The organism is Zwartia sp. (genome assembly GCF_049655405.1).
Taxonomy (GTDB): Bacteria; Pseudomonadota; Gammaproteobacteria; order Burkholderiales; family Burkholderiaceae_B; genus Zwartia.
This window is the reverse complement of the sequence record NZ_JBASJR010000011.1, coordinates 1-457,453: the sequence shown is the minus strand read 5'-3', so window position 1 is coordinate 457,453 and position 457,453 is coordinate 1. Positions and strand designations below refer to the sequence as shown.

Here is a 457,453-nt window from a genome sequence, read left to right as displayed (position 1 = left end):
TCTTACGGCGAATTAATTTTGGCGTGTATCGCTGAGTGTGCTGAGCGTTAAATACGGCTCAGGCGTTGTCGTTTGCAAGCCCTAGGTAAACAACGGGCCGTCCGAGGGTTGCGCTTTAGGAGGCGTTAAACCCAAATGCCGCCAGGTTGTTTGCGTGGCCATCCGCCCGCGGGGCGTACGCTGCAGATAACCATGCTGAATCAAATAGGGTTCGATGACATCTTCGATGGTGTCACGTTCTTCGCCAATCGCAGCGGCCAGACTATCCACGCCTACGGGCCCACCATCAAACTTGTGCACGATCGCCTCAAGGAGCTTGCGGTCCATCAGGTCTAGGCCCTGTGGATCGACTTCCAGCATCGCCAAGGCCGCGTTCGCGACAGCAGCATCGATCGTGCCTTTGGCTTTGACTTGAGCATAGTCGCGTACACGGCGCAATAATCTGTTGGCAATCCGCGGCGTGCCGCGCGAACGACGCGCCACCTCAGCCGCACCATCAGGGGTAATCGGGACTTGCAAAAGACCCGCACTGCGCGTGGCAATCCGAGTCAGTTCATCGGGTGTGTAAAACTCCAGGCGCGACACAATCCCAAAGCGATCACGAAGGGGATTGGTCAGCATGCCAGCGCGCGTCGTGGCGCCCACCAACGTAAAGGGCTGAAGATCGAGTTTGACACTACGCGCGGCTGGACCCTCGCCAATCAGGATGTCAATCTGGAAATCTTCGAGAGCGGGATACAAAATCTCTTCGACGACGGGCGACAAGCGATGAATTTCGTCAATAAACAACACATCATTACGTTCGAGATTTGTGAGCAAGGCCGCGAGGTCGCCGGGGCGCTCAAGCACTGGGCCCGACGTCTGGCGCATGTTGACGCCCATCTCGTGGGCAATGATGTGGGCAAGTGTTGTTTTGCCAAGCCCGGGTGGGCCAAACAACAAAACATGGTCCAGCGATTCCTGACGGTTTCTCGCTGCAGCAATAAAGATCTGCAGCTGTTCGCGCACGCGCTGTTGGCCGACATACTCCTCGAGGGCTCGGGGGCGTAACGCCCGCTCAATGGTCTCTTCGTTAGGTGTCGTTGCCTGAGGCGTCACGAGACGCGAGGCCTCGGCGCGGGAACTTAGGGAATCTGACTGAATAGCCATGAATGTAAAAATTAATCCAATAGGGGTACAGACTGCACAATGATGCTCGGACAATCGTACACTATCCTACATCCAAGATCCGATAATGAGAGGAAAGCAATGTCTATCGTGTTGCCAACATATGAAGATGTGATCCGGGCGTCTGAGACGCTAAAAGGGGTTGCCCACCGAACGCCTGTGCTGACTTCGTCAACAGCGAATCGGATGACGGGTGCGCAGGTGTTCTTTAAATGCGACAATTTTCAACGCACAGGCGCCTTTAAGTTTCGCGGTGCTTACAATTCGATTGCCAACCTATCTCCCGAGCAACGCCGTGCAGGGGTATTGACGTTTTCCTCGGGTAACCATGCCCAAGCAATCGCGCTGGCCGGCAAATTGCTTGGCGTGGCGACCACGATCATCATGCCGCATGATGCACCTGCAGCTAAAAAAGCAGCGACCCAAGGCTACGGCGCAACGGTGGTGAGCTACGACCGTTACAAAGAAAGTCGTGATGACATTGCCCGTGAGATGCAAAAAAAGACGGGCATGGCACTGATCCCTCCTTATGATCACCTCCATGTGATCGCCGGTCAGGGCACTGCCGCGAAAGAGTTACTCGAAGATGTCGGCGAGCTTGATTATTTGCTCGTGTGTTTGGGCGGCGGAGGTTTGCTCTCTGGAAGCGCATTATCAGCTTCTGCATTGAGCCCCAAGTGCAAGGTCTTCGGCGTCGAACCCGAGGCCGGGAACGACGGACAGCAGTCCCTGCGCAAAGGCGAGGTCGTGCATATTGATCCACCCCGTTCCATCGCGGATGGTGCGCTCACACTGTATCTTGGACAGCTGACATTCGGCGTGATCAAACAGCGGGTCACCGATATTTTGACTGTCACAGACCCTCAATTGCTCGACACGATGCGTTTCTTTGCTGAACGCATGAAAATGGTGGTCGAGCCGACAGGCTGCCTCGGTGCTGCCGCGCTCTTGCAAGGCGTCCTCCCAGTAGAAAAGGACGCGCGCGTAGGCGTGATCATTAGTGGTGGTAATGTAGACTTGCAGGCCTATGCGGGCTTTTTGACGCAAGTTTAAGTTTTTTTGGAGTGAGCGATGCGTGTTCTGGTGATTGGTGGTGCGGGTTTTCTGGGCCGACAAATCGTCGGTCGTCTAGTGGCCCAAGGGCATGTCGTCCATGTCCCGACCAGGCAATATCAGCACGGTCGCGCGCTGCTCGTGCACCCCACTGTTACCGTCATGCAAGCCAATATTCATGACGATGTGGATTTAAATCGGCTGGTGGCAGGTTGTGACGTGGTGATCAATCTCGTCGGGATTTTGCACAGTCGCCCGGGTCAGCCTTTCGGACCTGACTTTGAGCGTGCCCATGTCCAGTTGCCCAAGCGTATCGCACAGGCTTGCCTGGCAAACGGCACCAAACGCTTGATGCACGTCAGTGCATTGGGCGCCGATGTACAGGCCCCTAGTGGCTATTTGCGCTCTAAAGCGGCGGGTGAACAGGCTATCCATGCTGCCTATCAAGCTGCGGGCAATGATGGCTTCACCATTTTCAGACCCTCGGTTGTCTTTGGCCCCGAGGATCAGTTCATGAATATGTTTGCTCGGTTAGCGCGGTTTTTCCCCGTGTTGCCGATCGCAGGTGCCAAAGCCAAGATGCAGCCTGTCTTTGTGATGGATGTTGCCGAAGCCATTCTCAATTCAATGTCACAGCCTTGGGCATGTGGCCAAACGTTTGAGCTCGCGGGTCCGCGTGTTTACACGCTAGGTGAGTTGGTCGAACTTGCCGCGTTGTGGAGTGGTCACCCTCGTCCTGTCTTGCCCTTGCCGCTTTCAATTGGGCGGATGCAAGCTTTCTTCTTTGAGTGTTTGCCTGGTGAGCCCTTGATGTCGCGTGACAATCTCGCTTCCTTGACGGTAGACAATATTAGCCATGCCCCCATGAACCCACTGCTCGGGATTGTGCCAACTGCCCTCGAGTCGATTGCCCCTGTTTATTTAAAACCTGCTGTGTGAGCCCTCTCATCATGACAACGACAAAAAAAGGTCAGGCCCTCATTATTAAAAATTCGCGGATTTTGATCGCGGGTGCTGCGAGTCTGGTGGGCTCGCACACTGCAGATCTCTTGCTCAAAGAAGGCGCCCGCGAAGTGCTCTTGCTCGATAATTTCTCCTTCGGTTCCATGGAGGCGATTGCGCATCTGCAGAACGATCCCCGCATCAAAATTGTTCGTGCGGACTTAATGCGTTTGCCTGACTTATTGATGGCGACCGAAGATGTCGATGGCGTGATCCATTTGGCAGCTTATATGACCTTGGGCTTCTCACAGACACCTTGGCAGGCTGTCGATGTCAATATTCGCGGTGCGCAAAACATGCTTGAAGCCTGCCGCGTGAACAAGGTCAAGAAAATCATCTTCGCCTCTTCTAACGCTGTGTATGGCTATGGTCCGGGCATCGAGGGCGCGCTCGCCGAAGAGATTCCTTTTCACTCCGTTGGTGCACCCCCTGCAGCGATTTTGTACGGCGCCTCTAAAATCATGGGCGAGCAACTTTGCCGCCACTATCACCAGACTTTTGGTCAAGACTACGTGGTGTTGCGCTATTCGACTGTATATGGAGAGCGCCAACACTATCGCGCCGCCAATTCGCTTTACATCATGGAAACCTATGATCGTGTGCGTAAGGGCGAGGCGCCAATCTTGCCAGGTGATGGCAAGGATACAAAACATTTCGTGCATGTCTCCGATGTCGCGCGCGCCAACGTTGCGGCGCTGCAAAGCACCGCAACGGATGTAGCGGTCAATGTCTCGGGCCCTGCACCGATTACCACTGGCGAACTGGTCAATCTGGTGCTTGAGTTTTGCAAAAGCGATCTCAAGCCTGAGGTGCGTCCTGACCCCCCGGGTAAGGTACGCTTAACCTCTGGCGGAGCTTTCCATATTCCTCATGACAAGGCGGGTGAGGTCATTGGTTGGAAACCTGTCGTAGAAATGCGCGAAGGTGTGACGCGTTTATTGGCATGGCGCGAGGCTCAAGTTTAAAAAGGAGAGGTGAAAAAAATGAAAATAAAAATCAATCGTTTACTGATCAGCGCTGTTTGTTTATTGGGCGCTTCTTTATCTGCCGCAACCTTGGCGCAGACTTTTCCTGAAAAGGCCGTGACGCTTGTTGTGCCTTACCCAGCAGGCGGTGCAACCGATGTGATTGGCCGGATGGTGGCTGAAAAACTGCCGGCACAGTGGAAGCAACAAGTGGTGGTGACCAATCGGCCAGGCGCGGGTACAACCGTTGCAGCTGAAGGCGTTGCGCGCGCTCAAGGTGACGGCTACACCCTTTACATCACCACTGCGGCTCATACGATTAGCGCAAGCCTGTACGGCAAGTTGAAATACGACCCGGTCAAGGATTTTGCACCCATCACCCTGATCTCGACGATTCCCTTGGTGATGTTGGTGAATCCAACTTTGCCAGTCAATACGTTGCCTGAGTTGATCACCTACGCCAAAGCACAAAAAAATGGCTTAACGATGGCGTCGCCCGGCAATGGGACACCACAGCATTTGGCAGGCGAGTTGTTCAAGTCCAAAACGGGCACACCTCTCACCCATGTACCCTACAAAGGCGATACGCCAATGTTGACAGACCTGATCGGTGGACAAGTACAGGTGGCTTTTGTGACCTTGTCGGCAGCGTTGCCTTATATCAACTCCGGCAAACTCAAACCGATTGCGCTGGCGCATCCGCAGCGCGTGGCTGCGATTCCTAACGTTCCAACCATGACAGAGTCGGGTTTACCTGATTTCAATGCGGCAACTTGGTTTGGAATCTACGGACCCGGCACAATGAGTCAGGCCTTACGTGAAAAAATCTCTGCAGACATTCAGAAAATCGTCGCTGAGCCAGCAATGACCCAACGTCTGCGAGACATGGGCGGCGAAGTGAACAACAGCTCACCTGCAGCCTTCCAGAAAGTGATCGCCACAGAAGTCAAAAACTGGTCCGAGGCTGTGCAGCTTTCTGGTGCGCGCGTAGACTAAGCAGCTGAACTAAGCGATTAAGCTCAGGCTTTCGTCGATCGATTGCTTGAGTAAGGCAACAATCTGATCGATTTCTGCTTCATTCACAATAAAAGGCGGTGCCACAAGTACGTGGTCACCGCTTTTTCCATCAATCGTTCCCCCCATTGGGTACACCAACAAACCATTTTGTATGGCTTGCTGTTTGATCACGGCATGTAATTTTTTATTGTGGTCAAACGGTTGGAGGCTGGCCCGATCTTTGACGAGCTCGACTGCCATAAACAAGCCACGACCTCGGATATCGCCGACATGTGGGTGGTCGTTAAACGTTGCACGGAGTGCGTCTGTCAAATAAGCGCCGCGTGCACGTACTTGCGGAAGTAGCTGATCGCGTTGAATGACGCGTTGAACGGCCAGTGCGGCGGCTGAAGCGATGGGGTGTCCCAGGTAAGTATGACCGTGCTGGAACATGCCACTTTTCTGTCGCAATGCATCGACGACGTGTGAGCGAGCCAACAGCGCACCAATCGGTTGATAGCCACCGCCGAGCCCTTTTGCAATGACCACAATATCTGGGAGTGTTTCATCTTGTTCAAAGGCGTACAGCGTGCCGGTCCGGCCCATGCCACACATCACCTCGTCAGCGATGTAAAGGATGCCATATTTGTCACAGAGGTGACGCACACCTTTTAAATAACCCGGCGTAGGTGGCACGGCGCCTGTCGTCGCGCCCACGACCGTCTCTGCACAAAAGGCGATGATGCGTTCGGGTCCTGTTGCGATAAAGGTTTCTTCGATTTCAGTCAAAAGTCGATGCGTGTAATCCTCTTGTGATTCGTGTGCCAAGCGGTCTCGGTATTCGAAACAAGGTGAGACTCGAGGGACATCCATCAAGAGGGGGGCGAAAGGTTGGCGTCGCCATTCATTGCCGCCAACGGCGAGTGCGCCTAAGGTATTGCCGTGATAGCTTTGTTTACGCGATACAAAGACCGTGCGTTCGGGTTGTCCGATTTCCAGAAAATATTGTCTGGCGAGCTTGAGTGCCGCCTCGACCGCTTCGGAGCCGCCGGAAACAAAGTAGACCTCGCTGAGGTCGCTTGGGGCGTGCTCAATTAAATGATCGGCGAGTGCCTCTGTGACTTCAGAGGTAAAAAAACCTGTGTGTGCGTAGGCGAGCTTGTCGATCTGTGCATGCATGGCGGCCAGCACATCGGGATGCGCATGACCTAGGCAAGAAACTGCAGCACCACCACTCGCATCAATATACTTTTTATTGTGCGCGTCGATGATATGGATACCTTGGGAACTGGCGGCAACAAGCGGAGTATGTCGCAAAGAGCGATGAATAATGTGTGTCATTTAGACAGCCCTTTCAAGGCTTGGCGAATTGCATCGGAAATATTGAGGCCTTCGGGCAGGCCTTTGACTGCAGATAAAGACTCACGTTCGGAGTATCCGAGTGCCGTCAGCGCATGCATGACATCGGTTTGAGTATTAGAGCCCGCCGTTGCATTTGGACTCAGGGTGTGTCCCAGATCTGCGCCTAGTTTGCCCTTCATTTCTAGGAGCAGTCTTTCCGCTGTTTTCTTTCCAATGCCTGGCACACGCATCAGACGAGCAGGATCTTGCAAGGTGATCGCTTGCGAGAGTTCTTCGGCCGTCATCCCAGACAGCACAGCGAGCGCGGTACGTGCGCCGATGCCGCTGACTTTGACGAGCTCACGAAAGGTTGCACGCTCTTGAGCGGTTGCGAAACCAAACAAAATATGTGCATCCTCTCTCACGGTCAGGTGTGTCAAGAGAGTGACTTGAGCGCCTAGTTCTGGCAGAGCGTAGAACGTCGTCATCGAGACATCAATCTCATAGCCGACACCGTGCACGTCAAGTCCAATACGGGGAGGCGTTTTGTCAAACAAGGTACCGGTGAGGCGACCAATCATTTTGAATCCTTTGGGACTAGCCCAGCAATCTACCTGCCCGCACGCGTGTGCGACCGCGTGAGGTGCGGGTTTGATAGTTCATTTGACCGAGTTTTTCAGTGAGCGGGGCAACATGGGCGTGACAAATCGCGCAGGCCAAGGCATCTGCTGAGTCAGGCGCGGGCACTCCATCAAGTGACAGAAGGCGTTGCACCATCATCTGAACTTGCTCTTTTGCAGCACGACCCGAGCCGACGACTGATTTTTTAATTTGAAGCGCAGTGTACTCATGCACTGCGAGATCGCGATCCGCGAGCGCGCACAAGGCCGCACCGCGCGCCTGACCCAACAGCAGTGTGCTGGCTGGGTTGGTGTTCATAAAAACAATTTCGAGAGCGGCGACATCTGGCTGCGTCTCTTCGACCACTTGTCGAAGATTGTCCAAAATGACTTTCAGTCTCAGAGGCAGGGTGATATCAGTCGGCACAACAATCGTGCCGCTGGCTACATAAGTGAGCTTGGCGCCTTGGACGTCGATCACCCCGAAACCTGTTCGGCGGAGACCCGGATCGACCCCAAGGATACGCATTTTTTTCTTCCAGAGTGACGCAGTTTAGTGACGGAAATGTCGCATGCCTGTCAGCACCATGGCAATGTCCCGTTCGTTTGCCGCTGCGATGACCTCGTCATCACGCATGCTTCCGCCTGGCTGGATCACGCAAGTCGCACCTGCATCAATCACGACATCAAGACCATCACGGAAGGGGAAAAAGGCGTCTGACGCAACGGCTGAACCTTTCAGGGTGAGGCCGGCGTTCTCAGCCTTGATCGAGGCGATACGGGCTGAGTCGATGCGGCTCATCTGGCCGGCACCCACGCCAAGCGTCATGCTGTCTCCACAAAAGACAATCGCGTTGGATTTGACGAATTTGGCCACTTTCCAGGCGAACATCAAGTCGCGCATTTGCTCGGCAGTAGGTTGCTTGCGCGTGACGACGCGGAGGTCTTCAGCCTTGACGGTTTCGCAGTCCGGGGTTTGGACCAACCAGCCGCCACCAATGCGCTTGACGTCGATGTCGTTTTGTCCGTCACCCATCGGGACCTCAAGAACGCGCACATTCTTTTTGCTGGCGAGCAAGGCGAGTGCGTCTTGATCATAAGCGGGGGCCAGGAGGACTTCGACAAACTGACCACTAATCGCTTGGGCAGTCGCAAGGTCAACCGTGCGGTTGAACGCAATAATGCCACCGAACGCAGAGGTCGGGTCGGTCTTGAAGGCCTTGAGGTATGCGTCCAAAGCGCTCCCTGCTGTCGCAACACCGCAGGGATTTGCGTGCTTGACGATCACGCAGGCGGGTTCAGCAAAGCTACGCACGCAGTCCCAGGCTGCATCGGAGTCAGCGATGTTGTTGTAGGAAAGTTCTTTGCCTTGCAGCTGCGTAAAATTGGAGAGCAGGCCTGCTGGGCAGTAAGGATCCACGTAAAACGCCGAGCGCTGTTGCGAGTTTTCGCCATAACGCAGGACTTGTTTTTGATAGACCTGCAAGGTCAGGATATTAGGCCAAGTATTGCGGGCAGGGGCTGTGTCTTGTGCAGGCTCGGCGACGTTCAGGCTGCTCAGATAGTTGGCGATGGCACCGTCATACGCGGAGGTGTGTGCATACACTTTGGTGGCCAGTTGCAGGCGCAGACCATAAGAGGTGCCGCCTGTCTGATCCATTTCTGAGAGGACCGCTGCGTAGTCGGCAGGGTCGATCACCACGGTCACCCCTCCTTTTTCCGTGCCATGGTTCTTAGCCGCGGCACGCAGCATGGCGGGGCCACCGATGTCGATGTTTTCTACTGCATCTTCGAAGGAGCAGTTGAGATTTGAGACAGCTTGACGAAAGGGGTACAGGTTGACGACCAGCAAATCAATCCTGTCGATGCCGTGTTGTTTGATGGTCTTGAGGTGTTCGGCGCTATCGCGACGTGCCAAGAGACCGCCATGAATTTTCGGATGCAAGGTTTTGACGCGGCCATCCAAAATTTCGGGTGAACCCGTGTGCTCAGCGACCTCAGTGACAGCGAGTCCGGCTTCGGCTAGCAGTTTGGCGGTACCACCAGTAGACAGCAGGCGCACACCACGGGCGGCCAGCGCAGAGGCAAAGTCGACGATGCCGGTTTTGTCGGAAACGGATAGCAGGGCAGTTTGAATGTTCATTGCTTAATTAGTCTAAAGAGATGAGTTTATGAAAAATGAGTTTTTTACGCAGCGTGTTGCGCGTCATGCCCAACATCTGGGCGGCTTTTGATTGGTTTTGGTGGGCGCGTTCCATCGCGACCTCGAGAATCGGGCGTTCAACGCAGCGAATCACCATCTCGTACATGTCGCTTGGATCGGTGTCGCCGAGATCGCTAAAGTACTGCTCAAGGCTCAAGCGGACAGAATCTTCGAGAATATTATTTTTTTTCATGGATAGAGGAGAATGCAGCACTCAGGCTGCTTGAAGATGTCCTGCGCGAAGTGTGAGATTGTCGCAGGTTGCAGCAGGGATGTCTGGTGAAATCTGGTGTTGATGTGTAAACCATTGATTCACTGCTTCGAATTGTGCGCTCGTTGTTTCGATTTTGTTGATTTGATCTGTAAATTGTTTTCCGTCAGGCAAGCTGCTGACATACCAGCCGATGTGTTTGCGTGCAGTGCGAACGCCAGGCAATTCACCATAAAACTGGTAATGATCAGCTAAATGTTCAAGCAGTAAGTCCCGCATCTCGATCCATGTCGGTGGGGCGAGCATCTCACCAGTCCGCAGGAAATGATCAATTTCTCTAAATATCCAGGGGCGACCTTGTGCGGCGCGCCCAATCATGACCGCGTCGGCTCCCGTGTAGGCGAGTACCTCTCGGGCCTTGAGGGGGCTGTCAATATCGCCATTGGCGACGACGGGGATGGAAAGGCTGGCTTTTACCTCGCGAATGGTGTCGTATTCGGCTTCGCCTAGGTACAAGTCCGCACGCGTGCGACCGTGCAGGGTGAGGGCGGCAATGCCTGAGTCTTGGGCGAGCTTGGCAATACGCAGCGCATTGCGGTGCTCTCTGTCCCATCCAGTGCGGGTCTTGAGCGTGACCGGGACTTGGTGGGGCAGACAGGCTTGGACGACAGCATCAAGGATGCGCGCTACCAAGTCCTCATGACGCAAGAGTGCCGAGCCGGAGGCCACGTTACAGACCTTTTTAACCGGGCAGCCCATATTGATGTCGATCACGCGAGCGCCTTTGCTGATATTGAAAACAGCTGCTTGCGCCATCATTTCCGGATCTGCGCCCGCGATTTGCACAGCGACAGGATCAATTTCGCCATCATGGTTCAAGCGGCGCGATGATTTGACCGTTTTCCAAAGCAGAGGATTGCTCGCTGCCATCTCGGAAACGGCATAGCCTGCTCCCAGCTTTTTGCAAAGCTGCCGAAACGGACGGTCCGTCACCCCAGCCATCGGGGCGACAAAAACGTTATTTGGAAGTGACCAGGCACCAATTTTCATCGTGAAATTGTAATCTCTTGCGGCTTGTTGCTCAGACTAACGTCGCAAGCCTTGCAAGAGATGACGCGCCAGGGGTGCGCGCGCCATGGGTAAGGCATCCATTCCCAGCAAAGCAAGACCTGCCAAATGCTCGAGTGGGGGCAGGCCGCTTGTAAATGTTCTAGCCATGCTGTCTGTCAGGAGAGCTGTCAATTGACGGTCAGGCTGACGCATGTGTTTAAAGTGATTGAGCGAGGGACTGACATCTTGTGAGGGGTCTGCCAACCAGTCGCGACAGGCAATCGCCAGCGCGGCGGTGTCTCTCAGTCCGAGATTGAGTCCTTGGCCTGCCACAGGGTGAAGGGTCTGAGCGGCATTGCCGATCGCCACGCAGCGCCCGTCCACCGTATTTGAACGTACATTCATCCTCAGTGGGACAGGTGTGACAGGTCCGTCGACTGAAAATGTCCCCAAGCGTGTCCCAAACATCTCGCTCAGTGCAGCGGAAAAGTCCCGAGGTGACATGAGCTTGAGAGCCTGCGCGCGCTCAGGAGAACAGCACCAAACGATCGATTGGGCATCGGTCGCGTGTGGGTGAGGCAGCACAGCAAGCGGTCCCTGATCGGTAAAGCGTTCAAATGCCCAGCCTTTGCGGGGTAGGCTCACGCGAGCCCTTGTCAGCAGTGCCATCTGAGTGTATTCGCGCTGGACGGGTGTATTCGGTTGACCGTCAGCCTGAACTGCGAGTGCTGCGCGAAGGAGTTGGCCATCTTGCATCATGCTGACGCTGGAGGCATCTTGCATCGTGACTTGGGCGGCAAGACCTGAGCGGACTTGCACACCACTTGCCTCGACAGCCTGCATGAGACTGTGATGGAGATGACCATAACGGACAACGGAGCCCAGTTGAGGCACGTCAAAGTCGCTATGGCGGATCACCGTTCGACCCAGCCGCCCTTTTTGTGAAACATGAATGGTTTGGATTGGAGCGGCTTCGGTCGGCCACGCACCCAAAGACTCAAGTAGCACACGACTGCCATGATTGAGCGCAAGCACTCTAGGGTCACTGTCTGGCGTGAAGCCATACTGGGACGCGTGACCAGACTGCAGGAGTGCGATTCTTTCCGGATGGGCGCTATAGCGGGCCAGCAACAAAGCCAACACGCAGCCAGTGGGCCCGCCCCCAATAATCGCAACATCGAAATCTAATCGTGACATATAGCTATTCTAACGCTGGGGGTTTGCAGCCGAGAAGATGCCCCTGAATCAGGTATGCTCGAAATATTTGACCCTGACTCATCATGCCGACAACCCAAGTTCACCCCAAATTTCGCCATAAAGTCACCGTCGGCCTGCTCGCCGCTTTATTGGGTGTGGTGGGAGCACACTGGTGGTATCTCAAACGACCTTTCGCCTGGCTCGTGACGGCCTATAGCGTGGTGCTGATGGTGTTGAGCGCCTTTGCTGAGGTCTGGTGGGAAAATCCTGCGTTTTTCTTGCTATTTATCCCGATCCTCAACGGTTTTATTGAAGCGATCGTGTGGTGCTTGATGAGTGATGCCCGTTTTGACGCGCGTTTCAATCCTGGACTCAAGCGCGAACATCCAAGCGGCTGGGGAGCCATATTAGTGGCATCTTTTACCTTGCTGATTGGCACCGTCGCGTTCATGTTCGGGATCGCAATGATCGTGATTTACATCTGGTCGGCCCTCGGTTGGCTAGAAGGACTGAATCTGCAGGGATAGTCTGTTCGCCCCGATTACCGAATCGAGGCGAGGGTCTTGTTTAGCGATTCATCAGGCTTTCTATCGCGGCAATCTCCACTGGAACACCGCGTGTGATGAGTTCACAGCCCTGAGCCGTAATCACTGCGTCGTCTTCAATCCGAATGCCAATATTCCAAAAGGCCTCAGGCACATCCTCCGCGGGCCGGACGTACAAGCCTGGTTCGATGGTGAGCACCATATTTTGCTCAAGCATGCGCCAAGGTCGATCTTGGGCGCCAAGTGGTGGTGTGCGATAAGAACCGACATCATGCACATCCATTCCAAGCCAATGTCCAGTGCGATGCATATAAAAGCGACTATAGGCGGATGTTTCCAACGCTTGTTCAAGCGTGCCTTGTAGCAGACCTTCGTCCAATAGTCCTTGAGTCAGCACGCGCACAGCCGCTTCATGCCCCGCATTCCAGTGGTGTTTTGGCGAGGTGTGTGCAATCGCTTGTTTTTGTGCGTGCAACACAATTTCATATAACGCCCGTTGCGCGCCGGAAAAACGACCATTGACGGGGAATGTGCGCGTGATGTCGGAAGCGTAACCCTCTAGTTCGCAGCCCGCATCAATCAGGACAAGTTCGCCATCGTGCATCACGCTGTTCCCTGCAGGGTGGTGCAGAACGCAGGCATTTGCGCCCGCTGCAACAATGCTGTCATAGGCGACGCCTTGTGCACCCTTTTTACGAAAGGTATGGAGCAACTCGGCTTCTAATTCGTATTCGTGCAATCCCGCACGGGCTGCTTGCATCGCACGTACATGCGCTTGTGCCGAAATAGAGGCTGCCTCTTTCATGATGACAAGCTCTGCCGCATCTTTGATGAGGCGCATTTCAGAAAGTGGCTCACAGAGATCAAGCCATTTAACAGGTGTCGCACGGGTGCCGCGTGCTTGACGTTGAGCCGTGGCGACCCAGTCGTGAACCTTGGTCAGCAGCTGTTGGTTTGAAAAATTTGACAGCGGCGTAAGGAGTTGTGCGTGCCCAAGCAGCAGCGCGGGCATACGCTGATCCAGCTCTGCCACGTCATAACTTAGATCAAAGTCAAAATACTCAGCCGCAGCTTGTGGTCCCCAGCGCTTGCCATTCCAGATCTCAACATCAGGATTTTTCCCTTCGCAAAACAAAATACTCTGATTAGAGTCGCCTGCAATGAGGACAAGCCAAGCTTCGCTTTCTTTAAAACCGGACAAATAGAAAAAATCGCTGTCATGTCGAAACGTGAAATGATTGTCGCGATTACGCTGACGCAGGGTCGCAGTAGGCAAAATCGCGATTCCACCACCTTGCGCGTGCATCCATGCCAATAGACGTTCGCGACGGGTTTTAAAATGTTGGATCGGACTGGTGATGGCAGACATGTTTTGGTCACAAAGCGAGAGAAGTTGAGCCAGAGAGCGCATGAGCAGGGAGATCTCCTGCGCCACACAAGCAACATACTACAATCATGACAGGTTGTTGATCTGAAAAGCGTATTCACTAAAAGGCTGTCACGATGGATTGGCTGAGTTGGTTAAAGCCTTGGGAATTCTCTCCAGTGCTCTTGGCGTGTTTTATTGTCAGTGCCTGGTTATTTGTGCGCGGCCAACGCGTCCATGCTGTTTCTCGCACCCGGCAGGTTTTTTTCTGGCTCGGTTGGGTCATGCTGTATCTATCGATGCATACCGTGTTGGATTATTACGCTGAGCGCATGTTTTTTATTCATCGCGTCCAGCACCTCGTCTTGCACCACCTCGGTCCTTTGGTGATCATGGCCGCTTACCCCGGCTCAGTCATGCGCGCGGGTATGCCGTTGTCGTGGCGGATACGCCTGCATCATTTCAATCAGACAATTCTTGGGCGTGCCCTGATCTCCATCCTGACCAATCCCATCATTGTCCCAACACTCTTCGTGTTTTTGGTGGTCATTTGGCTGATCCCGTCCGTGCAGTTCTACTCCATGCTGGATTGGCGCCTCTATCGGCTGATGAACTGGTCGGTCGTGATTACGGGTTTTATGTATTGGAATCTGATTCTTGATCGTCGCCCCAATCCTCCGGCCGCGATGACACCAGGTGGACGCGTGATTTCACCGATTCTCACGATGGCGCCTCAAATGGTGGCTGGCGCCATCATTGCGTTTACTGAACGCGACCTGTACCCACTTTTTGATCTGTGTGGCCGCGCAATTGCCATGACACCACAAACCGACCAAATGATTGGTGGTTTGACCATGTGGATTCCTGCAGCGATGACTGAGGTGATTGGTCTGTTGGTGGCCTTGCGAACATTGATGCGACTTTCAGCCAAAGGTCGATGGGGCACGCCCAAACCCCGAGTGCTCAAGCCTGAGCGATCAAAGACGAGAACTTAACCTCAGGCAAAAGCAGTGTCGGGGAAGGTTTAGCGTTACGGTATGAGTCCGTGATACTTGCGTCCCAACGCAACAGTTGCTTTAAACATGCCTTCTTTGTTTCCACAATCGTAGCGAATACCTTCGTAACGATGCGCAAACACAGCTTGTTCCTTCATCAAGGAAGCAATGCCGTCTGTCAGCTGAATTTCCCCGCCAGCACCTGCTTGCGTTTGGCGCAGATGCGCAAAAATCCTAGCATCCAAAACATAGCGACCCACCACCGCTAAAGTGGAGGGGGCGACAGCCGGTTTAGGTTTTTCAACGATATGCAGCACGCGCTCTGTCGATGCTGAAACTGGATCTGTCGCTACGATGCCGTATCTGTCTGTGTCAGTCAAGGGCACCTCTTGAACGCCCAAGATACTGCCTTGATGGGTTAAGGCAGCATCGATCAATTGACCGATGACAGGACGATCTGCATCTAGCAGGTCGTCTGCCAACAACACAGCGAACGGTTCATCCCCAACAATGGGCGCAGCCGTGAGCACCGCGTGACCTAAGCCTAACGGGGCAGATTGTCGGATGTAAATGCAACTGACATTTGGAGGCAAAATATTTTGTACGATCGCGAGCAACTCATTTTTGCCTTTGCGTGCAAGCTCGGCTTCCATTTCCGGGGCACTGTCGAAGTGATCCTCAATGGCCCGCTTGTGTCGTCCCGTCACAAAAATCAGATCAGTGATGCCGGCGGCAATGGCCTCTTCGACGGCATATTGGATCAGCGGTTTGTCCACTACAGGCAGCATTTCTTTGGGCATGGCCTTGGTTGCGGGCAAAAAACGCGTGCCGAGACCGGCGACGGGGAAAACAGCTTTACGGACAGGGCGCATCAATAATCCTAGAAACTTCCCGCCATTGGGGCGGAACCAATCTCAACAGCCGCTATCATAAGCGTATGGCCAGACAAAATCCAAATATGACTTCGTCTTTTTTTCGCACCTCGATCTTGGCTCCCCGCCGTCGATTGACGGGTCTGCAGCGCAGCCTGCTGTCTGCAATATCCCTCAGCATTGCTTGTTCTCCTGTCTTAGCCCAGCCATCTGCCGCGCCGTCCATGGGATCGACTTCCTCTGCGGAGTTATCGCCCGCCTTGGAGCGCAAGTTGGGTGAAGCCATTATGGTTCAGGGGCGCCGAGACCCGGAATACATCAGTGACCCGGATATGAGCCAATATCTGGAAAATATGGGTCGCAAATTGGGTGCTTTTGCCCCAGGGGGCGCGCCGCAAATTGATGTGTTTGGCGTGCGAAACCCCGAACTGAACGCTTTTGCCATGCCCGGGGGTTTTATCGGTGTGCATACCGGTCTCATCGTGGGGACTGGCTCTGAGTCTGAGGTTGCCGGGGTGGTCGCCCACGAGATTGCCCACGTGACCCAGCGCCATATTGCTCGCGGACTGACTCAGCAGCGTCAAAGCAGTCATATCGCACTGGCTTCTATTGCAGCGGCACTGTTGACGGCCTTGATCCCCGGTTCTGGTCAGGCAGCGATGGGGATTGCTGCGTTTGGTCAGGCTGCGGCCATCGATCGTCAACTCGGTTTCTCACGAGAGGCTGAGCAAGAGGCGGATCGCAATGGTGTTGAGATGTTGCGCAAGGCTGGGTATGACCCCAATGGGATGGCGGCCATGTTTGGCAGGTTGACTAAAGCCGCAAGCCTGAATGAAGGTCGGGGTGGCGGTGCGTATGCGTCTACACACCCTCTGAGCCTTCAACGCATGACGGATATGCAAAACCGCATCCGCCAATTTAGTCCTGTGGGCGCGCAAAATGAAGATGAGTATTGGTTTATCCGGGCAAAATCGCGCGTCTTGCAAGCCGTGGATCCTCGGTCGTTGCGACAAGCGCATGAGCAACTAGAGGAGGAAGCGCGAGCGGGTTCGCAACGCGAGGGTGCGGCACCCTCTGCTGCACGTCGGGCTGCGGCTTGGTACGGAGTGTCTCTCGCCGCCTTAGCGCGACAAGACCCCAAGGCGGCTGCTCAGGCTCTCGATCAGGCTCAGGCTCTCATGTCCAATTCGCCTTACATTGAACTGCAACGTGTAGAGATCGAGCTGGCACGTCGACAGGTTCCCGCCGCGCTCAGTCTGGCGCAAGCCTCTCATAAGCGCTGGCCACAAAGACGCTCTTTTGTCTTAAAAACTGCGCAGAGCTTGCAGTTGCTCGGGCGCGATGCCGAAGCGGTCAAATTTTTGCAGGCCCAAGTCAAGCGATGGCCGACCCAAGAGCCCGAGCTCTACAAGATGTTGGCGATTAGCCAAGATCGGCTCGGAGAGGTGGTGGATTCGCGTCAGACCATGGCAACGTATTACGAAAAACTAGGCGCTTTACCCTCGGCTTATACCCAATTGCAACAAGCCAGAACACTATCCAAGGATTTTTACGTTCAATCACAAATTGACGTCAGAATTCGTGAGCTTTCTGGCCGAATCGCTGAGGATCGCAGATTGCTCGAACGATTCAGGTCTTAAACCAGAGATCTCTTGGGCGACTCGGTAAAAAAACGATTCAATCGCTTGGGAAGCCAAGTGAGATTGCCTGGCCACATGCCTGTCACAAAGCCGACATGACCGCCTTGAGCAGGCTGGTGAAAAACGACGCTTGGACTCCCGTAGTCCGGACCCGGCAAAACCTGTTCCGGTAAAAAAGGATCGTTACGTGCATTTAAAACGAGTGTCGGTGTGCGAATGGATTTAAGCCAAGGTTTGCTAGAGGACTGTTGCCAATAGTCTGCCGCATCTTTGAAGCCGTGCATCGGTGCGGTGTAGGCATTGTCAAAATCGCGTAAGTCCCTGGCCTGATTAATCCGCATGACATCGATCACGCCTGGAAATCGACGAGATTTTTCGAGAACCTTGGGTTTGAGTGTGCGCAGAAAGTGCCGTGAGTAGACCTCACGATTAAAGAGGTTGTCGGACAAATGATTACCCGCCGCGACTAGATCGAGGGGGGCGGAAACAGCTGCCGCAGCACTGAGCCAAGTAAAGTTCTCAGGCGTTTCCCCCAGTTTTTTGAGGAGGGCATTTCCCCCGAGAGAAACGCCGACTGCATGCCATTTGGCCATGGGGGCACGTTGCTGGACCGTGTCGAGAATAAAGGCAATTTCTTCTGAATCGCCGGAGTGATATGCGCGGGCAAGGCGGTTCGGAAAACCCGAGCACCCTCTGAAGTGCGCCACGGCAACCAGCCAGCCTAGGGAGAGAAAGTGTTGCGTGATCGCTTGTGCATAGCGACTTTGGCTGCTGCCTTCGAGTCCGTGCAGCAAAAGAAGGGCGGGTTGTGGGGTGCTTGGGTGCAGGAGCGCCTGATCTGCGGGGGTCATCCAGCGCACCGCAGCAGTATGCGCCAGCATGGGGTCTTGTTGGCGACGCGAGCGCAAGCGCAATGCTGGCGCGTTCCAGTCAAGATCGATGAAGTCCCCATCAGGTGTGTCAACACGCTCGCGAACGAACCGGATGCGGTTGACAGGGGCTGCGAGTGCACCAAAGAGCGTTTGGGATTGCTTATCTGGCAGCCATGCTGGGACAGGGCAGGCGTCGAGATCTAATTCGGCGCTTAGCGCGTCGAGTTTGAACAAAGAAGCACTTGGAGGGGTAGCTGTCACGTCGGGCTTGGGTTCAGTGGAGCAGCCCAGGGCTGTCATGCAAGTCAAAAGCATCGACCTGAGCGGGTGCGGCTGAAGCGTGATGCATCACCAAGCGCCAGCCCGTAGGACCCTTGTGATAAATATTTGTGGCGTAGCAATGAGCCACTTCGGTGCTGTCTGTACCGTGAACAGTAATTTGCTCAACGAGTGAATGTACCGCGCCCATCATGCTGTGCAGCACAGTTGGCGCGGAGGGACGAATCGCTAAGCCTCCGTTCGCCAGTATTTCTTGCCAGGATTCTTTGACAGCATGTAGTCCCACAATCCGTAAGCCGCCAGGATGTACACAGACAATTTCTTCATCGTCCGCCCACACTTGCATCAGTCTGGGAAGATCGGCGCGTTCGAGAGCGTCATAAAACGCAAGCTCGGCTTCTTCGGCAGTAGCAAAAATGTTAGGCACAGAAATGTTGACCGATGCTTTTAATGGCCATGAACCACTGTGCCTTCGGCGAGTTTGTAGTCAGTGCCGCAATAGGGACATTTCGCAGCACCTGTATCCACGATGTCCAAAAAGACACGCGGGTGCATGCTCCAAAGCGGTGCTTTGTCGCTTGGGCAGTGAAGGGGTAAATCCTCTGCAGTCACGATCACCGGGCCTTGATTTTTGCCGGCGTTAGGAGCTTGTGTCATCAGTCTTCTCAAAACTCGAATTCAATCTGACCATTGTAACAAGCGAGCGGTCTACAATAGTGAAAATTTCTGGGTACTTTGCTCAATTTCGCTCTACTTTTTGCTGACTGTTACGCCTTTGTCTTCCCCGACGTCCTCACTACCCCCCGCGCCAACGTTGAGTGCTCAGCGCCGCTCTGCAATGCGCGATGGCTTTAGGGCGGTCAGTCCCGGCCTGATTGCACTTGCAATCTGGGGAGTGGTGACGGGGGTGGCGATGGTCAAAGCGGGTCTCTCCGAGCCTCAAGCGATTGCGATGTCACTTTTGGTCTACGCGGGTTCCGCCCAATTGACCGCCTTGCCTTTGATGGCCGCGGGCGCCCCTATTTGGCTGATTTTTGCGGCTGGCATCATCGTTAATCTGCGTTTCCTCATTTTTGGGGCGGCACTTCACCCCTTTTTCCGCGATCTCTCTTGGCGCAAACGCCTTTTTTTAGGCTACTTGAGCGTCGACGTCTCTTTTATTGTGTTTATGCCTCGCTTCGCAGACGCCCTCAAAAAAGGGACGCTTGAGCAACATTGGTTTTTTATCGGCACCATTTTGCCTGCTTGGGTGGTCTGGCAGACGGCCTCAATGCTGGGCATTGCACTCGGCGCGATTGTGCCAGTCTCTTGGTCGCTCGAGTTTGGAGCTGTTTTGGCGCTGATGGCGATGATGTTGCCGTACATCACCTCTTGGCCGGTTTTCATTTCTGTTGTCGCCTCGGCGCTCACGGCATGGCTCACCCAGCTGTGGCCGCTCAGACTAGGCTTGCTTGCGGCAGTGATTGTGGGAATCATCGCCGGGATGTGGACGGAGCGGCGCATTCAGGCTAGACGCACACAATCAAAGGCGAGGGGCTGATGGAAAACTCCCAATATCTTTACACAACGATTGTGTTGCTGGCGATTTGCACGGCGATTTGTCGTGCTGGGTACTTTGTTTTCGGGCATCACATTACGTTGCCCGACGGCTTGCGCAGTGCTTTGCGTTATGCCCCCTTGGCGGCACTGACAGGGATTGTTATTCCCGAGTTGCTGCCGTGGCATCCCATTGATGGGCCGCAAGTTGATTTGCGTTTGCTGGCCGCGGCGATCGCGGTCGGGGTATTTCTGTGGACGCGTAACGGATTTTTGTTGATTGTTTCCGGGATGGCCGCCCTGTGGGTCTCTCGTTGGGCCTTTGGTCTCTAAACCTGATGTGCTGGACTCGTCGGGCAACATTTCCGGCTCAACCCGTTTAATTTTGCTGCGCTGCGTTACACTGAAGGCTGATTTCTCTAAATAATTCAATGACTTCAAACACTCAAACCCCTCACCATCCCCAGTCAGATCCCTCTGGTCAGCCCGTTGTGGCGCTACCGGACGACGTTGCACCGGCCATTCCTACTTTTGCTGAAATCGGACTTCATCCTGCTATTTTGCAAGCTGTTGCGGATACGGGCTACACCGTCCCCACACCGATTCAGGCCCAAGCACTGCCCTCTGTAATGGCTGGCAATGACGTCATGGGCGCGGCCCAGACAGGCACAGGAAAAACCGCTGCGTTTACTCTGCCGATTCTGCATCGCTTGATGCCGATGGCCAATACGAGCGCATCGCCGGCTCGGCATCCTGTCCGTGCCTTGATCCTGACCCCCACGCGTGAGTTGGCGGATCAAGTGTATGAAAGTGTCAAGCGTTATGGTCTTAAAACTCCGCTTCGCTCCACCGTTGTCTTTGGTGGGGTAGACATTGGTCCTCAAAAAGAAGCTTTGCGCAATGGCTGTGAGGTATTGATTGCCACGCCAGGACGCTTGCTAGATCACGTTGAACAGCGCACGGTCAATTTGAGCCAGGTTGGTATTTTGGTGCTCGACGAAGCTGACCGCATGTTGGACATGGGCTTTCTTCCCGATTTGGATCGCATCATGCGACTCCTGCCCGCACAGCGCCAGACTCTGCTGTTCTCGGCGACCTTCAGTAATGAAATTCGCAAGCTTGGCCGGACCTATCTAAAAAATCCGGTCGAACTCGAAGTCGCCAAGCGCAATGCGACCGCCGATACTGTGACGCAAATCGCCTACGCCATGGCGGGAGAAGCCAAGCGTGCAGCGGTGGTTCACCTCGTCAAGTCACGTGGTCTCAAACAAGTCATCGTATTTTCAAACACCAAGATCGGCACTAGCCGCTTGGCGCGCCAACTCGAACTCGATGGTGTGCGCGCGGAGTCGATCCATGGCGACAAGTCGCAAGCCGACCGGATGAAAGCGCTCGAGGCCTTCAAAGCCGGCGAGCTCGAGGTACTCGTGGCCACCGATGTAGCTGCGCGTGGTCTTGATGTGGCGGGTGTTCCTTGCGTCATTAATTACGATTTGCCGCACAGTGCCGAAGATTATGTGCATCGTATTGGCCGAACTGGACGTGCGGGCGCGAGTGGTGAGGCCATCTCCTTTTTTTCGCCAGCCGAAGAAAAATACTTGCTCGATATCGAAAAATTGATCAAGGCACCGGTGACGCGTGCGGTTCTGCACATTCCTGGTGAGTTACTCACGCGCGCTCCGGTTAGAGAGGAGTCGCGACCCGCCCGCACACCCCGCAGCGGTGGTGAGCGCGGTACTGATCGTGGGAGCGATCGAGGTAGCGAACGTGGCGCAAGACCCAGCCGCTATAGCGCGCCAGTCAAGCCGATTGATGAGTTTTTTCTCAAGCCCTATGAGCCTTCGCCTGCAGCAATTGCTGCGGCACAGGCACCTGCTTCCAATAGCAAAAAGCCTGCGATTCAGGCTAAACGTGCCGTCGGTTTGTTGTTAGGCGGGGCGCCTAAAAAGGCTGAGTGAAGGGTTAGCCTTTGAGCAGCGAAAGCAAGTTTTCGGGAAGATCCGTCTGTTGAGATTTCCCCGGCGCTTGCATCGCGACGATCAGCCGGTCAAGGTGTTCAATGTGCGGCAAAATCGTGCCCATAAAGCGCACTGCAGTGTGCTCAATGATCGCGATAGTGGGAAAATTTTCAACGTCCTCATCCCCGAGCAATTCGGGGTGATCTTCGATATCTACCCATACAAAACTCGCCTCGGGGTGCTGTGCGGCTAAGCCCGCGAACTTGGGTTGATACTCTTTGCAGGTATCACACCAAGCGGCGCAAAAGCACAACACTAGCATGCCCTCTGTGGAGGCAAGCCGTTGGGTCAGGGCAGGGGTGTCAGGAAAATAACAAGTCATGTCAGCACGAGACAAAATGATTGTCTATGATAGCCGCATTGAACGCATTGCAGTCTGACTTTTGTTGGACGCTTATTGGATTGGACATCATGAAACAGCCGCATTCAGTTTCGCCGCCTCAGGCTCCACGCGCAGTATCCGTTGGGCTGTCGGGTGTGGGTCAGGCCTTTTGGCGTGCGCTTGTGTCACAGGTGCATCCGCGTATGCTCTTCGCCCTCTTGATGCCATTTTTAATCATGCTGGTGGGGGCGATACTTTTAATGCTCTTTGCGCTGAGCCCACTGAAAACTTGGCTGAATCAGATGTTGAGTGAAACTTCGGCTTTGATTGCGGCCAATGAGTGGCTCGTGTCAAAAGGGTTGTTTTCTTTGGAGGGGATTCAATCCTCGCTGGTCTTTTTTATCGTGTTGATGGTGCTCTTGCCAATCTCTGGAATCCTAGGGCTCACAGTCGCGGCTATTTTTGTCATGCCTCTTGTTGTGACGCACGTCTCACGCCAACATTTTCCAGCTCTGGCACTGCAAGGGCAAAATGCGCTTGTTGTGAGCGTCTGGAATGCGGTGTGGGTCAGCGTGGTGTTCGTACTGGGCTGGATTCTAACCTTGCCGTTTTGGTTGTTTCCACCACTTGGGTTGCTCGTGTCTTTGCTCTGGTGGACGTTTGCTTTTTCACGCATCATGCGGATTGATGCGATTGTTGAGCATGCGACGACCCAAGAACGCATGATGCTCATTGAGCGCCATGGCACTGGCTTCTGGACGATTGGCATGTGTTGTGCCGTGATCAATCTAGTCCCTCCCGCATGGATTTTCCTACCTGTCTTTTCAGGTCTGGTTTATACCCACTATGGTCTGGACGCCCTGCAGCGCCTCAGAGCTGAAAAAACACTGGATCTCTAAACCTTATATTTTCTGATCGTGCAAAAAGGCAAAGGCTAATTTTGTGCTGAAATGCTAGATTATTTCGCTGAATTTTTACTGGAAAGCATATGTCGGGTTCTCAAGACAAAGCACGTTTTGGTTTGATTGTTGTCGGTGACGAAATTCTGTCTGGTCGTCGACAGGACAAACATTTCCCTAAGGTTGTCGAGCTATTGGGCGCGCGTGGCTTACAACTTTCATGGGTAGAAATTCTGTCGGATGATCGCGCAGCGTTGACCGAAGCCTTGACCCGTAGTTTTGCGGGCAATGACATTGTGTTTTGTTGTGGCGGCATCGGTGCCACGCCCGATGACCATACACGTCAAGCCGCTGCTGCAGCGCTGGGTCGCCCCTTGGTGCTGCACCCGTTTGCCCAAGAGCAAATCACGATTCGCTGCCAGGAAAATGCTGCAAAAGGCCAAGGGACTGCCGACATGACGGCCCCGGAAAATATCCAGCGATTGCAAATGGGATTTTTCCCAGAGGGTTGCGAAGCGGTGGTCAATCCCTTTAACCGCATCCCCGGTTTTCATATTCAAAATCATACGTTTGTGCCTGGTTTTCCTGTCATGGCATGGCCCATGCTCGAGGCAACACTTGATAGTCGCTACGCCCACTTGCACAACAAAGAAGACCACACCGAGCACTCTTTTATCGTCTACAGCATGCCCGAGTCGCGTATTACTCCGGCCCTTGAGGCGCTTGAGCAAAAGTGGCCGGGCGTGCGGGCCTTTAGTTTGCCTTCCGTCGGTGATGGTGGCGGCGTGCCGCATATCGAGCTCGGCGTAAAAGGTGAGGCGGCGGTAGCGGCTGAGGCACTGGAGTTTTTAAGAGCGGAAGCCTTGCGTCTAGGCGGTCGTTACGATCCTCCCGCCAAGTGATTTTTCACAATATGGGATAGAATATCCTCTGTTGCGTTGCAATAGAGGACCCGTTCCATGAATTCATCTCATTCCGCCCGGCCGCAGGTTGCTGCCCAACACCAAGCGGTAGTGTCAGCCGATTCGAACGCCTTGAGTGCTTCAACTGCAGGTCTGGGCATGGCGATTCAGGTGCTCGAACGAGCGACCGCTTTGCTGGACGCCTTAGCCGCTCAGCCCGATCCCGTCGCCTTAAAAGACCTGTCCAAGGCAACAGGGCTTCATTCCTCTACTGCGCATCGCATATTGAACGATCTCGTGTTGGGACGGTATGTGGATCGTGTCGACAGCGGTTTATATCAACTGGGTATGCGACTCCTCGAGCTTGGTTCGCTTGTTAAAGGGCGCCTGAATGTTCGGGAGGCTGCAATCGATGCTATGCAGGCTTTACATGTGCTGACAGGTCAAACGGTCAACCTTTCAGTTCAACAAAGTGACGAAATTGTTTACATTGATCGAGCCTGGAGTGAGCGCTCAGGCATGCAAGTCGTGCGTGCCATTGGTGGTCGAGCGCCGCTGCACCTGACCTCTAACGGCAAGCTTTTTCTCTCGGCCGTTGATACGCGTCAAGTCCGCGCCTATGCTGCGCGTACGCATCTGGCAGGCAGCACAGTCAATAGCATTACATCTCTTGAGGCGCTTGAGCGAGAGCTTTCTTTAGTTCGTCAACACGGTTATGCCCGTGATAACGAAGAACTCGAACTGGGCGTGCGCTGTATCGCAGCAGGCATTTACGATGACACGGGCAAACTCGTAGCAGGCTTATCTATTTCCGCACCCTCTGGTCGGCTCGAAGACGCCTGGATTCCACAGTTGGTGGCTACTGCGGGCAAAATTTCGGAGGCACTCGGCTATGACGCGGGTCTGAGCGCCTAGGGTTTGTCGTTTTTGTGCATCGCAACAAAAAAGTGTTGACATGAGAATTTAGGGGGCTACAATGAAGTTTGTGCGCTGCAGCAAAAGTTTCTGCGAGATGTTTGATCCAGCGCATCCCCCAATTTTAGGAGAACACCATGTCCGCGATTCCTCAGCAAGTTCTAAACAGCCAGAAAGCAGCAATCGAAGCACTGGTTTCCATTCAGAGTTCAGTATTCGGCGGCTTTGAAAAGCTTGTCGACTTAAACCTCAAGGCCATCAAGGCGACGCTTGACGATGTGTCAGAGAAGTCACAGCATGCCGCCAGCATCAAAGATGCCCAAGAAGCGGTTGCCATGACATCCACGCTGGTTCAGCCCAATGCAGAAAAAGCGATGGCTTACAGCAAGCACGTGTATGACATCGTCACTTCTGTTCAGGCAGATCTGGCCAAGCTCGGCGAAGCTCAGCTTGCCGAAGGCAAAAAGCACATGCACGATGCGATTGAGCAACTGACACAACATGCACCTGCTGGTTCTGAAAGCGCTGTTGCCATGCTCAAAAGCGGTTTGGTTCAAGCTAACACTGCCTTTGATTCCATGACCAAAGTCGCCAAACAGGCAGCCGAAGTTGCTGAAAAGAATCTGGCCGCTGCCACAAGCGCCACGTTCAAAGCAGCTGGAGAGGCCGCCGAAGTCGCCAAGTCCGCTACCCGCGGTCGCCGCGCTGCCTAATAGTCGGTTACAAAAAAACACCTCAATGCGTCATTGAGGTGTTTTTCTTTTTGCGTCACAAAAAAAACTAACGACGTTGGCGACCGATTTCTTTGGCGCATTCACCCACCAAGCTCGGGCCACGATAGATCAGCCCTGTGTAGAGCTGAACCGCATTGGCACCTGCCGCCATTTTTTCTGCAGCGTGCTTGCCGGACATAATGCCGCCCACACCAATAATGGCGAAGTCAGTGCCCAGTTTGGCACGCAAGCGACCAATCACTTCAAGCGATCTGGCATGTAACGGTGCACCTGAAAGTCCGCCTGCCTCTTCAGCGTATTTTTGACCCTGCACAGCCTCTCTTGAGAGCGTCGTGTTGGTCGCAATCACACCATCGATCCCGTGACGTGGCAGAACTTCGGCAATGATGTCAATTTGTTCCTCAGTCAAGTCTGGTGCAATTTTGACGGCGAGAGGCACACGCTTCTGATGCTGTTGCGCCAAGGCCAAGCGGCGTGTGGCCAGTTGTGACAACAGTTGATCGAGTTCGTGCTCACCCTGAAGCGCTCTCAGATTTTTTGTGTTGGGTGAGGAAATGTTGACGGTAATGTAGTCGGCATGTGGATACACGCCAGACAAGCCGATCAGGTAGTCATCCGCTGCTTGTTCAATGGGTGTGTCAGCATTTTTGCCAATATTGAGACCAATCACACCGCCACGTTCGCGCCAGGTGCTGCGTTGAACGTTCGCTAAAAATGCGTCGAGGCCTTGGTTGTTAAAACCTAGCCGGTTAATCAGCGCTTCTGCGTCGGGCAAGCGAAACATGCGTGGTTTTGGATTGCCCGGTTGAGCACGCGGCGTGACCGTACCGACTTCGATGAAACCGAAGCCGAGATTGCCCATGGCATCGATATGCGCGCCATTTTTATCTAGGCCTGCCGCCAAACCCACAGGGTTTTGTAACGCTAATCCCATCAAGGTTGTCGGCACTAGTACTTGACTGTGCATGAGGCCGCGTGTCAGCGAGCAATCATAGGCGCGCTGTAAGGCGCTTAGCGTTGCCTCATGCGCGGCTTCGGCGTCCATGGCAAACAGCGCATGGCGTGCGAGAGGGTAGGCTTGAAATAGGATGGACATATGACTAGGTGCCTCGGGCGGTATCGTGACGAGATGAAATAAGAAAGGTATTTTAACGGTCAGACTGCCATTGACCGTTTATTCTGTATTGGGCGGGCTTAAAGAGCGCCTTGTAGGCCATTTTTTCGCTGTGTTCGATCCAATACCCCAGATACAGCCAAGGCAGGCTCAGCTGTCGACATTGCTGAATCTGCCACAAAATACCGTACGTCCCAAGACTGCCGCGCGTATCAGGATCGTAAAAGGTATAAACGGATGACAGACCCTGTTCCAGCACGTCGATAATCGACACCATTTGAAGCGTACCGTCTTGATCGCGAAACTCCACAAGTCGCGTGTTCACTCGGCTGGCAAGCAGAAATTCACCGTATTGCTGACGACTGTCTTCATCCATGCCGCCTTGGGGATGTCGTCGGGCTTGATAGCGAGAGTAGAGTGCGTAGTGTTCCTCAGACCAAGTGAGCTCAGCTACAAGCGGACGAAGATCCTTGTGGCGCTTGAGTGCACGTAATTGGGTCCGGGTGGGCGCAAATTGATCAACATTGATCCGTACGGGAGTGCATGCCTGACAGTCATCGCAGTGTGGTCGATAGGTAAACAGACCACTGCGACGAAAACCCTGATCAATGAGTTGCGAATAGGTGTCGGACTGGATGAGATGCCCGGGTGCTGCCACTTGTGAACGGGCCTGTCGCCCAGGCAAGTAGCTGCACGGATAGGGTGCCGTGGCATAAAACTGCAAGGTGGCGAAGGGTAGTTCCTTGATTTGGCTCATGCATGACACCAGGGTTAAAGGCAGAAACTCATGCTGTTGAGAATAGTACAAATCAAGGGGTTGCGGACAGGGGATGCCATTGTCCCTGTAGGTCTAAACGACCGGGACGCCAAGTCAGGTCTGGCTGCGTCACTCGGGATTCTATGTGCGCAATAAAGTCCGCTCTGGGTACGACTGCAGCCCCAAGCGAGGCAAGATGAGCTGTTTTCATTTGACAGTCAATCCATTCAACACCATTCCGTTTTAAAAAGGCGACCAAATGCGCAAAGGCGATTTTGGAGGCATCATCCGCGCGACTAAACATCGACTCGCCGAAAAACATCTGGCCGAGATTGACGCCATATAAGCCGCCAACGAGCTCTCCGTTTAGCCAGGTTTCAATGCTGTGCGCTTGACCAAGCAGATGCCAGGCTTCATAAGCCAGCCTCATTTCTTGCGTAATCCAAGTGCCAGGTTGTCCGTTTTGTGAGGAACGCGCGCAGGCGCGGATCACTGAACTGAAGGCGGTGTCGACGGTGACGACAATAGAAAAATCTCCGCACGCTTGCGCACGGGTGATTTGACGTAAACGCTTTTTGAGTGAGTGTGAGAGATGAAGATCATCACACTTTAAAACCATGCGAGGATCTGGCGACCACCAAAGTGGAGGTTCGTGCTCAGAGAACCAAGGGAAAATGCCCTGAGAGTAGGCCGCACGCAAACGCGCAATGGAGAGGTCAGCACCTGCGGCCACAAGACCTGGAGGGTCTGTCAACGCCTGCGTGACAGGCGGAAAAGGGGTATCGAGGTCAAGCCAGGTCAGATTCACAATAGCGCCTGAGTCCTCAACTGCGCGGCTTGGCTAGCGATTAAGCGCGAGCGAATAATGATGCATCTCAAAATGACCGTGGGAACGATCACGAATGTAGTGTTTGAGAGAAGTGGAAACAGAGCGAAACGCCAAGTTATCCCAGGGGATTTCGTCCAGGCCAAACCAGCGAGCCTCGAGTGTCTCAGGACCCGGGTCAAGTTCGGGGCCTAAGGCCTCAGCTAAAAAGTACACATGCACTTGATCCACCTGAGGGATATCGATTGCGGTGTACAACTTTCCAAGCGCGATCTTAACGCCTGCTTCTTCTTGGGTTTCGCGCTCGGCCCCTTGGGACATACTCTCGTTGAGCTCCATAAAACCAGCAGGGAGCGTCCAGGTGTTGGCGCGCGGTTCGATGGCCCTGAGGCACAAGAGAACTTTGTCTCCCCACACAGGAAGGGTCCCAACCACTAGACGCGGATTTTGATAATGGACCGCACCGCAATTCTCACAAACATCGCGCTTGCGATTGTCACCCTCGAGTAAACGATTGGTGTTGAGGGTGCCGCATTGACTGCAGAACTTTTGTTCGCGAGGGGCGGGAAAGTAAAAGCTTGGATCGTGGCTCATGACACTATTTTACGACCAAGGGAGGGAGAATTGACAGCTGCAGGGCCAGGGTTAGGGATAAAGTGCAAGGCTTGGGCGATCTCGGCTGCCTTTAAAAAACGCAAGGGGGCGGCTTGGCTGAGCGCTGGGTATCGCTTCAGGGGATCTGACAGTGTGTGCGTCAAGGCAGGCTGCTCTGACCCTCCGGACTGTGGCGTCTCGCTCAATTCAAACGCTTCGAACAAATCAAACAAAGTGAGCCCCTCTGCGCTTCGCAAGACCTCTGCCAACACCTGCAGATCACGGTCGTCAATGCGTGCCGGACCGCAATCGGTTTTTGCGTAAAGTTGCCCCGTTTCATCGCAATACCAATGAAAGACGTGTTGGAGCGTTTTTCCGTGATGTGTCGTGAGCGTCTGATGGTTTGGATCGACATGCACAATGAGAGGTGCCGCATCCAGGCGCACAAACACGCGCTGCGGACCATTTTGAAAAAACCAGGCACCATCGGGTTGATCAGCATAATTGCGATCCATAAACCCCAGGATTTGAGTGTTGCTGATGCCTTGTCCAAGTCCCCCTGCTTGCGCATCACCTAGAGGATGAAGTTTCCATTCGCCTCGCGGAGTCAAAGAAAGCCACCCATAAACAGCCGGCACATCTGGCCAGCGTTTGACAGCGTCAAGTACCGATTGATCCATGAGGTTTTCTCGCTAGAAACCAGAACATGCTGATGAATTGCAAGATCACTAGGCCGCCCATTGCTCCAGTGAGCGCTTGTGAGGGGCCGTAACCAAAAGCAATAAACAGGTCTGTTAACAATCCAAACCCCCATTGCACCGCAAAGGAACCCACAAAAACCATCAGGTTATAGGTGGTCAGAATGCGACCAGCGATGTGCTTGGGAAAAGCGAGCGCGACCTGGGTTTGCAGCAAAAACATCGCGGGCACCATCAGTGACAGGATCAGCCAGACAATCCAAGAAAGTGCGCCTTGCCAGAAAACAATCACTGCAAAGCACAGTGGAATCCAAATTAATGCGCATAGCGACTGTGTTGCAAGTGCGACGCCACGCTTGATGAGCCAAGGACTAATCGTGCCCATCAAAATATAAGCAAGCAAAATCATGGCATTCAGGTACAGCAGGGTCTGGCTCGCCTGGTCGGGCGTCATGCCCAACACGCCCGTAAACCAAGGGCCCGCCCACAGCGTTTGTAAGGCACCAAAGCCGCCGACGATAAAGATGGTGGGCGGAATCGCCTGCACCATGAGCGGATGCTTGCAAAGTGTCAGAAAGCCTCCTTCGCGGTGATGCGCTGCAGCAGGCGGTGTTTGTTGCCGATCTAAATCACCTGCAAACAAGAAAATTGCCAGAGCACTGAACACCAGCAAAATCGCGATCAGACCAAACGAATGCCGCCAGCCGATCCACTCTGCCAAGGCCAAAGCAGGTTGACTGGCCATCAGCGCCCCCGATGTGCCGGCAATCAGCATATACATGACCAGACGGGGCTGTTGCTCCGCTGAAAAGCAGCGACGAAAGTAGGAGTAGGCTGCCATCAGGCAGGCCGAGACACCAACGCCAATCATCATGCGGCCAACCGAGAGCAGCCATAGGGCTTCGCTGGTTGCCATCAAGACCGCACCCGCGGCAGCCACCAACAGCAGGGCAGACTCCGTGCGCCGGGCACCATGACGATCCAGCCAAATACCCACCGGGATTTGCACAGCACTAAAAGCCAAAAAGTACGCAGAGGTAAGCCAGCCAAGTTCACCAGGCGAAAGCTGCAGATCCTCTGCTAAAAGTGGGGCAATCGCTGCGTTGACGGATCGCAAGACATAGGAGAGAAAGTACCCGCAGGCAAAAACAAGGATGATCCTAAACGCCACAAAACCAGTAGGAGTCTGGTGCAGGTCTTTTGAAAGGGGGGGCGATTGGAGTGATGAGTTTTTCATGTGGCGCTTGTCTGAGGGCTCTTCGCCGCGCACTAGGGCTTGCTGTGTGTTGGAGGCGCAACCCGGAATCGAACCGAGCTACACGGATTTGCAATCCGCTGCATAACCACTCTGCCATTGCGCCAACACGAAGCTTTACGCAGGCGCAGATCATACTACAAAAGCGGTTTTTAATAGATGCTAGTACAAACTATACTCTCGCCTAAGCCTGTCGCGAGGGGACTGCCTTGAGCAATACCTGTGCAACGGTTCAATTGATCAACAAATCTGGAGACATCCATGAAAACAATCATTAAGCGTCGGATACTGATGCAAGTAGGTGCATGTGCCTTAGCCTTGTCCGCAACCGGCGCCTATGCGCAGACCGATTGGCCGACTAAACCTGTGACCCTGGTGGTTCCCTTCCCAGCAGGTGGTGGCACGGATGCCTTTGCGCGCCCCATGGCCGCTGTGTTGAGCAAGTCGCTTGGCAAACAAATTGTCATCGACAATCGCGGTGGTGCGGGCGGCAACCTTGGCGCGGGTATTGCCGCTAAGGCTGCACCAGATGGTTACACCCTATTTATGGGGGCCGTGCACCATTCAATCGCGCCCTCCATGTACCCCAAGCTTGACTATGATCTCCAAAAAGATTTCGTGCCGATCGCACTCGTCGCACGCGTCCCACAGGTACTGGTCGTCAATCCTCAAAAGGTTCCAGGCGACTTCAAGGCCTTTATGAACCAAGTGAATGCCAACCCTGGCAAGATGAATTACGGCTCGGCGGGTAGCGGCACTTCTCACCACTTGGCAGGTGAGTTGTTCAAAATTCAGACCAACACCAACATCGCCCACATTCCCTATCGTGGCGCAGGCCCGGCTTTGCAGGGTTTGATGGCAGGTGATGTCGATATGATGTTTGACGGTTTGGGTTCTTCGTCTGCCCACATCAAGTCTGGCCGAATCAAGCCTTTGATGGTAGCAGGCGCTTCACGTAACCCAGCGATTCCTGATGTTCCCAGTGCAGCCGAACTCGGTCTGCCTGACTACACCGTGAGTACTTGGTACGCGATCTGGGCACCAAAGGGCACACCGCCCGCTGTTCAGGCCAAGCTGATTGACGAAATCAAAAAGCTGTCAAAAGACGACACGATTGTTAAGGTTTGGGCAACAAATGGCGCTGAGTTCCCTGATCTGACGGGTGCGCAGTTTGGGAAGTTTGTTGATGGCGAGATTAAGCTCTGGGCGGATGTCGTCAAAAAATCTGGTGCCAAGCTTGACTAAGCAGTACACCAAAGAAAAAAGCCTGACGCAATTAAATTGTGTCAGGCTTTTTTTGCCGAATTTGGAGCGGGAGACGAGGCTCGAACTCGCGACCTCAACCTTGGCAAGGTTGCGCTCTACCAACTGAGCTACTCCCGCTTGGTCTTCACAAAAAACGTTGTTTCGTGCGAAGACCAAAACTATATCATAACTACCCACCTACATGTCAAATCCAACCCAAAATTATTCTGATTTTGACAATTCGCTGCAGACTGTATCGCTCGATCGACTCAATACGCTCGGGTTGGCGTGTCGGGCCAAGCGCGTCTTGACGCTGACCTCTCTGTCCCAGCTTGCGCAGATCACTGCACTTTATCGCGACCATCACGACCTGTTCGTGCTGGGCGGCGGGAGTAATGTGGTCTTGCCTGCAGAGCTGAATCGTGTGGTGGTGCAAGTGGCACTCAAGGGAATTGCACTGGTCGAGGCATACGCGCCCGGTCAGGATGAGGCCTATCGTATTGATGTCGCCGCCGGTGAAGGTTGGCACCATTGGGTGGAGACCGCAACAAAAAACGGTTGGCTGGGTCTCGAAAACTTGGCACTCATTCCGGGCACCGTTGGCGCCTCACCTGTTCAAAATATTGGTGCGTATGGCGTTGAGGTGCAGGAGCGCATCGAGTCTGTCACGGCTTGGCATATTCCGGAGGGACGCCTGATCACGCTGTCCAGAGCTGAGTGTGCTTTTGCTTACCGAGACAGCATTTTTAAGCGTGCTGTCCCTGGCACCTGGTTGATCGTGTCTGTGAGATTTTTGTTGCCCAAGCGCTGGGCACCCGTGCTGACCTACCCAGATTTGCAAAAGCATCCAGGGCTTGCCTCTATAAATTCTGAAGACGTGACCGCGCGACAAGTGATGGATGCCGTATGTGACATTCGGCGCACCAAACTACCGGATCCTGCCATTTTAGGAAATGCAGGAAGCTTTTTTAAAAATCCAATTGTTTCGGCGGCTGTATATGCGTCACTCAAGCAAAAATTTGCCGATTTGGTGGCCTATGCTCAGCCGGACGGCAGTTTTAAACTTGCTGCAGGGTGGATGATTGAACGTGCAGGCTGGAAAGGTAGACGCCAAGGAGCGGTCGGCGTGCATGACCGTCAAGCCTTGGTGTTGGTGAACTACGGGGGGGCACAAGACGCAGAGCTCTTGAGACTGGCCCAAGACGTTCGCTCAGCAGTTCGCGCCCAATTTGGGGTTGAGCTTGAAATTGAGCCTGTCGTGGTGTCTGACGCGGCTGCAGTGACAATGCTGGGCTAGATCAGAGACCCAGCACGGTTTGCATATCGAACAAGCCCTGATGTTTGCCCTCTAGAAATCTGGCTGCACGGAGACTGCCTTCTGCATAGCCGGCACGGCTGCTTGAGCGGTGAGAAATTTCGATACGTTCGCCCGTGCCACAGAAAAACACCGTGTGATCACCGACGATATCCCCGCCGCGTACGACGGAAAAACCGATTTCACCCGTTTTGCGTGCACCAGTGTGTCCGTGGCGTGTCCAAGTTGCAATGTCATCGAGGGGTTTGCCCCAGGCCTCTGCAATCGTTTCACCCATTTTGAGGGCTGTGCCGGAGGGAGCATCCACCTTGTGGCGGTGATGGGCTTCAAAGACCTCAACGTCATAGCCAGAGTTCAGGATACGTGCCGCCATATCGAGCAATTTGAGCGTGGCGTTGACGCCTACGCTCATATTCGGGGCAAATACAATTCCAATACTCTCAGCTGCTTTGGTGATTGCAGCTTTGCCAGCTTCGTCAAAACCTGTTGTACCAATCACCATGTTGACGCCATGCTCCACGCAGGCCGCTAAGTGCTGCAGTGAACCCTCGGGCCGAGTGAAGTCAATCAGGCAATCAGCCCCTTTGATCGCAGCCAGCTGATCAGTGATCAGCACGCCGCTTGGTTGGCCAAGAAACGCACACGCATCTTGCCCCAACATTGGCGCACCAGCGATATCGAGGGCAACGGTCAGTTGCAGGTCATTCGACTGAGTGACCGCTTCGATGAGCATACGGCCCATGCGACCGCTCGCTCCAGCAATTGCAATTCTCATCATGAACTCTTTTGTAACGGTGTTTACTGCAATGGCGCAGGCGCGTCTTCGGGAGCACCCGGAATCGCGGCGGGGTCAGAGACCGACGTGTCTCCGATGGTCTGTCCTAAGCTCAGGCCAGGTGCCATTTCGATCGGTGCGCCGATGCCGGAGTCGTTTGCCTGACGCTCTCTAAATAAAGCGTCCTGCGCGGCTTCGCGCTTGGAGATACCGACTTCGTCGCGAGCAATTTGAAAGGGCTGCAATTCAGGCTGCTCATCACCTTTCCAGCTGGTGAGTTGTCCACCGTCAAACAGCACGGTGAACACGCGATCTTCGACCTTGCCGTTGCCTGCACGGTAATAGTAGGGATAGTCCCAGCGGTTGGCATGCAGCGCGCTGCTCAGCGTTGGTGTGCCTAACGCAAAGCGAACTTGCTCACGTGTCATCCCGGGGCGCAGCAGCGCCACCTGATCTTTTGTGATCCAGTTGCCTTGTTGGACGCCAGACTTGTAAGGGAAACCCCACTGGCTGGAGGAGCAGCCAGAAAGTGCAGTCATACCGACCGCCAGGGCAAGCAAAGCCAAGCCAGTGCGCAAAGGAGAGGTGTATTGACGGAGCATGAACACTGCGAACCTCTGATGGGAAAAGGACTAAAGACGTTATCATAAAGCTTTACAGAGCCGAAGTCTTTACCCTACAGGACAATCCGTGGATCTCGAAAACGATCAAAGTGATTTAAAAAACGTTGGCTTAAAGGCGACGTTTCCGCGCTTAAAGATTTTGGACATTTTTCGTAAGTCAGATGATCGCCACTTAAGCGCAGAGGATGTATATCGCTTTCTCATTGCTGAAAATATCGATATTGGTTTGGCAACGGTTTACAGAGTGCTGACTCAGTTTGAGCAAGCCGGTATCCTGTCCAGGAGTCAGTTTGACGGTGGTAAATCGATTTTTGAGCTCAATGATGGTGATCACCACGATCATTTGATCTGTACCCATTGCGGTTCAGTGACCGAATTCAATGACGATGAGATCGAAAAGCGTCAGCAAAAAATCGCACGAGACAACGGTTTTACCCTGGAAAGTCATGCCATGGTTTTATATGGTGTGTGTAAAAGCTGTCACTAAAGAAAGCTGACCTGCTGCTAGCGCTCAGGACTCCAGCAGCTCTTGGGCATGTTTGAGCGTAGTCGGAGTGATTTTGATGCCGCCGAGCATTCTGGCGACCTCTTCGATCCGTGCCTGAACATCAAGTTTTGCAATCGACGACTCGGTCACGCCCTTTGTCTGTTGCTTGCTGACTTGAAAATGCTGCTGGCCCCGAGCCGCCACTTGAGGGAGGTGGGTGACGCAAAGCACTTGATGGCGCAACCCCAGCTCGCGTAGCAGATTGCCGACTACTTCGGCCACAGCACCGCCAATTCCACTGTCGACTTCATCAAATATCAGGGTAGGCACCCGTGCGGCACGGCTCGCAATCACCGAAAGCGCCAGCGAAATGCGGGCCAGCTCACCGCCTGAGGCCACTTTGGCCAAGGGTTTTGGGGTCGTTCCTGCATGTCCAGCGACTAAGAATTCCACGACATCTTGACCCTGCGCCGAGGCGGGACCTTCAGCAAGCGCTACGCTGAACTGCCCCCCCTCCATCGCCAAGGTTTGCATGGCCTTGGACACTTGTTTCGACAGGTCAATAGCCGCCTTACGTCGGGCTGTCGTCAGCGCACGGGCATGGGTTTGATATTCGGCTTTGAGTGCGGCGGCCGTGGCACGAAGCGTTTCAATATCCGCAGAGGCACTCAGGGCTTCTTGTTCGCTGCGCAAGGCCGCATGAAGTGTGTAAAGCTGTTCGGGCTCGGTTTTGAATTTGCGAGCAAGATCGAAAATATTGCGCATCCGTTCGTCGACGATCGCGAGCCTTTCGGGATCCAGCTCTACACGTGACAAATAAGCATTGAGGTCGGAAACCGCCTCGCTGACTGAAATACGTGCGGACTCAAGCGATTCGTGTACGGCTTGCAACGCAGGATCATGTCTCAGGAGTTGAGTGATTTTCTGAAGTGCCGCCACGATCTGGTGATGCGCCGAGTCCTCATTTTCATCTAGGCATCCGAGCGCGAGGGCTGCACCGTCAAGCAGCGATTGAGCGTTTGCCAGTCGCGTTTGCTCGGCAGACACCTCTTCCCATTCTGTCGCACCGAGTGACAGGCGATCGAGTTCGCCGAGCTGCCATTCCAGTTTTTCCCTGGCGGCATTCAGGGCATTGGCATCTTGTTCGGAAAGTGTGAGCTGACGTTCGATTTTCCTTAAGGCCTTCCAAGCGAGTGAGACTTGTTGGCGCAGCGCCTGGTGTCCACCGTGCGCATCCACCATGTCGCGCTGACTTTCGGTGCGCAACAGGCTCTGATGGGCATGCTGGCCATGAATGTCCACTAGGTACTCGCCGACTTCGCGCAGCTGTGCAATCGTCACGGCTGAGCCGTTGATGTATGCGCGGCTGCGACCTTGAGCATCGACTACTCGGCGCAACACCAGCTCGCCCTCTCCGCTCAGGTCATGCTCAGTAAGCCACAGAGAGAGCTCTGGGGGAACGTCAAACACTGCACTGATTTCAGCACGCGCCGCACCACTTCTTAAAACCGAAGAGTCGGCGCGCTCTCCTAAGGTAAGAGCCAGAGCGTCGATCAGAATGGATTTCCCTGCACCGGTTTCGCCTGAAAAAACTGTAAATCCCGACTCAAAATTGATTTCTGCTTCGGTCACGATCACAAAGTCGCGAATATGGAGTGCGCGTAGCATCCTTTATTCCCCGTCGTTACCGGACTGCGGCAGCCGATTCCAGTCGAGTTTGCGGCGCAAAGTGGAAAAAAAGCTGTAGCCGGTTGGGTGCAGGAAGCGAATGGTGTGTGGTGCGCGCTGCACAACAATACGATCACCGGAAGTCAGATCTGACCAAGTCTGCATGTCAAAGTGCACGCTGGCACCAAGCTCGACGCGACTCATGGCGCTGAGGGTCATGTTGAGCACGCTGTCGGCGGGGATGACGATGGGACGGTTAGAGAGTGTTTGGGGGGCGACAGGCACCAAGAGCATCGCACTGACTGAGGGGTGCAGAATGGGGCCGGCCGCTGAAAGGGCGTAGGCGGTCGAGCCCGTCGGCGTGGCAACAATCAATCCATCGGCTCGCTGTGTATACATGAAGGCGTTGTTGACCTCAACGCGCACCTCGATCATGCCGCCGCGACCCGCGCGGTTCAGTACGACATCATTGAGTGCGGTCGCAGCGTACATCTGCTCTTGGCCGCGCCAGACTGTGGCGCTCAGCAGCATGCGCTCCTCGGTGTCAAAGCGACCCTGTAGCAGGTCGGTCAACGCGGCATTCGCATCATGCACAGGAATATCTGTAATGAAGCCCAGGCGACCGTGGTTGATACCCACGACCGGAACGGCAAAAGGGGCCAGGTGCCGAGCGGCGCCAAGCATCGTGCCATCGCCGCCCATCACAATCGCGAGGTCTGCGCGTTGACCGATTTCGGAAAAGTCGGCGGCTGGGTATTCTGAGACGCCTGTATGGCGTGCCGTTTCGGCTTCGATCAGGACCTGACGGCCGGCTTGGGTCAGCTGGGTGGCAAGCGCGCGCAGCGGAGCATGCAAGCCCGAGTCTTGGTAACGGCCCACTAATGCGATGATGGGAAAATGCATGCAAAGCTCAATCGACGAAAAACTATTCGATTATAGAGGTGGGGAAGGTAAAATAGGGCGATGATGGATGATCGTGCGCGCTCCCTGCTTAAAGCATTAATCGAAAGGTACATTGACGACGGTCAGCCCGTCGGATCCCGTACGCTCTCAAAATTGTTCGACTTGTCACCTGCAACTATTCGCAACGTGATGGCGGATCTCGAAGAATTCGGGTTGATTCACAGCCCGCACACCTCAGCCGGACGCGTGCCGACTCCCAAAGGGTATCGCTTGTTTGTCGACACAATGTTGACAGCCAAACCTTTTGAGCTGGCTTCGACTTCCAATGTGCGGGATTTACAGTCAGCCTCCGACCCTTCGCGCGCGGTCAACGCCGCGGCTTCAATGCTGTCGAGCTTGACGCAGTTTGCCGGGGTCGTCTTATCCCCTAAACGCGCTCAGGTTTTTCGCCAAATCGAGTTCATTCGGCTCTCGGAAAAGCGTATTCTTCTCATCATTGTGACGCCGGACGGGGACGTGCAAAACCGGATTTTGCTGACCCCCCGAGATTACAGCAGCACCGCACTTATCGAAGCCGCCAATTTTTTCAATCACAACTTTGCGGGCAAGTCTTTCTCCGAGGTCAGACAGACACTCGCAAAGGATCTCGCCCGCCTCCAAGAGGACACATCCCGCCTCATGCAAGCTGCCGTCGAGGCAGGGGCTGAGGCAGCCGATGAGGTTGAAACGATGGTGATTTCTGGCGAGCGCAGGCTTCTGGATGTCAATGAACTCGCCTCTGATATGGACCGATTGCGCAAGACCTTCTCGATGTTTGAGAAAAAAACCGATCTCTTGCAGTTGCTCGAGGTGTCCAGTCGCGCGCAAGGTGTGCAAATTTACATCGGTGGCGATTCTGATCTGGTGCCAACGGAGGATCTGTCCGTGATCACCGCTCCCTACAGTATCGACGGTCATGTCATCGGGACGCTGGGTGTCATTGGTCCGACGCGGATGGCCTACGAGCGCGTCATTCCTATTGTCGACATTACGGCGCGTTTACTTTCAAATGCGCTGAGCCACAACTCTTCTGAGCGTTCTTAATATGCGATTTTGGTCCGAACCCAAGCGTGCAAGCGCACCTGCCACGCGTTTTATGCCTTGGCCCAAGCCCTTCACCCAGGCCAGAGTCGGGGTGTTGCTGGTGAACCTAGGGACGCCGGATGCGCCCACCGCCCCGGCCATTAAACGATATCTGCGCGAGTTTTTATCTGACCCGCGCGTCATCGAGATCCCCAAGTTTTTGTGGTGGCCCATATTGAATGGCCCAATATTGTTGGCGCGGCCACGCAAGCTTGCGCCGCGCTATCAGAGCATTTGGATGGAAGAGGGTTCACCGCTCTTGGTCTATACACAACGTCAGACAGAGGGTTTGCGTAAAGTTTTTGCTGAGCGCGGTCTGGAGGTCGAGGTGGAGACGGGCATGCGTTATGGCAACCCTTCGATTAAAAGTGCCATGATGTCTTTACGTGAGCGTGGTTGCGAAAATATCCTGGTGGTGCCTCTTTACCCTCAGTACGCTTCCAGCACAACCGCCACGGTGGTAGACGCTGTGACACAAGTTGCGGCCAGATTGCGTGATCAACCTGCAATGCGCTTTATCAAGCGTTTTCATACCCATCCCTCTTTTATCAAGCCCTTAAGCGACAAAATCGCTGCTTTGTGGGCGGCACACGGCCGTCCACAAAAGCTTGTCATGAGTTTTCACGGCTTGCCGCAACAATGCGTCAACATGGGAGATCCCTATTGCAAGGATTCTTATGAAACGGCTCGCGCCCTCGCTTTACATCTTGGTTTGACTGATGATCAGTATTTAGTGACATTTCAGAGTCGTTTTGGGCCGGCCAAGTGGCTGGAGCCCTATACAGAGCCTACGGTTGAACGTCTCGCCAAAGAGGGTGTAACGGAGATTGATGTGGTGTGCCCGGGCTTTTTGGCAGACTGTCTTGAGACACTCGAGGAAATCTCGATTGAGGTTGGTGACACGTTTAAGCATGCCGGCGGCAAGCAATTTCGTTATATCTCGGCCTTAAATGATGATCCGGCTTGGATTCGCGCACTGGCTGACATGGTCGAGGAGCATCTTCAGGGTTGGCCGATTCGCTCTGAATAAAGTCGCTGAAACCCGACAAATTATTTTGTATTTTCTCTTGAATCTGGGGATTTTGCCCCCAAATGCTTTAGCAACAATGCATTTTTCTGGAGAAGTACATGACGGCTAACAACGGTTCCGCAGACGCTAAGTCTGACGCAGTCCAGCAAGATCAACCAGCCTCGGGCGCCGAGGCGACTCATGCGCACGGTCAGGAGCCGCTTGATCCGATCGAGCAATTAGAGGCTGACTTGGCTGCGGCACTTGCTCAAGTCTCTGAGCACAAGGACCAAGTACTGCGCGCGCATGCAGAGATGGAAAATGTCCGTCGTCGCGCACAGGACGAAGTATCCAAAGCACGTAAGTTTGGTATTGAATCTTTCGCCGAGAGCATGGTGCCGGTCAAGGACAGCCTCGAAGCTGCTTTGGCGCAGTCAGAGCAAAGCCAAGAAGACATGCGTGCGGGCATAGAAATGACCCTCAAGCAGCTGATCACAGGTTTTGAACGCAATCACCTCAAAGAAATCGCACCTGCCTCAGGTACTAAATTTGACCCCCATCAGCATCAGGCGATCGCCACGATTCCGGCTGAGCAGGAGGCCAATACGGTGGTCCAGACGCTGCAAAAAGGCTATCTGATCGCAGATCGGGTATTGCGTCCCGCTCTTGTGACGGTCGCGGCCTGACACACTAAACACAGTCCGAAAACGGTTTTTGAATGAAAGAGGTTGAACTGGGCTTGAAATTACAGATTTGTGCCCCATCTTCTATTCATTCAAGCAATTCATCTCATTCTGATTTTTTAAAGGTAATTCACCATGGGTAAGATTATCGGTATCGATCTTGGCACCACCAATAGTTGTGTGGCAGTCATGGACGGCAATCAGGTCAAAATTCTGGAAAACGCTGAAGGCGCCCGCACCACACCCTCGATTGTCGCCTACATGGAAGATGGCGAGACTTTGGTAGGTGCCCCCGCCAAGCGTCAGGCTGTGACCAATCCAACGAACACTCTTTATGCCGTTAAGCGTCTGATCGGTCGCAAGTTTTCCGAAGATGCTGTGCAAAAAGACATCCATTTGATGCCTTACAAAATTGTCAAAGCTGACAATGGCGATGCATGGGTGGAAGCGCAAAATAAAAAGCTCGCACCTTCGCAGGTTGCGGCGGATGTGCTGCGCAAAATGAAAAAGACTGCCGAGGACTTTCTGGGCGAAGAAGTGACTGAGGCCGTCATTACGGTTCCTGCCTACTTCAACGACAGCCAGCGTCAGGCTACCAAGGATGCAGGCCGCATTGCAGGTTTGGATGTCAAGCGCATCATCAACGAACCGACTGCAGCTGCATTGGCTTTCGGTATGGACAAGATGGAAAAAGGCGATCGCAAGATCGCGGTCTATGACTTGGGTGGCGGTACATTCGATATTTCGATTATCGAAATTGCGGACGTCGACGGTGAAAAGCAATTCGAAGTGCTGTCGACTAATGGCGACACCTTCTTGGGTGGCGAGGACTTTGACCAGCGCATTATCGAATACGTCATTGGCGAATTCAAGAAAGAGCAGGGCGTGGACCTCTCCAAGGACGTGCTTGCTTTGCAGCGCTTGAAAGAAGCTGCTGAAAAAGCCAAGATCGAGTTGTCCTCCAGTCAGCAGACTGAAATCAACCTGCCCTACATCACCGCGGATGCTTCAGGTCCTAAGCACTTGAACCTGAAGATGACGCGCGCTAAGCTCGAGTCCTTGGTCGAAGAGCTGATCGCTCGCACCATCGAGCCTTGCCGCATCGCCATCAAAGATGCGGGCGTCAAAGTCAGTGAGATCGACGACGTGATTTTGGTCGGCGGTATGACGCGCATGCCTAAAGTTCAGGAAAAGGTCAAAGAGTTCTTTGGTCGTGATCCACGCAAAGACGTGAATCCTGACGAGGCTGTGGCTGCAGGCGCGGCGATTCAGGGTTCTGTATTGTCTGGTGACCGCAAGGATGTGTTGTTGTTGGACGTGACACCATTGTCACTTGGTATTGAAACGCTCGGTGGCGTGATGACCAAGATGATCACAAAGAACACGACCATTCCAACCCGTCACTCACAAGTGTTTTCGACAGCGGATGACAATCAGCCTGCCGTCACCATCAAGGTATTCCAAGGTGAGCGCGAAATCGCGGCCGGTAACAAGACTCTGGGCGAATTCAATCTTGAGGGTATTCCTCCAGCAGCACGTGGCACGCCGCAGATCGAAGTGACCTTTGATATTGATGCAAACGGTATCGTGCACGTGTCCGCGAAAGACAAGGGCACAGGCAAGGAAAACAAGATCACGATTCAGGCGAACTCAGGTCTGACCGAAGAAGAGATTCAGCGTATGGTGAAAGACGCCGAGGCGAATGCCGAGGAAGATCACCGCATGGCTGAGTTGGCGATGGCGCGTAATAGTGCGGATGCTTTGGTTCACGCGACACGCAAGTCGTTGACTGAGTATGGCGACAAGCTTGAAGCGGAAGAGAAAACAGCGATCGAAGCTGCAATCACTGATGTCGAAGAAGTGTTGAAAAACGGCTCAGACAAAGCAGCGATCGACGCTAAAGTCGAATTGCTGTCGACTGCTTCGCAAAAGCTCGGTGAAAAGATGTATGCCGATGCTCAGGCTGCTCAGGCTGCCGCGCAGGGCGATGCAGGTGCAGAGGCTGGTGCTAAGCCAGCTGATGACAATGTGGTCGATGCTGAGTTCAAAGAAGTTAAGCGCGATCAAAAGTGATCGTCTAGACTTAGACACGATCCGCCCGGGACTCTTTCAGAGCATCCCGGGCGCATTTTTTTGCCCACCTTCATACTGTTTGAATAAAAGAGCCTGAGATCATGGCAAAACGCGATTTTTATGAAACCCTTGGCGTTGCTAAAAACGCCTCGGACGATGAACTTAAAAAAGCCTACCGTAAGCTGGCAATGAAATATCATCCGGATCGCAATCCGGATAGTAAAGAAGCCGAAGAGAAATTCAAGCAAGCTAAAGAGGCTTACGAAGTGTTGTCTGACGCCAATAAGCGTGCTGCTTATGATCGTTATGGACACGCAGGTGTTGATCCCAATGCCGCAGGCATGGGTGGCGCAGGCGGGGCTGGTTTTGGCGATGCTTTCGGCGATATTTTTGGTGAAATTTTCGGTGCTGGACGCAGAGGCGGTGGTGGTGGTCCTCAGGTTTATCGAGGAGCTGACCTCAAGTACGCGATGGAAATCACACTTGAGCAGGCGGCGAATGGCTTTGATACTGAAATTCGCGTGCCAAGCTGGGAAAATTGTGAAGTCTGCAAAGGTAGTGGTGCCAAAGCTGGCACAACGCCTAAGACATGCCGCACGTGTGGTGGCTCAGGTGCGGTACGCATGCAGCAGGGCTTTTTTAGCGTGCAGCAAACGTGTCCAACGTGCCACGGTAGTGGCAAGGAAATCACGGATCCTTGCGTGCCTTGCGACGGCGTGGGACGTACCCGTCGTAATAAAACGCTCCAAGTCAAAATCCCCGCGGGTATTGATGACGGGATGCGTATTCGCTCCTCCGGCAACGGTGAGCCTGGCATCAATGGCGGACCTCCAGGGGACTTGTTTGTGGAAATCCACATCAAGGAGCACAAGATCTTCCAACGTGAAAATGATGACTTGCATTGCGAGCTGACTATTCCTTTTACGACCGCGGCGCTCGGTGGAGATATTCAGGTACCTACTTTAAATGGCAAAGCAGAGATCACGATTCCCGAAGGCACACAGTCCGGCAAAACCTTCAGGCTGCGTGGCAAGGGCATTAAAGGCGTTCGGGGCGCATATCCAGGAGACTTGTACTGCCACTTTGTCGTGGAAACTCCAGTCAAGCTAACCGACGAGCAGAAAGCAATCTTGCGTCAGTTTGAATCTTCACTTGGCGAGGGGGGCGAGCGTCACTCCCCACAGAGCAAGTCTTGGACAGATCGCGTTAAGGATTTTTTCTCCTAAGTATCGCGTCCGTTACCAATGTATAAGGGCCGAATCTTAGTGTGAGATTCGGCCCTTATCACTTACATCATCCAGTCTATCGTTTTCATTACTTCTTCTTTTCAAAGTCTCCCGCTGCTACGCTGCTGAACGCCGCAGGCTTGAGATATTTGCGTACGACTGTATTGACTTGCTCTGCAGATAGTGTGGACAGTTTCCGGTCGAGTTCGGCTGCCCAAGCAAACGTGCGACCTGTGTCAAGATAATTGATCCAGGCGCCTGTTAAACCACTATCCTGAGCACGCGCAAGTTTGCGATAGTTGAGCAGTGCTTTGATGCCGTCTTGAACTTCAGTTTGGCTAAAACCGTCCTTCAATACGCGTTCAAATTCTTCGCGAATCGCTGCCTCAACTTTTTGGCGGTTTTCTGGAGAAAAGATGGCATACACACCCCAAGATCCACTTGGCTCAAAGGCTGACACATTCAGTCGGGTCCGAACGTTGTAGGACAGACCTTCTTTTTCCCTCACACGGAGCCACAATCGTGAGGTCTCGGAAGTCCCGAGTAAAAAGTTTGCCAGAGACAGCGCTGCGTAATCAGCATCAGTATCTTGCATATTGAGGGGCATCGCAGCTGTGTAAAACGCATTGGCTTTATCTGGCGTGAGTGCTTGCATCTGTACAGGCTTGATCTCGCGATAAGGGTTCGGGATGCGTGTGTATGCTTGCCCAGTGCCCCAGCGATTGAGCGATGCCGTGAGCATATTCTCTAACGTGACGGGATCAAAACTTCCCACCGCAGCGCCTGCCGTGTTCGAAGTGCCATAGAACTTTTGATGAAAAGCGACTAAGTCTTCACGCTTGAGCGCATCAATGGCGGCAAGCGATTCTTCAAAGCTTGGTTGATAACGAATATCGTCTTTGGGCCAAGGGTTGTCATGCCGTGAAAGCATGCGTGTGGCAATGGACGTAGGTTCTGTCATTGAGCTCTTGATCGAGGTCAGCAGTTTGGCTTTGTACTCATCGACTTCCGCTTGTGGAAAGTTTGCTTCACGGACGGTATCCAGCACAAATTGGACGAGCGAGTCGATATTGGCACGCGTGGTGGACAAACTGATGTTGAGTGTTGCGCCAGAGCCCGACACACTGACTTGACCGCCCAGCGCATCAATCCGATCCTTGATTTGTTGGCGCGTGAGCTGAGCTGTACCGCTTAGCAAAAGATCTGGTGTTGCAATCGAGGCGATCCTCTGGCCTTTGAGCGAACTCACATCACCAAAATGCAACTGAATCACGGTCTGGACACGCTCTCCACGAGACTCCTTCGACAGCATGGCTAGCCGCATGGATCCATGAGTTAGTTTGACTGTTTTGCGCTGTGTGCGCTGGTCAATATTGTTTGGATCAGGATCAAAGGCTTCAGCTTGTTTGAGTTGCGCGTCACCGACATAGCCTTTGAGCTCCGCTGCTAAATCCGGTTTGCTAAAGGCAGGAGAACGCTGCGGTTTTTCGGTGGGGACGTATTGACCTTCTGTACGGTTTGATTGCGTCAGGTAAAGGTTAGCCGCTTGCTGAACCTGAGCGAGGGTGACGGCACGAATGCGATCACGCGCTAAAAACCAGAGACGCCAATCGCCTACTGCAACAGCTTCGGATAAGCCTGTGCTCACTTTTTGGGCGTCACTGAACATTTGCTCCCATGATTTCAACCATTGATTTCGGACGCGGTCTAATTCTTCTTGGGTAAAAGGGTGTTGAGCAAGTGACTCAAGCGTTTGGGTGAGCGTCTTGAGTGAGGCGGACTGATCCATTCCGGGCTGCAAGCTTGCGCCAAACATGACGGTACCGGGGGCAGTGCGATCCATGGTAAAGCCAAAGACGCTTGCAGCTTGCTTGGTGGGGACCATCGCCTTATAGAGTCGTCCTGAGGGCGTGTCGCCCACGATCATGCTGGCCAGGTCAATCGCGGCAAAGTCTTTGTGACCAGCAGACGGCACGTGGTACATGGCCGCAACCAGGGGGGCACCACCAACGCGCCGCAAAATGACACTGCGTTCACCGTCTTGCACAGGATCTGTTGTGTATTCGGGAGGGAGTATGCGGGAGGGTCGTGGAATGTTCCCAAATGACTTCATCACATCGGCCAGTACAGCCGACGTGTCAAACTTGCCAGTCACGATCAAAACGGCATTGTCAGGCTGATAGTAAGTTTTGTAAAAAGCACGCAGCTGAGCAATGTCGACGTTTTCTACGTCTGAGCGTGCGCCAATAGGTGTTTTGCCATAGTTATGCCACTCGTAGGCGATGCTAAGCATCTTTTGCCAAAGAATGCGAAAGGGGTTGTTTTCACCGCTCTCCATTTCGTTGCGCACGACGGTCATTTCGGTGTCCAGATCTTCGCGCTTAATCGTGGCGTTAATCATGGCATCCGCCTGCCAGTTCAGGTACCAAGCAAGCGTGTCGGGATTGGCCGCAAAGCTTGCGTAATAGTTTGTTCGGTCGACGGAGGTCGTGCCATTGGCTTGAAGCCCGCGTTTTGAAAACTCACCAAGTGAGTTGGGCATGGAAGGTGTGCCCTTAAAGAGCATATGCTCAAGTAAATGGGCCATCCCGGTCTCGCCATAATTTTCATGGCGTGAGCCCACCAGATACGTCATATTGACGGTGGTGGTGGGTTTGGATTCGTCAGGCGCGAGCAAAATACGCAACCCATTGGCATCCAGTCGGTATTCGGTAATTCCTTCGACGCTGGTCACCTGGGTGATACCTGCGGGTATGGCAGCGGCCATTGAGTGACTTCCAATAAAGGCGAATGCGGCACCAATCAGTGCACGCTTCAGGGCATCGGTAAACAACGGCATGAGGGAGTCCTGAAAGAAACAACGAACCTGTTTGAGCATGGGCACCCAAAATGGTTCACTTTTGAATCCTACTTAGACAATAAGCGCATCGCTTGCTCAATACCGGAAACTGTCACGGGGAACATTTTGTCCTGGACAATATTGCGGATGATGGAGATCGATTGACGGTATTGCCAAGAGGCTTGAGGTTCGGGATTAAGCCAAACGGTTTTGGGCCAGGCATTGACCATGCGCTGTAACCACTCAGCACCAGGTTCTTTGTTGTAATGCTCGACCGAGCCACCGGGCTGCAAAATTTCATAGGGACTCATGGTTGCGTCGCCTACAAAAATCAGTCTCCAGTCGGCATTAAATTTACGCAGCACATCCCAAGTTTCAAAACGTTCCATTTGTCGGCGACGATTCGACTTCCAAAGATGCTCGTAAGGACAGTTATGAAAATAGTAAACCTCGAGGTTTCTAAATTCGCTGCTGGCGGCTGAAAACAATTCTTCGACACGAGAGATGTGATCGTCCATACTGCCGCCCACATCTAACAACATTAAAACTTTAACGTTGTTATGTCGCTCGGGAACCATTTTGATATCGAGATAGCCTGCGTTGCGGGCTGTGCTCGCAATGGTATCGCCGAGATCAAGTTCAAAGTCTGAGCCTTCGCGCGCGAAGCGCCTGAGGCGTCTCAGAGCCACCTTGAAATTACGGGTGCCGAGTTCTATGGAGTCGTCGTAGTCTTTAAAGTTACGTTCATCCCAGACCTTGACCGCAGAGCGGCTTCCCCCCGTACCCCCCACCCGAATGCCCTCCGGGTGTGTGCCGCTGTTACCAAAAGGCGAAGTGCCGCCGGTACCAATCCATTTGCTGCCACCTTGGTGACGTCCTTTTTGCTCTTCGAGACGCTCTTTGAACATTTCCATGAGCTTGTCCCAGCCATGCTTTTCAAGCTCGGCTTTTTGCTCGGGAGTGAGGCGTTTTTCTAGCTCTGCGACCAGCCAATCCAAGGGAATCTTTTTACCCGCTGGCAACTTTTGTTCCAAGCTGCGGTAATAGCTCGCAAACGCACGATCAAAGCGATCAAAGAGGGTTTCGTCTTTGATCAGCGTTGTACGTGCGAGATAGTAAAAATCTTCGAGCGTGGGCGGCATGATCGGACTAGACAATGCCTCAAGCAGTGTCAGGTACTCCTTGACTGAAACAAGGAGTTTTTGCGTGCGGAGGTGATAAAAGAAGTCAATCAGCATGACGATTCAGTTGATAGGTCAGATGTGCGTGCACTTCAGGCCATTCGCCAGCGATGACGCTATACATCACTGTGTCCCTGACTGTGCCGTCGCGACGGAGCGCATGGTGACGCAGTACGCCGTCTCGTTTGGCGCCCAGGCGCTCGATGGCACGTTGAGACGCATGGTTGAAATTGTCCGTTCGCCAGCCCACGACAGCGGCGCCGAGCGTGTCAAACGCATGCTCGAGCAATAGCAGTTTGCACGCCGTGTTCACATGGCTACGCTGATGGCTTTTGGCATACCAGGTGTAGCCGATCTCCAGTCGCGCAACTGAGGGAATGATGTCGTGATAGCGCGTCGAGCCGATAATTTTTTCTGTACCCGCGTGGATCACGACGAACGGCAGCATATGACCTGCTGCGTAACCATCGAGCGCAGCCTGAATATAGCTGGCGGTTTGCTCGGGTTCGGGTACAGAGGTGACCCGTAGATTCCAGAGCTCGCCATCACGCGCTGCCTCGGTAAGTGCTTCAGCATGTGTGAGAGACAGGGGCTCAAGACGCACGCCATGCCCTGTCAGTGTGCAGGGCCGTGGTGTCAGAGTAAAGCCTTGATCAAGCGCCATTTGGGGATCCTGGCGGGCGACGTGTTGTGCGGGTGACGGCTGCCAAACGCTCGAGCAATTGAAGGTCTTGCTCGTTTTTGAGCAGTGCGCCAGCCATCATTGGAATCGAAGTCGCGGCGTGCGCATCAATTTGCTCAGCCGTTGCATCCTCAGCAATCAGTAAACGCAACCAATCCAGAAACTCTGAGGTAGAGGGTTTCTTTTTTAGACCTGGTGCGTCGCGCAATGCAAAAAATGTGTCGAGCGCGGCGCGCAGCACATCCGCATGCAGGTTGGCAAAATGCACCTCAACAATGCTGCGCAAGGTGTCGCGATCGGGGAAGCGAATGTAATGGAAGAAACAGCGACGCAAAAATGCATCTGGGAGATCTTTTTCGTTGTTGGACGTAATAATCACCAGCGGGCGGTGTCGCGCTTTGACGGTGGAACGTGTTTCGTAGACATGAAACTCCATTTGATCCAGTTCGCGCAGCAGGTCATTTGGAAATTCGATATCTGCCTTGTCAATCTCGTCAATCAGCAGCACGACGGGCTCGGGTGATTCGAAAGCCTGCCAGAGCACACCTTGCATGATGTAGTTGCGGATATCTTTGACTTTTTCGTCGCCGAGCTGCGAGTCACGCAACCGGGACACAGCATCGTATTCGTAGAGACCTTGATGCGCTTTGGTGGTGGATTTGATGTGCCACTGCAGCAGTGGGCGGCCAAGTGCTGCGGCCACCTCTTCGGCGAGCATCGTCTTGCCGGTTCCAGGTTCGCCTTTGATGAGCAGGGGGCGCTGAAGCGTCAAGGCGGCATTAACAGCCAGTTTGAGATCGTCCGTCGCGACATAGCGCTCGGTACCGTCAAAGCGGGAGGTTTGAGCTGAGGTGGGGGTCTGGGAGGTCATTGGTTGCCAAAATGAAAGTGGTCAGAGTCTGTTGCGATACATAATTGAAGTCTAATTTTTCCAATTATCGTACAATCCTAACGTTTTGCGGCCGGGAGTTAATCCCGGGACTTTTCCCTGCCAGACCAAGAGTCCATTATGAAGTCTCCGAACATTTTGCAGTCTCAGTTTGTTGGCGCGTTGATTACGCGTGCCTCATTGCGCTCCAGATTCTCAAGCAAGCTCGCTAAATTAGCGCTTGCAGCATCCTGTGCCGTGACCTTTCCGGTCCTGGCCGCGGATCCTCCAAAGGGCAACATCGAAGCCGCCAAGGCCAAAGTGTCGATGTGTATTGGCTGCCATGGTATCCCTGGCTACCGTGCAAGTTTCCCCGAGATCTATTCAGTGCCCAAGATTGCCGGCCAGAATGAAAAGTACATTCAGTCGTCTTTGCGCGCCTACGCGACTGGTGAGCGCACCCATCCCACGATGGACGCAATCTCCAAAAGTCTCTCGGACCAAGACATGGCTGATTTGGCCGCCTATTACTCCAATCTCAAATAATCGGGGGCTCATATGAAACACTTAACGCTCGCCCTCACTGGGGCTCTCTTGTTGGGTTCAGCGACGCTGAGCCACGCAGCCGATTTAGCAGCGGGTAAAGCTGTTTGGGAAAAGCTCAACTGCGCCTCATGTCATGGCGCGGATGCAGTCAAGTCTGTTGATCCCTCTTATCCCATTCTGGCTGGTCAACACGCTGATTTCTTGGCGCATGCTTTAAAAGCCTATCAGCGCGGTGCTTCCGGTGCGCCTGCTACGGCTAACGTGCGTAAAAACGCCATCATGGGTGCTTTTGCCAAGCAATTGTCCCTGCAGGACATCAAGAACGTCTCCGCATGGTTAGCTGCGCAACCAGGACCGTTGTCCGTTCGTCGCTAAGTCAGGCTTTATAGGCTGGGCTCTCACTGAGGTGTTCTAACCTCAGTCACCACAGTCACCTCATTCGCCAACGTGTCAGTCTCGGCTGGTTCTCTGGCGAATGAGTTCAATATAGGCATCGCTATCGAGCGCGGTGCCCAAGCGTTGAGACTCCCACACGACTTGTCCTAAACACTCCATGATTTCGTGCGCGGCGTGGTGTCGATCCGTGCGTGACGCTAATTTGTCGAATGCTTGTCGAATGCCTCTAGGGTGATCAATGGAGAGTTGCTCCGCAATGGCGAGGTGCATGGAGAGGTGAAGAAAAGGGTTTGTTTTGCCCTCTTCGACATTGAACTCGCGCGTCATCGAGTCAGGCGCAATGAGGATCTCGTGATACTCGGGGTGCTGTTCGATCCAGCTCAGCGCAATATCCTCTAGCGGAGTCAAGACCTGAAGCTCCTTGTGTTTACGCCAAGTTTCTATAAAAAACTGGCGTACCTGATCGCGGGAGGGATTGAACATAAATGGGGCAAAAACCTGTTGAAATAAAAAGAAAATGAAGCATTTTGCCCTCAATTAGGGCATTCCCTGATGCGGTCTGCTGATCTGTGGTGCAGAATCAGTTTCATGCAGGTGAGGGGACAAAGCTCAATAAAGGGCATGCTAGCAGCAACGGCATTATAAAAAAGAAACGCACAACGGCTGACACTTAAGGTGTTGGCCGTTGTCGTATTAGGCATCGCACTCCGATTTCTCAAAACCTTGCGACTCAAATCATGACTGAGATGTCAAAGCCTAGCAGAACCACTCCATACTGGCGCAGCAATTTGCGCCTGATTAGCATTTTGCTTGCGTGTTGGGGGCTTGTCACTTTTGTCCCTGCTTACTTTGCGAGAGCACTCTCTGATCTGATGGTTTTTGGCTGGCCGTTTCCGTTTTGGGTTGCGGCTTTTGGCGCACCCACGGCATTTCTGGTGATTGTCGGGGTGTATGCCTGGCGAATGGAAAAGCTGGATCAACGACGCAGAGTCCAGAAGGTGAAGCAGACTTGACCCGGCCTCAATCTACAAAAATGGCTTCACAGCAACAGGCGTTTAGCGGACGACTGTTTCGCGGCTATGCCGCTTATACGGCAGGTTTTATTTCGCTAGTCATATTATTGGCGGTGCTGGAGGTTTTTGGTCTTGAAAGGCAATGGATTGGTTATGCCTTTTTGCTCTCGACTGTCGCCCTTTACGCTGGAATCGGCATCATGTGTCGAACGTCCGATCCCGTTGAATATTACGTGGCAGGGCGCCGAGTTCCAGCCATTTTTAACGGTATGGCCACGGCTGCGGATTGGATGTCTGTGGCTTCGTTCATCGGGATTGCCGGCACCCTCTACCTCTCTGGCTACAACGGACTCGCCTATATATTGGGGTGGACGGGCGGCTATGTTTTAGTCGCGTTGTTTTTAGCACCTTATTTGCGCAAGTTTGGTGGTTATACGATCCCAGAGTTTTTGGGAGCACGTTTCGAAGGCAATTTACCCAGACTCGTGGGGGTCATGTGTGCCGTGCTGTGCTCCTTTACCTACTTGGTCGCACAGATTTATGGCGTTGGGATTATTACGACCCGCATGACAGGCATTTCATTTGAGCTTGGCATTTTTATTGGTTTGGGTGGTGTCCTAGTGTGTTCCTTTCTTGGAGGAATGCGGGCGGTCACGTGGACGCAGGTGGGTCAATACATCATTTTGGTAATTGCTTATCTGGTGCCCGTCATCTGGCTCGCTGTGAAGCAAACTGGCGATCCTGTGCCGCAGTTTGCGGCAAGTACCGTACTCGCTGAAGTCATTGAGCGTGAACAAGTGTTGAGCCGAGACGAGGCTGAACTGGAAGTCAGAAATATTTGGCAAAGTCGTGCAGATCTGATGCAGTCCAGAATCGCCAAGCTTCCTGAGTCTTGGGAGACAGAGAAACAGCAACTGACAGTGCGACTGCTGCGTGCACGTGCAAACGATGCGCCAATGGTAGAAATACGCTCTCTTGAGCGAGAGTTCGCTGCCTACCCAAAGTCTGTCGAGGCGGCTCGAACAGTTTGGTCAAAAGCACGTGATGATTTTGCTGCGCGCGCAGCGCCACCGATGCCCCATGCTGAACCTTTTGTCAGCAAAATGGATGAGTCACCTGACGCGGTCCGAAATAACTTTCTCGCCACTGTTTTATGTCTCATGTTGGGGACAGCAGGATTGCCTCATATTTTGATGCGCTCACTGACCACTCCCTCTGTTGGCCACGCGCGTCAATCAGTGTTTTGGTCCTTGCTGTTTATTTTGTTGCTGTATCTCACAGCTCCCGCACTCGCGATCTTGGTGAAGTTTGAGATCTATAACAATCTGGTGGGGATGCCCTTTGTAGATTTGCCCTCTTGGGTCAGTGCGTGGTCCGCAGTCGATCGTTCACTTATCAGTATTTTGGATCTCAATCACGATGGGATTGTCCAACTCTCCGAAGTGCAGATTGGTGGAGATGTGATTGTGTTGGCAGCACCTGAAATAGGAGGTTTGCCTTATGTGGTGTCCGGGCTGGTTGCTGCGGGTGCGTTGGCGGCTGCGCTCTCAACGGCAGATGGTTTATTGCTGACACTTTCAAATGCCTTGTCGCACGACACCTTGTTGCGTGTTGTCTCATCGCGCATGGGAGGTGGGCGACAGGTGATCTTGTCCAAAGTGTTGTTATTGGTGGTGGCCTTTACAGCCGCATGGGCCGCAACACGGACACCCGCCGACATCTTGTTCTTGGTCGGGGCTGCCTTTTCTTTGGCGGCTTCCACGTTTTTCCCCGTGCTGGTCATGGGAATATTTTGGAAGCGTGCCAATCAATGGGGGGCGACTGCAGGGATGTTGGCAGGCTTATTCACCACATTTTTTTATATGGTTCAGGCGCAACCCTGGTTGCGGGAGTGGGTGCTAAATGTGCCACGCAGCACACCCATCGAACTGTGGTGGGACATTCAGCCGATCGCAGCTGGGGTGTTTGGCGCTCCTGTCGCCTTTATTGTCATCATTTTGGTGTCTTTGTGCACACCAAAGCCCGCTCTTATCACCGACCAGTTGGTGGATTATTTACGTGAGCCGGATGAGGGCGAAGCAGAACCAGCAGCGCACCTTGGCCACCATGCGCAGGCGGAGCAGAAGCAAATGCGCTGATGGTATTGAGCTGGGTGAGCCATTGCGCGACACGTGCTTTTAAGACGGATTGCCCATCTGCCGAGCCATATCCCTTGCCATGAACAATTCTGACACAGCGCGTGCCGTGGATCTGGCTAGTTTCGATAAAGTTTGTCAGTGCAATACGCGCCTCATCGCTGTTCAGACCATGCAAATCAAGATGAGCACCGACAGGCCAAAAAGCGCGTCTAAGCTGCCTCAGCACTTCGGGTCCGATGCCTGGTGCGATCCAGGCCAGGTCGGCTTCTGTATCGGCAAAAGGAGAAAAGCCATCAGACAGAGGAGGCACTTTGGGATTGTCCTGGCCTAATGCTCGCTGTCGGCGCTGCGTCATGACATCAGCCTGCTGCGTATCGCTTGGGCGGTGTGACATGCGCGCAGCAGATTTTAGAGGTGTCACAGACTGAGTCGCCCGTGCAAATAGCTTGACCTCCTCTGCAGAAGTCACTGAGGCAGGACCTTTCAAGCCTGCACGCTGCTGAGCCTGCAGTTTGATCAAATCGCGCTCTTGGCGGGCACGCTGTTCTTCAAGCGCCGTTTGGTGCAGGCGCTTGAGGTCAGCGAAGCCCGCTTTACTGTTCCGCATTCTCCAGCCAGCGCTGAGCGTCGAGTGCGGCCATGCAGCCCGTGCCTGCGCTGGTGATGGCTTGGCGATACACATGATCCTGCACATCGCCAGCGGCAAAGACACCGGGTACTGATGTCATCGTTGCCAGACCCGCTAAACCGCTGCGTGTGACGATGTAGCCATTGGCCATATCGAGCTTGCCTTCAAAAATCGAGGTGTTGGGCTGATGTCCGATCGCGATAAAGACGCCTGTGGCCGCAAGCTCTTCGGTTTTGTCAGAATCCGTGGCGCGCAAGCGAACGCCTGTGACGCCAGATTGATCGCCGAGTACTTCGTCTAATTGACGAAAGGTCGCAAGCTTCATGTTGCCATTGGCAACCTTGTCCATCATTTTGTCGATCATGATGGGTTCAGCGCGGAACTTGTCGCGACGGTGCACCACCGTGACAGAGCGACAAATATTGGACAAGTAGAGGGCTTCTTCGACAGCCGTGTTTCCGCCACCGACCACGATGACGTCCTGATTCTTGTAAAAAAAGCCATCGCAGGTCGCGCAGCCGGAAACGCCGCGACCCATAAAGGCTTGCTCTGAGGGCAGCCCTAGATACTTTGCTGAAGCGCCAGTAGCAATAATCAGGGCATCGCAAGTGTACTGGGCACCACCGTCACCTGTGAGACGATAGGGGCGTGAAGAAAAGTCCACACTCGCGATATGATCAAACACCATCTCAGTGTTAAAGCGCTCGGCATGAGCGGCAAAGCGTTGCATCAGTTCAGGTCCCTGCACGCCAGCCGCATCTGCGGGCCAGTTATCGACCTCTGTCGTGGTCATCAGTTGACCGCCTTGGGCAAGACCTGTGATCATGACGGGGTTGAGGTTGGCACGTGCAGCGTAGACTGCTGCGGTGTAGCCCGCTGGACCCGAGCCTAAAATGAGAACTTTGGCATGTTTTGGCGTTGACATCAGATTTACCCCTCTATATTGAGCAGCAAATTATAATGGCGACTATGCCTAGACTTTCCCCAGCCACAACGCGGACTTCGCGATCGACCCGAAATACCCGAAACGGGCCTTCGGTGATGCAAACTCGAATACTCTCGATCCTCCGGGAGGCGCGCTGGATCGTATTCGCCGCCTTGGCCGCTTGGTTGACGCTGGTCCTGGCGACTTGGAATGGCAGCGATCCAGGCTGGTCTCACTCTTTTGGACGAGACGCCACAGAGCTTCACAACCGTGGTGGTCTGATTGGCGCCTATATTTCAGATGTCTTGTTGTATTTATTCGGTTTTTCAGCCTGGTGGCTGGTGATTTTGTTGCTCCATCGGGTCCGCGCAGGCTATTTGCGTCTGGCCAACCAAATTCGCACCCGCGGCGAACCTGAAACCCTTGCGCGCGTTCGTTGGGAGCAGGGCATCGGATTTTTTATGGTTTTGCTGGGTTCCGTCGGGCTGGAGGCGTATCGCCTGAGTTCCTGGGGGATGCAGTTGCCCGGCCGCACTGATTTCACCAGCGGTGCAGGGGGTGTCATTGGTCACGTCTGGTCTGGTTTCTTGTCCTCTGCCGTTGGATTTTCCGGTAGCACATTGATTTTATTGGCCTTAATTATTTTTGGCTGTAGTTTGTTTTTTGGTTTTTCCTGGTTGGCTATTGCTGAAAAAGTGGGAAGCGGCCTTGAATGGGTATGGCTCAAGGTCAAGGATGGTCGCACCGCCAGACAAGATCGCCGCGCAGGTCAGGTCGCACAAGCGGTCAGGCATGAGCAGGTTGAGGCTAAACACGAAAAAATCGTCCACGAACAACCTGTGCGTATTGAGCCGGCGATTGTGGTGGTGGAAAAGTCCGAGCGTGTGCAAAAAGAAAAGCAACAATCGCTATTTATCGAACCTACGGTGACGGGTGACTTGCCTGCGTTGAGTTTGTTGGACCAGCCCGGTGAGGCCTTTGAGACAGTTTCAGATGAAACGATTGAATACACCTCTCGTTTGATTGAGAAAAAACTGGCGGACTTTGGCGTCACCGTTCAGGTGGTGGCCGCGCAGGCTGGTCCCGTGATTACGCGCTATGAAATTGAGCCGGCGACAGGGGTCAAAGGCAGCCAGATTGTCAACTTGGCTAAGGATTTGGCGCGTGCGCTGAGCTTGGTGAGTATCCGTGTCGTCGAGACGATTCCGGGTAAAAATCTGATGGGCTTTGAGCTCCCTAACCCGCGCCGACAAATGGTCAAACTGTCGGAGATTTTGGGTTCTCAGGTCTATCATTCAAGTGCCTCTGTGGTCACCATGGCGCTCGGCAAGGACATTGCTGGCAATCCGGTTGTCGCAGACCTCGCCAAAATGCCCCACCTGCTCGTGGCTGGTACGACCGGTTCTGGTAAGTCCGTCGGCATCAATGCGATGATTTTGTCGCTCCTCTACAAAGCAGACGCTTCGCAGACGCGTTTAATTTTGATTGATCCAAAGATGCTCGAGATGAGCGTGTACGAGGGGATTCCTCACCTCTTGGCACCGGTGGTCACCGACATGCGCCAAGCTGCAAATGCGCTCAATTGGTGTGTGGGGGAGATGGAAAAGCGTTATCGCCTGATGAGCAAGCTCGGTGTGCGTAACCTGACTGGTTACAACAACAAAATTCGCGAGGCAATCAAACGCGAGGAGCCGATCGCCAACCCGTTCTCCCTGACACCCGATGCTCCTGAGCCACTCAAAGAGTTGCCCACGATCGTGGTGGTGATCGACGAGTTGGCCGACTTGATGATGGTCGTAGGCAAGAAAATCGAAGAATTGATTGCCCGGTTGGCTCAAAAAGCGCGGGCTGCTGGGATCCACCTGATTTTGGCGACACAGCGTCCAAGCGTCGATGTCATTACCGGTCTCATCAAGGCCAATATTCCGACCCGTATCGCTTTTCAGGTTTCGTCCAAGATCGATTCGCGCACGATTCTCGACCAAATGGGCGCAGAGGCGCTCCTAGGTCAGGGCGATATGTTGTATATGCCACCTGGTACGGGTTTGCCTGTGCGCGTTCACGGGGCGTTTGTCTCTGACGAAGAGGTGCATCGTGTTGTAGAGTCACTCAAGTCACAAGGCGAGCCGGACTATATCGATGGCTTGCTCGAGGGCAGTTCCGAGGGTGAAACTGGGGATGGTGTGAGCAGCGTGACAGGGATGGCCAATGCCGAGGCGGACCCCATGTACGACCAGGCTGTTGAGGTGGTGCTCAAGCATCGGCGTGCTTCAATCTCTCTAGTGCAGCGTCACTTGCGGATTGGTTACAACCGCGCGGCACGCTTGCTCGAGCAAATGGAAAACTCTGGATTGGTATCGACGATGCAGTCCAACGGGAATCGTGAAATTCTCGCCCCTAATGTGCCCCGCGAGGAATAATCCGGATGTCTCTTTTTTCAAAAATGCGCTTGTTTGCATTGTCCGGTATGTTGGTTGTGGCAAGCTTGGGTCTCGCAGCGCCTGCCCGAGCCGACACAGCACGTGAACAGCTGCGGACTTTTGTGGCGCAAGTGCAATCCGCCAGTGGTGAGTTTTCGCAATACACCGTTGGACCTCAGGGACAAACAAAGCCTCCCCAGCGCGGAAGATTTTTATTTATGCGCCCAGGGCGTTTCAAGTGGGACGTACTGAAGCCCTACGAGCAGCAAATTGTGTCCAATGGACGCGAAATTTATCAGTTTGATCCGGATCTCAATCAGGTCACAGTCCGTCAGGTTAACCAAGCAATCGGTGCTTCACCCGCTGCGATTTTATTTGGTTCCGGCTCCCTTGAGCAGTCGTTTGAAGTCATGGCGCTTCCAGATCGAGAAGCTTTAGTTTGGCTTCGGGCCAAGCCTAAGCAAACCGATGCGGGTTTTGTCCATGTCGATCTTGGTTTCAAAGATGGCATTCCACATCGAATTATTTTGTTAGATGCTTTTGGTCAGACCACGCACGTGGAGTTGACTGCGCTCATGCGCAACCCCGGTTTGTCGGCCAGTAATTTTGATTTTGTTGCCCCCAAAGGGGCTGATGTCGTCAGGATGCAATGATGACTTTCTCAGCCACCTCAGAGATCTGTTCTTGCGATGGCTGATTTATTTAAAGCCTCACCCAAAGCGCCTCTGGCCGAGGCCCTAAGGCCCCGGACACTAGACGAGGTCGTCGGACAAAAGCATTTGCTTGGGCCCGGCAAACCTTTGCGTGTCGCGTTCGAATCGGGACGCCCTCACTCCATGATTTTGTGGGGCCCGCCCGGTGTCGGCAAGACCACTCTTGCGCGTTTGACTGCCAATGCGTTTGATTGCGCATTTATCGCGATTTCCGCGGTCTTTGCAGGGGTCAAAGAAATCCGTGCCGCGATGGATGAGGCGCAGATGACGCTGGATCAATATCGGCGTCGGACGCTCCTGTTTGTCGATGAGATCCATCGCTTTAACAAAGCCCAGCAGGATGCGCTGTTACCGTTTGTCGAATCAGGGTTAGTCACTTTTATTGGTGCGACGACTGAAAACCCATCCTTTGAAGTGAATGCGGCCTTGTTGTCTCGTGCGCAGGTCTATGTGCTGCAATCTCTTGATGAAACAGAGTTACGTGAACTGTTGCTGCGCGCCCAGCAGACGGTGCTGAAAGAGCTCAGTTTTGCAGATGCTGCACTGGATACCTTGATTGGTTACGCGGATGGCGATGCACGTCGTTTTTTGAGTCTCCTTGAGCAAGCGAGTGTGGCAGCGGAAAACGCTGGCACAACACAAGTTGATGCAAGTCTGGTCGAAAATGCCCTTAGTATGAGCGCACGGCGCTTTGATAAAGGCGGGGATAATTTTTACGATCAGATTTCGGCCCTGCATAAGTCAGTGCGCGGATCAAACCCTGATGCCGCACTTTACTGGCTCACGCGTATGCTCGACGGTGGCGCAGATCCAAAATACCTTGCCAGACGCATTGTGCGCATGGCATGGGAGGATATTGGACTGGCCGACCCTCGCGCCATGCAAATAGCCAACGACGCAGCCTTGACCTATGAGCGGCTTGGTTCCCCCGAGGGCGAGTTGGCCTTAGCGCAGGCGACCTTATATTTAGCAGTGGCAGCAAAAAGTAACGCGGGTTATCAGGCCTACAATCAAGCTGTTGCATTTGTTAAAAAAGGTGCCTCTTTGCCAGTGCCCGTTCATCTGCGAAACGCTCCGACTAAGCTCATGAAAGAGCTGGGTCATGGCCACGCATATCGGTATGCACACGATGAGCCCGATGCGTACGCGGCAGGAGAGTCATATTTGCCAGAAGGGATGCGTGAGCCACAGTGGTATCAACCTGTCCCCCGCGGTTTGGAAATAAAGATTGCCGAAAAACTTGCGCAATTACGCGAGAAAGATCGACAAGCTCAAGAAAGTAACAAGGAGTAGTGCGATGGAATGGTTAGATGCATTGACGCTTGCCCGCATTCAATTTGCCTTTACGGTGAGCTTTCACATTGTTTTCCCCGCTTTCTCCATCGGTTTGGCGAGCTACTTGGCTGTGCTCAATGGCTTGCATCTCTGGACAGGCAAGGAGGTCTATCTTTCTTTGTTCAACTACTGGAAAAAAATCTTCGCAGTCGCCTTTGGTATGGGTGTGGTGTCCGGCATCGTCATGAGTTATGAGTTCGGTACCAATTGGAGTGTGTTTGCGGACAAGACTGGTCCAGTGCTTGGTCCGTTGATGGGCTACGAGGTGATGTCTGCCTTTTTCCTCGAGGCGGGTTTTCTTGGCGTGATGTTGTTTGGCCGGGCAAGAGTGGGTCCAAAACTGCACTTCTTTGCCACAGCGATGGTGGCCTTGGGCACCTTTATGTCAGCTTTTTGGATTTTGTCTGTTAATAGTTGGATGCAGACACCCGCGGGCTATTCCATCAACGAGGTGGGACAGTTTATTGTCGAAGACTGGTTCAAGGTCATCTTTAATCCTTCGTTCCCTTATCGCTTGGTTCACATGTTGTTGGCAGCGTATTTGACGACTGCGTTTGTGGTGGGTGGCGTCGCCGCCTTTCATCTTCTTAAAGAGCGCAAGCGATTGCAACAACCCGGGGCTTTGCCATCGCCGGACCGTCAAGCCGCGACGCGCGTGATGTTTTCGATGGCAATGTGGATGGCTGCGATTGTTGCTCCCATTCAGATTTTTGCAGGTGATGCACACGGACTCAATACGCTTGCGCATCAGCCGGCCAAGATTGCTGCCATGGAGGGGCATACCGAGTCGTTGGGCAAGGCTCCGCTCATTTTGATTGGCATTCCAAATGCCAAAGAATCTCGGATTGATTATGCGATCTCCATTCCTTATTTGAGCAGTTTGATTTTGACCCACACCTTTGACGGTGTCGTGCCTGGTATCAACGCTACTCCGGCGGCGGATCGTCCACCGTTGGGCATTGTGTTTTTCGCCTTTCGCTCCATGGTCGGTATTGGCATGTTGATGTTGTGCGTGGGTTTGTGGAGCCTGTGGTTGCGTTATCGAGGTCGTTTGTACGACACGCCGATGATGCACCGGTTGGCGCTGGTGATGGGTCCCTCTGGTTTCATCGCAGTCTTATCGGGCTGGATTGTGACTGAAGTGGGTCGCCAACCCTTCACTGTCTACAACTTATTGCGCACAGCAGATTCTGCCTCGCCGATTGATGCCACTGCCATTGCCTTTTCTTTAGCGGCCTTTGTCATTGTGTATTTTTCTTTGTTCGGTGCGGGGGTCTACTACATACTGCGCCTCATGAAGACCGCGCCTGTTGTCGGCGCTGCAGGCACAGCTGATTTATCTATTCATGAGCCGATTCGCGCTGCAGGCATTGTGCCTGGACCCACTCTTGCTGCAAAAAGCACCCAAACAGGCTTAACTGGCGCCCAAGGGGATCACAAATGACACTCGATTACGCATTGATTTGGGCGGGATTGATCGCTTTTGCCGTACTGGCCTATGTTGTTCTAGATGGTTTTGATCTTGGTGTTGGGATCTTGTTTCCTTGGGCCAAAACCGAACAAGAACGTGACTTGATGATGAATTCGGTCGCACCTGTATGGGATGGCAATGAAACTTGGCTTGTTTTGGGTGGGGGAGGGTTGTTTGCCGTCTTTCCATTGGCCTATTCAATCATCATGCCGGCCTTGTACGCGCCAATCATCATCATGTTGCTTGCGTTGGTATTTCGTGGCGTTGCGTTCGAATTTCGCTGGAAGAGCAAAAATAGTAAATATATTTGGGATTGGGCTTTCGCAGGCGGTTCTCTCGTCGCCACGTTTGCACAAGGTGTCGCACTTGGGGCACTGGTCCAAGGAATTCAAATTTCGGGACGCGCGTATGCGGGTGGCTGGTGGGACTGGTTATCGCCCTTTAGCTTACTGACCGGCCTGGCTTTGGTGATCGGTTATGCCTTGCTGGGAGCGACTTGGCTTGTTCTCAAGACCGATGGGGCGGTTGAGCAGCGTGCGAAACGGGCGACGGCTGGTCTGGGTATAGTGATGTTGGGTCTAATCGTACTGGTCAGTGGTATTTCTCCCTTTTTGCATGAGCATTTCATGCAAAAGTGGTTTGCCTGGCCGGCCATGCTTTTTGTGGCGCCGGTTCCGTTGTTGGTCTTGGTCTGCGCTTTTTGCTTGTTCCGCGGACTTCAGGTCAACCGTCCGCTGATGTCCTTTTTAGCCGTTCAAGGGCTCTTTGTTTTGTCTTACATCGGGCTGGTGATTAGCTTTTTTCCCTACATGGTGCCCTCATCCGTTACGCTCTGGCAGGCTGCGGCGCCAGACAATAGCCTGAAATTCCTTTTGGTCGGGGCAGTGTTTCTGATTCCCATTATTTTGGCTTACAGCGCTTACGCGTATTGGGTCTTTCGCGGCAAAGTGGGTCCTACCCACGATTACCACTAGGAAACAGCATGAAACGCTGGGGATGGATGGTCTTGATCTGGTTATTGAGTGTAGGGGCCTTATCCGTGGTGGCTTGGTTGCTGCGGCGGATACAATACGCGATTCACTAGTCATTTATTTCACAGATCATGCTTGACCCAGCGTTGTTACGTAAAGACCTCGAATCCGTCGTGCGTCGCTTAGCCAGTCGTGGCTTTGCGTTCCCAATGGATGCTTTTAATAGCCTAGAGACCCGTCGTAAATCAGTCCAGACCGAGACGGAAAATCTTCAAGCACAACGCAATGCGCTCGCCAAGCAAATCGGTGCGCTCAAGTCCCGTGGCGAAGATGCCTCGGCAGTCTTGGCCGAGTCCCAGGCGATCCCCGCCAGACTGAAAGCACTTGAACTGGACCTTTCTGAGATCCAGGTTCAGCTCAACGATATGTTGATGTCGATCCCCAACATGCCGCATGAGAGCGTGCCTTTGGGCGCAGATAGCGAGGGTAATGTTGAGGTGCGTCGTTGGGTACCCAGCCCAGATCCAAGCACTGGTGACCCTCAAGCGCTCGGTTTCGAGCCCAAGGACCATGTCACACTCGGCGAGTCGATTGGTTTAGATTTTGATGTGGCAGCCAAGCTCTCTGGTGCGCGTTTTAGTTTCATGCGCGGTTCCATGGCTCGTTTGCATCGTGCGCTTGCGCAGTTCATGCTGGATCTCCAGACTGAGCAACATGGCTACACCGAGTGTTACACCCCTTATATCGTCAATGCATCCACCCTGATGGGGACTGGGCAGTTGCCAAAATTTAAAAACGATATGTTTTGGGTCACGCGTGGGGGAGATGAGCCCACTCTTGATGAGCAGGGCAATGTGGTTGCGGGCGAAGAGCAGTATTTGATTTCGACATCGGAGATCACCTTAACCAGTATGGTGCGTGACACGATCGTGCCTGCCGCAGACTTACCGATTCGCTTGACGGCGCATACGCCTTGTTTTCGTTCCGAAGCAGGCAGTGGAGGACGCGACACGCGAGGTCTGATTCGTCAGCACCAGTTCGACAAGGTTGAAATGGTGCAGATTGTTGCGGCCGATACCTCTTATCAGGCGCTGGAAGACATGGCAGGCCATGCGGAAAAGGTATTGCAGCTACTGGGTTTGCCTTATCGCGTCATGTTGTTGTGCACAGGCGATATGGGTTTCGGTGCCACCAAAACCTATGACTTAGAGGTGTGGTTGCCCGCGCAAAATACTTGGCGTGAAATTTCTTCAGTTTCCAACTGCGAAACCTTCCAAGCCCGTCGCATGCAGGCACGTACGCGTGTCGAGGGTGGCAAGCCAGAATTTGTCCACACATTGAATGGCTCTGGCCTTGCAGTGGGTCGTGCGCTGGTCGCTGTCCTGGAAAACTACCAGCAAGCCGACGGAAGCATTGTGGTGCCCGAAGTCTTGCGTCCTTACATGGGTGGCCTCAGCCTACTCAAGTCGGTCTGATCATTTTCTTTTTTTGATGGGGTTCTTGCGTGATGAAGTGTTGGCCGACGAGCATGATGAAAAAACTTGTAACCACTGCAGCATTGATGCTGTTTGGAGCATTCTCAACATTTGGCAGTGCGTCGGCTACGCAAACCCTCGGGCTTTATTTGCCGACTGCGCAGCAACCCGCGCCTGCCTTTCCCTTTTTGCAAGGTGCGCTTAAAACACAAGCCGATGGTGCTTGGGACTTTTATCAAAAGACCATCGGTCAGCCACTCACAAATTTTGCTGCAGCAGAAATTAAACCCAAAGAGGGCGGTACGGTCTTTTATCCCTTCTCTGGCCCTGACTTTGTGACGCTCGCGCACGCTTTTCCAAAAGCTGATCGTTATGTCATGGTTGCTATGCAAGCCGCTGGTGCTCCAGTCACGCTCGCCACCATGCCAGCCGCCCGTGCTCAAGGCTTTCAAGCAAAGTTTATGCGCGAATGGATGAAGTTCAGTCGACTGGCCTTTTTCCGGACAGATGATTTAAATGAAGACCAGCGTGATCAGTTTGCGCCGATTGGTGTGACGACGATTTTGTCAACGTTTGCGCTGTACTCTGGCTTTGATGTCATGGATATTTATCCCATTGTCTATGATGAACAGTCTGATACCTTTATCAAAAGCACAACGGGTCAATGGAAGTCAGTGCGGTTGGTACTCAGCAAGGCAGGTAAGCCTGTTACGCTGGATTACGTCAGCCTAGACTTATCAGATGCTAGCCTGACCAAGAACGAGCCAATGCGCAAGTGGCTGGCTCGCGAAGCAAAAAACCCCGTACTGATTAAAGCCGCCTCCCATTTACTTCAGGAAACCTATTTCTCTGTGATGCGAGATATTTTGGTGGAAAACGCCACCATGGTGGTGCAGGATGAGACAGGTCTGAATTACACCTATTTGGCACAGATTGGTCCGGTGGATTTATATGGTGGTTTTTTGTATCCACACGAGTTGTTTAATCGTAAAAAGCAAGAGTCGCTTGCTAAGGCCTACCGTGAGTCGACAAATGTAAAGCCTTTGCCCTTTGCATTCAGTTACAACAAAACTAATGAGCGAAGCAACGTCCAGGTTGTGCGTCGTCAAAATTAATTAATAAGGCGCAACGTTCTCTGCGCATTCTTTCTCCTGCTCATTTTTTACGCGCAAAGGCTTGCTGACTAAACTTTAAAACGGCCTGATTAAAACTCTCAGGCTCATCTACAAATAATGCGTGCCCAGCCTTGTCAAACATTTCGATGGTGATGAGATCTCGGGCACGTTTTTTTTGCAGTGCGTCTCCTTGCTCTTTGAGCCAAGGTCTGATGGCAAAGAGAACGGGTACTTGCTGTTTTTGTAGCGTTTCGCTCCAATAGGTGCGCGGGTAGGGCTGATTGAGTAACTGGATAGCGACATTTGGGGCGGCTTGAAGTGCAGAGTCAAGGACAGCTTGTGCCAATAATGGCGGAGGTGTTTTGCGATAAATGTCCTGGCTAAAGGTTCGCATATATTGCTCACGCTTGACTGGATCGTTCATTGTTTGAGCAAAATTCGAACGACGTCCTGCCGGTGGTTTGCCCTCGCCGACAGAGTTGTCAATCAAAATCAAACCCTTTAGACCTTGAGGTTTGTAGTTGGCGACGTAATCAAGTGATTCCAGCACACCCAGCGACCACCCCGCCAGCACAAAGTCTCCGACTTTGGTGGCTTTTAAAAACTCAGCGATATCTTCAATCCGTCGCTTAGGGGCGTGAGAAAGTTTGGTGACTTCAGAGAGTCCTTGCGACCTTGGGTCCAGCGCCAAGACTCTGTAGGTGGACGAGAGTGCTTCGAATTGCTTTTCAAATACGGCTGCCGGCATCAGCCAGCCCGGAATCAGCACAATTGTTTTGTTGCCACGACCTGCCTCGATGTAATGCAGGCGAACCCCGTCTGACGTCGTAAAGGTATGGTGTTGAACGGGTGCCGCTAAACCCAGCGCAGGCCAGAGGGCAGGCCAGAGCGCAATTGACAGAATGCGAGCGAGTTTTTTGAATCGATTCATGAGTAAACTCCAGCATCAAAGTCTGAAAATCAATAACTAGCTGACATTATGATGGAAATCACAGGAAGCACGCGACTCTATGGCATCGTGGCCGATCCAGTCTCGCAGGTCAAGACGCCACAAACGATGCGTAAAGTCTTCGATAAAAGAGGCACAGATGGCGTGTTGGTCCCCATGCATGTGGCCCCAGAGAATTTGCCAGTCTTTGTGCAGGCCCTGCGAGGCGTACTGAACTTTGGCGGCATGATTGCCACCGTACCGCATAAAACAGCGATGGTTGACTTGTGCGATGACATCACGCCTGCTGCGCGTCTTGTCGGTGCCGTCAATATTGTGCGCCGTAATTCAGATGGCAGTCTGTCCGGAGATATTCTGGATGGACAAGGTTTTGTAGGGGGGTTGCGTCAGTCCGGCATTGAACCCAAGGGGCTGCGTGTGTTGCTGTGTGGTGCCGGAGGGGCCGCCAAGGCGATTGCTTTTGCTCTGGCGGATGCGGGAGTGGCTTGCCTAAATCTCTACAACCGTACGCAGACAAAGGCACAAGACATCATCACGCGACTACAGACCGTTTATCCGGCAGTCCCGATGGCCGCCGTGGGTGCCAATCCTGCTGGTTATGATTTGGTTGTCAATGCAACGACTTTGGGTATGCAGCCAGGTGATCCAATGCCTTTAGATGTCAGTGGCCTGAGTTCGAGTCAAACGGTTGCGGAAATCATTATGACTCCCGTCTGGACACCCTTGTTGCTAGCTGCGCAGGCAAAAGGCTGTCGTATACAGTTTGGGTTGCCAATGCTCGAATGTCAGATTGAATTGATGGCGGACTTTATGGGAGTCGCAAAGTAATGGAACAGTTCGACTACGTGATTGTAGGTGGCGGGACGGCCGCCTGCGTATTGGCGAATCGCTTGACGGCCAATGGGCGCTATACGGTTCTGATGCTTGAGGCAGGTGGTGAGCCCAAAAGTATGTGGATCAAGATTCCTGCGGGTTTCACCAAGTTGCTCAACGATCCGATCTACAACTGGCGTTTTGAAACCGAACCTGAGGACAATACCTTAGGGCGCAAAATCGCGATTCCTCGCGGTAAGGGTTTAGGGGGCTCAAGTCTGATCAACGGCATGATTTATGTGCATGGTCAGCCACAGGATTACGACCACTGGGCGGCACTCGGTGCAACGGGCTGGTCAGCCCAAGACGTTGCACCGTATTTTAAAAAAATGGAAACCTATTTACCTGGTGACGAGATGCGTGGGAAAAGTGGTCCCATGCACATACACCAAGTGAGCGAGCGTTATCCTCTTGCACATGCCTTGTTACAAGCGGCGGAACAAGACGGTCAGCCACTGACCCAGGATTACAACGGTCGTACACAAGAAGGTTTTGGTTATTACCAAGTGGCCCAAAAAAACGGTCAGCGCTGGAGCGTTGTGGAGGGCTATCTCAACCCAGTTCGTCAACGTAAAAACTTGACGATTCGCACGGGAGCCTTGGTCACCAAGATTAATGTGTCAGAGGGGCGCTGTACGGGCGTGACCTATCTAAGTCAGGGCGAAGTTCATACAGTAAACGCTCAGCGCGAGGTCATTCTTGCCGCTGGTGCCGTACAAACACCACAGTTGTTAGAGCTATCGGGCATCGGCGACCCGGAATTGTTGCATCGCCTCGGTATTGCACTCGTGCATGCAGCACCGCGCGTTGGAGAAAACTACATTGATCACTTTGCCACGCGGATGAACTGGCGTGTCAAAAATACGCAGACCTTGAACGAGCTCGCTCAAGGCTGGCGAGTAGGCGTTGCCGCGCTTCAGTACTTTACGCGCAAAAAAGGCTTGCTCACATTGGGTACAGGATTGGTGCACGGGTTTGTCAAAACTCAACCTCAAATTCCGACACCCGATGTGCAATATTTCTTTATGCATGCAAGTTATGCCAATGCGGCCATCCGCAAGTTAGATAGTGCCCCGGGCATGACAATCGGTGTGGCTGGATTACGTCCAACCTCGCAAGGCAGTATTCACTGCAAATCAAATGATCCCGGTCAAGGGCCCTCGATTCGTCCTAATTTCCTGGCAACAAAGCAAGACCAGCAGACCTTGATTGATGGAATGAGAATTGCACGTCAAATTGTGGGCCGACCAGCGTTATCGAGCTTCATTGATTTTGAAATGAGTCCGGGCCCAAACGTCCAGACTGACGAACAATGGCTAGATTTTGGTCGCGCCAACGGCCAAACGATTTATCACCCAATCGGCACCTGTCGGATGGGTACCGATGATCAGGCCGTGGTGGATGTGAGGTTGCGCTTCAAGGGCCTGCGGGGCCTGCGGATCGTGGATGCCTCGGTCATGCCTGCAATGGTGTCTGGCAACACCCAGTCGCCTGTGATGATGGTCGCTGAGCGCGGTGCAGATTTGATCTTGGAGGATGCGCAAGCGAGCTAGGTGCCTGACTGTGGCAGATGTGTGTAGTGAGCGGCGAGCACCATAAATGCCGCAAGCTCTGGGTCTCTGCCGGTTTCCTCGTGGACGATGGCGCTGACAGTAGGAGCAATGGCCCCCGCTAAGCGCGCATCTAAAAATAGCAGTCGCGAACGTCTCGCCAGAACGTCCTCAACGGTACGTGCGTATTCATAGCGCACTGCAAAACGCACCATTGCGACAGTCAGGCCGCCTCCCAACTGTTGTTCGGAACCTGGAAGTGAAGAGACAAAATCCCCTTCATCACCATAGGCAGCTAGGCCGGGGCGCTCATGCATCGAATGCTCAACGGGTTGCCCTGATTGGGCGCCGACAAGGAGGAGTTGCTCGGTGGAACAAGGATTTTTTTCCTTTAGAAGCTTGGCATCTATACAGTGCTTGAGAACATCCTGTGCCATGGCGCGATAGGTCGTCCATTTGCCTCCAGTGACCGTCACTAAGTGTCCTGGACTGACCAGCACCGTGTGCTCACGACTGATTTTCTTTGTATTGCCCGCAGCATCCGTCGGCGGTTTGACTAAAGGTCTTAGCCCCACCCAAATGCTTTTTATATCCGCGCGTGTCGGTGCGCGGTGCAGGTATTGGCCAGCTTCGCGCAAAATGAACGCAAGTTCTTCTTGAAAGGCTTCGGGTTCTAGACTGAGATCTTGTCGTGGTGTGTCTGTGGTGCCAAGGATCACTTTCCCGAGCCAAGGCACGGCGAACAGCACCCGTCCATCGCTGGTATGGGGAACAATGAGTGCTTGATCGCCTGGCAGAAAATCTCCATCCACGACAACATGGACCCCCTGACTAGGTGCGACCATCGTCTGACTTTTTTCTCCGCGTGCTTCATCATCAAGGTGGCGAATTTCATCGACCCAGACACCTGTTGCGTTGACCACGCACTTGGCTTGAATCGTGTAGGGCAGGCCCGTTTCGACGTCTTGCGCCAGAATGCCATTAACATGGTTCTCAGCGTCGTGAAGCAACTCGACGGCCCGACAATAGTTGATGAGCGTGGCGCCCTGTTGAGCTGCGGTCCTTGCGAGCCCTATGGCCAGTCGCGCGTCATCAAATTGGCCATCCCAATACTGTACTGAGCCCTTGAGTCCCTTGGTATTGATGTTGGGGAGTGCGGACTGTGTCGCCGCGACCCCGTGAAAGCGCGTGCGTCCAAGGCTGCGACGGCCTGCAAGGAGGTCGTACATGAGTAAGCCAAGTCCATAAAATGGTTGTTCCCAAAACCGATAGCAGGGCATCACAAAGGATAAGGCGCGAGCAAGATGCGGTGCGTTATGCAAAAGTGTGGCGCGCTCGTGCAAGGCTTCGACCACCAGTGAGATATTGCCCTGCGCAAGGTAACGAACGCCGCCATGCACAAGTTTGGTTGAGCGCGAGGACGTTCCCTTAGCAAAGTCTGCTGCCTCGATCAGTACAACTGAATAACCACGATTGGCCGCGTCGAGTGCCAACCCCAGACCTGTGGCCCCACCGCCGATAATGGCCAGATCAAAGGGCGCTTCGCGTTCAAGTTGAGAAAACAGAGCGCGACGCTCAGTCGCAATTGGCGAAGAGGGCGCTGCTTGGCTGGCTGAGCTGCTTTGTGTGGTCATCATCTGAGTAGTTTAGTCCTCAGACCAGGATTTGGCGCGCTCGACCGCTTGATGCCAGCGCGTGCGTTTAGCGTTGCGCTGTGAATCTGACCACTGTGGTTCAAAACGCCTGTCTTCTTGCCAGAGCTCGGAAATGACCTGCGTGTCTGACCAGAGACCCACTGCCAGCCCAGCTAGATATGCTGCACCTAGTGCAGTCGTCTCAACGATTTTGGGACGCACAACCGGCACACCGAGAATATTGGCCTGCATCTGAAGCAACAAATTGTTTTTTGAGGCGCCACCATCGACACGCAACTCAGTCAAGGTCAAGCTTGCATCTTTTTCCATTGCTTCAAACACATCAGCGACCTGCAGTGCAATCGCTTCAAGCGATGCACGGGCAATGTGCGCCTTGGTCGTCCCGCGCGTCATGCCAATGAGAGTCCCTCTCGCATGGCCATCCCAATAGGGCGCCCCGAGTCCTGTGAATGCCGGTACCAGATAGGTATCTCCTACGTCCGCGACGCTTTGGGCCAGTGCTTCGACCTCGCCGGCAGTTTGAATGATGTTGAGGCCGTCGCGTAGCCATTGGATCGTGGCCCCTCCCATAAAAACTGAGGCCTCCAGGCAATAGGTTGTCTGCATCGAAGTCGCTGGCGGCACTGCGCGCTGCCAGCCCACAGTCGTCAATAAATGATTTCGGCTCGTCACAGGTTGAGTGCCTGTATTGAGCAACATAAAACATCCTGTTCCGTAGGTGTTTTTTGCCATCCCAGATTCAAAACAGCCTTGCCCGAATGTGGCGGCTTGTTGATCCCCGACCATCGCTGCGATAGGAATGGCATGGCCGAGTACCGATGCTTCGGTATGCGCGAGTGCGCCGGAGCTTGGTACGACTTTTGGCAAGACTGCACGTGGAATGTTGAGCAGCGTCAGCAGCTCGTCATCCCAGTCCAGAGTATGCAAATTAAACAGTAGCGTGCGTGAAGCATTGCTCACATCCGTGATGTGGCTACGACCGGCTGTCAGATTCCAGGCGAGCCAACTGTCAACAGTACCAAAAGCAAGTTCGCCCCGTTGGGCGCGAGCTCTGGCCCCGTCAATATTATCCAGCAGCCAAGCCAGCTTGGTCCCTGAAAAATACGCGTCGAGTACCAGACCCGTTTTGGTTTGAATCAAGTCGGTCAGCCCTTGCTGGCGCATGGCGGCGCACTGATCTGCCGTTCGGCGATCTTGCCAGACGATCGCAGGCCCGACGGGTTGACCGGTTTTTCGATCCCATAGAACGGTCGTCTCGCGCTGGTTCGTGATCGCGAGCGCTGCAATATTTTCAGGGCTTGAACACCGCTTGAGGAGCGTTTGTGTGACCTCGTACTGTGTTGCCCAGATATCCCGAGCATCATGCTCGACCCAACCTGGCTGGGGAAAATGTTGCGCGTACTCTTTTTGTGCCGAATCTACGATAACGCCCCTCTCGTCAAAGAGAATCGCGCGCGAGCTCGTGGTGCCTTGATCAAGCGCAAGGATATATTTCACACTTGCTTTCATGACCTGAATCCTGAGTGAAAAATGACTGGTGTTAAAGCTGTTTTCAATTGATTATGCATCTGCTTTTGTTAAACATGCCCTTTGAAGCGCAATATTAGTATTTACCCGAATGTCTGGGTCGTTTGTGCTTGACTCAGGGAGAACGTCAATCGCATTCTTTATCCATTAGTGCTTAAATTGCAGTCAGACAAATATGTCACAAATATAAAAAATGCCGGGGATCGCACTACATCATGATGACATCCGAATATTTACCTTTTGATCCTTTGGTTACCCCAAAGAATCGCTTGCCCGAAGGTACGGTTGACTGCCATTTTCACGTATTTGAGGATCCGGCGGTCTATCCTCACACCGCAAATCGCTCATACACGCCATCGCTTGCACCTTGGGCAGCCTTCGAGGCGATGAACAATAGCATTGGTGCAGACCGTGCTGTGTTGGTCCATCCCTCTGTGTATGGACATGATCACAGTACCTTGTACGACACCATGCGTGCGCATGCTGATCGTTTACGCGCTGTGGCGGTTCTGTCGGTCGACAGCACCGACGCAGAAATCGAGCGACTCCATCAGGCAGGAACGCGAGGCACGCGAGTCAACATCTTGTTTGCTGGCGGTAGTCAGCTCAGCGATGCTGAGTCCTTGGCGCGTCGGATTAAGCCGTTTGGCTGGCATATCCAGTTCTTGGTCGATGTGGCTGCTCAACCTGATATTCCAGTTTGGGCTTCCAAGCTTGGCGTGCCCGTCGTTTTTGATCACTTTGGACACCCGTCCAAGCCTGACGTCCATGACGCCGGATTTAAAAATATGTGCGCACTCGTGCAAGAGGGCACTGCGTGGGTGAAGTTGTCGGGCGCATACCGTGTGGTCGATCCCGCCAACAAATGGGCAGCGATTCAGCCCTTTGTCGACGCCTTGCTCAACACACGAACGGATCGCCTAGTCTGGGGAACTGATTGGCCGCACCCCAATATTCCGGCACCGATGCCCAATGATGGCGATATCGCCGACACCGTTTTTAAATGGTTACCGACCGAGGCGCTTCGCCAGCAAATTTTGGTTCAAAATCCTGAAGTGCTTTACGGGTTTGCACCGTTCGCTGGTCGTCGAGCCTAACGCTAAATACATTTATGAGTTTCAATCTATCTAGGAGATAAAACATGAAACGTCGTCACCTCTTGGCTCTTTCGGCCATCGTATCTGCAGCTTTCACATTTTCAATGCCAACAGTGGCGAGTGCTCAAACCGTACTCAAGCTAGGCTGGACAACGGCTGACAGCCCGACCGATCCCTATGCGGTGGGTGCGCACGCATTTAAAGATGCAGTCGAAAAGCTGACTAAAGGCACAGTGCAAGTACAACTCTATCCTAACCGTCAGCTCGGTGATGAAAAGCAAATGATGGAAGGTGTCCGTTTCGGTACGGTGGACTCAGCCATTATTACCAACGCCGTGATCGCGCAGATCGAACCTGCTTTCCAGATCAATGACTTGCCTTTCCTGTTCTCAAATGAAGCTCAAGCACAAAAGGCTTTGGACGGTAAAGTGGGTCAGGATCTGACAGCCCTGTTAGCCAAGAAAAACATCATGGTATTAGGCTATATGGAAGGCGGTTTCCGTCAGATGATTAACAACAAAAAGCCCGTTGTTGCTCCCGCTGACGTGACAGGTGTGAAATATCGCGTGATGCAAAACCCTGTATTCATCGATATGTTTACCTCCTTGGGCGGCGCAGCCGTACCAATGGCTTGGGGTGAAACCTTTACTGCCGTTCAGCAAGGCACCATTGATGGCCTGGAAATCCCGATCGCAGTGATCGACAGCAGCAAAATGTACGAAGTCACAAAGTTCTTGTCGCTGACAAACCACACATACTCCGCGATTGAGCTGATTCTTTCCAAGCGTGTGTTTGACAAGCTCAACGCAGAACAAAAAGCTGCAGTCATCGAAGCCGGTAAACAGGCCACGGCTATCCAGCGGCTGGCTGCAAACAAGAACGAAAAAGCGTTGCTCAGTGGTCTTGAAAAGAAAGGCATGAAGGTCAACACAGTGGGTGACGTGGCAGCCTTCCGCGCAACCGTTCAACCTATGTACGAAAAAGCTAAAAAGACTGTCGGTGAGTCCATGGTCAATCAGGCTCTTGATTCAGTGAAGTAATTTCAAAAGTACTCAGTAGGAATACAGATGCGCCGTTATTTTGATTGTTTAGAAAGGGTCTTGAAGCTAACTGCTGTCACGATTGTGCTGCTCATGCTTCTCGCCCTGGCGGCGCAAGTATTTCTGCGTTATGTGTTTGGCAAGTCTCTGAGCTGGAGCGAAGAGCTTGCCTTGCTAGGTTTTGCCTGGGTCATTGTGATCACGACAGCCATTGGGGTGCGACGCATGACGCATGCCAGGATGGATTTGATGTTGAATGTGTTGCCTGCTTCTGTGCACCAGTGGCTAGAGAAGTTGATTGCCTTATTGCTGCTTGCCTTGGGTCTATTCATCACTTATGCAGGCTGGGGATATTTTCAGGAAACTCGTGGTTCGACTTCGGCTGCTGTCGGTTTTCCGATTGAATTTCTTTACGCAGCAGCACCTGCTTTCGGTGTGCTGATTGCTTTATTTTCATTTGAGAGGCTCATGCCTTGGGCGGAGTCTCTTGATGAGTAGTGTGGCGTGGTTATTGTCGGCTGGTTTCGGCGTGTTGATGTTGCTTGGCGTGCCTTTTGCGTTTGCGATTGGCATAGTGGTGGCTATTTCCTTGCTTGTAGCGGGCATTGAACCGTTACTGATGCCGCAGTCGATCCTCGCGGGGACGCAGTCATTCTCTTTGTTGGCGATTCCGTTTTTTATGCTTGCTGGCGAGTTAATGTCAGCAGGCGGTTTATCGGCGCGATTAATTAAGGTGGCGGATGTTTTCGTCCGTCATCTGACAGGCGGTCTTGGACACGTCACTGTCTTGGCTGCCGCAATTTTTGCCGCGATTTCTGGCTCTGCGCCTGCCACGACAGCCGCGATTGGGGCGATCATGATTCCCGCGATGGCTGAGCGAGGCTATGGTAAAGGCTTTGCTACCGCGCTTGCTGTGAGTGCCGGTGTATTGGCACCACTCATTCCTCCCTCGATTGCCTTTGTGATTTGGGGTGTGATTGCCGAGCAGTCAATTTCCAGGCTATTTAGCGCCGGTATCTTGCCAGGACTCGTGATGGCTCTAGGTTTGATGCTAGTGTGCTGGGTGCATGCCAAGCGCAACAAAATCCCGACACAGAAACGCGCGAGTCTGCGTGAGATTGGACAAGCTTTACGCGAAGGTGTTTGGGCGCTTTTGGCCCCAGTGATTGTTCTGGGCGGAATTTACGGTGGCGTGTTTACGCCAACGGAGGCCGCGGTTGTGAGTTGCGTGTATGCGCTCTTCGTCGGGATGGTGATTGAAAAGCAACTGACCTTCGCCAGCCTCTCGCCGATTATCTGGCGTTCGCTGAAAATTACTGCGATCGTGATGTCAATTGTGATTTTTTCAGCGGGCTTCGGCATCTTGATCGCACAAGAGCAACTCGCACCTAAATTAGCAGCATGGTTGTCGCAGAATATTCAGGAAAAGTGGTTGATGCTGCTAGTTCTGAATATTGCGTTTTTCCTGTTGGCGGCTGTGATGGATGAGATCGCGATCATGGTTGTGCTTGGGCCACTGTTGATTGCGATTGCTAAGAGCTTTGCAATCGATCCGATTCATTTTGGTGCCATCATTGTGACAAACGTTGCGATTGGAATGGCTGCGCCGCCTATCGGATATTGCTTGTTTGTCGGAATGGCGATCAGTGGGCTCAAGCTCGGTGAGGTCGCTTCAAAGATATGGCCGTTTATCGCCATCATGTTTGTGGTGTTGATGCTTGTGACCTACGTGCCGGAGTTCTCACTGGCATTTCAAGCGCGTTAGATCACTATCGCGCTCAGTCTCATAGAGCTCAGCCATTGAGCGCCTAGAGAGTCGCTTGATCAGATAGGGAACTTGAGATCGAGCGGGTCAGTCAGTCCAAGCTCAGCAAACCCCTTGGCGCGTAGCAAGCATGAATCGCACTGCTTGCAAGGCGCACCCTCTGGGCTCGGGTCATAGCAACTCGTCGTTTCTGCAAAATTGACGCCGAGTTCCATGCCGCGCCGAATAATATCGGCCTTAGTCATATCTATCAGAGGCGCCCGAATCTTGAGGCGCTGATGACCTTCGACGCCCGCTTTGGTGGCAAGGTTACCCAAGTGCTCAAAGGCTTCGATGTATTCGGGGCGACAGTCGGGATAGCCGCTGTAATCCATTGCATTGACGCCTACAAATATATCCTGTGCACCAAGAACCTCGGCCCACCCCAATGCCAAACTTAAAAAAATCGTATTGCGAGCGGGCACATAGGTAATAGGAATGCCCGCACTGATATCGTCAACAGAATGTCCTTTTGGAACAGGAATGTCGGCCGTCAGTGCAGACCCACCAAAGCTACGTAAATCTAAATCTAGGATGACATGCTTGGATACGCCGCGCGCGCGCGCGAATTCCGTTGCCTTTTCAAGCTCAACGGAGTGACGCTGTCCATAACGAAAACTTAGGGCAAACACCTCGTAGCCCTCGTCTTGCGCGATCGCGAGAACGGTGGTCGAGTCCAGGCCACCGCTTAACAAACACACTGCTCTTTTTGTCATCCCTGATCTCGATCTTACTTGGCGGTTGGCATGACAAACTCAGCACCTTTGCCAATGGTTTCTGGCCAGCGCTGCATGATGGATTTTTGCTTGGTGTAGAAACGCACGCCTTCTTCCCCATAGGCATGCATGTCTCCAAACAAGCTTTTCTTCCAGCCACCAAAACCATGCCAGGCCATGGGCACAGGGATCGGCACGTTAATTCCGACCATACCGACCTGGATACGGCGACCAAATTCACGGGCGACGTTACCGTCACGGGTATAGCAGGACACGCCGTTGCCGAACTCGTGCGCATTGATGAGGTCGACAGCCTGAGCGAAATCTTTGACGCGGACGCAGCCGAGAACGGGACCGAAAATTTCTTCTTTGTAGATGCGCATCTCTGGGGTGACATGGTCAAACAGTGAGCCACCGGTAAAGAAGCCTTGTTCGTGGCCGGGGACTTTATGGCCACGGCCGTCAACCACTAATTTGGCGCCTTCTTTGACACCAATATCGATATAGCCCTCGATTCGCTCAAGTGCCTGACGGGTCACGATCGGTCCCATTTCAGCATCGAGCTCCAGACCATTTTTAATTTTGAGCGTTTTAGCGCGTTCGGCGAGCAAAGGCACAATCTTGTCGGCAACATCGCCAACCAACACCGCGACAGAGATCGCCATGCAGCGCTCGCCAGCAGAGCCGTAGGCTGCGCCAATCAAGCCATCAACGGCTTGTTCGATGTCCGCATCGGGCATGACGACCATATGGTTCTTTGCGCCACCCAAGGCTTGGACGCGTTTGCCGAGGTCAGCACCGCGCTGGTAAATGTATTGAGCAATTGGGGTCGAGCCCACAAAGCTGATGGCTTTGACATCGGGGTGTTCGAGTAAACCGTCGACGGCGACCTTGTCGCCCTGGACGACGTTAAAGACGCCATCGGGCAAGCCTGCTTTCTTAAACAACTCAGCCATGAAAATCGAGGCTGAAGGATCGCGCTCGCTGGGTTTGAGCACAAAACAGTTGCCGGCAGCAATCGCGACGGGGAACATCCAGCAAGGCACCATGCAGGGGAAGTTAAACGGCGTAATGCCGGCCACTACGCCGAGCGGCTGGCGCAACGTCCAGTTGTCAATGCCGGTCGAGACTTGGTCAGTAAAGTCGCCTTTGAGCAGTTGAGGCATACCGCAGGCAAATTCGACGATGTCGATGCCGCGCATCACTTCGCCCTGAGCGTCGGTAAATACCTTGCCGTGCTCCTGAGTAATGATCGAGGCGAGCTCGTCCTTGTGGGTATTGAGCAACGCCAGAAAGTTGTTCATGATGCGTGCGCGGCGGATGGGGGGCGTATCCGACCAGGCAGGGAAGGCGGCTTTGGCGCTGGCAACAGCCTCGTTGACGGTCTCCAGACTCGCGAGCTCGACTTTGCGTGTGGCTTGTCCCGTCGCGGGATTAAAGACATCCTGGCTCCGTGCACCTGGGTGTGTCACGGTTTTGCCGTGAATCCATTGGGAGACGACAGCGGGGATGGCGGGCATTGGAGGCTGCTTGGACATGCATGTTCCTTTAGCGTAAGCGATGAATCAATCAATCCTCCATTGTAAGATGGCTGGGCACTAGTTGAGGCGCTTATTGGTCGCTTTTCTTGATCTTGGTTAAACTTTCACTTTCCCTAGGAGTGTTACCCCCATTATGAGTCAGCCCCTATCCGGTAAAGTTGCTTTGGTCACCGGAGCCGCGCGCGGCATCGGTCGTGCGTGTGCCCTGAAATTGGCCTCTGCCGGTTGCGACATTGTTGCCAACTACTACAACAGCTCTGACGAAGCAGAGGCTGTCTGCGCTGAGGTTCGCGCGATGGGCCGGCGCGCGATCGCTGTTCAGGCGAGCGTAGGCGTGCCCGATAGCGTGGCCGAGATGTTTGAAATCATTGCAAAAGAGTTCGGTCACCTTGATATCGTTATCAGCAATGCTGCCTCGGGGGTACTCAAGCCAGCGATGGATATGACGCTGAAGCACTTTCGCTGGTGTCTCGAAACCAATGCTTTCGCAGTGAACTTGTTGGCTCAGCACGCGGCCCCTCTGATGAAGAACGGTGGTCGTATCGTGGCAATGTCCAGTCTCGGTGCACAGCGGGCAATGCCCCATTACGGCTTTATTGGCGCCTCCAAGGCCGCACTCGAGTCGCTCGTCCGGACGTTGGCCCAAGAGCTCGGTCCACGAGGGATTCGCGTCAATACCGTCTCTGCTGGTGTGGTGGATACCGATGCCTTGAGTCACTTTCCCAATCGGGATCAGGTTCTGTCTGAATTTGCTGCACGTACCCCTGCCGGTCCCAGCCTGTTACCGGCTAATGTGGCGGATGCGGTGTATCTGCTGTGCTTGCCAGAGGCTGCATGGGTCAACGGTCACACCTTGGTAGTCGACGGCGGTTTCGCCATTTCAGGTTAAAAATTATGACGTTCAAATCAGGTTTATCTGGCAAAGTCGCCATCGTGACGGGCGGCTCACGTGGAATTGGTCGTGCGATCGTCGAAACTCTCGCTGGCGAGGGCGTCAATGTGACTTTTTTTTACAAAGGCAATCAAGCTGCGGCAGAGGACGTGGTCGCGGCTGTGACAGCTGCGGGCGGACAGGCCACTGCCTTGCAAGTGGATGTGAGTGATGCTGCCGCATGCGCTGCAGCGGTTGAGTCCATTGGCGAACGTTGTGAACGCATTGATATCCTTGTCAATAATGCAGGGATCGTGCGCGACAACCTGATGGCTGCGATGGAAGATGAAGAGATCGCGTCAGTTCTCAACACCAATGTCGGTGGCGTCTTTAACGTTGCTCGGCCGGTGATTCCTTATATGATGTCCCAGCGCGCTGGTCGTATCGTCAATCTTTCCTCGGTCGCAGGCGCTAAAGCCGGTCGTGGTCAGGCCAATTATGCTGCGAGCAAGGGTGCTGTTGATGCCCTGACTCGAGCAATGGCTGTCGAACTGGCTCCACGCAAGATTTTGGTCAATGCAGTAGCGCCAGGTGTGATTGAGACTGAAATGTCTCAACAAGTCCGGGATTTGGCCGAAGATGAGGTAAAGGGCAACATTCTGTTAAAACGGTATGGTGCGGCCCAAGACGTTGCGAATGCAGTAGCATTCTTAGTGTCAGATATGGCTGGATACGTCACCGGACAGATCCTTTATGTCGATGGCGGCTTTAAAATGGGCTGAAACAGGGGGCATGATGCCTGTCTCAGCAGTTTTGCGAGGCGGGATTTCCCTATAGTTGGGTTAAAATAGCGCGCGTTGACATATACGGAGTAAATCATGGCTGAAGCAGTCATCTCTAAAGAAGAAATCATGGCGGTCTTCCCGACCGTTCAAAAAACGATGGCCGATGCACTAGGCTGCGATGTAGATGACATCAAGTTGGACGTCTCTCTGATTGAGGGCCTGGACGCTGAGTCAATCGACTTTCTGGATATGGTGTTCCGTCTTGAGCGCGCCTTTAAAATCAAGGTTCCACGCGGCAAGATCATCGAAGACGTGCGCGGCGATATGCCTGTTGCCGAATTCGAAGAAAACGGTATCCTGACCGAAAAAGGTTTGGCGCGTTTACGTGAGTATTTGTCCGAAATCGATGCATCACGCTTCAAAACGCCCATGCGTGTCGATCACATTGCGCGTCTCTACACCCCTGAAACTTTCTGCAAGCTCGTGATCCGCGCTCAGCGTGAGTCACAAGCCGCTGGCTGATATGGCAGTCTCAATGGCGCAGGCCTCTGAGGCCTCGCCAGACGGTGGTTCGGGTGGTGCTTGTGGTTTAGTTTGCCGCTTCGCGGCCTTTTCGTTCGTCGATCGCATTACTCAAATCGAAGGGACGTCCCGCGTATCCGGTCTCTATACGATCCCAACTGAGGTCTCTCACTTTCCTGTGAGCTTGGTCGCTGAGGCGATCGGGCAGCTTGCTGCGTGGGTGGCGATGTCGGTTGTCGACTTTACTCACCGTCCCGTTGCTGCGCTGGCGGGTGACACGCGAATGCATCGCTTACCCAAAGCGGGTGACACGCTTGAGTTGATTGTGGCTATTGAGTCGTGTGATGCTGAATCCATCCAGTACCGTGGTCGTGCGCTGGTTGAGGGGCAGCTCGTTCTAGAGCTCAGCGATACCTTGGGCTCGATGCTCGATATCCTCGAGTTTGATGAGCCAGATGCTTTGAGAGCTGACTTTGCCTTGCTGACCTCAACAGGCCGCAAGCCTGGCGCCTTCAAAGGCGTTCCCAGCCCTGTACTGACCGATTTGGCTGGAGAAGGCACTCAGCGCCTTGAGGCAAATTTATCCGTGCCCGCTGCGGCCGAGTTTTTCTTAGACCACTTTCCTCGGCGCCCCGTCTTTCCCGCGACCTTGATGCTGGATGCGCAGTTGCAGCTCGCTCAGCGTCTGGCGAAAAGCTTGGCAGGCGGTCCCGTGCGCGTCCAGCGCATTACCAACGTCAAGGTGCGAGCCTTTACTGCTCCCTGCGCAACACTGGTATTGTTTGCTGAGGTCGCCGAGCCAGGTCAATCCGACGTTGAACCTATTTTGATTAAAGTCGGCGCTCAAGCTGAGGGCCGTACGATTGCAGGTGCCAAGATGTTCTTTGTCCCTGACTCCGGAGAAACCGCATGACCGCAAGACGTCGCGTAGCGATTACTGGCATTGGGCTTGTCACACCAGCAGGTTTGGATGTGGCATCGACTTGGGCGCGCATCAAGGCCGCCAAGGGATGTGCTGGTCCTATTACGATTTTTGACGCCTCCGGTTTTTCCACACGTATCGCCGCCGAAGTCAAAGGCTTTGACGATCTGCCGCCTCTTGACGATCGCAAGCTGCTCAAGTACGCAAGCCGCGCCCATCGTTTTGCCATTGGCGCAGCGGATCAGGCGATTGCAGATGCAGGCATTCGACCGACTCTACAAGACGCTGCGCGCTGGGGTTGTGTGGTGGGCGCTGGCATGATGACGGTGGCGCACGAAGAAATTGCCGCCATTCAACGGGCTGCCGCTCCTCAGGGTGAATTCGAACCTTCTGCGATTTTGTCTGAACCGGTTGCCAGCGATGTGATGGCTTTTAGTCGCAGCTTGTCGACAGCGGGCGTATCCTTGTTACTCCGTCGTTTCGGAATACGTGGCTATGCCTCGACAGTCCATACCGCATGTGCGTCAGGTGGCCAAGCCATCGGCACAGCGTTGCGTTTGATTCGTCGCGGTGTCGCCGATCGCGTGCTCACGGGTGGTTTCGATTCAATGATTTCACCGGTTGGCTTATCGGGATTTTGTTTGCTATCCGCCGTTTCGCCTGACAATGATGCCCCCGAACGTGCCAGCCGCCCGTTTGATTTGACGCGTAACGGTTTTGTGCTGGGTGAGGGTGCTGGTTTCCTCGTCCTCGAAGAGTGGAACAGCGCAGTCCAGCGTGGCGCTACGATTTATGCCGAGTTGGCAGGTGATGGCAATTCGTTGTCGTCATACCGTATTACCGACTCCCACCCCTCGGGTGATGGCCCGATTCAAGCGATGCGCCGCGCCATTGTCGATGCCGGTGCTACTGAGGCCGATATCACATACTTGAATGCGCATGGCACCTCGACGCCAATGAATGACCGCAGCGAGTGCGCGGCAGTTCATGCCGTCTTTGGTGAGCGCGCCATGCAGGTGGGTGTCAGCTCAACCAAGAGCGTCACAGGTCACCTGATTGCTGCAGCCGGAGCCGTTGAGGCTGGATTTTGTGCCTTGGCGATTCGGGATGGTTTGATGCCCCCGAGCGCCAATCTGCGCGAACTCGACCCTGATTGCGCTGTGGACATTGTGCGCGATGTGCCGCGACCCGCGCGCATCGGTATGGCCCTTTCCAACTCCCTTGGTTTTGGTGGCAGTAATAGTTGTTTGGCTTTCAGGCACCCCGAAGAAACCGCAGCGTTGATCGCTGCAGGACGGTAATAGTTATGACCCGTATTGTGATCACTGGTAATAGTGCGATTTGTGGCGCAGGCCAAGACCCCGCCAGTATTGTGGACACATTGCTCCAAGGACAATCGGCGCTCGCTCCGATTGCTGCATGGGACGCTGAAAGGTGGAACGGCAGTTTGGCAGCCGAGGTCAAGGACTACAACGGCGGAAAGCTGTTGGGCGATCGCAAGTTGCTCAAATTAGTCCGTCGCTCGGATGTGTTTGGAATCTATGCAGGGACACAGGCGATTGAGCAAGCCGGCCTGCCCGCCTGGCGCGAGACGCTGAATGAAAAGGCGGCCAATGACTATGCAGACCAGACCGGATGCTATGTTGGGTCGGGTGGTGGTGCGTTTGAGGTGAACTACGACTACTTTCCTCTGATGGCTGAAACAGGTGGCAGTCTGGCTAAGTTTGGTCAGGAATTGTCCAATATGGTCAATCCCATGTGGCTACTGCGTTCCTTGCCTAACAACGTGCTCTGTCACGTAAGTATCCGTAATCAGCTAAAAGGCCCCAATGGCTGCATCACCAATCACACGACGAGTGGCGTGTTGTCGGTGATCGAAAGTGCCTGGGCATTGCGCGAAGGAGATGCGCAGCGTGTGGTGGCGATTGGTCATGATGCGCCGATCGAGCCACAAACCTTGCTCTATCTGGACAAAGTGGGTTTGATCTCCAAGGATTTATTGCGTCCCTACGACGAACGCCACAATGGCTGTTTGCTGGGAGAGGGTGCTGCATCTCTCGTTTTAGAGACGGAGAGTTCTGCCAAAGAGCGCGGAGCAAAGATTTTGGGTGAATACCTCGGGGGCGGTGATGCTTCAGAGGGTGAAGGCATCTTTGATGTACGTGAGGATGGTGATGGCTTGAGTCGCGCGATCGAGTGTGCGCTTTCTGACGCAGGTCTCAAGCCTGCCGATGTCGGAATGATTGTGGCGCACGCAAATGGTACGCAAGGTTCAGACTGCTCTGAGGCGGCCGCGTTACTGCGAGTGTTCGGTGCTGATATGCCTCCTGTGACGGGATTCAAGTGGTCGATTGGTCATCTTTTTGCAGCCTCTGGCGCGATAGATGTGGCTCTGGGCTTGGAAGCATGTCGTCGAAATGTTGTACCTGGGATTGCAAACCTTGAACAACTTGCGGCAGGTTGTTCGGGTCTCAATGTGAGCCGTGAGAACCGCCCTGCACGTAGCGACATTGTTTTGGTGTTGTGTCGAGGCTTTGCCGGCACCAATGCGGCCGTTCTGTTGCGCGCATCGCGCGAATGTTGAATGGTGTGACGCAAACGAACGCTCAGCCGAACGTTTTGCTTGACGGAGCCTCCTTGCCAGACGGTTGCGCAGTCGACACTGTCGAGATTGCGCGCGTCGCACGCCTGATTGAGGCGATGCCAGGCGAGCTAGACAAGCTTTTTTCTCAACGCGAAATTGAGGATGCGGGAAATGGGCCCGGTCGGGTCGCAAGTCTCGCTGCCCGCTTTGCGGCCAAAGAAGCCTGCCTCAAGTTGTTTCCCCGAGAAACTGCGCTCAACACGATTACCGCCATGGATTTTTCCGTCGTCAAAGACGAATATGGCGCGCCTCATATCGTGGCTTCGCCCGCAGCTGAAATCGTGATGGGCCGCCACCTGGTTCAAACAATCAAAATATCCCTGACCCATAGCGAATCAACGGCCACGGCTGTGGCGCTGAGAATTCAACGCATCCTCAAACCCTCTTGGGGCGGACGTTTTCTTTTTCGGTGGTTACCTTACCGTCGTGCTGTGATTTTAGAAAATCTCAATCGTGTGTATGGTGCAAATGTTGCGCCTTCGCAGATTGCTTTGCTTGCGCAGGCTCATTACAGTCATTTGTTATCGCTGTTAAAAGAGCTCATTCAGTTTCGTTTTTTGTCTGAGGCGCGCAAAAAATCCATCGTACGTGTCGAAGGTGTCGATGGCATGATCGAAGCGTTCGAGGCAGGCAAGGGGATTTTGATTTTGACAGGACACTTTGGCAATTTCGAGGTGTCCACAGTCGCTGGGATTGAGCATTTTCCGCAGGTCAAAGGGCGCATCCATTTCTTGAGACGCCCGATCAAGCCAAAGTGGCTCAGCGATTTGCTGACCCGACGTTTTAATCAAGCAGGTTTTGGCGTAGTGGGGCGACGGGGCTCACTCGAAGAAATCGTCTCTACGATTGAGTCAGGCGATGCGATTGTGTTCCCCTTCGATCAATATGCGCGTCGTCCTGAGGGGATTGAGGTCGAGTTCTTTGGTCAGGCAGCGGGAACCTATAAAAGTATGGCCGTGATTGCCTTGGCGACTGGTGCCCCCGTGATTCCTGCTGCGTCTTGGCGCGAGCCTGATGGCACGCATGTACTCAAGTTTTTTCCTGCGCTGAATCCCGTGCTGGACGATGATGTAGGTCAGGAAATCATTAAAAATACGCGTGCGTATAACCAAGCACTTGAGCTTTCGATTATCCGTCACCCCGAGCAATGGTGGTGGGTCCATCGCCGTTGGAAAAATCAAAAGCCCCGTAAATAACGAGGCTTTTGGGTAAAACGCGCTTCTGGCTAAGCACGGATGTCTGCACTGAATTCAAACAGTTAAACCATAAAGCAGTTCAGTTTCACTGACCTTGTTCGTGCTTGTCATAAATATAACCACCCAGCACACCGGCTGCAGCGCCACCAATGGCGCCCCAGATGGGATTGCCGCCAGCGATTGCTGTAATGCCTGCGCCTGCGGCCGCGCCAATCGCACCGCCAGAGAGCTCACGTTGTTGTGTAGTGTTCATGTTTGAACAGCCTGTCAAGGCCAAGGCTGCAATAAGGGGAAGGGCCAACAAAGTTTTTTTCATGGATATTGCTCCTAAAGTGCATTCATTCAAATGTGCTTGAAGTCAAACAAGCGTGTGTTGCAAGGCTTCGCTCAATCGTATTAAAGGGGTTCAGCCCTTTTTGCATGGGTAGGTTTCGCCCAAATAACGCAAAATCGTGTCGGCGGCTGAAATTTGATTGAACTTAGGATTGGAAGCTGACCAAGTCATAAAGCCATTGATATAGTCTTGACGGGTATTTTTGGAGCTTTCAGCACAGATGAAGGGCTTTGCTCTTTTGGGGTGACGGGTAATCAGGTAGGTTTCATACACGCCCTGACTAAAGCCATGACAGAAATTTTGTGCAGCGACATCAGTTGTTTTGCTGCACATTGCGACGAATTCTTGGGTCGTCGTAGAAGCTTTGGGTACTTGAGCATTCACAGCGCTTGCTGCACTCAACAACGCTACACAAGCACCAGCTAGGGCAAATTTAAATTTCATGTCGATCTCCTAAGGACGAGTGAAACGATTCCGTCTCAATCACGATGATGGCTAAAAGCACCCGCTTAGCGTTACACTTAGCTTGTGGATTTAACAAAGATTAACAAATTTAACGGGAATGATCATGTTCAAACAAATTTCGAAAATTGCACTTTCTTTGATGGTTGCAGTCGGTTTGGTCGCGTGCGCACCGACAACGCCAAGTGCGCCTATGGAAATCCGTTCAGGCGTGATCGAGCAGATCAATGCGACTCAGATTAAAAACAACCATGAAACAGGTGTTGGCGCCGTGGTGGGCGGCTTGGGTGGTCTTGGAATCGGCGCGCTGATCGGTGCCGGTACTGGCAAAACCGTTGCAATGGTTTTAGGCGCGATCGGTGGTGCTGTCGCAGGCAATGAAATCCAAAAGCATTATGACAAACCCGTCGAAGGCCAGCAGATTTTCGTGCGTACAAGCGGTGGTGTCTTGGTCAGCGTGACGCAGCCGACGGGTAACTTGCGCGTTGGTCAAAAGGTCTACATTGAAGGTTCTGGCACAGAAGCACGCGTCATTGCTCAGTAATTGATCACTGATAAATAAAAAAGCTGCAACAGAGTTTCTGTTGCAGCTTTTTTACTTTCTGCTGAGAAATAACGGAATCTCTCAGCTAACGACTCAAGACATTAAGCTTTCTTGATGTACGCATTACACCAGCCTGGACCGGCAACCAATTTTCCTGGGAAAATAGTACAGGTGCCTGCGTCAGCGGATTTGCTGGCGTAAAGCTGGCAGTTTGAGCAAAGTTGGCCATCGGCGAACTTAGGAAATTTTGCTTTTTCAACTGTCTTGGCATCTGCCTTGTAGCCCAATGCAACGGCGGTGGGTTCGGCTTCGCCGAGCATGGCTTGGGCCTGTGCCTGACTGGCCATCGTCAATGAGGCCAAACCGGCGGTAGTGTAGATCATGAACTGGCGACGTGATGGTTGCATAGTCGTATCCTGTATGAGGTTGCATCAAACGATGCGAAACTTATTTTATCTCTTTAAAAGACCACAAAAGTACCAATAGACCTATCGAGCTAGGGGATAGCCCCGTTTTTGAACTGAGCGCCTACAAAAGCTCGCTTGACCCCACGCTCGGTGTTCCTTACATTGTCGGATTGTCCTTGCGCGCAAGCGCCTCAAACGAAGAGCCTCTTTAATGATCCACATTCACGAAACAATCGAACAGCTGAACCAGCGCCTGACGCGCGGAGAAACAACCCGCGAGGCGCTTGTCGCCGGTGCTCTGGAAGCAGCGGGCTTGCCGGCTGCTAAGAGCGTCTTTACTAAAATATACCCCGAGGCTGCACTTGCCGCGGCGCGCGCAGCTGACGCCTCACACAAGGCTGGCGTGACGCTGCCTGCCTTAGCTGGTTTGCCTGTGTCGATTAAAGACTTGTATGGTGTGGCGGGTGAAACCACGATGGCTGGCTCCGTCGTATGTCAGGGCGAACCTGCTCAAACTCAGGATGCCCCTGTAGTGGCACGTTTACGCGCAGCCGGTTCGGCGATTGTGGGCAAAACCAACATGACCGAATTTGCTTTCTCAGGAATCGGTATCAATCCCCACTATGGCACACCCGTGAATCCAACCGATCAGACTGTGGCACGCGTGCCAGGCGGCTCCTCGTCGGGCGCGGGTGTATCGGTGGCGTTGGGTCTATCTGTTGCAGGTCTTGGCTCTGATACTGGTGGTTCGATTCGGATTCCTGCAGCACTATGTGGCATTGTGGGCTTTAAAAGCACGCAAAATCGTGTTCCTTTGGAGGGCGCATTAGAGCTTTCCCGTGCGCTGGATACGGTTTGCGCCATGACGCGCAGTGTTCAGGACTGCATCACAGTGGATGCGGTTCTGTCGGGAGCCCTGCTACCTGTGCGTCGTCGCCCGATCGCTGGGATGCGTTTGGCTGTGCCCCAGACCATGGTGCTTGATGGCCTAGATCACACAGTTGCCCAAGCCTTCGACCGTAGCTTGTCAATTTTGTCTGCTGCGGGAGCGCAGATTATCGAAATCCCCTTGACCGAGTTTGCAGACATTCCCAAGGTCAACTCACCTGGCGGACTCTCGCCTATCGAAGCTTACGCAGTGCATCACGAGCGCTTGGCTCGCGCACAGGCTCAGTTTGACCAGCGCGTGGCGGCTCGGGTGATGCTGGGCGCCCCGATTACCGCTCAACAGTACATCGCGCTGCTAGATAAGCGCCGTGCATGGATTGCTAGCGTTGAACGCGCCATTGAGGGCTTTGACGCACTGATGTGCCCAACGGTACCAACCGTCGCGCCTGAGCTTGAAAAGCTGATTGCTTCCGATGAGGCATTCTTTAAAGCGAATGGTCAGATGTTGCGCAATACCTTCACCATCAACTTGTTGGACGGCTGCTCCTACAGCTTGCCTTGTCACCGTGAGGGAGAGTTGCCAGTGGGGCTGATGCTGTCTTCTGTGCATGGCGATGATGCGCGCTTGTCTGCGGTCGCATTGGCAGTCGAAGATGCTTTGAGTGCGCACCGATGAAGATCCCCCCAAGACTCAAGCCCCTCGTAGAGGAAGGGTTGGTCGATGAGGTGTTGAGCCAATTGATGAGCGGCAAAGAAGCGACCGTGTACGTCGTGCGCAGTGGCGAGTCTATTCGTTGTGCCAAGGTGTACAAGGACGCTAAACAGCGCAGCTTTAAAAATGCGGTGTCTTACACAGAAGGACGCAAGGTCAAAAACAGCCGTCAGGCACGTGCCATGGAAAAGGGCACGCGCTATGGGCGGCAGATGCAAGAAGAGCTTTGGCAAAATGCCGAGGTCGATGCGTTATTCCGCTTGGCCAATGCGGGCGTTCGCGTGCCACAGCCCTATATTTGTACGGACGGTGTGTTGCTCATGGAGCTTGTCACCGATGCAGAGGGTGATGTGGCCCCCAGACTCAATGATGTCGAGCTCACACCGGAGCGTGCGCGAGAGTGTCATGCCTATTTGATTAATCAGGTCGTTCGCATGTTGTGTGCCGGCATCATTCATGGTGACTTATCCGAATACAACATTTTGATGGCGACAGATGGTCCCGTGATTATCGATTTGCCGCAAGCGGTGGATGCGGCCGGCAATAATGAAGCGCGCCCCATGTTGCTGCGAGATGTTCAAAACTTGGCTGTTTATTTTGGGCAATTTGCGCCAGAATTGCTCACAACTGATTACGGCAAAGAAATTTGGAAACTTTTCGAAGCGGGAGAGTTGACCCCCGAGTATGCCTTGACCGGACATTTTGAAGCGGACACCACGCCTGTCGATATGGACGGTCTGATGCAGGAAATCGAAGAGACTCGGCGCGAACAAGAGGCGTTACTCAGGCGTTTGCAGGAGCGCCAAGAGTAGTCAGGTCGGCAACGATCTTCACCCTCAGCACGATGTCCGTGCGTGGCTATAATCAACCAAATAATCAATCCTCTGACAACTTCCATGACTGCGAACACATCTCTGGTTTTCAAAGCAACACGCTCGTCAAATGCACGCTCGGTGGCCGAGCGCGAAGCAATTCTGGCGAACCCCGGTTTTGGTAAGTACTTCACAGATCACATGGTCTCGATCGATTGGACCGTCGAAGATGGTTGGTATGACCCGCAGGTCAAGCCCTATGGCCCCTTGCTGTTGGATCCAGCCGCCTCGGTGCTTCACTATGCCCAAGAGATTTTCGAAGGTATGAAAGCCTATCGGCATGCCGATGGTTCCGTCTGGACCTTTCGTCCTGAGGCCAATGCAGCTCGCATGCAACGCTCAGCGCACCGACTTGCATTGCCAGAGCTGCCGACAGACCTGTTTCTTGAGTCGATCAAGCAAATTGTGGCGATCGACCATGCATGGGTGCCTTCTGCGCCCGACATGAGTCTGTATCTGCGTCCTTTTATGATTGCCAACGAAAATTTTCTTGGCGTCCGCGCGGCTCAAAAAGCCGCCTATTTTGTGATTGCAAGTCCCGTTGGTCCCTATTTTGCAAAAGGTGTGGCGCCAGTATCTATTTGGTTGGTCGAGGACTATTCGCGCGCAGCACACGGTGGCACGGGGGCAGCAAAATGCGGCGGCAATTACTCCGCTTCCTTGTTGCCTCAAAAAGAAGCGTACGAAAATGGTTGTTCTCAGGTCCTGTTTTTGGATTCCCAAGAGGGTAAATACCTCGAAGAGCTCGGTGGCATGAACATCTTTTTGGTCAAAAAAGACGGCACGCTGGTTACGCCTGATTTGACGGGCAGCATCCTCGAGGGCGTCACACGGGCCAGTATTATCCAGCTCGCAAAAGACCGTGGCCATCAAGTCGAAGAACGCAAAATATCGATTGACGAGTGGCGTCAGGGCATTGCATCGGGAGACTATGTCGAGGCGTTTGCCTGTGGCACTGCAGCAGTGGTGGCACCGATTGCGGCACTGAAAGGTCGCGGCTTTATTGCTGGTGATGAAAATGCGCCAGCCGGTAAGCTCACTATGGCCTTGCGTCAGGAGCTCACCGATATTCAGTACGGTCGTCAACCTGATCGTCACGGCTGGCTCAAGCGTTTAGTCTAAGCGCGTGGACTTCTTGAGGTCCTTGCGCGCGCTCAACTTAATCGCCATTCTGCTGGGTGGGGCTCTGCTGATTTGGCCGGCTCTGTGGAATGGCTATCCGCTGCTCTACAGCGATACGCACGTTTTTATTACCCAGCCAACCCCCGGCCACTTCAATTGGGATAAACCGTTTATTTACGGTCCTTGGATGCTGCTGTCCCACTTCTGGTATTCGTTGTGGGGGGTGGTATTTGTCCAAGGCGTTCTCCTTTCGCAGTTGGTCTGGCTGACTCAGCTGACAGTCGGGACGGTTACGCCACTGCGCCACCTCCTTGTCTGTTTGGTTTTATCGCTTTTGTCAGGTGCCTCCTGGTTCGTGTCGCTTGTCATGCCGGATATTTTTTCAGGCATGGTGGTGCTGAGTACGTTTGTCTTGGGTTTTTCAAAAAAACTCACCAAGACCATGACGGTGTGGGTCAGCTTGCTGGGGGCGTTGGCGATTGCGGTTCATCTTTCACATCTTGTGATCGCTGCAGCATGCCTGCTTGTGGTGCTGGTGTTCAGATGGCGACGCTTTGTTTTCGCAGTTTTGCCCTTGATGATCGCGCTCTTCGCCTTGGTCGGGACAACCATGTATGCGTTTAACAAGGTCGCAGTGTCGCCCTTTGGCTCAGTGTTTATGTTGGCCCGCATGTCTGCAGACGGAAACGTCAAAAGCGTTTTAGAAAAATATTGCTCCGAAAAATCGTGGCATTTATGTGCATGGACAGAACGCCTGGCCAAAGACAGCGACTCTTTTATGTGGGACGCCAATGGTCCTGTATGGACGCACCCAGGTGGTCCCATTGGACTTGCGCCTGAGGCGTCAGAAATTGTGGCCTTGACTGTGCGCGCGAGGCCTTTTCAAGTTCTGTGGTCCGCGATTCAAAACACTGTCACACAACTCTCAATGGTCAAGCTTGGCGACACCATCAGCTCGGACTGGCTGGATCTGACTGTTGCAAAAAGTGTCGAACAGTTCTTTTCAGTCGCTGAGCTTGAACGTTATAAAAACTCAAAACAAGTGCAGGGCACGATGTTGGAGCGTGTCTCTGTCGTCAGCGCAATTGGCACCTTGACCGTCTTTGCTGGCTTTCTATTGAGCTTGTTTCTATGTGTTTGGGCATGCCGATCGCGCAACTGGACCGCCTTGGGATTGATTGTGATGATTTGGCTTGGGGTGTTGGCCAATGCCTTTGCGACCGGTGGTTTGTCTAAGCCACACTTTCGCTATCAGACGCGCATCGCGTGGTTGCTCGTTTTGCCGCCTCTGTTGTTGTGGCCACACAAAAAAAAGAGCGACTCTGGTGTGCAGAGCCGCCCTGAATAAACTGAGTGATTACTCGGGTTTGATGTTGCTTGTCTTAATCACGCGTGCCCATTTGTCGACTTCACCTTTGACAAAGGCTTGCAAGGCCTCGGGTGAGCTGCCTTCGATTTCAATGCCTTGAGCCAAGAGCTTTTCCTTCAGCTGAGGGTCAAGCAGTACGGCATTGATATCTTTGTTCAGTTTGTCGATGATGGCTTTTGGTGTGCCAGCTGGCGCAAAAAATCCATAGCTTGCCACCGATTCAAAACCTGGATAACCAGACTCAGCAACTGTCGGTACATCTGGGACTAATGGTGAACGCTTGGCTGTCGTAATCGCGAGTGCGCGGACTTTCTTATCCTTTAACATGGACAAGTAAGGGGGGAGTGTATCGAGCGCCATCGTGACCCGACCAGAGATCAGGTCGGGCATCAATAAAGAGGTGCCTTTGTAGGGCACGTGGAGTACATCAATGCCTGCTGCAGATTTGAACATCTCGCAAGTAAGATGAATCAAGCCACCTGTACCTGAGGAGCCGCAGGTCAGTTTGCCTGGATTGGCTTTGGCATAGGCCACCAACTCTGCCAAGTTCTTCGCAGGCACTTCGTTGCCGACCACTACGATGTTGCTGAGCGTACCAGCCGCGGAAATTGGCATCAGATCTTTCTGAAAGTTGTAACCAGGGTCCTTGTGATAGGTGACAGAGATCGAGTGTGAACCAATCGAACCCATCAACAGGGTGTAACCATCTGGGGCAGCCTTGGCAACCGTGGCCGCACCAATATTGGCACCTGCGCCTGGTCTGTTTTCAATGATGACCGATTGTCCAATGCGCTGAGCAAGTTTTTCGGTAATCGCGCGAGTCAGAATATCTGTGGCACCACCAGCCGGAAAGGGGACGACCACTTTGATGGGCTTGTTGGGATATGCATCTTGGGCCGAGGCAGTCGTCGTGAATGTAGATGACAGCGCCAAGGCGGCCAGAGTCAGTTTAAAAATATTGGAGATGACTTTCACTCGCGTTCCTCAAAAAGATTTAAATGTAAACAGAGCTGAAGCCCCCAATAGAGGGCTCTTAAGCACAAAGCAAGTTTCGTGCCAAAAAAAGAAGAACGATAGTTTTACTCTTGCTTGATTTTGGCTTTTTGAATCAATGCATCATACATTTTCAGTTCACGGCTGATGATCGCAGCGAACACGTCTGGCGAGTTGCCGACGAGATCATTGCCACCCTTGGTTTGCAAGGCTTGGATGACTTCGGGATCTTTGATGGCCTGTACCACCGCAGCATTGAGTTTCTGGACGATCGAAGTGTCTGTTTTAGCGGGTGCAAACAAGCCGATAAATTGTGTCACATCAAAGTCTTTGAAGCCTGCCTCGGCCATGGTCGGAACCTCAGGCAAAGAACTTGCACGCTTGGGACCCGACACGGCAAAGGCACGCAAACGGTTGTCTTTAATGAGTGGTGAAGCAGTCAAGACCGTATCAAACGTAAAGGATAGTTGGCCACCCATCAGATCAACCAAAGCGGGCGCGCTGCCCTTATATGGTGCGTGATTAAATTGAGTGTTGCTTGTCATGGCAAACATTTCACCTGCCAAGTGCCCGCCACCACCGATCCCTGTGGAACCATAGCTCAGCTTGCCGGGTTGGCTTCGCGCTTGCGTCACGAGATCTTGAATACTTTTGATGGATGACGCAGTTGGCACGACTAAAACGTATTGAAAAGTCAGAACCTGGCTAATGGGACGCAAATCTTTGATCGGGTCATAGGGCACTTTTGCGTACAGAACGGGATTGATGACAATCGGTCCGCTTGCCGCAAGCAGCAAGGTATAACCATCCGGCGCCGCTTTGACCACAGCATCCGTGCCAATCCCGCCATTCGCTCCACCGCGATTTTCAATGACGACTGGGACACTAAGGAGGTCAGACATTTTTTTGGCCAATACCCGGCCTGTGATGTCGGCGTTACCGCCAGCAGGGTAGGGCACGATGATTTTGATTGGCTTGTTAGGATAAGACTGCGCCACCGCGACCGAAGTCAGAAACGTTGCGGCGATGGCTGTCAGGATTTTGGTGATGTTCATTTCGTCTCCACGGCTCTGTGTCCGCCGCTTAAAGTGTAAAAGCCTATTAGATCCCGCACGATCACCGCTGTAAAGTCATGCTTGTTTTGGAAACAATGCACGATGAGTCAGGGCATGTAAATGCGATTTTGAGGTCGATACGCCCTTTGGTTTACGCTGAAAAATGAGGTGTAACATGCACGCAAGTTGTGGTTATTCTTAGCCAAATATTCCGTCTAAAACTCTAATTAAATGATGTGAATGGAATCAGTGCGCGTGCTTACAAATCTTTTATCCAAGTTTCAACTTCGCTTATCGCCAGAGCCGATTGAGGTGGTTGACTACAGTCAATTACCTGTATCCGAGATCGCTTCCCGGTACGATGAGTCGTATTCAACCTTGCAGCGTTACGTGGATTTTGCATGGGAAGAGTTGCAGGAACCGCGCACAGTTTTTGGTGTGATCCAAGATCATGCAATGTCCGTAGAAAATTCTCATAAAATTTTTATGAAATATTACGGAGATTATCTCGGTCTGCTCAGAGAGCTAGATCGCTGCGGTATTCATAGTAAGTCTTTGAGTCACGCAGTTGTGAGTACGATTGAAAAAATCACAGGCACTTCATTCGTTTAAACAAGTCCCATGCTGCTTTTTAACATCTGATAGACATGTTCTGTCGATGAGTTTGAGGGGTTGAAATGTTTCCACAGATAAAAGGTGGCGTCTGGTAAAGTTGGGAGTCCATCTTGTTCGCCGAGTACGCGCATATCTGTGCTGAGTAACTCAATGCTTCTCGCTGTTACCCCAAGACCTGCCCGAACAGCTGCTTTGATTCCAACTAGGTTTGGGGCGACATAACTGATATGCCAACGCAGTCCGGGTGCCTGTTCAAGGGCCTCTAGTGCGAGTTTCCGAAAAATACTTGGCTCGTCCGCCAAAATCAACGGTACGGGTTGTTTGGGATCGTGAACATAATCTGCCGCACAAATCCAAGCAGTGGGGGAGCGCCTTAGAACAACGCCTTCAAGACTTTCATCGAATCTTGTTGATATTGTGAAATCGAGTTCCCCAGCGTGTAAAGCATCCATCAGAAATGGACTGCGATCTACACGAATCTCTAACTGGATATGAGGCGCAGTGCGTACGATATGTTTGAGTACATGCGGAAGAATCGTATCGGCAATGTCATGAGGTGCGCCAAGTTTGAGGCTACCTGCATAGCGGTTACCTTGTAGCGTTGTTAAGGCTTCATCATTTAGCGCAATAACCTGTCTGGCATAGCCTACGAGACGCATGCCGGCATCAGAGAGCACCTTTTTTCTCCCATGCTTAACAAACAAGGGAGTGTTAACAACTTCTTCTAGTCGTTGTACTTGCTGGGTAATAGCGGACTGGGTTTTGTGTAGGCTTTCAGCCGCCTTGGCAAAAGTCTGATGTCGCGAAATGGCTAAAAGCGTTCTTAGTAGATCAATTTCAAGACTTCGCATGTGGATTTAAACATTAATTAAATTAATGTTTACTTTAAAGCATTTTAAATTGTTTACTGAAATGAATCCTGCCAAAATCGAAAAAAATGGCTATTTTATTAATGTATTAGGGTAATCGCATGTCAAATCCACATCAGTCCGAAATCAATACTCATATTCAAAATATCAAAAAAATTGCACATAATGGACCGTTTTCTCGTGACAATTTAACCTTGGTTGAAACCGTTGTTCGAGACCTCGCGAGCCACCGCGAGTGGTGGTCAGCGGAGCTTTATCCCGCTCCCGCAGAGTGCGATCTACAGGCGCGTTATCTCATCAGCGAAGATCCAGACAAGTCATTTGCGCTTTATCTCAATGTGATGCGTCCTGGGAAAAAAATTGTCCCTCACAATCACACTACTTGGGCGTGCATCGCTGCAGTGGAGGGAGTTGAACTCAATTATGTTTATGAGCGAACATCGCCTGGAGCCCCGACTTTGAAACAGGTTGCGACTGTGGAAGTTTCACCCGGGACCTCGATCGGTTTGATGCCGGATGACATTCATGCCGTAAAAATAGAAGGCGATCAGCCGATCAGACATCTACATATGTATGGGCGGGCACTTGAAACACTGACCGAGAGAATGGCTTTTGATCTTGAAAATGGGACTTGCGCTGTCATGGATATCGGCGTCAAGACGCAGCGTTGATCATGACAATAAAAAAACGAATCACCAAACTCCTGCGTTCGGGCCGTCCTGACAGCGGCTGGGTCAATGTTCCACCTAATCGCGCCAGTACATATGTTTTTAAAACTGTCGCGGCATGGAAAGATACACGTTCTCGACGGGAATTGGAACGGTTACCTTCGTATGGCGCTCGCGGAAACGATACGGGGCATGCTCTTGAGGATGCGCTTGTCGAACTCGAACAGGGACATCGTTGTTTTTTGTTTCCAACTGGACAGGCTGCGATTGCGACAACGCTTTTGGCGTTTTTGAAACCGGGCGATCATTTGTTACTCAGTGATGCTGTTTATGAGCCCGTTCGTAACTTTTGCAAACAGCAGTTAGCTGGTCTTGGCATTGAGTATTCGTTTTACTCCCCTGACGGCAGCAACATCGAGAGCCTACTTAGAACAAACACTCGAATGCTGTATGTCGAGGCACCTGGCACGATGACGTACGACATGATTGACTTGCCCAAAATTGCTGAACACGTCGCACATCTTGACCTAGTCATTGTGGCTGACAATACCTGGGGTTCAGGTTGGCTTTATCAACCACTCGTGCTTGGCGCTGACATCTCTATTATGGCGACCACTAAATATGTGGGCGGGCATTCTGACGTCATGATGGGGGCAGCCGTAGCGAACAAACGCACATGGCAGCAATTACAAAAAGCAGTGATAGGATTTGGACAAACCACCAGTCCAGATGATGCGTTTCTTGCTTTAAGAGGGTTGCGTTCGATGCCGATGCGGTTGAAAACCCATGGAGAGAGTGCGTTAAGAGTAGCAAATTGGTTGATGATGCAGCCCGAAGTCCAACAAGTCTTCTTCCCTGAGCTTGAAAGCGACATCAATCATGCGCTGTGGAAAAAGTACTGTAAGGGTAGTAATGGACTTGTGTCTTTTGAACTGAAGCTTCAATATCCTCGCGAAAAAGTTGAACGGATGATTGATGCTTTATCCTTATTTGGATTAGGTGCTTCGTGGGGTGGGTTTGAAAGTTTGGTGATACCTGCTGATCTTGCAAATTCGCGTGTGCTGAGCGATTGGAGCCATAGGGGCATCGTTGTTCGACTCCACATAGGTTTAGAGGATCCTGATGATCTGATCGAGGATTTGCATCAAGCTTTTCAAACCATGCATACAGAAATGGTTGACGCATACACATTAAAGAAATGGTTGCATGATGGCAAAGAAATCGCTTTGCTGGATGTCCGAGAGCAAGGGCAATTCGGTGAGTGTCATTTATTTCTGGCAATACCAGCGCCATATAGCCGTTTAGAAGCTGACATCACTCGCCTAGTACCACGTAAAAATACTAGAGTTGTTTTGGTCGATGATCAAACGAATCAGGTCGCACGTCGAGCGGCAGAGCGATTGTTTGCGCTTGGGTACAGTGATGTGCATATTCTGGATGGTGGTATTGCTTCCTGGAAGGCGTCTGGTTTTGAGACCTTCGCGGGGGTCAATGTTCCCAGCAAAGCCTTTGGTGAACTCGCAGAGCATGCTTTTCATACCCCGCGCATCTCAGCTAAAGAACTTAACGCGCTGATAGAAAAGCAAGCGGATGTCATTGTCCTAGACGGGCGTCCTTATTCGGAATACCAGAAGATGAGTATTCCTGGTGCATATTGCTGCCCCAATGGAGAGCTTGCACTTAGGGTTGATGAGTTAATCACAAGTCCGAATACGACAATCATCGTAAATTGCGCTGGTAGAACGCGTAGTATCGTTGGCGCTCAGACGCTCATTAATCTTGGCCTACCTAATCCCGTAATGGCATTGGAGAATGGTACACAAGGTTGGTACCTTGAAGATTTAAAGCTGGAGCACGGCGCCTCCCGAAAATATAAAGAAAATTTTCCTGATGAACGCTCGCTTAAAGTTAGGCAGAGTCGTGCGATGAAGCTCGCCGAACGCTACCAAATCTCTTTTGTGGATTCTTCGACAGTGAATGCATGGTTAAAAGATCCTGCACGCACAACCTACTTATGTGATGTACGTACGCTCGAAGAAATACTCGTTACCCCGATTCCTGAAGCACAACACACTCCAGGTGGACAGCTTATCCAAGCGACTGATCAGTTTATTGGTACCCGAGGGGCGCGTCTCGTCATCATTGACGATGAAAATGTGCGTGCACCCGTTGTCGCATCATGGCTAATGATGTTGGGTTGGGAAGCTGTTGTGCTCAAAGAGGGGGAGTCACATAGGTTGCAGATTTCCTTGGAATCAGAACATAAGGAAACACTTGTGCCGTTTTCAAGTTTTGTATCCGCAAAAGATATCACGACACTTTTGGATCAGGGCGCTATTCTGTGCGACCTCAGGACTTCTATGCAATACCGGAAAGCTCACATTAGAGGGGCGATCTGGAGCATTCGACCTCGTCTTGATCGGCTACTGAAAGAGTCAATGCAAGCGGGCGCAAAGTTAGTGATGATTGCGAATGATGTCACTACCGCGTCCTTGGCTAAAAAAGATGCCTACGAACTCGGTTTCGAGAGCATTCATCTTTGTCTGGATGGTGAGGCTGAGTGGGAGAACGCAGGTCTTGTGATTGAAAGTACAAAAGACATGCCGATGGATGCTGAATGTCTCGACTATCTGTTCTTTGTGCATGACCGTCATGATGGTAATAAACAAGCCGCGCGACAATATTTGGCTTGGGAAACAAATTTATTGGCGCAAATTGATCAGGATGAGAAGAGAATATTTAGGCTTTCTTAAATTTTTTTACAAGATTTCACTACTACTAATAAAACTGGAGACATATCATGAGTCATTTTAGAAAAATAACGATGAAAGCAGCGCTAGGAACATTCGCCGCAGGTCTTGTTTTGTGCTCGCTTTCGATAAACGAGAGCCATGCACAGGAGCTTAAACCCCTTGCTGACTTTCCTAAGCAAACCATCACAATCGTCTCGCCTTTTCCACCAGGGGGCGGGAATGACAAAATCTCACGCTTGCTCGCTGCAGAGTTAGCTCCAATTGTTGGTCAGCCCGTTGTCGTTGAAAACCGTGGAGGCGCAGGTGGAAATCTTGGTACCTCTTCGGTTGCAAGAGCAAAGCCTGACGGCTACACGATTCTGACTTCGCAAACAAGCATCATTGGCGTCAATCCAGCCCTTTACGTCAATGCTGGTTTTAAGCCCAAGCAGGACTTTGAGCCTCTTTCTCAACTGACGAGTGCTCCTGTTGTCTTTGTTGTGCGCGCAGATAGCCCATACAAAACAATGAATGATTACATCGCAGATGCCCGAGCAAAGCCTGATACGTTGACATTTGCCACGCCAGGTAATGGCACCCTGTCACATCTGACAACATCTAGGATGGCCACTCAGGAAAAATTGCAGCTTACTCATATCCCATACAAAGGAGCAGGTCCTGCTGTGACTGACCTGATGGGCGGTCAGGTTGCAATGGTGGTGACTTCACCCTCGTCAGTTGAGGGCCTCGTTGCAAGTGGGAAATTGCGTGTGATTGCCTCGACTAACAGCGACCTTCTTGGGGTATTCAAGGGTGTTCCTACTCTTGCGGATCAAGGGATTAAGGATATGAACGTGACGGATTGGTATGGTGTGTTCGTTCCGAAAGCCACGCCTGCTGATCGCGTAAGCTATCTAGAAACTGCAATTCGAAAGGCCATGGCATCCGCTGAGATGAAAATGAAGGTCAATCAAAGTGGCTCACAAGTCATTGCAAGCCCCCGAGCAGATTTTATTAAAACTGTAGATAAGGAAATCGCTGACTGGGGTGCTGTGGTCAAGGCTGCTGGTCTAAAAGTCGATTAAAGGACTCAGCAATATGACTTCGCGTTGCAGGGTCGTCTTGATTCAAATGGGTCGGGCGCCTGAGGATATTTCTCATGTGTTTGGTGATCAGGGCGAGTGGTTCAAATGCGCGCTCGCCCCTGAGCATATTGAGTTCAACGTCGTATGCCCTGCGGATGGAGAGCGCTTGCCAAAGTCGGAAGATTTTGACATCGCGATCCTGAGTGGTTCGTGGTCGATGGTGACTGATCGCGAAGGCTGGAGTGAAATCACGCGAAAGTGGATACTTGAGGTGCTACCTAGCGGTAAATACATGTTGGGTGTTTGTTACGGACATCAGTTGATGGCCGATGCGCTTGGCGGACATGTCGACTATCACCCACTTGGCAGAGAAATTGGTTTGAAAACAGTGACATTGACCGCCGCTGCTTCTCAGGACCCATTGTTAGAGAACCTTCCAAGACAATTTGAGGCAAATTTATCGCACGAACAGACGGTTGTCACACCCCCGCCTGGAGCCGTGGTTCTCGCTTCCTCTGCGCATGATCCTCATCAAATTCTGCGCTATGGCCCAACAGCTTTTTCCGTGCAATTTCATCCAGAGTTCACCCCCTCGCTCATGCGTGCTTGCATCATGCGGCGAGCGTACGCTCTGCAGCAAAGTGGGGTGGACGTCAATGAAGTCGTCGGTCAACTTAAACCCGCTCAATATGCGCATCAGTTGATGGTTTCTTTTGTGCGTCATGTTGTCGATGAGCTAAAAATCTCAAACTCTGCGGTCTAGGTGAGACCAGCAGGTTACATATAGATACAAATTGTGACGAGACTATGACTGATATCAATAAAAACAATTAGGTTTTTATTTTAAATAGCTTTAATCTAAGGGTTCAGCAGATTAAGGAGTCAATTATGTCGAACCAAGGTAAATGTCCCGTGATGCACGGCGCCAACACCACAGAAAGTCAGTCCCCAATGGCGTGGTGGCCCAATGCATTAAAGCTGGAGATTTTGCACCAGCATGACACCAAGACCAATCCGCTCAAAGGTTTCAATTACCGTCAAGAAGTCAAAAAACTTGATGTCACGGCACTTAAAAAAGATCTGACCGCCCTGATGACAGATAGCCAGGACTGGTGGCCAGCCGACTGGGGTCACTACGGTGGCTTGATGATTCGTATGGCGTGGCACTCCGCCGGCACCTATCGGATCGCGGATGGTCGCGGTGGTGCGGGCAAAGGTAATCAGCGCTTTGCGCCACTAAATTCCTGGCCAGACAACGTCAACTTGGATAAAGCGCGTCGCTTGCTGTGGCCGATTAAAAAGAAATATGGCAACAAATTAAGCTGGGCTGACCTGATTGTGTTGGCTGGCACGGTTGCCTATGAGTCGATGGGCCTGAAACCCTATGGCTTCGCGTTTGGTCGTGAGGACATTTGGGCACCAGAAATAGATATTTTCTGGGGAGCAGAAAAAGAATGGCTCGGCTCCAGCCGTTACGATGGTGACAATCGCGCCTCTCTCGAAAATCCCCTTGCAGCAGTACAAATGGGTCTCATCTATGTGAATCCAGAGGGTGTGAACGGCCAGCCCGATCCACTACGCACGGCACAAGATGTGCGTTTGACGTTTGCGCGCATGGCGATGAACGATGAAGAAACCGTTGCCTTGACTGCCGGCGGTCATACTGTCGGTAAAGCACACGGCAATGGCAGCGCCTCAAACTTAGGGCCCGCGCCTGAGGGTGCGGACGTCCAAGAGCAGGGGCTCGGTTGGATGAACCACACGACGCGAAGTGTGGGACGCGACACAATGAGCAGTGGCATCGAAGGCGCATGGACCACGCATCCCACACAATGGGACAACGGTTATTTCCATCTGCTCTTGAGCTACGAATGGGAACTCACGAAGAGTCCAGCTGGTGCTTGGCAGTGGGCACCCATCAACATCAAAGAAGAAGACAAGCCCGTCGATGTCGAGGATCCCTCCATTCGTCTTAACCCAATGATGACTGATGCGGATATGGCCATGAAAATGGATCCTGAGTACCGCAAGATCTCCGAGCGTTTTCACAAAGATCCTGCCTACTTCTCCGAGGTTTTTGCACGTGCCTGGTTCAAACTTACGCACCGTGATTTGGGACCTAAAACGCGCTACATTGGCCCCGAAGTACCAAAAGAAGACTTGATCTGGCAAGATCCAGTCCCTGCTGGCAACAAGAACATGGATGTCAACGCTGTCAAAGCCAAGATCGCCGCAAGCGGCCTGTCCATCAGTGAAATGGTGGCAACAGCTTGGGATAGCGCACGGACCTTCCGTGGGTCGGACCTGCGTGGTGGTGCCAATGGCGCACGCATCCGCTTAGCACCTCAGAAAGATTGGGAAGGCAATGAACCCAAGCGTTTGGCTAAAGTACTCGGTGTTTTAGAGGGTATCGCCAAGGCCACGGGTGCTAGCGTTGCCGACGTCATTGTGTTGGCAGGTGGAGTGGGGATTGAACAAGCGGCCAAGGCAGCAGGTCATACCGTCACGGTGCCGTTCACGCCAGGTCGTGGTGACGCCACGCCCGAGCAAACCGATGCAGAGTCTTTCGCCGTGCTCGAACCCATTCATGATGGTTATCGTAACTGGTCCAAACAGCACTATGCAGTCAGTGTCGAAGAGCTCATGCTCGATCGCACACAACTGATGGGTCTGACGGCACAGGAAATGACGGTGTTGGTCGGTGGTATGCGTGTCTTGGGTACAAACTATGGCGCGACGAAACACGGCGTTTTGACAGAGCGCGAAGGCGTCCTGTCCAACGACTTTTTCGTGAATTTGACCGACATGGCCTACACATGGAAGCCAACAGGTCGCAATAGCTACGACATCGTTGAACGCAAAACTGGCAAGACAAAGTGGACCGCGACGCGCGTCGATTTGGTGTTTGGTTCGAACTCAGTGTTGCGTTCCTACGCAGAAGTCTATGCACAGGACGACAACAAAGAAAAATTCGTCCAAGACTTTATCGCCGCATGGACCAAGGTCATGAACGCAGATCGTTTTGATGTCTAAGTGATCGTTTGAGTCAGTAGAAAAGGCCGGTTCATTTTTTTGAACCGGTCTTTTTTTCGCTAATAGATAAAAGGAATCAGTCGGCGTGTTTTTTTAGTGTACGCCGCATATTCAGGATATTTCTCATGTAACCAACGCTCTTCACGACGTGATTTGATGTCGAAAAAAATCGCTAGCAACAAAACACTCCAAAGCGTGACCAGTCCTTCGATATAAAAAGCCCAGCCCAGAGCCATGAGCAACACACCTGTGTAGATGGGGTGGCGCACCCAGCGATACACACCTGATGCGACGAGCTGACCTACCTCGTTGGGTTTTGGAAGAGGTGTGAGTGCCCGTCCTAGACCGAGCGCCGCGGCTAAAGCGATAAAAAACCCTAGCGCAATCAAAGTGATTCCAGTCCATGTGGCAGCAGTGCCCGCAAAGAGTGGCCAAGATCCCAGAGGAGGCCAGTTTTTGGGGCCAAAGATCAGCCAGGCAAAAAGCAGGCCTTGGATAGCGACGTATATTTCGCCTCGTTGGCTGCGCCAGCCGTCTCGCCAGAATGAATAGATTTTGCGATTGTCCATTGCCAGACTGTAATCCTGATTGTTGTTTCAGGCTATATGAAATCAACTCACACTTTTTCTAATGATGAAGTGCTGCTCATTCAAAAAAAGACAGTCGATCTTTGGCATTAAGCTCATACAATCAACGGAATATATGATCAGATTCTATCGCCACTTTGTTGCGTGCCTCTTTATTGCCTTGCTGGCAGGCTGTACCTTTGTTCGTTACGAATATCAAGCGCCGGTCTCAGAGGCGGGTCTTCAATGCGTAGCCCAGTGCGCGAATTTGCGCGAAATGTGTAGCGCCAACGAAAGTTATCGCGCACAAAATGAAGCATACGCATGTGAGCAGCGTAATCGTTGGAATTATCAACAGTGTTTGAGACGCGCAAGAAATAAAGACGAGGCAAGAGGCTGTGGCTTGGGCCAGCCAATGTGCTGGGCAAATGCCAACACTTACCGCTGTGATGAGTACTACCGAAGTTGTTTTGTTGGTTGCGGCGGTCGCGTGGATGTGATCAAGGAAAAGTAATCGCTGGCGGAGAGGGTGGGATTCGAACCCACGGTGGATTTGCACCCACGCCTGATTTCGAGTCAGGTACATTCGACCACTCTGCCACCTCTCCGGCGCGTGCAATTGTGTGGATCAATCGCGATGAAGCTGACGCTTCACATGGGTCAAGGGCGTCATTCTAGCAGAAACAGGACCGCAAGCCGCTACACTAGAGGGATCGATGTTGATCCCAACCTTTGAGCCGGACTAAGCCATGTTATTTCTGTTGTCGCCAGCTAAAAAACTCGATTATGACTCTGCCGTCCAGACTGAAACCCACACTCAGCCTTTGTTTGTCAAAGAAGCGACACAGCTGATCAAGGTCCTCAAGACCCAAAGCGCAGAGGACGTGGCTGAGTTAATGGATTTGAGCCCAGCCTTGGCAAAACTTAACGTAGATCGTTACGCAGCCTGGAAGCCGACGTTCACCCAAGATAACGCGCGTCAGGCTGTTCTGGCCTTTAACGGTGACGTTTACGAGGGCTTGGAGGCTGCTACGCTCAAAGAAAAAGACTTGGAGTGGGCGCAAGACAATGTGGCGATTCTGAGCGGTCTATACGGGGTATTGCGTCCCTTGGACCTGATGCAGCCCTACCGTTTGGAAATGGGTACCAAAATCGCAAATCCTGGCGGTGCCAACCTCTATCAATTTTGGGCCAAAACGATTGCACCATATTTAAACGAACGGCTTGCTAAGGACAAAGATCCTATCATTGTGAACCTGGCCTCGGAGGAGTATTTCAAGTCCGTCGATCAAAAGGCGCTCAAGGCCCGGATTATTCAGTGCGTGTTTCAGGATGCCAAAGGCCCGACTTGGAAAATTGTCAGTTTTCACGCGAAACGCGCGCGCGGCTTGATGGCGCGATTTGCGATTGAAAAACGCATTACCAAACCTGAGGGCCTTAAAAAGTTTGCGAGCGAAGGCTATGCCTTTGCACCTGAGGTGTCGACAGAAGACAAGCTCGTTTTCCGTAGACCCGAATAACCCAATGGCCCAGCTCAAGACCTCTCGAATTAAAGTCCCCAAGTATCCACGCGTTGCCCTCGTTTTACAGGGCGGAGGTGCCTTAGGCTCCTATCAGGCTGGTGTGATTCAGGGTTTGCATGAAATTGATCTTGATCCGAACTGGGTCGCGGGGATCTCGATTGGTGCCATTAATTGCGCATTAGTGGCGGGTAATGCACCCAAGGATCGGCTCAACAAATTAAAAGAATTTTGGGACACGATTTGTCAGCCCCCTTCGTTACTCTCTAAGACTTTCTCAAATATGTTCGGCATGTTTGGCGCAGTCGCAGAGCCCATGCGCAGCATGACACTGGCGAGTACCGAGCGAATGTTTGGCTCTTACTCTGCGACACAGACCTTGCTCGAGGGGCAACCTGGGTTTTTCACGCCGCGTCCCTTGGCCCCTGGCGGTGGTGGTCCAGACATCACAAGTTATTACGATACGACGCCTTTGTACGCAACGCTTGAGCGTTTGGTCGATTTTGATCGCATCAATAGCAAAGAAATGCGCGTCTCGATTGGTGCAACAAATGTACAGACAGGTAACTTTGTCTATTTTGACAATACGGAAATGCGTCTCGAAGCCAAGCATTTTATTGCTTCGGGCGCGCTACCCCCTGGTTTTGCTGCAGTGGAAATCGATGGGGAGTTTTATTGGGATGGCGGATGCGTTTCAAACACACCTTTAGACTATGTCATGAATGTGATGCCGCGCAAGGACACGCTTATTTTTCAAGTGGACTTGTGGAGTGCGAAAGGCAGATTGCCAACCGATTTATTCGAAGTGCTGGAGCGTCAAAAAGATATTCAATATTCGAGTCGTACGCGTGGTGTCACTAATCAGGTCAATGACTTGCAGCGCTTACGTCAGACGTTGTGGGATGCGATTGCCAGGATTCCCGAAGAGGTGCGTGCAAAAGACCCTTGGTTTGATGCAGTGTCCAAACGTGTTTTTGGCGCTCGTTACAACTGTATCCAGCTCATTTACAAAAACAAGCCAACGGCAGGGCACTACAAAGATTTTGAGTTCAGTCATGAAACCATGACGCATCACTGGGGCACTGGTCTGGCAGACATGCGACGCACCTTGGAAAATCCAAAGTGCCTGGACATGCCGCCTCCAGGAGAAAATTTTGTGACCTACGATGTTCACCGCCACCAATAAGCGCGGTAACTGACGCGGTCACACAGGCCTCTTGTTTAATGCATGCTCCAGCCGTGGCTCACCACGACTGATTGGCCGGTCAAGGCATTACTTTCAAAGCTGGCTAAAAATGCGATCACGTTTGCGACATCTTCGGTGGTGGTGAACTCGCCATCCACAGTGTCTTTGAGCATGACATTTTTGATCACCTCAGCCTCTGTGATTTTTAAGGCAGCTGCTTGTTCGGGGATTTGTTTGTCCACCAGTGGTGTGCGGACAAAGCCCGGACACACGACGTTGGCGCGCACGCCTCTTGGGCCGCCTTCTTTCGCGACGACGCGCGCGAGACCGAGGATGCCGTGCTTGGCGGCGACATAGGCGGCTTTCAGGCGCGAAGCCTCGTGCGAGTGAACCGAACCCATGTAAATGATTGAGCCACCTTTACCACCTGCATACATATGCTTGATCGCAGCCTTAGTGGTAAGAAAGGAGCCATCGAGATGAATCGCGATGATTTTTTTCCAGTCCGTAAACGGGAAGTCCTCAATCGGATGCACGATCTGGATCCCAGCATTGGCCACCAAGATATCGATGCCACCAAAGGTTTTGGCAGCGAGATCGGTGCCTGCATTAACGGCTTCTTCGCTGGTGACATCCATCACAACACCCATCGCTTTGCCGCCTGCTTGTTTGATTTGCTCAGCAACCGCATCCGCTGCTGCTTGATTTAAATCTGCAATCACAACAGTCGCACCTTTGCGGGCTAGGGTGAGCGCACATTCACGTCCGATACCGCTTGCGGCACCCGTCACTAGGGCAACTTTATTTTGAAGAGACATCTCAAACTCCTGAAGGGGATGGGGTGGGGGAGATATTGCTATGAATAATGGCTATTTCATCATCGATATTGTTGATTGTTTTTTGCAGCTGTGTCATGGGATACGCAAAGTTAGGCAAGCTGCCATCTACGATGGAGGCCGGGAGTTCGGGCAGGGGTTCGCTCCGATCCGCTTGCAAATGAGGGATGATTTGAGCGAGATGCGAGGTCACTGTAGGGTTGGCTTGGGCAGAAGTCATGAGCGCATGCATGACGGCATTGATTTGAGAGGCCAGCATGTGAGTCTGAATCATCAAGTTGTTAAATTCAATCACATGCCATTGTCGGGAGCGCGGCTCAAGCATCATGCGGTAAAACGCTTCAGCAAAGTTGCCAAGTGCCACATAGACGTTTTTACGGGCGAGCCGCCATGCGACTTCGGCCCGATGACTCTCAGGATTCTGAGGGTCATTTTTATTGGCTTGTCGTACACCGACATAGTGCAAACCTGCGCGTAAGTATTCTCTGTTTGCATTGATCGCCGCACGGGCAAGCGAGGGCATAAACTGTGCTTCCCACCAGGGTAAAAAGTAACTGCAGGCAAAAGAAATGACCGAGCCGATGAGCGTATCGAGCGCTCGATCCGTGATGATGGTGGTAGCCGTCGGATCAACAAAGTGAAACGCCAGCAAGACAGCATTTGTATTAAAGACTGAAGCCACCATGTAGTTGAGCTGCAGCAGGCTGCCACCAATGATCGTGGACACGACCATGGCGACAAAAAGCCAGGTGTTGTTGTCGGTGCTGTAAAGCGCACCGAGTGCGACCACGCATCCGATTAGCGTACCAAACAATCTCCAGCCGTTTCGCTGACGTGTCAGCGCAAAGCCAGGTTTCATAATGATCAGGACGGTCAGCAAAATCCAATATCCCTGAGGTGCGAGCGCTGGGATGAGCGTCCAGACGGTCATCGCAGTGGCGGCCGCCAAGGTCACGCGCAAGGCATAACGACAAATGGGCGAGTCCAGCCGCAAGTTGCTTGTGATCATCCCGGGGCGATATTTTTCACGCGAGAGAAATTGACTCAGTGACTGATCAAGCACAGTCGGTTGAATCGGCACTGTTTGTTTATTTAAGTCTGTCGAGACGATCATTCTCTGGACAATGTTGGCACTGTGGCGCAGTCGTCTGAGGATTTCAATGCAGAGGTTGTAGACATCGGGTTCGCGCTGGGCATAGCCACTGCGTTCCATCTGGTCGATTTCAAATTCCAGTGCACGCAACTCAGCTTTCACACTATTGCGTGGGGACGCGGCGCGCTCACGTGACACTGCGAGCGCGATTCGATCAAGATCCACTGACATTTTATAGAGCGCATCCCGCATAAAAATCAGGATGTCTGAGTCCCCAAGTTTTGCGCGCAAAAGGGAGTAGTCCGTTCGCGTCGCGACGAGGGTGTCCAAAATGTCGATCGTGTCGACAAAAAGATTCCACAGCATGATGCGTTTAGGCTGATCAGTTTTTATTTTTCCTGACAGACCCCTCAGCACCATGTCGCGGGCACCTTGTTGTTTGTCTGTCATGTTGGACTGACAGGTGATGAGTTTTCGATAGCTCTCATCCAAATCATGATCGAGGCTGTACATGTTTGCCCGTTGGGCGACGTAATCTGAGGTCGCGAACAGGGCAACCGAGAGCGCTTGTTCTTTTTCTCTCAGATTCATAGCCCGGCTGAGCGAATAACTAAAGAGGGTATAAAACAGACCTCCGCCCAGCGAGGTAAGGGTGTGCAACCACACTTCGTTGGCAGAAAGAGCCTCGTGCATGGTCACTGTCATGAGCAATAAACATGCAAAACCGATTTGACCCCCTCTTTTTCCGTAAACAGAAAGCATGGAGTAGGCAAAGCACTGGCCGATAACCACGAGCCACAACAGCAAGGGATAGTTAGAGGCCAGGCTCGTGACTGCCACAGTCATTGTGCTCAGGAGGGTGCCACCTAGCATTTCACGGCCACGGTGTTCGTGTGGGCCAGGCTGATCGATGAAGGCCACGCACAATGCGCCAAAAGTCGCCACGAGTCCGGCCGCGTACCACCCAAAAATGCCACCTAAAATAGTCACTGGCAGCAAGGTGCCCGCAGCGCGCCTGACCCCACTGTAAAGGTGGTGGCTGTAAATAAAACGTTGTACTTGGCTGGCAGTTTCGTTCATCATTCCTGTGTGCACTGCAGCAATTTGTCTCTAAGACTCCACTCTAGCGGACTCGGGCGGAGGTGACAACCTCTCTCTATATCGGCACCCAGGATTTGCGCTGCGGCGCACAACACGTTAAAGTTTGAGATTCGCACAAAAAGCTTACCGTCTTTTGTGCGTAGGCAGGCACTTCTAGGTCACCACCTTGAGATGTTATGTCACACATAAACTTTTGCTTCTGTCCTTGCCAAAAGCTTGGGTCAGTCGCTTCCGTTTCGATCCAGTGCACCCCTGTTGGGTGCGTGCATAGCCTGATGGCGAATGCGCGCCATGTTGGCAAGGTGTCCGGGTGGCCAGGCTCTGTGAGCCTGAAAACGTCGGAGCATGTTGCTTGTACCTGTCGCGGTTCAGCGTTGCTTATTCAATAAGCTCGCAGTCATAGGGTAAAAGCCGGTAATGAAAGGAATCACATCATGGAATTAAATGGCGCAGACATCGTCACGCGCGTGTTGGCCGAAGAAGGCGTAGAGCACGTATTTGGTTACCCAGGCGGTGCCGTACTCTATATTTACGACGCGATTTACAAGCAAGACAAATTCAAACATATTTTGGTGCGCCATGAGCAAGCTGCTGTGCATGCAGCTGACGCCTATTCGCGCTCTTCAAATAAAGTAGGCGTGTGCTTAGTCACAAGCGGCCCAGGCGTGACAAATGCCGTCACCGGGATTGCGACTGCCTACATGGACTCTATCCCGATGGTCATCCTCAGCGGTCAAGTGCCTACGCACGCGATTGGCGAAGATGCCTTCCAAGAATGCGACACAGTCGGCATTACACGCCCATGCGTCAAGCACAACTTCCTGGTGCGTGACGTCAAAGAGCTGGCAGACACCATGCGTAAGGCGTTTTATATCGCCCGCACGGGTCGCCCTGGCCCCGTTCTGGTGGATATTCCTAAAGATGTCAGTTTTGCGCATTGCAAATACTCGCCTCCAAAGGCTGAGCCGACGATGCGCTCATATTCCCCCGTGGTCAAAGGCCATCAAGGGCAGATCAAAAAGGCTGTGCAGATGTTGCTGCAAGCCGAGCGCCCCATGATTTATAGCGGCGGTGGCGTGATTTTGTCTGATGCCTCGCCCGAGCTCAATCAGTTCGTCAAGATGATGGGCGCACCTTGTACCAATACGCTCATGGGTCTTGGCGCTTATCCTTTCTCGGACAAACAGTTCGTCGGGATGCCTGGTATGCATGGCACCTACGAGGCCAACATGGCGATGCAGCACTGCGATGTGCTGATCGCAGTGGGTGCGCGTTTTGATGATCGCGTGATTGGTAATCCCAAGCACTTTGCGCAAAATCCGCGCAAAATCATTCACATCGATATCGATCCCTCGTCAATTTCCAAGCGCGTCAAAGTCGATGTGCCGATTGTTGGCAACGTCAAGGATGTTTTGACTGAGCTGATGTCTCAGTATCAGGCCGCTGCGGTTGAAACCCGTCCAAACACCGAGGCTTTGGCCAAGTGGTGGCAACAGGTTGAGGTCTGGCGCAGCAAAGACTGCATGAAGTTTGCAGATTCCACTGAGCTCATCAAGCCGCAGTCTGTGGTGCAAAAGCTCTGGGAAGTCACCGGCGGCGATGCGTTTATTACTTCCGACGTTGGCCAGCACCAGATGTGGGCGGCTCAGTATTACGGTTTTGACAAGCCACGTCGCTGGATCAACTCTGGCGGTCTCGGCACGATGGGCGTGGGCTTGCCTTATGCCATGGGTGTGCAGATGGCCAATCCCGATGCTACCGTTGCGTGTATTACCGGCGAAGGCTCGATTCAGATGAATATCCAAGAGCTCTCGACCTGCCGTCAATATCACCTGAGCCCCAAGATTATTTGTTTGAATAATCGCTTCCTCGGGATGGTGCGTCAGTGGCAGCAGATTGATTACTCGTCACGTTACTCAGAGTCCTACATGGATGCTTTGCCTGATTTCGTCAAGCTAGCTGAGGCTTACGGTCATGTCGGGATGCGCATCGAAAAGCCCTCTGATGTTGAGGGTGCGTTGCGCGAAGCATTCAAGCTCAAAGATCGTCTGGTATTCATGGACTTCATTACGGATCAAAGCGAAAACGTCTGGCCAATGGTCAAGGCGGGCAAGGGCTTGACCGAAATGTTGCTCGGTTCTGAAGATCTATAAGGGGACCACCATGAAACACATTATTTCTGTTCTGATGGAAAACGCGCCTGGTGCATTGTCGCGTGTGGTTGGCCTGTTCTCTGCTCGTGGTTACAACATTGAAACCCTGACCGTTGCTCCCACCGAAGACAACACTCTGTCGCGCTTGACGATGGTGACGATGGGTTCAGATGATGTGATTGAACAAATCACCAAGCATTTGAATCGGTTAGTGGATGTTATTAAGGTCGTTGATTTGACCGAAGGACCCCACCTGGAGCGTGAGCTCATGTTGATTAAGGTTCGTGCAGTAGGCAAGGAACGTGAGGAAATGAAGCGGATGGCGGATATTTTCCGTGGCCGTATCATTGATGTCACAGATAAAGCCTACACCATCGAGCTGACAGGTGATCAAGACAAGATTCAGGCGTTTATCGACGCCTTGGATCGAAGTGCGATTTTGGAGACTGTTCGTACAGGCGTCTCAGGGATCGGTCGTGGCGAGCGTATCCTCAAGCTGTGATTTGCTGCTAAATATTTAAAGTTGTCCCAATTATCCATTGCATTCAATTTACAAAAATCTGGAGCCCAGAATGAAGGTTTTTTACGATAAAGATTGTGACCTGTCCCTGATCAAAGGTAAGACAGTTGCTATTATTGGTTACGGTTCCCAAGGCCACGCGCACGCGCTGAACCTGCATGAGTCGGGCGTTAAAGTTGTGGTGGGCTTGCGCAAAGACGGCGCCTCCTGGAACAAAGCCGCCAATGCTGGCTTGAAAGTCGCTGAAGTCGCTGATGCAGTCAAAGCGGCTGATCTCGTCATGATGTTGTTGCCCGATGAAAATATCGGTCAGGTTTATCGTGAAAGCGTCCACAGCAACATCAAGCCTGGTGCTGCACTGGCTTTCGCACACGGTTTTAACGTGCACTACGGCCAAGTCATTCCACGTACCGACATCGACGTCGTGATGGTCGCCCCTAAGGCGCCTGGTCATACTGTGCGTGGTACTTATGCTCAGGGCGGCGGCGTGCCAGCTTTGGTTGCGGTTCATCAGGACAACTCAGGTTCGGCCCGTGATGTCGCCTTGTCATACGCTTGCGCGATCGGTAGCGGCCGTGCTGGTGTTATTGAGACAAACTTCCGCGAAGAAACAGAAACTGACTTGTTCGGCGAGCAGGCTGTTTTGTGTGGCGGTACGGTTGAGCTGATCAAAGCTGGTTTCGATACGCTGGTCGACGCAGGCTACGCACCAGAAATGGCTTACTTTGAGTGTTTGCACGAGCTCAAGTTGATCGTTGACCTGATCTACGAAGGCGGTATCGCCAACATGAACTACTCCATCTCGAACAACGCTGAGTTTGGCGAGTACGAGACAGGTCCAAAGGTTGTGACTGAGGCGACTCGCGAAGCGATGCGTCAGTGTCTCAAGGACATTCAGACAGGTGAGTACGCCAAGCGCTTTATCCTCGAAAACCAAGCTGGAGCGCCTGCTCTGATTTCGCGCCGCCGTATCAACGCTGAGTCGCAAATCGAAGTCGTGGGCGCCAAGTTGCGCGCCATGATGCCTTGGATTGCTGCCAACAAGTTGGTCGACAAGACCAAGAACTGATTGCGCTTAAATCAGTGAGTAATTGAAACACGCCCCTCGGGGCGTGTTTTTTTGGGTTAACCTTCTACTTACAATGAACACACCTCTCTATCCCCATCCGATTATTGCCCGCGAGGGTTGGCCTTTTCTGGCTGGCTCGATCCTGATTGCTTTGCTAGTGACCTGGTGGTCACCTGCCTGGTCTGTATTGTTTTGGGTTATTGCGATTTTTGTCCTGCAGTTCTTTCGTGATCCTGCACGCTCCGGTTCAACAGAGCCTCGCGCGGTGATTTCGCCTGCAGATGGCCGAATCGTTGTCGTCGAAGAAACTCAGGACCCTTACGCTGATCGCAAAGCACTCAAAATCAGCGTGTTCATGAACGTTTTTAACGTGCACAGCAACCGTTCGCCTGTCGATGGCGAAGTATTGATGACACAATATTTTCCTGGTAAGTTTTTCAACGCGGCCCTGGACAAAGCGTCCTTGGAAAACGAGCGTAATGCCATGGTGTTACGCACACCTTTAGGGCATGTTGTGACCGCCGTCCAAGTAGCCGGACTCGTGGCCAAGCGTATCCTTTGTTATACAAAACAGGGTGACAAGCTTTATCGCGGTCAGCGTTATGGTTTCATCCGTTTTGGTTCGCGCGTAGATGTTTATTTGCCTTTAGGTTCACGCCCCCGTGTGGCGATTGGTGACAAGGTCAGCGCCACCACGACCGTACTCGCTGATTTGCCTGAAACAACTCTATAGTGAGCACACCCTATGCCTGTTAACCCCTTGCGCGACCCCGAGCAACGCCACCGCAGCATTTATTTGCTGCCCAATGCGTTCACGACTGCCGCGTTATTTGCGGGTTTCTATGCTGTGGTTCAAGCGATGAATAATCGCTTTGAAATGGCTGCTATCGCAATTTTTGTCGCGATGGTGTTAGACGGCATGGATGGTCGCGTGGCAAGATTAACCAAAACGACTTCTGCCTTTGGTGAGCAATACGACTCGCTATCGGATATGACGTCCTTTGGCGTTGCGCCAGCGCTGGTCATGTACGAGTGGGCACTCCATGATTTGGGCCGCTGGGGCTGGCTGGCTGCTTTTGTCTATGTGTGTGGCGCGGCCTTGCGCCTTGCGCGCTTCAACACCAATATCGCTGTCGTGGATAAAAGGTTTTTTCAAGGTCTGCCGAGTCCTGCCGCAGGCGCGCTGATTGCTGGATTTGTTTGGTTGGTGGTCGATAACCGCCTACAGGTGCCCAAGGAACTGCTGGCCTGGACTGCATTTGTCATCACGCTTTATTGTGGCGTGGCGATGGTGTCTAACTTGCCCTTTTACAGCGGTAAGTCCTTCGCCCTCGGCCGTAGTGTGCCGTTTTGGGTGATTTTGGTCTTTGTAGCTGGCTTTGTCTTTATTTCTAGCAACCCACCCGTGATCCTGTTTGGATTATTTATTGTCTACGGACTCTCGGGGTGGGGTGTCTGGCTCTGGCGTTGGCAGCGTAGCAAGCGCTGAGAGCACAGGCTACAGGCAGTGAACTGCCTGTAACTGATTCAACCATCACTTTCAGCGCATTCTGTCGCCATCACCCAGCGTATCCGGATCTGGTGCGGGATGGAAGCGGTTGACTAGGTTGCCCTGAGCGCCCATATAAACATACATCATCGAGGCCCAGACGCCTTCTTGTTTGTAACGGTAGGCCCAGACAATCTCATTGCCTTTAGCAACCCCGTATTTGTTGGCGGGCTCACCAAACTCACACGCCAATTGTTTATCTGTCCATTGGCCGGTGGCCAAGACCTGAAAATGTGCGTCAGTCAACAACTGCTCCATCTCAACAACCTTGCCGTCTTTGGTTGTATTGGTGCCCCAGGCGTACTGGCCATAAGGCTGCATGGTCCAAATCAGGCGTTGTGTACCGTCATCACGCGTACAAATGGTAGATGGCTTGCCAAGCTTTTGAATCGCCTCTGCCGTGGACATGCCGGGTTTGACGGACTGGTAGTTGGCGCAACCCGCTAGTATCGCGATGGATGTCAGCGCAAGCGCAAAACTGACCGGACGAAGCGCGCGCAGACCGCGTTTTGGGCTAGAAGCAGGCTGAGGAGCGGAAATGAATGTCATTTTGGTCATCATGGGGCTCATTTAATGGCGAATCTGAGGTTCAAGTAGAACCAACTAGGTCCATTTTAGCTAATCGGCTATAATTCTGAAGCTTTATCGATGTTTATACATATTTTAGTTTTATTTTCCACTCACGTCAGGTCGCCTCAGTCCTGACGCTTGTCACTCGAGGTCATAAAAAATGTCTGTTGCTGATATTAAAAAATCCGACATCGTCGCGCAATTTCAACGCGCTCAGGGCGATACCGGTTCCCCAGAAGTTCAAGTGGCTTTGCTGACAGCTCGCATCAATGAGTTGACAGGTCACTTCAAAACCCACATGAAAGACCACCACTCACGTCGCGGCCTGCTTCGCATGGTGAGCCGTCGTCGTAAGTTGCTAGATTATCTCAAGAGCCGCAACCCAGATTCCTATCGTGCACTGATCGAAAAACTCGGTCTGCGTAAGTGATCGGTATCCATGGGGCAGTCTCCCCGTGAGTCAACCGTGGTCGGTGCGGCACTACTGCCGCAACGTCCACGGTTTTTCATTTGTAAGGAATAAATTGTCATGTTCAACAAAGTGACCAAATCGTTTCAGTATGGACAACATACTGTTGTGCTCGAGACCGGTGAAATCGCTCGCCAGTCTTCAGGCGCAGTACTTGTAACTGTCGAAGATACTGTCGTTCTCGCGACTGTTGTCGCCAAAAAAGAAGCTAAATCAGGTCAGGACTTTTTCCCTCTGACTGTTGATTACATCGAAAAAACCTACGCAGCTGGCAAGATCCCCGGTGGATTTTTCAAGCGCGAAGGCAAACCATCTGAAAAAGAAACGCTGACGTCGCGTCTGATTGACCGTCCTTTGCGTCCTCTGTTCCCAGAAGGTTTCTATAACGAAGTTCAGGTCATCATTCACGTCCTGTCCTGCAACCCAGAAATCGATCCTGACATCCCCGCAATGATCGGCGCATCCGCTGCTCTTGCCATTTCAGGTATCCCTTTCAACGGTCCTATCGGCGCCGCACGCGTGGGCTATATCGATGGCCAGTATTTGGTCAACCCAACCGCTAGCCAGCTCAAGACCTCACAGATGGACCTCATCGTTGCCGGTACTGAAGCCGCAGTGTTGATGGTGGAGTCTGAGGCTCAGCAGTTGTCTGAGGAAATCATGCTGGGTGGTGTGGTGTTCGGCCACAACGCCATGCAAGCCGTGATTGGCGCGATTAATGACCTCGTGCGCGAAGCTGGCAAGCCCGACTGGGACTGGCAGCCTGCTGCTAAAAACGAAGCGTTGATCGCTTCGGTGACTGCAGCTGCTCAGGATGCACTCTACGCCGCTTACCAGACACGCCAAAAGCAAGAGCGCACGACACAGTTGCGTCAGGTGTACGCAAGTGTGCATGCCAAGCTTGCTGAAGCGGCGACTGCTCAAGGTGTTTCCGCACCCGATGGCGTGACCGTCGACAACATTTTGTTTGACCTCGAAGCCAAGATCGTGCGCAGCCAGATTCTGAGCGGTGAGCCACGTATTGATGGCCGTGATACACGCACCGTGCGTCCGATCGAAATCCGTCTGGGCGTTTTACCCCGTGTCCACGGTAGCGCGTTGTTTACGCGCGGTGAAACACAGGCCTTGGTCATTGCAACACTCGGCACCAAGCAAAACGAGCAAATCATCGATGCGCTGATGGGCGAGTATCGTGACCGTTTCCTGATGCACTACAACATGCCTCCGTTTGCGACAGGCGAAACGGGTCGTGTTGGTACACCCAAGCGCCGCGAAATCGGTCATGGTCGTCTGGCCAAGCGCTCGCTCGTGCCATTGTTGCCAGATGCTCAAGACTTCCAGTACACCATTCGCTTGGTCTCGGAAATCACCGAGTCAAACGGTTCGTCCTCGATGGCGTCCGTGTGCGGCGGTTCGCTGGCTATGATGGATGCTGGCGTGCCTCTCAAGGATCACGTTGCAGGTGTGGCCATGGGCCTGATCCTCAACGAGGGCAAGTTCGCTGTGCTGACAGATATCCTGGGCGACGAAGATCACCTCGGCGATATGGATTTCAAAGTAGCAGGTACTGAAAACGGTATCACTGCTTTGCAAATGGACATCAAAATCCAGGGCATCACCAAAGAAATCATGCAAGTCGCCTTGGCTCAGGCTCGCGACGGACGTCTGCATATTTTGAGCAAAATGCGCGAAGCCATCCAGAACTCGCGTGGCGAGCTGTCAGCTTTTGCACCCCGTATGCTCAGCATGAAGATCAATCCTGAAAAGATTCGTGATGTGATCGGTAAGGGCGGCGCCACCATTCGTGCGTTGACCGAAGAAACCGGTTGCCAGATCGATATCTCTGATGACGGCACGATCGTGATTTCGAGTGCTGATCTTGATCGTGCGCATGATGCTCAGCGCCGGATTACTGAACTGACAGCGGATGTCGAAGTCGGTCAGGAATACGACGGTAGCGTTTTGCGTCTGCTTGATTTTGGCGCCATCGTTCAGGTCTTGCCAGGACGTGATGGTTTGTTGCACATCTCCGAGATCGCAAATTACCGCATCGCCAATATCAATGACGTGCTCAAAGTCGGTCAGGCTTTGCGCGTTAAAGTGATTGAGGCGGATGACAAGGGTCGTTTGCGCTTGTCGGTCAAAGCCATTGGTGGCATTGAGCAACAAGGCGGTGCACCAGCCGCTGACGCAGCCGCTCCTGCTGCCCCAGCACCAGAGGCACCCGCTCAGTAATTACTGACGGTCTGTCATTAAAAACCCTGTCAGGTCACAAGCCGGCAGGGTTTTTTTGTGCCAGCTCGTAAAGTCCGGCCAATCTAAACAGCCGGTCGCGGCGCAACATGCCGAGCATGGGTTCTGGTTGCCTTCTTCCACTGAGGACTAATTCGTCAACGGTGAGGTCAAGCGCTGTGGAAAGTGTTTGACGTTGCGTGGGCCACCACTGCGAGAGCAAGCGATCCGGATCGATGAGTCCGAGCTGTTGACGCCTGAGTTCAGAGCGACTGAAATCTTTGAGGTTCCACGTCAATACGCTGATGGGGCCTAAGTGTGCGGTCTCTACGGCGGCAATGCCTGTCGCTGCGACATGTTTGTCTTTACGATCGGTATGCTTGAGTGCAGCTTCGAAGGGGGTGACATCCCCCATATTGGCGGATGGAAACTGCTCTTGCATACTTTGCCATTCACTCTTAAGAAGCTCAGGATCAATCGGCCAAAGTCGGGCAGCATTACGTTGCCACTCCTGGCCAATCTTGTCCGTCCAAAGTGGGTCAAACAAACCTGTTTGAGCAAGATTGAGCAGCAGTGGTCTGAGCAAACCTGACATCATGATGCAAGCATCTATGACCAAAGCAGGGCGCTGCGAGAGGTTTGGAGCGGAGTGTTGAGCTGCGGTCATGCCTGGACATTGTTAGGTCAGAGCATATTTGGTTGCTCGGACAATGGTTTGCGCATCCACTCCAAAAAACGTTCTGAGCGCAGCGCGAGTATCGCTACGGCCAAAACCATCTGTGCCAAGTGTCATCAAGCGCCGGCTAGAGGGCACATAAGCCCGGACCGTTTCAGGGACCGCGCGTACATAATCCGTTGCCGCAATGATGGGACCTTGGCTCTTGGAGAGTTGCTGGTAGATAAATGGTACACCAGCGGCTGGATCACCTGAGAGCGCAGCCTGTTCGCACGCTAAACCGTCGCGAGCCAGTTCGCTCCAACTCGTCACACTGTAGACGGATGTCGTGATGCCTTCGGCGCTCAACTGTTGTGCGGCTTTGATGACCTCAGTCAAAATCGCACCTGATCCGAGCAAAGTAGCTTGCGCAGTTTCATTTTTAGCCTGGTAGACATTAAATAGATACGCTCCGCGAATGATGTCCTCGCGCACACCCTCGGGCAAACTCGGTTGGGCATAGTTTTCGTTCATCAACGTGACGTAATAAAATACGTCTCGTTGTTCGAGCATCATTTCTCGCACGCCCTGATCAATGATCACAGCCATCTCGCCTGCAAATGCGGGGTCGTACGCTTTGCAGTTGGGAATCGTGGCGGCATGCAAGTGACTCGTGCCATCTTGGTGTTGCAGACCTTCACCGCCCAGCGTTGTGCGACCTGACGTTGCGCCCAATAAAAAACCGCGTGGACGTTGATCGGCAGCGGCCCATATCTGATCGCCGACACGCTGAAAGCCAAACATGGAGTAGTAGATGTAAAAGGGCAGCATCGCCAGACCATGGACGCTATAGCTTGTCGCGGCTGCAGTCCAGCTCGCAATTGCCCCGGCTTCAGAAATACCTTCTTCCAAGATCTGACCGTCCAAGGCTTCGCGATAACTCAGCACCGAACCAATGTCTTCGGGTGCATAGCGCTGACCCACACTTGAGTAAATGCCGACTTGTTTAAAGAGATTGGCCATGCCAAAAGTACGTGCCTCGTCCGCGACAATCGGAACAATACGCGGTCCAAGCACAGGGTCTTTGAGCAAATTACCCAGCACTCTGACAAAGGCCATGGTCGTACTCATTTCTTTGCCTTCGGCCTGCGTGGCAAACTGGCTATACGTAGACATTTCAGGTACGTCCACTGACTCACATGTCGTTTCACGCTTTGGTAAATAGCCACCAAGTGACTGACGCTGCTTTTGTAAATATTGCATTTCCGGACTATCGGGAGCAGGACGATAAAAGCTCAATGAAGTCGCCTGTTCGTCTGTTAGCGGCAAGTTAAAGCGATTGCGGAACTCAAGCAAATCGTTGTCATCAAGTTTTTTCTGGCTATGCGTCGTCATTTTTCCTTGACCCGCACTCCCCATGCCATAACCCTTTTTGGTGTGGGCCAGGATCACGGTAGGCTGGCCCGTATGGTTTGCAGCTGCCGCATAGGCGGCGTGTATTTTGACGAGGTCGTGCCCGCCTCGCTTGAGACGATCAATTTGATCGTCCGTCATGCCTTGTGCGAGACGCGCAAGCTCTTCATTTTGACCAAAAAATGTATCGCGATTAAAGCGACCATCCTTGGCGGCAAAGGTTTGCATCTGACCATCGACGGTATTGGCAAAGGCACGTGTGAGTGCACCCGTCAGATCACGCGCAAACAGGCCATCCCAGTCGCTACCCCAAACTAATTTGATGACATTCCAGCCTGCACCCGTAAACAGTTTTTCCAGCTCATCAATAATTCTGCCGTTTCCACGAACGGGGCCGTCCAGGCGTTGCAGGTTGCAATTGACGACCCAGACTAAATTGTCCAAGCCCTCGCGCGCGGCAAGTGTTAACGCACTCATGGACTCGGGCTCATCCATTTCACCATCGCCAAACACGCCCCAAACCTTGCGCGATTCGCAGTTCAATAAATTGCGATGCGTCAGGTAATGCATAAAACGTGCGTGATAGATGGAGCTGATTGGGCCAATTCCCATCGAACCTGTTGGAAACTGCCAGAAATCTGGCATGAGCCAAGGGTGTGGATAGCTCGACAGTCCTTGTGCGCCGTTTTTAATCGCTTGGATTTCTTGGCGGTAATGCAACAGATCTTGTTCTTGGAGTCGTCCTTCGAGGTAGGCGCGCGCATAGACACCTGGCGCGCTATGCGGTTGAAAGAACACTAAATCGCCACGGTGCTGACCTGGACCTGTGCCACGACGTGCTTCGAAAAAGTGGTTGAAGCCAGTTTCGAACAAATCAGCCGCACTGGCATAACTCGCGATGTGTCCGCCGAGCTCACCGTAGGCTTGATTGGCCCGCACGACCATCGCGAGTGCATTCCAGCGCATGATGGAAGCCAAACGCTCCTCGATCGCCAAATCGCCCGGAAAAACGGGTTGCTGATCGACAGAGATCGTATTGACATACGGTGTGCTGAGCTCTGGTTTCCAGCCGACTTGTGCCGTATGCGCAGTTCGGACAAGTTCATCGAGTAAAAATTTAGCGCGCTCAGGTCCCTCGCTTTCCAGAACAGCCAACAGCGCTTGCTGCCACTCATGCGTCTCTTGACTATCGGTATCGACAGAGGTGTTTATCCATGAAGAGGGGCGGGGATCAATGGCAGCATTCATGATGAGCAGTCTTTTGGCGAATAGTACGGATACCGACATTCTAGGGACTTGTATGCAGCATTGGATGCCTTAATTGTGAGTAAAAATGATAATATGCAGCATTAAATTCTGATTTTTTAATAAAAACAGCATAATGAAATTAGATTCGATTGATTTAAAGATATTGTCCGAGTTGCAGGCAGACGGGGCACTCTCAAATATTGAGCTTGCGCGTCGCGTGCACCTGAGTCCGTCGCCGTGTCTGGCACGTGTCAGGGCCTTGGAGGCAGCCGGTGTGATCGACCGCTATGTGGCGTTGGCCAATGCCGCTGCACTTGGTTTGGGTCTCAATGTCTTTATCAATATCAGCCTTAAAAGCCAGAGCAAAGAATCTCTCGCACATTTTGAGCAACGTATTAGTGAGCACGATGAGGTCATGGAGTGTTATCTCATGACTGGAGACAGCGACTATCTGATCCGTGTGGCGGTCGCGGATATCGCCGCACTAGAAAAATTTATCTTGGAACAACTCACCCCCATACCAGGCATTGAAAAGATCCGGTCGAGTTTTGCACTTAAACAGGTACGCTATAAAACTGCCTTACCGCTTCCATCAAAAACGGACGTATAGTTACGCTTCGATACAAAATCGCTTCGTTAAAAAAACTGATCATAGGATTTGCGAGACATGAGTGAAGTCTTCTCCCCCACACCCGCCTGGCAAGAACAGATATTCAAGGTTCTCAAGGAAGGCGGTATTCAACAAGTGTCTTATGTGCCGGATGCCGGTCATGCACACGTGATTCGTCGCGTCAACGAAGATCCCGCAATGCGTGGCATCGTGCTGACAACAGAAGAAGAAGGTATTGCCGTCGCCGGCGGTGCTTGGCTCGGTGGACAACGACATGCGCTGCTGATGCAGAGCAGTGGCGTGGGTAACTGTATCAACATGATGTCCTTGCTACAGAGCTGCCGCTTCCCGTTTTTGACCTTAGTGACGATGCGTGGTGAATATGCAGAGTTCAATCCGTGGCAAGTGCCAATGAGCAAAGCGACTCAGGCATCGATGGAGTTGATGGGAATTAAGGTTTATCGCGCAGAGTACGCCGATGAGGTCGAGGATGTTGTGGGTGCCGCCTTGGATTTCGCCTTCGAAGGCGGAGAGCCAGTCGCCGTGCTCTTGTCACAGCGCTTGATCGGACGCAAGAAATGGCTGCGCAACTAAGTGTGCTGAGTTGATTTCAGTCATTGAGTGTTGTGCAACATCTTCCAAGATATTTCGATAGGAATTGCAATGAGTCATGTTCAGTCTTCTACTAGCGTCATTGATCGACGCGAGTTCGTCAGCGCTCTGATTGCCAAGTGCCCAGAGTCCTTGATTGTTACCGGTTTGGGTTCCGCGACATACGATGTGTTTGCCGCAGGTGATCGCGATAAAAACTTTTATTTGTGGGGTGCCATGGGCGGTGCTGCCGCGATGGGTCTGGGCTTAGCCTTGGCACAGCCAGACAAGTCTGTGATGGTCATCACAGGCGATGGTGAGCAATTGATGGGCATTGGAACCTTGGCGACTATCAGTGCTCAACAACCCGCCAACCTCACCATCGTCGTGCTCGATAACGGACATTTCGGTGAAACAGGCATGCAGTACAGCCACTCCAGTCTTGGCACCGATTTATCCGCAGTCGCCAAGGCTTGCGGTATCGCCAACGCATATCAGGTCAAGGATATGGCAGGCCTTAAGCAGGTCGAGCAAAACGTGAATGCGCGTCAAGGCGTGACCTTTGCGCAGATCTTGGTCAAGGCGGATGACCTGCCGCGAGCCTTGCCTTCGCGTGACGGCGTGTTTGTCAAAAACCGTTTCCGCTCAGCCTTGGGTCTGGCACCGTTCTAAGTCAGTCACTATCACAAGCGGTATCAAGCACTCACTCCGTTCTCAAAAGAAGGGAGTGAGTGCTTAAATTTTTGCGGGATAGAGATGACAGGCGACCTCGCCTTGTGCATCACGCAACAAGTGGGGATGCTGGACGGAGCACTCAGGTCGGCGCTGTTGGCAGCGCGGATGAAACGAGCAGCCCGTAGGGGGGTGTAACGGATCCGGAAACGACAGACCGAGCCCCATGTCAGGGATCCCCAAACCAGGCTCTGGCGTCAGTACCGAAGCTAATAGCGCCTGAGTGTAAGGATGGCGCGGATGCTTAAAGAGCGTCGCCGTTTCAGTTTGTTCCACGACACGACCCAAATACATCACGGCCACTTGCGTCGCAATGTGCTCCACGACTGCCAAGTTGTGGCTAATAAAGACATAGGTCAAGTTGAAATCTTTGCGCAGATCCAGCAATAAATTCAAAATCTGCGCCTGCACCGACACGTCAAGTGCTGAGGTCGGCTCATCGCAAACCACAATTTCAGGATTGATCACCAAGGCGCGAGCGATTGCGACGCGCTGGCGTTGACCGCCAGAAAGTTGTCCAGGCGTATTGTCTGCATAGCGCGCTGGTAAACCCACACGCTCCAACATTTCGATGGCTTTCTTGCGTCGCTCACTCTTGGTGCCCACCCCGAGAACATCTAGTGGAAAGGACACAATGGATGAAATGGTACGGCGTGGATTTAGTGAGGAGTAGGGGTCTTGAAAAATAGGCTGTACACGGCGTGCCAAGTCTCGTCGATCAATCTTGCTGATGTCTTGTCCGTCGATCAGGACGCTTCCGCGCGATGGGGGAGTCAGCCCTAACAACATACGGGCCAGTGTGGATTTACCGCAACCAGACTCACCCACAATGCCCAAGACATCTTTGCGTTGTACCGAGAGGTCGACACCGTTTACTGCATGCAGTGTCTGGCGTGGCTTAAACATACCGACACTGACAGAAAACGTACGTTGGAGATCTTTTGTTTCAATCAGGGCAGTCATTGGCCTGCTCCGCTCTGGTTCGTTTCATTCATGACACAGCGCCACTGTTGACCTTGCGATGTCTGATGGAGGGGAATCGACTCACTGCAGCGTGCTTGAGCATGCGCGCAGCGATCTTTAAAGGCGCAACCTTTCATCTCGCCGATGAGTGAGGGGACGACACCAGGAATCGTCCCGAGTCTGCCGCCCGGGATGGTTTTTCCAGGGATCGGGATGCAGCTAATCAAACCGCGGGTATAGGGATGCTGGGGTGAGGCAAAAATATCCGCTGCCGCACCTTCCTCGACAATTTGACCTGCGTACATCACCGCAACCCGATCAGCGATCCGAGCGACAACACCTAGATCGTGCGTGATGAGTACCATCGCGATACCGAGTTCCTCCTGCAGGTCTGCCAACAGACGCAAAATTTGCGCTTGAATGGTGACGTCCAATGCCGTGCTGGGCTCATCTGCGATCAGCAGTTCAGGTCCGCACATGAGCGCCATGGCGATCATGACGCGCTGGCGCAAGCCACCTGACAGCTGATGGGGATACTGCCCGAGCCGCTCGGCGGCAGAGGCGATCCCAACCTTTTCCAAGAGCTCGACGGCACGCAGGCGAGCGTCTTCTGCCGAAGCTTTGAGATGGTGACGGTAGTGTTCGGTCAACTGATCACCGATGGTATAGGCTGGATTAAGAGCCGTCATCGGCTCCTGAAAAATCATCGCCATACGGTTGCCGCGCAAGTCGTTGATGCGGCTCTTGCTTGCGCGCGTCAAGTCTTCGCCTAGGAATTCAAAAACACGGCTGTTGCGTTTCGCAGTTTTAGGCAACAGGCCCATCATCGACAGCGAAGTAATAGATTTACCGCAGCCCGATTCGCCCACGATACAAAGCGTTTCGCCGCGTTTAACCTGGATCGAAATATCGCGCACCACATGGAGCGTGCCACGTGGTGTGGCGATATCAACTGTTAATCCTTGTACATCCAGAACAATTTCGTCAGTCACCATGATTAAGCTCTCTCGCCTGGTGTCAGGAGCTGATGGAGACCATCACCTGCCAGGTTGATCGCGAAAATCAATACAGCCAGTGCTGTACCAGGAATTGCAATCAACCAAAATGAAAAGAACATGTAGGACTTTGCCTCAGAGATCATGAGACCCCAGGAAGGCAGGGGCGGTTGGACGCCCAGGCCGAGGAAGGAGAGTGCTGCCTCAAGCAAAATCGCGCTCGCCGCTTCGAGAGTCGCAATCACAATTAAATGTGGCAAAACGTTAGGCAACACCTCAGTCAGCATGATGCGTAGTGTCGAAGCACCGGCTGATTGGGCGGCGGAGACGTACTCCATGGAGCGCACTTGTTGCGTGGCGCTACGCATGACTACGGCAAAGCGATCCCATTTCAAGAGGCCAAGCACCATGATGACGACCCATAAGGAACCGCCCACTAGCGCAACCGTGGCAAGCGCCACCAAAATTACTGGCATGGAAAGGCGAGTGGTCACCATAAAAGACACAAACATGTCGATGCGACCACCAAAGTAACCTGCTAGCATCCCCATTGTTGTGCCGATCAGGCCCGATATCACGGCCACACTGAGACCAATCAGCAGCGAAATCCTTGCGCCGTAAAGCAAACGGGATAAGTAGTCACGTCCAAGCTGATCCGTACCGAGTGGGTGTACCCAAGTACCTTGGTCATACCAGACTGGCGGAACGGTGCGATTCGTTAGATTCTGAAAATAGGGGTCGTGCGGTGATAACCAAGGTGCAAAAATGGCACAGAAAATAATCAGCAAGAGTAAGCCGCAACCCACATAGAGAGCCGTATTTTTTTTCATATTATGCAACCCGAATACGAGGATCAAGCCATGCGTTGGCGATATCAGAAGCCAGTGTCAGCAGGATATAGATGACTGACAGCAACAGGACGATCACTTGAGTCACGGGAAAGTCTTTTTGAATAATGCTCTGATAAGCGAGGTAGCCAAGCCCATCCAGAGCGAAAATAGTCTCGATTACGACTGAGCCGCCAAGCAAAAAGCCGAGTTGAACAGCGGCTAGTGCGACAACAGGAACAATTGCATTTCGCAAAGCATGCTTGAAAATAACGATGCTAGTGGGCAGACCTTTGGCTCGGGCGGTACGTATATAGTCAGCGCTGAGCACTTCGATCATGCCAGCACGGATGAGGCGCATAAACGCGGGGGCCGCATAGTACCCAAGAGCAATCGAAGGCATCACAAAATGTTGCCAGCTCTCGCTTCCTGAAACCGGCAATATTCGCCAGGTAATCGAGAACAGCATAATCAAGATCAGTGCAAAAAAGAAATTAGGCATGGCTTGACCGACCACTGCAACGCCCAGACAAAGACGATCGATCCAGCTATTTTTGTAGATCGCTGCCAAAACACCCAGAGGCACTGAAATAATCAGGGCAAAAGCGAGCGAGTAGACAGCAAGTAAGAGTGTGGTTTGAAGCTTAGTAAAAATAAGCGTGCCCACATCAGTTTTGAAATAAATAGACTGACCAAGATCGCCTTGGACAATCTTGAGCAGCCAGTTACCAAACTGCACAATGATCGGTTGGTCAAAGCCGTAGGTTTTGCGAACCATGTCGATATCGACCTGCCGCGCCCCTTCGCCGGCAATCGCCAGGGCCGGATCACCTGAAAGGTAAAGCAACATGTAGGCAAGAATTGAAACGGTCAGAGCGACCATAACGGCGAGTCCTAGCCGCTTAGAAATATATGCCAGCATGATGCCTTACCAGAGATGCAAAAAATAAAAAATCATAAAGAAAAGCTTACTTCCAGCTCATTTCCCAAAAACGTACCAACTCGTCGTGGTAAGGCTTGAAGTTCACCTCTTTGCTAGCAACGTAATACACAGGCAGTGTCCAAAGCGGCACGGCGTAAGCTTGCTCTGCAATGATCGACAAAGCTTTTTGATAAACCTCTTGGCGCTTTTTCATATCAACCGTGCTGTCACCTTCGCTCAGCAGCTTGATGACCTCAGGGTTGCGGCTGACATCATCCGCGCCGCCACCAAAGTACACCGGTGTGGAGGCTGACAAGTCATTGACTAAGTTGGAACCCCAAGTCTGGTGGGTGAGAGACGTCTTGTTTGCGCGAGCTAAGTCCCGCATCGCTGCATATTGCATGAAGCTTAGCTTGGGCTTGATGCCGACAGCACTCAGGTAGTTGATCATGGCTTCAGTTTGTGGACGCTCACGATAAGCCATCAGATCCACTTCAAAGCCATTGGGATAACCAGCCTCGGCCAACATTTTTTTGGCCAATGCGGGATCGTACTTATACGTCATCACACCTTGGCTCGTGCAGCCGACCTGAGAAGGGGTGCAAATAGAGTTGATGATCTCACCACCACCGACGATATTTTTCAAAATCGCCTCGCGGTCAATGGCGTGGGCAATCGCTTGACGCACGCGTACGTCCTTGAGTTGTGGGGCGGGCGTGCCATCGCGGGTATTCATCTGCAGAAATACGATACGCATGGTGTTACCACTTTGTACCTGTAACTGAGGGATGGACTTGAGCTTTTCTGCCTGATCCTTGGGGACATGCATGATGAAGTCTTCGCCACCGGACATCACTTCGGCCATCTGAGTCTGGCGGTCAGGGATAAAGCGAATACGAACCTTACCAATCGTAGGCTGTGCTTTGGGAGAATCTTTGAAATAATCTTTATTGCGCTCAAGCGTTAAAGACTTGCCTGGGATGTGCTCAACAACTTTATATGGACCAGAGCCGATTGGCTTGAGGTTCATGCCAGTTGGGCCCACTTCTTTGTAGTACTTGGCGGGATGAATCGCAATGGCAGTCGCGAGATAGTCGATCGCGGCTGGGAAAGGCTTTTTGCTGATGATGCGAACTTTGTATTTGCTGATTTTTTCAGCTTTTTCGATCCAGCCTGTCACGGTCTGTTGTCTAGCTTTGTTAGCAGGGTCGGACACGAAATTCAGTGTGTACACCACGGAATCTGCATCAAACTCTTCACCATTATGGAACTTGATGCCTTCACGGAGATCAAATTCCAAAGTGCGGTCGTCGATTTGCTTCCAGCTTTTAGCAAGCTGACCTTTGTATTCGCCTGTGACTGGGTCGCGGTAGACCAGCGTGTCCCAGACGTTGGCGGCAATAATCACGCCAATTCGCACGTTGTTGTAGTACGGGTCGATGTTTTCAGGAGTTTGGTCGTAAGCAAATCCCAGTGTGTCGTTCTTTTTTCCTGCATGGGCTGGTAGGGTAAATGCCACAGTGGCGGCAACAGCGCAAGCCACAAGGCTCGCACGCAGACCCAACTTCGAAAAAGGGGCTTTAAAGGCAGTGCTCGAGTTCTTCATATCATTCCTCAAGTTCGGTTTGTCACGACAGCTAGAAAGTAGATTTGTTTTAACAGGTAAAGCGCGCAAGAGGCAACCGCTTGTCATCAGTACTTACACTCAGTCGATCAGTATGCACGCAATTACTGTGCCAAAATTGAACCATTGGCAGAAATACGGTCAAATTTTTACAAATTGCTCATTCATATCGAATTTATTTTTACAAGGTGATGTATGCAGAACCCCGCGCTTGAACAAGCTGTGCAGTTTGCGATTGATCATGAAAGTACCTGGGACCGCGACTGCACCAGCAGCAATTGGGGCGTACATCACGGGGATCCAGCCCCTTACAACAAACTCTACGGACCTGTGCACTCTCGTGGACCTAACTCAGGCACCATTTTGTTGCACGGGAAAACCCTGACTTCCTGGGGCGAGCCCAAACGTGCAGATTTGACCTTTAGCGTTGCAAAGACTTACCTCGCGCTCTTGGCTGGCGTAGCTGTGGATCGCGGTTTGATTAAAGATCTGAATGAACCTATCGGCAAGCGTCTGAAAGGCATCGGTTTTGACGAGGGTAACAATGCTCTGGTGACGTGGGAGCAGATGCTTCAGCAGACCAGTGAGTGGGAAGGTACCTTGTTTGGCTTGCCCGATCAGGTCGATCGCTACCGCGCGGTGACGTTTGCCAAAGCGCCAGATGGCATCAAAGGTGATGCTCGTCCGTTGCAGCCAGCAGGTACCTACTGGGAATACAACGATGTGCGCATCAATCAACTGTCGCTTGCGCTTTTACACTTGTTTCAGCGTCCACTGCCCGAGGTCTTTCGCGAGGCGATTACGCGCCCAGTCGGGGCTTCAGAAAACTGGAATTGGGTCGGCTATGACGATGCCTGGGTCGATGTCGCGGGTCAGCGCGTGCAATCCGTTCCAGGTGGTACCCATTGGGGTGGCGGCATGTCGATCAGCAGCGAAGATCAGGCTTTGATTGGTCAAATGATGCTTGATGAGGGCATGGCCAATGGCAAGCGTGTGTTGTCTGCCGAATGGATCAAGCGCATGCAGGTGCCTTGCAAGCTCGCGCCTTTCTATGGCTATCTTGTTTGGCTCAATGATCAACAAAAAGTATTTCCAAGCGTGCCAGCCTCAAGCTATTTCGCGGTGGGGGCGGGTAGTTCGTTTACCTGGATCGAGCCTGAAATGGGCATGGTCGTGATTATTCGCTGGCTCAATTCTGCGCATGCCGATGCGGTGTTTGGAAAGATTTATCAAGCTGTCAAGGCGATGGCCTAGTTGCCTAGTTGTTTACCGGGTGCGTTCGATCTGAGCCCCCGATTAATTTAATCCTGATGAGGGAAACATGATGCAAAAAAATATGATGCGTAAATTTTCACTTTCTGCTGCGACCGCTGCGATAGCGTTGACGCTGGCAACGGGTGGCGAGCTTGTTGGGGCGTCACTGACTGCACCTGCTTATGCGCAAACAAGTACTCAGGCCGCGAACCTGACCTTGCCCCAACTTGAGTCCTTGGTGTCATCCATCGCTTTGTACCCAGACTCTTTGTTGTCACAAATGCTGATGGCGTCGACCTACCCGCTTGAGGTTGCCGAGGCGTCGAACTGGTTGCGTAGCAACGCACATTTGACTGGGGATGCGTTACAAAATGCCCTCAAACCGCAGACCTGGGACAACAGTGTCAAGTCGCTTGTGACGTTTCCTGATGCACTCAATTTGATGGGTAATCAGTTGAGTTGGACACAAAAGTTGGGTGATGCGTATCTTGCACAGCCTAAAGACCTGATGCAGGCTGTACAGGCCTTGCGCGCCAAAGCCAAGCAGGCTGGAAACCTTAAGTCCAATCAGCAGGTATCCGTGTCGAGCGATGCGCAGTCAAACATCATCATTGTTCCGTCTAATCCTCAAGTTGTTTACGTGCCCACGTACAACCCAATGATGGTGTATGGCGCCTGGCCCTATGCGGCATACCCTCCCTATCCCGTTTACAACCCAGCCTGGGGCTTGATGAGTTTTGGTGTGGGGATGGCGGTCGGTGCCGCGTTGTGGTCTACACCGCATTGGGGATCGGGTTCGATCACGATTAACAATGCAAACTTTAATAATTTCAACAATCGCTTTAACTCGGGTTCCAATCTCCGTTCCGACTATTTAGGTAGCAACAATAGCTGGGCACATAATCCAGCCCACCGTGATGGCGTGCCCTACGGTAATTCGGCCTTAAATAATCGTTACGGCGAGGGCAATCGCAGTGCCATTACACGTAACGACGTTGCACGCCAGCAAAATGCCGTGAATGACTGGAAAAATAATGCTTCACCTGAAGACAAACAGCGCGCCGACCAAGCGCGTCAAAATGCACAAAATACCTTCAATCGTAATGCCACGCCTCAAGAGCGGAGTCAGGCGAGTCAGATGAACCAGCAGGCCCGCAGCGACTGGACGCAGGACCGTGCCAATCCAAATCGAGCGCGCGAAGCCAGTCAGGAAAATCAGTTAGGCCGTGAGGGTCGTAGTGACTTTAATAGCGATCGCTTTGGTGGTGGTGACCGTTTTGGAGGTGGCAGAGATTTTGGGGGTGGCCGCAGCTTTGGCGGCGGTCATTTTGGCGGTGGTTTTAGACGCTAAATCGTCCTGATAGGCAAGCCTCATTACTTTTTGGAAATAGCCATGATTAAAAAATTACTTGTTACTGCGATGTTTGCGACCCTTCCTTTGGTCTCCGGCGCACAAAATGCTCCCCAGTCGGATGTATCGCTCGGCGCCATGATCAATCTCTGCCAGAGCCGCACCGACCTCGAAGCACAAACCTTTTGCTATGGATTTGGCGAGGGTGTGTACCAGGGCTCAGAGCTCACAAAAGACCCGAAAGCCCCTAAAACAGTATGTTTGCCACCAGGTGGCGTCGCACGGGACGAGGTGTTGGCAGAGTTCATTCGCTGGGCCATCGCGAACCCCCAATTTCATCAGGAAAAGGCGGCCGCATCGATTCTTCGCTACCTCCCGATCCGATTTCCTTGTAAGGGCTGATGCACCTCGGCGCTTTTGGATACAATAGCGCCTCAATATCTGCCCCGATGATGAAATTGGTAGACATAGCAGACTTAAAATCTGCAGCCTAAGGGCGTGCCGGTTCGATTCCGGCTCGGGGCACCATTTGCTGGCTCAGCAAATGCATTTGTTGCAATCGCTAACAAATCTTAATCAATCGCAACGCGTTTTAAGGCTTTTTGGGTAAGCACTTCATTGAAAGCTATTTCAAATAAATTTACGCTTGAGGTGTCGTATTTGTGCCTGATGAAAGGTCTGTAAAAATTTCACGGAATTTGATCACTTGAGTATTGTCTTTGGCTGAGGCCCTGAGGATAAAGCTCACAGGCATAGCCTTGAGGTCGCTGGGGATATCGATGATTCTAATGTTGCCCAGTTTGACGTGCATGTCTGCCGCGCTCTGCGGAATCACACTGCATAAATTTGAACTCGAAAGCATTGTCAGACTCTGAAAATAATTCGTCGTCTCAATAACGGGCTTAGGCAACATGAGACCGCGCCGCAAAAAGGAGTCGGTGAGTTGTTGACGTAGGCTTGAATCAGGTCTGGGCAGGACCCAGTCACGCTTTGCTAAGTCTTCAAACGAATTTTTTCTTCTTTTCTTTTCTCTCGTTCCCTCAACAATACAGATGCTTTCTGAATAAAGAGGGAAAAAAATTAATTCGTCCGTATTGTGCATGGATGGCATGGAGGCCCCAGATAATCGTCCGATGACGCAATCTAGTTTGCCTTCAAATAACTGGAGCATCAGGTGCTTTGCCGTGCCTTCCTGAATAGAGACGGCTCCACCGCCCGACTCTCGAAAAAGCTCAATCGCTCGAGGCAGGTATGCAAAGAGGGCTTGCGGCACTACCCCGACTCTCAGTAATGGAGAGAGATTTTTATTGAGCTGTTTAACTTCGTGCACGAGTGCGTCAAATTCATTCAGGATGGTTTCCCCACGGTTGGCTAGGAGGGTAGAGGCCTCGGTAGGAATCACGCCTTGTGTGGTGCGCAAAAATAGGGTCAGTCCAATTTGCTTTTCAAACTCTCTGAGCATCGCGCTCGCAGCCGGCTGACTGATGCTCAAGTGTTTCGCTGCTTTATGCAAACTTCCAAATTCAACAAGATGCTTTAGCAGAATCAAATGTCTGAATTTGATGTGTGACAGCGAGAGTTCAGAATGCATATTGTTCACTCATTCATCATTCAAATTGTGATAATAAAAGGTTATCACGAGATACAAATAATTGAATATTTAGTTCTTACGGGCGCTCCTATACTGAAATAACCATTCAGTCATAAGGAACGTCCGTGATTAAAACAGCCCCTTTAGCCCTGACCGTTTTTATCAGCGCTTTTTTCACACTCTTGACTCCTTCGGCTCAGGCAGCTTGGCCCGATGACCAACCGATCAAAATCATTGTTCCGCAGGCCGCTGGCGGCACAAACGATACCTTGGCAAGAATGGTAGGTGCTGAGCTATCAAAAATTCTTGGACAAACTGTCGTGATTGATAATCGACCGGGTGCCTCTGGTGCGATTGGCATGCAGGCAACGGTACAAGCTCCGCCGGACGGTTACACCATTGCTCTTGCTTCTGATTCAGCTGCGCTATTAGATGTGCTGCGTCCAAATCTACCTTGGAAATTTAGAAGTGGTTTGCAGGGTGTTGTGATGATTGGCGAGCAGCCAATCAGTATTGCGACGTCCTCAAAGACCTCATTCAACACGCTTCAACAGGTGATTGATGCGGCCAAAGCGAAACCAGGTAGCCTGGGCTATGGCTCATCGGGCATTGGCTCATCTCAAAATATCGTCGGTGAGTGGATGGCGAGTTTGGCAGGCGTCAAGCTCGTGCACGTACCCTATAAAGGAGGTGGACAAGCCGCGAACGATGTTGTGAGTGGGCAGATACCTTTGGCCGTCTTGGGGCTTGCTCCGATGCTCAAGCAGCAACAGGCGGGTAATGTTCGCATTCTGGCAGTCACCACGCTAGAACGCTCAAAGGCGCTACCAGAGGTGCCGACCCTAACCGAGCTTGGTTATCCGCAAATCGCGCTTGCACAATGGGCCGGATTAGTGGCTCCGGCTGCGACTCCCCAACCAATCATTCAAAAACTCTCGGATGCATTGTTAAAGGTGCTTTCAGAAAAATCAATCAGTGAAAAGATGCTTGCGGCGGGTATCACACCTAGACCCTTGAACTATCAACAGTTTGATGCCTTTTTGAAAAAAACAGTGGACACCTGGCAGCAGGTCGTACCGACACTCAACATTCAAATTCAATAACGTCAAACACTTTCGCGTATCAGGCGCCTTATGAAGAAAACTAATATCGTTTTAATTCTTGCAGACAATCTTGGCTGGGGAGAACTAGGCTGTTATGGCGGCGGCGCGATACGTGGTGCACCGACTCCCCGCATTGATGCGCTGGCCAAGCAAGGCATTCAACTGCTTAACTTTAATGTCGAGAGTGACTGCGTGCCAACACGCTCTGCCTTGATGACGGGACGCCATCCCGTGCGCACGGGTGCTTTACAGTCTGTGCCAGCAGGCTTGCCTCAGGGACTGATTCCTTGGGAGATCACGATCGCCGAGTTATTGTCCAAGGCGGGTTATGCGACAGGCATGTTTGGCAAGTGGCATCTGGGTGACAAAGAGGGTCGCTACCCCAAAGACAAAGGATTTGACGAGTGGTACGGCATTCCAAGGACAACGAATGAAAGTATGTTCACCGAACAGGTCGGCTTTGATCCTGAAGTGGTGGATGTGCCTTATGTGATGGAAGGATTTAAGGGGCAGCCAGCTGAAAAGAAAGAAATCTATGATTTGGAGATGCGTCGCAAGATTGATGAGGTCTTGACCCAGAAAAGCTGCGATTTCATCCGTAGAAAAGTAGCAGCCAACCAGCCATACTTTCTTTATGTGCCTTTGACACAGCTACATTTTCCAACGCTCCCTCATCGCGATTACGAAGGGCAGTCAAAGAAAGGTGATTTTGCAGACTCGATGATCGAGATGGATGCACGCGTCGGTCAGATTCTAGACACCTTGAGCGAGACAGGGACGCAGGATGACACATTGTTTATCTTTGCGAGTGATAATGGCCCAGAGTATCGCCGCCCGTGGCGAGGCAGTGCAGGGATGTGGACAGGGACCTATCACACCTCGATGGAAGGTTCCTTAAGGGTGCCGTTTATTGCGCGTTGGCCAGGCAAGATTCCTCCAGGTAGTGTCTCTAACGAAATCTTTCACGTTGTGGATATCTATTCAACCCTGGCCGCTGTTGCAGAGACCAGCGTCCCCCAAGATCGACCGATTGATGGGGTCAATCAATTGCCCTTTCTAAAAGGGGAAACGCAGGCTTCGGCAAGAGAGGGCTTTGTATATTTCATTAAAAATGAAATGCGTGCGGCAAAGTGGCGAGATTGGAAAATGCACTTTGTTTGGGAGAAAGAGCCAAATGAAGGGGCTAACCATCTGGAGACGCCTTATTTGTTTAACCTCGTTCAGGATCCAAAAGAAGAAACAGACGTGAGCTCAACTCAGGGCTGGGTGAGGGGACCTATTCGAAAAATGATTAATGCCTTTCAGGCGACGTTAAAAGATACGCCGCCAATTCCACCCGGCGCACCGGATGATTTTTTACCTAAAGTTTGATGGTGTATGTGCAGTAATCGCTGCACTATTCCTCTCAGTCTCGAGGTATCACTTACTCGTTTAGTCAGTAAATTGTTTCAATTGCTTGCAACTATTAAATAAAGATTCAGCGTTTACGTGCTGTTCCGGATAGAAATCATGCAGACTCAATCTTATGATTTTTAGATGGAAAAACGCGTGTACACACTTGAATTAATCGTTGAACAAAATGGCAAACTGATTGAGCGACTCGATCGCAGTATTGAGCGACTCGACCACAGTATGGCTCAGCTCAGTCAGGCCGTGTCCGATTTAAGAGTCGATATGATCCAGGGGCAGGCGGCCTTGCGTCAAGATATCTCAGATGTGCGGGCAGAGCTACGCTCAGAGATCGAGCGAAAAACCTTTTGGCTCATGACCGCACATTATGGAGCCCTGCTTGCGTTGCTAGGCTTCTTGGGCAAGCACTTTATTGAAAGCTACTTCAAATGAAAATTGCCAAGCTTGAATGGCTAGCCCCAGAGAGTTGAAATGGGTGCTGCCCAAAGGTCATCACCCACGGGTAATGTCTCGTGACCGTCATAAAGTAGAACGCCCATTTTGAATTGACTTCCAGCTAGGGCTGCGAGTTTTTTCAGCCCATGAAAATCACTCGCTTTGACTGTTGCAGCAGCTTTGACTTCTACCCCAACCAACTGTCCCTTTGCATTTTCTATGACGACATCTACCTCAACCTTTTCTGTATCTCGGTAATACATCAAACTGTAACGATCATTGGAAGTTGCGGTGTGCTTAAGCAGCTCTCCAAAAACAAATGTCTCTAGAACATGACCGAACCGTGTGCGATCATCATTGATTTCTTCATTACTGAGATTAAGTAAAGCTGCAAGCAATCCAGGGTCTATAAACTGCAATTTTGGTGTCTTGACTAGACGATTCAGTCGATTGCGTGCCCAAACGCTCACCCGTTTCAGTAAATACATCTGCTCAAAGATGCTGATGTACTTTGCTGCTGTCTTGCCGTCGAGCCCGACTTCTCCACCTAGCTTTGCATAGTTGCACATCTGACCTGAGGTCTGGGCTAACGCTCTGAGAAATCGGGGTAACTCATCTAGCTTGTTAATGCCTGCAAAGTCACGGACGTCCCTTTGGATGAGGGCTTCCAAATACTGCATCGCCCAAGCCTGCCTTCTTTTAGCACTTGTTCTCGAAATTGCCTCAGGATATCCGCCTTTAAGTACGCGTTCTGCAAGAGACTTTTCAGGTTGATTTACGCCTTCATGCAGAATTTTCCCAGCGAATGCATTGTCAATCCAGTTTGCGCGTTGACCTTCAATTTCACTTTGAGATAAAGGGAGTAAAGAAAGCGTTTCCATGCGTCCGGCCAGTGAATCTGCCACGGTGGGAAGCGCCATTAAATTGGCGGATCCCGTCAGTAAGAAACGTCCTGGACGACGATCTTCATCGACACTTTTTTTTATAGCAAGCAGTAACTCAGGGGCACGTTGAATTTCGTCGATGACTGAGCGATCTAGCCTTGAGATCATACCCACAGGATCTTCGCGGGCTGATAATAGAGTGAGTGAATCATCCAACGTGAGGTATTGAATTTTTTTTTCAGTAGCCATCTGGCGAACAAGGGTTGTTTTGCCTGCCTGGCGAGGACCTGCCAATAAGATGACTGGCGTGTCTTTAAGTGCGTCCTCGATGCGGGGCCTGATCAGGCGAGCAAAGTTCGGGAGGTTTTCCATATTGAACAGTATCCTAAGTTTCGGAATTATTTCCGTAAATTACGGAATATTTTAACGTAAATTACGGAAAATTAATATGTAAATTACGGAAAATTAATATGTAAATTACGGAAAATATATGTGTGAATTACGGAATTTATGCTGATGATTTCAGGATTCATTATTTTCAAAGAATAATTTTGGGGCTAGAACCATTAACCCATCAAACGTTGTCCTGGATCAAACATTGCTCATTGACATCCCCCCTGCGAGCACCCCGTCAGGCTAATGTGACCGTCATGTAAGGAAAATCCTCATGACAACGACATTAGATTCAACAAGATCCGTTTTCTCAAATTGGCTGCCCTCCACCGACAGGTGGTTTAAATCACTCGATATTCTTGGCCGCTCTTTGTCTCCCGTTGTTCAAGGCGGCATGGGTGTGGGTGTTTCCGCTCATAGGCTGGCGGGTGCCGTCGCGCGCGAAAATGCGATTGGCACGATTGCCAGTATTGATTTGCGGCACCATCATCCCGACTTACTCGAACAGACGCAGCAATCGCGTGATCGGGACTTAATCGATCGTGTCAATCTGATCGCCTTGGATCGCGAGATTCAGGCCGCATTGCATCACGCTCAGGGTAAGGGACTCATCGCCGTCAACGTCATGAAAGCCGTGCGGGACCATCCCGCACTTGTGAGACAGGCCTGTGAAAGTGGCGCACATGCCATCGTGATGGGGGCCGGGCTGCCGATTGATTTGCCTGAGATGGTGGCGGATTACCCAAAAGTCGGTTTGATTCCGATTCTTTCCGAGTCGCGCGGTGTGGCAATTGTGATGAAAAAATGGCTAAAAAAAGGTCGTCGCCCTGACGCGATCGTCATTGAGCACCCAGGTTATGCGGGCGGCCATTTGGGTGCCGTCAAGATTGAGGATATTCATGCCGAACGCTTTGATTTTGAGCGTGTGATTGCGGAGTGTCATGCCATTTTTACCGAGCTTGGCCTCGGGCGAGACACCCCTCCGCTGATTTTAGCGGGTGGTATTGATAGCCATGAAAAAGTGCGGCATTGGCTAAACGCAGGTGCGGATGCTGTTCAGTTAGGTACAGCATTCGCCGTGAGCGAAGAAGGCGATGCGCATATCGAGTTCAAGCGCGTGCTGTTAGGTGCAACCCCTTCAAATATGGTGGAGTTGATGAGTGTGGCCGGTCTACCGATGCGAGCGGTTTCAACGCATTGGTTAAGTCAGTATCGGCGACATGAGACAAAGATGCAGGCGTGCGCGAAAGCAGATCCCCGCCGATGTTCTCAACGTATGGACTGCCTAACGCAATGTGGCTTGCGCGATGGCAACACCAAAGCAGGACAATTTTGTATCGATTTAAAACTTGCCGCCGCACTAAAAGGTGATGTGCAAAAAGGATTGTTTTTCCGAGGCGCAGGACGCCTGCCCTTTGGTGAGGCGATTCGTCCGGTCAAAGAGCTGATTGAATATTTATTGCACGGATATCCATGTCAAACACCAGCCTAACCAACGTGGATTTTGATCCAGCATTAATTGCTCGACATGATCGCAGCGGTCCGCGCTATACCTCTTATCCCACTGCGGATCGCTTCATTGAGGGCAATATCGCCCCGATCTTTCTGGAAGCATTACAGTCCAGGCAAGTCGAGCGGCCAGATGCAGACTTGTCACTTTATGTACACCTCCCATTTTGCGACACTGTCTGCTATTACTGCGCCTGTAACAAAGTCGCGACCAAAGATCGTTCACGTGCAGATACATATCTTGACTATCTCGCGAGAGAAATTTGGCTCGTACGTAAACAGTTTGCCAATACTCCCCGTGTCAGTCAGTTACACCTCGGCGGCGGTACACCGACTTTTTTGACGAATGAACAGCTAGAGCGTTTGATGGGGTTATTAAAAGCCTCCTTCGCGTTCGCTTCGGATGCGGAATGCTCCGTTGAAATCGATCCGCGGCGCTTAAACGAAGGCACGCTCGCACTGTTGGCGCACCACGGCTTTAATCGTATGAGTATCGGTGTGCAGGATCTTGATCCTGAGGTACAAAAAGCGGTCAATCGGATCCAGCCTGCTGAGATCACTGAAGAGGTCATGGCCGAGGGCCGCAAGCTCGGCTATCGCTCCATCAATATCGATTTGATTTATGGATTACCTAAGCAGTCAGTTGAAACCATGCGTGCCACGCTTGGTACGGTGTTGACGTGGCGCCCCGATCGCATTGCGCTCTATAGCTATGCCCACTTGCCTGACCGTTTTATGCCACAACGCAGGATTGAATCTGACGATTTGCCGCTGCCTGCCCAAAAACTCGCCATGCTTAAGCTTGCGGTTACGAGCTTGTTAGCGGCTGGCTACGTCTACATCGGTATGGATCATTTTGCCCTGCCAGAAGATGACCTCGCCAAAGCGCTCGTTGACAGAACATTGCAACGAAATTTTCAAGGCTACGCCACCCAGGCAGATTGCGATCTGATTGCGCTAGGTGTTTCGGCGATTAGTCGTATCGGAAATGTATATGCTCAAAATCATCGTGTCTTGGAGGAGTACTACGCTGCACTGGATCGACAAATCCTACCGCTGGTAAAAGGTTTGACGATGACAATGGATGATCTGATCAGACGGGCGGCGATTCATGATCTCCTGTGTCAATCAGAAATCATCGTTCCAGTCTTCGAGTCGCAATGGGGCGTTGAGTTTGCACGCTATTTTGCGCCTGAGCTTGAGCAACTGGAGTCGCTCGCGGAAGATGGATTGCTCGAAATCTCCTCTGACCGAATTTTTATCACGCCCAAGGGTCGGTTTTTGGCAAGGATCGTCGCGATGCGTTTTGATCGGTATCTGCGTGAAGCACAAACGATCGCGCGTTATTCCAAAGTGATTTAGAGTGTTTCCGCGACCCAGGAGCCAGATTTACCGCCGTGCTTTTCCAGTAACTTGACACCATCGATCACCATGCCGCGATCGATGGCCTTGAGCATGTCGTAAATCGTGAGTAGGGCGATGGAGGCGGCTGTCAGAGCTTCCATTTCTACTCCGGTGCGACCGACTGTTTCAGAGGTGGCAGTGCAGGTCACTGAGGAGGTCGTAGCGTCCGTGACAAACTCAACGGTCACTCTCGTGAGAGGAATAGCATGACACAGTGGGATCAGCGCACCGGTCTGTTTCGCTGCCATGATGCCAGCCAGCCGCGCCACACCTAACACATCGCCTTTTTTTGCATCGCCTTGCGAGAGCTTTGCGAAGGTGTCTGGTTGCATGGTAATTCGGCCATTGGCCACGGCGCGCCGATGTGTTTGCTCTTTGGCGGAGACATCCACCATGTGCGCCTGTCCTGAGTCGTCAAAGTGCGTGAGATGATTTGTCATGAAGGATTCCGCTGGCTTTGCAGGGCCTCGGGTGTATTGAAATTGGCAAACAAAGCAGCGTCGTCAAACATTACAGGGATCGCATTGATCGAGGCGAGCCAAGCCAGAGCTTGTCCATTTTCCGCGTCGAGTTGCTTGCCCAGAGAGGCGGCTGCAGAGGGTTTGATGAGGCAGCACAATGGTTGAGGGCCGTCCGATGTCACGACATAGGCTGCAAGCGCTTCAGGTAGGTCATCCAGACTTTGCTGCAGGCGGTCGTATATATTTGGCAATAGCGGCACGTCACATGGGACAACGAGCAAATATTTTTTTTTGCAGCGCATGAGACCTGCTTCGATTCCTGCGAGTGGTCCGGGAAAGTCGGGCCGTTCGTCCGTAACAACGGTATGACCTGTTTGCTGGTATGCGTCAACGTTACGGTTCGCGCTGATGAGGATGCGCGAAGGTGGGGGGGATTGTCTAGCCAAGGCAGAGAGCGCATGCTCTACCAGAGGTAGGCCGCTCCACATGATCCAGCCTTTGTCCTTACCGCCCAGTCTTGCTCCGCGACCTCCTGCCAGAATCAATGCTTCATAGGTTTGTTTTATTTCCATTTTGCTGCAGCCTTTTCGTCGCTCGCGCGCGCTTCGATCCAGCGCGCACCGTCGGGTGACCATTCCTTTTTCCAGAAGGGCGCTTCTGTTTTTAAGTAGTCCATGACAAAGCGGTTAGCTTCGTAAGCATCTTCTCGATGAGCGCTTGCAGTCAGTACCATGACGATTTGATCGCCTGGATACATTTTTCCGAAGCGGTGCACGATACGAGCGCCTTGCAACGACCAACGCTCGACCGCAGCATCCAAAATTTTTCTCAGGGACTTTTCTGTCATGCCGGGGTAGTGCTCGAGTTCGAGCGCGACGACATCCGCTGCAAGATTCAGATCGCGTACTGTACCGACAAACGCCACGATGGCGCCGATGCCGCGGTCATTTGCCAATAGTGCGGTGTACTCACGACCCAGATCAAAGTCTTCGGATTGAACGGCGACGGATAAACGCGGGGTCAACTCTGCGCTCATTCAGCCTCCCGTCACAGGTCTGAAAATGGCGAGTTCTGCCCCATCGACTAAAGGGGTGTCTAACGCGATCATTTCCTGATTCATCGCAACGCGAAACGCTTGGGAGCCATCAAAGGTATCGGCCCACAGACCGCCACGCGCAGAGAGGTGCTCTATCAAGTCTTTGACTGTGCGCACAGAAGCAGGCGCCTGCACATGTTCCTCTGACAGGCCGAATCTTTCTCTCAGTTGCGCGAAATATAGAACCTTGATGTTCATAGTGTTGAGTTGTTCAATGTGCATCAGTATTGCAGTTCTGACAAAGACAGATAGCGCAGCGTATCGCCGCGTGCGATTTTCGTCTCGGAGGGCAGATCGACCAAGCCATCTGCCCAGGCAAGACTGCTCATCACGCCAGAACCTTGATTTGGCCATAAATCCAGCACAGGCGAGCCCGAGGTATCTTGGGTAATTTTGACACGCAAAAACTCGCGGCGTCGATCAGGTTTTGGCCAATCAAAATTCGCGGTTGCCGTAAGATATTTCAACGTTGTGTCGGTTGCACCCATGCGCTTGAGTAAAAACGGACGAGCCATCAATAAAAAGGTCACAAAAGCACTGACGGGATTGCCGGGTAGGCCAATAAAATCTGCTTGACCGACGCGACCATAAGCCAGCGGTTTGCCGGGCTTCATTGAGATCTGCCACAGATCAAGACTGCCCAGCGCGCTCACGGCAGCTTTAACATGATCTTCTTCGCCAACCGACACACCACCGCAGGTGATGATGACATCGTTTTCGCCGGCGGCTTTGCTGAGCGCCTCACGGGTGGCTTCTGCTGAGTCACGCACAATGCCGTAATCGTTGACTGTGCAACCTAATTGCGCCAACAAGGCGTTGATCGCATAGCGATTGCTGTTGTAAATCGCGCCTGGCGCCAAGGCTTGACCAAGCTCTGTGAGTTCATCGCCTGTAAAAAATACGCCAACGTTCAGCGGTTTGAAGACCGTCGCAGTGGCCACTCCAATGGAGGCCAACATCGCGAGATGTGGAGCGCCCAAACGTTGTCCCGCCACCAGCACTAAGCCGCCTGCTGCGATGTCTTCACCCTTGCAGCGTATGTGTTGCATCTGCTTGATTGGGTGCGTCAGTGCGATCGAACCATCGCGATCCTGCGTGTGTTCTTGAGGGACGACAACGTTGGCACCCTCGGGCACGGGCGCACCTGTAAAAATGCGTGCAGCTGTGTTTGGAGCGAGTGGGGTGCCTGTTTGACCGGCTGCGATACGTTGAGTCACAGGAAAAAGTGCGGGCAGTTCATGAATGTTCTGCACGTTAAGCGCGTAGCCGTCCATCGCAGAGTTATCAAAACCTGGGACACTGATAGGCGACATGATGGCTTGTGCCAGTGTTCGCCCCAGCGCCGCCAAAAGGGGCAATGTTTCAGTAGCATTCAGGGGAACTGCGCTCGCCAATAATGTCTGGCGGGCATCTTCAAAATTAAGGAGGTTGGCTCTGGGTTTCATGATGTATCGCTCTGGGGAGACTCAACCCAGACTTTAACCTACCTGCAGGGAAGCTTAGCCCCCAGTTTGAGACATAAAGCGGATGATTTTGGTTGGTGCTTCACGAAACTCATGACGTTCTGGTTTGAGTTCAATGCCTTCGCGAATCGTTTTCTCAAGCTCGGCATCAGAAATGCCTGCACGCAACAAAGGCCTCAGTTCCACTTTTTCTTCTTGGCCGAGGCACAAATACAGCGTGCCATCCACGGATAAACGAACTCGATTACACGTTTCACAGAAATGTTGACTGATCGGGGTAATCAGACCGATTTGTCCGCGACCATCGGTGGTGCGCCAATAGCGTGCGGGTCCTCCGCCCATCGTCTTGATTTCTGGGATCAGGTCGAACCGTTCACGAAGGCGTTCAAGGATGGGGCCGAGCGGCGTATAACCAGAGGCCAGCCCAGAACTACCCATCGGCATCGTCTCGATCAGACGCAAAATAAATCCGCGTTTGATGCAAAACTCTGTCATCGCCTCGATTTCATGTTCATTGACGCCTGGCATCACCACCATATTGAGCTTGATCGGTGAAAAGCCATGCTCTTGAGCGGCATCGAGACCCGCCATCACGTCATCAATCGAGTCGCGACCGGTAATTTGCGTGACACACTCGCGATTTAAACTGTCCAGACTGATATTGAGGCGCGTGACACCTGCAGCGCGCAATGCCGCTGCGTGCCTGGGTAGCTGCGTGCCATTGGTTGAGAGGGACAAATCTTGAATGCCAGGGAGTGCGCTGATGCGAGCCGCTAAGTCAGGCAGATTGCGACGCAGGAGTGGCTCGCCACCCGTCAGACGGATACGCGAGGTCCCTAAGCGGCCAAAAGCACCCACCACGCGCTCGATTTCGTCGAACGTCAGCCAGTTTTTGGGTTCTTGGTAGCCTTTGAAACTTTTCGGCAGACAATACGTACACTTCATATCGCAACGATCCGTCACAGACAGGCGCAAGTACTCGATGCTTCTGCCAAAGCGGTCGATTAGGTTGGAAGGTGTCTGCGTCATCACAAGTGCGTCGGTCAAGCCTAGTTTCTTATACTTGTTTTAAATGTACTCTTATTTTGAGAATAAATTGCAAACTGCCATGTCAGCGAGTGGGGTATCAGCGTGAGTATTTACTGGATGGCATTGTTGATGGCCGGTTTGTGCGAGGTTGGCTGGCCTTTAGGGCTGAAACTCGCCGATGCGCCAGGGATGAAAGTCTGGGGTCTTGTGCTTGCAGTGATCAGCATGACGATCAGCGGGGCATTATTGTGGTTTTCTTTAAAAGAAATCCCGATTGGCACGGCCTATGCCGTCTGGACTTCGATTGGAGCAGTGGGCACGTTTGCCTTGGGCGTGTTCTTTTTTGGGGATCCGAGCTTACCCATTCGCTGGGTGGGCGTGGCTTTCATCATTCTGGGAGTGGTGCTGCTTAAGTTGGGGTGAGGCAAGCCACCTCCCCAACGATCGTGCTTCCTTGACCTGAAGAAATAGTGGGTCATTGTCCCCAGCCATAAGCAATGCCACGCCTCACATCGTGCCGACGCTGTCGACTCCGACCACTTTGATGGCAAGGACCCGGCAATGAAAATGGTTAAACAGCGTTCGGATATGCTCTGGCAGTGTTTGGCGATAGGTTTCGATCACGGAGGCGTAAGCCAGATTTTCGATGAGAAGCTTTGGCCATGTTTGAACTCCACTGCGTGACAATGAACGAGTATTTACAGGCGGGGGGAAGGGTGCGAAGCGCGGTGAACGTTGGCGGAAGCGGTGAGATTCGAACTCACGGAGGGCGTGAACCCTCGCCGGTTTTCAAGACCGGTGCCTTAAACCACTCGGCCACGCTTCCATCAAGAAGGCATGAATCATAAACGATTTATCAGGATATTTCCTGCGAGTCGCTTACGCACCCCCTTAATTGAGGCCAACAGGATACAATTCTGGGTTTGCTGCTATCTCTTAAATGCTCAAAAATGACCGCAACGCGTACTAGACTCGTACTGGGTAACTGGAAAATGCATGGCAACCTGGCTGATAACGCCAAGTTGCTCTCAGCGCTTTTGGCTGCCCCCCCATCCGCCTCATCCACCCATATGGGCGTATGCGTGCCTTTTCCCTATCTCGCACAGGTTGCGCAGGCATTGAAAGGCTCGTCTTTTGCCTGGGGCGCACAAGACCTCAGTGTACAGGCACAGGGTGCTTTTACTGGCGAAGTTTCGGGTGCAATGTTGGCTGATTTCTCATGCCGTTTTGTGTTGGTGGGCCATTCAGAGCGCCGAGCCATGCATGCTGAGTCTGATCAACTCGTGGCCGACAAGGCGCACGCAGCCTTGACGGCTGGCATTACCCCCGTCGTATGTGTTGGCGAGTCGCTGGCTGAGCGGGATGCTGGCCAAGCTGTTGCTGTGATTGCGCGCCAGCTAGCCCCGGTGCTGGCTCTCGGTGCAGAGGCCGTCAAAAAGATGGTCGTCGCCTATGAACCTGTCTGGGCGATTGGTACCGGTCGCACCGCATCTCCCGAGCAAGCGCAGGAAGTGCATGCAGCGATTCGCGCAGCCCTCAAGGGAATCGGCGCGGAGCACGTTCAGATTTTGTATGGTGGTAGCGTTAAAGCGGCTAATGCCGCCAGTTTGTTTGCCATGCCTGATATCGACGGAGCGTTGGTCGGTGGGGCTTCTTTAGTTGCCGAGGATTTTCTAGCGATTGCTGCCTGAAGCATTTTTTGCTGAGGTGGTTTTGGTCTGAAGTTTCCCCTGGTTGTTTAGTTTTCGGAGCGTTTCAATGTCTTGGATGTTTAATCTTCTGCTCGTTGTGCAGATCCTTTCTTCGCTAGCCATCATTTCACTCGTCTTGCTGCAGCAGGGCAAGGGTGCTGATATGGGCTCAGCCTTTGGTAGCGGTTCCGCAGGTAGTTTGTTTGGCGCAACAGGCGCCGCGAACTTTATGTCGCGCGCCACTAAGTGGGCCGCAGTGGTCTTTTTCATCACCACAATTGGTTTGGCCTACGTTGCGAATCGTGGGAACACGGGCCAAGACACTGGCATTATGCAAAACTTTACACAGACTGCGCCCGTTGCGCCGCCCGCAGGTTCTCCAGTCCCTGGCGTAGCGCCAAGCGCACCTGCAGCGCCTGCTGTACCGCTCAATGCTGTTCCAGGTTTGCCAACAGCACCCGCCGCACCTGTAACACCTTCAATACCTGCTGCACCAACTGTGCCAGCGATTCCTGCTGTGCCTGCTGCGCCGATCGGCAAATAAACCCTAAGATTGAAATCAAAGATTGTGGCTACGTGCTACAATCTTTGGCTAATCAAGACCACTTAAAAAGCCGACGTGGTGAAATTGGTAGACACGCTATCTTGAGGGGGTAGTGGCGAAAGCTGTGCGAGTTCGAGTCTCGCCGTCGGCACCATTAAAATCTGCAATACCTAGCGCTTCGCATGTTGGCGCAACACCTCCAGCAGTTTGCTTCAAGCACTTACCTTCAGGCACTTCCTCTTCAGCATTTCCCCTCCAGCATTTCTCAAGCATTGCTTCATCTTCACCCTCCCTAAGTTTTAGTCGGTGCATTCTCTGCCGCAATCCCTCAATCTAACAATCTCCCCTAAAACATTAAACTTTTAGGTATATTGTGCTTAGTTACACGCTAAGGGTAAATTGTGTAGTTGAACGCATGTATTTGCGTACAGCTTTACAGATGAACTTACAGCAAGATTGATTGATGACAAACCAAGAAGGACTGAATAATGAAAATTCTCGTCGCCACCGATGGCTCAAAAAATGCATTACGTGCAGTGAAATACGCAGCCGACTTGTTAGGTGGAAGCACCGACAAGCTCAAGAGTATTACGCTGATTAGCGTACATGATGATGCTGGCTTGCGCCACGCCAAGGCTTTTGTGGGCAAGGAGGCGGTTGCTGATTATCTGCGCGAGCTCAGCGAAAAAGAGCTCAAGCCAGCGATGAAAGTGCTCGATGCTCAAGGCATCAAGCACGATATGGTCATGCTGGTGGGTAATGCTTCCCAGGAAATCGTGGCGCAGGGCCAAAAGGGCAAGTACGACATGATCGTGCTGGGTTCCAAGGGCCGTAGTGCGATTGCGGATATGTTGTTGGGATCGGTCGCGCAGCGTGTGTTGACTCAGGCAAAGCAACCAGTTGTATTGGTCAAGTAATTCTTACGCACCCAAAATATCGTGCGAAGCTGTAAAAACAAGCGAGCCGGGAATATTTGTTTCCGGCTCGTTTTTATTCGAAAGGCACATATTGCACAGTTTTAGGGTGTGGTGTGGTTACGACATTGCTGTGCGGGTAAACCCTCGATATTTGGTGTGTTTTTTTGATTTTGTTGCGGCAACCCAACAAAAAACACCCGACTAGTCGCTTTTCTGTCGGGATTCATAGCCACAGCCCCCAAATTTTGATGCAATAGCGTCAACTTCCCTTAGCGGAGTTAGGGGGGCGGCAGACAAATCGTTGTTTGTTGCTCTTGTCACTCAAATCTACGGAGATTTCTTAAATGAAAAAGACTCTGCTCGCCGCCGCCCTGTTAGCCGGCTTCGCTGGTGCCGCTTCGGCCCAATCCTCAGTAACTTTGTACGGTCTTGTTGACGCTGGTCTGCGTTACACAAACGTCAGCCTGTCAAACGGTGACGGCGCTACTAACTTCGGCCTTGGCTACGGTCAACAGTCGGGCAACCGTTTCGGCCTGAAAGGCGTCGAAGACATCGGTGGCGGAAACAAAGTCACTTTCGTTCTCGAAAGCGGTTTTGAGCCAGGCAACGGCACATTGCAGCAAGGTGGTCGTATTTTCGGTCGTGCTTCATGGCTCGGTCTGGAAAACAACTCATGGGGCTATGTCCGCGTCGGTCGTCAGCTGAACTTCGCAACAGAATACGTTGGTATCCCAGTTGATCCGTTCGGCACAGGCTTCGGTCAGTTGAACATGGGTGCTGCATTCGGCGTGGCTAACACAGACCGTATCAGCAACTCGATCAAGTATCAAACACCTAACATGTCCGGCTTCCAAGCTGGTATTGGTTATGCATTTGCTAACGGCGCAACTGGCGTCTACACAGCTGACGCTGGTGGCGGTGCATCAACAGGTTCAGGCTACAACTTTGCAACTAGCAACAACTCACGTCAGTTGACATTGGGTGCTAAGTACGCAAACGGTCCTTTCTACGCAGCTGCGTCTTACGACAAAATTTATGCTCCTGACTCAAAAGGCGAAGGCGCATCGATCAGTTCATGGAACATCGCTGGTTCGTATGACTTCAAAGTCGTCAAACTCGCTGCTGGCTACGGTCAGACACGTGATGGCGTGATCTTGGGTCAGGGCGGTGGCGGAACCGGTGCTTCATTGGCTGGTAGCTCAATCTCCACAGTGAACGGCGAAAACGTCTTCGCTCCTTCAGTTGGTACAAACAGCTACATCGTTGGTTTGACAGTGCCCGTGAACCCAGTTTCACGTGTGTTGTTGTCATGGACAATGTTGACACCTAACACCAACATGAAAGATGCGTACAACGCGCAGAACCAGACAGCTTACAACTTGGCCTATACATACGACTTCACAAAGCGTACAAACATGTACGTTTTCGCAGGTTTTATGCAGAACGTCGGTACAGTTGACACAGCTAAGAGCACACAAGTTGGTCTCGGTATGCGTCACCAGTTCTAAGCAACCGCTTAGAATTGCAACCTAGCTTTTGTTAGGTTGTTGTAAGTCAGTAAAAGCGAGCCACTCTTTTGAGTGGCTCGCTTATTTTTTAGTGGGTCATTAGAGGTAAAACCCTGATGCGGGGTGATACAATCTTAAAGTTTTGTGCAACAGCCGGAAACGTTCAATGAATCTGGAACAATACTTCCCCGTTTTATTATTTATTGTGGTGGGTACTGCGATTGGCTTTGCGCTGATTGCTGCTGGCTCGCTGATTGGACCCAATCGGCCCGATGCCCAAAAGCTCTCTCCTTATGAGTGCGGATTTGAGGCCTTCGGTGATGCCCGGATGAAATTCGATGTGCGCTATTACCTTGTCGCGATTCTATTTATCCTGTTCGATCTCGAAATTGCATTTTTGTTCCCCTGGGCGATCGCAAATGGCTCGGTCGGAATGGTTGGTTTTGTAACAGTCATGATCTTTTTGGCTGTACTGACCGTTGGTTTCATCTACGAATGGAAAAAAGGCGCGCTCGACTGGGAGTAATCCCATCGTGGCTGTGAGACACCTATGGCTATTGACGGTATTTTGAAACAAGGTTTTGTCACCACAAGCGCTGACAAATTTATTAACTGGGCCAAGACAGGTTCAATGTGGCCAATGACGTTTGGTCTGGCCTGCTGTGCAGTCGAGATGATGCATGCAGGTGCCGCACGTTACGACCTTGACCAGTTCGGTATTATTTTCCGACCCAGTCCACGTCAGTCCGATCTGATGATTGTGGCGGGCACGCTTTGCAACAAGATGGCGCCTGCCTTGCGCAAGGTCTACGACCAGATGCCGGAGCCTCGTTGGGTGGTGTCAATGGGTTCGTGTGCCAATGGTGGTGGCTACTATCACTATTCCTACTCGGTCGTGCGCGGCTGCGATCGCATCGTTCCAGTTGATGTGTACGTGCCGGGTTGTCCACCCACTGCAGAGGCCCTGGTATATGGCTTGTTGCAGATGCAAAATAAAATTCGTCAGACCAATACGATTGCTCGTTAAATCCAAAGCATTGGTGCATTCCAAAATGAATGCCCAATGGTTTATTCAGGCTTAAGACATGTCCAGGCTAGAAAACCTGCAACAACAATTGATCGCTTTGTTCGGTGAACAAGCCAAGATCACTCTTTCAACGGATGAGATCACACTCGAGATCGCTCCTGAACAGTGGCAATCTTCCTGTCAGCGCTTACGTGACGAGCCAAACTTAAATTTCGAAACTTGTATCGATCTGTGCGGTTTGGATTTTTTGACCTACGGAGCAGGTCGTGTGGGTGAAACCCCATTGGCTTCTGTAACACCGCAGGCGCGATTCGCTGTAGTCGCTCACTTGCTGTCCCTCAAACACAACTGGCGCTTACGTGTGCGCACCTACGCAGTCAATGCTGAGTTTCCAGTGTTGGACTCGCTCGTGGATGTTTGGCCTTCAGTCAACTGGTTTGAGCGCGAAGCCTTTGATCTATTCGGTATCGTGTTCGAAGGTCACCCAGACTTGCGTCGTATTTTGACTGACTATGGTTTTATTGGTCATCCTTTCCGCAAAGACTTTCCTGTTTATGGCAATGTCGAAATGCGTTACGACCCTGAGCAAGGGCGTGTGGTGTACCAGCCTGTCACAATCGAGCCGCGTGAGGTGATTCCGCGTGTGATCCGTGAAGACGGCTACGGAGTGGGGCGCTAATCATGGCAGAAATTAAAAACTACACCCTCAATTTTGGACCACAGCATCCTGCCGCTCACGGCGTGTTGCGTTTGGTGTTAGAGCTTGACGGCGAAGTCATTCAGCGTGCGGATCCGCACATTGGTTTATTGCACCGTGGTACGGAAAAGCTTGCGGAACACCGTACATTTCTTCAGGCCTTGCCTTACATGGATCGTCTCGACTACGTGTCGATGATGTGTAACGAGCATGCCTACGTCATGTCCATCGAAAAAATGATGGGAGTGACCGTTCCGTTGCGTGCTCAGTACATTCGTGTGATGTTTGACGAAATTACGCGTCTGCTCAATCACCTGATGTCCTTGGGTTCACACGCACTTGACGTGGGTGCAATGGCGGTATTTTTGTATGCTTTCCGCGAGCGCGAAGACTTGATGGATTGCTACGAGGCGGTATCCGGCGCGCGCTTGCATGCAGCCTACTATCGCCCAGGTGGTGTGTATCGTGACCTGCCTGATGCGATGCCACAGTACGGCAAATCCAGCCAGTATCGTTCCGCAAAAGATCTCAAGGCCATGAATGATGCACGGTCGGGTTCACTGCTGGACTTCATCGAGGACTTTACTAATCGCTTTCCTGCGTGCGTTGACGAATACGAAACATTATTGACGGACAACCGCATCTGGAAACAGCGTCTGGTGGGCATCGGCGTAGTGGACCCCGAACGCGCCAAGGCACTTGGCTTTACGGGCCCAATGTTGCGTGGCTCCGGTGTTGCTTGGGATTTGCGCAAGATGCAGCCCTACGAGGTATACGATCGCATGCAGTTCGACATTCCTGTCGGTGTCAATGGCGATTCTTATGACCGTTACTTGGTGCGTATCGCTGAAATGCGTGAAAGTAATCGCATCATTGCCCAGTGTGTGCAGTGGTTGCGTAACAATCCAGGCCCGGTGATGATCGACAACCACAAGGTTTCACCTCCGCATCGAACGGGAATGAAGTCCAACATGGAAGAGTTGATTCACCACTTCAAACTCTTTACCGAAGGATTTCATGTTCCAGCAGGCGAGGCCTATGCCGCTGTTGAACACCCCAAAGGTGAGTTTGGTATTTACATGGTGTCAGACGGGGCCAATAAGCCTTATCGACTCAAGATCCGTGCGCCAGGTTTCGTGCACTTGCAGGCGCTTGACGAAATGTCTCGTGGCCACATGATTGCCGATGCCGTCACGATTATTGGCACTCAAGATATTGTTTTCGGCGAGATCGACCGCTAATTGTTTCAACTGCGCTTTGACTTTGCTTTCACCGGATTTAGAACATGCTGCTCTCTGAACAGGCTTACAAAAGAATTGATCGCGAGATCGCCAAGTATCCGCCAGATCAAAAGCAATCTGCCATCATGGCATCTCTTGGTATTGCTCAAGAGGAAAAGGGCTGGGTCTCACCTGAGGTGATTCAGGATGTCGCTGATTATCTCGGGCAGCCTGCGATTGCTGTTCAGGAAAATGCGACGTTCTACAACATGTTCGACGTACGTCCTGTCGGCAAGTTCAAAATTACCGTCTGTACCAACCTGCCTTGTGCTCTGCGCGATGGTGAAAAGACCGCTGACTATCTGAAAAAGAAACTCGGTATTGGTTTTCGCGAAACAACACCTGATGGCTCCTTTACTTTGATGGAAGGCGAGTGCATGGGTGCTTGTGGCGACTCACCTGTCTTGTTGGTCAACAACAATCACATGTGCGTGCGCATGGAACGTGAAAAAATCGACTCAATGATCAGCGAGCTGACAGCAGCCGCCAAGGGAGGCGCAGCATGAGCGCCGCAATTTTGTCCAAATACTCGCAGGGTCTTGATGCCTTTCCCGGCGTTGATTCGATGGCACTGCATGGTCGTCACCTCGGTCCGCAAATCATGGCGGATCTGGATGGTAAAAACTGGGGTCTTGCCGACTACGTCAAACGTGGTGGCTACGAAGCTCTGCGCAAGATTTTGACCCAAGGCATGAGCCAGGAAGATGTGATCGCTGAGGTCAAGGCCTCTGGTTTGCGTGGTCGTGGCGGCGCAGGCTTCCCGACAGGACTCAAGTGGAGCTTTATGCCCCGCAGCTTTCCCGGTCAAAAATATCTTGTTTGTAACTCGGACGAGGGTGAGCCTGGTACTTTTAAAGACCGCGATATTTTGCGTCTCAACCCGCACATCGTGATCGAAGGTATGGCCATTGCAGCTTACGCGATGGGTATTTCAGTTGGTTACAACTATATCCACGGTGAAATCTTCGAGGTCTACAAACGTTTCGAAGAAGCCTTGGATGAGGCGCGTCAAGCTGGCTTTTTGGGTGACAACATCCTCGGTTCGAGTTTCAATTTCCAGTTGCACGCTTTTCACGGTTACGGCGCCTACATCTGTGGCGAAGAAACTGCCTTGCTCGAGTCTCTCGAAGGCAAAAAGGGTCAGCCACGTTTTAAGCCGCCATTTCCAGCCAGCTTTGGACTTTACGGCAAGCCCACCACGATTAATAACACCGAGACCTTCGCGGCAGTGCCGTGGATTATTCGTAACGGTGGACAGGCTTACCTCGAAGTTGGCAAGCCCAATAACGGCGGCACCAAACTGTTTTCGATTACCGGTGATGTTGAGCGACCTGGCAACTACGAAATTCCTCTAGGCACACCATTTTCCAAGTTACTCGAACTCGCCGGCGGTATGCGTGGTGGTTCCACACTCAAGGCGGTGATTCCTGGCGGCTCAAGTGCCCCGGTCATCCCTGGCCACATCATGATGGACACAACGATGGACTATGACGCCATCGCCAAAGCCGGTTCGATGCTGGGTTCAGGCGCCGTGATCGTAATGAATGACACGCGCTGTATGGTCAAGTCGTTGTTGCGCTTGTCTTATTTTTATTTTGAAGAAAGTTGCGGTCAGTGCACGCCTTGCCGTGAAGGTACGGGTTGGCTCTACCGCATGGTCAATCGAATCGAGCACGGTCAGGGTCGCCCCGAAGACCTCGATTTGCTGGACTCTGTCGCAGGCAACATCATGGGTCGCACCATTTGTGCGCTAGGTGATGCCGCCGCGATGCCGGTACGTGGTTTCCTAAAGCATTACCGCGACGAATTTGCACACCACATCGAGCATAAGCGATGTGTCGTAGCCCCCTATCTCTAAGGTTTGGACAAAGTTATGGTTGAGTTAACCATCGACGGCAAGAAAGTCGAAGTGCAAGAAGGCAGCATGGTGATGCACGCCGCGCATAAGCTTGGCGTGTACGTGCCCCATTTCTGTTATCACAAGAAACTATCCATTGCTGCAAATTGCCGCATGTGTTTGGTTGAGGTCGAAAAAGCACCTAAGGCTATGCCAGCGTGTGCGACGCCTGCGACCAACGGAATGGTGGTGCACACGTGCTCAGAGCGCGCTGTGGCCGCCCAAAAAAGCGTGATGGAGTTTTTGCTGATTAATCATCCGCTTGATTGTCCGATTTGTGATCAGGGTGGTGAGTGTCAGTTACAAGACTTGGCGGTAGGCTACGGAGGGTCGACCTCCCGCTACAACGAAGAAAAACGTGTGGTGTTCCATAAAGAACTGGGACCTTTGGTCTCTGCTGAGGAAATGTCACGTTGCATTCATTGCACACGTTGTGTTCGCTTTGGGCAAGAAGTCGCGGGCGTGATGGAACTCGGGATGGTGGGTCGCGGCGAACACTCCGAGATCACTACCTTCGTTGGTCGCACGGTTGACTCAGAGTTGTCGGGCAACATGATTGACTTGTGTCCTGTTGGTGCGCTGACTTCAAAGCCCTTCCGCTACCAAGCGCGCACTTGGGAGCTGGCACGTCGACGCTCCGTATCGCCACATGACAGCATGGGTGCCAATCTGGTTGTCCAGGTCAAGGGCGATGAAGTCATCCGTGTCGTGCCTTTTGAAAACGACGCCTTGAATGAATGCTGGATTAGTGATCGCGATCGTTTCTCCTACGAGGGACTGAACGAGGATCGTCTGACCGTCCCAATGATCAAGGGTGAGGACGGCCAGTGGAAAGAAGCCACGTGGTCGGATGCCTTGCAGGTGGTCGCGCATGGCTTGATGGATGTTCGCGATGCCTCTGGTGGTGCCCAGATCGGTGCTTTGGCGAGCGAATACTCGACACTCGAAGAACTGACATTGCTGGCACGTGTCACGCGTGGTCTAGGCTCTGAAAATATTGATTTCCGCTTACGGCAGACGGATGCGTCACTCGATGTTGCGTTGTCTGGTGCGCCTTGGTTGGGTTTCCCTGTCGCTGACTTGGATACGCTTGATCGTGTGATGGTGGTGGGTTCGTTCTTGCGCAAGGATCATCCTCTGATGGCCCAACGTTTGCGTCAGGCGGCCAAGCGCGGCACACAAATTTCGATGATCGATATCGCAGGTGATGATCCCCTGCTGAAGTTGACGGCACGTGCAACAGTATTGCCAACGGCTTTGGCACACACTGTGGCGCAGGTGGCAGTGGCATTGTCTAAGCTCAAAGCCCAGGAAGTCCCTGCGGCCTTGGCCTTTGTTCAGCCTGATACCGTCTCTCAGGCAATGGCTCAGAGCCTCGCAAGTGGTGAGCGTGTTGCGATCTTGCTAGGTAATACTGCCGTCAATGCGCCAGACGCGACGATGATTGCCGCCAATGCACAGCTCATTGCTCAGTTGTCAGGCGGTAAATTTGGTTTCTTGACTGCTGGTGCCAATACAGTGGGCGGTTATCTCGCAGGAGCTGTGCCAGCCAAGGGTGGCAAAGGTGCCGCTGCGATGCTGTCCCAAGCACTCAAGGCTTACGTCGTGTTGCATGCAGAGCCATTGCTTGATGCGGATAACGGTGCGCAAGCCGTTGCCACACTTAAGTCTGCTGAGTTTGTGGTGGCCTTAACGCCTTATGCCTCGGGTGCGCGCGAATGGGCGAACGTGATGTTGCCGATTGCGCCCTTTACCGAAACCTCGGGTACTTTTGTCAACGCGCAAGGGTTGGCTCAGAGCTTCAAGGGTACAGCGACTGCAAAAGGTCAGAGTCGTCCAGCTTGGAAAGTTTTGCGCGTGCTGGGTAACGTTTTGCATTTAGCTGGCTTTGACGATGAGACCTCCGAGACAGTTCGCGATGCTGTGCTCGCCAACGGCGTGGATGCGCGTTTGTCCAATCAACTCCAAGCCGCACCTGGTGTGACTTCAGCTTCGGCGCAAGGGTTGCAGCGTGTGACGGATGTGCCCATCTACCGTAGTGATGCGATAGTTCGTCGCGCCCCGGCCCTGCAAACCACCCATTCTTCGCGTGCACCGGTCGCCCGCATGCACGAGCAGACGTTGATGAGTCTGGGTGTGAGTGCTGGTCAACAGGTTCGTGTGAAGTCTTCTACAGGTCAGGTTACTCTGACAGCTGAGATTGACAATACCTTGGTGTCTGGTGCGGTGCGCATCGCCGCCGCGTTTGAACAAACGGCCGCGCTAGGCAGTGCCTTCGGTCAACTTCAAGTGGAGCGTGCCTGATGGAGTGGCTGAACGTTCTTGAAACCTTTGGTACGGATCTGCTGGGTCCAACACTTTGGTTGGTGGTTTGGACAACCGTCAAGATTTTGGTGATTGCCGTACCTATTATCTTGTGTGTGGCGTATCTCACTTACTGGGAACGCAAGATGATTGGCTTTATGCACATTCGTCTTGGTCCAAATCGAGTGGGTTTTCGCGGCTTATTGCAGCCTTTTGCAGACGTCTTCAAGCTTTTGACCAAAGAGGTTGTCGTTCCCAGTCAGGCAAACAAGATTTTGTTTATCTTGGCACCAGTGGTGACATTGATGCCGGCACTGGCCGCATGGGCTGTCGTGCCTTTTGGACCCGAGCTCGTGTTGGCGGATGTCAATGCCGGCTTGATGTATGTGATGGCGATTACCTCGATTGGGGTCTATGGCGTGATCGTGGCAGGTTGGGCCTCCAACTCCAAGTACGCGTTTCTAGCCGCCATGCGCGCATCGGCGCAGATGCTTTCTTACGAACTCGCGATTGGCTTTGTGCTGGTCACTGTCTTGCTAGTTTCTGGCAGCTTGAACATGACAGAGATTGTCAACGTTCAGACACGTGGCTGGTTCGCTGACATGGGTCTAAATTTCATGTCGTGGAATTGGCTGCCGCTGTTGCCACTGTTTGTGATTTATGTGATTTCTGCAGTCGCAGAAACTAACCGACACCCGTTTGACGTGGTGGAGGGCGAGTCAGAGATTGTCGCGGGTCACATGGTGGAGTACTCGGGGATGGCCTTTGCGCTGTTTTTCCTGGGCGAATATGCCAACATGATTTTCCTGTCGTGCATGGCCTCCATTATGTTCTTGGGTGGCTGGGCAGCGCCTATAGAGTACGCACCTCTAACCTGGATCCCCGGTTGGATCTGGCTTGGACTCAAGACCTTTTGCGTAGTGTCATTATTTATATGGTTCCGTGCGTCATTCCCACGCTACCGCTATGACCAAATTATGCGCTTAGGCTGGAAAATTTTTATCCCTCTGACGGGTGTGTGGTTGGTCGTGGTTGCGATCTGGATGCAAACACCCTGGAACATTTGGAACTGACCGCGACTCGACGGCAAAAAAGGCATTTATGGAAGCGATCAAGGATTTTTTCGGTAGCCTCTTGCTGCTTGAGTTACTCAAGGGCATGAAGCTGACTGGCAAGTATTTTTTCAAGCGCAAAATTACGCTGCGCTACCCGCAAGAAAAAACACCCATGTCACCGCGTTTTCGCGGTCTGCATGCGTTGCGCCGCTATCCCAATGGCGAAGAGCGTTGCATTGCCTGCAAACTTTGCGAAGCAGTCTGTCCTGCGATGGCGATTACGATCGAGTCAGAGCAACGAGAGGATGGTTCACGCCGCACGACTCGCTATGACATTGATCTGACCAAGTGCATTTTCTGTGGATTTTGCGAAGAAAGCTGCCCGGTGGACTCAATCGTCGAAACTCATATCCATGAGTACCACGGTGAAAAACGTGGCGACTTGTATTTCACCAAAGACATGTTGTTGGCCGTAGGCGATCGTTACGAAGACGACATCGCCCGCAATCGCGCCATCGATGCGCCTTATCGCTGATCGCCGAGGCTAAAACAAATCATGTTTATTACTATCCTTTTTTATGTCCTTGCCTTTGTTCTGGTGGTAGCGGCATTCCGTGTCATTACCGCTTCAAGTCCCGTGACGGCGGTACTGCATCTGATATTGGCGTTTGCGAATGCCGCCATGATCTGGATGTTGCTCGGTGCCGAGTTCCTCGGTTTGCTCCTCGTACTAGTTTACGTAGGCGCAGTGATGGTGCTGTTCTTGTTCGTTGTGATGATGTTGGATGTCAAAATGGAAGAGTTGCGCTCCGAGATCAAAACCTATCTGCCCATGGGCTTGATAGTGGGTTTGATCATGGTGGTCGAAATGTCTTTTGTTCTGTCGACCTCATGGGGACAGGTAGGTCCTGCCGCGGACATGGGCGACGATTACAACAACTCGCGCGCGCTGGGTGAGTTGATGTACACAGAATATGCGTTTGCTGTGGAAGTGGGCGCCGTACTGTTGTTAGTGGGCATGATCGCAGCGATATCCTTAACGCTTCGTAAACGTCGTGACGTGAAATATAACGACCCTGCAGCAGCAGTTCGTGTGCGCGCAGCCGATCGTGTTCGCTTAGTGGACCTTCCAAGTCAGGAAGCCGTCAACGCTAAATCGGGAGACCAGGCATGATGACGTTGACACTGCCCCATTTTTTGGTGCTTGGCGCCATTCTGTTTGCCATCGGTGTATTCGGTATTTTTTTGAACCGTCGTAATTTGATTGTTCTGCTGATGTCGGTTGAACTGATGTTGCTAGCCGTGAATATGAATTTTGTTGCCTTTTCCACATGGATGGGTGATGAGGCCGGTCAGGTGTTTGTGTTTTTTATCCTGACAGTGGCCGCAGCTGAAGCTGCAATTGGTTTGGCGATCTTAGTGCTGCTGTTCCGTAATCTCAGCACGATCAATGTTGACGAACTTGACCGCCTAAAGGGCTAATCGGGATATAGAAGAATATGTTTAGCTCACCTAGTCTCTATTTAGCCATCGCGCTCGCTCCCTTGTTGGGCGCTGTGTTGGCAGGCCTGTTTGGCACGGGTTTCCTGGGTCGTCAGATCGGACGTCGCGCATCGCACATGATCACGATCGCACTGGTCGCGTTTTCTGCTGTCGGTTCAGTGCTGGTCCTGCTGGATGTCTTAAACGGTTTGCGTTATGACGGTACGGTCTATACCTGGATGATGCTCGGTCAGGCCAAACTTGAAATTGGATTTTTGATCGATCCCCTGTCAGCCTTGATGATGGTTGTCGTGACGTCCGTTTCGCTGATGGTGCATATCTACACCATTGGCTACATGTCTGAAGACCCTGGCTATCAGCGTTTCTTTTCCTATATTTCTTTGTTTACCTTCTCCATGCTGATGCTGGTGATGGCAAATAACATGGTTCAGTTGTTCTTTGGTTGGGAAGCGGTAGGATTGGTTTCCTATCTGTTGATTGGTTTCTGGTACACCAAGCCCACGGCAATTTTTGCCAACATGAAAGCCTTTTTGGTGAACCGAGTCGGCGACTTTGGTTTTGTACTCGGCATTGGTTTGTTGTTTGCCTATGCCGGCACGATGCATTACGGTGACATCTTCAAACAAGCAGGCGATCTCGCCAAAGAAACACTGCCTGGCACAAGCTGGATGCTGGTGACGGTGGCGTGTATCTGCTTGTTTATTGGCGCGATGGGTAAATCAGCCCAGGTACCATTGCACGCATGGTTGCCCGACTCAATGGAAGGTCCAACCCCCATTTCTGCCCTGATTCACGCTGCAACGATGGTGACAGCTGGCATCTTTATGGTGGCGCGCTTTTCGCCCATATTTGAGCTCTCAGATGTCGCACTTTCGTTCATCATTATTATTGGTGCGATCGGCGCATTGTTTTTGGGTATCTTGGGCATTATCCAGACAGACATCAAACGCGTCGTGGCGTATTCAACCCTGTCACAACTGGGTTACATGACAGTCGCCTTGGGAGCCTCGGCCTACTCGGTGGCGATTTTCCACCTGATGACGCATGCATTCTTTAAGGCCTTGTTGTTCCTCGGCGCAGGCTCAGTCATCATTGGCATGCATCACGATCAAGACATCCGCAACATGGGCGGTTTACGTAAGTACATGCCCATCACTTGGATCACGTTCTTGATTGGTACCTTGGCGCTGGTTGGAACACCTTTCTTTTCAGGTTTTTACTCCAAAGAACATATCATCGAGGCGGCAGCCGCTTCGACGGTCTGGGGTTCTGGTTTTGCGCAATACGCAACCTTGATTGGTGTGTTCGTCACCTCTCTCTATTCGTTCCGTGTGTACTTCCTGGTGTTCCACGGAAAAGAGCGTTTTGATACCTCGGGCGGACATGCACATCATGCGGCGGATGCGCATGGCGATCATGCACACAAAGACCATGCGGCCCATCAAGGTCACGCGCATGACGATCACGGTCATCACGGCGGAACACCTTACGAGTCACCATGGGTGGTGACCTTGCCTCTCGTGTTACTGGCGATTCCTTCAGTGATTGCGGGTGCATTCTTGTGTGATTTCCTGTTGTTTGGCGGCTACTTCAAAGACACGATTGTTGTGTTGGCGCAGCATCCAGCCATGGCGACCATGGCAAAAACATGGCACGGTTGGTTGGCCTATAGCCTGCATGCTTTTGTAACAGTTCCTTTCTGGCTGATGATTGCGGGTGCAGTGGTGGCCTGGTATTGCTACCTGATTAATCCAAAAGTACCTGCGGCTATTCAGAGCAAACTCAAGTTAGTCAACTGTGTCTTAGAAAACAAGTATTTCTTCGACTGGTTCTATGAGCAAGTGATTGCACGTGGCTCACGCATGTTGGGTCAAGGACTCTGGCAGAAAGCTGATCGTGGTTTGATTGACGGCTTGCTGGTAAATGGTTCAGCCAAAGTCGTCGGCATGATTGCCGCTGTGACCAGACGCTTACAGACTGGGTATATCTACCACTATGCATTTGCGATGATCATCGGCCTCATGGCTGCGATCACCTACATTATCTTTGGTACTAAATGATGGCGAGCGAGATGGCTTCTTTTTCTACTCCTTGGCTCACGCTTTCGATTTTTGTTCCGATCGTCTGCGGCCTGATTGTGCTGGCACTTGGACGGGATGATCGTCCAGGTCTGACGCGCAGTCTTTCCTTGTTTGGTGCCATCATCAGTTTTCTGGTGACGATTCCTCTTTATCTTGGTTTTGATAGTTCAACGGCAGCGATGCAGTTTGTTGAAAAATCAATCTGGATCGAAGCATTTGCTGTCTATTACCACCTCGGCGTGGATGGTATTTCGCTATGGTTCGTCTTACTCACTGCCTTTGTCACGATTATCGTGGTGATTGCCGGATGGGAGGTCATCACCTCACGTGTTGCCCAGTACATGGCGGCATTCCTGATTTTGTCGGGACTGATGATCGGAGTGTTTGTCGCGCTCGACGGCCTTTTGTTCTATATCTTCTTTGAAGCCACACTCATCCCGATGTATATCATCGTGGGCGTGTGGGGTGGTCCTAATCGCGTGTATGCAGCATTTAAGTTCTTTTTATACACATTGATTGGTTCACTGTTGACCTTGGTGGCCTTCCTCTATCTGTGGAATGCATCAGGCGGATCATTCGATATTTTGACATGGCACACCTTGCCACTTGATTCAACACCTCAGTTGTTCATCTTCTTTGCTTTCTTGGCTGCCTTTGCGGTCAAGGTACCAATGTGGCCAGTCCATACTTGGTTGCCTGATGCGCACGTCGAAGCCCCGACAGGTGGCTCAGTCGTGTTGGCTGCGATTATGTTGAAGCTCGGCGCATATGGCTTTTTAAGGCTGTCGTTACCGATCGTGCCAGATGCTGCCGTTAGTATGTCGGGCTTGATGATTGCCTTGTCACTGATCGCGGTGATCTACATCGGTCTTGTCGCCTTGATCCAAGAAGACATGAAAAAGTTGGTGGCATACTCATCCATTGCACATATGGGTTTTGTCACGCTTGGCTTGTTCATCTTCAATACCGCAGGTGTTGAGGGCGCGATTGTCCAAATGGTTTCGCACGGTTTTGTCTCTGCCGCGATGTTCTTGTGTATTGGTGTGCTGTACGACCGTATGCATACACGTGACATTTCAGCCTACGGTGGTGTGGTGAACACCATGCCAAAATTTGTGACTTTCTTTGTCCTGTTTTCGATGGCCAATGCAGGGTTGCCAGCCACCAGCGGTTTTGTGGGTGAGTTCATGGTCATCATGGGCGCGGTCGAGTACAACTTCTGGATTGGTTTGCTAGCCGCAACAGCGCTGATTCTTGGCGCTGCGTATTCACTCTGGATGGTGAAGCGCGTGGCGTTTGGTGACACTGCTAACGACCATGTGCGTGAATTGCAAGACTTGTCTTCCCGAGAGTTCCTGATGCTCAGCATCATGGCAATCGCTGTGATTTTTATGGGTGTTTATCCCAAGCCCTTTACCGACGTCATGCACGTCTCGGTTGAGGCCCTGTTGCAACACGTGTCTATTTCTAAACTGTAAGCCTCGCCATGATGCAATCCCAATTCGATTTCGCCCTGGCCGCACCAGAAATTATCTTGCTGGTGTTAGGTATGGCCATTCTGGTACTGGATGCGTTTAGCCAGTCTCCTCGCCGTACGCTGGCCTATGTCCTTTCGCTGTTGACACTCGCGATCCTCACTCTAGTCTCGGTGTGGCAGCTTCTGTCGGGCATGGTCGGAGAGACCTTCTCCGGACTGTATGTCGCAGACCCGTTCGCGCATGTCCTTAAAATTGCTTCGTATATTGCAGTGGCGCTCACGCTTATTTATGGACGTGAGTACATTCAGAGCCGCGACATGTTGCGCGGGGGTGAGTTTTACGTCTTGGTGCTGTTTGCCTTGTTAGGGCAGATGGTGATGATTTCAGCGGGCAACTTCCTGACGATCTACCTTGGCCTAGAGCTGATGTCGCTTGCACTATATGCCCTGGTGGCGATGCGTCGAGATCATGCCCAATCAACTGAAGCCGCGATGAAGTATTTCGTCCTCGGTTCGCTTGCTTCGGGTTTTATGCTTTACGGTATGTCCATGATGTACGGCGCAACCGGCAATCTGGATTTGAAAAATATTGCGGATGCAGTGGGGTCGGGTCAGATTGACTACCTGCCATTAGCGTTTGGTGTGGTGTTTTTGGTGGCAGGCTTAGCGTTCAAACTTGGCGCAGTGCCTTTCCATATGTGGGTCCCAGACGTTTATCAAGGTGCTCCTACAGCGGTGACACTTGTGTTGGCCGCAGCACCAAAACTTGCTGTGTTTGCGATTGTGGTGCGTATGCTGGTTGTTGGCTTTGGAGAGCTGGCGGTGCATTGGCAACCCATGTTGCTGATTTTGGGTGTGCTGTCACTTGCGATCGGTAATTTGACTGCCATCATGCAGACTAACTTCAAACGGATGCTGGCGTATTCCACGATTTCTCACATGGGTTTTGTCATTCTTGGTCTGGCCTCAGGCTCCTTGGATGGCGATATTCAGGCAAATACCTCTGCCTATGGCTCGGCTTTGTTCTACATTTTGACCTATGTGTTGACAACACTCGCAAGCTTTGGCTTGGTGATGTATCTGTCCCGTGAAGGTTTTGAGTGCGAAAACATTGATGACCTCAAAGGCCTGAACCGACGCAGCCCATGGCTGGCGGCGATGATGTTGATCTTGATGTGTTCGTTGGCTGGTTTGCCACCGCTGGTCGGTTTTGATGCCAAGCTGCTGATTTTGCAGGCTTTACTTCAATCTGATCGACTTTGGCTCGCCGTTGTCGCAGTGATGTTCTCGTTGATCGGTGCTTTTTATTATTTGCGCGTGATCAAGGTGGTGTATTTTGATGAGCCTGCTGAGCCGGCGACGCCTATCCCAGCAATGGGTGTGATGTCCAATGGTCTAATGTTGACCAATGGTTTGCTGGTGTTGGTGCTAGGCCTCATGCCAGGTCCTCTGATGGGCTTGTGTTTGCAGGTCATGCACGCCACACTTTCGTACTAAGTCAAAAAATTGTCTAGCGCATTTGGTTGCTACCAGAAAGGTTGTTACTGATGAATCAAAGTGCTTCGGTCTGGTTATTAATTTTGTTGGCCGTTGTCGCGGCAAACTTGCCGTTCATCAATGAACGCTTGTTCGCCGTGGTTCCAATCAAGCGCTTTGTGGGTGGAATTAAACCCTTTTGGGTGAGAGTGCTTGAGTTACTTTTTTGGTACGGCGTGATCGGCCTGCTTGGCATGCTTTTTGAGCGAATGATCGGCAATACATTTACTCAACGCTGGGAGTTTTACGTCACAGCGCTGAGTCTGTTTGTCGTGCTTGCTTTTCCGGGCTTTGTTGGTCGCTATCTGCTCAAGCGATAGGCTATTGGACAAAGCACTTCAGTTGACTGATCACAACTGATTATTTTTCAAACCAGTTCAAGACACCGTCCAAACCCGTCACGTTAAGTGCAAAGCGCGCTTGTGCCCGCACTACAGGTTTGGCGCGGTAGGCAACCGAATATCCTGCAAGTCCGAGCATTTTGAGATCGTTGGCACCGTCACCAATTGCAATAATTTGTTCAGGTTGCGCCCCGAGCGTTTGTGCAAACTGCAGGAGTGTGTCTGCCTTGCCTTGGGCATCCAGAATTCTGCCTTTGACTAAGCCCGTCAGTCGTCCCTCTGAGGACTCCAAGACATTGGCATGCGCGGCATCCAGATTGAGCAAACTCTTCAGTTTTTCAGTAAAGAACGTAAACCCGCCAGAGACCAGGAGCACTTTAATGCCGGCCTGTTGCGCGGTTTGAATGAGTTGTTCGGCACCAGGATTGAGTCGTAATTTTTGCTCATAGACGGCTTGTAAGACGTCAGTGGACAGGCCTTTTAAAAAGGCAACACGACGAATCAGACTTTCAGAAAAATCCTTGATTTCGCCTCGCATCGCAGCTTCGGTAATGCTTGCGACTTGTTCCTTGACGCCACCAAATGCGGCGATTTCATCGATGCATTCAATGTTGATTAAGGTCGAATCCATATCCATGGCCAACAGTTTGCAATCCGTCAGTTTTGCCCCAGCTAACACGTAGGCCGTATCAACATTGACGCGTTCACCCCACAGTCTAATTTCCTCGCGCACATCTGCGTCTGTATTGACCCCTAAAATGCGCGCTGCAGTCGTACCAAGACGCTGAACGCCGGAGGCTTCGGCAATCGCTGCCGCGTGCTCAATCAACTCGCCTGAAAGGGCAGGAGACTGGATGATTAAGTTTTGTGTGGTCATGGTGGCGGTCAAGAAGTGCGAGAAGTGAGTGTAAAGGTCAAGAGAGAATGCCGGTCATGCATGTATCGAAGGTCATAGCGTTAATGTAGCGCCCTCAGCACGGCACGCGTGGCATCAAAACGCGCAGGTACGTCAGAGGCCTTGATTTCAACTCGTAACTTGTCCTGTCCTGAAAAGCGGATATGACGCTGTTTTTGAACAAGCTCAATCAGTTTAAGCGGATCGACAGGGGCATTTTGTTTGAAATGCAGCACAATCTGAGACTCACTCGCATCAATTTTCTGCAGTCCAAGCGGCAGACCGAGGAGTCGGAGTTTGTGCGTGGAAATGAGCGTGCGTGTTGGTTCGGGCAGTTTGCCAAAACGGTCGATCAGCTCCTCTTGAATGGCAATCAGATCGTCATCGTTTTTCGTATTGGATAGGCGTTTGTAAATAGACAGACGCGCGTGTACATCGCCGCAATAATCGGCAGGCAAGAGGGCTGGCGCATGCAAATTGACCTCGCAGCCCGCGCTGAAGGGGGCGTCCAGGTCCGGCTCAACACCTGCTTTTAAGGCCCTGACAGCCTCGTTGAGCATGTCGTTGTACATGGAAAAACCAATCTCCTGGATATTGCCTGATTGCGACTCACCAAGCACCTCGCCGGTGCCGCGAATCTCCAGATCATGCATGGCCAAGAAGAAACCAGAACCAAGCTCCTCCATCGCCTGAATCGCCTCCAGACGTTTTTTGGCGTTTTTGGTGATGGCATCTTCACCAGGGGTCATCAGGTAGGCATAGGCTTGGTGATGCGAGCGCCCCACACGTCCACGCAGTTGATGAAGTTGCGCTAAACCGAAACGATCAGCACGGTGGATGATGATGGTGTTGGCGCTGGGAACGTCAATCCCCGTCTCGATAATCGTGGTGCACAGCAAAACGTTAAAGCGCTTTTGATAAAAGCCCTTCATCACTTGCTCGAGGTCGCGCTCTCCCATCTGCCCATGTGCCACGGCGATACGCGCCTCTGGAACGAGCTCTTCGAGACGCGCACGGCGGTTGTGAATCGTTTCGACTTCATTGTGTAAAAAGTAAGCTTGTCCACCGCGTTTGAGTTCGCGCAGGAGAGCTTCGCGCATGGTGCTGTTGTCTTCGCGCCGGACAAAAGTTTTGATGGCGAGACGCTTTTGTGGAGCCGTTGCAATGACCGAAAAGTCCCGGATACCTTCGAGTGACATGCCAAGCGTGCGCGGGATTGGAGTGGCGGTGAGTGTCAGCACGTCGACTTCGGCTCGCAGAGACTTGAGTGCCTCTTTTTGACGCACACCAAAACGATGCTCTTCATCGATAATCACTAAACCTAGGCGTTTAAAGTTAACGTCCTTGGATAGGATTTTATGGGTGCCAATGACAATATCCACTGTGCCATCAGTGATGCCGTCGATCGCACTTTTGACTTCTTTTGCCGAGCGAAAGCGAGAGAGTTCGACCACCTTGACGGGCCAGTCGGCAAAACGATCGGCGAAGGTCTGTGCGTGCTGCTCAGCCAGAAGTGTGGTGGGGCAGAGCAGGGCGACTTGTTTGCCATTTGCAATCGCGAGAAAGGCCGCGCGTAAGGCGACTTCGGTTTTACCGAATCCCACATCTCCGCAGACCAATCGATCCATGGGACGTCCCGAGGTCATGTCCTCAATGACACACTTGATCGCAGCAGCTTGGTCGGCTGTTTCGTCAAAACCAAACCCTTCGGCAAAGAGATCGTAGTCGCCTAGCGGTAGTTTGAACGCGAAGCCTTGTCGTGCAGCACGTTTGGCATAAAGATCGAGTAATTCAGCGGCAGTGTCGCGTACTTGTTGCGCAGCTTTGCGTCGTGCTTTGTCCCACTGGCCAGAACCTAGTAAATGCAGGGGTGCAGACTCGGAATCTGTACCGCTGTAGCGAGCGATCACGTGCAGTTGTGAGACGGGCACGTAGAGCGTTGTTTTATTGGCGTATTCGAGAAAGAGAAACTCCATCTCGCCTTCACCCATGTCAAGGTTGACGAGTCCGTGATAGCGGCCAATGCCATGTTGCGCATGAACGACGGGATCACCCTCGCGAAGCTCGGACAGGTCGCGCACCATCGCTTCAACGTTGCTCGCACGCTCTTGGTCACGCTTGCCGCGCCTGGCCGTGCCGCCGTGTCCAGGGTAGAGATCATTTTCCGTGAGAAAAAGAAGCCCCTGAGCGGGAACGGCAAAGCCTGTGGAAAGGGGGGCAACGGTGATGCCAAAGTGCGCTTGGCCTTCAAGAAAGTGCGCAACAGATTCTGTCTGTGCATCGGGCGCCAAGCCGTGTTCCGCCAGCATTTGAACAATGGTTTCACGACGTCCATGCGAGTCGGTACATAACACAATGCGTTGAGCACTGTTGAGACGGTCTGTGCGATCGGTTCGCGCCGTCTGTCCGGCGCGAGACAACAACTCACGAAACTTGGCAAGCGGGTCTTCTGATCTGCGCGAAACGCCGATGTCTGGCGCTGCGGCAAAATCGGGGTGTTTTGTGTCAGCAGTCAAGGCCAGTCTTGGAAAGGCCTTGAGCTGTTCAAACAAGGCTTCGCCTTGCAAAAAAAGCGCGTCTGGTGGCAACACAGGACGCTCACGGTCGCTCTTGAGAAAGTTGTAGCGCGTCGCAGTGTCTTGAGTAAACCGGCGCATGGCATCATCAATGTCGCCAAGCGTCACCATGATAGTTTCTGTTTTTAAATAATCAAACAGCGTGGCAGTGGTTTCAAAAAACAAGGGCAGGTAATACTCAACGCCCGCAAAAGGTATGCCGTTACCCATGTCACGATAGGGCAGCGCGCGCGAGGGATCGCCCTCGAATACTTCGCGGAAAGTCGCGCGAAAGTGATTGCGAGCGGCCTCATCCATTGGAAATTCGCGCCCCGGCAGCAGCTGGACTTGACCCACCGGGTAAAGACTGCGCTGAGTATCGATATCAAAGGCGCGGATGGACTCAATTTCATCATCAAATAAGTCGATGCGGTAAGGCACGACCGATCCCATGGGAAACAAGTCAATCAGACTGCCCCGGACACAAAACTCACCTGGTGCGGTGACCTGTGAGACATGCGCATAGTTTGCTAAGGTCAGCTGCGTGCGCAGGGCTGCTTCGTCGAGTTTGTCTTTTTGCTTAAAGGAAAAAGTGTAGGCCGCCAAAAAACTAGGAGGCGCGAGTCGATATAACGCAGTCGTGATGGGGACGGTCAGGATATCGACCTCGCCAAGCATCAGGGCATGCAGGGTACGTAACCGTTCTGAAATCAAGTCTTGGTGCGGGGAGAAACTGTCATACGGCAAAGTTTCCCAGTCTGGCAACGGACGAACTCTGAGTCCTGGCGCAAAGATTGGAATTTCCTCTGCCAGACGTTGAGCCTCCAGAGGCTCCGCCGTCAAAATCACAAGCGTCTTGCCGCTTGCTGCGGCTAGTTCAGTCAACAGCCAGGCGTCGCCTGAGCCCGCAGGTGTGGGTTGAGCAAAGCGCAGACCGGGCTTGAGCGAGGCGAGTAAAGAAGAAATAGAGTGAGAAGCAGTCGACATTGACAGTAAATCGCAGGGGTGATCGCGCATGAAAAAGCGCAAGTGATGCGCGACATATCGGTATATCTGACACCGACTAAACCATTGATTATAAAATCAACTGAATATGACGCCTTCTAAACCCCTGTTTAATGTTCAAAATCGCATCGTTGCCCTCGTGCCGGCCGCGGGGATTGGCGCGCGTGCGCTTGGTGCGGGCGAGGTCAACCTGCCTAAACAATATCGCTTGTTGGCTGGACAAGCGATGCTTAGGCATTCGGTCAGCGCCTTGTTAGCCGACCCGCGGATACAGGAAGTCAGGGTTGCTGTGGCGCCTGGTGATTCGCACGCCAATGGAGTATTGGCTGGCTTAGCCAGAACCCACTGCTCCCCTTGTGGAGGCGCGACACGTGCGCAGACAGTTTTAAACGCCCTCAGTGAGGCGCAACTCGCGCCAGAGGACTGGGTCTTGGTGCACGATGCCGCGCGTCCTGGGCTGCCTCGAGACGCTTTGGCGCGCCTGATTGATGCTTGCTTGGCGGACGGTGTGGGTGGTCTGCTGGCCATGCCGGCGGCTGACACCCTTAAAAAAGCACAGCCCTTTAGCAATAACGTTGCACAAACGGTTGCAAGAGAGGGGTTTTGGCTCGCGCAGACGCCGCAAATGTTTCGAGCGGGTTTGTTGCTTGAGGCGCTCACGCGTGCGGTGGGTGCTTCTGAGCCCCCTACGGATGAGGCTCAGGCGATGGAGGCATTGGGCTATGCCCCGATTTTGGTGAGAGGTTCAGGGAAAAACACCAAAATTACCTGGCCTGAAGATTTTCAATGGGTGGAGTCTTGGTTATGAGTGATTTTGCCTTGCGTATTGGTCAGGGTTTTGATGTGCATGCCTTGGTCGAGGGACGTCCTTTGATCCTCGGAGGCGTCACCATTGAGCACACCCACGGTTTACAGGGACATTCGGACGCAGATGCGTTGTTGCATGCGGTGACAGACGCTCTGCTTGGTGCAGCGGGTCTGGGCGATATCGGGCGCCTTTTTCCTGACACCGATCCGCAATACAAGGGGGCGGATAGTCGGGTGTTATTGCGCGAGGCGTATGGGCGGGTGTTGGATGCGGGCTGGCAACTGGTCAATATGGATGCCACCATTCATGCTCAAGCACCAAAAATCGGACCGCACGCGCCCGCTATGGTCAGCAATATCGCAAGCGACTTAAATGTCCAATCTGGCGATATCAATATCAAGGCAAAGACCAACGAAGGACTCGGTCATCTTGGTCGCAAAGAAGGAATCGCAGCCAATGTGGTGGTGTTGTTGCGACGACGCTGATGGTTAAAGAGTGCGCGACCAGAGGGATCGCAATGACTTTTTCTTTTTAACCATCGCTTTGCAAGATAAAGATTTCGACTTGTGCAGTGAGCCCACCACCCTGTCGCGGAATAAAGCTCAAGTTGCCGTTCATGTGTTGTAACAGGCGATCAACAATCGCAAGTCCGAGCCCTGTCCCCGAGGCGCCCGTCCGAGCGCTGTTGCCCCGCGAAAACGGTTTGCGCACGCGTTCAAGATCGTGCACAGGAATGCCCGGACCTGTATCTGAAACCTTGATTTTAATGGACTGACTGTTACCGTCTAAGGTGACATTGAGCTCTGGAATACCCGCTGGATTGAGTCCGTAACGTCTCGCGTTTTCAATCAGGTTGGTGAGGATTCGCCGCAAGTCAGTCGCAGATACTTGCGCATGTAATTCTGGCGCGATCGTTGCGGATAGTGTGCCGCCAGCGTGCTTGGTCAGGCAGCGTTCGCGCTCAATGACTTCAGTCACTAGCTTTGAGAGATTGATGGCGACCTGAGGTTCAAGGCTTGCAGGCCTAGCATAGTTCATTAGCTGTGCGAGCGAGTGATCAATTTGGGCGAGATCCTGATCAATTGCCTGTCGTCCGACATCACTCATATTACTCATTTCGACTTCTAGTCGCATGCGTGCCAGTGGTGTGCGTAGGTCGTGGGAGATGCCGGCTAACATCAATGTCCGATCGGCATTCGCTTGATGAAGTTCGCGCGCCATTCGGTTAAAGCTATTGTTGAGGGTACGTAGTTCACGCGCGCCCGTCTCTGGTAATGCAGGCGGCGAGGCGCCCTTGGAGACCAAGTGGGCCGCGCGCGCCAGGCGTGCGAGGGGACGGTTGATATAAGACACTCCGAAGGCCGCACCGATCAGTGAAAGCAAGAGCGCGGCGGCCCCCCAGCTCAACCACTCTACGCCTCCAGTCAAGCGAATCTCGTGACGCTCAAACGCCAGCCAATATTTTTCATGATTGAGTCGAAAACTCACCCAAAATCCTGGCACTTCATTGACTGACCACGCCAAGATGGTTTCTTCGCCCAGTTGTGTGCGAACCAGTTTGGCTACGCGCTGCCAATAACGTCCACTTGGTAAAGGCTCAATCACGTCAAGACCTGTACGGGCGTAAACATCCAGCCCCTCGCGAAGTGACAGCGTTCGCAGTAGATCTCGACGCTCTTTACTGGGCGCGTAAGTCAGTGTGGTCAGGGTTAGGTTGACGGAGGTCGCAATCCGTTGACTCATCTGCGCTGCACGCGGTCCCATTTCGAGGCTAAAAAAGACGAGTACCCATGCACCCAGACTGGCTAGCATGAGTGTGGAGAGCAGAAGAAAACTTCGTGTGAAGAGATCAACCTGGGACAGAATTTGCAACAGCCAAGACCAAGCTTGATGAATGCCGTTTACCCAATGTAATACTTGCTGCCTAATTTGGTGCTTGAGGGTGTTAATTTCTGCCATCTGGAACAAAAACGTAGCCCATTCCCCAGACAGTCTGGATAAAAGAGGGCTTTGAAGGATTGATTTCAAGCAATTTACGCAGTCGAGAGATTTGCACATCCAAACTGCGATCAAAGGCCTCGTACTCTCGCCCACGCGCCAGTTCCATGAGCTTGTCGCGAGAAAGTGGGATCTTTGGGTGACGTGCAAATACTTTTAAGACAGAGAATTCGCCCGTCGTAATCGGCACGATTTGCTGATCTCTCATGAGGCAGCGTGTCGCCAGATTGAGGGTGTAAGGCCCAAAACTGATGGATTCGTTGTCTTGGCCGGGTGCGCCAGGATGCTCTTCGGAGCTGCGGCGCCTCAGGACGGCATTGATACGGGCAAGCAATTCGCGTGGGTTGAAAGGCTTGGACAGGTAATCGTCCGCACCCATTTCCAACCCAATAATGCGGTCAATTTCCTCAGCTTTTGCTGTCAGCATAATGATGGGAGTCGTATCAAGATTGGCACGCAGACGTCGACAAATCGATAACCCATCCTCTCCTGGCAACATTAAATCAAGCACAAGCATGTCGATATGCTCGCGCTGGAGGATTTTGGTCATTTCGCGAGCGTCTTCGGCAGTCAGAACATTGAAGCCTTGTTCTGTCAGGTATCGACGCAGCAAGTCACGCAGCCTCGGATCATCATCGACGACCAGAATTTTGCGTGTGCATTGGGTGTTTAATAAAGTGTTCATAAGTAAAAATGTAACCGTGGTCGAGGCATGAAACGAGCGTATCTCACAGGGTTTTACAAACGCTGACACTTGCTTAACAACTTGTGACAAATTGTTTCAATGTTTCAAATATCGCTAAGTTGGGCGGGTATCAATCTTTGTGAGCGGAGGTTCATTACAATCTCGTCATGACAAGAATTCTGGCATTTGAAACCTCGACCTCGACTGGTACCGTTGCCCTGCTCACTGAACAAGGGGCAGGAGTGACTGTCACCCAGCGCACGATCGAGGGTACAACTGGGCACGCCTCCGAGATACTCCCTCTGGCCTACTCTATTTTAACTGAGCTGAACCTGACTCAAAAAGACGTGACTGCGGTGACGTTTGGGCAGGGACCTGGCGCTTTTACCGGTGTGCGGGTCGCGTGTGGTGTGGCGCAAGGCATCGCACTCGCCCTAGACATTCCTGTGCTTCAAATCGGTGCGCTACCTGCCGTGGCTTCGCAGGCCGCAGCGCGTCACCCTGGTGCACTGCTTTACGTAGCACTGGACGCTCGCATGGATGAGGTTTATTTTGGGGTGTATGCCTGCGTGACCCCAATTGAACTGGTCGCGGTTCAGCCCCCAGTCTTGTTAGCGGCATCCGATGTGCAGTTGTTTATCGAACAGCGTCAGCTTTTTTGGCGGCAGCGCTTACCTGCATTTTCTTCTGTGACACTCGTGGGAGAGGGCTGGAGTGTGGTGCAACGCATGTGTCCGACCCAAGCGTTGACAGAGATTGGCGACGTGGATAATGTTCAGGCGCGTCCCGAGGCCGGCGCAGTGGCATTGCTCGCTTTGCACGCCTTAAAAGCCGGACAGACGCTTCCCCCCGAGCAGGCTGCGCCACTGTATTTACGCGACAAAGTGGCCTTTACAACGCTGGAGCGTGCAAGGGGGGATGGTGGCAATCCTCGTGCAAAAGCGCCGAGTGCGGCGGCTTTGCTGCCAATGCTCAAAGCGGACTTGCCTGAGGTGGTTGCGCTCGAAGCCGCTGTTCAATCCTTTCCTTGGACTCACAAAAATTTCGAGGATGCGCTCGAGGCGGGTTATGAGGCATGGGTCTTACGAACAGAAGAGGGTCTTCAGGGCTTTTTTATTGTGATGATGGCGCCTGACGTGGCGCACCTTTTGGTGATTGCTGTGGCTCGGGACGCACAGCGTCGTGGTGTTGGCAGGCAAATGTTGGAACATGTGACGCGACAGGCGCGCGGCGCGGGGACAGAAGGAATTGTTCTGGAGGTTCGCCCCTCAAACTTAGGAGCCTGTGCGTTTTATCAAGCTGAAGATTTTGTGCAGATTGGTATCCGACGGGATTACTATCCAGCAGCAAAGGGTCAGCGCGAAGACGCACTCATCCTCAAAAAGAGCTTTGATCACTGATGACCACACAGCAAACCAACGCACCTCAATATTCAGCCCTGCAACTTGCTTGGTTGCAGGAGCTCGGCATTGAAAAACCTTGGTTGCCCAGTGAGCAGGTTACTTCGAAAATATTGAGTGTCCCCGTATCGGTTGCGACTGTAGATGTGCCAGTGCCAACAGTCGAGGCAATGGTGGCACCGATTCGTCCAATAGCGCCGCGTCCCTCTGGCGCCCCAAGCGCTCGCGCAGCGGCCTCCGCGGCACCAACACCCGCGCCAGAAGTTCAAATTGACACTCAAGCGCTTGCCAATGCGGCGAGTGATATGGCGGCTTTGGCCGACATCATCAGTGCCTGTCAGGCATGCGGGCTTTGTCGAGAGCGACAGCAGGCGGTCACGGGTGAAGGGGTGATGCAGCCCGCCATCATGGTGGTGGGCGAGGCGCCAGGAGACTATGAGGATCGTCAGGGTAGGCCTTTTGTGGATCGTCCGGGCCTGATGCTGGACAACATGTTGTCTGCGATTCAGAGTAGCCGCACCCAAAATGTGTACGTGAGCAATATCGTCAAGTGTCGTCCGCCCGGCAACCGCAACCCCAAACCACCAGAGCTTGCGGCCTGTAAGCCTTACTTAATGCGCCAAATTGAACTTGTGCGGCCTTTTAGTATTTTGGCGGTTGGACGTGCGGCCCAAGCACTGCTCGAAACAGACGAGCCTTTAGAAAAGCTGCGTCAAGTCACTCATTCTCTTGTGGTGGCAGGACAAAAGATCCCACTCATTGTGACCAGCCATCCGGTCAGATTACTGAATCACCCCGCTGAAAAAGCAGCAGTCTGGCAGGATCTCTTGCTCGTCAAAACCGTTTCCGGTCTTTGACGAGCATTTTCAGGGTGATTGAAGGTTAAAGCGCTTTGCCATGTCCCTCTTGGCCGATTTCATCCAAAAGGTGAGGTTGTTTGCTGAGGTTGCTGCGATTCCAGCGGATCATCACCACCATCAATGACGCTACCATCCCACCAAAAATCCAGATAATGATGTCGATGGAGAAGTTGAGCCAGAGTAAAAGTGTGTAGATGGCGACCATCAACAAAATATTGAGCTGTTCATTGAAGTTTTGAACGGCGATCGAGTGTCCGGCCGACAATAGAACGTGACCACGATGCTGCAGCAAAGCATTCATTGGGACGACAAATAATCCTGAGGTCAATCCAATCAGCATCAACAACACATAAGCCACCCAAGGCAATTCCGTACCAAGAATGTTGATACTCATGGAATGATTGACAAAGGGCATCAGCATCACGACGAAGCCCATTGCGACCCCTAGAGGCAGAACCTTGAGAGCTTTGGGCAGCGGGACGCGTCCGGCTAAGATTGAGCCTGCGATGGTGCCCAGAGCCGTGATTCCCATCAGAATGGACGCCTGATCCAGGCGATAGCCCAGATGGCTCTTTCCCCACTCAATCACAATCAGCTGCAGCGTGGCGCCCGCACCCCAAAATAGGGTGGTGACACCCAGTGAGATTTGACCGAGTTTGTCGCGCCAGAGAATACGCACGTAGCCTGCAAATGTTAGAACCAGTTTGATTGGATTTTTATTTTGCTTGGGGTAGACAACGTTGGTGCTCGGAATCAATAAATTACAAATCGCAGCCGCAATATAGACAAAGGCAATCATCAAAATGGCGGCTTCGGCGGGCGTATCGACCAATTTACTGATCCAGGCATGGCTGAGCAGCCAGGACGAAACAGTGGGGGAGACGAGCACACCACCCACGACTGTCCCCATGATGATGGACAAAATCGTCAATCCTTCAATCCAGCTATTGCCTTTGACAAGCTGAAGCGGGTGAAGCATTTCAGTGACGATGCCATATTTTGCAGGGGAGTAGGCCGCTGCGCCAATTCCGACCAGAGCGTAAGCCACACAGACTAGCGCAACCTGCCCGTCCTGAGCCAGTCCGAACAATGCATAGGAAAACATCAGTAAACAGCCACTGACTTTGATGGCATTGGTCAAAAACATGACCCGCCCCTTGGGGAACGAGTCAGCCACAGCACCAACAAAGGCTGCGAGCAGGACATATGAGGCGGCAAACCACCATTTCATCATCGGAGCCATCCAGTCTGGGCCGTGAAGCTCCTGGATCAGTGCGATTGCAGCGATAAATAATGCATTATCCGCCAGCGAGGACAAAGCCTGCGCAGCCATGACGGTAAAAAAGCCTCGATTCAAGATGGTTTCCCGAAAAAATGAACGCACGCCACAATGCGGCATTATGCATAATAAAAGAATGAGGGAATCCCCTTGGTTTTGTCCCCTCGGATCATGGACTGTTAAATGTCCGTTGGCGGGTGGATCACCAGATTTTTGCTCAGGCTGCGTTATGATCTATGGGATTCCATCCGAGATAGTGCCTATATTGTGCGTCTGACCCAGATCAAACTAGCGGGATTCAAGTCCTTCGTCGATCCGACCGTGATCCCGACCCCCAGCCAGCTCGTAGGCGTGGTGGGTCCGAACGGCTGCGGTAAGTCTAATATTATCGATGCGGTGCGTTGGGTGATGGGTGAGAGTCGCGCCTCTGAGTTGCGCGGCGAGTCAATGCAGGATGTGATCTTCAGCGGATCAGGCCAGCGCAAGCCTTCTGCGCGCGCTTCGGTCGAATTGGTGTTTGACAACAGCGATGGCAGAGCAGTAGGCCAATGGGCGACTTATGCCGAAATCGCCGTGCGTCGAGTGCTCACGCGAGATGGCACCAGTAGCTACTTCATCAACAACCAGCAAGTCCGTCGTCGTGACGTGAATGATATTTTTCTGGGCACCGGCTTGGGCGCGCGCGGTTACGCCATTATCGGCCAAGGCATGATTAATCGCCTGATCGAAGCCAAACCTGAAGAGCTTCGCGTCTATCTTGAAGAGGCTGCCGGGGTATCGCGTTACAAAGAACGCCGTCGTGAAACAGAAAATAGATTGTCTGACACAAGAGAAAATCTTGTTCGGGTCGATGATATTTTGCGTGAGCTTACCTCTCAACTCGAAAAGCTTGAGTCTCAGGCCGAGGTTGCGCGTGAGTATCGTGCTCTGCAAGCAGAGGGCGAGGGCAAGCAAAATGCATTGTGGTTTCTGAAAGAGGCCGCCGCTCACGAAGAACGTGCTCGTACGCAACAAGAAATCGAACGGGCACAAACTGAGCTCGAGGCCTCGATGGCCGGTTTGCGTGCAAGCGAAGCCGCCCTTGAGACGCGACGCCAAGCGCACTATGCCGCAGGTGATGCTGTGCATGCCGCCCAAGGTCTGCTTTACGAGTCCAATGCCAAGGTCAGCAGTCTCGAGGCTGAGATTCGACATGTCGTAGAGTCACGCAATCGCGTACAAACACGACGCGCCCAGTTGCAAGTCCAGATGACAGAGTGGGATTCGCAAAAAGAACATTGTGTTTTGCAGATCCAAGAAGGCGAAGACGAGCTGATGACGAGTGCAGCACGTGCTGAACAGGCACGTGAACTTGCTCTGGCTGCCCAAGAGGGCTTGCCAGATATCGAGGCTCGGGTCCGTCAAGCTGCGGCGCAGCGTGAGGAAATGCGCGCCACACTGGCACGGGTCGAACAAAGTCTCGCCCTGGTTGCGCAGACGCAGCGGGATTCGGACCGTCAGTTACAAACCCTTGAAATGCGTCGTGAACGACTCAAGCAAGAGTTACAAGGCGTAGATGCCCCAGATGTGGATACGCTTGAGCGCTTAACGGGCGATAAGCTCGTTGCCGAAGAATCCCTAGAAGAAGCGCAGGGTGCACTCGCTGAGCTCGAAGACAAATTGCCCGATGCTGATGCGCGTCGTGCCCAGGCGCAGCAACAGGCTCAAGCCGAAGCGGAAACGCTTGCCCGGTTGGATGCGCGCCTGACGGCTTTGATGAGATTGCAAGAGGACGTACAGAAAAAAGGCAGCCTAGAACCCTGGCTGGCCAAGCATGAACTTTCATCACTGGCTCGTTTGTGGCAAAAACTGCATGTTGAGCCAGGCTGGGAAACTGCTCTGGAAGCTGTGCTGAACGAACGCATGACAGGTCTCGAGGTTCGAAGTCTCGACTGGGCGCGTGCGTTTGCAAATGACGCCCCACCTGCACGTCTGGCTTTTTATCAGCTCCCTCCTGCAGCACCTGTGGCGCCCGCGCCCGCCGGACTTAATCCGCTCGCCTCAGTGCTGCGCATTACCGATCCTGAGTTGCGAACATTGCTGCAGGGCTGGTTAGGCAATGTCTATATTGCAAAAGATGTCACCGAGGCACTTGCTGCGCGTGCGGCCCTTCCTGCAGGCGCCACGCTGGTGGTACAGGGCGGGCACTTGGTCGATGCCAATAGCGTGCGTTTTTACGCACCTGACTCAGAGCAGGCTGGCTTGCTGGCACGTCAGCAAGAAATTGAAAATCTACAACGAGAAATCAAGGCGCATCAGTTGATTGCCGACAACTCTCGTTCTGCGGTCGCGCAAGCGGAGTCTGCTTGGCAACAAGTGTCGCAGGCATTGCCTCCTGCGCGTCAGCGCGTCTCAGAAATTACGCGGCGCTTGCATGATTTGCAACTCGAACACACGCGTCTACAACAACAAGTTGAGCAAACCCGTGAGCGCTCTGGGCGACTCGAGCAAGACATTGCCGAAGTTATTTCTCAGCAAGAAGAACTCACTGCCGCGAAACTCGAAGCGGAAGCCCGCTTCGAAGAACTGGATGCCGAGATCGGCGTGCAGCAGGAAATTTATTCAGAAGCGGAAATGGCTGGAGAGGCACTTTCCGAAGAGGCCGAAACCGCACGCAATCGTTTGCGCGATCAGGAGCGTGGTGCCCAAGAAGCAGAGTTTGCAGAGCGCGGGATTCGCGCACGGATAGCTGAGCTGCAGCGTAATCTTCAGCTTGCGACTGAGCAAGCGACGCGGGCACAACAAGAGTTGTTGTCTCTGGAGTCTGAACTCTCGACCTTGGATGCTGCAGCGGCAGAAGCTGGACTGCAAGAAGCCCTGGAATTTCGTGCTGAAAGAGAGGAGACTCTTGGTCGTGCGCGAATCGAGATGGATACCCTTGCTGCGCAACTGCGCGAGTCGGATGAGGAGCGCATGACCATTGAGCGTTCACTCGAACCGCGCCGCGAACGCATCATGCAGCTTCAGTTGCAAGAGCAAGCTGCGCGTCTAGCGACAGAACAGTTTGCTGAACAACTGAATGAGCGTCAAGTTGATCGCGCTGCAGTTCAGGCTTCTTTGGTGGATCAACCCGAGGATTGGCAGCGCCCCGCTTGGTTGCAGTCCGAAGTACAACGTATTACGAGAAAAATTGAAGGCTTGGGTTCAGTCAACTTGGCGGCATTAGACGAGCTGACTGCTTCGCGAGAGCGCAAAAACTATCTTGACGCACAGTATCTTGACCTGCAAACTGCGATCGAAACGCTTGAAGACGCGATCCGTAAAATCGATCGTGAGACACGTGATTTGCTACAGACGACCTTTAATGAGGTGAATGGGCATTTTGGTGAGTTGTTCCCAAAGTTATTCGGGGGCGGCGAAGCGCGCTTGATTATGACCGGCGACGAGATTTTGGATGCCGGTGTACAAGTCATGGCGCAGCCACCAGGCAAGCGCAATACGTCTATTCACCTGCTTTCTGGCGGAGAAAAGGCGCTGACAGCGACGGCATTGGTGTTTGCACTGTTCAAGCTCAATCCCGCACCATTCTGTCTGCTTGACGAGGTGGATGCACCGCTCGACGATGCCAATACCGAGCGTTATGCCAATCTCGTGAGCAACATGGCTGATCACACACAATTTTTATTTATTTCACATAACAAGATCGCCATGCAAATGGCACGTCAGCTGGTTGGCGTGACGATGCAAGAACAAGGCGTGTCGCGTATTGTGGCCGTTGATATCGAATCCGCATTGCAGCTCGCTGCCGAAGCTGCATGATTACCGAGGCAACACATGAGTGAGTTGCAAATCTATTTGATCGTGATCGGTGCAGCGATTATCGTATTGCTGCTTGGTTTTAACTGGTTTCAAGATCGTCGCGTGCGGCGCCGGATGCAGGCTCAAATGCCCGTCATTGAGCAAGATCCTCTGCTGGGCGAGTCTTTCGCTGCAGGTGAAGCGCGTCGTGAGCCTGGGCTCGGTGGTGGACAGACGTTTGCACAAGATGGTGAAGTATCAGCGTTGAACGCCACTCATGAACATCCCGACGCCGCGACCGATGATCAAGGGCCAGACCCTTCTACCGAAGTTGTGATCGAAATCACGTTTCAAGGTCCAATGCTGGGTGAAGATCTACTGCCTCTGCTTCAGCCTCTGCGTAGCGCAGGACGCAAAGCTGTGCGTATTTTTGCTCAGGATACTGAGGGGCAACTTGACTTGCGCTTGCATGCCAGCGGTCAGTACGTTTCAGTGCATCTCGCAGTATTGCTGGCCAATCGAAGCGGAGCATTGTCTGCGATCGAATGGTCTCAAATCTGGAATCGTGCGCAGAGCTTAGCGGATCAATTAGAGTCCAATATCGAAGGGCCTGATCAACAGCACGTGCTGGATGCGGCATCTCGCTTGGACGATACCTGTGCCGCGCTCGATACTCAGGTCGGTCTCACTTTATTACTCGGTAGTATGCGGCCTGTTTCTGAGGTGACGGCGGCTGCGCGGGGTATGGGTTTTATTCCCTTTAGCGGTGGGCTGGTTTGGTTGGGTGACTATGGTCTGGTCTGTTTCAGTTTGTCTCGTGCTGATGCTGAGTCTTTTGATGCTGGCATGGCGAGCGTGGATCGTCTCTCTCTGCTACTAGATGTACCCTGTAGTCCCGTCGATACGCGTGCTTTTGCCAACATGTCAGAAGTTGGTTTTGAACTAGCACGACGGATCGGCGGTGAACTGGTCGATGACCAGCTGCGCCCCTTACAGCCCGGTGCTGAAGTGGCGATTGATGAAAAACTCATGACGTTGTATTCGCAGCTTGAAAAGGCTGGTTTTGCTGCGGGTAGTCCTCGCGCAAGACGTGTGTTTGCGTAAAACAGGTCTTTAAGAATGGATGCGTTGGACTCGGTCATCGAGCGCTTGAGCTGGTTGCGTAGTGAGATTGAGCGACACAACCAAGCGTATTATGTGCACGATACGCCGGTTGTCAGTGATGCGCAGTACGACACGCTGATGCTTGAATTGCAAGCACTTGAAACAGCACACCCTGAACTCATCACGTCGGACTCGCCTACGCAACGCGTTGGCGCTTCACCTCTCGCTACATTTGGAAGTGTGACACATAGTGTTCCTATGCTTTCGCTGGGCAACGCCTTCGAGGACACTGAAGTACGTGCCTTTGATAAGCGCGTCTCTGACACGTTGCGCGCGGCGGGCAAGCTATCTCCCTCGGAAGAAGTTTCTTATTTTTGCGAATTAAAGCTCGATGGACTTGCCATCAGCTTGCGCTATGAGCGTGGACTATTGGTGCAAGCGGCGACACGTGGAGATGGGCAGACGGGTGAGGATGTCACCATGAACATCCGAACGATCAAGTCTATTCCACTCAAGTTGACAGGGGCTGCTCAAGATATTCCTGAGGTGCTAGAGGTCCGTGGGGAGGTCTTTATGAACCTCGCCGATTTTGATCGTCTAAATATCGCGCAACAAGCGCGTGGCGACAAGATCTTTGTTAATCCGCGTAATGCAGCCGCAGGGAGTTTGCGTCAACTCGACTCTCGCATCACTGCACAAAGAACCTTAAGTTTTTTTGCTTATGGCTGGGGAGATATTGGCTCCGTGCAGAGGCCCCGTCATAGCGATATGCTGGACTGGTTAGAGCGGTTGGGTTTACCCGTCAATACCTCTCAACACGTTTTGGCGCGTGGTGCGGATCAGCTGCTTAAGTTCTATGCGGAAGTAGGTGCGCGACGTGCAAAGCTGCCTTATGACATTGATGGCGTGGTCTACAAGGTCGATGATTTGACTGCCCAGCGGGTGTTAGGTTTTGTGGCAAGAGCACCGCGCTTTGCCATCGCGCATAAGTTCCCCGCCCAAGAGGCCACAACAGAATTGTTGGATATTGAGGTGCAGGTTGGACGTACGGGAGCAATCACGCCTGTGGCGCGTCTCGCCCCGGTTTTTGTGGGAGGCGTGACGGTCACGAATGCCACACTTCATAATGAGACAGAAATATTACGCAAGGATGTACGCATAGGCGACACCGTCATCGTTCGTCGCGCGGGTGATGTGATTCCTGAGGTTGTGGGTCCTGTTCTGGCTCAGCGCCCGATTTTTGCCGCCTCTTTTATCATGCCAACAGCTTGTCCTGTGTGTGGCTCAGCGATTGAGAAAGTAGAGGATGAGGCGATTGCGCGTTGTACAGGTGGATTGTTTTGTCCAGCCCAGCGTAAACAAAGTTTGATTCATGCTGCAGGTCGAAAGGCGCTTGATATCGAGGGCTTAGGTGAAAAACTGGTTGAGCAACTGGTTGACCGCGGCCGTATTCACTCTTTGGCTGAGTTGTATACCTTACGCGTAGAAGAGCTTGCTGAATACGACCGGATGGGTCAAAAATCAGCTGAAAACTTGATTGAGGCGATTGCCCAAGCAAAGCGTCCACAGCTCAATCGTTTGATTTTTGCTTTAGGTATCCGCCATGTGGGCGAGACAACTGCCCGCGATTTGGCGCTGCATTTCGGTTCGATTGAGGCGTTGATACAGGCTCAGCCAGAAGCGCTTTTAAATGTTCCTGACGTGGGACCTGTCGTGGCGGGATCGATTGCAAGATTTTTCGCAGAGCCACATAATCAAGAGGTTGTTCGGGCGCTGCGAGAGCAGGGTGTTGAGCCTCAGGCGCCTGAAATGCAGCGAAGCGCCGGACTCGCAGGCAAAACGTTTGTGTTGACAGGAACCTTGCCGACCTGGTCGCGTGAAGAGGCATCGAGCCAAATTATTGCTGCAGGGGGAAAGGTGAGTGGCTCTGTTTCGCGCAAAACGTCTTATGTTGTCGCGGGCGAAGAAGCGGGAAGTAAGCTGGAAAAAGCGACTGTACTTGGTGTCGCGATTTTAGATGAAGCAGGCCTCAAGGCATTGCTTGAGGCCTCGCAGTCGATCCAGTAATTACTGGATCTTGGCTTTGCCGCGCAGTTGAGCCTGATAGGCTGCAAGTGCTTGTTCACGCATCATTTGCTCGAGTTCTTTGCGAACCTGATCTAGTGGTGGGAACTCGACAGGACGAATGTCCATCACTTCAATGACGTGCCAGCCGAACTGTGATTGGACAGGCTTGTCGGCCAACTGACCTTTTTTGGTGGCAGCTACGGCCTTGGCAAAGGGCTCGACATAGTTTGTTTCAGGCGCCCAACCCAGATCGCCACCTTTGGCAGCACTTCCAGTGTCTTTGGACTGTTTGGCTAAGTCTTCGAATTTTGCAGACTTATTCTTGAGCTTGTCCTGAATGTCGTTAGCAGTCTTTTCGTCTTCGACCAAGATGTGGCGAACGTTGTACTCAAACTTGTCGGCTTCAGCCTTTTTGAGTTTTTCGTATTCAGCTTTCACAGCTTCTTCAGTGATGGGATTCTTTTTGAGGTAGTCAGCCATCAAGGCTTGTACCAAAATGCCCTGACGCGCCAATTCGAGCTCAATAGCGACAGTAGGATCCTTGGGGATTCCTGCTGCATCAGCGGCCTGCACCATCACCTGACGGTTGATCAGCTCTTGCTTGATCTGGTCGCGCATTTCTGGAGAATCGGTCGCACCACGTGCCACCAACAGCTTTACAAACTGATCGACGTTCGCCTGGGTAATTGCTTTGCCATTCACGGTGGCAACGTTCTGAGCATGAAGAGGTGCAACCAACACGAGTGCGGCGGCGAGCATAACGATACGTTTCATGAATTTCCTTTGGAGGGCGCCCGAGTTGTCAGCGCAAGCGCATGAATCGGGTGTGGGATTAAATCGCGCAAAAGATCATACACCAGCCGATGTTGCGCAATCATCGGATGGTTGTTAAAACATTCGGCCACGATCGTGGCACGGAAATGACTGGCATTGCCCGGGTTGCCCGAATGACCGGCATGGAGATGGGATTCGTCGACGATATCGAGCTCGAGCGCCTTGAGTGGGGCGAGACGCTCACGCAGCAAAGTCAGGTGCGGATTGATGGTGTCGCTCATTGTTTGTTTTCCTTGGACTCAGACCCAGCCAAAGCCTCTTTGGGCTCATCTTGCTGCATGTGCTTGCCGAGCCAGATGGACTGAGCGATCACAAAGACTATTAGTAAGGCCATCAAGCCAAAGACCTTGAAGTTGACCCACTGACTTTCTGAAAAGAGACCAGAAAAGGCGACAAATAAATTGAGCCCCCCTGCAGCAAGAAAAAAAAGGGCCCAGCTCAGGTTGAGTTTGCCCCAAGCGCTATCGGGCATGGAGACTTTTTCACCCAACAATTTTTGCATGAGGTTGCGACCCATGAGATATTTGCTGACAAGCAATACCGCACCGAACAGCCAGTACAGGACTGTGGGTTTCCATTTGATAAAGGCTTCGTTTTGAAGCCACAGTGTTGCGCCACCAAAAAAAACAATCACGGCAAAGTTCACCCAGTGCATGGTTTCAATGGGTTTGCCAGTGAGTTTGATCCAAAGGATTTGTAAAACGGCTGCGGCAATGGCAACGGCCGTTGCGACATAAATATCCGCAAATCGGTAGGCAACAAAAAATAAAATGAGCGGAAACAGGTCGAAGAGGAATTTTTTCATGGTTTGACTGGCTCGAACGTCAGGGAAAGAGAATTGATGCAGTAGCGCAGGCCAGTAGGAGGCGGGCCATCTGGGAACACGTGTCCTAAATGACTATCGCAGACATTGCACATCACTTCGGTACGCACCATGCCGTGAGACATATCGGTCTCTTCTTTGACGTTTTCAGGGTTGAGTGGCTCAAAATAGCTCGGCCAACCGCAACCCGCATCAAACTTCGTATCTGAAGCAAATAGGGCAGTCCCGCAGCCTACGCAGCGATAAATGCCATATTCGCGGTGATCCCAGTAGCGTCCCGTAAACGCACGTTCCGTGCCTTTTTGACGGGCAACGTAGTATTCGTCGGCGGAAAGCTGGGCTTTCCATTCAGCTTCAGTTTTATTAATTTTTGACATACTTTACTTGGAGTGAGAGTTTTAGAAAAAGTTCTCATGCATAATCGATCACCATGTTAATCGAGTTTAAAAATATCTTTGTCGAACGCGAAGGTCGTCAAACTTTGACAGATCTGAGCTTAAGCCTGTCTGAGCGTCGGATTGGGATCATTGGTCCAAACGGCTCGGGCAAGAGTACCTTTATTCGTCTGATCAATGGCTTATTGATCCCAAAAACGGGACAAATTTGTGTCGATGGTCTCGATACTCGCACGGATGCTGAAAAGATACGCAGGAAGGTCGGTTTTGTATTTCAAAACCCTGATAACCAGATTGTCTTTCCGCTTGTGAGTGAGGATATCGAATTTGGTCTCAAACGACGCGTGCCTGAGCCAACGCTCAGGCGGCAACGCGCGCAAGAGGCTCTCAGCCAGCTTGGTGTGCTGCATCTTCAGGAGCGCTTGATACACACGTTGTCGGGGGGCGAGAGACAGCTCGTTGCGCTCGCGGGCGTGCTGGCGACGCAGCCAGAGATCTTGGTGTTTGACGAGCCAACCACCCAGCTTGATTTGCGTCTGCGTAATCGCTTTGAGCAACATTTGACGTCCTTGACTCAATCGGCAGTCATTGTCAGTCATGATCTGGCGTTAATGGAGACCATGGATCGTGTGCTCGTCCTCAAAGACGGCCGGCTTGCTTTTGATGGCGCACCTGTTGAGGCGACCTCTTGGTATCGGGCGCATTGCAGCTGATGGGTTCCTTTTATTTTCCAGGTGATAGTTGGTTGCACCAAATGTCGGCAGGTCAAAAGCTGGCGTGGCTGATGGTGGCGGGGGCCGGCTTGATGTGGGTGCATGACTGGTACATCCTTGCCGTGCTCATGTGTGTCGTACTGCTGTTGCTACAGCAGTCTGGCGTAAGCAGCTCGCAACTATGGCGGCATATTCGTGGCTTAAGTTGGTTAGTATTGGCGCTCATGGCCTTTACCGCGTTGGTTCAGTCACCCATGGCAGCGTTAGTGGTGGGCTTGCGCATGAGTGTCTTATTGCTGGCGGCTTTGTTAGTGTCCATGACGACCTCGATCGCCAAAATGATGGAGGTCTTGATCTGGTTGCTGCAGCCCCTTGCTGCGCTGGGTTGGGTTAACAGCGAACGCGTAGCGCTTGTCTTTGGGCTGACATTGCGACTCATTCCCGAGCTCAGTTTGCAATGGCATGAAATCCGCGAGGCGCAGGCCGCACGCGGCTTAAAAGCCAACCCTCTTACAATGGGCGTACCGATGTTGTTGCGCACCCTCAAGCGGGCACAGGAGATTGCTGAGGCACTGGATGCGAGGCAATAGTTCGACCGCCAGGCATTCGAGTCCTGATGTTGGGGCAATCGTTTCAAAAAAATTGGGATATTGATGCAGAATACTAAAGACCTCGTGCTGGTTGCACTTTTTACCGCGATGATTATTGTGCTTGGCTTGATTCCGCCTGTGCCAGTTCCTTGGGTGCCCGTTCCCGTGACCTTGCAAACCTTTGGTGTGATGCTGGCTGGTTTGATACTGGGCCCTTGGCGGGGCGGGCTGGTAGTGTTGACTTATGTATTGATCGCGATGATCGGAATCCCAGTGTTGCCAGGCGGCCGAGCAGGACTCGCGGTCTTGGCCGGTCCAACTGGAGGTTTTTTGTTGGGGATGATTCCTGGCGCGGTCGTCACGGGCTTTTTGGCTGGGCGCCCTAAGACTAATAGTTCGGCAGGCGGGCAGCAGGGATGGTCTGCTGCGGCGCCCCAAGTCTTTCGCTGTTGGATCGCGAGTGTTGTGGGTGGAATGTTGGTCGTCTATGCCGCTGGCATCCCCTGGCTCGGTATCGTCACAGGCATGGGCTTAACCAAAGCGGCTTGGGCGATCGCAGTATTTATTCCCGGCGACTTGCTGAAAGCGCTGATCGCGGGCATCGTCGCACAGCGTGTGCGACGTTTAGCGCTCGTTTAAGTTTGCTTGAGCGCTTTGCGGCGCTCAAGCCAGGCACCAAACTCGCCCACGATTCCACGGCGGAATGCCAAGACGCAGATCACGAAAATCAGTCCGATCACAATTGAGACAGATTCGCCTAGTCGTTGAAACCATTCGATTCCGGTCCAGCCTGTGAGCATCGCGCCTAACTCGCCCACTTTGTTTTCCAGCAAGACCACGATAAATGCGCCGATGACAGGACCAATGAGTGTGCCGAGTCCGCCAATCAGCGTCATTAAAATCACGAGCCCTGACATTTGCCACGTCGCGTCAGTCAGTGTTGCAGAAACAAAAATCAACATCTTGGTTGAGCCTGCAAGACCTGCCAGCATGGCTGATAAAACAAAGGCCAACAGTTTGAAGCGATCGACGTCGTAACCAAGCGAAGTCGCCCGCGCTTCATTTTCACGAATGGCTTTGAGGACTTGTCCGAAAGGGGAGTGCACGGTACGCCATATGATGAAAAAGCCCAAGACAAAAATGCCCATCACGACATAATAGAGATTGAGGTCATTTTTTAAATCGATCAAACCAAATAACGTACCTCTAGGTACGCCTTGAAGACCATCCTCGCCGCCCGTGAATTTGGCCTGCAAGAAAAAGAAATACACCATCTGTGACAAGGCCAAGGTGATCATTGCAAAATAGATCCCGCTGCGGCGAATGGCGATTGCACCCATTGCGAGTCCAAGTACGCCGGCCACGAGCACGCCAAAGGCAAGTCCCACTTCCGTTGGAAAGCCCCAGAGCTTGATCGCATGCCCCGAGGCGTAGGCGGCACTTCCCAAGAAGGCTGCGTGACCAAAGGAGAGCAGGCCTGTAAAGCCTAGCAGCAAGTTAAACGCGCAGGCAAACAGCGCGTAGCACATGATCTTCATGACAAAGACGGGATAGATACCCGTTAAAGGTATCGCTGCCAATAGGATCAGCGCAATAAGATAGCCGAGATTCTGACGATTCATTTTTCTTTTCCAAACAAACCGGCTGGGCGAATCAATAAGACAATCGCCATAATGATGAACACTACCGTGCTTGATGCCTCGGGCCAAAAGACTTTAGTCAGCCCCTCGATCACGCCGAGGCCAAGACCTGTGACGATGGCCCCAAGTATGGAGCCCATTCCACCAATCACCACAACGGCGAACACGACAATAATCAGGTTCGATCCCATTAGCGGTGAAACTTGAATAATGGGAGCGGCCAACACGCCTGCAAATCCTGCCAAGGCGACGCCAAAGCCATAAGTCAAGGTGATCATGAGTGGCACATTGACGCCAAAGGCTTCTACGAGCCGAGGATTTTCTGTACCGGCACGCAACAATGCCCCTAGCCGCGTGCGTTCAATGACAAACCAAGTGATGAGGCAAACCGTCAGCGAGGCGACAACGACCCAAGCACGATAGTTTGGCAGAATCATAAAACCTAGGTTCGTGGCTCCTCGCAGCGCTTCTGGTGCGGAGTATGGCTGGCCTGAGGCGCCATAGAAACTGCGGAACAACCCCTCGATCAGCAGCGTGATACCAAAGGTCAATAACAGGCCATACAGGTGATCAAGCTTGTAGAGGTGTTTTAAAAGAAACTTTTCAATCAGGATGCCGAAGAGGCCAACCAAAATAGGGGCAACGATCAACATGACCCAATAATTCAAGCCCAAGTAATTCAGGCCCATCCAGGCAAGAAAAGCACCCAGCATGTACAGGGCACCATGTGCGAAATTAATGACGTTGAGTAAGCCGAAAATCACGGCTAGGCCCAGCGACAAAATGGCGTAGAAGGAGCCGTTGACTAAGCCCAGCAAAAGCTGACCCAGAAACGCTTGCAAGGGAATGCCAAAAATAGTGATCATCGTCTGCCTACTTCATCAAGCCAATTGTCAGAACAGCTGAAATGCCCCCGTGCACAACGTGCAACAGGGGCAAAGTCTGATTATTTCTTGACGAGTTTGCACGTGGATTCGGATAACTTGGTGAACACCTCTTCACCTGGCAATACTGCGATTTGCTTGTAGTAGTCCCAGGGTCCTTTGGACTCGCTCGGCTTTTTGACTTCCATCAAGAACATGTCGTGCACCATACGACCATCTTCGCGGACGTAGCCGTTTTTGGCGAACATATCATTGACTTTGTTGGACTTCATCCACTTCATGACAGTATCACCATCATCGCTACCGGTTGCTTTGACAGCATTCAGATAAAACGACACGGCGGAGTAGTCCCCGGCTTGAATCATCGATGGCTTACGCTTGACACGTGCTTCAAATTTCTTGGACCAGGCACGGGTTTCTTCGTTTTGATCCCAATACCAACCGTCAGTGAATTGCATGCCTTGAGTGGCCTGTAAACCAAGTGAGTGGATGTCGTTAATAAAAATCAACAAACCAGCCAGCTTCATTGTTTTGCCAATACCAAACTCGTTTGCGGCTTTGATCGAGTTGATCGTGTCACCCCCCGCATTTGCGAGACCCAAAATTTGTGCTTTGGAGCTTTGTGCTTGCAGTAGGAATGAAGAGAAGTCTGAGGAGTTCAGCGGTGCGCGTACTTGACCTTTTACTTCGCCGCCTGCTTCTTTGACGACCTTGGCTGTGTCTCGCTCAAGTGCATGGCCAAAGGCATAGTCAGCCGTCAAAAAGTACCAGCTTTTGCCGCCAGCTTTCACGACGGCAGAGCCTGTGCCGCGCGCGAGCGCGACCGTGTCATAGGCCCAGTGAACAGTGTAGGGCGTACATTGTGAGCCTGTCAGGTCCGACGCTGCCGCACCAATTGCCATGAAGGGCTTCTTCTTTTCAGCGGCGATGCCCGCCAAAGCCAGGTTGACGCCAGAGTTTGTGCCGCCAATCAGCATGTCGATTTTTTGTTGATCAAACCATTCGCGCGCACGAGCGGCGGCAACGTCCGCTTTGTTCTGGTGATCAGCGAAGACGAGTTCAATTTTTTTGCCGTTGATCTCTCCGCCTGCGTCGGCAATAGCCATGCGAGCAGCTTCGACGCCGCCTGCGCCATCGATATCAGAATAAACGCTAGCCATATCGGTCAGAAAACCGATTCGGATGACGTTGTCAGAGACGCTTGCTTGGGCGGTGTGGCCGACGAGTCCGAGGCCTGCCATCATCAACGAAGCGCTTAAGGTACGAAGTTTCATGTAATTCTCCTGGGGTTCGCTGCTTGAAAATATTCTTGTTTTAAAAAGTATGTCATGCATTAGTGATTGATATTGTTGAGCGTCAAACTGCTTCAAACGCCTAACAGTTCGGTTAACACGGATTGTTTTTCTTTGAGCTCTTTCGCATCAAAGTGTTCGACGATTTGTCCGTGTTCCATGACATAAAAACGATCTGCCAGCGGAGCGGCAAAGCGGAAGTTTTGTTCGACCATGACAATGGTGTAACCCTTGGCTTTGAGCATCTTGATCATCCGCGCGAGCGCTTGAACAATGACGGGCGCCAAGCCCTCAGAAATCTCGTCGAGTAAAAGTAGATTGGCGCCTGTCCGTAAAATGCGAGCCACTGCAAGCATCTGTTGCTCCCCTCCCGACAGACGCGTGCCAGGCGAGTGTCGGCGCTCCAAGAGGTTGGGGAACATTTCGTAAATCTCAGCCAATGACATCCCGCCGCCGGGTACACCTACGGGTGGGGGTAACAGCAGGTTTTCTTCGCAGGACAAACTGGCAAAAATACCGCGCTCTTCTGGACAGTATCCAATGCCAAGATGGGCGATTTTGAAGGTAGGCATATCGATGGCTTCTTGGCCGTGGATACGCACGGAGCCTTTGCGTGAGCCGGTTAAACCGAGGATTGCTCGCAGCGTTGTGGTTCGCCCCGCACCATTGCGCCCAAGCAAGGTGACTACTTCGCCTTTGTTGACGGTTAAGTTGACGCCATGCAGGATGTGAGACTCACCGTACCAAGCGTGCAGATTGTTAATTTCAAGTGCGCAATTGCTCATCCGTGTGCTCCCTCGAGTTCGCCCTCGGTGGTGCCCATATAGGCTTCCATCACGGCGGGATCTTTTGAGACGTGGGCATAGTTACCTTCGGCCAAGACTGATCCACGCGCGAGAACGGTGATGGTGTCGGCGATCGAAGACACAACGTTCATGTTGTGTTCCACCATCAAAATGGTGCGGCCTACGCTGACACGCTTGATGAGTTGCGTCACGCGATCAACATCCTCATGACCCATACCTTGAGTGGGTTCGTCCAGAAGCATGAGTTCAGGTTCCATCGCGAGCGTGGTGGCAATCTCAAGCGCTCGCTTACGCCCATAGGGAAGGTTGACAGTCATCTCATCCGCAAACGCGCTGAGATCAACTTGTTCCAGTAGCTCCCTTGCACGCTCGTTTAAGGCATTTAAACGCTTGTCGCTTTGCCAGAAATGAAAGGACAGACCCGTCTCACGTTGTAGGCCAATGCGAACATTTTCAAGGACGGATAAATGTGGAAATACGGCAGAGATTTGAAACGAACGAATGATGCCTCTGCGTGCGATGTGCGCAGGGGAGTCGCGCGTGATGTCCGTGCCGTTAAAGAGAATATGGCCGCGTGTTGGCGTTAAAAATTTGGTGAGCAAGTTAAAACAAGTCGTTTTTCCAGCGCCATTGGGACCAATTAAGGCATGAATCTGACCACGCTGGACTCGGAGAGAGACATCGTTGACCGCAATAAACCCGCGGAATTCTTTGGTGAGCTTTTGTGTCTCAAGAATAATGTCTTGCATACAGCCACCTACCCACATTATTTAACATTTGATCACTAAGTATGGCGTAGATCAGCTGTAATACTCAATGCGGGTTTGCCTTAGGGTGTTAACCCTTGGTTTTTTTGGAGTACTCGCAGAGGTCAGAAATGCCGCATTGAGGGCATTTGGGCGTTCGTGCCACGCAAATGTATCGACCGTGCAAAATCAACCAGTGGTGGACATCGAGTTTGAACTCGTCTGCCACAAATTTTTCCAGCCCTTTTTCAACTGCCACGACATCTTTGCCAGGTGCGATTTTGGTTCGATTAGAGACCCTGAAAATGTGCGTGTCGACGGCAATAGTCGGTTGACCAAACGCAGTATTGAGTACAACGTTGGCGGTTTTACGCCCCACGCCTGGCAGCGCTTCGAGGGCCTCGCGTGTCTGAGGCACTTTACCGCCATGTTGCTCAAGCAAAATACCGCACGTCGCGATCGCGTTCTTTGCTTTGTTTTTATAGAGGCCAATCGTTTTGATGTAGTCCATCAGTTTTTCCTCGCCAAGGGCATAGAGTGCCTTGGGCGTCCCGTAGCGGGGGAAAAACTTGCGCGTTGCGATATTGACGGCTTTGTCTGTTGTTTGGGCTGAAAGCAAAACAGCGATCAGCAGTTGAAAGTCACTCTTGTACTCAAGCTCAGTCGTGGGTGACGGATTCGCTGCACGCAGGCGAGTAAATATTTCTCGACGTTTCTGTGGATTCATGAGGCAGTGGTACTGCGGCGCGCACGCGCGCGCGCGAGTGCGGCTTGGACGGCTGTTTGTTTTTCTGCGACCGTGCTTGGCGACGGGGCCGGTTGCTCAGTCTGAGCCGAGGTGGCCTCGGGAATATCCGTATTTTCGCTGGTCCTCAAGCTTGCGGGTGTCTTGTTGAGGCGGAGTTGTCTGCGCTCGTATTTCACACGCGCCAAGTCCGCATCATTGCGCGTCCACTCTCGGGAGGGTTCAACATTGACCATTTCGATGCAATCTACTGGGCAGGGCGCCACGCATAAGTCGCAACCTGTACAGTCATCGGATAAGACGGTGTGCATGACTTTTGAGGCGCCAAGAATGGCATCCACTGGACAAGCCTGAATACAGAGGGTGCATCCAATGCAGTATTGCTCGTCAATCACCGCGACTTGCAGTGGAACGTGCAAGCCACAATCCGTATCTAGCGCAATGATGGGCCGATTGAGGAGTTGTGCGAGCGCAGCGATGCCTTCCTCACCACCCGGTGGGCAGCGATTAATCGGGGCTGCGTCCTCGGCGATGGCGCGTGCATAAGGCGCGCAGCCATCAAACCCGCATTTTGTGCATTGTGTTTGCGGAAGCAAACGATTGATACGTTCAGCCAGCATTAGACTCGACGAATAAATTCCGCAATTTGTGGACAAATTGTCGTGCGCCAACGGCGACCCGAAAAAATACCGTAATGACCACATTCGGGCGCGGTGTAATGTTGCTTGCGTTTAGCTGGGATGCCTGAGCAAAGGGTTTGTGCCGCACGTGTCTGGCCTTCGCCAGAGATGTCGTCAAGCTCGCCTTCAATCGTAAACAATGCAACGGATTTGATATCGGCGGGTCGCACAATTTGGCCATCAATTTCCCAAGTGCCATTCGGCAGATCGAAATCTTGGAAGACCACACGAATCGTGTCGAGGTAAAAATCAGCCGACATGTCCAGGACTGCGTTGTATTCGTTGTAAAAACGACGATGCATCTCAGCGTCTTCATCGTCACCTCGCAAGAGGTCCAGATAAAAGTCGTAGTGTGATTTGAGATGACGGTCTGGATTCATCGACAAGAAGCCAGCATGCTGTAAAAAGCCGGGATACACGCGACGACCCGCCCCAGGATATTGGGCGGGAACGGTGTGGATCAGCTTTTCCTCAAACCATTCAAAAGGCTTGGTCGTTGCCAGACGGTTCACCTGAGTCGGTGAGCAACGTGGATCAATCGGGCCACCCATCATGACCATGCTGCGTGGCAGGCAAGGGTCTTTGTTGGTTGCCATGAGAGAAATTGCCGCAAGCGCTGGGACAGTAGGCTGGCACACCGACATCACGTGCACGTCGGGACCGAGTTGGCGGACAAAATCCTGCACGTAACGCACATAGTCATTCAACGTGAAAGCGCCATCGGACAGCGGGACCATGCGTGCGTCGATCCAGTCAGTGACGTAGACTTCGTGGTCGGCGATGAGTGCGCGTACCGTGTCGCGCAACAGCGTGGCATGGTGGCCGGACATGGGGGCAACCACTAGGATTTTGGGCGTCGCTTGACGGACTTTTTCTGAAATATCACGTTTGAAATAGATCAGATTACAAAAGGGTTTTGCGTACACAACCTCTTGGTTGACGGCAACGATTTTGCCGTTGACTTCCGTGGTGGGCAAGCCCCATTCAGGCTTTTCGTATTTTTTGCCGATGCGATGAATGAGCTCATAGCTTGCGGCCATCTGCCTGGCGATCGGCGAATAGGCGAGCGGACTGGCAGGGTGGGAAAATAGTTTGGACCCGACTTCGGTGAAGTGAGCAAGAGGCGACATCATGGCCCGATGCATTTCATGCAATTGATAAAGCATGCGTCATTCCAATAAAGGTCACAAGAAAATGCATTATCCACCCTAAATTGAGCGACAAGTGAGACTGATAGGGTATGAATTGCTGTGCTGCAGCAAAATGTCGCAAAACCACCACGCAAACAAGGGTTTACCAGTAGTTTTCAACAGCCAGATTGCCCGCGACACCTCGCCTGCCGGGAGCAAAGCCGCGCTCAGACAAGAGACCACGCATCTCCGTCACCATCGCGGGGTTGCCGCACAGCATGATCCGGGATCGGACGGGCTCAAGTGCTACGCCCACGCGCTGCTCTAGTTCGCCATCAACTAACAAAGTGGTCAGCCGCGCAGCATTTAGCCATTGTGGCTGAATAGACGGGGATAAGTCGCAGGTAAGCGATTCCTGAGAAGTCACAGGTAGATAGATAAACTGGGCGCCTTGGTCGGCTGAACGTTGCGTGAGCGCGATAAGTTCGTCCTGGTAGGCGAGCTCAGTGGCATGGCGCACGCCATGAAGCAGAATGATGCGCTTGAAGCGTGTCCATGTGCCAGGGTCTCGCAGCATCGAGAGGTAGGCAGACAGGCCTGTGCCGGTTGCGACGAGCCAGAGATCTTCTCCATCGACAAAGCGCTCAAGCGTCAAAAAGCCGAAGACCGTTTTGTCGATCCAGAGCGGTTCGCCGACCTGTAGTCGCGCGAGAGCTGGGCTGAATTTACCGTCTGGTACGACCACAGAATAAAACTCAAGTTCATTGGCATCAGGCCGAGAAACCATTGAGTAAGCGCGCCATTCATTGGGAGAGGGGGGCGCATCGGCTTGTAAGGCCTCTTGATCGCCCACACAGAGCCCCAAGCGGGCAAATTGACCAGGCAAAAAGGAAAAATCCGGGTCGCGCGTCACCGTGACAGAAAATAACTTGTCTGTCAGCCAGCTGGTTTTAGACACCACGGTTTGTTGGGTGTAGCGCGACACGCTTAACGCTCGAGAAGTTTGAGCTTGTCGGACATGCCGTTCCAGTTGTCCGCGTCCTCAAGAGGCTTTTTAGAGCGGCTGATACTTTGAAAGACAGGCGAAAGTTCAGCATTGAGAGCAATGAACTTCATCTGGTCCTGGGGGACGTCTTCTTCGGCAAAAATTGCGTTGGCGGGGCATTCGGGGATGCAGACCGCGCAGTCGATGCATTCGTCAGGATCGATCACTAAAAAATTAGGGCCTTCGCGAAAACAGTCAACGGGACAAACGTCCACACAGTCTGTGAACTTGCATTTAATACAGTTTTCGGTCACGACGTGCGTCATGTGCTCCACCAAAGTACAAATTAGATAAGCATATTTTACCCAAAGCGACGTCGAGTGTTCGGGATACCCCTATGAAGTGGGTTGGCTGTGCTAATGTTCAAAAAAATTCCAAATAACAGCCCATGATTATCAAATCCCTGCTGGACACTGATCTGTACAAATTCACCATGATGCAGGTGGTGTTGCACCATTTTCCTGCCGCCCAGGTCGAGTATCGGTACAAATGCCGAACTCCTGGGGTCAATTTGCAGCCCTATTTAGATGAGATCCGGGCTGAAATCCACAGCTTGTGTCAGTTACGTTTTAGCGAAGATGAACTGTCGTATCTGGGTGGCTTACGTTTTATCAAAAGTGACTTCATCGACTTTTTAGGATTGTTTCACTTGCCTGAAAAGTGCATCACAGTCACAGAAGGAATATTGCCGGGGGAAATTGACATCCAGGTCAAAGGTTCCTGGCTACATACTATTTTGTTTGAAATCCCTGTTTTGGCGATTGTGAACGAGGTGTACTTTCGTCGAACCTGCACGAATCCTGACTGGCAAGAGGGGCGGGAGCGACTTCAGACCAAAATGAAGTTGGTCCTGGAGGCCACAGACCTGGATGATTTCAGAGTCGCTGAGTACGGAACAAGAAGGCGTTTTTCGCGCGAATGGCACGAAGAAGTTGTCGTCACGATGAAAGCCCAAATGGGTAAGCATTTTGCTGGTACCAGCAACGTCTGGTTTGCCATGCGCCATGGCGTACTGCCACTTGGCACGATGGCACACGAGTATCTGCAGGCTTGCCAAGCGCTCGGTCCGCGTCTGCGTGATTCGCAAGTTTTTGCCTTGGATGTGTGGGCCAAAGAATATCGCGGTGACCTCGGGATCGCCTTGTCAGATGTGTATGGTGTGGCTGCTTTCTTACGCGATTTTGATATGTATTTTTGCAAACTCTTTGATGGCGCGCGTCACGATTCGGGCGACCCGTTTGACTGGGGCGAGCGCATGATCGCGCACTACAAAACTAACCGCGTGGATCCACGTACCAAAACCTTGATTTTTTCAGATGCGTTAACATTTCCACGCGCGATAGAGTTAACGCGCCGTTTTGCCGGACGTTGCAAAACAGCTTTCGGTATCGGCACAAATTTGACGAATGATTTAGGCCATGAGCCATTGCAGATTGTCATGAAAATGGTGCGCTGTAATGGTCAGCCGGTCGCCAAAGTCTCTGACGCACCAGAAAAAACCATGTGCGACGACAAAGCTTATCTGGCGTATCTCAGGCAAGTCTTTGAACTTCCACCAGCCTGATTTGTCCCACTCTTGGTGCTGACAGCGCCATTTATTATTTAAGGAAAAGTAATGAGCAACATCAAACGCGTAAACGTAGGCAAACGACTCTCCGATATGGCGGTTTATAACGGCGTGGCCTATTTAGCTGGTCAAGTGGCGACCGATACAACTCAAGACGTCACAGGTCAGACTGCCCAAGTGCTGGCTGCGATCGACGCCTTGCTCGCTGAGGCGGGTACGGATAAAACACGCATCTTGATGGCTCAAGTTTTTGTGGCCAACATCGCTGAGTATGACGGTATGAACGTGGCCTACGAGGCTTGGGTTCCCGCAGGTCACACACCACCCCGCGCCACGATTGAAGCGCGTTTGGCAGGTCCTGATTACAAAGTTGAAATCGTTGTGACGGCTGCTGTATAAGTCGAAACACTTTTTTCAGTTTGAAAACTTGGTGTCGCCTGAGCAACAATCAGAATTAGCAGCCCTCATCGTCGGCATGAACGAAGACGATGAGGCTTTGTTGCGTCGAGCAATACAGTGGTCGATGCAGGCTCTGGGCGATCATTGCACGCCAACAGGCGAGCGATTGTTCGATCATGCGCTGGGTTCTGCCAAAATTTTGTCGGATATGCAGGCAGATCCTGCTACACGGACTGCGGCATTGTTAGTGGCGACTTTAGAGGTTTCACAGCCTGAGTTGAGTCAAGGCCGACAATTAGATGCCATCAAAGAGCAGTTCGGCTCTGAAATTGCGCGGTTGGTTCAAGGCACGCGCGAGTTGCTGCGTTTGAGTGGGATTGCCAGCGGTGCAAGCGATGGTGCGGATGATGCGCCGATACAAAAAGAAATGTTGCGCAAAATGTTGTTGGCCATGGCGGCTGATTTGCGTATTGTTTTGCTTAGATTGGCTTCTCGCTTGCAAACGTTACGTTGGCATGCAAGTGCAAAAATTCCTTGTCGTCCTTCCTTGGCGCGAGAAACGCTTGATTTGTACACGCCCTTGGCTAATCGTCTGGGGATTTGGCAAATCAAGTGGGAAATGGAGGATCTGGCTTTTCGTTTCACGGATCCCGTGCGTTACAAAGAAATTGCCGGCTTGCTTGAAGAGAAGCGTGCTGAACGAGAGCAGTTCATCACTGAAACAGTTGCGCAGTTGACCGCAGCATTGCAAAAAATGGGCATCGCTGCCGATGTGACCGGCCGGCCCAAGCATATCTACAGCATCCATAACAAGATGCGACAAAAAAGTCTCGATTTCAGTGCGCTCTTTGACGTTCGCGCGATGCGGATCATTGTCCAAACGGAACGCGACTGCTACAACGCGCTTGGGCTGGTGCACGAGCTTTGGGTGCCTATGGCCGATGAGTTCGATGATTATATTTCTCGCCCAAAACCTAACGGGTATCGCTCTCTGCACACCGTCGTGGCCGATGCGGATGGCCGTCCCTTTGAAGTTCAGATTCGTACACGCGGCATGCATGAGTTTGCGGAGCTAGGAATGGCTGCGCACTGGCGCTACAAAGAGAGTCCCCGCGCGGGAGCGTCAGGAAATGCAGTATCGACCGAACAAGATGATCGACAGCTTGCATGGATGCGACAGTTGCTGGCATGGAACACCGAGGCCGCTCAGCAGCCAGGCGGTGGCATGGGAACGGCGACAGCGACCACCCTGGCGTCGGGCACTGTTTCAGAGAGGCGTTCCGCTGGACGGATGGCAAAACCGACTGAGGAGCGTATTTACGTCTTGTCACCCCAGGCGCGTGTGGTGGAGCTTCCAGCGGGTGCAACGCCTGTTGATTTTGCTTATCATTTGCATACGGATTTGGGTCATCGTTGTCGTGGCGCACGCATCGATGGTCAGTTAGTGCCTCTTCAGACCCAATTGCATACGGGGCAGACGGTCGAAATTGTGACCACGAAATCAGGGGGGCCTTCGCGTGACTGGCTCAATCCTCAGCTTGGTTTTTTAGCGAGTCCGCGGGCCCGAGCTAAGGTGCGCGCCTGGTTTAACGCGATTGAATTACAACAGCGGATCACGCAAGGCCAGGCTCTCGTTGAAAAGGAACTACAACGCCTCGGCAAGACTGCGATCAACCTCGAGCAGTTGGCTCAGCAGCTTGGCTTTGCTCAAGCTGATGATTTGTATGTTGCAGCGGCCAAAGAGGAGTTTAGTTTGCGTCAGATTGACGCAGTGTTTCAGCCCGTGGCAACAGAGGTTGAGCCTAGCATTGAGTCAATGATCGTCCACGCTTCGCGCGCCGAGCGCGGCGGCCTGGGTGGAAAAAGCGGCGTATTGGTGGTGGGTGTTGATTCTCTTTTGACGCAGTTGGCGAGATGCTGTCGACCTGCGCCACCCGATGAAATATCAGGATTTGTCACCCGAGGGCGGGGCGTCTCGATTCATCGCGCCGATTGCACGAGTTTTGTTGCATTAAAGGTCCGACAGCCCGAGCGCGTCATTGACGTCGCCTGGGGTCAGGCCGAAGCACAAGCGCTTTTTCCAGTGGATCTCTATGTCCAGGCTCAGGACCGCGCTGGGTTGTTGCGGGACTTGTCCGAGGTCTTTGCCAGACTGCGTCTCAATGTTGTGGGCGTCAATACGCACAGTAAAGCTTCGATGGCCTACATGTCATTTACTGTAGAAATTCGTGATGGCGGCGAGTTGCAGCGTGCTTTGGTTGCATTACGAGAAGTTGGTGGTGTTTTAACTGCAGAGAGACGATCGCCGGGTGCTTGAGTGCTTGAGGAATGATGGAAGCCTCAATTGAGGGATTGTCAGCAGTTTTTCCTGTGACACACTGGTAAAATCAGATCTTTAGAATGCTTCACACACTTGGCATATTGTTGCCGGTGTAGCTCGGTCTGATCTGGAGATCCGGTCTTGAAACCCTATGACTTTCCCGATGCCAAAGGGCATTTTGGTCCTTACGGCGGTGTATTTGCAGCAGAAACCCTCATGCAGGCGATTGAGGAGTTGCGTTTGTCTTATGACAAATATCGCAACGACCCCGAATTCCTGGCTGAGTTTGAGTACGAGCTCAAGCATTTTGTTGGGCGCCCGACTCCTGTCTATCATGCGCGTCGTTGGTCTGAAGAGCTCGGTGGAGCACAGATCTGGTTCAAGCGCGAAGACTTGAATCATACGGGTGCTCACAAGATTAATAACAGTCTCGGCCAGGCCTTGCTTGCCCGCCGCATGGGCAAGCGCCGTATCATCGCCGAGACTGGCGCGGGTCAGCATGGTGTGGCGACAGCAACTGTCTGCGCGCGCTACGGCATGGAATGTGTGGTTTACATGGGTAGCGAAGACGTTAAGCGTCAATCACCCAATGTGTTTCGCATGAAGCTTTTGGGTGCGACCGTTGTGCCAGTCGAATCTGGCTCCAAGACGCTCAAGGACGCTCTCAATGAGGCCATGCGTGACTGGGTGACCAATGTGGACGATACGTTTTACATCATTGGAACCGTGGCGGGACCACATCCCTATCCGATGATGGTTCGCAACTTTCACTCAGTCATTGGCCAAGAGTCCATTGAGCAAATGCCGTTGTATGCCGGTCGTCAGCCTGATTATGTATTGGCTTGCGTGGGCGGCGGTTCAAATGCGATGGGTATTTTTCATCCCTATATTCCATTTGAAAATACCAAACTGGTGGGCGTCGAAGCTGCAGGTGAGGGCGTCGAAACTGGCAAGCACTCCGCTTCACTGACCGCTGGGCGAGTGGGTGTGCTGCATGGCAATCGCACGTATGTATTGCAGGATGAAAATGGTCAGGTCGCTGAGACACACTCAGTATCGGCTGGACTGGATTATCCCGGTGTTGGCCCCGAGCATGCCTGGCTCAAGGACAGCGGTCGTGCGTCTTATGTCAGCGTGACAGATGACGAAGCTCTGGCGAGCTTCCATCATTGCTGTCAGATCGAAGGCATTATTCCTGCGCTAGAGACGTCACACGCCTTAGCATATGCCGCCAAGCTTGCCCCCACTTTGTCAAAGGATCAAGTCATCTTGGTCAATCTTTCAGGACGTGGCGACAAGGATATCAATACGGTCGCTCAGCGTGCGGGCATCGTGCTCTAAAGTTTTAAAGGTTTTAAGATAAATATGGCTCAACATACAGATCGCATCGCCGCAGCATTTGAACGTGCTGCCAAACAGCAACGGGCGGCGCTGATACCTTACATCGCAGCGGGCAATCCCTTGCCTGAGTCTACGGTGCCCTTGATGCATGCCTTGGTCAAGGCCGGTGCTGATGTGATCGAACTCGGTATTCCTTTTTCTGATCCAATGGCTGATGGCCCAGTGATTCAACGCGCCGCAGAACATGCGATTGCGCAAGGCATTGGACTCAAGCACGTACTGGGGATGGTTGCCGAGTTTCGCAAACAGGATCAGGTCACACCGATTGTGTTAATGGGTTATGCCAATCCAATCGAAAACATTGGGCAACAAGCGTTTGCCGAACAAGCTGAACAAGCGGGTGTGGATGGACTGTTAACGGTTGATTACCCGCCCGAAGAAATCGATGACTTTGTTGGCTTGCTCAACAAGCACCACATTGCACCGATTTTCTTGTTGGCACCGACATCGACTGATGCGCGTATTCAGGCGGTTGGCAAGATCGCCCGAGGCTATGTTTATTATGTTTCTCTCAATGGCGTGACCGGCGCTGGTCATCTTGATACAGCTGATGTCGCGATGCGTCTAAAGGGTATTCGAAAGCATGTTGCCTTGCCGGTTGGTGTGGGTTTTGGTATCAGTGATGCACAAAGCGCCCAGAGCATTAGTTTGGTCGCTGACGCAGTGGTAATCGGTAGTAAGTTGATCGATACGATGACAAAAGCGTGTGCAGGTTTACCCAAGGATCAACAGTCACAGGCTGCGATCGAAGCTGGTGCAGGCTGGCTCGCGGGCATTCGTCAGGCGATTGATGTTGCGCGTCAAACGGAGCAAGCGAAATGAGTTGGCTCGGTAAGCTACTTCCCCCCCGCATCAACAAGGCACCTGCTCAAGACGCCGCAACAAAGCGTGTGCCAGAAGGTATTTGGGTTAAGTGCCCATCCTGCGAGTCTGTGCTCTACAACGAGGACTTGGCTGCCAACCTGCATGTTTGTCCCAAATGTGATCACCATATGCGAATTGGCTCGCGTGCGCGCATCGAGTCACTTCTCGATATTGAAGGTCGTGTGGAAATTGGTTCCAACACGCGTTCAATGGACCCCTTAAAGTTTAAAGATTCCCGTAAGTACCCAGAACGAGTGCAAGAGGCAGTTCGCCAGACTGGCGAAACCGATGCTCTCGTGGTGGTCAGCGGTGCAATCCGAAGCGTGCCGTGCGTGTTGGCCTGCTTTGAGTTTGAGTTTATGGGAGGCTCAATGGGATCCGTTGTGGGCGAGCGCTTTGTTCAAGGCGTTCAGGCTGCGATCAAAAATAAAGTCCCGTTTATCTGCGTAGCTGCTTCCGGTGGCGCGCGTATGCAGGAGAGTTTGTTTTCATTGATGCAGATGGCTAAAACCAATGCAATGCTGACGCGTTTGTCTGAGGCCAAGTTGCCATTTATCAGCGTACTGACTGATCCGACAATGGGTGGAGTGTCAGCGAGCTTTGCTTTTATGGGTGATGTCGTCATTGGCGAACCCAAAGCGCTGATCGGCTTTGCTGGGCCTCGCGTGATTGAGCAAACTGTTCGCGAAAAGTTGCCAGAGGGTTTTCAACGCTCAGAGTTTTTGCAACAGAAAGGAGCGATCGATATGGTGTTAGATCGACGACAGTTGCGTGAAGAACTTGCCCGCTTGATGGCGATTATGACCCATCAGGCCATGGATAGCGTCACTGCCCCTTAAGCAAATTGTGAGGAATTAAAAAAGGTGCATCAATAAATTGATGCACCTTTTTTTACGACTGGATACCTGTCGATCGCTGTCGCGCTTGCGCGCGACAGACTATTAGCGACTTGTTTCTACTTGAACCAAGGGCTCACTGGAAACCGCAACGCGTGGCTTGGGCTCACGACCAAGCTTGATTGGGGTCACGCGTTGGTTGGCCATCGCTTGCGCAACACGCACTGGATCACTTTCTACCCACTGCAGACCGGCTGTTTGAACAATGGCATGCAGTGTTGCAGTATCCGCAGGTGCTGCAGGAGCTGCAATCGGAGCAGAAGGCGTTGCAGCAACTTGTACAGAAGCTGGCGCCGGTGTTGGTGTTGGTTGTACGGCAGCCGGAGCGACTTGAACAGGGGCTGAAACGACAGGCGCTGATACGACAGGCGCTGTTTCAGTTTGGACAAAAGCTGCAGGAGCAGGCGCTGTCACAACTGGAGCTGCAACAACTGGAGCCGCAACAACCGGCGCTGCAACAACTGGCGCTGCAACAACTGGCGCTGAAACAACTGGCGTTGAAACAACTGGCGTTGAAACGGGCGTGTCAATCGCAGCGGGTGTTGAGACAGGAGTTGAGCCATGTTCAACATAGTTAACCGGAGCGCCAGAGAGTGCATTGCTTGACACATGATCAAAGCCCGCGCCTTCTGAGGCTTGGTCCTCGCGGCCATCCTGGTTGCTGCCTTCATCAGAGCCACGTCGTCCGCGACGGCTACGACGGCGACGGCGCTTACGCTCAGGATCATTTTGGTCAATGTCGTCTTCGCCAAGGCCTTGAGCTTCTAGGCCATTTTGCAAATTAGCCTGATCATCGGACAAACTGCTGGACGTTGGTGATGGGCGTGCAGCCTGTGGGCGACGTTCGTTTGGCGCTGCATTGTCGTTGGGCGTCAGATTCGTTGTAGCGACGCCATCAGCTTGGTCTGCACGAACCTCAGAGCCGTCTTCACGACGGTTACGACCGCGACCGCGACGATTGCGATTACCGCGTGCGTTGTCCTCGCCTAGTTCGCCGGACTCAGTACGTGTCTGAGGTGCGCGATCTGAACGCTCGTCCGCCTTGGGCGCGCGACGATTGTCTGGCGTCGTGGCAGACTCGTTTGTTGCTGAGCGGCCTTCGCCACGGTTGTCTGGACGACGTCCACGACCACCACGATTGCCGCCGCGTCGGTCACCCTGTGCAGAGCGTCCACGCTCACGTGTGTCAGTTGGCTTGGTCGCTTCCTCTTTTTTCTCGGAGGAACCCGTTAGCCAGCTAAAGAATCGTGAGAACAATCCTGGTGTCGCATTTGCGTCTGCTTTTTTGGCAGGTGTGGATGAGACAGGGGCGGGTTGTGCGGGCGTGATTCCTTTGACTAAGGCCTCAGGCTTGGCTTTGATTTCCTGCTCTTTAGGCGCCCAGCTCATGTCTGTCGAGGGGGCATCTACTAAGTCAAAGCTTGTCTTGATGTCTTCTAAGCGAGGATCATCGTGACGCAAGCGTTCAATGTGGTGATGCGGTGTTTCGAGATGACGGTTAGGAATCAGGATCAAATTGACCTTGAGACGTGTCTCGATCTTGGTGATATCTGAGCGCTTTTCATTGAGCAAGAAAGTGGCCACATCAACAGGGACCTGTGCATGCACGGCCGCCGTGTTTTCCTTCATGGCTTCTTCTTGGAGCAGACGCAAGACTTGCAGCGCGCTCGATTCGGCATCACGAATGACGCCAGTGCCATTACAACGTGGGCATGTGATGTGTGAGCCTTCGTTCAGCGCGGGACGCAGACGCTGACGTGACAACTCCATCAAACCAAAACGGGAAATTTTGCCCATTTGGACGCGCGCACGGTCAAAGTGCAGCGCATCGCGCAGTCGATTTTCAACAGCGCGTTGATTTTTCGTGTCTTCCATATCGATGAAGTCGATCACGATCAAACCACCCAAGTCACGCAGGCGTAATTGACGTGCAACTTCGTCAGCCGCTTCTTGGTTGGTACGCAAGGCTGTTTCTTCGATATCAGCACCACGAGTGGCACGAGCGGAGTTGACGTCAACAGCAACCAATGCCTCGGTGTGATCAATCACGACGGAGCCGCCCGAAGGCAGGTCTACCGTGCGCGAATAGGCTGTTTCGATCTGGTGTTCGATTTGAAAGCGCGAGAACAAGGGCACATCGTCGCGATAACGTTTGACGCGTTCGACGTTGTCGGGCATCACCACGCTCATGAAGGCTGTGGCCTGATCTGCGATATCGTCTGTGTCGATCAAAATCTCACCGATATCTGGCGAGAAATAGTCACGGATGGCACGAATGACAAGGCTGGATTCGAGGTAAATCAGAATCGGGGCAGGATTATCCTTGGCAGCGCCATCAATCGCAGTCCAAAGCTGCATCAGATAGGACATATCCCATTGCAGTTCTTCGGCGTTGCGACCAATACCTGCCGTACGAGCAATGATGCTCATGCCGGTTGGGATGGTCAGCTGGTCCATCGCTTCGCGAAGCTCTTGACGCTCCTCGCCCTCGACGCGGCGTGAAACACCGCCGCCACGTGGGTTGTTTGGCATCAAAACTAAGTAGCGGCCTGCGAGGGAGATAAAGGTGGTAAGTGCTGCTCCCTTGTTGCCACGCTCTTCTTTTTCAACTTGAACGATCAGTTCCTGACCTTCGCGCAGGGCGTCTTGAATACGCGCTGTCCGAACGTCTACGCCTTCTTTGAAATAGCTGCGTGCGATTTCTTTGAAGGGTAAAAAGCCGTGACGGTCTTCGCCGTAATTGACAAAGCAGGCTTCGAGGCCTGGTTCGATACGGGTAATGACGCCTTTGTAGATGTTGCCTTTACGCTGTTCGCGTCCGGCGATTTCGATGTCGAGGTCAATGAGCTTTTGCCCGTCGACGATTGCAACGCGCAGTTCTTCTTGGTGCGTCGCGTTAAACAGCATGCGCTTCATGAGAAAGTTTCTCCATTTAAATGGCGCGCCGGAAATCGACGCGCAGCCACGCGTTGTTGGCTGCGAAACACTGAAGCAGGCAAAGAGGACGCGCGCCCTGTCGGGACGCACGAAGAAAAGGTCTTTAGACCGGCACTGTGCGCCCTAAGGCGCGGGGTTCATTCAGCAGGAGGGTCAGGATCACAAGAGTGTTTGACAAAAGTGGTTGACTAAAAAAATTGCTGTGAACATCAGGCGGATATGTGTCAAACGCCTGGTGCAGGGATACGACGGTTTCTTGCTTTTAATCTTGCTCTTAATTCAGTATCGCGCGCGGCACGAAGGGGTTGCACATCCCCAGCGCGGGCGAAACGTGAAAACGTCGCAACAACGCGCCTGAAGTGCATCCCGGTCTAGCCGACGACCAGCAACCCAGAGGGCAAGAAAGCAAGCGGTACAATACAAATATAGTGCAGTGCGCGATCCAGTCGGAGACGTGACATAAAGTTGCATCTCTACGAAGGAAGGGTTTTCAACCCGGCTTTCTTAACCCTTTTAAGGCTTGCCCGATTATAAGCCCCTTTTGCTGATGCGCAAAGATTCCATAGCCCCTTCGAAAAATGCCAATAATCGCAGATTGAAATCCGTTCGAAAAACGGTTTCCTCCTTGACCTCAACCAACGAGACTAAAAATAACTTGTCCTTAGACCCTAAAGTGCCTATTGTCGTGCCCGTTGTCCGGATGATTGAGGTGACCGAGGAGCATGACGGTCAGCGTTTAGACAACTTTCTGATGCGTCTGTGCAAAGGCGTGCCCAAAAGTCACATTTATAAAGCAGTCCGGGGCGGGGAGGTTCGCGTCAACAAGGGCAGGGTCGCACCTGATGATCGAGTCAAGCTCGGAGATGTCGTGCGTGTGCCACCGATGCGTTTGCCCGCGCCGGATGAAAAACGGGCGGTGCCAGGCAGCGAATTTCCAATCGTTTTCGAGGATGACGGCTTGCTGGTCATTGATAAGCCGGCGGGTACCGCCGTTCACGGCGGGAGCGGTGTGTCGTTTGGTGTGATCGAAGCTCTCCGGGCAGCTCGACCTGAGGCAAAGTTTTTAGAATTGGCGCATCGCCTTGATCGCGATACGTCTGGATTGCTAATGATAGCCAAAAAAAGAAATGTTTTGCTGGCTTTGCACGAAATGTTTAGAACCGGCGGTGGTAGAAAACATTATTTAGCACTGGTGGAGGGCGACTGGGTCAATGCCAGGCAGCATATCCGCCTGCCTTTAGTGAAATGGACGACCCAGACAGGTGAACGCCGCGTAAAAGTCGAGGCCGAAGGTCAAGTCTCCCACACGATTGTTAGTGCAGAGCGTCGTTTCAATGGCTATAGTTTGGTCGATGCCGAACTACGGACTGGCAGAACGCATCAGATACGGGTGCATTTGGCCTCAAGTGGATTTCCAATTGTGGGCGACGATAAATACGGACGCGACGAAACGCGCGCCCAATTTAGCAAGTTAGGGTTCTCAAGAATGTTTTTGCATGCCTGCCGGCTGGAAATGCCTCATCCTTTGACTCAAGAGCCGATGGTGCTTGAGGCACCGTTGCCACCAAGTTGTGAAAAAATCCTCCAAAAGCTGGAGGCACTATGACCCCTTATTCAGTCATTGTGTTCGACTGGGATGGCACATTGATGGACTCGACGCACAGTATCGTTGCGGCGATTCAGGGAGCCTGTCGTGATTTGGAGTTGAGGGTACCGACCGCCGCCGAGGCTGCGTGGGTCATTGGTTTGTCCCTGGAGCCCGCTTTGCGGCGCGCGGTGCCAGACTTAACTCCTTCGATGGAGCCGCTCTTTTTAGAACGTTACCGACATCACTATCTGTCTAAAGATACCCAGCTCAAGTTGTTTGATGGTGTTACTGAAATGCTGAGCGACCTGCAAGCTGCGGGCGCTACGTTGGCTGTTGCAACAGGTAAAAGTCGCGTTGGCTTAAATCGTGCTCTGACAGCGACCTCGCTGCACAGTGCGTTTGCCGCAACACGCACGGCGGATGAAACCTTTGGCAAACCACACCCTGGCATGTTGTTGGAACTCATCGACGAACTGATGGTCGAACCTCATCAAATGGTGATGGTGGGCGATACCTCGCATGATCTGACGATGGCTGCGAACGCAGGCGTACATGGAATTGGGGTGGCGTATGGCGCACACCCTGAAAGTGAATTGCGTGGATGCCCTCATCATACGATCGCGCCTGATGTGCCGAGTTTGCATCAGTGGTTGCGCGAGCGAATTGTCTGACTTAAACGCGAAAGCCAAAGATTGTAAAACCCACAGACTATATGTGATTGGGTGCTATGAAATGTGTTTCAATCGGCTCAATCCCTACTGACGGAGTTTCAGATGCCTGTTTACCGCTATCCACGTATTCGTGCCAGTGAAATCACACCTGAAGAAATCTGGCAAAGTCGCCGTCAGTGGATGAAAGCGGCAGGTGCAAGTTTTGCAGCAGGTACGCTTGCCGGACTGCCTCAGCTCAGCTCTGCCGCAAGCTTAGCGGCTCTTGAAGCACAACGTTCCTCCAAATTCGTCTTGATGGAACCTGTCACGCCAGAAAAAGACGCAACCACTTATAACAACTTCTTTGAGTTTGGAATGGACAAAGGAGATCCAGTTAAGTTTGCACACAAAATGCAGACTTCTCCTTGGAAGCTACGTGTAGAGGGTGAGTGTGCTGCTCCTAAAACATTCGACCTCGATGATTTGCGCAAACTTGCTCCACTCGAAGACCGCACCTACAGGATGCGTTGTGTCGAGGGCTGGTCAATGGCCATTCCCTGGATTGGTTACTCGATGTCAGAGCTGATCAAACAAGTCCAACCCAATAGCAATGCAAAGTTTGTTGAGTTCATCACGGATGTGCAACCTAAAAATATGCCCGGAGTCAGGACGCGTTCGATTGAGTGGCCTTACCGTGATGGTTTGAGGATGGACGAAGCGATGCATCCACTGACCATGCTTGTCATGGGGATGTATGGCAAAGTCTTGCCCAATCAAAATGGCGCTCCCGTTCGCATGGTGGTGCCATGGAAATATGGTTTTAAGTCTGTTAAATCCATCGTGACGATTCGTTTGCTTGAAAAACAACCTGTGGGAAGCTGGGAAAAGTCACAGCCCTCGGAGTATGGGTTTTATTCAAACGTGAATCCCGAGGTATCGCATCCTCGTTGGAGCCAAGCGACCGAGCGACGTATTGGCGAAGATGGTGTTTTTTCACCTAAGCGTAAAACGCTTATGCTCAATGGTTATGCCAATGAGGTAGGGTCACTCTACGCAGGCATGGACTTGCGTAAAAACTACTAAGCTCAACGCTTTGCAAGCGCTCTCTGTCAAAGCGGTTGATCGCGCGAAACCACTCCTTTTTATTGCAGGGCTTTATCCTCTGCTGAGATGGGTGGTGCTTGGCTTTCAACAGGCACTCACCGCTAATCCAGTCGAGTTTTTAACGCGCTCCTCTGGCACCTGGACGCTCGTTTGCTTGTTGGTGACCTTAGGCATTTCGCCACTTCGTCAGTGGCTTAAGCAGCCAGCGCTCTTGCGTTGGCGACGGATGTGCGGACTGTTCGCCTTTTTTTATGCCGTCTTGCATGCGCTGACTTGGGCCTGGTGGGATCAAAATTTCGAGTGGATCCCCATGTTGTCAGATATTTGGAAGCGGCCGTTCATTTTGGTGGGCGCAGCCGCATTTTTAACGATGAGCTTGCTGGCTGTGACCTCGACCCATGGTTGGATGCGACGTCTTGGCAAACGCTGGCAGTATCTGCACCGCTCTATTTACCTGATCGGTGTGCTGGCAATCTTGCACTATTGGTGGCATAAACAAGGCAAGAGCGATTTTGACACTGTCTTGATTTATGCCGCCGTGTTGGCGATCCTACTGGCCTGGCGTGTCAGGCGCGCTTGGTTAAAGCGCAGAGCCTGAGGTGGGTAAAGCCATGAGTCTGGCTGCGGTTTGCGGATCAGGTCTGCTGGTGACGCGGTCTGAACGGTAGTGCATTTGAAAAGCACCAATCGCAGCGAGTGTTTGCGCATCAAAATAATTTGACTCAGGTACTTGATAGCCCACGCGTTTGAGTTGCTTTTGAAACCAGCCTGCATCGGGATAGCCAGTTCGAACAAAGTTAGCCTCGTATTTGGCTGCGGCGGCTTCATCAAACCATCGTCCGACACCTGCTTGCGCGAGTTTTTTCCACGGAAACGAAGGACCCGGATCAATTTTGCGCATGGGCGCCACATCGCTATGTCCGACGATATTTTCAGGTGTGATGTTGTTGCGCTTGGCGACATCGCGCGTGAGTTCGATGACGGCAGCAATTTGTGCGTCGGAGTAGGGAATGCCTTTGTCTCCGTTGCTGTTACGGGTCCAGCCCGGATGGACGATTTCTATGCCGATGGATCGCTGATTTAGAAAAGTCCGGCCATACCAGCTGCTCTCTCCAGCATGCCAGGCGCTCTTGTCCTCTGACACTAGCCGATAGACAACGGGCGGCTTGTCGTCTGTGACAACATAATGTGCACTGACATCGCGGTTGGTCAGTGTCATGAGTGCACTGGGTTTGGTGGAGGCGGTGTAATGCAGCACGATGACGTCGATTCGACCACTTTGTCCGCGAGATTTCATTGAGTCGTCATAGCGCACCGGACCGCCGACCTGAGATGCGCAGCCAGTCAGCAACAAGGCTAGAAAGAAAATGGCGAGGCGTTTGTAGAAGTAACTGGCTGGTAAAGCGAACGAGTGCATCATGCGGCCTGAAATAAAAAGAGGGTCGGGTGCTTGTCAAGCGCGGGGGCTGGCTGCGATTTCCACTGTGAAATAGTCAGTGTACGAATCCATTCGTCAGACGTCGTGACGGAGCGTGCCACGCACAGTCTGGTGTTGCCTTTGAGGTGTTCGATCAGGCTGTGAAACATCGCCTGATTACGATAAGGCGTTTCAATAAAAAGTTGTGATTGCTTTTGTTTTGCGGAGGTTTGCTCCCACGTCCTGAGCTGCTTGGCGCGCTCAGTGGGTTCGACAGGTGCATAGCCATGAAAAGCAAAGCGCTGACCATCTAAGCCGCTCGCCATCAGCCCTAACAAAATAGAGGAGGGGCCGACCCAAGGTTTGACAGGTGCACCCATCTGGTGTGCCAGCGCGACTGCCCGAGCACCTGGGTCCGCAACCGCTGGACAACCCGCATCGGAGACCAAGCCAATGTCTTGACCGGTCTTAAGTGGGGCTAACCAACTCTCTAACACGCCATCTTCGACGCGCGCGTTGAGTTCGTGAATGGTGATGTCCTGCAAAGGGTGAGTGAGGGGGGTTAGCTTTAAAAAAGCGCGGGCGACCTTGGCGCTCTCAGCAATGTAGGTGCTGAGGCCGCCGGCCTGGATTTGTGCCTGAGTGGGCAGCCATTGGTTGATTGGAGCCTCACCCAACCCAACGGGAATCAAGTGCAAGGTGCCGAAATTGCTCTGGCGAACTGTGTTTTTTTTAGGATCGGACATCATCTGTGCTTTGTGGGGGTGCGGTCTAGTTCATTTCAGCATGATCAAGTGGATCGAGGCCGAAGTCTGTTAACAGACGGGTCAGGGCAATCAGAGGTAGACCAATAATAGAAGTCGGATCTGAACTTTCCATGCTTTGCATGAGCGCAATGCCTAATGATTCAGCTTTTGCACTTCCGGCAGTGTCAAAGGGGGTGTCAATGGCTAAGTATCGGTTAATTGCGGCGTCAGTCAGGGTGCGAAAGACGCAAATAGTCGGGACTTCGACTGTTTGGATGTGTTGATCCAGAGCAACGGACATTGCGCTATGAAACACGACTGTCTGGCCGGAAAGCGTTCGCAACTGGCGCTGGGCGCTTGCTTGATCGCCAGGTTTGCCGATCGGGGTGCCATGAAGCGAAGCTGCCTGATCGGCACCAATGACAATATGGCCGGGATATTTGGTGGCGACAATCTGAGCTTTAGCATGTGCGAGACGCAAGGCGAGCGATCTTGGATCCTCTCCATGCAAGGGTGTTTCATCCACGTCGGGAGATACCGTAAAAAAAGGAATTCTTAGTCTTAACAGAAGCTCTCGCCTGTAGGGTGAGCTTGAGGCCAGAATTAATGGGGTAGCCACTGTTGTTTTGGACGCGTTTGAAATTGACGATGCAGGTAAAAACACGCTATTATCTCTTGCTTTGCTGCACTTATGTTGCAGTTTTGTGTGGCAATGTCAGATGTGGTTTCTGCGTCGTATGATTGTCACAATGACCCAGTAACGAGCAATTTAGAAAGGCAAGCGATTTTGTCAGAAGATCTTAGCGCTGCATTTCGGTTCAGTGCACCTCCTATCGTGGATGCGTTTGATTTTGCGCGCCGCGGTCAGGTGTTAAAAGGCGCGTTCAGCGTGCATCGTCTAGACCGTTTGCTCGAAGGTTTGCCTGAGCAACCCGTTGCAGAGCTGACTGTCTTGGAGGGGCCTCCGGCCGTTCCTGGCATTGTTCGTTATGTCATCGAAGGTCGACGGACAAAAGATGATTTGTCTGAACTTGTTGTTGAGATACAGGCCAATTTAGTACTTGAGTGCCAAAGATGTTTAGGGGCACTCATCTTGCCAGTGAATCGGCAAACAGTTTTTCAGTTGGTGCGACGTGAGTCGGACCTCGACGACGAAGAGATCGAAGAGGACGATTTTGGTCAGCCCGAAAAGATAGTCGGTTCGCCCAAATTTAATTTGTGCGACCTAGTTGAAGATGAATTAATTTTAGATGTTCCCTATGTCCCGCGACACGATGTGTGTCCGGAAACAGTCGATTTGGATGCGCAAGCCGAAGAAGAAGCTGGTAGGGATGAGCCCCTTTCGCCATTCGCGGTGTTGAGTCAGCTCAAAACCAAGGGTCAGTAGTTGTTATCAAGACGGTTGGCGTACAATTCGCCGATCCACAGGAGTTGTCATGGCTGTTCAGCAAAACAAAAAATCCCCGTCCAAGCGCGGTATGCACCGCTCGCACGACTTTTTAGTGAATCCCCCAACGGCGATTGAGCCTAATACGGGCGAGCAACACCTGCGTCACCACATTAGCCCAACAGGCTTCTATCGTGGTCGCAAGGTCCTCAAGACTAAGACTGACGAATAATACGCAGCTGACGGGCTTGTCTCGTCCAAGCGTGCCTGTTTATTGCGCGCAGCGTTGCATCATCACGTGGCTTCCGACATTCGCATCGCGATAGATTGTATGGGTGGTGACGAGGGTATCCCCGTCACAGTCCCTGCAGCCTTCGATTTTGCACAGCGTTTTGATGATACATATCTGTTGTTAGTAGGCCTGCCCGAGGAAATCGAGCGGGCTGTTTCGGCTTGTGCAAAACGTTATCCAAGCGTCGGTCCTGACCGCTACACGATTCTTCCTGCCACAGAAGTTGTGACGATGGATGATCCTGTAGAGATTGCCTTGCGTCGCAAAAAAGACTCCTCCATGCGGGTGGCCGCGCAAGCGGTCAAGGATGGCCTGGCAGATGCGTGCATTTCAGCAGGTAACACGGGTGCCTGGATGGCAATTTCGCGCTACGTGCTTAAAACGCTCTTTGGTATTGATCGTCCTGCTATTGCCTCTGCCCTTCCTAATCAAAAGGGCGGCGCCACTACGATGCTGGATCTCGGTGCAAACGTTGATTGCACACCTGAACACCTTTTGCAGTTTGCGATCATGGGTACAGCGCTTGCGCAAGCCGGTGATCCGAGTCATGCCCCTTCTGTGGGCTTGCTCAATATTGGCGAAGAGGTCATTAAGGGCAACGATATCGTCAAGCAAGCCGGTGAGCTGCTCAGACAAAGCTCCCTTAATTTTTATGGCAATGTCGAAGGCAATGACATCTTTAAAGGCACCGTGGATGTGGTGGTGTGTGATGGCTTTGTCGGCAACGTGGCACTCAAGTCTGCTGAAGGCGTGGCGCGCATGATGTCGGTCATGGTGCGTGAAGAATTCGGACGTAATAGCCTGACCAAGTTATTAGGCTTGATTGCCTGGCCCGTACTGTCAAGATTTCGGCGTCGAGTGGATAACCGTCAATACAATGGTGCCGCGCTACTTGGTTTGCGCGGAGTTGTGATTAAAAGCCATGGCTCAGCAGATGCGTTCGCCTTTGGTTGCGCCTTAGAGCGCGCCCGCGAAGCGGTGAGCACTGGTTTGCTCAAGCGAACTGCAGAGGCGATTGCCCAGTTAACTCAATCACAAGTCGAAGCGGTGTCTTCGACTCAAGTTGGAGAACCCGAATGACCCAGGTTATGCCCTATGCGCGCATCGTTGGCTCAGGTGGTTTTTTGCCTCCTCGCGTGGTCAGTAATGACGAATTGGCCGCGGAGTTAGCGACCCGTCAAATTGACACGTCAGACCAATGGATTACTGAGCGAACCGGTATTCGTCAACGCCATCTGGCCGACAAGGGGATGACAACAAGTGCCTTAGCAACTGGCGCGGCGCGTCGGGCACTCGAAGATGCAGGTGTTGACGCCAGCGAAGTCGATCTGATTATTGTTGCAACCTCGACACCTGATTTTGTTTTTCCCAGTACCGCTTGCTTGGTGCAGGCAAATCTCGGTAACAAAGGTGCTGCCGCTTTTGATGTGCAGGCCGTTTGTAGTGGCTTTGTGTATGGACTGACGACTGCAGACAGTTTTATTCGCGCGGGTCGTGCACGTTGCGCACTCGTGATTGGTGCGGAAGTGTTTTCCAGTATTCTCGATTGGAGCGATCGGTCGACCTGCGTTTTGTTTGGTGATGGCGCAGGCGCGGTCGTCCTTAAAGCAAGCGACACGCCCGGCATCATGGGTGCTGAACTGCATGCAGATGGTAGCCAGATGAATATTTTGTGTGCCGCAGGCAACGTTGCCTTTGGACAAGTGACGGGTGATCCATTTTTGCGCATGGATGGACAGGCTGTTTTTAAACAGGCTGTGACCGTCTTGGATCGTTCTGCACGTGCAGTGACTCAGCAGTCGGGTGTTCAATTGTCAGAGATCGATTGGTTGATTCCTCACCAAGCGAATCTTCGTATTTTGACCTTCCTCGCTAAAAAGCTTGATATCCCCGTCGAAAAAGTAGTGATCACCGTTGATCAGCACGCAAATACCTCGGCTGCGAGCATACCCTTGGCGTTTGATGTCGCGCGTCGCGATGGTCGTATCCAGCCTGGTCAGCTCGTGTTGATGCAGGGTGTCGGGGGCGGGTTCACCTGGGGTTCGGTACTTGTTCGTATGTAGTATTGTTCAGCACTTAATGTTTCTCTCATTTTTTACAGCGACATCATGAAATTTGCATTTGTTTTTCCTGGTCAGGGTTCACAGTCGGTCGGCATGATGGATGTCTGGTCGGGGCATCCTGCTGCCATGCAAGTGATTGCCGAGGCATCCGCCGCATTAGGTGAGGATCTCGGTGCACTGATGGCGCAAGGGCCAGCCGAACAGTTGAGTTTGACGACCAATACACAGCCAGCCATGTTGACCGCAGGCGTCGCGATGTTCCAAGCTTGGCGTGCGGCTGGTGGTCCGACGGCGGCATTGATGGCTGGACATAGCCTCGGCGAGTACGCCGCCTTGACTGCTGCAGGTTCACTATCGCTCGCCGATGCAGTGAGGTTGGTGCGTGTGCGTGCGGATGCGATGCAAGCTGCGGTACCTGTAGGATCGGGTGCCATGGCGGCTGTGCTGGGACTCGAGGACGATGCAGTGATTGCTGCTTGTGCCGAGGCTGCGCAGGGTCAAGTGGTGGAGGCGGTTAACTTCAACGCGCCTTCGCAGGTCGTCATTGCAGGCCACGCCGAAGCGGTTCAGCGCGCGATTGTGACCGCTAAGGCAGCAGGCGCAAAACGTGCCATGCTGCTGCCAGTCTCTGCCCCTTTTCATTCAAGTTTGCTCAAGCCTGCAGCAGACGTATTGCAGGGGGCACTTGCTGCCATCTCTGTCCATTCACCTGTTGTCCCTGTGATTAACAACGTTGACGTTGCGATTGAGCAAGAACCTGCGGCGATCCGCGATGCGTTGGTGCGTCAGGCTTGGCATGCGGTCCGTTGGGTTGAGATTGTGCAGGCGATGCGAGGTCTGGGTATTACCCATGTGGTGGAGTGTGGACCTGGCAAAGTATTGACGGGTATGGTTAAACGTATTGACCCAGAACTCGTGGCGCTTTCCGTCACGGATCCAGAGTCTATGCAAGCCGCGCTAGATGCGCTGGCCGCCGCTTAACGATCAGATCAAGGAAATCGTCATGGATCTCAAAGATAAAATTGCTCTTGTGACTGGTGCCTCACGCGGGATTGGTCGTGCCATCGCGCTCGAACTGGCTGCACGCGGCGCAATCGTCATTGGTACGGCGACTACCGAAGCAGGTGCGGCAGGCGTGACCGAAGCCTTGGCTGCTCAGGGCGGTCGAGGCGTTGTGCTCAATGTCACCGATGTAGCGGGCTGCGAAGCTTTGCTGGATGCCTTGGCCAAAGAGTCGGGCGGTCCCCACATTTTGGTTAACAACGCTGGCATTACGCGCGACAATCTGTCCATGCGCATGAAAGACGAAGACTGGGATGCTGTGTTGCAAACCAACCTGAGTGCTGTTTTTCGGTTGTCGCGTGGCGTCATGCGCAGCATGATGAAGGCTCGCTGGGGTCGCATTATCAATATCACGTCTGTCGTAGGTTCAAGCGGCAATCCTGGTCAGGCTAATTACGCAGCAGCCAAAGCTGGCGTTGCCGGCATGAGCCGTGCGTTGGCACGCGAGCTGGGTAGCAGGGGCGTCACAGTCAATTGCGTGGCACCCGGTTTTATTGAGACAGATATGACAAGTTCACTCGATGAGGGCCAAACGACGGCGCTCTTGGGACAAATTCCGCTTGGCCGACTGGGTTCGGCCAGCGATATCGCGCACGCGGTGGCGTTTTTAGCGTCACCTCAAGCAGGCTACATCACAGGCACGACATTGCACGTCAATGGCGGCATGTACATGTAATAGGTTTTTTTTTCCCGGTTGGCTATAATTCGCCGGACTTTTCCCCTTTGGAGATCTGCATGGAAAGCATCGAACAGCGCGTCAAAAAGATCGTCGCTGAACAACTTGGCGTTAACGAAGCCGAGATCAAGAACGCATCTTCCTTTCTTGACGACCTCGGTGCCGATTCGCTCGACATGGTTGAGCTGGTAATGGCACTCGAAGACGAGTTCGAAACCGAAATTCCCGATGAAGAAGCAGAAAAAATCACAACGGTCCAACAGGCCGTGGATTACATCACTTCGAATTCCAAGTAATTTTTGTTTGCAGTCAGGCGGTTAGGATAATCTGTCAGCTTGGATGGGGCCATTGGCTCCTGTCTAGTGACGTCAGATTTCTTGGCCGCCATTATCATATTTAAGGAGTGCTCCGTGAAGCGACGTGTCGTGATTACAGGTCTTGGCATTGTGAGCCCGGTGGGCAACGACATTGCAACGGCCTGGGACAATATCGTTAGCGGTCGGTCCGGTATTGGACGGATTACACGCTTTGATCCCAGTGCGTTCAATGCTCATATCGCGGGTGAAGTCAAAGGTTTTGACATCACCCAAATCATCCCCGCCAAAGAGGCGCGGACGATGGACACTTTTATCCATTACGGCATTGCAGCCGGTGTTCAGGCCTGGAAGGATTCTGGTCTCGAAATCACCGAAGCCAATGCTGAGCGTGTGGGTGTCATTGTAGGATCGGGTATTGGCGGTCTGCAACGTATCGAAGAGACTCAGACAGAATATCTCGAACGCGGTCCGCGCAGGATTTCCCCATTTTTTGTTCCTGCTTCATTGATCAATCTGATCTCGGGTCAGCTCTCGATTATGCTGGGCTTTAAAGGTCCCTCATACGCTGTCGTGTCAGCGTGTACGACAGGTCTGCACTCCATCGGTGATGCGGCACGCATGATCGAATATGGGGATGCTGATGTGATGATGGCAGGCGGCGCCGAGTCGACGGTATCACCACTTGGTATTGGCGGTTTTGCCGCGATGCGTGCTTTATCGCAGCGCAACGATGATCCAACGACTGCGTCGCGTCCATGGGATCGTGATCGTGACGGTTTTGTCTTGGGTGAGGGGGCTGGGGTTTTGATCCTCGAAGAGTACGAGCATGCTAAAAAACGTGGTGCTCGTATTTACGGTGAGTTCGCGGGCTTTGGTATGAGCTCAGACGCGCATCACATCACAGCACCTGACCGCGACGGTCCTCGTCGGGGTATCGCCAATGCCTTGCGCAACGGTGGCATCAACGCCGATCAAGTGCAGTATGTCAATGCGCACGGGACGTCAACGCCTCTCGGTGACAAAAACGAAACGGAGGCACTGAAACTGGCTTTTGGTGATCACGCTAAAAAACTGGTGATCAACTCCACAAAGTCGATGACAGGTCACTTGTTGGGTGCTGCGGGTGGTATCGAAGCTGTTTTTGCCACGCTAGCCGTTCATCATCAAGTTTCACCGCCAACGATTAACATTTTTAATCAAGATCCAGAGTGTGATCTTGATTATTGTGCAAATACAGCACGTGATCTCAAGATTGATGTCGCTCTTTCCAACTCGTTTGGTTTTGGTGGTACGAACGGCTCGATGGCCGTCCGCCGTATTTGACGTCTAAGCACCCCTTGCCTGGGCTGCTTGTTCCCATGACCCCGCCTCGCTGGGTCATGGGTCTGATTTTTGTGCTGTTGTCATTGGGTGCGTGTGCTCTAGTGATCTCAGGCCTGTGGGCTGGGTGGAACACATGGATCGTCGTGATTTTGGCTACTATCCCATTTTTGGTGCATTTTTTAGGGCGTTGGCGCAACCAACCGAGCCTTAAGGGCAGAGTGTTGGTCATTTTTCCAGACAAGCCTTGGCAACTGGCTTTTTTTTCAGAAGTCGCTGGTTTGACTGATAGCATAGAGGTTATTGTCAGCCAGCGTTGGCATCATCTTTTTGGAATCAGTCTGGGTTTGAAATTGCAAAATTGTCCCCATAACAACTCAAAGACCTTCATGATGGTGGTCTGGAGGCAGTGCGTGAGCACATCGGTCTTTCATGAGGTTGCGCTTCAGTCTGCGCGCCAGATTGACGGTGCCGCGCGTCAAACTAAAGGGGATGCAGCTTGAGTGAACGCGACGTAGACGCCGAGCTGGTGGCGCGCGTACAACGCGGGGACAAACAGGCGTTTGACCTGTTGGTGCTGAAATATCAGAGAAAAATCATGCGCTTACTGTCACGCATGATTCGCGATCCCGGTGAAATCGAGGATGTTGCTCAGGAAGCCTTTATAAAGGCGTATCGGGCTTTGCCTCAATTTCGAGGCGAGAGTGCTTTTTATACGTGGTTGTATCGCATCGCGATCAACACCGCCCGTAACTGGTTAGCCCAAAATAATCGACGTCCCAGCACACCATCTGCACAAGAAAACGAAGATGGTGAAACTTTTGACGCAACTGACAACCTAACAGACAGTAGCAACCCAGAATCTGAGATGGCGAGCCGGCAAATAGCCGACACCGTCAACAAAGCGATTAATGATTTGCCCGAAGATTTGCGTAATGCAATTGTGATGCGTGAAATCGACGGAATGAGTTACGAAGATATTGCAGAAAGTATGAGTTGTCCGATCGGTACAGTTCGTTCCCGTATTTTTCGGGCGCGCGAAGCGATCGCAACACGTCTGCGTCCCTTGCTGGGTGATACCGGCGACCGACGTTGGTGAGGAGTTCAAACGATGAAACAGTCTAACGAGATGTCGAACATGAATCAGTCTACCCAACAACACAATAGTGCGATTTCAGCGTGGATGGATGGTGACCAAGAGACTGACATGCCTGAGCACTTGGTCTCGGACCAAGGGCGTGCTACCTGGGAGTTGTATCACTTGATTGGTGACGCGTTGCGCACCCCAGAGCTCGCAATGCCTGCCACGCATTCGTTGCAACAGAGAATCTCCATCGCACTTCAGGAAGAGCCTGCAATCGTTGCCACCGCCAAACCAGCTGTCGCTCCCAATACGCCAACAGGTATGACCGCCCAAAAGAGCGCAAGATTTTGGGGGAAGTCAATCTGGCCTGGTGTGGCGATGGCCGCCGCAGTGGCTTCTGTCATCTGGGTCGCCAAGCCCTTTTTATTACCTGAGTTTTCCTCACCTGCAGAGCAAGTCGCCGAAGTCATCGCCCCCCAGCCGATCCGCGCGACAGAGGTGGCCTTTAATGCGCCCGTGGTGCGCGACTATGTCAGCACGCACCGCGAGATGTCTGGTCCAGCGAATGTGCGTCAGGTGTCGTTCGGAGCTATGCGGTAATGTTGCGCACAGTCAGCTATGCCTTGACGCTGATGCTGGCGAATGCAAGCGCATTCAGTCAGACGTCGCCATCGCAAGAAGCCTCGCCTGTTGCGCCACAGGCAGCACAGTCCGCCATCTCCCCTTTGTCCGAGCACTCTGATGTCGGACAGATCGTTCGCCAGATTCAACAGGCCGCACGAACACTAAACTATGTGGGGGTGTTCGCTTTTCAGCAGGGTGAGCGGTTTGAGTCGTCGAGGATTACGCATTTTTTTGATGGAAAAAATGAGAAAGAGCGGATTGAGGTACTAGACGGTTTACCGCGTGAGTATTTACGCTTCAATGATGAAGTGCAAGGTCTCATGCCGGATCGCAAACTGGTCTTGCTTGAGCGACAGAGAGGGGACCGTTTTCCAGGTTTGTTGCTCAATCAAGCGCAAACCTTAGAAAAAAATTACAGCTTGCGTCTCGCGCCTGATCTCCTGCGTATCGCGGGTCGTCCTTGTCGCGGCATTGAGATTACGCCACGTGACACGCATCGCTATGGATATCGCCTCTGTGCAGATCTTGAAACAAATTTGTTACTCAAGGCTCAGATGGTAGGACCTGAGGGTGTCGTGATTGAGCAGGTGGCGTTTACACAGGTTGCGATTGGTGCAGACATCACTGAGGCCATGCTGACGCCCACATGGGTCACGACAGACTGGCGAACTGTGCGCGCGCAACATTCAAAAGTAGATTTGTTTGCGCAGGGGTGGCGTATTTCGGCGCCTGAAGGCTATGTCGCGACCTCGCAACAGGAAAGAATTTTTTCCAATGATAAGCGCGTCAATCAACTTGTTTTATCCGATGGCCTCGCAACTATTTCAATTTTTATTGAACCTTATCAGCCAGAACGGTCTGAGTATGAACCCCAAGGCGCTGCGCGAAGTGGCTCAGTGAATATCTTCGGGATCAAGGTAGCAAACTTTTGGTTAACTGTTCTGGGTGAAGTGCCGGCCGCAACCCTTGAGCAGTTGGCTCAGTCAATTCAATACCTCCCGTCAACGTCCGCACGTTAAAACTGTGCGAGCAGAGAGTGGGAAGTTTAAATCGGAGTTCATGATGCAAGATCAGTCACAATTACATCTGTATCAGTCTGTGAGTCGTATGCGTCGCATGGCCACCACGTTGATGGTCGCGATGGCGTTAGTTTTGGGTAGTGTGCAGATGATGCCTGCACAAGCCCGCAATGCCGGACTGCCGGATTTTACGGCGATTGTTGAAAAGTCAGAGCCTGCAGTTGTGAACATTCGCACGACCGCAAAGGTTCCTGCGCGTGCAGGTTCGGGTGGTGCACCCGGACAAGATCCATACGAATTATTCCGCCATTTTTTTGGTCCTGATTTTGTGCCACCTGGTGGACGTCAAGGACCTCAGCCCGCGCCTCGTGGTCGCCGCGCCGAGCCTGAAGAACGTTCTGTGCCACGCGGTGTGGGTTCAGGCTTCTTCATCTCAGAAGACGGGCACTTGCTGACCAATCACCATGTAGTGGCAGACGCAACAGATATTTTTGTCACACTGACGGATGGGCGCGAGTTCAAGGCCACTGTCGTGGGTAGCGATCAGCGCACTGATGTGGCCTTGCTTAAGATTGATGCTAAGGGCATGGCGACTTTGCCGATTGGCGATGCAAAGACACTGAAGAAAGGTCAATGGGTGATGGCGATTGGTTCACCTTTCGGTCTTGAGTCAACCGTGACCTCAGGCATCATCAGCGCGTTAGGTCGCGAAACAGGCGATTACTTGCCTTTCATTCAGACGGATGTTGCAGTCAATCCAGGTAACTCTGGTGGTCCTTTGCTGAACCTAGAGGGTGAGGTGGTTGGGATCAATGCTCAGATCGTCTCGCGCAGTGGTGGCTTCATGGGGATTTCTTTGGCAATCCCAATTAATGAGGCCATGCAAGTTGTCGATCAGCTTAAAGCCTCAGGTCGTGTGACCCGTGGTCGCATCGGTGTCCAGATCAGCGAAGTCAGCAAAGAAGTTGCCCAAGCGATTGGATTACCCAAGGCTGAGGGTGCGCTTGTGAGTGCAGTCGAGCCTGATGGCCCGGCAGAAAAGGGCGGAATTTTGCCAGGTGACGTTATTTTGAAGTTTGATGGCAAAACGATTGCTCGCATGTCTGATTTGCCCCGCCTAGTGGGTCAAACCAAGCCAGGTGTGGTTTCGCCTGTTGAGGTCTGGCGCAAAGGCAAGTCGGTGAAGCTCAAAGTGACTGTCATCGAACTCAAGGCAGAACAAACCGCTGCTGCTGCACCCGAGCCAAAAGCCAAGCCTGCTGAGTCGCAGACCGTTGTGCTGGGGATGACCGTCGTTCCGGTCGCCGCCGATGCTCAGAAAAAGTTGCGCATTAAAGGTGGTGTGCAGGTCACAACGGTTGGTGCGCCCGCATCTACTGCTGGTATCGCCGAAGGAGACATCATTTTGGCCGCAAATGACAGTGATATCACGAGTCCTGAGCAATTTGCCAAGATGATTTCAGGTCTGGACAAGTCTCGGTCTGTGGCTTTGATGGTCCGAACAGGTGATCAAACCCGTTGGGTCGCTGTCACCCCCGCCAAATAAGGTCAAGAACGGCTAGAATAGGTGTTTGCCGCAAAAGGGGCGCAGAGCGCCCCTTTTGCTTGCTAGCTCGCTTACTTTTCAGGTGTTATGCAGCATATTCGCAATTTTTCCATCATTGCCCACATCGACCATGGCAAGTCCACCTTGGCGGATCGACTGATCCAGCGCTGCGGTGGCTTAGCCGATCGTGAAATGTCCGCCCAAGTCCTTGACTCCATGGATATCGAGCGTGAGCGTGGCATCACCATCAAAGCCCAGACTGCAGCGCTGCACTACAAGGCAAAAGATGGCAAGGTCTACAACCTCAATTTGATCGATACTCCCGGGCACGTCGACTTTTCCTATGAGGTGAGTCGTTCCTTGTCTGCGTGCGAGGGGGCTCTGCTTGTGGTGGATGCCTCGCAAGGTGTCGAGGCGCAGACAGTTGCAAACTGTTACACAGCGATTGAGCTGGGCGTTGAGGTCGTGCCGATTCTCAATAAAATGGATTTGCCTCAAGCCGATCCAGAAAGTGCGCGTGCTGAAGTCGAAGAGGTCATCGGCATTGACGCGACGGACGCGATTTTGGCGAGCGCTAAAACGGGCATGGGGATTGACGATATCCTTGAAGCTGTCGTGGCGCGTATTCCTGCACCCAAGGGTGATCCTGAGGCACCTCTTCAGGCTCTAATCATTGACTCTTGGTTTGACAACTACGTTGGCGTGGTCATGCTGATTCGCGTGATCAATGGCGTACTCAAACCAAAAGATAAAATCTCTTTCATGGCGACGGGTGCTGTGCACTTGTGCGAGCAGGTTGGTGTGTTTACCCCCAAATCTGAACCCCGCAAGTTTTTGTCAGCAGGTGAGGTGGGTTTTGTGATCGCGGGTATCAAAGAACTCGCGGATGCTAAGGTCGGTGACACGATTACCTTGTTGGCTAAGCCAGCCGCTGAAGCTTTGCCAGGCTTTAAAGAAGTGAAGCCTCAGGTGTTCGCAGGCCTCTATCCCGTCGAAAGCAGCGAATACGACCAGTTGCGTGACTCGCTTGAAAAGCTCAAGCTCAATGACTCTGCACTGATGTATGAGCCCGAGGTATCACAGGCGCTTGGTTTTGGTTTTCGCTGCGGCTTTCTCGGATTGCTCCACATGGAGATTGTCCAAGAGCGTCTTGAGCGTGAGTTCGACATGGATATCATTACGACCGCACCCTCCGTGGTGTACGAAGTCGTGATGCGTGATAACTCTGTCATCCAGATTGAAAGCCCCTCTCGCATGCCCGAGGTGGGCAAGTTTATTGAGGTGCGTGAGCCTATCGTCAATGTGACGCTCTTTATGCCACAAGAGTACGTCGGGACGGTCATGACGCTTTGTAATAACAAGCGTGGAGTTCAGCTCGATATGACCTATCACGGTCGTCAGGTGCACTTGCACTATGAGATCCCGCTTGCTGAGATCGTCCTTGATTTCTTTGACAAGCTGAAATCGGTTTCCCGTGGCTATGCCTCGATGGACTACGAGTTTAAAGAGTATCGCGCAGCGGATGTGGTCAAGGTTGATCTGTTGATCAATACTGATAAGGTTGACGCCTTGTCGAACATTTGTCACCGTTCGAACGCACGTTATCGCGCCCGCGAAGTCGTGTCACGCATGCGAGAGCTGATTCCGCGCCAAATGTACGATGTGGCGATTCAGGCAGCGATTGGTGCTGAAATCATCGCGCGTGAAAACGTCAAAGCCTTACGCAAAAACGTGCTGGCGAAATGTTATGGCGGTGACATCAGCCGCAAGAAAAAACTGCTTGAAAAGCAGAAGGCTGGCAAAAAGCGCATGAAACAAGTGGGTAGTGTTGAAATTCCTCAGGAAGCCTTCTTGGCGATCCTGCAAGTTGATGACAAATAATGCGGAAGCAAGGTTGAACTGATGAGCTGGAACTTTGCACTGATTTTGTTTATTGCGCTTGTGATCACGGGTGTGATCTGGACGATCGATAAATTTGCCCTGAGACAAAAGCGTCACGCTCGCATGATGCAGGCGATCGCACTTGCTCGTCCCAGTTGGGCGGCGCTCCCTGACGAAGAAAAACGTAGTCGCGAAGAACAGATGCGTGCGGAGCTGAGCAAGCAGCCTTGGTGGGTGGAATATGGCGCAAGCTTTTTTCCCGTCATTTTGTTTGTGTTTGTGTTGCGCTCCTTTATTGTTGAGCCGTTTCGCATTCCTTCGGGCTCCATGCTGCCGACCTTGCAATCTGGCGACCTGATTTTGGTCAACAAGTTTTCGTATGGTTTGCGCCTACCTGTTCTGAATGAAAAAGTGATTCCTTTAGGTGAGCCTGCCCGCGGTGACGTGATGGTGTTTCGTTACCCTGTTGATCCTTCTGTGGATTACATCAAGCGTGTGGTCGGTTTGCCAGGAGACGAAGTGGCCTACCTTGATAAACGCCTCTACATCAACGGCAAAGAGGTGCCGCGTAAGCGTGATGGTGAATACTTTGAACCGGACCGTGTGGCGTATACGGCACAATTTACTGAGTACCTTGGTGAGAAGCCTCATCAAATATTGCTAGATGAGCGGAGATGGCAGGATTTAGGACCAACTTCAAGCTTCCCACATCGTGAAAAGTGTGAATATCTTCGAAATGGTATGCGTTGCACCGTACCAGCGGGCGTTTACTTTATGATGGGTGACAATCGCGATAACAGCCTGGACAGTCGATTTTGGGGATTTGTCCCCGAGGCGAATATCGTGGGTAAAGCTTTCTTTATCTGGATGAACTTTGGAAACCTCGGCCGTATCGGGCCGTTCCATTAAATTGTCCAGATCCTTGTCACTCGTTTTATGTCACCCGCTAAATGCCCTTGTCCGCTCTTGAGACTTCGCTTGGATATAAGTTCGTTAAACCTGCTCTGCTTGAGCAGGCGCTGACGCATCGCAGTCATGGCGCGCGTCACAATGAGCGTCTTGAGTTTTTAGGTGATTCGGTGCTCAACATGTCTGTTGCAGCATTGTTATTCAACCATTACGGTACCCTTGACGAGGGTGACTTGTCGCGCGTGCGCGCCAATCTGGTCAAACAGTCTTCGCTTGCCGACATCGCACAAAAACTTGATCTATCGAAATACCTCCGACTAGGCGAGGGTGAACTTAAAAGTGGCGGTTTCAGGCGGCCATCGATTTTGGCGGATACGTTTGAAGCGATTCTCGCAGCGGTTTATCTGGATGGTGGCTTTCTGGCCGCACAGGACCTAATTGAGCGTTTGTACAAGCCCATCTTGGCAAGTGTGGATCCTCTGACTCTTGGTAAGGATGCCAAAACCTTGCTCCAGGAGTTTCTCCAGAGCCGCAAACTTGCCCTGCCTTTGTATAGTGTTGTGGCCACCCATGGTGCGGCACACAGTCAACAGTTTGAAGTCGAATGTTCGATCCCCTCGCTTGAGATCAAGGTCACTGCGCCTGGCTCAAGCCGCCGGGCCGCAGAGCAGTCGGCTGCCAAGCTCGCATTAGAAGCTGCAGAGACCGCCAGTCCTACCCCAGTTAAAAAGCGTTCAACCCGAGCGCGCAAAACGGCACAATTGACGCTGCCGGTTGCGGTTGCTCAGGAACTTAAATGACAGAAATCATAGACACGACAGACTCCACACCCACACCAGACGATACGGCTTACCGTTGCGGCTTTATTGCCGTGGTTGGGCGCCCAAACGTTGGCAAGTCGACACTCACCAACGCCTTGATCGGCAGCAAAATTTCCATCGTCTCTCGAAAAGCACAAACGACACGCCACAGAATCCAGGGTGTCCTCACGCGTGAGCATGAGCAGTTTGTATTCGTAGATACACCTGGCTTTCAAACGCGTCATGGTGGCGCGATGAACAAGATGATGAACCGCGTCGTGACACAGACCTTGGCAGATGTTGATGTCGTGCTGTTTGTGGTCGAAGCCGGCAAATGGTCCCCAGGTGATGCCAAGCTTTTATCTCTCTTGCATCACCCAGAGCGTACGATTTTGGTGATCAGCAAAATTGATCAGCTTAAAAATCGTGATGAGCTCTATCCGTTTGTCGCAAATATCGCCTCGCAATTCAAGTTTGACGCAGTGGTCCCGGTGAGTTCGACCAAACGCCATCAGCTTGATCAATTGCTCGATGAGGTCGCTAAGCGCTTGCCTGAAAACGAGCCGTATTTTGATGCGGACACGCTGACGGATCGGCCGATTCGTTTTATCGCCGCTGAGTTGATTCGCGAAAAGATCTTCCGTCTGGTGGGTGATGAGTTGCCTTACGGTTGTACGGTAGTGATTGAGCAGTGGGAAGAAACGGAAAAAGGCGCGCATATCAATGCATGTGTGATTGTTGAGCGTGATAGCCATCGCCCCATTTTGCTGGGCGCGGGCGGCAATCATATGAAACGGATCGCCTCCGAGGCCCGTCAAGATATGGCCAAACTGATGGATAAGCCCGTTCACCTTGAGGTCTACATCAAGGTTCGTAAGGGTTGGGCTGAAAAAGAAAGCAGCCTGCGCGATTTAGGATATGAGTAGACGAGTCCTTCGGGTCTTAGAGACGCCAGGCTATGTGTTGCATGCAACGGCCTGGCGAGAAACCTCTCTGATTGTTCAAGCATTCTCTAGAGATCACGGATGGGTCAGCATGGTGGCCAAGGGCGCTAAACGACCCCATTCAGTACTCAGACCTGCGCTGTCAGTTTTTCAGCCTTTGTTGTTATCGTGGACAGGTTCGGGCGAAATCAAAACGCTGACGCGTGCTGAGTGCGCAGGTGTGCATGCGTTGCCAGGTGCGGCCTTGATGTCGTGCTGGTACATGAATGAATTACTCTTTCGATTACTGCCCCACGAGGATCCTCATTCTGGTTTATTTGATGCGTACGTCATCGCTCTGCAACGTCTGGCTGCAGGACAGCCTGCCGTGGGTGCTTTAAGACGCTTTGAGTGGATTTTGCTTAAAGAGACGGGATATGGGCTGGATGCCGAGGAACCAGACTTTGACGATCCACAGGGCGAACCTGCTTTGCGCGCGAGCTTGCGTGAACGCTTGTCGGAGCACTTGGCAGGTCGCCCATTGACCACCCGCCAAGTGTTAGTCGCACTGCAGCGCTTTCAGCCAACGAAAACGTGAGCCTAAAGTGCGCCGCATCTAGCGCCACGTTTTAAGCCTCAAGCGGTCAGTACTGCTCGACCAGTGACCTTGCCCTGACGTAACGAGGTCAACACCTTGTCCGCATCAGCAAGGGGATGTTTATGCACAGGGATTGGCGAGATCTTGTTGTCCTTGACGAGTTGTAGTAACTCTCTGAGCTCATCTAGCGAGCCGGTGTAGCTACCGAGAATCTGTAAGGCTTTCATCGGAATAAAGGCGATTGGCCAAGAAGCACCGCCGCCAAACAAACCAACAATCACGAGCTTGCCACCCTTGATCAAAATATCGAAGCCCAAGGATGTTGTGGCAGGCGCACCCACCAGATCAATCATCGCTTGCACCATTTTGCCGCCATTGGCCGCGATGATTTGCTGTGCGGCATCCGGTGCGGCACCGTCCACGACCGCAAGCGCACCTGCGTCGAGGGCCGCTTGACGTTTGGCGGGATCAATATCCACCACAATCGCACCGACACCATTCAACGCCTTGACCAAGGCTAGACACATCAGTCCCAGTCCACCTGCACCCATGATTACGACTGGGTGTTTTTGATAGATGTTGGCACCGACTTTGTTGAGAGCACTGTACGTGGTGAGCCCTGAGCATGCATAGGGGGCGATCTCGGCCGGATCCAAATCGCCAATGTCGATGAGGTAGCGTGGATGCGGCACCAAAAGGTGATCGGCGTAGCCACCGGGTCGCTGCACCCCAAGGTACTGCGGACTCGCACAATGATTTTCTAGGCCGTCCAGGCAAGCCGGACATTGGCGGCAACCAATCCACGGATAGACCAGATAGTTGTGACCTTTTTCAACACCCGTTGCTTCAGGGCCAAGCGCGACAACAGTGCCTGCAGTCTCGTGCCCCATCGTCATCGGTAACTTGATGCCACGATCTTTGAGCAAGAGGCTGCGACCGTTGCCAAGGTCGTAGCTGCCTTCCCAAAAGTGGATATCGCTATGGCAGACACCCGCAGCGCGGACTTCGACCAACACTTGAGTCCCTGTTGGTGTGGGCGTTTCCATTTCCATTAAACCGAGTGGTTCTTTGAAATTCATCACGCAATAGCATTTCATATTTTAAGCTCCAAGGGTGCTGGGATCTTTACATCACCAGTTCAATCAGACGGGGACCTTTTTCTTTGGTTGCAACGCGTAAGGCATCCGCAAAGCCCTCAAGCGTGTTGACTTGCACGCCCGGTACGCCGTGGCCGCGAGCAATGGAGACCCAGTCCAAAAATGGTTGATCAAGATCCAGCATGCGGCGAGCGTTGTCACCGGCCTCAGGTCCACCCATGTTGGCGAGTTCGCCGCGCAGGATTTTGTAAGAGCGATTGGCAAAAATCACAACGGTAACGTCAAGATTTTCACGGGCCATCGACCACAGTCCCTGCACCGTATACATGGCACTACCATCGCCTAGCAAGGCAAAGACCTTACGATCCGGACAGGCCACAGCAGCACCAACAGCCGCAGACATTCCCCAGCCAATCGCACCACCTGTGATGTCGATACAGTCATGAGGTGCAGCCTGAGGGGTCACTTTTGCAAACTGTCGTCCAGTGGTGACGGCTTCATCCACCATGATGGCGTTTTCAGGCATGAGCGCGGCAATGACCGTCCCGATATGTTCGACCAAAGGTGCGCCAGTCGGCAAGTCAGTGATGATGGGGCCTGTTGAGAGTTCCGCCGGGGCAGTATTCTGTGCGCCGAGAGCATCAACCAGTGCTTGCAAGCTCGCTTCGATGTCGTGCGTGAGCGTCGCGAGCGTGTGGACTTCGCAGTCTGGCTGCTTGATCATGCGCGGCTTGTTTGGATAGGCAAAAAACGCGACCGGTGGCGCACTGCCGACTAAGACCAAATGCTTCGTGTCTTTGAGCATGGCGACCGCACCATCGACAGGGAAGGGCAGTGGCGTGATGTTGACGCGACCCCGTCCACGCTCCATCCGTGGATTGCGTGGCTCAGAGGCAAGTTTGCAGCCGGTATATGCGGCGATTTTTCCGGCAAGCGTCGCTTCGCGGGCACGCAAGGCGCGCCCACCCAACAATAGTGTGGTGGCTTCAGCAGTTTTGCGATCGGATAATAAGCGGGCAAGGGCAACGATCGTGTCTGTCAGCGGCGCTGCTGCGGTTTGCGCGGGCGCTGTCGAGTAGTGACCCGGATCAGAAGGTTCCCAGGCGCAGTTGGCGGGAAGCACCAGTGTGGCGATGCGTCCAGGCGTGCTGCGTGCCTGAGAGATCGCCTCAGCGGTATCCAGAGGCGCCGCCGCGGCCGACATGGTGGTCTTGACCCAGTTAGACATCGGGCGCGCCACGGCTTCTACGTCAGAGTTCAGCGGCGCGTTGTTATGGATGTGATCCCAAGCGTGTTGGCCAACAATATTGACCATGCCTGAGTAGGCACGTTTAGCGTTGTGAATATTGGCAAGTGCGTTACCTAAGCCTGGACCCAGATGTAGCAGCGTTGCGGCAGGTTTTTCCGCCATCCGGTAGTAGCCATCAGCTGCGCCGCTTGCAACGCCTTCAAATAAACCCAGCACACAGCGCATGCCAGGTGCGCGATCCAAAGCGGAAACGAAGTGCATCTCGGACGTGCCGGGATTGGCAAAACAGACATCCACATCGCCTGCAAGCAGGGTTTGAACCATTGCTTCTGAACCATTCATTTGAATATCCCTCCAGTTTTGTTTTTCATTGTTTCACGCGCGATGATGACCTGTTGGACTTCAGTCGCACCTTCATAAATGCGCAGTGCTCTAATTTCACGATACAACATTTCCATCGGATGACCGACTTTGACACCCAGCCCGCCATGCAGCTGGACACAACGATCAATCACGCGTTGAGCGGACTCTGTGGCGTACATTTTTGCCATGGCGGCTGATTTTGTGGTGCGCTGCTTCAGTACGTCGCGCTCCCAAGCTGCGCGATAAATGAGTAGAGTTGAGGCATCGATCTCTGTGCTCATTTCGCCAATCGCAGCCTGGGTGATTTGCAGATCAGCCAGTGTCGCGCCAAACATCGGGCGCGAGGTGGCGCGCGAGATACCCATATCGAGCGCGGCTTCGGCAAAGCCCAAGGCCGCAGCGCCAACTGAAGCGCGGAACACATCGAGATTATGCATCGCGACTTTGAAACCCTTGCCTGCGTCGCCAATCCGTTGGCTGACGGGAATGTCGCAATCAGTAAACGTCAGTGTCCCAATGGGGTGCGGCGCACAAACATCAAAACGTTCCGTGACTTGTAATCCTGGCGTGTTGGCATCTACCACGAAGGCCGTGACGCCTTCGGCTTCATCATTTTCGACTTTGGCAAAGACGGTGTAAAAGTCAGCGATGTCGGCATTTGAAATCCAGGTCTTGACACCATTGAGTCTGTATCCTTGGCTGGTGCGAGTTGCCCGCGTGCTCATCGCAGCAACATCAGAGCCCGCATCGGGTTCTGAAAGCGCAAAGGCCGCCAGCATTTTTCCAGAGGCGACATGGGGCAAGTATTTTTGTTTTAAGGCCTCTGATCCAAACAGTGAAATGGGGCCACTGCCTAGTCCCTGCATCACAAAGGCAAAGTCCGCCAGACCATCGTAATAGCCCAGTGCCTGACGCATCAGACACAGACTGCGCGAGTCGAGTTCTTTGAGTGCGCCGCCATATTCTGCGGGGACACAATAGCGCAACCAGCCTGCGTCGCCCAGTTGTCGAGTGAGTTTGACGCAGTGTTCATCCACGCTCCCGACATGTACCCGATTGGTGAGCGCAGCAGCTGACCATGCTTGGATATCCGCATAGAGTGCACGATGACTATCATCGAAAAATGGCAACTTTAATGAGTCTGGATTAAACATTTCAACGATTTCCTAAGAGATCAAATTTCATCTGAACATAGCGCGTCGGAATCTCCAGCCGCGCAAAATACACAACCTTGTTTTGAACGCAGGCATAGCGACGGAGCTCGGCTACCGGTGCAGACAAGGGTAGGTGCAAAGCTTCAGCCGAGTCAGCACCTGCTTCGATAATGGTGAGTAGTTGTCCCGCATGAGTTAGCGCTCCTCCATGGAGTTCGTCCAAGACGGGCGCAACGGTGGAGTGTCGGTAGCGCGCCGGATGTTGCCGATAAATGTCGCGTTCCAGGTATACCTCCGTATAGCAAAACGGTCCTGAGGAGGTGGTGTGAATACGTCGCAAGTATTGAAAGCGACCCTCGGTGCTGTGGGGACACTCCATGCCGAGAAGTGGTAGAGGGACGTCCGCGTTTGATTCCATCAAGGTCGTTGTTCCGAGTTCCTTGGAAAGTGCGACCGTGTCGGCCCATGTTTTTGGGAGCGTGAGTTTGTGTGTCTCTGGAAGGTCTTCGTTGACGTATGTGCCTGAGCCTCTGGAGCGGTGGATCAGGCCCTCGCGCTCTAACAGGCCAAAAGCCTGTCTGACCGTTGCACGTGAGACGCCCAGAGTGTCGACCAGAGACTCAAGGGCGGGTACTTGATGGCCACGCGGCCAGATGCCGCGCTCGATATTGCGCCGCACGATCGCGGCCACCTGCAGATACAAGGGCTGTGGACTTCTCGCATAGAGGAGACCAGGTGCTTGTTTCATGTGTGTGTGGCCAACAAGGCATCCGCCATTTCACGTAATTTATTTTTTTGGATTTTGACAGCGTTCGCGCTTTCGACCGAAGGAAAAACAGACACGACTTCAAACCGCACAGGTACCTTGTAGCCAGCCATCAGACGTTTGCATTCTTGAGTCCATCCTGCAGGATCAGCCTGCGCGCCGTCTTTCAAGATCACGAAAGCGACCGGCAAAATTTTGGTGCCCAAGGTCCCGCCCACGACCTGGCAAGCTTTGACGCCTAAGAGCTTTTCCACCGCCTGTTCGATTTCTGCAGGGTTCACCAGAAAGCCTGAGAGCCGCATAGAGTCACCCATGCGCGTTTGAAAGACAAACTGGCGTTCACTGACGGCATAACCCAAGTCGCCTGTTTTAAAAAAACCGTCGGTCGTCATGGCGCGAGCGGTTGCCTCAGGTTGGTCGAGATAGCCCACCATGCGGCTAGGGCTGAAAATTTCAATCTCGCCAGATTCGCCTTGTTTTAGGACTTGTCCAGTCTCAGGGTCTGAGGTTCTGACACGAGCCTCAGGGTGAATTAATTGACCACCGGACAGGTAGCGCACACTGATATCTCCTTGCTTGGCGTCCGTTGGCTGTGCGGCCACCAACGCCTGTAGCTCGCTGGACCCATATAGACCAGTGAGTGCGACGCCATTGCGCTCAGCTTGTTCGAGCAAGCTATTAATAGCGGGAGAAAAACTGGCAAAGCCAAATAATTGACAGCTGTCAAAATCTGAGGGGGATTGGGCGGTTTCGAAAAGTTTCAAAATCGATTCGTTATTGGCATAAGTATGCGTGACTCGATGTTTGCGGATTTGCGCAAGCGTGCTGTGCGTATCGGAGACGGGTTCACTGACGGTTGTGCAACCTGTGACCAGTCCCCCAGTCAACGTTGCAAAGCCAAATGCACCGCAAAAAGGCGCACTGGCGAGGATACGGCTGTCAGCGTCATAGCCATACGCCTGCTGCATCACGTCACCATGTTTAATCAACGTCGCCTGATCATGTAGAACAAACTTGGGCAGCGAGGTCGTCCCTGAGGTGGTAAAGCACAGCACGCCAGCATTGCCAACGGCGGGCGGAGGAACGCTTGGTGTGTCGAGTAAAGCGTTGTAGCCCAACACTTTGTAGCCGCGTGCCGCAATAGCCTGTGTGGCCGGGCTCTGTGTGTCGCCTAGCGTGATGATGGCGCGCAAGCGCGATAAGACGTCCTTGGGAACATCGGCCAAAATGTCTGCAAACGCAATGCCTTTAAAGTCGGGCCACATCAAGAGCCAGTCTGCCTTGCCGCGACCGATAATATCTGCCACTTCCTGGCTGCGAAAGCGTGTGTTGACGGCCAACACGGTGGCACCGAGATGGGCGCAGGCTAAAAATGTTTGTAGCCAAGCCAGGCAGTTAGGGAGCCAGACCGCCACCCGATCATTGGGACCAATTCCTAGTTGCGCAAGATTGCCAGCAAGTTGCAAGGACTGTGTATGCAATTCAGCAAAGGTCGTGGGAACATCCTGATCGATTAATGCTGGGTGCTGGCCGTGACTCTTGGCCAGTGCGGCCATGCGTTCGTAAAAAAACATGAATTGCCTCAGGTGAACTTAATGCAGCGAATCTCTAGGTGCTGCTATAGTGATCTAGTAGAACTATTACTATAGTACTTATTTACGTACTTTTGATTTAAGTTTCACATATGAAAAACGTCTCAACGAAGGCGTCAATCGACAGGAGCAAGTACCAATGAAATCAACGCGTTTTATGATTCGCGCAATCGCAGCCGCATTTACTTTGGGCGCTGCAACCTTGGGTATCGCCCACGCACAAAATTTTCCTTCCCGTCCGCTCACCCTAGTGGTGCCTTACCCGACAGCTGGTGCTGCTGATATTTTTGGTCGCTCGATTGCTCAAGCAATGGAAACGACACTCAAGCAACCCGTGATCGTGGAAAACAAGCCAGGGGCGGCCGGTAACGTCGGTTTGACTCAGGTGGCGCGGAGCAAGCCTGATGGCTACACGATTGGTCTTGGTACGATCGGCACCCAAGCGATCAATCAGTTCATTTATAGCCAAATGCAGTTTGATCCCGCGACAGACTTGGTACCCATTGCCTTGGTTTCTTTGACACCGAACGTTTTGGTGGTCGCCGCTAACTCCCCCTGGAAAAACCTAGGTGATGTACTGAAAGCTGCGCGTGCCGCTGGGGATAAAAAACTGAGTTATGGTACCCCTGGTATTGGTTCGTCGCCACATCTGACAGGCGCGTACTTCGAGGCGATGGCCGGAGTAGAGTTGTTGCACGTTCCGTTTAAAGGCGTATCGGCTTCCATGCCCGCGCTGATTGGTGGCCAGATCGATCTGCTCTTCGACAACCTATCTGGCTCGATTGCTCAGATCAAAGACGGTTCACGTGTTCGCGGCATTGCAGTCACTTCGCTTGAGCGCTCACCTATGTTGCCAACGCTGCCCAGTTTTTCTGAGGGTGGAGTCAAGGGCTTTGACGTCACCGCCTGGTTTGCGATTTATGCCCCCAAGGGCACGCCACAACCTGTAATGGACAAATTGATCGAAGCGGCTCGCGTGGGCTTGAAGTCAGAAAAAGTCATTCAGGCGTATGAACGTCTGGCGGCAGTTCCTGGCAATCTGTTTGGACCTGACCTCGCTAAATTTGAAGCGGGTGAGCGTGCCAAATGGGGCAAGTTGATTAAAGATCGTGACATCAAGGCACAATAAGATGAAAGGCACCACAGCACTTGTGACCGGCGGAAGCCGGGGAATTGGTCGCGCTGTGGTGCAGTCACTGATTGAGGATGGCTACGAGGTCATCAATTTCAGTCGTACTGCACCTGCACAGTTGTTGCCAGGCGAAATTTTTGAATCGGTCGACTTGGGCGACCCCAAGCGCGCCCGCGAAGCCGCCTTTGACTGGGCTGCAAAAAAAGATATCCTGAATCTCGTCAATAATGCTGGCATGATCCACATCGGCAAGATCGAGGACATCACACTCGAACAAATCGAGGACATGATGTCACTCAATATGATCGCGCCCTTGATCATGACGCAAGCTGTCTTGCCTGCCATGCGCACCAACAAGTTTGGTCGTATCGTCAACATCGGTAGCCGTGCGGCACTCGGTAAGTCTGGACGGACGATTTACGGTGGTACCAAGGCCGGTTTGGCAGGGATGACGCGTACTTGGGCGCTGGAAACTGCAGCGGATGGCATCACGGTCAATGCCATTGCTCCAGGCCCGATTGCAACGGAGTTGTTTTTAGCGAGCAATCCACCAGATTTGCCTCAGACTAAAAAGATTGCCGAGTCAATTCCAGTAGGCCGTTTTGGCGAACCCGAGGAAATCGCCCACGTCGTTCGGATGTTTCTCGATCGCAAAGCAGGTTTTTTGACTGGACAGTTGTTGTATGTCTGCGGTGGAATGACGGTTGGTCTGACCGCTTAACGCGGTCAGCCGTGACGAATCGCTTCAAATTTTTTGTCGTGCATGACTTCCTCGACGGACTGTCCTGCACGCACCGCCTCCACCATGCCGTCTTGACGGGCGGCAATTCGCTGACCTAAGGCGATGACTTCTTGGATTTTGTCCGCAGGGATAAAGACTGTTCCGCAGCGGTCCGCAATCACATAATCATTTTCGTTCACAGTCACGCCTGCCATCTGCACAGGCTTGCCCGAGTCGATCTGAATGATGCGATTGCGTGCGCTAATCATGGTGACGCCCCGACCATACACGGGGTAGCCAATCGACTCGCTTCCTTCGATATCGCGACTGACACCGTCAATCACAGAGCCACGAATGCCTTTCATCTTTGAGGCGTTTGCCAAGATATCGCCCCAACAGGAAATGCCTTCGGGTCCGCCCGCGATCACGAGAATTCTGTCATCGCTTGTAATGCTGGTGATGACGGGAGTGATGAGGTGCACGGTGGGGGCGGTGCCTTGTTTGGGGCCTAATAAAATCGTCGCGGCACGGCCAACGATTTTCGGGCAGTTCCATAAAGGTCTCAACCCAAAGGTCGCACCAGGCAGCCCCATAAAGTCGAGTGCATCTGACACTGTGTTGGTGTCTAGCTTCTCAAGGTCACGAAGTATTGCAGCGGAATCGGTCATGGCTGGTGGCTCTCTGAGTCAATGCAGTATTAGTCGAGTTGAATATTGGCGGCTTTGGCAACGGTTTGCCACTTTTGAATCTCTGCTGCGATAAAGGCTTTGGTTTGCTCTGGTGTCATGTTCATTGGCTCAAACGCCATTTCAGCTAAGCGGGCAACGTAGTCAGGGTTCGTGACAATTTTTTGATTCCACTCACGCAGTTTGGTTTGGATCGCAGCGGGAGTTTTGACTGGAACGGCAATCCCCCACCAAGAACTTGAGACGATTTCAGGCATGCCGAGTTCGACAAAGGTCGGGACGTTCGGTAAGGGCTTGAGGCGACTGGTGTGGGCGACGGCCAAAGGCTTGAGTTTGCCCTCTGCGATCTGTGCCTGGAAGGTGCTCAGATCATTGACGTTGAGAGTCACCTCGCCGCGCAGTACGGCCAAGGTGGCTGGTGCGCCGCCTTTGTAGGGGACATGCATCAAATCAGTTCCTGTCTTGGTGCGAAACAGCTCTGCACCCATTTGCACAATGCTGCCCGTGCCGGCCGAGGAGTAGCTGAGTTTGCCGGGATCTTTTTTGGCCAGCGCAATGAGCTCGGCGACGTTGTTGACGGGGACCGTTGGTCCGACTACTAAGAGGTGAGGCGCATCTGCGATCAGGCCGATCATCGAAAAGTCTCGCTGAAAGTTATAAGGCACTTTCTTTTGAACAACTTCGTTGATAACGCTTGTGCTGGCGGTACTGAAAAGAATGGTGTAGCCGTTCGGTTCGGCACGCACTGCATTCTGGGTCCCGATAATGCCAGCAGCGCCAGCCATATTTTCAACAACCACCGGTTGACCCGCGAGCTTTGAAAGTTGTTGCGCATAGAGGCGAGCAACAATATCGGTAGGACCGCCCGCAGGAAAGGGGACGATCAGCTGGAGCTGACGGCTTGGATAAGGGGCCGGCGTTTGAGCCTGTGCCGCACCGTGGATCATGCCAATACTGGCGATTGAGGTGGCAAGCCATTTAATGAGGCGAAATGTATTCATGTGTAACTCCGTTAAAGGCTAGTTGTTTGTTTGATCTAAGGGCGTGATGCAGGAGGCAAAGTCGATTTGTGTGCGGATGAAGCGTCCACTGTGCAGGCTATAAGACAATCGATCAAAGCCCGTTTTGGACATCTCAGGAGAGGTTGCCCACACACCATTGAGTAAATATCGCGCAATCGCCTGCTCAAGGTGCTCGGCACTGAGTTCAGGAAAAAAGGACTGAACATGTTTAGCAAGGATTGCGGGCGTCTGTGCATGCATCCAGGTCTGGAGTGTGCGCAGCACGTCGTAAAGAACGGTAAAGGCCGCATGATTCTTCGCCCAACCCTCGCGTGAACAAATCAGAGTTGTATAGACTGTCGGGCCGCGTGTGTGGGCCGCATACAGCACTTGATACGCAGGGTCGGTCAACAGTTCACTCGCGAGGGGCTCAAAGAGTTGAGCGACATCGAGTGTGCCTGCTTGAAGCGCTTGGATTTGTTCTGGCATGCTGAGGCCGCGTTGGAGTGACGCCTCGATTTCGGGGACATTCAAGCCAAGATCGCGCAGGTCAGCTTGCAGGCACAGCCAAGGTGTTGGGACTTCTGTGACTTGAGCCAGGCGCAGCTGTCTGAGTTGAGCAAGCTCAAAGCGTCCGAGTGTTTTTTTTCCAATTAAAAAAAATGGATCACGCGTGACCACTTCGCCGAAACATAAGAGGGATTGATCGTTGGAAGGCGTGGTGTCATGATCTTTCATGACACGCATGGGACCTCCCCAAGTCAAATCCACGGAGCCATTTTTAATCGCATCGATGGCGCCACCAGGCGAACCGGGTGGCAACCATGTCAGCGCAAGCCCCGCCTGCTCCGCGAGCCCAAGTGTTTTAAGTAAATAAAACGGTGTGTAAAAAATGGCTCTAAAGTTTTCGGCGAGAGTCAAAGTCATAGCGGACAACGTCAGTCCTTGATGCCGGTGATCGAGGCCACCATGGCGCGTGGATCACGCATCGGCCAACGACCGCTTGCTGCATGGCTAATAAAATTACCCACGATGTGATTGAACTCGTTGGGCATTTCGATATTCATTGTGTGACCGCAATTTGGCAAAATGGCCAAGGCAGCTGAAGGAATCGTTTCCTTAAGCATCAGTCCGGGTTTCAGACAAGGCCAGTCTTCGTCACCATTCAAAATCAAGGTTGGAACAGTCAGCTTGGCGAGCTGGTCTTTCAGGTTGTAAAGCGAGGGGCGCTCACGTTGCACACCGAGCTGTGTATTGGCCGAGCCGAGTGCGGAGTGGCCATAAAACTGTTGCTTAAACTCAGCAAAGCCGTGAGGATCCGCGCGCTCAAAGGAGAGGCGGGTGGGGCCGTGAGCATACTTGTCGACAAAGGCTTTCATGCCTTGGGTGAGCAACATGTCGGCGCTGGCTTCAGCTTCTTTTTTAAACTGCTCTTGCTGCTCGAGCTCAGCTCCGTAGCCGCAACCTGCGACACACAAGGACAAGGCGCGATTAGGATGTTGCAAACCAAAGTGCAGCGTGGCAAAGCCGCCCATCGACAAGCCGACAATGTGGGCTTTTTCGATTTTCAGATGATCCATCACGGCGATGATATCGGCCACGGCACGGTTCTGTGAGTACGAAGACACCTCGGGTGGGACGGACGAAGGAGGATAGCCACGTGCGTTGTAAGTAATCACTTGATATTGACGCGCAAAATGACGGACTTGTGGTTCCCAGCTTTCTTTGTGTCCAGCAAACTCATGCACAAAAATAATTGGGGTGCCCGAACCATAGGTTTCGTAGACTAGTTCAACGCCATCGTCAGTTTTTACGGTCAACATGAAGTTCTCCTAAGAAGGGGTCTAGCTTGGCATGAGGACGTCAGCAGCGTCAAGAGATCATGGTTGTTTTAGATGTTTTGCGCTTGAGGGGCACTGCCCTGTGCAAGACCGTCAGCGCAGCCAAGCCCAACGCAGAGGCCTTCGCACCAACAACGCCCTTGTCTGAGCCCCAACGGGGCGAGTTTGGGCGTTGTGCGAAGGCATCAAGGCGGGCGCAGGGAAGTCCGGGCAGCGCCCGGACCTAGCATCGGTCATGCACAGGGCAGTGCCCCGCAAGCGCAACCCGAGCAAATGTTTGTCTCAGCCAAGTGATGGGTTTACTTTTTTTTATTTAAAAATTTGGCAAATGCAGCTTGCGCTTCGGCAGACTTTAGTCGCTCATTGAAGTGCGCCCACTCGTAGTCGAAGGCGGCGTGTATTTTTGGGCGAAGGCTGTGCTTGAGCATGCGCTTGGAGGTTTGTAAGGCCTCGGGTGGGAGGGCAGCAAGCTCGTGTGCGGTGTCCAGGGCGGTCTGGAGTGCTTGGCCGGGTGCGCATAGCCCTGTAATGAAGTCGGCCTCCAATGCCTCTTGCGCAGAGAAGGGGCGTCCACGCAATAACCAGTCTGTGGCGCGACGGGTCCCAACGATTTGTGCCATCAGCATGCTGGAGGCACCCTCAGGGCACAAGCCCAGTGGGACGAAGGGGATTTTAAAGGTGACATTGTCAGCGGCGTAAATGAAGTCGCAGTGCTGCAGCATTGTCACGCCAATACCGATTGCGCTGCCTTCGATTGCAGCAACGATGGGGCAATCACAGTCTGCGAGACTACGCAGAAATTTAATCCCAGCACTATCGCCGTCAGGTCTGGGTGCTTGAAAATCTTTTAGATCATTGCCGGCGGTGAAGTAGTGGTTGGCACCCGTCAACACAATCGCTCGGATCTCTTTGTCATCGCCAGCCGCCCAAATGTGCTCGGCCAGGCCAAGGTAGGTCGGGACGTCCAAGGCATTGCGTCGCTCTGGGCGATTGATCGTGAGTGTGAGCACGCCGTTGTTTTTTTCAGCAAGGACAGTTTGAGTCATCGAGATAGATCCGAAATTGAAAACGTGATTGACAGTTGTAGCGCAAAATCGACAAATGAAAGTATTAAATGCGAAAGGCCCACCGAAGTGGGCCTCTTTTCCTCAGATCACTGCGTAGTCAGAACATTGCGAACTTAGTCCTTACTGCCGCCCACAATGCCGAGGATGGCCAAGAGGTTAGCAAAGACGTTGTAAACGTCCAAGTAGATTGCCAATGTGGCTGACACATAGTTGGTTTCGCCACCATTCACCACACGCTGCAGGTCGATCAGCATAAAGGCTGAGAAAATCACAATCGCCAGCACAGAGATCGTGAGCATCAGTGCAGGAATCTGCAAGAAGATGTTCGCAAGACCCGCGAGCAACAGGACAACTACGCCGATGAACATGAACTTGCTCAGGCCGGATAAGTCACGCTTGATGGATGTTGCCAACGTGGCCATGGTGCCAAACACGACGGCCGTGCCGCCAAAGGCAAACATCACCAAGGACGTGCCATTGCTCATGCCCAGGACAAAACCAAGCATGCGCGAGAGCATCAGACCCATGAAGAACGTAAACAACAGCAACAGTCCTACGCCCAGAGAGTTTTCTTTGTTTTTCTCAATGGCGAACATCAGACCGAAGGCGCCCACAAGAAAGACGATCGCAGTCATGCCAGGGCTGGTTGCCATGACTTGATTGAGACCGCTGTACATACCAACGGCAGCGCCGAGGACAGTTGGAATCAGTGAAAGTGCCAACAGCCAGTAGGTGTTGCGCAAAACCCGGTTGCGCACGACCTCGACTGGGCCCGTTTGGTAGGGGCTGCGGGATAATGTGGGGCGCGGATCGTTCATATCTATTTCCTTTCTCTTAATTGGACTTTAGGTGTCGTTGAACACCATCAGTCTATGACCGAAAGCATACCTTACAGTTCCCTGAAAGGCTAGGTTTCCTGCAAAGTGTAGGGATATTTTAGTCCTTGGCTTGAGTCGTACTCTGCAGAGAGTATGACTTAAGGTCATGACCGGCCGCTTGGTAACTGCGCCAACGTTGGCGAGCCGCCTCCTTGTCCTCTGGCTCGTCCGAGACAATTTCGAGTACGCGCTGGAGGGGACCACAGGTCGGCGGGCAGGCATCATCAAGGTTGAGTAACCATGTCTCAGGTGGCATACCCTCAAGCGCCTGCGCCAAGTCTTTGGTGACCAGCACAATAGGCGTTTGCGAGGCCATGGGATCTTCTGCCCAAACATGCGGCACAAAGGCAGCCTCATCAACGGCCCAAAGTTTTTGATCAAACTGACGCAGGCGAATGATATCGCTTGAGTACACCACCATTTTTTGACCTGCCAGATACTGTTTAAGTGTGGTCTGGCAGGCTTGGCTGATGCGTTCCGTCGCGCCAAAGGCGAAGTTAATACGCGCCATATTGAAATTTAGGCTTGGTTGAGTAGATACTGAACCAATAATGGCACAGGACGTGCTGTTGAGCCTTTTTCTTTACCGCCGCGCCAAGCAGTCCCTGCGATATCAAGGTGCGCCCAGCTGTACGCCTTGGTAAAGCGTGACAAGAAACACGCTGCAGTGACTGCACCCGCTGGAGGACCACCGATATTGGCCATATCGGCAAAGTTAGACTTCAGTTGATCCTGATAGGCCTCATCAAGCGGCATGCGCCAGGCAGGATCGAGTGCTTGTTTACCTGCGGTCAGCAAGGCTTCGGCTAATGCGTCATCAGTCGAAAAGAGTCCGGAATTGACGCCACCCAACGCCACGACGCACGCACCTGTCAGGGTCGCGATATCAATCACTGCCGAGGGTTTGAAACGCTCGGCGTAAGTCAATGCGTCACATAACACCAGACGGCCTTCGGCGTCTGTGTTCAAAATCTCGATCGTCTGGCCTGACATACTGGTCACCACATCACCAGGCTTGTTGGCGGTGCCACTTGGCATGTTTTCACAAGCAGGAATGAGTCCGATCACTTCGCCGGCGATTTCAATTTGGGCAATGGCACGGAAAGTTCCTAAGACGCTTGCTGCGCCGCACATGTCGAATTTCATTTCGTCCATCGTGCCAGCAGGTTTGATGGAGATGCCACCTGAGTCAAAGGTGATGCCTTTGCCAACTAGAACGACGGGGCCTTTTTCCTTGGCGCCTTTGGTTGTTTTCTTGGCAGAATCTTTGCCCTTGTAATGCATCACAATAAAGCGTGGTGCTTCTGCTGAGCCTTTGGATACGGATAAAAAGGATCCCATACCAAGCGCTTCGATTTGTTTGCGATCGAGTACGCTGACTTTGATGCTTTTGAACTCACGACCAAGTTTTTTTGCGGTATCGCCGAGATAAGTGGGGGTACACAAATTGCCAGGCATATTGCCAAGTGTTCGGGCCAGTGACATGCCTTGTGCGAGTGCCGCACCTTCTTTGAGTCCTTCGTTCGCAGTAGTTTGATCTGCCTTGGCCACTAAAACGGAGATTTTTTTAAGCTTAGGGCGTGCGTCGGCATCAGGTTTGCCGAAGCTCAAGTCGTAGTGGTAAGTCGCTTCGCCAGCAGAGGAGGAGGTAATACGCGCGCGGTCCCTCGGGGTGCTGGTGCCATAGGCAATCCCTGACAGACTGGAGGTGCCTTCAAGGAGGCGTGCCTGGACGCAAAAATGTGCAAAAGCGCGTTCTGCGCTCGCCTGAGCCTTGGCGCTGAAATCAGCTTGTTTGCCGAGTCCAACCAATACGACGCGTGCAGCGGTGACGCCTGTCAGGTCGCGCAACACAAGGGTGGAACCCAGGCGGCCTTGAAACTCGCTTTTAACGACTGCGCGAACAGCACCTTGGCTCGCACGGTCGATGATGTCTGCGGTGGTGCTGAGAATGCCATCAGTAAAGACGCCAATCGCAAGCGCTGCAGTTTTGATTTGATGGGGAGAGACGGTGACGTGTGTGCTGAAATCCATAGGTCCTGCCTGTAAATAAACGTAATGATGTGAACATGCGAATAGCCTGATTATCTCGCATGTTTTAGGCTTGCGGTTGAATCACCAGGGTGCTTTCCGCATGCTGGCTGCATGCATGAATGATGAGTTGATCATAAAGATAATAGCTTATGCAAATAAGTTATTTAGATTATTTTCTATATTACTTATAATCGTGTTTAGAGGAGAGTCAACATGAATTTGCAGCAGTTTCGATTTGTCCGTGAAACCATTCGCAGAGATTACAACCTGACCGAGGCGGCACGCAGTTTGTTTACCTCGCAACCGGGTGTATCCAAGGCTATTTTAGAGTTCGAGGACGAACTCGGGGTGCAGATTTTTGAGCGCCATGGCAAGCGTATCAAGGGGTTGACCAAGCCCGGTAAAGCGGTGGCGCAGGTTGTTGAGCGCATCATGCAGGAAATCGACAACCTCAAGAAAGTCAGCGACGAATTTGCGAGACGAGACGAGGGGAGTCTGGTGATTGCTTGTACGCACACGCAAGCGCGTTACGTGTTGCCCAAGGTGATTCCGACATTTCGCCAACATTTTCCTAAAGTCCATCTCTCTCTGGCTGAAGGGAGTCCTCCACAGCTGGCACAAATGGTGCTCAGTGGTCAGGCCGATCTGGCAGTGGCGACCGAGTCCCTCGCGTTGACGCCAGGGCTAGAGACCATGCCTTGTTATGTCTGGGAGCACGCTGTGGTGGTCAAGTCCGACCATCCCTTGGCTGCGTTATCGCTAAAAAAGGGCTTTGAGCTCACGCTCGAGCATATCGCAAGCTATCCAATCGTGACGTATGACAAAGCCTTTTCGGGGCGACTGTCGATTGACCGTGCGTTTGAGGCCCAGAGCATTCGACCTGACGTGGTGTTAGAGGCGATTGATGCGGATGTGATTAAAACCTACGTGGATGTCGGCTTGGGTATCGGCATTATTGCGGGGATGGCTTATGAGCCTGCGCGCGATAGCCATCTGGTGAGTCTTCCCGCTGGTCATTTGTTTGGTAAGCAGACAACCAAAGTGGCACTCAAATCAGGTGTGTTCCTGCGTGACTATGTATACACCTTTATTTCGATGCTCAATCCGGAACTAGATGCTGAGCGGGTACGTAATTTGATCGAAAGTAAACAAGAATGAGTATTATTACGCTTGCTATTTAAATAAGAATCATTATCATTTAGTCTGTCTCTATTTATTAGGAGCAGACATGATTCCAGTACTTAGCCGTTCACAACTCCATCGACCTGCGCTCAGCGCTGTCGTAGTCGGGGCAGATCGCCTCGGCAATATCCCGAATCTTTTGCGTGGTCACAACATCGCCATTACCCACCATATCAGTGGTCGGGACCCTGCACATCAAAAAAAGACGCTTGCGCTGCCCAGCGGGACACAAATCGTGATTCTTTTGACGGACTTTTTAGGCCATAACGTGATGAAAACGTTTAGGAATGCAGCGCAAAAGTCTGGTGTAAAAGTCGTGGCGTGCCGACGCAGCGTGTGTGCGATGCAGCAAGCTCTCGAGCAGTGTGGTTTGTGTCAGTGCGCTGGATCAGCGCGATGCGAGCAGGGTCGGGTCTAGGCGACGGGCGCCTGTATAACGGGCCGTCCAGTAGCGTTGTTTCATGTCTTCGATCCGAACCACGCTTCCGCGGGTAGGAGAATGGACAAATTTGTCCTGTCCTAGATACACACCCACATGGGAATAACGGGTACCCAAGGTGTTAAAGAACACGAGATCACCGACTTGAAGGTCTTTTTTGCTGACGGTATCGCCGAACTTAGCGATGTCGTCGGCACGGGGTGGGAGTTTGAGACCAAGCGAGCGTTGAGCAGAATAGACAATCAAACCGCTGCAATCAAAACCCGTTTCAGGTGACTTGCCACCCCATTTGTAGCGAATACCTAACTGGTTCAGTGCCTGATTGGCGAGGGGGTGATCAATCAGCCCCAAGCCAGCTACATATTGGGGACCCGCGGCAAAAGCACCGATCGGATCGGCGGAGTTGCGCCAGTCAGAGCTCGACCGAATACCCTTTCCTGAGCCATCTTGAGCACAGCCAGACAACACTGCAACACCCAAGCACACCGACATCACGCGGATGCTTTGCAGCAGGCGAGATGAAAAAAGGGTACTTGTTTGTGCGGTGGATTTGACCGTCATCGTTCAGGTTTACTCAGTAAAAAAAAGCAAATGGAAAGGCTCGTGCAAGCTTTAGCTGCCACAATAGTAGTACAAAAAGCCACAGAATTCCAAAAAAAGTAGTCGGAGACAGTCATGCAGGTGATCAAAAGCACTCACCAAAGCTCCCTGAATGAGAGGGATCAGTTCTGGTCAAAAGAGGCGCAACTTGTCCATTGGGAAACACCTTTTGAGCAAGTTTTAGACTTTTCCAACCCTCCGTTTGCCAAGTGGTATGTGGGTGGCAAGACAAATTTATGTTTTAACGCAGTCGATCGATGGCTGGACGCGCAGGCAGACGAGCCTGCCTTGATCTGGGTATCGACCGAGGTCGATCAAGAGCAAATCTACACTCGTCGCCAAATCTACCAGGAAGTCAATGCAGTGGCTGCGATGTTGGTCGCTCAGGGAGTCGGGCAGGGAGATCGAGTCCTGATTTATATGCCCATGGTGCCTGCGGCAGTGTTTGCGATGCTAGCCTGTGCACGCTTGGGGGCCATTCATTCGGTTGTGTTTGGTGGCTTTGCCTCGGTCAATCTCGCACAACGCATTGATGATGCCGCCCCAAAGGTCATCATTTGTGCAGATGCGGGCTCACGCGCTGGCAAAGTGACCCCTTATAAGCCCCTGATGGATAAGGCGATCTCCTTATCGACACGCCCGCCAGAGAAAGTCATCGTCGTGAATCGTGGCTTGTATCCCTTCGAACCCGTTGCCGGCCGTGATCTGGACTATGACGCCTTGCGAAAGGAGTTTGATGGCGTTGAGGTACCAGTCACCTGGTTGGAGTCCTCTTCACCAAGCTACGTGCTGTATACCTCCGGTACAACGGGAAAGCCAAAGGGCGTTCAGCGGGACACGGGTGGCTATGCGGTGGCGCTGGCCTCTTCAATGCAGCGAATTTTTAACGGTAAACCTGGCGATACCTATTTGTGCACCAGCGATATCGGCTGGGTGGTGGGGCATTCCTATATTGTGTATGGCCCCTTGATTGCTGGTCAGACCACAATTTTGTATGAGGGCACACCGGTGCGCCCGGACGGTGGCATTCTCTGGAGCTTGGTTGAGCGATTTAAAGTCAATACGATGTTTTCTGCTCCGACCGCGATTCGTGTTTTAAAAAAGCAAGATCCCGCACTGCTCAAAAAATATGATCTTTCTAGCCTGCGTGCTCTCTATATGGCAGGCGAGCCCCTTGATGAGCCCACCGCCCAATGGATTGCGGAGGGGTTGGGCAAGCCGATCATTGACAATTACTGGCAAACCGAGACGGGATGGCCGATTTTGGCTGCTCAGCCCGGTATCGAGCAGGTTCAGACAAAGTTCGGTAGTCCGTCGTTTCCCGTCTACGGTTTTGACGTTCGAGTGCTCAATGAGCAAACAGGCGAAGATCTGGGCCCGGATGAAAAAGGCGTCGTGGCGATCGTTCCGCCTTTGCCCCCCGGTGCCATGACCACCATCTGGGGGGATGATGCCCGATTCGTGGATACTTATTTTTCCTCTATTCCCGGACGTAAGGTGTACTCGACCTTTGACTGGGGACTGGTCGACAAAGAAGGCTACTGGTTTATTTTGGGCCGCACCGACGACGTGATTAATGTGGCGGGGCATCGTTTGGGGACCAGAGAAATTGAAGAGTCGATCAATAGTCATCCCGCGGTCGCCGAGTCGGCCGTGGTGGGAATTGCTGACGCACTCAAGGGCCAGGTCGCAGTAGGCTTTGCGGTGTTGCGCGATCCGACCCAGTACGTGGATGCGGCCGCGAACATGAAGCTTGAAGGCGACATTATGAAATTGGTCGATGAGCAACTTGGCCCTGTCGCGCGACCTGCTCGTGTTCGTTTCGTCACAGCACTGCCTAAAACGCGGTCTGGTAAAGTTCTCCGCCGGGCCATTGTGGCGGTGTGCGAAGGGCGCGACCCGGGCGATCTCACCACAATTGAAGACCCAAGTGCACTTGAACAAATTAAGGATTCACTATGAAAACCAAAGTTGTATTGACCGATGCGGATGTTTCACTGATTCTCGATGCGGCGAAAGCCCATGCCCATCAACATAAATGGGCCGTGACGATCGCCGTAGTGGACGACGGCGGACACATGCTCGGCATGCAGCGCCTGGATGGTGCCAACACAATTTCGGCCTACATTGCGCCCGCCAAGGCCCACACGGCTGCGATGGGCGCCCGCGAGTCCAAGATTTACGAGGATGTCATTAACAAAGGCCGGATGTCCTTTTTGTCCGCACCTTTGTTACAGGGCATGCTTGAGGGCGGCTTGCCGATTCTTGTGGATGGCGTGACGATCGGAGCGGTTGGCGTATCGGGTGTGCAGTCCCATGAGGATGCTCAGATCGCAGCTGCAGGCATCGCTGCTTTAAAAATTTAACTGTCGACATTAAGTTGTATTGATCAAACCCACTTCCTACCGGATGAAAGAGGAGACTCCCTTTTATGTCTAATTCGATTGAATCAGTAATGATCGAGACGCGCGTTTTTCCACCCCCAGCGGAATTCGCTAAGCAAGCCAATGTCTCGCAGGCGGCTGGTTACACGGCATTGCTTGAGGAGTCCGACCGGGATCCGGAAGGTTTCTGGGGACGTCTGGCACGCGAGGAGTTGCACTGGAATAAGCCCTTTACCAAAGTGCTGGATGAATCACGCGCGCCTTTCTATGAGTGGTTTGGCGACGGTGAGCTCAATGTGTCCGCGAACTGTCTGGATGCGAATCTGAAAAATGGTAATGCGAATAAAGTCGCGATCATTTTTGAGTCGGACAGTGGTGATGTTCAAAAAGTGACCTACCAGCAACTGTACGAACGCGTGTGCCAGTTTGCAAATGGTTTGAAATCATTGGGCTACAAGGCCGGCGATCGCTCGATTATTTATTTGCCCATGTCTGTCGAGGCAGTTGTTGCGATGCAGGCTTGCGCCCGTCTCGGGATTACACACTCGGTCGTGTTTGGTGGTTTTTCCTCCAAAAGCTTGCATGAACGTATTACCGACGTGGGTGCCACGCTCGTGATTACAGCTGACGAGCAGATGCGCGGCGGCAAGGCGATCGCGCTCAAACCGGCGGTCGACGAGGCCCTTGGCATGGGCGGTTGCGAGGCTGTGCGACATGTCGTCGTTTACAAGCGTACGGGCGGCAAGATCGCCTGGGATGCCAAGCGCGATGTGTGGATGGACGCGTTGTCGGAAAATCAGGCCAAAGAATGTCCGGCTGTGCCTGTCAATGCGGAGCATCCGCTGTTCATTTTGTATACCTCGGGCTCGACTGGCAAACCAAAGGGTGTGCAGCACTCTTCTGGTGGCTATTTGCTGTGGGCAAAAATGACCATGAAGTGGGTCTTTGACGCCAAGGCAAATGATGTGTTCTGGTGTACTGCAGATGTGGGCTGGGTGACAGGTCACACTTACATCGCCTATGGTCCGTTGGCTGCCGGCATGACACAGATTGTGTTCGAAGGTGTGCCAACCTATCCAGATGCTGGCCGTTTCTGGAAAATGATTCAGGATCACAAGGCGACGATTTTCTATACGGCACCTACGGCGATTCGTTCGTTGATCAAGGCCTCAGAGGCCACTGAAGCCCATCATCCAAAGTCTTACGACTTGAACAGTTTGCGTTTGCTCGGTTCAGTGGGTGAGCCCATCAATCCTGAAGCTTGGATGTGGTATCACAACAATGTCGGGGGCGGACGTTGTCCGATCGTCGATACGTGGTGGCAGACTGAGACGGGTGGTCACATGATTACACCTTTGCCAGGCTCGACTCCGCTCAAGCCTGGCTCCTGTACGACGCGTTTGCCAGGCATCACGGCTGCCATTGTGGACGAAACGGGTGGGGATGTTGAGGCGGGTCACGGAGGCTTTCTGGTGATTAAGCGTCCCTGGCCATCCATGATTCGTAACATCTGGGGTGATCCCGATCGCTTTGTTAAAAGCTATTTCCCGCCAGAGCTCGGTGGCTATTACCTTGCGGGAGATGGTGCCCAGTGTGACAAGGATGGCTGTTTCTGGATCATGGGTCGTATTGATGACGTGTTGAACGTTTCAGGTCATCGCTTGGGCACGATGGAGGTTGAGTCAGCCTTGGTGGCCCATCCGATGGTGGCAGAGGCTGCTGTCGTAGGACGTCCTGATGACACCACCGGTGAGGCTGTCGTGGCCTTTGTCGTGCTCAAGCGTACGCGTCCCGAAGGCGACGAGGCGATTGCGCTTGGCAAAGAGTTGCGCAATTGGGTCGCCAAGGAAATCGGACCGATCGCTAAACCAAAAGAAATTCGCTTTGGTGACAATTTACCCAAGACACGCTCAGGCAAAATCATGCGTCGGTTGTTGCGTGTCGTGGCCAAGGGTGAAAAAGTCACGCAGGATGTGTCCACCCTGGAAAATCCTGCAATTTTGGATCAGCTATCCACACCTGTATAAATACCGAATAGCCACATGAGGTGTAGGTTTAAAGGGTCTCGAAAGAGACCCTTTTTTGTTGTGCTGAGCAAATGAGAGGTAGACTGCAACTCACCTATTTTGGAGATGATCATGACGATTGCAATTTTGCTTGTGCTGCACTTGTTGGCTGCGTTGATTTGGGTGGGCGGAATGTTTTTCGCGCACAGTGCGTTGCGTCCAACCGCGGCTGAGGTGTTGCAACCCCCTGAGCGTCTGACATTGTTGTGTGGTGTTTTCAAGCGATTTTTTATTTGGGTCAAGGTATCGATCGTCGTGTTGTATGTCACGGGCTTTGGTCTCATTTCACTGATGGGATCGCAAGCCAAGCTTGGCGGACACGTGCATGCGATGGTATTGCTTGCGGTGGTGATGACTGTGATTTTTGGCTATATCTATGCCCGCCCATTCAAGAAGCTCAAGCTTGCGGTCGCAGACAAGCACTGGCCGGTAGGTGCTCAGGGACTTGGACAAATCCGTGCGTTGATGTTGACGAATCTTGTGCTTGGTATCGTGACGGTTGTGATCGGTGCAGGCGGGCGTTATTTTTGATTGTTTGCGACTGATTGATTTGGCTTCGTGTTAGCTGTTAAATTGCGAAGGCATTCAACCAAGGAGAAGCAATGAAACTCGTACGTTACGGCGCGAAAGGCAAAGAAAAGCCCGGCCTGATCGACAAAGAAGGCAAGTTACGCGACTTGTCTGGCGTGGTGTCAGACATCACAACCGAGCAGCTGTCCTCAGCGGCACTGGCCAAGCTCGCCAAAATCAAGACGAGCACATTGCCACTGGTCAAAGGCAAGCCACGCTACGGCGTGCCGCTCGCCAATGTCGGCAAGTTTTTGGCGATTGGTTTGAACTACTCGGATCATGCGGCCGAAGCCGGTATGCCCTGTCCAAAAGAGCCCATCATCTTCTTTAAGGCCGATACAAGTTTGTCCGGCCCCAATGACAAGGTGATGTTGCCCAAAGGCTCCAAAAAGTCAGACTGGGAAGTCGAGCTCGCTTTCGTGATTGGTAAAAAAGCCCGATACGTCAGCAAGAAAGACGCACTGAAATATGTTGCAGGATATTGCTTGGTTAACGATATTTCTGAGCGCGAGTATCAACTCGAACGAGGCGGTACTTGGGATAAGGGTAAAGGTTGCGATACCTTTGGCCCAGTCGGCCCCTGGTTGGTCACGACTGACGAAATCAAAGATCCACAAAAACTGGATATGTGGCTCGATGTGAACGGCAAGCGTTTTCAGACCGGCAACACCAAGACCATGATTTTCGATGTGGCGACGATTGTGAGCTACGTGAGCGAGTTCATGACCTTGATGCCTGGTGACATCATCACGACGGGTACGCCTCCTGGTGTTGGCATGGGCGTCAAACCCAAGCCACGCTATCTCAAGGCGGGCGACGTCATGACACTAGGTATCCAAGGTCTGGGCGAGCAGCGTCAGGAAGTGATCGCGTTTAAAAAGTAAGACTTTCAATGTAGACAAAAAAAGACAGCCCTCGGGCTGTCTTTTTTTTTGTGAGATCAGAACCTGTCGCGCAAGGCCTGAGAGCAGAGTTTGACGGCCGTGTTGGCTTCGTCAAGGATCCGCCCTAGCGGGACAAAGCCATGAATCTGACGCTCAAAGCAAACATATTGCGTGGGGACCCCCGCTGTTGATAGCTTGTCGGCATAGGCATAACCCTCATCACGCAAGGGATCGTAGCCGGCTGTGAGCACAAAGGCAGGCGGCAAACCGGAGTGATCAATGGCTAGCATCGGCGAGGCGCGCCAGTCTTGGCGCATCCACGTCTCAGGCATGTAATGTCCGTAAAAGTAATCCATCGAATCTCGGGTGAGCAAATAACCCTGACCATTGGTGCGCATCGAGTCGCGCTCGCAGCTCGCATCGGTGACGGGGTAGATCAGTAGTTGCAAAACGGGCTTGAAGGCTCCGTCTTGTTTGAGCGCCAGGGCAACGACTGCCGCCAGTTGGCCGCCTGCGCTATCGCCACCCACTGCAATCCGCGCGGCATCAATTTTTAGTGTGGATGCGTGTGCATGCACCCATTTTGTCGCAGCGATACAGTCATCCGCAGCGGCAGGAAAAATGTGCTCGGGAGCGAGTCGATAGTCGACGGAAAACACGGCGCATTGGGCTTGATTGGAAAGCGTGCGACACAGCACATCGTGCGTCTCGAGATCGCCAATCACATGACCACCACCATGGTAATAAACCAGGGCAGGCAAGCTTGCCGTCGCTGTCGAGCCCAGCGGTCGGTAGTGGCGCACCGTGATCGCACCTGCTGGACCTGAAATCTTGATATCGAGAGCTTGCGCAACCTCTGGCGCATCGGGCTGGCTAAAAAAGCGCCGCTCGGCGTAGAACTGCCGAGCTTGCACAGGCTCTGTTGTGTGAACCGGGGGAATCCCTTTTTCAACAACGAGATCAATCAGGGCCTTGGCTTGTGGATCGAGCATGACATTGTTTCCGAAAAAGGGGTTGAGAGTCGATTTAGCGTATTTCGATCTCTACAAAGACCACTTCGTGATCGCTTGCGTTGATCACATTGTGATTGACGCCGGCGCCACGGGTATAGGACTTGCCAAGAACCAAGGGAAACTCCTTGAGACCGTCAGGTGTTTCGAGATGAAGCAGACCGTTGGTTGTGGGGACCACCACATAGTCGTGGCCATGGGTGTGCCAGCCCGTCTCGGCACCGGGGGCGAAACGCCACTCGGTGACGATGACGCGGTCATTGTCGATCTGAGTGGTTGGCGTGGCTTGAGGACGTGTTGTCATGGTGTGTGTTTCCTGTGGAAATTACATGCCGGTGTAGACCGGACCCTCACCACCTTGTGGTGTGACCCAAACGATGTTTTGTGTGGGGTCCTTGATGTCGCAGGTTTTGCAATGTACGCAATTTTGCGCATTGATCTGCAAACGATCTGCACCCTGGTCGTCCTTGATGTATTCGTACACGCCCGCTGGACAGTATCGCGCCTCAGGCCCCCCGAACTTCGCCAAGTTGATGGATACCGGGACAGACGCATCCTTGAGGGTCAAGTGGATGGGCTGATTTTCCTCGTGATTGGTGTTGGAGATAAACACCGAGCTCAAACGATCAAAGGTCAGTACGCCATCTGGTTTTGGATAGTCGATCTTGACGCAGTCCGCGGCCGGCTTGAGGCAGGCGTGGTCAGGTTTGTCGCGATGGATGGTCCAGGGCATATTGCCCTTGAGCAACCATTGCTCAATGCCGGTCATCAGCGTACCGATGGAACGGCCTTTTTTGAACCACTGTTTGAAGTTACGCGCTTTGTTCAGCTCGGTATGCAACCATGAGCTTTCGAAAGCGGCCGGGTAAGCTGGCAGTTCGTCGCGGCTGCGCTCGGCGACCAAGGCGTCGAACGCGGCTTCGGCGGCCATCATGCCGGATTTGATCGCGGCGTGACTGCCCTTGATGCGTGACGCATTCAGGAAGCCGGCTTCGCAGCCGACCAGCGCGCCACCAGGGAATACTAACTTGGGCAAGGACAATAAACCGCCTGCGGTAATCGCACGCGCACCATAGGCAATGCGCTTGCCGCCTTCGAAGGTGCCGCGAATGGCAGGGTGTGTTTTATAACGCTGGAATTCTTCAAACGGAGAAATCCAGGGGTTGGCGTAATCCAGACCGACCACCATGCCGACAGCGACCAGATTGTCTTTGAGGTGATAAAGGAAGGAGCCGCCATACGTATCCGCATCCAGTGGCCAGCCCGCGGTGTGCACCACCAGACCTGGACGGGATTTGGAGGGTTCGACCTCCCAGAGTTCTTTGATGCCGATCCCGTAGCTTTGCGGGTCGCGGTTCTGGTCGAGTTTGAATTTTTCGATGAGCTGACGGCCGAGCTGACCGCGCGCGCCTTCGGCGAAGATGGTGTATTTGGCGTGCAACTCCATTCCGGGCTGATACTGGTCCGTGGGTTGACCATCGCGACCCACGCCCATGTCGCCGGTGGCGACACCACGTACAGCGCCTTTGTCGTCGTACAGAACTTCGGCCGCGGCAAAGCCGGGGAAGATTTCGACGCCAAGGGCTTCGGCTTGCTCGCCCATCCAGCGTGCGACGCTGCCTAAGCTAACGATGTAGTTGCCGTGGTTTTGAAAACACTCTGGCAGCAGCCAGTTAGGTGTTTTTTGTGATCCAGTCGGGGATAAAAACAGGAACTCATCTTCGGTGACCGCTGTGTTGAGCGGTGCACCCATGGCTTTCCAGTCGGGCAGCAGTTCGGTCAGCGCCTTGGGGTCCATGATGGCGCCAGACAAAATGTGGGCGCCGATCTCGCTGCCTTTTTCAAGTACACAGACCGAAATCTCGTGATTGCGCTCTGCGGCAAGCTGTTTAAGTCGGATGGCTGTTGCCAGGCCGCCTGGGCCTCCACCTACGACGACAACGTCGTATTCCATCGATTCACGTTCGGACATGAGAGTCTCCCTGCTTCCAAGTATGATGTTTGATTGAGGTGGATTGTATTGCACGCTTGAGACGTTTGAAGGCTGCTCGCCTTGCAAAGGCATGAACTGACCCTTTTGCTGTTGATGTGGAGAAGATTGTGGTGCAACCCGAAGGCTCGGCCCGCACGCTTGAGGTGGGCGATATTTTTGACTTTGACCTGCCGATGCGCTGGGCGGACGCAGATCCGCTCAATCATCTCAATAATGCCAACTATTTTCGCTATATGGAAGAGGGGCGAATCAGGATGTTTGTTGAGGGGCGTGTCCAGCAGAGCGCCCGTTTTAGTCCTGTTGTGGTCCATTGCGCGTGTGACTTTAAAAAACCGATTACGTATCCCGCTCTGATCCGGGTGAGCCATCGTGTGGAGCGCATTGGCCGCTCTAGTATGGAGCATGCGGTTGACTTATCCATCGTGCATCCTGAGGGGCTTGAACTATGCGCGCAAGGAAAATCAATCATGGTCTGGATGGATTTTGAATTAAACCGTGGCCATCCGTGGCCAGAAGACGTCTTGCAGGCCTTGGCAAGCTGTATAAATCGTCGATAATCAAATTTAGGTGACCTTCAAGGAGTCGTTCTGATGAACAAGCTGTATCCAAGCGCAAAAGACGCGCTGACCGGTATTTTGAAAGATGGCCAGACCATCGCTGTGGGTGGTTTCGGACTGTGCGGGATTCCGGAGGCCTTGATCGCCGCCGTCAAAGATCTTGGCGTTCAAAATTTGACCTGCATCAGCAATAACGCGGGTGTGGATGGTTTTGGCCTGGGTATTTTGCTCGAGTCCCGACAAGTACGCCGCATGATCGCGTCTTATGTCGGCGAAAACAAAGAATTTGAGCGTCAATACTTGGCTGGCGAGCTTGAGCTTGAGTTCACACCTCAGGGCACCTTGGCCGAGCGTTTGCGCGCCGGTGGCTCTGGAATTCCCGCCTTTTTTACTAAAACAGGCGTCGGCACGATCGTGGCAGAGGGCAAAGAAGTCCGCGAATTTGATGGGCAGCAGTACATCATGGAGCGCGCCTTGGTGCCCGAAGTGTCCTTAGTCAAAGCTGAAGTTGCAGACCGCAGCGGTAATTTGATGTTTAGTAAGACCGCGCGCAACTTTAATCCGCCTGTCGCGATGGCTGGAAAACTCACAGTCGTCGAGGTCGAGCGTATTGTTGAAAACGGCGAACTCGAACCCGAAAACATTCATTTGCCCGGTATTTACGTGCATCGCATTGTGATCAATGCAACGCCTGAAAAGCGTATTGAGCAACGTATCGTTCGCGCGGCGAGCTAAGGAGAACAAAGATGGCATGGACTCGTGATGAAATGGCCGCGCGTGCAGCGCGTGAATTAAAAGATGGTTTTTATGTGAACTTGGGAATTGGATTGCCCACCATGGTGGCCAACCATGTGCCAGAAAACATGGAAGTTTGGCTGCAGTCTGAAAATGGTTTGCTCGGGATTGGGCCTCATCCGCTTGAAAGTGAAGTCGATCCTGATTTGATTAATGCAGGCAAGCAGACGGTCACTACGTTGCCGGGCTCAGCGATTTTTTCTTCCGCCGATTCGTTTGGCATGATCCGTGCTGGCAAGATCAATCTCGCTATTTTAGGCGCGATGCAAGTCTCAGAGACAGGCGATCTGGCGAACTGGATGATCCCCGGCAAAATGGTCAAGGGCATGGGCGGCGCGATGGATCTGGTCGCCGGTGTGGGGCGCGTCATCGTGCTGATGGAGCACGTCGCGCACAAAAAAGACGGCACGACTGATTTGAAACTGTTGCCTAAATGCACCTTGCCACTGACGGGTGTTGGCGTGATCGACATGGTCATTACCGATCTGGGTGTCATGGAAGTGACTCCAAACGGTCTCAAATTGCTTGAGCTTGCGCCGGGCGTCAGCGTGGACGAGATCCAGTCAAAGACTTCTGCCAAGCTGGATGTTTCAGCGCTCAAAGGATAATTCGGCGTGATGGATTTTCTTTCGATGGCGATCGATATGATGATGCATATCGATCGCACGATGCTGCAATTTATCGAGCAGCATGGCGCGTGGATTTACGTATTGTTAGTCGCCATTATTTTTGCCGAAACCGGTTTGGTATTTGCCAGCTTGTTACCGGGTGATTCCTTATTGTTTGTCGCGGGCGCGATTTGTGCCATGGGAAAAATGGACCTGCCGTTGCTGATGTTGTTGTTAACAACGGCCGCGATTGTGGGAGATGCGGTGAACTACTCGGTGGGACGCTGGTTTGGCAAAGCACTGATTGCTCGGACTCGGTTGGTCAATCCAGCGAGGTTGGCCTATACCCAAGGCTTTTTTGACCGGTATGGCGGTCAGACGATCGTCATTGCGCGCTTTTTGCCAATCGCTCGTACGATGGCGCCCTTTGTGGCAGGTTTTGCCAAAATGGAGCCCAAAAAGTTTTTCTTCTTTAATGTTTCTGGTGGCATTCTTTGGGTGGTTTCCTTGACTGCAGCAGGTTATTGGTTCGGAAACTTGCCTTTTGTACGTGACAATCTGACCGCCGTGATTTTAGGCATCATCATTGTTTCTTTGCTGCCAGGCGTGATTGCTGTGTTGCGTGCAAAGTTTTCCAAACCCAAGACTCTCTAACTTCAAGCCAGCGATGAACACTTCCGCTCTTAGTCCACTCGAGGCACTGGCAGCACTGCGTCGCTGCATGCAGCAGGCCCATGTTGATGCCTGTCTGATCCCTTCGGCAGATCCACACTTGTCCGAATACTTGCCTGCTTATTGGCAAATCAGGCGTTGGCTGACTGGGTTTACCGGGTCGGTTGGCACGGTTGTGGTGACGCAAGACTTTGCGGGTATTTGGGTGGACAGTCGTTATTGGGTACAAGCCGAGGCTGAGCTCGCGGGTTCGGCGGTCACGCTGATGAAAATTGGTGTGGCCACGGATCCTGCGCATGCCGCATGGCTGGGGGCGAATGTCCCTAGTGGCGGGGTGGTGGCGGTGGATGGTCGAGCGCTCGGTTTAGCCGCGCGTGAGGCGTTGCAAGAACAGTTAGCTGCACGTGCCATCAAACTCGACTTATCCCTCGATCTTCCGGGTCAGTGTTGGTTGGACCGTCCAGCGTTACCGACAGCGCCTATCCGTGATCTGCCGGTTGCTTATGCGGGCCAGACAAGGCAGGAAAAGCTTGCCCAAGTACGCGCCGAGATGACGCAGCGGGGCGCCCAGTGGCATCTCATTTCGACCTTGGACGACATTGCATGGCTGCTCAATTGTCGCGGTGCGGATGTGAGTTTCAATCCTGTGTTTTTGGCGCATGTACTGATTGGGCCTGAGCGCGTATTGCTGTTTGTGCTGCCTGAAAAGATCGATGTCGCCTTGGCCCAGCTTCTGGCTGGCGACGGCATTGAGGTGCGCCCTTATCAAGAGGCTGCGCAGACCCTTTCTGAGCTAGAAGCGCAGGCGTGTCTGTTGTTTGATCCGGCGCGCACAACCTGTGCGTTGATCGATCGTGTGTCTTGCCGGTTGGAGCGTGCGATCAATCCCAGTACATTTTTCAAGTCACAAAAAACGGCTTTTGAGCTCAGTCACGTCCGTCGCGTGATGGAGGACGATGGTGCGGCCTTGTGTGCGTTTTTTGTCTGGCTGGAGGATGCGATTGCGCGTTGTGACGCTGTCCCGCTGAATGAGTTGATGATTGATGACCAGCTCATCGCGCAACGAAGTCAGCAGCCAGGCTTTATTTCACGTAGTTTTGGCACGATTGCCGCCTATAACAGCAATGGTGCGATGCCTCACTATCGGGCAACGCCTGAGTCTTTTGCCGTGATTGCCGGGGATGGCTTGCTCCTGATTGACTCGGGGGGGCAGTATGTGGGGGGCACGACCGATATTACGCGTGTTGTTCCCGTCGGGCAGCCAACTGCTGCCCAAAAAGACGACTACACCGCGGTGCTACAAGCCATGATTGCGCTGTCTCGACTGAGATTTCCGCGTGGCGTGGCGTCTCCTATGCTTGATGCCGTTGCGCGTGCGCCTTTGTGGGCACGGCTCGCCGAATACGGTCATGGAACAGGGCATGGCGTCGGGTATTACTTAAATGTTCATGAGGGGCCGCAAGTCATTTCATATCGTGCGGCACCGGGTCCTCACACTGCCATGCAGCCAGGCATGATCACCTCAAACGAGCCGGGACTCTATCGCCCAGGTCGTTGGGGCATTCGGATCGAAAATCTGGTGGCCAATATTTCGGCAGGAACATCCGAGTTTGGCGAATTCCTTGAGTTTGAAACGCTGACACTTTGCCCGATCGATACACGTTGTGTCCAACTGACTCAGATGAGACAGGATGAGATTGACTGGCTCAACGCCTATCATGCAGAGGTTCGCCGACGTTTGACGCCAAAGGTGTCCGGTCCCGCGCTGGAGTGGCTATTGCATCGGACAGAACCCATCGCCTAAAAACCTCTTTGTCGTGCTAGGCGCGAAATTTTGTAGATAAATCCACTCGGGTTTTCCGCAAAAGGGAGTCAGGCGGCTATAATCCAAATTTCCCGCATACGCCTCGTAATGGGGCGTCAAACACATGACCAAATTTGTCTTTGTAACCGGTGGTGTGGTGTCCTCGCTTGGCAAGGGCATCGCCGCTGCGTCTCTGGCCGCCATCCTCGAGTCCCGTGGCCTGCAGGTCACCCTGCTCAAACTCGATCCCTATATCAACGTTGATCCTGGCACCATGAGCCCGTTTCAGCATGGCGAAGTCTTCGTGACCGAAGACGGTGCTGAAACCGATCTCGACCTCGGACATTACGAGCGATTCATTTCCTCAAAAATGCGCAAGGTCAATAACTTTACGACAGGCCAGATTTACGAATCCGTGCTGCGCAAAGAGCGACGTGGCGATTATCTGGGCAAAACTGTCCAGGTCATTCCCCATATCACCAATGAAATTCAGGACTTTATCGCCCGTGGCGCTGAGCAGTCCTGGAATGGTGCGACGGATGTTGCGATTGTTGAAATCGGCGGTACGGTAGGTGATATCGAGTCCTTGCCGTTTCTTGAGGCTGCTCGTCAGATGAGTCTGCGACTGGGGCGCAACAATGCCGCCTTTATCCACCTCACGCTGGTACCGTTTATCGCCTCTGCGGGCGAGCTCAAGACCAAGCCTACCCAGCATTCCGTCCAAAAGCTTCGCGAAATTGGCATCATTCCGCACGCGCTGCTATGCCGCGCGGATCGTCCGATTCCAGACGAAGAGCGCGCCAAAATCTCCTTGTTTTCGAATGTCCCCCTTGATGCGGTAATTTCCGTTTGGGACGCAGATTCGATCTACAAAATCCCGTCCATGCTGCACAAGCAAGGTCTGGACAATCTGATTTGTGAGGTGCTGAACCTCAACCCGCCGGCCGCTGATTTGTCGATGTGGGACAACTTGGTCTATCGACTGGAGCACCCCGAGCGTGAAGTCCGCATTGCCATGGTGGGCAAGTATGTCGATCTGACCGAATCTTACAAATCCTTGACCGAGGCCTTGATTCACGCCGGTATCCATACCAAATCCCGCGTCAAGGTCGAGTACATCGATTCAGAAAGCATTGAGGAAAGTGGTGTGGAGGTGCTTAAGCCTTTTGATGCCATTTTGGTACCCGGTGGTTTTGGTAAACGTGGCACCGAAGGCAAAATAGCCGCGATTCGTTTCGCCCGAGAAAATAACGTGCCTTACTTGGGTATTTGCCTAGGTATGCAGCTGGCTGTGATTGAGTTCGCTCGCGATGTGGCGGGTTTAGAGCATGCCAACAGCACAGAGTTTGACCCAGTATCTCCTCATCCTGTGGTGGCGTTGATTACTGAGTGGCTGGATCGCGAAGGGGTATCTGAAAAGCGTGACTCGCAATCGGACATGGGCGGCACGATGCGTAAAGGCTCACAAAAGTGTCCGGTCAAGCCGGGTTCGCTGGCCCATCAGATTTATGGCCCAGATGTGAACGAGCGACATCGTCACCGTTATGAAGTCAACAATATTTATGTGCCGCGTCTCGAAAAGGCTGGGTTGGTGATCAGTGCCCGAACTCCAACTGAAAATCTTCCTGAAATCATGGAGTTGCCCAATCACCCCTGGTTTGTTGGTGTGCAATTCCACCCCGAATTCACCTCAACGCCCAGAGATGGTCACCCCTTATTCACGAGCTACATCAATGCTGCGCTGGCGCATCAGTCGCAGCGTAAGGACGCCTGATGAAGTTGTGCGGATTCGATATTGGCCTGGACAAGCCTTTTTTCCTGATTGCGGGCCCGTGTGTGATTGAGTCACGTCAAATGGCCTTCGATACAGCAGGCCAGCTCAAAGAGATCACGTCTGCGTTAGGGATCCCATTTATTTACAAGAGCTCGTTTGACAAGGCCAATCGTAGCTCTGGCACCTCTTATCGTGGTCCAGGCATGGAAGAGGGTTTGCAGATCTTGGCAGAAGTGCGCGCCGAGCTCAACGTGCCTGTGCTCACGGATGTGCACGACAAGGATCAGGTCAAGGCAGTCGCCTCTGTTGTCGATGTGTTGCAAACTCCTGCCTTTCTTTGTCGTCAAACAGACTTCATCGAAGCGTGTGCCGCAAGTGGTAAGCCCGTCAATATCAAAAAGGGCCAGTTTCTCGCGCCCCATGACATGTTGCAGGTCGTCAACAAAGCCCGTCACGCCGCGCGTCAAGCGGGTGTCGCCGAGGACATCATGGTCTGCGAGCGCGGTGTTTCTTTTGGCTATAACAACCTCGTTTCCGACATGCGCTCACTTGCGATCATGCGTGAAACTCAATGTCCCGTCGTATTTGATGCCACACATTCGGTGCAGCTGCCTGGTGGGCAAGGAACCTCCTCGGGAGGTCAGAGAGAGTTTGTCCCTGTCTTGGCGCGTGCGGCTGTTGCAGCGGGTATTTCTGGCCTCTTTATGGAAACACACCCCAATCCTGCTCAGGCGATGTCCGATGGACCCAATGCAGTGCCACTGGGTCTGATGAAAAGTTTGCTAACAACCTTGGTTGAGCTCGATCGTGTCGTGAAGCGGCAGGGATTTCTCGAGTCACAATTTACGTAAAAGAATTTTTACTTTTAGGAAAGATAGACATGAGTGCAATCGTAGATATCATTGGTCGTGAAATTCTTGACTCACGCGGCAACCCGACAGTCGAATGTGACGTCTTGCTCGAGTCAGGTGCCATGGGCCGTGCGGCAGTGCCTTCGGGCGCGTCGACGGGTAGTCGTGAGGCGATCGAGTTGCGTGATGGTGACAAAGCACGCTACCTCGGTAAAGGTGTGTTGCGCGCGGTCGAAAATATCAATACAGAGATCTCTGAGGCCTTGATGGGCTTGGATGCGCAGGAGCAAACCTTCCTGGATCGCACCTTGATTGAATTGGACGGCACAGAAGGCAAGTCACGCTTGGGCGCCAATGCTATTTTGGCCGCCAGCATGGCGGTGGCGCGCGCTGCAGCGGATGAGTCTGGCTTGTCGCTCTATCGTTACTTTGGTGGTAGCGGTCCAATGAGCATGCCTGTGCCGATGATGAACGTGATTAATGGCGGCGCACATGCCAACAATACGCTCGACATGCAAGAGCTGATGATTTTGCCAATCGGTGCGACGAGCTTTCGCGAAGCCATGCGTATGGGTGCCGAAACATTTCATGCACTCAAGAAAATCATTAACGATCAGGGCATGTCGACAGCGGTGGGTGACGAAGGCGGTTTTGCACCAAACGTCGCCAACCACGAAGCTGCGATTCAATTGATTTTGCGCGCGATCGAAAATGCAGGCTATGAGCCTGGTACGCAGATCGCGTTGGGACTGGACTGTGCAGCCTCCGAGTTTTACCGTGACGGCAAATACACCCTGCAAGGCGAGGGTGGTGTGTCGTTGTCATCCGAAGAACTCACCAATTTGTTGGCCACCTGGGTGGACAAATATCCCATCATTTCGATCGAAGATGGCATGGCTGAAAACGACTGGGCTGGCTGGAAGCACCTGACCGAAAGACTGGGTCGCAAGGTTCAGTTGGTGGGCGACGATTTGTTTGTGACCAACACCAAAATCCTCAAGCAAGGCATTGATCAGGGCATCGCAAATTCGATTTTGATCAAAATCAATCAGATCGGCACGCTGACCGAGACGTTTGCTGCGATTGAAATGGCCAAACGCTTTGGTTACACCGCCGTGGTCTCCCATCGCTCCGGTGAAACAGAAGACTCAACGATTGCTGATATCGCGGTTGCGACCAATGCGATGCAAATCAAAACCGGCTCTTTGTCGCGTTCTGATCGCATGGCCAAGTACAACCAGTTGTTGCGCATTGAGGAAGAGCTCGCCGAAGTGGCGACTTATCCCGGTCGCGACGCTTTTTATAACCTGCGCTAATCGACCTGCCGGGGCGGCTCGCCGCCCCCGTGCAAAAAAGGTGTCATGCGTCTATTATTGATCGTGATTGTTGCACTCGTCGCTCTGATCCAGTATCCCTTGTGGATGGGTCGGGGTGGCTGGTTTTCTGTGTGGGACATGCAGGCGCAAGTCACGGATCAACGTATGATTAATGAGGGTCTCACTTCAAGAAATAAGGCGCTTGCGGCCGAAGTCGAGGACTTACGGTCTGGCACCGAAGCCTCAGAGGAGCGTGCGCGTAGCGAGTTGAGCATGATGCGCCAAGGAGAGGTGTTTGTGCAGATTCTGCCTCCTGGTGTCAAGCCTCCCGAACTCAAGCCGACTGTCAAACCTGGCGCAAAACCTACTCCCCCCCCAGCTGCGAAACCTCAGCAACGCTGAGGATCATAGGGCTAGGGCCTGCCAGTGCTGCGATGCCTAAATGCCTGATACTCGACCACCATGGGGATTAAACCCTGAAGCCAGGCTTGCTCCTCAAGCGAGTGCTGCCTCACTTCTGAGTGCTTCAGACTGACGCTGAGGCCTGCGATTTTTTGCAGCAAGATTCTCAGCCATTCTTGCATCGGTCTGTGCAAATACGTCAGGCGCAAGTGAATGGTTTCAGGCGTTGAGGCGAGTTCAACCGCATGCCAGCATGGCAAATGAAAACGTCGTTGAACCGTCTGGCAGGCCGCGTCTCTCCGGGTCTGAGGTGTTGTATCTCGACCGGCAGGGATAAACATGACTGAGAGCGCATCGCGCAGAGCGGGTTGCCACGCCTGCGGCGCTGCGTGGTGGACGGCGGCAACACGGGCCGCCTGTTGCAGTGAAAGTACGAGCAGGTGACGCAACTGATATCCGCGTGCGAGTTCAACACACAAACTTCCCAGCAATAGAATCGGGAGGAGAACAAGCAGCGTTTCAACAAGTGCCGCACCGCTTTGTTTGCGAAGTGGAACGATGTGAAAAAACTCAAAAATAGGGTGTTTGTGCATACGGTTTAGTTTGCTGGGGGTTTCGTTTTAAAAAAAGTCTTCAAAGTGTGGTGTTCTTGATACCAGTTGTCGATTCGGACAAGCGCCTAGCGATAGCGACAGGTTAGAATCAATGAACTTTCACAAGGATTGGATATGACCTCGTCTGCAGCTGCTTTTCCTTATTTTCCAGGTGTGCGTTTGCTTCACTCCCCAGGCCCATCCAACGTACCCAAGGCGGTGCTGGATGCGATGACCAAGCAGCCTATGGACATGGGTGACCCGCGGGTAGATGCCTGCGTCGATGCGTGTGAGTCAGGTTTAAAGAAACTCCTGAAGACGCAAGCGGCCGATGTGTTTTTTTACGCTGCAAATGGTCACGGCGCGTGGGAGGCCATGATTGTGAATTTGTTGGCTCCTGGTCAAAAGGTGCTGATTCCTGGAACAGGTCATTTTTCCGAATCGTGGGCCATCATGGCCGAGGCGATGGGCGCGATCGTGGTGCGTACCCCCTTTCATGAAGGTTATCCTATCGATCCGGATGCCGTCGCACAGATTCTTCGCGCGGATACGCAACATGAGATTGTGGCGGTCTTTACCGTCCATACCGATACGGCCAGCAGCACGACCAGTGATATTCCAGCCTTGCGTCGCGCGATAGATGCAACCGGACATCCTGCTCTATTTGTGGTGGATGTCGTGGCTTCGCTGGGTGCGATTCCGTTCGACATGGATCAGTGGGGCGTCAACGCTGTGATCGGCGCTTCCCAAAAAGGCCTGATGGTGCCTCCAGGGGTAGGATTTTGCGTGGCAGATGCACGAGCCATGCAGGTTTGCGAAAAGAATCCAGCACCTCGCTTTTATTGGGATTGGTTGCGACGACGTAAAGGTCCATCCTACAGTCGGTTTTGCGGTACGGCGCCTCAAAACTTGTTGTTTGGCATGGAAGCTGCCTTTGAGTTGTTAGCGCGCGAAGGCGTCGAGACGGTGTATGCACGCCATCGCGCCTTGGCGGGTGCTGTTCGGGCTGCAGTGCAGTCATGGTCTCAAGCTGGCAATTTAGATTTTCTCTGTAAAGTGCCTAGCGCCCGCTCAGACTCTGTGACGGCCATTGTGGTCAAGCCAGGAATTGATCCTGAGTTGATTCGCAAAACCGCGCGCGAAAAGTTTCAGGTCATGGTGGCCGGTGGTCTGGGGCCGTTCGCTGGACGTGTATTCCGAATTGGTCATTTGGGTGATCTCAATCCAGCCATGATTTTGGGTTGTATCGCAGGCGTCGAGGCTGCCATGCAGTCACTTGGCATTGAGGTGGGAGACCGCGGCGTTAGAAGCGCTGTGGAGTATCTTTCCAAGGACGCAGGCTAATCATGTCGCAGGTGCGCAACGTTCTCAACGTGCGCACCGTGCGCACCGTGCATCTCATGCACTTTTTGCGCGCATGTTGCTGGCTACTGCTGACGACTTTCTGTTTGAGTGCACAGGCTAATTCAGAGCATGATCTGATAATGGATCGTGGTCTTTTTGTTGAGTCTGCACCAGGTTCACTCACGATTGAACAAGCTGTGACCCAAGACTACAACCCCTTTGGTGTTGTGTTAAATCGTGGCTTTACGCCGACGATCAGATGGTTGAGACTCTTGGTCCAAGCACCTGCTCAGGGTTCAGAGCAAGTTGTTTTGCGTGTGGGGCCGCACTACATCCGTGACATACAACTGTTTGAGCAAAAAGAAGGTGTTTGGATTAGCCGCACGGCAGGTGATCATTTTCCTGTCAGTCAAAATGCCTGCGCAGATCATTCTTACTGCTTTCCTGTTACGGTTCATGCGGGTGTTAAAAATTATTTCTATCTGCGTATAGACACGATTAACGGATTTTTCCTCACGACACGTGCACTCCAACCCGATACGCTATCAAGCGTCATGGTGGATCAGCAGCGCAACATGGGTCTTGAGTTTGGCGTGATTCTCGCGATCGCATTTTGGGCCTTGATTGTCTATATCAGGACACGCCACACCATTCTCGGAATCTTCTTTATTTCTGAGATCGTGACGCTTTTGTTTACACTTTCTAGTTCTGGTTTGCTCGCCGCACTCTTTTTTGAAAAGCATGTGTGGCTCGATAATCTGGCCTTTAATACTTTGTACGTCTTTAGGCTGATGGCGTCCTTATTGGTGACCAATGAACTATTAAAGCAGTTTGGTGCTCCGCGTTGGTATGGCTATTACGTCAAGGGTGTCTTGGCGATTCTTTGTCTTGAGCTCTTGGCGATCAAACTTGATTATGTGACATTGCTTGCGCTTAACTTTAACTTTTTACTTGTGAGCATCATGCCTCTGGTCTTGGTGGCTGCCTTACCTTGGTGTCACAAGATGCCTGTCGCGCACCGGCGTTTGATTGCTGGGGGTGCGCTCTTGATGGGGTCGCTACTCTGGATCGATATTTTGCCCTTACTCGGTTGGGTCAGGCCAGATATCGTGTCTTCCCCTGGTAACTGGGGTGGTCTGATTGTGGCGGTGGTGCTCTCGATTATGGTGCTAAGTGACATTACGCAACGTCGAGTCATTTATGATCGGGAGATGCAAGAGTTGCAATTTATGCGAGCACGTAACTTGGTGGAAACCGAGCAGATCAAAGAGCGCAGCATGCTGATCGATATGCTGACGCATGAGTTAAAAAACCCGCTCGCAACCATGCGGATGGCCGCAGGATCTCTCCGGCGAAGCCTGCAGCAACAACCTCCCAAACAGTCTGCGGACTCTACGGATCGGATCGACAGCATGATCCAGGCAATCAACAATATGAACACTGTGATCGAACGCTGTGTTCAGGTGGATCAGCTTGATCAAAAAGGGTTTTCACCAAAGTATGAAGACTTTGATGTGAATGAAGTCGTGCAGGCACTGTTGGCGAGTCAGCCAGAGGCTGAGCGGATTGATTGGCGTCAGCAGCCTTCGCCATTGATGTTGCGAACAGATCCTAATTTATTTGCGATTGTGTTGGCAAATTTATTAGATAACGCGATCAAGTATTCTCAGCCAGAGAGTCGAATTATGCTGGAGCTCTACGATGATCACTCCATCAGTGAGTACGCCTCGCGCTTTATTCTCAGAGTCACAAATACAGTCGGTGAAAATGATGCACCCGATCCAGGAAGCTTGTTTAATCGTTACTATCGGGGCGAGTATGCACACGACAAATCAGGAACAGGTTTAGGCTTGTATCTTGTCAAGTCCTTGTGCAAAATTCTCGGAGGCTCGATTCGATTCGAGCACAAGGATCACCGAGTGCACTTTACTGTAGAGCTCAAACGATGATTCAGAACACCTCTTCCACACCGATGTCTGTGGCTGACCTGAGCGGTGACGAAATCGGCAGTATGTTCGCGATGGCACCGATGCGTGTTGCCCTTGTCGAGGATGATCCACTCTTGCGCAAGGAAATCCACTACCACCTCAAGCTCAATGGTTTTTTAGTGTTTGCGGTCAGCAATGGGCGCTCATTAGATGATTTGCTCATCACCGAACCGATTGATGCGCTGGTGCTTGACCTGAGTTTGCCCGGAGAAGATGGGATCTCAATTGCGCGTCGACTCAGGGTGAGCATTCCAAGTATCGGCATCATCATGCTGACTGCTCGAGCGGCGATCCCGGATCGTCTAAAAGGCTACGAGGCGGGCGCAGATATTTATCTGAGTAAACCTGTTGCACCCGAAGAGTTGACTGCTGCACTGATGAGTATGTATCGGCGTTCAAGGCTCATCAATAAAACGGCGGTGAGCTGGGTGATTAGTTTGCAGGACCGTTCGATGACGAGCCCGCACTCGGCAGAAAAAGTCTTTTTGACAAACAGCGAAAAAACCTTGCTGGTGGGTTTGGCACAAGCTTCTACGCATGTGCTCGAAACAGAGGTGATTTGCGAGATGCTCAGTCAGCGCCCGGACGTCGATGACATCGGCAAGCGTGCGCTAGAAAGTCTGGTCAGCCGATTGCGCAAAAAGCTTTCTGGTTTGTCACCAGAGGGAGCTGAGCCTGCACTCAAAGCGGTATGGGGTGTGGGCTATCAGCTCTGCATTCCGATTGAGATTCGACCTTAGTGAACGGACTTTCCTGCGCCAGGCGAGATTGACTTAAATAACATCGCAGAATCGACTCCGTCGAACAGATAGGGTTGTCCGCAGAATTCGCATGCGACTTCTATTTTTCCCTGAGTCTCAAGGATGTCTTCGACTTCGGCACGTCCCAGCATTTTCAACATATCTGCGACACGCTCACGTGTGCAGGAGCACTGCCAAGTGATGGGGCGGGCATCAAACGTTAATAGGGTTTCTTCCCAAAACAGCCGATGCAGGAGCGTTTCTTGGGTGACCTCAAGCATTTCCTTGGTTGAGAGCGTTTCGGCCAAGCGTTGAAAGCGCTGCCAGGACTCGTCTGCACTTAGGATCTCGGCTTGTTGGTTGCCGCCTTGAAGCGGCAGGCGTTGTAGCAATAGGCCTGTGCAGTGCTCATTGTTTGCGGCCAGCCAAATACGTGTTTCTAATTGTTCTGAACGCAACATGTATTGCTCGAGCGCTTGGGCAATCGTTTCGCCCTCGAGTGGAACGATCCCCTGATAAGCCTGCCGGCCCAGAGTGTTTTTGGGAGGATCCAACACAACAATGAATTTGGCTGTGCCCCCTGGGTTGAGCAGGGATTGCAAGTCACGCTGGATAGGTAAAGGACGCTCACGAAGTTTGACGGTGGCACGAATGCTCATGTCTGCTCGACACTCAACCACCATCAAGGCGATCGCACCGTCCCCCTGAAGTTGCAGGAGGAGAGAACCGTCGAACTTAAGTGTTGCGGCAAGTAGCGTAGACGCCGCGACGAGCTCTCCGAGCAAGGCAGTGACAGAAGGCGGGTAGGTGTGGTGTGCCTGAGCTGTTTGCCATGTTTGTTGCATGTGAACAGACTCGAGGCGAACGCTACGGTCTTCGGAAAGGAATTTTTTAAGTTGATCTGACATACAGGCCGATAAAGGGGGCTCAGCCTACGCGCTTGAGTTGTTGGCGATACATTTGCCCACGTGCTGCGTAGTGCTCGATATTGTGACGAATTTGGGCGATTTCATCTTCTCCGAGTGTCCGGACAATTTTTCCGACACCAATGACAAGGCTACCATCTGGAATCTCTCGACCCTCTGGAACAATCGCACCGGCACCGATCAGACAGTTGCGTCCAATGCGGGCGCGATTGAGAACAATGGCTTGCATGCCGACCAAGGAACCCGAGCCGATTGAGCAGCCGTGCAACATGGCTTGATGACCGACAGTGACATACTCAGCAATGGTGAGTGGTGCGTCAACATCAGAGTGCAATACGCTGCCTTCTTGGACGTTGCTATGGTGACCGATATCAATCAGGGTATTGTCACCGCGTATGCTGACATTGGCCCAGATACTCGCCTGCGCACCGATGACAACGTCACCGATGATGTCTGCAGAATCAAAGATAAACGCGCTGGGATCAATACGCGGAGTCAGGTCGCCGAGTTGATAAATCGCCATGTTGTTGAACGTCCTTGAGAGCATGAAAGAATGCCCTAAGTTTACTCTGTTGGCGCGACGGTCGCTAAACTGACTGCGGTTGCTGTGTGGGTGACAGGGGCGTTCGAAGCAATCTGACTGACCGAGCTGACCGGACTGACCGGAGGTGTCGATGCGGCAGGTGAATTGATTTTATTTTTTGCGGGCAATCGACTTTTTCGCCCTGCATACCAGAAATAACCCTCTGCATCGAGGCGCCCAAGCTCGCCGGTCCGCCACCAGCCACTGCTATCAGGATTAGTATCTGCAGCCTCTATTGTTCGCCAGTAGCGCAAAGGGAGCGCTGGATCCTCTGCACCGTGCGGATCATTTCGATGAATGGAGATTTCACCCATTTGCTCTGGAGGGGCCTGGGAGCCGTCTTCGTTGAGGATAGCGATACGATGGCCGGGGTAGGCCCGTCCCAAACTCCCGGCTTTGCCTGGCCATCTGAGTTGGCTGTCGCCCACGATCCCCTGAATTTCAGCAGTGCTAAACAAGTGATTGGGCAATACGCCAAAATGTGCTTTGCACCATTGAGCCAACCCTTCATCGATGCCTTCGTCGAGTATGGTCATACTGCGTAGTTTCGACGACGCAGGCGCGGTGTCCAGAGAAACGTTGAGTTTGAGTTGCCGGAGCACTGAGCCCGACGCAAGCGCATGCGTGACCCGATAGCGTTCAAGCAGCTGTTGAGCGTGGCCAGGCGTGGTGGCACCACGAATGCCAACGAGGGAACGCCCAAAATAAAGCGTTGGAAGCACTCCACACATTAGCCCGGAGGCATTCGCCCAATCCAGAGCAGTCCAAAAGACTTCTGCACCCTGGGGAAACCAATTTTGTGAAGCAACAAATCCAGGCAGGGCACCGATCAGGCTACGGTGAGGTAACAAAACGCCTCGCGCAGGCTGACCTGTCTCAGGGCTGTAGAGCAACAGTGCTGGGTCTTCGGCTCTAGTCTGGACTGCTTTGAATTGTTCGGGCTGGCGGATCATCAAGCTGCGCCAAGGCAACAAGCGGTTGTCCTCAACACCCACACCAATGACTTGAGTCAACTTGGAGCAGCGAGACAAAATACTGAGCAAATTTGAGGCAGCCTCTGCTCCCACGATGGCGATTCGCGTTTCTGCGTCTCGTAAACGATATTCGAGTGCTTTGGGGGTGAGTTGAGTCGTGAGTGGAACGGCCACTGCTCCGACACTGAACGCAGCAAGTTGTGCGACCACAGCTTCAGCACTTTGTCCTAGTATTGTGGCAACGCGGTCACCGGGTTTGATACCCATGCGAGTCAGGGCATTGGCGAACTGATTGGTCGCCGCGCCTAATCTCTCATAAGTCCAAATATCTCGATGGCCTGAAGAGTCTTCGAAAAATAGCGCAATCCGACGGGCATCAGCTGAGCTTTTTGCCCAACGATGGCAGCACTCTTCGCCAATATTAAAATTGGTGGGTACGTGCCAGTGGAAAGATTCACTGAGTGAAGCGTATTGGTCCAACATGCCTGAGCGGGTAGGTCATCTATGTAATGCCCGCTAGCATGGCTCACCCAAGCATTTGGTGCAATAGGCTGATGCACTCAGAACATCAAACTAAGGGTTTTTACTAGTGCCGGTACTGGGTTTAACGTTCACTAAACGGGTTCCTGCCAGCAAATCATGTAAAAACTGTTGCTCAGCATTCAACCATGTAGGGAGGAAAACCAGAAAAGGAGCGCCAATAATCAACATCAACATGGCATTCCAACCAGATAGATGAGCGGCTGCCCACACGAGACCTGCACCAAAGAGTGGTATTACCCACATATAGACATAGCGCAAGATCAAGCGACTCGTTTTTGCGGGGCGACCGTTTACGTCTAGTAGCCTAATATGCCACGCCTTCATGGGGAGTGTCTGACCGCTGCGGCGCCAACAAATCAAAAAGTAGGCACCAATTGCGATGAAAAGCCAGACCTGACGACCTCCGCGCAGCATAAGCGCGTGCCGACTCTGGGTGAGCGTATCAAAGAGATAGCCAGCTAAAAAAACGACCGCGAAGAGAAGGACGCCCTCATACATCATAGAGGCGAACCTTCTGAGTCGCGGCGGTGCTGGCGTGTTGTTCAACACAGGAAGTTGACCAGGTGTTGACGCGTCAGGTGGTGGAGCGGTGCGGGTTTTCATCAGGCATATTATCCCGCACTTTTAAGGCGATCCCGTGCACCCCTAGGGGATTATCAGACCATGTCGCGTGCGTTGGTCTGTGCGCGGGCTGAGGCTGCGAAAGAGGCGATGCCGTTTACAAATTTGCTGACCGCGCGCAGAGGACGAAAGCGGAACTGATTTTCCATCGCTTTTGCGAGCAGGTCACGTTCGAGGGCATCGGTCAGGCGGGTAGAAGTGTTGTAAGTCATGATGTTTTCCATTGCTTGTTAGGGATAACCCTATTATTAGGGAAAACCCGAAACTAAGCAAATGCTTTTAAGGGAAAACCCTTTAAAGACTCTGGAAAACTATAAACTTATTCATCTTGTTGTGCAGCTGCAACATTTCGATAGCTGCTCTCAACCAATTCAAAATTAAATAAACGACAGTCCAAGGCACCATTAAAGATGGGAGTGCGACGATTGGCTTTAAGTCTGAGGTGCTTGGGCAAATCGAGATCGGAGGTAATGACATTGACCTGCCAACCTGCAAATTCTTGCTTGAGATTCGCTGACCATTCGCGCCAAAACTCGAGGTCTTCCTCGTCTAAGCGTTCGCCATAAGGTGGGTTGGTGAGCATCCAGCCATAAGGAGCGGGTGCGACGGCATCACGCGCATCACCTACCTCAAAATGGATCGTATCTTCGGTTAGAAATGCCCGCTCTGCATTACGTTGCGCCGCCTCGATCGCTTCGGGGTCCGCGTCAATGCCGACGAGAGGTGCTTCTAATTCGGGGAGAATGCGACTGCGTGCGTCTTCTTTGAGGTCTTCCCAGCGCCGAGGTTGATGGTCCCTGAGCCTTTCAAAGCCAAAAGGACGCGTGATGCCTGGGGGGACACCCAAGGCAATCCAAGCCGCCTCAATCAATATGGTGCCGCTACCGCAAAATGGATCCATCAGCGCAGCCTGAGGATCCCAGCCTGAAAGGGCTAATAGACCTGCCGCAAGATTTTCTCTAAGGGGCGCATCGCCCTTGTCCAGGCGCCAGCCCCGCTTAAAGAGCGATTCGCCAGAGGTGTCGAGGTACATCGTGGCGGTGTCGGAGGACAAAAATAAATGGACGCGAGCGTCTGGTCGAACCGTATCGATAGAGGGACGTGCGCCTTCGAGGTCACGCAGGCGGTCACAGATACCATCCTTGGCACGCAAGTTGCAATACTGCAAGCTTTGCATCGGACTCTTGACCGCTGAGGTATCCACGCGCAAGGTGTGTTCCGCGCCAAACCAGCGCTCCCAGCCAATACTTTGTGCAAGCTCAAGAATATCGTCTTCGCTCTGAACGGGCGCCTGCCCCACGCGAACCAAAATGCGGGTGGCAAGTCGGGAGTAGAGGTTGGCACGCTGTACACCCCACCAGTCCGCTACAAAGTGACAACCCGCTCGTGTGGCGCTGACTTGTTCGTAACCCAGTGCGTTGAGTTCAGCACTGAGCGCTTCTTCGAGGCCCATCGGACAAGGCGCAAAAATATGAAAGACGTCTGTCGTTGGGCTGACGATTGTGCTGCGCGAGATGAGGGGCTCTTGGGGGAGAGATTTCGGGGCCGAATTGCGCGGCGAGCGATCGGAGAGGGGACGGGCACGCTCTCCGGGATCTCTAAATTCATTGGGTCCACTACGCAAGGCAGCACTACGTGACGATCCACGCGCAGACGAACTACGCGGGGCCGAGTTTCGAGGCACAAAATCACGGGAGCCTCCGTCGCGGGGCGCAGAGTCACGCGAGGGGGCATCTTGCGGCGCAGAACGTGGCGCAGAACGGGGCGCGAAGCCACGATCTTCTGAACGAGACGTTTTGCGTTGATAGGTGGGTTCAGGTATTTCCCCTTTTTGGCGCGCAGATTTATCTTTGGCGATTTTTTGCTGTGCAACCTGACGCGCACGTGCACCTATACGCACGCGAGGGCGGTCACCAAAGGATTCGGCTGGGGCTTCACCATTTTTTTTAATGGTGAGGGTCTTGCGGGTGGGGTCCTGATCAGACATGGAGTCTCATTAAAAAGGCTTGATGACGACAAAGGCCGTCGCGGCGGTCAGGATCAACACAGGGACTTCGTTGAACCACCGATAAAAAACATGCGAGCGACGATTCGCTCCTTGTTCGAATTTGCGCAGCAAGACGCCACAGCTGTAATGGTAAGCCAAGGCGGCGAGCACGAGAACAAGCTTGGCGTGCATCCAGCCATTACCGGGCCCCAAACCGATGCCATAGCCTAAGTAAAGCCAGATACCTAAAAGCACTGCAGGTACTGCAAGGATAGTCATGAAACGATAGAGTCGTTTTGCCATGCCGTCTAAAACGTTAAAGACAGCGGGGTCTGATTGTTGCGCCATGTTGACAAAAATGCGCGGCAAGTAAAACAAGCCCGCGAACCAGGACGCGACGAGGACGATGTGAAAGGTTTTGACCCAAAGCATGGTGAGGTGAGTTATCCGCGAGTTTGTCCGTCGCCTTGCAAGACCCACTTGAGTGTAGTGAGTCCCTCGAGCCCGACAGGGCCACGCGCATGGAGACGGTTGGTTGAAATGCCTATTTCAGCGCCAAGCCCGTATTCAAAGCCATCGGCAAAGCAGGTAGGCAAATTGACATAGACAGAACTTGAGTCGACCTCACGCTGGAATTGTTGTGCTTGGGCGATGTGGGATGTGACAATGGACTCAGTGTGGCCAGAGCCCCAGCGTTCGATATGTGCGATGGCTTCGGGCATCGAATCGACGACGCGAATCGCAAGAATAGGACCAAGATATTCGGTCGCCCAGTCGTCGTCGGTGGCGGCAAGTGCTTGTGGCACAAGCGCTTGCGTTTGCGCGCAGCCCCTGAGCTCAACGCCGTGAGCGATCAAGGCTCGCGCAATTTCAGGCAAAAAGCTTGATGCGACAGCTTGGTGGACGAGTAGGGTTTCCATGGCACCACACACACCATAGCGATATGTTTTGGCATTGAACGCAACGTCAACGGCCATGTTGAGGTCCGCAAACTGGTCTACATAGACATGACAATTACCGTCTAAGTGCTTGATCATGGGCACACGCGCCTCTTCGGAGAGGCGTTTGATCAGACTCTTGCCACCGCGCGGGATAATCACATCGACAAACTCTGTCATGGTGATCAGCGCACCAACGGCTGTGCGGTCAGGTGTGTCGATGACTTGAACCGCAGTCTCAGGCAAGCCCGCCGCTTTGAGTCCGTGACTGACGATAGTTCCCAGTGCGAGGTTTGAGTGCAGTGCCTCACTACCTCCTCTGAGAATAGCGGCATTGCCGGACTTTAGACAAAGCGCCGCCGCATCAATGGTGACATTGGGGCGGGATTCGTAGATGATTCCGATGACGCCGAGAGGCACGCGCATTTGAGCAACCTGCATGCCATTTGGACGTATTTTTGTGGCGGTCAGCTCACCCACTGGATCGGGCATTGCGGCGATTTGGCGCAAGCCCTCAATCATCAAATCGATGCTGCGATCTGACAATGTCAGACGATCCAGTAGCGCGGCGTCGAGGGCTCGGGCTTTGGCGGCCTCCACGTCAAGCTGGTTCGCGGCTTTGAGTGTTGCACGCTGCTCGGAAAGCGCGTCGGCCATTGCGTGTAAGGCTTGTGACTTTTGCGCACTACTGGCGCGCATCACCGCGCGAGCGGCCTGACGAGCTTGGCGTCCGATTTGTTGAATGGCGTCAAAGATAGTGGTCATAAATTAGGTTGGTTTAAAAGCGATGCGCATCGCGAGACGGTTCATTTCTTCCCAAGGGTCTTGCAATCGGCCTGAGACATGCAGACCTTTAATTAAACGATCCACTTCGTGTGCGTGCTGGACGGCAGCAGGCCAGCTGCGCGGAGAAACCCTTGACAGTGCCTTGCGGACAAGGGGTTCACGCGAGCCAAAGACACGTTGAGAGCGTAGCACGCTCGACAAGTCCTGGCCTGCCGACACGGCTTGTGAAATTCGCGCGAGTGTCCTGATTTCTTCGCCAACGGCCCAGAGAACTAATGGCAACGCTTCGCCCTCGGCCTTTAAACCATCCATGATGCGAATCATGCGGGGGACATCGCCTGCTAGCATCGCATCGCGTAAGCCAAACACGTCATAGCGGGCAACATTCATGACAGACTGTTCAATGTCTGTTGCTTGAAGCTTACCTGGCTCAAACAGCAAGCCAAGCTTGAGAATTTCTTGATGGGCAGCCAGTAAGTTGCCCTCGACCTTATCCGCTAACCATTGCAAGGTTTCAGCATCTGTCTCTTGAGACTGACGCGCCAGTCGCTCTGCGATCCAACGTGGGAGCTGAGCCCGCTCAATACTTGGGATATCGATGAATTTACCCGATGACTGCAAGGCACTCGCCCATTTACCCTCGCGAGTGGCTTTATCGAGTCGGGGAAGCGAGATAATCGTCAGTGCGTCGTCTGCTGCCTTGCCTGCACAACGCTTGGCTAGCGCAATCAACGCATCGGCCCCGGTTTTTCCGGGCTTGCCAGTCGGCAATGAAATTTCGACGAGTTGTTTATCACCAAAGAGTGATCCGCTCTGACTAGCCATGCCAAGGGCACTCCAGTCGCTTCGCGCATCCATCAAAAATGAACTGCGTTCGAGAAATCCCGCTGTCCGGGCCACGCCGCGTAACGCATCGGTGGCCTCAATGGTGAGTAAAGGATCGTCTCCTGTGATGACGAACAAAGCCGCCAGGCTTGCGCCTGGTCGGCTGAGTTCATTGATCAGGCGTTGTGCGTCCACGGCAGGTTCTGCTTAGCCGCCCGGATTGACCGGAATCGGCAACGGGGTGAGCGAAGGGTTTTGCCATGGGGTTGGAATAGAGCTTGGCGCTTGAATCGGAATGGCTGTGTCGATATTCTCCTCTTCGTCTGGTGTGGCGGCTTTGAGCGCATCCCAACGCTGCTTGATATCAGGCGCAGTCAAACGTCGCATCATGCGTGCAACCAAGCTTTTCTGCATGTCGCGATAGAGCGTTGCCGCTTCCCCCTCTTTTGCCTGTACAACACGTTCGTCAAAAGGCATGGCACGCGCTGCAGTGAGTGTTGTTTCAGGCAGAATGACCTGATTTTTAGCATTCACCAAACGAAAGGTATAGGCCAAGGTTAGCTCAAACTCCTCAGGTTTGCCTTGTGCATTGAGTGCGACGATGCGAGTATTGCGCACATCAGAGACCTGCTCAAGCCGAGCTTGAGCGACGTATTTAGGATCGACTTTACGCTTTTCGTCAGATGCTTCGGGTTTAACCTTCGGTGGTTCGATGATCACAGTATTGGGAGAGGCTGCACGTATCGCACGGCGGACATCCGCACCGAACTGTGAGTTTTGAGGGATGGTGATGTTTAGCGAATCAAAAGGCATTGGTGTGACCCCCTGCATTTTGAATCCGCAACCCGCCAGTAGTATCGCCATCAGGCCAAGCAGCACGCGCACGAATGACCGAATCATGATGTGTTTTCCAGTTAACCGACAATGTTGACGAGCTTGCCAGGCACCACGATCACGCGCTTGGGTGGACGACCCTCAAGATTGCGTGAGACAGCTTCGTGGGCGACGGCAAGTTGTTCGATTTGCTCTCGCGTGGCTTCTCGTGCCACGCTCAAACTGCCGCGTAGCTTGCCGTTGACTTGCAATACGAGTTCGACCTCGTCAGTGATCAGGGCTGATTCATCGACTGTTGGCCAAGGCGCATCGAGCAAATCACCGTAGGGTAACGCGTAACCAAGTTCTGCCCAAAGCTGCCAAGTGATATGTGGCACAACAGGGTAAAGAACTCTCAGCAAAATGCCGATTGTTTCAGCGGTCGCCGCGCGGGCAAAATTAGAATCTCCAAGATCGGCATCATCAATGGCGTTGAGCATTTTCATGCACGCTGACACGACCGTGTTGTACTGAATGCGCTGGTAGTCGTAGTCCGCTTGCTTGAGTAGTGCATGAATGTCAAAACGCAGTTGTTTAATATCTTTGGAGGCATCTGCCCAGTCAGAGACAGGTGCTTGCAAGCCCGCTGCGATTAAATCTTTCTTTTGGACTCCCAAAGACCAGAGTCTACGTAAAAAGCGGTTAGAACCCTCGACGCCAGAGTCCGACCATTCGAGTGTTTGCTCGGGTGGGCTGGTGAACATGACAAACAGACGGGCCGTGTCTGCGCCCTGGGTGTCGATCAACGACTGGGGGTCGACGCCGTTGTTTTTGGATTTGGACATGGTGCCGACACCACCGTAGGTGATCTCGCGTCCGTCACTCTTGAGGCGCGCGCCAGTGATGGCGCCTTTTGCATCGTAGGTGTTTTCAACTTCTTCGGGCCAGAAATACTCAATACCGCCTTTGGCATTTTTGGTCGAATAGATGTGGTTGAGCACCATGCCTTGGCAGAGTAACTTGGTGAAGGGCTCGTCGAACTTGATTAAACCAAGGTCGCGCATCACGCGTGTCCAGAAACGCGCATACAGCAAGTGCATGACAGCATGCTCAATGCCACCGATGTACTGGTCCATCGGCATCCAGTAGTCATTGCGGGCATCCACCATGGCTTGGTCGTTGCCTGGTGAGGTGTAACGCATGAAATACCAAGACGAATCGACAAAAGTGTCCATGGTGTCGGTTTCACGACGTGCGTCTTTTCCGCAGTTCGGGCATTTGCATTGTAAAAAGCTCGCGTGTTTAGTCAGGGGGTTGCCGCTGCCATCTGGAATCAAATCGTCGGGCAGTACAACAGGGAGATCCTTTTCAGGAACTGGCACCGCACCACAACTATCGCAGTGGATGATTGGAATCGGTGTGCCCCAATAGCGCTGACGAGAAATACCCCAGTCGCGCAAACGCCACGTGGTCTGGCGTGTGCCTAGGTTGAGGGCCTCGAGCTCACCCGCGATCGCATCAATGGCTTGGGCAAAGCTCAAACCATCGTACTTGCCTGACTGGATCAAATGTCCGGATTGTTTGTCAGCATAAGACTCGTGCCAGACCTTGCTGTCGAAGGGCTTGTCAGCGACCTGGACAACTTGTTTGATCGGGATGCCGTATTGATTGGCAAAGGCAAAGTCACGCTCGTCATGTGCGGGTACGCCCATGACGGCACCGTCGCCATAACTCATCAAGACGTAGTTGCCGACCCAGACAGGAACGCTTTGTCCTGTCAGTGGATGCGTTACCACCAAGCCTGTATCCAGGCCTTCTTTTTCACGGGTGGCAAGCTCAGCCTCGGTCGTACCGCCTTGCTTGCATTGCTCGATAAAGGCGGCGAGTGCGGGGTGGTTCTGTGCAGCGTGTTGCGCCAAAGGATGTTCTGGTGCAACGGCGCAAAAGGTGACCCCCATGATGGTGTCCGCACGGGTCGTAAATACGTACATTTTGCCGTCTTGAATCAACTGACCAGAGGCATCTTTGATACTGTGAGGAAAAGCAAAACGGACGCCTTCGCTTTTGCCGATCCAGTTTTCCTGCATCGCGCGCACGCGATCTGGCCAGCCTTCGAGGCCATCTTGGACTTGCGCGAGAAGTTCGCTGGCGTAATCGGTGATGCGTAAGTAATAGCCTGGAATCTCACGCTTTTCGACCGGAGCGCCAGAGCGCCAACCGCGGCCGTCGACGACTTGCTCGTTGGCCAAGACGGTGTTGTCGACGGGATCCCAGTTGACGACTTGAGTTTTGCGGTAAGCGATACCCTTGTCGAGCATCTTGAGAAAGAGCCACTGATTCCATTTGTAGTAAGACGGATCGCAGGCACACATTTCGCGTGACCAGTCGATTGCCAAACCCATCGCCTTCATTTGTTTTTTCATGTAAGCGATGTTGTCGTAGGTCCACTTGGCTGGTGGGACCTTAGACTTGATCGCAGCATTTTCGGCAGGCATGCCAAACGCATCCCAACCCATAGGCATCAGCACGTTGTAGCCGCGCATACGCAGCTGACGCGCCATCATGTCGTTGATGGTGTAGTTGCGGACGTGACCCATGTGGAGCTTGCCGCTTGGGTAGGGCAACATTGAGCATGCATAAAATTTGGGTTTGGGTTGTCCAGAGGCATTGAGTGCGCCTTCGGTCACGCGATAAGCATCGCGGGCATCCCAGTTTGCGTGGGCCAAATTTTCAACAACAGTGGGGAGGTAACGTTCCTGCATTGCGACAGCCAAAAAAGGTGGGGGCGCCAGTGCGCCGAATCAATCTGACATTATAGGGTGGACTAGCCACTTGGCGTGGTGTCAGCGCTGTTGTTAGTACTGCTAAAAACAAACAGCCTCGCGAAGCGAGGCTGTTAGCTTGTGATGTCCCGTCTAAGACGGAGATCTGAACGCAATAACTGAATTACTTCAGTTTTGTTTCTTTGTAGTCAACGTGCTTGCGAGCGACTGGATCAAATTTCTTGATCAGCATTTTCTCAGGCATGTTGCGCTTGTTTTTCGTCGTAGTATAAAAGTGGCCCGTTCCAGCGCTGGACTCGAGCTTGATCTTTTCGCGTGTACCTTTTGCCATGTTGGGCTCCTTAAGTAGAGTTAGGCGACTTCGCCACGCGCGCGCAGGTCGGCCAAGACGGCATCAATGCCATTCTTGTCGATGGTACGCAGGGCGTTAGTGGACACGCGCAGGCGCACCCAACGGTTTTCGCTCTCAACCCAGAAACGGCGTGACTGCAGGTTAGGCAGAAAACGACGCTTTGTTTTGTTGTTCGCGTGTGAAACATTGTTGCCCACCATGGGCTTTTTTCCAGTCACTTGGCATACACGTGCCATGGCTACACCTATTTTGTTGGTTCAGATTTTGACATCAAGTCTGACATTCTAATACGAAATCAAGCATTTAATCAACCCGAGAGGCATCCACTAGGGACTGACTCGGTATGCGCGACGTGCAATTGCTCCACTCAGGCATGCCAAAGTTGTACAGCTCGCCATCATGATCGCCAAGGGAATGGGGCCTGAGAGGTGCATGAGGCTGACCAGAAAGCCGGCGAGGGCACCGCAGGAAATCGAAAGTGTGCCCATCATGGCAGAAGCCGAGCCGAGCTGGTGCCCCTGGTCGGCGAGTGCCAAAGCGGCTGAGTTGGGTCCGACAAAGCCATAGCAAAACATAAAAACCAGCAAGCAAGCCATGACGGTTTGCAGGGTTGCCAAGTCTGTGAGGGCTAAAAAGAGAGCAAAGAGCCCCGCCGCCATCAGGCCACCGAGCGCCCAAGGGAGGATTTTCATGGGGCTGTGTGTCTTGAGTAGGCGGGCACTCACCTGAGAGCCGATGATCAGGCTCGCTGCATTGAGCCCGAATAACAACCCATAGGTGTGAGGAGGCACGCCAAAGTGCTCGATAAACAGACGTGGGGAACCAACGATATAGCTAAACATCGTTGCGGTTGCTAAGCCACCTGACAAAGCAAATGCTAAGAAGCGGCGATGCAAAAGCAGTCCGGCATAGGTGTTGAGGATGTTTCCCCAGCTCAGTTTGATTTGGCGCTCGGGTGACAGACTCTCGACCATGACTTTAGACAGGGTCCACAATAAAACAATACCGCACAAGGTGATAGCGACAAAAATACCCCGCCAACCGACCCAAGTGAGGATTTGCGCACCCAAGACGGGTGCCAAAATAGGTGCGATACCCATCATGAGCATGAGCATCGAAAGTGCGCGGGCGGCTTCTTGGGTGTTGTAGTGATCTCGCACCACTGCACGCGGTATCACCATGCCGGCTGCACCGCCCATCGCCTGAAAAATACGGCTAATGGTGAGAAACTCGACGTTTGGGGCAAGAGCGCAGCCTGCGGAGGCCAGAATATAGAGAATGAGCGCACCATAAAGCGGGGGCTTGCGTCCAAAACGATCCGCGAGTGGACCGTAGATCAGTTGCGCGCCTGCCATGCCCAAAAGATAAGCCGCTAGAGTCCGTTCGACCTCGCTGCTGTGTGCGCCGAGATCGCTGGCAATAGCCGGAAAAGCCGGCAAGTACATGTCGATGGAAAGCGGGCCGATCGCAGTCAGCGCACCCATCAAGATGAGCCAGCCGGGTAATCCCATTGCGGCAAGTCTGGTGCACATGATTTGGTGTGGGCTTTAAAGGGAGGGTGGAAGCCAAAGCAGCTTGCAAGGATAAAACGTCTGCTTTTTCTGACTGTATCACGCATAGACATGGCACAAAGTTATAGGTGTAAAGGGTGACACCATTCAGTCAATTCAAGGTATTTTCAAGGTGTCTGATTTCAGATAAAGTGAAGCTGTCCGGTTGACGCATGAGGCCACTACGTGAATTCATTGATCGCAACAATCGAAAAAAAGCTGGGTAGTTTGCCCATGGGTCTTGGTTTGGTGTTGCCCGATGGCACACAGCTGGGTCCAAGCGATGCGCCTGTGACACTCGTGACTAAGCAAAACAAGGCACTGGCTCACATCGTCACGGGACAGGTGGGCTTGATTGGCCAAGATTACGTAGAGGGGCTATGCGATGTGCGTGGCTCAATGCGAGACATCATGGCGGTCGCTACTTCAATTTTGCCAGGTTCTCCCTTGGATGCTGCGCGGATGGGGTGGCTGACAGGCGTGATTGCGCGTGTGATGTCCGTTTGGCGACACTCGATCGAGCGCGATGCGCAACAAATTGAGTTTCACTACGACTTGTCCGATGATTTCTATGGCTTGTGGCTCGATCCACGCAGAGTTTACTCCTGCGCCTATTACGAACAGCCATCCATGACGCTTGCACAGGCGCAGGAAGCCAAGCTTGACTTGATTTGCAGAAAGTTGCGTCTTTCGGCCGGAGAGCGTTTTCTAGACGTAGGTGCGGGATGGGGTGGTTTGTTGCTATGGGCTGCTGAGCATTATGGGGTCGATGCAACGGGTATCACTCTTTCTCGCAACCAGCATGCGCATGTTTCGCGGTTGATTGAGGAAAAGGGGCTGGCTGGTCGTGTTCGTGTTCAATTACTGGATTATCGCAAGCTCGACCCCGCGCAAGCTTTCGATAAGATTGCTTCGGTTGGCATGTTTGAGCATGTAGGACGCGCGCAGCTGAAAGACTATTTTGAGCGACTCCGGCTGCTCTTGCGTCCAGGTGGTTTGATTTTGAATCATGGCATTACCGCGAGTGGGTGTCACAACGACCAACTCGGCAATGGCATGGGTGATTTTATTGAAAAATATATCTTCCCCGGTGGTGAGCTCGTCCATATTGGTGACGTGATTACTGAGCTGAGCGAGGGCGGGCTTGAGGCGCTTGATGTGGAGAATCTGAGGCCGCATTATGCGCGGACTCTGTGGGCATGGAGTGATGCGCTAGAGGCCAGACTCGATGAAGCTTCAAAGGTCTTAACGGCTCAGCAAGGCGAGCAGGGTGAGCGCGCACTCAGGGCCTATCGTATGTATTTGGCGGGTTGTGCCAAAGGGTTTGAAAGTGGCTGGGTGGCGTTGCATCAAGTCCTGGCACAGCATGCGCCAACCGGTCGAACTGATGAGCTCGATGACCCCGCCGACCAAGCTTATCCTTGGCGGCGTGCGTATATTTACTCGGACAAGTAAATCAGTTTAGGCGGCAAGCGCCGTCGACATTTCAACGGCTTGCGCGGCTTGTGCCGCAATTTCAAAAGAGCGCAGACGCGCCTGATGATCGAAAATCTGCCCTGTAATCATCAATTCGTTAGCGCCCGTCTTTTCAACTAGGCGTTGTAAGCCCTGACGGACGGTCTCAGGATTGCCAACGACGGAGCAGGCAAGTTGCTCGTTGACTGAAATCTTTTCGTGCGGCGTCCAAAATGTTTCGATGTCCTCAATGGGAGGCGGGAGCTGGCCACGCGTATTCCTGCGCATGCGGGTGGCATGTTGCTGGTGTGTGGTAAAGAGATACTTTGCTTCTTCGTCCGTCTCTGCCGCAATGACGTTGACGCCCACCATGGCGTGCGGTTTGCTTTGCTGTGTAGAGGGCTTGAAAAGGCCCTTGTAGGCACGCATTGCATCAAGCAAGTAGTCGGGTGCAAAGTGCGAGGCAAATGCGTAGGGCAGGCCAAAATGGGCCGCGAGCTGAGCGCCGTAGAGGCTGGAACCCAAAATCCAGATTGGGACATGCAAACCGGCGCCGGGAATAGCTTTGACCGCTTGGCCAGGCTGTACCTCATCAAAATAGTGTTGCAGCTCTCGAACATCTTGGGGAAACTGGTCGGAATTGCCTAGCAGATCTCGCCTCAGAGCCCGGGCCGTCATTTGGTCCGTGCCGGGCGCACGTCCCAGCCCCAGATCAATTCGGTTAGGAAACAAAGAGGCCAAGGTGCCGAACTGTTCAGCAATCACCAGTGGGGCGTGGTTGGGGAGCATCACGCCGCCTGAACCAACGCGAATACGTGTAGTGCCGCCCGCCACATAGGCAATCAGCACCGCGGTCGCCGAGCTGGCGTTTCCCGTCATGTTGTGATGTTCGGCTAACCAAAAGCGCGTGTAGCCCCACTTTTCCGCGTGTTGCGCCAGATCCCGAGAGTTGTGCAGGGCATCGGCCGCCGTAAACCCCTGTGGAATAGGGGACAAGTCGAGAATCGAATAGGGAATGCTCATGGGTATCTCGTGACGTCTGGGCGGGTTATGCTAATGGCGATAAGCTTGATGATACTTTTTTTTACTGTCAAAGGAGCGCGCGATGCGTGAAGTATTTATAACCGGTGCAGCCAGAACTGCGGTGGGTGACTTTGGTGGCGGTCTCAAGGATGTCGCGCCAATCGACTTGGGTACCACGGTTGTCAAAGCTGTTTTGCAGCGCTCTGGTGTGGACGGAAAAGAGGTCGGTCACCTAGCCTTTGGCCATGTCGTCAACACAGAAGCCCGCGATATGTACCTGTCGCGCGTGGTGGCCTTAAACGCTGGACTGCCCCAAACGTGCGCCGCATTTAACGTGAACCGTTTGTGCGGTTCGGGTTTGCAAGCCATTATTTCTAGTGCGCAGTCGATTTTGCTCGGCGATACCGAAATGGCGATTGGTGGTGGTGCCGAGTCTATGAGTCGCGCCGGTTATCTTTCACAGACACAGCGCTTTGGCGCGCGTATGGGCGACACGACGATTGTCGACATGATGGTGGGTGCCTTGACGGATCCCTTTGAGCGCACCCACATGGGGATCACGGCAGAAGCTGTTGCCAAGCAGTTTGGCATTTCTCGCGCAGCGCAAGATGCGTTGGCGGTAGAGTCTCATCGTCGCGCCGCATTGGCGCAAGACGAGGGTCGTTTCAATGAACAGATCGTGCCGGTCGTGATTAAAACGCGTAAAGGTGAAGTCGAGTTCAAGATCGACGAACACCCCCGTCGTGACATTTCTCTTGAAGGCATGGCGGCCTTGCGCGCTGTGTTTGTCAAAGAAAACGGTACCGTGACGGCGGGCAATGCTTCTGGTATTAATGATGGCGCTGCTGCAGTGCTGATGATGAGTGGCGAAGCCGTGAAATCAAGTGGCGCAAAGCCTTTGGCGCGTTTGGTGGCTTATGCGCATGCAGGTGTTGACCCCAAGATCATGGGAATCGGCCCTGTCCCGGCCACTCAGGCTGTCATGAAGCGCGCTGGCCTCACCGTCGATCAGATGGATGTGATCGAAGCAAACGAAGCCTTCGCAGCGCAGGCTTGTGCAGTGGCGCAAGAGCTTAAGCTGGATGCCAAGCGTTTGAATCCTAATGGCAGCGGTATTTCGCTTGGACATCCGATTGGTGCGACGGGTGCGATCGTGACAACCAAGGCGATCTATGAATTGCACCGCGTGGGTGGTCGGTATGCCTTGGTCACTATGTGTATTGGTGGCGGCCAAGGGATTGCTGCCATTTTTGAGCGTGTCTAAACGCTTGACTAAATGATGCGTTTAAAAGGCAGCCTGCGGGCTGCTTTTTTTACATCTGTCCCAACTCTGCGATAGAGATCACTTGATGACCTGCCACGATCAGGTGGTCGAGAAACGCGATGTCAACGACGGCAAGTGATTGCCTGAGTCGATGGGTGAGGGTGATGTCGGCTGCGCTTGGCTTGGCTAGGCCGGAGGGATGGTTGTGAGCCAGGATGATGGCTGCTGCGTGATGCGCAAGGGCGGCTTTGACGAGCTCACGTGGATAAATTGTCGTTTCAGTCAGCGTGCCTTGAGAAATTTCCTTGGCAGTAATGAGTCGGTGTTGATTGTCCAAAAATAGGGCGACACAGCGTTCGATCGATGAGTGTCCAAGCAGGTTGGCGCAATACGCTTTGACTTGCAAAGGATGTTTAAGCGAGCAGTCGCGCTTAAGTTCCTCCTCCATGGCGCGCTTAGCCAGGGTGAGAATGGCGTTGAGTTGGCAAATTCGGGCATTCCCCAATCCCACAACCGCTCTAAGGTTTTCGCTATCAGCACTAAGCAGGGCACGCAAGCCGCCATAGCGCACAAGCAGTTGTTGTGCGAGTTCTAGCGCGTTGACGCCTCGTGTGCCCGTGCCAAAAATCAGCGCCAGAAGCTCTGCATTCGTCAAACTATTGGCTCCATGTTGCAGCAATCTTTCGCGGGGGCGCTGGTCGGGAGGGAGTTGTTCGCACAAGGTCATCGGGAAGGCTCTAAAATAGGTGTTTAGCAAAGCCCTCTACGGTGACAGATTTTGACTGATCAGGCCCCCAATACTCCGCCTATTGTCCGTGCGGATTCATACCTAACTCTCCACTATCGCATCGTGATCGAGGACGGGCCCGCCGCAGGGTCGACGTTTATCGACACGTTCGATGGTCGTCCTGCAACACTTCAGCTTGGGAGTGGACAATGGTCGCCAGGCATGGAGACGCCATTGCTCGGGCACCCCGAGGGTGACTGTTTTAGCTTCACGCTTTCACCTGCCGAGGCCTATGGCGATCGCAATCCTGATTTGATTCAGCGCGTATCGCGTGCCATGTTGGCCCAGCACGCGGGTGAAGATGCCGACTTTAATCCGGGTGACATGGTGGAGTTCACCGCACCCAATGGTGGTCGCTACTCGGGCGTGCTGAAAGAGTATGGCGAGGACTCGGCCATGTTTGACTTTAATCACCCTCTCGCAGGTTTGACCTTGCGTGTGGATATTGATTTGCTTGGAGTGTTGTGATGCAAGGCTCAGGCGCTGAAATTTTGCTGGCCCAACCGCGTGGTTTTTGCGCAGGGGTGGACCGTGCAATTGACATCGTGGAACGCGCGCTTGAGTTGCATGGTGCGCCAATCTATGTGCGTCATGAAATTGTGCACAACCGTTTTGTTGTAGAAGATTTAAGAAAAAAAGGCGCGGTCTTCATTGATGAACTTCATGAGGCTCCACAAGGTGGCATCGTGATTTTTTCTGCACATGGTGTCTCTAAAGCCGTCCGTGCCGAGGCTGAACAGCGTGGTCTTCAAGTGTTTGATGCAACCTGTCCACTGGTCACTAAAGTGCACGTTGAGGTAGAACGCATGCGCGCGGCGGGTTGCGAAATTATTATGATTGGTCACAAGGGGCACCCAGAAGTAGAGGGCACGCTCGGTCAGTCTAACCAAGGCATGTACTTGGTGGAGACCACTGCGGATGTGATGGCGCTTGAAGTGACCAATCCAGCTCAGCTCGCCTTTGTGACACAGACTACTTTGTCAGTCGATGATGCTGCTGAGGTTGCGCAGGCCTTACGCACACGGTTCCCCCATATCCAGGAACCCAAGAAAAGCGATATCTGTTACGCCACACAAAATCGTCAGGATGCGGTCAAAATTCTCGCCCCTGCGTCAGATTTGGTGTTGGTGGTGGGTAGCGCAAACAGCTCTAACTCCAATCGTTTACGCGAAGTTGCCGAGCGAATGGGGATTGCGTCCTATTTGATTGATGGACCTGAGTCCATCGACCCTGCTTGGCTCGTCGGGCGTCAGCGGATTGGCATTACGGCTGGAGCCTCTGCACCTGAGTTACTGGTCCAGCAGGTGATTCATCGACTCAAAGAACTTGGTGCGGTGTCCGTGCGCACCATGGATGGCTTGCATGAGAGTGTTTCCTTTCCTTTACCCAAAGGCTTGTCTCGTAAGGCTAACTAAGCATTGCGTGCACGAATGGGGCCTTCGATCAAGTTTCTGACAAAATCGATGGTGGTGCGCAGGGTGTAGTACTCGCTGACCACCGAGCGGGGCACACGGAGTTTCTGGGCCCGTTTGTCCAACTCATCGAGTCTTTTTAGGTAATCATCGTGCTGACTTAGGTCATATTGGGTTTCAAGTTCTTGCTCAAAGAGCTTGAGGGCACCATAGATTTCGTTGAGACGTGAGCGAACGCGACTCAGACGATATGCAGGCATTGACTTGAGAATTGGATAGGCGAAAGCTGCCAGAGGCAACAACAAAATCAGCATGCGGTTGAGAAACTCGGCCAACCAAAAAGGCATGTATTGCATTAAGCGTGGAGCGCCATTTTTATAAAAACTTTTGGCCACATCGCTTTCCTCAATAATCGACTCTTTGTAGTCGGGAAATTCACCGTAACTTGCAAAGAAAGAGCGCCCACCATTGATTTTTTCAGCAGCTTGTAAAAACAGCAGCTGAATCGCGGGATGCATCTGAGGATCAATCACAAGATTGGTGGTGGGGGCGATGGTCTGAATTGTTTGAGGAGGCTCGTCGCGTGCCAGACTCAATGAACCCTCTGGAATGTTCAATACATGGTAGATGGGCAGCAAGCGGGCGAAGGCCTCCGCTCTGATAAAACCAGCCATGCGTGCGCGTGGATCATTGATCATAGTCTGGACGTTTTCTGAATCTAGACCGTCAACCATCACGACAGTATCTATCGTGCCATTTTTAAACGCTTCGACAGCGTCTTTATTGGAAAGTGTTTTGAAATTGTCAGTAAGTTCAAGATTGTTGATCTGCAGCAGACGAAGGGCATGAAGGTATGTGCCACTGCCGGGTTCCCCGATTGAGATGGGGTGTTTAAGAAACTCAAACTTGTGTGCTGCGTTAAAGTCAAACAAGTCATTTCTGTAAAAAATCCAGAAGGGCTCGTAACCAACACTGCCGAGCGATTGAAGGCCTTGAGCTTGTTCGCGGCTGGCCACCACACCACCTTGAATAAAGGCTGCTTGCATACGATCATTTCGATCTTTGAGTCGATGAAGGTTTTCTTCCGCACCCTTTGTTTGTTCGAGTTCGAGCGTGACGCCGTTTTTCTTAAAGTAGTCCGCATATTGTTTAGCGAGATCCTCGTAGGAGTCCCCGGCCGAGCCCGTACCCATCAGGACGTGCGTCGGCGGCGCGGGTTTAGCTAACCAAATAACGACAGCAATAAGCGATAGCAGTAAAAGGATGAGCACCCAAGCTTCACGGATGAATTGAACGCCATTTTGCAGTTCTTCGCGCACTGTTTCGTAAGTGGCCACCACATGGTCGCGCACCTCATTTTTAAAGCTATCCATGCGTGTCTACTACTTTGGTGTTTAGTTGTCCGTTCTTGTGTGTGACACCCAGATCAGTTTGTCTGTCGCAAAGCCCATTTTTTTTGCTTGCGCGACGAGTTGATCACGAATGGCGGGCGCCAGTTCTTTGGTGCGTGCCAGTATCCATAGATAGTCACGATCAGGGCCGGCAACGAGGGCCCACTGATAGTCTGTTTGATCGAGGGCAAGAACATGGTAGCCACCATAAAACGGACCAAAAAATGAGACCTTGAGCGATCCCTGATTCGTGCTGCCCGTAAATAATGCGCGTCCGGTGGCGGACTTCCATTCGTCTTTTTTGGTATTGAATCCTCGATTAATGACCTCGAGGCTGGCGTCCGGTTTAAGGGAGTAGGTGGCACTGACATCCGTGAGCCCGCGTTCAAAGGAGTGATCCAGTCGAGCGATTTCAAACCATTTTCCGAGGTAGCGATTGACATCAAAAGGAGTCACCGAAGTCAGTCCCTCTGGAGGTGCTGTTGAGCAGCCTGACATGGCAAGTCCTATGGTCGCGGCAGCCAAAGCCACCCATAGGGCTCGTGCGAGCCGCACGAATACGGGTCGATGCGCAATAGGGGAGGCTATCGAATTGTTAAATGTTTTCATGCTCTAAAGGGTAGCCCAGTCAGGGCGATGCCGCAAGACTAATCAGATAACCGAATCGGTGAGTCGGCAACAGTTGAAATCGGTTCTGCCGTGATTTTGTCTGAGCCCTTAAAAGGGTTGTCCAACACAATGGTTGCAGCGAAGATAAAAGACACGGCGACTACTTGGACAATGAGTGCAAAAAACCTAAACCAAGTGAACTGAGTCAGCATCAGCGCCGAGATAATCAATACACCCAAATAGCCAATGTTGCTGGTAGCCATATATTGCGGCGCTAAGCGTGCACCGGAGTTTTGGATACGACTGCTGCGGGCTTGAACGATTTTGGCTGAGGTTTTCAAAATCTCAGCATAAATGGCGAGTTCTTTACCTGTGGTCGGATTGAGGAGTTGGAGATCCGCGCGCATTTTGCGTTGGAACACCAGAGTCGTCAAGCTCCCCTGACTTTTTGACAGGAGCGGCCACTCGTCAATCACAATGGATTTGGCGTATTGACGCAAGTCTTGTCTCAGGTTTGTCGCCTCTTTGGTATTGTATAAAGCAAGGAGCACATCTAGAGACTTGATGTCATTGGCTTCTGCGACGACGTCTTGCTGGTATTTGTCTGCGGTTTCTCCTACGTTGGCGAGTGAGTAGCCAAGTGTTAGAAAGGTGATGGTAAACAATGCGGCGTGAAGGCCCGCGATAAAGTCAGAGTCGACATCCTGGACGATGAAATTCGGAAAGAATTTACGCAGGGATAAATATAAACCCCAAGTGAACACCAGGCCAATCACGCAATAAAACATGATGATGCTGATGTAGTTCATGTTGTCAAAAAAGTGCATGTCTGTCCTGCTAGTGATAGATGGTAAGTTTTTAGGTGTTGAGCGTCAGCGCTTTGAGCTTAGCATCTGCATCACGCTTGACTGCGCTGAGTGCATTTTTTAAATTGAAATAAAACCGCGCATTTTTTCCAAACAGCCAGGTTGTGTTGATTTCGCGCTCATACTCTGTCAGTGTAAGAAAAATAGCTGGCAATTCCTCTGTGGAGGTGGCAAAGAGGATCGCTTCGTCTAGTTCTCGCAAATTAGTGAACATTTCATTCATTAAATGTTCACTTGGAAATAACCTTGCGGCGACAATCATCCGGTAGGCTGGGTAGACAATCACGACAAACGCAAGTACGTATGCCCAAATGTTTTCAATCAGGCTCGCTAGCCATAAAGGGAGATACGCAAAGACCTCAGGAGTGCCCTGGGCATAAAAGCGCGTGGCGATGGGACTTAATGGAAAGCTTTGATCAAGATTTTTTGGAAAAAATTCGGACTTAGAAAAAAAGGAATCCGAGCGTCGTCCATATTCTTGGGCTGCGAGCAAGTACGCCCATTGCAAAGCAGGGTGCATATCTTTTTCGACTAAAAGCATGGTGGTTGAAGCAAGAATAGTGATGTCCTCGCTGGGGTAGATGGAGTCAAGGTGAATGGAGCCTCGAGGAATCACAAGCTTTTGAAGAAAAGGGCGCTTTTTAATGTAAGCGTCTGCGAGTGGAAAATTGAGTATTTTGATGCTTCTGTCCGCAAGTAACTTTTGAATAGTGTCCGAGCGGAAGTCATCGGCAATAAAGACGGCATCGATTGTGCCGGCCATTAATTGCTGAGCGGCTTGTTCGAAAGGAAGCTCGGCAATGTTTTTTTCCGAAGGTGCCATCTGTTGATTGAGATGGTAGAGATTTCTATATATTTTATTCGTGATGTTGCCAGCCGGACCGATCGCAATTTTTTTAGTTGAGAAATATTCGAAAGGATCTGTCGTTTGAATCGTTTCGCCCTTATAAAAAATCCAGATGGGTGCATATTGGATGCTCCCTAGGGAAACTAGATCTGGATGTTTGGCGGACGATTCAGTTCCTGCCGTTAAAAAGCTCGCACTGACTGTTGATGACTTGCTATCCAAGCCTTGCAATCCCTCTCCTAGTCCTGAAGTGGGAACAAGATTTAGAGTGATTCCGTTACTCTTAAATGTTGTCTGGAAATTTTCACCAATTTTTTGATAAGAGGAGCCGTCTTGGCCCGTGGCAAGATAGATTGTTTTGGGCGGGAAGGGCTTGATGTATGTAGCGAGGGAAATGATTGCTATCAATAGGATGAGGCCAATCAGTCCAAAAAAACGGGCAGTTTTAGTCCAGCCAAGTACCTCTTTTGAGAGAAACTTTTGAAGGTATCTTTTGAAGTATTGCCAAACGGTGGTGACGTGATAGCTCATTTAATTTCCTGAAGAATGTTCTGATACAAGGGCTTAGTCTTCATCGATGGAGTAAATGAGTGCAGCTTGCTTGAGTCTGCCCGAGAATGAATAGTTCTTTTCATTGTCGTCTTTCGTATTGGGTGTGGGCATTTCCCTGGAACTCAGTACGACCTGATCGCCAAAGACGCCAACAAGCCTGACCCAACACCCCCGATGCAGCTCTAAGTAGGAAGCTCCATCGTCAGTTTCCAAATCCACTAAGTCTCGGTCTGTCACTTTTGTTTTGGTGACATCAAGATTGAGGCTGCGATGGATCTCAACACGACTGCTGCTCAGGTTGACGGCGTCTTCGACAGGGGCTTTGACCTCTAGACGCATCAAACGGACGTGGGAGTTGGTGAAGTCTACGCCATCATCCGCTGAATAATGGCTGGTAACGGCATTGATTGCCCATTCAGTTGGGCCGACTCCGAGCACTGAAAAGCCATCAATATCATCGCCTGTCGTGATGAGCTTTCCTGTCTTTGGGCTGAGGTAGTCATCTGCGCGTCCAAGATAGCGTGTCGTGATGGTGTGCGCCGTAAATTTTGACAGTGGATTTTTTCGATTGGTCTTAATGCTGATGCCGTCTTTGCTCGCGTCAGCGTAGTTACCAAGCAACCAGAGGCCACCATTGTCGGCGAATTTGACTGGTTTGAAGTTTGCGTTGCACGCCTTCAAGTGAACGCGACCTGCTTTGAGTTGAGAGCCTTGCTCAAAAATCAGAGCCGAGCGTTTAAGACAGCTTTTTGGAAAAACACCGTTGACCAGCAAGAGCGTGGTTTGATCTTGGATGGTCAACGTGATCTTTTTGAGAACACGTACTTCGCCTTGAACGACATAGATTTTTTTTGAACTTAAGACGGTGTTCTTTTTGATGTGACTAGGGAGTATTTCGACAGGTTTCATGTGCGCCTAAGAAAGCCCGGTGATGTCACCGGCCTCGTTGATGTCGATACCATTGGCGGCAGGTACCACAGGTAGGCCGGGCATGGTCATGATGTCGCCACACACGACCACAACAAAGCCAGCGCCGGCTGCCAATCGCACTTCGCGAATCGCTAGGGTATGCCCGCTTGGCGCGCCGCGCAGCTTGGCATCTGAAGAGAAGGAGTATTGTGTTTTTGCAATACAAACGGGTAGGTGGCCGTAGCCATCCGCTTCGAGTTGCGCAAACTGAGCTCTGACTTTTGCGTCGCAGGTGATGCCATCTGCACCATAGGTTTTAACAGCGATGGTGCCGACTTTTTCCAAAAGAGACGCATCGTCTTCGTATAAAAACTTAAAGTGATTGGGTTGTTCGCATAGTTTGACCACCGTATGGGCAAGTTCTGCTGCGCCTGAACCACCTTTGGCCCAGTGCTCAGCCAGCACGACTTCTACGCCGAGTGCGGCGGCAGTTGATTTGAGGAGCGCGATTTCCGCGGGTGTGTCCTCGGTGCGATGGTTGATCGCGACGACGCAAGGCAGACCAAAGTTGTGTTGAATATTGTGAATATGACGCTCGAGGTTGACCAGGCCCGCGCGCAGTGCATTGAGGTTTTCTGTGCCGACATCTTTGACCTCGACACCACCGTGATATTTGAGGGCGCGTACGGTGGCCACCAGTACAACGGCAGAGGGGGCCAAGCCTGCTTTTCGACATTTGATGTCTAGAAACTTTTCCGCGCCAAGGTCGGCTCCAAAACCTGCTTCAGTGACAACATAGTCTGCGAGTTTGAGCGCTGTGGAGGTGGCAAGTACTGAGTTGCAACCGTGTGCAATGTTGGCAAAAGGACCACCATGCACAATGGCGAGGTTGTTTTCAAGGGTTTGAACAATGTTGGGTGCGAGGGCTTCTTTGAGCAAGGCCGCCATGGCGCCTTGCGCTTGTAAGTCGCGCGCACGAATGGGCTTGCCTGACAGTGAATGACCAACAACGATTTCACCGAGACGCTCTTTGAGTTGTTGGAGGCTGTTGACGAGACAAAAAATCGCCATGACTTCGGAGGCGACAACAATGTCAAAGTGATCTTCGCGGGGAAACCCGTTTGCGGTGCCGCCGAGACCTACGACAATTTGGCGCAGGGCGCGATCATTGAGATCGACCACTCGTCGCCAAGTAATGCGTCGCACGTCGAACTGTAGTTTGTTGCCATGGTGAATGTGATTATCGATCAGGGCTGCCAGCAAGTTGTTGGCCAGGGCGATGGCATTAAAGTCGCCTGTGAAATGCAGGTTAATGTCTTCCATCGGCACGACTTGTGCCATGCCGCCGCCTGCTGCACCGCCTTTCATGCCGAAAACTGGACCGAGAGAAGGCTCACGCAAACAAATCATGGCGTTTTTGCCGATATGGTTTAGCGCATCGCCCAGTCCTACGGTGGTAGTCGTTTTTCCTTCGCCAGCCGGAGTCGGGGAGATTGCCGTCACCAGGACGAGTTTTCCGTCGGGACGATCTTGGAGTGAGCGGATGTAGTCGAGGGAGAGCTTGGCTTTAAAGCGACCATAAGGCTCTAGTGCGTCCTCTGGGATGTTTGCTTTTGCGGGTGCGAGCTTAAGTATGGGCTTTTTTTGTGCAGCTTGGGCAATATCGAGATCAGAACGCATGGGGTGCCTAGTGAGTCTAAGAATTTAAAACCTATATCCTAGACCAAATAAGACAGTGACGGCATTTGCAGAGGGCTTTTGATTGATATTGGTGGTGACGGTATCTGTGCCACTTTGGGTCGTGAGGGCACCGTTCATGGAGGCGCTAGAGTATTGCATGTAGTTGGCTTCTGCATATGCATACAAACCACCTTGGATGGTTTTACGATAGCCGAGTCCCAAAACATAGCCGCTTTGATTCGATTTGAGTGAATAGCCTGTCGCGGAGTCTTGAGCGGGTCGGCTGAATTGAAGTTGCTGATTGGAGTATCCCGCTTTGGCATAGAGCAGATCGTGATGTGTCAGAGCGTACCCAGCCGTTAAAAAGACGTTGAAGCGGTCTGAGGCTTGGATTTTTTGACCGAGAGCTGGCACTGAAGACGCGAAAGCAGGGTTTCTCGCTGAAAATTGGCTGGTTGTTTGCGACAAGAGAGAATAATCAGCCCCGATTCCCAGAAGCCATTTTTTGTTCAACGCGAAGTTGTAGCCTAGACCAAGGATCAATGGCATTCCATTCGCTGTTTGATTGGAAGCGACATTGGTGCCGGCACTGTAATACTCGGCAGGACTGACGTTGGTGTAGCGTGTTGTGGTGTTGGTAAATGAGTTTGACTCGAATCCTGTCGCGATTTGGCCGTAAAAGCCTTGAAAAGGATTGAGGCCAGAGTCTGCATTGGCTGTGAAAGGCAACTGAGCCAAGCCGAACAGGCTCATCACGAGTAAGACTAAGCGTTTTGTAGCTCGCAAGACAGCACCTTATACCTATTCGTTGAGACACGAAAAGTTAGAAGTTTAGGGTGCGTGAGCCTATGTCGATAGTCAGACGCTGTATTTGTCGGTATTGGTCGGAATGTCAGCCGAACTGCTGAACGGGAGTATGCCGGTGACAACTCACCAAATGATCATTGACCATCCCTGATGCCTGCATAAATGCGTAACAAATAGTCGAACCCACAAACTTGAAGCCAATTTTCTGCAGCGCTTTGCTCATGGCGTCGGACTCAGCTGTTTTGGTTGGTACCTCAGTGAGTGATAGTCGATTATGTTGAATGGGCTTGTGGTTGACGAACTGCCATACAAAGTCACTGAATGTCTGCTCCTCTTTCGTGAGGGCCAGATAGGCCTTGGCATTACCGATGATGGCTGCGATTTTGAGTTTGTTTCGAATGATGCCGGGATCCTTGAGCAAAGCATTTACTTTTCTTTCATCGTATCGCGCGATGATTGCTGGATCGAAGGCATCAAAAACGACGCGGTAATGTTCGCGTTTATTTAAAACTGTTGACCAAGAAAGACCGGCTTGGGCACCCTCGAGATTGATGAGCTCAAATAATGCGAGATCATCGCGCATGGGGACGCCCCATTCTGTATCGTGGTAGTGACGGTAAAGGTCAGAACCTTCGCACCAAGGGCAGCGTTGCATGGAAACTCCAGGAAAGAGGACTGAGTATATCTAACTCAGCCTGATGACCTTGGCCTTTAGATAATGTGTCGTCTGATTAATTTAGTATCTTTTCAATTAGAATATTTTTATACACAACATTACTTACTCGCAATAACTTAGCGCAAAAAATGATTGAGCCAAACAACACCAAAAACTGTTCCAACGCGATTGTTACTATGCTTGAAAATCATGGCGTGACACATGTGTTTGGCATACCAGGCGCTAAGATCGATAGTCTTTTTGTCGCGCTTAAGCACTCTAAGATAAAACTCATCCTGTGCCAGCACGAACAGAATGCAGCTTTTATGGCTGCAGCATTTGGGCGTTTAACAGGTAAGGTCGGTGTGTGTATTGCGACCTCCGGACCGGGTGTGACTAATCTGACAACCGGACTTGCTACCGCAACCAGTGAGGGCGATCCCGTCCTAGCCATTGGAGGCGAGGTGCCAGTGAGTGAGCGTTTAAAGAAGACGCACCAATCGTTGGACTCCACGAGTCTGATGAAAGCAGCGACTAAGCTGTCAGCGGAAATTCTCTCGGCTGACCAAGTCGGTGAAGCATTAGGCAATGCGATCCGGGTTGCAGAAAGTGGTCGCCCCGGAGCTGTGTTTTTATCTTTGCCCAAAGATGTAGGTCTTGCAGATTATCCTGGAGATGCACACGCGTCTTGGGGTAAGCCATTGCCGATGGGTGCAGCTGCACAATCAACCATCGCTGAAGCACTAAATATTTTGAATGCCAGCAAGCGTCCTATTGCGATTTTGGGAATGCAGGCGTCGCATCCCGATACGGCAGAGGGATTGATCAACTTTTTTAAACAAGCCAAGATTCCTTACGTCTCAACCTTTCAGGGGGCAGGTGCCTGGGTTGCAAAAGCGAGTGGTGCAACGTACGCCGGACGCATCGGTTTGTTTCGAAATCAACCTGCTGATAAATTGCTCGATGAAGCGGATGCCATACTCACGATTGGCTATGACCCGATTGAATATGATCCGTCAATATGGAATGTAGGCGGCAAGCGTCCTGTGATCTGTGTGGATGTCATCCCGGCACAACAAGACAACGCATTTTTGCCCGTCACTGAACTCATTGGTGATATCGGCGAGTCGCTCAACGTCTTGGCTAAAGGCGTGAACATTCAGCTTGAGTCTGGCTATGTCGATACGGCAAAAGCAGCTGTTAAAGAAATTCAGGACACCCTCGCTGAGGGGCAGGCAATGAACAAGTTTCCCGTTCAACCGCTGCGACTGGTCCACGAGTTGCAAAAGCAAATGACGCCGAACACACACGTGGCCCTGGATGTTGGCTCTAATTACATTTGGACAAATCGTTATTGTGCCGCTGATTTTGCCCGTCAAGTTTTGGTGAGTAATGGTCAGCAAACACTGGGTGTCTCTATTCCGTGGGGGATTGCGTTGAGTTTGCTGTATCCGGGCGATCGTGTGCTGACGACATCGGGTGATGGTGGTTTCTTATTTACGGCAACGGAGCTTGCCACGGCGGTCCGGGTTGGTGCGAAATTTGTGCATGTCATTTGGGATAGCGGCTCGTTTGACATGGTGGCTTTTCAGGAGCAAGCACACTACGGAGAAACGGCAGGTATTCAACTTGGTCATTATGATGTGGTGAAGTTTGCGGAGTCCTTTGGTTGTAAAGGGTATCGCGTGCAATCTGCAGACGAGTTGTCCAAGGTGTTCGAAGAAGCCTTTAAATCAGAGGTGCCCGTGCTGATTCATGTGCCTGTCGACTACAGTCAAAACCAGCGTTTAATGCAAAATGTCATACAAAGTTTTGTGAACTAGACTTCACAAGGTCAATCAACCACCATGCCAAAAGTCAACATCCCTAGTAGTCAGGCCCTCAGCGTCAACGTCTCAGAGACGCTTTACCGGGCTATGCAAGAGCGATGTCTCGCAACCGGTGAAACAATGGATCACCTGGTGCAAGATGCGCTCTCGAAATCTCTCGGTGTTGAACATCACACGCTACATCAAGTATCCACGTCGGCCGCCTTGGTGCAGGGGGTGTATCAAGGCTGCGTCAATGTGGGGACGATTAAAACGCACGGCGATTTTGGTCTTGGCACCTTTGACATGCTGGATGGCGAAGGCATGATGCTGGACGGGCATGTGTATCAAGCGTTAGGGGATGGTTCAGTGAATGAGCCGCCAGATTCAGCTTCAGCCCCTTTTTGGGTAAGCGCTGAGTTTGAGGCCGACCGATCTGCCGTGATTGAGACTGTCAACAGTTGGGAAGAACTTTGTACGCATATTGATGGACTGCGTCTCTCAGATAATCTGTTTACTGCCATTCGTATCGATGGAGTCTTTGACGACATTCACTATCGGGTCGCCTGTCAATCAGCACCGGGCACAGATCTTGTCACGGCCACCAGCCATCAAGCTGAATTTAAGCTGCAAAATATCTCAGGCACTCTGATCGGTTTTTGGTCGCCGGTTTACGCGCGCACCTTTAATATTCCTGGATATCACTTGCACTTGCTGTCGAGCGATCATCGGCACGGAGGCCATATTTTGGGCATTCGCGCCAATCATCTCAAGATACAAGTCATGGATGCCAATCAACTCACGATGGCACTCCCTGAGTCTCCTGACTTTCTAAAGGCGGATCTGTCTGCTGATCCTGCTGCTGCCCTAAAAAAGGCAGAAGGGGCACAAGCGAAGTAAAGTATGGCCTTGGCAAGGCTCAATGAGTGCTATATCTCAGCTACATTGTTATGTCAGATAAGTTTTTATCAAGAAGACAAACTTGAAACGCACAACAAATCTATTGCATTGCTTATTGAGTGCTTTACTACTTGCGGGTTGCGCGTCGAGACCGATTAACTCACGTCTAGACGCGGTAAGTTACACCAAACCTTATAGCGTTGAACGAAAAGATCAAGATGAGAAGCAAGCTCAAACTCTTGTCGTTCTCGCATTTTCGGGCGGGGGCACTCGAGCCGCTGCTTTTTCCTATGGTGTACTGGAAACGCTTAAGAGCACGGAGTTTGTCAGAAGTGATGGCAAAAAAGGTCGTTTGCTGGATCAGGTAGATGTGATTACGGGTGTCTCCGGCGGAAGTTTTACTGCTCTGGCATACAAGCTCTATGGCGACCGTTTATTTGATGAGTATGAAAAGCGCTTTCTAAAGCGTGATGTTCAAGGTGAAATTGTTTCTCGAGTGCTGAATCCCGTTCATTGGGGTGAGCTGTCGTCGATTGGCTGGGGTCGATCGGAGTTAGCAGCCGATCTATATGACGAGATTTTATTTGAGGGTGCGACATTCGCTGATCTGGATAAAAAAGAAGGACCTGTCATCGCCGTGAGCGCGACTGATATTACAAGTGGCGCTCGACTCGTATTCTCAAAACAAAATTTTGATATGTTGTGCTCAGATATTGGTTCCTTGAGAATTGCTCGCGCCGCAGCCGCCTCATCAGCAGTTCCGGTAGTATTGTCACCACTTACGATTAACAATTATGGTGGCAGTTGTCGCTATGTACAGCCGGAGTGGGTTGAGCCTTTTATAAACAATCCAGAGCCTCCTCGGCCTGCCTCTAGAGTCATAGCAAGAATTAAAGAGCTCTCAACACTTGCAAATGGTCAAGAACCGTACATACATCTGGTAGATGGCGGTGTATCAGACAATATCGGCTTGCGTGGGGTGCTTGACGTGATTAATTTGATGGAAGCGATGCGCGCAGCGGGATTTAAAACGCCTCTGGATCATGTCAAACGTATTGTGGTAGTGGTTGTAAATTCTTTGTCTATACCAAAAACGGATTGGGCAAAAAAAGAAGATGCCCCAGGATCTCTATCAGTTCTTGTGAAAGCCGCTGGCGTGCCAATTGATCGGTATTCGGGTGAGCAAATTGATCAACTCAAAGATACAGAGGCTCGGTGGAAGCTATTGAGGCAAGTTCGCGAAACGGCTTCGTTTGATCGTGGAAGTAAAAAGGATAGAGAGGTTGCAAAGCAGTATGTGAGCAATGTCCCAGACGCAGAAATTTATCCGATTGATGTTTCTTTTTCTGAACTCGATGATGTTGAGGAGCGTCAGTATCTAAATCAACTGCCAACTTCTTTTAGACTGGATGACGCAGATGTGGATAAATTGCGAGCTGCCGCAGGTAAGATTCTTTTAAAGTCTCCTGACTTTCAGCGGTTATTGAAAGACATCGGGGCAAATGTTATTCAGCCAAAATAAGGGTGAAAGGGGCATTGTTGAAACGCCCCTTTGGTGCATGTGGTGCCGATGATCGGAATCGAACTGACGACCTTCGCATTACGAATGCGCTGCTCTACCAACTGAGCTACATCGGCGACTAAAAAATTATATCAGAGCGTTTTGTCGTCCTCATTCAGGCTGTTTTTTGTCTCGATGCAACGGTTTTAACCCTCCTAAGACCCTTTGGGTCTTGAGGCGAACCTTGTTTATAGGGGTAATTACTCGGATAATAGGGGTATATGACTACCTACGCCGACGTTTCCCTATTTCCCCGTGATGCAAAACCCCTAAGTAGCTACCGTAAGTTTTGGGCAGCGCGCTTTGGGGTCGCCCCTTTTTTGCCGATGAGCCGTGACGAGATGACTCAGCTCGGCTGGGACAGCTGCGACATCATCATCGTGACGGGTGACGCGTATGTGGATCACCCCAGTTTTGGTATGGCTGTGATCGGTCGGATGCTTGAAAACCAAGGTTTTCGTGTGGGCATTATTGCTCAGCCTGACTGGCAAAGCGCCGAACCCTTTAAAGCCCTAGGCAAGCCCAATTTGTTTTATGGCGTGACAGCGGGCAATATGGATTCGATGATCAATCGGTATACGGCGGATCGCAAAATGCGTAGCGATGACGCCTATACGGCAGGTGATGTGGGCGGCAAGCGCCCCGATCGCGCCGCAATTGTCTATACCCAGCGCTGTAAAGAAGCCTACAAAGATGTGCCGATTATTTTGGGTGGCATCGAGGGTTCGCTGCGACGCATCGCACACTATGACTATTGGTCCGACAAAGTTCGCCGTTCGGTCGTGGTCGATAGCAAATGTGATTTGCTGTTGTATGGCAACGCTGAGCGCGCGGTGGTGGAAATCGCCCACCGCCTGGCAGCCAAAGAGCCTGTGCAAAATATTACCGATGTTCGCGGAACAGCTTTTGTGCGCCGTGAGACCCCAGAGGGCTGGTTTGAGATTGACTCGACGAGTGTCGACGCGCCGGGCAGGGTAGAGGCCCACGTCAATCCTTATTTGATGATTAGTGAGCAAGCCCTCGAACAAGGCGAAAGCTGTGCGCGCAATGATGAGGCGCGCGCTGTTGCGGACGAGGTCAACTCTAAAACTGCGGCCAAAGGCTCCAAGGCCGTTAAAGGCGCTGTAGGTGGCAAAACAGAGTCACCGCTTCTCTTTCAGCCTAATCCTTCCTTGCAGGTCAAGGGCAAACTCAAGGTTCCGCCCCGTGACCGTAGCGTGATTCGTCTGCCTTCTTACGAACAGGTGAAGTCTGATCCCGTGTTGTATGCGCACGCAAACCGTGTGCTGCATTTGGAAACCAATCCAGGTAACGCACGTGCCATCGTTCAGGCGCACGGAGATGGCAGGACTGCACGCGATGTCTGGATCACCCCGCCACCGATTCCGCTGACCACCGCGGAGATGGATCTAGTGTTTGATTTACCCTATGCGCGTAGCCCACATCCTATTTATGCGGACGAAAACGGTGGGCATGACGGCGTCACCAAGATCCCCGCGTGGGAGATGATCCGCTTTAGCGTCAATATTATGCGCGGCTGCTTTGGTGGCTGTACCTTTTGTTCGATTACTGAGCACGAGGGCAGGATTATCCAAAGCCGTAGCGAAGACTCTGTCATCCGTGAGATCGAGGAAATTCGGGACAAGGTGCCAGGCTTTACGGGTGTGATTTCTGACTTGGGTGGTCCGACCGCCAATATGTATCGCATCGGTTGCAAAAGTCCGGCCATCGAGTCTGCCTGTCGCAAGCCGAGCTGCGTGTATCCCGATGTGTGCCAAAACCTCAATACTGATCACAGCTCGTTGATTCATATGTATCGACGCGCGCGCGCGCTTAAGGGCGTCAAGAAAATCTTGATTGGTTCGGGGTTGCGTTATGACTTGGCGGTCAAATCGCCTGAGTACATCAAAGAGCTCGTGACGCACCATGTGGGCGGCTATCTTAAGATCGCACCTGAGCACACCGAAATGGGACCATTATCCAAGATGATGAAGCCCGGCATTGGAAGCTACGATCGTTTTAAGCAGTTGTTCGATAAGTTCAGCCTAGAAGCCGGTAAAAAGCAGTTTCTAGTGCCTTACTTTATTGCTGCACACCCCGGCACGGCGGACGAGGACATGATGCATCTGGCTTTGTGGCTCAAGAGCCATGGTTTCCGTGCCGACCAGGTGCAAACGTTCTATCCCAGTCCGATGGCCACTGCGACCGCCATGTACCATTCGGGCCGCAACCCTCTGAGCCGCGTGACACGTGAGAGCGAAACAGTCGATATCGTGCGTGGTGATCGCCGTCGCCGCTTGCATAAGGCTTTTTTACGCTATCACGATGCCAACAACTGGCCATTGTTGCGAGAGGCCCTGAAAGCCATGGGACGCGCCGATCTGATTGGTAATGGGAAAAAGCACTTGATTCCTTTTCATCAGCCACAGACTGACGGGAGCTATACCAGTGTTCGTCGTAAAAATAGCACTGAAGCTGCCGGAGCAAGAGGGGTCAAAACGGCTCAGCCTGTTCGCACCGCTCCATCTGTCAGACCTGTTGCCACGTATGGAAAATCTATCATCCAGACTCCTGTAAAGGTGGCGGCCAGAGTGGGGGCGAAGGCCGCCTTAAAGTCAGGCCTGCCTGCTAAACCTTCAGCAGCAGTGCGGTCTGCCAAGTCCGTGCGTTCCGGTCAGATACTCACGCAACACACAGGACTACCTCCGCGACGTAAGAGTTAGAGCCAGCCTTTACGGCGGAAGCGCCAGTAAAGAAAGCCGGCAATCGACCCGATCACCACCAGTGCAGTTGGATAGCCATACTTCCATTGCAGTTCAGGCATGACCTCGAAATTCATGCCCCAGACTCCTGCCAGTGCAGTCGATACGGCAAAAATTGCAGCCCAAGCCGCAAGGCGTTTGACAACAGTGGAATCTTCGATTGTGACCATGGATAAGTTGACCTGAATAGCGGTTGCGATCGTATCTCGCACCGCATCCACAGCTCCGTTAATGCGTGCCAAATGGTCGTGAACGTCACGGTAATACTCTTGACTATTCATGCATACTGCAGGCACGCGAGCGCCATGCATCTTACCCACCACCTCCAATAGTGGCACGACAGCATGCCTGAGCGTCGCGCTTCGGTGCTTGAGTGCATAGAGTTGCTCAATATTTGAACGCGCTGCGTTTTCTATGAAAATTCGTGACTCGATGGCTTCGAGATCCGCTTCCAAAGCATTCACGATCGGAAAATAGCGATCGACCACGGCGTCCATCAAAGCATAGGAAACAAAGCCTGCTCCAAGTTTAAGTAGCTCAGGTTCTCTTTCACACCTGACGCGGACGCCAAGAAAGTTTTGATCGCTATCTCTTCGAACAGAAAGGACGAAATTACGACCCACAAATATGGCGACTTCACCTATATGTAGGGTGTCATCTCTCTGTTCAAGCAGTTGCATGACGATAAAGACAGTTTCTCCATATTCTTCAATTTTTGGTCGCTGATGTCCTTTGGCGGCATCCTCAATTGCCAAGGGGTGTAATGAAAACTCCTCTTGCATTTGATTGAGTTCATCCATGGATGCGTCGCGCATGGCGACCCAAATAAAGCAACCTGGCTGATCAATCCAATCACTGATGTCTGCAACGTCGATGTCTGCAAGCTTTTTGCCGTCCCGGTAAACCACGCAATTGATCAGCATTTTTGGTTAAACCTTACGTTTCAATGAAGAGAGATATTACTTGGGCTCAGGTTAACTTCGTAACAAGCATGACGTCTACCTATAGTGGGGAAATGACTGGATCACTTCCCATTAGTCTTGTCTTTTTTGATTGTGAACGGGGAAGGATTCCAAGCCATCAATTTCGTCTCAGAATGTGCTAGAATCTTTTGTGTTTGAAAAACGTCAAAATTTTCAAGAATTAAGCCAAAAGCTTAAGTCCAATTTTGAATGCGTCAGACTATTCCCTGATAGCTCAGTCGGTAGAGCGACGGACTGTTAATCCGCAGGTCCCTGGTTCGAGTCCAGGTCGGGGAGCCAAGTATATGAAACAGCAGCCTTTTTGGCTGCTGTTTTTTTTGGCTAAAACCCAGCCGCTTATGATTGGATCTGATGTCAGCGCCGTACACGTCTCAACCGGTTTTGTACTTTTGAACTGCACCACACAGCAAAGCTGATTCACACCATTTATCGAGCGTTTGCATCTAAACAGACTGGCCTGGGCTATATTGGTCGCAATAAGTTGCCTAAACCATTTCCCAAAATTTTTAAGTGATAAAACTCACAGGATAATTAAGATGTCTGACCATGTTGATGGACCCCGAACAATGGCAGATCCATCAATTGACTTGACGGATATTTTTGCATTTACGAGCCCAGAAAATCCAACCCGAACGGTTCTTGTGGTTAATGTGTTTCCCGGAGCAGGGGAGTCTGCCTGGTTCTCAAATGCTGCGTATTACAACGCAGTATTGAAAAGAGTCAATATTGAGGGCGTTGGCTCAAAGGCACATTTTAAAGCTTACGGTGAAGAAATACGTTTTCAGTTTAAATTTGACCGATTGCAGCGCAATCAAAGTGGCGGCAGGCCCTCACAGGCAGGCATTTGTAAGATTCCTGGTGGCGAAATGTTGTCTGTCAGGGTGGGTGATACGCAAGGCTCCACCTCAGCGAAAGGAACAGTCCGTGTTTTTGCCGGGCTACGTTCTGATCCCTTTTTTATCGGATGGTATAACTCGCCCACTTTGCAGGGTGGTGAGAACCTGACTCAAGACGATAACGTACTTGGCTTGGTTATTGAGTTTGACACTGCCGCACTCTTGCAGCCTGAAAAAGGCTCACTTTTCGGAGTAATTGGAGAGTCTACACCCGTCGATACGACACCAACCCTCAATAGCATTCCACGATTTGATTGGGCCGGTCGACCCGAACTGGCCAATTACCTCATCACAATTCCAGGTGAGGTCAACCTCCTGGATCTCTGGAATCAGCAAACACCTTTTGATGTGGACCCGTCTGTTTTGCCTATATTTCGCGAGCGATTGACTCGGCATTTAAGACTATGGGATATGAAGGACGGGAAACGCGATTGGTCTGAAACGGATTTAAATGCCAACGTCAATGTTTATCTGAATGATTTTTTATTGATGGATGTGTCTAAATCGATCGATGACCACAGTCATCTTGAGATAGAGAAAAGCGTGATTAACGGTCAGACGCATCGAACGGGCGGTGGTCGAACGCTTGACGCCAACGCAGTCGATATTTTGTTGACCTGGATAATCAATCGCGACCATGGGCCTTTTTTGCAAAGCCCTGCCACACAAGCTACACAAAAAAGCAATAAAACCTTTCCGTATTTAGCTTCACCGAACGTGAGTTTGCTGACGGTTAATAAAAGTGTCAAGGTCGATGCATCGCCTGATGATCTCTGGGCCTTTGTCGGTCATTTTGAGCGACCTTGGACGCCGTTGGTTGTAGAAACGCAAATGACACTTGCTGGCTCGGAACAGCTGCGCACGAAGCGTTTGGTTGATGGAAAAGTCTTGATTGAACTTTTACTTGAAAGAGATGCCGTAGATAAGGTTTTAAAATATAAATTAATCAGCGGCATACCTGCTCAACCTCTGGTGACGACATTGCATGTCAAAGCTGATGGTCTAGGATCAGAGCTTTCGTGGAAAATCGAATATTTACCTGATGGGCAAGGTGAGCTATTTGTTGGCTTGGTTCTGAATACGTTTGTTGACGTAGGCATCGCTGAAATTAAAAGACACTTTAAGCAAAGGAATCCAACTTGATAAAGGGTATGTTTACTCAAGTTCCTTTTGCGACCGACGGTGAGCTGGCACGATTGAATCATGAAAGCATGCTCAAACGTTGCTGGAGCGTTTTGAATGCATCTTTCGATCGTACGGGCATCATTGAGGCGTTAATTGACGAAGAACAAAAAAGAATTCAGTTCTTGGGTGATTATGCAGCATTGGGCCGCCTTTCAATGCTTTCAGAAAAAATGCTTTCTACGGATGGCCTTGTTGGAAACCATTATTTGGCCGCGGCACAAATTTCGTCAGCCATGCATCATTTTCCCAAGTCTTTGGAGCTTCTGAGTATGGCTGAGCGATGCGGTGTAGATCCAGAGTTGATCACACCTGTTCGCCTCAGTATTGATCAGGCTACAGGACGAAATCTAAGTGCGGTTCTGAATGAACGCATTGGTCGGGCCAAGCAACTTGGAGGCATCCAAAACTTAGTGCCGTTGGCTGCTTTATTTGCAGATTTAGGGGAGTATGACAAAGCTCATTTGACGTATTTGAAAGCGATACGTGAGTATGATGATTTGTCCCCTTTCGCACTAGCCTGGGTGTGTTTTCAATTAGGCGTATTGCATGGTGAAACGGTACCGGAACCGGACTTGGACGAGGCGGCGGGCTGGTATGAGGCCGCGATTGCATACGTTCCTCATTATGTGCACGCAAGGGTTCATTTGTCGGAAATTTATATTGAAAGGCATCTGTTGGATCAGGCAGCTGCCACGCTCGATCCAATCATCGATACAGAAGATCCTGAGGTTTTTTGGCGTTATTCACAACTAAAAGAGCGGTTAAACAATCAGGCCGAAAGCGAAATTTTTTTACTGAAAGCCAAGTCTAGATTTCGGGATCTTTTAAGTCAGCATGAACTAGGGTTTGCGGATCATGCGGTCGAATTCTATCTTGGTACGAATCAGGAAAGTGACCGCGCATTTGAATTAGCAAATAAGAACTTGCTCAACAGACCAACGTTGGCTGCCTATGAAGCCGCGTATGCTGCTGCACTCGTTGCCTCGACACATGATCGGGCTCAGGCCATAGCCGAGGAATCCTTTGCAATGTGGGGCTCTATCCCAGCGTACCAACATACCGTTTTTATATCTGAACAAGGCGACGAGTAATATGATCAGTCGCAGAACATTCATTTTAGGTACTGGGGTGGCTGTTCTTGCTCCGCTGACTAGCCCGTTACCTTTCGCTGACCATGTCACAAGTGCTGCTTTAGTGGGCCCAGATTCAGTGGATATGATTAAACAAAAATATCCCTTTGCTTCTACGGCAAGGTTGAAATTAGCGGGCTGGGACGATTTTCTTGCCTCCGGAAACCCAGAGTCAGAACCATGTCAATGGGTTCTTGTCTCGTCAAACTGGAAGGTTGTTTAGGATTAATGTTTTGAGCGAATAACCTTTTCGCTCATTTGCGTCCATAAGGGTGCTTGGTGTTGAACCACTTGGGATCTTGATCCGCAATCAAAGGGTTTTCCGGTCCGCCAAAAGGTGTGACACGACCAGGCACTTCTGGGATAGATTTGAGGTACTCGATCAGTGCAAAACGCTCATTGGGTGTGAGTTCAGGTCCGATAATGCCTGGACCCTTACCCTCAGCAAACAAATGACCTTCGTTTGAATTACCAATCAGGCTGGTATCAAACAGAAATCCATCTTTGCTTTTTTCTGTATCCAATCCAAGTTTGACGGGATCAAACTCGCGATTGATATAAAACGTTTTGGAACGCTCTGATTGCGGAGAAAGTAATTCGTACATATTCGGAATGGAACCGTTATGTAAAAACGGAGCTGTAGACCAGGCACCATCGCGTGGTGCAGCTTTATAGCTATTCACGGGCGGGGTTAAATCAACGCTTGCATCGATGAAGCCATTCATATCGAGAATTTCGTCGGGAGTAAAAGGGCCTGCTTGCTTTAACGCATACTCAATCATCGGTTTTTCCAGAGCATCGAATAACTCACCGGCGGTGACAACCGATTTACCTTGCAGTTTGTCGGCAAGATGCTTGGTCAGTATTGATGGCTTTTGATTAAATAAAATGCCTAATAAGTGTTGCTTATCAGTGCCGACAATGTCTTGTGGAACCATCGCATTTTCAATCATTCTGACACCTTTGGCGCGCGGAGCGCTCCAGCGGTATGGGTAGGCTGTGTGGCACTCGATACAGTGCTTTTGGAATAGATTGGCGCCATCTTTTACCCGCGCGGGATCCAAATTGCCTAGTATTTTTTCAGGCCATGCGGGTGGTGCGAGGCGTCGAATAGATTGTTCTATTTCAATGAGTCCTTTTAAATCGATTGTGGATTCAACTTCGTTGAAGTTTTTTTGAGATGCAGAAAGATCGTACCGAGCGAATACGCCAAGCACTTCGCTGAAGTTTCTGAGAAGGGGGTTGATGGCCACCCCTGACCATTCGACCCAGGCAGACTGCGGTGTATTCCACAAGAAAGGTGGCTTGACCGGGGCCAATGCTGGACGGGCATTTTCACTAATACCTGTGTGAATAGCAATGACTGTGTTGCTTTCTTCAGTAAAGGCATCTGTTCGTCCCGGTCCAGGAGCATGTGGCACCACGACAGATTCACTGAGTTGAAGTCTGATGAATTCAGCATCCGCTTTTAATCTGGCTTTTAAGTCAATTTCATCAACAGGACTGCGTTCTCTAATACGACTGGCAAGTGATGCAAAGAGAGCTGGATCTTTGAGCGGTGCATCGACTGAGCGTGAAAGTGTTTGCAACCATTGCAATAAGTCAAACCGGCTGGCGTTACCACCATCGATTCTAATTTGTGAACCTTTGTACTGAATCTGATTTGTATGGCAAGCCGCACAGGTTAAACCGGCGTAAGTGCCCCTAAGTGTTCCGGAGGTCACAACTGATTTCGCGACGCCCACCGGCAGATCGTCAGGGTTGGCTTGTTGGTTGAATGGTTCTAACAGTAGCCCCATACGGTCTGAATTTGAACGAGAGTTAAATAGCTCATTTGTACCAGGGAGCGTCAGCGCAAGATAAATATCGTAAGAAAGGAGCGCGGACCCCTGGGATTTCCAGTAAAAATTTGCTCGATCTTTAGCAGTCCATGCTTGATTGAGGTAAATAATTTCTGACGGTGTTTTGATTTCCTGTGCGCTGACAGAATAAAACGGTAACAGCAGGACTAGAAAAATTGCAGGTAATTTATATTTAATAAAGTTTTTCTTATTAGGGCTAAACATTAAAAATTACCTATTTGATCTGTTTCAGAGCTTGAGCTGTCAAAGCACTTGGGTTTGTTGTAGGATCTGCATTTTTAAGATCCAACGAACGTAAACAACTTTGTAAATTGTAAAATACAAGCTTTTAGATAACAAAGTAAATCTTTTTTGTAGAGCCTGTAAATAATTTTGCTCTCAACGTCAGATCAAATTGAAATTTCTTACTCTTCAGCTTAACTTGCATACTCTTGATGATTGGCAAGTCAATTCAACTTTTGATTCATCCCCTGAGGCATTGCCATGCGTTTCAAATTCCCGCTCTTGCTTGCTAGCTGTATCGCACTATTGACGGCCGCATACGCACAGTCACCAGATTTCGCACACTATGGAAACTTTAAGCGGATGATGCATACCGGTGATACCAAGGGGCAGGTATTGTTATCCGCGGTCCCTTCTGCGTCTGGGGTATGGGGTGTGGGTGCTTTGGCGGGACTGAAGGGAGAAATCATTCAGGTGGACGGCAAGCTCTTGGTGAGTTTGGGTACTGATTCCAAGGGAGCGGTGCATCCTCCTGCCTCGACGGATTCCGCTGTGCTGTGGGCAAGCGGTCAAGTGACAGATTGGGACGCAGTGAAAGTGCCCACGGATATGACTCAAACACAGTTTGAAGCCTTCTTTACTGAGCAGGCGACTACAAAGAAAATTGACTTGACTCAGCCTTTTATCTTTAGAGTGACAGGAAGTTATGCGCATCTGATTTGGCATGTGGTAACCGGAGAGAGTTCGACAGGGAATCAAGGGTCGCACGGTGCGCATGGCACGGTTACCGGACAAACTGGACATGGCGGTCATGCTAATCAAAAATCAGGCATGAAACTTTTCCGAAACCCAGCGGCGACAGGTCAATTAGTGGGTGTCTATAGCGGGGACAAACTAGAGGGTGTTGTCTCTCACCCAGGTGAGAAATTTCATGTCCACTATATCGATCATGATTTGCAAGTTTCTGGTCATGTAGATCAGTACAGCGTCAAGGCAGGCTCAGTGTTGATGTTGCCCAAACTGAAGCAATAAATGCAGCATACGTGCGGTCATTAATATCTTAGGTGGCGATTGGTGCAGGAGTGACGTGCATTCGTTTACTTTTAAACCGGAGATCGGCTTGCCAAAGGTCGTAAGCTGATTGCTGAGCTAGCCAAAGACGTGCCTCACCTCCGCGTTCTATACCAAGCCACGCTTCAATTCGTAAAGCCATTTCAGGGGAAATAGCCGCATGACCGTTAATCATGCGCGAGAATGCCACACGTGAAACTCCTAGTTGTTCAGCAGCCTGAGTGATGTTTAGACCTAACGCAGGTAAAACATCGTCTCGTATTGAGAGTCCTGGGTGAGGCGGGTTGTGCATACGCTTCATTTATCATTCCTAATGGTAGTCCTGGTAATTCACTAGTACAGCGTCTGCTCCGTCAAAGGCGAATGTCATTCGCCAGTTTCCGCTTACCCAGACAGAAAAGTGCTTTTTCAATGCTTCACCCTTGAGCGGGTGTAGTTTCCAACCTGGTAGGTTCATTCCATTGGCATCTGTTGATTCGTCAAGTCTTGCAAGCATTCTCGAAAGACGGGGTGCGTGGATGGCTTGGATTCCAGCTTTGCTACCTGTTTGAAAGAAAAGTTGAAGACCTTTATGCTGGAAAGATTTAATCATTCAGATTGTATCGTGTAACGTTACGCATTGCAATTTAAATTGGGTTTTATTTTTTAGATTTTGTACAGACATTTTGGTGGGATGTCGTGATTTGCGCAATATGACAAAAATGTCACTGATCCAGACAGGCCAGTCATTGTTGTATCCTTCAAGCATTCAATATTCGTAGACAAAGGTATAAACATGCTGCTCTATGACATGACTGTAGGGATGAATCCACGACGTGTACGTATTTTTTTGGCGGAAAAGGGGCTCTCGATTCCGACGCGTCAGGTCGATGGCGTCAAGCGTGAAAACCTCACCCCAGAATTCCACGCGATTAACTCTCTCGGTAAAGTGCCGGTGCTTGAACTCGATGATGGAACGTTGCTGACTGAGTCTGTCGCGATCTGCCGCTATCTTGAGGCACTCCATCCAGAAAAACCACTTTTTGGTCGTACTGATTTAGAAAAAGCTCAAGTGGATATGTGGACCCGACGGATTGAGTTTGAAATCGTTGCTCCGATTGTCAGCCACTTTCAGCATACAGGTGAATACTGGATTGGACGCCTGCAGCAAGAGCCCATCTGTGGCGAGCATGCGCGTAACCGAGCACTTGATGCGTTTGCTTGGCTCGATCGTGAGCTGAAGGGGCGCGAATTCATCGCCGCAGATCACTACACAATCGCAGATATTGTTGCCCAGTGCGGCTTTCTAGTCGGCAAAGCGACGGGGGCTCGTATCCCGACTGAGCTCAAAGAACTCAACCGTTGGTACAGCTCTGTGGTCGCACGTCCGACTGCGAGGGCATAACTATGAACATTTCGACTGCGGCCCCAACGAAGCAGAAAGTTTGCTTGATCGTAGGGGCGGGCGATGCAACAGGGAGTGCCATTAGCGCAAAGCATGGCCCGAGAGTTTGGCCCCCAAGGCTTGCATATTGCGCATGTGGTAGTGGATGGCGTCATTGATTCAGAACGTGTTCGCAACACGCAACCAGAACGTGTTGCTGCACTGGGAAAGCAGGGCTTGCTTGAACCAGACAGTATCGCCCGTGCTTATTTATGGCTGCACGAACAAACCCCTGATGCCTGGACCTTTGAGTTAGATCTGCGACCAGGGGTTGAGAAGTGGTAGGTTAGAAAACCACTTTCTTCATTAAATCCAAGCGTTGCAAAGCCTCTTCGAGAGGTAAAGGGGATTTAGCATCTAATGCAGCAAAGGGGTTTTGCTGTGTGTATACGACCAGCAGCGAAATGAGCGTCAGCAAGAGTAAAGTAAAGTTTGAAATGATCTGCACAGGACGTTTGGAAACTGCGCTTAATGTTAAGACAATGACCGATACAGACAACAAAAAAAGAACTAATCCAAGTCTGGGGTAACCAATGTGGTAACGGCTGAACTCTACCCTGAGTAGGCGTTGTTCTCTGATTCGGTTAGTGAACGAAATGAGTTGGTTTGTTAAGGGAGGACTTAATAACAATTGATTTTGGGGATTGAAAACAATATCAGACATTTTCGTTAAAGGTCCTAGAGCAGACGACTCGCTAGTGCTTACCTTAGCGCCTGAAGAGCGCTGCATTTCAGGCCACTCTTTTTGAAGGACATCTTGTGTGTACTGTTTTAAGGTAGCCATTAATGGGTCGCCCACACGTGCATCAAGGCTTAATGAAATTCTGCCAAGCGTGCGTAGCGCATCCGCCTCGCTGATGACTGTAGCCCTTGCTTTTGCACTCACCTGTGCGACGTCGCTAAATATAAATGCGAGGCACAATGATAAAAAGATTAAGCTTCCATGATTGATGAATACAATGCCATCAAAATTGGCATTCAACTTTTTATTTAAAGACGGATGAAAAGTCACGTGTGCAATTAAAAAGGCGATTAAATAGGACAAGAAAGTTAATCCTAAGGCCAGTAATAAAAAATTTGATATGCTCATTGAAGTGTGAGCTTTCGTGAATGTCTCGTTATTTATGCATGATTTGATATGCTAGCGTCTTTGGCTTGGCGGTAGCCACCTATTCGCTTGATATGGTTCAGTAAATCTATGAAAAAAGGATGACAACTGAGCGTAGAGGCGTCACCAACCAGTAACAACTTGCGGCGGGCACGGGTCATGCCAACGTTCATGCGGCGGATGTCGGAGAGAAAACCGATTTCGCCATGTGGGTTACTACGCGTCAATGAAATCGCAATGATGTCTCGCTCCTGACCCTGGAATGAATCGACTGTGCCTACGCTTAGCATCCGTTGGAGGAGTAAATCATTTAGAGCGTCGTTTTCCTCGATGGCATCCATCAAATAATTAATTTGAGCGCGATAGGGTGCAATCACACCAATAGTGAGTGGTTTGTGTGCGTGCTCGGTTGGGTCGTAAGGTGCAAGGAGTTGAGTGAGGCGCACGAGTAGTAAGTTCGCTTCTTCGGGATTTGCCGTTGAACGGCCCTCAGAAAGAGTCACTTCAAGAAAGTCGCAACCGGCGGTGTCGAGAAACTCCACGGGTAGATTGGGTGCGAAACGCGGATCATAGGCATCCAAGCCGGCGTGACGGACACTTTGATGCGCCACCAGTTGGCCTTTGTAGAACTTCTCCGAACTGAAACCCATGATTTGTTCGTGCATGCGGTACTGCACAGTTAGCATGCGAGCAGTATCAGGCTGGCGCTTGATACACTTTTCGAAAAGGGTTTCGCGCAGACCTTCGCGGGCAGCTTGTTCGCTTTTCACTGTAGGCGGCAGCTGGTGGTGATCACCCGTCAGAATAATCCGCTGGCCTTTAGCAATCGGAATCCAACAACCCGGCTCCAAGGCTTGAGCAGCTTCGTCGATAAAGACGGTTTCAAAGCTAAGGTGTCGAATGTTACGGTTGCTGGCACCTACGAGCGTGCAGGTGACGATCTGCACTGATTCGAGCACGTCTTCGGTCATCCCGCGCTCTAACTCGTCGGCTGCTTGAAACAGCATTCGCGCTTCTTCTTTTAGCAGCTGACGCTGCTGGTGTTCTTCGAAGCCATAGTGTCGCGTTCGCTGGTTGGCGGTTTCACGATATTGGTCCGCGGTTTGGCGCATTGCACGCATCTTGCTGTAGCTGGCATGCGCCATCAAGCGAGCATCAAGCGTGTGCTGTAGCAGCAGGTCAGACACGCGGCTTGGGTTGCCCAGCCTGATGACGTTGACACCGCGTTCAGCTAACTTTTCAGTGAGCAGGTCTACTGCCGTATTGGAGGGCGCGCACACCAGCACACGCCGCTCACGCCGAACGGTTTCGAGGATGGCATGGACCAGAGTTGTTGTTTTTCCCGTGCCAGGCGGACCATGGATGATGGCGACGTCTTTCGCACTGATCACGTGGCGTAACGCTGTGAGCTGCGAGTCGTTGAGCAGGTTGGGGTACAAGAGGTCGTCGGCTTTATGCGCGCGAAAGCTGGCTTGTCGGGCTCCCAACAGGACGTCGCGTAGATGGGCCAACCGGTTTGTATGTGCGCCCATGACTTCACTGAGGGCGTTGTTCATTTCGCGGTAACTCACCTCATCAAAGGTGAGGTCAATGCCCAGCGTGCCTTTGTCAAAGACCCAGTCGGGAAGCTCATCTTTGGTGGTAGTTAGCTGTAACGTATTGCGTCGCACGCTCGTAATGACGCCGTTGAGCGTGAGACGTTCAGACACGGAGTTGGCTGGCGCATCCATGAACAGAGACGCATTTTTACCCACCTGAAACAAGTGGAGTTCCTGCCGTCTGGCAGGGCGCTCTATCTCCAATACTACTTTGCCACCAAAACCAATGTCCTCTTTGGTGATGGTGATGGGGTACCACGTGAGGCCGCGCTTGCGACGCTCCTTGATGCTGGCACTAGTGTTTCGGAGCTTAAATTGAGCTTGGTCTTCTTTTTGCTCAAGTTGCATGAGTGCACGCACGTGACGTAATTCATGTTCAACAGTGCGAGGGTCGGTGGGGAAAGCGTCGATGTCAGCCAATGGAGTAGGTGTTATTCAATCAAATATAACTATCCATTGCATTTTAAACGCTTAAAAGCTTTGAGCCTATGATTTGAGCGCGATAAATACGATTTGTGTTTTGGGGATTTGGAATCCCCACTCTCCTTTGGGCTGGACTTGGGCTGCCTTGCCTACCATTTGGAATTCGAATCGCACTGTGGGATAGTCTTTTAATGAAACAAAGCCTTTTCCTCTCACGGTGTTAGGCGAGAGTTCGTTTAAGACTGTTTGAAATTCGGCCTCAGACATTGGAACTGAAGAGCTGTAGTTCCAGCTCTTGAATAGCTCATTTGCCGGCGTATTGGATGTGTCTTTTTGATCAATCTCTACAGCGGCTCGCTGAGTACCTAGCAATAAATCTAGATTAAGAATCTTTAGATAATCATCGACGATCACAGCGCCTGCATTCATTTCCCGAACTAATTCTTTAGCATCGTTGATGTTTGTCGCGCAGGCCCGCTCAGTTTTTGTCAGCATGACAATGCCCGAATAGCGAAGCTGTTCTCTAATCAGCCTAAGTTCTGTAGGTTGATAGGTTGAGAGATTTTCGCAGTCGAGCATTGAGATGATGAGATCGAGCGAGGCAAAAGGACGCATCGCCTCGTCACTCAAAATCTTTGCGACTTCACCCGGATCGGTGACGCCTGACGCCTCGATCACAATCGCCTCTGGTTTGACATCGCGCTTTAATACTTTCAAGATTGCGCTTTGCATACCCATGGCCAATGAACAACAAATACAGCCATTTTGCAAGGCAACGACATCATCGACGCTGTCTTCAATAAGACTTGCATCGATGTTGATGGCTCCGAAGTCATTGACCAAAACTGCAATTTTTCGTCCATTTGCTTCTGAAAGCAGACGATTGAGATAGGTCGTTTTTCCGGAACCCAAATAACCACCAATCAAGATGATGGGTATGGGTAGCGAAGGATGGTGGAGATCAGAAGACATTTATACAGTTTGATTTATGCAGTAACAGGTCTTCGGATGGGCTTGCCAGGACGTGCTTTCGTGTCGAGTCTGCCTTGATCAATAACGGGTGTGCCATTGACAATGACGTAGGACATTCCTGCAGAAGTGAGCGTGGGATCGACATAGGTGGCTCGATCCGAGAGTTGCTCCAAGTCAAACACCACAATATCCGCATTAGCGCCAACTTTCAGACGACCTTTTGAGGCCATTTGGGGTGTGGACTTTTCAAGTGTTTGCGCGGGAATGAGGGAGACCTTACGAATAGCCTCCATCAATGAAATCTTTTTCTGCTCGCGAACGTACATCTTGATGAATTTTGTAAAACAAGCACTACTTCTTGGGTGTGAATATGCTCCCTCAGGTAAGGGCCATACGCCGTCCTCGATTAATTCATCATTACTAATTAACTGCCAGGGCACACTATCACTTCCGATAGAAGAGTTTGGTAATAAATTGGATTTGGCTAAGGCTTCAGCGTCTGACTGGTTTGTATCCGGACGCAAGAAGTGACAAACAATCAGATTTCCTGGTTGATCTTTTTGCATGGCGGTCATCGAATCGTCATTCAGAGGCTTACCCAAAAATTCGATGTCGGACGAAGAGATGTTGCCCATACGACCTCTCCAGTTATCTTGCCTTAAAAACTGTGAGCCGATCGGTGCGGATAAGGCACCATAGGGATAGGATTCGACGGTAATGTTGGCGCCGTTTTTCTGAGCATTTACGACTAATTCACAAATATCACCAATGTCGCGTAAAGAGCTGCTGTTCAAATGGCAGATATGCATGTGGGCGCCAGGGTTGAAGGAGAGTCCGATCAGCTCTTCAATAGCCTCGAAAGAGCTGAGCGGCTCTTCAGTGCTCATATACCGAACATGCGTATAGGTAGGCACGTCATATTTTTTTGCGAGCTCAGCAATTCTGTAGTATTCCTTGCGACCAATCGCAGGGGCATAGCCGTAGTTACAACCAATACCAATGGCGCCTTCTTTGAGTCCTTGTTCGACCAACTCAATGATTTTGTCTAGTTGCGCGTCAGTGGCCAAGTCCAATTGCCATTCAGGCTTAGCAAATGATCCGAGGTACCAGCTCACCTCAGGACTAGGCATCTCGCCTTCAATTGCCGCGATACGCGCCATCAGCGCAGAGGAGGAAACGCCGTAATTGAGCGGTCGACCACCCTGCTTGGCATAGAGTTCATAGGTTTGTGCGACGGGCAAATCACCAAGCTCCAATTCGAGAGCCGTCGTGACGCCATCAAAGGCCTGCATCCAGTTTCCGGCAATCTGAACCATTGAGTGCGCATGTAAATCAATAAAGCCTGGCGTGACATATTGACCTTTCGCTTCGATCACTCGGTGTCCCTGTAATGGTTCCTTTGAAACGGCTGTAATTTTTCCAGCTGTTACGCCAATATTGCCAGGACCGTCCCAGCCTGAGTCGGGATCGACGATGTGACCATTTTGAATCACGAGGTCAAATTTAGGGCTAGACATATTGATCTTCTCCACGTTAACGAGCATTCAGAAATTTCAGTAAATCACCACTAAATCCCTCTACACCGCCCAAGAAAATTTGCACGCCAATCGCTAGCAAAATAAATGCAAACAGACGCATGAGGACGTTTGTGCCGTTATCACCCAAAAGTCGTTGGACGTTCGAGGCTTGACTGTAGACAACATAGATCACGACTGAGAGCGCTACTAGTCCCAGCAATCCACCTGCCAAGGCAGGCAGTTCTGCGATATAGCTATAGTCATGACTATGCCGACTACCCGCCATCAAAGATATGGAAGTCGCAATAGAGCCTGGACCAATGGTAAGAGGCATTGTGAGCGGGAAAAAGACGTTGCTCTTTGAATTAACATCATTGATGCCTGCTGAATCACCCCCACTGTCCTTTGGGGAGCTTTTCTGGTTCAGCAAATTCCATCCCATGGCAATCACAACCAGACCGCCTGCGAGTTTTAATGCAGGCAAAGAAATACCGAAAAACAAAAGAAGCTCAGGGCCAATGAGCATTGACCCTAGCAACATAAAAAATGAACCGATGCTGACGCCGAGAGCGAGCTTATTCCTAACAGTCTGAGAGCAACCTTGAACCATATTAAGAAAAATAGGTCCTCCTCCCAGCGGATTGATGATGGGAAATAGGGCGGCAAATACCCCTATAAAACCAGCCACGAAAGAAGATGACATATATCACTCAAAGGAACGTTAGTTCTCAGGTGTTGAGAAAGGGATTTCAGCAAACTGTACCAACAGCAAATTATTTAAAATCTAAAGGTCACGGCCACCGCAGCCCCAAACATGTTTAGATCTACGTTCGCGTTGTTGGGCTTGAACTGGTAGTAGACGTTTTTGGCGACAAGGGACACATCACCCCAGTCATAGGTGCGACCAATTCCCAGATACGCCTGGCTTGTAAAGCTTGAGCTTTGACCACCACCAGCATCGACATAAAAAGGGACGAAATACTTGGAATCACCCAGATTCCATCTTCCCTTTACACCCGCAATGGCGGCAGTAATGTTTTCTGTACTAGTTTCCTTGAAGGACACGCCTAAAGCAGGATCTGAGATCGTCGTGCTTGCATTGAGCCACAGATATCGCGCACCAATCAATCCATCCACATATGAGGATTTCGACGCATACAGATTGAAACTTGGCGCGAGGGTGATCATTGAAAGCTTGGCGGTCGTATTCGCGTTTAAATCTGCGCGTCCAATGACAGTTGAAGTGTTTTTACCAAGATCTCCATACATCACATCCAGATAGAGACCAAACTTTGGGCTACGTGCTTCGGCGACAATCATGGCAGCCATCTTGATGTCGGATATAAGGTCGCCCGGTGTCAGCTTAATTTGACCTGTCGACAAATTGTTATGGGAGAGTGATCCCCTCACACCAAGTGCCCAAATATAAGGAGTGATGCTATAGCTCCATTGGTCTTTTAAAGAGGTGGAGCTGCTTGACGTGCTTGAAACGGGTTGTGCCGTAGCGAGCTGAGCTGCGAGGATCCCACCAATAAGAAGTGCTGTACGTAATGTCATGCTTGCGTTCCTATGATTGACTTAGGAGATAAATGATTTATTTAGGAAAAAGGAAGGTCACGCTTGCTCGAGCACCCCAGCCGGAGGGACCTCCTGGGACGCTGCTTAAGTAATAACGTGCGCCTACTAGAAATGAAACAGGGACTTCGCCGATTTTGACCAGTTTCGAAACTGTTGCATTTAAGGGGTTTTCTGCACGTCGCGTATCCCAGTTGAAAGTAGACTGGGTGTTGAGCGAATAGGTCCAGGCGCCTGGCGTAACAATAGAAACAAATGGCTGATAGAACAGATTATTAGCCGTGCCACTGACCGAACTCCCGCCGGCACTCCATGTGTTGTATGCGAGTAAACCTGCCGTCCATGGTGACTTCATCACTAAACCAACCGCGGTCAGTCCGACCCCCGTTTGTGAGGTTCCGAAATTTGAACCGGAAAGCGATGGGGTGCTGACAATAGGACCAACGCCCCATATAAATCCATTGGAAGCAGAGTTGGGTGAGAAAAAAGTTTCTACAACAATAGGACCGGTTCCGGTCCCGCTGAATCCATTGACATTGTTGAGTGATTCGAAGGTCACTATTGGTCTAACAATGTAGTTCCAGTTGTTGTTGAGCTTAAGCGGGATGACCGGCTGAACGAGCAAGGTATTACTCGTTCCTTTTTTGTCTAGCCCAATATTTGCATCGTAGTTGTATTGAAAAGGAACGGATATCAACGAAGCGACAGGGTTGGTCAGCTTTTTAGCGAGATCGCTCGTGGATGTGCTTGCGGGCTGCGCATAAGCAGAAAAGGACATTAAGCTGCACAAAATACTTGAAGCAAAAACACGAGTATTCATGATTTGAAAATATCTGAAAAAAGGGCGATTTACGCAAGTGCCACGTGTACGAACGCCATTCAATTGGACAGAGCAAAATGTCGGCCAGAATATTGATTAAATGGCGTTTTCGCGTGGTGATAGGAGCAAACGTTAAACCACTGAGTGCTTATTTACCTACCAAAACCTACAGATTGTTGCAGTCAGATGACCTTGATTCGTGAGAGCAAATGGTAGCCTTCGCCTCTAATTGCACGAATGGTTTTGCCTTCAATGCCGGCTTCAGCAAGTTTTTTCCGAAGTCGAACGACACGGACCTCGAGTGCGGCTTTGGCATAGTCGTTGATCTCTAGTTCGCCTTGGAGTTCTAACAATCTGAAATAAGGAAGATTGCCATTCGGCGACTCATTCAGCGCTTTCAACATCACCACTTCCTGCCGATTGAGCGCTACAGTCATGCGTCCTGTTAAGGTCATCGCACGTACATCGAGAAACACATCGGTCACATCTTGTCGCTTGATAAAGCGTCGTGAAACACTTCCGATGGCCGCCATGAGTTCGTTGCTGGAGATGGGTTTGGTCAGGTAAACATCTGCGCCAGACTCGTAGCCGCTGATTCGATCGTGCTCACTCCCGCGTGCGGTCAGCATGATGATGTATGTGTCTGGATTTGCTCGCTTGTAGCGACGGGCAATACTTAGACCATCTTCACCTGGCAAATTAAGATCCAGTATCAGGAGGTCTATGCTTGTATGCATAACAAGATCATCAAGATCTTCTGCACATTCTGCTGTATGGACTGCATAGCCTGCCCTGGAGATATCCCTTGCCAGCAGGTCTCTCAAATCATCATTATCTTCAATTAAAGCAATTTTCAGGAGGGGATCCATAGCTTAAAAATAACGTGTTGAGGTTGATGTGTAGGTTGTGTGTGATACGTGATGGATCCACCGAGTATGTTTACTAGTTCATACACAATATAGAGGCCCAGTCCGGAACCGCTTATTTTGGTCGCTGAGGCATTTCTGTAATATTTTTTGAAAACTTGCGCAGGATCTGGTGCACCCATTGAACCGATTTCATTGCTAAGTTGAATTAGAACACCAGTCTGATTGGTGTACAGATGAGGCTCAACTGCTATCTGAATCGTTGAGCCAGCTGGGGAATATTTAATTGCGTTCTCAAGCAGATTCGACGTAATGACTCGCAAGATGTCAGCATCAGTGTTTGCAATCAGACCTTGATCGCATTTTAAAACAACACGATTTTCAGCTTTGTGTTCGTTGATGAGGGCATTCAAGAAAGCATGAAGAGCCTGTGCCCTTGTGTGTGTAAGGGTTGCTTTTGCATCAATCCGACCGAGCTGCAGGCATCGTTCAATAATAAAGTCGATATTGTTGACTGCGCGGTTGGCATGCCCCTCGAGTTCGGATCCAGACACCTTTTCGTCCACCACAAGCTTAAGAACTGAAAGGGGGGTCTTGATTTCGTGAGACAGCATTGTCATGAGCATGGATTGCTCCTCGCGTTGCTGCCTCTCGTGATCGGCCTCAGCCTTTAGGATGATTGCGCGATTTGATTCTAATTTCAATAATGTTCTTGAACGATACTGGAGCAAAAAGAAAAATACCAGTCCACTCACCATGTTGTAAATGTGGAGTGAATGAAGAGCAAGTTCACCAGCGGGAAGCAAACCTAGTAACGGAAAGATGGCAAGTGTCCAAAGCGCTAAGTTGAAAATATAAAAAATACGTAAAGTATGAATGGGCAATGCATTGGATTGAAATTTTGACTGATTGAGATCGACTCCTAATAGGGAGGCGACTAAAAAAAATGTGATGATGATAAAAACAAGGATGGTGTTTAAACTGAAGGTCAAAGGTATATCAGACGTGAAATTTAGGGCGATCACACTTGCTGAAAGAATGAGAAGAAAATCAAAGGTCAGGCGATAGGATTTTTTTAAACCATATTCCTGTAATAGGAGTCGGTTCGCCAAGATGGCAAAAAATGGATAGAAGACGACGAGCGTGCTAAAAAAACTATTTAAAGAGGCTGGCTCAAAAGAATCATCAAAAATAATTTTGACGATCCCGCCGTGAAACAGTGTGTGAAGAAACGCGAAGATCTGCTGAACTGTGAAGGCGCCTAGGACTAACTCGCGATGCAGCAACCAACTGACTAGTAGCCATAACGCGATCAAAAAGGTAAAGGCCGAATATCCTGCATAGATTAAAAGTTCTTGACGATCTTTTTTTTGAAACTCAGCCAAGCTCATGACTTCTGCATTAATTAAATAACTCCGGACAGACTTGATTCTTAGGTAAACATTTCGTTCTGTCTGCATGGGCGTGAGTGAAAAGTTGTAGCTGACCGCATCGATATCTGAATCTTGCCAGGCATACTTATTTCCGATCAAAGGCTTGCCCTGTGGGGCCGCAGAGTCGAAAAGTTCGATTTCCTCAGTAAAAACGGGCCTGATTTTGAGTATCAGAGGCTGAGTGCTGGCGGCGATTTTTAATTTGATCCAATAGGTGCCGTTCTTGTAACCACCAGTCAGAGTCTTTTGGTAGGGGATAAAAGCTTGCTGCTCAATCTGGGTGATTGACATCGCATTACTTTTATCCTCAAAGTAGGATTGACTCAGCAGATATTGATCCGGTTGCCCTGCATAAATGACTGATGAGCCCAGAGAGTTCATCAGAAATATTAAAATTATTGTTATGGTCTTGAGCATGTCTGGCGAATTGTAAGCAGGATGGTTTATGCAGTCATCCTATGCATTTTAGGGCAGAAGATCAGCCTGAATGTGTAGGAATTCGTAGGGAATCTCTTTTATGCATTTGTCACGATGAATTAACATTACGTAATCTGTATTGCTTTGTAGATCCTGCTGGTCAATCAAAATTAAGCGAGAGTTAAAGCTATGTGCATGTGGTGTAGAAAATCTGAGTTTTCCGAACATTTGACCGCTAACTTTTCAGGAAAACGCCGCAAGCTCATGCTTTTTACCGGAGCAGGTTCGATTACCGCTGCCTTTCATGCCGGTTTAAGCGCTCAGGATGTAGATCGTCCTGATACCGTTTTTCGTAATGGTTCCATTTATACGATGTCTGGCAACTCTCAAAAAGTTGAGGCCCTGGCTATCCGGAACGGAAAGATTTTAGGTACGGGTTCTGTTGATCAGGTCATGAGTTTGACCAAAAATAAACCGACCATCGTCAATCTCGAAGGACGGACTGTCTTTCCTGGCTTTATCGATCCACATAATCATGTCGTGCTCAGTAGCTTGTTTGATCAATTGCTCATCAATGTGGGTTTTGCAAAGTACAAAACCAAAGATCAAGTCAAGTCGTTCATGAAAACAACCGCAGCTAAAACGCCTGCGGGTCAGTGGTTAGCGTTCGGCTTTTATGACAATCTTCTGCAAGGTGGGGATTGGTCGATGGCTGAGATCAACGATATTTCGACGAGCCACCCCATATTTATTTTTTACGTCAATGGTCACGTCGGTGCTGCCAATTCGTTGGCTTTTTCAAAGGCTGATATTCCTCAAAATGTCGGTATGCTCACAGGTGGCGGTTATTTTGGACGCGATCGTGATGGTCAGTTCAATGGCTTGATTTATAACGAGCCTGCCTTGATGAAATTTGCCGATCTCGCTGTGCCTAAACCATCGCCGGAATTGCTGGAAAAGGCTGTTGTGCAGTATGCGAAACAAGCTGCAGCGTCGGGTCTGACCACACTGCACGAGCCAGGTACAGTCAAGCCGCAATGGGTGGAGCCTCTCGCAAAGCTTTCCAACTATTTGCCCATTCGATTTAGCGCAAGTTTCAGCTCAGACGCAGTCGAGGAGAGTAAAAAATACACGTCGCTTGGTCCATCGAATAAAGCGCGTATTTTGCCAAATAGTCGCTTTTCCCTGTTTGGAATGAAATGTTGGACCGATGGATCTAACCAAGCAGAAACAGCGGCGCAAACTCAGCCCTATTTGCATTCCGACAAAAAGGGTACTTTGAGTTATACACAAATTCAAATGACCGAAATATGCAAAAAGGCCAAGGCTGCTGATTGGACGATGCTGGCGCATTGCCAAGGGGATGCCGCCATTGATGAATATCTCAATGCACTCGAAACAGTGTATGGCGCGAATCCCTCTGCGGGTCTCATGCGCGTTGAGCATGCGACGATGTTGCGTCAGGACCAAATTGAAAGAATGAAAAAGCTAGGTTATGAGCCCACTTTCATGACTGATTTTGTCTATCTCTATGGCGCGGCATACAGAGATTCTATTTTTGGGCCAGAACGTGCAGCCTTTATGGTGCCTTGCGCAGCCGCTCACAAAGCAGGACTGCAATACTCCGTTCATTCAGATAACCCTGCTGCAGGTATGCCAATGAACCCATTGCGTCATGTTCAGATTCAGCTCATGCGGCAATGTATTGCGGATGGTTCTATTGTGGGGCCAGATCAGAGAGTCGACCTTGATACTGCCCTGCGCGCAGTCACCATCAACCCGTCACGGCATATTGGGATGGAGCATATGCTTGGCTCCTTGGAAGTTGGCAAGGAAGCAGACCTCACCATCCTGGAGAAAGATCCATTCCAGACAGAAATGAGCGCGATGAGCGCCATCAAAGTGTCAGAAACTTGGGTAGCCGGTCAAAAAGCGTTTGGTTGATCCCTTGTCTGGTTCAGAAGAGTGTTTCTGCGATATAAATCCATAGAGCCATGGTGAAAATCGCAGCGACATTGCTGGCCAAAATTTGACCCGGTATCTTTTCTGTCGCAACACTATGTTGCGAACTCAGCATCGCTCCCATCGTCGCTGCTGGACACGCGGCGATAATGACAACACCTTTAGCGAGCGTTGAATCAAGCTTAAACAATAATGCCAGTCCAGCCACAAGTGCTGGCATCGCAAGGTTTTTAAGGATCACCACGGTGATCACTTGACTATCAATCCTAGGTGTTAAAAATGACAGCAATACACCCAGGGTGAACAGAGCGAGCCCCCCAGCAATATTTCCAATCAGTTTCAGTGAGTCAGTCGCAAGTTCGGGTAATTTAAAACCTAGCAAGACCATCGCGAGTCCGATGAGAGGCGCCCAGACGACTGGTTGTTTGAGCGTATCGAGCAAGATTGCCGAGATGCTGGCCGAAGACCCATGACTCTGGACTTTGTTGATCATTGCCATCACGATTGGAATCACGATGATACTTGTGATGATATTGCCAATGATGATGGGCAACATGCCTTGCTGTCCGAGCACGGTCATGACGACAGGGAGTCCAAAGTATGCCATGTCTGGAAAACCGCTGTTGCTGCCAAAGAGGGCCGCTTCACCGGCTGGTTTTTTCCACATCATGAGCGAAAGAAAGATCGCGATCAGAAAGGGCAAGGCAATGCCGATGGTCAGTGTGAGGACATAGGGGATGTTCTCAAACTGAGAGGGATTAAAAGAAAAAATAGATACAAAAAGTGTGCAAGGCAATGCAAAGTTGACCACTACGGTAGACAAGCTTTTTGCCCCATCCTGGCTGATGAGTTTATTTTTTCCCGCTAAATAACCTAGTGCGATCACAAAGGCGACAGGTGTCAGTGCATTTAAAATCAAATTGAACATGAAGGTGCTCGAGTGAGTATTTTTTACAGCAAGAAAAATGACAAAACTGCACTCATTAAACAGTATTATTCTTGAAGCGAGGGCTATTGTTTATTAATTAATTCATTATTCTGGAGATATTATGTTTAGTCACGTGATGGTTGGTGCGAATGATTTAGAAGCATCAAGAAAGTTTTACGATGCGGCCCTTGGCGCGTTAGGGATCGCCCCAGGTGTGCTCAATCGCGATATTCGTTATTTCTACAGAAGTCCGACAGGTGTCTTTGCGTTTACCTTGCCTTTGGATAACAAGCCTGCGACGCCTGCCAATGGTGGCACGATCGGTTTTATGGCAAAAACAGCTGAGCAAGTCGATGCTTTCCATGCGGCTGGCGTTACGAATGGTGGCGTCACCTGTGAAGATCCTCCAGGCTATCGTGAAGGACCCGCTGGGAAAATGTATCTCGCTTATTTGCGCGACCCGATCGGGAACAAAATCTGCGCGATGTTCAGGGTACCTAAGTAAAGCGGAACAGATGCTCACGATATGAAAATAGCAGCCACTGGCTGCTATTTTTTTGGAAATGTTTATTTTTTTAGTTCGTCTTCAGTTGACCGGCTAATACGAGTGATGCACGCAATGCATCATTAATACGTGTTTGCCATCCCTCACCACTCGCACGAAGTGCTGCAAGTACATCCGCATCTAAGCGAAGTTTTACGGGTTCTTTAGGTGTGACGGACTTAGGTCTGCCACGCGTTTTTAACTTAGTGCCTTTGTACAGATCGGCTGACTTGAAAAAAACCTCAGTCAACTCCGGTGCATCATCAGGATCTTTCCAAGTGGCGGGTGTAGAGCGCTTTTTCGCGGTCATTTCCTTTCCTCATGCTGATAATACGGCGGGCCTCGCCGCGAGGTGTCCAGACCAAAACCACTAAGCGGCTATCTAACAAACCTACTGTGATGAATCTGTCTTCTTCGTATGCAAATCTCATATCTTGAGCCGTGAAATGTAAACCCTCGAATATTTCTAGGGCTCGCGCAAAATCTAAACCACGCTCAAGAAAAGTAATTTTTTGTTTTTCTTGGTCGAATTGAATTTCCACTTATTTATTGTACCCCCATTAAATACAATGTGTCAGCCTATAAGTACTGGCTAAGCTCATATTCTGCATTGGGAGGTTCGAAAGGTGCAATATGACAAAAAAGTCCTATTTTTATAGAACCCAAATAACTCAGCACACGTTGCAACACCGATAAGGTATTGAAACGTGTGCTGATGGATTTTCGAAATGACTGATGTTGTATTTACTGTTTAAGAGGAGGAATATTGGCATCCTTCAATACTTTTTTCGAGACCGCCAATTCCGTCCGGAAAGCTTTAGTGAGTTGTTGATCGTTCATGGGCTCTGCATTCAAAAACGCAGTTTCGAATTGGCGAATCAAAGAGGGCTGTTGGAGAGATTTTTCCAAAGCTGCGCCTAGCTTTTGCAAGATAGGTTTAGGTGTACCAGCTGGTGCGACGATGCCGTTCCATACATAAAAGTCAAAGCCATTGAGTCCTGATTCACTGATACTCATGAGTTTGCGCTGATCCGTGATGGGAGTCTTGCGTGTAGTGGCCAACACTTTCACTTTGCTATTGTCGGCCAAGGGAAAGGCGAGTGATGGCGCAACCAAAGCCATATCTAGTCTGCCTGCACTTAAATCATTGATCACGCCAGCGGCACCTTTGTAGGGGATTGATGTGAGATCCATTTTTCCCAGACTACTCATCCACGCTAGAGCGATTTCATTCCCAAAGCCGACACTCGCAGCATTGAGTTTGCCAGGGTTCGCTTTTGCAAAGGCGAATAGCTCTTTGGCACTGTTGAATGGGCTGTTGGCAGAGACAATCAGCACATGGGGGTATCCGGAGACCCCACCTACAGGTGTGAAGTCCTTGTCATAGTCATAGCTGACTGACTCGTAGCGCGCCGGACCATGGCTGAAAAATGAATTGGAAGCTAAAAAGAGCGTATAGCCATCTGGCTTGGAGGCCATCATTTCTTTGGCAGCGATTAGTCCACCTACGCCTGGTTTATTAGAGATCAGCACAGGCTGACCTAATTGCTTACTCATCTGGTCTGCAACGGCTCTTGCAGCGCTGTCTGTTGGTCCGCCTGCGGAAAAACCCACGAGCAAGGTGATGGGGCGGTTTGGGTAGTCTTGGGCGTGAGCGGAAAGTATGGCTGCAGTACTTAAAAAAAACGAACTCATAATTCCGAGCTTGATTGCAAATTGCTTAAAAGTAGGACGTGAAAGCATTGTTTGTCTCCTGATTTTTGTTGATATATTTTATTTAAACGGTTCGAACAGTCGGAAAACGTTCGAGCAGCCGATTGCGCCACATTGCGTCACTCTGAAGTAACTTTTTTAACGCCGCGGTTTCATCTGGTGCGCCCTTTGCCATTTGATTGATTTGCCAGGCCATACAAAAATTGGACGAAATCGCTGACATACCTAAATCTGCGAGCGCCATGATAGGTCCAAGTGTTGGCATACCAGCGCCCGCAAGCAAAATTAAATCTGGTTTGTGCACTAACAGTCGTTTGGCTGCTGAGAGAACCGAATCATTGCGCATCATGTAGATATTGTGAAACCCACCCGGGGTGTCTGGCGCTTCGACGGCACAGATTTCGACACCACAGCGTTTCCAATATGCGATACTTTTTTGAGTGAGCCAGTCTGGATAGGGACTGACGAGTGCGATGCGTTCCACACCCAGACATTGAAAGGCACGGCGTATGGATTGAGCCGCAGACACGATTGGATAACCATAGCGTGCGCCCAAGAGATCAAAGTGTGCGTCCTCTTGTTCGGGGGTGAGGTGGTAGGTTGAGCCGGTGATCAGAAACCCGATACCATTTAAGGGCGCATTGGCAAACGTAGAAATAAAGCCATCGATTCCAGTTAGAAAATCAACCAGACGTTCTTTCATTTCAGGCTGTGGGCTTGTCAGGCGACCCGTCAATAGTGCAATATCTGTATCAAGCATCGCCTGCACCTCAGGCTCTGCTGTTGTGTTTGCCTGAGGGACGAGCAAACCTAGTGTTCCACGTGCACCATATTCGACTTCATCAGTTAAATCAGGCATTTTGGAGACTCTCACTATGAACAAAACAATACGTTACGCAGCTGCAATGATCGGGGCTTTGTTGTTGAACACTTCGGTTGCACAAAACTGGCCTACAAAACCAATCCGCATGATTAATCCCTATGCGGCGGGTGGCTTTGGTGACACGATTGCGAGACCAATGTTCGACCAGCTTGGACAATCCCTTGGACAACCCATCATAGTTGAAAGTCATGCGGGTGCAAACGGGACGATTGCCTCGAATGTCGTCGCAAAAGCGAACCCCGATGGCTATACGCTGCTGATTGCAAATTTGGGTCCGATTGCGATGAATCCTGTCCTATATCCCGCGACAACCTTAGATCCACTCAAGGCCTTTGTGCCCATTACACAGCTGGTTTCGGGACCGCTGGTCATCTTGACGCATCCAGAGTTTGCAGCAAAAACGTTACCTGAGCTGATGCAATATGCACGCAACAATCCTGGAAAAGTGTCCTACGGCTCGGTTGGACCAGGTAGTACGACACACCTAGCGGGTGAGTTACTTGCGCTCAAGGGTAAAGTGGATTTGTTGCATGTCCCATTTAAAGGGGCAGCACCTGTCATTACTAATCTGTTAGGAAAGCAAGTGGATATTGGCATCGTCAATATTTCACTCGCTAAACCTCACATTGATGCAGGACGATTGATCCCGATTGCCGTCACGACAGTGAAGCGATCGAGCATTTTGCCAAACGTGCCAGCGGTGGCTGAGGTCGTGCCAGGATTTGAAGTGAACCCATGGTGGGGCTTGATGGCGCCAGCGGGAACCTCTCCTGAGGTGGTGGCACGGATTGAAAAGGAAATGATTCGAATTCTTCAGATTCCGTCTATTGCAACAAAATTACGCGAGAGTGGACTCGAGCCCGAGGGGACCACGGCTTCAGCTTTTGGAAAGACAATCGCCTCAGATCTTGAGCAGTGGAGAGAGGTGGTCAAGGCCAACAAAATCACACTACAGTAAATAGGCTGAGCACATCACGTGCGCATGGCTAGATGGAATTACCGTTAATACGTGATGTCACTGACTAAAAGACTCTCAAAATCATTGACGGGCAATGGTTTTGAGAAAAGATAACCTTGTCCTTCTTCGCATTGATGTTGGCTGAGAAACTGTCGCTGTCCGTCCGTTTCAACGCCTTCGGCCACAATTAAAAATTGCAGCGCTTTGCTCATGGCAATAATGGCACTTGTGATCGCTGCCGAATGTGGGTCAGTGGTGACGCCTTGAACAAAGGAAATGTCAATTTTCAAGATATTGATTGGAAATTTTTCTAAATAGGCGAGTGAAGAATAGCCAGTACCAAAGTCATCAATTGCAATCAAGATGCCAAGCGCTTGTATTTGATTCAACAAATCAGCAGTTTTTTCTGGATTTTGCATCGCAGCAGATTCAGTAAGTTCTATTTCAAGATAATGGGGAGATAGATGATATTTCTCTAAATTTTGTTTAAGAATCGTGACGATTTGGTCATCAAGAAATTGTTCTGCGACGAGGTTGACTGAGACTGGAACAATCTGGATGCCGGCATCTAGCCATTTCTTTTGTTGTTGGCAGACATGGTCGAGAGCCCATATGGTGATTGGACCAATCAGTCCAATCTCTTCGGCAAGCGGGATAAAGTCTTTTGGGGGAATAATGCCTCTTTCAGGATCGCGGCATCGAATTAAGGCTTCTGCACCTGAGATTTTCCCCGTTTTTAAATCAATTCGGGGTTGATAAAACATTTCCATCCAACCGCTGGCAAAGGCACTACGTAATACATTTTCCTTGCGGATCATGTTTTCAACTTGTTCGTTCAACTCAGGTGAGGCGAGTACGATTGACTTTCTAGTACTCTTTTTCGCCTCAAAAAGTGCAGCCTCCGCAGCCTGGAGGAGAGATTCAGCATCTTGAGCATCCTTGGGATAAATACTGATGCCCATATAAGGTTCTAACTCCAAACTTGAACCATTCCATAAAAAGGGAGAGTTCGTTGCTTTGGAAATGCGAAGTAATAACTCTTTAAGCGGACTGGGGTCAATTGATCCATCCACGATCAATATATAATTTTGATTGTGCACTCTAGCGACCAAACTAGCCTTTGGCTGGATAGACCTCAGACGATCTGCAAGCTCAACTTGAATGGCCTCTGCAGCGGAGTGTCCAAGGCTTGCGGTAATCATATTTAAGCGACTCAGATCAATGGCAAAAAGTGTAATTTCACTATTTTTCTTTTTGGCCAAATGAATAGATTGCACAAGCGTTTCAAGCAAAATTGTTTTGCTAGGGAGGTCGGTGATGAGGTCATGCGTGGCATTGTGTTCCAAATCCCTTTCCATTTGCCTCGCTCGATTGATATCCGACATATCGCGCAAAATACAGTTCAATAAAATCTGACCTTCGATTTCTATTTGGCGTGTACGAATATCCGCATCAATGAGGAGACCATCCCTGGATAAAAGTTTTGTGGTGAACGTAAACTGAGGATACGTTAATGCTTGTTTCAAGCGTTCTGTCACAACACTCTTTTCGATAGGCGCAATCAGATCTAGAAAAGAGAGATTTTCAAACTCATGACGCAAATATCCAAGCTGACCACAAGCGACATCATTAAACTCAATGAATGTCCACTGATCTGTTGTAATCAGTCCAGCACCCTCAGGTAAAAGAGCAAAAAGAGTGCGGTATCGTGCTTCGGCATCTCGCGCCCGTTTTTCTTGCTCTGTCAGTAAAGCGGTTCTTTCAGCAACTTTATTCTCTAGCTGTTGATTAAGAGTGTTGAGATCTTCTTCGAGTTTACGTAAAAGCTGATTTTGATACGCAGCGTTGTCATACGTGGAAACAAGCATTTGTAAAATTTGTTCACGGCCGGCATGAACGCTGTAGTGTGTTTGATTGATTTCAACATCAAGGGGCGAATCATCGAGCAAATGACTCTCTTGAGGAAGAGCGTTAAGGAGTCTCCGGACCTGTATCAATAATCTTTCATTGTCATAAGGTTTAGTGAGATAGGCTTGTGCTCCTGCGTTCAATCCGCGGATGACGTCAATAGGATCTGACAAGGCAGTCAATAAAATAATTGGAATATTCTGTGTGTCAGGATCTGATTTGATTCTTTCACACATTTGATAGCCATCAAGTACAGGCATTTGTACATCGCTAATAATCAAATCAGGTTTGATATTTTTAATTGCAAGTAGACCCGCCTCTCCATCGGTCGCAATGAGGCATGTCAGTGAATTGCTGACAAGAAATCGACGCAGCATCTCAGCCTGTATCGGACTGTCTTCGACAATCAGGATGTCGAAATGACTCAACGCATTAGGCATGGGGTGTCATTACAAAAAGTTGAACTAAAAAAATTTTTTGATGAGAATAAAAAATATTATCCAAAGATAATTCTGGTCACTATGCGTTGGATGTTTTTATTTGTATGTGCGATACCACACAGAGAATAATGTTTAAAAAAAGTACAAGTAAGCATCTTTTACTTTTTTAAGCGTAGAGCGTTGATGCGCAGCTATCTCATCTGTGAGTCAGTGTCCGTGCGTTACGCCATCGCGGTTGTTCATGTGGAAGGTGTTTACTGGTTGCCTCAACTGTCTCCCGTCGAAGCGGCACCGCCATGGTTTGTCGGTAGTGTGAATTGGCATGGGGAGATTGTTCATGTGCTGGATTTGGGATTGCGGTTTAAGCATCCGGCTAGAGACTACGACCACTTAACGCAGCTCATTGTGGTAAGTATGCCTGAAATGCGTTGTGGCATTTTGGTAGATGCAGTCTTAGATTTGATTGAGGTAGTCGAGACCTCTGTGCTCAAGCGCAAGATGACGATACCTAAAGATTTCAACACTTCATACTCTGCAATGATAGAAGGGGAAATCAAGCAAGACGGTGAGATTTATCAATTACTCAATTTGCAGAATGTATTGTCGTTTGAAGTTGGACAGGAAATATTTCAACCAGGTATTCAATCCCACAATGCCGTCAGTGAAAAATCAAGTACGCATGATGGTAAGACATCAAGTACAAGGCTGTGTCAATTTTCAACGCCTGTTACACATGATCAGAATGAAAATAAATTGGGATTTGTGCTGGTCTTCATTGGCGGAGTTCAATATGCAATCGAAGTTCAATACATTGCTGAGTTGACTCATTTAAAGCAATTTGCTGTATTGCCTTGTTGCCCTGCCTACCTAATGGGCGTGATAAATCTGCGTGGAGAGATATTGTCTGTCATTGATATGACTGACTTTTTGATTACTGAGAATATTGAGGAACAAAAGGATCTTGTTATTTTAAGTTTTCAATCTTTGAAATTGGCATTAGCTGTTCAAAAAATCATTTGCTTTCAATACTTTGAAAAAATATTTGTTACGGCTGTTCAAAATGTTGAGGACCAGCACGTGCGGTGTAAATCTCTACTGAAAGTGAACCAGGGGATCGCTGGAATACTCGATGTCGAAGCATTTTTTACTAAAGGTCTACTTGAAATTGATGAGCATGTATAAGCGAGTCATGACGCAGTCATCAAGCCATTGAGAAGTTAAAGGAACATCATGTTTAATAAAATCACACTTCGCTGGCGGATGTTGCTGAGTTACTCAATCCCGTTACTGGTTCTCTTATTGATTGTGGGGCTCAACCAATACAAGATGAGTGAAGCGTTGGAGAAATCGCATACGTTGAATGCGACAGCGAACTTCACCCCTGATATTTTTAAAATTAGTGAAAATATCACGCGCATGCAGAGAGGCTCATATAGCTATCTTTTGTTTGGCGAAACCCGCGATGCCTATGCACGGAAGGCTTACGATGATGCTCAGGAGCAAGTTGATATTTTATTTGCTCAACTCAAGCAAGGTAGTTATTCACCTGAATTCAATGAAAAATTAAAAGTCCTGCATAGTCTATATCTCTCTGTTAAGGAGAGTAATGGTTTGATTATCCGATTGGTTGATGAAGGTAAAGCGCAAGAAGCACTTGACGTTTTTAAAACGGGGAAAAGTGTCAGAATTGGACGAGATGGAGATTTATTGGCCGCAAACTTTGCCAATTTAGATTTAGAAGATCGCGATGATCTGCGCGATCAAATCACAGCGAATATTGAAAACGCCAAGACAATTGTGCTGGTTGGATCACTTTCGGCTATTTTGATATTGATTTTATTTGGTTTGATGATTTCGATTTTTCTCAGTAAAGATATTTTTAATAATTCAAGTCAAGTTTCCGCCTCTGCAACGTCAATCGCGACCACGCTCGCGCAACATGAAAAAGCCGTGACACAACAAGGCTCTTCGGTTTCTCAGACGACAAGCACGGTTGAGGAGTTGGTCTCTTCTGCGCGTTTGTCTTCTGAGCAGGCTGAGTCCGCCGCAAAGGCGGCAAAATCGGCTCAGGAAACAACCTTAATGGGATTGGAGCTAGTCAGTCGGAGCCAAGCAGATATGTTGCAGCTCGAAGAAAAAATGAGTGCAATCGCAAAGCAAATATTGAATTTGTCTGATCAAGCGGGACAAATCGGAAATATTTCAAAACTAGTCGGTGAGCTCGCGGGTGAGACTAATATGTTGGCACTCAATGCTGCCGTTGAAGCTGCAAGGGCCGGTGAGCACGGCAGGGGTTTTGCCGTAGTGGCCAGCGAAATTCGTAAGCTTGCAGACCAAAGTAAACAGTCTGCTGAAAAATCCGGACAAATTGTCTCGGATATTCAAAAAGCGACTAACGCCATGGTGATGACGGCTGAAGAGGGTTCTAAAACAACGCTCCTGGTGTCTGATAGTGTGATCAAAGCAGCGAAAGCTTTTGAGGTGTTACGCCTCATCTCTGAGGGCGTTTTCCAGAACGCTCAGCAAGTGCTTTTCAATAGTAAGCAACAGGCGGCCGCCTTAGTGCAAATCAATGAGGCGATGCAAAACATCAATAATGGTTCAAGAGAAATGGTACTGGGCACTTCTCAGGCCAGAGCGGGTGTCGATGCGCTCACTCAAGTGGCGAATCGGCTTCGGTCAATTGTTTAGCTCGCATCATGCCAATCATCGAGGATGTTGAACTTCGGAATCTTTTTCGCATTGAGAGTGCTGAGCACCTACAAAAACTGGATGCTGGTTTACTCAGTTTGGAAAAAAAGCCTGATGATCCGTTGATGATTCAAGAAGTATTTCGAGAGGCACATAGTTTGAAGGGTGCAGCTAGAATGCTTGGCTTGATTGATATTCAGGGGCTCGCAAACGGCGTAGAGGATATGCTCGGTGCTGCCCGAAGTGGTCAGCTTCTCATCACAGCCGAAGTGATCAAGCCACAATTGGCCATCCTAGATCTCATCCGTCATCGTGTCGCTGAGGTGGTTGATGTTCCTTGCGAAGTGTCCGTACCCACTCCTGCCCCGATTGTGCCATCGACTGTCTCGGCTGAAGTAGCCATTCATGTAGAGCCGTATAGTTCCCAAGAATTTCATATCGATACACTCAGGGTAGATGCCAAAAAACTAGATTTCCTTTTGAGTCAAGCGGGGGAGCTGGTTGTGAGTCGAAGTCGTCTGTTGAAATGGCATAGAGATTTTGAGGTAAGTATCCAACGTTTTTCTGGTGGCGATATTTCAAAAGATCAATTGATCTTCGAGGCTCAGCAGTTGCGGGTTAAGTTGCTTGAGGATGCCAGTCGACTCAGCGTCATCACTGAGGAAATTGAAGGTGGAATCAGAGGTCTTCGCTTATTGCCGATTTCGACGCTGCTCGAGCAGTTTCCACGCATGGTTCATGATCTTGCGGCCGCCCAAGGCAAGCAGGTCGAACTTTTATTCGAGGGAGAGACGACCGTTGCGGACAAAAGAATCATAGAAGAAATGAAGTCTCCTTTGATGCATATGCTGCGTAATGCCATCGACCACGGCATAGAAGACCCAGAGATTCGTCTTCGGGCTGGAAAATCTTCCGTGGGAAAAATATTAATCAAAATCAGTCAAGACGTCAGCCATGTTCGTATCGAACTGAGTGATGATGGACGTGGTTTGGATATGGAAGCGATTCGTCAACAAAGTGTGAAACGTCATTTGTTTTCAGATGCGCAGGCCTCAGCGTTGGATGAGGCTCAGTTAAAAAATGTATTGATGACACCCGGTTTTTCAACTAGTCAGCGGATTACCGAAATATCAGGCCGCGGTGTTGGGTTAGATGTCGTCCGTGCTTCTGTTGAACAAATGCGTGGATCCTTGGATATGGATTCGCATGCTGGAAGGGGTATGGTGTTTACACTGACACTACCTGTATCGCTGACCTCTACACGTGTCATGATTTTTAAGGAGTGGGGTGAGATTTACGCCTTTCCTTGTGAAGCCATCTACTTTTCAAAAATTGTGAAGTCGCGTGATTTATTGGTCCGCGAAGACCGACATTATTTTTATCATGGCGACGAAGTCATTACAGTCTGTCGGTTGGGTGTTGTGCTTGGCAAAAGGCCACGGACATATGAGTCAGATACCTCGATGATTTGCGTCATGATTAAATTTGGTGATTGGAAGGTGGGCTTGCTGGTTGACGAGATTCACAGAGAAGAAGATATCGTGATCAAGGTTTTGCCGCTTCCTATGAAAAGACTTCGATACGTGTCGGGTGTCACTATTTTAGATTCGGGTTTGGTGTGCGCAGTACTCAATGCGACCGATCTTGCGAAAAGTATTCATCAAGGCCATGTCGTGTCTGTCGACACGTTAAAGAGTGACTTGGCTCGCTTATCAGATTGAAATTGAGAGCCTAAAGCGATGCCAAACAATCATGAAGCGTCGCCCATTCGAGTTCTGCTTGTGGAGGACTCCTTGTTGCAATTGCGGATCATTCGATCGGTCTTAGATGCTGATCCTCACACAGCAGTGGTTGGCACGGCTCTCAATGGTGTCGAGGCGCTCAACGTATTACCGGTTTTAAAGCCCGACGTGATTTGTACTGATTATCATATGCCAGTGATGGACGGCTTAGAGTTTATTGAGAGGGCGATTAAGCTTTATCCATGTCCTATCTTGGTGCTCAGTATTTCTGTCCAACCGGATCAAGTTGATAATATTTTCAAATTATTGTCTGCAGGTGCGATCGACGTGATGGCCAAACCTCGTGTCAATGGCGGGTTGATCGGCAATGAGGATGGCAAAAAACTAGTTGAACGGATTCGTATTCTTAACGGAGTTCGTTACATCAGGAAAGCAAACAAACATCCATCCTTTTATGCTGGTACTTCTCGAAGGTTAGGTAATACCAGCGCACCCAAGATGATTGTGATGGGTGCATCGACTGGAGGCCCTCAGGCTTTGGAGGTTTTATTGCCTAGGCTTAAAAGTCACTTTCCTATCCCAATCGTATGCATTCAGCATATTAGCCAGGGGTTTTTAAATGGCATGATCACTTGGCTGTCTAGTCTGACTTCTTTGGTGATTGGCATAGGCAAAGCAGGAGAGTTTCCTTTGCCAGGACACTTATACTTTCCGCCAGAGGGTCAGCATCTGACGTTTGCAAACAATGGGTCTTTTGTATTGTCGCTTCCTGAGGTGAGCGATACGTATTGTCCAAGCATTGATCTGTTATTTCGCTCTGCAGCAAAAGTCTTTGATAGTGCGGTGCTGGGTGTCTTGCTGAGTGGTATGGGGAGAGATGGTGCGGCAGGGATGAAGTCAATTTTTGACTGTGGGGGTGACACGATCGCGCAAGACGAAGAATCCAGCATTATTTATGGCATGCCTGCGGTCGCGCTTCATGCGGGAGTGGTGTGCAACGTGCAGCCGCCCAAAGAAATTGCTCACTATTTCAACGGTTTAGTGTAGTTTGCGTTAAGCTTTGAATACTAATCTGGAGACATAGACATGCGACACCATGCACCTTACTTACATAAAACCTTCATTCTTTTTTGTGCCTTCATTTTCAGCTCTATGGCTTGGGCCCTGGAGCCAGTCGTCAAAAGTCCTCAGGTTGATACACCCAAGCGCTTATTGTTGATTGGGAATAGTTATCTTTATTACGGCGACAGTCTGCACAATCTTTTGCGCAATATGGTGATCGCTGATCAACCAGGTCTTGCAAAAGCCTTGCAATATAAATCTGCAACAATTGGTGGTTCAAGCCTCGATCATCACAACATCGACTGGTTAACCAAACCGGGACAAATTGGCGTGAAAGAGCCTTTTGAACTGGTGATTTTGCAGGGTCACAGCGGCGCGGCGATCGACGCCAAGCAAGGTGAGACCCACATCAAAGCCGCCAAAGCAGCGGCAGCTTTGATTGCTGAGCGTGGCGGTAAGGTCGCGCTGTATATGCCGCATTCCTATGTCGCACCACACAAACAGGCGGCGCCAGAGAATGTCCAAAAAAATAATGACTATTACGTCAAGCTGGGAAATGAGCTGAATGCTTTGGTCATCCCGGTCGGATTGGCGTTTGCTGAGGCCTATAAACGCGATCCTGGCCTGCAGCTGCATAAAGCCTACGATGGCAGTCACCCTTCAAAAGCAGGTACTTATTTAGCTGCTGCCACGGTTTATGCTGCGCTCTATCATCGATCGCCAGTCGGAAATACTTTTGATGCCTTCGGTGAAGTTGATCCCAAGACACGCTTGTTTCTACAACAAGTGGCTTGGGATACGGTCAAACAGTTCTACGGTCGATAAAGCACAAAGGCCCAAGACTTAAGGTTTGCAGGCCCCGGGTGATTGGGGCTCAATGATGGCCCATTGAATTTCGATGGGGCGAACCTTTTTATAGCGATTCCAATACATGTGAATCGATCCTTTCTCTGTCGCACGCTCTAGAAAGCCCTTCATGCCGTCTGTTAAGGGGCGGTGGGCTTCTGCGGTATCCAGCACAATCAGCGCGCCACATTTTTGAATGAGTTCGGGTGTGATGGCGGGTGCCTGAGCTGCAATCCCGTAGGGCATCACTAAGGGTTGGTCACGTGACATGACCGAAGTGACACCTGCCACCCATGTTTCACCAATGACCACCTTGAGTGGGCCGCGCTTTTTGGCATCCCAGACTTGGTCCAGCAACTCACCTTGCAATTTTGCTGGATAGTTTGCACGTCCGACTTTACCAATGATGTCAATCAGTACGCCGTAGTAGAGGCCGACTGAGCAAGCAAAGGCGATGTTGATCGCGAGTCCGACACCAACCACTCGCTGGAGCGCGATCGAAGTGTCGAATTTTGGAATGTATCGGATCGCAAAAAGCCCAATCACAACAAAGTACGCGGTTGCCCAGTTTGCATTTAAATCAATCCAGATGGCACCCAGTGCGCAGGTGACGAGCATGGGACCAAAGGCAGTAAATGATACGTAGCGCTCTTCGTTCGTCGCATTGGAGCCGCCACGAAGCGGTAGGGCTGGCACGCCATCGCGTTTAAATTGCACATTAATCACGATGAGCGCAATCAGGAGGGGAGAAAGCTTACCCAACTGGCTGAGTAAAAATTTACCGACCTCTGAAAAGTGATTGACCTCGGCGCCGAATTGGCGTTGCATGTAGCGGATGGGCGGCGCGTCTGCTCGGATCAACCATTCAAAATGTGGAAGCATGGCAATGCCACCCGCCACAATCGCAATCCCAACCCCAAAAATTGCGCGACGGTTGTGTGAGCGTTTATCAAGCAATAACCACATGCCCATGACTGCAAACCATATACCTCCAGCGTATTTGGTCAGCAAACAGATGGCACCCGCCACGCCTAACAGTACCCAGCGCCACCAGTCTTGGTGTCGCACAGCGAGTAAAACAGCCCATAGAAATAAGGCTGTTGGGAATAACTGCATGAGGTTAGAGCTGACTTGTAAGCCATTGACGTTGTGGTAGGCGACCAAGCTCGTCAAGACGACTGTCATCAATGCGCGCGAGGGAGTCGTGACCAGTAGGGCAATGCGCCATACCACCAAGAGCATTAGGGCCACGTTGACCACACCCGCTAGGTAAGTCACCCAGACTGCACGTCCAAATATCACGACAAAGAGATGCACCCACCACGTCCCGATGGGGCCAAATTTAGGGTAACCCCAGTCGAAGTATTGCAACCAGTTGAGCTCTTCGATGCTGTCCTTATGAGGGGCAGTATGGCTCAGAATCGCGATGACAAACCAAAATATCGCATGAAAAGCGATGAAGGCAAGTGTTACTTTGCGTAACTGATTGGCGTTGTTCGCATCAAGATTTTTTAAAGAAAATTTACCTAGCATGTGGCCCCGCCTACGATTTAATTCACGCGTTCGTGAGAGTCGCTAATTTACAAAGATTTCAAGTATTACATTTATAGAACGCCGTTATCCGTGCAACTACGTCATGATATTGACACCATTTTATGACATGCTTTTTTTATGTCGCAGTGTGACAATATCGTGAACGGAGCCCAGTCCCATGCCAGTTAAAACCCTATCCAAAATGCTTACTAATATGTCGGTCAGGCAAAAACTCATTTGGATATTTCAAAGAGTGTCGTATGGTCTAAAACGAATGACCGTGGTGTATATCCTGTCACACGTGGGTTTGGGGGTCTGCGCGGCTCAAAGCTTTAACTTTGTCGCATTGGGTGATATGCCCTATGGTAACCAAAATCAAACATATCTCACTTATCGGAGCTTGATTGAGGCGATTAATCGTTCACAACCAAAATTCTCTATCCACGTGGGTGACTTCAAGAGTGGCTCAAGTTTGTGCTCGGATCGCGAGTACGCGGAGCAACTCAAGCATTTTTCCATGTTTGAAGAGGGCGTTGTTTATACCCCTGGCGATAATGACTGGACCGATTGCTATCGGTTAAATAATGGCGGCTATGACCCGTTTGAAAGACTCAGCACCTTGCGCGATGAGTTTTTCAAGCCCGAGGTATCTCTGGGTAAACAGCCTATTCGACTCGTGAGTCAGGCGCAGCTTCAGTCTGATTTTGAGGAATATGTTGAGAATCAGCGTTGGGTCGTAGACGAGGTATTGTTCGTTACCTTGCATATTGTGGGCAGTAACAACAATTTCGAATCGCGTGATCCAGCTGTAATCAAGGAGTTTTTTGAGCGCGAGGCAGCCAATATTGCCTGGATCCGAGATGCGTTTGATCTTGCGCAGCAAAAGAAATACAAAGCGATCGTCTTTGCCTTTCAGGCTAGTGTATTGCTGAGCCGCTCGATATCGGAGGATTTTCCTACTTGGTCGGGATTTCGCAATAGTATTGGTCAGACACTCCTGCCGCTTGCAAAGGATTGGGCAAAACCTGTGTTGTTGATTCACGGTGATGGACATCAATACCGTTTTGACCAGCCTTATAAAATCAAAGGTCAAGTGCTCTCAAACGTGACGCGACTCGAGGTGCCTGGCGCCTCTGATGTGCGCGCCGTCAAGGTCACTGTCGATCTGGAAAAAGAAAAGGTTTTCAGTACAGAGTTTATTAAACCTTAGCGATATCCATGGTGTCACTAATGATACTGTCTACCCCCATCTTTAACAGAGCGTGAGCGGTTCCGACATCATTGACGGTATAAGCCAAGCTATACAGACCCAGACGCTTGATTTCATCGATCAATAGTGGGTTGTATAGAGGGAAGTGACACGCTAGTGCTTGGCACTGTAGCGCACTAACTGTCTCATGCCAGTCTGAGGCCAGTTCATGCATCAGAAGTCCACGCGGAAGCTCGGGCGCAACAACCATTGCGCCTTGCAGTGCCTCAGACTTAAAAGAGGTCAGCAACGGAGGAATAGCTTGATCCGCCCAAAGGCGTTGCGCTTCGCGGGCGACGCGCTCACCGGTCAAACGTTCAAAACCAGGAGAGGGTTTGATTTCAATGTTGAGGTGGCAAGCATGATCTATACAGAAACTTGCGAGCTGTTCGAGAGTAGGGAGCTTTTCTTGGCCAAACTTTTCACTATGCCAACTCCCCGCATCAAGGGTGCATAGCTCGTCCCAAGTATGGGTCTGCGCCATACCATGGGTGTTTGTGGTTCGGTCGAGTGTCGCATCGTGTAATAAAAAGACGACACCATCGGCACTCAGCTTGGCGTCGCATTCGAACATAGTAAAGCCGGATTTTAAACCGAGCTGAAACGCGGCCATCGTGTTTTCTGGCGCCGCTAGACCTGCGCCACGGTGCGCGATCCATTGAGGGTAGGGCCAATGAGGCATCATCTTGTCTGTCAAACTGAAGGGGCTGAGCGGTTTTTGACTAAATAAGCCATTGCAATGAGAATCATGTGGGGTACGGTGACTGCAGCAAGACTGATAAATATCAGTCTTAATATCAGCGTATCAGCAGGCAAGTCGGACCAGAACCACCACAATACACTGACAAGCAGCAAGGTTGCTAGTGTGTAAACAAACATCATTTTAAGTAAGCGCGGATGTTGCACAACCGGTGCCTCAGAAAATAAGCCTAAAAGATGACGTGGACTGTGCAGCAAGCAAAAGTACAGCGTGAAATAGACTAAAGGCGTTGTCAGAAACGCTAGAGTCAGCAAGGTCAGAAATTCGAGTGTGGTTTTCCATTGCTGTTTAAAAGCCGCCCATCCTGACAGCAGCACCACTGCACCCACTAGTAGCCAACCAGGTAGGGCTAAAGCATACGCAAGATTGCCCCCACTCTCACCAGACAGCTGTTCAAAAATGGTGCGGACAATTTCTGTGTGAAACCCGATCGGCATGAGTAGCAGCAACGCTCCGGCGCAAATCCGCAAGGGCTGTTGGATATTGTTTTTCCAGTCACCCGAAAAGTGCCATGCGCTGATTACTAAAAATATCAGGAGACTCAGCACAGGTAGCCAATACCAAACACAGACAACCAGAACGGCGATCGCAAGATAGCTGATGGTCAACAACAAAACCTGCCTGCGAGTATTTTGAATACCTATATTTTCTGCGATCCAGGGGTCAAGCGCTCCGTGCGGTAAGCCCAAGAGCACAATGACAATGCCCAGTAGAGCAAGCTGAGTCGTTAAAGAAAGCACGTCAGGAACAAGATGAATCAGCACCAAGCTGACTAAGGCAGCAAGGGGGAAAAGAAAGCGATCAATGGCGTTGAGTCTGTTGAGTAATGGCGTGCGCGGACTGTTCATACGTGGCGCCGAAGAAAATTAGAAATAAGCGCTTGAATAAACGGTGTTTTTGGTAAGCTGACTACGATGTAAAGGTAATCCAATAGGTTCGCGCGATCATTCATAAAACGGATGAAGCGCTCGGTCTGAGGTTGACCTAAGAGCTTGTCAAAAAGAATAGGGGCCAGTGTTGGTTGACGCTGGATCACGGAAAGAAAAAGCTGATCCATCTTTTGAAGCCAAAAGCCGCTTGCTGTTTGTGCAAGGACGTTTCCTTGCTTACAGTACTGTTCAGCGCACAGCGCTGCCCAGCGTTGAATCCTCATGAAGCCATAGCCTGAAGACGGACGTAAGGCACCACCGCCTATGCCGGCACGGGGATGTTCATTCTGGGACGTCGGCAAGCCCATGGGCAGATTGCCATATTCTGTGCGGATGATGGTTGACTGAGCCAAGCCTCTTTCAACCAGTAATTGGTGAAAATCTTCTGCAAGATCCTCTGCGGAATAGGGGCGGGTCGCAAAGAGAGTCAGTTCAATCAGCAGACGATCTTGCGCAAGCGGCAGAACATAGGTAAAACAAAACTCACCCTCCAGCATCCTCATATCGGTCATGAGTTCAACAGCAGAAAGATTTGTATGGATGCCGTGATCGAATTGAATCTCTGCCCCTAAAAAGCATTGATACAAGTTTGCTTGGGAAAGCTGATTTGGACTGGGCGGTCGGGTGTCGATCACTTGTTTGGCCAGAAAACTCCCTTGGCCCGTTTCGATGTGCCAAGCGTCGTTTTGTCGGTTGATGGTGGTGACAGTGAAACCGAGCTTGAGTTCGATGGACGGACATTCGGAGATGCGATCTAGACAGTCGCGATAAAAATCTGCAGAGCGGATGTACTGGTAAGGATTGTTTGTACAGCCTCTCGTTTTAGATTGTTCGCCCTGTTTCCCGAACATCCAAGAAGACCAAGTATGGCTGACAAGGTGTGCGAGTGCATGGTGTGGTGTCGACCAGAAGCACCAGCTTCGGTCGTCTTGGTACTGAAGGCGTGGCTCTAAAATGACGACAGAATCGAGTGTTTGACGCGCAGCAAGCTCTCGTGCGAGGGAAAGACCTGCGCATCCACCGCCAATGATCGCAAGATCAACGCGTCTGGTCGGTTCCAAAGCAGTCTTGTAAATGTTGGTGTAAGGCGCTGTCATGGCGGGGATTCGATTGGCGCAAGCTGGGATGTAAAGCGTAACGCATCAATGCTGAGGCTGCACATACCGCTTTACGTGATTGAGAAACAACTGCGCGTCGATCCCACGAGCGATAGCCTGACTGTGCGACTTTTTGACCAATCTCGCTATAAACATGAGCTGCAACAAGAATGCCATAGCGGGCAGCTGGTGGCAGATAGATCAAACCACTTAGGCCACTGAGATAGTAATCGTTTGCTAAAGCTAACAGTCTTTTAGTCGACGCTTGCAGGCTGAGTGCTTGTTGTGCGCTTGGGGATAGGATCTCTTGTGCAGTCATGCTGTCGAGCCATGTTGCAGGTAAATAGATTCGGCCGAGTCCTGCATCTTGCCCCACATCACGCGCGATATTCGTCAGTTGCATCGCAATACCCAAGTCAATCGCAAAAGGCCATGCTTGCTTTTGTTGGACATCTAACAATTCGCACATCATCAGGCCTACAGTTCCCGCAACTTGATAGGCATACCGCAGCAAATGTGTCTCGTCCTTGATTTGTTGCATCGTCAAATCAGACTGAATGCCCTCGATCAGAAATAATACGGGGGCATGCGGCATGGCCAGTTCTTGCATCAAGGCGATCATGTCTATCACGCAAGGATTGTCGGAGCAACCGCTTTGTACAGAACGCTTGATGCAATCTAACTCTTGGATGGCGAAGTCTGGAACAATTGCTTCATCTGCCACATCATCGACGTAACGGCAAAAAGCATATAGACGCGCTGCACGCGAGCGATATTCTGGTGCAAGTAAATGGCTCGCGAAGTAAAAGCTCCGCCCGTGCGATTTAAGAACTGCCAGGGCTTGATCCTTGGCAGGCGTCATAGGCGCTGACTCAGTTCAACCTCTGGAAGAAGTCGGTCTACAACTTTCGCTGAAGATACAACACCAGGAAGTCCTGCACCTGGGTGTGTACCCGCACCCACAAGAAATAAGTTGGTGGGACCTTCGCCTCTGTTATGAAAGCGGAACCAAGCGGATTGGCTAAAGATCGGTGATACAGAAAAACCGGCACCGTCAGGTGAGAGATAGCGCTCTTTAAAGTCCACGGGTGTCATAAAGAACTGATCGACGATGTGTTCGCGCAAGCCGGGAAGGGTGCGTTGGCCCAGTGCATCAATGACGCGATCCGCTAGGATCGGACCCGTTTTTTCCCAGTCAATATCGGCTTGTAGATTGGGGACAGGCACGAGCGCATAAAAACTATCGCCACCCTCAGGCGCAAAACTTGGGTCAGTTGCTGTCGGTCGATGGAGATAAATCGAAAAATCATCCGCTAAGACTTTGCGATTAAAAATGTCATCGAGCAATTCTTTGTATCTCGGTCCCATCCAAATCGTGTGGTGAGCGACCTTTGGATATTGAGTATCTGTGCCAAAAAATAGTACAAACAATCCCATTGATTTGCGCCAACGATCCGCTTTAAAGCGAGCCGTCCATTTGGTGGCTTGTTTGGGTAGAAGATCTTTATAGAGATGGACGGGATCTGCGTTGGAAATCACGTAATCGCAGCGCAGGCTTTTCTGATGACCATCTTCGGACTCTATTTCGACACTTTTAATCTGACCGTTTTGATTCGTTAAGGAGGTGACCGTCGTGTTTAATTTGATCTCTATCCCTTGCTCAACCATGAGTGTGCCTAGCGCATCGACTAAAGCGCCCGTGCCCCCCATTGCGAAGTGCACGCCATGTGCTTGCTCTAGAAAATGAATCAATCCATAGATACAAGTGGTGTCAAAAGGATTGCCACCCACTAGTAAAGGCTGAATCGAAAACGCTTGGCGTAAATAATCGCTTTTAAGATAGCGGCACACCATTTGCCAGACAGTTCTCCATGCGCCCAGCCTTGCTAGGTGGGGGAGCTGGGCAAACATGAAAGCAATGCTGTGAAAGGGGTGGTCTGAGAGTTTTGTAAAACCGATGTCGTATAGCTTTTTAGACTGTTCAAGCAAGCGCCGGTAGCCTTCTACGTCATCAGGGTTGATACGTCTGATTTCAGCGAGAGTGTCTTCGAGCGTGCCGCCGTAATCAAAATGATTGCCGTCCGCAAACTCAAAGCGATACCAAGGTTTGAGCGGAACAAGTTTGACATGATCATGCAGGGATTGGCCGAACAGTGCGAAAAGCTCTTCAAACAGGAAAGGAGCAGTTAAAACGGTCGGACCTGCATCATGCTTGAAGCCAGCACGTTCAAAGACTTGTGCCCGACCGCCCAGACGTGGACAACGATCGATCAAGGTTACTGCATAGCCTTTTTTGCGGGCACGGAGCGCCGCCGCGATGCCACCAAAACCACCACCAACGACAACAACTTGGCTCATGCTTCTACGACACTTAGTTTGCTGCACAGACGGATGAGAAAATCACCACTGTGTGCGGGTAATTGGGCCGCATGGCTTTCGGCCTTGTGCAGGTGAGACTGCATCAAGCTCATCGCTTCTGAGAGGGCTTGGGTTTGGTTTAGCTGGGAATGCTCTAAAACACTAATAATGTTGCAAGTGCCACGATCTTGGTCGACAGAGACGTCATTGAGATCATCTGCAATCTGATAGGCCACAGCAAAGGAGTGGCCTGCAGCGCTCGCATCAAGAAACGCAGCTGTTTGATGGCTGGCCATCATGACTAGTTCAAGCGGTAAGGCTAACAGGCTTCCAGACTTAAGGGATGCGACATTTAGATAACCCTCTAGATTGACGGGCTGTGTGGCATAGGACAAGTCAAGGGTCTGACCGCAGATCAAGTTTGAGGTGCAGCGATGCAGATGAGAGACGAGTTGTTGAGCATGGGACTGAGTCTGGTTGATGCATTCAAAGGCGGCAGAGAGCATCAAGGTCCCTGCGCACATCGCAGTACTCGGATCAAAGCGAGACCATGCTGCTTCTTTGCCGCGGCGTTCGGTGTCGCCATCTTGAATGTCGTCATGTAAGAGCGAGGCATTGTGAATGAGCTCGCAGCTCGCTGCGATCGCGATGCAGACATTTTCATTCAGTTCTAGTGCAAGGCCTGCGGTGAGCGCGAGTTTTGCACGCGTACGGCTAGCTTGCCCATCTAAGTGATAAATAATGAGTTCATTGAGTTTTTTTGCATCTTTGCGACAAAGTTTGCCAAGAATCAACGCATCCATTGTTTCCAATAGCGTGTCCACTCTCGCATCCGAAATTATTTCGTCTGTCGTCATTTGCACATCCTGAAAAAACAATCCCTGGTCAATTGTGCTGACCAGGGATTGGATCGTGCCAGAGTCACCGTAAGGTGGCGTGTGGACAAACTTAGTTGGTCGCACCTTGTGACTTGCGCACGGCAATCATGAAAATCATGACGCCGAACACTGCTTTAGCCACGATATCAGAAATGGTGTAACCCACTTCGATCACGGTGGTCGCAGCGCCGCCACTCAAGGACATCACGAAAGGTGCAAAGTAGACAATCGGATAGAAAGACCAAGAAATGACGACAACCCAGCGGGCCGCACCAATCAAGCCACGGACGTCAGCAGGTTGCTTTTGGATGGATTCCGACAAACCTGAGAACAGGTTAATGACGATATACAGGAAAGGAATCATGGACAACGCGCCCCACAGCAGGCGTGTGCTATCGATGCCGCCAGAGACTTCACCTGGGTAACCCAACACGATCATCAAAGCAGCCGCACCACCGAGCTTGACGCTCTTGCTGACGGTTTCCGAACGACTCAGACCCATGACCAAAATCAACTCGATCAAGAGTAATGGCACAGTTAAGAGCCAATCGACGTAACGGTATGCAACGTTAAAGGTGACTCCGGTTGCTTTTACAACGCCATTGACTGCCGTGTAGGCTTCGCCAAAGCTAGAGAAGATTCGGAGGTAGTGGTAGCCGGCAATGAATGTCACCAAGCCAGTAATAACAAGTGCTGTTTTATATTTTTGGGAAACTTGTGAGAGTCCCAGCCAAAAGAAAATTGTTGCTGCGAAAAAAGTTGCGACGCCAAAGGAAAAGGCGTTGTATATCAGCTCGTACTGCCCAAAGGTCAGTTGCATTTGGATGATCTCCGAAAGGAATGCTTCAGTTAAAACTGCCAGCGTTCCAAGGCCCATTCAAATGCAACGTGTATTGCTGCAGTTTTGGAGGCAGACCATGTTGAAATTTCAAAATGACCAGAACAAGCGCAGGTTACGCCCTAACTTTAGTATCAGCAAGGGTTAATTCTAATTGTGCTGCGGAATGACTCTCGTGAAATTCATTCAATAAATTCACGTTTGTTTTTTAAAGTAAATCTGTGCGGTGCCGAACAGACGATGTATTGATTGATCTTTAAAGTGTGATTTCAGAAAAGGAGAACCACCATGTCTTTAGGCACCTTGATTTTAATTGTGGTTGTATTGATGTTGGTGGGGGTGCTTCCCACTTGGCCGCACAGCGCAAACTGGGGCTATGCGCCAAGCGGAGTGCTTGGCACAGTGTTGATTATTTTGCTTGTGCTTTTGTTGTTGGGCAAACTGTAAGTTTGAACCGAGGTAAGCTTTACTTTGCGACCTCGTGACCGACAACTCCACCCACGACCGCCCCACCGACAGTTCCCACTGCGCTTCCGCCTGTTAGGACTGCACCGCCAACTGCGCCGATCCCAGCACCCACTGCGGTGCTTTTGCCCTGCTCAGACATTCCCGAGCATGCGCTGAGCGCGGCGACTGCGAGGAGGGGGAGTAAAAAGTATTTTTTCGATGTCATGACAGTTCCTTTTGTCTTTTCAAATCGAGTTGATCTGAACAGGCTCAAGTTAACTGTCATGCCATGCGATGTCTGTCTGTTAGCTCACATAAAGAAGAATGATTAATCAATCTTCATATTGGATGTTTTCACGATCTCCGCGTATTTGGCCACCTCGGTGTTCAAGTGTTTACCGAACTCTGCAGGCGTGCCACCAATAATTTCAATGCCACGTTCGGCTAAGTTACGTTTGACGGCCGGATCCTGAAGTGCCTTGTTAAATGAGGCATTCATCTTGTCAATGGCGATTTTCGGCGTTGAAACAGGCGCGATGATCCCGTACCACGAGTCTGTTTCGAACTTTGGCAGTCCTTGTTCAGCGATCGTTGGGATTTCAGGGGCTAGCGGCGCACGCGTCAGATAAGTCGTACCAAGCGCTTTGATTTTGCCACTTTTAATGTGTGGCATGAAATCTGGCAAATTACCAAACATCAAATCAATATTGCCTGCGAGCAAGTCTGTCAGTGCGGGACCTTGTGCTTTGTAGGGTACATGGACCATGTCGATCCCCGCCATGGTTTTGAGCATTTCACCCGCGAAGTGCGGCGTCGTGCCATTACCGAAGGAACCGTAGGAAAGTTTGCCAGGATTTTTCTTGGCGTAAGCGATTAGCTCTTGAAGGTTGTTGATACCTAAGCTTGGTTTGACCGCCAGGACGTTGGCAGTTTTTGCAAGCAAGATAACGGGGGCAAGATCTTCAAGGGTTTTGTAGGGAAGATTTTTAACAAGCGTTTGGTTGACCGTAAAACTATTGGCCACACCGCCAAAGGTGTGACGATCTGTGGCTTTGGCAACTGCATCCACGCCGATCACAGTTCCAGCGCCAGGTTTGTTTTCCACGATAACTGGAGTGGCGAGGTCGCGGCCGACTTCGACCCCAAGGAGACGAACGACGGCATCCAGAGTGCTGGCGCCACCGGGAAAGGGAACAATCAAGCGAATCGGTTGGGTCGGCCAAGTGGCTGGCTGAGCTGTTTGCGCGTGTGCGGAAAAAGCTAAAGTCGATAGCAATGAAAGCGCGGTAATTAAAAGTCGATGTTTCACTTAGTATCCTTCAGAAATTATGATGTTGACCTTCCCAGGTGGTGACATATTCTATTATTGATATAAGATTTATTTCATAGGGTTAGTATGGGTTTGCTGTTTTAAAACGATAAAATTAAAAGGACGAGACATGAAGCAGATTTTGATGCATTGGATGCACCTAATTAGGGCAGTACTTTCTGTTGTCGCAGTTTTTTTATGCAGTGTCATCACAACAGCGAACGCGTCCGAGGTTTTTCCAACTCGCCCTATTAAATTTGTGGTGCCTTATGCGGCGGGTGGGGCGACCGATACCACAGCGAGATTGATTTCTAAGGAGTTGACGGCTTTGCTTGGTCAACCCGTTATTGTAGAAAACAAAGCCGGTGCTGGCGGAAATATCGGAACGGATTACGTCGCGAAATCTGCTCCTGATGGCTACACAATGCTATTGGCTTATACAGGTCCAATGGCGATTAATCCGTCTCTTTATGACACGCTACCCTTCAAGCCAAGGCAGGATTTCGCACCTGTGACTTTGTTGGCGCAGGCACCGCAGATACTCGGTGTTCATCCTTCGATTCCTGTCAAAACAGTGGATGAGTTAATTGCCTATGCCAAAGCAAATCCAGATAAATTATTTTTTGGTTCTTCGGGCAATGGTGGTGCAGACCATCTGGCAGGGGAGCTTTTTAAAATGCGCACGGGTGCGAACATTACGCACGTCCCCTACAAAGGCGGTGCGCCTGCCTTGGCGGATCTTGTCGCAGGTCGCACGCAGATGCAATTTATGACAATCCCGGCAAGCATTGGTCATATTCAGTCAGGACGCATTAGACCCTTGGCGATTTTGAACAAAGAACGCTATCCCTTGTTTCCTGATGTACCGACGATCTCTGAGGCAGGAGTAAAAGATTACGACATCAATAATTGGTACGGCGTCGTCGTTGCAGCAGGCACGCCTCCAGCAATTGTCAGCAAGCTTAATGTTGCCTTGATTAAGGCGCTTCGATCTGAAGAGGTGCAATCTCGCTTTAGCGGTCTGGGTTTAATTCCAGTTTCAAATAGTCCTGAGGCATTCAAAGTCTTTATTGATAAAGAGTCTGACCGCTGGGCCGAAATTATCCGCGTATCAGGCGCAACACTGAAATAGTGATCAACGTTAACCCTTGATTTGCGGATTTTCTAAGCAGATGGCTTGCCACAAAGCTTGACACATTAGAGGGACTGCCCTAAGGTTGACTCAAGCTTTTTGCGCAGGCAAGAGCAGATAAAAATACGGAGAAGACAATGAAATTAATGAATCGATTTATCAAATCGGCTCTAGTCGTGGCACTATCCCTATCGGCGATTCCTTTGGTGGCGTCGGCGCAAAAGTTTCCAGACAAGCCCATTAAAATTGTGGTGCCATTTCCACCAGGTGGTGGCACTGACTTCGTCTCTCGCATTGTGGGCGCAAAGCTTGGAGAGTTGACAGGCTGGACTGTGGTCGTTGAAAACAAGCCTGGCGCAGGTGGCAACTTGGCGATCGAGTTTGCCTCGAAAGCACCGGCGGATGGCTACACCTTAGTCATGGGACAGACCGACAATATGATGTTGGGTCCCTGGCTTTATAACAACCTCACGTATGACAGCGTCAAGAGCTTTGCGCCTGTCATTCAAGTCTCTGTGACACCCGCAGGTATTGGCACTGCACCGACCTCTGGCATCAAAACCCCACAAGACTTGGTCGCTAAGGGCAAGACAACCGAAGGCTTGCGTTGGGGTACGGCGGGGTTGGGTACCCTCGGACATATCATTGGCGAAGATTTTAAAAAGCGCGCCAATATCAATTTATTGCAAGTTCCCTACAAGGGTGCGGGTCCAGCCATTGTGGATGTGATGGGTGGTCAAGTTGATATTTATATTGGCACGCTGGCTTCTCTCGCGCCTCATGCTAAAAGTGGCAAGCTTGTCGCCGTGGCGGTTTCTTCTGCAAAGCGCTCGTCAGAGTTTCCCAATGTGCCAACACTGGATGAAACCGTTGCCAAAGGAATGGACTTCAGTATCTGGACAGGTCTTTTTGCACCGGCTGGTACGCCACCGGCTAACATTGCAATCTTGAATAAAGAGCTGAACCGCGTGCTGGCTTCACCTGATGTGATTGCAAAAATGAAAGCGGGCGGTGTGGATCCAGGCGGCGGTACTGCGGCTGCATTCGGAGCTTTTGTGGCTAAAGATTATGCCAATTGGGGTCGTCTCATTAAAGAGTCTGGCGTGAAATTGAATTAATTTTTTACACGATGCAATAAAAAGCCTGCTGATGAGTTGAACTCATTCAGCAGGCTTTTTTTATTGGGCAATCTTTTTAAAAAGAAGAGGGCTTTTAAAAAGTAGAACGATTAGTTTGTATCGAACTTCATATTTTTAAGAATAGAGCCCCACTTTGCAGATTCACCTTGGATAAACTTGGCAAAGTCTTGTGGATTTGAGGGTCTTGGATCCATGCCTAATGCGACAAGCCGACCTCTGAACTCTGGATCATTCAGCGTTTTCATCAAAGCATCGCTGAGTTTCTTTTGCACCTCGGGGGGAAGGTTGGCGGGCGCGACTAAGCCATACCATGTGGACATATCGTAAGTCGGCAAACCACCTTCGGCGATAGTTGGAATGGCTGGTGCGGCATTAGAACGTGTGCTGGTGGTAACGCCAAGCGATCTCAGTTGACCTTGTTCAATCAAGGGCAAAGCAGTGGGAAGATTTGGAAACGCCAGATCGACTTGTCCGGACATCAAGTGGGGCATCAAGGCACCAGCACCCTTATAGGGAATGTGCACCATGTCAACACCTGAAAGCTGTTTGAAAAGCTCTCCGGACAGATGAAGCGAGGAACCAATACCTGAGGAGGCAAAATTGATTTTCCCAGGATTTGCCTTGCCATAGGCAATCAGATCTTGGACCGTTTTAAATTTGGAGTTTGCAGGTACGACCAAGGCATTGGGACCCGCGAGGACCTGACCAATCGGAGTGAAATCTTTCACTGGATCGTATTTGGCCTCTTTGTAGATCAAGGGGTTTGTGACATGCCCGATGGAGGTGTAGAAAATTGTGTAGCCATCAGGCGCCGCTCGACGCACAAAGTCAGTCGCTAAGTTCGCATTTGCACCAGGTTTGTTTTCGACAATGACCGACTGCCCTAAAATTTTGGTAAAGGAGTTGGCGAGCTGACGGCCCACCGCATCGGTGCTGCCACCTGGCGTAAACCCAACAATCAGTTTGATGGGTTTGTTTGGATAGTCACTTGATTGCGCGACTGATGAAAGGGGGATGCATGCAGTCAGTGCGAGTGCTGCAACAATAGGGATATTTTTTTGAAAGCTAATCATATTTTGTCTCCAACAATAATGAATATTTTTATCGTGCTTTAGCGCGGCAAGCGGCTTGCATATCTGGGTCTCGGATAAATCCGCACTGACTCGAGCCACCACCTGCTTCAGCGCGGCACATCGCTTGTAGATCATTGTTTTGAATAAAGCCGCATTGTGATGACCCACCCCCAGTGGTCGCGCGACAGTATGCTTGTCTGTCAGGATCTTGAATAAAACCACATTGACTTGAAGCGCTTGAGGAGCGACCTCTGTTGTCAGCACTGGCGCGGCAGGCGGCTTGCATATCGGGATTTCTGATAAACCCGCATTGTGATGAGCCACCTCCAGTTTCGGCGCGGCAACGCGCTTGCAGGTCATTGTCTTGAATAAAGCCACATTGACTGGAGCCACCGCCATTGATGGCACGGCAATACGCTTGTTGGTCTGAGTTTTGAATAAAGCCACATTGACTTGATTGCGCATACGCGACAGGCAGGATCAACATTGACAGCAGCCAGGCTGCGCATAGAAATTGACGAAGGCAAGGGAGTTTCATTTTTTTATGCTCAGCGGCTGTGTCGAAGTGATCGTGTCAATTAATTCGAGGTCGGTATCTTGGCATTTTTGATGACAACGCCCCAACGATCGTATTCGTCTTTGATATATTTTTGTGTGTTTGCAGGCGTTGTGTAGACCAACTGTGCACCACCTGCTTCAAGGCGCTTTTGTGCATCGGTATCTTTCAGGCCTTTGATCATTGCTTGATTGAGGCGGTCAACAATGGCTTGTGGAGTTTTGGCAGGTACCATGGGCATGTACCAAAGCGAGGTCACCATTTTTGGATAGCCTAGTTCTGTAAAGGTGGGCAGGTCTGGTGCCAAGGCGTTACGTGTTGGGCTGACTGCCGCGATTGCACGCAGTTTGCCGCTCTTGATGTGTGGCGCTAGCGAGGGAAAGCCATCAAACATGATGTCGACTTGGCCGCTTGCAACGTCTACGACTGCGGGGGCAGAACCCTTGTAGGGGACGTGCAGCATTTTGACGCCTGCTTCAGTCAGGAAGAGTTCTGCGGTGAGGTGTGGGGCACTACCTGGACCAGGTGTGGCGAAACTCATCGTGCCATCTTTCTTTTTGACCAAGGCGATCAGTTCCTCCAAATTTTTAACTGGGAGGTTTGCGTTGATTGCAAGTACTAGCGGAAACTCAACCACGACACCCAAAGACATAAAGTCTTTAAAGGGATCGTAAGGTGTCTTGGTATAGAAATGCGGACCAATGCCGTGAGTAGAAATCGCGCCTTGAAGAATGGTGTAGCCGTCTGCGGGTGCTTTTGCGACGTAGGCGGTTGCAATGGTACCGCTTGCGCCAGCTTTATTTTCGATCACTACGGTCTGACCTACTTGCTTGGATAGTGCCTCAGCAATCGTACGGCCCGCAAAGTCAGCCGCACCACCCGGAGGAACTGTGACCACGTAGTTGATGGGCTTTTCTGGATAGTTTGTCTGACTATTTGCAGAAAATGAAGCGAGGGGAGCAATCACTGCACAGGCGATGCCTGCCACTGTCTTGAAGAACGAACGGCTTTGCATAGTAAAAATCCCTTGATGAGGTACGTGAGGTCTGCTTAAAACATATGAGAAAAGATTACTTGACCGTGCTGCCTGGCACAACCCCGTCAGGTAGGCTGTTGATATGATCGTAAATCTCTCCTGGACGTGCTAGCCAGATTTGGTCTCGGTGCGCCAAAATGTGTTGCATGACTCGGCGAAACTGCCTGAGACGATAGGGCTGTCCCAAAATAAAGCTGTGGAGCACAACGCTCATGACAAGCGGCCGTTTGGCGGATTCTTCGAGCATTTCATCAAACTGATCGATCAGGTTTTCACAAAAGAGCTGCGCGGGCGTGCGTCGCGACACGCACTCAATTGAGTCGTTCAGATCATGAGAGTAAGGAATTGCGAGGATTCTTCCGTGTTGAGTCCGAAACCAGACAGGCTGGTCATCAAGGGGCCAATCCATCATGTATTTAAAACCTTGCTCTTTCAATAAATCCGGCGAATCGTAGGTCTGCGAGATATAGGGGGCAAGCCAGCCTTTGGGGGCAACGCCCTCGTGCTTCAGGATAGTTTGGGCTGCCTCTCTAATGCAGGCGCGCTCTTGCTCGAGGTTCATATCGGCTTGACGCTCACCATTTGTGCGGCCATGACCCACAATCTCATCCCCGCGCTTGCTAAAGGCCTCGATCATTTCAGGGCAATAGTCATACAGTTCTGTGTTGACGAGCAAGGCGTAGGGGAAGTTCAGGTCGTTGGCGAGCTCTAGCAGACGCCAAGCACCGACGCGGTTGCCGTAATCGCGCCAAGCGAAACTACGGGAGTTCGGTTCAGGGTGTGGGGCGGCATAATCGTTACCCAAGCCTTCTCCAAAAGAAAAGTGCTCGACGTTTAAGCTAAAGTGGATCGCTAGGCGTTTGCCGCCCGGCCAACTATAGTCTGGGCGATCTGTAATCGCGGAGTATTCATAACGATTGTGAGATTTCAACATCTGAACGTGACTCCCAAAAACTTTAAAAAATGATGTAATCCGATTGATAGTATCTCCAAATCCTACGGAAAATCCATGAAAATCAAATTGGCTGAAAATTTTAGAGCTGTCTTTTACGCACCTTTTTATGCGACCCATGCGCTTGGGTTGTTTAAGCAAGAGGGCATTGAAATCGAGCTGATTGATTCTCCCTCTCCCGGAAGCGGGATTGCCGATATGTTGGCCGGCAATATTGATGTGGTGTGGGGGGGGCCTTTGCGTGTGATTAAACAGCGTGATCAAGAGGCTGACTCAGAGAACGCTTTGCTCGCCTTTTGTGAAGTGGTCGGAAAAGATCCATTTTTTATCGTGGGTCGTGAGGGCCAGTCATCATTTCGTTTGAGTGACTTTGCCGGTAAAAAAATTGGTGTGGTGACTGAGGTGCCGACTCCTTGGCTGTGTTTGCAGCAAGATTTGCGAGATGAAGGTGTCGCCATTGACTCTTTAATCGTCAACGAAAAAAACTCGATGGGACAAAATCTCGAAGCCTTGAAAGCAGGCGAGATTGATTACGCGCAATATTTCGAACCGTTCGTTTCTCAGACGGTTGCGTCGGGAGCCGGGCAGGTGTTACATGCTGCAAATAGCCGCGGACCGACTGCGTATACGACTTTTATTTCTACCCGAAAGATCATTGCGCAAAAGCAAGCGGCGTTTGAGGCGATGATTCGCGCGATTGAAAAAATGGGGCCCTGGATTGCCGCGCATAGTGGCCAAGAGTTAGCCTCGCTTATCTCGCCCTTTTATCCGCATGTCGCGCCTGATATTTTGGTGCAAGCCATGGAGCGATATAAAAAGGCGGGGCTGTGGTTTTGTAATAAAACAGTTTCGCGCGTGGGTTTTGAGCGTTTAAAACTCAGTATGCGAAACGGAGGCTTTATTTCTTGCGATCCTGCGTATGAGGACTGCATCGCAGCTTTTTCGCAAGAGTAAAGTCTCACCAGATGTCGGGTAGAGGTTTTGTTTCGCCCCACTCGTCGAAAGTTGGACGCATTCGCTGGCGGGATTCATTTTGCCAGAGTGACTGTTTGAGGGGCGGGGTTGCTTCAGTCCGTAAACCTAAGGCAAATAATGCGCTGAGGTAGATGCCAACGCTGATGCCTGCATCCCCTTTTTCAAGGCGGCTAACGGTGGGTTTTGATACCTTTATTTGTTCGGCGAGTTGTGCCGCCGTTTGTCGTTGACTAATACGTTGATTTTTGACTGCGCTCCCCCACATTCTGACGTGCTCTTGAATTTCTATGGAAATTTCCGTAGAGGAATGTGTCTTTTTGGGCATTTTTGAAATTTCATAGAAGTAGTATTAAACGAAATAAGGACAAATCTATGACTGATTATTTCATCATAAAGTTGTCATTAGTATTCGTAATACTACGTTTATGACTATTTCATTTTTCTGCAAAAAGACACAACCACCTCGTATTTTTTTGAAAAAATAAATGTTTTAAGCGAACGTCGCCACCAATTTTTTTACGACAATATTATTCATTGCACTGAGCCCTTCATTATTGAGCCAGTTTGATATTGCCCTTTTTAATGACGTCTGCCCATTTAATTGTTTCAGCAGTCACAAAGGCTGACCATTCAGGTAACTGACGCAAATCGGGCGTAGAGCCGCGTTGTATCAGCACGTTTTGCATCGCAGGCTCTTTCATAATTGCATGCACATCATCCGAAACTTTTTTTACAATTGCGGGTGGTGTGCCTGCAGGCATGAATAGTCCCGCCCAGCCCACTCCAACAAAACCAGGATAGCCTTGCTCGGCGATTGTTAAAACCTCAGGGAGTTGAGGTGCGCGTTCACTAGATAGTGATGCAATGGCTTTGAGTTTGCCTGACTGAATATGCGGGAGCGATGACGCCATGGTGTCAACCGCTAACATGATGTGTCCGCCCATCAGATCATTCATAGCTGGACCGCTTCCTTTGTAAGCCACACCACTAATGTCAATTTGAGCGCGTTGTTTAAAGAGCTCTGCCGCCAGTTCAAGCGCGTTAGCGCCATAGCCCCAAGTCAGTTTTCCTGGTGCCTGTTTTGCAGCATCAACGAGCTCTTTGAGGTTGTTGTAGGGTGCGGCTGGATTGGCCAAAATCAACCACGGTTGTGTAAAGACGCCGCCGACCGGGACAAAGTCACGCTTCATGTTGTAGGGAAGTTTTGGGTAGAGCGCCTCATTGACGGCCGTAGTCGTACTGCTCGCAAAGGTAATGGTGTAGCCATCCGGCGCAGCATCTTTTCCAGCCGTCATTCCAGGAATGCTTGCGCCGCCGCCGCGATTATCGACAAAAACTGGTTGCCCCCATTTTTGAGTTAATCGCTCTGCGAGCAAGCGCGCAATAATATCTGTGGCTTGACCAGCAGGGAAGGGAACGATGAGTCGAACAGTCTTGGTTGGATAGTTTGCGGTGGTTTGAGCTGTTGCAGTCAAAGATGCACAAGCAAAAGCTAAGCCTAAACCGATGTAAATTTTTCGAGAAAATGTTGGAGCGAATATTTTCATGTCAGCCTCATTTTTGAATCATTATGATTGGGCAGTGCTTCAACGATTGTATGAGTTGTAAAAAAAAATGGGACATCAATCGTCCCATTTTTTTTGCTGCAGTATTTAGTTACTAATCGCTATAGGTCGTTTGAAGTGTTTTCCTTTAAACAGGCATGCGCAACACGATCTTGCCGACGTGTTGGTTCGTTTCCATCATTGCTTTGGCCTGCTCGAGCTGATCAAAAGCAAAAGCTTGATCGACGAGCGGTCTGATGCGGCCGTCAGCAATTGCAGGAATAACCTCAGCTTTAAACTCAGGCAGGAACTCTGCGCGTTGTGCGGCTGAGCGGAGTTTGTTCGATACACCAAACAATCTGAGACGCTTGGAATGCAGTGCGAGCAAATCGAGCTCTGCAGACAGCACACCATCCACATAACCTACCATGGCAAAGCGAGCCTCAAAAGCCATGCAGCGGATGCTTTCAGCAAAGACCGAGCCACCGACAGTATCGACGACGAGGTTCGCACCTTTGCCGTCCGTGACTTTCATCACTGTTTCCTCGAAGCCAGAACCTCTGAGGCACAACGGTACATCGAGGCCGTGTTCTTTCAAGCGTGCCAGTTTCTCTGGTGAACCGGAGGTGCCAATGACTTTTGCGCCCATGGCTTTGGCAGTTTGCAAGGCTGCAACGCCCACGCCTGAGGACACGCCATGAATGAGCAGCCATTCGTTGGGCAGGAGTTTGCCTTGTAGTGACAGCATATCGTGCACGACGAGATAGGTCAGTGGGACGCTGGCCGCTTGTTCAAAAGTGAGTGTTGCGGGAATGGGCATGGCCTCGACTTCGTCCATCGCTGCGTATTCAGCAAATGCTCCACGGCAACGGCCCATGACTTTATCGCCGACTTTAAGGCCTTTGACTTCTGAGCCGAGAGCCTCGATCACGCCAGCGCCTTCCATGCCGATCGCGCTCGCCTGGCCGCCTTTGTGCAGGCCGTGACCGATGACGAATTCACCGCGGTTGAGGCTGGCTGCGTGCAGACGCACGAGAACCTGTGTCGGGGCGGGTGTGGGTCGCTCAATGTCACGCATCTCCAACACAGTCTTGTTGCCAACTGTTTGCATCCAATATGACTTCATTTTTAATTACCTTATTAATAATCAATTTTTCAAGAACTTTACTGCAATTTCCGTAAAGCAGGCACTTTCAGAATGATCAGCAGCATGAGCGCGGCGGCGCAGACGCCGTAGGCACCGAGGGCAATCTGGACGCCGAAGCTTTCAGCAACCGCACCGGCAAAGAGGTTGCCAAAGGGGAGGCTGATGACAACACCCGTACGCAGTCCCATGACGCGGCCGCGCATTTCGGGGGCGGTGTTACTCAGGATCAAGGTTGCGATCAGCGTCCACGTGATGGCTTGGGCGAGACCTGCAAAAAACACAATGCCGAGCGACAGGTAGTAGGAGTCTGACAAAGAAAATAAAAACAAAGTAGCGGGCCAGAGCAAGCCGCCTATGACCACAAACAAACCACGGCGTTTGAAGTTACCCAGCGAGACGACGAGCAATCCTGCTGTCAAGGCACCGAGTCCTGCCGTGGCGGTGAGCATGCCATAGCCCGTGGGGCCAGCATCCAGTACATAGCGGGAAAAGAGCGGCAGAAACGAATACCGATAGGGCGCTACAAAAAAGTTGAGCATGAAGGCAATCAGCAGCAGCACAAAGACCGTTTGATGGCTCCACGCATATTGAAAGCCCGCCACCAGGCTTTTAAGAGGGGGCTCGTGCTTGCGGGGCGGTGCTTGCTCAATAGGATGTTTTGCATTTTTAAGACGTAGCAGCGCACCGAGATCCAAGACATAGATGAGTGCGATCAGCGCATAGGCACCGCTCATCCCAAAAGCGGGGATGAGAAGTCCTCCAAAGGCGGGTCCGATGACGACAGTCATTTCGGTCGCGACGGCATTCATCGCCACGGCGTTGGTCAGGTCGTCTTTACCCACCAGATCGGGAATAAAGGCTTGGCGGGTAGGATGATCGAGTGCCCACGTGAGGCTGCTGATGAGTGACAGGACAATGAGATGGCCGATGTTCAAGGTGTCGGTCAGCAATAGCACCAGCATGGTGAGTGTCACGCCACTGCTGATTAGGGAGGCCATGATCAGGAGCTTGCGACGATCCATGCGGTCGGCCAGCACGCCCATCATGGGGGCTAGGAGATAGCCGGCCATCTTGCAGCCTGTGACGATACCGACCATCAAGGGTGAGTCCGTCAATACAAGCGTGAGCCAACCCACGACAACAAGATCTGCCCACCGCGCTGTCGAAGACAGCAAGGTGGCGATCCAGAGCATCCGAAAATTGCGGTGGCGCAGCGCGCCGGCTTTGAACATTAAAAAAGTGAACCTTGTGATTCTTTAAACATCGATGATCGCGCCTTTGCGTTCGACAATCATGCCGTAGGCGTGCGGTTCTCTATGCTTGGCAAAGTTAAATACCGAGTTTTTGTAAGACAAGGTCAGATCCAGATCACAACGGGCAATGGCCAGCTCGTCGCCAAGCGTGCTGCATGCACCCACGATCTCGCCGGAGGGGGCGACGATGATGGAGTTGCCGATTTGATCCACGCCTTCTTCGCATCCACCTTTGCCCACGCCCACGACCCACGTACCGTTTTGATAGGCACCGGCTTGCATGACCAGCTCGTTGTGAAAGTGCGAGAGGTTGTCGTGCTCAGGGGCAGGAGGATTATGGACGGGCGTGTTGTAGCCGATCAAAATCATCTCAACACCCTGCAGGCCCATGACGCGATAGGTTTCTGGCCAGCGACGGTCGTTGCAGACCGCCATGCCGATAATCCCGCCAAAGGCGCGAAACACGGGAAAGCCGAGATTGCCGGTTTCAAAATAACGTTTTTCAAGATGCTGAAATTGACGCCAGGGTTCGTGTTCGGCATGACCGGGCAAATGGATTTTGCGGTATTTGCCGACGATGCTGCCAGTCTGATCGACCAGAATCGAAGTGTTGAAGCGACGTGTGCGTCCCTCTTCTTCGGTGAGTTCGGCATATCCCAGATAAAACCCGACTTTGAGTTTGCGTGCGGCATCAAACAGCGCCTGCGTTTCTGGGCCGGGCATTTGTGCTTCAAAGTAAGCATCCAGTTCAGTTTGTGACTCAATGAACCACCGCGGGAAAAAGGTGGTGAGTGCCAGCTCTGGAAACACCACGAGGTCGCAGCCGTGGCGCGCACCTTGTTCAAGCAGGGTGATCAGGCGCGTCACCATTTCTTTGCGGGTGTGTGTGCGTTGAATGGGGCCGAGCTGCGCTGCGCCGACGGTCACGATGCGGGTCATGGGGGTGGACTCCTATTGGGCAAGTTCAGTAAGGGTGGCAAGCAGAACATTGGCTCCGGCGATGAGATCGGCGGGCTCAGTATGCTCAGCCGGGTTGTGGCTGATGCCCCCAACACTGGGGACAAAAATCATGGAAGTTGGACAAATACGCGCCATCATTTGCGCATCGTGTCCGGCACCTGAGGTCATGCGCTGATGTGAAAGCCCCAAGGACTCTGCATGGTGGGCGATGCGATCGGTCAGTGCCGCATCAAAGATCACCGGTTCAAAGCGTGCGAGGCGACGATAGGTGATTGTGACGCCCTCGGACTCGGAGAGTGACTGCAGGAAATCCTTGAGCGCTTGCTCGGCTTGTTGCAGCAAGAGCTCGTCGGTATTGCGCAAGTCGACGGTGATCGTGGCGCGCGCGGCGATCACGTTGATGAGGTTGGGTGTTAACACCACGTGACCGACGGTGCCGACTTGATTGCCGCCCATTTTGCGGGTGAGCTCACGCACAAAGGTGGAGACTGCACTTGCGGCATAGCCTGCGTCGTGGCGCAGGCGCATGGGTGTGGTTCCCGCGTGGTTGGACTGGCCGACGATGGTGAGCTCTTGCCAGGAGATGCCTTGAAGATTTTCAACGGCGCCAATCTTGATGCCATCCGCATCGAGCAGAGGGCCTTGTTCAATGTGCAGCTCTACAAACGCGTGGGGCTTGTGCATGCCCAGTGGCGCGGTACCGTGATAACCGATGCGTTTGAGTTCGTCACCTAAGATCGCGCCATCAATTGCTTTGACGGCTAAGGCCTCGTCGAGGGGCATGCCACCTACGTAGACAAGGGAGCCCAGCATGTCGGGCGCGAAACGAGCGCCTTCTTCGTTGGTAAAGATGCCAACGACGATTGAGCGTTCTGTGGTGACCTGAGCATCGTTGAGCGTGGCGACGACTTCGAGACCCGCCAGTACGCCGTAATTACCATCGTAAGCGCCACCGGTCCGTACGGTATCGGTGTGAGAGCCTGTCATCACTGGGGCGAGCTCGGGACGCATGCCTGCGCGTATGCCAAAAATATTCCCGATGGGATCGACGCAAACCGACATGCCGAGCTCTTTCATCCAGCCTACGACCAGATCTCGTCCCGCTTTGTCTTCGTCTGTCAGAGCAAGACGACAACACGCATTGGTTTCTGTGCGACCGATGTCGGCAAGAGTTTCAAGTTGAGCTAATAGACGTGGGCCGTTAATGTACATATGTGATGCCAATATTTGTTCAAGTGACGATGCCAGAGAATCGGTAGGAAACTGGTTGAATCACTCAGCCAAAACCTCTTGGGCTGTCTTGCCCACCACTTCTTTGTAGATCGTGGGGTCGGTGTCGCCTTCGCTGCCAATTAAGAGCACGCGAGAGTTGGCGTCTAAGCCGAGTGCATCCCAAAGGGGGGCATTGCCTTGGGCTGCCATCAGTAATCCCAAACCTGTACTGCCTGTCTCACCGGAGACAATTTTTGGATCATTTCCAATTGGATTGGCAAACACGCGCATGCCTTCGAGTGCAAACTCATCCGCGATCGTGGCATAGCAATTAATACCGTTTTTCAAAATATCCCAAGCGACAGGCGAGACCTCTCCGCAGGCCAGTCCAGCCATGACGGTGTCCAGGTCGCCCGTGACAACGACTGGGTGACCGACTTGGCCGCTTTGAAAGAAACAATCCGCGCGTTCGGGTTCGATGATGACGAACTGAGGACGTTTAGCGCCCCAAGCTTGCCAGAAGGTTGCGCAGACCGAGGCCGCGAGTGCGCCGACACCGGCTTGCACCAGTACATGTGTGGGTGGGTTGTCACGCAATTCGTTGACGATTTCTCGTGACATCACGCCATAACCGTGCATGACGTCTATCGGAATGTCGCGATAGCCTTCGTAAGTTGTGTCGGAGACAACCGTCCAGCCATGCTCGGCGGCTTGTTGCGCGGCATGATGCACGGAGTCGTCATAATTACCTTGTACGCGAATGACCTCGGCACCATAAAACGCGATGGCGGCACGACGACCTTCACTGACCGTGGCGTGAATATAGATGACGCAACGACAGCCAAACAGCTGCGCGCCCCAGGCGACTGAGCGGCCATGGTTGCCATCCGTTGCACAGGTGACAGTCATCTTGGAAATGATGTCAGCATATTTGCCGGACAATATTTCCTCTGGTGAGGCGAGGTGGCCATTATGTTGGGCGGCGATGTTTTTCTGAATCAGGCGAAATACCGCATAAGCGCCGCCGAGCGCTTTAAAGCTTTTTAAGCCAAAGCGCGTGCTTTCGTCTTTGTAGTAGAGTGCTGCGATACCGAGCTTTTTAGCCAGCGCGGGCAGAGTGTGCAGGGCAGTACTGGCATAGCCGGGCCAGCCCGAAATTTCTTTTTCAGCGGCATCAAAGCCGAGCGTATGCAGAATAGTCGCTCTGAATTGCCCATAAGCGTCGTTGTCCACACTGGCAACAGGGTTGTTGTAGAGCGCGACGCCATTGCCTTTCAAAATCGGGGCTTTCATTGTGAACCTGCCTAAAAGTTATTAATGTTTGGTGCTGTTTTGCCTAGATGACGTATAAATCTACATCAATGAAGCAAAATCCATCATTCCTAGAATAGACGATCTCTTCAATTTTTTCTGAATGGTGCAAAGCAGTATGATCATCAGCATTCATACAGTGGTATAAAAACCTTTGTTAGCAATACCATTCGCTATTTGATCCCTCATTTAGCTTTGCAATCGAGCAACTTATGACCTATTCACCTACCGTCCAAAAAACCATCAGCCTGTTAGAAACACTTGTCGGCTTCGACACCACCAGCCGTGAGTCCAATCTAGGCTTGATTGAATACGTGCGCGATCATTTGCAGTCTTTAGGGTTGTCGGTGCGTCTCTCCTATGATGCGGACAAACGCAAGGCTAACTTGTTTGCGACGTTTGGCGATCCTAAGGCGAGAGGCATTGTGCTGTGCGGCCACACTGATGTGGTGCCCGTGGATGGCCAAGCGTGGAATACCAACCCCTTCAAAGCCCACATCGCGGATGGCAAGATTTATGGTCGCGGCGCGGTCGACATGAAGGGCTATATCGCGGCCTCCATGGCGATGTTGCCTGCGTTCATGAATAGCGACTTAAAACAGCCTTTGCATATCGGCCTGACCTACGACGAAGAGGTGGGTTGTATTGGTGTGCAGACCTTGATTAAAGATTTGGCCGAGGCGGGCATCCATCCTGCCGGTTGTTTTGTGGGCGAACCGACTCGTATGCAGGTGATGACAGGGCACAAGGGAATGCGCGTGACGCGTTGCCGTGTGCGTGGTCTGGAGGCGCATTCCTCGATGGCGCCGGATGCCGTTAGCGCGATCGAATATGCCGCCCGTCTGGTAGAAAAAATCCGCGGTATGGCGTTGCAGATTCAGAAGGAAGGCCCGTTTGATCCGATGTTCAAGACCCCGCACGGCACAATGCAGACGGGTGTGATTCACGGTGGCACTGCACCTAACATCGTGGCCAAGGATTGCGAGTTCATTTTCGATTGCCGCACCTTGCCACAAGGGAATTCCGACGAGTTGATTCGTCAGGTCCAAGAGTATGCCGAGACGCTTAAAGTCGAAATGCGCAAGATTTCAGCCGAGGCAGACATCACGTTTGAAACGATTTCCAACTCAGCACCGTTAGCGACTGACAAGGAAGCGGCGATTACTTATCTGGGAACCAGCCTCGCGCGTAACAACATGCTCGGTCGTGTGTCGTTTGCTACCGATGCGGGATGGTTAAACCGAGCAGGCATCCCTTGCGTGGTGATTGGCCCAGGCGACATCGACGTCGCTCACAAGCCAAACGAGTACATCGAGATTAGTCAGCTCGAAGAGTGTCTGGGCTTTATGGACCGTCTGCGCGAGCGCATGACGCAGGAAATTTTGCTGGCCTGAGTCCCAGCCTATCGCTAGGGTGGTCTCAACGCCCGTGTTCAGTCAGACTGAGCACGGGTTTTTTTATGCTACGGCTCGGCGCAGTACCTGACCTGCACGCGCACCGGTTGAGGCACCATTTCTCCAGCTGGCCACGCCGTTGACGTAGACACGCTGAATGCCGGCAGCGGGTCGCATTGGGTCGGCAAACGTCGCCAAGTCGCGCACCTCTTGTGGATCGAACACGACGATGTCCGCCGCATAGCCAGGCGAGATCAGGCCGCGGTCTTTGAGGCCGAATTTGGCGGCGGGCATGCCCGTCATTTTGTAGACCGCAGTCTCTAGAGAAAAGATTTTGCGATCGCGGGAGTAGTGACCCAGCACGCGAGGAAAGGCGCCCCACAGGCGAGGGTGCGGAAAGGTGTCATGAGGCAAGCCATCAGAACCGATCATGGTCTCAGGGTGCGCCATGATGCGCTCGACGTCGCCTTCGTCCATCGAAAAATAAATCGCGCCGGCGGGTTGCAGCGTGGCCAGAAACTCGGTGAGCTCCAGACTCTGCTCTTTCATAAGGTCGTCGACATAGCGACCGGCTGTTTCTGGCTTGGCTTTTGACCAAGCGATCAGAGTACGCGCGGCTTGTTCAACCGCGTCTTGACGCAAAACAGTCGAAGAAGCGATGTAGGGATAGCAATCCATGCACACATCGCCGCGTGTACGGGCTTCATCGATCAGTGCCAGTGTTTCGGTCGAACGACCATGGTTGGCGCGACCGTTGACCTTGTGATGAGAGATCACCTGACGCACACCCAGTGCGTTGGCGATGGACATGGCTTCAGTCATGGCTTCGAGCACATTTTCCGCTTCGTTACGGATATGCGAAGCGATCAGGGCGTTGGTGCCGCGCAGGGGCTCGAACACTGCTTGAATTTCCTGCGCAGTCGCAGCCTGTGCCGGAGCGTAATAAAGACCGGTCGAGACACCGACAACTCCTGCATCAAGCGCCTCCTGGACGAGTTGTTGCATTTTTGCGATTTCAGCGTCGTTGGCCGGGCGCTCCAAGTCCTGCATGGTGACCGCGCGCAAGGTAGTGTGACCCGCCAACGAGGCGACATTAATCGCAGAGGGAGTTTTCTCCAGCGCTTGAAAATATTCTTTGAACGATTCGTAGCGCTGGGCGGATGCATCGGCGACTAGATTTAACGGAGGCACCGGATTGGTGCGTCCAAGTGGCGCCAAACTGATGCCACAGTTACCGGTAATCACGGTCGTTGCGCCCTGACTTACCTTGGGTTGCATCGAGGGGTCGGCCAGCACCAAACGATCGTCGTGCGTGTGGACGTCGATAAATCCCGGGGAAATTGTTAAGCCATCCACATCCACGACGGTACTGGCTTGGACTTGGAGGTTGAGTCCGACCGCGCTGATCCGGCCGTTGCTAATCGCCACATCCGCGCGATATCGGGGATTACCCGAACCATCAATGACGACGCCATTCTTGAGGAGGAGATCACATTTCATAAGGGATAACTGGAGTGTTGTAAGTCGCACCATTATGGTACAAGTTCGTCAGTTATTCATTAAGTAATTTGTGGATATACGAATTCTTAGTTGTTGGTCTGAAGATTGGTCTAAAGCCAATTACCCCATATGGCACGGTAATTGCTTTCAGAGATATTGCACGTTTCTATTTATCTGGAGTCTTATATGAATCTAAATCGACGTGATTTACTGAAGGGCGCAGCTGGCTTGGGTTTGGCTGCGACAGGCATGGTTGGCGCACCTGCGTTTTCTCAATCATCTTCGCGCATTCTGAAATTTGTTCCTCAGTCCAACTTGGCGAACTTTGACCCAATTTGGGGCACGCAGTATGTGGTGCGTAACGGCGCCCAGCTGGTGTGGGACACACTTTATGGCATGGACAACAAACTGCAACCCCAGCGCCAGATGATTGAGAGCGAGGAGGTCTCCAGCGATGGATTGACCTGGACGTTCAAGCTGCGTCCCGGCATGAAATTCCATGACGGCGAGCTTGTGCGCGCTGTGGACGCTGTGGCCAGTATCAACCGCTGGTCACAACGTGACCCAATGGGTTTGATGATTCGTGCCGTTCAAAAAGAACTTTCGGTGGTGAACGACTCAACCTTTAAGTGGGTCCTCTCGAAACCCTTTCCAAAGATGCTTTTGGCACTGGGCAAGGTCGGTACGCCGATTTGCTTCATCATGCCAGAGCGCTTTGCCAAGACCGATCCTTTCAAACAAATCGATGACTACATCGGTTCGGGTCCAATGAAATTCTCGCGCAAAGAGTTCAAGCCAGGCGCTTTGGCTGTGTTTGAGCGTTTTGATGGCTACAACTCACGCAAAGAGCCAGGCAATTGGATGGCCGGTGGCAAGCAGATCAATTTCGACCGTATCGAATGGATCATCATGCCTGACCCCGCGACAGCCTCGGCTGCATTGCAGAGTGGCGAAGTCGATTGGTGGGAAACACCTCTGCCAGATCTGGTTCCATTGCTCAAGCGCAATAAGAATATCGCTCTCGATATCGCTGATCCGCTCGGCAACGTCGGTTCGTTCCGTATGAATCACTTGCATGCTCCTTTTGACAATCCAAAGGTCCGTCGCGCAGTTCAAATGGCGGTGAGCCAAGAAGATTACATGCGTGCAGTGGTGGGTTCGGACACTAAGCTCTGGAAAAACTCTGCTAGCTTCTTTACCCCAGGTACATCTCTGTATACCGAGAATGGCGGTGACGTGCTCAAGAACGGTCCTAAGATGGAACTCGCGAAAAAGATGTTGGCCGAATCCGGCTACAAGGGCGAGCCTGTTGTCTGTCTGGTTGCACAAGACAACGCCATCACCAAAGGTCAGGGCGAAATTACGGCTGACTTGCTCAAGCGGTTGGGCATGAACGTCGACTTCGTTGCAACCGACTGGGGTACTGTTGGTCAGCGTCGTGCCTCCAAGAATGAGCCTAGTAAAGGCGGTTGGGGCATGTTCCATACTTGGCACGCTGGTGCAGATACAGCGACTATCGCCGGTAACATTGGCGTACGTGCGAATGGCGACAAGGCTTGGTTTGGTTGGCCGAACGTGCCTGCTGTCGAAAAGGGTGTTGATGAGTGGTTCGATGCATCGACTCTTGATGCTGAGAAAGCATCTTTCGCCAAGATCAATAAGTCTGCGATGGAAGAAGTGGTCTACATTCCTACGGGCTTCTTTTATACCTATCAAGCTTGGCGCAAGAACGTCACCGGTATCGTCGGTGGCCCATTGCCCTGGTTTAACGGTGTGAAGAAAACCTAACTCTGGTTTGAGTCGATCACAGGTCGATACGCGTGCTCAGTTTGCTTGCGTATCGACCCCGTTGATCTGCTGTAGTTTTGGATTCAACCTAGTAGCACGGAAGTCTCAACACTATGTTTAGTTATATTGTTCGCAGGGTATTGGCGACCATACCGGTCATGCTAATCGTCGCCCTGTTTGTGTTCAGCCTGCTCTATATCGCCCCAGGCGATCCGGCTGTCGTGATTGCTGGCGATCAAGCCAGTCCGGCAGACGTTGAAAAAATCAGAGCGGGTTTGGGTCTGGACAGGCCTTTTCTGGTCCGTTTCTCCGAGTGGTTTTTTAATCTCCTACGTGGTGACCTCGGTGTCTCCATGTTTACGAACATCCCGGTCAGCGAGCTGATTGCTCAGCGGATCGAACCGACATTGTCGTTGATGGTCTTGACGCTGGTGCTGGCAATTGGGATCGCCGTGCCTATCGGTGTGTTGGCCGCTTGGAAAGCCGGTACATGGATCGATCGTGGCGTGATGGCGATTTCGGTGGTCGGATTTTCCGTCCCCGTGTTCGTGGTCGGCTATTTGCTGAGCTTTTTCTTTTCACTCGAGCTCGACTGGTTTCCGGTGCAGGGTTATGTGTCTTACACCAAGGGCTTTGGTGTCTGGCTCGAACATTTGATCTTGCCCGCGATTGCGTTGGGCTTTGTGTACATCGCACTGATCGCCCGAATCACGCGCGCCACTATGCTCGAAGTGTTGTCACAGGATTACATCCGGACCGCTCGCGCCAAGGGCATGAGTCAGCCGGGTATTTTGTTTATTCACGCACTCAAGAATGCCGCTGTGCCCGTAGTCACTGTGATTGGTATTGGTATCGCTTTACTGATCGGCGGTGCGGTGGTGACAGAAAGTGTATTTGCGATTCCCGGTTTGGGACGTTTGACTATCGATGCGATTGTGCGCCGCGACTATCCGCTTATTCAGGGCTTGGTCGTTGTGTTCAGCTTTGTTTATGTGTTGGTCAACCTCGCGGTCGACATAATCTACACAATCGTTGATCCCAGGATTCGTTACTGATGACTCAATTTGCTGCTGCTCCCCCACTACCGGATTTGCTCAAACCCCGACGCCAGCGTAAAGGCTTCTTTGGTTTCTTGCTCAATAATCCGACGATCGCTTTTGGTGCAGGCTTATTGCTTGTGATGTTGATTATTGCGGTGTTTGCTCCTTGGCTCGGTACGGTTGATCCGACTGAGCTGGCGCCGCGTAATCGTAACCTTGAACCCTCCGCCAAGCACTGGTTTGGTACCGACGCATTTGGACGCGATATTTACTCGCGTGTCATGTACGGCGCCCGCGTATCGCTGACCATTGGTTTTGCTGTGGCCTTTCTGGCTTCGGCGATCGGCCTGTTAATCGGTTTGATCTCAGGAACGTTCCGCCGCGCAGATGCCATCATCATGCGCGTGATGGACGGACTGATGTCGATTCCTCCGATCCTCTTGGCGATTGCATTGATGGCACTGACACGTGCGAGCGTGGAAAACGTGGTCATCGCGATTACGATCGCCGAGATTCCGCGTGTGTCGCGTCTGGTGCGAGGCGTGGTGTTGTCGCTCAGAGAGCAAGCGTATGTCGATGCCGCGATTTCCTGCGGTTGCCGCATGCCGATGCTGATCTGGCGTCACATCCTGCCAAACACCTTGGCACCTCTGACTGTACAGGCGACCTATATTTGCGCTTCTGCGATGATCACCGAGTCCATCCTGTCGTTTATCGGCGCGGGTGTGCCTCCCATCATTCCTTCATGGGGCAACATCATGGCCGATGGCCGTACGTTGTTCCAGATCTTGCCGTACATCATCTTTTTCCCAGCGGTTTTCTTGTCGCTCACCGTGCTGGCTGTCAACCTGATGGGTGACGGTTTCCGTGACGTGCTCGATCCTCGCAAGTCGAAAACAAGCTGATTGGAGATATCTCTTGGCCTTATTAGAAGTTGAAAACCTTCAGACGCACTTTCGTACACCAGACGGTATCAACCGTGCGGTAGATGGCGTGAGCTTTGTCGTAAACGAGGGCGAGACACTCGCCATCGTGGGCGAATCCGGTTGCGGTAAATCCGTGACAGCGATGTCGATTTTGCGTTTGATTCCTGAGCCTCCCGGAAAGATTGCCGGTTCGATCAAATTTATGGGCAAGGACTTGCTCAAAATGTCGGACAAAGAAATGCGCGCCATTCGTGGTGATGCGATTTCGATGATTTTTCAGGAGCCGATGACCAGTCTGAATCCCGTACTCAAGATTCGACGTCAATTGACCGAGACACTGCGTCTGCATCAGAAAATTACTGATGAGCAAGCCAATGCGCGTGCCCTCGAGCTGATGAATCTCGTCGGGATCGCCGAGCCCGAGCGTCGTTTGGACGAGTATCCCCACCAGCTGTCAGGCGGTATGCGTCAGCGCGTGATGATTGCGATGGCGCTTGCCTGTAATCCGAAACTTTTGATTGCAGATGAACCCACGACCGCACTGGACGTGACGATTCAGGCGCAGATTCTGGATTTGATGGCGGATCTTAAAAATAAGATCGGTGCTGCGATTGTTTTGATCACACACGATCTGGGTGTGGTCGCCGAAGTTGCCGAACGCGTGATGGTGATGTATGCCGGTCGCAAAGTCGAAGAAGCACCCGTCAAGGAGTTGTTTGCCAACCCTTTGCATCCCTACACTCAGGGCTTGTTGGGTGCAGTGCCAAAGCTGGGTGCTTCGATCGAAGGTCATTCAACGCGTTTGAAAGAGATCCCGGGTTTGGTTCCGAGTCTTAAAAATAAGATTCAAGGTTGCGTCTTTGCTTCCCGTTGTCCTTTGGCTAAAGGACCATGTCATGAGATTGCCCCCGCGATGCAAATGAGAGAGGGCGGCCATCAAGTCGCCTGTCATTTTGCTGGTGAAGTGGCTTTTGCCAATGACTAAGTTTGCTCTTGACTCACACGAATTAGGTTAACCGAATGTCTACGTCCGCTACAGTGCCCTTGCTTGAAGTCCGTCAGATTCAAAAATTCTTTCCGATTAAAACCGGTTTGCTGAGTAAGGTCACGGGTCACGTTCACGCCGTCGATGGCGTGTCTTTTTCCATTGAAAAAGGCGAGACGCTCGCCTTGGTGGGTGAGTCTGGCTGTGGTAAGTCCACCGTCGGTCGCTCGATTTTGCGTTTGTTCGAGCTGACCTCTGGCGAGGTGATCCTCGACGGTACGCGTATCGATAATCTCTCCGCCAGTGCCTTGCGTCCGCTGCGCAAACGTATCCAGGTGATTTTTCAGGATCCATTCTCCAGCCTGAACCCACGCATGCGCGTGCACGATATCATTGCCGAGCCGATCCGTAACTTTGGGCTTGAAAGCGACGAAGCCAAAATCAAAGAGCGTGTGGCGTATCTGCTGGACAAGGTGCGCCTGTCTAAAGATGCCGGCGAGCGTTGGCCCCATGAGTTTTCAGGTGGTCAGCGCCAGCGTATCTGTATCGCGCGGGCCTTGGCTGCTGAGCCTGAACTGATCATTTGCGACGAAGCCGTTTCGGCACTCGACGTGTCAGTCAAAGCTCAGATCGTGAACCTGTTGCAGGACCTGCAAAAAGAACTCGGCTTGGCCTTGCTGTTTATTAGCCATGACTTGGCGATCGTGGAACACATGACGCATCGCGTGGCCGTGATGTATCTCGGTCGTATTGTTGAGTTGGCGACCCGCACAGAGTTGTTTTCCGATCCCAAGCATCCTTATACGTCGGCGCTGCTGTCTGCTGTCCCCGTGCCCGATCCGGAAAAAAAGACGACCCGTATCGTGTTGCAAGGCGATGTGCCGAGCCCTGTCAAGCGTCCAAGTGGTTGCCATTTCCATACGCGCTGCCCCGAGGCGATCGACATCTGCAAAACCAAAGAGCCTAAGCAAACCATCCTGCCCTCCGGGCGCATGGTGGCCTGTCATTTGCGAGAGGTTTAAGCAGTAACAATTGCGTAACTAAAAAGACGCTTAACAGGCACAATTCCTTATAGAATTTTGGCAAACTCTCTTCCATCATTATGGGATGGAAAAACGCGTGCTTACCCTCGAATTGGCAGTTGAACAAAATACTAAGCTCCTCGAACGATTGGAGCGCAGAGTAGGCGATTTGAGTCTGTCCGTGAACGATTTGCGTGTCGAAATGTTGCAAGGACATACTGAGCTTCGAAAGGAAGTCGGACAACACCTCGCTGAGCTTCATAAATCGTTTGATCGTAAATTTCTTTGGCTTTTCACTTCCTATTGTGCGGGTTTGCTAACCGTCCTAGGCTTTTTAGGAAAGTACTTGGTTGATCAGCTCATTAAATAAAATGGTTCAAAGAAAGTTTCTGTGTGACTAAGTTATCATCAAATGATTAAGTTTATCTGTTACAGATTTTCATTCAGGAATTAAAAATGACCCAGCCCTTGGCCATTATTTTTGGCGGTTCGCGCGGTATTGGTGCGGCTTGCGTCGAGGCTCTCGCGCGCGAGGGTTTTCGTGTGGCCTTTACCTATGTGACCAAGCCAGACGAGGCACGGGCGTTGGAAAAAGCGGGGCAGATCAAGGCCTATGCCGCAGACGTTCGAGATCCTTCTGCTGTGAAAAAAGTGTTTGACGAGGCTGCCCGAGACTTTGGCACACGTCCCCAAGTCGTCGTGGCCAACGCCGGCATCAATAAACCCTATTTGCCGATCGGCCAGTTCAGCCACGACAATTTCCGTGAGCTGATGGAGGTCAACGTGTTTGGTACGTTTAACGTGCTGACCGAAGCCGCCCGTGAAGTGCTCGACGGTGGCACGATCATCGGGATCACGACCTCGATGGTACGGAATGCCGTGCCGGGTGGTGGTGCTTATACGGCGACCAAAGCGGCGGTTGAGGGACTGTTGCGCTCCATGGCCAAGGAACTTGCTGTGCGTGGGGTGCGCGTCAATGCGGTGGCCCCTGGCGCGGTCGATACTGACCTGTTTCATTCAGGTAAAACAGACGAAGCCAAGCAGCGCGCGGCGGCTGCAAGTCCGTTTAACCGAATCGGACTGCCGCATGAGGTGGGTGATGTAGTGGCCTATCTGGCTTCGAGTCGCGCCTCCTGGATCCACGGTCAGATCATTCAGCCGAATGGTGGCTTGATTTAGTTCGTCATCATAAGAAGCCAAACTAGTCGAAGTTTGGCTTCTTTACTTTTTGCTACATCTTGCCTGGCAGCCATGTCACGATTTGTGGGAACACCATCAATAAGACTGTGAACAGGATGATGATGATGGCATAGGGTAGTGCTCCCCACATCACATCGCTGATCGTACCCGAGTCTGAACGAATTCCGTGAACAACAAATAAATTCATGCCAACGGGTGGTGTGATGAGTCCAAGTTCGCACATCAAGATGACAAAGATTCCGAACCAGATTGGATCAATTCCGAGTGCGATCGCAATCGGATATGTGACAGGAATGGTCGCCACCATCATGGACAACACATCCATGAACATACCCAGCAGCAGATAAAACACAATCAAGCCCAGAATCAGTCCTGCAGGGGACAGCCCAAGGCTAGTGACCCACTTTGTCATGACCTCAGCGACACCGGTCAGACTGATGGTGAGATTTAAGATAAAGGCTGCCGCGATGATCAGCAGGATCATGCCGGAGACACGGGCTGTGGAAATAAAGCAGCCACGTAAAAGCGGCCAGCTTAAACGACCTGACTTTACGACAAAAAAGAGAACGGTCGTGACGCCTAGCGCGGCGCTTTCAGTCGCAGTCGCAATGCCAAAATACAAGCTACCCATCACGACACCAAAGACGATCAATGGAGCAATGAGGTGCTGAGAAACGATGAGTTTATCTTTGAAGCTGACTTTTTCTTCACGTAAGTCGTTACCACTCAGGATGCTAGTGATGGCGATGTAAAGCATGAAAGACGCCGTCAATAACAGCCCAGGAATAATACCTGCGACAAATAGTTTTCCAATGGAGTTGTTGGTCAGTGAGCCATAGATGATCATGTTGACACTGGGTGGAATCAAAATGCCGAGTGTGCCACCTGCAGCGATTGACCCAAGTGATGGGCGAATCGGATAGCCACGTTTCATCAACGAGGGGAGTGCTACCGTGGAAATCGTCGCGGCGGTCGCGACCGAAGAGCCTGAGGTTGCCGCAAATAAGGCACAGCTGCCAATATTGGTATGCAACAGACCACCAGGCAGGCGACCAAACCAGGCTGAGAGTGCGAGATACATACGATCAGCAATGCCGGAGCGCAGGAGTAACTCACCTAATAGGACAAAAAGAGGAATGGAGGTTAATAGATTTTCATTCTGGACGCCCCAAAGAACAGGTGCGATCGAATTCATAAAGGGCAAACCGTACACGGCAATGCCACCGACGATGCCGACAAGCGCCATTGAGACTGCGATGGGAATGCCGGCAATCATCATGAAAACCATGACTAAAAACGCAAGTGTGATTAGGGTGGGATTCATACTTTCTTCACGATCTCGTCAAGGTTAGAACGTTGCGCCAAATCATCGAGCTCTTCTTTGAGCTCTTCCTTTGCACTTTTAGGTTGGAATTCACGAATGAGCTCTTTTTCCTTTCCAGTAAACAAGAGATACGTTGCCCAGGCAGCAAAACACACGGAGACAATGGCAAACATCACCAGGCCCGCATACCAAAGCGATTGGGGATAAATGAGGGGCGTGGCCCACGGGGTTTGTGCCGTACTGCCATAGGTCACTGAGTCGAGTAAAACTTGTATGGCGACCCAGCACAAAAATACTGCAAATGCTGCCAGACTGAAGGCTGAAAGCCAGTTCATGACGGCTTTCAGCCAGTCTGGATAATGTTGATGCAACACATCCACACGAATGTGATTGCGTCCGAACACGGCTAGACTAAAAGAGATGGTTGACCCAATGGCCAAGGCATAACCTCCTAGTTCATCTACGCCCTGTAGGGAAACATTAAATAACTTTCGTACGATCGTCTCGACGGTGACGAGCGCGACGAGTGTCATAAAGATGGTTCCAAACAGAATGCCTAGAATATTTTCAAGCCGTGTTTTCATGATGTTGCCTTAACTTATTTCACACCGACAATCGGTCCAACTGTTTTTTTCCAGTCCGCAGAACAGGTTGGATTGGTTTTGTCGCAGACAGGTGCCCAAGCCGGAAAGGACACTTTGTCGATGGCTGTGGCGACAAGCTTCAAGTCAGCTTTTGAGACTGGCACAGTTTTGACTTTGAATTTCTTGCCAGTGGTGCAGGGATCAGAGCCTTCGTTGCAACGCAATGCGTCATCGGAAAGTTCTTTCGAATATTTCCAGATGTCATTGGTCAGCTCGGTAAAGGCTGCTTGCAACTTGACTTGCTGGTCGGGTGTCATGCGGTTCCATGTTTTGAGTGAAATCGCATAGCCGTTCATGCTCATCTGAAAGCCAAGTGGAAATTGATGTGTCACGATCTCGGTCCAGGCCGCAGAGTTGGCCGAGCTGGGTCCGGTCACAGCACAGTCAAGCACACCAAGGGATAACGCCTGATGCACTTCACTAAATGCCATTGGGACTGGTGTGGCACCCACTAATTCTAAAAACTTGGCCATGCTCTGGTCGGCAACGCGGATTTTCATGCCTTTTACATCGGACAGTTGCGTAATCGGCTTTTTACAGAAAATCATTTGCGGGCCAAAGGGCCAGTGACCAAGCAACTTAATGCCAAATTGTTTTTGTAAACGGGCATCCAGAGTGGGTAACCAAGCGTCGACCACTTTACGGCTCTTTTCATAGTCGGGGCTGCCGCCCACCAAGTCCATACCGATGAGGGCGGGCTCGTCACGCGAGTTTTGTGAAAAACGCAGTGAAACCATATCAAACAAACCGGCTTTCATGATGCGCAATTGTTCGGTGTCCTTGATGCCAAGTGTGTCGAGTGGTTTGTATTCGACAGTAATCGGCAGACCTGTTTTAGCCGCAAGTTGCTCAAAGAAAGGTTGTTCACGATTCTTTTGAATATTGCCTGTCGCTAAAGGTTGGCCAATCACCTTAAGCGTGATGTTTTGCGCCTGAACGACAGGAGCGGATAGCATCAGGGCACCGAGTGCCAAAGGTGCCAGATAAGGGGCGAGATAGCGCTTAATTGAGGACATCAGAAGCTCCGGAGTGAATAGAAATGATTGTCAGTAACCCATGGATCGAGGTAGGGTCGTGACAATGGCGGGGAAAAACATACAAAGGAAAAGGACTGCATACATCAAGGCTACAAAGGGCCAGATATTGGCAACGAGCTCGCGCATGCGAACACCTGTGACACCACATACAACAAACAGGACCACACCGACTGGTGGCGTCAACATTCCTATCACGAGATTCAGGACGAACAAAAATCCAAAGTGAAGAGGATCAATGCCGTATTGAAGGGCGATTGGATGAAGGAGTGGCACAAGCATGATGTAGGCTGAGTTGGACTCCAGAAACATGCCAACCACAAAGAGCAATAAGGCCACAAGAATCAGGTAAACAAGCGGGTCTTTCGTCAGCGCAAACAGCAACTGAGAAAGTTTTTGAGGCATCAAATCCACAGTCATTAAATAAGTAATGACTGAGGCAAATGCGATGAGAGCGCCTACTACGGCCGTTGTGATGGCCGCACGCACCAAAATGCGCGGTAGATCACTAAGCTTGAGTGTGCGGGTAATGAAAAAGCCAAGGATTAGGGCGTAGACAACAGATATCGCTGAGCCCTCAGTGGCAGTAAATGCTCCTCCGATGATTCCGCCAATAATAATGAGAGGCATCAACAAAACGATTGCAGAGCGGCGAAGTTCGATGAAGAGTCTTTTGAATTGAAACGGTTCGCCGGTAGTGCTCCAACCGCGTTTAGTGGTGATCCAGCTGCACAGCAGCATAAAACCAACGGTGATTAACAAGCCTGGCACCACGCCTGCCATGAACATACCGCCGACTGAGACGGAGGGGCCAGCCATGAAGGCATAGACAATCATGGCCGCAGATGGTGGAATAATCGGGCCGAGGTTGGCCGCCGCTGCGACAATCGCTGTGGCGAAGCCCTTATCATAGATTTTGGAAAGCGAGGGCACCAAAATCGCGGACAACGCACTTGCGTCAGACACTGCGGTACCTGAAACCGTCGCCAGGCCTGCGCCCGACAACATGGTGACATGGGCTAGGCCACCGCGAACGCGTCCCACTAAAGCGTTTGCAAAAGAAATGAGACGTTCGATGATCCCGGCTTTAATCATCAACTCGCCCGACAGCATAAAAAATGGAATCGCCATCAAGGGGAAAGAGTTGACCGAGTACATCATGCGCTGAGGAATGATGGAAATATCGATGCCTGACAGCCAAATCGCGACGATTGCGCTCAGGCCCATTGCAAAAGCGATGGGGAGGCCCATTAAGGCGATGAGCATAAAGCCAATAACCACTAAGGTACTCATTCTGCGTCACCTGATTGTTTGTGCATCTCGCCAGTGATGGCGATACGCGCCATATGCAAACCCGTACACAGCATCCCGAGTCCGACAGCGACAAAAAAGTAGGCCACGCTGATATCAATCGTTGCCATTTGTTCGTCCCATTGGTCTTTACACAACTCAATGCATGACCAGGCGATTGCAAAAGAAAGTGCGGCACATAATGCCGCAGAGGTTCTCTGGATGAGGCGTTGGTGTTCGGTTGAGAATTTGTCTACAAACAGATTGATGCCGATGTGCGCGCCTTGTGACGCCGCCAGCGGAATCGCCAGAAATACGACCCACACAAAGGCGAGTCGGCCGGACTCTTCGGCCCAGTCAATCGATACGTTAAAGCCGTAGCGCATGACCACTTGTGCGGAGACAATGCCGACCATGAAGATAAATATCAGGACAACTGCCCAAATCAAGATCAGATCTAAACCGCGAAAACACTTACCCAACGGGGTTGAGGTGTCGTAGGTGGCTGGGATTGAATTCATCATTGGGCAGTCCAGAGCGTAAAAGGATTACTTGGATGTTTCGGCAATTACTTGATTGACCAAGTCGGCACCTGCGCGTTTTTTGACGCTTTCAATGACAGGGGCAGTGAGTTTGCGCATTTGCTCAAACGTCTCTGGTGGAATTTCCGTATAGGTCATTTTTGCTTTGAGATTGTTCAGGGCTTTGAGATCGTTTTCTGCCGCCAGACTGCGCTGATAAGCGACCGTCTTGGTCATGGCTTCACGGACAGCCTTTTGATTGGCAGGACTCATCTTGTCAAACACGCGCTTGCTGGCGACGACGACGATGAAGTCAAAGAAATGCGAGGAGTTCGACAGATACTTTTGCACCTCGGAGTAGCGGTTGGCATCGATCACGGTGTAGGGATTTTCCTGACCATCGACGACTTTCTGCTCGAGTGCGGAGTAGAGCTCTTTGACATCCATCGCGACTGGGTTTGCGCCCAGTGCCCGGAAAGAGGCCAAGTGCGTCTCGTTAGGTTGCATGCGGATTTTCATGCCCTTGAGATCGTCGACTGTTTTGATTGGGCCTTTACTATTGGTGATGTTGCGCATCCCGAGTTCCATCCATCCGAGCACAACAAAGCCTTTGTCCAGCAACTTTTGATCGATTGCCTTGCCGACGGGGCCATCAATGACTCGGTAGGCCGATTCACGATTTTTAAATACAAACGGCAAGCTTACGGCTTCGATTTCAGGCGCGATACGCGACATGAAAGAAGCACCTACCCAGGTCATACCCAGTGTGCCGGCGCGCACGCCATCGACGTTTTCCTTGGCGCCACCCAGCTGCATCGCTGGAAATACATCCACTTGCAGTTTGTTGTCAGTCAGGCGCGCGAGCTCATCTTTAAATACTTTATCGACGGCAACACTACTGGGGTGCGAGGTGGCAAAGTTGCCCGCGATCTGCAGTTTGTCTTGCGCGTGGGCCTGCAAGCAGGTTGCCGCTAGGAGTAGTGTGCCAATTGCAGTACTGAGGAGGGTGCGTGGTGTTCTCTGGTTCATGATGCGTCCTTTTGAGGGGTTAAATGCGTTGATGACCATTCGCGAGCAGTGTCGCGATTGACTGAGGGAGTCCTGCATTGGGTTTGAGCGGTGGCGGCGCAAAGCTACCCGCGCGAGTTTGTCCGGCATTGAGGCGAATCAAAGACTCCGCATGTCTGACGGCGCTTGAGACACCATCCACGACAGGGACCGGGAGCTGGCCGGCTAAGCTGCGGGCCAGTCCAGCCAGCGGAGCGCCCGCCAAAATAATCACATCCGCACCGTCTTCGCTGACACACAGGTTGGCGGCCGCCATCAGACTGGCTGCTTTGTCTTGTTGAACGGAGCCGATGTTCGGGAGGGGTTCTTCGAGGCTGCGAATGCTGACTAGCCGGTCGCTTAAGCCATAGGCGTCAACGGTCTCGGCATACCACGCCTTGATGCGCTTTGAAATCGCGACGATGGAGATTTTGTTGCCGAGCAGGAAGGCGCTTGCTAGTGCGGCTTGGGTCAAGCCCACGACTGGGCAGGGCAGCACTTCCTTGAGACCTTGTAAGCCGGGATCACCAAAGGCGGCAACGATGACAGCATCGTATTGACCTGCGTGATCACCGGCCAGTTGGGCGGCTGCGTAAGCGCCGATCATGGCTTCGAAGCGGGTCTCGATATAGGCGACACCAAAGGCAGCGGTGACCGTCTGGATCTGAGTATCAGGACTAGCCGTGCGCTTGGCCTCGGTATCAATCAGCTCTGAGACGCTCTGAGAAATGTTTGGATTGATGAGCAGGATCCGCATCTGAATCTCCTAGCGACCTGTTGTCATCAAGGTGGGTTTGCCGCAGGACAAAAACTGTCCTTTCCCCAGACGAGGGATGAAATGCTGACCATCCCAGACGATCTCACCTCGACTCAAGGTCATCGCAGGCCAAGCTTTGAGTTCAATCCCTTCGTAGGGCGTGTAATCGACCGCATGGTGCAATGCACTGTTTTGAATCGTGACAGGCTTTTCATCCCAGATCACCAGGTCTGCGTGCGAGCCTGGGGCGATGGTGCCCTTGAGGGGGTGCAGTCCGTAAGCTTTGGCGGGATTGGTCGAGGTCAACTCGACAAACTTGGTCAGCGAAATGCGACCGCCCAGCACACCCTCTGAATACAACAGGGGCATACGCGTCTCCAGTCCTGGGATGCCATTTGGAATATGTCTGAAGGCCACTTCTTGACCCCCCGGCTTTTTGCCCTCGGGGCTTTCGTAGCTAAACGGCGCATGATCCGAGGAAAACACCGAGAACAAGCCATCGCTCAAGGCGTTCCAGATGACTTCCTGATTTTTCCGATCTCTTGGCGGCGGGCTGCAAATGCATTTTGCGCCTAGGTAGCTGTTATCAATACCCAGATCTTCAGCTGTGAGGAATAGATACTGAGGGCATGTTTCAGCAAAAATTTGTAAGCCATGGCTGCGTGCCCAACGAATTTGTTCGACAGCCTCGCGACCCGACACATGGACGATCAGAATAGGGACGTCCACCAGCTCGGAGAGCGCAATCGCACGGTGCGTGGCTTCACGCTCGACCAGCATAGGTCTGGAATGCGCATGAAAGCGCGGGGCCGTCTGGCCAGCGGCCTCAAGTCTTCGGGTCAGCCATTCGATACAGTCGGCATTTTCCGCATGAATCATCGCCATCGCGCCGTGTTGCTTGGCGACCGACAGCACATCGAGGATCTGCCCGTCATTGAGCTTGAGATCGTCATAGGTCATGTAGATCTTGAAGGACGTATAACCCTCGGCGATCAGTGCGGGTAGCTCTTCATTGAGAACGGTGGGCGTTGGGTCACTCACAATCAGGTGAAAGGTGTAATCCACATGGGCACGACCATCCGAGCGCTGGTGATAGTCTTTGACTGCGTCACGTAGGGACTGTCCTTTTGCCTGGGCGGCAAAAGGAATGACGGTCGTGGTGCCACCACAAGCGGCTGAACGCGTGCCGGTCTCAAAGTTGTCGACCATTTTCATGGGAGCTGGCATGGGTTGATCCAGATGGCAGTGCGCATCCACCCCACCCGGGGTGACCACGCGACCTGCTGCATCAATCGTTTTGTGTGCGTCCGGCAAATGACTGCCCAGCATGACAATCGTGCCATCCTTGATGCCGATATCGGCCGTAAACACATCGGAGGCCGTAGCGACTTTTGCGTTCTTGATGACTAAGTCGAGGGTGTTACTCATGTCAAACGTGCTCCAAATTCATTGCGTTCTGTGCAAATTGCCCCAAAGTGGGGCAGTAGATTGTCAACATTAGTGCATACATCACACCATAGTGCGCTGTCATACATTCCCTCTATAGAAGGATCATTGTTGTCTCTTCTGGCACATCACTTGCTTGTGTAGTCTCTAGCAAGACACGTGCCAGCATTTATCGTTATTGATTTATTGGTACTGACATAATGTTTACAATAACGTAGACAATAAAGTCAACATCAAAAAAAGGACAGGTATGCAAAAGGTGATTCGAATCGGTGTACTCACACCCTCATCCAATACCGCGCTTGAGCCTCTCACGAATGCCATATTGAGTGAATTGCCCAATGTGCATGCTCACTTTGCACGCTTTCGTGTGACGAATATTTCTCTTTCAGATCAAGCGCTTGGTCAATTTGATGACAGCAATATCCTTGCTGCAGCCGAGATGTTGGCGGATGCCAAACCCGATGTGATTACTTGGAGCGGCACATCGGCAGGCTGGATGGGCTTTGAAAAAGATATTTCGCTATGCGAGAGAATTACGGCTCGCACGGGTATTCCCGCATCGACAGCGGTGCTGGCGTTAAATGAATTGCTTGCGCTCAAGCAGATTAAGCGCTTGGGGATTGTGAGCCCCTATACCGATGATGTGCAGCAGAAAATTGTTAGACAATATGCCGCTGCCAACATTGAGGTCGTGAGCGAAGTCCATCACGATATTTCGGTGAATTATGATTTCGCGCTGGTTGAGCCTGAGACGATTGAGAAAGATTTAGACACCGTCAGTCAAGCTCAACCTGAGGCCATCGTGACCTACTGTACGAATTTGCGCGCAGCTCACCTGGCCGACCGTTTTGAACAGAAGCGTCCGGTGGTACTACTCGATACGGTGAGTACCACCGTGTGGGGGGCGCTGCGCAAGGTGGGCGTTGATCCTTCTGAAATCAAAGGCTGGGGAAAGTTGTTTAGTTGGGCCTAGTGGTCCATTTTTAATAAAAACGAAAGGGATTTAGATGCAGTCAAAGGTTTCTGCTCGGTTAAAGCGTGAAAACACGCAAGACGAAATGTATGAAAAGATTTACGTCGCCATCTTGGAGCATCGGCTGCATCCCGGTACAAAGCTGGTCGAAGAGCGGCTAGCCGAAATCTTTAAAGTCAGCCGCGCGCGTGTGCGAGAGGTCTTGGCCCGTCTTGCGCACGAGCAGGTTGTGGACCTGTATCCTCAACGCGGAGCATATGTCGCGCGACCCACGATCGAGCAAGCCTTGCATGTGTTTGAAGCAAGACGCTTGATCGAGCCCGAATTGGTTCGGCGTCTGATTGAAAATCTGACACCCGAGCGGATCGAGCGCTTGCGCCAACACTGCGCGCTAGAGCTAGAGGCCCGGCGCCGCGAGGATAAACGACTCATCGTGCGTCTATCGGGTGAGTTTCATACGCTGATGGCTGAACTCGCCGGCAATCAGGCCTTGGCGCGGACGATGCGCGAGCTCTCGACCTTGACCTGTCTGATTATTATTTTGTATGACGCACCGACTGCCTCGAGCTGTCTGGCCGATGAGCACAGCTTGATTGTCGATGCGATCGCGAAACGCGATGTCGAAGGTGGACAGCGACTGATGCTCGAACACCTCAATCATATCGAGGGCAGCCTCAACCTTGAGCCCGCGGACTCCGAGGTTGATCTCGCGAAAATTTTCTCCGAAGAATGAAACGAACACGATGAATATTCTGCTGATCAACCCGAACACCAGTGAGCATGTGACGCATCGGCTGTTGACGCAAGCCAAGCTTGTGGCGGGCGAGTCTGTAACTATTCATGCATATACGGCCGAGACCGGCCCTGCCATTATCAGCAGCCGTTCTGAAAACGCGATCGCACTGGCAGAAATGCTGCGCCTCGCGGCGAAGCACCAGAACGGACATGATGTATTGGTGCTGGGCGTCTCGATTGATACAGGCTTGATGGCGCTACGGGAGATGCTGGATATTCCCGTGGTTGGGATGGCCGAGGCGGCGTTAGTGACGGCAAGTATGCTCGGTGGCAAGATTGGTTGTTTGACACTCGGCGCCTCGATGGTGTCAGTTTACGAAGAGCTGACCGCCTCCTACGGGTTCGCGCAACGCGTCTCGAAATGGCGGGCGATTGAGATGCCGAGTGCTTTTAGAGTGACCGATGCCGATCCTCAGGTGGCCAGAGCCCTGATCGAGGCTAGTGAACAGTTGGTGCAACAAGATGGCTCGGACGTCATCGTGTTGTGTGGCGCAGTGCTCGCCGGTTATGCGAGGCAGGTTTCTGCTGCGGTGGGTGTGCCCGTGGTCGATCCGATGCAAGCGGCAGTTCTGCAGGCTCTGACAGTCGCGCGCATGCAACCTTCGAAACAGCAGTCAGGCAGTTTTGCCCGTCCCAAAGGTCGCATCCTAAACAGTGTCGACGCCAACATTGCACGCTTGTATCAGTGACCTAAATCGGGAGTTTGAGATGGACCGCAGAGATTTATATGGCTACAGAGATCAACGCCCCGATCCAAAATGGCCAGGCGGCGCTACCGTGGCGATCAATCTCGTGGTGAACATCGAAGAGGGCGCCGAGCTCAGTCTCGCGGATGGCGATTCTTCGAATGAGCCCATGCACGAGGTCACGAGTAAGGTCGTCTCTCAACCCGATCTTTGCCGAGAGTCACATTTCGAGTTCGGTTCGCGCTTGGGGTATTGGCGCGTCATGCGCGAGCTCGACGAGGCGGGTGTCAAGGTCACGCTGAACGCGTGTGGTCGTGCCGCAGAACGTACGCCTGAGCTGCTAAAAGACGCAGTCGGTCGAGGACATGATCTGTGCGCCCATGGCTGGTTATGGCAATCTCCTGCGGGCATGTCACCTCGTGACGAAGAGGCGATGATGCTTCGGACGCTCGAGGCGATCGAGGCCGCAACGGGTCAGCGCCCTTCGGGTTGGCATTGCAAATCCACACCGACATTACACACACGCGCACTCGCTGCGAAGCTCGGTCTGTTGTATGACAGCGATGCCTATAACGACGAGTTGCCGTATTGGGAGACGGGTGAACAGGGGCGGACACTTATATTGCCCTACCAGTTTGATACCAATGACATGCGGTTTTTCGGAGAGTCCCCTGCATTTGTGCAGGCCAAGGACTTTTCAAACTATGTCATTGAGACGGTCCAACGATTGCTGGAGGAGGGTGAGCGTTGGGAGTCGAAATCCATGCTGACCATTGGTTTGCACCTCAGGATTGTCGGTCGTCCCGGACGCATCAAAGCATTGCGCGATATTTTGCGGTTTATCAAAAGTGATCCACGGATCTGGATCGCGACGCGGACCGAGATTGCGCGCCATTGGATGTCAGAGTTGATGTAAATCTGCGACTGCACGTTCCGCAGAGCGCTCTACTATGCGCTCTTTTAGTCGTGCGCTCAATCTTTCCCCTAGCCGATGCGCCAACGCCATAATCGTGAGCGTGAGGTGTTTATCTGGAAGCGTCGGGATCACGCCGCCATCGCAAATGTAGAGATTGTCGTAACCATATACCTTGAGATTCTCATCGACCACGCCGTGCTCGGGTTTGTCTGAGAGGGCTGTGGTGCCGGCATAGTGGATACCGGTGCCGCTGTTGTCACGGCTGGTGTAGACGAGGGTGCTTGAAGCGCGACGCAGAATACGACGACCCCAGATCATCATCGCATCCATTTGCAAGCGGGCGCGTTCAGGGATGGTGAAGTCGATCGCGACTTGGCGCACGCCATAGCGATCCACACTATCGGCCGGGCGCACGCGGTTGGTGGCGATTCGTTCGCCGGCACAAAACAAACCCAGCGTCACATAGCTGTGAAAGAGTTTGCGTGCCAGATACTCTTTCATCTTGGCAGGTAGCTTGGGCATCTGCTCCAGATAATAGGGATAGTCCGGAATCCCGTGTATGGCGTGACCAATGAAAGGAAAAGTCTGGCCGTCGGAGGTCTTGCCGCGCGAGAGCAGAATTAGCAAATCGCCGTAGCCGATGTCAGGCTCGGGTCCGTTCCCCCATAATTTCATGAGGGAGGTAGAGAGCACCACCTTGGGATTGTCTTGCAAGCCTTGACCAAGCTGTCCAAAAATATTGCCCATCCCGCTCGGGGCTTTTGCATCAGCGGAGTTAAACAAAATGCGGGGCGTTTCGACAGCACCGGTCGCCAAGACAAATTTTCTCGCTTTGATAGTTCGGTGGGCGCCTGTCCGGGTATCGAGGTATTGCACGGCTTCGATACTGTTTGAGTCACCGTAGCGCAAGAGTTTGACGACCTTGGCATTGGGGATCAAGTGATAGTTGGGTAGGCCCTTGATTTCCGGCAATAAGCGTGTGGAGAACTTGTACACGGCGCCGACTGGACACCCTGAAGTACAGACACCAATCGATACGCAGGAAGTCGGGGTGTTGGCGCGAGTGTTGATGGCTTTCCGATTGGGGATGGCATGCGAATGTGGTTCGCCCAAGGACTTGACTGCGTTGATCACGAGATGATCGGCACGCCTCAGGGGCTTGGGTTCGATAAACTCGCCATCGGGCAAAGCCTCGAGTCCTTCTTTGGTCCCGCAAACGGTAATGAGTTTTTCTACCGCACTGTAATGGCGCGATAAGTCGCGTGCTGTGACCGGCCAGTCTCCAAGGTCTTCTGCGGAAAAGCGGACACTCACGCCATTCCAGAGATTTTGCAGGCCATTGACGGCCAGTACCTGAAAATGTCGAAAGCCGTCTTTGGGTAAGGCGGTCGAACCCTCGTCGGGACGTGCAAACAAGGGGTGAATAAAGAGACTGTCGTGCGGATCGCTGGGCCAGACGGTGGTGGGTGAGACGCCATAGTTTGAACCGAGTCCCGGGGGCGTGATGGTTTTAAATTGCCCGTCCGGAAGCGCAGGCCCTTGTTCCAGGGAGATCACGTTGAGACCTGCTTTCGCGAGATGATGAGCGAGGATGCCGCCACCCGCGCCTGTGCCTACGATACAAACGTCACAATCAAAGCTCAGCTGATTCATTGGCGTTCTCTGTCTATTCGTCGCGCTACGTGATCGGCGGGGCCTTCTCCCACCGAGGCTAAAAACCCGCTCGAAGCGAAACGAAGGTGTTCGATAAATGTCATCAACACCTCGCGTTGCGGTCCGAGTGCATGCAGGCTTAAGGGGCTAGCATTCCATGTCCCATTTTCCATGAGGAGTCTGGCGTGCAGCTCTCTGAGTGCGGTGTTGATTTGTTGGTTTTGATGCGCGACTTGACCGAGATGTGCATATTCTGGCATCAGCGAAGACGCGTAGGGTGAGAGCCTAAGCACACTGGTCATCAGCTCAATGCTGACCTGCAAGGATATCTCCGGCTTGTCTGTGTGTATTTGAATGTGCGGGGTCGGCCTGAGTGTGTGGAGGGGTTTTCCAGAAAGCAAATATTGTTCAATGACCTCGAGTGTCACCCCGTTAGTCTCAGGAACATAGCGCCAGGTAAACACCAAACCGGCTGCACAGACCAAGGCATATAGTCCGAACACCGCTCCCAGGCCAAAGGTCGACACCAAGAGCGGAAAGGAGAATACCACTAGGAAGTTGAACGCCCAGTTGCTGAGCGTCGTCACACTCATGGCCAGACCACGCACTCTGGCGGGAAATACTTCGGCCATCATGACCCAGGGGAGAGGACCGATACTGGCGGCAAAAGAGGCGATATAGCCGATCAGGCCGAGGACAGCCAAAATATCTAAAGATTTCGAGCCGGTCGCCGCGCCGATCGCGATTAAGCTTAGGCTGAGAGACGTGCCCAGAAATCCAAGATACAACAGTTTGCGCCGACCGATGCGATCAATCAAGGCCATGCCGACCAAAGTCATCAACACATTGACGACACCCACGCCGATGGTGGCCATCAACTGCGTGGAGCCTAAATCAAAGCCAGCTTCTTGAAAAACCGTTGGTGCATAGTAAATGACCGCATTGATACCGCTGAGTTGTTGCAAGAAAAATAAGCCGATGCCGACGATGAATGCAGGGCGGATGACGGGTGATAACAGCTCTGACCAAGACGCAGGTGTTGTTTGCTCCGCCAAAGAGGCGCGAATAAGAGGTAGCTCGGCGTCGCTGCCTTGATGCAAGCGACGTAGTGCATCTGCTGCTTCAGCCTCACGTCCTTGCATGAGATACCAACGTGGGGTGTCAGTCAGCATCCACATGCCGAGCAAGAGCGCGATGCCAGGTACGGCTCCCAGCATGAACATGGTGCGCCAGCGATCGTCAAACGCATAGTTCACCAGGTAGGCCGACAAAATCCCCAGGGTAATCGCCAGCTGATACACCGATACCAACATGCCACGACGGTTGGCAGGCGCGATCTCTGAGATATAGAGCGGCGCCACCATGGCCGCGACACCAACTGCGAACCCTAAACCTAAACGACAGGCAGTCAGCATCCAGACTTCGGTCGCAAGTCCTGCAAGCAGCGCACCCACGGTAAAAAGCGAGGCGGCAGCCAGTAGTGCGCCGCGCCGACCGATACGACCAGACAAGGGGCCACCTACTAGCGCACCAAATAGGGCACCGAGCGGCACGGCCGACGTCATCAAACCTTCGTCAAAAGCCGAAAGATCGAACTGTGCCCGCAATGCCTGCAGGGCTCCGGCGATGACACCCTCATCAAAGCCAAACAACAAGCCTGCCAAACCAACAATCAGGGCGACAAAGTAAATCATGAGGCCAACACAACACGGGCGACTTTACGAACGGCTGCGATGATGTCCAACACGTCTTCGATGGTCAATGTCGAGGCAATGGTCAGTAGGGCACCACGATCCTGATACTCATCACACACTGGCAACGCGCCCTTGCCAAAGTCGTAATCCAGTGCAAAGGCATTGTCCGGATGTGTCCATGGAAAACCATCGCGGCTATTGGAGCGTTTATGCACGAGACTCGGAATATTGCTATACCAGTGCATGCCCCATTCGCTGAGGGTCAGACAAGCTAGGCTGCCTGGTGGACCTGCGATACCCTCTGCACGCAAGGCGTCAATAAAGCGACGTGCTTTGTGGGCATCGGGCAGTAACATCAATAAAAATGGACCTGTATCGCCTGCTGGATCAACAATGTTTCTAAACGTGAGGCCGGGTGTTTGAGCCAACGCGTTGCGAATCGTCCATTTGGCCTTGCGCATCGCACCTGTGATTGCAGGCAGCTTGCGTAACTGTGCAAGCGCAAGCGCCCCTGGTAATTCAGCCATACGCGCACCCATGCCCCAGAGTTGATCTTTTTCGCTGGAGGTATCGAGACGACCGGTAGCGGTGCGAGGGTAGCCTAAGTCATGGAGGGCGACGATGCGACGAAAGAGTGACTCATCCTGGCAGACCACCATGCCACCTTCGCCGGAGGTCATGTTTTTATTGAGCTGAAAGCTAAAGGTCGCAATATCTCCAAACCGTCCAACCGGTGTGCCGTCCACCCTCGCCCCGGCGGCTTGTGCACAGTCCTCAATCAGGAACAGACCTTTTTTCTTGCAGAGTGCGGCGATCTCTTTGATGTGTCCAGGCGCGCCACTCATGTGGACGCACAACACGGCACGCGTTCTCGGTGTGATCTTGGCTTTCAAGTCCGCCGGCGACATACAAAAGGTGTCATCAATATCGACGAGTCTCGGAATCGCTCCCGCGCGCACGACCGCAGATACACAACTCACCCACATATAGCCAGGGACCAAGACCTCGTCGCCTGGTCCGAGGTTGAGTGCGGAGATCGCAATTGTCAGGGCTGCCGTACCCGAGGCAACACCGAGCGCATGCTTATGACCAAAAGCCACGCACCATTCGTGCTCGAGCATATCAACCATATGTTGTGCCTGCGGTCCATAAAAACGAAACGGACTGTGCGCTCTCACCACACTGGTCACGAGTTCGAGCTCTTCTTCGCCGATGAAACTCGCGCCCGGAAACTCCCAGGGCAAGGGTGTGGTGCGGACCGGCACGCCACCTTCGATCGCTAACAAAGCGGCTGTCTCACTAGATTTTTTTGTGGGTTTGTTTTCTGATTTCATATTGTCTCCACACGTTTCTGCATTACATTCAAAAAATGCTGACACAAACTACTCGTATCGCTTGCCTAGTGCTCTGCTTTGGCCTGTTATTTGGCTTTGGCATTTCGTCTATCGCAGGTGTTTTACAGAGGCTCTCTATGACATTTGCTTTGGATGCTAGCGGTCAAGAGTGGCTCGTGTCTACACTTATTGTGGCAAGTTTTTTTGGGGCGATATTTGCTAGTCCTTTGTCATTAAAACTGGGACGCAAACCTACTATGTGGATCGCGATAACACTAGCATTGATGGGCTATGCAGCCTTGTTGTTTGCGACTAGTTATTCGTCTTTATTGCTCATCAGAATCGTGCTGGGTCTCTCTGTTGGATTGTCTTCTGTGGTGGTGCCGATGTATGCGGCCGAGTCCACACCTGCCGCGCAACGAGGCGCAGTGGTGTCCTTGTTTCAGTTGGCAATCACAGGTGGAATTTTGCTCGCCTACACCGTTGCATTGCTGTTCATTGACACCTGGTCATGGCAAAGTATTTTGGCGATCGGTTTAGTGCCCGCGCTTGTTGCGGGAGTGTTGTTAGTGACCTTGCCGGAAAGTCAGACTTGGCTGACAACGCGCGAAAAGTATGTTGAAAGTCCTCCACCAATTCAAGTTGCCATTCAACCCGGTACGGACCGCATCGAACCTCTAACAAAAAACTCTATCTTCGCTGTGCTCGCACTTTGTGGCGGCTTGTTTGTTTTGCAAAACCTCAGTGGCATCGATGGGATTATTTATTACGCTCCGCATATTTTTCAAACTCTCGGTTTTGCGCCAGGAACAGCATCACTTGCCGCAACGTTTGGTTTGGGTCTAGTCAATTTTCTTTCAACACTCGTGGCGCTGCGTCTGGTCGATAGTGCAGGGCGCCGGGCTTTATTGATCTGGGGTTCGGGTGCGATGGCGATAGGGATGGTCATGGTGATTGCCGCTTCGATCATCTTGCAAGAGGGAGCGTATTGGAGTGATTTGCAAGCATGGTCCGGATGGGTAGGCTTGCTGGGCTTAAGTCTTTTTATCATGGCGTTTGCCGTCAGCCTCGGACCTTTGCCCTACGTGATGATGTCGGAGTTGTTTCCCACCGCGATTCGCGAGACTGGTATTGCTGTCGCATCTTCGGTCAGTTGGTTGTTTAACGCACTCATCGCCTTTACCTTTCTCTCTGCGATCGAACAACTCGGGCTCACATGGTCGATGACATTTTTTATGATCGTTTGTGTGCTTTCTTTGGTGATCAGTGTGTTGTATGTGCCGGAGACGCGACGCGTGTCTTTAGAAAAAATTGAAAACAACGTGATGCGCGGCCAGGCATTACGAAGACTGGGCGAATAATTTATTTGAAAAAATAGTATAAATTAATTGCATAAATGATATAAATCATATAAATTGATTGTTCTATTTTTAACGAAAAAGGAGTGACTCATGGAAATTGATGTCAAAGATCCAGTGAATGTGCCTGCAGTGATTGCTGATTCAGTAGCACCTACAGAGGTAGTGGTCGCAGTCGTAGCGCCCGCAAAAAAAGCGCCTGCTAAAAAATCACCCGCTAAAAAAGCGGTTGCCAAGAAAGCCACAGCAAAGAAAGCGGTTGTAAAGAAAGCTGTCGCCAAGAAACCGGTTGCTAAGAAAGCAGTCGCAAAAAAAGCTGTCGCCAAGAAAGTAGTCGCTAAAAAAGCAGTCGCAAAGAAAGCAGTGGCCAAGAAACCCGCTGCCAAGAACGTGACAGCCAAGAAACCCGTTGCCAAAAAAGCGACGACTAAAAAATCTCTCGTTGCAACTGCGGCTAAACCAGCACCTGTTGTAGTTAAGCCTGAGCCAAAAGCTAAAAAGGTCAAGCTTGTTCGTGACAGCTTTACGATGCCAGGCAATGAATACCAAGTGTTGCAAGATATTAAAAAAGCAGCATTGAAAGCCGGAATGGAGCTTAAAAAGAGTGAGTTGCTCCGTATTGGCGTTGGGATGTTGAAAAACCTTACGGTTGTTCAGTTGGACAAGGCACGTGCTGCCCTGACAAAACTCAGCGCCGGTCGTCCTAAAAAGTAATCAATATCACCCTGGGCATGGATTCTTTTAAATATGCTCATGCCTAGGCTAGTTTTTTAATGTCATCAAAATGCCATCAAAGTCGCACAGTTTTGTCATGATGAACGCTCAATATGCTCTCACTTCTATAAAGATTTGGTGTGAGCATGCGTTGGATGACTTCTTTTTCAAAATACCTGACTCTCGCGCTGAGTAGTATCCTTTTCTCGAGCTTGGCCTTCAGCCAAGACTACCCTGATCGTCCAGTCAAGTTAGTGGTTCCCTTCGCTGCAGGGGGGGGCGTTGACATACTGACTCGCGTCTTGGCCGAAAAATTTAGTAGTGATCTCAAGCAGAGTTTTGTAGTCGAAAATCGAGTCGGTGCGGGCGGTAATATTGGCTCAGATGCTGTCGCAAAGTCCAAGCCGGATGGTTACACGCTTCTTGTTGCCACAACAGGCACGCACGCAATCAATCCAGTCTTGTTTCCTACTTTGCCCTTTGATGCAAAAGAAGACTTTATTCCTATCTCCCTGATTGCCGCTGTCCCTAATTTGCTCGTCATCGGGCCAAAGCTTCAGGTTAAAAGTTTGCAAGAGTTGATTGAAGTCGCGAAGCGCTCGACCTTTAAACTCTCCTATGCCTCCTTTGGTAACGGGACCTCTAATCATCTTTCGGGTGAGTTGCTGAAAATGCAGGGGGACTTTCACGCCGTTCATATTCCCTACAAGAGCGCTACCCAGGCAGTCACTGACCTATTGGGCTGTCAAATTGACTTTGCTTTTGTCAACATGCCGCTTGCGCTAGCTCAAGTTCAAGCTGGAAAGTTAAAGGCGCTCGCGATTACAAGTAATGAGCGAAGCATCTTATTGCCTGAGGTTCCAACGATGCTTCAAGCCGGAGTTAAGGATTTTGTGGTGGAGTCCTGGTATGGCTTGATGGCGCCCAAAGGCGTGTCGGCTTCAACGATTCAACTTTTAGAAAAAGCAACCGCTCGCGCGTTGAGTGATCAAACGCTTCAAAACTCTTTCATTAAAAGCGGTGCTGAAGCCCGTTTCAACACGAATCCTGAATTTGTGTCGCTTATTGCGGCTGATCGAGCCCGTTGGGCCGAGGTCATACAGCGCGCCAACGTGCGTGTGGATTGAGTTTTTTCTCTCGACAGTCGCCATTAATCCCCAATTTTTACTCAACGAAAGAGGAATTTAATGCTGAACACGCGATTCTTAACTTTACGTCATGCTTTGGCGGCTGTCGCCTTTGCGGCAACTGGCCTTTCGAGCGTTGTGGCAACTGCCCAGACCGCCATTTGCTACAACTGCCCACCAGAGTGGGCGGACTGGGGCACACAGATCAAGGCGATTAAAGAAAAAACTGGCATTACAGTGCCTCCCGACAACAAAAACTCTGGTCAGTCACTTTCTCAGCTGATTGCTGAAAAAAATAGCCCAGTTGCTGATGTGACATACCTGGGAGTGACGTTTGGTATTCAGGCCGCTAAAGACGGCGTGGTGACCGCATATCGTCCCGCCGGTTGGGAGCAAGTGCCTGAGGCCTTGAAAGATCCGGCCGGCAACTGGGTCACGATTCACTCCGGTACGCTTGGTTTCATGGTCAACAAGGATGCTCTTAAAGGCAAACCTGTGCCACAGTCATGGGCTGATTTGCTCAAGCCTGAATACAAAGGTTTGATTGGCTATCTGGATCCAGCCTCTGCATTTGTGGGCTATGTCGGTGCAGTGGCTATTAACCAGGCCATGGGTGGTAATTTAGAAAACTTTGGTCCAGGGATCGATTATTTTAAAGCTTTACAAAAGAACGAACCGATTGTTCCCAAGCAAACATCGTATGCGCGAGTCTTGTCTGGTGAAATTGCAATTTTGCTCGATTACGACTTTAACGCTTATCGTGCCAAGTACAAAGACAAAGCCAACATTGTTATTCCAAAAGAGGGCACTGTGGTCGTTCCTTATGTCATGAGCTTGGTCAATAAAGGACCTAACGCAGAAAATGGCAAAAAGGTCTTAGATTTCGTGTTGTCCGATGCGGGGCAGGCATTGTGGGCCAATGCATTCTTGCGCCCGGTACGTCCTTCGGCCATGTCTGCCGAAGCACAATCGAGATTTTTGCCAGAAGCCGAGTACAAGCGTGCGGTCGCGGTGGATTACGCCAAAATGGCGAGCGTTCAGAAAGCATTTTCTGATTCTTACCTGAAACAAGTACGTTAATCATGTCTTCGGGCTCAGCTGCACAGCGCATACTTACTGTGTGTCTGATGCCCGTTGCGATATTTTTCGTCGCCTTTTGGTTGTTGCCGGTTACGCGTTTGATCGCGTTGCCGGCGGCTAAAGGCTGGGAAACATATTTCGCGATTCTGACGGATCCGCGCTATGCGACGAGCCTGATCAATACCCTTCTGTTGTCTTTGGTCGTGACGGCTGCTACGCTTATATTGGGTTTGGCAGTTGGGTTGTACCTCGCGAAACCCAAGGTTATGGGCAGACGATTTCTTCTCTCACTATTGACTTTGCCACTGTCTTTTCCAGGCGTGGTGGTGGGATTTTTTATTATTTTATTGGGAGGTCGTCAGGGTGCTGTCGCAGATTTATTTGAAAGCCTCGGTTTAGGGCGTGTGACCTTTGCCTACGGTTTGACTGGTTTGTTTTTAGCGTATTTGTATTTCTCCTTACCCAGAGTCATCGCGAGCTACACCGCCGCTGCGCAAAGCATGGATCGCTCGATAGAAGAAGCCGCTCGTTCGCTGGGTGCAAATCGTTTTCAAGTGCTGTGGGACGCTTGGTTACCACAATTGTTGCCCACGACTGCAGCCTGTGCGGCAATTGTCTTTGCCACCTCAATGGGGGCCTTTGGTACAGCTTTTACACTTGCCAGCAAATTTGAAGTCCTCCCCATTACGATCTATAACGAATTTACCAATTACGCGAACTTTCCCCTGGCAGCATCACTGTCCTTATCCCTTGGCTTGTTAACGTGGCTGTCATTGTTTTTGATGGGGCGTTGGACGGGCGGGCGAGTCGCGCTATGAATAGGGTTTGTGTTCTGCCATGAAGACCCGTTCGCCTGTTTTGGCGACTCTGACGATAATTGTGCTGATTTTTATGATCAGTCCGATGGTGATATCTATCACCGCAGCATTTCTTCAACAATATAGTCGCGGCCTCTCGGGTGGCTTGACGCTGGAATGGGTTGTCCATGTCTTCAGTCAGTATGGATCCACGGTCACGGCTTCGATCCTGATTGCGACGAGTTGTGTGATTGGTAACGCCTTGATTGGCGTGCCTTGCGCCTATGCCTTGGCGCGCGCACGTGGTCGGTGGGCGCGAAGCTTTGAGGAAATACTGACGTTACCAGTGGCTGTGCCGGGTCTGGCGACTGGGTTGGCGTTGATCTTGACCTATGGTGAGTGGCGTGATTTTCGTCAAAGTTATGTATTTATCTTAGTCGGACATATGGTATTTACTTTGCCCTTCATGGTGCGCACTGTGAGTGCGGCCTTTCAGCGAGCCGAGATCGCCTCCATCGAAGAGGCGGCCCGATCTTTAGGAGCAGGTTTTGTGATGCGTTTCCTGACCGTGCTCGTTCCTGTTGTGTTGCCCTCTATTGTCGCGGGTGGTTTGATGGTATTTACGCTTTCCATCGGCGAATTTAATTTGACTTGGCTGTTGCACACACCGTTGACCCGCACGCTGCCCGTTGGCTTGGCAGACAGTTACGCCTCCATGCGTATTGAGATCGGTTCTGCCTATACCTTGATGTTTTTTATTGTGGTCTTGCCACTGTTGTGGCTGCTCAATATTGTCGCCAATCTTACACAAAAACGCTATGGAACTTGAACAAATTGCTTTGACTGCGTTGGCGTGCGCGAAGACCTACCCGGATGGTACGCAAGGTTTAAAGTCCACGAACTTAAAGGTAGAGCCTGGCGAGATTATGGCGCTGCTTGGACCCTCAGGTTGTGGCAAAACAACTCTGCTGCGCATTTTGGCTGGACTGGAAATGACAGACGCTGGTGGCCAGATATTGTTTGGAGATCAGGATGTGACCGCTCGTCCCATTGAGCAGCGTCGAGTGGGGATGGTGTTTCAACATTACGCCTTGTTTCCTCATATGTCCGTACAACGGAATATTGAATATGGTTTAAAAGTCAGGGGTGTCGACGCGAGCACTCGTCAAAAAACAGTCGGTGAGCTGATTGACCTAGTTCGACTCGGTGGTCTGGAGCACAAGCGTCCTGCCGAGCTTTCAGGCGGACAAAAGCAGCGTGTCGCACTCGCACGTGCCGTCGCGGCGGGGCCCAGAGTTTTGCTGCTGGACGAACCGCTGACTGCGCTCGACAGCAAATTGAAAGATGCGCTGCGCGATGAGTTGGCAGAGTTATTGCGTCGCTTGGGCATCACTGCGGTTTATGTGACGCATGATCAGCAAGAGGCCATGGCGATTGCAGATCGCATGGCCGTGATGCGCGCGGGAGAGATCATTCAGGTGGGTGACCCCGAGACGCTATATCGACAGCCCACGCATGCCTTTGTGGCGAATTTTTTAGGTCGGGTCAATATTTTGCGCCGCGATATTGCGCATACCCAAGAGGGCGTCCTCGTGCTCGGAACATCGATTTTTCGTGTGCCGAGTCATCTCGGTCAAGAGCTGTTAGTGCGGCCTGAGGATATTGTGATTGACTATCCACGCCCCGATTATGTAACAGGCGTGATTGAGCAGCGTAGTTTTCGGGGAGACCACATTCAGCTTCGTGTGCGCATGGAGGAGCAGGATCCACTGATCGTCGATGTCTCACGCGATGCACTTTTTCAACAGGGCGATACGGTATCTGTTGCATTTTCGCCTGCTTCTTTTATGCGTGCCAAGGAGTCTTAAGTATGACTATTTCTTTTGTCCAGTTATCCGATACCCACATTCGAGAGCCTGGCCGCTTGGCCTACGGCAAGTTAGACACTGCGCCATATTTGCGTCATGCCGTTCGGTCTGTCATGGCTTTAAAGCAAAAGCCCTTGGCGGTGGTCATGACCGGTGATTTGACGGATTTTGGTCGTGAGCTGGAGTATCAACATTTGGCGGAGTTGATCGCGCCTCTGGATATACCCGTGTATTTGATGCCAGGTAATCATGATGCACGTGAGGGATTGCGTGCGGCGTTTCCTGAACATACGTATTTAGGCACAGCAGGTTTTATCCAGTATGAAGTGGAAATCGGACCTTTGACTTTGCTGACCCTGGATACATGCATTCCGGGCGAGAGCGGGGGAATGCTGTGTGATGAGCGGCTGGATTGGCTAGAGCACAAGCTTTCAAAAAATAGTGGTAAACCTGTCATCGTCGCGATGCATCATCCGCCGTTTACGACCATGATTGGCCATATGGACAAAATTGGTATGCAAGGTGGTGTGCCACGTCTCAAAGAAATCATTAGTCGTCATCCCAATGTCGAGCGTGTTATTTGCGGCCACTTGCATCGTGCCATTGATGTGCGTTTTGCTGGAACGATTGCCAGTACTACCCCATCGCCGGCCCATCAAGTCACACTAAATCTGACACAAGAAGCGGAATCGACTTGGATGTTAGAGCCGCCTGCCTATCGAGTTTTTGGTTGGTCGCCACCTGAAGGCTTGGTCACGCACCTCGCCTTTGTGGGTCCTTATGATGGTCCGTATCCCTTTCGTGAAAATGGCAAGCTGATCGACTGAGCTTGCCATTTTGATATTGCACGCGATCACTCACTCAGCAAACACGCCGCCATATGTTTTGAACTGCCCCGCGATCCGAATCTCGGCTTCGTGGGGCCTGCCATAGCCATTTTGGTGCAAGATAAAGTCGACGTTGCAACGTGCCGCACAGCGTCCATCGACATGGGTATCCCCAATCAGCACTGCTTTTTCGTGCACGACATCTAGTTCCTTGAGCGTGTGCGACAAGGGCAGGGGATGGGGCTTTGGAAAGGCTGTTGTATCTGACCCGGTAATGACTTGGAAAAAATCGATGATGCCTGTTTTTTGTAAGGCATGACGCGCATTGACTTCAACTTTATTGGTACAAATCGCAAGTTTGTAGTCTCGGTCCCGCAGGTGCTCCAGTAATTCCCTTACACCTGGGTAGAGATGTGAATGGGCGTGAGCCTGTTGTTTGTAATGGCGTTGAAAGTGCGGAATTAATGTATCTAAGTCTTCTTGTGGAAAGTCGACAAGGGCGACGGCGCTCCCGATCAACTCTCGTGAAGGCCCATGTAAATTGGGGAGTTCAAGGCTGGGGTCGATGGTTCGATGCCCGTATTCAGCCAACGCAGCATTGATCGCCATGCGAATATCTGGCTCGGTGTGCAGGAGTGTGCCATCGAGATCAAACACGATGGCATCTTTTGTCAATAAAAGTGGGGCGAGATGATTCATAGTCTAGATACCAAGCCTTCAGGAGTCGCTGCATAACCTGTGAGAGTTCTGTCCGCATGTTTGAGTCGCCAATTCAGCATTTTCTGTGCCATGTCTAGCATTTGTCCGGCATACGCAGGATTGTTGGCGAGATTATGCAGTTGACCCGGATCATTTTCCAGATCAAAGAACAAGGGTGGCAAGGCCGCAAAGTGCACGTATTTGTAGCGATCATTTTGGATCACGGATAACGAGCATTCATCCATGCCGAGGCCCAAATAATCCTCTGGTTTGGAATAAAAAATATTTCTAAAGTCGAATTCGTAGTGCACCTCGGTGCGCCAGTCAGCCGGTGCTTCGGCGTGGTGGACAAAGGGCAGCAGCGACTCTCCGTCGCACGTGCGTGGCACGGGCAGGCCTAGCCACTCGAGGATGGTGGGCATGGTGTCGACGGTTTCGGTGAACTCACGCACGATCTTGCCGCGGGTGAGATTAGCGCTTTCGCTTGGATCACGCACGATCATGGGAATATGAAAGCTCTGGTCAAAATAGCCGAGCTTGCCCAGCAGATGATGGTCGCCGAGCTGTTCACCATGATCGCTCGTCAGGATCACCAAGGTGTTGTCCCACTGACCGGATTGCTTGAGGTAGTCACAGACGCGACCGACATGATCGTCGACCTCAGACATCAAGCCGTAGTAGGTCGCACGCATCTGCAAGACTTCTTGCTCGCTCATGTCTGCACCCATGCCCTGGCCATGCTCAAAAAACTTTTTGCGTTCAATCGACTTGAGATAAAACTCTAGCATGGGGTGTTGTGAGGCTTCGGCATCCACTGATTCTGCACGAATCGGAGCGGGGCAGTCCTCGGGCTTGTACATGGCGTTGTAGGGCTCTGGCGCAATAAAAGGCGGGTGTGGACGGTAGTAACCAAGGTGGAGAAACCAAGGTTTGTTTTCCGTACCTTTGAGGTACTCAAGTGCGCGGTCGGTAAAGAAAGAGGTGTCCGAGAGGTGAGCCGGGACCGAGCTCGGCTTGGCAGTGGCACCGATGTCGTCTTCGTCTTGACCTTGTGGGAGCCAGATATTGGTAGGGATCTTGGGGACGGGATAACCTTGCGCCTTGACCCAGGCAAAGTAGGCTTCCATTTTCAAGCCCCAGGAACCCACGGGCTTCCAGCCTTCCATGTCGGCCCCTAGGACTTTAAAGCGTGGATCCTGGTGAGCCGTTTCGCGCGGGTCGGGAGTGGTAGTGGTGTAGCCGACGAGGGCAGGCTCGTAGCCAGCTTTGCGGACTTCGAAGGCGATATTGGTGTGCCGTGCGTCCAGTGGGATGGTGTTTTGCACCGCGCGGTGCGTCATCATGTAGAGGCCGGTCAGCATTGAGGCTCGACCTGGACCGCAAGGTACGGCTTGGGTGTAGTGCTTGGCAAACGTCACGCCTTCGTTGGCGAGGGCGTCGATGTTGGGTGTTTTGACGACCGGGTGACCGAGCTTGCCGAGGGTATCGCCTCGCCACTGGTCCACCACAATCATCAGTACGTTCTTTCTAGCGCGTGTCATGAGTTCAGTTCCAAAAAAGTGTTTATTGCAGCGTGGGGTCGAGTTTGTCGCGGACCCAATCGCCGACTAGGGAAATTGAAAGTGTGGTGAGGACGATGATCGTGGCCGGTGCCAGCAGGATCCAGGGGGCGGATTGCAGGTATTCGCGTCCATAGCCCACCATGTTGCCGAGGCTGGTCAGTGGCGCTTGGACACCCAGGCCTAAAAAGGACAAACCGGATTCGAGCAAAATCACTTCTGGAAAGGTCAGTGTCATGCTGACGATCAAGGTGCTGGCGATGTTGGGCAAGATGTGACGAAAGTAAATTCGCCAGGTGCTTGCGCCGAGGGCCTGCACGGCATTGGCATAGCCTTGCTCGACTGCGGCGACGGTGAGGTTGCGCGTGATGCGGGCGGTGCGCTCCCAGCCGTGGCAGCCCATTAGACAGATAAACAGCACCAGCGTGTTGCCAAAGAAGGCTAACACCGCGAGGGCGATAATCATAAAAGGGATCGAGGCCTGGAAATCAATCGCCACCATGACGGCTTGCTCGATCCAGCCTCTAAAGCGCGCCGCCAGAAAGCCCAGTGTCAAGCCAATCGCTGCGGAAATCAAGGTGCTGGCAAAGGCAATCAGCAAGCTCATCTGGATCGAAGTCACCAGCCGCGACATCACGTCCCGACCCAGCTCGTCGGTCCCTAACAAATGATTGGGCAGCCCCCCAAAGCCTACAGGCGGCTGCAGGCGTGCCGATAAGTCGAGCGCTGTATAGGCATAAGGTGTCAGGACTTCGGCAAAGAGGGCGACAAAGAGCATCACGGCGAGCCAGATCCAACCGATTAAAACGATGGCCGGACAGCGCACTAGATTGTCGCGCAGGGAGGAAAGTTTTAAAGCGAAAGTCGATAGGGTGGTCGTAGGCGCTTCAGTTTTTTTTGTGGTGATAGTGTTCATGCGAGGCGCCTATTTAGAAGACCGGATCTTGGGGTCGATCATGACGTTGAGCGCATCGACCAATAAATTGGCACCCACCATGCTAAAGGTCACTAACAGCAAGGCGGCCTGAACGACAGCGAGGTCACGATTGGCGACAGCCGAGACGATCAGACGTCCCACTCCAGGCCAAGAGAACACGCTTTCGACTACCACCGCGCCTGCGATCAGCGCACCCAGCATCAAGCCAGTGATGGTCAAAATTGGCGCTGCCGCATTGGGTAAGGCATGACGGATGACGACAAGGCGCCAACTGAGACCTTTGGCTGAAGCCGCTCGAATATAAGGCTGACCCAGCACCTCGAGCATCGCGGAGCGGGTGTAGCGAGCCAGCACCGCCGCACCACCAATCGATAGCGTAATGATAGGCAAAATCGCATGTCCCCAAGAGGCATAGCCCCCGCTAGGCAACCAGCCCAAGGACACGGCGAAAATCAGGACCAGTAAGACCCCCAGCACAAAGCTCGGCATCGAATGGCCTGCGACGGAAAAACTCATGATCAAGCGGTCGACCCAGGTGTTGCGGTGAAACGCCGCAAACACGCCTGCCGGTATACCGAGCAAAAGTTTCAACACAAAGGCGGGCAGGGTGATCGCGAGAGTGGCGGGAATGGCTTCGAGGACCAGTGACATGGCCGAAGCACCATTGCGCATCGATACGCCAAAATTACCTGCCAGGATATTACCGAGGTAGCCAAAGTACTGATGAGAGAGTGGCGCGTCGAGTCCCCAGCTCTGGCGAAATGCTTCGATGGCCTCGGGCGGTGCATCGGCAGACAGAATCATCATCGCCGGATCGCCGGACATTCGTAGGATAAAAAAGGTAAAGGTGACCACTAACAAAACGGTCAGACCAGAGCGGGCACTGCGTGTCAGTAAATAGTTCATCAGGCAGCGGCTCGATTAGGGGTGGCCAGTAAGGTTTCATTTGTCAAAGGAACATAGACCAGCGGAGCCGTTCCCTTGTGGAGATGACAGGCGACCGAGTGTCTGCCTTGGAGCATGGTTTTGGCAGGCGTTTCTGTTTTGCAACGTGCCATCACACTTGGGCAGCGTGGATGAAAGGCGCAGCCAGTAGGTACATCAATCGGATTGGGGGGTTCGCCTGTCAGCAAAATCCGTTTGCGTGGCGCTTTTTCTCCGCTTTCTCCCTTTCCCCCATTTGGATGTGACACCGCAGAAATTAGCGCGGCGGTGTAGGGATGGGCCGGTTGCGACAAAATCTTTTCCGCAGGGCCTTGCTCGATGATTTTGCCGAGATACATGACGGCAACGTCATCACAGATGTGACGTACGACCCGCAAGTCATGACTGATAAACAGCATCGCGAGGTTGCGACTTTTTTGTAATGCAGATAACAAATTAATGACCTGCGCCTGAATCGAAAGGTCCAATGCGGAGACGGGCTCGTCACAGACCAGCAGCTGAGGCTTAAGGACGAGTGCGCGCGCCATCACGACGCGCTGACGTTGACCACCCGAGAGTTCGTGCGGGTAGCGACCATAGAGGTCCTCGCCAATACCCACTGAGTCAAGCGCCTCGCGGGTCGCTGCCAATTGCGCCGCGCGATCGCCGATGTTTTGAATGACCAAAGGCTCTTGGACTTGATCGATAATCTTGAGGCGGCGATCCAGCGCAGCGAGAGGATCTTGATACACCATCTGCATGTCTCGACGTTGCGCGCGCCAATGGGCATTGCGCTTGGCCTGAATCGGCTGTCCTGCAAAGGTGATCTCACCACTCGACGCGGGGAGTAAACCAATCAGCATGCGGGCAAGCGTGGACTTGCCACAGCCGGATTCACCGACCAGCCCCAGCGTTTGACCGGTCTTGAGCTCCAGTGAGATCTGGTTCACCGCACGCAAAATACGCGGTTTGGCAAACCAGGTTTTAGAGGCTTTGACGTTAAAGTTGCGGCTGACCTGCGTTGCCTTGAGTAGGATCGTCATGCTGCTCTCTCCACGTGACACGCCACACGATGTTCGGCATGCACCCTGCGTAGCGCGGGCAGGATGCTGTGACAGTCGTCACGGGTGAACTCGCAGCGTGGCGCAAAGCTGCAACCCTTAAAAGCCGTCCCCGCGGTGGGGACCTGGCCCGGAATCGCCTTGAGCAAGGTGTGTTCGGACTCGATCGAGGGCATGGCCGCCAAGAGTCCGTTGGTATAGGGGTGATTGCCCCGCGTAAATAAATCATCCGTGGGCAAGAGTTCGACAATCCTGCCGCCATACATGACGGCAACGCGCTCGCTGGCCTCGGCGATGACACCCAGATCATGAGAAATCAGTACCAGCGCCATATCGGAGTCTTTGCGCAGTTGATTCAGTAAATCCAAAATTTGTGCCTGTACCGTGGCATCAAGGGCCGTGGTCGGCTCATCGGCGACCAATAAGTCAGGCTCGCCCGCCAAGGCCATCGCGATCATGACGCGCTGATTCATGCCACCGGATAATTCATGCGGGTAGGCGCTCAAGCGTTGTGTCGCATTGGGCATCTGCACCCGATCCAGTAAATCCAGAGAAACCTGACGCGCCTGGGCACCAAACAGGCCCCGGTGCAGCGCCAGACTCTCTGCCAATTGCTTTTCAATTTTGTGAACGGGATTGAGACAAGACGCAGGATCCTGAAAAATCATGGCGATTTTGCCGCCCCGGATCTTTGAGAGCCCACGGTCGTCCATTCCGATCAGCTCCTGTCCGGAGAGCTTGGCACTCCCCGAGACTCGAGCTTTTGGACCTAATAAACCCAGCATTGCCATCCACGTCACACTTTTGCCGCAACCCGACTCGCCCACGATACCGAGCGCGGTCCCCTTTTTGATGTCGAGGTCCACGCTGTGCACAACTCTGCGCACGTCGGTGTCGCTGGCGAAGGCCACGGTCAGTCCCTTGACGCTCAAAAGCGTCTCGGGTGCTTGCTTTTTCACCGGATGACGATCGAGGTTCATTTTGGTGGCTGAAGGTTGTCAGCGCGGAAGTCCATCAAGAACGTCTGCGAAGGTTTCCACTCAAAGTCCTTGCGCTTGGCGTAAAACACCGCCGTACGATGCAAGACCGTGTAGGCTGGATCTTCACGCTCGGCGATCACCAACATACGGGCAAACGTTTCCCGACGCTCCTGAGGATTGACAGAAGTCATCAGCACATCGGAGAGCTTGTTGAACTCGTCGTTGCTCCACTCGCCCATGCGCTGCTGCTGACCCTTGGGTCCGTGCTGGTTGACCATCGAACTGACCGGATCACTAAAGGGCGCTGAATTGGACCAGCCGCGTACACCACGTGTTGGCCCCTTTTCAAAAATCTGCGACCAGTTTTCAGCCATCTGCATCTGCACATTCAAACCCACCGCTTTCCACATTTCGAGCATGATCTGATCGGTCTGTGTCTGATTGGTGTAGTAGTTGTTCATGGTGCGAAAAGGAATCGGCTCGCCTTTGTAGCCGGCTTCTTTCAACAGCTTTTTAGCCAGCGCGGGGTCGTACTTGGGGACTTCCCAGTCCTTGATGTACATGTCTCCGTAGTATTCCCACTGCAAACCAGCGGGGATGGAGGTTTTGCCTGCCCAGAGCGCGTCAACGATGGCCTTACGGTCAATCGCGTGTGTCATCGCTTGGCGAATCTTAGGGTTCGCCAAGATCGCGTTTGTTTTATCAAACACCACCAAGCGGTGATTCAGAACCGGACCGCCGGTGATTTCAAACTTTGGATTGTTCTGAATCAGTTTGAATTGATCGGGTGGGATATCGGTCACAAAGTCATACTGGCCCGAGATCAGACCGTTGATACGTGAGGACACCTCAGGCACAACGGTGTAGCGAATCTCGCGCACGTTGGGCTTGCCAGCAAAATAGTCATCATTGGCAACCAACACCAGAGACTGATCCTGCTTGAGCTCTTTGACCTTAAAGGGACCGGCACTCACAGGGTTTTGTGCCCAAGTGTTCCAGTCTTTAGCCGCTAAGTAGGCCTTTTTGGAAATGATCTCCGATCCCAGACGGGCCAGACGACCTTCGAGCGTGACGTCGGGCAAGGCATTGACCAAGCGGACTGTTTTGTCATCGACAATTTCGACACCAATTAGCGAAGGCCAGATATTGCGTGCGACGGCGACGACTTCGGCAGGCGGCGTGGGGCCTGTGGCAAAGGTCGCATCATTGGCGGCAGCAGGCTTGGCTGTAGTCGCACCAGTGTTGGGCTGAGTATTGCCAAACATACGCTGTGGACTAAAGCTAAAGGCGATGTCTTCGACCGTAACAGGATCACCGTTGTGAAACTTGACGCCTGGGCGCAGTTTGAACTCAAGCGTACGATCGTCGATGCGCTTCCACGATTCGGCGATGCCGGCCTTGGGTTTTAAGTCGCCGGTGGTGTCGAGCTCGATGAGACCTGCATAAATCATCGGCAGCACGCGCGTACCGACGTTGCTTTGCTCACGCAGCGGATCAAGGGCACCGCTGTTGGAGATCTGTTGGACGGCGACACGCACAACAGGACGATTGTCAGTTGCAGGAGTTTGCGCGTACGCAAGCTGTGTAGTCATCGTGACACCGGCAAACGCCAGCGTCAGGTATTTGGCTAAACGGGAGAAGGGGATGGTCATAGTGGATTCCAGTTGAGAGCACTGGAATCCACTCTAGGGGAGCTAGATGAACGTTGGGTTACCGTTAGATGAATATTGTGTGACTGACACGCATATTTCCGAATAGAAGTTTAACGAGTGCCATTCCATCATGATGGAATGAAAAATTCCGCATTACATAAACAGAAGTTAGATATTTGTAAATATTGCATGCAGGGCTGGGAGTGATGTGTTTACCCCCTCTGGTGAAATATGCCTCAGTCGATGAGTACTTAAAACATTACCAGCGAGTGTATTGTCGCGGCCGTATATATACATTTGACGAAATCAGAGTCTATTTTCATATTGATAAGTTTGGACATATGTTTTATGAAAGCTCTGCGCGCGATGGAAGAAAAGACGTTTTTTCAATTGTGCGTGCTCAGCGTATTGACTGGATCAAATATACCTTGGCGCATCCCCATGCAGATTTGTATCAAGGATGGATTAAGAATGCTCGTCGCCACGACCCAGTAAGAAGAGTCGCTGTTGTTTATGAGCAATTTGTTGTGGTTGTTTCTTTGTGGAAGAAACTTGACGGATCTTTAAAAGCTAACTTTGTAACCTGCTACCAAGCAGATAACAGTATTAGCAAGATAAGATCATCACCAAAGTGGTCTCGGAGTGATTATTTATCAGATTAATCAGCCCGTATCATTTATGAAATAAAAAGGCCGCTGATTCGCTACGCGGGTTCAGCGGCCGAAACCTCGATAGATCCAAAATATTTAAACTTTGAACTCCCGTGCATTTTACTTTATGGCAAGTTCTTGTCAATGTGAGGTTCGCGCCTTTCGCGCGGGAAATGCGCGATGCGACACATCTATTCTCTAGCTTTCCACGTCAACTTTATACGCGCCCAGGGCGACAGCTCGCTCAGCTGTTTGGGCATTTTCACAAAGCCCAGCGACAGCAGTACCCCCTCAGCGACGTGTTTAAAGCTGTAATCCACAAAACTATAGATTTGGTCGAGGTCATTAAAGTACCAGACGCGAACTCCCACACCTGTCGGGCTTTTGTTAATGATCGCGCGCTCACGTTTGCCGTTGCTATCAATGCGGCTCCAGATTCGTGTGCGGTTGAGCTTGATGATCTCGCCATCGTGATAAGAGGATTGGGTGTCGTCCAGGCCACGTCTGAGGAATGCTGGGATCGAGTAATTTTCTGATAACTCTGAAAGATCTTCAGCGAGAGCCGAATCTGTACTTTGACGAGGGTTGCGTAACAGACTTGGAGTGCCGAGATCCGCGTGGTCTGTATATGAGACCATTGAGCACGACATCATGAGCACTTGTGAGCTGCCTCCATATCCCGCTGGCAACATCTGTTTGATTTTGTGCAGACGTGGCATATCGAGCGCGCGTTCTTGTTCTTCGCGTTGGTGGATCAACAGAAAGCTGGTGTACTGGCTGACCAATTGATAGTCGAGCGCTATTTTGGAGTGGATCGCGTGCGCAAGATCCTCGGAGAGACGTTTGGCAGCCGCGAGGCGCGAGAGCGTGGTGCTTGAAAGCGCTGCTGCTTCGGCCTTGAGTTCTACTTGACCCAGAATCTGTGGGCGGGTGTCACCCGCAAGGCGCGCTTTGAGTGTGACAGTTCCAGTGGGGGCGCTTTCAAACCATGCGCTGACATGTAAGGTATCACCTTCAAAGGCGGCTGAATCGAGCGCGGTGATGTCGCGTGGCTCGATGCCTTCGGGCCATTCGATCGTGACATCAGTGACATTGGGTGTGCGCATGCGATTGAACATTCGCAAAATTGCGGGCTCGACAGCTTCGCCAGGCGCGACAAAATCACAAGCACCTTTGGTTGCAATGGCGAGGCGTCTGAGCAGACCTTCCGAGGCGCTACTGCCGATACCAATGACAAAAATGCGCTGCTTGGAACTTTTTGCGCGCTTGATGATGGCTTCAACGGCGCTGACGTGACCGTCGGTAATCAACATGACAGCGCCTTCGTCTTTGCTTGACAGGGCGAGCGTAGAGGTGAGGGCAGGCTCGAGTTCGGTGCCCCCCATATCGCCATTGAGGCTACCGATCCAACGCTGGGCGGAGAGTTGCGTGGCTTCGGTCACGGGCCAAGGTGCGCGTGAACGGTGTTCGACCGTATCACCGAACTTGGAGAGAGAAAAAGTATCTTCTTTTCCCAGGCGAGCCACCATGGCGTGTAGCGCCCGACGCGCGGCTTGGATACTGTCGTCCGCCATTGAGCCCGAGCAGTCGACCAAGATCTTGAGACTGAGCGGCTTGGGCGAGACAGGCTGACCGAGTGCGTTGGTGGCCTTGAACGTGGGGCAGAAACTGGCTGTCACCACGTATTGTTCCGGCTTGACATAGTCATGCGCCACTGTGGCGAGCGAGCAATGTTGTAACTGATCCATGACCAAGACAAAGTCCCGATCTAAATAGCTATCGCGACCCAAGGTGACAGTCACGGCCTCGCCACTTGCCTCGCTGGTTTGCTCGTGCGACACACTGATAGGATGACTGGGTGAGCCCACCCGTGCCTGCGCCAGAGCGCCATGCAGCGTCAAGCTCAAGTCAAAGCCATACTCGCTTAGAAGATCCGTTTCCGGAACTTGATGCGGCTGGAGTCCTCCATCTTGGATCAAATCACCATAGCGCGGCGCGATCACGGTGGGGATTTTGAGACGCAGACCGCCTTGTTCGAACTGCAAGAGCTGACCGTAATGCAGGTCGATCACGCAACGTTCGCCGGGGGCGAGGTTGCCTAGGTTTAGCACGTAGTTGCCGTCCTCGCCCCGCTCGAGCAAGATGGCTGCGTCTCCCTCCGCCAGCGTGCGCTCATAGCCTTCCTGGGCCTCGGACTTTTCCACGACCGAGCCGTGCAGCAGCTGCTCGTTGAGCTTGACCTCCACCCCAAGCAATTGCGCACCCCAGGGCAGCGGAAAGCTATAGATCGCCTCAAGATGCTCCGCTGAGGGATTGATAAATGTTTGACGTACATGCGCATCAAAAATCGCACCCCGTAAATCACCTGTGATGGCAACGTGTTGCAGCACCAAGGGCTCACCGGAGTCAGACCGCAGTGTTGCGTGCAAAGAGTCGTCCAGCTCTAAAGTTCCAATCATGGCAATGTCCTATTGGTTATTTTTCGTTGTGATTAGGTATTAGGTGGGCTTTGCAGCGCCTGAACCGCCTCGTAGGCCTGCATCACGCTGCGTACAAAGCTGCGCAGTTGCTCGGGACTGAGGCCTGCGCGGGTCGGTTCGATCACCAATTCAATGCCTTCGGTAATGTGCAGGTGGCTGCATACCTCCAGAGAACCCGGGCGACGACCTCGGTCGGGCACGGGGGCGGGACCGCCTTGGAGCAGCTCGCGGATACGATCGAGCGAGACCCCGGCGGCTGTCCATTTTTTGATGAGCAGAAGCTGTTCAAGATGCTGAAGGGCGTATTTCGCGGCACGGGTTTCCCCCTCCGGGCGGCTCACCAGCCCAAGCTGGACGTAGTAGCGCACCGTTCGCTTGCTCAAGTCCGTGAGGGCACAGAGCTCGTCGAGGGAAAAAGACTGACTCGGAGAGTCGTCGGCAGCAAAGGAGGTCGTTTTGACAGTGTTCATGTGTTTATATTAACACTATAACTGTCATAAATAACTGTTTAAATAAAATTAATTGTGAAATGTTTCCGGCAAAATCATAAAAATTTTGTTTTTGCCGGAAACAAAATGGAAAATGTAGCTATGTTTCCGGCATAATGATTAAAAATGACTTTTTGCCGGAAACATTATGAAGCCGCTCTCAAATCAGCAACGACTGCACCAGGTTAACTCCGAGCAACTCTATGAAAACTATCGCTCAGCGCTCGGTCATGCGTCGTCTTATACCTATGGCATGCGCTGGAAAACAGTGCGAAACACGGAATATCTCTTCAGAGATCGGGATCGGCACGGTAACGGTAAGTCTCTCGGACCGCGATCCGAGAAAACAGAAGCCTTGTTGGCCGCTTTCACAGCAGGACGGGAGGCGGCTCAAGAACGGCTTCGCCTCATTACGGAAAAAATTGACGAGCAGGCCAGGTTAAATAAAGCCTTAAGACTGAATCGTGTGCCGCGCGTTGTGGCTCGCGTGTTGCGAGAGTTGGATCGCTCGGGCCTACATGATGAATTTATGGTGATTGGCACACAGGCTTTGTATGCCTACGAGGCCGCAGGAGGGGCGCATTTTTTACTTGAACTACTCGCCTCAGGTGATGTGGATTTGCTCTATGATGCGCGAAAAAAACTAGTCGTTGTGTCTGAAAAACTAGATGGAAATGGTTTGCTTGGCCTGTTAAAAAAGGCAGATCGAACCTTTGAGCGTGTAAGAGAAAATGGTTTGCGCGCGGCAAACGCAGGTCAGTTTATGGTGGACCTCGTCACTGCACCAAGCGGTATGCTAAACAATCAAACCATCACGTTTTCTGAAGCAGATCTCGTGGCGGCAGAAGTCCCAGGATTACAGTGGCTATTAAACTCACCCAAGCTTGATGTGATCGCTATTGATGAAGACGGTTGGCCTGTGCCCATGCGCGTACCCGATCCACGTGCGTTCGCTTTGCACAAAGCATGGTTATCGAGTCTGCCAACGCGCGAGGCACTTAAAAAGCCTCGCGATCTAGATCAGGCACAAGCGGTTGCTTCCCTCGTAAAAGAACAAATGTCTCATTTGTCTTTTGAACATGCGTTGACATCCTTACACGGCGATGTGAGGAAGATGATGCCGTTGCTGATTGCTTGAGAAAAAACCTATGATTAATATGAAACCACGCATCACAGTGATCACGCTCGGCGTCGAGGATCTCGAGGTGTCGCTGCGCTTTTACCGCGACGGGCTCGGGTTTCCTACGCAGGGCATCATTGGCCAAAAGTTTGAGCATGGTGCTGTTGTGTTTATTGAAATGCAGCCAGGTCTTCGCCTTGCGCTCTGGCCAAGGGGGAGCATCTCCAGGGATACAGGGCTCGCACAAGGCGTTGCCAACCCCACCGAGATGACCTTGGGTCACAACGTATCTTCAAAAGACGAAGTGGATGCAGTCATGGCCCGAGCCGCCTCAGCTGGAGCGACGGTCGTCAAACCCGCACATGACACATTTTGGGGCGGGTACTCAGGTTATTTCCAGGATCCGGATGGACACCTCTGGGAGGCGGTTTGGAATCCTCAGTGGGCTGAGGATTTACTTGATCATTAATAACGCTTTAATTTTCGCTCTGACATACAACATCGGCCGCATCTGGAACATAAATGCGTGGCATTAGAGTGCCTCTTTGCCGACGGGGGCGCCAAAGCTGACTTCACCGTGGGTATTTTTATCATTGATGCCATCAACAAGTGTATCTAGATCGTATTCGACCTTGTCGATTGCTGTGATGATGACTTGACCTTTTGACACCATAAGCTCAACTTTTTCTTCGAGCTGAAGTCCGGCCTCTTTTAGTACGGCTGTTGTCAAACGTAGGGCAGGGCTGTTTCCCCATTTTCGGATCACTGCGTCCATGCGAGCACTCCTAGCAAGTGTATACATTGTAGATACATATTGCTGTTGTGACAAGCAGGCATCAATATTTGTCAATGTAACAACTACTGCGCTGATTATGGTTTTATTTTCTGAAGTGTGAATTTCATTCGTTTGATCCAAATCCCGACGTTTCTGATTGTCCAGTTGAGCGAAGGTCACTAGCTTACAATTCCCAAATGCCAGGGGACAAACTCATTGTCACCCAGGCCTAACAGCTCACTCTTTGATTGCATTCCTGAGGCGGTCGTCAGAATGTGTTCAAAAATGACTTGTCCCATTTCCTGAACAGACAGCTCACCATCTAGGATGCGACCACAGTTGATATCCATATCTTCTTCTAAGCGTTTAAACATGGACGTGTTAGTTGCGAGTTTGATGGTGGGGGCAGGTTTGGAGCCAAACATGGAGCCTCGTCCAGTCGTAAAACAGATGATGTTTGCACCGCTGGCGATTTGTCCTGTCACTGCACAGGGGTCATATCCGGGTGAGTCCATAAAGACAAAACCAGATTGTTCGATCAGTTCAGCATATTGGTAGACTTCTTGCAAAGGAGTGCTGCCACCTTTCATGGCTGATCCAAGGGATTTTTCAAATATGTTGGCGAGGCCGCCTTGAATATTTCCTGGCGCGACCACACCATTAAATTGACCATTATGGCCGCGCGTATATTCCTCCCACCAGCTCATTCGGTCAAGAAGCTTTTGACCCACAGTTGGCGATACTGCACGCCGAGTCAGCATATGCTCTACGCCATGAATTTCCGGTGTTTCGGACAAAATTGCTGTCCCGCCATGCCTCACAAGAATATCCATCGCAGCACCCAGGGCCGGGTTGGCTGTGATGCCAGAAAAACCATCTGAACCGCCACATTCGAGCCCGACTTTTATGTGACTTGCGCTGCAAGGTTCACGCGTGATGTCGTTTGCCGCAGGCACCGGTGTTTGGCTCACACCAAATTGACTCGCGATCTCATTGCGAGAGAGCGAATCTCCAGGCTTGAGCTCAACAGAAATGATCTGCTCTCTGAGCAGATCATAGAGCTGAGGAGCGGCTTGTCTGTAGCGGTCGAGTTTGATGATATTGGGCATACTTTCAACTAATATATTAGTATAAGAGTAGAGCGCTTGCGGCTTTCTAACAAGTTATCGTTTGTACTAGGTTGTCCGATCTTGGGTGTTCGACTGTTCAAGATCCGCAGTTGTCTGAGGATTTACTTGATCATTAAAAGCGCTTTAATTTTCGCTCTGACATGAAGCATGACCGTTGGAGGAACGCTGGCTTTCTTTTTGGCGCGTCTGACCTTCCAGTCGAGCGACTTCACTTGATCAGAGAGGACTGCGCAATCGACACCGTCAATCTGAGTCACCACCTCAAAGGGATTATTTTTGATTTTGGATGTCAGAGGGCAGCAGACCATGAGACCTGTTTTACTGTTGTAGCTCGCAGGGCTGATGACAAGCGCTGGTCTGTGTCCGGCTTGTTCATGTCCTGCCTGTGGATCAAATTCTAACCAAACGACATCGGCCGCATCTGGAACATAAATGCGTGGCATTAGAGTGCCTCTTTGCCGACGGGGGCGCCAAAGCTGACTTCACCGTGGGTATTTTTAGCATTGATGCCATCAACAAGCGTATCTAGCTCGTATTCGACCTTGTCAATTGCTGTGATGATGACTTGACCTTTTGACACTACGAGCTCAACTCTTTCTTCGAGCTGAAGACCGGCCTCTTTTAATACGGCTGTTGTTAAACGTAGGGCAGGGCTATTGCCCCATTTTCGAATCACTGCGTCCATGCGAGCACTCCTGGAAAGTGTATACATTGTAGATACATAGGGCCGTTTTGACAAGCTACAGCTTTGGCTGTGGACACATCTGATCTTTGCTGATGAAAGTAAGGGGGGATTCTTTAGCAAAGAGATACAACTGTTTACTTTGAGTTCTAGATATCAATTGGCTCTATTTAAAACTGCTAATACAATATACCTATGAAACCTTCAGTTGCCTTAGCTGCCCATAGAGATGAAATTCGCGCGATCGTTTTGACGCATCACGCGAAAAACGCACGTGTATTTGGATCGGTTGCTTCAGGTACAGATACCGAAGAAAGTGACCTCGATGTGTTGATTGATCCCACCCCAGATACAACGTTGTTTGATATCGGCGCGATTCGGTATAAATTGAAACAGCTTCTAGGTGTTTCTGTTGATGTCTTAACGCCAAGAGCTTTGCCAGAAAAATTCAGGCAATCCGTGCTTGAATCTGCCTTACCTATATGAGCAAAAAATCGCTCCGTTTAGCAGATTATCTTGATCACATCCAAGAAGCGATTCAACGTATCTCCAAATAAGACGTACCTTTGTTATTTGCTTACGAAATGCGTAATGCGTTGGCACATGGATATCACAAAGTTGACCTTGAAATTGTCTGGGTAACAATAAATAGGCATTTAAGTGACCTGAACGTTCAGATCTCTAAAATAAAAGATCAATTAGAAAGCTAGACAAAGAGGAGTTTGCTATCCTCGATGAGATCCTCGTAACTAAAGGAACCGCCGCCTTGGGCAGTTGGAGGAACGCTGATTATCTTTATGCTTTTATTTTCTGAAGTGTGAATTTCATCAGGCCTTCGCTGGCTTCTTCGATCAAATCCAGTACATGTTCAAACCCTTGATCCCCTCCGTAGTAAGGGTCAGGTATGACAGACGCTTGCGTTGTTTGCAAAAACTCAGCCAAACCCCGGATTTTATGACGGTGTGGTGCAGGACACATTTCCTCAAGCAATGCACGGTTATCCCAATCCATCGTCAACAGTAAATCAAATTCTTCGAAATCACCTTCAACAACAGGTCTGGCCCTCAAGTTTGAAAGATCGTATCCTCTCTTAAAAGCATGTTTTTGGCTTCGTTCATCGGGTGGTGCGTTAGGATGAAAATTGTGTGTACCTGCAGAGTCAATTTTGACCTTGTGCAGGATATCTCGCTCAGTAAGCTTTTTAGTAAAAATAGCCTCTGCGGCGGGACTTCGGCAGATATTGCCCATGCAGACAAATAAGATTTTGAAATTAGCTTCGTTCATTTTGATTTTTATATATTGACCTTCAGTATGTTACTTAACCTTAGCAGGAAGAGTCATTCATAATCCCATAAATACGACATGTATATCGACGCGATGCCAGTTCCTCAAAGTAAAAAAACCTCAAATAAAAATACACAGGACGACTTTCCCGTTCTTGCTTTTATAGATATTGAAACAACGGGATCTAATTTCGAGCGCGATCGCATTACCGAAATTGGAATCAAAACGCTGGTCAACAATGAAGTCACAGAATGGGAGAGTCTTTTAGACCCAGAGACCTTCATTCCACAAAATATCCAGCGCTTGACGGGCATTTCACCAACGATGGTGGCGGGTAAGCCTAATTTCAATGAAATTGCCAATCAACTGAAAAATGAACTCGCCGGAAAGATTTTCGTTGCACACAATGCCAGGTTTGACTACGGCTTTATCAAGGCGTCGTTCAAAAGAATGGATATGGATTTCCGTCCAAAGGTGTTATGCACTGTCAAACTATCTCGCCTGCTTTTTCCACAACAGACACGTCACAATCTAGACACCATCATCGCTACGCATAACCTAGTTGTCAGTAGTCGCCATCGCGCCATGGGTGATGCAGATTTACTTTTGCAGTTTTGGCGTGTGTGTGAAGCGACTGTTGGTAAAGAGCGTCTACTTGCCGCAGTGAATCAGTTGGTAGGAAGCGTGAGCCTTCCCCCCAATATCAACCAATCAGTCATCGACGCGATTCCTGACACCTGCGGCTGCTATGTTTTTTATGGGGAGCACAACGCACCGCTCTATATTGGTAAAAGCATCAATATGCGTAGCCGCGTGATGAGTCACTTTCAAAGTGCTCTGACGGTTCGAAAAGAAATGAAGTTGTCGCTACAGGTTTTCCATATTGACTGGATTGAGACGAGCGGTGAGTTGACTGCGTTGATTATGGAATCAAGGCTGATCAAGGACCAAATGCCGAGCATGAATATCAAGTTGCGTAAGTCAAAAGATTTGAGTGCGTGGCAATTAGTGAAGGACAACTTCGGCGTACAAAAGCCAACACTTGTGACGCATAAAAATTTACAACCGGGCGTACAAGAAAACCTTTTTGGACTTTTTTACAGCAAAAAAGAAGCGCATGGTTATTTGGCCGCTGTTGCAAAAAAATACCGCTTGTGCGAGGCCCTGCTGGGCTTAGAGAAAGTAGAGGAGGGAAGATCTTGTTTTGGCTATCAAGTCAAACAATGTCAAGGTGCTTGCATAGGTGGGGTTTCCATAGATGTGCACAATTTGAATCTTGAAACTGCACTAAGCCTGTTTAAAGTTCAGTTGTGGCCGTTCGGCGGAGCGATTGCCATCAAAGATGGGGATTGCATGGTGGTGGTTGATAAATGGTGCTACCTAGGGATTGCCCGTGACCATGACGAACTCTATGAGCTAGCTAGGTCTGAGCCTGCCGAATTCGATCTAGATATTTATAAGATTCTCAAGAAAGCAATAGCTGGATCACATAAACATCAGGTCATAAAACTTAATGGCATGAATATCCATTAAGGTGTCAACCAGATCCACGAATCTAGGCTGATTTTGGCCCGACGATGCCCACTGCTTGCAAGCTCTAGCCAATCCATATCCATGACCTCAGCAGTGATGACAGCAAAGTGTGTGGCATGCAAATCATTATTTTGTGCGATTTGAGCCGGAGAGGAAATAGGTGTTCCTGGTGCTGACGTACCTGTGTAATCTGACGCGGAAGTCGTTTGTTTGACTTGCTGCCATAGGGTTTGAGCGTGTGAACTGATCGAGGATATATTTACACTGACACGAACTCTGAGTTGCCAGTTTAGTTTCTTACTCCAAAATACAAACATCGCATTTTGTTGCTTTGTGATTTCTTCGGCCTTGCTACTGCGTGAATCTGTATAAATTTTTAATAGGTTCGCTTCTCTGTCAACCGTTCTTAGCACTACAGTCCGCGCTTTGACTGTACCGTCTAAACCCGTTGAAGCAAAAACCGGTGTACGCCAAGCATGATGTCGGTCTTGTGAAGCACGGCTCAATTCCCTCCATATTTGATCTTTTATTGCCTCAGGTGTTTCTAATTGATCTTTCATAGAGAGTGCATCATGCGTCCGATTGTTGTTCAGAATCGTCTTTGGCTATAGGGTGAGCGAGGGTATTTCTGATGAACTGCTTTTCGTAATGGCGATTACGCCTGCTCTTTTTTGCGGAAGCCCGTTTGCCAAAGCGTTTATCGACCACGATAGTTGACAGTCCACTGAGGTCATCTAGTGTTTTGATCGCGTTGGGTGAGTTTCTACGTGTCATTTTGCTTTTTTAAAACCCAGATGCCCTAGCGGGCTAGGTCCCTTTTGGCAGTAAATTTTAGATATCTAAGAATTTTGATGCGACCTTGTTGATTTTGACACTGTATCCATACAAGTTATCGGGTCGTTACTAGAGAATGCCATTTCCATCCTCCAGCGCCTGCAACACTCCCTCTACAACACCCCCACCAACTCCCCAGCTGCGCGCTCCGTCAGCACCACCTCCACGGCGATATGCGCCCGTGTCAGTCCTACAAACAACTTGCGTTTCACACCTTCATCGAGCGCTGCAAAATCCACCTCGGTCAAGACAATCCCGGCAGCACTTTGGCCTTTGAAGCGATAGACCGAATCCACCAATAACTCGCCCTCTGTCCAGAGCGCATCCCCGGCCGTTGAGTATTTGCCGGTGGGGCGCCTGAGCGACCAGTCACCCAGTACAGGGGTTTGAATCAAGACCGAGTTCATCAGTCCGCGCCAGCTCACCAAGGCAATGTCGGAGAGCGCGATACCGAGCGACAGCAGATGTTTCACCGCGACTTCGGTTTCGCGTCGCAGCTGCGCCTCGGTCGTATAGGTGCGAAAATTGGGCACCTCGCCTTCATAGGCCGAGCGCGCATCGATCGGTGCGTGCGAGAGCTGGAGGGCGTTAAGAACCTGGCAGACTTGGCGGGGTGTGCGGAAATTGTCCTGACAGTGGACTGTCACCACATCCGACAGATCAAACTCGTCTCGCGGATAGAGGCGTTGCGCCGCATCCTCGAGTAAATAAATCCGACCTTCGGGCGCCAACTGAGGCAGCAAGCTCGCCACCCAGTCCGGTTCAAAATCCTGCCCCTCGTCGATGATGATCAATTGATAGCGACCTTGCATCTCCGGGGTCGTCTCGACCGCATTCTTGTACTCTGCACTCAACTGATCGTACAAACCCGAGGCACCAAAATCCGGCTCACCCACATGCCGGCGGTGATGCTCCACACAGAGCTCATGAAAACTCGCGACTTGGGCGCGCGTGGGGGCGAGTTGTGTGATGTGATCCGCCAACGCGCGGTTGTAACAAACATAGAGACTGCGCTGCGAGGCTGCGGCGGCATCTTGTAACAAACGCAAGGCCAGTTGCGTCTTACCCGAGCCCGCCGTCGCCTGGATTCTCAAAACACCCGAGGGCGTATCGATGCGCGGCACCCAGGTCGCCAGACCATCGGCCAGACGAAGAGTGGTCTGACGCAGTTGTGCGCCCAAGACCCGCAGATCGGGCGTGACTTTGAACTCATTACAGAGAAACTGCCGCAGTGCGGTGAGCGCGCTGGAATCAGAGCTCGTACCACTGAAGCTAAAGCTGTCTTATCCAAGATCTCAGGAATTGGAACAGCAGGTGCCCTTATGGGACTGGTCTCCACTTTTGGTACGGCTGGTACAGGAACTGCAATTGGAACATTGTCTGGAGCAGCGGCAACCAATGCATCTTTAGCTTGGGTTGGTGGGTTAGTTGGTGGGGGAATGGCTACAGGCGTACTCTTAACAGGAGGGCTTAGCGTTGTAGTTGGGCTGGCTGCTTATAAAGCTTTGGGTACTACTAAAAGGCCCTTTGAGGCACTCAGCGATGTTGAACAAAAGATTGTTCAGGCTGCTTGGGTTACCGTCAATGTTATTGATGATTTTCTTACTAAACCTGCAGATGAATTTTCCGAACAATGCGCTGAAGAGTTATTGATGACAGTCTTACAGCCAATGTATAAAGAATTGATTACAAACGGTGAGGCGATCACGAGGAAATTGGACGGGACACACTCCGTCGCATTTCGTCAGCATGTTTTGTATGACTTCAAGCGCGTTGTGATCGATGGTTTTGAGGCATTCATTGATGGCTATTGTTTTAAGGGGTTTATTCAGGCTGAATATGTCATAAGTGGTGTCTTTTATGCTTTATGGACACAAACTGCGCTTGACGGAAGTCTTGAAAGCCAATTGGTATTAGATGCATTGCGACGCTCTAACCTTGCACTCGTAGACGCCACAGAAAATGAACTTGGAGAGTACTTGCGCAATTTTCCAACGGAGAGCCTCAGGGGACTGAGTGCAAACATAAAAGGCATTTATCACGAATTGTTGTATGTCCATAATTACAACTCATCTAATGAAGAGACTAGAGCGCAAGTATTTGGCTCTACGAATAATGCAGGTGCGGACGTACAGATTGTGGATATTCAAACAGGTACAGTGATTGAAGAGTTTCAGTTAAAGGCTGTTTCAGGAACTGCCTCTGTTTATGGCCATTTAAAAAGCAATCCTGATATTGAGGTATTGGTTACATCAGAAGTGGCTAAGAAGCTTGATGATGACAGGGTTTCGGATAGCGGTTTGAGTAACGAAGAGCTCACGACACGTGTAGGTGCTGATCTCCAATCAATGATTGGAAATTCTGACCTTGATCGCACGTTGGAATCAGCTTTTATGGCTGCAGGTATTTCTTCAATACGAGATCTCGCAACAATGATCGAAGGAAAACGGACATTCCCTGATGTAGTCACTAATGCGCTAAAGGCTGCAACTCCTGCAGCCGGAGCGACGGCATTGACTGCATATTTATTTGGATAGTTGTGCGGGTAATGGGCAGTCCCTGAAAAAATCTGTCGTTGAAGGCAGAATTTCCTCAACGTCAGACGTCGATATTTCCATTTCAACTAACATTCTTTCGGGCGTTTCAACAAGAACGTAGCGAGCACTTTGTGGCGTCTGTTGTAAAAACCAATAACGTATTAGTGAATTGTTTTCGAACCCTAGGTGATCACTCAGCATGGCATTCCGCTTTCAAAAACGTATCAAAATCCTTCCCGGCTTACGACTCAATGTCAGTAAGACTGGTGTTTCTTGGACGGTACCCACTTCAAGCGAACCAATATCTTTATCGCGTTTGAGTTGATAGGCGCCATTGATCGTCGATGCTTTAAGCGCTTCATCTAGGGTGACTGCTTGATTGGGGCCATGAACCTTGCCCGAATCAGTGGTGCGCGTCACCATGTGCTGGATGTTTCTTAAAGTATCTGGAGGAGATACCGATCCATCGTTATGAAATGTGCTGCGCGTTTTCATTTTCATCGCATCACCCACGCGCTGCCATTGAGACCCGTATTCAGACGCAAACATGGTGCCGTCTAAGAGATCACCCCAATAGATGTACTGAAAGGGCGCCATTGAAACAGTAACCCCAAGACGTTCTGCGCGCTGAAATTGATCCGCCCGCGCAGCACCTAAATGCTCAACACGCCAGCGGTGATCAGTGCCAAGCAGCTTGTATTTATTTAAAGCATTCTCATAGGCGTCGAGCACCACATCAAACCCAACGTCGCCATTATTATGAAACGCCATCTGATAGCCCATAGGCGCGTATTGATCGAGCAATTGGTCGAGCTGTTGGCGCGTGTAATTCATGCCCTTTTCGAACAGCGGTCCCAAGAGAATATTCGCCTGTTTGGTTCGGGCGTTATCTAAATAGCCAAAACTCTGTGCAACAGTACCGAGCCATGGGCTTCCATCCGCCCACAGCTTGATGCCATTTTTACGGACCATGCTGGAATCAGGCCAGGACACTTTCGCGGCGGCATCCGGCTCAATGGCCATGTGATAGACATGCATTCTTAGCGGGCTGTCTGGGACGGCTGCTAATGCCTCGTAACCCTTATACATGCCTGTGTTGTACGTATGCTCCGATGACGCGGTAATGCCCATAGAGGCCATATACGCATACCACTTTGCACTGGAGAGCAAAATGTGGGGGATTGCTTTGGGAAGGATCGGGCCAACGACTGCCATTAAAGCAGCCGATTCATTGGCCACGCCATTGGAGGTGCCGTCTTGCAATCGACCATAGTTGCCGCCCACTGGGTTGGCAGGCGGCTTGTCATCTTTCCAGCCTAACATTTTGACGACTGCAGTATTGAAGTAAACCGCATGCCCAGAGTTATCAATCATGATGATTGCACGACCGCTGGGCGTTAACTTATCCAGTATGTCCCGTGTTGGCAGAGGCGCCTCTTGCAATAATCTGTCTAGGCCATTAAATACCAAAGGTCGGCCGGCTGGAGCTTCTGCGTCCGCCTTTTTAATAGTTGCCTGGACGTCTGCCCAGGTTTTCGCGCCAACGTAGGGTGCAATCCAATAGGCAGGTGCTTGTGTCGTAATGCCCGACAAAATGGGGTGATTGTGCGGATCAATAAAGCCGGGCATCAGTACGGTAGAGCCTAAATCCTGTACTTTTGCGTTGGGTGCACTGGCACGCACATTTTGGAGCGACCCAATAGCGGTAATCTTTTTTGTCACAGTATCAAAGGCAATGGCCTCAGCACGTGGATTCTTTTCGTCCATCGTAATAATGGTTGAAGCCTTCAAAATCTGTATTTCCGCTAATGCCACGTTAGACAGGCAGTAGAGCGAAACAATTGGCAGCGTTTTGAGGATTGATTTGTAGTTCATATTGATTCCAATGGACGAAAAAGCAGTTTGCCAAAGAGTCTGGCTGTGCTTTAAGCAAGTTTAATGTTAAAAAATAGCAAAATCCGCTTCCTAAACCCTACCAATCCCTACGCCATATCTATCGGGTTTTGCATGCGGGCTAAACATTTTTTTAAATTGGTAATCGGCTCGTGATCTTAGTGAATAGGAAATCGACCTGACTTGGAAGTAAGATCAAAGAACGGGGAGCGGGTGTCTCAGGCATCAAAGCCTTGGGAAATAGACCACTCGTCTTTAATAAAAACTAAACGGGAGATCAACATGAAAAAAAACCTCTTTGCAACGCTACGCACTGTAGGATTGAGCAGCCTCACGGCGCTCGCTTTACTGCCTCATTCGTTTGCGCAAGCGCAAGCCGCGAACTACCCAAACAAACCCATCACAATTGTGGCGCCTTTTGCAGCAGGGACGCTCACTGATATTTTGACGCGTACGGTCGCCAATAAGCTCGCGATCGCCTTGGGTCAACCCGTGGTCGCAGAAAACAAGACAGGCGCAGACGGCAACATTGGCGCAGCCTTCGTCGCCTCAGCACCGCCAGATGGTTACACCCTATTGGTGGGGGCAACGAGTATCGGCTCGATCAACGTTTTACTGCATAAAAATATCAAATACGATCCGCAACGTGATTTTGTCGGCATCACAAACCTGATTAGCGTACCGAACGTACTGGTCGTGGGATCGCATGTGCCTGCCAAGAACCTCAAAGAGCTGCTGGCACTCCAGAAACTGAAAAGTTTTAACTACGGCTCAAGCGGAGCGGGCGGTAGTATGCATCTGTCCGGTGAGATTTATAAAAAGATGGCCGGTGTAGAGATGGTGCACATCCCCTACAAGGGCACAACGCCTGTGATTAACGACATTATTGGCGGTCGCGTGGAAATGATGTTTTGTAATCTGCCGGTCTGTTTGAGCTTGATCAAGTCGGGCAAATTAACGGCGCTCGGTGTCACGTCCGCGACGCGCTCACCACTCTTGCCTGACGTGCCAACGCTGGCCGAGGCTGGCTTGCCAGGCTTTGATGTCAGCGGCTGGTTTGGTTTGTTTGCTCCGAAAGGCACGCCTCCAGACATCGTGGCCAAGCTCAATGCTGAAACGGTCAAGATCCTGAACGATCCTCAGTTTAAAGAGGAGTTCTTGAACAGAGGCGCCATCACGATCGGCGGCACGTCAGAGGCCTTTACAAAATATGCCGCCGAAGAGCGCGTCCGCTGGGGAAAGATCATCGAAGAGGCGAAGATCACGTTGGATTGATAGATCTCTGATCGTACCGAATGGCTTAGTAACTCCATCTTTGTGACCCGCAAAGATGGACAATTGACTTGAGTAAAGAGACCCCATGACAGATTCTAAAGATTACGTTCCTCCCAAAGTTTGGACTTGGGATCAACCCAGCGGCGGCGCCTTTGCGAACATTAATCGGCCGATCGCAGGGTCGACGCACGACAAAGAACTGCCAATCGGCAAGCATCCTTTGCAACTGTATTCGTTGGGCACGCCTAATGGTGTCAAGGTCACGATCTTGCTCGAAGAGTTGCTGGCGCTGGGGCACGTAGGCGCTGAATACGATGCTTGGCTCATTAACATCCGTGACGGTGACCAGTTTGGCTCGGGTTTCGTCGAGATCAACCCAAACTCAAAAATCCCAGCGCTGTTTGACCGCAGTGGCGTGGAGCCGGTGCGCGTGTTTGAATCCGGTGCGATCTTGCTTTACCTGTCTGATAAGTTTCAGGCTTTTCTGCCTAAAGTGGGGCCCGCCCGCACTGAGGCCTTGAACTGGCTGTTCTGGCAAATGGGAAGTGCACCGTATTTGGGCGGCGGATTTGGTCACTTTTACGCTTATGCGCCAGCTAAGTTTCAGTACGCCATTGATCGTTTCACGATGGAAACCAAGCGCCAGCTTGACGTCCTTGATCGTCGCCTTGCCGTCAGCGAATACTTGGGTGGCGATCAATATACGATCGCCGATATTGCGGTGTTTCCCTGGTACGGCGGGTTGGTGAAGGGTTGGTTGTATGGGGCAGCCGAGTTTTTGAGCGTGCAAGACTACAAGCATGTTCAACGCTGGGCCGAGACTGTTTACAGTCGGCCCGCTGTAAAACGCGGGCGCATGGTCAATCGTATGCATGGCGAGCCTTCAGAACAACTGCGTGAACGCCATGACGCCAGCGACTTTGACACAAAAACGCAAGACAAGATTCAACCTGCAAGCTAGCTCTCATTATTTTGTTGGCTAGTAGTTTGAGCTTGTTGCGGTTTGCGGCGGTAGTGGCTCGCTTGGTAGATCAAATCGGCGAACCCGTACCCTTTACCATCGACATGATCGTTGTGGCATCGAGGCTGCGCGCCTTTTCCTGAATCTGAGGAAGATATTGAGCCTGAAGATTTTTCGCAGGTTCGATGAGCTCGGTAAAGGTCTGTTTTAATAAATCCGTGCTCATTTGACGACCACTTGCGTAATAGCGGCTTGCCACCTGACCGAGCGCATAGGTTGTGGCAAAAGACATCACCATACTGGTGGCTGCGCCGCCCATCTTTTTGCCTGTCTTACCCAGCAAACCACCGAGCAAACCTCCGACGAGCTTACGACCGAATTGTTCAAGATACTGTGAGGTCAAGCCGACACCCACGGTCGCTAGGAACTCGCGGATATGTCCCTGATCCAATTCGTGGCCATAGGCCTTGCCGATGCGATAGACCATTTTGATCTGCAAAGGGATGATCGCCACAGAGGCCCAGGACTGGGGGAGAAGCTCCAACGCACCATTGACGATGGAATAATTCAAAATCATTTTGTTTTGAGCCGCTTCATCCACGGCTGCCTGTGGTGCTGGGGCTGCCTGTGTTGTCGTCGCAATGGCGGTAGGGTTTGCTTGTGGATCTTGGGCAATGGCTATAGGCGCAGCCGCAGAGGCAAGAGCGATCGCATCAGCCTGCTGCTCTGACGCCGCGGCGATCTTGTCCGACCCCAAACCTAATAGCTTGCGTAATTCGCTTAAAAACTGATTTTCGGCATCGCAGCGCACACCATCACTGTCACACACACAAACTGCCAACTCGTAGGCGTAGCGTCTATGACCTTCGTCGGTGAGGGCAGCCGCTGCGTCCTTCAAACTGATTCGTTTAAATAAAACATCCTGGTAGACGCCCATTAATTCAACGGAACTGGAACCAAGCTGTTCGGCGAACTGTTTGACATGCTCCCGTTCACTGTCATCTTTGGCACCGTCGGCAAAGGCTGCAAGCATGGCAATGGAAAGTATGGCGCGCTCAGTGTTCATCAACAGATCCCTTAATTAACAAGATGCAGCAGTGGTTAGTTGACCTGTTGGATATGCATAAGTTCACTTTTCCATCTGGTTATCTCGTCGCTCATCCGGTGTTGATGTTGTTGGAAACGATAATTAAACACATATAGATATAAATTTTATGAACAATTTGCTAATATCTATGTATGCCAAAGATACCTCAAGCCATTTTAATGTTGCCTCCTCTCGTGCAGGCGCACCTGCGCCAGCTTGGCGAGGACCTGACCATTGCGCGCAAGCGACGTGGCGAGTCTCGTCGTCTGTGGGCAGAACGAATAGGGGTGTCAGAGCCAACCCTCATGCGTATGGAAAAGGGCGATCCTTCTGTCGCGATGGGGATTTACGCTTCGGCGCTATGGTTAATGGGTCGCTCCAGCGAGTTGGCCAAAATCGCCTCCCCTGAGTTTGATCTGGGTGCGCTTGAGGTGAGTATCGATGTCGCCAAAAAACGCTCTGCGCGCAAGCCAATTTCTCTTGAAAGTCGGCTTCAGAAAAAGGTACAGCTATGACAGCCGCTATGCCGTATCAACAGACTGACGCAATGAGTCTCTGGTGGCTCGGGCAACCTGAGGCACCCCGACTCATCGGTCGCCTGGAGTTTATATCTACACTACGTGGCGTTGGTTTGCGCTACGGCGCCGATTGGTTGCGCCGTGGTTTTGCGCTTAGTGAAGACTTGCCACTGCGCGATCATCTGTTTATACCCATCGTAAAGGACTCTGCTGTCGGTGCGGTAGACGATGCGCGGCCCGATCGATGGGGGGAGCGCATGATTCGCACATTTGATCGGCCAGTCCGTCTATCTTTGATGGAGTATTTGTATTTCGCGGGTGATGACAGATTCGGTGCATTGGGTGTTTCCCTCTCTGATCATACCTACGCGCCACATATGACTGGCCCATTGCCTCAGCTTCCTGACCTGGGCTCAATCGAAGACAGCATCACCCAGATTTTTTCTGGTGCGCCGGTCAACGATCAATGGATGCGCTTAATAAAACCCGGGGCCAGCATGGGGGGCGCCAGGCCTAAAGCGTTGATCGAGTTGGCGGGTGATGAATGGGTGCTCAAGTTTCGCGAAGAGGGCGAGTCCACTGACACTCCTCTTATTGAACATGCGACCATGACACTGGCACGTGGTTGCGGGATTAGCGTCGCAGAAACAAAAGCCTTGCCTCTACGCAAAGGCCATGCGATAGCTGTTCGACGTTTTGATCGGCTCGCAGACAAGCGGATTCATAGTCTTTCTGCGGCCGTCGTATTGCGGGCTTGCGCGGAGGATGTGAGCTATCCGGCTCTGGCGCTTTGGTTACGACGCAAAGGAGCCGTTAAAACAGGTCAAGCCGCGCAAGATATGCGAGAACTATTTCGCCGTATGGTTTTTAATATTTTGATCGACAACAACGACGATCACGAAAAGAATCATGTTGTTCAGATGGATGACACAGGGTGTTTCTCCCTCTCTCCAGCCTTTGATGTGTTACCAACAGGACAGGCGCTCGGCTTTCAGCAAATGCGAGTTGGCGCACAGGGTACAGAGTCTACTCTCGATAACGCCATCTCCGAACATAGTTTTTTTGGCTTAACGCGTGACGAGGCTACCGCAGAAATCGCGCGGGTCGCACGTTGTGTGGATGGCTGGGAGTCACACTTTAAAGCAGCCGGTGTGTCGAGCTCGGATTTGAGGCAACTCGCCGCGCAGATCGATCGTCCGTTTTTGCGGCAGCAGCGGCTGGCTTGGGGTTGTGCCTGAAGGGGCGCTCAAGAAATGGCCTGCTATGTTGGCTAACAGACATAGTGAATCACTTGCACATGCTACCTTGAGATCGAGAAGGCGAATTCGTCTTCTCAAATCTTTTGGAGTTCATGCTATGAATCAACAAGCAAATCAACAAGCAAATCAGCAACCCAATCAACAACCGTCAAATCCAGCCAAAGAGCAGGCACCAAGCGAAGTGCCAAGTCCGACTTTGCCCGTAAAAAATGTACCAAATCAAAATGACAAGGTTTCTGCGTCACCCGCTAAGAAGTAAGCAAGATTTAAAGTTTAAAAAGAAATGGTCAAGCAGACATTAGAGGATGCGATAAGCAAGAAGTTTTTCTGCTTTCTGACTTGCAGGCAGTAATCGCCAAATCTTCATTTCACACTAAGGAGTTGGTTGTAATGGAAAACGGTAAAAATAATTTATACGAGTTGGTAAAAAGTTTTGATGTTGCCATGTTGACAACCCTTCCATCCAAAGAAATGCATGCCCGACCCATGGCCATCGCTCGCTTGGATATCGGTATGGATGCTTATCTCATCACAGACACTGATTCTGTGAAAGTGGATGAAATCGGCAAAAATCCCCACGCCTTGCTGACTTTTCAAAGCGCGAAGCAATTTGCTTCGGTGAAAGGTGAAATCACCATTGAGCATGACCGAGCTCTGCTCGAAACAATGTGGAAGCAAATTTGGAAAGTGTGGTTTCCATTGGGTATAGCTGATCCTAACATCGCGATACTTAAATTTACGGCGCACGAAGGAGAGTATTGGGATAACTCCGGACTGCAAGGTCTTAAATATGTCTTCGACGCTACGAAGGCTTATATTTCCGGAGAAAGACCTAAGCCAGATAGTGATCGTCACAATAAAATCAAGCTATAGACCACTCTTGGATCCTGCTATCGCCGCTGCTGCTTTTTCTGTTGTGCTGTCAAACATGGCTCACGCTCAACCCGCTGCTTGTCATGCACTCGCAGGATAGCCAACCTGTCAGCAGACGCGAGAGATGGGTCAAGCTTTTGGTGGCGAGTTCATGGGTGTTGAGGTCAAGGCACTAGAGGTGATGCAGACGTCTGAGATGATGTGCACAACGATGAGCGTGACGGTTGAAAATCCGCAGCAAGCAAGTGCCGTGTTGAAATGCACTAAAAACTCACCCGAGGCTATTCTTGTTCAGGCAACGATCAGGCCTGATGGAGTGAGTTTTCAGTTTGAAGGTGGTGGAAAATCTGCCGTAGTCAGGTGCTGAGATTGATTCAAGCAGGTGTCTCACCAGATCAGGTTCGCACCGTTTCGCGCGCAGTGGGTGGCCAATGAGGTCTGGCATCCGGATCAGGTGAGAGGAGTGATTGAGAAGATGCGGGAGCGGTATTGTTATGTCGTGGATGACGAGGAGAGCGGCTCGACCGACAGTTTAAATCCCATGGCATGAATCACTTTGAACAACGTATCGGAGCTCGGGGCGCGTTCCCCTGAAAGGCTTTTATAAAGACTTTCCCGAGATAGCCCAGTATCGCGGGCCAATTGAGTCATGCCATGAGCTTTTGCGATGTCGCCCAACGCTGCCGCTAACAGTGCTGGATCGCCATCCTCTATTGCGGCCTGAAGATATGCAGCAATATCTGCCTCATTATTGAGGTAATTGGATGCATCAAATGGACGTATTTTGATCTTGCTCATTTCGTAACTCCTGCGCCAAAGCTTTGGCTAGTTGAATATCTTTGTTTTGGCTGGATTTGCTACCTCCGCCAAGCATCATGATGACTGTGCTTTCATGCAGGATGTAATACATGCGCCAACCAGGTCCAAAAACTTCACGCATTTCCCATACATTGTCACCGACAGACTTGTGATCTCCTAAATTACCAATCGACGCCTTTCGTAGACGAAGTTGAAGACGTGCGCGTGTTCTACGGTCTTTCAGGCTGATAAGCCACTCAAAAAATTGTTCAGTTTCAATAATGCGGTACATCCAGATTGTAGCCTCTTGGATACGATTTTCAAGGCTTTATTTTGCATGAAGCAAACTCATAGATGAATACGCAAATGAACTCAGGCGTGAGGCATAAGCTGAGAGTGAAAATTAAGAGAGTGCGGGAATGCTATTCAATTAACCATCCCACTTAAATTCGCTCGCCTGCTCCATTCTCCACCCACTATCTCCCAAAATCACCAACACTTCATGGTGATGATGTAAGAGCGCCTGCCGATGACTCACGCTAATCGGCGTGATCTCCAAACCACTGAGTTGTGCATATAGTCGCGATTCGTTGGCGGCATCAAGTGCGCTGGTTGATTCGTCAAGCAACAAGTAGCGGGGCTTGGTCAGGAGTGCGCGCGCAAAGGACAAGCGTTGCTGTTCTCCTATTGAGAGCACTTTGGTCCAATCCAGCTCGCCACCCAGTCCTCCGCAGCGTGTTGTCAGGGAAGAGAGGTTGACCAAGTCCAGGTAATGCAGGATCTCTTCGTCGGAGATCGTTTTGCCCACATGTGGGTAAGTCAGTTGGCAACGCAGATCGCCTAACGGGTGATAGGGTTGTTGAGGTAAAAACAGCAGCTCATGCCTGGAGGGTCGCACGATCTCTCCCGAGCCCGTTGACCACAGGCCCGCAATGACGCGAAGCAATGAGCTTTTGCCGGTGCCGCTCTCACCGACGATCATGAGGCCTTTGTTTGGGCTCACTGAGAGGTTGAGTTGCTTAATCAGGGTTCTTTCGCCGGTCGGGGTACAGATCGACAACTGATGGCAGGTGAGCTCAGGGCCTTGCTGGGTCACGATTTTGTTTTCTTGGATGGCTTTTTCATGCTTGGCAGACAGCCCCAGTGGCTGGGCTCCGAGCGCCTGCGAAAACGTATACAACCGCTCCACCACGGCAGAAAAGCGGCTGAGGCCTTCAAAGTGATTCACAATCACGGTCAGTGCAATCAACATCGCGGCAAAGGCACCTGCGGCCTGGACCGCTAGGCCGACCTCCAAGCGGCCGGACAGCACGTCATTGGCAATAATCACTGTTGGGATGACTGCGGTCAGAAATGTGTGCGTAAATTGGAAAAGATTGAGTTTGAATTTCCAGCGCAGCACGCGTTTTTGGTTGTTGAAGACAAACGAAAACATCCGCTGGAGCAAAGAGATCTCCCGAACTTCACCGTCATAAAAAGCGATCGGCTCGGCATACTCCCGCACTCGCACCAAGCCAAAGCGAAAATCAGCTTCGCGTTGGAGTTGTAAAAAATTTAAACCGATGAGTGGTTTACCAAATACTGCCGCGGTGAACCAGGAGCTAAAGGCTGAGTAGCCGATGAGAAAGTAAATGAGATTGGGTGAAATCGACCACAGCACGCCACCAAACGCAATGATTTGAATGACGGAGCCCACGACGACCGTCGCAAAGAAGAGGGATTGCCCGGTAAAAGTATTGATGTCCTCGGCGATGCGTTGATCCGGATTGTCGATCACCTTTCCTTGGCCGAGCTGGTAGAAGGCCCGTTCGCGAAAATAGCGTCGCATAAATTGATCGGTGAGCCATTTTCTCCAGCGCAGGGCGAGTGTGTCTTGCAGAAAGTAGTAATAGCTATAAACAGGAATCGCCGCAGTCAATATATAGCCGTAGCGCCAGATGGAACCCCAAAAGCGTTCGCCATCCTGGTCGGCCAGGGCGGAAATGAATTCGCCTGACTCGCGGTTGAACATCACACTGCTAATGGTTTGTAGGAGCAGCAGGACAATAAGTAGGCCTAAGCCTGCTCGGATTGACCAGCGTTTGTCTGACGTCCAATAGGGTTTGGCGATTGTTAGAAAGCGCAGCCACAGCTCGCGGTTGATGGCTGGTGGCTGAGCTGAGTGAATGCGTTGTTTGTCTTCATGCAAGGGACCTCTCCATCTGGTGTTGAGAGTATCCGTGTTTGGAGGGAGGGAGTCTGTGCGTTGGCGCACGGAGGGGTGCTTTAGGTAATCATGCTAAAAAACTGCATGATCGTGCTCTGTCTTCGAATAGTGTACGACTAATGCTTTCTATTCGTATGATCAAAATTATCGCTCAACTAAAGGTTCTCTTTCCCATGTATGAAATCATCTGCCCCCATTGCAGCAAAGCCTTCAAAATCGATGAGGCGGGATACGCCGACATTCTCAAACAAGTGCGCGATGGCGAATTTGAGCAACAGCTGCACGAGCGGTTAGAGCTTGCTGAGCAGGAAAAGCGTAATGCGGTGGCCTTGGCCGAGGCCAAGCTTGCGAATGCGTCTCAACAGGCAGCTGCAGCCAAGGATGCAGAAATACAGGCCCTTAGGGCAAAGCTTGAGGCGGGTGGAATGGCGCAGCAGCTGGCGATTGTTCAGGCGCTCAGTAGTGTTGAAAAAGAACGCGATGCATTAAAGAGCGGCCTTGAACGTGCGCAGCTCGAGAAAGCGCTCGCGGAAAAATCTCTCAAGGATAAATACGAAACGCAACTCAAGGATCGTGATGATGCGATTGAGCGCTTGCGTGACATGAAGGCGCGTTTATCGACCAAGATGGTGGGTGAGACGCTTGAGCAGCATTGCGAGACAGAGTTCAACCGAATTCGCGCGACGGCTTTTCCAAGGGCGTATTTTGAGAAAGACAATGATGCACGCTCCGGCAGCAAAGGTGATTTTATTTTTCGTGATGCGGATGAAGCAGGCACTGAGATCGTGTCCATCATGTTTGAGATGAAAAACGAAAGTGACTTGACTGCGACCAAGAGCAAAAACGAGGATTTTCTCAAAGAGCTCGATAAGGATCGCAATGAAAAAGCTTGTGAGTATGCAGTGATGGTGTCGCTACTGGAGCCCGACAACGAGTTTTACAACACGGGAATCGTGGATATGTTTCATCGCTACCCGAAAATGTATATTGTGCGCCCTCAGTTTTTTATTCCCATCATCACACTATTGCGCAACGCGGCGATGAATTCGCTTAAATATAAAACTGAACTCGCGTACGTCAAGGCGCAGAGCGTCGACATTACCAATTTTGAAAACGAACTCGAGACGTTTAAAAGTGCGTTTGCCAGAAACTATGACTTAGCGTCACAGCGCTTTCAAAAGGCGATTGATGAAATTGATAAGTCAATCGATCATTTGCAAAAGACCAAGGAAGCCCTGCTCGGCACGGATCGTAATTTGCGTCTCGCGAATGACAAGGCCCAGGATGTGACGATTAAAAAGCTGACAAAAGGAAACCCGACGATGGCGGCGAAGTTTGCGGAGTTAAAGGAGGGGGGGAATTAAGGTTAAAGGGATCGATATAAACGTCGGAAAGGACTAGACTGTTCATCATTACATATCTTAAGCAGGATGAATCATGCGCAAATATCTCTTTTTTTTTCTCGTGCTCGCCACGCTTAGCCTCTCGGGCTGCGGCTACAACACCTTTCAAACAGCCGATGAAAAGGTCAAGGCTGCTTGGGCTGAGGTTTTGAATCAATACCAGCGACGAGCGGATTTGGTGCCGAACTTGGTCAATACGGTCAAGGGTGAGGCTGGTTTTGAGCAGGACACGCTCACCCGCGTGGTCGAGGCGCGTGCTCGCGCAACCGGTATTCAGGCGACGCCTGAGTTGCTCAACGATCCCGCAGCGTTTCAGAAGTTTCAGGCAGCACAAGGTCAGTTGACCAGCGCGCTGAGTCGCTTGATGGTGGTGGTGGAAAGCTACCCTACGCTGAAATCGAATCAAAGTTTCCAAGAGCTGCGTGCGCAGTTAGAGGGCACAGAAAACCGCATCACAGTGGCGCGTAATCGTTTCATTCAAGCTGTTCAGGAATACAACATCGCGGTGCGCTCCTTCCCTTCGAATATCACGGCGATGATTTTTGGCTACAAGACCAAGGCGAGTTTTACGGTTGAAAATGAAGCCGAGATTTCAAGACCGCCTGCAGTCAATTTTGAAAAAGCACCGGCTAAGTAATGGTCATGAAGGAACTACGTCGCGACTTGTGGCTTCAATACACGCTTACTTGGATGCGCTGTTTGAGTGTATTGCTGCTGCTGTTCACGATGGCGCTGCCCTGGCAGGCGACGGCTGAGGTCGCGGTGCCTGCGCTGTCAGCACGCGTGATCGATCAAACGAAAACGCTCACGTCTGAGCAAGTCCGTACGCTTGAGCAAAAGTTGCGAGAAATTGAAGGCCGTAAGGGCAGTCAGGTGGTGGTCTTGATGGTGCCGACCACCAAGCCCGAGGAAATCGAGCAGTATGCCATTCGAGTGGCTGACAAGTGGAAAATCGGTCAAAAAAAAGTCGACGATGGGGCCATTTTGCTGATCGCGAAAAATGATCGGGCGGTGCGGATCGAGGTGGGTTATGGCCTGGAGGGCGCACTCACGGACGCGCTCAGTAAACGGATCATTGATGGCGCGATCATTCCGCTTTTCAAACAACAGGATTTTTACGGCGGAATCTTGTCGGGAGTCACTCAGATTGGACGCGTGATTGATGGTGAAACCTTGCCCGAACCTGCTCGGAAACTCGTGACGGATCAAGAGGGTACTTTGTCATCCTTACCTGGGTTGTTTGTACTTGGTTTAGTGTTGGGTGGTTTTTTACGAAGAATTCTTGGACGTGGCTTGGCTGCAGGTCTGACGGGTGTGGCGGTGGCGATCATTGGTTGGTTTATTGCCGGGGCATTGATAACTGCGCTGTTAGGCGGGGTGATTGCTTTTATTGTGACCTTGCTGAGCGGCGGGCTAGGTGGTTTGACGTCAGGATATTACGGTGGTGGTGGGCGAGGATCTGGCTCTGGATCGAATACCGGCCGGGGTGGATTCGGTGGTTCGGGAGGGGGGGGCTTTGGCGGAGGCTTCGGCGGCGGTGGTGGCGGTTTTGGCGGCGGCGGCGCGTCGGGGAGGTGGTAATCGTGCAAATGAAACGTTTACTCAAACATGTCTTCACGACTCGAGCTCAGTTGAAACAAGCTTTTTCAACATCGACGTTACGTGACATTGAAGCCGCGATCAAAGCAAGTGAGTCAGAGCATTCGGGCGAGCTGGGCTTTGCTGTGGAGACTGCGCTAGATCCCCTCGCGATCATTCGGGGTGAGTCGTCACGGGCGCGCGCTGTGGACTTGTTTTCAAGCTTGCGGATCTGGGATACTGAGCACAACTGTGGCTTGTTGATTTATGTCTTGCTAGCCGATCGTGCCGTGGAGATTGTGGCTGATCGGGGGATCCATGCCACAGTCGGCGAGGCGGAATGGGCACGGATCTGTCACCAGATGGAGGCCGCTTTCCGTCAGAAAGATTTTCGAGGCGGCATGCTCGCCGGAATTAAAAGCGTGACACAGCACTTAAAGGCGCATTTCCCGGCCAGTATCGGTGATCAGAATGAGTTGTCTAATCGACCGGTGGTGCTAGGGTAATACCTTGTAGTAGTATCCGGATCAGATAGGTGACGGTAGATCGCCATCGTTCAATCCGGAGACAAAATGAAAAAAATCCTTAATGGTTTAGTTCCTCAGGGGACGACTAAGCGTCGTTCGATCTTAAAGGCGGGTCTTGGTGTCATGGCGGCATCTTTTGTCGGTGCCCAAGCCTTTGCACAAAGTGCATGGCCCAACAAAAGTATTCGAGTGATCGTGCCTTTTTCGGCGGGGGGTGCCGCTGACACGTCGGCTAGAGCGATCTGTGCCGCATTGGGTGAGACGATCGGTCAGTCCGTTATTGTGGAAAACCGTACTGGCGGTAACGCGATGATTGCCGCACAAGCCGTTCTTCAGGCCCCTGCAGATGGCTATACATTTTTATGGGATGCGGCGAATCAACTCACCAACCCAATTCTGCTCAAGAATATTGCTTTCGACTACAAATCATCATTTGTTCCGGTCTCTCTTGCCGTACGTGTTCCTCAGGTGTTAGCAGTCAGGGAAAATTTCCCCGCTAAAAATCTCAAAGAGTTTGTCGCTTATGCCAAGGCGAATCCAAAGAAAGTGACATGTGGTACGCCACCATCAGGGGGCATGGGCCATCTCGCGATTGCGATGTTTCAGCAGGTCGCGGGAATTGAGTTGATCCATACCCCTTATCGAGGGGGCGCCGATGCCGTTAGAGATTTGATGGGTGGTCAGATCGACTCGACACTGTTGACACTATCGACAGCTATTGGTGCTGTGCAAGCAGGTAAAGCGCGTATTCTGGGCTTGACTAGTCTAGAGCGGACCAAGAGTTATCCGGATGTTCCTACAATTGCTGAGCAAGGTTATCCTGGCTTTGATATGGATGATTGGTTTGGTTTTTTTGCAGCCAAGGGTACGCCTAAGCAGGCGATTGATGGTTTGCAAGCCGCCACGACTAAAGCTGCAAAGTCACCAGCTGTGATCAAAACAATTGATTCGCGCGGCATGGTGCTTGTGGTGAATACCCCTGCGCAATTTGCCAGCTGGCTTGAGGCGCAAAGAGCCGCACTTGAAAAACTCATTCGCACCGCAAACATTTCCATAGGCTAATTCAGTCATGTCATCTCTTCCTGCTGTCAACCGTCAAGTGCTTTATGCAAAGCGACCCGAGGGTATACCGACTCTTGACTGTTTCAAACTTGAGTCCGGTCCGATACCGACGATCAAGCAAGGCGAAGTTCTCATCCGTAATCACTATCTTTCAGTCGATCCCTACATCAGGATGCGCATGGAGGCCAAGGACTCTTATGCACCAGTGATGAAAATCGGTGAAAAGATGGTGGGTCGCACCATTGGTCAGGTGGTGCAAAGTATGGATGACAGCCTTCAGGTTGGTGACTGGGTCGTCGGTAGGATGAGCTGGGAGGATGTCAGTGCTGCACCTGTCAAGGAGTTGCAGAAGGTAGATCCCAGCTTTAAGCCTTTAAGTGCGTTCTTGGGGGCGCTTGGCTCAACGGGCTTGACGGCTTGGGTGGGATTGATGGCATTTGGCAAACCCGTCGCCGGAGAAACTGTATTGGTTTCGGCGGCGTCGGGGGCCGTAGGGAGTGTGGCGGGTCAGTTGGCCAAGCTGCGCGGTTGCAGGGCAGTTGGTATCGCGGGTGGCGCACGCAAGTGTGAAATCGTTGTGAAAGAGTTGGGGTTCGATGCGTGTATCGACTACAAGAGTCCAGACTTTGAGCAAAAGCTTGCGCAGGCTGTTCCCGGTGGCGTCGATGTTTATTTTGATAATGTGGGCGGTCCGATCACCGACTATGTGTTGACCTTGCTGAATTTAAAAGCGCGTGTGGCTTTATGTGGCACGGTCTCGCAGTACAACGCGACAGAGTTGTACGGTATTAAAAATTATCGTGAGTTTTTTAATAAGCGTGTTTCGTTGCATGGCTTTGTCTTGTCGGATCATCGCGACTTATGGCCTGAGGCCACCAAGGAAATTCAAGACGCCTACAGTGCAGGAAAATTGAAACATCTTGAGACGGTTGCAGAGGGGCTGGAAAACGCACCGCAAGCATTCATCGACATGCTCAACGGCGCGAACGTTGGCAAACAAATTGTGCGTATCGTATGAGTCTGATTTTATTTGGCCCTCCCGTACATTTTGATTTTGGTGCGCGTAAGCTGTTACCTCAGGTTTTGGCTTCGGCGCGCTGTGCAAAGCCGCTGTTTGTGACGGATCGCGGTGTTCTTGCGGCGGGTGTCTTTAAACAGGCAACAGAGGGGCTGTCCTCTGATTTGACGCAGGCATTGTTCAGCGAGGTCCCTCCCAATCCCACCGAGGCCTCGGCGATTGCGGGTGCTCAAGCTTTTCATGCGTTTGGGTGTGACGGTGTAGTGGGTATTGGTGGCGGCGCGGCGCTCGACTTGGCCAAAGCGATTGCGATTTTGGCGACGCACTCACCGCCGTTGTGGAACTATTCAAACCGTAATCCTGCAGAGTTGCCCCTGGGTGTGACGCCACCTCTGATTTTGATGCCGACGACCTCTGGAACTGGCAGTGAGGTGGGGCGATCTGCGGTCATCATTTTTGATAATGGGATCAAGGCAGGGGTGCGTTGTCCCGCGATTGTGACTGCTGCTGTGTGCGATCCGGAGTTAACTCTAGGATTGCCTCCTCTCGTGACTGCGACAACAGGCATGGATGCGTTAGCACACTGTGTGGAAACGTATTGCTCTGCGACAGTGAATCCCCCGGCAGATGCGATCGCGGTCGATGGTATGCAAAGGATTTTTTCGAATATTCGTCAGGCGGTCTTGCACGGCCATGATCGGCAAGCGCGCTGGCACATGATGATGGGCTCTCTTGAGGGGGCTTTATGTTTTCAAAAGGGGATGGGTGCTGTGCATGCTTGCGCGCATCCTTTGGGGGCTCTGGGTTATCACCATGGAACCTTGAATGCGATTCTATTGCCACATGTTTTGCGTTTGAATCTTGATTTTCTGGGTGAAAAAGCAAACAAGATTGCTGAGCTATGTGGCGCTAGATCGGTATCAGAAATGCCTGAGAAAATTTTCAACTTGATCGCTGAGCTTGGCATCCCGCTGCGCCTGCGCGATCTTGGACTAGAACGCGTGAGACTCAGCGGTATTGCTCAAGCAGCGATGCTGGACAACGCGAACAAGACAAATCCACGATTGATGACTGTGGATTTGTACGAGGCATTGTTAGATCAGGTTTATTGAACTGACCCTATGGTTTCCGACGCCGCATCAAGCTTTAAATGCCGTGCAGTGGTGCTACTTTTTTGACAGCTGGAATTTCTAGCATCCGCTTGTGATGGTCGGCGAGTCTAGGAAACTGACTCATGTCCACGCCATCGCCTTGCATCCAGCTTGTCATCGTAAACAGGTACGGGTCGGCCACGGTAAATTGTTCACCCATCACCCACGGTCCGCGCAAAATTTCTTGCTCAATGAGCGTTGCACAATCCGTCATGTTTTGAGCAACTTTAGCCTTCATGGTTTTTTGAGCTTCGAGGTCGTCTGACCAGCGACGGCCCCGCGCGCCGTGAGCGTGATGCACGTGAACGGTTGAACAAAACCAACTGTTGATCGACTGCAGTTGAGCCAAGGCAAAGGGGTCGTCAAGCGGCGCCATTTTGGCCTGAGGGTAAGTCTGTGCGAGGTACAGGAGCAGCGCAGGTGTTTCGGTCAGGATGCCTTGCTCTGTGACGAGTGCGGGCACACGACCTTTTGGGTTGATGGCCAAATAACCCGGTGCGTTCTGATCGTTTTCACGCAGGTTGAGTCTCTCGGCCTCGTAGTCTGCCCCAATGTGCTCAAGCACGATGTGGGTGGCGAGCGCACAGCTCAAGGGTGCATAATAAAAACGTAAGGACATGTCTCGACTCCTGTTTTTGGGGATGATGTTTAGTCTAGGGTTTGCTCTTTGATCCAGCGCTTGAGACCCGCATCTGTTTTAACGCTGGTGAGTTCTTCGTTCAAACGCCTGAGCTCAAGCAGCATCTCGCGTTTGCGGCTGTTGAGGTGGTGTTTGAGTGAGTTTTCATGAATGGTCATCGAGGCCGGCAACACAAACTCCGCGGTGGCTTGCAGCTCGGTGTCACGGATCTCACGATGTAAGACCGTGCAGCGCTCACGCATCAGGTCAGTCAGTGCGACGAGTTTTTTGCGTGCGAGGGCTGTGCTCAGCGTCGACTCAGGGAGCTGCGCTTTGGTTTGCAACTCGAGCAGGGCGAGCAGGTCTCGGCGCTCGTAGGCGGTATTGGCCTCACTCATCAGTTGTGTTTTGTAGGTGCGGATGTCTTCGTCGCTCTCTCGATCGGGGTGCAGGGCACTGGCGAGCTTTCGGTAGAGACTACGCAAGGCACTTTCAACATCCTCGGCTGCCTGAAGATCGGCAGGGGACATTTTTTTCTTTTTCGCACGTCTTGCTTCTCTGTTTTTCGCACGGGCCTCAGCCTCTTTGCGCATAAAGTCAAACTTAGCGTGCAAAACGTCGTCCAGGTTTTCAAATACCTGATCTTCGCCAAACTCTGCGCCCATGGCCTCTTTTAAATAGGCCTGTGCTTCGGCGGCTTGTGCGCGCTCAATGTCGGCTAGCTTTTCTTCGCTATGAACGTCGTGCAGAGCCCGCATGACACGGTCGCCCGACAAGGCAAACTCCATGGCGATGCTACAGATCAAGCGTCTGATCAGGCGTTCGTGCCGTGCAGTCAGACCTTCGCCTTTGAGGCGCTGATCCAGCCACAACACCATTGCGCGTCTTAAGCTGTCTTGTTTCTTTTGCAAAACAGGAACGGTGCTGGCGTAAGAGCGGCGATGCTGATCGATCAGTATTTTAAGGGCGTCGAGTTTGGCTGAGAGCGTCTTGCCTTGCTCAATTAGGAGCTCAAACTCTGTTTGTTCCAATGAGTTGGGTGCTTCGTCTTGTTCGACGGCACTCAAGGCGTGGAGGTCGGTCGTGCTGGAGAGAGTTGTATTCTTCAAAAGGCTGCAGTGGGTGTGGTTCTGTGGGGCGATCGCTAAAAGGCATCCATATGGAGCCTTTTTTCGAATATCGCTCAGTTTAGCCGTTCTGGAGGCTAAACCGAGCGTTACAGTCCAACTCAAGGCAGCTTATTCGGCCTGAATCTTTGCCGCTTTGATGATCGGCGCGTACTTGCTCATCTCCGCAGCAATAAATTTCGCAAATTCTGCACCAGCGATTGGACGAGGTGTCAGTCCCTGATCCTCCAATTGTTTCATCACGGCTGGGTCACGCAGCGCCGCAGTGACATCGGTTGTGATGGTGTTGAGGACAGAGGGGGGGATGTTTTTGGGTCCAAATACGCCAAACCAATTGGTCAGCTGAATGGCGGGGAAGCCTAATTCGACGAAGGTTGGGACGTTAGGCAAGAGTTTTTCACGCTGACTCCCCGCAACGGCAATCGGTGTCACTTTTCCGGCTCTGATTTGCCCTAAAAGGGGGGGGGTTGTCGCAAAGAATAAATCAATCTGTCCGCCCACGAGCGCTGCGACGGCCGGTGCCGTGCCTTTGTAGGGAACATGCGTCAGTGACATATTGGTCGCCGTGCCCAACATTTCACCTGCCATGTGTTGCTGGCCGCCTACGCCGGGTGAGCCGTAGGTCAAGGGCGTTGATGACTTGCCTTTTTCTAACAGTTCTTTGAGGGATTTAACGGGGAGTTTGGCACCGACAGCCAATACGAGGGGAGCCTCTGCTGCCAGAGAAATCGGAGTGAGGTCTTTGATCGGATCGTAGCGCATCGTTGAAAATACGAGCTGATTGATCGAGACCTCTGGCGTGTAACCCAACAGCAGCGTGTAGCCATCAGGTGCAGCTCTGACAACATCGTTGGCCGCAATCATGCCGCTAGCGCCTGGTTTATTTTCCACAACAACAGCTTGGCCCCATTTTTCAGTGAGGGTCTTGGACAGAACACGGGCGATGATGTCTGTTGCGCCACCAGGACCATAGCCCACCAAGAGTTTGACTGGCTTGTCAGGATAGGCAGCGGCTGCGGTCGCGCCGAGGCACAGTGTTGTCGCTGCAAAGACCGCATTCAAGAGAGATAGACGTAGTTTCATGTTTGTACTCCTTGTGGATTAGTTAAAGCGGAACAACATGGCATTGGTTTCGGGATGTGCTTGTATGTCATCAGAAGCAATGGAAGTGCCCAAATGAAGAGGGGTTTGTTCTCTACCGTTGGCAGTGAGGTCAATCATGTTTGAGACGTTGCTGAGTTGCTTGCGTTTGGAGGAGATGCTGTCTGCATTTCCGAAATGAATCTGATGGGTCACACCATCTGCAGAAAACGTCATGTGAGAGCCAGCTTGGGAGCGTGAGGTGTCGATATCAATGTGTTTGACATGTGAAAAAATGGAATTGATATGCGCAAACACATTTGCGGCAAGATTGGGATTGAACTGACGATCAATAAAAGCGAGGCGTGGGTAATAGCCTCTGTCGACATCCATAAAGGTGTCGAAAATGTATTGCACTGAATCCGAACTTTTTGAAAACAACATTGCTGCGCAGACTTTTTCAATCAATGCGGCTTCATTGTCATTGGATTGGGCAATGCTCGGGCCACTGAGTTTGAGGGAGGCAACAATCTGGCAGTTGTGTGTGGTTGCAAAGGCCTTTAACAAAGGGGCAACGATGAGTAGATCTTGATCGGACTCTACGCGGACAGTGATGCCATCGATCGCTTTTGAGTCAAGCGCTTCGCGAATAAGAGACGCTTGTGTCTGCAAGTCCTCAGTCGTAAATCCAGATTTCACAAAATGACTGAAGTGTTTGCCATCGTAATGAGAGTCATCGTAGGTATGGATCTTGCACCAGAATATCTTTAATTGTGTTTGAGCTTTAAAGTTGAGGAGTGTTGAAAGATTCGCTTGAAAACGGCTAGTGCTGAGATTGGTTTCGATTCCCATGACCCCTGCCTGTTCAAGATTGACTGCTTGCAGGTTTGCGTTGGGCACACCCAAAGAAGTGAGTAAAAAGCGATGCCCCATATTGGCCAGAAGCTGCATGCGACGGCGCGTGGCAGTATCGAGCGCATCTTGATCTGTCACTTTTGAAAGCTTGGCGCCCATTTCCCAAAGCGCTAGCAAGGGATAGTCATTGCGCGCCGATTTTCTGCCAAATTCTTGTACGCCACCTGTTGCGGGGATCTGTGCCACCTCAGTCCATGTATGTCTGAGCTCAACGCCGACATGATTAAAGTCCGAAGATTTTGGATGGGTCAGATATTGCACTGAACGATTCAGACTCTTTTGAGTGGCGCTGGTACGTACACCCATCGTTCGGATGGGATAGGCGATATGGCCATCTGTAAAAACGTCCACAATGAAATAACCAAACTTTGCGACATCACCACGACCAAATTCAATTTCTGGTTTGACGCGATAAAACTCAGAGTAGTCGTGCCTGAGAAAGGCAGTGGAGGGCAGCATATAAAAATCTGATTCTTTGAGCTGCTCGTACCAAAAGTTGTGAACATGGCCGGCAAAGGAGGCTTCGACATTGGGTCGTTTCATCAAGTCAACAAGCCATGTGCGGCCGGGCTCATCGAGGTTGTCGTAGCTGCCGCGTTCAGTTTCGCTATAAACAAAAGGCGGGTAATGCATAAACAAAAACACTCTTTTATTTGCTGCCGAATCAATTTGATTCTCAAGCCATGTTTTTTGTTCTTCTTCAGCGCCCAGTCCGGAATTGATCAGGAGTGAGTTAATCAGGATGCAACGGATGTTGTCGACATCCACGCTGTAATAGTCTTTTCCAAAGGCTTTTCTATAGGCCTCGAGATGCGGGTCGCAGATCTGATCAGCGGGCATCCAATCGATGCGCTTGTCACCGACGTCATGATTGCCTGGCAGCACGTGTAGTGGGCACTTTAGCTGGCGAGTGATCTCTTTAAATTGATCAACCGCTTGCATAAAGGTTGGCAGAGCGGGCATCGGGTGCACGATGTCACCGAGATGGATGACGAACTTGGGTTGTGGATCCATCAACGCAATGTCTTCAAAGACAAAGCGAGCCCGCTCGTTGGCAAGATGGTTTGTTTCGAATGGAGAGCTCGAGATGTTGTCGCTCTCGTTGACATGTGTGTCAGCGACCACTGCAAACGAAAACAGCGGTTTTGCTGATCCTGAAGGTCTTTTTTTCTGATGCATGCTTTAATTCCAAATAGTTGAATTTAATACCGAATAGTTGTAATTGATTATGTTTATACAAAGTTACAATGTCAATTAGAAAATTCAACGCCAGAGGCAAATGTAAAAATGAGAAGTCCAAAAGACGCTCTAGAGAGCCGAGATCCAGGATTTTTGGACATGAATGTGCTTCAACAGCAGCCGCAGTTCGCCTCCACGCTCGCCAATGGTTTAGCTGTTCTGGGTTGTTTTGGTCTGGGTGAGCCTCTGTTGGGCAACAAAGAGTTATCAGAAAGGCTTTTACTGGCACGCCCCACAGTGACGCGATTGACCTATACCCTGATGGGCTTGGGTTACCTTAGGCGTGACAAAGCTTCGGGCAAATACGCGCTTGGGGCGGCAGTCCTTTCGCTGGGATACCCACTGTTATCTCAAATGGCAATCCGCCAAGTCGCCGGTCCTGAAATGATGGAGCTGGCGTGCTTGGCAAATGGTCCAGTTTCAATGGGAATGAGGGATCGTCTACAGGTGGTCTATGTAGAGACGGTGGTGGGAAGTGAGAGTAATTTCACAAAACCAGGAATCGGATCAACACGGCCTTTGCTACGCACCGCAATGGGACGGGCATTGCTGTATGGACATACACCTCAGGAACGCGGGTACATCTACAGTGGTCTGGAATCAGTACATCCTGAGGACTATCAGTTGAGACTTGCGCCTACAGAGCTCGCTTACAAACAGATCAAGTCTTCGGGATTTTGCACAGTGATTGGCGAGTGGCAGCCCACGCTGGCGGCTGTAGCTGTTCCTTTGGGCGTGCGATACAACGGTGTACCACTAGCGTTTAATCTGACTGTTGCGACATATGAAGTGGATGAAAATACATTGATACAAAAATTTGCGCCCCGGCTATTAAATCTAGTCCGGGGCGTTGAGCGTTCACTCGGATTGAGTTGAAGCGTTTAGTTTGAGTTATTTAACTTGTTGAGGGCTGCATGTTTCTCTTGCGTCTCATTAACTGGGTGATCAACACCAGCGTAAACCCGGCAAAACCGACCACATCTGCCCAGTTGTCCGGGTAGGTGAGGGCCACACCTGCGATCACCATGATGGTGCGCTCGAGGATATGGGTTTTCTCGATAAACCAGCCTTGCAGGCCACCTGCCAGACACACTATACCGATAGCAGCGGTAAAGGTGATCCAGCCGATTTGGAGCCAGTCCGCGTTGGCGAGGGCTTTGGTTGAGCCCATCAGCAGGAGGCTGGTGCCCTCGTCGCCCAGCACAAACATAAAGGGCACCAAGATCGCGGGTGCGACGTACTTCCATGTTTGAAGGGTGGTCTTGTAAGGATCGCCTTTACAAATCGCGGCTGCCGCAAAAGGTGACAGCGCGGTTGGGGGCGAAACCTCTGACAGCACGGCGTAATAAAAGATAAACATGTGTGCCGCAAAGTCTGGCACGCCTAGGTTGATCAAGGCAGGAGCCGCAATCACGGCACAGATAATGTAGGAGGCTGTGACGGGAACCGCCAGTCCGACGACCCACACGACCAGACCGGTAAAAATCGCAGTCAAGAGCAGTGAGCCACCTGCATACTCGATCACGATGGAACTAAATTTCAAGCCCAGACCGGTGAGTGTCACCGTGCCAACAATCAGGCCGGCACCGGCGCAGGTGACGGCAATCGAGAGCACACCGTTCGAGCCGTTGGCGAGAGCCTTAACCAAGTTTGACTGATAGAGGCCTTTGAAAAAGGGTTCACGACCACGCAGCCAGTCATAGGAGATGATGGCGGTATCGCGTCGAAGCATACTGGTCGCGGCCGAGACGATGGTCGCCCAAAACACTGACATGATGGGTGAAAAACCGATCATCATGAACACCACGATCGATATCAGCGAGAAAAAGTGAAACCAGTATTTTTTGGTGAGCGACCAGGCGCTTTCCGCGGCTTCGAACGACATTTTCTTCATGCCGTATTTACGCACGTCGATCTCTACCATGATGAACAAACCCAGGTAGAACAGAATGGTCGGAATGCACGCCATCAATAAAACGTCGAGGTAGGATATTTTTAGAAAATCAGCAATCAGGAAGGCTGCGGCGCCAAGTACTGGTGGAGAGATGATGGCACCCAAGCCACCCGCAGCCAGCAAACCGCCTGCAGCATTTTTTTCGTAGCCGACTTTGTCGAGCATGGGGGCGGCCACAGAGCCCACCGTTACGGTGGTGGCAACTCCAGAGCCCGAGGGGCCTCCCAGCAAAAAGGAAGACAGCACGATGGTGCGGCCCACGCCAGAGGACTTTCCGCCCATGGCAGCAAAGGAAAAGTCGATGAAAAACTTGCCTGCGCCGGTGAACTGCAAAAAGGCGCCAAAGATCGTAAACAAGATGATCAGTGTGGCGGAGACGTCGAGCGCGGTGCCGTAGATCCCTTCGAGGGTCATGTACATAAACCCGACAAAGCGGCCGATCTCGTAGCCTTTGTGTGTCCAAGGTGCAGGCAGATAATTGCCAAAGAGTGCGTAGAGGATGAACAGGATGGTCACGCTCACCAAGATCATGCCATTGGTGCGGCGCAGGCCTTCGAGAATCATGAGAATCAGACCGACGCCGATGGCGATGTCTAATGGAAGGGGGTCGGTATTGCGATCAGTAAAGTCATCGCCACCGTTCAAAATATAGAACGCGACAAAGATCGAAAAGCACGCGATGAGCAAATCCCACCACATCAACCGGTTTTTAAAACGTGAGGTGAGCGGAAAGGTCAGAAAGACAAGGAAGAGCACGATTGCAAGGTGAATCGTGCGCAGGATTTGTGTCGGGACGATTTCGTAGGCTGCGTACAAGTGAAAGATCGACATGCCGACCGCGCACAGCGTCAAAAAGACCGCCAATATGCCGCGATAGTCATTCGCATCGCCTTCTTCCTGGCGGATTAATTCATCTAGTTTTTGTTGTGTGGCGCGATCGATGGACGACTCACTCATAGCGATACCTGGTTTTCAATGTATTGATGATGCGATTAAAAAAATACAGCAAGTGCGCTTGAAGACGCACTTGCTGAATGTGCTGCTAGAGTCAAGATGCGTTCGTTTACTGAACGTTTTGACCCTTTTCTTGGAAATACTTCAAAGCGCCTGGGTGAAAAGGCAGCGGTGTGGCTGCAGCCTTTTGGTTTTCCAGTTTGACGCTGTCGTATTCACGATGGGTACGCACTAATTCTTCTTTGTTGTCGAATACCGCCTTGGTGATTTTGTAGGCTTCATCGTCAGACATCTTGCCGTTGACAACTAAGATATTGGAGACCGACGCGTTTTTGTTATCACCAGCCATGCCAGAGTATGTGGCCTTGGGGATGGTGTCTTTGAAATACAGATTGCCGTATTTCTTATTCATCGCATCCACCGCATCGGCGTGGTCGATCATGACAATCTTGGTGCCGGGAGTATTGGCCAGATCAGTCACGGCAGCAGTTGGCAAACCACCAACCCAAAAGAATGCATCGATCTTACGGTCTTTGACGGCGTTCACGGACTCAGCGACGCCGAGTCGCTCGCGACGCACATCTTTGTCCTTATCCAGACCAGCGGCTTCGATTAAACGGAAGGCCATCACTTCAGTGGCGCTTCCTGGGCTACCTGTGCTGACGCGCTTGCCTTTGAGGTCCTTCATGGTTTTGATACCGCTAGCTTCAGTCGTCACCACATGCATGCGGTTTGGATACAGCACGAGCAGTGTCTTGACGTCGACTTTACGGCCTGAGAACTTGTCCTTACCGTCGAGGGCGTCTTTGGCCGCGTCTGACATCGTAAAGGCCAGGTAAGGTTTACCCGAGCCGATGAGTTTGAGGTTGTCGACGGAGCCGCCGGTGACTTCTGCAGTGGCGGACATGCCAGGTACTTTTTTGGTGAGCACCGCTGCCAGACCACCACCCATTGGGTAGTAAACGCCGCCTGTACCGCCAGTGGCGATTGAATAATTTTCAGCGTGTGCGGCGCTTGCGCACAGCACTGTCAAACTCAGGGCAAGTGTCTTTAATATTTTCATTGCAATCTCCGAGACATTTTTCTTGAGGATCAAGCCGAAAGGGAGCAATGCGTTCCATTTGACGGCTTGATTCACGTTGTTCGAAGATAACTCAAATTAACGAGTGGTTCAATGCAGGTTTCCCTCTAGATTGCGTTAAAAGCCCGTATCAGAGACAGGGAGTTTTAGAGCGTGGGAATGGGTACAGCACCCTCGGGAAGGGGCGTGCGATTAACATTGAGCACCATGGAAACCATGACGTAATAACCACTGACCACCATGAGATCCACGATGCCTTGTTCGCCGAAAAGGTCATATACGGCTTTGTAATGTGCATCGCTCACTTGATGTGTGGCGTGTAACTCGTGACAGAAGTTATAGACCGCTTCTTCATCTGGCTGCATGTTTTGTGGACGCTTGCCGAGTGCCAAGTCCTCTGCGAGCGCTGGATTTAACCCTTCTTTAAGTGCCAGTCGCAGGTGCGCAAACCATTCGTATTGCGCGGTCCAAGTACGAGCAGTGACCAAGATGGCAAACTCATTCAAGCGCTTTGGGATGCTGCTTTCAAAACGAAGGTACTCGCCGACTTTGCGTAAGCGTTCGGCCAAGACCGGGCTACGAAGCAGCACATTGAATGGTGCACCAAGACTGGTGGCACCTTGGACAACGCCTTTACTGCCCGTGCCTGAGACTGGTCCAGACATCAAACCATCAAAATACTGCTTTTGCTCAGGCGACATCTCATCAAGGTGAAGACGCTTGAAGCGTTGTTCATCTGCAGGGGTGTTGCTTTGGTTACTTTGACTCATTAAAAGGTCTCCAGAAGCGATTGGCTGTGTTTATTTTGATATGTCAGCCAGTCAGTCAAATTAAAATCAAATTTTTTAAGAAGTTTAATGGTTTTGCCTCATCGCACCTAAAAATAGATGGGTTCTGATATAAGATTGTTAAGCAAAGCCATTCTTTGACAGGGGTTAATCTCCGGGTTGCGCTTAAAAAGACATCAAATCGAAGAATCGGTTTAGGATCAACGCCCAGAGGGGGCAGGTGTCAAATGAACAACACACTAAGTTTGAAGCGCACGATTCAATCTTTATTACTGAGTATGGGGTTGCTCACCTGTGCTGCACAAGCGCAGTGGCTGAGTTTGCACGAAGATGCCTCACTCGTGACTTATACCGAGCGCGGCGAAATCTTGAGAACAGATATTTTCGTCAATGTCGCCGAGATGTTGGATTACAAGCAGAAAATGCGTGATCAGCAAGGAATGATGTTTCACTCCGTGGTGATTCGCGCGCAATACAACTGTCGTGACAATCGGGTTCGCACCTATACGATTGATTTTCATGATGAACGTATGGCGGGCGGACAAATCGTCAAGACAGAAAAAGTTTACAGTCAGTGGCAACCCATCAATCCCCGAAGCGTTGAACAAAATTTAAAAAACTTCGCTTGTGATCCAAAGTAGTCGTTAAAGGTCTTTCATGGACTGGGATGAAGCACTGCGAGGGTTATTGACAGCGCTCGGCATCGGATTGCTCATCGGTGTCGTGCGTGAACGTGCGCATCTGGCGACAGTCTCCAAAGCAGGCACACGCACTCATGCCTTGATTGCGGTACTCGGAGCAGTCACTTGGGGGCTTGGCACAGCGCCATTTGTCGCCACCCTTGTTGCGGTTGGTGCACTCGCTGTGATTGGCTATCTAAAAACGGCAGATGCTGACCCGGGTATGACGGGTGAAATTGCGATTGTGCTCACATTTGCGCTGGGTGGTTTGGCACGCGATCAGCGTGTGATGGCGTCTGCGCTCGGTGTGGTGGTGGCAATCTTGCTATATGTCAAAAAACCTCTCCAGCGTCTCACGCATGATTTGATTAGTGATCATGAGTTAGAGGATGTATTGATGCTTGCCGCGGCGGCGGTGGTCGTCTGGCCTTTGTTGCCCGCGCAGCCTCTCGACCCTTGGGGTGTGTTGGACTTAAACATGGTTTGGCGGCTCGTGGTGCTGGTCATGGCGGTAGGCATGTTGGGTCATATCGCACAGCGGGCTGCAGGTGCCAGACTAGGCCTGCCACTTGCGGGTTTTTTTTCCGGCTTTGTTTCTTCAACCTTGGCAGTCGCGAGTTTTGGGAGCCAGGCCAAAGGAGCTCCAGTATTGACGGCGGTCGCGAGTGCAGGTGCATTATTGGCAAATTTGGCTTCCTTGTTATTGATGGCAGCGGTCATTGGTGCTGCTGCACCCGACCTATTGCACGAAATGATGGTGGTCTTGCTCTCCTGCGCAGGGGTGTTGTTGGCCGCGTCATTGTTATGTTTGTTCAAAGATGGACATCGCGTAGTGCTGCCTGAAACAGTCAGCACGCGTGCGTTTAAATTAACGCATGCGATCTCGATCGCGGTCATCATTGCTACAGTCATCATCTTGACGGCTTGGTTGCGTGAACACTTGGGTGAGGCGGGTGCCTTAATCACCGCAGGCTTGGTCGCACTGGTCGAATTGCAAGCTGCCGCGGCAAGTATTTCGCAGTTGAGCGCGACGGGTTCACTGGAGCCTGACTTTGCTCAGTGGGGCGTGCTCATTGTGTTGGCCTCGGCCTCGGTTGCTAAGGCGGCATTAGCTTTTATGAGTGGCGGACTGCGTTACGGTCTCTATGTGGGTGGCAGCCTAGTGATCATGATGGCGGCGGCAATCACAGTTCAGTTATTAGTGGCGCACTGAGAGCTTCTGCGAGAGGTTTGCCTTGGAAAAGTGACCTCGGCAATTAGAATTCAATACTTGCAATTCTCCTCTGTCCGCACACAATGAGTCAGGCAAATTACGATGTTCGCATCGCGCTGGTTGAAGATGATCCCTTGCTGCGCAAGGAGATTTTCTATCATCTGAAAGAAACCGGATTCCAGGTTTTTGGTGTTGCAAACGGTAAGTCGCTTGATGAACTGTTGATCACTGAGCCGATTGATATCTTTATATTGGATCTCACGCTTCCAGGTGAAGACGGACTGAGTATCGCCCGTCGTATTCGAAAAAGCATCCCCAAGGTTGGCATCGTCATGATGACGGCACGCGGTTCGGTCGCGGACCGGGTCAAGGGCTACGAATCAGGTGCTGATATCTATCTGTACAAGCCAGTGTCGCCCGAAGAGCTCACTGCTGGTTTACATAGCCTGATGCGTCGACTCAATATGGATGTCGTCAGTACGCGCTGGAAGTTATGTCTCAAAGACCGCTCCATCGCCGGCCCAGCTCAATGGCAGCGCGCTGTCTTGACCAATAGTGAAAAGGTGTTGCTAGTGGGACTCATTCAGGCCCCGAATCACACGCTTGAAAATGAAGTCATTGTCGAAATATTGAGTCAGCGTTCAGGCGTTGAGGATATGGGAAAGCGCGCACTCGAAAGCTTAGTCAGCCGTTTACGGCGCAAGCTCGGTGAAATTTCTGAACCCGGTGCGGATGTCGCTGTGAAGTCAGTATGGGGCGTGGGATATCAGCTTTGTATTGCGGTAGATATAGAACCCTAATAAATAAATGGAAAAAAGTATGTCTGGATTAGTGACTTTGAAATCGGATGTTGTGATCGAACCTTTGGTGGAGCGTTGGTACGCGTGGTCCCATTTGATTTCTCCTGCAACCGCTTCTTTAAATGTGCCATTTCGCCATTTAACCTTGTTGGAATCATTTGTCAGCGCACCTGATATTCATGCGGCCGCTTGTCAAAATCCGAGTTTGCGAGGAGGTCCTTTTGTTGATCTTCCTTTGGAATCAGTTGATGAGGTCCGCGCGCTGATTGCCAAAACGAAAGAGCGCCAATCACAACAGATTGCTTTTGGTGAAGGTTTGCGTGAAGCCTATCGCGCCATTCTAAAACAGGCGGATGGCTTTAGTATTGAAAAGTTTTACGAGACTTTACCCGCTCCGGTGAGGGGGTATGTCGAGTTGTTTTACACGCTAGGTGGCCATCCAGATTTACGCGTGATTGAGCCGTTGCTCTATAAAAGTCCGGCTTACAACCCCGCTTCTCAGTCTGCGTTGATTTATCAAGCCAACGGTGATGACCGTGCCTTTGCCTTTAGTACGCCTCGACTCTGGCGTCCAGATGCGGTGGAGTTAGAGCGTCCGTTTAACGACGAGATTTATGATTATTTGGCGGCATTGCGACTCACACCGCAGCCTCTTCAAGCGGTACTCGAGCGCTTGGCACAAGCGGGAGTAAACAATGAAAAATTCCGTGATTTCCTGACCGAGACTCCTCCGGCTATTGTCGATCGCACGCACAAAGGTGGAACCCGATGGCGCTATTTTGGACATGCCTGCGTCTTGGTTGAAGCCAATGACGGTACAAATGTCTTGGTAGATCCCATTGTGGCGTATGACACGAATGGTGGAATCAAACGTTTTGTCATGGCAGATTTGCCCGAACGGATTGACTATGTCGTATTGACGCATAATCATGCTGACCACGTACTGCTGGAGACCTTGTTGGCTTTGCGTTACAAGATCGATACCATCGTGGTACCCAGTGCAGGCGGTGGCTTAGCCGATCCATCACTCAAGCTCATGCTGCAGTCGATAGGCTTTAAAAAGGTAGTAGAGCTTGAGCCTCTGGGCAGTGTGGAAAAAGGTGAGATGCTGATTACTGCCTTGCCATTCCTCGGGGAGCACGGTGATCTGGATATCCGTTCCAAGGCGGCGTGGCTCGTCAAGGCAGGCTCACAAAACTTGCTTTTTGCGGCAGACAGCAACAATCTGGAGCCCTTGATTTATGAACATCTCAAGCAGATCTTTGGTCCGATTGAGACATTGTTTATTGGTCAGGAGTGTCAGGGTGCACCCTACAGCTGGACCTACGGGCCTTTGCTACCGGTCCCCGTTGATCGCAAAAAGGATCAAACACGCAGACTCAATGGCTCAGATGCCGAGCGTGGACTCAAAGTCGTCAAGAGCTTGGGTAGTCAACAGGTCTATGTGTATGCGATGGGTGCTGAGCCATGGCTGCAATATGTGACCAGTATCGATCCTTCAGAGGATACGGTGCCTGCCACCAATGCAAGACAGCTGGTAGAGGCCTGTCGTGGGTTGGGCCTACATGCTGAACGATTATTTGGTAGCGCCGATGTGACGCTACCGGCTTGATATTTAGCGACCGAGTAAGCGCTTGATCCGGTGTTTCATCCGGAACAAGTGCGACATTCCGTACAAATATGCGGCTTGTGGTGCTTGGCTGTAACGCCAGATTGGATCGACTTTCCAGAATCGATTGACCGAGCAAATGTAGTCATTGCCCAGCGCCTCGATTTCATGCCACCAGCCTACGGGCATATAAAGCGTCTCGCCTTCGGCAAGGTCCAGCGTTCGACGTTCGGACAATGCTGCGCGCAGGCGAGGAAATTTTTCAAAATCTGGCTGATCAATGTAGACCTGACTAAAGTTAGGAGTCAGTCCGCCGTGAGACATTTCAAAAGGGTAGAGCCCTTCTTGGACGCTTGGTGGAAACAAAGAAATACGTTTTGTTCCACGAAACTGTGAAAGTGTGCCATCTTGACCATCATAGTGTAAGGGCTCGACATGACCACCTGGGCCGACCCAAACGTTCACATCGTTAGGGAGTTGTCGACGCAAACCAGTCTTTTCTGCAATCAGATCAATGCCAGGACCTACCACGCGTCGAAAAGGTGTTTTCCCCATATCAACCATCGCGAGGTAAATGCTGTCTCGTTTTGCGCTCCCGTTTTTCAACAGGTTGCAATACTCACTCACCGTCATTTTACGAATGTCGCAATAGCTTTTCCATTCTGCTTTGGGTGTCGTGAACCGTTCAGTGCCATAGACTCGCACTGGAACTTCCATTGAGCCAACATGCGACATGAGTTTTTCAGTATCAACAGGAATTGAATCGCTGAAAGCATCGGTCAAAATAACTGGTTTGTTATGGCGTTGAAATTCGTGATGAAAGAGATCTGGCGTGAGATAGTGAACGGATACGCGCTCGATTGAGTCATGGCTGGCAGACGCGCTGTTTGGTTGTGAGTGATTCATCTTTCTCAAGCTGGTAGAGCGATTTGTTCAATATCAAGGGTCGCAAGGGGGCGGTAATCTCGTCCATTCAGAAACTCCGGTCTGAGTGTTTCGGGCTGAATGATAGGAGTATTGCTAACTGCGTTGTAGGTCAAAATTGCAATACGTCGATTATTGGGTGAGATATTTGGGGGCGAGGCATGAACGAGATTGCCATGAAACCAGACGGCTGTCCCTTTTTTTCCTGTCGCAGAAAACAAGCCACCTTTTGCAACGAGTTTCGTGACAAGAGGAGCATCAATCTGATAGGTGAGAGAGGCGCTGACGTTGCCTTCCCAGCCTTCCGGCGCATCTTCAGCCTTAGGCGCATCGACGCAACCGATCGAGTGAGAGCCAGGAATAAAAAACAGGGGACCATTGAACTCGTCAATGTCGTCAAGAAAAATCATGACGCTCACGATATTCGCGGTTGGAATATTGTCTTCGTTGCGCCAGTAAACATAGTCTTGATGCCACGGCCACATCTCGCCCGAAAACGCTTGTTTCACATTGACTTTAAGCTGATGGATGTAGACGTCATCGCGCAGGAGTTGCTGAGCAGGCGTCAAAAACTGAGGGGCACGAATTAATTCGCTGTAGGTCTCATCGTAAAGATGACAGCCATGAAAAGCACGATAAGTCTTGCCGTCTTTTTCAAGCACATGACCAGGGTGTGCGTGTGTTTCAAAATCAAGCGTGCAGGCGAGCAAGTTTTCAACAGCAGCTTGACTGAGTGCCTGATGTTGGACAAAAAAACCGTCACGCTCATAGGCGGCAATTTGATCGGGGGTAAGAGTCATGTTCGCGTTATCCAGTCTTTGCTATCGTGAGCGCTTAGGCAGCGGTCGCCTGTGGTTGCTTTTGTTCGTGATAATGCAACGTACCGCGCTGAAGAACATGATCTTCGGAGACTAGATCGCCCAACTCAATGTCAGGGATGCCTTTAAGTTCAGCAGTCATTGCATCTAGATTGAGGTGTGCGATGCGAATCAGCTCATTCATGTCTTTAAGGACAAAATAAGTCTGCTGCAAGTCGTAAATCCAAAACTCTGAACGCATGACACGCTTGGCATCAAACTTCACGAGGTTAGGCGAGGGGTTTTCAAGCGCAAACAGAATTTCTTTTTCCGAAGAGGCAATGGCTGCACCAAAACTACGGATGCCATCTTCTTCTTGCACTAAACCGACTTCAACGATGTACCAGTACAACCTTGCAATGCGCTCTAGCACGTCGTCTTGTTTGAGCTGGTGCGCCTTGACTGCAGCTTGGCCACAGCTTTGAATAAAGTCTCCCATCAGCGGATACATCAACAGAGGGATGTGTCCAAAGATATCGTGAAAGACATCTGGATATTCTTGATAATCCATCTCGTGCGGTCTGCGGATATAGCAGCCGGACGGAAAACGACGATTTGCCAAGTGTTCAAAGAAGATGTGATCTGGCACGAGTCCAGGCACAGCGACAACCGTCCAGCCTGAGTGTTTGTGCAAACGTTCAGATAGCTCGACAAAATTGGGGATCTGATCCGAATCCATCGGAAGTTCCCGAATACCTCGTTCGAATAGTTCGCAAGCGCGACCTTTCATTAGTTTGGTCATGCGCTGATAGAGCGTGCGCCATGTCGCATGCTCTTGTTCGGTGTAACGCTCCCAACCTTGATCGATCGTCCAATCAGGACGTTCAGGCTGGTAATTTTCTAAATTAACTGGATCGGCGGGTGCGATCAAATCTTTCTGGCTGGACATACACTTGGGCATCCGTTGTCGAGAGCCTAGAGCTTAATGAGTTATGACGTTGGAGACCTCTCAATTACTTGCAAAACAAAGCTTTGCGGGCAATCCGCTGACACATTTTGTGAATGTGTCAGCCCTTTTCCTAAAGATGGTTTGATTCGGTGTGTTTTATGCGCTCGCGAGATATTTCATTAGGGCATTGGCAAACGATGAAAGCGTATCTTTGCGCCACAAAATGTCAGAGTGGCTCGCCGCAACTTGAATCGTTTTTGTCGGGCCTGACGTGTAAGGTGACCAGTCATAAATAGAGGGATCCTCCGGCGCTTCTTCAAGTGTGGCCTTGACCAGCATAATAGGTGCCTGAACGACCGAAAGTTCGTGATGCGCGGTTAGATTGCTGGCTTGGACAGAGTGGTCAAGCATACGTTTGAACCAATCCAGTGGCATCTCAGCAGGGATCATATTGACCGAAGCCATATGATCTCGGATTTGTAAGAGCAAATCTTCCTCCTCTGCATGCTCAGCTTGTTTGATTCCGGCATCCTGCGCGATGGCTTCGATGATTTCCTTGGCGCGTTCTTTTGGATCTTCGCTCAGGCTGTTTCTCGAAATAGTTGCAGTATCAACAAGGATCAGCCTGTCAACCAGGCAACCTTGTCGCTCGAGTTCGGCCGCCATGGCGTGTGCGATAGTGCCTCCAAGTGACGTGCCCAGCAGTCGATAAGGCCCTTGTGGACTGACCTCACGGATCGCAGCAACGTATTCAGCAACAACCTCCTGCATTGAGGTATGCGCAGTTTCACCCGCTTCTAATCCTTTGGCTTGGAGCGCCCAAACCGGTTGATCAGAACCGAGTGCTTTGGAAAGATTGCCATAAACACTCGCGCTGCCGCCTGCTGGGTGAACGCAAAACAATACGGGTTGCGTGCCCGTTTTACGCAAGGGGACGAGCGGGGTGTAGGGACGGGTATGACCTTGATCAATGAGTTTGGCGAGTTGCTCAGGGGTGGGATGTTCAAAGAGTGCTCGCATGGGTAACTCGAAATGACAAGCTTCTCTGACTTTCGAGACAAGTCTCATCGCCAAAAGAGAATGGCCACCTAGAGCAAAAAAGTTATCTTTAATGCCAACTCGATTGGCGCCTGTTAAAAGCGTAAACAGTTCGCATAACATGATTTCGGTCGTACTCTGAGGCGCTTGGTACGTTTCTCCTCCGACGATTTCCGGGTCAGGCAAGGCGCGTGCATCAAGTTTTCCGTTCGGAGTCATCGGCATCCGGTTAAGGACGACAAAATTAGAGGGCACCATGTACTCTGGAAGACTGACAGATAGTGTGTCCTTGAGCTGAGCAATAAATAGCCGATCAATATCTCGAACTGTAGGTTGATTGGCGAGATCTGGCCATTTTTGTTGCGCAAGAGCCGCTTTTGGATAAAGGAATGTGCTAGGAAGGCCTGAATAATTCTTGGCAAGGCTATGTTTGACAAAATACGCGTCAAAAAACTGCTCGGGATGATCCTCAGAGAACATCATGCCCACCCAATAACCAAGCGTTTCAGCAAGTTGATAAATATCCTCTGGACGTATTGCGTTTTGCGATTGATGTTTCGCAATAGCCTCAAGCTGCGAAACGGTCTCTTGGGCATCGTGCTCTTGTTGCGCATTCAAGCGAGAGAGAATATTCACATCGCGACAGAGTTTTCCATTCGTCAAGCCTTTTATCCAAAGCCGATCAGGATGTTCTTGAAGCAGGATCGTTAAGTCTTGAAGTCCAACGGAATGCGTGCGTGCGTCAAGTACTTGTTCCTTTGACGGTAAATTGATGTGAGGCGCTTGACGATTGACATGAATCACCACATCACAACGGAAGAGAGACATTTCATTATCAAAGGCACTTCGTTTTAAAGAGAATTCAACTTGATTGATTTCAGGAAATTTTTGTTGAAGTGCTACAAAGAGTTCGGGATCGACTAATAATTCCTCTTCTGCTTCTACGCGACGCTTGACCTGATCCCGCAATGCCTGAACGGAAAGGGTGGGTTCTGCTTTCGCGTATTCAATTGAAGCTGTTCTGAGCTCAAGCAAATTCAGCAGGCAGACATCGCCAACAAAAATTTGTCCGCCATTTTTGAGCTGTTGAATGCAGCGACCAAGAACTTCAACGAAATAATCAACATTTGGAAAATATTGAGCGACTGAGTTGATGACGACCGTGTCTACGGGCTGGTTAAATACAGGAAATGCCGTGTCAGCCGCTTGGTGATGCAACGAGACATTCTTTAAGCCTAAATGCTCGGCTTGCTGTTGAAGTGCTGCAATAGTGACACCAGAAAAGTCGATTGCTGTGTAGTGACCAATGGTGCGGGCGAGAGGGAGTAATAGCAGTCCTGCACCGCAACCAATTTCAAAAATATGTCGTGGTTCGAGTTCGCGTATTCGGCGCTCCGTCATGTCGCGCCAATCGTGCATTTCGATTGAAGCAATCGGTTGTCCGGTATAGCTACTGAGCCACCCTGAGAAATCGGGCTCGCCTGGATGCGTTGACTCTCTATCTTGATAGATCGAATCCCAGACCGTATTGAAATTTTCAAGTTGCTCTTGGGTTGTTTTTAAGATGTCTTCGCCAAGCAAGCTGCCATGGCCTTTCACCACGTAAGCAACTAAGCGCTTTTCACCTGAAATCTCTTTGACTTGAACGCTGGCTTGACTCACGCCAGAAATAGAAGATAGTGCATTTTCAATTTCACCAAGCTCGATTCGGAATCCTCGAATCTTGATTTGCTGATCTGCACGACGAATGTATTCGATGATGCCATCGCTACCCCAGCGGGCCAAGTCGCCAGTTCGGTACATGCGGGCACCCTCAGGACCAAAAGGATTCGCGATGAATCGTTCTGCGCTGAGTCCTGGGCGGTTGACATAACCTTGAGCGAGTGCGGCACCAGAGATATAAAGCTCTCCAGTCACGCCATCTGGCACCAAAGAGAGGCTGTCGTCCAACACAAACATCTCATAATCTTGCATGGGTTGTCCGATCGGAGCAGGGGTGGTCTGCGATCTGAAGATTTCCAGCGAAATGGCTTGGGTACTCGCCCAGACAGTGGCTTCAGTTGGACCGTACATATTGGTCACAGAGGATCCAAACTTGAGCATTTGCTGTGCCAGACGATAAGGCAGTGCTTCGCCACCCACCAGCATGCGTAATGACGAGGCTTGCTCATCGGTGTCACTCACAACAAGATCCCAAAGTGAGGGAGTCGCTTGCATCACGGTGATGTCGTGTGCGTGAATGGCGTGTCGCAGCGAGGCTGGATCTTTTGTTTCCTGCGGGCTGAGGAGGGTGATTGATGCGCCATTGAGCAAGGGTAAATACAGCTCAAGCGCTGCAATATCAAAGCCAATTGTTGTGATTGCCAAAAGGTTGTCGGTTTTAGACAGAGGTGTGGCGTGTTGCACCGCATCCAGAAAGACCGCTAGGTTATGGTGTGTGAGCCCGACACCTTTAGGTTTGCCTGTGCTGCCGGAGGTATAGATGACATAGGCTAGATGCTCTGGTTGCAATGCTGCTGTGCGCTCTTGTTGCATGATGGGTGCAAGGGATTGTTGAGCACATTGCGTGGTAAGTGAGTCTTGATCCAGTAGCAGCGTAAGCGGGCAGGTCAAATGATTTCTGAATGAATCAGAAGCTGTGAGTTCAGTCGTACTGAGCAAACATTTGGCACCGCTGTCAGTCAGCATGTATTGCAAACGCGCTGCGGGATACTCTGGATCAAGCGGTAAATATGCTGCTCCAGTTTGTTGGACTGCGAGCAGTGCAACTAGCATCTGTGGGCTGCGATTGAGCAATATTGCTACCAGTGAGCCGGGACCTATCCCTTGTGCGATGAGTACGCGCGCTAGCTGCGTGGATTGCCCGATTAGCTCGGTATAGGTGAAACGCTCCTGAGTTTTTTGGTGTTGATAGACCAGGGCAGTCCGTGTTGAGTGTTGCGTAGCAAGATCTGCAAGTCGTTCTGCAAAGAGGATGTGAGTTGACAGGTTGTTTGCTGCCGCTCCCATTTTTTTCGTGCTGCGCTTGAGTAAAGCTTGGCTCTCTGTTTCACTGAGTAAAGAGATATTGGCTAAAGCAATATCTTGTTGTTGAGAAAAGTGACTGACCAGATGGGCAATGCGATCCAGGATCCAGCGTGCATTGTGTTCATCCAGTCGATTTTCGTCATAGGTCAAGCGCAACAGAAGCTGCTCGCCAGGCACTGCAATCAGCGAAATTGGGTAGTGCGTACCATCGACGCCTTGTGAATCAGTTTGTGTCAATGCGCCGCTTTTTGAGGAATCTTGATTGACATCAAGATTACCGGAACTGTAATTTTCAAAAATAAACAGTGCCTCAAATAAAGGCATGTTGCTTGCTTGACCTGTGCTGGCCAGTTTTTGAATGCGTGAAAGGCCCAAGTGACCATGTGCATCTTGTTGCGCTTGCTCATCTTGTTGCTGACGCAGCCACGCTAAGAGAGTCTGTGCGGGCGACAGAGTCAGGCAAAGGGGGAGTGTTTCAATAAACAGTCCTACGGCTTGATCGATATTGTTAAGTTGACTGCCTCGACCGTTTCTGACGCTTCCAATGACCAGATTATCTGTTCGGCTGAGCTTTGCCATGAATAGACCAAACAGGCCTTGAAGTGCCGAGGCAGGTGTCAATCCATGTTCTCGGGCAGTTTTTTCAAAGTCCTGTGTACTTTGCTGATCAAGATGCAGCCTGAGGTCACCCATACCTTGTTTGGGCGAAGTGGGACTCGGCAACATCAGTTGGCCTGCATCCTCTGCTGTGGCCAGATGCCGTTTCCAATAGGCGAGCGCGGCCTCTTCAGGCTGTTGTTTGAGCCATAAGAGGTGCTCATTCCAGTCGAAGGGTCGTGGAAGTTGAACAGCGACGCCGGAGAGTTCTGCCTCGTAAAAGCGCGCGAGGTCTTGAAGCATGAGTGGCGTTGACCATCCATCCAGCACCATATGATGATTTGATATCAACAGTGCAGTATTGTGCTCGTCAAGTTTTGTGAGTTGCGCCCGGAATAAGGGTCCTTTTGTTAAGTCAAAGGGCGTGTCCATATCCATTTGACGCAATTGTGCAAGTCGTTCCTGGGCAGAGCCGCTCAAGGCAAGAATGGAACATCCTTGCGTCGCATCGCTCAAAATGACGCCTGTCGCCTCTAAGGTTGCAGGTGCAACAACCACGAGTCTTAGAATCTTGTGTCGCTGAATCAAGAGTTGATAGGCACGCTGCATGGCCGCCAGATCGAAGTCACCACTAAAGGTAAAGACCATCTGAACATGATAGGGATCGATTGCGTTTTCGTCGCGCGATAAGCTTTCAAACGCCAGGCCTTGCTGCAGTGTCGTCAGCGGGACGACATCTTCAAGAGCCGGATATTGCCTGACGAGTATATCGAGCGCACTTTGTGTGAGCGCTTGACCCATGAGCTCAAAGTCAGACGGTGTGTACCGGTTGAATAGCGGATCTTCCAGGCAATGTCGGGTCAGGGTAATCAGTGCTTGTGTATAGGCATGAACCAATGCTTGTGCGGAGGACTCATCATGCGCATGCTTGCAATATGCGACGCTAAAGCGCAAGCATCCTTGAGGATCAATCATTGCATTGATGTCGAGTAATTGCATGCGTTGACGATTAGGGTCGTCTTGGCAGGCTGTGAGTCCGCCTTGATCAAACAACCACTGTTCATGCTGAGGTGATGCATGAGCTGACTGATCGTTTTTATTTTCTTCGTTAAATTGACCAAGATAATTTAAGACGATTTGAGGCTGTGGGCATTCCTCGAACAATTGTTTGCTTTGTGCATCAAAATGACGCAACACACCGTAGCCGATGCCTTTGTCAGGCAGGGCGCGCAGGTCTTCCTTGATTTGTCTCAAGGCCAGACCGGGTGCTTCGGGCGCGGACCAGTCGAGTTTTCCGATGCGTAAGCGCAACGGGAACAGGCTGG

At 51.7% G+C, this 457,453-nt stretch carries 441 protein-coding genes, 8 tRNA genes and 3 pseudogenes (1 of these 452 cut by a window edge); 235 read left to right on the top strand and 217 right to left on the bottom strand.

Translation table 11 applies throughout. The annotated features are described in order from the left end of the window. Positions 1–51, top strand: partial view of a DNA helicase RecQ gene (gene recQ / locus WBJ47_RS10060; RefSeq protein WP_422244015.1) — the end only. It extends 1,833 nt beyond the left edge of the window; only the last 51 of its 1,884 coding nucleotides appear in the window; the start codon falls outside the window, past its left edge; the stop codon is at positions 49–51. Positions 52–81: 30 nt separating this feature from the next. On the opposite strand, the gene ruvB is transcribed toward recQ, so the two are convergent. Further along, the gene (gene ruvB, locus WBJ47_RS10055) at positions 82–1,149 is read right to left on the bottom strand and encodes a Holliday junction branch migration DNA helicase RuvB (protein ID WP_422244014.1); all 1,068 of its coding nucleotides are present in this window, start codon (positions 1,147–1,149) and stop codon (positions 82–84) included. A gap of 99 nt (positions 1,150–1,248) precedes the next feature. Here ruvB and WBJ47_RS10050 point away from each other — a divergent pair, with 99 nt between their 5' ends. Genes WBJ47_RS10050 through WBJ47_RS10035 form a run of 4 tightly spaced genes read left to right on the top strand, consistent with a single transcriptional unit; the run spans position 1,249 to position 5,183 of the window. Next, positions 1,249–2,220 carry a threo-3-hydroxy-L-aspartate ammonia-lyase gene (locus tag WBJ47_RS10050; protein ID WP_422244013.1) on the top strand — a complete coding sequence of 324 codons (972 nt, stop codon included), beginning with the start codon at positions 1,249–1,251 and terminating at the stop codon, positions 2,218–2,220. Positions 2,221–2,238: 18 nt separating this feature from the next. Then, positions 2,239–3,159 carry a complex I NDUFA9 subunit family protein gene (locus WBJ47_RS10045; protein WP_424585356.1) on the top strand — a complete coding sequence of 307 codons (921 nt, stop codon included), beginning with the start codon at positions 2,239–2,241 and terminating at the stop codon, positions 3,157–3,159. Between the two features lie 11 nt (positions 3,160–3,170). Continuing rightward, complete coding sequence (locus WBJ47_RS10040) at positions 3,171–4,187, top strand: NAD-dependent epimerase/dehydratase family protein (RefSeq protein WP_422243851.1); 1,017 nt, start codon at positions 3,171–3,173, stop codon at positions 4,185–4,187. Positions 4,188–4,205: 18 nt separating this feature from the next. Next, a complete protein-coding gene (locus WBJ47_RS10035) occupies positions 4,206–5,183 on the top strand; it encodes a Bug family tripartite tricarboxylate transporter substrate binding protein (RefSeq protein ID WP_422243850.1) in 978 nt (325 codons plus the stop codon). Between the two features lie 9 nt (positions 5,184–5,192). Here WBJ47_RS10035 and WBJ47_RS10030 read toward each other — a convergent pair whose 3' ends face one another. From WBJ47_RS10030 to WBJ47_RS10000, 7 genes are read right to left on the bottom strand one after another with little or no spacing between them, the layout of a single operon-like run. Continuing rightward, complete coding sequence (locus WBJ47_RS10030) at positions 5,193–6,524, bottom strand: aspartate aminotransferase family protein (RefSeq protein WP_422243849.1); 1,332 nt, start codon at positions 6,522–6,524, stop codon at positions 5,193–5,195. Beyond that, the gene (gene ruvA / locus WBJ47_RS10025) at positions 6,521–7,105 is read right to left on the bottom strand and encodes a Holliday junction branch migration protein RuvA (protein ID WP_422243848.1); all 585 of its coding nucleotides are present in this window, start codon (positions 7,103–7,105) and stop codon (positions 6,521–6,523) included. The genes WBJ47_RS10030 and ruvA overlap by 4 nt, the downstream gene beginning before the upstream one ends. Before the next feature lie 16 nt (positions 7,106–7,121). Then, on the bottom strand, positions 7,122–7,673 hold the full coding sequence (gene ruvC, locus WBJ47_RS10020) for a crossover junction endodeoxyribonuclease RuvC (RefSeq protein WP_422243847.1): 552 nt from the start codon (positions 7,671–7,673) through the stop codon (positions 7,122–7,124). A gap of 24 nt (positions 7,674–7,697) precedes the next feature. Next, positions 7,698–9,287, bottom strand: coding sequence for a bifunctional phosphoribosylaminoimidazolecarboxamide formyltransferase/IMP cyclohydrolase (purH, locus tag WBJ47_RS10015; RefSeq protein WP_422243846.1), 1,590 nt, complete (start codon positions 9,285–9,287; stop codon positions 7,698–7,700). Between the two features lie 7 nt (positions 9,288–9,294). Further along, positions 9,295–9,540, bottom strand: a complete 246-nt coding sequence (locus WBJ47_RS10010; protein ID WP_422243845.1) for a helix-turn-helix domain-containing protein — start codon at positions 9,538–9,540, stop codon at positions 9,295–9,297. A 21-nt stretch (positions 9,541–9,561) separates the two neighbouring features. Beyond that, complete coding sequence (gene dusB, locus WBJ47_RS10005) at positions 9,562–10,608, bottom strand: tRNA dihydrouridine synthase DusB (RefSeq protein WP_422243844.1); 1,047 nt, start codon at positions 10,606–10,608, stop codon at positions 9,562–9,564. A 36-nt stretch (positions 10,609–10,644) separates the two neighbouring features. Next, positions 10,645–11,805, bottom strand: coding sequence for an FAD-dependent monooxygenase (locus WBJ47_RS10000; protein WP_422243843.1), 1,161 nt, complete (start codon positions 11,803–11,805; stop codon positions 10,645–10,647). Positions 11,806–11,888: 83 nt separating this feature from the next. Here WBJ47_RS10000 and WBJ47_RS09995 point away from each other — a divergent pair, with 83 nt between their 5' ends. Further along, positions 11,889–12,332: a hypothetical protein gene (locus WBJ47_RS09995; RefSeq protein ID WP_422243842.1), complete on the top strand. Its 444-nt coding sequence runs from the start codon at positions 11,889–11,891 to the stop codon at positions 12,330–12,332. A gap of 40 nt (positions 12,333–12,372) precedes the next feature. On the opposite strand, the gene WBJ47_RS09990 is transcribed toward WBJ47_RS09995, so the two are convergent. Then, a complete protein-coding gene (locus WBJ47_RS09990; RefSeq protein WP_422243841.1) occupies positions 12,373–13,719 on the bottom strand; it encodes an aminopeptidase P N-terminal domain-containing protein in 1,347 nt (448 codons plus the stop codon). Positions 13,720–13,853: 134 nt separating this feature from the next. Here WBJ47_RS09990 and WBJ47_RS09985 point away from each other — a divergent pair, with 134 nt between their 5' ends. After that, positions 13,854–14,711, top strand: a complete 858-nt coding sequence (locus WBJ47_RS09985; RefSeq protein ID WP_422243840.1) for a cytochrome c oxidase assembly protein — start codon at positions 13,854–13,856, stop codon at positions 14,709–14,711. A gap of 35 nt (positions 14,712–14,746) precedes the next feature. On the opposite strand, the gene galU is transcribed toward WBJ47_RS09985, so the two are convergent. Further along, positions 14,747–15,583 (bottom strand): UTP--glucose-1-phosphate uridylyltransferase GalU, encoded by an 837-nt coding sequence (gene galU, locus WBJ47_RS09980; protein ID WP_424585355.1) that lies wholly within the window; start codon positions 15,581–15,583, stop codon positions 14,747–14,749. An 86-nt stretch (positions 15,584–15,669) separates the two neighbouring features. On the opposite strand from galU, the gene WBJ47_RS09975 reads away from it, so the two are divergent. Further along, positions 15,670–17,223, top strand: a complete 1,554-nt coding sequence (locus WBJ47_RS09975) for a M48 family metalloprotease (RefSeq protein WP_422243962.1) — start codon at positions 15,670–15,672, stop codon at positions 17,221–17,223. Here WBJ47_RS09975 and WBJ47_RS09970 read toward each other — a convergent pair. Genes WBJ47_RS09970 through WBJ47_RS09960 form a run of 3 tightly spaced genes read right to left on the bottom strand, consistent with a single transcriptional unit; the run spans position 17,220 to position 19,031 of the window. After that, on the bottom strand, positions 17,220–18,395 hold the full coding sequence (locus WBJ47_RS09970) for a YheT family hydrolase (RefSeq protein ID WP_422243961.1): 1,176 nt from the start codon (positions 18,393–18,395) through the stop codon (positions 17,220–17,222). The genes WBJ47_RS09975 and WBJ47_RS09970 overlap by 4 nt on opposite strands. After that, positions 18,370–18,792: a YybH family protein gene (locus WBJ47_RS09965; protein WP_422243968.1), complete on the bottom strand. Its 423-nt coding sequence runs from the start codon at positions 18,790–18,792 to the stop codon at positions 18,370–18,372. Before WBJ47_RS09965 ends, WBJ47_RS09970 begins: the two co-directional genes overlap by 26 nt. Positions 18,793–18,821: 29 nt before the next feature. After that, positions 18,822–19,031: a zinc-finger domain-containing protein gene (locus WBJ47_RS09960; protein WP_422243960.1), complete on the bottom strand. Its 210-nt coding sequence runs from the start codon at positions 19,029–19,031 to the stop codon at positions 18,822–18,824. A 181-nt stretch (positions 19,032–19,212) separates the two neighbouring features. Between WBJ47_RS09960 and WBJ47_RS09955 the strand changes: the two genes are divergently transcribed. From WBJ47_RS09955 to WBJ47_RS09945, 3 genes are all read left to right on the top strand, one after another. Then, positions 19,213–19,914: an AzlC family ABC transporter permease gene (locus WBJ47_RS09955; RefSeq protein ID WP_422243967.1), complete on the top strand. Its 702-nt coding sequence runs from the start codon at positions 19,213–19,215 to the stop codon at positions 19,912–19,914. Beyond that, positions 19,914–20,243 (top strand): AzlD domain-containing protein, encoded by a 330-nt coding sequence (locus WBJ47_RS09950; RefSeq protein ID WP_422243959.1) that lies wholly within the window; start codon positions 19,914–19,916, stop codon positions 20,241–20,243. The genes WBJ47_RS09955 and WBJ47_RS09950 overlap by 1 nt, the downstream gene beginning before the upstream one ends. Before the next feature lie 98 nt (positions 20,244–20,341). Continuing rightward, positions 20,342–21,868 carry a DEAD/DEAH box helicase gene (locus WBJ47_RS09945; RefSeq protein WP_422243958.1) on the top strand — a complete coding sequence of 509 codons (1,527 nt, stop codon included), beginning with the start codon at positions 20,342–20,344 and terminating at the stop codon, positions 21,866–21,868. Positions 21,869–21,872: 4 nt separating this feature from the next. Here the strand turns inward: WBJ47_RS09945 and WBJ47_RS09940 are convergent, their stop codons facing one another. Continuing rightward, positions 21,873–22,250: a thioredoxin family protein gene (locus WBJ47_RS09940; protein WP_422243957.1), complete on the bottom strand. Its 378-nt coding sequence runs from the start codon at positions 22,248–22,250 to the stop codon at positions 21,873–21,875. 89 nt (positions 22,251–22,339) lie between these two features. On the opposite strand from WBJ47_RS09940, the gene WBJ47_RS09935 reads away from it, so the two are divergent. From WBJ47_RS09935 to phaP, 4 genes are all read left to right on the top strand, one after another. After that, positions 22,340–23,149, top strand: a complete 810-nt coding sequence (locus WBJ47_RS09935) for an EI24 domain-containing protein (protein WP_422243956.1) — start codon at positions 22,340–22,342, stop codon at positions 23,147–23,149. A gap of 89 nt (positions 23,150–23,238) precedes the next feature. Next, positions 23,239–24,051, top strand: coding sequence for a competence/damage-inducible protein A (locus tag WBJ47_RS09930; RefSeq protein ID WP_422243955.1), 813 nt, complete (start codon positions 23,239–23,241; stop codon positions 24,049–24,051). Positions 24,052–24,210: 159 nt separating this feature from the next. Then, positions 24,211–24,966, top strand: a complete 756-nt coding sequence (locus tag WBJ47_RS09925; RefSeq protein ID WP_422243966.1) for an IclR family transcriptional regulator — start codon at positions 24,211–24,213, stop codon at positions 24,964–24,966. 137 nt (positions 24,967–25,103) lie between these two features. Further along, positions 25,104–25,679 carry a TIGR01841 family phasin gene (phaP, locus tag WBJ47_RS09920; protein ID WP_422243954.1) on the top strand — a complete coding sequence of 192 codons (576 nt, stop codon included), beginning with the start codon at positions 25,104–25,106 and terminating at the stop codon, positions 25,677–25,679. A 67-nt stretch (positions 25,680–25,746) separates the two neighbouring features. On the opposite strand, the gene WBJ47_RS09915 is transcribed toward phaP, so the two are convergent. The 7 genes from WBJ47_RS09915 to WBJ47_RS09885 form a co-directional block, all read right to left on the bottom strand. Then, complete coding sequence (locus WBJ47_RS09915; RefSeq protein WP_422243953.1) at positions 25,747–26,796, bottom strand: quinone-dependent dihydroorotate dehydrogenase; 1,050 nt, start codon at positions 26,794–26,796, stop codon at positions 25,747–25,749. 52 nt (positions 26,797–26,848) lie between these two features. Beyond that, entirely contained in the window at positions 26,849–27,571 is a 723-nt protein-coding gene (locus WBJ47_RS09910) for an arginyltransferase (protein ID WP_422243952.1), read from the bottom strand. Positions 27,572–27,623: 52 nt separating this feature from the next. Continuing rightward, positions 27,624–28,379 (bottom strand): leucyl/phenylalanyl-tRNA--protein transferase, encoded by a 756-nt coding sequence (aat, locus tag WBJ47_RS09905; protein ID WP_422243951.1) that lies wholly within the window; start codon positions 28,377–28,379, stop codon positions 27,624–27,626. Positions 28,380–28,412: 33 nt separating this feature from the next. Continuing rightward, positions 28,413–28,991 carry an NUDIX hydrolase gene (locus tag WBJ47_RS09900; protein WP_422243950.1) on the bottom strand — a complete coding sequence of 193 codons (579 nt, stop codon included), beginning with the start codon at positions 28,989–28,991 and terminating at the stop codon, positions 28,413–28,415. Next, positions 28,988–29,671, bottom strand: a complete 684-nt coding sequence (locus WBJ47_RS09895) for a DUF2946 family protein (RefSeq protein ID WP_422243949.1) — start codon at positions 29,669–29,671, stop codon at positions 28,988–28,990. Before WBJ47_RS09895 ends, WBJ47_RS09900 begins: the two co-directional genes overlap by 4 nt. Next, the gene (locus WBJ47_RS09890; RefSeq protein WP_422243948.1) at positions 29,652–30,926 is read right to left on the bottom strand and encodes an MFS transporter; all 1,275 of its coding nucleotides are present in this window, start codon (positions 30,924–30,926) and stop codon (positions 29,652–29,654) included. The genes WBJ47_RS09895 and WBJ47_RS09890 overlap by 20 nt, the downstream gene beginning before the upstream one ends. A gap of 50 nt (positions 30,927–30,976) precedes the next feature. After that, positions 30,977–31,050: transfer RNA gene (locus WBJ47_RS09885), tRNA-Cys, on the bottom strand. 155 nt (positions 31,051–31,205) lie between these two features. Between WBJ47_RS09885 and WBJ47_RS09880 the strand changes: the two genes are divergently transcribed. After that, complete coding sequence (locus WBJ47_RS09880; protein ID WP_422243947.1) at positions 31,206–32,189, top strand: Bug family tripartite tricarboxylate transporter substrate binding protein; 984 nt, start codon at positions 31,206–31,208, stop codon at positions 32,187–32,189. A 62-nt stretch (positions 32,190–32,251) separates the two neighbouring features. On the opposite strand, the gene WBJ47_RS09875 is transcribed toward WBJ47_RS09880, so the two are convergent. After that, positions 32,252–32,327, bottom strand: a tRNA-Gly gene (locus tag WBJ47_RS09875). A gap of 64 nt (positions 32,328–32,391) precedes the next feature. Here WBJ47_RS09875 and murB point away from each other — a divergent pair. Beyond that, entirely contained in the window at positions 32,392–33,486 is a 1,095-nt protein-coding gene (gene murB, locus WBJ47_RS09870; protein WP_422243946.1) for a UDP-N-acetylmuramate dehydrogenase, read from the top strand. A gap of 1 nt (position 33,487) precedes the next feature. Here murB and dapB read toward each other — a convergent pair whose 3' ends face one another. Then, positions 33,488–34,279: a 4-hydroxy-tetrahydrodipicolinate reductase gene (dapB, locus tag WBJ47_RS09865; protein ID WP_422243965.1), complete on the bottom strand. Its 792-nt coding sequence runs from the start codon at positions 34,277–34,279 to the stop codon at positions 33,488–33,490. Positions 34,280–34,302: 23 nt separating this feature from the next. After that, positions 34,303–34,881: an outer membrane protein assembly factor BamE gene (locus WBJ47_RS09860; protein WP_422243945.1), complete on the bottom strand. Its 579-nt coding sequence runs from the start codon at positions 34,879–34,881 to the stop codon at positions 34,303–34,305. A gap of 88 nt (positions 34,882–34,969) precedes the next feature. Between WBJ47_RS09860 and fur the strand changes: the two genes are divergently transcribed. Next, positions 34,970–35,389, top strand: coding sequence for a ferric iron uptake transcriptional regulator (fur, locus tag WBJ47_RS09855; protein WP_422243944.1), 420 nt, complete (start codon positions 34,970–34,972; stop codon positions 35,387–35,389). 24 nt (positions 35,390–35,413) lie between these two features. On the opposite strand, the gene recN is transcribed toward fur, so the two are convergent. After that, on the bottom strand, positions 35,414–37,057 hold the full coding sequence (gene recN / locus WBJ47_RS09850) for a DNA repair protein RecN (protein WP_422243943.1): 1,644 nt from the start codon (positions 37,055–37,057) through the stop codon (positions 35,414–35,416). A 3-nt stretch (positions 37,058–37,060) separates the two neighbouring features. Then, entirely contained in the window at positions 37,061–37,960 is a 900-nt protein-coding gene (locus WBJ47_RS09845; protein WP_422243942.1) for an NAD kinase, read from the bottom strand. A 63-nt stretch (positions 37,961–38,023) separates the two neighbouring features. Between WBJ47_RS09845 and hrcA the strand changes: the two genes are divergently transcribed. The 5 genes from hrcA to dnaJ all read left to right on the top strand — a co-directional run bounded on the left by hrcA (position 38,024) and on the right by dnaJ (position 44,073). Beyond that, positions 38,024–39,043 (top strand): heat-inducible transcriptional repressor HrcA, encoded by a 1,020-nt coding sequence (gene hrcA, locus WBJ47_RS09840; protein WP_422243964.1) that lies wholly within the window; start codon positions 38,024–38,026, stop codon positions 39,041–39,043. Position 39,044: 1 nt separating this feature from the next. Beyond that, positions 39,045–40,112 (top strand): ferrochelatase, encoded by a 1,068-nt coding sequence (gene hemH / locus WBJ47_RS09835; RefSeq protein WP_424585354.1) that lies wholly within the window; start codon positions 39,045–39,047, stop codon positions 40,110–40,112. Between the two features lie 98 nt (positions 40,113–40,210). Next, entirely contained in the window at positions 40,211–40,777 is a 567-nt protein-coding gene (gene grpE / locus WBJ47_RS09830) for a nucleotide exchange factor GrpE (protein ID WP_422246654.1), read from the top strand. A 132-nt stretch (positions 40,778–40,909) separates the two neighbouring features. After that, on the top strand, positions 40,910–42,847 hold the full coding sequence (dnaK, locus tag WBJ47_RS09825; protein ID WP_422246653.1) for a molecular chaperone DnaK: 1,938 nt from the start codon (positions 40,910–40,912) through the stop codon (positions 42,845–42,847). Between the two features lie 101 nt (positions 42,848–42,948). Continuing rightward, a complete protein-coding gene (gene dnaJ / locus WBJ47_RS09820; protein WP_422246651.1) occupies positions 42,949–44,073 on the top strand; it encodes a molecular chaperone DnaJ in 1,125 nt (374 codons plus the stop codon). Between the two features lie 88 nt (positions 44,074–44,161). Here the strand turns inward: dnaJ and WBJ47_RS09815 are convergent, their stop codons facing one another. The 4 genes from WBJ47_RS09815 to WBJ47_RS09800 all read right to left on the bottom strand — a co-directional run bounded on the left by WBJ47_RS09815 (position 44,162) and on the right by WBJ47_RS09800 (position 49,646). Further along, positions 44,162–46,912, bottom strand: coding sequence for a M16 family metallopeptidase (locus tag WBJ47_RS09815; RefSeq protein ID WP_422246649.1), 2,751 nt, complete (start codon positions 46,910–46,912; stop codon positions 44,162–44,164). Positions 46,913–46,980: 68 nt separating this feature from the next. Further along, complete coding sequence (locus WBJ47_RS09810) at positions 46,981–48,150, bottom strand: vWA domain-containing protein (RefSeq protein ID WP_422246647.1); 1,170 nt, start codon at positions 48,148–48,150, stop codon at positions 46,981–46,983. Further along, positions 48,140–48,757, bottom strand: coding sequence for a GNAT family N-acetyltransferase (locus WBJ47_RS09805; RefSeq protein WP_422246645.1), 618 nt, complete (start codon positions 48,755–48,757; stop codon positions 48,140–48,142). Before WBJ47_RS09805 ends, WBJ47_RS09810 begins: the two co-directional genes overlap by 11 nt. Next, positions 48,747–49,646, bottom strand: a complete 900-nt coding sequence (locus WBJ47_RS09800) for an AAA family ATPase (RefSeq protein WP_422246643.1) — start codon at positions 49,644–49,646, stop codon at positions 48,747–48,749. The genes WBJ47_RS09805 and WBJ47_RS09800 overlap by 11 nt, the downstream gene beginning before the upstream one ends. A gap of 138 nt (positions 49,647–49,784) precedes the next feature. Here WBJ47_RS09800 and WBJ47_RS09795 point away from each other — a divergent pair, with 138 nt between their 5' ends. Together WBJ47_RS09795 and WBJ47_RS09790 are read left to right on the top strand one after the other, a co-directional pair. After that, on the top strand, positions 49,785–50,189 hold the full coding sequence (locus WBJ47_RS09795; protein WP_422246641.1) for a c-type cytochrome: 405 nt from the start codon (positions 49,785–49,787) through the stop codon (positions 50,187–50,189). Positions 50,190–50,201: 12 nt separating this feature from the next. Beyond that, on the top strand, positions 50,202–50,564 hold the full coding sequence (locus WBJ47_RS09790; RefSeq protein ID WP_422246639.1) for a c-type cytochrome: 363 nt from the start codon (positions 50,202–50,204) through the stop codon (positions 50,562–50,564). 75 nt (positions 50,565–50,639) lie between these two features. Here WBJ47_RS09790 and WBJ47_RS09785 read toward each other — a convergent pair whose 3' ends face one another. Continuing rightward, a complete protein-coding gene (locus tag WBJ47_RS09785) occupies positions 50,640–51,068 on the bottom strand; it encodes a DUF1841 family protein (protein WP_422246638.1) in 429 nt (142 codons plus the stop codon). Positions 51,069–51,322: 254 nt separating this feature from the next. On the opposite strand from WBJ47_RS09785, the gene WBJ47_RS09780 reads away from it, so the two are divergent. Both WBJ47_RS09780 and WBJ47_RS09775 read left to right on the top strand, forming a co-directional pair. Further along, positions 51,323–51,598 (top strand): DUF4212 domain-containing protein, encoded by a 276-nt coding sequence (locus WBJ47_RS09780; protein WP_422246636.1) that lies wholly within the window; start codon positions 51,323–51,325, stop codon positions 51,596–51,598. A 20-nt stretch (positions 51,599–51,618) separates the two neighbouring features. Then, positions 51,619–53,736, top strand: a complete 2,118-nt coding sequence (locus WBJ47_RS09775) for a sodium:solute symporter family protein (protein ID WP_422246635.1) — start codon at positions 51,619–51,621, stop codon at positions 53,734–53,736. Here WBJ47_RS09775 and WBJ47_RS09770 read toward each other — a convergent pair. Both WBJ47_RS09770 and trxB read right to left on the bottom strand, forming a co-directional pair. Further along, the gene (locus WBJ47_RS09770) at positions 53,630–54,343 is read right to left on the bottom strand and encodes a Smr/MutS family protein (RefSeq protein WP_422246634.1); all 714 of its coding nucleotides are present in this window, start codon (positions 54,341–54,343) and stop codon (positions 53,630–53,632) included. The genes WBJ47_RS09775 and WBJ47_RS09770 overlap by 107 nt on opposite strands. Beyond that, positions 54,330–55,289: a thioredoxin-disulfide reductase gene (gene trxB, locus WBJ47_RS09765; RefSeq protein ID WP_422246632.1), complete on the bottom strand. Its 960-nt coding sequence runs from the start codon at positions 55,287–55,289 to the stop codon at positions 54,330–54,332. The genes WBJ47_RS09770 and trxB overlap by 14 nt, the downstream gene beginning before the upstream one ends. A gap of 44 nt (positions 55,290–55,333) precedes the next feature. On the opposite strand from trxB, the gene WBJ47_RS09760 reads away from it, so the two are divergent. From WBJ47_RS09760 to WBJ47_RS09725, 8 genes are read left to right on the top strand one after another with little or no spacing between them, the layout of a single operon-like run. Continuing rightward, positions 55,334–57,709, top strand: coding sequence for a DNA translocase FtsK (locus tag WBJ47_RS09760; RefSeq protein ID WP_422246631.1), 2,376 nt, complete (start codon positions 55,334–55,336; stop codon positions 57,707–57,709). Between the two features lie 5 nt (positions 57,710–57,714). Further along, on the top strand, positions 57,715–58,362 hold the full coding sequence (gene lolA, locus WBJ47_RS09755; RefSeq protein WP_422246630.1) for an outer membrane lipoprotein chaperone LolA: 648 nt from the start codon (positions 57,715–57,717) through the stop codon (positions 58,360–58,362). Between the two features lie 36 nt (positions 58,363–58,398). Then, the gene (locus WBJ47_RS09750; RefSeq protein WP_422246628.1) at positions 58,399–59,715 is read left to right on the top strand and encodes a replication-associated recombination protein A; all 1,317 of its coding nucleotides are present in this window, start codon (positions 58,399–58,401) and stop codon (positions 59,713–59,715) included. Positions 59,716–59,719: 4 nt separating this feature from the next. Continuing rightward, on the top strand, positions 59,720–61,201 hold the full coding sequence (locus WBJ47_RS09745) for a cytochrome ubiquinol oxidase subunit I (protein ID WP_422246626.1): 1,482 nt from the start codon (positions 59,720–59,722) through the stop codon (positions 61,199–61,201). Continuing rightward, positions 61,198–62,202, top strand: a complete 1,005-nt coding sequence (gene cydB / locus WBJ47_RS09740; RefSeq protein ID WP_422246624.1) for a cytochrome d ubiquinol oxidase subunit II — start codon at positions 61,198–61,200, stop codon at positions 62,200–62,202. Before WBJ47_RS09745 ends, cydB begins: the two co-directional genes overlap by 4 nt. Before the next feature lie 8 nt (positions 62,203–62,210). Next, the gene (locus WBJ47_RS09735; RefSeq protein WP_422246623.1) at positions 62,211–62,312 is read left to right on the top strand and encodes a DUF2474 family protein; all 102 of its coding nucleotides are present in this window, start codon (positions 62,211–62,213) and stop codon (positions 62,310–62,312) included. An 18-nt stretch (positions 62,313–62,330) separates the two neighbouring features. Next, positions 62,331–63,674: a serine--tRNA ligase gene (gene serS / locus WBJ47_RS09730; RefSeq protein WP_422246621.1), complete on the top strand. Its 1,344-nt coding sequence runs from the start codon at positions 62,331–62,333 to the stop codon at positions 63,672–63,674. A 53-nt stretch (positions 63,675–63,727) separates the two neighbouring features. After that, positions 63,728–64,789 (top strand): hypothetical protein, encoded by a 1,062-nt coding sequence (locus tag WBJ47_RS09725; RefSeq protein WP_422246620.1) that lies wholly within the window; start codon positions 63,728–63,730, stop codon positions 64,787–64,789. Positions 64,790–64,829: 40 nt separating this feature from the next. On the opposite strand, the gene WBJ47_RS09720 is transcribed toward WBJ47_RS09725, so the two are convergent. Next, positions 64,830–65,720 carry an alpha/beta fold hydrolase gene (locus WBJ47_RS09720; RefSeq protein ID WP_422246618.1) on the bottom strand — a complete coding sequence of 297 codons (891 nt, stop codon included), beginning with the start codon at positions 65,718–65,720 and terminating at the stop codon, positions 64,830–64,832. Between the two features lie 48 nt (positions 65,721–65,768). Here WBJ47_RS09720 and WBJ47_RS09715 point away from each other — a divergent pair, with 48 nt between their 5' ends. Beyond that, on the top strand, positions 65,769–66,566 hold the full coding sequence (locus WBJ47_RS09715; protein ID WP_422246616.1) for a shikimate dehydrogenase family protein: 798 nt from the start codon (positions 65,769–65,771) through the stop codon (positions 66,564–66,566). Next, the gene (locus WBJ47_RS09710) at positions 66,566–68,164 is read left to right on the top strand and encodes a GMC family oxidoreductase (protein WP_422246614.1); all 1,599 of its coding nucleotides are present in this window, start codon (positions 66,566–66,568) and stop codon (positions 68,162–68,164) included. The genes WBJ47_RS09715 and WBJ47_RS09710 overlap by 1 nt, the downstream gene beginning before the upstream one ends. Here WBJ47_RS09710 and WBJ47_RS09705 read toward each other — a convergent pair. Together WBJ47_RS09705 and glpK are read right to left on the bottom strand one after the other, a co-directional pair. Next, positions 68,161–69,798: a glycerol-3-phosphate dehydrogenase/oxidase gene (locus tag WBJ47_RS09705; RefSeq protein ID WP_422246612.1), complete on the bottom strand. Its 1,638-nt coding sequence runs from the start codon at positions 69,796–69,798 to the stop codon at positions 68,161–68,163. The two genes, WBJ47_RS09710 and WBJ47_RS09705, sit on opposite strands and share 4 nt — an antisense overlap. Positions 69,799–69,807: 9 nt before the next feature. Then, entirely contained in the window at positions 69,808–71,325 is a 1,518-nt protein-coding gene (gene glpK / locus WBJ47_RS09700; protein ID WP_422246610.1) for a glycerol kinase GlpK, read from the bottom strand. Between the two features lie 233 nt (positions 71,326–71,558). On the opposite strand from glpK, the gene WBJ47_RS09695 reads away from it, so the two are divergent. From WBJ47_RS09695 to WBJ47_RS09680, 4 genes are read left to right on the top strand one after another with little or no spacing between them, the layout of a single operon-like run. After that, a complete protein-coding gene (locus WBJ47_RS09695; protein ID WP_422246609.1) occupies positions 71,559–72,440 on the top strand; it encodes an amidohydrolase family protein in 882 nt (293 codons plus the stop codon). A 44-nt stretch (positions 72,441–72,484) separates the two neighbouring features. After that, positions 72,485–73,480 (top strand): TRAP transporter substrate-binding protein, encoded by a 996-nt coding sequence (locus tag WBJ47_RS09690; RefSeq protein ID WP_422246607.1) that lies wholly within the window; start codon positions 72,485–72,487, stop codon positions 73,478–73,480. Positions 73,481–73,540: 60 nt separating this feature from the next. Continuing rightward, positions 73,541–73,978 carry a TRAP transporter small permease gene (locus WBJ47_RS09685; protein WP_422246605.1) on the top strand — a complete coding sequence of 146 codons (438 nt, stop codon included), beginning with the start codon at positions 73,541–73,543 and terminating at the stop codon, positions 73,976–73,978. Further along, positions 73,971–75,245 carry a TRAP transporter large permease gene (locus tag WBJ47_RS09680; protein WP_422246603.1) on the top strand — a complete coding sequence of 425 codons (1,275 nt, stop codon included), beginning with the start codon at positions 73,971–73,973 and terminating at the stop codon, positions 75,243–75,245. Before WBJ47_RS09685 ends, WBJ47_RS09680 begins: the two co-directional genes overlap by 8 nt. Before the next feature lie 59 nt (positions 75,246–75,304). Here the strand turns inward: WBJ47_RS09680 and queC are convergent, their stop codons facing one another. Both queC and WBJ47_RS09670 read right to left on the bottom strand, forming a co-directional pair. After that, entirely contained in the window at positions 75,305–76,000 is a 696-nt protein-coding gene (gene queC / locus WBJ47_RS09675; RefSeq protein ID WP_422246601.1) for a 7-cyano-7-deazaguanine synthase QueC, read from the bottom strand. A gap of 14 nt (positions 76,001–76,014) precedes the next feature. Next, positions 76,015–77,520, bottom strand: coding sequence for a CoA-acylating methylmalonate-semialdehyde dehydrogenase (locus WBJ47_RS09670; RefSeq protein ID WP_422246664.1), 1,506 nt, complete (start codon positions 77,518–77,520; stop codon positions 76,015–76,017). 154 nt (positions 77,521–77,674) lie between these two features. Here WBJ47_RS09670 and fabL point away from each other — a divergent pair, with 154 nt between their 5' ends. The 7 genes from fabL to WBJ47_RS09635 all read left to right on the top strand — a co-directional run bounded on the left by fabL (position 77,675) and on the right by WBJ47_RS09635 (position 84,481). Then, positions 77,675–78,430: an enoyl-[acyl-carrier-protein] reductase FabL gene (fabL, locus tag WBJ47_RS09665; RefSeq protein ID WP_422246599.1), complete on the top strand. Its 756-nt coding sequence runs from the start codon at positions 77,675–77,677 to the stop codon at positions 78,428–78,430. Positions 78,431–78,435: 5 nt separating this feature from the next. Beyond that, complete coding sequence (locus WBJ47_RS09660; protein ID WP_422246597.1) at positions 78,436–79,194, top strand: 3-oxoacyl-ACP reductase family protein; 759 nt, start codon at positions 78,436–78,438, stop codon at positions 79,192–79,194. Between the two features lie 96 nt (positions 79,195–79,290). Continuing rightward, positions 79,291–79,719 carry an acyl carrier protein gene (locus WBJ47_RS09655; protein ID WP_422246595.1) on the top strand — a complete coding sequence of 143 codons (429 nt, stop codon included), beginning with the start codon at positions 79,291–79,293 and terminating at the stop codon, positions 79,717–79,719. Further along, positions 79,697–80,632 carry a hypothetical protein gene (locus tag WBJ47_RS09650; RefSeq protein WP_422246594.1) on the top strand — a complete coding sequence of 312 codons (936 nt, stop codon included), beginning with the start codon at positions 79,697–79,699 and terminating at the stop codon, positions 80,630–80,632. Before WBJ47_RS09655 ends, WBJ47_RS09650 begins: the two co-directional genes overlap by 23 nt. After that, complete coding sequence (locus WBJ47_RS09645) at positions 80,629–81,942, top strand: beta-ketoacyl-[acyl-carrier-protein] synthase family protein (protein WP_422246592.1); 1,314 nt, start codon at positions 80,629–80,631, stop codon at positions 81,940–81,942. The genes WBJ47_RS09650 and WBJ47_RS09645 overlap by 4 nt, the downstream gene beginning before the upstream one ends. 5 nt (positions 81,943–81,947) lie before the next feature. Beyond that, positions 81,948–83,225 (top strand): beta-ketoacyl-[acyl-carrier-protein] synthase family protein, encoded by a 1,278-nt coding sequence (locus WBJ47_RS09640; protein ID WP_422246590.1) that lies wholly within the window; start codon positions 81,948–81,950, stop codon positions 83,223–83,225. Then, positions 83,219–84,481, top strand: a complete 1,263-nt coding sequence (locus WBJ47_RS09635) for a 4'-phosphopantetheinyl transferase superfamily protein (RefSeq protein ID WP_424585353.1) — start codon at positions 83,219–83,221, stop codon at positions 84,479–84,481. The genes WBJ47_RS09640 and WBJ47_RS09635 overlap by 7 nt, the downstream gene beginning before the upstream one ends. Positions 84,482–84,566: 85 nt before the next feature. Here the strand turns inward: WBJ47_RS09635 and WBJ47_RS09630 are convergent, their stop codons facing one another. Next, on the bottom strand, positions 84,567–84,797 hold the full coding sequence (locus tag WBJ47_RS09630) for a hypothetical protein (RefSeq protein ID WP_422246586.1): 231 nt from the start codon (positions 84,795–84,797) through the stop codon (positions 84,567–84,569). 90 nt (positions 84,798–84,887) lie between these two features. After that, a complete protein-coding gene (locus WBJ47_RS09625; RefSeq protein ID WP_422246584.1) occupies positions 84,888–85,259 on the bottom strand; it encodes a Rap1a/Tai family immunity protein in 372 nt (123 codons plus the stop codon). Between the two features lie 124 nt (positions 85,260–85,383). Between WBJ47_RS09625 and WBJ47_RS09620 the strand changes: the two genes are divergently transcribed. Next, positions 85,384–85,821 (top strand): glycine zipper 2TM domain-containing protein, encoded by a 438-nt coding sequence (locus tag WBJ47_RS09620; protein ID WP_422246583.1) that lies wholly within the window; start codon positions 85,384–85,386, stop codon positions 85,819–85,821. Positions 85,822–85,922: 101 nt separating this feature from the next. Here the strand turns inward: WBJ47_RS09620 and WBJ47_RS09615 are convergent, their stop codons facing one another. After that, positions 85,923–86,228 (bottom strand): high-potential iron-sulfur protein, encoded by a 306-nt coding sequence (locus WBJ47_RS09615; protein ID WP_422246581.1) that lies wholly within the window; start codon positions 86,226–86,228, stop codon positions 85,923–85,925. 211 nt (positions 86,229–86,439) lie between these two features. Between WBJ47_RS09615 and WBJ47_RS09610 the strand changes: the two genes are divergently transcribed. The 4 genes from WBJ47_RS09610 to WBJ47_RS09595 all read left to right on the top strand — a co-directional run bounded on the left by WBJ47_RS09610 (position 86,440) and on the right by WBJ47_RS09595 (position 91,170). Further along, the gene (locus tag WBJ47_RS09610) at positions 86,440–87,792 is read left to right on the top strand and encodes an amidase (RefSeq protein WP_422246579.1); all 1,353 of its coding nucleotides are present in this window, start codon (positions 86,440–86,442) and stop codon (positions 87,790–87,792) included. Next, positions 87,789–88,640: a PA4780 family RIO1-like protein kinase gene (locus WBJ47_RS09605; RefSeq protein WP_422246578.1), complete on the top strand. Its 852-nt coding sequence runs from the start codon at positions 87,789–87,791 to the stop codon at positions 88,638–88,640. Before WBJ47_RS09610 ends, WBJ47_RS09605 begins: the two co-directional genes overlap by 4 nt. A gap of 84 nt (positions 88,641–88,724) precedes the next feature. Continuing rightward, positions 88,725–89,822, top strand: a complete 1,098-nt coding sequence (locus WBJ47_RS09600; protein WP_422246576.1) for a branched-chain amino acid aminotransferase — start codon at positions 88,725–88,727, stop codon at positions 89,820–89,822. Positions 89,823–89,844: 22 nt separating this feature from the next. Beyond that, on the top strand, positions 89,845–91,170 hold the full coding sequence (locus WBJ47_RS09595) for a hypothetical protein (protein WP_422246574.1): 1,326 nt from the start codon (positions 89,845–89,847) through the stop codon (positions 91,168–91,170). Positions 91,171–91,179: 9 nt separating this feature from the next. Here the strand turns inward: WBJ47_RS09595 and WBJ47_RS09590 are convergent, their stop codons facing one another. Both WBJ47_RS09590 and WBJ47_RS09585 read right to left on the bottom strand, forming a co-directional pair. Then, the gene (locus WBJ47_RS09590; protein ID WP_422246572.1) at positions 91,180–92,166 is read right to left on the bottom strand and encodes a Bug family tripartite tricarboxylate transporter substrate binding protein; all 987 of its coding nucleotides are present in this window, start codon (positions 92,164–92,166) and stop codon (positions 91,180–91,182) included. A 104-nt stretch (positions 92,167–92,270) separates the two neighbouring features. Further along, positions 92,271–93,239, bottom strand: coding sequence for a Bug family tripartite tricarboxylate transporter substrate binding protein (locus tag WBJ47_RS09585; RefSeq protein ID WP_422246570.1), 969 nt, complete (start codon positions 93,237–93,239; stop codon positions 92,271–92,273). 255 nt (positions 93,240–93,494) lie between these two features. On the opposite strand from WBJ47_RS09585, the gene WBJ47_RS09580 reads away from it, so the two are divergent. Further along, the gene (locus tag WBJ47_RS09580; protein ID WP_422246568.1) at positions 93,495–93,851 is read left to right on the top strand and encodes a hypothetical protein; all 357 of its coding nucleotides are present in this window, start codon (positions 93,495–93,497) and stop codon (positions 93,849–93,851) included. On the opposite strand, the gene WBJ47_RS09575 is transcribed toward WBJ47_RS09580, so the two are convergent. Then, a complete protein-coding gene (locus tag WBJ47_RS09575) occupies positions 93,848–94,705 on the bottom strand; it encodes a LysR substrate-binding domain-containing protein (RefSeq protein ID WP_422246567.1) in 858 nt (285 codons plus the stop codon). The two genes, WBJ47_RS09580 and WBJ47_RS09575, sit on opposite strands and share 4 nt — an antisense overlap. A gap of 119 nt (positions 94,706–94,824) precedes the next feature. Between WBJ47_RS09575 and WBJ47_RS09570 the strand changes: the two genes are divergently transcribed. From WBJ47_RS09570 to katG, 5 genes are all read left to right on the top strand, one after another. Next, positions 94,825–95,394: a hypothetical protein gene (locus WBJ47_RS09570; RefSeq protein WP_422246565.1), complete on the top strand. Its 570-nt coding sequence runs from the start codon at positions 94,825–94,827 to the stop codon at positions 95,392–95,394. Positions 95,395–95,396: 2 nt separating this feature from the next. Then, the gene (metC, locus tag WBJ47_RS09565; RefSeq protein WP_422246563.1) at positions 95,397–98,144 is read left to right on the top strand and encodes a cystathionine beta-lyase; all 2,748 of its coding nucleotides are present in this window, start codon (positions 95,397–95,399) and stop codon (positions 98,142–98,144) included. Positions 98,145–98,191: 47 nt separating this feature from the next. Beyond that, positions 98,192–99,208 carry a Bug family tripartite tricarboxylate transporter substrate binding protein gene (locus WBJ47_RS09560; protein ID WP_422246561.1) on the top strand — a complete coding sequence of 339 codons (1,017 nt, stop codon included), beginning with the start codon at positions 98,192–98,194 and terminating at the stop codon, positions 99,206–99,208. 13 nt (positions 99,209–99,221) lie between these two features. Continuing rightward, on the top strand, positions 99,222–99,971 hold the full coding sequence (locus WBJ47_RS09555; RefSeq protein WP_422246560.1) for a glutamine amidotransferase: 750 nt from the start codon (positions 99,222–99,224) through the stop codon (positions 99,969–99,971). A 125-nt stretch (positions 99,972–100,096) separates the two neighbouring features. Then, on the top strand, positions 100,097–102,241 hold the full coding sequence (katG, locus tag WBJ47_RS09550) for a catalase/peroxidase HPI (protein ID WP_422246559.1): 2,145 nt from the start codon (positions 100,097–100,099) through the stop codon (positions 102,239–102,241). Positions 102,242–102,300: 59 nt separating this feature from the next. On the opposite strand, the gene WBJ47_RS09545 is transcribed toward katG, so the two are convergent. Further along, on the bottom strand, positions 102,301–102,810 hold the full coding sequence (locus WBJ47_RS09545; RefSeq protein WP_422246558.1) for a methyltransferase family protein: 510 nt from the start codon (positions 102,808–102,810) through the stop codon (positions 102,301–102,303). A 133-nt stretch (positions 102,811–102,943) separates the two neighbouring features. Between WBJ47_RS09545 and WBJ47_RS09540 the strand changes: the two genes are divergently transcribed. Continuing rightward, entirely contained in the window at positions 102,944–103,321 is a 378-nt protein-coding gene (locus WBJ47_RS09540; RefSeq protein WP_422246556.1) for a hypothetical protein, read from the top strand. A gap of 4 nt (positions 103,322–103,325) precedes the next feature. Here WBJ47_RS09540 and WBJ47_RS09535 read toward each other — a convergent pair. After that, positions 103,326–103,415, bottom strand: a tRNA-Ser gene (locus tag WBJ47_RS09535). A gap of 141 nt (positions 103,416–103,556) precedes the next feature. On the opposite strand from WBJ47_RS09535, the gene yaaA reads away from it, so the two are divergent. Both yaaA and WBJ47_RS09525 read left to right on the top strand, forming a co-directional pair. After that, a complete protein-coding gene (gene yaaA / locus WBJ47_RS09530; RefSeq protein WP_422246555.1) occupies positions 103,557–104,327 on the top strand; it encodes a peroxide stress protein YaaA in 771 nt (256 codons plus the stop codon). A 4-nt stretch (positions 104,328–104,331) separates the two neighbouring features. Continuing rightward, the gene (locus WBJ47_RS09525) at positions 104,332–105,513 is read left to right on the top strand and encodes a patatin-like phospholipase family protein (protein ID WP_422246553.1); all 1,182 of its coding nucleotides are present in this window, start codon (positions 104,332–104,334) and stop codon (positions 105,511–105,513) included. 35 nt (positions 105,514–105,548) lie between these two features. Here WBJ47_RS09525 and WBJ47_RS09520 read toward each other — a convergent pair whose 3' ends face one another. The 3 genes from WBJ47_RS09520 to WBJ47_RS09510 all read right to left on the bottom strand — a co-directional run bounded on the left by WBJ47_RS09520 (position 105,549) and on the right by WBJ47_RS09510 (position 108,890). Further along, positions 105,549–106,331, bottom strand: coding sequence for a 3-hydroxybutyrate dehydrogenase (locus WBJ47_RS09520; RefSeq protein WP_422246551.1), 783 nt, complete (start codon positions 106,329–106,331; stop codon positions 105,549–105,551). A gap of 1 nt (position 106,332) precedes the next feature. Continuing rightward, complete coding sequence (locus WBJ47_RS09515; RefSeq protein ID WP_422246549.1) at positions 106,333–108,525, bottom strand: FUSC family protein; 2,193 nt, start codon at positions 108,523–108,525, stop codon at positions 106,333–106,335. A 239-nt stretch (positions 108,526–108,764) separates the two neighbouring features. Beyond that, positions 108,765–108,890 carry a hypothetical protein gene (locus WBJ47_RS09510; protein WP_422246547.1) on the bottom strand — a complete coding sequence of 42 codons (126 nt, stop codon included), beginning with the start codon at positions 108,888–108,890 and terminating at the stop codon, positions 108,765–108,767. 81 nt (positions 108,891–108,971) lie between these two features. On the opposite strand from WBJ47_RS09510, the pseudogene WBJ47_RS09505 reads away from it, so the two are divergent. The 5 genes and pseudogenes from WBJ47_RS09505 to pssA form a co-directional block, all read left to right on the top strand. Continuing rightward, positions 108,972–110,696, top strand: a pseudogene (locus tag WBJ47_RS09505) (acetolactate synthase 3 catalytic subunit); the annotation flags it as partial. 10 nt (positions 110,697–110,706) lie between these two features. Beyond that, positions 110,707–111,198, top strand: coding sequence for an acetolactate synthase small subunit (gene ilvN, locus WBJ47_RS09500; RefSeq protein WP_422246546.1), 492 nt, complete (start codon positions 110,707–110,709; stop codon positions 111,196–111,198). 70 nt (positions 111,199–111,268) lie between these two features. Continuing rightward, the gene (gene ilvC / locus WBJ47_RS09495; protein WP_422246545.1) at positions 111,269–112,285 is read left to right on the top strand and encodes a ketol-acid reductoisomerase; all 1,017 of its coding nucleotides are present in this window, start codon (positions 111,269–111,271) and stop codon (positions 112,283–112,285) included. A 73-nt stretch (positions 112,286–112,358) separates the two neighbouring features. Next, positions 112,359–113,018 (top strand): phosphatidylserine decarboxylase, encoded by a 660-nt coding sequence (locus tag WBJ47_RS09490; protein ID WP_422246543.1) that lies wholly within the window; start codon positions 112,359–112,361, stop codon positions 113,016–113,018. 12 nt (positions 113,019–113,030) lie between these two features. Continuing rightward, positions 113,031–113,774 carry a CDP-diacylglycerol--serine O-phosphatidyltransferase gene (pssA, locus tag WBJ47_RS09485; RefSeq protein ID WP_422246541.1) on the top strand — a complete coding sequence of 248 codons (744 nt, stop codon included), beginning with the start codon at positions 113,031–113,033 and terminating at the stop codon, positions 113,772–113,774. Between the two features lie 51 nt (positions 113,775–113,825). On the opposite strand, the gene WBJ47_RS09480 is transcribed toward pssA, so the two are convergent. Continuing rightward, positions 113,826–114,383 (bottom strand): hypothetical protein, encoded by a 558-nt coding sequence (locus tag WBJ47_RS09480; RefSeq protein WP_424585624.1) that lies wholly within the window; start codon positions 114,381–114,383, stop codon positions 113,826–113,828. Between the two features lie 181 nt (positions 114,384–114,564). Here WBJ47_RS09480 and rpsO point away from each other — a divergent pair, with 181 nt between their 5' ends. Together rpsO and pnp are read left to right on the top strand one after the other, a co-directional pair. Next, positions 114,565–114,834 (top strand): 30S ribosomal protein S15, encoded by a 270-nt coding sequence (gene rpsO, locus WBJ47_RS09475; RefSeq protein WP_422246537.1) that lies wholly within the window; start codon positions 114,565–114,567, stop codon positions 114,832–114,834. Between the two features lie 99 nt (positions 114,835–114,933). Continuing rightward, positions 114,934–117,108, top strand: coding sequence for a polyribonucleotide nucleotidyltransferase (pnp, locus tag WBJ47_RS09470; protein ID WP_422246535.1), 2,175 nt, complete (start codon positions 114,934–114,936; stop codon positions 117,106–117,108). A gap of 34 nt (positions 117,109–117,142) precedes the next feature. Here pnp and WBJ47_RS09465 read toward each other — a convergent pair whose 3' ends face one another. Together WBJ47_RS09465 and mdeB are read right to left on the bottom strand one after the other, a co-directional pair. Further along, the gene (locus WBJ47_RS09465; protein WP_422246534.1) at positions 117,143–117,772 is read right to left on the bottom strand and encodes a PIN domain-containing protein; all 630 of its coding nucleotides are present in this window, start codon (positions 117,770–117,772) and stop codon (positions 117,143–117,145) included. A gap of 12 nt (positions 117,773–117,784) precedes the next feature. Then, positions 117,785–120,421, bottom strand: a complete 2,637-nt coding sequence (gene mdeB / locus WBJ47_RS09460) for an alpha-ketoglutarate dehydrogenase (protein WP_422246532.1) — start codon at positions 120,419–120,421, stop codon at positions 117,785–117,787. A 133-nt stretch (positions 120,422–120,554) separates the two neighbouring features. On the opposite strand from mdeB, the gene WBJ47_RS09455 reads away from it, so the two are divergent. The 3 genes from WBJ47_RS09455 to WBJ47_RS09445 all read left to right on the top strand — a co-directional run bounded on the left by WBJ47_RS09455 (position 120,555) and on the right by WBJ47_RS09445 (position 122,294). After that, positions 120,555–121,031, top strand: a complete 477-nt coding sequence (locus WBJ47_RS09455) for an Lrp/AsnC family transcriptional regulator (RefSeq protein WP_422246530.1) — start codon at positions 120,555–120,557, stop codon at positions 121,029–121,031. A 57-nt stretch (positions 121,032–121,088) separates the two neighbouring features. Further along, positions 121,089–121,625: a phosphonopyruvate decarboxylase gene (locus WBJ47_RS09450; protein WP_422246528.1), complete on the top strand. Its 537-nt coding sequence runs from the start codon at positions 121,089–121,091 to the stop codon at positions 121,623–121,625. A 69-nt stretch (positions 121,626–121,694) separates the two neighbouring features. Continuing rightward, positions 121,695–122,294: a thiamine pyrophosphate-dependent enzyme gene (locus tag WBJ47_RS09445; RefSeq protein WP_422246526.1), complete on the top strand. Its 600-nt coding sequence runs from the start codon at positions 121,695–121,697 to the stop codon at positions 122,292–122,294. A gap of 63 nt (positions 122,295–122,357) precedes the next feature. Here WBJ47_RS09445 and WBJ47_RS09440 read toward each other — a convergent pair whose 3' ends face one another. Genes WBJ47_RS09440 through WBJ47_RS09420 form a run of 5 tightly spaced genes read right to left on the bottom strand, consistent with a single transcriptional unit; the run spans position 122,358 to position 127,667 of the window. After that, positions 122,358–123,317: an ABC transporter ATP-binding protein gene (locus WBJ47_RS09440; protein WP_422246525.1), complete on the bottom strand. Its 960-nt coding sequence runs from the start codon at positions 123,315–123,317 to the stop codon at positions 122,358–122,360. After that, positions 123,314–124,312: an ABC transporter ATP-binding protein gene (locus tag WBJ47_RS09435; protein ID WP_422246523.1), complete on the bottom strand. Its 999-nt coding sequence runs from the start codon at positions 124,310–124,312 to the stop codon at positions 123,314–123,316. Before WBJ47_RS09435 ends, WBJ47_RS09440 begins: the two co-directional genes overlap by 4 nt. 2 nt (positions 124,313–124,314) lie before the next feature. Next, positions 124,315–125,142 (bottom strand): ABC transporter permease, encoded by an 828-nt coding sequence (locus WBJ47_RS09430; protein ID WP_422246522.1) that lies wholly within the window; start codon positions 125,140–125,142, stop codon positions 124,315–124,317. A gap of 1 nt (position 125,143) precedes the next feature. After that, on the bottom strand, positions 125,144–126,061 hold the full coding sequence (locus WBJ47_RS09425; RefSeq protein ID WP_422246521.1) for an ABC transporter permease: 918 nt from the start codon (positions 126,059–126,061) through the stop codon (positions 125,144–125,146). A 46-nt stretch (positions 126,062–126,107) separates the two neighbouring features. Continuing rightward, entirely contained in the window at positions 126,108–127,667 is a 1,560-nt protein-coding gene (locus WBJ47_RS09420) for an ABC transporter substrate-binding protein (protein ID WP_422246520.1), read from the bottom strand. A 213-nt stretch (positions 127,668–127,880) separates the two neighbouring features. Here WBJ47_RS09420 and WBJ47_RS09415 point away from each other — a divergent pair, with 213 nt between their 5' ends. The 4 genes from WBJ47_RS09415 to WBJ47_RS09400 all read left to right on the top strand — a co-directional run bounded on the left by WBJ47_RS09415 (position 127,881) and on the right by WBJ47_RS09400 (position 130,818). Continuing rightward, positions 127,881–128,939 (top strand): serine hydrolase domain-containing protein, encoded by a 1,059-nt coding sequence (locus tag WBJ47_RS09415; RefSeq protein ID WP_422246518.1) that lies wholly within the window; start codon positions 127,881–127,883, stop codon positions 128,937–128,939. 67 nt (positions 128,940–129,006) lie between these two features. Beyond that, positions 129,007–130,290, top strand: a complete 1,284-nt coding sequence (locus WBJ47_RS09410) for a DUF3300 domain-containing protein (RefSeq protein ID WP_422246516.1) — start codon at positions 129,007–129,009, stop codon at positions 130,288–130,290. 42 nt (positions 130,291–130,332) lie between these two features. Then, positions 130,333–130,692 (top strand): Rap1a/Tai family immunity protein, encoded by a 360-nt coding sequence (locus WBJ47_RS09405; RefSeq protein WP_422246514.1) that lies wholly within the window; start codon positions 130,333–130,335, stop codon positions 130,690–130,692. Between the two features lie 41 nt (positions 130,693–130,733). Next, positions 130,734–130,818, top strand: a tRNA-Leu gene (locus WBJ47_RS09400). A 112-nt stretch (positions 130,819–130,930) separates the two neighbouring features. Here WBJ47_RS09400 and WBJ47_RS09395 read toward each other — a convergent pair. Next, entirely contained in the window at positions 130,931–131,881 is a 951-nt protein-coding gene (locus WBJ47_RS09395) for a LysR family transcriptional regulator (protein WP_422246513.1), read from the bottom strand. A gap of 125 nt (positions 131,882–132,006) precedes the next feature. On the opposite strand from WBJ47_RS09395, the gene WBJ47_RS09390 reads away from it, so the two are divergent. The 3 genes from WBJ47_RS09390 (at position 132,007) to WBJ47_RS09380 (ending at position 134,826) form a co-directional block, all read left to right on the top strand. Then, entirely contained in the window at positions 132,007–132,984 is a 978-nt protein-coding gene (locus WBJ47_RS09390; protein WP_422246511.1) for a Bug family tripartite tricarboxylate transporter substrate binding protein, read from the top strand. Between the two features lie 30 nt (positions 132,985–133,014). After that, complete coding sequence (locus WBJ47_RS09385; RefSeq protein ID WP_422246510.1) at positions 133,015–134,355, top strand: arylsulfatase; 1,341 nt, start codon at positions 133,015–133,017, stop codon at positions 134,353–134,355. 165 nt (positions 134,356–134,520) lie between these two features. Beyond that, on the top strand, positions 134,521–134,826 hold the full coding sequence (locus tag WBJ47_RS09380; RefSeq protein WP_422246509.1) for a hypothetical protein: 306 nt from the start codon (positions 134,521–134,523) through the stop codon (positions 134,824–134,826). 20 nt (positions 134,827–134,846) lie between these two features. On the opposite strand, the gene WBJ47_RS09375 is transcribed toward WBJ47_RS09380, so the two are convergent. Next, the gene (locus WBJ47_RS09375) at positions 134,847–136,085 is read right to left on the bottom strand and encodes an ATP-binding protein (RefSeq protein ID WP_422246508.1); all 1,239 of its coding nucleotides are present in this window, start codon (positions 136,083–136,085) and stop codon (positions 134,847–134,849) included. A gap of 415 nt (positions 136,086–136,500) precedes the next feature. On the opposite strand from WBJ47_RS09375, the gene WBJ47_RS09370 reads away from it, so the two are divergent. Continuing rightward, positions 136,501–137,598, top strand: a complete 1,098-nt coding sequence (locus WBJ47_RS09370; protein WP_422246662.1) for an NAD(P)H-dependent flavin oxidoreductase — start codon at positions 136,501–136,503, stop codon at positions 137,596–137,598. Next, entirely contained in the window at positions 137,580–138,977 is a 1,398-nt protein-coding gene (hemN, locus tag WBJ47_RS09365; RefSeq protein WP_422246507.1) for an oxygen-independent coproporphyrinogen III oxidase, read from the top strand. The genes WBJ47_RS09370 and hemN overlap by 19 nt, the downstream gene beginning before the upstream one ends. Here the strand turns inward: hemN and moaC are convergent. The 6 genes from moaC to moaA are packed head-to-tail and all read right to left on the bottom strand — an operon-like array spanning position 138,974 to position 143,068. Then, positions 138,974–139,459: a cyclic pyranopterin monophosphate synthase MoaC gene (gene moaC, locus WBJ47_RS09360; protein ID WP_422246506.1), complete on the bottom strand. Its 486-nt coding sequence runs from the start codon at positions 139,457–139,459 to the stop codon at positions 138,974–138,976. The two genes, hemN and moaC, sit on opposite strands and share 4 nt — an antisense overlap. After that, the gene (gene mobA / locus WBJ47_RS09355; RefSeq protein ID WP_422246505.1) at positions 139,456–140,052 is read right to left on the bottom strand and encodes a molybdenum cofactor guanylyltransferase MobA; all 597 of its coding nucleotides are present in this window, start codon (positions 140,050–140,052) and stop codon (positions 139,456–139,458) included. Before mobA ends, moaC begins: the two co-directional genes overlap by 4 nt. Continuing rightward, positions 140,043–140,516, bottom strand: coding sequence for a molybdopterin synthase catalytic subunit MoaE (gene moaE, locus WBJ47_RS09350; RefSeq protein WP_422246503.1), 474 nt, complete (start codon positions 140,514–140,516; stop codon positions 140,043–140,045). The genes mobA and moaE overlap by 10 nt, the downstream gene beginning before the upstream one ends. Then, positions 140,517–140,798: a molybdopterin converting factor subunit 1 gene (moaD, locus tag WBJ47_RS09345; RefSeq protein WP_422246501.1), complete on the bottom strand. Its 282-nt coding sequence runs from the start codon at positions 140,796–140,798 to the stop codon at positions 140,517–140,519. Further along, positions 140,798–142,021 carry a gephyrin-like molybdotransferase Glp gene (glp, locus tag WBJ47_RS09340; protein WP_422246500.1) on the bottom strand — a complete coding sequence of 408 codons (1,224 nt, stop codon included), beginning with the start codon at positions 142,019–142,021 and terminating at the stop codon, positions 140,798–140,800. The genes moaD and glp overlap by 1 nt, the downstream gene beginning before the upstream one ends. Positions 142,022–142,075: 54 nt before the next feature. After that, complete coding sequence (gene moaA, locus WBJ47_RS09335; protein WP_422246660.1) at positions 142,076–143,068, bottom strand: GTP 3',8-cyclase MoaA; 993 nt, start codon at positions 143,066–143,068, stop codon at positions 142,076–142,078. Positions 143,069–143,170: 102 nt separating this feature from the next. Between moaA and WBJ47_RS09330 the strand changes: the two genes are divergently transcribed. Continuing rightward, positions 143,171–143,491, top strand: coding sequence for a DMT family transporter (locus WBJ47_RS09330; RefSeq protein WP_422246498.1), 321 nt, complete (start codon positions 143,171–143,173; stop codon positions 143,489–143,491). Positions 143,492–143,575: 84 nt separating this feature from the next. Here the strand turns inward: WBJ47_RS09330 and WBJ47_RS09325 are convergent, their stop codons facing one another. Next, entirely contained in the window at positions 143,576–143,755 is a 180-nt protein-coding gene (locus WBJ47_RS09325; protein ID WP_422246497.1) for a DUF2252 family protein, read from the bottom strand. A 49-nt stretch (positions 143,756–143,804) separates the two neighbouring features. Continuing rightward, positions 143,805–143,894, bottom strand: a tRNA-Ser gene (locus tag WBJ47_RS09320). 124 nt (positions 143,895–144,018) lie between these two features. Here WBJ47_RS09320 and tpiA point away from each other — a divergent pair. The 20 genes from tpiA (at position 144,019) to WBJ47_RS09220 (ending at position 162,905) form a co-directional block, all read left to right on the top strand. Then, on the top strand, positions 144,019–144,759 hold the full coding sequence (tpiA, locus tag WBJ47_RS09315; RefSeq protein ID WP_422246495.1) for a triose-phosphate isomerase: 741 nt from the start codon (positions 144,019–144,021) through the stop codon (positions 144,757–144,759). 67 nt (positions 144,760–144,826) lie between these two features. Then, complete coding sequence (gene secG / locus WBJ47_RS09310) at positions 144,827–145,303, top strand: preprotein translocase subunit SecG (protein ID WP_422246494.1); 477 nt, start codon at positions 144,827–144,829, stop codon at positions 145,301–145,303. A 69-nt stretch (positions 145,304–145,372) separates the two neighbouring features. Continuing rightward, positions 145,373–145,457: transfer RNA gene (locus WBJ47_RS09305), tRNA-Leu, on the top strand. 334 nt (positions 145,458–145,791) lie between these two features. Beyond that, positions 145,792–146,220 (top strand): universal stress protein, encoded by a 429-nt coding sequence (locus WBJ47_RS09300; RefSeq protein WP_422246493.1) that lies wholly within the window; start codon positions 145,792–145,794, stop codon positions 146,218–146,220. 344 nt (positions 146,221–146,564) lie between these two features. After that, positions 146,565–147,728 (top strand): porin, encoded by a 1,164-nt coding sequence (locus WBJ47_RS09295; protein ID WP_422246491.1) that lies wholly within the window; start codon positions 146,565–146,567, stop codon positions 147,726–147,728. Positions 147,729–147,894: 166 nt separating this feature from the next. After that, positions 147,895–148,254 carry an NADH-quinone oxidoreductase subunit A gene (locus WBJ47_RS09290; RefSeq protein ID WP_422246489.1) on the top strand — a complete coding sequence of 120 codons (360 nt, stop codon included), beginning with the start codon at positions 147,895–147,897 and terminating at the stop codon, positions 148,252–148,254. 24 nt (positions 148,255–148,278) lie between these two features. Next, positions 148,279–148,755, top strand: a complete 477-nt coding sequence (locus tag WBJ47_RS09285; RefSeq protein ID WP_028816901.1) for a NuoB/complex I 20 kDa subunit family protein — start codon at positions 148,279–148,281, stop codon at positions 148,753–148,755. Between the two features lie 58 nt (positions 148,756–148,813). Beyond that, a complete protein-coding gene (locus WBJ47_RS09280; protein WP_422246486.1) occupies positions 148,814–149,434 on the top strand; it encodes an NADH-quinone oxidoreductase subunit C in 621 nt (206 codons plus the stop codon). Positions 149,435–149,436: 2 nt separating this feature from the next. Then, positions 149,437–150,693, top strand: coding sequence for an NADH-quinone oxidoreductase subunit D (locus WBJ47_RS09275; protein ID WP_422246485.1), 1,257 nt, complete (start codon positions 149,437–149,439; stop codon positions 150,691–150,693). 44 nt (positions 150,694–150,737) lie between these two features. After that, entirely contained in the window at positions 150,738–151,238 is a 501-nt protein-coding gene (gene nuoE / locus WBJ47_RS09270) for an NADH-quinone oxidoreductase subunit NuoE (protein WP_422246484.1), read from the top strand. Beyond that, positions 151,235–152,590 carry an NADH-quinone oxidoreductase subunit NuoF gene (gene nuoF / locus WBJ47_RS09265; protein ID WP_422246482.1) on the top strand — a complete coding sequence of 452 codons (1,356 nt, stop codon included), beginning with the start codon at positions 151,235–151,237 and terminating at the stop codon, positions 152,588–152,590. The genes nuoE and nuoF overlap by 4 nt, the downstream gene beginning before the upstream one ends. A gap of 15 nt (positions 152,591–152,605) precedes the next feature. Then, on the top strand, positions 152,606–154,933 hold the full coding sequence (nuoG, locus tag WBJ47_RS09260; RefSeq protein WP_422246480.1) for an NADH-quinone oxidoreductase subunit NuoG: 2,328 nt from the start codon (positions 152,606–152,608) through the stop codon (positions 154,931–154,933). Continuing rightward, positions 154,933–156,006, top strand: a complete 1,074-nt coding sequence (nuoH, locus tag WBJ47_RS09255; protein ID WP_422246478.1) for an NADH-quinone oxidoreductase subunit NuoH — start codon at positions 154,933–154,935, stop codon at positions 156,004–156,006. Before nuoG ends, nuoH begins: the two co-directional genes overlap by 1 nt. Before the next feature lie 28 nt (positions 156,007–156,034). Next, complete coding sequence (nuoI, locus tag WBJ47_RS09250) at positions 156,035–156,523, top strand: NADH-quinone oxidoreductase subunit NuoI (protein ID WP_422246477.1); 489 nt, start codon at positions 156,035–156,037, stop codon at positions 156,521–156,523. Positions 156,524–156,541: 18 nt separating this feature from the next. Next, positions 156,542–157,162, top strand: a complete 621-nt coding sequence (locus WBJ47_RS09245; protein ID WP_422246659.1) for an NADH-quinone oxidoreductase subunit J — start codon at positions 156,542–156,544, stop codon at positions 157,160–157,162. Next, positions 157,162–157,470: an NADH-quinone oxidoreductase subunit NuoK gene (nuoK, locus tag WBJ47_RS09240; RefSeq protein WP_290195856.1), complete on the top strand. Its 309-nt coding sequence runs from the start codon at positions 157,162–157,164 to the stop codon at positions 157,468–157,470. Before WBJ47_RS09245 ends, nuoK begins: the two co-directional genes overlap by 1 nt. 17 nt (positions 157,471–157,487) lie before the next feature. Continuing rightward, entirely contained in the window at positions 157,488–159,551 is a 2,064-nt protein-coding gene (gene nuoL, locus WBJ47_RS09235; RefSeq protein WP_424585352.1) for an NADH-quinone oxidoreductase subunit L, read from the top strand. Further along, positions 159,548–161,050 carry an NADH-quinone oxidoreductase subunit M gene (locus WBJ47_RS09230; protein ID WP_422243406.1) on the top strand — a complete coding sequence of 501 codons (1,503 nt, stop codon included), beginning with the start codon at positions 159,548–159,550 and terminating at the stop codon, positions 161,048–161,050. The genes nuoL and WBJ47_RS09230 overlap by 4 nt, the downstream gene beginning before the upstream one ends. Positions 161,051–161,058: 8 nt before the next feature. Further along, positions 161,059–162,546 carry an NADH-quinone oxidoreductase subunit NuoN gene (gene nuoN, locus WBJ47_RS09225; protein WP_422243407.1) on the top strand — a complete coding sequence of 496 codons (1,488 nt, stop codon included), beginning with the start codon at positions 161,059–161,061 and terminating at the stop codon, positions 162,544–162,546. Positions 162,547–162,596: 50 nt separating this feature from the next. Next, positions 162,597–162,905, top strand: coding sequence for a DUF2818 family protein (locus tag WBJ47_RS09220; RefSeq protein WP_422243408.1), 309 nt, complete (start codon positions 162,597–162,599; stop codon positions 162,903–162,905). A 40-nt stretch (positions 162,906–162,945) separates the two neighbouring features. Here the strand turns inward: WBJ47_RS09220 and serB are convergent, their stop codons facing one another. Both serB and mfd read right to left on the bottom strand, forming a co-directional pair. Then, positions 162,946–163,803: a phosphoserine phosphatase SerB gene (gene serB, locus WBJ47_RS09215; protein WP_422243409.1), complete on the bottom strand. Its 858-nt coding sequence runs from the start codon at positions 163,801–163,803 to the stop codon at positions 162,946–162,948. A gap of 80 nt (positions 163,804–163,883) precedes the next feature. After that, positions 163,884–167,363 carry a transcription-repair coupling factor gene (gene mfd / locus WBJ47_RS09210; RefSeq protein WP_422243410.1) on the bottom strand — a complete coding sequence of 1,160 codons (3,480 nt, stop codon included), beginning with the start codon at positions 167,361–167,363 and terminating at the stop codon, positions 163,884–163,886. A gap of 106 nt (positions 167,364–167,469) precedes the next feature. On the opposite strand from mfd, the gene ispD reads away from it, so the two are divergent. Together ispD and ispF are read left to right on the top strand one after the other, a co-directional pair. Continuing rightward, complete coding sequence (gene ispD, locus WBJ47_RS09205) at positions 167,470–168,189, top strand: 2-C-methyl-D-erythritol 4-phosphate cytidylyltransferase (RefSeq protein ID WP_422243411.1); 720 nt, start codon at positions 167,470–167,472, stop codon at positions 168,187–168,189. Continuing rightward, complete coding sequence (gene ispF, locus WBJ47_RS09200; RefSeq protein WP_422243412.1) at positions 168,186–168,674, top strand: 2-C-methyl-D-erythritol 2,4-cyclodiphosphate synthase; 489 nt, start codon at positions 168,186–168,188, stop codon at positions 168,672–168,674. The genes ispD and ispF overlap by 4 nt, the downstream gene beginning before the upstream one ends. 46 nt (positions 168,675–168,720) lie before the next feature. On the opposite strand, the gene WBJ47_RS09195 is transcribed toward ispF, so the two are convergent. Both WBJ47_RS09195 and ompR read right to left on the bottom strand, forming a co-directional pair. Next, a complete protein-coding gene (locus WBJ47_RS09195; protein ID WP_422243413.1) occupies positions 168,721–170,148 on the bottom strand; it encodes an ATP-binding protein in 1,428 nt (475 codons plus the stop codon). Beyond that, positions 170,135–170,872 carry a two-component system response regulator OmpR gene (gene ompR, locus WBJ47_RS09190; RefSeq protein WP_422243414.1) on the bottom strand — a complete coding sequence of 246 codons (738 nt, stop codon included), beginning with the start codon at positions 170,870–170,872 and terminating at the stop codon, positions 170,135–170,137. The genes WBJ47_RS09195 and ompR overlap by 14 nt, the downstream gene beginning before the upstream one ends. 167 nt (positions 170,873–171,039) lie before the next feature. Between ompR and tsaB the strand changes: the two genes are divergently transcribed. Beyond that, the gene (tsaB, locus tag WBJ47_RS09185; RefSeq protein ID WP_422243415.1) at positions 171,040–172,272 is read left to right on the top strand and encodes a tRNA (adenosine(37)-N6)-threonylcarbamoyltransferase complex dimerization subunit type 1 TsaB; all 1,233 of its coding nucleotides are present in this window, start codon (positions 171,040–171,042) and stop codon (positions 172,270–172,272) included. Further along, a complete protein-coding gene (locus tag WBJ47_RS09180; protein ID WP_422243416.1) occupies positions 172,272–173,129 on the top strand; it encodes a uracil-DNA glycosylase in 858 nt (285 codons plus the stop codon). The genes tsaB and WBJ47_RS09180 overlap by 1 nt, the downstream gene beginning before the upstream one ends. A 25-nt stretch (positions 173,130–173,154) precedes the next feature. Here WBJ47_RS09180 and lplT read toward each other — a convergent pair whose 3' ends face one another. Further along, complete coding sequence (lplT, locus tag WBJ47_RS09175; RefSeq protein ID WP_422243429.1) at positions 173,155–174,489, bottom strand: lysophospholipid transporter LplT; 1,335 nt, start codon at positions 174,487–174,489, stop codon at positions 173,155–173,157. A 189-nt stretch (positions 174,490–174,678) separates the two neighbouring features. Between lplT and smc the strand changes: the two genes are divergently transcribed. From smc to ligA, 3 genes are read left to right on the top strand one after another with little or no spacing between them, the layout of a single operon-like run. Beyond that, entirely contained in the window at positions 174,679–178,209 is a 3,531-nt protein-coding gene (gene smc, locus WBJ47_RS09170) for a chromosome segregation protein SMC (protein WP_424585365.1), read from the top strand. A 15-nt stretch (positions 178,210–178,224) separates the two neighbouring features. Further along, positions 178,225–179,292, top strand: coding sequence for a cell division protein ZipA C-terminal FtsZ-binding domain-containing protein (locus WBJ47_RS09165; RefSeq protein ID WP_422243417.1), 1,068 nt, complete (start codon positions 178,225–178,227; stop codon positions 179,290–179,292). Positions 179,293–179,307: 15 nt separating this feature from the next. Further along, positions 179,308–181,359, top strand: a complete 2,052-nt coding sequence (ligA, locus tag WBJ47_RS09160; RefSeq protein ID WP_422243418.1) for an NAD-dependent DNA ligase LigA — start codon at positions 179,308–179,310, stop codon at positions 181,357–181,359. Here the strand turns inward: ligA and WBJ47_RS09155 are convergent, their stop codons facing one another. From WBJ47_RS09155 to msrB, 4 genes are read right to left on the bottom strand one after another with little or no spacing between them, the layout of a single operon-like run. Continuing rightward, a complete protein-coding gene (locus WBJ47_RS09155) occupies positions 181,360–182,133 on the bottom strand; it encodes a peptidylprolyl isomerase (RefSeq protein WP_422243419.1) in 774 nt (257 codons plus the stop codon). Then, on the bottom strand, positions 182,130–182,414 hold the full coding sequence (locus WBJ47_RS09150; protein WP_422243420.1) for a BolA family protein: 285 nt from the start codon (positions 182,412–182,414) through the stop codon (positions 182,130–182,132). The genes WBJ47_RS09155 and WBJ47_RS09150 overlap by 4 nt, the downstream gene beginning before the upstream one ends. Further along, entirely contained in the window at positions 182,411–182,998 is a 588-nt protein-coding gene (locus WBJ47_RS09145; RefSeq protein WP_422243421.1) for a septation protein A, read from the bottom strand. The genes WBJ47_RS09150 and WBJ47_RS09145 overlap by 4 nt, the downstream gene beginning before the upstream one ends. After that, positions 182,995–183,393 (bottom strand): peptide-methionine (R)-S-oxide reductase MsrB, encoded by a 399-nt coding sequence (msrB, locus tag WBJ47_RS09140; protein ID WP_422243422.1) that lies wholly within the window; start codon positions 183,391–183,393, stop codon positions 182,995–182,997. The genes WBJ47_RS09145 and msrB overlap by 4 nt, the downstream gene beginning before the upstream one ends. Before the next feature lie 53 nt (positions 183,394–183,446). Between msrB and WBJ47_RS09135 the strand changes: the two genes are divergently transcribed. From WBJ47_RS09135 to WBJ47_RS09125, 3 genes are all read left to right on the top strand, one after another. Continuing rightward, the gene (locus WBJ47_RS09135) at positions 183,447–184,124 is read left to right on the top strand and encodes an energy-coupling factor ABC transporter ATP-binding protein (protein WP_422243423.1); all 678 of its coding nucleotides are present in this window, start codon (positions 183,447–183,449) and stop codon (positions 184,122–184,124) included. Further along, the gene (locus WBJ47_RS09130; RefSeq protein ID WP_422243424.1) at positions 184,124–184,714 is read left to right on the top strand and encodes an energy-coupling factor transporter transmembrane component T family protein; all 591 of its coding nucleotides are present in this window, start codon (positions 184,124–184,126) and stop codon (positions 184,712–184,714) included. The genes WBJ47_RS09135 and WBJ47_RS09130 overlap by 1 nt, the downstream gene beginning before the upstream one ends. A gap of 63 nt (positions 184,715–184,777) precedes the next feature. Beyond that, positions 184,778–185,353: a biotin transporter BioY gene (locus WBJ47_RS09125; protein WP_422243425.1), complete on the top strand. Its 576-nt coding sequence runs from the start codon at positions 184,778–184,780 to the stop codon at positions 185,351–185,353. Here WBJ47_RS09125 and WBJ47_RS09120 read toward each other — a convergent pair. The 10 genes from WBJ47_RS09120 to fdxA all read right to left on the bottom strand — a co-directional run bounded on the left by WBJ47_RS09120 (position 185,350) and on the right by fdxA (position 193,948). Next, entirely contained in the window at positions 185,350–186,336 is a 987-nt protein-coding gene (locus WBJ47_RS09120; protein ID WP_422243426.1) for a branched-chain amino acid ABC transporter permease, read from the bottom strand. The two genes, WBJ47_RS09125 and WBJ47_RS09120, sit on opposite strands and share 4 nt — an antisense overlap. Next, the gene (locus tag WBJ47_RS09115) at positions 186,333–187,220 is read right to left on the bottom strand and encodes a branched-chain amino acid ABC transporter permease (RefSeq protein WP_422243427.1); all 888 of its coding nucleotides are present in this window, start codon (positions 187,218–187,220) and stop codon (positions 186,333–186,335) included. The genes WBJ47_RS09120 and WBJ47_RS09115 overlap by 4 nt, the downstream gene beginning before the upstream one ends. Before the next feature lie 80 nt (positions 187,221–187,300). Next, the gene (locus WBJ47_RS09110; RefSeq protein WP_422243428.1) at positions 187,301–188,512 is read right to left on the bottom strand and encodes an ABC transporter substrate-binding protein; all 1,212 of its coding nucleotides are present in this window, start codon (positions 188,510–188,512) and stop codon (positions 187,301–187,303) included. Between the two features lie 92 nt (positions 188,513–188,604). Next, positions 188,605–189,315, bottom strand: a complete 711-nt coding sequence (locus WBJ47_RS09105; protein WP_422243431.1) for an ABC transporter ATP-binding protein — start codon at positions 189,313–189,315, stop codon at positions 188,605–188,607. Further along, a complete protein-coding gene (locus WBJ47_RS09100; protein WP_424585351.1) occupies positions 189,312–190,085 on the bottom strand; it encodes an ABC transporter ATP-binding protein in 774 nt (257 codons plus the stop codon). The genes WBJ47_RS09105 and WBJ47_RS09100 overlap by 4 nt, the downstream gene beginning before the upstream one ends. An 88-nt stretch (positions 190,086–190,173) precedes the next feature. Further along, the gene (gene nth / locus WBJ47_RS09095; protein ID WP_422243921.1) at positions 190,174–190,809 is read right to left on the bottom strand and encodes an endonuclease III; all 636 of its coding nucleotides are present in this window, start codon (positions 190,807–190,809) and stop codon (positions 190,174–190,176) included. After that, complete coding sequence (locus WBJ47_RS09090) at positions 190,806–191,447, bottom strand: RnfABCDGE type electron transport complex subunit B (protein WP_422243920.1); 642 nt, start codon at positions 191,445–191,447, stop codon at positions 190,806–190,808. Before WBJ47_RS09090 ends, nth begins: the two co-directional genes overlap by 4 nt. After that, complete coding sequence (locus tag WBJ47_RS09085) at positions 191,447–192,673, bottom strand: polyhydroxyalkanoate depolymerase (RefSeq protein ID WP_422243919.1); 1,227 nt, start codon at positions 192,671–192,673, stop codon at positions 191,447–191,449. The genes WBJ47_RS09090 and WBJ47_RS09085 overlap by 1 nt, the downstream gene beginning before the upstream one ends. A gap of 127 nt (positions 192,674–192,800) precedes the next feature. Further along, positions 192,801–193,622, bottom strand: a complete 822-nt coding sequence (locus WBJ47_RS09080; protein WP_422243918.1) for a ferredoxin--NADP reductase — start codon at positions 193,620–193,622, stop codon at positions 192,801–192,803. 2 nt (positions 193,623–193,624) lie between these two features. Further along, entirely contained in the window at positions 193,625–193,948 is a 324-nt protein-coding gene (gene fdxA / locus WBJ47_RS09075; RefSeq protein ID WP_422243917.1) for a ferredoxin FdxA, read from the bottom strand. A 122-nt stretch (positions 193,949–194,070) separates the two neighbouring features. On the opposite strand from fdxA, the gene pncB reads away from it, so the two are divergent. The 6 genes from pncB (at position 194,071) to accD (ending at position 201,072) form a co-directional block, all read left to right on the top strand. Further along, positions 194,071–195,246, top strand: coding sequence for a nicotinate phosphoribosyltransferase (gene pncB / locus WBJ47_RS09070; protein ID WP_422243916.1), 1,176 nt, complete (start codon positions 194,071–194,073; stop codon positions 195,244–195,246). Between the two features lie 51 nt (positions 195,247–195,297). Beyond that, positions 195,298–195,648: a RidA family protein gene (locus WBJ47_RS09065; RefSeq protein WP_422243915.1), complete on the top strand. Its 351-nt coding sequence runs from the start codon at positions 195,298–195,300 to the stop codon at positions 195,646–195,648. A 76-nt stretch (positions 195,649–195,724) separates the two neighbouring features. Next, positions 195,725–197,965 (top strand): RelA/SpoT family protein, encoded by a 2,241-nt coding sequence (locus tag WBJ47_RS09060; protein WP_422243923.1) that lies wholly within the window; start codon positions 195,725–195,727, stop codon positions 197,963–197,965. Positions 197,966–198,109: 144 nt separating this feature from the next. Continuing rightward, positions 198,110–199,309 (top strand): tryptophan synthase subunit beta, encoded by a 1,200-nt coding sequence (gene trpB, locus WBJ47_RS09055; RefSeq protein WP_422243914.1) that lies wholly within the window; start codon positions 198,110–198,112, stop codon positions 199,307–199,309. Between the two features lie 24 nt (positions 199,310–199,333). After that, positions 199,334–200,191 carry a tryptophan synthase subunit alpha gene (trpA, locus tag WBJ47_RS09050; protein ID WP_422243913.1) on the top strand — a complete coding sequence of 286 codons (858 nt, stop codon included), beginning with the start codon at positions 199,334–199,336 and terminating at the stop codon, positions 200,189–200,191. Continuing rightward, on the top strand, positions 200,188–201,072 hold the full coding sequence (gene accD / locus WBJ47_RS09045) for an acetyl-CoA carboxylase, carboxyltransferase subunit beta (RefSeq protein WP_422243912.1): 885 nt from the start codon (positions 200,188–200,190) through the stop codon (positions 201,070–201,072). The genes trpA and accD overlap by 4 nt, the downstream gene beginning before the upstream one ends. A gap of 102 nt (positions 201,073–201,174) precedes the next feature. Here the strand turns inward: accD and WBJ47_RS09040 are convergent, their stop codons facing one another. Then, the gene (locus WBJ47_RS09040) at positions 201,175–204,045 is read right to left on the bottom strand and encodes an Rne/Rng family ribonuclease (protein ID WP_424585350.1); all 2,871 of its coding nucleotides are present in this window, start codon (positions 204,043–204,045) and stop codon (positions 201,175–201,177) included. A 721-nt stretch (positions 204,046–204,766) separates the two neighbouring features. On the opposite strand from WBJ47_RS09040, the gene WBJ47_RS09035 reads away from it, so the two are divergent. The 4 genes from WBJ47_RS09035 to WBJ47_RS09020 all read left to right on the top strand — a co-directional run bounded on the left by WBJ47_RS09035 (position 204,767) and on the right by WBJ47_RS09020 (position 208,006). Then, a complete protein-coding gene (locus tag WBJ47_RS09035; protein WP_422245721.1) occupies positions 204,767–205,672 on the top strand; it encodes an RluA family pseudouridine synthase in 906 nt (301 codons plus the stop codon). After that, positions 205,669–206,325 carry an HAD-IIIA family hydrolase gene (locus WBJ47_RS09030; protein ID WP_422245716.1) on the top strand — a complete coding sequence of 219 codons (657 nt, stop codon included), beginning with the start codon at positions 205,669–205,671 and terminating at the stop codon, positions 206,323–206,325. Before WBJ47_RS09035 ends, WBJ47_RS09030 begins: the two co-directional genes overlap by 4 nt. 102 nt (positions 206,326–206,427) lie before the next feature. Next, positions 206,428–207,387, top strand: coding sequence for a protein-methionine-sulfoxide reductase catalytic subunit MsrP (gene msrP / locus WBJ47_RS09025; RefSeq protein ID WP_422245715.1), 960 nt, complete (start codon positions 206,428–206,430; stop codon positions 207,385–207,387). Between the two features lie 10 nt (positions 207,388–207,397). Continuing rightward, on the top strand, positions 207,398–208,006 hold the full coding sequence (locus tag WBJ47_RS09020; protein ID WP_422245713.1) for a sulfite oxidase heme-binding subunit YedZ: 609 nt from the start codon (positions 207,398–207,400) through the stop codon (positions 208,004–208,006). Here the strand turns inward: WBJ47_RS09020 and WBJ47_RS09015 are convergent. From WBJ47_RS09015 to WBJ47_RS09005, 3 genes are read right to left on the bottom strand one after another with little or no spacing between them, the layout of a single operon-like run. After that, positions 207,989–208,828 (bottom strand): N-acetylmuramoyl-L-alanine amidase, encoded by an 840-nt coding sequence (locus WBJ47_RS09015; RefSeq protein WP_422245712.1) that lies wholly within the window; start codon positions 208,826–208,828, stop codon positions 207,989–207,991. The two genes, WBJ47_RS09020 and WBJ47_RS09015, sit on opposite strands and share 18 nt — an antisense overlap. Beyond that, on the bottom strand, positions 208,825–209,571 hold the full coding sequence (locus WBJ47_RS09010; protein WP_422245711.1) for an SAM-dependent methyltransferase: 747 nt from the start codon (positions 209,569–209,571) through the stop codon (positions 208,825–208,827). Before WBJ47_RS09010 ends, WBJ47_RS09015 begins: the two co-directional genes overlap by 4 nt. A gap of 25 nt (positions 209,572–209,596) precedes the next feature. Next, the gene (locus tag WBJ47_RS09005) at positions 209,597–210,190 is read right to left on the bottom strand and encodes a Maf family nucleotide pyrophosphatase (protein WP_422245709.1); all 594 of its coding nucleotides are present in this window, start codon (positions 210,188–210,190) and stop codon (positions 209,597–209,599) included. Between the two features lie 168 nt (positions 210,191–210,358). Between WBJ47_RS09005 and WBJ47_RS09000 the strand changes: the two genes are divergently transcribed. The 18 genes from WBJ47_RS09000 (at position 210,359) to recO (ending at position 226,072) form a co-directional block, all read left to right on the top strand. Beyond that, positions 210,359–210,958, top strand: a complete 600-nt coding sequence (locus WBJ47_RS09000) for a YceD family protein (protein ID WP_422245708.1) — start codon at positions 210,359–210,361, stop codon at positions 210,956–210,958. A gap of 49 nt (positions 210,959–211,007) precedes the next feature. Beyond that, positions 211,008–211,190: a 50S ribosomal protein L32 gene (gene rpmF, locus WBJ47_RS08995; RefSeq protein ID WP_028816958.1), complete on the top strand. Its 183-nt coding sequence runs from the start codon at positions 211,008–211,010 to the stop codon at positions 211,188–211,190. A 99-nt stretch (positions 211,191–211,289) separates the two neighbouring features. Further along, complete coding sequence (gene plsX, locus WBJ47_RS08990) at positions 211,290–212,330, top strand: phosphate acyltransferase PlsX (protein ID WP_422245719.1); 1,041 nt, start codon at positions 211,290–211,292, stop codon at positions 212,328–212,330. Continuing rightward, positions 212,327–213,313 carry a beta-ketoacyl-ACP synthase III gene (locus WBJ47_RS08985; protein WP_422245706.1) on the top strand — a complete coding sequence of 329 codons (987 nt, stop codon included), beginning with the start codon at positions 212,327–212,329 and terminating at the stop codon, positions 213,311–213,313. The genes plsX and WBJ47_RS08985 overlap by 4 nt, the downstream gene beginning before the upstream one ends. Positions 213,314–213,358: 45 nt before the next feature. Then, positions 213,359–214,294 (top strand): ACP S-malonyltransferase, encoded by a 936-nt coding sequence (fabD, locus tag WBJ47_RS08980; protein ID WP_422245704.1) that lies wholly within the window; start codon positions 213,359–213,361, stop codon positions 214,292–214,294. Between the two features lie 22 nt (positions 214,295–214,316). Continuing rightward, positions 214,317–215,051: a 3-oxoacyl-ACP reductase FabG gene (gene fabG, locus WBJ47_RS08975; RefSeq protein ID WP_422245702.1), complete on the top strand. Its 735-nt coding sequence runs from the start codon at positions 214,317–214,319 to the stop codon at positions 215,049–215,051. Between the two features lie 59 nt (positions 215,052–215,110). Continuing rightward, on the top strand, positions 215,111–215,347 hold the full coding sequence (gene acpP, locus WBJ47_RS08970; RefSeq protein WP_259661820.1) for an acyl carrier protein: 237 nt from the start codon (positions 215,111–215,113) through the stop codon (positions 215,345–215,347). Between the two features lie 114 nt (positions 215,348–215,461). Next, positions 215,462–216,691, top strand: a complete 1,230-nt coding sequence (gene fabF, locus WBJ47_RS08965; RefSeq protein WP_422245700.1) for a beta-ketoacyl-ACP synthase II — start codon at positions 215,462–215,464, stop codon at positions 216,689–216,691. Between the two features lie 35 nt (positions 216,692–216,726). Continuing rightward, positions 216,727–217,191 carry a hypothetical protein gene (locus WBJ47_RS08960; RefSeq protein WP_422245699.1) on the top strand — a complete coding sequence of 155 codons (465 nt, stop codon included), beginning with the start codon at positions 216,727–216,729 and terminating at the stop codon, positions 217,189–217,191. Continuing rightward, positions 217,188–217,787: an RNA polymerase sigma factor RpoE gene (gene rpoE, locus WBJ47_RS08955; protein WP_422245697.1), complete on the top strand. Its 600-nt coding sequence runs from the start codon at positions 217,188–217,190 to the stop codon at positions 217,785–217,787. The genes WBJ47_RS08960 and rpoE overlap by 4 nt, the downstream gene beginning before the upstream one ends. 12 nt (positions 217,788–217,799) lie before the next feature. Next, a complete protein-coding gene (locus WBJ47_RS08950) occupies positions 217,800–218,372 on the top strand; it encodes an RseA family anti-sigma factor (RefSeq protein ID WP_422245695.1) in 573 nt (190 codons plus the stop codon). Next, positions 218,372–219,415, top strand: coding sequence for a MucB/RseB C-terminal domain-containing protein (locus WBJ47_RS08945; RefSeq protein WP_422245693.1), 1,044 nt, complete (start codon positions 218,372–218,374; stop codon positions 219,413–219,415). The genes WBJ47_RS08950 and WBJ47_RS08945 overlap by 1 nt, the downstream gene beginning before the upstream one ends. Before the next feature lie 40 nt (positions 219,416–219,455). Further along, positions 219,456–220,961 (top strand): DegQ family serine endoprotease, encoded by a 1,506-nt coding sequence (locus WBJ47_RS08940; protein WP_422245691.1) that lies wholly within the window; start codon positions 219,456–219,458, stop codon positions 220,959–220,961. An 87-nt stretch (positions 220,962–221,048) separates the two neighbouring features. Further along, positions 221,049–222,842: a translation elongation factor 4 gene (gene lepA / locus WBJ47_RS08935; protein ID WP_422245690.1), complete on the top strand. Its 1,794-nt coding sequence runs from the start codon at positions 221,049–221,051 to the stop codon at positions 222,840–222,842. Between the two features lie 21 nt (positions 222,843–222,863). Next, positions 222,864–223,751, top strand: coding sequence for a signal peptidase I (lepB, locus tag WBJ47_RS08930; protein WP_422245689.1), 888 nt, complete (start codon positions 222,864–222,866; stop codon positions 223,749–223,751). 41 nt (positions 223,752–223,792) lie between these two features. Beyond that, positions 223,793–224,551 (top strand): ribonuclease III, encoded by a 759-nt coding sequence (gene rnc / locus WBJ47_RS08925; RefSeq protein ID WP_422245688.1) that lies wholly within the window; start codon positions 223,793–223,795, stop codon positions 224,549–224,551. Further along, the gene (gene era / locus WBJ47_RS08920; RefSeq protein ID WP_422245686.1) at positions 224,548–225,477 is read left to right on the top strand and encodes a GTPase Era; all 930 of its coding nucleotides are present in this window, start codon (positions 224,548–224,550) and stop codon (positions 225,475–225,477) included. The genes rnc and era overlap by 4 nt, the downstream gene beginning before the upstream one ends. Beyond that, complete coding sequence (gene recO, locus WBJ47_RS08915) at positions 225,470–226,072, top strand: DNA repair protein RecO (RefSeq protein ID WP_422245685.1); 603 nt, start codon at positions 225,470–225,472, stop codon at positions 226,070–226,072. Before era ends, recO begins: the two co-directional genes overlap by 8 nt. A gap of 38 nt (positions 226,073–226,110) precedes the next feature. Here recO and WBJ47_RS08910 read toward each other — a convergent pair whose 3' ends face one another. The 5 genes from WBJ47_RS08910 to WBJ47_RS08890 are packed head-to-tail and all read right to left on the bottom strand — an operon-like array spanning position 226,111 to position 232,275. Further along, positions 226,111–227,169, bottom strand: a complete 1,059-nt coding sequence (locus WBJ47_RS08910) for an alcohol dehydrogenase (RefSeq protein WP_422245684.1) — start codon at positions 227,167–227,169, stop codon at positions 226,111–226,113. A 28-nt stretch (positions 227,170–227,197) separates the two neighbouring features. Next, on the bottom strand, positions 227,198–228,760 hold the full coding sequence (locus WBJ47_RS08905; protein WP_422245683.1) for an acetolactate synthase large subunit: 1,563 nt from the start codon (positions 228,758–228,760) through the stop codon (positions 227,198–227,200). Beyond that, positions 228,757–229,935 (bottom strand): acyl-CoA dehydrogenase family protein, encoded by a 1,179-nt coding sequence (locus WBJ47_RS08900; RefSeq protein ID WP_422245682.1) that lies wholly within the window; start codon positions 229,933–229,935, stop codon positions 228,757–228,759. Before WBJ47_RS08900 ends, WBJ47_RS08905 begins: the two co-directional genes overlap by 4 nt. 1 nt (position 229,936) lies before the next feature. After that, positions 229,937–230,683 (bottom strand): GntR family transcriptional regulator, encoded by a 747-nt coding sequence (locus WBJ47_RS08895; RefSeq protein ID WP_422245680.1) that lies wholly within the window; start codon positions 230,681–230,683, stop codon positions 229,937–229,939. Next, on the bottom strand, positions 230,680–232,275 hold the full coding sequence (locus tag WBJ47_RS08890; RefSeq protein WP_422245679.1) for an AMP-binding protein: 1,596 nt from the start codon (positions 232,273–232,275) through the stop codon (positions 230,680–230,682). The genes WBJ47_RS08895 and WBJ47_RS08890 overlap by 4 nt, the downstream gene beginning before the upstream one ends. A 157-nt stretch (positions 232,276–232,432) precedes the next feature. Between WBJ47_RS08890 and WBJ47_RS08885 the strand changes: the two genes are divergently transcribed. Then, positions 232,433–233,422, top strand: coding sequence for a Bug family tripartite tricarboxylate transporter substrate binding protein (locus tag WBJ47_RS08885; protein ID WP_422245678.1), 990 nt, complete (start codon positions 232,433–232,435; stop codon positions 233,420–233,422). Position 233,423: 1 nt separating this feature from the next. Continuing rightward, positions 233,424–234,146 carry an SDR family NAD(P)-dependent oxidoreductase gene (locus tag WBJ47_RS08880; protein ID WP_422245676.1) on the top strand — a complete coding sequence of 241 codons (723 nt, stop codon included), beginning with the start codon at positions 233,424–233,426 and terminating at the stop codon, positions 234,144–234,146. Between the two features lie 5 nt (positions 234,147–234,151). On the opposite strand, the gene WBJ47_RS08875 is transcribed toward WBJ47_RS08880, so the two are convergent. The 8 genes from WBJ47_RS08875 to WBJ47_RS08840 all read right to left on the bottom strand — a co-directional run bounded on the left by WBJ47_RS08875 (position 234,152) and on the right by WBJ47_RS08840 (position 241,653). Then, the gene (locus tag WBJ47_RS08875) at positions 234,152–234,814 is read right to left on the bottom strand and encodes an RraA family protein (protein WP_422245674.1); all 663 of its coding nucleotides are present in this window, start codon (positions 234,812–234,814) and stop codon (positions 234,152–234,154) included. Between the two features lie 29 nt (positions 234,815–234,843). Then, entirely contained in the window at positions 234,844–235,833 is a 990-nt protein-coding gene (locus WBJ47_RS08870; RefSeq protein ID WP_422245673.1) for a Bug family tripartite tricarboxylate transporter substrate binding protein, read from the bottom strand. An 18-nt stretch (positions 235,834–235,851) separates the two neighbouring features. Continuing rightward, positions 235,852–236,760, bottom strand: coding sequence for an ABC transporter substrate-binding protein (locus WBJ47_RS08865; protein WP_422245671.1), 909 nt, complete (start codon positions 236,758–236,760; stop codon positions 235,852–235,854). Positions 236,761–236,771: 11 nt separating this feature from the next. Beyond that, entirely contained in the window at positions 236,772–237,656 is an 885-nt protein-coding gene (locus tag WBJ47_RS08860; RefSeq protein WP_422245670.1) for an alpha/beta fold hydrolase, read from the bottom strand. Between the two features lie 317 nt (positions 237,657–237,973). Beyond that, positions 237,974–238,720, bottom strand: a complete 747-nt coding sequence (locus tag WBJ47_RS08855; protein ID WP_422245668.1) for an enoyl-CoA hydratase/isomerase family protein — start codon at positions 238,718–238,720, stop codon at positions 237,974–237,976. Positions 238,721–238,854: 134 nt separating this feature from the next. Continuing rightward, the gene (locus WBJ47_RS08850; RefSeq protein ID WP_422245666.1) at positions 238,855–239,559 is read right to left on the bottom strand and encodes a Bax inhibitor-1/YccA family protein; all 705 of its coding nucleotides are present in this window, start codon (positions 239,557–239,559) and stop codon (positions 238,855–238,857) included. Positions 239,560–239,677: 118 nt separating this feature from the next. Then, entirely contained in the window at positions 239,678–240,130 is a 453-nt protein-coding gene (locus WBJ47_RS08845; RefSeq protein ID WP_422245665.1) for a DNA polymerase III subunit chi, read from the bottom strand. A gap of 8 nt (positions 240,131–240,138) precedes the next feature. Beyond that, positions 240,139–241,653 carry a leucyl aminopeptidase gene (locus tag WBJ47_RS08840; RefSeq protein ID WP_422245663.1) on the bottom strand — a complete coding sequence of 505 codons (1,515 nt, stop codon included), beginning with the start codon at positions 241,651–241,653 and terminating at the stop codon, positions 240,139–240,141. Positions 241,654–241,866: 213 nt separating this feature from the next. On the opposite strand from WBJ47_RS08840, the gene WBJ47_RS08835 reads away from it, so the two are divergent. Together WBJ47_RS08835 and WBJ47_RS08830 are read left to right on the top strand one after the other, a co-directional pair. Then, on the top strand, positions 241,867–242,811 hold the full coding sequence (locus WBJ47_RS08835) for a CysB family HTH-type transcriptional regulator (RefSeq protein WP_422245661.1): 945 nt from the start codon (positions 241,867–241,869) through the stop codon (positions 242,809–242,811). A gap of 70 nt (positions 242,812–242,881) precedes the next feature. Then, positions 242,882–243,253: a DUF2325 domain-containing protein gene (locus tag WBJ47_RS08830; RefSeq protein ID WP_422245660.1), complete on the top strand. Its 372-nt coding sequence runs from the start codon at positions 242,882–242,884 to the stop codon at positions 243,251–243,253. On the opposite strand, the gene WBJ47_RS08825 is transcribed toward WBJ47_RS08830, so the two are convergent. Beyond that, positions 243,224–243,835: a C40 family peptidase gene (locus WBJ47_RS08825; protein WP_422245659.1), complete on the bottom strand. Its 612-nt coding sequence runs from the start codon at positions 243,833–243,835 to the stop codon at positions 243,224–243,226. The genes WBJ47_RS08830 and WBJ47_RS08825 overlap by 30 nt on opposite strands. Before the next feature lie 114 nt (positions 243,836–243,949). Here WBJ47_RS08825 and WBJ47_RS08820 point away from each other — a divergent pair, with 114 nt between their 5' ends. The 5 genes from WBJ47_RS08820 to WBJ47_RS08800 all read left to right on the top strand — a co-directional run bounded on the left by WBJ47_RS08820 (position 243,950) and on the right by WBJ47_RS08800 (position 249,778). After that, entirely contained in the window at positions 243,950–245,836 is a 1,887-nt protein-coding gene (locus tag WBJ47_RS08820) for a propionate--CoA ligase (protein WP_422245657.1), read from the top strand. Beyond that, entirely contained in the window at positions 245,833–246,240 is a 408-nt protein-coding gene (locus WBJ47_RS08815) for a GlcG/HbpS family heme-binding protein (protein ID WP_422245656.1), read from the top strand. The genes WBJ47_RS08820 and WBJ47_RS08815 overlap by 4 nt, the downstream gene beginning before the upstream one ends. Positions 246,241–246,305: 65 nt before the next feature. Continuing rightward, the gene (gene acs, locus WBJ47_RS08810; protein ID WP_422245655.1) at positions 246,306–248,285 is read left to right on the top strand and encodes an acetate--CoA ligase; all 1,980 of its coding nucleotides are present in this window, start codon (positions 246,306–246,308) and stop codon (positions 248,283–248,285) included. A gap of 111 nt (positions 248,286–248,396) precedes the next feature. After that, entirely contained in the window at positions 248,397–248,855 is a 459-nt protein-coding gene (locus WBJ47_RS08805; protein ID WP_422245654.1) for a CopD family protein, read from the top strand. Between the two features lie 71 nt (positions 248,856–248,926). Next, complete coding sequence (locus WBJ47_RS08800) at positions 248,927–249,778, top strand: fumarylacetoacetate hydrolase family protein (RefSeq protein WP_424585349.1); 852 nt, start codon at positions 248,927–248,929, stop codon at positions 249,776–249,778. Positions 249,779–249,834: 56 nt separating this feature from the next. Here WBJ47_RS08800 and WBJ47_RS08795 read toward each other — a convergent pair whose 3' ends face one another. The 3 genes from WBJ47_RS08795 to WBJ47_RS08785 are packed head-to-tail and all read right to left on the bottom strand — an operon-like array spanning position 249,835 to position 252,760. After that, positions 249,835–250,770 carry an alpha/beta hydrolase gene (locus tag WBJ47_RS08795; protein WP_422244109.1) on the bottom strand — a complete coding sequence of 312 codons (936 nt, stop codon included), beginning with the start codon at positions 250,768–250,770 and terminating at the stop codon, positions 249,835–249,837. Between the two features lie 34 nt (positions 250,771–250,804). Continuing rightward, positions 250,805–251,092 carry a cupin domain-containing protein gene (locus WBJ47_RS08790; protein ID WP_422244110.1) on the bottom strand — a complete coding sequence of 96 codons (288 nt, stop codon included), beginning with the start codon at positions 251,090–251,092 and terminating at the stop codon, positions 250,805–250,807. A 21-nt stretch (positions 251,093–251,113) separates the two neighbouring features. Beyond that, a complete protein-coding gene (locus WBJ47_RS08785) occupies positions 251,114–252,760 on the bottom strand; it encodes an electron transfer flavoprotein-ubiquinone oxidoreductase (RefSeq protein ID WP_422244111.1) in 1,647 nt (548 codons plus the stop codon). 128 nt (positions 252,761–252,888) lie between these two features. On the opposite strand from WBJ47_RS08785, the gene WBJ47_RS08780 reads away from it, so the two are divergent. The 9 genes from WBJ47_RS08780 to ftsB all read left to right on the top strand — a co-directional run bounded on the left by WBJ47_RS08780 (position 252,889) and on the right by ftsB (position 261,560). Beyond that, a complete protein-coding gene (locus WBJ47_RS08780; RefSeq protein WP_422244112.1) occupies positions 252,889–253,338 on the top strand; it encodes an acyl-CoA thioesterase in 450 nt (149 codons plus the stop codon). Positions 253,339–253,371: 33 nt separating this feature from the next. Continuing rightward, positions 253,372–254,073 (top strand): CoA transferase subunit A, encoded by a 702-nt coding sequence (locus tag WBJ47_RS08775; RefSeq protein ID WP_422244113.1) that lies wholly within the window; start codon positions 253,372–253,374, stop codon positions 254,071–254,073. An 11-nt stretch (positions 254,074–254,084) separates the two neighbouring features. Next, positions 254,085–254,741 carry a CoA transferase subunit B gene (locus WBJ47_RS08770; protein ID WP_422244114.1) on the top strand — a complete coding sequence of 219 codons (657 nt, stop codon included), beginning with the start codon at positions 254,085–254,087 and terminating at the stop codon, positions 254,739–254,741. A gap of 9 nt (positions 254,742–254,750) precedes the next feature. Next, entirely contained in the window at positions 254,751–255,395 is a 645-nt protein-coding gene (locus WBJ47_RS08765; protein WP_422244238.1) for a VTT domain-containing protein, read from the top strand. A 13-nt stretch (positions 255,396–255,408) separates the two neighbouring features. Continuing rightward, a complete protein-coding gene (locus tag WBJ47_RS08760) occupies positions 255,409–257,217 on the top strand; it encodes an aminopeptidase P family protein (protein WP_422244115.1) in 1,809 nt (602 codons plus the stop codon). Positions 257,218–257,341: 124 nt separating this feature from the next. Continuing rightward, positions 257,342–258,991: a CTP synthase gene (locus WBJ47_RS08755; protein WP_422244116.1), complete on the top strand. Its 1,650-nt coding sequence runs from the start codon at positions 257,342–257,344 to the stop codon at positions 258,989–258,991. Then, a complete protein-coding gene (gene kdsA, locus WBJ47_RS08750; RefSeq protein ID WP_422244239.1) occupies positions 258,988–259,842 on the top strand; it encodes a 3-deoxy-8-phosphooctulonate synthase in 855 nt (284 codons plus the stop codon). The genes WBJ47_RS08755 and kdsA overlap by 4 nt, the downstream gene beginning before the upstream one ends. Positions 259,843–259,871: 29 nt before the next feature. Continuing rightward, complete coding sequence (gene eno / locus WBJ47_RS08745; protein WP_422244117.1) at positions 259,872–261,158, top strand: phosphopyruvate hydratase; 1,287 nt, start codon at positions 259,872–259,874, stop codon at positions 261,156–261,158. A 45-nt stretch (positions 261,159–261,203) separates the two neighbouring features. Continuing rightward, positions 261,204–261,560: a cell division protein FtsB gene (gene ftsB, locus WBJ47_RS08740; protein ID WP_422244118.1), complete on the top strand. Its 357-nt coding sequence runs from the start codon at positions 261,204–261,206 to the stop codon at positions 261,558–261,560. A gap of 11 nt (positions 261,561–261,571) precedes the next feature. Here ftsB and WBJ47_RS08735 read toward each other — a convergent pair whose 3' ends face one another. After that, on the bottom strand, positions 261,572–262,153 hold the full coding sequence (locus WBJ47_RS08735) for a hypothetical protein (RefSeq protein ID WP_422244119.1): 582 nt from the start codon (positions 262,151–262,153) through the stop codon (positions 261,572–261,574). Positions 262,154–262,288: 135 nt separating this feature from the next. On the opposite strand from WBJ47_RS08735, the gene WBJ47_RS08730 reads away from it, so the two are divergent. The 3 genes from WBJ47_RS08730 to WBJ47_RS08720 all read left to right on the top strand — a co-directional run bounded on the left by WBJ47_RS08730 (position 262,289) and on the right by WBJ47_RS08720 (position 266,225). Next, entirely contained in the window at positions 262,289–263,497 is a 1,209-nt protein-coding gene (locus WBJ47_RS08730; RefSeq protein WP_422244120.1) for a pyridoxal-phosphate-dependent aminotransferase family protein, read from the top strand. A 140-nt stretch (positions 263,498–263,637) separates the two neighbouring features. Then, positions 263,638–265,446: a sensor histidine kinase gene (locus WBJ47_RS08725; protein ID WP_422244121.1), complete on the top strand. Its 1,809-nt coding sequence runs from the start codon at positions 263,638–263,640 to the stop codon at positions 265,444–265,446. Then, a complete protein-coding gene (locus WBJ47_RS08720; protein ID WP_422244122.1) occupies positions 265,443–266,225 on the top strand; it encodes a response regulator transcription factor in 783 nt (260 codons plus the stop codon). Before WBJ47_RS08725 ends, WBJ47_RS08720 begins: the two co-directional genes overlap by 4 nt. Here the strand turns inward: WBJ47_RS08720 and hslO are convergent. The 14 genes from hslO to WBJ47_RS08650 form a co-directional block, all read right to left on the bottom strand. After that, positions 266,222–267,133, bottom strand: coding sequence for an Hsp33 family molecular chaperone HslO (gene hslO / locus WBJ47_RS08715; protein WP_422244123.1), 912 nt, complete (start codon positions 267,131–267,133; stop codon positions 266,222–266,224). The genes WBJ47_RS08720 and hslO overlap by 4 nt on opposite strands. 19 nt (positions 267,134–267,152) lie before the next feature. Then, the gene (locus WBJ47_RS08710; protein ID WP_422244124.1) at positions 267,153–267,674 is read right to left on the bottom strand and encodes a gamma carbonic anhydrase family protein; all 522 of its coding nucleotides are present in this window, start codon (positions 267,672–267,674) and stop codon (positions 267,153–267,155) included. Between the two features lie 41 nt (positions 267,675–267,715). Beyond that, entirely contained in the window at positions 267,716–269,191 is a 1,476-nt protein-coding gene (locus tag WBJ47_RS08705) for an AMP-binding protein (protein ID WP_422244125.1), read from the bottom strand. Positions 269,192–269,281: 90 nt separating this feature from the next. Then, complete coding sequence (locus tag WBJ47_RS08700) at positions 269,282–269,854, bottom strand: RDD family protein (protein WP_422244126.1); 573 nt, start codon at positions 269,852–269,854, stop codon at positions 269,282–269,284. A gap of 53 nt (positions 269,855–269,907) precedes the next feature. Beyond that, positions 269,908–270,084, bottom strand: a complete 177-nt coding sequence (locus WBJ47_RS08695; RefSeq protein ID WP_422244127.1) for a hypothetical protein — start codon at positions 270,082–270,084, stop codon at positions 269,908–269,910. Positions 270,085–270,191: 107 nt separating this feature from the next. Next, complete coding sequence (locus WBJ47_RS08690; protein ID WP_422244128.1) at positions 270,192–271,859, bottom strand: THUMP domain-containing class I SAM-dependent RNA methyltransferase; 1,668 nt, start codon at positions 271,857–271,859, stop codon at positions 270,192–270,194. A 9-nt stretch (positions 271,860–271,868) separates the two neighbouring features. Then, on the bottom strand, positions 271,869–272,291 hold the full coding sequence (locus WBJ47_RS08685) for a CopD family protein (protein ID WP_422244129.1): 423 nt from the start codon (positions 272,289–272,291) through the stop codon (positions 271,869–271,871). An 11-nt stretch (positions 272,292–272,302) separates the two neighbouring features. Continuing rightward, complete coding sequence (locus WBJ47_RS08680) at positions 272,303–273,562, bottom strand: glutamate-5-semialdehyde dehydrogenase (RefSeq protein ID WP_422244130.1); 1,260 nt, start codon at positions 273,560–273,562, stop codon at positions 272,303–272,305. A gap of 3 nt (positions 273,563–273,565) precedes the next feature. Beyond that, positions 273,566–274,603 (bottom strand): DNA polymerase III subunit delta, encoded by a 1,038-nt coding sequence (holA, locus tag WBJ47_RS08675; protein WP_422244131.1) that lies wholly within the window; start codon positions 274,601–274,603, stop codon positions 273,566–273,568. A 12-nt stretch (positions 274,604–274,615) separates the two neighbouring features. Next, positions 274,616–275,308, bottom strand: a complete 693-nt coding sequence (gene lptE / locus WBJ47_RS08670; RefSeq protein WP_422244132.1) for an LPS assembly lipoprotein LptE — start codon at positions 275,306–275,308, stop codon at positions 274,616–274,618. Positions 275,309–275,322: 14 nt separating this feature from the next. After that, positions 275,323–277,983 carry a leucine--tRNA ligase gene (gene leuS / locus WBJ47_RS08665; RefSeq protein ID WP_422244133.1) on the bottom strand — a complete coding sequence of 887 codons (2,661 nt, stop codon included), beginning with the start codon at positions 277,981–277,983 and terminating at the stop codon, positions 275,323–275,325. 184 nt (positions 277,984–278,167) lie between these two features. After that, positions 278,168–278,335 (bottom strand): 50S ribosomal protein L33, encoded by a 168-nt coding sequence (rpmG, locus tag WBJ47_RS08660; protein ID WP_028815923.1) that lies wholly within the window; start codon positions 278,333–278,335, stop codon positions 278,168–278,170. A 20-nt stretch (positions 278,336–278,355) separates the two neighbouring features. Continuing rightward, a complete protein-coding gene (gene rpmB / locus WBJ47_RS08655; protein WP_028815924.1) occupies positions 278,356–278,592 on the bottom strand; it encodes a 50S ribosomal protein L28 in 237 nt (78 codons plus the stop codon). A gap of 90 nt (positions 278,593–278,682) precedes the next feature. Continuing rightward, positions 278,683–279,888, bottom strand: a complete 1,206-nt coding sequence (locus tag WBJ47_RS08650; protein WP_422244134.1) for a multidrug effflux MFS transporter — start codon at positions 279,886–279,888, stop codon at positions 278,683–278,685. A gap of 252 nt (positions 279,889–280,140) precedes the next feature. On the opposite strand from WBJ47_RS08650, the gene WBJ47_RS08645 reads away from it, so the two are divergent. Beyond that, positions 280,141–281,361, top strand: a complete 1,221-nt coding sequence (locus WBJ47_RS08645; protein WP_422244240.1) for a class I SAM-dependent methyltransferase — start codon at positions 280,141–280,143, stop codon at positions 281,359–281,361. A 6-nt stretch (positions 281,362–281,367) separates the two neighbouring features. Here the strand turns inward: WBJ47_RS08645 and WBJ47_RS08640 are convergent, their stop codons facing one another. Further along, positions 281,368–282,384 carry an LLM class flavin-dependent oxidoreductase gene (locus tag WBJ47_RS08640; protein WP_422244135.1) on the bottom strand — a complete coding sequence of 339 codons (1,017 nt, stop codon included), beginning with the start codon at positions 282,382–282,384 and terminating at the stop codon, positions 281,368–281,370. 82 nt (positions 282,385–282,466) lie between these two features. Between WBJ47_RS08640 and WBJ47_RS08635 the strand changes: the two genes are divergently transcribed. After that, positions 282,467–283,648 (top strand): acetyl-CoA C-acyltransferase family protein, encoded by a 1,182-nt coding sequence (locus tag WBJ47_RS08635; protein ID WP_422244136.1) that lies wholly within the window; start codon positions 282,467–282,469, stop codon positions 283,646–283,648. 49 nt (positions 283,649–283,697) lie between these two features. Here the strand turns inward: WBJ47_RS08635 and radC are convergent, their stop codons facing one another. Then, positions 283,698–284,375 carry a RadC family protein gene (radC, locus tag WBJ47_RS08630; RefSeq protein WP_422244137.1) on the bottom strand — a complete coding sequence of 226 codons (678 nt, stop codon included), beginning with the start codon at positions 284,373–284,375 and terminating at the stop codon, positions 283,698–283,700. Between the two features lie 51 nt (positions 284,376–284,426). Here radC and WBJ47_RS08625 point away from each other — a divergent pair, with 51 nt between their 5' ends. Next, positions 284,427–284,903, top strand: coding sequence for an FKBP-type peptidyl-prolyl cis-trans isomerase (locus WBJ47_RS08625; RefSeq protein ID WP_422244138.1), 477 nt, complete (start codon positions 284,427–284,429; stop codon positions 284,901–284,903). Beyond that, on the top strand, positions 284,903–285,850 hold the full coding sequence (ispH, locus tag WBJ47_RS08620) for a 4-hydroxy-3-methylbut-2-enyl diphosphate reductase (protein WP_422244139.1): 948 nt from the start codon (positions 284,903–284,905) through the stop codon (positions 285,848–285,850). Before WBJ47_RS08625 ends, ispH begins: the two co-directional genes overlap by 1 nt. Here the strand turns inward: ispH and WBJ47_RS08615 are convergent. From WBJ47_RS08615 to WBJ47_RS08580, 8 genes are all read right to left on the bottom strand, one after another. Next, complete coding sequence (locus WBJ47_RS08615) at positions 285,847–287,220, bottom strand: TAXI family TRAP transporter solute-binding subunit (protein WP_422244140.1); 1,374 nt, start codon at positions 287,218–287,220, stop codon at positions 285,847–285,849. The two genes, ispH and WBJ47_RS08615, sit on opposite strands and share 4 nt — an antisense overlap. Positions 287,221–287,241: 21 nt before the next feature. Then, positions 287,242–287,847: a lipocalin family protein gene (locus tag WBJ47_RS08610; RefSeq protein ID WP_422244141.1), complete on the bottom strand. Its 606-nt coding sequence runs from the start codon at positions 287,845–287,847 to the stop codon at positions 287,242–287,244. Positions 287,848–287,885: 38 nt separating this feature from the next. After that, complete coding sequence (locus WBJ47_RS08605; RefSeq protein ID WP_422244142.1) at positions 287,886–288,674, bottom strand: hypothetical protein; 789 nt, start codon at positions 288,672–288,674, stop codon at positions 287,886–287,888. 31 nt (positions 288,675–288,705) lie between these two features. Further along, positions 288,706–290,091, bottom strand: coding sequence for a TAXI family TRAP transporter solute-binding subunit (locus WBJ47_RS08600; RefSeq protein WP_422244143.1), 1,386 nt, complete (start codon positions 290,089–290,091; stop codon positions 288,706–288,708). 33 nt (positions 290,092–290,124) lie between these two features. Beyond that, positions 290,125–291,021 (bottom strand): hypothetical protein, encoded by an 897-nt coding sequence (locus WBJ47_RS08595; RefSeq protein ID WP_422244144.1) that lies wholly within the window; start codon positions 291,019–291,021, stop codon positions 290,125–290,127. A 6-nt stretch (positions 291,022–291,027) separates the two neighbouring features. Further along, entirely contained in the window at positions 291,028–292,701 is a 1,674-nt protein-coding gene (locus WBJ47_RS08590) for a formate--tetrahydrofolate ligase (protein ID WP_422244145.1), read from the bottom strand. Positions 292,702–292,725: 24 nt separating this feature from the next. Next, a complete protein-coding gene (locus WBJ47_RS08585; protein WP_422244146.1) occupies positions 292,726–293,487 on the bottom strand; it encodes an outer membrane protein in 762 nt (253 codons plus the stop codon). Between the two features lie 106 nt (positions 293,488–293,593). Further along, a complete protein-coding gene (locus WBJ47_RS08580; protein WP_422244147.1) occupies positions 293,594–294,163 on the bottom strand; it encodes a DNA-3-methyladenine glycosylase I in 570 nt (189 codons plus the stop codon). A gap of 149 nt (positions 294,164–294,312) precedes the next feature. Here WBJ47_RS08580 and alsS point away from each other — a divergent pair, with 149 nt between their 5' ends. The 3 genes from alsS to WBJ47_RS08565 all read left to right on the top strand — a co-directional run bounded on the left by alsS (position 294,313) and on the right by WBJ47_RS08565 (position 298,393). Continuing rightward, positions 294,313–295,986: an acetolactate synthase AlsS gene (alsS, locus tag WBJ47_RS08575; protein WP_422244148.1), complete on the top strand. Its 1,674-nt coding sequence runs from the start codon at positions 294,313–294,315 to the stop codon at positions 295,984–295,986. Between the two features lie 24 nt (positions 295,987–296,010). Next, positions 296,011–296,871 carry an acetolactate decarboxylase gene (budA, locus tag WBJ47_RS08570; protein WP_422244149.1) on the top strand — a complete coding sequence of 287 codons (861 nt, stop codon included), beginning with the start codon at positions 296,011–296,013 and terminating at the stop codon, positions 296,869–296,871. Between the two features lie 82 nt (positions 296,872–296,953). Further along, positions 296,954–298,393, top strand: a complete 1,440-nt coding sequence (locus WBJ47_RS08565; protein ID WP_424585347.1) for a patatin-like phospholipase family protein — start codon at positions 296,954–296,956, stop codon at positions 298,391–298,393. A 40-nt stretch (positions 298,394–298,433) separates the two neighbouring features. Here the strand turns inward: WBJ47_RS08565 and WBJ47_RS08560 are convergent. After that, a tRNA-Thr gene (locus tag WBJ47_RS08560) sits at positions 298,434–298,509 on the bottom strand. A 144-nt stretch (positions 298,510–298,653) separates the two neighbouring features. Here WBJ47_RS08560 and WBJ47_RS08555 point away from each other — a divergent pair. After that, positions 298,654–301,155 (top strand): YgiQ family radical SAM protein, encoded by a 2,502-nt coding sequence (locus WBJ47_RS08555; protein ID WP_422244150.1) that lies wholly within the window; start codon positions 298,654–298,656, stop codon positions 301,153–301,155. Here WBJ47_RS08555 and corA read toward each other — a convergent pair. After that, positions 301,152–302,117 carry a magnesium/cobalt transporter CorA gene (gene corA, locus WBJ47_RS08550; RefSeq protein WP_422244151.1) on the bottom strand — a complete coding sequence of 322 codons (966 nt, stop codon included), beginning with the start codon at positions 302,115–302,117 and terminating at the stop codon, positions 301,152–301,154. The two genes, WBJ47_RS08555 and corA, sit on opposite strands and share 4 nt — an antisense overlap. Positions 302,118–302,380: 263 nt before the next feature. Here corA and WBJ47_RS08545 point away from each other — a divergent pair. From WBJ47_RS08545 to WBJ47_RS08535, 3 genes are all read left to right on the top strand, one after another. Continuing rightward, positions 302,381–302,456 (top strand) — tRNA-Asn (locus WBJ47_RS08545). 257 nt (positions 302,457–302,713) lie between these two features. Then, the gene (locus tag WBJ47_RS08540) at positions 302,714–304,216 is read left to right on the top strand and encodes a DUF4331 family protein (protein WP_422244152.1); all 1,503 of its coding nucleotides are present in this window, start codon (positions 302,714–302,716) and stop codon (positions 304,214–304,216) included. A gap of 8 nt (positions 304,217–304,224) precedes the next feature. Continuing rightward, a complete protein-coding gene (locus tag WBJ47_RS08535) occupies positions 304,225–305,349 on the top strand; it encodes a tetratricopeptide repeat protein (protein ID WP_422244153.1) in 1,125 nt (374 codons plus the stop codon). Between the two features lie 293 nt (positions 305,350–305,642). On the opposite strand, the gene WBJ47_RS08530 is transcribed toward WBJ47_RS08535, so the two are convergent. Next, positions 305,643–307,454 carry a di-heme-cytochrome C peroxidase gene (locus WBJ47_RS08530; protein WP_422244154.1) on the bottom strand — a complete coding sequence of 604 codons (1,812 nt, stop codon included), beginning with the start codon at positions 307,452–307,454 and terminating at the stop codon, positions 305,643–305,645. Positions 307,455–307,733: 279 nt separating this feature from the next. On the opposite strand from WBJ47_RS08530, the gene WBJ47_RS08525 reads away from it, so the two are divergent. Beyond that, positions 307,734–308,504 (top strand): acetolactate decarboxylase, encoded by a 771-nt coding sequence (locus WBJ47_RS08525; RefSeq protein ID WP_422244155.1) that lies wholly within the window; start codon positions 307,734–307,736, stop codon positions 308,502–308,504. Between the two features lie 28 nt (positions 308,505–308,532). Here the strand turns inward: WBJ47_RS08525 and WBJ47_RS08520 are convergent, their stop codons facing one another. After that, positions 308,533–308,844 (bottom strand): HigA family addiction module antitoxin, encoded by a 312-nt coding sequence (locus WBJ47_RS08520; RefSeq protein ID WP_422244156.1) that lies wholly within the window; start codon positions 308,842–308,844, stop codon positions 308,533–308,535. 9 nt (positions 308,845–308,853) lie between these two features. After that, positions 308,854–309,135 carry a type II toxin-antitoxin system RelE/ParE family toxin gene (locus WBJ47_RS08515; protein ID WP_422244157.1) on the bottom strand — a complete coding sequence of 94 codons (282 nt, stop codon included), beginning with the start codon at positions 309,133–309,135 and terminating at the stop codon, positions 308,854–308,856. 183 nt (positions 309,136–309,318) lie between these two features. Here WBJ47_RS08515 and WBJ47_RS08510 point away from each other — a divergent pair, with 183 nt between their 5' ends. Both WBJ47_RS08510 and WBJ47_RS08505 read left to right on the top strand, forming a co-directional pair. Continuing rightward, complete coding sequence (locus WBJ47_RS08510) at positions 309,319–309,927, top strand: glutathione S-transferase family protein (protein ID WP_422244158.1); 609 nt, start codon at positions 309,319–309,321, stop codon at positions 309,925–309,927. Positions 309,928–310,008: 81 nt separating this feature from the next. Next, positions 310,009–310,251 (top strand): annotated as a pseudogene (locus WBJ47_RS08505) (glucose 1-dehydrogenase); the annotation flags it as partial. 1 nt (position 310,252) lies between these two features. On the opposite strand, the gene WBJ47_RS08500 reads toward WBJ47_RS08505, so the two are convergent. From WBJ47_RS08500 to WBJ47_RS08460, 9 genes are all read right to left on the bottom strand, one after another. Then, a complete protein-coding gene (locus tag WBJ47_RS08500) occupies positions 310,253–311,011 on the bottom strand; it encodes a hypothetical protein (protein WP_422244159.1) in 759 nt (252 codons plus the stop codon). 77 nt (positions 311,012–311,088) lie between these two features. Continuing rightward, positions 311,089–313,092, bottom strand: coding sequence for an AAA domain-containing protein (locus WBJ47_RS08495; protein ID WP_422244160.1), 2,004 nt, complete (start codon positions 313,090–313,092; stop codon positions 311,089–311,091). A gap of 66 nt (positions 313,093–313,158) precedes the next feature. Continuing rightward, positions 313,159–314,067 carry a CobW family GTP-binding protein gene (locus WBJ47_RS08490; protein WP_422244161.1) on the bottom strand — a complete coding sequence of 303 codons (909 nt, stop codon included), beginning with the start codon at positions 314,065–314,067 and terminating at the stop codon, positions 313,159–313,161. Positions 314,068–314,081: 14 nt separating this feature from the next. Then, the gene (locus WBJ47_RS08485) at positions 314,082–315,611 is read right to left on the bottom strand and encodes an amidohydrolase family protein (RefSeq protein ID WP_422244162.1); all 1,530 of its coding nucleotides are present in this window, start codon (positions 315,609–315,611) and stop codon (positions 314,082–314,084) included. Continuing rightward, positions 315,601–316,287 carry a MarC family protein gene (locus WBJ47_RS08480; protein ID WP_422244163.1) on the bottom strand — a complete coding sequence of 229 codons (687 nt, stop codon included), beginning with the start codon at positions 316,285–316,287 and terminating at the stop codon, positions 315,601–315,603. Before WBJ47_RS08480 ends, WBJ47_RS08485 begins: the two co-directional genes overlap by 11 nt. Before the next feature lie 74 nt (positions 316,288–316,361). After that, positions 316,362–317,141: a hypothetical protein gene (locus WBJ47_RS08475; protein WP_422244164.1), complete on the bottom strand. Its 780-nt coding sequence runs from the start codon at positions 317,139–317,141 to the stop codon at positions 316,362–316,364. A 37-nt stretch (positions 317,142–317,178) separates the two neighbouring features. Continuing rightward, complete coding sequence (locus tag WBJ47_RS08470; protein ID WP_422244165.1) at positions 317,179–317,979, bottom strand: transporter; 801 nt, start codon at positions 317,977–317,979, stop codon at positions 317,179–317,181. A 182-nt stretch (positions 317,980–318,161) separates the two neighbouring features. Next, the gene (locus tag WBJ47_RS08465; RefSeq protein ID WP_422244166.1) at positions 318,162–318,848 is read right to left on the bottom strand and encodes a response regulator transcription factor; all 687 of its coding nucleotides are present in this window, start codon (positions 318,846–318,848) and stop codon (positions 318,162–318,164) included. Beyond that, on the bottom strand, positions 318,833–320,659 hold the full coding sequence (locus WBJ47_RS08460) for an ATP-binding protein (RefSeq protein WP_424585346.1): 1,827 nt from the start codon (positions 320,657–320,659) through the stop codon (positions 318,833–318,835). The genes WBJ47_RS08465 and WBJ47_RS08460 overlap by 16 nt, the downstream gene beginning before the upstream one ends. Before the next feature lie 231 nt (positions 320,660–320,890). Between WBJ47_RS08460 and WBJ47_RS08455 the strand changes: the two genes are divergently transcribed. Continuing rightward, positions 320,891–322,639 carry an amidohydrolase gene (locus tag WBJ47_RS08455; RefSeq protein ID WP_422244168.1) on the top strand — a complete coding sequence of 583 codons (1,749 nt, stop codon included), beginning with the start codon at positions 320,891–320,893 and terminating at the stop codon, positions 322,637–322,639. 13 nt (positions 322,640–322,652) lie between these two features. Here the strand turns inward: WBJ47_RS08455 and WBJ47_RS08450 are convergent, their stop codons facing one another. After that, positions 322,653–323,585, bottom strand: a complete 933-nt coding sequence (locus tag WBJ47_RS08450) for an AEC family transporter (RefSeq protein ID WP_422244169.1) — start codon at positions 323,583–323,585, stop codon at positions 322,653–322,655. A gap of 121 nt (positions 323,586–323,706) precedes the next feature. Here WBJ47_RS08450 and WBJ47_RS08445 point away from each other — a divergent pair, with 121 nt between their 5' ends. Continuing rightward, positions 323,707–324,090: a VOC family protein gene (locus tag WBJ47_RS08445; protein ID WP_422244170.1), complete on the top strand. Its 384-nt coding sequence runs from the start codon at positions 323,707–323,709 to the stop codon at positions 324,088–324,090. A gap of 70 nt (positions 324,091–324,160) precedes the next feature. On the opposite strand, the gene WBJ47_RS08440 is transcribed toward WBJ47_RS08445, so the two are convergent. The 4 genes from WBJ47_RS08440 to WBJ47_RS08425 all read right to left on the bottom strand — a co-directional run bounded on the left by WBJ47_RS08440 (position 324,161) and on the right by WBJ47_RS08425 (position 326,701). Next, positions 324,161–324,439, bottom strand: a complete 279-nt coding sequence (locus WBJ47_RS08440) for a BrnA antitoxin family protein (RefSeq protein ID WP_422244171.1) — start codon at positions 324,437–324,439, stop codon at positions 324,161–324,163. Further along, a complete protein-coding gene (locus WBJ47_RS08435) occupies positions 324,393–324,671 on the bottom strand; it encodes a BrnT family toxin (RefSeq protein WP_422244172.1) in 279 nt (92 codons plus the stop codon). The genes WBJ47_RS08440 and WBJ47_RS08435 overlap by 47 nt, the downstream gene beginning before the upstream one ends. A gap of 202 nt (positions 324,672–324,873) precedes the next feature. Further along, complete coding sequence (locus WBJ47_RS08430) at positions 324,874–325,872, bottom strand: Bug family tripartite tricarboxylate transporter substrate binding protein (RefSeq protein ID WP_422244173.1); 999 nt, start codon at positions 325,870–325,872, stop codon at positions 324,874–324,876. A gap of 34 nt (positions 325,873–325,906) precedes the next feature. Further along, positions 325,907–326,701, bottom strand: coding sequence for a maleate cis-trans isomerase family protein (locus WBJ47_RS08425; protein WP_422244174.1), 795 nt, complete (start codon positions 326,699–326,701; stop codon positions 325,907–325,909). Positions 326,702–326,717: 16 nt separating this feature from the next. On the opposite strand from WBJ47_RS08425, the gene WBJ47_RS08420 reads away from it, so the two are divergent. After that, positions 326,718–327,683, top strand: coding sequence for a Bug family tripartite tricarboxylate transporter substrate binding protein (locus WBJ47_RS08420; protein WP_422244175.1), 966 nt, complete (start codon positions 326,718–326,720; stop codon positions 327,681–327,683). Positions 327,684–327,727: 44 nt separating this feature from the next. On the opposite strand, the gene WBJ47_RS08415 is transcribed toward WBJ47_RS08420, so the two are convergent. Next, positions 327,728–330,031 (bottom strand): GGDEF/EAL domain-containing response regulator, encoded by a 2,304-nt coding sequence (locus WBJ47_RS08415; protein ID WP_422244176.1) that lies wholly within the window; start codon positions 330,029–330,031, stop codon positions 327,728–327,730. 183 nt (positions 330,032–330,214) lie between these two features. Here WBJ47_RS08415 and WBJ47_RS08410 point away from each other — a divergent pair, with 183 nt between their 5' ends. The 5 genes from WBJ47_RS08410 (at position 330,215) to WBJ47_RS08390 (ending at position 336,351) form a co-directional block, all read left to right on the top strand. Further along, a complete protein-coding gene (locus WBJ47_RS08410; protein ID WP_422244177.1) occupies positions 330,215–331,213 on the top strand; it encodes a chemotaxis protein CheW in 999 nt (332 codons plus the stop codon). A 48-nt stretch (positions 331,214–331,261) separates the two neighbouring features. Further along, positions 331,262–332,722: a methyl-accepting chemotaxis protein gene (locus WBJ47_RS08405; RefSeq protein WP_424585345.1), complete on the top strand. Its 1,461-nt coding sequence runs from the start codon at positions 331,262–331,264 to the stop codon at positions 332,720–332,722. 8 nt (positions 332,723–332,730) lie between these two features. Continuing rightward, positions 332,731–334,443 carry a chemotaxis protein CheA gene (locus WBJ47_RS08400; RefSeq protein WP_422244179.1) on the top strand — a complete coding sequence of 571 codons (1,713 nt, stop codon included), beginning with the start codon at positions 332,731–332,733 and terminating at the stop codon, positions 334,441–334,443. Between the two features lie 18 nt (positions 334,444–334,461). Further along, complete coding sequence (locus WBJ47_RS08395) at positions 334,462–335,511, top strand: chemotaxis protein CheB (protein ID WP_422244180.1); 1,050 nt, start codon at positions 334,462–334,464, stop codon at positions 335,509–335,511. A 105-nt stretch (positions 335,512–335,616) separates the two neighbouring features. After that, positions 335,617–336,351 carry a DUF4886 domain-containing protein gene (locus tag WBJ47_RS08390; protein ID WP_422244181.1) on the top strand — a complete coding sequence of 245 codons (735 nt, stop codon included), beginning with the start codon at positions 335,617–335,619 and terminating at the stop codon, positions 336,349–336,351. 18 nt (positions 336,352–336,369) lie between these two features. Here the strand turns inward: WBJ47_RS08390 and WBJ47_RS08385 are convergent, their stop codons facing one another. After that, positions 336,370–337,905 carry a glycosyltransferase family 39 protein gene (locus WBJ47_RS08385; protein ID WP_422244182.1) on the bottom strand — a complete coding sequence of 512 codons (1,536 nt, stop codon included), beginning with the start codon at positions 337,903–337,905 and terminating at the stop codon, positions 336,370–336,372. A gap of 274 nt (positions 337,906–338,179) precedes the next feature. On the opposite strand from WBJ47_RS08385, the gene WBJ47_RS08380 reads away from it, so the two are divergent. Next, complete coding sequence (locus WBJ47_RS08380; protein ID WP_422244183.1) at positions 338,180–339,115, top strand: hypothetical protein; 936 nt, start codon at positions 338,180–338,182, stop codon at positions 339,113–339,115. On the opposite strand, the gene ugpQ is transcribed toward WBJ47_RS08380, so the two are convergent. The 7 genes from ugpQ to WBJ47_RS08345 form a co-directional block, all read right to left on the bottom strand. After that, positions 339,105–339,839 (bottom strand): glycerophosphodiester phosphodiesterase, encoded by a 735-nt coding sequence (gene ugpQ / locus WBJ47_RS08375; protein ID WP_422244184.1) that lies wholly within the window; start codon positions 339,837–339,839, stop codon positions 339,105–339,107. The genes WBJ47_RS08380 and ugpQ overlap by 11 nt on opposite strands. A gap of 8 nt (positions 339,840–339,847) precedes the next feature. Continuing rightward, positions 339,848–340,762, bottom strand: coding sequence for a Brp/Blh family beta-carotene 15,15'-dioxygenase (locus WBJ47_RS08370; RefSeq protein ID WP_422244185.1), 915 nt, complete (start codon positions 340,760–340,762; stop codon positions 339,848–339,850). Beyond that, positions 340,759–341,940 carry a lycopene cyclase family protein gene (locus WBJ47_RS08365; RefSeq protein ID WP_422244186.1) on the bottom strand — a complete coding sequence of 394 codons (1,182 nt, stop codon included), beginning with the start codon at positions 341,938–341,940 and terminating at the stop codon, positions 340,759–340,761. Before WBJ47_RS08365 ends, WBJ47_RS08370 begins: the two co-directional genes overlap by 4 nt. Continuing rightward, a complete protein-coding gene (locus tag WBJ47_RS08360) occupies positions 341,882–342,802 on the bottom strand; it encodes a phytoene/squalene synthase family protein (RefSeq protein WP_422244187.1) in 921 nt (306 codons plus the stop codon). The genes WBJ47_RS08365 and WBJ47_RS08360 overlap by 59 nt, the downstream gene beginning before the upstream one ends. After that, positions 342,799–344,298 carry a phytoene desaturase family protein gene (gene crtI, locus WBJ47_RS08355; RefSeq protein ID WP_422244188.1) on the bottom strand — a complete coding sequence of 500 codons (1,500 nt, stop codon included), beginning with the start codon at positions 344,296–344,298 and terminating at the stop codon, positions 342,799–342,801. Before crtI ends, WBJ47_RS08360 begins: the two co-directional genes overlap by 4 nt. Next, a complete protein-coding gene (locus WBJ47_RS08350) occupies positions 344,295–345,155 on the bottom strand; it encodes a polyprenyl synthetase family protein (protein WP_422244189.1) in 861 nt (286 codons plus the stop codon). Before WBJ47_RS08350 ends, crtI begins: the two co-directional genes overlap by 4 nt. A 91-nt stretch (positions 345,156–345,246) precedes the next feature. Next, positions 345,247–345,996, bottom strand: coding sequence for a bacteriorhodopsin-like (locus tag WBJ47_RS08345; protein WP_422244190.1), 750 nt, complete (start codon positions 345,994–345,996; stop codon positions 345,247–345,249). A gap of 306 nt (positions 345,997–346,302) precedes the next feature. On the opposite strand from WBJ47_RS08345, the gene WBJ47_RS08340 reads away from it, so the two are divergent. After that, on the top strand, positions 346,303–346,461 hold the full coding sequence (locus tag WBJ47_RS08340; RefSeq protein WP_422244191.1) for a DUF3309 family protein: 159 nt from the start codon (positions 346,303–346,305) through the stop codon (positions 346,459–346,461). A 19-nt stretch (positions 346,462–346,480) separates the two neighbouring features. Here the strand turns inward: WBJ47_RS08340 and WBJ47_RS08335 are convergent, their stop codons facing one another. Together WBJ47_RS08335 and WBJ47_RS08330 are read right to left on the bottom strand one after the other, a co-directional pair. Continuing rightward, positions 346,481–346,687 carry a hypothetical protein gene (locus WBJ47_RS08335; protein WP_422244192.1) on the bottom strand — a complete coding sequence of 69 codons (207 nt, stop codon included), beginning with the start codon at positions 346,685–346,687 and terminating at the stop codon, positions 346,481–346,483. A gap of 102 nt (positions 346,688–346,789) precedes the next feature. Further along, the gene (locus tag WBJ47_RS08330; protein ID WP_422244193.1) at positions 346,790–347,770 is read right to left on the bottom strand and encodes a tripartite tricarboxylate transporter substrate binding protein; all 981 of its coding nucleotides are present in this window, start codon (positions 347,768–347,770) and stop codon (positions 346,790–346,792) included. Between the two features lie 130 nt (positions 347,771–347,900). Here WBJ47_RS08330 and WBJ47_RS08325 point away from each other — a divergent pair, with 130 nt between their 5' ends. Both WBJ47_RS08325 and WBJ47_RS08320 read left to right on the top strand, forming a co-directional pair. Further along, the gene (locus WBJ47_RS08325) at positions 347,901–348,902 is read left to right on the top strand and encodes a Bug family tripartite tricarboxylate transporter substrate binding protein (RefSeq protein ID WP_424585344.1); all 1,002 of its coding nucleotides are present in this window, start codon (positions 347,901–347,903) and stop codon (positions 348,900–348,902) included. A gap of 137 nt (positions 348,903–349,039) precedes the next feature. Then, positions 349,040–350,020 carry a Bug family tripartite tricarboxylate transporter substrate binding protein gene (locus tag WBJ47_RS08320; protein ID WP_422244194.1) on the top strand — a complete coding sequence of 327 codons (981 nt, stop codon included), beginning with the start codon at positions 349,040–349,042 and terminating at the stop codon, positions 350,018–350,020. A gap of 110 nt (positions 350,021–350,130) precedes the next feature. On the opposite strand, the gene WBJ47_RS08315 is transcribed toward WBJ47_RS08320, so the two are convergent. From WBJ47_RS08315 to WBJ47_RS08300, 4 genes are read right to left on the bottom strand one after another with little or no spacing between them, the layout of a single operon-like run. Beyond that, on the bottom strand, positions 350,131–351,114 hold the full coding sequence (locus WBJ47_RS08315; protein WP_422244195.1) for a Bug family tripartite tricarboxylate transporter substrate binding protein: 984 nt from the start codon (positions 351,112–351,114) through the stop codon (positions 350,131–350,133). A gap of 28 nt (positions 351,115–351,142) precedes the next feature. Beyond that, complete coding sequence (locus WBJ47_RS08310; RefSeq protein WP_422244196.1) at positions 351,143–351,652, bottom strand: hypothetical protein; 510 nt, start codon at positions 351,650–351,652, stop codon at positions 351,143–351,145. A gap of 40 nt (positions 351,653–351,692) precedes the next feature. Next, a complete protein-coding gene (locus WBJ47_RS08305) occupies positions 351,693–352,685 on the bottom strand; it encodes a Bug family tripartite tricarboxylate transporter substrate binding protein (RefSeq protein WP_422244197.1) in 993 nt (330 codons plus the stop codon). A gap of 55 nt (positions 352,686–352,740) precedes the next feature. Beyond that, entirely contained in the window at positions 352,741–353,640 is a 900-nt protein-coding gene (locus WBJ47_RS08300) for a polysaccharide deacetylase family protein (protein ID WP_422244198.1), read from the bottom strand. A gap of 75 nt (positions 353,641–353,715) precedes the next feature. Here WBJ47_RS08300 and WBJ47_RS08295 point away from each other — a divergent pair, with 75 nt between their 5' ends. After that, entirely contained in the window at positions 353,716–354,612 is an 897-nt protein-coding gene (locus WBJ47_RS08295) for an ABC transporter substrate-binding protein (protein ID WP_422244199.1), read from the top strand. A gap of 4 nt (positions 354,613–354,616) precedes the next feature. Here the strand turns inward: WBJ47_RS08295 and WBJ47_RS08290 are convergent, their stop codons facing one another. The 7 genes from WBJ47_RS08290 to WBJ47_RS08260 form a co-directional block, all read right to left on the bottom strand. Continuing rightward, positions 354,617–354,958 (bottom strand): helix-turn-helix domain-containing protein, encoded by a 342-nt coding sequence (locus WBJ47_RS08290; RefSeq protein WP_422244200.1) that lies wholly within the window; start codon positions 354,956–354,958, stop codon positions 354,617–354,619. Positions 354,959–355,184: 226 nt separating this feature from the next. Then, a complete protein-coding gene (locus WBJ47_RS08285; protein ID WP_422244201.1) occupies positions 355,185–356,180 on the bottom strand; it encodes a Bug family tripartite tricarboxylate transporter substrate binding protein in 996 nt (331 codons plus the stop codon). 145 nt (positions 356,181–356,325) lie between these two features. Further along, a complete protein-coding gene (locus WBJ47_RS08280) occupies positions 356,326–357,303 on the bottom strand; it encodes a quinone oxidoreductase family protein (protein ID WP_422244202.1) in 978 nt (325 codons plus the stop codon). Positions 357,304–357,341: 38 nt separating this feature from the next. Continuing rightward, on the bottom strand, positions 357,342–358,556 hold the full coding sequence (locus WBJ47_RS08275) for an MFS transporter (protein WP_422244203.1): 1,215 nt from the start codon (positions 358,554–358,556) through the stop codon (positions 357,342–357,344). A 24-nt stretch (positions 358,557–358,580) separates the two neighbouring features. Then, entirely contained in the window at positions 358,581–359,516 is a 936-nt protein-coding gene (locus tag WBJ47_RS08270) for an N-carbamoyl-D-amino-acid hydrolase (protein WP_422244204.1), read from the bottom strand. 12 nt (positions 359,517–359,528) lie between these two features. After that, positions 359,529–360,749 carry a Zn-dependent hydrolase gene (locus WBJ47_RS08265; protein ID WP_422244205.1) on the bottom strand — a complete coding sequence of 407 codons (1,221 nt, stop codon included), beginning with the start codon at positions 360,747–360,749 and terminating at the stop codon, positions 359,529–359,531. A 60-nt stretch (positions 360,750–360,809) separates the two neighbouring features. Continuing rightward, positions 360,810–362,042: a diaminopropionate ammonia-lyase gene (locus tag WBJ47_RS08260; RefSeq protein ID WP_422244206.1), complete on the bottom strand. Its 1,233-nt coding sequence runs from the start codon at positions 362,040–362,042 to the stop codon at positions 360,810–360,812. A gap of 230 nt (positions 362,043–362,272) precedes the next feature. On the opposite strand from WBJ47_RS08260, the gene argE reads away from it, so the two are divergent. Next, entirely contained in the window at positions 362,273–363,454 is a 1,182-nt protein-coding gene (gene argE, locus WBJ47_RS08255; protein WP_422244207.1) for an acetylornithine deacetylase, read from the top strand. Positions 363,455–363,517: 63 nt separating this feature from the next. On the opposite strand, the gene WBJ47_RS08250 is transcribed toward argE, so the two are convergent. After that, a complete protein-coding gene (locus WBJ47_RS08250; protein WP_422244208.1) occupies positions 363,518–364,954 on the bottom strand; it encodes an N-acyl-D-amino-acid deacylase family protein in 1,437 nt (478 codons plus the stop codon). A gap of 186 nt (positions 364,955–365,140) precedes the next feature. Here WBJ47_RS08250 and WBJ47_RS08245 point away from each other — a divergent pair, with 186 nt between their 5' ends. The 7 genes from WBJ47_RS08245 (at position 365,141) to WBJ47_RS08215 (ending at position 371,894) form a co-directional block, all read left to right on the top strand. Continuing rightward, positions 365,141–366,742 carry an ABC transporter substrate-binding protein gene (locus tag WBJ47_RS08245; RefSeq protein ID WP_422244209.1) on the top strand — a complete coding sequence of 534 codons (1,602 nt, stop codon included), beginning with the start codon at positions 365,141–365,143 and terminating at the stop codon, positions 366,740–366,742. A gap of 113 nt (positions 366,743–366,855) precedes the next feature. Beyond that, positions 366,856–367,797, top strand: a complete 942-nt coding sequence (locus tag WBJ47_RS08240; protein WP_422244210.1) for an ABC transporter permease — start codon at positions 366,856–366,858, stop codon at positions 367,795–367,797. Continuing rightward, positions 367,797–368,687: an ABC transporter permease gene (locus tag WBJ47_RS08235; RefSeq protein WP_422244211.1), complete on the top strand. Its 891-nt coding sequence runs from the start codon at positions 367,797–367,799 to the stop codon at positions 368,685–368,687. The genes WBJ47_RS08240 and WBJ47_RS08235 overlap by 1 nt, the downstream gene beginning before the upstream one ends. Before the next feature lie 13 nt (positions 368,688–368,700). Continuing rightward, positions 368,701–369,693: an ABC transporter ATP-binding protein gene (locus tag WBJ47_RS08230; RefSeq protein WP_422244212.1), complete on the top strand. Its 993-nt coding sequence runs from the start codon at positions 368,701–368,703 to the stop codon at positions 369,691–369,693. A gap of 35 nt (positions 369,694–369,728) precedes the next feature. Then, positions 369,729–370,715 carry an ABC transporter ATP-binding protein gene (locus WBJ47_RS08225; protein WP_422244213.1) on the top strand — a complete coding sequence of 329 codons (987 nt, stop codon included), beginning with the start codon at positions 369,729–369,731 and terminating at the stop codon, positions 370,713–370,715. 97 nt (positions 370,716–370,812) lie between these two features. Further along, on the top strand, positions 370,813–371,085 hold the full coding sequence (locus WBJ47_RS08220) for a hypothetical protein (RefSeq protein ID WP_422244214.1): 273 nt from the start codon (positions 370,813–370,815) through the stop codon (positions 371,083–371,085). A gap of 86 nt (positions 371,086–371,171) precedes the next feature. Then, the gene (locus tag WBJ47_RS08215; protein WP_422244215.1) at positions 371,172–371,894 is read left to right on the top strand and encodes an SDR family oxidoreductase; all 723 of its coding nucleotides are present in this window, start codon (positions 371,172–371,174) and stop codon (positions 371,892–371,894) included. Between the two features lie 52 nt (positions 371,895–371,946). On the opposite strand, the gene WBJ47_RS08210 is transcribed toward WBJ47_RS08215, so the two are convergent. The 8 genes from WBJ47_RS08210 to hydA are packed head-to-tail and all read right to left on the bottom strand — an operon-like array spanning position 371,947 to position 379,960. Further along, entirely contained in the window at positions 371,947–373,239 is a 1,293-nt protein-coding gene (locus WBJ47_RS08210; RefSeq protein WP_422244216.1) for a TRAP transporter large permease, read from the bottom strand. Further along, the gene (locus tag WBJ47_RS08205) at positions 373,236–373,823 is read right to left on the bottom strand and encodes a TRAP transporter small permease subunit (protein WP_422244217.1); all 588 of its coding nucleotides are present in this window, start codon (positions 373,821–373,823) and stop codon (positions 373,236–373,238) included. Before WBJ47_RS08205 ends, WBJ47_RS08210 begins: the two co-directional genes overlap by 4 nt. A gap of 14 nt (positions 373,824–373,837) precedes the next feature. Continuing rightward, entirely contained in the window at positions 373,838–374,899 is a 1,062-nt protein-coding gene (locus WBJ47_RS08200; RefSeq protein WP_422244218.1) for a TRAP transporter substrate-binding protein, read from the bottom strand. A 30-nt stretch (positions 374,900–374,929) separates the two neighbouring features. After that, positions 374,930–376,210, bottom strand: a complete 1,281-nt coding sequence (locus WBJ47_RS08195; RefSeq protein ID WP_422244219.1) for a TRAP transporter large permease — start codon at positions 376,208–376,210, stop codon at positions 374,930–374,932. Then, a complete protein-coding gene (locus tag WBJ47_RS08190) occupies positions 376,207–376,731 on the bottom strand; it encodes a TRAP transporter small permease (RefSeq protein ID WP_422244220.1) in 525 nt (174 codons plus the stop codon). The genes WBJ47_RS08195 and WBJ47_RS08190 overlap by 4 nt, the downstream gene beginning before the upstream one ends. Before the next feature lie 24 nt (positions 376,732–376,755). Further along, positions 376,756–377,757, bottom strand: a complete 1,002-nt coding sequence (locus WBJ47_RS08185; RefSeq protein ID WP_422244221.1) for a TRAP transporter substrate-binding protein — start codon at positions 377,755–377,757, stop codon at positions 376,756–376,758. 19 nt (positions 377,758–377,776) lie between these two features. Then, a complete protein-coding gene (locus tag WBJ47_RS08180) occupies positions 377,777–378,532 on the bottom strand; it encodes an aspartate/glutamate racemase family protein (protein ID WP_422244222.1) in 756 nt (251 codons plus the stop codon). A 9-nt stretch (positions 378,533–378,541) separates the two neighbouring features. After that, a complete protein-coding gene (gene hydA / locus WBJ47_RS08175; RefSeq protein ID WP_422244223.1) occupies positions 378,542–379,960 on the bottom strand; it encodes a dihydropyrimidinase in 1,419 nt (472 codons plus the stop codon). Between the two features lie 268 nt (positions 379,961–380,228). On the opposite strand from hydA, the gene WBJ47_RS08170 reads away from it, so the two are divergent. The 4 genes from WBJ47_RS08170 to WBJ47_RS08155 are packed head-to-tail and all read left to right on the top strand — an operon-like array spanning position 380,229 to position 383,351. Continuing rightward, on the top strand, positions 380,229–380,954 hold the full coding sequence (locus WBJ47_RS08170) for a maleate cis-trans isomerase family protein (RefSeq protein WP_422244224.1): 726 nt from the start codon (positions 380,229–380,231) through the stop codon (positions 380,952–380,954). 34 nt (positions 380,955–380,988) lie between these two features. Further along, a complete protein-coding gene (locus tag WBJ47_RS08165) occupies positions 380,989–381,687 on the top strand; it encodes a GntR family transcriptional regulator (protein ID WP_422244225.1) in 699 nt (232 codons plus the stop codon). A 10-nt stretch (positions 381,688–381,697) separates the two neighbouring features. After that, complete coding sequence (locus WBJ47_RS08160; RefSeq protein ID WP_422244226.1) at positions 381,698–382,438, top strand: aspartate/glutamate racemase family protein; 741 nt, start codon at positions 381,698–381,700, stop codon at positions 382,436–382,438. A gap of 19 nt (positions 382,439–382,457) precedes the next feature. Then, positions 382,458–383,351 carry a polysaccharide deacetylase family protein gene (locus WBJ47_RS08155; RefSeq protein ID WP_422244227.1) on the top strand — a complete coding sequence of 298 codons (894 nt, stop codon included), beginning with the start codon at positions 382,458–382,460 and terminating at the stop codon, positions 383,349–383,351. On the opposite strand, the gene WBJ47_RS08150 is transcribed toward WBJ47_RS08155, so the two are convergent. The 3 genes from WBJ47_RS08150 to WBJ47_RS08140 are packed head-to-tail and all read right to left on the bottom strand — an operon-like array spanning position 383,337 to position 388,032. Beyond that, a complete protein-coding gene (locus WBJ47_RS08150) occupies positions 383,337–385,004 on the bottom strand; it encodes a GMC oxidoreductase (RefSeq protein WP_422244228.1) in 1,668 nt (555 codons plus the stop codon). The genes WBJ47_RS08155 and WBJ47_RS08150 overlap by 15 nt on opposite strands. Continuing rightward, entirely contained in the window at positions 385,001–386,698 is a 1,698-nt protein-coding gene (locus WBJ47_RS08145; protein WP_422244229.1) for a sugar porter family MFS transporter, read from the bottom strand. Before WBJ47_RS08145 ends, WBJ47_RS08150 begins: the two co-directional genes overlap by 4 nt. Beyond that, positions 386,695–388,032 carry a DegT/DnrJ/EryC1/StrS family aminotransferase gene (locus WBJ47_RS08140; RefSeq protein WP_422244230.1) on the bottom strand — a complete coding sequence of 446 codons (1,338 nt, stop codon included), beginning with the start codon at positions 388,030–388,032 and terminating at the stop codon, positions 386,695–386,697. The genes WBJ47_RS08145 and WBJ47_RS08140 overlap by 4 nt, the downstream gene beginning before the upstream one ends. 35 nt (positions 388,033–388,067) lie before the next feature. On the opposite strand from WBJ47_RS08140, the gene WBJ47_RS08135 reads away from it, so the two are divergent. From WBJ47_RS08135 to WBJ47_RS08100, 8 genes are all read left to right on the top strand, one after another. Then, on the top strand, positions 388,068–389,393 hold the full coding sequence (locus WBJ47_RS08135; RefSeq protein ID WP_422244231.1) for a sugar porter family MFS transporter: 1,326 nt from the start codon (positions 388,068–388,070) through the stop codon (positions 389,391–389,393). Between the two features lie 90 nt (positions 389,394–389,483). Continuing rightward, on the top strand, positions 389,484–390,104 hold the full coding sequence (locus tag WBJ47_RS08130; protein WP_422244232.1) for a histone H1-like repetitive region-containing protein: 621 nt from the start codon (positions 389,484–389,486) through the stop codon (positions 390,102–390,104). A gap of 146 nt (positions 390,105–390,250) precedes the next feature. Continuing rightward, positions 390,251–391,231, top strand: a complete 981-nt coding sequence (locus tag WBJ47_RS08125) for a Bug family tripartite tricarboxylate transporter substrate binding protein (protein WP_422244233.1) — start codon at positions 390,251–390,253, stop codon at positions 391,229–391,231. Positions 391,232–391,291: 60 nt separating this feature from the next. After that, positions 391,292–392,311 carry an ABC transporter substrate-binding protein gene (locus WBJ47_RS08120; protein ID WP_422244234.1) on the top strand — a complete coding sequence of 340 codons (1,020 nt, stop codon included), beginning with the start codon at positions 391,292–391,294 and terminating at the stop codon, positions 392,309–392,311. 2 nt (positions 392,312–392,313) lie between these two features. After that, a complete protein-coding gene (locus WBJ47_RS08115; RefSeq protein WP_422244235.1) occupies positions 392,314–393,129 on the top strand; it encodes an ABC transporter permease in 816 nt (271 codons plus the stop codon). Positions 393,130–393,148: 19 nt separating this feature from the next. After that, the gene (locus WBJ47_RS08110; RefSeq protein WP_422244236.1) at positions 393,149–393,937 is read left to right on the top strand and encodes an ABC transporter permease; all 789 of its coding nucleotides are present in this window, start codon (positions 393,149–393,151) and stop codon (positions 393,935–393,937) included. Then, positions 393,927–394,976 carry an ABC transporter ATP-binding protein gene (locus tag WBJ47_RS08105; RefSeq protein WP_424585343.1) on the top strand — a complete coding sequence of 350 codons (1,050 nt, stop codon included), beginning with the start codon at positions 393,927–393,929 and terminating at the stop codon, positions 394,974–394,976. Before WBJ47_RS08110 ends, WBJ47_RS08105 begins: the two co-directional genes overlap by 11 nt. Positions 394,977–394,978: 2 nt before the next feature. After that, complete coding sequence (locus WBJ47_RS08100) at positions 394,979–395,803, top strand: phosphodiesterase (protein WP_422245592.1); 825 nt, start codon at positions 394,979–394,981, stop codon at positions 395,801–395,803. Positions 395,804–395,833: 30 nt separating this feature from the next. Here WBJ47_RS08100 and WBJ47_RS08095 read toward each other — a convergent pair whose 3' ends face one another. From WBJ47_RS08095 to WBJ47_RS08065, 7 genes are read right to left on the bottom strand one after another with little or no spacing between them, the layout of a single operon-like run. Next, entirely contained in the window at positions 395,834–396,502 is a 669-nt protein-coding gene (locus tag WBJ47_RS08095) for an HAD family hydrolase (protein ID WP_422245593.1), read from the bottom strand. Next, positions 396,499–398,043, bottom strand: a complete 1,545-nt coding sequence (gene pehA / locus WBJ47_RS08090; protein ID WP_422245595.1) for a phosphoric/sulfuric ester hydrolase PehA — start codon at positions 398,041–398,043, stop codon at positions 396,499–396,501. Before pehA ends, WBJ47_RS08095 begins: the two co-directional genes overlap by 4 nt. Positions 398,044–398,065: 22 nt before the next feature. Next, on the bottom strand, positions 398,066–398,977 hold the full coding sequence (locus WBJ47_RS08085; protein ID WP_422245597.1) for an ABC transporter permease: 912 nt from the start codon (positions 398,975–398,977) through the stop codon (positions 398,066–398,068). A 9-nt stretch (positions 398,978–398,986) separates the two neighbouring features. Continuing rightward, positions 398,987–399,904, bottom strand: a complete 918-nt coding sequence (locus WBJ47_RS08080) for an ABC transporter permease (RefSeq protein ID WP_422245599.1) — start codon at positions 399,902–399,904, stop codon at positions 398,987–398,989. Then, positions 399,904–400,965, bottom strand: a complete 1,062-nt coding sequence (locus tag WBJ47_RS08075) for an ABC transporter ATP-binding protein (protein ID WP_422245601.1) — start codon at positions 400,963–400,965, stop codon at positions 399,904–399,906. The genes WBJ47_RS08080 and WBJ47_RS08075 overlap by 1 nt, the downstream gene beginning before the upstream one ends. Continuing rightward, positions 400,962–401,963 (bottom strand): ABC transporter ATP-binding protein, encoded by a 1,002-nt coding sequence (locus tag WBJ47_RS08070; RefSeq protein ID WP_422245602.1) that lies wholly within the window; start codon positions 401,961–401,963, stop codon positions 400,962–400,964. Before WBJ47_RS08070 ends, WBJ47_RS08075 begins: the two co-directional genes overlap by 4 nt. Next, positions 401,960–403,615, bottom strand: a complete 1,656-nt coding sequence (locus WBJ47_RS08065; protein WP_422245603.1) for an ABC transporter substrate-binding protein — start codon at positions 403,613–403,615, stop codon at positions 401,960–401,962. The genes WBJ47_RS08070 and WBJ47_RS08065 overlap by 4 nt, the downstream gene beginning before the upstream one ends. A gap of 203 nt (positions 403,616–403,818) precedes the next feature. Here WBJ47_RS08065 and WBJ47_RS08060 point away from each other — a divergent pair, with 203 nt between their 5' ends. Continuing rightward, positions 403,819–404,277 carry a hypothetical protein gene (locus tag WBJ47_RS08060; protein WP_422245605.1) on the top strand — a complete coding sequence of 153 codons (459 nt, stop codon included), beginning with the start codon at positions 403,819–403,821 and terminating at the stop codon, positions 404,275–404,277. 179 nt (positions 404,278–404,456) lie between these two features. Here WBJ47_RS08060 and WBJ47_RS08055 read toward each other — a convergent pair whose 3' ends face one another. Both WBJ47_RS08055 and WBJ47_RS08050 read right to left on the bottom strand, forming a co-directional pair. Continuing rightward, complete coding sequence (locus WBJ47_RS08055; RefSeq protein ID WP_422245606.1) at positions 404,457–406,724, bottom strand: VIT and vWA domain-containing protein; 2,268 nt, start codon at positions 406,722–406,724, stop codon at positions 404,457–404,459. Positions 406,725–406,756: 32 nt separating this feature from the next. Beyond that, the gene (locus tag WBJ47_RS08050; protein WP_422245608.1) at positions 406,757–407,215 is read right to left on the bottom strand and encodes a MerR family transcriptional regulator; all 459 of its coding nucleotides are present in this window, start codon (positions 407,213–407,215) and stop codon (positions 406,757–406,759) included. 166 nt (positions 407,216–407,381) lie between these two features. On the opposite strand from WBJ47_RS08050, the gene WBJ47_RS08045 reads away from it, so the two are divergent. Both WBJ47_RS08045 and WBJ47_RS08040 read left to right on the top strand, forming a co-directional pair. Beyond that, positions 407,382–408,371, top strand: a complete 990-nt coding sequence (locus tag WBJ47_RS08045) for a GSU2403 family nucleotidyltransferase fold protein (RefSeq protein WP_422245610.1) — start codon at positions 407,382–407,384, stop codon at positions 408,369–408,371. A 19-nt stretch (positions 408,372–408,390) separates the two neighbouring features. Beyond that, positions 408,391–408,822, top strand: coding sequence for a VOC family protein (locus tag WBJ47_RS08040; RefSeq protein ID WP_422245651.1), 432 nt, complete (start codon positions 408,391–408,393; stop codon positions 408,820–408,822). Between the two features lie 63 nt (positions 408,823–408,885). Here WBJ47_RS08040 and WBJ47_RS08035 read toward each other — a convergent pair whose 3' ends face one another. From WBJ47_RS08035 to WBJ47_RS08020, 4 genes are all read right to left on the bottom strand, one after another. Then, on the bottom strand, positions 408,886–409,128 hold the full coding sequence (locus tag WBJ47_RS08035; RefSeq protein WP_422245612.1) for a PbsX family transcriptional regulator: 243 nt from the start codon (positions 409,126–409,128) through the stop codon (positions 408,886–408,888). Between the two features lie 179 nt (positions 409,129–409,307). Beyond that, positions 409,308–410,237, bottom strand: coding sequence for a GntR family transcriptional regulator (locus tag WBJ47_RS08030; RefSeq protein ID WP_422245614.1), 930 nt, complete (start codon positions 410,235–410,237; stop codon positions 409,308–409,310). Positions 410,238–410,359: 122 nt separating this feature from the next. Beyond that, the gene (mazF, locus tag WBJ47_RS08025; protein WP_422245616.1) at positions 410,360–410,701 is read right to left on the bottom strand and encodes an endoribonuclease MazF; all 342 of its coding nucleotides are present in this window, start codon (positions 410,699–410,701) and stop codon (positions 410,360–410,362) included. After that, positions 410,701–410,943: a PbsX family transcriptional regulator gene (locus WBJ47_RS08020; RefSeq protein ID WP_422245618.1), complete on the bottom strand. Its 243-nt coding sequence runs from the start codon at positions 410,941–410,943 to the stop codon at positions 410,701–410,703. Before WBJ47_RS08020 ends, mazF begins: the two co-directional genes overlap by 1 nt. 192 nt (positions 410,944–411,135) lie before the next feature. On the opposite strand from WBJ47_RS08020, the gene WBJ47_RS08015 reads away from it, so the two are divergent. Both WBJ47_RS08015 and WBJ47_RS08010 read left to right on the top strand, forming a co-directional pair. Then, positions 411,136–411,426 (top strand): nucleotidyltransferase family protein, encoded by a 291-nt coding sequence (locus WBJ47_RS08015; protein WP_422245620.1) that lies wholly within the window; start codon positions 411,136–411,138, stop codon positions 411,424–411,426. A gap of 98 nt (positions 411,427–411,524) precedes the next feature. Continuing rightward, on the top strand, positions 411,525–411,650 hold the full coding sequence (locus WBJ47_RS08010; protein ID WP_422245622.1) for a DUF86 domain-containing protein: 126 nt from the start codon (positions 411,525–411,527) through the stop codon (positions 411,648–411,650). Positions 411,651–411,735: 85 nt separating this feature from the next. Here the strand turns inward: WBJ47_RS08010 and WBJ47_RS08005 are convergent, their stop codons facing one another. Further along, on the bottom strand, positions 411,736–412,224 hold the full coding sequence (locus WBJ47_RS08005) for a low molecular weight protein-tyrosine-phosphatase (RefSeq protein WP_422245624.1): 489 nt from the start codon (positions 412,222–412,224) through the stop codon (positions 411,736–411,738). Positions 412,225–412,302: 78 nt separating this feature from the next. Here WBJ47_RS08005 and WBJ47_RS08000 point away from each other — a divergent pair, with 78 nt between their 5' ends. Beyond that, positions 412,303–413,757, top strand: coding sequence for an exonuclease domain-containing protein (locus WBJ47_RS08000; RefSeq protein ID WP_422245626.1), 1,455 nt, complete (start codon positions 412,303–412,305; stop codon positions 413,755–413,757). On the opposite strand, the gene WBJ47_RS07995 is transcribed toward WBJ47_RS08000, so the two are convergent. After that, positions 413,754–414,263 carry a pyridoxamine 5'-phosphate oxidase family protein gene (locus tag WBJ47_RS07995; RefSeq protein ID WP_422245627.1) on the bottom strand — a complete coding sequence of 170 codons (510 nt, stop codon included), beginning with the start codon at positions 414,261–414,263 and terminating at the stop codon, positions 413,754–413,756. The genes WBJ47_RS08000 and WBJ47_RS07995 overlap by 4 nt on opposite strands. A 441-nt stretch (positions 414,264–414,704) precedes the next feature. Further along, entirely contained in the window at positions 414,705–415,772 is a 1,068-nt protein-coding gene (locus WBJ47_RS07990) for an AAA family ATPase (RefSeq protein ID WP_422245628.1), read from the bottom strand. Between WBJ47_RS07990 and WBJ47_RS07985 the strand changes: the two genes are divergently transcribed. Together WBJ47_RS07985 and WBJ47_RS07980 are read left to right on the top strand one after the other, a co-directional pair. Continuing rightward, positions 415,761–417,128 (top strand): hypothetical protein, encoded by a 1,368-nt coding sequence (locus tag WBJ47_RS07985; protein ID WP_422245629.1) that lies wholly within the window; start codon positions 415,761–415,763, stop codon positions 417,126–417,128. The genes WBJ47_RS07990 and WBJ47_RS07985 overlap by 12 nt on opposite strands. Before the next feature lie 199 nt (positions 417,129–417,327). After that, positions 417,328–417,453, top strand: coding sequence for a DUF4236 domain-containing protein (locus WBJ47_RS07980; RefSeq protein ID WP_422245631.1), 126 nt, complete (start codon positions 417,328–417,330; stop codon positions 417,451–417,453). Here WBJ47_RS07980 and WBJ47_RS07975 read toward each other — a convergent pair. Further along, positions 417,423–418,895 (bottom strand): annotated as a pseudogene (locus WBJ47_RS07975) (amidohydrolase); the annotation flags it as partial. The gene WBJ47_RS07980 and the pseudogene WBJ47_RS07975 overlap by 31 nt on opposite strands. Positions 418,896–419,303: 408 nt before the next feature. Between WBJ47_RS07975 and WBJ47_RS07970 the strand changes: the two are divergent. Both WBJ47_RS07970 and yghU read left to right on the top strand, forming a co-directional pair. Then, positions 419,304–420,296 (top strand): Bug family tripartite tricarboxylate transporter substrate binding protein, encoded by a 993-nt coding sequence (locus tag WBJ47_RS07970; RefSeq protein ID WP_422245633.1) that lies wholly within the window; start codon positions 419,304–419,306, stop codon positions 420,294–420,296. 85 nt (positions 420,297–420,381) lie between these two features. After that, a complete protein-coding gene (yghU, locus tag WBJ47_RS07965; RefSeq protein WP_422245634.1) occupies positions 420,382–421,257 on the top strand; it encodes a glutathione-dependent disulfide-bond oxidoreductase in 876 nt (291 codons plus the stop codon). Between the two features lie 70 nt (positions 421,258–421,327). Here yghU and WBJ47_RS07960 read toward each other — a convergent pair whose 3' ends face one another. Further along, the gene (locus WBJ47_RS07960; protein ID WP_422245636.1) at positions 421,328–422,323 is read right to left on the bottom strand and encodes a DUF533 domain-containing protein; all 996 of its coding nucleotides are present in this window, start codon (positions 422,321–422,323) and stop codon (positions 421,328–421,330) included. A gap of 200 nt (positions 422,324–422,523) precedes the next feature. Here WBJ47_RS07960 and WBJ47_RS07955 point away from each other — a divergent pair, with 200 nt between their 5' ends. The 5 genes from WBJ47_RS07955 (at position 422,524) to WBJ47_RS07935 (ending at position 425,361) form a co-directional block, all read left to right on the top strand. Next, positions 422,524–422,859: a helix-turn-helix domain-containing protein gene (locus WBJ47_RS07955; protein ID WP_422245637.1), complete on the top strand. Its 336-nt coding sequence runs from the start codon at positions 422,524–422,526 to the stop codon at positions 422,857–422,859. Further along, entirely contained in the window at positions 422,856–424,100 is a 1,245-nt protein-coding gene (locus WBJ47_RS07950; RefSeq protein ID WP_422245638.1) for a type II toxin-antitoxin system HipA family toxin, read from the top strand. The genes WBJ47_RS07955 and WBJ47_RS07950 overlap by 4 nt, the downstream gene beginning before the upstream one ends. Positions 424,101–424,218: 118 nt before the next feature. Further along, a complete protein-coding gene (locus WBJ47_RS07945; protein ID WP_422245639.1) occupies positions 424,219–424,380 on the top strand; it encodes a hypothetical protein in 162 nt (53 codons plus the stop codon). Between the two features lie 131 nt (positions 424,381–424,511). Continuing rightward, complete coding sequence (locus WBJ47_RS07940) at positions 424,512–424,994, top strand: pyridoxamine 5'-phosphate oxidase family protein (protein ID WP_422245640.1); 483 nt, start codon at positions 424,512–424,514, stop codon at positions 424,992–424,994. Between the two features lie 124 nt (positions 424,995–425,118). Beyond that, on the top strand, positions 425,119–425,361 hold the full coding sequence (locus tag WBJ47_RS07935) for a hypothetical protein (RefSeq protein WP_422245642.1): 243 nt from the start codon (positions 425,119–425,121) through the stop codon (positions 425,359–425,361). Positions 425,362–425,486: 125 nt separating this feature from the next. Here the strand turns inward: WBJ47_RS07935 and WBJ47_RS07930 are convergent, their stop codons facing one another. From WBJ47_RS07930 to WBJ47_RS07920, 3 genes are all read right to left on the bottom strand, one after another. Next, complete coding sequence (locus WBJ47_RS07930; protein ID WP_422245643.1) at positions 425,487–425,792, bottom strand: addiction module antidote protein; 306 nt, start codon at positions 425,790–425,792, stop codon at positions 425,487–425,489. Further along, positions 425,764–426,084, bottom strand: coding sequence for a type II toxin-antitoxin system RelE/ParE family toxin (locus WBJ47_RS07925; RefSeq protein ID WP_422245645.1), 321 nt, complete (start codon positions 426,082–426,084; stop codon positions 425,764–425,766). Before WBJ47_RS07925 ends, WBJ47_RS07930 begins: the two co-directional genes overlap by 29 nt. 138 nt (positions 426,085–426,222) lie before the next feature. Continuing rightward, positions 426,223–427,980 (bottom strand): ABC transporter ATP-binding protein/permease, encoded by a 1,758-nt coding sequence (locus WBJ47_RS07920; RefSeq protein WP_422245646.1) that lies wholly within the window; start codon positions 427,978–427,980, stop codon positions 426,223–426,225. 191 nt (positions 427,981–428,171) lie between these two features. Here WBJ47_RS07920 and WBJ47_RS07915 point away from each other — a divergent pair, with 191 nt between their 5' ends. The 7 genes from WBJ47_RS07915 to WBJ47_RS07885 all read left to right on the top strand — a co-directional run bounded on the left by WBJ47_RS07915 (position 428,172) and on the right by WBJ47_RS07885 (position 434,698). Continuing rightward, entirely contained in the window at positions 428,172–429,362 is a 1,191-nt protein-coding gene (locus WBJ47_RS07915) for a DUF2130 domain-containing protein (RefSeq protein WP_422245648.1), read from the top strand. 73 nt (positions 429,363–429,435) lie between these two features. Then, the gene (locus tag WBJ47_RS07910) at positions 429,436–430,038 is read left to right on the top strand and encodes a LemA family protein (protein WP_422245649.1); all 603 of its coding nucleotides are present in this window, start codon (positions 429,436–429,438) and stop codon (positions 430,036–430,038) included. A gap of 5 nt (positions 430,039–430,043) precedes the next feature. Further along, positions 430,044–430,982 (top strand): TPM domain-containing protein, encoded by a 939-nt coding sequence (locus tag WBJ47_RS07905; protein ID WP_424585342.1) that lies wholly within the window; start codon positions 430,044–430,046, stop codon positions 430,980–430,982. 8 nt (positions 430,983–430,990) lie between these two features. Continuing rightward, a complete protein-coding gene (locus WBJ47_RS07900; RefSeq protein WP_422242763.1) occupies positions 430,991–431,485 on the top strand; it encodes a TPM domain-containing protein in 495 nt (164 codons plus the stop codon). Between the two features lie 66 nt (positions 431,486–431,551). Continuing rightward, entirely contained in the window at positions 431,552–432,568 is a 1,017-nt protein-coding gene (locus WBJ47_RS07895; protein ID WP_422242764.1) for a Bug family tripartite tricarboxylate transporter substrate binding protein, read from the top strand. Between the two features lie 7 nt (positions 432,569–432,575). Then, entirely contained in the window at positions 432,576–433,586 is a 1,011-nt protein-coding gene (locus WBJ47_RS07890) for an NADP-dependent oxidoreductase (protein WP_422242765.1), read from the top strand. Continuing rightward, the gene (locus WBJ47_RS07885; protein ID WP_422242766.1) at positions 433,583–434,698 is read left to right on the top strand and encodes an iron-containing alcohol dehydrogenase; all 1,116 of its coding nucleotides are present in this window, start codon (positions 433,583–433,585) and stop codon (positions 434,696–434,698) included. The genes WBJ47_RS07890 and WBJ47_RS07885 overlap by 4 nt, the downstream gene beginning before the upstream one ends. A 34-nt stretch (positions 434,699–434,732) precedes the next feature. On the opposite strand, the gene WBJ47_RS07880 is transcribed toward WBJ47_RS07885, so the two are convergent. From WBJ47_RS07880 to WBJ47_RS07865, 4 genes are all read right to left on the bottom strand, one after another. Further along, complete coding sequence (locus WBJ47_RS07880; RefSeq protein WP_422242767.1) at positions 434,733–435,356, bottom strand: glutathione S-transferase family protein; 624 nt, start codon at positions 435,354–435,356, stop codon at positions 434,733–434,735. A gap of 29 nt (positions 435,357–435,385) precedes the next feature. Beyond that, positions 435,386–436,465, bottom strand: coding sequence for a hypothetical protein (locus WBJ47_RS07875; RefSeq protein WP_424585341.1), 1,080 nt, complete (start codon positions 436,463–436,465; stop codon positions 435,386–435,388). A 129-nt stretch (positions 436,466–436,594) separates the two neighbouring features. Beyond that, the gene (locus WBJ47_RS07870; protein ID WP_422243190.1) at positions 436,595–437,566 is read right to left on the bottom strand and encodes a Bug family tripartite tricarboxylate transporter substrate binding protein; all 972 of its coding nucleotides are present in this window, start codon (positions 437,564–437,566) and stop codon (positions 436,595–436,597) included. A gap of 18 nt (positions 437,567–437,584) precedes the next feature. After that, positions 437,585–439,657 carry a metallophosphoesterase family protein gene (locus tag WBJ47_RS07865; RefSeq protein ID WP_422243191.1) on the bottom strand — a complete coding sequence of 691 codons (2,073 nt, stop codon included), beginning with the start codon at positions 439,655–439,657 and terminating at the stop codon, positions 437,585–437,587. 159 nt (positions 439,658–439,816) lie between these two features. Between WBJ47_RS07865 and WBJ47_RS07860 the strand changes: the two genes are divergently transcribed. Next, the gene (locus WBJ47_RS07860; protein WP_422243192.1) at positions 439,817–440,593 is read left to right on the top strand and encodes an IclR family transcriptional regulator; all 777 of its coding nucleotides are present in this window, start codon (positions 439,817–439,819) and stop codon (positions 440,591–440,593) included. 19 nt (positions 440,594–440,612) lie between these two features. Here WBJ47_RS07860 and WBJ47_RS07855 read toward each other — a convergent pair whose 3' ends face one another. The 3 genes from WBJ47_RS07855 to WBJ47_RS07845 all read right to left on the bottom strand — a co-directional run bounded on the left by WBJ47_RS07855 (position 440,613) and on the right by WBJ47_RS07845 (position 444,476). Then, a complete protein-coding gene (locus tag WBJ47_RS07855) occupies positions 440,613–442,628 on the bottom strand; it encodes a TRAP transporter permease (RefSeq protein ID WP_422243193.1) in 2,016 nt (671 codons plus the stop codon). 106 nt (positions 442,629–442,734) lie between these two features. After that, complete coding sequence (locus WBJ47_RS07850; protein WP_422243194.1) at positions 442,735–443,688, bottom strand: TAXI family TRAP transporter solute-binding subunit; 954 nt, start codon at positions 443,686–443,688, stop codon at positions 442,735–442,737. Positions 443,689–443,852: 164 nt separating this feature from the next. Further along, on the bottom strand, positions 443,853–444,476 hold the full coding sequence (locus WBJ47_RS07845; RefSeq protein ID WP_422243195.1) for a carboxymuconolactone decarboxylase family protein: 624 nt from the start codon (positions 444,474–444,476) through the stop codon (positions 443,853–443,855). A gap of 245 nt (positions 444,477–444,721) precedes the next feature. On the opposite strand from WBJ47_RS07845, the gene WBJ47_RS07840 reads away from it, so the two are divergent. The 4 genes from WBJ47_RS07840 to WBJ47_RS07825 all read left to right on the top strand — a co-directional run bounded on the left by WBJ47_RS07840 (position 444,722) and on the right by WBJ47_RS07825 (position 448,799). Continuing rightward, complete coding sequence (locus WBJ47_RS07840) at positions 444,722–445,135, top strand: surface-adhesin E family protein (RefSeq protein ID WP_422243196.1); 414 nt, start codon at positions 444,722–444,724, stop codon at positions 445,133–445,135. A 16-nt stretch (positions 445,136–445,151) separates the two neighbouring features. Then, positions 445,152–446,387 carry an MgtC/SapB family protein gene (locus tag WBJ47_RS07835; RefSeq protein WP_422243197.1) on the top strand — a complete coding sequence of 412 codons (1,236 nt, stop codon included), beginning with the start codon at positions 445,152–445,154 and terminating at the stop codon, positions 446,385–446,387. A gap of 83 nt (positions 446,388–446,470) precedes the next feature. Continuing rightward, the gene (locus tag WBJ47_RS07830) at positions 446,471–447,187 is read left to right on the top strand and encodes a response regulator transcription factor (protein ID WP_422243198.1); all 717 of its coding nucleotides are present in this window, start codon (positions 446,471–446,473) and stop codon (positions 447,185–447,187) included. A gap of 19 nt (positions 447,188–447,206) precedes the next feature. Next, on the top strand, positions 447,207–448,799 hold the full coding sequence (locus WBJ47_RS07825) for an MBL fold metallo-hydrolase (RefSeq protein ID WP_422243199.1): 1,593 nt from the start codon (positions 447,207–447,209) through the stop codon (positions 448,797–448,799). 3 nt (positions 448,800–448,802) lie between these two features. Here WBJ47_RS07825 and WBJ47_RS07820 read toward each other — a convergent pair whose 3' ends face one another. The 4 genes from WBJ47_RS07820 to WBJ47_RS07805 form a co-directional block, all read right to left on the bottom strand. Further along, on the bottom strand, positions 448,803–449,702 hold the full coding sequence (locus tag WBJ47_RS07820) for a cupin-like domain-containing protein (RefSeq protein WP_422243200.1): 900 nt from the start codon (positions 449,700–449,702) through the stop codon (positions 448,803–448,805). Positions 449,703–449,707: 5 nt separating this feature from the next. Further along, positions 449,708–450,520 carry a phytanoyl-CoA dioxygenase family protein gene (locus WBJ47_RS07815; protein WP_422243201.1) on the bottom strand — a complete coding sequence of 271 codons (813 nt, stop codon included), beginning with the start codon at positions 450,518–450,520 and terminating at the stop codon, positions 449,708–449,710. 34 nt (positions 450,521–450,554) lie between these two features. Beyond that, a complete protein-coding gene (gene phhA, locus WBJ47_RS07810; protein ID WP_422243202.1) occupies positions 450,555–451,466 on the bottom strand; it encodes a phenylalanine 4-monooxygenase in 912 nt (303 codons plus the stop codon). Between the two features lie 156 nt (positions 451,467–451,622). Beyond that, on the bottom strand, positions 451,623–457,439 hold the full coding sequence (locus tag WBJ47_RS07805; protein WP_422243203.1) for an amino acid adenylation domain-containing protein: 5,817 nt from the start codon (positions 457,437–457,439) through the stop codon (positions 451,623–451,625). Between the last annotated feature and the right edge of the window lie 14 nt (positions 457,440–457,453).

Bases quoted from the DNA above. Each gene is read 5' to 3' on its own strand.
- fabL (WP_422246599.1), top strand. From the start codon at position 77,675: ATGAGTCAGCCCCTATCCGGTAAAGTTGCTTTGGTCACCGGAGCCGCG.
- WBJ47_RS07885 (WP_422242766.1), top strand. From the start codon at position 433,583: ATGAGTCTGATTTTATTTGGCCCTCCCGTACATTTTGATTTTGGTGCG.
- ispF (WP_422243412.1), top strand. From the start codon at position 168,186: ATGAGTGATTTTGCCTTGCGTATTGGTCAGGGTTTTGATGTGCATGCC.
- tpiA (WP_422246495.1), top strand. From the start codon at position 144,019: ATGACCGCAACGCGTACTAGACTCGTACTGGGTAACTGGAAAATGCAT.
- WBJ47_RS09635 (WP_424585353.1), top strand. From the start codon at position 83,219: ATGTTGAATGGTGTGACGCAAACGAACGCTCAGCCGAACGTTTTGCTT.
- WBJ47_RS10040 (WP_422243851.1), top strand. From the start codon at position 3,171: ATGACAACGACAAAAAAAGGTCAGGCCCTCATTATTAAAAATTCGCGG.
- WBJ47_RS10000 (WP_422243843.1), bottom strand. From the start codon at position 11,805: ATGTCACGATTAGATTTCGATGTTGCGATTATTGGGGGCGGGCCCACT.
- serB (WP_422243409.1), bottom strand. From the start codon at position 163,803: ATGACCACACAAAACTTAATCATCCAGTCTCCTGCCCTTTCAGGCGAG.
- WBJ47_RS09555 (WP_422246560.1), top strand. From the start codon at position 99,222: ATGACTTCGCGTTGCAGGGTCGTCTTGATTCAAATGGGTCGGGCGCCT.
- eno (WP_422244117.1), top strand. From the start codon at position 259,872: ATGAGTGCAATCGTAGATATCATTGGTCGTGAAATTCTTGACTCACGC.
- WBJ47_RS08160 (WP_422244226.1), top strand. From the start codon at position 381,698: ATGAATATTCTGCTGATCAACCCGAACACCAGTGAGCATGTGACGCAT.
- WBJ47_RS08235 (WP_422244211.1), top strand. From the start codon at position 367,797: ATGACTCAATTTGCTGCTGCTCCCCCACTACCGGATTTGCTCAAACCC.
- WBJ47_RS08440 (WP_422244171.1), bottom strand. From the start codon at position 324,439: ATGACCGCGAAAAAGCGCTCTACACCCGCCACTTGGAAAGATCCTGAT.
- yghU (WP_422245634.1), top strand. From the start codon at position 420,382: ATGACAGATTCTAAAGATTACGTTCCTCCCAAAGTTTGGACTTGGGAT.
- WBJ47_RS08310 (WP_422244196.1), bottom strand. From the start codon at position 351,652: ATGAAACTCCCTTGCCTTCGTCAATTTCTATGCGCAGCCTGGCTGCTG.
- WBJ47_RS08050 (WP_422245608.1), bottom strand. From the start codon at position 407,215: ATGAACACTGTCAAAACGACCTCCTTTGCTGCCGACGACTCTCCGAGT.
- WBJ47_RS08710 (WP_422244124.1), bottom strand. From the start codon at position 267,674: ATGGCGATTTATCAACTCGGCGACCTGACTCCGCGTATTGATCCCAGC.
- WBJ47_RS09370 (WP_422246662.1), top strand. From the start codon at position 136,501: ATGGGTGTGGGTGTTTCCGCTCATAGGCTGGCGGGTGCCGTCGCGCGC.
- WBJ47_RS09430 (WP_422246522.1), bottom strand. From the start codon at position 125,142: ATGAAAAAAAATACGGCTCTCTATGTGGGTTGCGGCTTACTCTTGCTG.
- WBJ47_RS09125 (WP_422243425.1), top strand. From the start codon at position 184,778: ATGCAGAATACTAAAGACCTCGTGCTGGTTGCACTTTTTACCGCGATG.
- moaC (WP_422246506.1), bottom strand. From the start codon at position 139,459: ATGACAAATCATCTCACGCACTTTGACGACTCAGGACAGGCGCACATG.
- WBJ47_RS08900 (WP_422245682.1), bottom strand. From the start codon at position 229,935: ATGTTTAATCCAGACTCATTAAAGTTGCCATTTTTCGATGATAGTCAT.
- WBJ47_RS08705 (WP_422244125.1), bottom strand. From the start codon at position 269,191: ATGTTGGACCAATACGCTTCACTCAGTGAATCTTTCCACTGGCACGTA.
- WBJ47_RS08700 (WP_422244126.1), bottom strand. From the start codon at position 269,854: ATGAAAACCCGCACCGCTCCACCACCTGACGCGTCAACACCTGGTCAA.
- dnaJ (WP_422246651.1), top strand. From the start codon at position 42,949: ATGGCAAAACGCGATTTTTATGAAACCCTTGGCGTTGCTAAAAACGCC.
- WBJ47_RS09085 (WP_422243919.1), bottom strand. From the start codon at position 192,673: ATGCTTTATCAATTGCATGAAATGCATCGGGCCATGATGTCGCCTCTT.
- WBJ47_RS09570 (WP_422246565.1), top strand. From the start codon at position 94,825: ATGTCAAATCCACATCAGTCCGAAATCAATACTCATATTCAAAATATC.
- WBJ47_RS08095 (WP_422245593.1), bottom strand. From the start codon at position 396,502: ATGAATCATCTCGCCCCACTTTTATTGACAAAAGATGCCATCGTGTTT.
- WBJ47_RS07890 (WP_422242765.1), top strand. From the start codon at position 432,576: ATGTCATCTCTTCCTGCTGTCAACCGTCAAGTGCTTTATGCAAAGCGA.
- WBJ47_RS07950 (WP_422245638.1), top strand. From the start codon at position 422,856: ATGACAGCCGCTATGCCGTATCAACAGACTGACGCAATGAGTCTCTGG.
- hrcA (WP_422243964.1), top strand. From the start codon at position 38,024: ATGGATGATCGTGCGCGCTCCCTGCTTAAAGCATTAATCGAAAGGTAC.
- mdeB (WP_422246532.1), bottom strand. From the start codon at position 120,421: ATGAATGCTGCCATTGATCCCCGCCCCTCTTCATGGATAAACACCTCT.
- moaA (WP_422246660.1), bottom strand. From the start codon at position 143,068: ATGACGCAGACACCTTCCAACCTAATCGACCGCTTTGGCAGAAGCATC.
- WBJ47_RS07930 (WP_422245643.1), bottom strand. From the start codon at position 425,792: ATGAGCAAGATCAAAATACGTCCATTTGATGCATCCAATTACCTCAAT.
- WBJ47_RS08610 (WP_422244141.1), bottom strand. From the start codon at position 287,847: ATGAAAACATTTAACAATTCGATAGCCTCCCCTATTGCGCATCGACCC.
- WBJ47_RS08795 (WP_422244109.1), bottom strand. From the start codon at position 250,770: ATGCTCGATCCACAAGCCAAGGCCCTGATTGATCTCGTTGTTGAAAAA.
- WBJ47_RS08950 (WP_422245695.1), top strand. From the start codon at position 217,800: ATGAAACAGTCTAACGAGATGTCGAACATGAATCAGTCTACCCAACAA.
- WBJ47_RS08100 (WP_422245592.1), top strand. From the start codon at position 394,979: ATGACTATTTCTTTTGTCCAGTTATCCGATACCCACATTCGAGAGCCT.
- WBJ47_RS09695 (WP_422246609.1), top strand. From the start codon at position 71,559: ATGATGACATCCGAATATTTACCTTTTGATCCTTTGGTTACCCCAAAG.
- nth (WP_422243921.1), bottom strand. From the start codon at position 190,809: ATGAATCCACAGAAACGTCGAGAAATATTTACTCGCCTGCGTGCAGCG.
- WBJ47_RS09285 (WP_028816901.1), top strand. From the start codon at position 148,279: ATGGCTATTGACGGTATTTTGAAACAAGGTTTTGTCACCACAAGCGCT.
- tsaB (WP_422243415.1), top strand. From the start codon at position 171,040: ATGACAAGAATTCTGGCATTTGAAACCTCGACCTCGACTGGTACCGTT.
- dapB (WP_422243965.1), bottom strand. From the start codon at position 34,279: ATGAGAATTGCAATTGCTGGAGCGAGCGGTCGCATGGGCCGTATGCTC.
- WBJ47_RS08640 (WP_422244135.1), bottom strand. From the start codon at position 282,384: ATGAGCATTCCCTATTCGATTCTCGACTTGTCCCCTATTCCACAGGGG.
- WBJ47_RS09405 (WP_422246514.1), top strand. From the start codon at position 130,333: ATGATTAAAAAATTACTTGTTACTGCGATGTTTGCGACCCTTCCTTTG.
- WBJ47_RS08465 (WP_422244166.1), bottom strand. From the start codon at position 318,848: ATGGATCCCCTCCTGAAAATTGCTTTAATTGAAGATAATGATGATTTG.
- WBJ47_RS08270 (WP_422244204.1), bottom strand. From the start codon at position 359,516: ATGACCCGCATCGTGACCGTCGGCGCAGCGCAGCTCGGCCCCATTCAA.
- WBJ47_RS08785 (WP_422244111.1), bottom strand. From the start codon at position 252,760: ATGTCCGAACGTGAATCGATGGAATACGACGTTGTCGTCGTAGGTGGA.
- WBJ47_RS07860 (WP_422243192.1), top strand. From the start codon at position 439,817: ATGAATGTGCTTCAACAGCAGCCGCAGTTCGCCTCCACGCTCGCCAAT.
- WBJ47_RS10030 (WP_422243849.1), bottom strand. From the start codon at position 6,524: ATGACACACATTATTCATCGCTCTTTGCGACATACTCCGCTTGTTGCC.
- dusB (WP_422243844.1), bottom strand. From the start codon at position 10,608: ATGAAAATTGGTGCCTGGTCACTTCCAAATAACGTTTTTGTCGCCCCG.
- WBJ47_RS09615 (WP_422246581.1), bottom strand. From the start codon at position 86,228: ATGCAACCATCACGTCGCCAGTTCATGATCTACACTACCGCCGGTTTG.
- WBJ47_RS09545 (WP_422246558.1), bottom strand. From the start codon at position 102,810: ATGGACAATCGCAAAATCTATTCATTCTGGCGAGACGGCTGGCGCAGC.
- WBJ47_RS08065 (WP_422245603.1), bottom strand. From the start codon at position 403,615: ATGACCATCCCCTTCTCCCGTTTAGCCAAATACCTGACGCTGGCGTTT.
- WBJ47_RS08260 (WP_422244206.1), bottom strand. From the start codon at position 362,042: ATGAAAGCCCCGATTTTGAAAGGCAATGGCGTCGCGCTCTACAACAAC.
- acs (WP_422245655.1), top strand. From the start codon at position 246,306: ATGTCTAATTCGATTGAATCAGTAATGATCGAGACGCGCGTTTTTCCA.
- WBJ47_RS08835 (WP_422245661.1), top strand. From the start codon at position 241,867: ATGAATTTGCAGCAGTTTCGATTTGTCCGTGAAACCATTCGCAGAGAT.
- hemN (WP_422246507.1), top strand. From the start codon at position 137,580: ATGTCAAACACCAGCCTAACCAACGTGGATTTTGATCCAGCATTAATT.
- serS (WP_422246621.1), top strand. From the start codon at position 62,331: ATGCTTGACCCAGCGTTGTTACGTAAAGACCTCGAATCCGTCGTGCGT.
- acpP (WP_259661820.1), top strand. From the start codon at position 215,111: ATGGAAAGCATCGAACAGCGCGTCAAAAAGATCGTCGCTGAACAACTT.
- WBJ47_RS07880 (WP_422242767.1), bottom strand. From the start codon at position 435,356: ATGTCCTTACGTTTTTATTATGCACCCTTGAGCTGTGCGCTCGCCACC.
- alsS (WP_422244148.1), top strand. From the start codon at position 294,313: ATGATTGAGCCAAACAACACCAAAAACTGTTCCAACGCGATTGTTACT.
- ruvB (WP_422244014.1), bottom strand. From the start codon at position 1,149: ATGGCTATTCAGTCAGATTCCCTAAGTTCCCGCGCCGAGGCCTCGCGT.
- purH (WP_422243846.1), bottom strand. From the start codon at position 9,287: ATGAACATTCAAACTGCCCTGCTATCCGTTTCCGACAAAACCGGCATC.
- WBJ47_RS08425 (WP_422244174.1), bottom strand. From the start codon at position 326,701: ATGCCTGATTTAACTGATGAAGTCGAATATGGTGCACGTGGAACACTA.
- WBJ47_RS07845 (WP_422243195.1), bottom strand. From the start codon at position 444,476: ATGAGTCAAAGTAACCAAAGCAACACCCCTGCAGATGAACAACGCTTC.
- WBJ47_RS09520 (WP_422246551.1), bottom strand. From the start codon at position 106,331: ATGTCTCTTCAAAATAAAGTTGCCCTAGTGACGGGTGCCGCAAGCGGT.
- WBJ47_RS09030 (WP_422245716.1), top strand. From the start codon at position 205,669: ATGACCCCTTATTCAGTCATTGTGTTCGACTGGGATGGCACATTGATG.
- ftsB (WP_422244118.1), top strand. From the start codon at position 261,204: ATGCGTCTATTATTGATCGTGATTGTTGCACTCGTCGCTCTGATCCAG.
- ruvC (WP_422243847.1), bottom strand. From the start codon at position 7,673: ATGCGTATCCTTGGGGTCGATCCGGGTCTCCGCCGAACAGGTTTCGGG.
- WBJ47_RS09195 (WP_422243413.1), bottom strand. From the start codon at position 170,148: ATGGCAGAAATTAACACCCTCAAGCACCAAATTAGGCAGCAAGTATTA.
- WBJ47_RS08285 (WP_422244201.1), bottom strand. From the start codon at position 356,180: ATGAAAATATTCGCTCCAACATTTTCTCGAAAAATTTACATCGGTTTA.
- WBJ47_RS08685 (WP_422244129.1), bottom strand. From the start codon at position 272,291: ATGCTTTGGGTCAAAACCTTTCACATCGTCCTCGTCGCGTCCTGGTTC.
- WBJ47_RS08555 (WP_422244150.1), top strand. From the start codon at position 298,654: ATGACTACCTACGCCGACGTTTCCCTATTTCCCCGTGATGCAAAACCC.
- lolA (WP_422246630.1), top strand. From the start codon at position 57,715: ATGTCTCTTTTTTCAAAAATGCGCTTGTTTGCATTGTCCGGTATGTTG.
- WBJ47_RS08415 (WP_422244176.1), bottom strand. From the start codon at position 330,031: ATGCCTAATGCGTTGAGTCATTTCGACATCCTGATTGTCGAAGACAGT.
- WBJ47_RS09720 (WP_422246618.1), bottom strand. From the start codon at position 65,720: ATGAATCGATTCAAAAAACTCGCTCGCATTCTGTCAATTGCGCTCTGG.
- WBJ47_RS09890 (WP_422243948.1), bottom strand. From the start codon at position 30,926: ATGAAAAACTCATCACTCCAATCGCCCCCCCTTTCAAAAGACCTGCAC.
- budA (WP_422244149.1), top strand. From the start codon at position 296,011: ATGCCAAAAGTCAACATCCCTAGTAGTCAGGCCCTCAGCGTCAACGTC.
- WBJ47_RS09450 (WP_422246528.1), top strand. From the start codon at position 121,089: ATGAGTGAAGTCTTCTCCCCCACACCCGCCTGGCAAGAACAGATATTC.
- WBJ47_RS09860 (WP_422243945.1), bottom strand. From the start codon at position 34,881: ATGCTCCGTCAATACACCTCTCCTTTGCGCACTGGCTTGGCTTTGCTT.
- dnaK (WP_422246653.1), top strand. From the start codon at position 40,910: ATGGGTAAGATTATCGGTATCGATCTTGGCACCACCAATAGTTGTGTG.
- WBJ47_RS09395 (WP_422246513.1), bottom strand. From the start codon at position 131,881: ATGCATTCTGAACTCTCGCTGTCACACATCAAATTCAGACATTTGATT.
- WBJ47_RS09295 (WP_422246491.1), top strand. From the start codon at position 146,565: ATGAAAAAGACTCTGCTCGCCGCCGCCCTGTTAGCCGGCTTCGCTGGT.
- WBJ47_RS07865 (WP_422243191.1), bottom strand. From the start codon at position 439,657: ATGCATCAGAAAAAAAGACCTTCAGGATCAGCAAAACCGCTGTTTTCG.
- rpsO (WP_422246537.1), top strand. From the start codon at position 114,565: ATGTCTGTTGCTGATATTAAAAAATCCGACATCGTCGCGCAATTTCAA.
- WBJ47_RS10035 (WP_422243850.1), top strand. From the start codon at position 4,206: ATGAAAATAAAAATCAATCGTTTACTGATCAGCGCTGTTTGTTTATTG.
- leuS (WP_422244133.1), bottom strand. From the start codon at position 277,983: ATGCAGGAACGTTACCTCCCCACTGTTGTTGAAAATTTGGCCCACGCA.
- WBJ47_RS08155 (WP_422244227.1), top strand. From the start codon at position 382,458: ATGGACCGCAGAGATTTATATGGCTACAGAGATCAACGCCCCGATCCA.
- WBJ47_RS09040 (WP_424585350.1), bottom strand. From the start codon at position 204,045: ATGAAGCGCATGCTGTTTAACGCGACGCACCAAGAAGAACTGCGCGTT.
- WBJ47_RS08075 (WP_422245601.1), bottom strand. From the start codon at position 400,965: ATGACGATCCTACTCAAGGCAACGCAGGTCAGCCGCAACTTTAACGTC.
- WBJ47_RS07955 (WP_422245637.1), top strand. From the start codon at position 422,524: ATGTTGCCTCCTCTCGTGCAGGCGCACCTGCGCCAGCTTGGCGAGGAC.
- WBJ47_RS07905 (WP_424585342.1), top strand. From the start codon at position 430,044: ATGAAGGAACTACGTCGCGACTTGTGGCTTCAATACACGCTTACTTGG.
- ilvN (WP_422246546.1), top strand. From the start codon at position 110,707: ATGAAACACATTATTTCTGTTCTGATGGAAAACGCGCCTGGTGCATTG.
- WBJ47_RS08960 (WP_422245699.1), top strand. From the start codon at position 216,727: ATGACCCCGCCTCGCTGGGTCATGGGTCTGATTTTTGTGCTGTTGTCA.
- WBJ47_RS08080 (WP_422245599.1), bottom strand. From the start codon at position 399,904: ATGAACTATTTACTGACACGCAGTGCCCGCTCTGGTCTGACCGTTTTG.
- WBJ47_RS08210 (WP_422244216.1), bottom strand. From the start codon at position 373,239: ATGAATCCCACCCTAATCACACTTGCGTTTTTAGTCATGGTTTTCATG.
- WBJ47_RS08645 (WP_422244240.1), top strand. From the start codon at position 280,141: ATGGGTCTTGGTTTGGTGTTGCCCGATGGCACACAGCTGGGTCCAAGC.
- WBJ47_RS08805 (WP_422245654.1), top strand. From the start codon at position 248,397: ATGACGATTGCAATTTTGCTTGTGCTGCACTTGTTGGCTGCGTTGATT.
- WBJ47_RS08345 (WP_422244190.1), bottom strand. From the start codon at position 345,996: ATGCAACTGACCTTTGGGCAGTACGAGCTGATATACAACGCCTTTTCC.
- moaE (WP_422246503.1), bottom strand. From the start codon at position 140,516: ATGAGCGCAGAGTTGACCCCGCGTTTATCCGTCGCCGTTCAATCCGAA.
- WBJ47_RS08000 (WP_422245626.1), top strand. From the start codon at position 412,303: ATGTATATCGACGCGATGCCAGTTCCTCAAAGTAAAAAAACCTCAAAT.
- WBJ47_RS09465 (WP_422246534.1), bottom strand. From the start codon at position 117,772: ATGACCGCAGCTCAACACTCCGCTCCAAACCTCTCGCAGCGCCCTGCT.
- WBJ47_RS08820 (WP_422245657.1), top strand. From the start codon at position 243,950: ATGCAGGTGATCAAAAGCACTCACCAAAGCTCCCTGAATGAGAGGGAT.
- nuoN (WP_422243407.1), top strand. From the start codon at position 161,059: ATGATGCAATCCCAATTCGATTTCGCCCTGGCCGCACCAGAAATTATC.
- WBJ47_RS09990 (WP_422243841.1), bottom strand. From the start codon at position 13,719: ATGTCTGCCATCACCAGTCCGATCCAACATTTTAAAACCCGTCGCGAA.
- WBJ47_RS09300 (WP_422246493.1), top strand. From the start codon at position 145,792: ATGAAAATTCTCGTCGCCACCGATGGCTCAAAAAATGCATTACGTGCA.
- WBJ47_RS08905 (WP_422245683.1), bottom strand. From the start codon at position 228,760: ATGAATGGTTCAGAAGCAATGGTTCAAACCCTGCTTGCAGGCGATGTG.
- WBJ47_RS09150 (WP_422243420.1), bottom strand. From the start codon at position 182,414: ATGAGCGACACCATCAATCCGCACCTGACTTTGCTGCGTGAGCGTCTC.
- WBJ47_RS09145 (WP_422243421.1), bottom strand. From the start codon at position 182,998: ATGAAAAAATTCCTCTTCGACCTGTTTCCGCTCATTTTATTTTTTGTT.
- WBJ47_RS09640 (WP_422246590.1), top strand. From the start codon at position 81,948: ATGACCCGTATTGTGATCACTGGTAATAGTGCGATTTGTGGCGCAGGC.
- WBJ47_RS08875 (WP_422245674.1), bottom strand. From the start codon at position 234,814: ATGACCGATTCCGCTGCAATACTTCGTGACCTTGAGAAGCTAGACACC.
- WBJ47_RS08535 (WP_422244153.1), top strand. From the start codon at position 304,225: ATGTTTACTCAAGTTCCTTTTGCGACCGACGGTGAGCTGGCACGATTG.
- WBJ47_RS08695 (WP_422244127.1), bottom strand. From the start codon at position 270,084: ATGACTTACAACACTTCTACCCGCCTGACCGATGCCCTCGAACGTGAC.
- crtI (WP_422244188.1), bottom strand. From the start codon at position 344,298: ATGAGCCAAGTTGTTGTCGTTGGTGGTGGTTTTGGTGGCATCGCGGCG.
- WBJ47_RS08490 (WP_422244161.1), bottom strand. From the start codon at position 314,067: ATGTCTTCTGATCTCCACCATCCTTCGCTACCCATACCCATCATCTTG.
- WBJ47_RS09585 (WP_422246570.1), bottom strand. From the start codon at position 93,239: ATGAACATCACCAAAATCCTGACAGCCATCGCCGCAACGTTTCTGACT.
- WBJ47_RS09655 (WP_422246595.1), top strand. From the start codon at position 79,291: ATGGCTGAAGCAGTCATCTCTAAAGAAGAAATCATGGCGGTCTTCCCG.
- WBJ47_RS07915 (WP_422245648.1), top strand. From the start codon at position 428,172: ATGTATGAAATCATCTGCCCCCATTGCAGCAAAGCCTTCAAAATCGAT.
- WBJ47_RS09120 (WP_422243426.1), bottom strand. From the start codon at position 186,336: ATGAATCGTCAGAATCTCGGCTATCTTATTGCGCTGATCCTATTGGCA.
- WBJ47_RS08300 (WP_422244198.1), bottom strand. From the start codon at position 353,640: ATGTTGAAATCTCACAATCGTTATGAATACTCCGCGATTACAGATCGC.
- WBJ47_RS07945 (WP_422245639.1), top strand. From the start codon at position 424,219: ATGAATCAACAAGCAAATCAACAAGCAAATCAGCAACCCAATCAACAA.
- WBJ47_RS08725 (WP_422244121.1), top strand. From the start codon at position 263,638: ATGGATCGTGGTCTTTTTGTTGAGTCTGCACCAGGTTCACTCACGATT.
- WBJ47_RS09800 (WP_422246643.1), bottom strand. From the start codon at position 49,646: ATGACCTCCCAGACCCCCACCTCAGCTCAAACCTCCCGCTTTGACGGT.
- WBJ47_RS08405 (WP_424585345.1), top strand. From the start codon at position 331,262: ATGTTTAATAAAATCACACTTCGCTGGCGGATGTTGCTGAGTTACTCA.
- WBJ47_RS09955 (WP_422243967.1), top strand. From the start codon at position 19,213: ATGCGCGATGGCTTTAGGGCGGTCAGTCCCGGCCTGATTGCACTTGCA.
- nuoG (WP_422246480.1), top strand. From the start codon at position 152,606: ATGGTTGAGTTAACCATCGACGGCAAGAAAGTCGAAGTGCAAGAAGGC.
- WBJ47_RS09560 (WP_422246561.1), top strand. From the start codon at position 98,192: ATGAGTCATTTTAGAAAAATAACGATGAAAGCAGCGCTAGGAACATTC.
- WBJ47_RS09940 (WP_422243957.1), bottom strand. From the start codon at position 22,250: ATGACTTGTTATTTTCCTGACACCCCTGCCCTGACCCAACGGCTTGCC.
- WBJ47_RS07850 (WP_422243194.1), bottom strand. From the start codon at position 443,688: ATGAAAATATTAAAGACACTTGCCCTGAGTTTGACAGTGCTGTGCGCA.
- WBJ47_RS08410 (WP_422244177.1), top strand. From the start codon at position 330,215: ATGCGCAGCTATCTCATCTGTGAGTCAGTGTCCGTGCGTTACGCCATC.
- WBJ47_RS09490 (WP_422246543.1), top strand. From the start codon at position 112,359: ATGAACACACCTCTCTATCCCCATCCGATTATTGCCCGCGAGGGTTGG.
- WBJ47_RS08085 (WP_422245597.1), bottom strand. From the start codon at position 398,977: ATGAACACTATCACCACAAAAAAAACTGAAGCGCCTACGACCACCCTA.
- ligA (WP_422243418.1), top strand. From the start codon at position 179,308: ATGGATGCGTTGGACTCGGTCATCGAGCGCTTGAGCTGGTTGCGTAGT.
- WBJ47_RS09985 (WP_422243840.1), top strand. From the start codon at position 13,854: ATGGATTGGCTGAGTTGGTTAAAGCCTTGGGAATTCTCTCCAGTGCTC.
- WBJ47_RS08340 (WP_422244191.1), top strand. From the start codon at position 346,303: ATGTCTTTAGGCACCTTGATTTTAATTGTGGTTGTATTGATGTTGGTG.
- WBJ47_RS08800 (WP_424585349.1), top strand. From the start codon at position 248,927: ATGAAACTCGTACGTTACGGCGCGAAAGGCAAAGAAAAGCCCGGCCTG.
- WBJ47_RS08840 (WP_422245663.1), bottom strand. From the start codon at position 241,653: ATGGATTTCAGCACACACGTCACCGTCTCTCCCCATCAAATCAAAACT.
- WBJ47_RS08850 (WP_422245666.1), bottom strand. From the start codon at position 239,559: ATGAACGATCCGCGCCCCACATTATCCCGCAGCCCCTACCAAACGGGC.
- WBJ47_RS09110 (WP_422243428.1), bottom strand. From the start codon at position 188,512: ATGAAACTTCGTACCTTAAGCGCTTCGTTGATGATGGCAGGCCTCGGA.
- WBJ47_RS08590 (WP_422244145.1), bottom strand. From the start codon at position 292,701: ATGCGTTCTGATCTCGATATTGCCCAAGCTGCACAAAAAAAGCCCATA.
- WBJ47_RS07910 (WP_422245649.1), top strand. From the start codon at position 429,436: ATGCGCAAATATCTCTTTTTTTTTCTCGTGCTCGCCACGCTTAGCCTC.
- WBJ47_RS08325 (WP_424585344.1), top strand. From the start codon at position 347,901: ATGAAGCAGATTTTGATGCATTGGATGCACCTAATTAGGGCAGTACTT.
- WBJ47_RS09660 (WP_422246597.1), top strand. From the start codon at position 78,436: ATGACGTTCAAATCAGGTTTATCTGGCAAAGTCGCCATCGTGACGGGC.
- WBJ47_RS09930 (WP_422243955.1), top strand. From the start codon at position 23,239: ATGTCGGGTTCTCAAGACAAAGCACGTTTTGGTTTGATTGTTGTCGGT.
- hydA (WP_422244223.1), bottom strand. From the start codon at position 379,960: ATGAGTAACACCCTCGACTTAGTCATCAAGAACGCAAAAGTCGCTACG.
- WBJ47_RS08225 (WP_422244213.1), top strand. From the start codon at position 369,729: ATGTCTACGTCCGCTACAGTGCCCTTGCTTGAAGTCCGTCAGATTCAA.
- WBJ47_RS09910 (WP_422243952.1), bottom strand. From the start codon at position 27,571: ATGAGCCAAATCAAGGAACTACCCTTCGCCACCTTGCAGTTTTATGCC.
- WBJ47_RS08580 (WP_422244147.1), bottom strand. From the start codon at position 294,163: ATGCAACGCTGCCCTTGGTGCGAAGGTTCTGACCTTTACCGTCACTAC.
- WBJ47_RS07815 (WP_422243201.1), bottom strand. From the start codon at position 450,520: ATGACTCTTACCCCCGATCAAATTGCCGCCTATGAGCGTGACGGTTTT.
- WBJ47_RS09065 (WP_422243915.1), top strand. From the start codon at position 195,298: ATGAGCAACATCAAACGCGTAAACGTAGGCAAACGACTCTCCGATATG.
- WBJ47_RS09950 (WP_422243959.1), top strand. From the start codon at position 19,914: ATGGAAAACTCCCAATATCTTTACACAACGATTGTGTTGCTGGCGATT.
- WBJ47_RS08605 (WP_422244142.1), bottom strand. From the start codon at position 288,674: ATGCACTTTTTTGACAACATGAACTACATCAGCATCATCATGTTTTAT.
- WBJ47_RS09750 (WP_422246628.1), top strand. From the start codon at position 58,399: ATGGCTGATTTATTTAAAGCCTCACCCAAAGCGCCTCTGGCCGAGGCC.
- rpmB (WP_028815924.1), bottom strand. From the start codon at position 278,592: ATGGCACGTGTATGCCAAGTGACTGGAAAAAAGCCCATGGTGGGCAAC.
- WBJ47_RS09410 (WP_422246516.1), top strand. From the start codon at position 129,007: ATGATGCAAAAAAATATGATGCGTAAATTTTCACTTTCTGCTGCGACC.
- WBJ47_RS08115 (WP_422244235.1), top strand. From the start codon at position 392,314: ATGTCTTCGGGCTCAGCTGCACAGCGCATACTTACTGTGTGTCTGATG.
- WBJ47_RS08245 (WP_422244209.1), top strand. From the start codon at position 365,141: ATGAATCTAAATCGACGTGATTTACTGAAGGGCGCAGCTGGCTTGGGT.
- WBJ47_RS08165 (WP_422244225.1), top strand. From the start codon at position 380,989: ATGCAGTCAAAGGTTTCTGCTCGGTTAAAGCGTGAAAACACGCAAGAC.
- WBJ47_RS08830 (WP_422245660.1), top strand. From the start codon at position 242,882: ATGATTCCAGTACTTAGCCGTTCACAACTCCATCGACCTGCGCTCAGC.
- WBJ47_RS08470 (WP_422244165.1), bottom strand. From the start codon at position 317,979: ATGAATACTCGTGTTTTTGCTTCAAGTATTTTGTGCAGCTTAATGTCC.
- WBJ47_RS08475 (WP_422244164.1), bottom strand. From the start codon at position 317,141: ATGACATTACGTACAGCACTTCTTATTGGTGGGATCCTCGCAGCTCAG.
- WBJ47_RS09725 (WP_422246620.1), top strand. From the start codon at position 63,728: ATGATGAAAAAACTTGTAACCACTGCAGCATTGATGCTGTTTGGAGCA.
- WBJ47_RS09015 (WP_422245712.1), bottom strand. From the start codon at position 208,828: ATGATGCACTCGTTCGCTTTACCAGCCAGTTACTTCTACAAACGCCTC.
- WBJ47_RS08870 (WP_422245673.1), bottom strand. From the start codon at position 235,833: ATGAATACATTTCGCCTCATTAAATGGCTTGCCACCTCAATCGCCAGT.
- WBJ47_RS09915 (WP_422243953.1), bottom strand. From the start codon at position 26,796: ATGTCCATCCTATTTCAAGCCTACCCTCTCGCACGCCATGCGCTGTTT.
- WBJ47_RS09600 (WP_422246576.1), top strand. From the start codon at position 88,725: ATGACTGCGAACACATCTCTGGTTTTCAAAGCAACACGCTCGTCAAAT.
- WBJ47_RS09060 (WP_422243923.1), top strand. From the start codon at position 195,725: ATGAACGAAGACGATGAGGCTTTGTTGCGTCGAGCAATACAGTGGTCG.
- WBJ47_RS09010 (WP_422245711.1), bottom strand. From the start codon at position 209,571: ATGTCCGATCCTAAAAAAAACACAGTTCGCCAGAGCAATTTCGGCACC.
- mfd (WP_422243410.1), bottom strand. From the start codon at position 167,363: ATGTCGACTGCTTCTCACTCTATTTCTTCTTTACTCGCCTCGCTCAAG.
- glpK (WP_422246610.1), bottom strand. From the start codon at position 71,325: ATGAAAGCAAGTGTGAAATATATCCTTGCGCTTGATCAAGGCACCACG.
- WBJ47_RS08945 (WP_422245693.1), top strand. From the start codon at position 218,372: ATGTTGCGCACAGTCAGCTATGCCTTGACGCTGATGCTGGCGAATGCA.
- WBJ47_RS08540 (WP_422244152.1), top strand. From the start codon at position 302,714: ATGTCTGACCATGTTGATGGACCCCGAACAATGGCAGATCCATCAATT.
- recN (WP_422243943.1), bottom strand. From the start codon at position 37,057: ATGCTACGCGCACTCCATATTCGCGACTTTGTGATCGTGACCGAAGCA.
- WBJ47_RS07820 (WP_422243200.1), bottom strand. From the start codon at position 449,702: ATGAATCACTCACAACCAAACAGCGCGTCTGCCAGCCATGACTCAATC.
- trxB (WP_422246632.1), bottom strand. From the start codon at position 55,289: ATGTCAACGCCAAAACATGCCAAAGTTCTCATTTTAGGCTCGGGTCCA.
- WBJ47_RS10050 (WP_422244013.1), top strand. From the start codon at position 1,249: ATGTCTATCGTGTTGCCAACATATGAAGATGTGATCCGGGCGTCTGAG.
- WBJ47_RS09525 (WP_422246553.1), top strand. From the start codon at position 104,332: ATGGCCCAGCTCAAGACCTCTCGAATTAAAGTCCCCAAGTATCCACGC.
- nuoE (WP_422246484.1), top strand. From the start codon at position 150,738: ATGCTGCTCTCTGAACAGGCTTACAAAAGAATTGATCGCGAGATCGCC.
- WBJ47_RS08895 (WP_422245680.1), bottom strand. From the start codon at position 230,683: ATGAAACAAGCACCTGGTCTCCTCTATGCGAGAAGTCCACAGCCCTTG.
- WBJ47_RS07970 (WP_422245633.1), top strand. From the start codon at position 419,304: ATGAAAAAAAACCTCTTTGCAACGCTACGCACTGTAGGATTGAGCAGC.
- WBJ47_RS09290 (WP_422246489.1), top strand. From the start codon at position 147,895: ATGAATCTGGAACAATACTTCCCCGTTTTATTATTTATTGTGGTGGGT.
- WBJ47_RS09975 (WP_422243962.1), top strand. From the start codon at position 15,670: ATGACTTCGTCTTTTTTTCGCACCTCGATCTTGGCTCCCCGCCGTCGA.
- WBJ47_RS09670 (WP_422246664.1), bottom strand. From the start codon at position 77,520: ATGCCCGCCATCCCCGCTGTCGTCTCCCAATGGATTCACGGCAAAACC.
- WBJ47_RS08735 (WP_422244119.1), bottom strand. From the start codon at position 262,153: ATGCACAAACACCCTATTTTTGAGTTTTTTCACATCGTTCCACTTCGC.
- WBJ47_RS08445 (WP_422244170.1), top strand. From the start codon at position 323,707: ATGTTTAGTCACGTGATGGTTGGTGCGAATGATTTAGAAGCATCAAGA.
- WBJ47_RS09275 (WP_422246485.1), top strand. From the start codon at position 149,437: ATGGCAGAAATTAAAAACTACACCCTCAATTTTGGACCACAGCATCCT.
- WBJ47_RS09090 (WP_422243920.1), bottom strand. From the start codon at position 191,447: ATGCTGGCTGAACGTATCAATCGTTTGCTTCCGCAAACACAATGCACA.
- WBJ47_RS08185 (WP_422244221.1), bottom strand. From the start codon at position 377,757: ATGAACCAGAGAACACCACGCACCCTCCTCAGTACTGCAATTGGCACA.
- WBJ47_RS09230 (WP_422243406.1), top strand. From the start codon at position 159,548: ATGATGGCGAGCGAGATGGCTTCTTTTTCTACTCCTTGGCTCACGCTT.
- WBJ47_RS08480 (WP_422244163.1), bottom strand. From the start codon at position 316,287: ATGTCATCTTCTTTCGTGGCTGGTTTTATAGGGGTATTTGCCGCCCTA.
- radC (WP_422244137.1), bottom strand. From the start codon at position 284,375: ATGACCTTGTGCGAACAACTCCCTCCCGACCAGCGCCCCCGCGAAAGA.
- lepB (WP_422245689.1), top strand. From the start codon at position 222,864: ATGAGCTGGAACTTTGCACTGATTTTGTTTATTGCGCTTGTGATCACG.
- WBJ47_RS09165 (WP_422243417.1), top strand. From the start codon at position 178,225: ATGAGTGAGTTGCAAATCTATTTGATCGTGATCGGTGCAGCGATTATC.
- WBJ47_RS07855 (WP_422243193.1), bottom strand. From the start codon at position 442,628: ATGAGTGAGTCGTCCATCGATCGCGCCACACAACAAAAACTAGATGAA.
- WBJ47_RS09895 (WP_422243949.1), bottom strand. From the start codon at position 29,671: ATGGATCAATCGGTACTTGACGCTGTCAAACGCTGGCCAGATGTGCCG.
- WBJ47_RS08855 (WP_422245668.1), bottom strand. From the start codon at position 238,720: ATGACTCAAACTGTCCTTGCTGAAAAAAACAACGGCGTGCTCACACTC.
- grpE (WP_422246654.1), top strand. From the start codon at position 40,211: ATGACGGCTAACAACGGTTCCGCAGACGCTAAGTCTGACGCAGTCCAG.
- WBJ47_RS08825 (WP_422245659.1), bottom strand. From the start codon at position 243,835: ATGACGGTCAAATCCACCGCACAAACAAGTACCCTTTTTTCATCTCGC.
- WBJ47_RS09705 (WP_422246612.1), bottom strand. From the start codon at position 69,798: ATGATGACCACACAAAGCAGCTCAGCCAGCCAAGCAGCGCCCTCTTCG.
- WBJ47_RS08390 (WP_422244181.1), top strand. From the start codon at position 335,617: ATGGCTTGGGCCCTGGAGCCAGTCGTCAAAAGTCCTCAGGTTGATACA.
- WBJ47_RS07835 (WP_422243197.1), top strand. From the start codon at position 445,152: ATGGACTGGGATGAAGCACTGCGAGGGTTATTGACAGCGCTCGGCATC.
- WBJ47_RS09935 (WP_422243956.1), top strand. From the start codon at position 22,340: ATGAAACAGCCGCATTCAGTTTCGCCGCCTCAGGCTCCACGCGCAGTA.
- WBJ47_RS08940 (WP_422245691.1), top strand. From the start codon at position 219,456: ATGATGCAAGATCAGTCACAATTACATCTGTATCAGTCTGTGAGTCGT.
- WBJ47_RS08615 (WP_422244140.1), bottom strand. From the start codon at position 287,220: ATGGATAGCTTTAAAAATGAGGTGCGCGACCATGTGGTGGCCACTTAC.
- WBJ47_RS08040 (WP_422245651.1), top strand. From the start codon at position 408,391: ATGAAACCACGCATCACAGTGATCACGCTCGGCGTCGAGGATCTCGAG.
- WBJ47_RS08885 (WP_422245678.1), top strand. From the start codon at position 232,433: ATGAAATCAACGCGTTTTATGATTCGCGCAATCGCAGCCGCATTTACT.
- nuoI (WP_422246477.1), top strand. From the start codon at position 156,035: ATGGAAGCGATCAAGGATTTTTTCGGTAGCCTCTTGCTGCTTGAGTTA.
- WBJ47_RS08770 (WP_422244114.1), top strand. From the start codon at position 254,085: ATGGCATGGACTCGTGATGAAATGGCCGCGCGTGCAGCGCGTGAATTA.
- WBJ47_RS08890 (WP_422245679.1), bottom strand. From the start codon at position 232,275: ATGTTTTTTTACGAACGCATGGCCGCACTGGCCAAGAGTCACGGCCAG.
- WBJ47_RS07830 (WP_422243198.1), top strand. From the start codon at position 446,471: ATGAGTCAGGCAAATTACGATGTTCGCATCGCGCTGGTTGAAGATGAT.
- WBJ47_RS09900 (WP_422243950.1), bottom strand. From the start codon at position 28,991: ATGAGCCACGATCCAAGCTTTTACTTTCCCGCCCCTCGCGAACAAAAG.
- WBJ47_RS09455 (WP_422246530.1), top strand. From the start codon at position 120,555: ATGAAATTAGATTCGATTGATTTAAAGATATTGTCCGAGTTGCAGGCA.
- argE (WP_422244207.1), top strand. From the start codon at position 362,273: ATGACCTATTCACCTACCGTCCAAAAAACCATCAGCCTGTTAGAAACA.
- WBJ47_RS08010 (WP_422245622.1), top strand. From the start codon at position 411,525: ATGCGTAATGCGTTGGCACATGGATATCACAAAGTTGACCTTGAAATT.
- WBJ47_RS08125 (WP_422244233.1), top strand. From the start codon at position 390,251: ATGCGTTGGATGACTTCTTTTTCAAAATACCTGACTCTCGCGCTGAGT.
- WBJ47_RS09680 (WP_422246603.1), top strand. From the start codon at position 73,971: ATGAGTAGTGTGGCGTGGTTATTGTCGGCTGGTTTCGGCGTGTTGATG.
- WBJ47_RS09770 (WP_422246634.1), bottom strand. From the start codon at position 54,343: ATGCGGAACAGTAAAGCGGGCTTCGCTGACCTCAAGCGCCTGCACCAA.
- WBJ47_RS09815 (WP_422246649.1), bottom strand. From the start codon at position 46,912: ATGCCGTTGTTTACCGATGCCCTGAAGCGTGCACTGATTGGTGCCGCA.
- moaD (WP_422246501.1), bottom strand. From the start codon at position 140,798: ATGCACATTGAACAACTCAACACTATGAACATCAAGGTTCTATATTTC.
- nuoH (WP_422246478.1), top strand. From the start codon at position 154,933: ATGGAGTGGCTGAACGTTCTTGAAACCTTTGGTACGGATCTGCTGGGT.
- WBJ47_RS08760 (WP_422244115.1), top strand. From the start codon at position 255,409: ATGAACACTTCCGCTCTTAGTCCACTCGAGGCACTGGCAGCACTGCGT.
- queC (WP_422246601.1), bottom strand. From the start codon at position 76,000: ATGACAAAAAGAGCAGTGTGTTTGTTAAGCGGTGGCCTGGACTCGACC.
- pnp (WP_422246535.1), top strand. From the start codon at position 114,934: ATGTTCAACAAAGTGACCAAATCGTTTCAGTATGGACAACATACTGTT.
- WBJ47_RS08880 (WP_422245676.1), top strand. From the start codon at position 233,424: ATGAAAGGCACCACAGCACTTGTGACCGGCGGAAGCCGGGGAATTGGT.
- era (WP_422245686.1), top strand. From the start codon at position 224,548: ATGACAGAAATCATAGACACGACAGACTCCACACCCACACCAGACGAT.
- WBJ47_RS09785 (WP_422246638.1), bottom strand. From the start codon at position 51,068: ATGTTCAATCCCTCCCGCGATCAGGTACGCCAGTTTTTTATAGAAACT.
- WBJ47_RS08315 (WP_422244195.1), bottom strand. From the start codon at position 351,114: ATGATTAGCTTTCAAAAAAATATCCCTATTGTTGCAGCACTCGCACTG.
- nuoK (WP_290195856.1), top strand. From the start codon at position 157,162: ATGACGTTGACACTGCCCCATTTTTTGGTGCTTGGCGCCATTCTGTTT.
- phaP (WP_422243954.1), top strand. From the start codon at position 25,104: ATGTCCGCGATTCCTCAGCAAGTTCTAAACAGCCAGAAAGCAGCAATC.
- WBJ47_RS09415 (WP_422246518.1), top strand. From the start codon at position 127,881: ATGCAGAACCCCGCGCTTGAACAAGCTGTGCAGTTTGCGATTGATCAT.
- WBJ47_RS07925 (WP_422245645.1), bottom strand. From the start codon at position 426,084: ATGTACCGCATTATTGAAACTGAACAATTTTTTGAGTGGCTTATCAGC.
- rpmF (WP_028816958.1), top strand. From the start codon at position 211,008: ATGGCTGTTCAGCAAAACAAAAAATCCCCGTCCAAGCGCGGTATGCAC.
- WBJ47_RS09130 (WP_422243424.1), top strand. From the start codon at position 184,124: ATGGGTTCCTTTTATTTTCCAGGTGATAGTTGGTTGCACCAAATGTCG.
- ompR (WP_422243414.1), bottom strand. From the start codon at position 170,872: ATGAACACTTTATTAAACACCCAATGCACACGCAAAATTCTGGTCGTC.
- WBJ47_RS09220 (WP_422243408.1), top strand. From the start codon at position 162,597: ATGAATCAAAGTGCTTCGGTCTGGTTATTAATTTTGTTGGCCGTTGTC.
- WBJ47_RS09375 (WP_422246508.1), bottom strand. From the start codon at position 136,085: ATGGAAAACCTCCCGAACTTTGCTCGCCTGATCAGGCCCCGCATCGAG.
- WBJ47_RS09625 (WP_422246584.1), bottom strand. From the start codon at position 85,259: ATGAAATTTAAATTTGCCCTAGCTGGTGCTTGTGTAGCGTTGTTGAGT.
- WBJ47_RS09810 (WP_422246647.1), bottom strand. From the start codon at position 48,150: ATGCTGATTGACTTCTTTTATCACCTCCGCACGCAAAAACTCCTTGTT.
- WBJ47_RS09805 (WP_422246645.1), bottom strand. From the start codon at position 48,757: ATGGCGCTTGATCAAGGCTTTACTCTGACACCACGGCCCTGCACACTG.
- WBJ47_RS08680 (WP_422244130.1), bottom strand. From the start codon at position 273,562: ATGACCACTATCTTTGACGCCATTCAACAAATCGGACGCCAAGCTCGT.
- WBJ47_RS09280 (WP_422246486.1), top strand. From the start codon at position 148,814: ATGTCCAGGCTAGAAAACCTGCAACAACAATTGATCGCTTTGTTCGGT.
- plsX (WP_422245719.1), top strand. From the start codon at position 211,290: ATGGGTGGTGACGAGGGTATCCCCGTCACAGTCCCTGCAGCCTTCGAT.
- WBJ47_RS08595 (WP_422244144.1), bottom strand. From the start codon at position 291,021: ATGAAACCTGTCGAAATACTCCCTAGTCACATCAAAAAGAACACCGTC.
- WBJ47_RS08005 (WP_422245624.1), bottom strand. From the start codon at position 412,224: ATGAACGAAGCTAATTTCAAAATCTTATTTGTCTGCATGGGCAATATC.
- WBJ47_RS07980 (WP_422245631.1), top strand. From the start codon at position 417,328: ATGGCATTCCGCTTTCAAAAACGTATCAAAATCCTTCCCGGCTTACGA.
- WBJ47_RS08530 (WP_422244154.1), bottom strand. From the start codon at position 307,454: ATGTTTAGCCCTAATAAGAAAAACTTTATTAAATATAAATTACCTGCA.
- galU (WP_424585355.1), bottom strand. From the start codon at position 15,583: ATGCGCCCTGTCCGTAAAGCTGTTTTCCCCGTCGCCGGTCTCGGCACG.
- ugpQ (WP_422244184.1), bottom strand. From the start codon at position 339,839: ATGATGCCTCATTGGCCCTACCCTCAATGGATCGCGCACCGTGGCGCA.
- pehA (WP_422245595.1), bottom strand. From the start codon at position 398,043: ATGACACGCGCTAGAAAGAACGTACTGATGATTGTGGTGGACCAGTGG.
- WBJ47_RS09425 (WP_422246521.1), bottom strand. From the start codon at position 126,061: ATGCTGGCATATATTTCTAAGCGGCTAGGACTCGCCGTTATGGTCGCT.
- WBJ47_RS08815 (WP_422245656.1), top strand. From the start codon at position 245,833: ATGAAAACCAAAGTTGTATTGACCGATGCGGATGTTTCACTGATTCTC.
- WBJ47_RS09845 (WP_422243942.1), bottom strand. From the start codon at position 37,960: ATGCATTTTCCCATCATCGCATTAGTGGGCCGTTACCAAGACTCGGGC.
- glp (WP_422246500.1), bottom strand. From the start codon at position 142,021: ATGAAACCCAGAGCCAACCTCCTTAATTTTGAAGATGCCCGCCAGACA.
- WBJ47_RS09995 (WP_422243842.1), top strand. From the start codon at position 11,889: ATGCCGACAACCCAAGTTCACCCCAAATTTCGCCATAAAGTCACCGTC.
- WBJ47_RS08350 (WP_422244189.1), bottom strand. From the start codon at position 345,155: ATGACGACAGACGAAATAATTTCGGATGCGAGAGTGGACACGCTATTG.
- WBJ47_RS08845 (WP_422245665.1), bottom strand. From the start codon at position 240,130: ATGGCGCGTATTAACTTCGCCTTTGGCGCGACGGAACGCATCAGCCAA.
- WBJ47_RS08485 (WP_422244162.1), bottom strand. From the start codon at position 315,611: ATGCTCGTTAACGTGGAGAAGATCAATATGTCTAGCCCTAAATTTGAC.
- WBJ47_RS08985 (WP_422245706.1), top strand. From the start codon at position 212,327: ATGACCCAGGTTATGCCCTATGCGCGCATCGTTGGCTCAGGTGGTTTT.
- metC (WP_422246563.1), top strand. From the start codon at position 95,397: ATGACAATAAAAAAACGAATCACCAAACTCCTGCGTTCGGGCCGTCCT.
- accD (WP_422243912.1), top strand. From the start codon at position 200,188: ATGAGTTGGCTCGGTAAGCTACTTCCCCCCCGCATCAACAAGGCACCT.
- WBJ47_RS08360 (WP_422244187.1), bottom strand. From the start codon at position 342,802: ATGACGCCTGCCAAGGATCAAGCCCTGGCAGTTCTTAAATCGCACGGG.
- WBJ47_RS08455 (WP_422244168.1), top strand. From the start codon at position 320,891: ATGTGGTGTAGAAAATCTGAGTTTTCCGAACATTTGACCGCTAACTTT.
- WBJ47_RS07895 (WP_422242764.1), top strand. From the start codon at position 431,552: ATGAAAAAAATCCTTAATGGTTTAGTTCCTCAGGGGACGACTAAGCGT.
- WBJ47_RS08130 (WP_422244232.1), top strand. From the start codon at position 389,484: ATGGAAATTGATGTCAAAGATCCAGTGAATGTGCCTGCAGTGATTGCT.
- WBJ47_RS08070 (WP_422245602.1), bottom strand. From the start codon at position 401,963: ATGAACCTCGATCGTCATCCGGTGAAAAAGCAAGCACCCGAGACGCTT.
- WBJ47_RS09960 (WP_422243960.1), bottom strand. From the start codon at position 19,031: ATGACACAAGCTCCTAACGCCGGCAAAAATCAAGGCCCGGTGATCGTG.
- WBJ47_RS09135 (WP_422243423.1), top strand. From the start codon at position 183,447: ATGTTAATCGAGTTTAAAAATATCTTTGTCGAACGCGAAGGTCGTCAA.
- WBJ47_RS09610 (WP_422246579.1), top strand. From the start codon at position 86,440: ATGATCCACATTCACGAAACAATCGAACAGCTGAACCAGCGCCTGACG.
- WBJ47_RS09480 (WP_424585624.1), bottom strand. From the start codon at position 114,383: ATGACATTCATTTCCGCTCCTCAGCCTGCTTCTAGCCCAAAACGCGGT.
- WBJ47_RS09385 (WP_422246510.1), top strand. From the start codon at position 133,015: ATGAAGAAAACTAATATCGTTTTAATTCTTGCAGACAATCTTGGCTGG.
- nuoF (WP_422246482.1), top strand. From the start codon at position 151,235: ATGAGCGCCGCAATTTTGTCCAAATACTCGCAGGGTCTTGATGCCTTT.
- WBJ47_RS08170 (WP_422244224.1), top strand. From the start codon at position 380,229: ATGCAAAAGGTGATTCGAATCGGTGTACTCACACCCTCATCCAATACC.
- WBJ47_RS08400 (WP_422244179.1), top strand. From the start codon at position 332,731: ATGCCAATCATCGAGGATGTTGAACTTCGGAATCTTTTTCGCATTGAG.
- WBJ47_RS09435 (WP_422246523.1), bottom strand. From the start codon at position 124,312: ATGGTGACTGACGAAATTGTTCTGGATGTACAAGGATTAACAGTTGAT.
- ispH (WP_422244139.1), top strand. From the start codon at position 284,903: ATGCAAGGCTCAGGCGCTGAAATTTTGCTGGCCCAACCGCGTGGTTTT.
- pncB (WP_422243916.1), top strand. From the start codon at position 194,071: ATGATTATCAAATCCCTGCTGGACACTGATCTGTACAAATTCACCATG.
- WBJ47_RS08460 (WP_424585346.1), bottom strand. From the start codon at position 320,659: ATGAACTCTCTGGGCTCATCAGTCATTTATGCAGGGCAACCGGATCAA.
- WBJ47_RS09790 (WP_422246639.1), top strand. From the start codon at position 50,202: ATGAAACACTTAACGCTCGCCCTCACTGGGGCTCTCTTGTTGGGTTCA.
- WBJ47_RS08055 (WP_422245606.1), bottom strand. From the start codon at position 406,724: ATGATTGGAACTTTAGAGCTGGACGACTCTTTGCACGCAACACTGCGG.
- WBJ47_RS08110 (WP_422244236.1), top strand. From the start codon at position 393,149: ATGAAGACCCGTTCGCCTGTTTTGGCGACTCTGACGATAATTGTGCTG.
- WBJ47_RS08720 (WP_422244122.1), top strand. From the start codon at position 265,443: ATGATTCAGAACACCTCTTCCACACCGATGTCTGTGGCTGACCTGAGC.
- WBJ47_RS09440 (WP_422246525.1), bottom strand. From the start codon at position 123,317: ATGACTGCCCTGATTGAAACAAAAGATCTCCAACGTACGTTTTCTGTC.
- msrP (WP_422245715.1), top strand. From the start codon at position 206,428: ATGCCTGTTTACCGCTATCCACGTATTCGTGCCAGTGAAATCACACCT.
- WBJ47_RS08320 (WP_422244194.1), top strand. From the start codon at position 349,040: ATGAAATTAATGAATCGATTTATCAAATCGGCTCTAGTCGTGGCACTA.
- cydB (WP_422246624.1), top strand. From the start codon at position 61,198: ATGACACTCGATTACGCATTGATTTGGGCGGGATTGATCGCTTTTGCC.
- WBJ47_RS07940 (WP_422245640.1), top strand. From the start codon at position 424,512: ATGGAAAACGGTAAAAATAATTTATACGAGTTGGTAAAAAGTTTTGAT.
- lptE (WP_422244132.1), bottom strand. From the start codon at position 275,308: ATGATTCGGTCATTCGTGCGCGTGCTGCTTGGCCTGATGGCGATACTA.
- hemH (WP_424585354.1), top strand. From the start codon at position 39,045: ATGCGATTTTGGTCCGAACCCAAGCGTGCAAGCGCACCTGCCACGCGT.
- WBJ47_RS08250 (WP_422244208.1), bottom strand. From the start codon at position 364,954: ATGAAATGTGATCTCCTCCTCAAGAATGGCGTCGTCATTGATGGTTCG.
- mobA (WP_422246505.1), bottom strand. From the start codon at position 140,052: ATGGAAATAAAACAAACCTATGAAGCATTGATTCTGGCAGGAGGTCGC.
- mazF (WP_422245616.1), bottom strand. From the start codon at position 410,701: ATGCCACGCATTTATGTTCCAGATGCGGCCGATGTCGTTTGGTTAGAA.
- WBJ47_RS08180 (WP_422244222.1), bottom strand. From the start codon at position 378,532: ATGCGGATCCTGCTCATCAATCCAAACATTTCTCAGAGCGTCTCAGAG.
- WBJ47_RS08105 (WP_424585343.1), top strand. From the start codon at position 393,927: ATGGAACTTGAACAAATTGCTTTGACTGCGTTGGCGTGCGCGAAGACC.
- WBJ47_RS08790 (WP_422244110.1), bottom strand. From the start codon at position 251,092: ATGACAACACGTCCTCAAGCCACGCCAACCACTCAGATCGACAATGAC.
- WBJ47_RS09735 (WP_422246623.1), top strand. From the start codon at position 62,211: ATGAAACGCTGGGGATGGATGGTCTTGATCTGGTTATTGAGTGTAGGG.
- WBJ47_RS08635 (WP_422244136.1), top strand. From the start codon at position 282,467: ATGCGTGAAGTATTTATAACCGGTGCAGCCAGAACTGCGGTGGGTGAC.
- WBJ47_RS08135 (WP_422244231.1), top strand. From the start codon at position 388,068: ATGCTGACACAAACTACTCGTATCGCTTGCCTAGTGCTCTGCTTTGGC.
- WBJ47_RS09105 (WP_422243431.1), bottom strand. From the start codon at position 189,315: ATGAGCAATTGCGCACTTGAAATTAACAATCTGCACGCTTGGTACGGT.
- WBJ47_RS09540 (WP_422246556.1), top strand. From the start codon at position 102,944: ATGATCAGATTCTATCGCCACTTTGTTGCGTGCCTCTTTATTGCCTTG.
- WBJ47_RS07900 (WP_422242763.1), top strand. From the start codon at position 430,991: ATGAAACGTTTACTCAAACATGTCTTCACGACTCGAGCTCAGTTGAAA.
- murB (WP_422243946.1), top strand. From the start codon at position 32,392: ATGTCAAATCCAACCCAAAATTATTCTGATTTTGACAATTCGCTGCAG.
- WBJ47_RS10045 (WP_424585356.1), top strand. From the start codon at position 2,239: ATGCGTGTTCTGGTGATTGGTGGTGCGGGTTTTCTGGGCCGACAAATC.
- phhA (WP_422243202.1), bottom strand. From the start codon at position 451,466: ATGTCCAGCCAGAAAGATTTGATCGCACCCGCCGATCCAGTTAATTTA.
- WBJ47_RS08420 (WP_422244175.1), top strand. From the start codon at position 326,718: ATGAACAAAACAATACGTTACGCAGCTGCAATGATCGGGGCTTTGTTG.
- fabD (WP_422245704.1), top strand. From the start codon at position 213,359: ATGAAATTTGCATTTGTTTTTCCTGGTCAGGGTTCACAGTCGGTCGGC.
- WBJ47_RS08290 (WP_422244200.1), bottom strand. From the start codon at position 354,958: ATGCCCAAAAAGACACATTCCTCTACGGAAATTTCCATAGAAATTCAA.
- ilvC (WP_422246545.1), top strand. From the start codon at position 111,269: ATGAAGGTTTTTTACGATAAAGATTGTGACCTGTCCCTGATCAAAGGT.
- WBJ47_RS08690 (WP_422244128.1), bottom strand. From the start codon at position 271,859: ATGTCTGATCAGGACCCCACCCGCAAGACCCTCACCATTAAAAAAAAT.
- WBJ47_RS09710 (WP_422246614.1), top strand. From the start codon at position 66,566: ATGGAACAGTTCGACTACGTGATTGTAGGTGGCGGGACGGCCGCCTGC.
- WBJ47_RS08305 (WP_422244197.1), bottom strand. From the start codon at position 352,685: ATGCAAAGCCGTTCGTTCTTCAAGACAGTGGCAGGCATCGCCTGTGCA.
- WBJ47_RS08600 (WP_422244143.1), bottom strand. From the start codon at position 290,091: ATGAGCTATCACGTCACCACCGTTTGGCAATACTTCAAAAGATACCTT.
- WBJ47_RS09880 (WP_422243947.1), top strand. From the start codon at position 31,206: ATGAAAACAATCATTAAGCGTCGGATACTGATGCAAGTAGGTGCATGT.
- WBJ47_RS09515 (WP_422246549.1), bottom strand. From the start codon at position 108,525: ATGATGAACGAAACTGCCAGCCAAGTACAACGTTTTATTTACAGCCAC.
- WBJ47_RS08525 (WP_422244155.1), top strand. From the start codon at position 307,734: ATGCGTTTCAAATTCCCGCTCTTGCTTGCTAGCTGTATCGCACTATTG.
- WBJ47_RS09945 (WP_422243958.1), top strand. From the start codon at position 20,342: ATGACTTCAAACACTCAAACCCCTCACCATCCCCAGTCAGATCCCTCT.
- WBJ47_RS09715 (WP_422246616.1), top strand. From the start codon at position 65,769: ATGATGGAAATCACAGGAAGCACGCGACTCTATGGCATCGTGGCCGAT.
- WBJ47_RS08370 (WP_422244185.1), bottom strand. From the start codon at position 340,762: ATGAACAGTCCGCGCACGCCATTACTCAACAGACTCAACGCCATTGAT.
- WBJ47_RS08150 (WP_422244228.1), bottom strand. From the start codon at position 385,004: ATGAATCAGCTGAGCTTTGATTGTGACGTTTGTATCGTAGGCACAGGC.
- WBJ47_RS09630 (WP_422246586.1), bottom strand. From the start codon at position 84,797: ATGAAAAAAACTTTGTTGGCCCTTCCCCTTATTGCAGCCTTGGCCTTG.
- WBJ47_RS09445 (WP_422246526.1), top strand. From the start codon at position 121,695: ATGAGTCATGTTCAGTCTTCTACTAGCGTCATTGATCGACGCGAGTTC.
- WBJ47_RS08650 (WP_422244134.1), bottom strand. From the start codon at position 279,888: ATGTGCACCAGACTTGCCGCAATGGGATTACCCGGCTGGCTCATCTTG.
- WBJ47_RS08775 (WP_422244113.1), top strand. From the start codon at position 253,372: ATGAACAAGCTGTATCCAAGCGCAAAAGACGCGCTGACCGGTATTTTG.
- WBJ47_RS09775 (WP_422246635.1), top strand. From the start codon at position 51,619: ATGGCTTCACAGCAACAGGCGTTTAGCGGACGACTGTTTCGCGGCTAT.
- WBJ47_RS09745 (WP_422246626.1), top strand. From the start codon at position 59,720: ATGGAATGGTTAGATGCATTGACGCTTGCCCGCATTCAATTTGCCTTT.
- WBJ47_RS09100 (WP_424585351.1), bottom strand. From the start codon at position 190,085: ATGCAAGACATTATTCTTGAGACACAAAAGCTCACCAAAGAATTCCGC.
- WBJ47_RS08240 (WP_422244210.1), top strand. From the start codon at position 366,856: ATGTTTAGTTATATTGTTCGCAGGGTATTGGCGACCATACCGGTCATG.
- WBJ47_RS10010 (WP_422243845.1), bottom strand. From the start codon at position 9,540: ATGAAAAAAAATAATATTCTCGAAGATTCTGTCCGCTTGAGCCTTGAG.
- WBJ47_RS08520 (WP_422244156.1), bottom strand. From the start codon at position 308,844: ATGAAGCGTATGCACAACCCGCCTCACCCAGGACTCTCAATACGAGAC.
- WBJ47_RS08200 (WP_422244218.1), bottom strand. From the start codon at position 374,899: ATGTCCTCAATTAAGCGCTATCTCGCCCCTTATCTGGCACCTTTGGCA.
- WBJ47_RS08015 (WP_422245620.1), top strand. From the start codon at position 411,136: ATGAAACCTTCAGTTGCCTTAGCTGCCCATAGAGATGAAATTCGCGCG.
- corA (WP_422244151.1), bottom strand. From the start codon at position 302,117: ATGCTGATCAATTGCGTGGTTTACCGGGACGGCAAAAAGCTTGCAGAC.
- WBJ47_RS08380 (WP_422244183.1), top strand. From the start codon at position 338,180: ATGACCGTGGTGTATATCCTGTCACACGTGGGTTTGGGGGTCTGCGCG.
- hslO (WP_422244123.1), bottom strand. From the start codon at position 267,133: ATGTCAGATCAACTTAAAAAATTCCTTTCCGAAGACCGTAGCGTTCGC.
- ispD (WP_422243411.1), top strand. From the start codon at position 167,470: ATGACGCCTTCTAAACCCCTGTTTAATGTTCAAAATCGCATCGTTGCC.
- WBJ47_RS08295 (WP_422244199.1), top strand. From the start codon at position 353,716: ATGAAAATCAAATTGGCTGAAAATTTTAGAGCTGTCTTTTACGCACCT.
- yaaA (WP_422246555.1), top strand. From the start codon at position 103,557: ATGTTATTTCTGTTGTCGCCAGCTAAAAAACTCGATTATGACTCTGCC.
- WBJ47_RS09605 (WP_422246578.1), top strand. From the start codon at position 87,789: ATGAAGATCCCCCCAAGACTCAAGCCCCTCGTAGAGGAAGGGTTGGTC.
- rnc (WP_422245688.1), top strand. From the start codon at position 223,793: ATGCCCTTGTCCGCTCTTGAGACTTCGCTTGGATATAAGTTCGTTAAA.
- WBJ47_RS08430 (WP_422244173.1), bottom strand. From the start codon at position 325,872: ATGCTTTCACGTCCTACTTTTAAGCAATTTGCAATCAAGCTCGGAATT.
- WBJ47_RS08755 (WP_422244116.1), top strand. From the start codon at position 257,342: ATGACCAAATTTGTCTTTGTAACCGGTGGTGTGGTGTCCTCGCTTGGC.
- WBJ47_RS08395 (WP_422244180.1), top strand. From the start codon at position 334,462: ATGCCAAACAATCATGAAGCGTCGCCCATTCGAGTTCTGCTTGTGGAG.
- WBJ47_RS08205 (WP_422244217.1), bottom strand. From the start codon at position 373,823: ATGAAAACACGGCTTGAAAATATTCTAGGCATTCTGTTTGGAACCATC.
- WBJ47_RS09690 (WP_422246607.1), top strand. From the start codon at position 72,485: ATGAAACGTCGTCACCTCTTGGCTCTTTCGGCCATCGTATCTGCAGCT.
- WBJ47_RS08030 (WP_422245614.1), bottom strand. From the start codon at position 410,237: ATGCCCAATATCATCAAACTCGACCGCTACAGACAAGCCGCTCCTCAG.
- WBJ47_RS09420 (WP_422246520.1), bottom strand. From the start codon at position 127,667: ATGAAGAACTCGAGCACTGCCTTTAAAGCCCCTTTTTCGAAGTTGGGT.
- WBJ47_RS09760 (WP_422246631.1), top strand. From the start codon at position 55,334: ATGCCTAGACTTTCCCCAGCCACAACGCGGACTTCGCGATCGACCCGA.
- WBJ47_RS09380 (WP_422246509.1), top strand. From the start codon at position 134,521: ATGGAAAAACGCGTGTACACACTTGAATTAATCGTTGAACAAAATGGC.
- WBJ47_RS08365 (WP_422244186.1), bottom strand. From the start codon at position 341,940: ATGACAGCGCCTTACACCAACATTTACAAGACTGCTTTGGAACCGACC.
- WBJ47_RS08515 (WP_422244157.1), bottom strand. From the start codon at position 309,135: ATGATTAAATCTTTCCAGCATAAAGGTCTTCAACTTTTCTTTCAAACA.
- WBJ47_RS08195 (WP_422244219.1), bottom strand. From the start codon at position 376,210: ATGAGTACCTTAGTGGTTATTGGCTTTATGCTCATCGCCTTAATGGGC.
- katG (WP_422246559.1), top strand. From the start codon at position 100,097: ATGTCGAACCAAGGTAAATGTCCCGTGATGCACGGCGCCAACACCACA.
- WBJ47_RS09970 (WP_422243961.1), bottom strand. From the start codon at position 18,395: ATGACAGCCCTGGGCTGCTCCACTGAACCCAAGCCCGACGTGACAGCT.
- WBJ47_RS09035 (WP_422245721.1), top strand. From the start codon at position 204,767: ATGATTGAGGTGACCGAGGAGCATGACGGTCAGCGTTTAGACAACTTT.
- WBJ47_RS09115 (WP_422243427.1), bottom strand. From the start codon at position 187,220: ATGATCACTATTTTTGGCATTCCCTTGCAAGCGTTTCTGGGTCAGCTT.
- WBJ47_RS07870 (WP_422243190.1), bottom strand. From the start codon at position 437,566: ATGAAACTACGTCTATCTCTCTTGAATGCGGTCTTTGCAGCGACAACA.
- WBJ47_RS07935 (WP_422245642.1), top strand. From the start codon at position 425,119: ATGGGTCAAGCTTTTGGTGGCGAGTTCATGGGTGTTGAGGTCAAGGCA.
- WBJ47_RS08140 (WP_422244230.1), bottom strand. From the start codon at position 388,032: ATGAAATCAGAAAACAAACCCACAAAAAAATCTAGTGAGACAGCCGCT.
- WBJ47_RS08120 (WP_422244234.1), top strand. From the start codon at position 391,292: ATGCTGAACACGCGATTCTTAACTTTACGTCATGCTTTGGCGGCTGTC.
- WBJ47_RS09510 (WP_422246547.1), bottom strand. From the start codon at position 108,890: ATGCTCCGACGTTTTCAGGCTCACAGAGCCTGGCCACCCGGACACCTT.
- msrB (WP_422243422.1), bottom strand. From the start codon at position 183,393: ATGTCAAAAATTAATAAAACTGAAGCTGAATGGAAAGCCCAGCTTTCC.
- nuoL (WP_424585352.1), top strand. From the start codon at position 157,488: ATGTTTAGCTCACCTAGTCTCTATTTAGCCATCGCGCTCGCTCCCTTG.
- WBJ47_RS08145 (WP_422244229.1), bottom strand. From the start codon at position 386,698: ATGATTTACTTTGTCGCCCTGATTGTTGGTTTGGCAGGCTTGTTGTTT.
- WBJ47_RS09795 (WP_422246641.1), top strand. From the start codon at position 49,785: ATGAAGTCTCCGAACATTTTGCAGTCTCAGTTTGTTGGCGCGTTGATT.
- WBJ47_RS09645 (WP_422246592.1), top strand. From the start codon at position 80,629: ATGACCGCAAGACGTCGCGTAGCGATTACTGGCATTGGGCTTGTCACA.
- WBJ47_RS09925 (WP_422243966.1), top strand. From the start codon at position 24,211: ATGGCGATTCAGGTGCTCGAACGAGCGACCGCTTTGCTGGACGCCTTA.
- WBJ47_RS07960 (WP_422245636.1), bottom strand. From the start codon at position 422,323: ATGAACACTGAGCGCGCCATACTTTCCATTGCCATGCTTGCAGCCTTT.
- WBJ47_RS08035 (WP_422245612.1), bottom strand. From the start codon at position 409,128: ATGGACGCAGTGATCCGAAAATGGGGAAACAGCCCTGCCCTACGTTTG.
- WBJ47_RS09620 (WP_422246583.1), top strand. From the start codon at position 85,384: ATGTTCAAACAAATTTCGAAAATTGCACTTTCTTTGATGGTTGCAGTC.
- WBJ47_RS08275 (WP_422244203.1), bottom strand. From the start codon at position 358,556: ATGTTCAAAGCCGGCGCGCTGCGCCACCGCAATTTTCGGATGCTCTGG.
- trpA (WP_422243913.1), top strand. From the start codon at position 199,334: ATGGCTCAACATACAGATCGCATCGCCGCAGCATTTGAACGTGCTGCC.
- WBJ47_RS07825 (WP_422243199.1), top strand. From the start codon at position 447,207: ATGTCTGGATTAGTGACTTTGAAATCGGATGTTGTGATCGAACCTTTG.
- fdxA (WP_422243917.1), bottom strand. From the start codon at position 193,948: ATGACGCACGTCGTGACCGAAAACTGTATTAAATGCAAGTTCACAGAC.
- fabG (WP_422245702.1), top strand. From the start codon at position 214,317: ATGGATCTCAAAGATAAAATTGCTCTTGTGACTGGTGCCTCACGCGGG.
- WBJ47_RS09155 (WP_422243419.1), bottom strand. From the start codon at position 182,133: ATGAAACGTATCGTTATGCTCGCCGCCGCACTCGTGTTGGTTGCACCT.
- WBJ47_RS08215 (WP_422244215.1), top strand. From the start codon at position 371,172: ATGACCCAGCCCTTGGCCATTATTTTTGGCGGTTCGCGCGGTATTGGT.
- secG (WP_422246494.1), top strand. From the start codon at position 144,827: ATGTCTTGGATGTTTAATCTTCTGCTCGTTGTGCAGATCCTTTCTTCG.
- WBJ47_RS08265 (WP_422244205.1), bottom strand. From the start codon at position 360,749: ATGTACATTAACGGCCCACGTCTATTAGCTCAACTTGAAACTCTTGCC.
- WBJ47_RS08385 (WP_422244182.1), bottom strand. From the start codon at position 337,905: ATGCTAGGTAAATTTTCTTTAAAAAATCTTGATGCGAACAACGCCAAT.
- WBJ47_RS08280 (WP_422244202.1), bottom strand. From the start codon at position 357,303: ATGAAGTCATATTGGATGCAAACAGTTGGCAACAAGACTGTGTTGGAG.
- WBJ47_RS08730 (WP_422244120.1), top strand. From the start codon at position 262,289: ATGACCTCGTCTGCAGCTGCTTTTCCTTATTTTCCAGGTGTGCGTTTG.
- recO (WP_422245685.1), top strand. From the start codon at position 225,470: ATGAGTAGACGAGTCCTTCGGGTCTTAGAGACGCCAGGCTATGTGTTG.
- WBJ47_RS08910 (WP_422245684.1), bottom strand. From the start codon at position 227,169: ATGAAATGCTATTGCGTGATGAATTTCAAAGAACCACTCGGTTTAATG.
- WBJ47_RS08510 (WP_422244158.1), top strand. From the start codon at position 309,319: ATGCTGCTCTATGACATGACTGTAGGGATGAATCCACGACGTGTACGT.
- WBJ47_RS08765 (WP_422244238.1), top strand. From the start codon at position 254,751: ATGGATTTTCTTTCGATGGCGATCGATATGATGATGCATATCGATCGC.
- WBJ47_RS09575 (WP_422246567.1), bottom strand. From the start codon at position 94,705: ATGCGAAGTCTTGAAATTGATCTACTAAGAACGCTTTTAGCCATTTCG.
- WBJ47_RS08860 (WP_422245670.1), bottom strand. From the start codon at position 237,656: ATGTTGACCGTAAAAACTGACGATGGCGTTGAACTAGTCTACGAAACC.
- WBJ47_RS07840 (WP_422243196.1), top strand. From the start codon at position 444,722: ATGAACAACACACTAAGTTTGAAGCGCACGATTCAATCTTTATTACTG.
- WBJ47_RS09180 (WP_422243416.1), top strand. From the start codon at position 172,272: ATGACCACACAGCAAACCAACGCACCTCAATATTCAGCCCTGCAACTT.
- WBJ47_RS09780 (WP_422246636.1), top strand. From the start codon at position 51,323: ATGACTGAGATGTCAAAGCCTAGCAGAACCACTCCATACTGGCGCAGC.
- WBJ47_RS08865 (WP_422245671.1), bottom strand. From the start codon at position 236,760: ATGACTTTGACTCTCGCCGAAAACTTTAGAGCCATTTTTTACACACCG.
- rpmG (WP_028815923.1), bottom strand. From the start codon at position 278,335: ATGGCAAAAGGTACACGCGAAAAGATCAAGCTCGAGTCCAGCGCTGGA.
- lepA (WP_422245690.1), top strand. From the start codon at position 221,049: ATGCAGCATATTCGCAATTTTTCCATCATTGCCCACATCGACCATGGC.
- WBJ47_RS08190 (WP_422244220.1), bottom strand. From the start codon at position 376,731: ATGATGAATTCAATCCCAGCCACCTACGACACCTCAACCCCGTTGGGT.
- WBJ47_RS08335 (WP_422244192.1), bottom strand. From the start codon at position 346,687: ATGACATCGAAAAAATACTTTTTACTCCCCCTCCTCGCAGTCGCCGCG.
- WBJ47_RS08045 (WP_422245610.1), top strand. From the start codon at position 407,382: ATGAAGCCGCTCTCAAATCAGCAACGACTGCACCAGGTTAACTCCGAG.
- WBJ47_RS08450 (WP_422244169.1), bottom strand. From the start codon at position 323,585: ATGTTCAATTTGATTTTAAATGCACTGACACCTGTCGCCTTTGTGATC.
- pssA (WP_422246541.1), top strand. From the start codon at position 113,031: ATGCCTGTTAACCCCTTGCGCGACCCCGAGCAACGCCACCGCAGCATT.
- ruvA (WP_422243848.1), bottom strand. From the start codon at position 7,105: ATGATTGGTCGCCTCACCGGTACCTTGTTTGACAAAACGCCTCCCCGT.
- WBJ47_RS08020 (WP_422245618.1), bottom strand. From the start codon at position 410,943: ATGGACGCAGTGATTCGAAAATGGGGCAATAGCCCTGCCCTACGTTTA.